The organism is Chryseobacterium gallinarum (assembly GCF_001021975.1).
Lineage (GTDB): Bacteria > Bacteroidota > Bacteroidia > Flavobacteriales > Weeksellaceae > Chryseobacterium > Chryseobacterium gallinarum.
Window position 1 is genome coordinate 4,032,472 of the sequence record NZ_CP009928.1, and the last position, 461,373, is coordinate 4,493,844.

Below are 461,373 nucleotides of genomic sequence, written 5' to 3' on the forward strand. Positions count from 1 at the left end.
CATAAGAATGGAGCCCGCTCAGGTAATAATTCACTCCAAAATAAGTCATTACCATAGAGCAGAATGCAAACATGGTCGCTACGTGAAAGGCCCATCTGCTTCTTAACCCCGGCACCAGTCTCATATGCAATACAAAAGCATAAACCATAATTGAGATGAATGCCCATGTTTCTTTAGGATCCCAGCTCCAGTATCTTCCCCAGGATTCATTAGCCCAGATTCCTCCTAAGAAGTTCCCAACGGTTAGAGCAAAAAGACCTATTGTCAGTGACATTTCGGAAACGATAACCAATTCCTTCAGGGTAGTATCATGGTGGATTTTATAGGTTTCTTTATTGGAAATAATATAGAACACCAATGAGATCACAGCAATAATCATCGACAAGGCGAAGAAACCATAGCTTGATGTAATAATAGCTACGTGAACAATCAGCCAATAGGACTTCAATACCGGAACAAGCGGTGTAATCTGCGGATCAAGTGCTGAACCTCCGTGTGCAAACCCCATCATAATTACCGCAACCATAAATCCGGATGCAGGAATCAATGCGTTGGAATTTCGGTAAAGAATTAAACCTGCAGTAATCCCCACCCAGGAGATAAAGATAATTGCTTCATATCCGTTACTCCAAGGAGCATGCCCTGAGATATACCATCTCGCAACAAGACCCAGAAAATGACAGGTATACCCGATTAACCCAATGGCGATAATCGTTTTGATAATCTTGTTTAATATTTTGCTTGGTCTGAATAATTCAACAAATCCCAGGATCAAAAGAAGTCCTCCAACCAGCGTATAGAAAATCAATAATTTAAAATTGATATCCGCTTTATTCATAAAGACTTCAAGGTCCACTTTGGATTTAGCAGGAACAACCGCTTTACCCCATTTTTGCTGATAATCTGAAAGTTTAATCAATTCAGCATCGGCCTTGCTCCAGTCTCCTGTTTTCTGCGCTGCCAAAACTTCTGCGAAATAAGGCCCCATTACCTGCTGGGATTCCATATCCGGCTCAAATTTCTGATCCAGCCATGAATGCCATGTATGATTGGCATCATTTTTCACAGGAACGATTCTCATAAATTGTCCGCTGAAGAATTCATTAAAGATCTGAACCCTTTCATTTACGGCAATTACTTCTTTATCATAATTCGTCTGTTCAGCCGGTTTTTTACGGAAAGCCGTATTATAATCATGTTCCAGGATATACGTTAAATTTCCATTGGCATCTGCCGGGAAAAGATTCATTAACGAAGTATATCCGTCATCATTGGCTTTTGTCTTATTTTTCAGTTCGTCTCCGCCTTTGGGTCCTACTTTGATCATAGGCACCATTGTCCAGCTTGGTGTATCTGTATTTACTGAAAGGAACCACTGGTTGGCAGTAAGGTATTTTCCGTCTGTTCCTTTGAATTTGTCCTTTTTGTATAGTTTTCTTAAAACATCCAGCGCTTCTGTATTGATAGGAACAATTCTTCCCTCAAAACTCTGAACCAAAAGATATCCGAATTTGTCAGCATGTTCCTTGCTGATTTTATTTCTGGCGATGATCTCATCAGGAGAAATAGATCTCATTTTGCTCAGCGGAGCAGCCAGGGAATTTTGTTTAGGGGTAGTATTTTGGCTTGACTGTGCTTCCGGTGCAGGAGCATGCGTGTGTCCGTCGCCTTCTACATGGATATGTTCCCTGCTTCCGTCTGTGGTCCCGTGAGTTTCAATCTTTTGCGCCTGCAAACCTATACTCAGGAATAATAGTACTATTGTTACAGCTTTTGCTTTCTTTTTATTAGCATCAGCCAGCATTTTATTTAATTTCCAGAAATGGGTTCCTTTCCAGAAGAAAATCACAAACATTCCTAAAAACAACATTCCGTATCCGATATAGGAAATTAAAGTTCCCCAATAATCATGGTTTACAGACAGTACGGTTCCCATTCTGTCAGGATCAAAGCTTGACTGGAAGAAACGGTACCCTTTATGATTCAGAACGTGGTTCATATAGATTTTATAAGGGGTTTCTTTTCCTTCATCAATGATTTTCACGTGACTTTCGTAAGCACTTGGTGAAGAACTTCCCGGATAGGTTTCCATTACGAAATCATCCAGTTTCAAAGCAAAAGGAGTATTGTATATTTTTGGCCCGAATCCTACCATTATGTTTAAACCGTCCATTGTTACCTGCTTATACGCATTCGGGTTGCCTTTTTCTACAGAAAGATCTACAATCTGTTTTGTTTTCGGTCCCTGGATTTCGATCTGAAGCATATCCGGAACGTTAACATCTTTCTTTCTGTCTCCTTCAATAGCCATCAGCTTTCCTTTTTTAAGCCCTTCCGGAACTACCAGTTTCAGTTCGTTAATGGTATATAGACTTCTCAATGCCAAAGGCTGGAACTCATCTTTTTTCGTATTTCCTGTCGCTTGCGTAGCCATGGTCATATAGCTTGCATCTACAGGAGTTTTGATGAATAGTTTCCCTCCTTCATTTTTGAATTCAACAGCGCCATCAATTGCCCTGTTAAAGGTTACCAGGGTTCCGTTGATAGACTTTGTCTCTCCCGGTTTGATGTAAATATTCTGTCTTCCTGTATTTCCTGTAGAAACAAGGTGAAGATATTCTGTACCGTTAGGTTCAGCCAGCAGACTGTCTTTTTTTCTTTGAATGTATTCTTTAGCAAATACTTTTATTTCTTTTCCGTGGAAGTCATAGGTTGCTTTGAAATCTTTATGTAACGGAGACATCAGGTAAGGAACATCCTGATAATTGAGAACATCTCCTTTTTCTTCAATCTGGATCTTAAAAAAATTTTTATCTGTTACGATTTCGTTGGAAGTTTCTCCTTCTCTGATGTGCATGGTACCTTCAAAACTGATGTATCTGGTAATAGCACCTCCAATAAAAATGAAAACAAAGGCAAGGTGAAAAACCAGAACCGGCCATTTTTCCTTTTTCCAGAGTCTGTATCTTCCGATATTTCCTATGAAGTTGAGAATGAGCAGGACCATGATCAGTTCGAACCATTTTGCCTCATAAATTAATGCTTTTGCTGTAGGAGTTCCGTAGTCGTTTTCTAAGAACGTTGCATAAGCCATCGCAAATGCGTACACCAGCAACAATACAGCCATTGTCCTGGTTGAGATAAGAATATCTTGGAGCTTCTTCATGATTTATTTATACTTGACATGCAAAAATAAGGATGATAAACTACAAAGTGCTGAAAAAAAGCTGTTTTTTATCATTTTGGAATGAGTTTTGCTTATTTTGAATCATTCTTAATAACAGCAAAATCATTAAAGAAAATTCATTTTGAAAATTCGAAAAAATATAGATTTATATTATCTATCCGGATGATCGAGACATCCTATTTCCTATTATAATCTCTAGTTTGAAATTTCTGAAACAGTTTAAGTTGAATTTTCAATGCCTGACGAAAATCAAACAAGAAAACAATAGTTTCTGATTAAAAATAATTTATGATTCATCAGCTGCTTTTTGCTCTCCTCCTCAAACTTTTGTAAAAAAAAATCGCGACAGTATTTCTACTTTTATTAAAGGAGTTTTCTCCTGATTTTACTTAAAAATTCATGGGTAATTCCCAAATAAGAAGCTACCTGCTGCTGGGTAAGCCTTTGTTCCAGACCCGGGTATTTTTCCAGGAATTCCAGGTACCGTTTATCCGCTGTTTTACCGGTTAAAGAAAGGATTCTCCTTTGAAGCGCTACCGATGATTGCTGGTTCATTATCCTGAAAAGCTTTTCTACCTGAGGCATTGTTTCATACAGGTATTCTTTATCTTTTTTTGAAATCATCAGAACCTCACTGTCTTCGATAGCTTCAATATTAAGCGTGCACGGAACATGATTGATAAGACTATCCAGGTCCGTAATCCACCATCCTTCAACAGCAAAGTATAAGGTTTGCTCAAAACCGTTTTCATTCAAATAATATACCTTAAAACATCCTTCCTGAACAAATCCTTCAAACAGACAGTACTCTCCTTCTTTAAGAACCATCTCTTTTCTCTTAATTTTTTTAAACTGAAACAAATCGGCAAATTGTTTAAAATTTTCTTCCGGAAGATTGATATACCTGCTGATATTTTTATAAAGTAGATTGTACATAAGTTTGTAAAACAAAAATAAAGATACCAATATTATTGATACCTTTATGAGTTATTCTCCGCATTAATGGCCTATTTCCCGTTTAAAAAATCTTTTGTACTGACAATTTCAGCATAAAGATTTCCTAAAGCAGACAATCCTGCCAAAAAAGATCTTTGTACCTCTGCAGCTTTTACAACCTGTCCTTCCAGCTCCCTGTCTCTGGTCGCAGTAGCATCACCAATAACCACATTGTTGAAGCCAAAATCAAAAGCGGCCCTGGTTGTAGAAGCTACACATACGTCTGTCATCATGCCTGTAATAATCAGATTTTTAATCTTTTTTGAATGCAAATACTCTAAAAGACCGGTTTCTCTGAAACTATTGGGAAAGTGTTTCGTGATTATCTTTTCATCAGCTTCCGGAGAAACTAAATGGTGTATCTCAGCTCCGGCGGTGTTGGGAATAAAAAAATCTGCTCCTTCATTAGTTGCAATGTGCTGGATATGAATCACCGGAAGCTTATTCTTTCTGAATTCGTCTAAAAGCTGCCGGATATTCTTACCTGCCTGTTCAGAGCCTTCCAGTGGCATTTTTCCTCCCGGGAAATAATCATTCTGTACATCGATAATCAGTAATGCAGTGTTGTCTGTTGTCATTTTTTGCTGTGCTTTAATTGAGGTTAATGAAATAAAAACAAGGGATAAAACAATGATTTTTTTGAAAATATTTTTCATGTCTGAATTGTATATGACAAAATTACAGCAGTTATTTTTCCCGGCCTTTGAACTAGTTCAAAAAAGATCTCTGTCCTGTATTTATGTAAGTTCCAATAAAAAAGACCGGAAAGATATTCCCGGTCACTTTATTATTTTGTATACTCATGTTACTTCCAGTAACTCCACTTTAATCCATCAAACACTGCCATAGATTTACTCACCGTATCATAACATATCATTCCAGGATATGGACTTTTGACATTAATATGCGGATTTGCTATTTTAGGCAGTACCAAAGCCTTATTAGGCGATTCCAGTACTAAAACTCCCGGAGCAACCGAGGTGGGAGCCCCCATAATGATTCTATTATCTCCCGGGATTTCCCCACTGGTATTAAATGTGACACCGGCAACAGATCCTGTATCACTTAAAGGCATCCATGAAGACTCCACGTTCATCTTCAGGATCTGGTCGTTTCTGTCCATTAAAAGAGTTCCTCCTACCGCATTTGCAGGTAGTGTTTCCACAATAGGCAATAAAATGCCCTTTGTAGTATTGGCTGCAAAATCCAGGAGTCCGTCCCCATCAGCCTGGTTTTTTTCCACTGCCATCTGAGCAGGCACTGATGCCGCAAAGAACAGCCCTATTATTATGATTATATTTTTCATTTCGTTGTTTTATCTTTTTTGATATTCAGCTTAATCATTACAAGACCTTGTTATGCATTTCCACGCAGTACCATTATACAATTTAAAACATTTGTCTGTCGTATCATAGATCAGCATTCCCTCTACCGGTATTGTTATGCTTGCAGAAGTAGTTCTGGTTATTACCATTCCTCTATTTCTGGATTCAAGAGCCATAAATCCGTTTGGAATATTTCCTGGCCATCCTGCCTGCATATCAGTCTGCCCTGTAATTCCTATTTTTGTATAGGCATCAGGAGTTCCCGTTGCAGGATCTTTGGTACAGTAGGATTCAAGATTAACTCCAAAAGTAAAATATTTGTTTGCCGGGAATGCATATCTGAATACTGCTTTTCCTCCGGTAAAGGTAGTCGCAGGAATGAGCTGTACGTTTTGTGTAAAGCTACTGTCATCAGCCACTACCATATATGCTCTATCAGTAGCAACAATACTGCTATAACCGGAAAGATCAGCCTGCAGCCAGGTAGTTCCTGTATTATTGGTTCTTTGCGCCAGCCATGACCTCTGGATAATTTTTCCTGTTGCCCCGTAATTTACAAGAGTTTGTGCCCCGTTGTTATTATCACCTATCATCAGGAAGGTTTTATCCTGTAGAAAAGTAACCCTGCTTGGATCAGTATTAGGCAAAACAAAATTATTAGTGTTTGATATAGTAAGCATAATGTTATTCTCAGTATTGACACTGTTAGAAATAGCCTGGTCCAAAATCGTCACGTCATCTTTTGCCATACCAAAAATATTATTATTGAAAAGCGCATTCAGGCCGGAGTTCCAGGTAACGGTTGTCTGGTCGGAAGCAATATAATCCTGTGGTTGCTTCAGGGTAACCCCATATTTAACAGCAAGATAAGATCGTACCCTTTGTTTTTCCATGGCAGATAACTCTCTCTCGTATCCAATTGCTTCACCTATATCTGAGTCCGGAAAATAAGAAGGCTGACTTCCTAAAATGGCACCATTTGCTGTTTGACTATATCCTACCGCTACGGTACTGGAGCTTCCCTGGCTTTGTCCATCCAGACCATAAGTAATTGAGCTTCCGATTGTATAGGAATAATCTGTGAGATGAGTCTTGTTTTTCACCCTGGGCATTGTAGAAACAGCATAAGGCCAGACCTCCATCGTTCCGGTAGTTCCGTAATTCGTATAGGATGGCCAATTTGCTTCTGTAAGTGTAGCCGTGGGTGTGGTTCCTCCAAAACCAAAGTATTCATTATAAGTACTCGTACCAAAACTTCTGGAATTGACCATCATAAAAAATGATGAATTCAGACCATTGGCAGAATAAGGTTTTCCGGTAGGTACCACCATAAATTTTGCTCCAGCTGCCGTTGCATCTCCAAAATCCACAGAAGGATTAAAGTTATGTTTAGGATCTGCTGTTACAATAACTGGTTGTCTTGCTGAATTAGTTTGTGTAAAATCATTCCCTGCTACAGACTGATCTTTCCATAGATTGGGTGCAAAACTTTTATCCGCCCTCAGCCAGATTCTCAAATCACTGTCTACTCCTCCCGGTCCTACAACAAAAGTGGAAAATGTGAAATATTCTCCATCCGTGTTAGAGAAATCTATATTGGCAGGAGTTTGTACATAGCTAACTCCATTCACTGTTGTCACCGTTAAAGGAACCCATGTATCCGTGGCATCAAAAACAGCATCTACAGATCTTATAAAATATATTGTATTAATGGGGCTGGCAGGAAAAGCTACGGTAACCGGTTGGGTAAAACCGGGAGAACGCTGTACTTTCCATATAGCATCCATTCTGTAATTGGCCATCTTTCCTGTCGGTGGGACAATGGGAACATTATATCCTCTTCTCAGCCCGTTATCACCCCAGCTTAAAAATTGCAGATTAGCCAGGTTACTGGTGTTGGCTTCATTGGATGTGGCAAAATTACCTGCAGCAATCACTACCTGAGCCCTGTCTGTATTTACAGAATTAGATTGCTTTTGATGAAGACCAGATCCGTCATCTTTTCCAATTCCTGCAATATTGTTATTAAAAGTATTGGCCGCCGTTGCAGTATGATCCCACATTTTCGTAGTCCCATCAGATGCAATGTAACTTTGCGCGGTGCTTTGATCCAATGTGATCCCGTATTTATAAGCAAGATAGGAATTAACCCTTTGCCTTTCGGCTGGAGTCTGGGTTCCTGAATATAAAATAAATTCCCCGATCCGGTCTCCTGCCAGCGAAGTACTGCCGTTACCTCCGTCATTCTCCATCAGAAGAACCATTCCCGGATAATTACCGGTAGAGGATACATTATTGGAAGGCTGTCCGTAGAGCAAGCCATTATTATCAAACAAGTAATTCATATTACCACCCGATACACTATTATAGTAAGACTGTATACTGGGTACATTACTTCCGACGGTACTGATGCTATTGGTGCCAAAGAATACATCTCCCGATTCTTTCTCATTATAGAACTCCGGACGGTCGTTTTGCGTTCCAAAAAAAGGAGACTGCCACACCCCGGCTATTGAGGTCGTATTAGAGTTTTGGGTCACCCCGTTCATCACAAATACCGATCTGTAAACACCGGAAGTAGTCCTGGTAAGATGGGTATATGAAGTAAGTGCATTGGTTGAATTATCCGGAAAACCTAAGGGAAATTTATATCCGGACCTATAGCCGTCCGTACTGACAATTTGAATGGCAGGATTAAAATTGAAGCTTGGAATGGAAGACGCTGCCCGGTAAACAGGTCTTGCACCGGCACCAGGATCTGCATAGTTGCCGGGTATCCCCTGATTGGCGATACCATTCACTCCGCCTGTTTTCTGATTAATCCAGATGGGAACCTGTGTATTATCTGTTGTGGTACCTGTACCCGCATCTGCTTTTACCCATATCTGCAAATTATTAGAGACACCACCCGGAGATTGTGCCCAGAGCATCGTACCACACACCAGAAATACAAAATAAAATTGTTTTTTCATTGATGTAACGTTTTTAAAATATTGTTTTTTATTAAGGTTAGAATTGCTGTTTCTTCTAATAACAACTAAGAGGAAATAAAAAAATAATAAAAACAGCCGTTGAAGCTAATAGCTCTATTTGTTATCAGTATGTCAATACAATATTATAGAAGGTATTTTGTATTTTTTTCATTCGTTTTTATTTAGAGATTGACTTTCTACATTGACCAAGCATAGATACACAAATATAATTTATTTTTTTAACAAATACATAATAAATTATTAAAAATTAACATAATTATTAATAAAATATACCATAAAATAATGAAAATTCACAAGTAGGCATTTGAAATTATATTAATATTTTTCGTTGTTTTATTTTATTTACGTTCATTTATTACTATTTACTATGGTTTTTATTAAAACTTTATTACATTTAGAAAATCAATCAATTTAAGACTGAATAAAAAAATAACCTTTATTTATTTTTCTGATTAATTTTAATAGTTGTAGTAAAAGCGGGAATTACAAAATGTTTTTGAAGAAAAAAGATTCTTTTAGTATGGAAAAAACATTAAATTTGTCCCATTGATATTATGGATAAAAAGACACAAAAAAAAACGACTGAATCGCCTGAAAAAGGCAGAATTTTATCTAAGCCACGCATATTTTTCGGGCTTACTTTTATACTTTTCTCTGTGGTTCTTACATTTTCGTTTATCTCCTATCTGATGAACTGGAAGGCAGATCAAAGTCAGGCAGGAACCATGCTTGATAAGAGTATAAAATCTTCCAACATTTTCGGCAAAGCCGGTGACTGGCTGGGCAATATATTCATATTCGAAAGCATAGGTATTGCTTCATTCATTATTGCATTTTTGTTTCTGGTTGTAGGAACTCTCATCCTTAAAAAGAAAATATTCAAACCCTGGAAAACAATCGGACATTCTTTGTTTTTCATTTGCTGGCTCCCTATTTTCATGGGTGCCCTTACGAAAGGTCAGGGGGTTTTAGGTGGCGTATATGGATATCAAATCATGGATTATCTTAATGCTATTATCGGAACAGTAGGTTTATGGACTGTTCTGGCTGCAAGTATTATTTTATATTTCATCCTGGAATTTAACCTTCGTCCAAGCTCTATCAAAGCAAAATTAAACAAGCTCAACGAAAATACAATTGGCAAAGTAAAATCAATGATGCCAGATTCCGATGAGGATTTTGAAGCCGATGAAGAACTGAAGGAAGAGATTGATGAAGTTACCCCGAACGTTACAGTAACAGATGCGTCGGATAACCGTCCTAAAATAAAAACACCTGAACCTGTCAATCCCCCGAAAGGATTCCCTGAAGTTCCGGTCTCTGCAGATATAGAAACTATTACAACACCTAACCATACTTCTTTTGAAAGCGAGCCAAAGGAGGTTTCCGAGCCTGTGCCTGTCAGCTTACACCTGAATACCAAACCCGGCGTTCCGGTTTCTACTCCTGAAGAAGCTTTTGATATCAGGCCTTCTCAGACTGTCCCATCTGTATCCCCTGCACAGGAAAATATTAAATTCAATGTGGAAGTGGCTCCGGTAGTAGACATTCTGGATGATACGGACAAAAAATCACAGGAGCTGGTAGAAAAACATGGCCTTTATGATCATAAACTGGATCTTGCTAATTTCCAGATGCCTCCTGTAGACTTATTGAAAGATTATGGAAGTGAAGAAATCTCTATCAACAAAGAAGAGTTAGAAGAAAATAAAAATAAAATTGTAGGCCTGTTGAAAAATTTCAACGTAGGAATTGCAGAGATCAAAGCAACGATTGGCCCTACAGTTACTTTATATGAAATAGTTCCCGAAGCAGGAATCAGAGTAGCTGCCATTAAAAAGCTACAGGATGATATTGCGCTGAATCTTTCCGCTTTAGGAATCAGAATTATTGCCCCAATGCCCGGAAAAGGAACTATTGGTATTGAAGTACCAAGAAAAAATCCAACCATGGTTTCTATGCGTTCCGTGATTGCGTCACACAAGTTTCAAAATACGGATATGGACCTTCCGGTGGTTTTCGGAAAAACCATTTCCAATGAAATTTTCATGGCTGACCTTTCAAAAATGCCTCACTTATTGATGGCCGGAGCAACGGGACAAGGTAAATCAGTCGGGATCAATGCTATCCTTACTTCCCTTCTTTATAAAAAGCATCCAAGTGAGCTTAAATTCGTAATGGTAGACCCTAAAAAGGTAGAGCTTTCTTTATATTCAAAAATTGAAAGACATTATTTAGCAAAATTACCGGACGCGGAAGAAGCAATCATTACAGATACCAATAAAGTAATCAATACATTAAATTCTTTATGTATTGAAATGGACACCCGGTATGATCTCCTTAAAAATGCTTTCTGTAAAAACCTGAAAGAATACAACAAAAAATTTGCAGAAAGAAAATTAAACCCTGAAAACGGCCACCGTTTCCTGCCTTACATCGTTCTGGTAGTGGATGAGTTTGCAGACCTTATTATGACCGCCGGTAAAGAAGTGGAATTACCAATTGCCAGACTGGCCCAGCTTGCGAGAGCTGTGGGAATCCACCTGATCGTAGCCACTCAAAGGCCGTCTGTGAATGTTATTACCGGAATGATCAAAGCCAACTTCCCTGCAAGGGCTGCCTTCAGGGTAATTTCCAGTGTGGACTCAAGAACAATTCTCGATTCCCCGGGAGCAGATCAGCTTATCGGTAAAGGGGATATGCTTTACTTTAACGGAAATGAGATATTAAGACTTCAATGTGCCTTTGTAGATACCCCGGAGGTAGAAAGAATTGCAGAGTATATCGGCGAGCAAAAAGGATATTCATCAGCATTCCTTCTTCCTGAATATGTTTCTGAGGATGCTACAAGTTCAGCAGGTACTTTTGACCCTAATGAAAAGGATGCCCTGTTTGAGGAAGCAGCAAGGATTATTGTTTCTACGCAGCAAGGTTCCACATCCATGTTACAGAGACAGCTGAAATTGGGATACAACAGAGCCGGAAGAATTATGGATCAGCTGGAAGCAAGTGGTATTGTAGGAGGATTTAATGGAGCCAAGGCCAGAGAGGTGCTGATCAGCGACCTGCACTCTTTGGAACAGTTTTTGGAAGATCTGCGTAGCTAAAGGGAAAAACTTAAGGTTTAACCTTTAAAGTTTGAAAATATCTAAGATTATTAAATAAGAAAAATGAAAAATATTATTTCAAAAGTTATATTAGGAAGTTTTGTTGTAGGTGCAGTAAGCATGGCCAATGCTCAGAAAATAGATGCAAAAGCCAAAAAGATATTGGATGACATTACAGCCAATTACAATTCTAAAAAGAATTCTTACTTCAAATTTTCTTTTGGAAGCGGCCTGAACGGGCAGGTTACTAAAACCGAACCGGGTATTTATTATATTGCCGGGGACAAATACAAACTGAAAATCATGGATACCGAGCAGATCTTTGACGGAAGTAAAATCTATAACATCAATGCTGATGATATGGAAGTAACCATTGCAAAACCTAACGGAAACAGTGCCATGTTCTCCCCTATCAATTATCTTACAACCTATAGAAACGACTATAATGTAACATACAACGGAAAGAAAATGGTAAATGGCGTGAATGCAGATTTCATTAAACTGACTCCTGTAAAAGCCAACGGGATAAAGTACGTTTACCTTTTTGTAGATTCAGCAAAAAAACAGATGGTAAAACTGGAACAGCACGGAAATAATAAAGATGTAGCAGTAATAGCAATTAAGGAATATAAAGAAAACCAGAATCTGGATCCCAATATGTTTGTTTTTGACAAAAATAAGTTTAAAAACTACGTAATTACAGAACTTTAGAGAACGTTACACAAAACCGCAAATGGGCAAACAAGCCTTTTTACAGTTTTACTTTAGAAAAAAATAACAAAATATAAAAGCCGCAAGTACAACTTTGTGGCTTTTTGATTAATTTTGGCGCATGTTAAAAATACTAGACCGATATATCATAAAGACCTTTTTTGGACCATTTTTCTTTATATTCAGTGTATTGTTTTTCATTTTTATTGTAAACATTATCTGGGTTCAGTTAGGTCAGTTTATGGGAAAAGGGCTGAGCTACTGGCAAATCATTAAACTTTTGTTTTATCTTGGGATCAGCGTTATCAGTATGGTACTCCCCCTCACCATTCTTCTGGCAAGTATTATGTCTTTTGGAGAATTTGGGGAAAGGTATGAGCTTGCCGCAATGAAAGCCGCCGGGATTTCTCTTACAAGGGTAATGACACCTTTGCTGGGAGTGGCTACTATACTGGCCATCCTTCTCTTTTTCTTTTCAAACAACATTATTCCCGATTTTCAGAAAAAGGCGAAAAACATGCTTTTCAATATTGCCCAGACCAAGCCTGCCCTGAATTTTACTGCGGGACAGTTTATTGATCAGATTCCCGGGTATATGGTTAAATTCGATAAGATTCATGGAGAAAATGCGGAAAATCTTGAAGGGGTGTTTGTTCATAGAAAAGCCAGTACTTACGAAAACCAGCAGTCTATTGTAGCAGAAAAGGGTAAATTTGTTCCGGCTGCTAATAGTCACTTTCTTAAGCTTGAGCTTTATAATGGATATGTATTTGAAGATAATTTTGCAGGAAAAGGAGAAAATGTAAGATTGAAACAACCTGATCAGGCCATCAAATTTGATACACTGGTTTCCCACTTTGATGTAAGCGAGATCATTGATAAAGCCATCGAGAAAGAACAAATCACAGATGACTACCGTTTCCAGACCTATAACCAGCTTAATCAGACAATTGCCAAAAGCAAAAAGGAAAACCAAATGTTTTTCAACAATATCGGAACGGATGTCCTGAGCCAAACGAATTCTGTGATAAGCTATATGGATAAAGGAAATAAACATAAAGCGACTCCGAAGGCACAGATAAAACTGGATACCATAAAAGGTGATAAAAAACTGGAAATTATCTACAATTCCTATAACAGGTTGGAAAATCTGAAAAGCACATTGGAGACCAAGAAAAATGAATTCAGCTCCAATGTAAAATACTTCAGTAAAGTAGTTATCTACCAGCAAAGAATTGTTTCATATTCCGTGACCTGTATCATCTTCTTCCTGATCGGGGCAAGTTTAGGCTCCATCATCCGTAAAGGAGGTATGGGACTTCCTGTGATCATTGCCATCATTATTTTCATTATTTTCTACGTAATGAATGTGGGAGTGGAAAACATGTCCTGGAGCGGAAAAATGAATCCTTACCTGGCTGCATGGCTGCCTAACTTCATTCTTCTTCCTTTTGGAATCTGGATGACCTACAAAGCGCTTACTGATTCACAATTGTTTGATGCCGAAAAATACAAAGCGTTATTTAAGCCTATTACCAAAAGGTTTTCAAAAAGCAAAGAACATCAAAGATATCAGTAGCTGCTCAGTGATTTAGATAAAATAAAGATTCAGAATTTTCTGGATCTTTTTTTATTGCTTTTAATAAATCAATTTACATTTAAATCAAAACTTCCTATACAATAAAGATTGCAGCATTTTACAATAAAAAAGAGGTCCCATCGGAACCTCTTGTGTTTTTTTAAAACTGAAAATTATACTTTCATAATTTCAGCGTCTTTTATCTTAAGATGCTCATCACAAAGCTTTACATATTTATCAGTAAGCTCCTGGATATCAGCCTCTGCTCCTTTAATAACATCTTCGGAAATACCTTCCAGCTTTTTCAGTTCTTTCAAACCGTCCTGTCTTGCATTTCTCACCGTTACTTTAGTTTGTTCAGCTTCTGCTTTAGCCTGTTTTGCCAGTTCTCTCCTTCTTTCCTCCGTTAAAGGCGGAACATTCAGAATAATATTTTCCCCGTTATTGGAAGGTGCAAAACCTAAATTTGAATTGATAATAGCTTTTTCAATCGCATTAATTGCTGTTCTGTCCCAAGGTTGAATAGAGATGGTCATGGCATCCGGAACAGAAACATTGGCCACCTGGTTGATGGGAGTAGGAGCTCCATAATACTCTACCATTACATCCTGCACCATAGTTGTAGAAGCACGTCCCGCTCTGATTCTTTGAAATGCATGATCCAGGTGCTTTACAGCTGCGTCCATATCCTGCTTTACAGATTCTAATATAAGATCTAATTCTTCCATTATATAATTAAAATTTGATAAATTACACATTGCTTATAACGCCTGAAAATCAACTTGTTAATTTTCACAAAACGCTCTTTTAATAGTTTATTTCCTGAGTTTTCAGTATTCAGTGGTGCAAAAATAATGATTGTTTTTGATATAAAGAGTGTATAATTTGTCTATTTTTTTATTCAACATCCTGTTACAATACAATTCCCAAATAATCCATTGTTATTGTATGATCCTTTTATTATCCTTATCTGATATAAAAATTCTCAAAATCCCTTAACAATACGGAGCAAGCCCAAAACAATCCGCTGGCAAAAAAATTATTATTTCAAAAATAAAACCGCCGGACATAAGATTATGTCCGGCGGCTAAAATATGATAAGTTTTATAACTTGTTTCTGTTACTGGACTTTGTTACAAGTCTACCAGAGTTCCAACATTCTCTCCTGCTACAATTTTTTCTAAATTCCCTTCCTTATTCATATCGAATACAATGATAGGTAACTTATTTTCGTGGCTCAGAGTAAATGCCGTCATATCCATTACTTTAAGATTTTTCTCAAATACTTCATCGAAAGACAATGAATTGTATTTTACAGCATCAGCATTCTTTTCAGGATCGCTGTCGTAGATTCCGTCTACTCTTGTACCTTTCAGGATGACATCAGCTCCGATTTCGATTGCTCTTAAAGTAGCAGCAGTATCGGTAGTAAAATAAGGGTTTCCTGTTCCTGCACCGAAAATTACAACTCTTCCTTTCTCAAGATGTCTCACTGCTCTTCTTTTGATAAAAGGCTCAGCTACCTTATCCATTTCAATAGCAGACTGAAGTCTCGTTTTGATTCCTGCATCTTCCAGAGCCCCTTGCAATGCCATGCCGTTGATCACAGTTGCCAGCATCCCCATATAATCTCCCTGTACTCTGTCCATTCCTTTGGCAGCTCCTGCAACACCACGGAAAATATTTCCTCCTCCGATGACGATAGCCACTTCACATCCTTTGTCAACTACTTTCTTAATCTCTGCAGCATATTCCTGCAGTCTTTCGTTGTCAATACCGTATTGTCTGCTCCCCATTAAGGCCTCACCACTAAGTTTTAGAAGGATTCTTTTATATTTCATCTTTTATTTTTAAATAGCTTTTTACTAGACTTGATTCTCTGAAATTTGATTTTGCAAATATAATCATTAAAAATATTGGTAGAAGAAAAATATTTACACACAAATAATGTCAGAAATATTTTGAAAAGTACGAAAAAGGATTATTTTTGCATTAATTATAAATTGAATTGAAGAAAATTATCATTTTTTCATTATTTCTATCAGGAATTGTTTCTTATGCGCAAACGGGAACAAATGTTTATCCATTCTTAAATGTACCTGTATCTGCAAGACAAGCTGCCCTGGGTGGTGATGCAATTTCTGTCAGAGATTATGATGTTTCCTTTGCAATTGCAAACCCGGCCCTGTTGAATAAAGATTCTGACAAACAGCTTTCAGTAAATGCTACAGCGTATCTTGCCGATTCAAAATACGGTACGATTGCTTATGCTAAAGACTTTGAAAATGGTCATATGGCTACCATCAATGCCCGGTATATGAGCTATGGTAGTATCCCGAGAACAGATGAAAGCGGTTTTGAAAACGGAGAATTCAAGGCTTCCGATGTTGCCATTGGTGCCGGTTATGCTTACCAGTTTGAAGAGGACTGGACGATCGGTGGAGGCATTAATTTTATTACTTCAAAAATTGATAATTACACTTCTTCTGCCATCTCAGGAACCGCAGGAGTAACCTATCACAATAAAAAAAACAAGGAAGTTCTTTCCCTGGTATTAAGGAATTTCGGATTTCAGCTGAAATCATTCAACGGCGTAAAGGAAAATCTTCCTTTCAGAGTTGACCTGGGGTATACCAAAACCATCAAAAACTTTCCTCTTGCCATTACCATTACAGCACATGATCTTCAGAAGTTTGACATTTCTTCAGAATATAATGTAGAAGGACAAAAGGTAAATGCGGGCAGAAAGATTGCAGATCACTTCTCTTTAGGAGCGGAATTGTTTCCGGAAAAAAACTTCAATATCAGATTGGGCTATAACGTTAAAAGGGGAAATGAACTGGCTGTGGCAGATCAAAGAAATTTTTCAGGATTGTCGGCAGGATTTGGTGTCAAAGTATCAAGATTCCGTATAGACTATGCCCATGTGAGATATCATAATTCAACAAATGTCAACCAGATAGGAATTTCAGTAGACCTTTCAAGCCATAGAGGAGAATAACTTTATTTCCCTGAAAATCTTAATATAAGCAAGAATTTTCTTCGCTTTTCTTGATTTTTTAAAAAAAATCTTGAAATTTGCAGTATGAAAAAACCTGTAATAGCTATCGATGGGTACTCGTCTACCGGAAAAAGTTCTATCTCCAAAATCATTGCAGATAAGCTGGGACTTATCCATATGGATACAGGAGCACTTTACAGAGGGATTACCTGGTATGCATTGCAACATTGCCTCGATGAAAAAGGTACTATCGATTTGAACAGGCTTTTCTCTTCCTTACACCAGATTGAACTTGAGTTTAAAAATCACGATGGAATACTTATTCTCTATCTTAATAATACAGATATTTCTAAAGAAATTCGCTCGAATGAAGTTTCGGATCATGTAAGCCTCGTTGCAAAACAAAAAGAAGTAAGGGACTTTTTATTACAATCCCAACGCTCTTTGGCAGAAAAAGGAGGCGTTATTATGGACGGGCGTGACATAGGGACAGTAGTTCTGCCAGATGCAGACTATAAATTTTTTCTGACGGCCAGTATTGATGAAAGAACCAACAGGAGATTCCTCGAACTGTCCGGTCTGGGAATTCAGGCAGACAGAGAACAGGTAAAGCAAAACCTTATAGAAAGGGATAAAATAGACAGTGAACGCGAAATAGCTCCGTTAAGAAAAGCTGATGATGCTATTATTATTGACAACTCTGCATTGACCAAAGAGGAAACAATAAAGCTTATTCTCTCTTACATTCAAAATTTTTAACAATTTTTAATAGTATATAGTCTCCTTTGGTATACAAATTGTAAGTTTTATTACTATAAAAACTAATCTATTATTAATTTAAAAAACTTAAAATGTCTAGAAAAGGAAAAAATACAGCAGGTATATTGGCAGGACTTCTTGCAGGTGCTGCGGCAGGTGTAATCTTAGGAATGCTTTACGCGCCGGAAGAGGGTAAGGAAACCAGAAAGAAAATCAAAACAAAAGCAAATGATCTTAAAGATCAGGCAAAAAACAAGTATGGTGAGGTTTCTGAAAAAGTAAAAGACCAGTACAGCAATATTTCTTCTACCTTCAAAGAAACAGCAAATAACGTTGCCCACACGGTGAAAGACGGATATGACAAATATAAGGATCAGATTGTTTCTAAAACTGCAGATGTAGTAAAAGATGTAGAAGCAGAACTGAATGATCTAAAAAAATAAGTAATTTATCTTTTTAAGTAAATTACAAGAAGGAACTTTTGTATGAAAGTTCCTTTTTTTGTAACTTTAAAAAAAAACAATGATAGAAACTATTAAAGAATACGCCTCGAAGAGAATAGATCTTCTGAAAATTGAAGCTACTGAAAAGTCTTCTCTTTCTGCCGGGCTCATTACCTACTTTGTAGTATTGCTTGTTGCTTTTGCTTTTTTTATTATCCTTTTTAATTTTGGAATTGCATTTCTTATCGGAAAAGCATTGGATAACTATTCCTATGGATTCTTAATTGTTGCTGCTTTTTATGCGCTGATAATGGCTTTTGTAATTGCCTTTAAAAGTAAAATTGTCAATACTGTTGCAGATCAGGTTATTAAATTTTTAAATCATTAAGTTATGGGCAGAAAATATGAAAGTATAGAAGAATTAAGAAGAAAGAAAAAACTGCTTCAAAATGAAATAAGTGATCTTGAAAACCTTCTTACTTTTAAAAACACAAAAGAAAGTCTAAGTGCATTTACCAATGGTTTATCAGACCAGTATCTTCAGGAAAAAATAGATGAAGATGGTGATGAAAAAGTAGTTCTCAGAAAAGATGTTATTGCCAAGCAGCTTACCTCAGAAGTAAAAGACCTTTTTATCAGTAAAAATACCGCCGTTGGTCTTGCCAGCTCAGCTTTTAAAGGAAATATTACCGATAGCCTTGTTAAGCTTGGAGTTACTGCCATCATAGGTAACTATGCAAAGAAAAACATGAAAAGTACCAATTGGAAAAATAAACTTGTGGGCGCAGCTCTTATCTACCTTGCTCCTATCGCTTTAAAATTTGTCAGGAAAAAATTGGAAGAATATCAGAAAAATAAAAGTGTTTCCAGTATGGAACAACTTATATAGAAATTAGATGTTAGAAACCAGAAGTTAGAACATGATGATTCATCCGTAGTTTATACTAATTTCTAACCTCCGGTTTCTGATTTCTATTTTGAAAATAACTGTCCTAAAATAATCCCCGCTGCCATCGAAACATTCAGGCTTTCTGTAGACCGGGATTTTCCAAATCTTGGAATGCTGATGGATTTTTGAAGCAGTTCCTCCGTTTCCGGCCTCATCCCGTTCCCCTCATTTCCTAAAATCAGATTGATTTTTTCCGGCCTTTCAAAGGTATAAATATTCTCTCCGTCCATATCAGTTCCGATATTGACATTTTCCGTTTGGGAAAGATATTCTACAAGATTGGTATAAACGATATTTACTCTGGTAAAAGATCCCATTGTAGCCTGGATGACCTTCGGATTGTAAAAATCTACCGTATCTTCACTGCAAATAATCTGTTCTATTCCGAACCAGTCTGCCAGCCGGATAATGGTTCCCAGATTTCCAGGATCCTGAATTCCGTCCAGAACCAGCTGAATCTCTTTATCCTCCGTTTTTTGTTCCTGAGCCAGGTAACATACGGCTACAGAATCTTTTGGCGTTTTCAGGAAGCTGATTTTTTTTAACTCATTTTCAGAGATATGGGTAACAGGGATATCAGTACGGTCCAATTTTTGCGGATCGGTTGATAATATTTCTTTAACTTTAAAGTTAGAATTGAAAAGTTCACAAATGATTTTATTACCTTCAACCAAAAACAAATTGTATTTTTGTCTGAACTTCTTTTTATCTAAAGATTGTAAAACTTTTATTGTATGAGCTGTAAGCATTATAAGAATTCTCCTCAAAAATATTATAAAATTATCTCATTTGCAACATTTGTTGGCCTCCTTTATGCTTGTAGTACAACAAAAAAAGTTCCGGAAGGCGAATACCTGCTTACCAAGAACAACTTTGAGTTCGAAGATAAAAAAGAATTTTTCGATGAGGAGCTGAAAGATTATGTTCAGCAAAAACCTAATAAAAAGCAGCTTCTTTTTATGCCATTAAGTTTGGCTTTTTATAATATGGCCAACCCAAAGTATGATACCATTCTTAATGAATATATGACTTATCCCAGTGAGATGAGAAACCAAAAACTAAGGGATTCATTATTCATCAAGTATAATATGAAAAGCAGTATAGGGAAAAGCCTTGTTCTGGACCGTATCCTGCATAATTGGGGAACTCCTCCTGTAATTCTGGATCAGACCAGAAGTGAGAAAAGTGCCGAATCTATTAAGAAAAGACTTATCTACAGGGGTTTCTGGGATGCTGATGTACAATACAAGCATGATCTGGATACCGCTTCTAAAAAAGCTGCAGTCAACTATTTTATCAAACATAACGAGCCTACCCGGATCAAAGATTATTATTACAATATTCCTGATTTGGGAATTAAAGGATATTATACTGCCAATCTTAACAAAAGCCTGATCCGGTCAGGAAATATCCTTGACCAGACGATTCTTGAAAAAGAGGTGACAAGAATTACCGACCTCATGCGGGAATTTGGATATTATAAATTCAATAACCTTAATGATGAAGTTTATTTTGTAGCAGATTCTTTAAAAAATAAAAAAAATGTACCGCTTACATTAGAGATTCATAAAGACTCTCTGGACAGCCGTTATAAAGTTTCTACATTTGGTAATATTGATGTAGCTATTGTGGATGAGCCTGGTGACTACCCTAAAAATACGGTTAAAGACAGCTTAAGAAGGATCAGATTCCATACTGTGAACGACAAATACAAAATTTCATCATTATGGAGAGCCATTATTCCGGATAACAGACAGATATTTGATCAAAAAAAGCTAGATGTTACCAAAAGAAATCTTTTGGCCATGAACAACTTCAGTATTGTAAAAGCAAGGGACTCTTTGAGACAAGGGGGAATGTCTGCTCCCAATGACAGTATTGTGGATGTTCTGTATGTGCTGAAACCGCTTCCGAAATATGAGCTGAAGGTAGGTTTGGATGGTAATTATTCTCAGATACTTAATCTGGGGGTCTCCCCTTCTGTAGATCTTACGACACGGAATGTTTTCAGAGGTGCGGAAAACCTTTCCACCAGTATTTCCGGTACATTCGGATCTATCAGAAGTACCGAGGATATTAATAAAAGATCTTTAGCTTATGAAATATCTGCACAGGCTTCGCTTAATTTTCCCCGACTGCTTCTACCTTTTAATTATTATAAGTTTATTCCTAAGAGGTACACGCCTACCTCATCCATTTTATTGGGATCTTCTATACAGACGAATATAGGTCTGGGAAGAGTCAATTTCAATACCGGATTAAATTATCAGGCCAACGTAAATGATCAGGTATACCACAAGCTTACCCTGTTCAATACCCAGGTCAGTTTGACTAAAAATAAAAATGCCTATTATGATTACTTCGTGAATGACAGGCTTGTAAAAGATGAAATATTTAATGATTATTTCACTTTCAGACCAGATATTGGAAATCAGTTGGCCAACGGGCAGCTTACTATAGATGAAGTTTCTCAGAGAATTTTAGAGGATACACAATATCAGCAAGGGCTCAACCAGCAGGGTAATGATCTTTTGACTACATTCAGAGGGAGTCTTATCAATAAGGAAAGACAGACGGAAGATGTTCTTATTTCTTCCATGATCTATAACTTTGTATATAGTGAAATTGGTAAAAAAGATTATCCCAATGCTTTTTATTTTAATGGGAAAGTTGAACTTGCCGGTAATATTTTAAGCCTGTTCAATAAAAGAAGCAATGACGGAGGAGTTATTTCAGGACCTCAAAAAACCATTTTCGGGATACCTTATGCACAGTTCGTAAAATTTGATATTGACGCAAGAAAGTATTTTAAATTTAACGGAAATCAGACATTGGTTCTTCGTCAGTTTATCGGGGTGGGTGTTCCCTACGGAAATTCTGAAGAAATGCCTATTATCAAATCCTATTTCAACGGGGGTTCCAATGATATCAGGGCATGGGTAGCATTCGGCGGACTAGGTCCTGCTGATTCCCAGGTAGATGAAAGGGTACGAACTTATATGACCAATGATGTAAAGCTTACTACTAATATTGAATACAGGATTCCATTCAATAATATGTATGAGGGAGCAATATTTACAGATATCGGAAATACCTGGAGCCTACGTAATCATCAGGATGCTCATAATGATCAATTTAAATTCGGGAAATTCTTAGGACAAATGGGTATCGGTAGTGGATTCGGATTACGGGTAAATGTAGCTTATATTACCTTCAGGCTGGATCTTGCTTACAAAATTTATGATCCTAATAAACCTGAAGGAGACCGATGGAGATTCAAAAACTTCCAGCCTTTCAAACCTACCCTTAATATCGCGTTCGGATATCCTTTCTAATCCGGGGAAACGCCTAAGATAAAATATACTACAGCAATTACACGGGCGAGGATTTCCCTCGCCTGATTTCTGTAAAAACTTTCAGGTTTAGTCACATCCTGGGCATCAAAACCCAAGGCATTCATGTCGTTATTTCTTGCAAAAAACAAGGCCCGAAGATTATGGTAGCCTTGTGAGACAATGATCACATTCTTCTTTTTGTAAACATCTTTACATCTGAGAATACTTTTATAGGTATTGAAACCCTTTGGATCTTCTATAATAATATCTTCAGGCACCCCTTCCTGATTGACCAAATAGTTTTTCATGGCAGCAGGTTCATTATATCCCTTGCTTTTTTCTCCGCTTACAATAATTTTTTTGATTTTCCCGTGATGATAAAGGAGCGCGGCAGCATCCATTCTTTTGGTAAAATAAGGATTGGATTGCCCTGATCTCATTTTAGGAGAAGTTCCCAGGACCAAAGCAATTTCCCGTGGAGGAATTTTGGATATTTTGGTGTAAGTACGCCCGTTGGTAAGCCCAAAAACCCAGACATTACAGAAACATATCAATAGAATTCCCAATTCTATTGATATACAACCTAGGTTAAATATGTTCCTGATAATTCTCAACTAAAATCAAAGTTAAGCTTTATTTTTCTACTTTTCACTATAGACATACAGGCCAGTATATGTCCCTGCATCTCTTCTTTTTCCGTAAGATATTCATTTTCCAGCAGTTCCACCTCTCCTTCTTCCAATAAACATTCACAGCTTCCACAAATCCCCGATTTGCAGGAATAAGGCACAGGAAAATTCTGAATCAAAAGCTGCTGTAAAATTTTATCTTTATTGTCCGGCAATTGTGTTGAATAATTTTTGCCCATCATTGTAAATTCCACTTCAATATTTTCAATGAGAGGAAATTCTTTCTCTACAGGATAAATATCATCATTGAATTCTTCGAAAAGTTCGAAATGAATATTTTTTTTAGGAATCCCATGATGGTAGCAGGCATTCGCCAGTGTTTTGATCATTTCTCCTTTTCCACAAATTAAAACTTCATCCACTGCATCCCAGATTGTAGATTCTTCATCCGTATCATCCAGATGCAGAATCTGATTGATGATCAGGCTTAATTTCTTTTCATCCAGCCTGCCATAGAAAAACTGATCACCCGTATTTTCCTGCGAAAAAAAATAAAAGATCTGTAGTCTGTCCCCACATGTTCTGGCAAGATTGTCCAATTGATCCCTGTAAACCAGATCTTCTGAACTTTTGTTTCCAAAGAATAAAAACAATCTCGTACGTGGCTCATTGTGAAGAATATTCTTGAAATGGCTCAAAATTGGTGTAATTCCAATTCCTGCCGCAAAAGCAACAATAGTTCTGAACTCACTTGGTTTGGATACTAAAGTAAATCTTCCTCCGGGTTCACTCACCAGCAGCTCGTCTCCCACGTTATAGTTCTGGTATAGCTGGGAAGTCGCTCCGTCAGGGGAGTTTACTTTTATCCCCAGTGATATTTTTCCTTCATAAGGAGCAGAGGTCATTGAATAATCATTGATTACTTCCTCTCCATGAGATTGAAATTTTACACTAACATACTGTCCGGCCTCAAACTTAAAATGGTCTTTCAGATTCTCGGGAATATCAAACTCCAGAGAAAAAGTATTTTTGGTCAGGTCTTCCTTTTTCGTTACTTTTAACGGATGAAACTGTGTCAGTTTCCCTTTATAGATTTGTTGTTCCATAACTTCAATTCAAAAATAGATAAAAAATAATTTATGAAGAAGATAATTTTATCCATCCTGATTTTAAGTGCAGTATACAGCTGTAAAAAGGAAAGCCAGAAAACGGATGCTGTAAATACTACAGACTCACTTTCTGTGACTCAAAATACGGCTGCTGAAGTTGTTCCTTATATTCCCAGGGAACTTTCCCCTGAAAATATCAGCCAGCACCTGGCAAAAAATAATGATACTTTATACGTAACTAATTTTTTTGCAACATGGTGTGGCCCTTGTATGAGAGAAATTCCAAGTTTCAAAGATAAAATGCAGGAATTAAAAGGAAAACCCGTAAAATTTACTTTCATCAACCTGGATGATAAATCGGATTGGAATGGAGCAGTTAAAAATTTTGCAATAGAAAATAATCTTGGTGGAAATATTATTCTATTGGATGGGCAAAAACTGGATCAAAACTTTTTTGCCAATAATTTCCAGCAATGGGACGGCGGCTCAATTCCTTTTACCTTCATGAGAAAAGGGGATAAAACGGATGAATATTTAGGAATGATGACGGAAGAAGTATTGAATTCGAAAATTGATGCTTTCTTAAAATAAATCTACAGAATACTTTCTGAACAATGTCAAAAAGGTTTAAAATCCTGTGTTTATTATTAATAGTTGCCATTATAGCAAGTGCAATTATTAATCTGAATACAGGATTTTTAAGTTTAGGATTCCAGGATTTTTTCCGGAATACCGATCATAGTCAAATTGCTGAAATCCGTGTCAACCGTGTATGGGTCATGATGTTAGCCGGCATTTCAATCCCCACATCAGGTTTTCTGATGCAGGAATACTTTCAAAATCCATTAGCAGGCCCGGATATATTGGGAATTACTTCTGTAGCCAGTCTATCTGTTGCTTTCTATATTTTCTTTTCACATGATATTCTTCTCCCTGAATTTCTGCAAAATAGTTTCCTGAGCCTGTCGGCAATCGGGGGAAGCCTGGTGTTGATGCTGGTGTTACTATCCATGTCTAATAAATTTCAGGATAAATCTTATCTCATTATTTTCGGGTTTCTGATGTCTGCTTTTGCAGGAGCTATTGTTTCTTTACTTCAATTTTATGCAGAAAATCAGAGTTTGAAAAACTATATTTTGTGGTCCTTCGGAGCCAATAATATGGTGAGCAGAAACCAGATTTATGTACTATTGATACTGGTTCTAACAGGATTATTCTTTTGTTTTAAAGCGATAAAACCTCTTATTGGTAATTCATTGGGTACTTCCTATGCACAAAGCTTAGGAGTAAATCTGAAGCAATTAAAATTGCTGATCATTGTAGCATCTTCTCTCCTCTCCGCCTCTATTACTGCTTTTTTAGGTCCTATTTTGTTTATTGGAATTATTGTCCCACACTTTTGCAGACTGATCTATAATCCTTCCCAATTATGGCAGCAATGGATTCTGAATATGTTTCTGGGAATGCTTATCATGTTGTTTTTCTCTGTTATCGCAGAAAAAACACAGATTCCATTGAATGTTATCAGCTCTGTATTTGGGATTCCTGTGATTCTGGGGATGCTATTGAAGCAGAATAAAATATAATTTTTTGTTTTGTTGAAAAACGCAAAGGCGCAAGGATTTTATCTCCGATAAAATTTAATAACGTACATAAAACATCGCACTTGCTGAAAATCTTTAATTTTCTTGCGTCTTAAAACATATCAGTTCAATCCATAAAGCTCAACTTTTAACCTATTTAAAAATGACAGGATGCAAGCTAGAACTGTTACTTAATTTTCAATCTGATGTTTTCAAAAATGGAGTCACGAGAGTTGTCAATCATTTATAATTAAAAAACAGAATAAAAATTCACAAAGTATAATCCTTGCATCTTAAAAATAGTATTTTTGTAAAACAATCTGCGCCATTGCGTTTTAGTCAAGATCAGGAATGCACCTACAAATCAAACAGGCCAATATCGGATACAACAAAACATTAATTTCAAATGCCAATGCTGAGTTGAAACTTGGTGATGTTTGCTTATTGATTGGTAATAACGGTGTAGGAAAAACCACTTTGATTAAATCTATTCTGCATCAGATTCCTTTGCTGGATGGAGAAATTTTGATCAATAATGAAAATGTAAAGAAACTTTCCGTCCAAGAAATCGCTGAAAACATTGCTATTGTTTTTTCAAAATCTGTGGTTCCACAGCATTATACCGTTCAGGATCTTATTTCATTAGGAAAGTATATCTACTATCCTTTTTATTTTGAGTTAAAAAAGGAAGACCGTGAAGAGGTTTTGCATATCATTGAAGAGCTGGATCTCCGGCAATATAAGGATACACTTCTCAAAAACCTTTCGGATGGTAACCTGCAAAAAGCATTTATCGGACGGGCAATTACTCAAAACGCTCCTGTTATTATACTGGATGAACCCACTACCCATCTGGATGAAAAGAATAAGATTATCATTCTCAAAACCCTCAGAAAACTTGCTAAAGAGCAAAATAAACTCATTTTATTTTCTTCTCATGACTGGCGATTGGCCAAAGAATTTGCCGATAAGATATGGTATGTGAAAAATACCCGATTGTATACAGGAATCGTGGAAGATATTTTATTGAAGCATAACGAACTTACCAATGCTTCTTTATTTCAAATAAACGAGAATTTTGTGGCGCCATATATCGTAGCACCACAGGTTTATAAAGAAATGCTGTATTCCCTGCTTCAAAAAAACTTTCAAAAAGACCTTTCTTCACTCCGTTTTGAATTGAAAAACAACTTTTGGATTATTACTAAAGATTACCATCAATACCAATGCGAATCTTTTGAAGAAATCGTTGATTACATCAAAAACATTCACTAATACTTCATTTTATTTGATTATTTCACATACTATGCATGCATAGTATTATGCTTATCATACAATTTAATCACCTTATTATCAGATTATTAACAAAATTTAACGTTAATAAATATTATGCATGCATAATATTTATTAAATTTGGGTAAAACCATTAGCGCATCAATGATGGATCATAACAAAGAAAAAATAGAAAACGTAGATTTAATTTTAAAACAGACCTGGTTGGCTGTTTCGAAAATGTACACAGAACTTGCCCAGGAGCATGATTCTACGGCTGTACAAGCCCTTACCCTTCTTAAAATTGATCCCAAAGAAGGGACCCGAAGTACAAATCTTGGCCCCAAGATGGCGATAGAACCGACTTCTTTAACAAGAATTATTAAACTTCTGGAAGATAACGGATACATCTATAAGGAAAAAACCACTACTGACAAACGGGAAGTGATCATAAAACTTACAGATAAAGGCCTAAACTCCAGAAATATGTCTAAGGAAGTTGTTGTCAACTTTAACAAAAAAGTAATGGAAAAGATTACTCCGGAGAAAATGGAAACCTTTAAAGAGGTCATGGCTGAAATCATGAAAATAGCCAACGAATTATTAAATAACAGAAAATAGATTATAATGAAACCGTATGGTTCATGTGACCTTATTTAAATACTAAAAATTTACATATGAAAAGAAGAATCAAACATGTAACGGTTCTTGGTTCAGGAATTATGGGAAGCGGTATCGCAGCACACTTTGCCAATATTGGTGTAGAAGTGTCACTTTTGGATATTGTTCCTTTTGAATTGACTGAAGCTGAACAGAAAAAGGGTTTGACCAAAGAAGACAAAGCAGTAAGAAACAGAATTGCTTCCGAAAACTTTGAAAAACTTAAAAAAGCAAGTCCTGCACTTCTTTACTCTCCAAAGTTTGCAGATAGAATCACAATAGGCAACTTCGATGATGACCTACCAAAAATAAAGAATACAGACTGGATTATTGAAGTAGTAGTTGAAAGACTTGATATCAAAAAATCTGTATACGAAAAAATTGAGCAATTCAGAAAACCGGGAACATTAATTTCTTCCAATACTTCGGGTATTCCTATCCACTTATTAACTGAAGGAAGGAGCGAAGATTTCAAAAAATACTTTGCAGGGACCCACTTCTTTAATCCGGTAAGATATCTTCCTCTTCTTGAGATTATTCCTACCAACGATACAGATCCTGAGATTGTAGATTTTTACATGAATTACGGAGCGAAATTCTTAGGTAAAACAACCGTTTTAGCAAAAGATACTCCGGCTTTCATCGCCAACAGAATCGGAGTATTCTCTATGATGGATCTTCTTCATAATGTACAGAAACTTGGACTTACGGTTTCTGATGTGGATAAACTGACAGGCCCTGTTATCGGGCGTCCAAAATCGGCAACATTCAGAACAGCTGATGTTGTAGGTCTTGATACTCTGGTAATGGTAGCCAATGGGGTACGCCAAAGTGGCGCAGAAGCCAATGATTTCAATGATGTGTTTGCACTTCCTCCTTATATCCAGAAAATGATGGATAATAAATGGCTGGGCTCAAAAACAGAACAAGGTTTCTATAAAAAAGTGAAAAATGCAGAAGGAAAATCTGAAATCCACGGATTAAATCTTGATACATTAGAATATGAACTTCAGGGAAAATCATCTTTCCCTACTCTGGAGTTAACAAAAACAATTGATAAACCCATTGACAGGTTCAAAGTACTGATCGGAGGTAAAGACAAAGCCGGCGAATTATACAGAAAATCATTAGGAGCATTATTTGCTTATGTTTCGCATAAAGTTCCAGAAATTTCTGATGAAGTTTATAAAATAGACGATGCCATGAGAGCCGGCTTCGGATGGGAAAATGGCCCGTTTGAAATCTGGGATGCTGTAGGTGTTCAAAAAGGAATTGAACTGGCCAAAGAAGCCGGGTATGAGGTTTCAGACTGGGTGAAAAATGTAGAAACCTTCTATAAAGTAAATGACGAAGGACAAAGCATCTATGTTGATAAAAACTCCGGAGAATACAACAAGATCCCTGGCCAGGACGCTTTCATTATACTGGATAACATCAGAAAAAATAAAACACTTTGGAGTAATTCAGGTGCTGCTATTGAAGATTTAGGTGACGGTATCATCAACTTTGAGATCCGCTCAAAAATGAACTCCCTTGGGGGAGAAGTCCTTGACGGATTAAACAGAGCCATTGACCTGGCAGAAAAAGAATACGACGGACTGGTAATAGGAAATCAAGGTGCCAACTTCTCTGTGGGAGCCAACCTTGCCATGATCCTTATGATGGCCATCGAACAGGATTGGGATGATTTAAACATGGCAATCGCTTACTTCCAGAAATCGATGATGAGAGTGCGCTACTCTTCTATTCCTGTAGTAGTAGCTCCTCACGGAATGACTTTAGGAGGCGGTTGCGAGATGACCATGCACGCAGACCGAGTGGTTGCCGCAGCAGAAACATATATCGGCCTTGTAGAGACAGGTGTTGGTGTAATACCCGGAGGGGGCGGAACTAAAGAGCTGACTTTAAGAACATCCAGGGAATTCCATAATGACGATGTTAAAAACAACAGGCTTCGTGATGCTTTCATGAATATTGCCATGGGAAAAGTGGCTACTTCTGCCTACGAAGCTTACGATATGGGAATCCTTGAAAAAGGAAAAGATATTGTTTCTGTAAGCAAAAACAGACAGATTGCTGAAGCTAAAAAAATAGCAAAACTTTTAGCAGAGCAAGGTTACACCCAACCTATTGAGCAAAAAGTAAAAGTTCTTGGTAAAGATGCATTAGGAATGTTCTACGTAGGAACAGACCAGATGTTAACAGGAAACTATATCTCTGAGCACGACAAGAAAATTGCAGATAAACTAGCCAACGTAATGGTAGGTGGAAATTTATCCGAACCAACAGTTGTTACCGAACAGTATTTATTGAACCTTGAAAGAGAGACTTTCCTTCAGCTTTGCGGTGAAAGAAAAACTCTGGAAAGAATTCAATACATGTTGCAAAACGGAAAACCTTTGAGAAACTAGCAGGGAGCTCCGTAGGAGCGGACTGTTAATAGCTGAATAATTAAGAATTACAGAGCCTCGTAGAGGCGACCTATTAATTTTTATGGCAAATACCTACACACAGATTTATCTTCAGATTGTTTTCGCTGTAAAAGGAAGGCAAAACCTGATTAGTAAAGGATATTAAAGCAGGCTCTTCAAAGTTCATCAATGAGAAAGGGTGGATAAATGGAAAGTTCAACTGGCAGGAAGGATACGGAGCTTTTTCTTATTCTAAAAGCAGTGTAGATTCGGTTATAAAATATATTTTGAATCAGGAAGAACATCATAAAAAGAAAACTTTCAAAGAAGAATACTTGGATGTAATGTCAAAATTTGAAATAGAATATGATCCAAAATATTTATTTGAATGGATTGAAGATTAACAGGTCGCTCCTACGGAGCTCCAAATTTACAAAACTTAAAAGCTATAAACAGGATACCTATACGAGGTTAAAATCTAACAAAATACTTTAATACAAAACAATGAAAACAGCATACATAGTAAAAGGATTCAGAACAGCAGTAGGAAAAGCGCCGAAAGGTTCCCTGCGTTTTACACGTCCCGATGTAATGGCGGCTACGGTTATTGAAAAATTAATGGCTGAGCTTCCTCAATTAGATAAAAACAGAATTGATGACCTTATTGTAGGAAATGCAATGCCGGAAGCTGAGCAAGGGCTTAATGTGGCAAGGCTGATCTCTCTGATGGGGTTAAACACGGATAAGGTTCCGGGAGTTACGGTAAACAGATACTGTGCTTCAGGAAGTGAGGCGATTGCGATTGCTTCTGCAAAAATCCAGGCCGGAATGGCTGATTGTATCATCGCTGGTGGTACCGAATCTATGTCGTACATCCCAATGGGTGGTTACAAGCCTGTACCTGAAACGGATATTGCTAAAACAAACCCTGATTATTACTGGGGAATGGGTTACACTGCAGAGGAAGTGGCTAAACAGTACAACATTACCAGAGAAGAACAGGATCAGTTTGCTTTTGAATCTCACATGAAAGCGTTGAAAGCGAATCAGGAAGGCAGATTTGCGAATCAGATTGTTCCGGTACCTGTAGAATATAACTTCCTGGATGAAAACCAGAAGATGCAGACAAAGAAATTTGATTTCTCAGTGGATGAAGGCCCAAGAGCGGATACTTCATTAGCAGGGTTAGCGAAGCTTAGACCTGTATTTGCCAACGGAGGAAGCGTAACAGCCGGAAACTCTTCTCAAATGAGTGACGGAGCTGCTTTCGTAATGGTAATGAGTGAAGAAATGGTAAAAGAATTGGGTTTACAGCCGGAAGCTAGATTAGTAGCTTATGCAGCAGCCGGGCTTGAACCAAGAATCATGGGGATGGGACCTGTCTATGCTATTCCAAAGGCGTTGAAACAAGCTGGTCTGGAATTAAAAGATATTGAATTGATCGAACTTAACGAGGCTTTCGCTTCCCAATCGGTTGCCATTAAAAAAGAATTAGGTTTAAATCCTGATATTTTAAATGTCAATGGAGGTGCCATTGCTTTAGGTCACCCACTTGGATGTACCGGAACAAAATTAACCGTTCAGCTTTTAGACGAAATGAGAAAACGTGGCAATAAGTATGGAATGGTTTCTATGTGTGTGGGAACCGGACAAGGTGCGGCTTCGATTTTTGAATTGTTATAGACTCTCTTTATGAATTGCAAACTCAAATTATTATTTCAGGCAACAGAAATTACCTAGAAATTTCTAAAACCGAAAAAATAGAAAATAAAATCATAGAACTACAGAGAATGATTTCTGGCTTTCAAAAGAATTTAATATTGTAAGTCTTTATTCTTTTCTCTTTGTTCTTTAATCTAAAAAAATAAAATAATATATGGCTACATTAAAAGGAGGGGAATTCCTGATCAAACAAATTCCTGCAAATGAAATTTTCAGTCTTGAAGAACTGAATGAAGAACAAAAAATGCTTCGTGATTCCGCGAAAGAATTTATAGATAGAGAGGTAGTGCCTCAGAGGGAACGTTTTGAAAAGAAAGATTATGCATTTACTGAAGAAACAATGCGTAAGCTTGGAGAAATGGGAATGCTGGGAATTGCAGTTCCTGAAGAATACGGGGGTCTTGGAATGGGCTTTGTAACCACTATGCTTGCTTGTGATTACCTTTCGGGAACTACAGGTTCATTAGCTACAGCTTATGGAGCACATACCGGAATCGGGACCCTTCCTATTGTTCTTTACGGAACTGAAGAGCAAAAGAAAAAATATCTTCCGGACCTGGCTACAGGAACAAAATTCGGGGCTTATTGCCTGACTGAACCGGATGCTGGTTCTGATGCCAACTCAGGAAAAACAAGAGCTAAACTTTCTGAAGACGGGAAACACTATATCATCAATGGTCAGAAAATGTGGATCTCTAATGCAGGTTTCGCAGATACATTCACATTATTTGCTAAAATTGATGATGACAAAAACATCACAGGTTTCGTTATCAACAGATCTGAGCTTGAAAATCCAGAGAGCTTAACTTTCGGAGAAGAAGAGCATAAATTGGGTATCCGTGCCTCTTCCACCCGTCAGGTTTTCTTCAATGATATGAAAGTTCCTGTAGAAAATCTTTTAGGAGAAAGAAATAACGGTTTTAAAATCGCATTAAATGCATTGAACGTAGGCCGTATCAAATTAGCAGCAGCATGTCTGGATGCACAAAGAAGAATCTTAAACCATTCTATTCAGTATTCTAATGAGAGAAAGCAGTTTGGAGTTTCTATCTCTACTTTCGGAGCCATCAGAAAGAAAATTGCTGAAATGGCAACGGGGGTGTTCGTAAGCGAGGCAGGTTCTTACAGGGCTGCTAAAAACGTTCAGGATAAGATTGATGAATTGGTAGCAGGCGGAATGGATCATCAGGCTGCAGAATTGAAAGGTGTTGAAGAATTTGCTGTAGAATGCTCTATTCTTAAAGTATTCGTTTCCGATCTTGCCCAGCATACTGCGGATGAAGGAATCCAGGTGTATGGTGGTATGGGATTCTCCGAAGATACTCCAATGGAAGCTGCATGGAGAGATTCAAGAATTTCAAGAATCTACGAAGGAACTAACGAAATCAACAGGCTATTGGCGGTAGGAATGCTGATCAAGAGAGCCATGAAAGGCGAGCTGGATCTTTTATCTCCTGCAATGGCTATCAGCAAAGAACTGATGGGCATTCCTTCTTTTGAAGTTCCTGATTATTCAGAATTCATGAGTGAGGAAAAAGCCATTATTGCTAATCTTAAGAAAGTATTCTTAATGGTTTCAGGAGCAGCCCTTCAGAAATATATGACGGAGATTGAAAAACAACAGCATTTATTATTGAATGCTTCCGAAATTCTTAACCAGATTTATATGGCAGAATCTGCTGTATTGAGAGCAGAAAAACATTTCTCTCCTGATTCTGTAGAAGCGGCTATGGCTCAATTGAACCTTTATAAAGCTGTTGAAAAAATCATCACTGCGGCTAAAGAAGGAATTGTTTCTTTCGCTGAAGGAGATGAGCAGAGAATGATGCTGTCAGGATTAAGAAGATTCACGAAATATACCAATCACCCGAATGTAGTGGCTCTAACTGAAAAGATTGCAGCCCACTATATCGAAAAAGGAGCTTATTAGTCTTTATAACATACATTTGATTCAGGCGTCTCATTTTGAGGCGCTTTTTGTTTCAAAAAAATTTATTAATTTTAGTTTAAATTAATAACACATGAAAACATTATTATTTCCCCTGGTCTTATTTTCTGTGAGTTTATCTGGCCAGGAAAAAGAACAGCTTAAGGTTTTTCCGAAGACAGATACTGCAAAAATATACAGTGAGAATCAATTGCTGAAAAAGCTTGAATCCAATCCGAACAAGCGACAAAAAAAATTCTATAAAATTCTGGTTTCACAACCTAAAAAGGACATTACTTATATGGCCTTAAAAGAACCTCAAAAAGACTATTCAAAATATAAAATTTTAAATTCCATCATTCCTGAAATCCCCAAGGTGGATTTAAAAAAGATCATACCCTCCAAATAATCACAAGCAACAATTTTAAAAACTATTCATATGGGAAAATTTATTATTTCTAAAAGAAACAACGGTGACTTTCAGTTTAACCTTAAAGCAGGTAATGGCCAGGTAATTTTAACCAGCCAGGGGTATAGCTCAAAACCTTCCTGTGAAAACGGCATAGAATCTGTAAAAACAAATGCACAGGACTATTCCAGGTTTGAAAGAAATACAGCTAAAGATGGCAGATGCTACTTTAACCTTAAAGCCGGAAACGGACAAATCATAGGAACAAGCCAGATGTATGAATCTGATAACGGAATGGAAAACGGAATAGAATCTGTAAAAAACAATGCTCCCAATGCATCTGTGGAAGAGGAAATCAACAATTAAAATCATCTGAAATAATCTTGAAAAAAATGCCTTATTTTTTTAAGGCATTTTTTATTTTTGTATTCTATTTTCATAGAAAAAATGACAAAAGAAGAACTGCTGAATAAAGCTATAAAGATTGCCGATAAGGCTCATAAAGGACAAACGGACAAATACCATGCTCCCTATATTGCCCACGTTATGCGCGTTATGGAATACGGTAAAACACTGGATGAAAAAATTGTAGGAGTCCTGCACGATGTGGTAGAAGATCATCCCCTGGAATTCAGTCTTGATTATTTAAGAACCGAAGGCTTTCCGGAATATATCATTTTTGCGATAAGCTGCCTTACCAAATTTGATCCTGAAGAAGATTATGACGAATTCATCAAACGAACAGAAAGATCTCCTCTTGCCGTAGCGGTAAAACTTAACGACCTTCGTGATAATATGGACCTTAGAAGAGTAAACAGAGAACTTACTCCTAAAGATATTAAAAGATTCAATAAGTATCTGAAAGCCTATCGTTACCTGATAGAAAAGTATTAATCTGCCCCCGGGAAATCGTAGGTTTTCACATGATGATCTGTTCCGTCAATATTGATGTTTAAAGCAAGATAAATAAAATGCAGGTTTTTATTTCCTTTAGCTTCAAACTCGCGCTGCCACAGGTAACCGGTTAAGATTCCGAAATATTCATCAATCTGATAGCCGAAACCGCCGTATACTCTATTTCGTGCAAAAGTAGGCTTCATCGGACTTACCAGGAAAATTTCGTCATAAGCATTGGCAAAAATTGTCCCTTTCTTAATCGTTTTTGAATTTAACGGTACACTGACATTCAGACGGTACCGGTAACGCATTCTTTGTGAGGTATTGTCGGTCTGGGGTTCATAAAACCAGCTTTTCTCGGCCCGGAAACGGTTTTCAAACTTTACGATCCCCTTTTTGAAATCTATTACATCCTGAAGCCATACCCTGAACTCTTCCCTGCTTAAGCTATGATTTTTATAATTGACATATCTTCCGAGCCCTATGAAAGGTTTATGATTCTTGGTTAAATTGTACCCTACCCCTCCTTTTATTTCATAATAGTCAGGGTACGTGTAATCTTCATTACCACGAAGCTGACCTTCTGCATAGAGGAAAAATTTTGGATGAAACTTATAGGTCAGAGTCACTGCATTGAAGCTGGAAACATGTTCCTGTGATTTAAAAAATGTAATACTGAAAAGCAAACCCAGACTTAAAAAAAGCTTCATAAAAAAATTTTTGCAAATGTATATCTTTTAACAATTTGTTAATATTAACTTTAATTAATATCAACTTAACATCTACTTAATATTGATATTATAAGAAAACCCAATGTGGAACCATCTTTGCGGCATTTCCACTCCAAATGCTTCCGTATATTTTGTATTTGTTATATTATTGATTAATACATAGACCGAATAGTCTTTCTGATTGAAGCTCAGCTTTTCATCAAGAAGATTGTATGTTCCCAGATTTACTCTTTCGTTATATCGGTATACCAATTCGTTTGTGAAATTTCCAAAGAATTTGATTTCCAGTTTTGCTACGAATTGATGCTTCAGGTTATCCAGAATATATCTCGAAATAAAATCATTTGACTCCTTATAGCTACTGTCAATATAAGTATACCCCAGGGAGTATCTCAGCCAATCCGTCGCCTTATGATTTATTTCAGCTTCTATCCCTCTGGTTTTAATCTCTCCTACATTCAGGGCATGCCATACCATATCATCTATGCTGTTTTTTACCCAGTCGATAGAATTATCAGAATTCCTCATAAAACCGCTGATTTTTGCCAGGATTCTGTTGTTTTGATACTGATAACCAATCTCTGATGACAGGGCATTTTCAGGTAACAATTCCGGGTTTCCCTGTTCGGTTTTACTGATATAATAAAGCTCTGTAAAGGTAGGAACCCGATGCACTTTTGCAATATTTCCGTAAATTTTACTATTGGGATTAAAGTTGTATCCTACATCAAGGCCCGGATAAAAAAAGTTTCCTTCTTTAGAATAATTTGCCCATGAAATGCCGGGGCTGATATTTAATTTTTTATCAAATAATGAAAAATGATGTTCAAAGAAAACCTGGGATACAAAGCGGTCCGGATTTCCCAGGTTACTGCTCACCAAAAGCTCTTTTCTCAATTCAACGCCTACTCCCGTTGTTCCCAGTCCCCATTGGTAACTGGAATTCACTTCTCCTCCTACATTATTCCCAATATGCATATTCCTGTAAATGGAAGGATTTTGTCTGTTGAAAAGGTACATATCCTGGCCTCTTCTCCAATAGACATTAGAATTCAGTCTCAACTTCCCGAATCTCTGCTGATAAGCAATGCTTACAATAGATGCCTGGGTTTCCTCATACTGCTCGGTAGCTGCTTTGGACGAATAAAACCCATTGGCCCCGAATTTCTTTTCGGAAAATCCGGCCTGCAATCTGAGGTCTCCGTTTTGAAGGTTCAATTTTCCCTGATAGAATACATTCCTGATCTCATAATCGGTATTGTACATATATCCTTGTGAGGATGCGGAATTGGCCTGAAGAGCGTTGGAAAATTTTTCATTTCCCAACTGTGCATTGAATCCCAGTCCGTAGGTACTGTAATCTCCGCCTTCAGCACTTATTTTCACCCGTTTTCCCGGATTTATCCTGGTAATGATATTAATTACCCCGGCATATGCATTCTGGCCGAAACGTCTGGCCGCCGGACCTTTTATGATCTCAATTTTTTCAACCTCATCCAGGTCTACCGGAATATTCATATTATTGTGCCCTGTCTGGGAATCATTCATTCTGATCCCGTTCAGCAACAGTAAAACCTGTTCAAAAGAACTTCCACGAAATCCTATATCACTCTGAACCCCGTTAGCTCCTCTCCTCCTGATATCCATCCCCGGAACCTGTTGAAGAATTTCATCAATACTTCTGGCCGGCGAATTCACTATTTCTTCTTTGGTAATAACGGTGATATTCTGGTTGGCGCTTTTATACGGTGTGGAAATAAATTTACCCTGGAATTCAATGCTTTCAATATCCGTTGTCTTTTCCTGGGCATGAGCCCAAAGCAGGGACCCGAGAAAAAAAATACTTCCTATCTTCTTGACCATAATTGTAATTCGTAGTTTTTTTAATAGCAGGTTCAAAAGTAAGGGAGTTCATTAAGACAGACAAATGATACTTGTCATAAAAAATGCAGCGTAATGCTGCATCTGTGTCTGAGGGTAGTTTTTATCTTTTTCTCATTAAATGTGTAACTAGATCTCTGAATAGTTTTCTCATTTCTATATTACATATTTATGAATGCAATTTTAATTAATTTTAAAACATAAAACAATACCTACATGAAAAAACATAACAAATTCAGCAATATCGCTTTATATCTAATAAAGCAAACTGAAAAAACAGAATAAATCACAAAAAATGTTTTTGTTTTTATTTTCCAGAGATCTTTTTCTTACCTGTGACTTATTTTTTGGCTGCTGATATTATTATTTTTAAGAAGATGACGAGCATACAATTCCATCAAAAATTCGTAATTTTGTGGGTCTTAATTTTACGATGAAAACCATTCTTTTTCATGTCTGTTTTTTAGCGAATGTTGTTAAAGATCAGAATGGCCCGGGATGTAATAATCCAATTGATGACAGGTATAAAAACATTGTTTTACAATACCATTTAACACCGGCAGCTAAGGACTGTACGGCAACTTAGAATAAACAAAATATGGCTAATACAACAGAAATAGATATTAAAAAACAGATTTTCGTTAAGAATGCTCACCTTAACAATCTGAAACATATAGATGTCCTGATTCCAAAAAACAAACTTATTGTTATTACAGGGGTTTCAGGAAGTGGCAAATCATCCCTGGCTTTCGATACCATCTACGCTGAAGGGCAAAGAAGATATGTTGAAAGTTTGAGTTCATATGCACGTCAGTTTTTAGGGAAATTAGAAAAACCTAAAGTAGACGATATTAAAGGACTGGCTCCTTCTATTGCGATCCAGCAAAAGGTAATTTCTTCCAATCCCCGTTCTACGGTAGGAACTTCCACAGAAATCTATGATTACCTGAAACTTTTATTTGCAAGAATCGGAAAGACCTTTTCCCCGATTTCGGGCGAAGAAGTAAAAAAAGATTCGGTTTCAGACGTGGTTGATTTCATCAAAGCCTCTAAAAAAGATACTTCTTTCTTATTGACAGCCCCATTGGAGTATGATGCCGACAATTTTAAAGAAACCTTAAATGTTTTGAAACTCGCAGGTTTTACCCGTCTGGAAATCAATGGAAATGTAGCTGGAATTGAAGATCTGGAAAGTTTTGGATTTACTCCGGAAAAAGGAATGACTATCAATCTTGTCATTGACCGTTTTTCTTATGAGGAAGATGAAAGCTTTTTACAGCGACTTGCCGACTCTATTCAAATGGCATTCTATGAAGGCCGGGGGTATTGTTCACTGAAAAATACCGATACGGGAAAAGTAAAAGAATTCTCCAATAAATTTGAACTGGATGGGATGGAATTCCTTGAACCGAATGTTCACTTTTTCAGCTTCAATAACCCATACGGAGCATGCCCTGCCTGTGAAGGATACGGAAAAGTAATCGGAATTGATGAAGATCTTGTGGTTCCCAACAAAACGTTGTCTGTTTACGAAGATGCCATTGTCTGCTGGAGAGGGGAAAGCATGAGCGAATGGAAAAAGGATTTCATCAAAAAAGCAGGTGACTTCCCTATCCACAAACCCTACCATCAATTGACCAAAGAACAGAAAAATTTCCTTTGGAAAGGAGATGGTAAAAGTAATTTCCCTTGTATCAATAATTTCTTCAAAATGCTTGAAGAAAACCTTTATAAAATTCAATACCGCGTAATGCTGTCACGCTACAGGGGGAAAACCCTTTGCCCTACCTGTGAGGGGCTAAGATTACGTGAAGAAACCAGCTGGGTAAAAGTAGACGGGCATAACATCCAATCGATGATTGAGCTGCCTTTGGATGAACTGTTTCCACTGATCAATGGTTTAAAGCTTTCAGAGCATGACCAGGAAATAGCCAAAAGATTATTGTACGAAATCACTACCCGTATTGAATTTTTATTAAAAGTAGGTTTAGGATATTTAACCTTAAACAGAACCTCTAATACGTTATCCGGAGGAGAAAGCCAGAGAATCAACCTGGCAACAAGTCTCGGAAGTTCCCTGGTAGGCTCCATTTATATTCTGGATGAGCCATCTATCGGGCTTCACTCCAAGGATACGGAAAACCTGATTGATGTTTTAAAGAACCTTCGTGACCTGGGAAATACCGTGATTGTTGTAGAACATGATGAAGATGTCATGCGGGCTGCCGATTATATTATTGACATCGGTCCGGAAGCCGGCTATCTTGGAGGAGAGCTGGTATTTGCCGGTGATTATAAAGATTTGAAAAAAGCCAATACGCTTACTTCAGAATACCTTACAGGAAGGCTGGAGATCAAAGTTCCTTCAAAACGAAGAAAAGCAAAAGAATGGATCCACATCAAAGGAGCCCGTCAGAATAATCTTAAAAATATTGATGTAGATGTTCCGCTGGAAAACCTTGTTGTGATTTCCGGGGTTTCGGGAAGTGGAAAATCTACCTTGATGAAGGAGATTCTGACCAATGACATTCAGATTCAATTAGGAATGGGCGGGAAAAAAGGAGATTATGACTCCGTAGAATTTCCTAAAAAACTGATTAAAAATATTGAACTGATAGACCAGAATCCGATCGGAAAATCTTCCCGTTCAAACCCTGTAACCTATCTGAAAGCTTATGATGATATCCGTGATCTTTTTGCCAAACAAAAAGTAGCCAAAATGATGGGTTACAAACCCAAACATTTCTCTTTCAACGTAGATGGAGGAAGATGTGACGAATGTAAAGGTGAAGGGGTGATCAATGTTTCCATGCAGTTTATGGCCGATATTGAGCTTGAATGTGAAGTATGTAAAGGAACACGCTTTAAAAATGAAATTCTGGAAGTAAAGTTTGATGAAAAAAATATTTCAGATATCCTTCACATGACTGTAGATGAAGCATTGGAATTTTTTAAGGATAATCACGAGGAAAAAATTGTCACCAAACTGAAACCTTTACAGGAGGTGGGATTGGGTTATTTACAATTGGGGCAAAGCTCTTCTACTCTATCCGGAGGGGAAGCACAGCGTGTGAAGCTGGCTTCATTTCTTGTAAAAGGAGTTACAACAGACAAAACCTTATTTATTTTTGATGAGCCTTCTACCGGTTTGCATTTCCATGATATCCAGAAATTACTGAAATCCCTGCAGGCTTTGATTGACCTTGGCCACTCCGTGATTGTTATTGAGCATCAGCCGGATATCATCAAATGTGCCGATTACATCATTGATATCGGACCGGAAGCCGGAAAACACGGTGGTGAAGTAGTTTTTGCAGGGACTCCCGAGGAGCTGATAAAAAATAAACAATCATATACCGCCAGGTATATTAAAGAGAAACTTGAACATTAAAATAGGAAAAGAGAGCAAATTAAGCTCTCTTTTTTAGGGTAAATAAATCAATTGCCTGATTACGGTCGTGTTATAATTCTTTACACCTCCTTTTACAATTTCAGCATTTTGGAGTCTGAAGTTTTCCGAATGGATTACAGACAATTACCATTTTATCATCTGTGAATCAACTTAATATTTTTTCTTAATATCTCGATATTTAAAATTAATTTACATCATATATTTAATTTTCTGTTGATATCCTATTTTTAATATACAAATACTATTATTAATTTAGCAGCAGATAAATCTGACTTAAATAATTAGGGTATGAAAAAAATAATCTTATTGAGCGCTGTTTCAGTTTTCTTAATGAACTGTAACAAGAAAACGGAAACTCCGGCTCCCAAAACGGAAGCAGACACTATTGCAGTAGAAGAACCTGTGATTGATACCTTAGGGCCAAAATCATTTTGCTATGTAGGAGTTACGGGAAAAGACAGTGTTTTTGCTTCTATTGATGATAATCTGGGAACCATTACAGGAAAGTTGTTGTACAAAAACAGTGAGAAAGATAGTTCAAAAGGCGATGTAACAGGTTTTAAATCCGGTGACACTTTAAAACTGACGTATGAATTTGTTTCTGAAGGCAAAACCAGTAAAAGAGATATTTACTTCCTTCAAAAAGACAATACATTAACGGAAGGAATTGGTGATCATAAAGAGGAAGACGGACAGTCTAAATATGCCAATGAGAAGAAAATAAGCTATAAAGACGGGCAAAAGCTGAATACTTCAGATTGTAAGATTGTGGCTAAGGCTTTGAAATAAAAAAATGATGCTCTTCAAAATGGAAGAGCATCATTTTTTTATAATTCCTTTTCAATAATTTCAATGAAACGATCTACTGCTTCATCTGGGGTGTTCCATGAAGTAATAAGGCGGATCGCAGAAAACTGATCATCTATTTTTTTCCATACATAAAATTCGAACCCTTCAGACAAAACTTCAATAAAATGATGGCTCACAATGGGAAAAATCTGATTGGTGAAGGTATCTGAAAGAAAACTTACTCCTCTTTGCTGCAATGCTTTCTTAATTTTCATAGCCTGCTGATTGGCATGTCTGGCAAGGTCAAAATACAGATCATTTTTCATCAATTCCAGGAACTGTATTCCTAAAAGTCTTCCTTTTGCCAGTAAAGCTCCTTTTTGCTTGATGTTGAATGCAAAATCTTCCTGAAGATCAGGATTATTCAAAACAATAGCCTCTCCTATTAATGCTCCGTTTTTAGTTCCGCCCAGGTAAAAAACATCGGTCAGTTCCGCTATATTTTCTAAGGTAAGATCACTGGCTTCCGAGGTCAGGCCATGTCCCAACCTCGCCCCATCCATAAACAGAAATAAATGCCGTTCCTTACAAAAATCTGAGAGTTCTTTCAGTTCTTTTTTATGGTAAACTGTTCCCAATTCGGTAGAATTCGAAATATACACCAGTTTAGGCATTACCTGATGCGGAACGTTCTGATGATTTTCCAGTACCGGAATAATATCCGCTGGCCTCAGCTTTCCATCCGGAGTCTCAATGCCCAGCACTTTGTGCCCCGTTGCCTCAATCGCTCCGGTTTCATTATTCAGAATATGTCCGGTAGCAGCAGAAATGACACATTGATAAGGTTTTAAAATGGAAGAAATCACAATTAAGTTAGCTTGCGTTCCTCCTGAAACAAAGAAAATTTCAGCATCTTCCTTATTCATCTTCCGCTTAATGGCTTCTTTTGCCTTCACTGAGTATTCGTCTTCCCCATAACCGGCTTGCTGGTCAAGATTATGTTGTAAAAGAGCTTGTAATATATTCGGGTGACCTCCCTCGGAATAGTCGTTTTTAAATGAAAATTTCATAGGGTAAAATTAAAAAAATGAAAGAATCAGTCCTATGAAAAAGAATTAAATATTGGAAATAGTAATCTGCCTGAGGCAGGTAATGCTTATTTTACAGCATCCTCAATTTGCCCGACCTGATAGTTTCCATCGGGTTTTGTATATATTTTGTATTTCTTTTTGCAGTTTTTATCCAGAGGTTCAATAAAATAAGAATTTCCGTTTTCCAGGTAAGCACCCGTCAGTTTACCGGAAGCAATGGTTAAGGTAATCAGCTTCGTCCCATCTTCTGACTTTCCTTTGAAGCTGTAAATTTTCTGTCTCCTCAGCGCTTCACTTGTTTTGTCTGCAGTAATGTATTTTGTTTTTTTACCATGGATATCATACAGATCAAAAATAACCTCTTTCCCGCTGGCTTTATTCAGTTTATTGATCTGGATAAATTTCGAAGGATTAAAAGTAAAATTAAATTTTTGAGACTGGCCCTGCGCCTTGCCGTATACAGCTAAAAACAAACTTATCAATACTAAAAGGTCTTTCATCTTATGAATGTAATAATTCTTATGATTGCTTATGCAAATTTTGTACAAAAAATAGTATTTAATCAAAGAATCTTAAATCTCTTACAATATTGGAACATATTTTAAATACATCCATCGAGAATTTATTAAAAATTGAATTCTATCATAATTAAGGCTGTCTCTTAAGTTTGCTAACACAAACATAGGAGACAGCCTCTTTACATAAACAAATAGTACCTGTTACTTCTTGATGATTTTAGATTGGTGTACTAATGTTTTACCATTCAATAATTTTAACATATAAACTCCGGTTTTAAATCTGGAGAAGTTGATTTCTGAATTATTCATCGTATTATTCTCCATCAGTCTTCCGGAAGCATCATAGATTTCATAATGTGTGATTTTCTCGTCACTATGAACCTGAAGATAATCTTTTACCGGATTAGGAACCAGGCCAATTGTTTTTTTAGCAACCTCTTTTGTTGCCAAAGATGAAGTAATGGTAAGGTTAACCGTATTTCTGCTTAGTTGATAACAAACTTTGTTTTGATTAAGTTCATTGATTGTCTTATTCAGTAAAGCACTTTCTGCTCCTGTAAATGAAATCCCCTGTACCGTATATGTTCCCGGTGGCAAGGTCGTAAAGTCAGCCGTTACACTTGTACCGATTATGGCATTAGTGGTTGTATTAATAGCAATGTAAGTATAATTAACACCCACAGGATTATTAACTATATTATAGAAATTCCCCGGGCCTGAAATACTAAGAACTACACTTGATCCTGCAGGAGTATTGCTTAAATTCCTTGTTGTTACAAAATAGTCCACCCCTTTTTCCAGATTGGCCGTAAATGATCTATAATATGTAAAGCTTGTACCCGTTCCCGAATAAACAGCATTAGATGTTACAAAGTTAGCTGTCCCTGTTTGAGTTCCTTTATAAATAGTAACCGAAACCCCGTTAGGAGAAGGGTAACTTAATGTATAAGCACCAGTCTCTGTTACTTTAAATCTGAAAGACAGCATGCTTGAACTTGATACAAGCAAGTGGGGAGCTGTTTGTGTCTGATTATAAATATACCAGCTTTGAGGGCTCATATTAGCCGCATCAAAAGTCAATGTCTTAGAACTATAAGTATCATTGGATGAAGTCTGTGGCTGTAGATTAAGATTTGCCTGTGGGCTTCCCTGGATAGCTGTTACCGATTTAGGATTTTCTGCAATAATTGTCTGGAAAGCGTTACAGCTTGAATTAATTGTAAAATTGGTATTGGATACATCAAAAAATTCTGCATAATCGTTAATCACAGCTGTCACTTTTATCCTTGCCTTATCCGTATATGGAACAAATGGTATGGCTACGGTAGCGGTACCATTATTCGGCACATTGGCAGCAAGTGTATAAGGAAAAGTTTCTCCTCCATCCGTAGACAGAAGAATATTTACCGTACTTTTTAAAGCATCAGTCTGATTGACATCCCATGTTACATTGATATTGGAATCCGCATTCACGGAGACATTTGAATTTGGATAGGTAACCGTTAAAGGTCCTTGATTGGTTACTGTAACTACCACCTGATCAGAATCTGCTCCGCCGGAAATTACACTGTTGTCCCTTACCGTAAATCTCATTTTCATAGTTCTGGCTACCAAAGGAAGTGCTTCTGCTTCATTGGTAGGAGGTGTATTCTGATTGTTCAGAACAAATTTCATTTTAGGAAAATACCGTTCAGTAGTAGTGGTACTCTGCTCAGACCTGAACAATGGTGCCGTTGTACTGTTTACTGCAGAATATCCGCCGGCTCCGTTAATGGTACTTCCGAATGCTCCTTTATCATTGGCAGTAGCCACATCTACCTGATCCCAGGTATAAGATAAGTTTGTATCTTCTGCATCGCTTCCTATTCCCTTTAATCTGAAAGGTGTATTCTTCGGAATACTGATCGCTGTGTTTCCTGCGTTGGCGGAAGGAGGTGTATTATTGACAGCAACCGAGGTAAAGCAAGTGGAAGATACGGCAAGGGTATTCAATACCTGATCAATACTTTTGGCATGGAAATAATTCAAGCCGTTATTTCCGGTATTGGTCTGGTCATTCGGAGTCGTACAGTTATTTTTGTATGCCATGATTGTGGATCCTGAGCCCGGTTCTACTGCTGCTGCAGAATTCCATCCGGAAGTACAGAATGTAGGGCTTGAAGGAGTTCCCCCCACTGCATTATAGGTGTGTCCCGCTCCAAACTGGTGTCCCATTTCGTGAACAATCAGATTAGCTGCCAATGATTTCGGCATGGAAAGTGTCCATTGGCTCCAGGCTCTTGCTTTAAGGGTTGACGTACAAGGCCTTGGACCTGCCTGCCCCTGGGCGCTTCCGTTCGTCCCCGGCATAATATGGAAAGTATGGCCAATATCATAATCGGCATAAGGAAGAGTTCCGTTTGAATCCATCGTATTGAATCCGGTCTGTGAATTGGCCGCCGATGCAAAAGAAGGATCTATGGTAAAAGGATCCGTGGTCCCATCTGTAAAAATCAGGGTCTTATTGGTTGTTTTATCAATCAGGTTAAAGGAAATCGATAGTTCTGATTCATAGATCTGGTTGATAAGATTCAGCATCGCTACCAATTCTCCCAGGGCTGCATCCTGATTCCCAAGAGCAGTGGTAAATTCACCAGTAGTGGCAACAGCCATTCTGAATGTTTTCAGGCTGCTTCCGTACGGAAAACCGGAGACTGACCTTTGAACATTCAGTCCTTTAGCAATAGCATCCAGGCTTTCTTTAAATTCATTTTCATCAGTTCCGCATTGAAATTTCTCACCGAACATTTCAAAGGAATTATAAATCCGGTACTCTCCTTTTTTTGTTTTGTAAGGTTCAATAATATAATAGCCCTGGCTGGATTTAACCATTGCCGATATTTCGTCTCCTACTAAAGTCAGTTTTATCTTATCCTGTCTGTCTTTTGAATATCCGTCAAAGGTAATAATGTTATCAAGCCTTTTACTGACAAGATTATTCTCAGAAAGAATAAATTCCTTTTGAGTTCCGTCAATAAGGGTTAATACAATAGACTGCCCACTAATTTTTTTGGGGCTTTTCCTGTTAGCATCAATACTTCTTTTAAAAGCATCGATATTCAATTTAAAGGTAGTCCCGGGAAGATCGTCACTACCCAATCCATTAGTATTCAATACCTGTGCATTCATAAGGAAAGATGCACAGATAGAAATAAGTGTAATTCTTAATTTCATTGTTGCGGTTTTTTTGCCAACCAAAGATAAATAATTAATCAACACGCAGAGAATAAAATAATAAAAAATCAACATATTTAATGTTAAATATTTATCAAAATAATTTATTAATGAAAATATTCCAAACAATTTAACATAAAATAAGAATAAACTCACAATAGCAACACAAGAATTAGCTGCTACTCTTATTCCATTTTTAATATTATTTTGTTAGATTTGTGATGAAAATCATCTAACATTTTGAAAACAACACTAACAGAAGAAAATTACCTGAAAGCATTATTTCATTTAGTGGATAATGAGGGGAAGGTAACCATTAATGAGCTTAGCAAATTTTTAAATGTAAAAATGCCGAGTGTCAATAATATGATGAAAAAATTTGCCGAAAAGAAATGGGTGATTTATGAAACATATAAACCGCTTATTGTTACGGAAAACGGAAGACGGGAAGCAGCATTGGTTGTCCGTAAGCACAGGCTTACCGAAATGTTTCTGGTAAAGAAAATGAATTTTGGCTGGGAAAACGTTCATGAGATTGCAGAACAGCTGGAACATGTTCATTCGCAGATTTTCTTTGATAAAATGGATGAAATTCTGGATTATCCTAAATTCGACCCGCACGGAGAGCCTATTCCGGATAAAGATGGGAATATTATTGCCCAGGATTTACAAAAATTAAGTAATTGTGAGGCAGGAGAAACGGTAATTTTCGCTTCTGTCACCCTTTCAGATGATGCCTTTCTAAGCTATCTGAATGACAGAAAGCTCCTCCTCAACACTAAGGTAAAAGTGGTTAAAATCGAAAACTTTGACAAGTCTATGACCATAGAAATCAGTGGTAAAAAAGAAATACTCAGTAAAAAAGCTACAGAAAAAATATTGGTAAAAAAATAATCTGATGTGCCCTTTTCTGTTCCTTTATTAATTAAAATAATAAGAGAATCCCGGACTCTGAAATATCTTCTACTCTCTTAATTGTTAAAAAACGGTTAAAATCTCTTTTATAAAAAGCTCCATCTTTTAATTTTATTAGGTTTGCAAAACTTCTGCTTGATTCTTCATTGTCTGACAAGCGTTACAATTTTAATTATTTTAAAAGAATTATGAAAAAAAGCATCCGTTTTTTTGCTATTGCCTTTTTATTAAGCTCATTGGCCCATGCACAGGCTGTTAGGGATTTTGTTATTGAACCACCTATCCAGCCCAACCTATATATTTACAAAACATTTGGAGTATTTGGTGGAAAAGAATATTCCGCCAATGCGGTATACCTCATCACCAAAAAAGGAGTTGTTTTATTTGACGTTCCCTGGCAAAAAACAGAATATCAAAGCCTTATGGACACCATAAAAAAACGTCACAACCTGCCTGTTATAGCGGTATTTGCAACCCACTCCCATGATGACAGAGCAGGAGATCTAAGCTTTTATAACGCCAAAGGAATCAAGACCTACGCAACAGCTAAAACCAATGAACTGCTGAAAAAAGAAGGGAAAGCAACCTCTACTGAAATTATTATAACAGGTAAACCTTATCGCATAGGTGGGGAAGAATTTATTGTTGATTTTCTTGGCGAAGGACATACTGCAGATAATGTAGTAGTATGGTTTCCCAAATATAAAGTCCTGGACGGCGGGTGCCTGGTAAAAAGCAGAACCGCTACTGATTTAGGCTATACAGGAGAGGCTAATGTAGCTCAATGGCCACAAACCATTGCCAGACTAAAATCGAAATATGGAAAGGCAGCACTGGTGATCCCGGGACATGATGAATGGAAAGGTGGCGGACATATAGAGCGTACAGAGGAACTGCTCAATAAAAAATAAAATTCATTCCACAGCCCCGGCCTTCGGCCGGGGCTGTGGAATGAATAAAGTACATTTTAAAATCCTCTCATTCCAGCACCTCCAATACCCTTTCAATTTCTTCCGTTGTATTAAAATAATGAGGCGACAGCCGGATGGCATGATCGATATTTTTCAATGTAAAATCAATTAATGCATTGCTTTTATTACTTACAGAAAAATAAATTTCATTCTCTTTTAATACTTCCTGAATCGCATCTATCTTTCCGTTCCTGTCACAGAAAGTTACAATACTGCTTAACCTGTTTCCTTTGTCTAAAACCGTAAAACCTTTGTATTGAAGCCCGGCTCTCAGTTTTTCTGATAGCTTCTGGTTATAATCTTCAATATAGGGCAACCCTACGGCACTGGCATATTTCAATGCCTCTTTAAAACCCAGAAGAGAAGCATTGGATCTCTCCCAGATCTCGAACCTCCTGGCTGTCTTTCCTAATTCATAATCATTAAAAGCTGTCCATGCTGCGTCACTCATATCTAAAAACAAAGGGGAAAGGTTTTGTTCTAAAGCCTTATCAGAAACATATAAAAATCCGGTCCCTCTCGGACCTCTCATAAACTTCCTTCCTGTTGCCGTTAGAAAATCACACCCGATTTTTTGAACATCAACAGGCATTTGTCCTACAGACTGACAAGCATCTACGAGGTACAATATATCATATTGCCTGCACAGCCTTCCCACTCCTTCCACATTTTGAATCAATCCCGAATTGGTGGGGATATGGGTAACGGCGATTAATTTAGGGCAGTGCTTTTTAATTAACTTTTCACAGTCTTCAAGATCCAGTTCATGATCAGGAAGGTTTTTCATCCGGATAATTTTGATATTCTTCTTTTTCTGTAAAGAAATAAAAGCCATCTGGTTCGAAATATAATCATCATTGGTGGTTATGATGCAATCCCCTTCTTGAAAGGGAATACTTGATAACGCTTTTGCATACCCGTCAGTAGAACCTGTTGTAAAGGCCATGTTTTGGGGATAAGCATTAATCAGCCTGGCGGCCTCTTCATAAAACTGATGAATTGATTCTGCATTTTTACCGGCAGTAATATATCCACTGAACATCTGTTCTTCCCGTAAATAATTAACAACCGTATTGACAACAATTTCAGGCATCAATGATGATCCGGCATTATTTAAAAAAATTTTATCCGAACACCCGATTGTATCTTTCCTGATTAAATCTATATTCATTCCTTCAAATTTTTACCTGTAATTCTTCCTTTTATAAGATTATAAGAAACAAAAAATCCCGAATGCATATCCGGGACCTGTATTTTCAAAAATTTTCGTTAATCCAGAACACTCCAACCTCTTTTTGGATTGGTATTGGAAGAAACTTCCTGTTCATTAACAATAATATTTTCTTTTCTCTGTCCGATGTAATCCAGCTCGCTTAATTTCGAGAAAATTGTTTCAAGGCTTCTCAGCATCTGCTGGATATACAGTAATGGTTCTCCACAATTGTGATGATCATAATTGGTCTCTGCCACAATAGAAAGTTGGTTTAATAAGGTGTGAGGTGCAATTTCACTCCACTCCAGACTGTAATTCAGCATTTCTTCCAATTCGGCAGGTACCAGAAGCTGGGTCGAATTGTATAAGTGGAGGGCCAGTTTTGCAAAGGATTCAATCAGAAATACCGGTGGCTGCCAGGGGATAATGTTTCTGAACTGGAAGTACATATCTCCAAAAGTATTCACCATGGTGCTGCACAAAAACTTAACATTTTGCGCCAATGCCGTATTCTGGTTTTTATGGGATGCTTTTTGAATAATTTTAAATGCGTATTGCTGCAGGTTACCAATAGATTTAGCAAAACTATTATAATAATCGGTCAAAGCCGGATGACTTTGAATAGAAGTACAAGGGGGAATAAAATTAGAATCCACCTGAGCAATATTTGCCCTTAGATCCACTTTTCCGATGATCAGATAATTACCTCCTGAATAGCTGCTGTTCAGCGAAGTTACCGGAAGCAGTTCGATATGATGATTAGGTTGCGCATTGGGATGGCGTGGTGGAATTTCTTCCGGGTCAATATCTCCAAAAGGAACCTTATCAAAAGGATTTACTGAAATCAGAATATAATATTCACCGTCAGCCTGCTCTTCGCTCATTGACTTCGCTAATGACTTCACGCTGATTCTTCTGTCATTCAGTTCAATACGGTATCCGGCCATAGTAACAGCACTACAACGTTTGATGACAAGCTGTACATCATTGGTAGCCGTATTGTGAACGTCAAAAATCGTACGGTCTGTATATTCGTTGGAAATAGGAAGGAGACCGTAATTATATGTAGTAATTCCCAGTGAATTGGAATCTCTGATAGTATCGATTAAGAAATTATCCTGATCATTAAGGTGCCTTTGGGAAACCTTCATCCCATCCACCCAATTGATTGCAAAATGTTTAATAGGCTGTATCATGTTTAATACTTTTAATTTTTTTGTGATTATGATTTTCTGGAAACACCTTCCTCTTCATGCTGAACCACTCTTTTACAAATCACTACTTCATTTTCAGAAATGTTGTTTGTTGAAATGTCCTGGTCAAAATCTATATATTTTCTAAAGCTGAAAAACGATTTTTTAGTATAGAAGATCCAATAATAGGGTTCCCTTTCCTGGTCTGAAAGATGAATGATAGACCCCGGATTCTTATGATTGTAGTCATCCACGACCCTATAAAACCAGTCTCCAAAAGTCACACCGGTCGGAAGGGTTTTAGCTTTGATTCTGAACCGGTTGGCATCTTCTAAATTTTTGCTTAGTTCTACGTTCAGAACCATTAATCTGTCAAAATCCGCACCCTCAAAATCCGGGAGTTTTTGTTCCGGAGAATATCTCCATGTTTTATAAATATCGAAAGGAATGCTGATAAACTGGATATAACAATAATAAAATACCATAGGAACCAGAAAGATCAGCATGCTGGTGGCCGCCATTACCGCATTTCCTAACCCTTTGCTCATCCAGTTAAAGATCAGGGTAAAGAGGTATCCGCCAAAAGCAATACAGGTCAATGAAAGTATAGATTCAAACAAGATGCTCATCGCAACGGAATCAATATGTTTTTTAAAATATTTATGCAGCAAATTCACATGGATGATTCCAAAAATAAGGTAGATCACCTGCGCAATAAGATACCAGTACGGATTAAAAAGATTATCGGCAAATCCGAAAACCCCTGGAAGAGCAAGACATAAACCGCATAACAGGACGTATACAATAATTACTTTAATTTTTATAGCAGGTTTATTCCTTCTGATTATACCCAGTATAACCATCATAATTACCGCGATTAAAGGCATTAATATATACCTTAAAAAAATACCTTTTACTGAAGAAATTTCCATTTGTTTCTTTTCGAATTTATACTTTGTTGGTAGCTGTAAATATAATAAAATAATCTAGAGGAAAGTAGAGTAACCAAGGCGGCTGGCATTTCTTTCATCATCCTCAAGACTGAATGAGTATCCCTGTTTTTCTGTCACAAAATTCTCCTCTACATCTACAGTGACAGGAAGAAAATAATCATACAGTGCCTGTAGTACTTTCCTGAACGGACTTCCGGGAATATATTTTTTCATTTCTTCATAGGGAATCGGACCAATATTCACCACCCAATTCCTTTGTCCGTCCATATGTTTTCCGCTTGGGATATACGTTACCCCTAATCTTGAATTTCCCAGAAGCATGGAATCATCATTCTCCTCTATCCGGTCAATAACATTAGGAGAAAAGCTCACTTCCACCGGGACCTGGAGAAAAGCAGTCATACATCTTTCAAACCACCTTTTACTTCCTCTGATCTGATGAAAAAAAGGTAGAATATGCATAAAAATATAGGCATTTTGCTTGTCCAGCATCTTAATCAGGGGCCAAAGTTCACTTACCGTTTCCAGCAAGGAATCCGTATTACTTGTAATATCAAATTCCGACTCTTTAAGCAGGGCGCTGATCTCAGTGAAAAATACCTCCAGCTCAAAAGGCCGGAAAAACCTGCGGGCATCCTCCTCTACTCTTTTTTGTTTCCGGATTTCCCTTACAATAGTATCGACATTTTTTCTGGAGGCGCCCAGGGATGGTGGATGAAACAATCCTTCCGGAAGATAATCGTAAATTCCTTCCCTGTAACATTCTATTGTAAAAACCTCTTCATCAAATCCTAAATAACTGCTCGAAATGCTTTTAATGTCTTTAAGGTAAGCACGGTCATTGATCCCGATCCGTTCAATAAATATATTACTTACCGCCCTATGATATTTCAAAAGGTTCACTGCTACAGCCTCCGCTTTAAAGTCTGTCTGCAGCTTATTGTAATTCATATCTACAATATTATTCTCATGCATAGTGTTTCCTGTGATTATGACTTGTAAAGATAATATATCTCATAAGTTTGAAAAAGTATTTCGCCAATAATTTTATTCTAAAAATACTAATTATTGATATTAGTAGGAAAAATTTTCAGTAATTTCCGTGAAAATACGGTAAAAGAAATCTTTTTCAATGGTTAATATTTAAAGTTTAATATTCAATATCAGATATTTACTATTTTTATTTACTTTCTTGTACTGTTTTCATTCATTCTGGTTACTATAATACCGTTTTTGCAGAAACAAACATGAATTCATGCTGTAAAAATGTCTTTTATTTCAGATTAATTTTTATTAACATCCATTTCAGAAAAGAAATCAGGGATAATTAATGCTGATTCAGAAACGGGCCGTATCTTTGCAGACTGAAAATTGTTATTTAAAATGAAAAGTATTTATTCTAAAATTTTGATTTTAGCATTCATGGCCTCTTCACTTTATTCTTATCCATGGGGATTGACAGGGCATAGAGTAATTGCAGAGATTGCGGAAAACCATCTCTCCGGAAAAGCAAGAAGGGAAATCAGAAAAATCATGGGCAAGGAACGCCTTGCTTACTGGGCCAACTGGCCGGATTTCATCAAATCTGATACCACAGGTGTTTGGAAACAGGCTTCATCATGGCATTATGTAAACATTGATCCTCAGACAGATTTCAAGGCTTTTGAACAAAACTTAAAAGCACAGGCAGGCCCAAGTCTTTATACCCAGGTAAATACCTTATCCAGCCAGATCAGGGATAAAAACACTTCTGAAAAGGACAGGAAGATTGCACTTATTTTCCTGATCCATATTATGGGTGATCTTGCACAACCTTTACACGTGGGAAGGGCTGAAGACCTGGGAGGAAATAAAATCAACGTTACTTATTTTGGTGACAAAACCAATTTGCATTCAGTATGGGACGGAAAGCTGGTAGATTCTCAGAAATACAGCTATACAGAATATGCCAGGCTTTTGGACATTAAACCGAAAGAAGAGGTTAGACAAATTCAGGCCGGAACCCTGCAGGACTGGCTGTATGATTCGCATAAAATTGCCAACAGAATCTATGCACAGACTCCTGACGGATCAAAATTGTCCTACGACTATCAGTACAAATTCAATGACACTCTTGAAAGACAACTTTTATACGGGGGGTTAAGATTAGCAAAAGTTTTAAACGAACTTTTTTAATAAACCTCTTTTAAAATCTATAAACGGAACTTCGGTTTCGTTTTTTTTGTTTAAAAATTTGAGCTCAGGGTTAAAAGTAGGAGGCTGTAAACAGGTCGTTCCGTATGTTTTTTTAAAGTAACTGTCAATAATTACATAACTGAAAAGTGACTTCCAGCCCCTTTCTTCCAGCTTCCAGCCTTTATACTTAAGTTTTTATAAAAATATTGTAACCCGTGTAACCTTTTTACTCTCTCAAACGTATATTATATAGTAACTCTTTTTTGAGGATAAAAATAAATGAGACAATTAAAAATCACTAAGCAGGTTACCAACAGGGAAACTGCTTCATTAGACAAGTATTTGCAGGAAATTGGTAAAGTGGAACTGATTACTGCGGACGAAGAAGTAGAACTGGCACAAAGAATACGTGCAGGCGACAGAGCTGCATTGGAGAAATTAATCAAGGCCAACCTTCGTTTCGTGGTTTCTGTATCTAAACAATACCAAAATCAAGGTCTTTCTTTACCCGATTTGATTAATGAAGGTAACTTAGGATTAATGAAAGCGGCAAAAAGGTACGATGAAACTAGAGGTTTCAAATTTATCTCTTATGCAGTATGGTGGATCCGTCAATCAATTTTACAGGCGCTGGCTGAGCAATCAAGAATTGTAAGGCTACCGTTGAACAAAATTGGCTCCATCAATAAAATTAATAAAGCATACGCTCACCTTGAGCAGGAAAATGAAAGACCACCTTCTCCGGAAGAGCTGGCTGAAGTTCTTGACATGAGCGAGGAGGATATTAAAGAATCGATGAAAAACTCCGGAAGACATTTGTCTATGGATGCGCCTTTAGTAGAAGGTGAAGATTCTAATCTTTATGATGTATTGCGTTCAGGAGAATCTCCTAGCCCGGATAAAGATCTGATGCTTGAATCTCTGCAAATTGAGATTGAAAGAGCATTGAATACTTTGACGCCAAGAGAGGCTGATTTAGTAAGATTGTACTTCGGACTGAACGGAAAACACCCGATGACTTTAGAAGAAATTGGTGAAACTTTCGATCTTACAAGGGAGAGAGTTCGTCAGATTAAAGAAAAAGCAATTAAGAGACTAAAACACAATACCAGAAGCAAGATCCTGAAATCTTATTTGGGTAAATAATTTAGCGTAACAAAACGTTATAGGCGGAGTCTGTTTTCAGGCTCCGCTTTTTTGTAACAATACAGAAGCCCATACAAACTAATTAAAATCATATCCATTATTATCTGTAATAGAACCGGAATAATTAATTTAGTGTAGCTTTATCAATAAACAGGATAAGGAATAAATTAAAAATTTAAAATAACACCTCATGAAATATACCACCCAATGGCTTACAAATAAAGCACGTGTCAGGGAACTTGTAGACTTTTTTATTACACATAAAACAGACTCCTATATTTCCCATGGCGAAATAATGTCTGGCAGAGCTTTAAACACTCAGCATTGGAACCCGGACCTTGATATAATTTTAACGGAACAGCTCCTTACAGATTTCAATTCCGATGGCAGCTCTAAGCTGAATATTTTGATTGCAGAAAATGAGAACGCAGAAATTGTCGGTATGATGGTTTTCAATGTGATCAACAGTCCGTTTAAAAAGTATGCAATTCTGGAGGATATGCTTTTAGATCAGTCTGTAAGAGGACAATCTCTTGGAAGTAAACTATTGGAAAAAGCTATTGAGGAGTCTAAAAACTGGAATATCAGCTTCATCCTGCTGGAAAGCGGAGTGAATAATCATGGTGCCCATCAGTTTTTCAACAGATATGGGTTTAAAAAAGTATCGGAAAGCTATATTCTGACACTATAAACTCAATTTCATCAAGACTCAACGGTCAATCCATTTTCTAAATCCGGGAGTTGAAGCAACCGAAGTAATGAGACGTCCGGGATGATTCGTTATTTTAATTGATAGCCGGTCATTAAAATAAGGCTCAATTAATTCTATAAAATTAATATTAACTATTTCTCCCCTGTTTATCTGAAAAAAAATATCAGGATTTAAGCATTCAACCAGTTCAGAAAATTTTTGCCGGAACTCATAGGTCTTTCCTTTGTTATCGGTTGCCTTACAAATTCCCAGATGAGTTGAAACATACATAATAGTTTTAACCTCTAAAAGTATTGTATTCACATTAACTTTAACAGGAATACGTTCTTTATAGGGAATACTAAGCTTCTTTATTACTGAGGAAATAGTCAACCAGTCGATTGGAACGGAAGCCGGAGTCAGCCTTTTAAATTTATCCATTGCCAATTCAAAACTCTTGAAACTAATGGGCTTTAATAAATAAGCAATCCCGTTACTATCAAAAGCTTCCTGATAAAAATTATCAAAAGCAGTTGTAAAAATAATAGGACAGGTAATCATATTATTATGCAGGGAAGAAAAGATATTGCCATCCAGTAAGTTAATATCACAAAAAGCTAAAGATGGGGCCTGGTTTACAGCAAACCATTCATTGATTTCTTTATTGCTTTTTAATACAGCTTTCACAACGATAGAAGGATCATATCTGGAAATATAAAATAATAGCTGCTCAGCACTAAGACTCTCATCTTCAATTAATACAATATCCATATTTAAAAATTATTTGTTTGTAATAACGGGTAATTCAACGATAAAATAATTATCAAACGGTCCGTAGGTTAAAGTTTCTCCATAAATAAGGTCATATCTTTTAGCAATATTTGAAAGTCCAAGCCCTGTATTTGAATACATTTCAACAGGACGGATTTGATTTCTTACCGTGATCATATCTCCGTTTCTTATGAATTCAATAACCAACGGATCTGCTTCATTACCTTCATTATGCTTAATTGCATTTTCCAGACATATCTGTAATGCAAAGGGAATAATATCACCTTCCTGATCATCAATTTTAAGAACAATTGAATAGGAATTGCCAAACCTTTCTGTTGTTAAAGCAATATATTTTTTTAAAAATTTCAAATCTTCCTTCAGTGAAACACTATCCACCGCATTATGCACTAAAAAATAACGATAGACATCCGCTAAATTTTCAATAAATTCATCAATATGACTGACATCTTTCCGGGCTAAAGAAGATAAAATACTCAGATTATTAAATAAAAAGTGAGGTTCTATATTTTTCTTCAGCATCTGAAGCTGCATATTTTCAATCTCATATTTAGATTCCATAAGTCTCTCTTTCAGTTCATTGGTTTCAATAAAAAAAAGATACGCAATCGTAAGTCCTGAAATATAAAAATGGGATAAGGATAGTGTAAAAATAAAATTACCCCAAAGCATTTCTAAAGAGGTTGGAGCTCCGTAATAATTCCTTATCATAAGATAGACAATCGATGCGTAAAGTCCAAATAACGGAATGGCTGATAAAAAGACATAGATAAATTTGAGCTTACTGGCAACAAGCCTTCCCAGGTATCTCCAGACCATTAACGTAATCCCAAAAGAACCTAATGAATACAAAAAGGTGGAAATATGGGTCGGAATATCATAGAAATTAATATCCCCATTAATCCTGACAATATAATAATTGTAAACCTGAAAGCTATTGAATAGAGCCAGAAGAAACAGAATAAACAGGATTGGCAATACTTTTTTCATAAAGATTCGGTCATTTTAGTAATCTACATCTGGTATTACAAACTTAGTCATATTATTTAATCCTGGAAGCCTCTTCGTATTCAATTTTCTGCTTACTCCCCTTAACTTTATTGTTACCAAACCTATAAGTTAAATTGAAACGGATGCTTTGATAATCATATTCATTCTGTCCATTTAATGAAGCATTATTTCTGACATTGCTGTATGTAATTTCGTTTCTTTTACTAATGATCGTAGACAGAGTCATTCCAAGATCCAATCTTTTATCTAAAAAGGATCTTTTAAAGCCTAATGTTAAAAAACCAAAGGCATTAGTATTTAAAGTACCGTCAGAGCTTGGAAAGTTATGCATATAGTTTAGTTGTACAGAATTATTCCGGAATTTATAGGTATTGTTCAATGAAATACGGGCACCTTGCCCGCTTGTGGAAGGAACCAATGAAAGATCCTGGGATTTTGTTTTTTGCCAATAATAACTTCCGCTAAACTGACTTTCAAAATTTTTTAACTTAGTAAAGCTATAATTCGCATATACTCCGTATTGGTAAACATTTAGCAGGTTGTAATAGCTGTAACGCTGTATTTTACCATTATCTAAAAATTGTGCAATATAGCTGATCTGATCTTTGGTAATGGAATGGTATACTGTAAGACTTAAATTTGAATTATCCGAATAGGTAAATTCAAAATTATATGAAAATGAAGGCTTTAATAACGGATTACCTTCTACGTATTGAAAAGGGTTAATGAACCATTGGAAAGGATTAAGCTGCTCAAGTTTAGGGCGGTTAATTCTTTTTGAGTATTTAAAAGAATAGGTCGATTTTTTAGAATGCCCATAGGTGATATAAAAACTTGGAAAAAAATTATTATACCTTCTGGTTGTCGTTTCATTATTGGTCTGTGACTTTCCATTGTAATAAGTACTCTCATACCTTAACCCTCCCTGAACAGTCCATTTACTGCCCAACTTTATCTCTGAAGAAGCATAAAGGGACCAGATGTCCTCCTTATAGTTGAACATGTTTGTAAGTGCAGGATTCAATACAGATACACCGTCTGCTATATCAAAAAAACGAACATCGCTATTATTATTCAGAAAAGTATAACGTGCTCCGGTTTTAATATTGATATGATTAAAAGGAAGGTCAAAATCTAAATTTGAAATTCCCAGCCTATAATTGTTTAAAGAAAAATTACTTGTAGCAGACAATTCCTGATTATTATTGATCTGGTTGTTTCTTTCATTTTTAATTTTATTATCCAGCCATTGAAAACCCCAATCGATAGATTTTCCCTGTTGATCCAGCTTATGAGTAATATATCCGTGAATACGGTGGAAATCATTTTTTATAGTGCCATAACCTTTGTTTAATAATTCATTTTTTAAAACAGAATTATCATAAAATAAGCTTTTGGACTGATCATCGGAAGCAAAGTCAGATCCGTTGTATTCATAAATTAATGACAGATCTGTTTTGTCATTAAATTTATAATTAAAATTAATAGAAGGAGCAAAATCTTGTAAGTTGGTTATTTTATCCTGCCTGTTATTACTGAAAAAATTATCAGTAAATGAGTTTTGATCTTTTTCATAAGCTGCTGTTCTGTTATTATTATATAGGAAATTAGCTGTAAGGCTGAACTTTTCGGTCTGATAGTTTAAATTAACATTATTTCTACTTGAAAAGAAAGTACGTTGAGTAACAGAAGAATTCCAGCTTGCATTCCAACCTAAATTTGGATTTTTCTTTAAAATAATATTGATAAGCCCGGCATTTCCTTCCGCTGCATATTTTGCCGGCGGTGTTGTAATAATTTCAATTTTTAAAATTGCATCACTGGAAATAGTACTTAAATAAGAAATTAAGGATTCTCCTTTAAGCTCAACCGGCCTTCCATTAATAAGCACATTCAATTTATTTTTCCCAATCATAGAAATATCAGCCTCATCTACTTTTAATAAAGGAGTATTCTTTAATACATCTATTGCGTCTCCCCCCTGGGAAGCCAGAGAATTATTGACATGATAAATCAGACGGTCCGTTTTCTGAGTAAAAAGTGGCTTTTTACCGGTAACGACTACTTCCTCTACAGAGGTGAACTTATCCTGTAATACAATTGAAGGTAATTCTTTTACACCACCATTGATATCCAGATAAAAAGCCGGGCCTTTATACTCTTTAAAATCCTGTGTCTTAACATAGATAGAATAAGATCCGGATTCTTTGATCTCAAAACGGAACTTTCCGATGCTATCAGTTAGAGTATGCTGAGAAGAAAGGGTGTCTTTTATAGATGTCAGGATAACAGGGATATTGATGAGCTTCTTTTGATTGGAATCTAAAATCAATCCCATAATCCTGTTCTGAGCATTAAGATCCGTGGCAGTGTATACTATTAACAAGATGATGAATGAAAAAAAACGACCTTTAAAGTTTGAGTCCATTTTGAATATTTTTCGTTAAACAGTACAAAACTCTGAAACAAAAAAACTTCTAAATAGTCATATTAAACAGATTGACGAAATTCTGAAATAGAATAAGGAATATTTTAAATGAAATTAGTTCAAATTAAAAACGACCACCTCAATGAAGCAGTCGTTGTATATCAGATTTTAATTAGTAGGTTAAAGTAACTCCGGCTCCCCACCCCATTTCATTATCATAGTTTCCGGAAAGAGATAACCATTTCTGCACGATATACCGTATTCCTGTTGAAAACTCTCCGTCAGAATTGACACTGAAGTTTCCTCTTAACCTTCTTGAAAGCGGAATGTCTTCGCGGCTTAATTCCAATAATACTTTTCCATTATGATCAATACTTGCATCAGCGGTGATCAACATAGGTAATACATACTGCATCCCCACAATAAAAGCATATTTACTTTTTGATGCCTTCTGCTGTCCAAACCAGGTTTTCTTACCATGAAAATCCATTCCTCTGTCTTCAGCCATTTGCCTTTCCATGATTTCATGATTTTTCTGAACCCTGAATCCAGCATAAGGCAAAGCCCACTGGAACTTTCCTAAGAATCTTCCTACTTTTACATTTCCTTCAAAGTGATTGAAATCCCAGTTAGAATGAAACTCATTCAAATTAGCCCATCTCGGACCGAACATCGTCATGGTTTCGGCATGTATTTTATTGCTTGCTACATCTAACATTGCCATAGAACTGATCATCTTATTATCTTTCAGGAAGTTTTTCCAGGCCAGTTTTCTATTCGGAAGCTGTGGATTGGGTTTTGAATTTTCATAGCTGAATACCCTTCCCATTCCGGCCATCATATGGTATAAGATATGACAGTGGAAAAACCAGTCTCCATCCTGGTTAGCGGCAAATTCAATCGTAACAGTTTCCATCGGCATAATGTCAACCACATTTTTCAGGGGAGCGTATTCTCCTTTCGAATTGATCAGTCTGAAATCATGACCATGAAGGTGCATCGGATGACGCATCATAGAATTATTATACATTTTAATTCTAAGGATCTCTCCTTTTTTTACCAGGATTTTGTCTGTTTCAGTAACTGTTTTATTATCCAATGTCCATAGATAATGATTCATATTTCCTTCCAGTGTAAACTTCATTTCACGGATACTATCGGTTGGAAGAATTGTTTTTTCAGGAGATTTTAAAATATTATAAGATAATCTTTTGATCGTTTTTTCTTCTTTCATATCCATTCCGGCATGCTGGGAATGATCTTCCTTATTTTTCTCTTCCTTCGTTTTTATCCCCATCATTTCATTCATATGTTTCATCGTCATTTTTCTTTGGCTCTCCGGAAGTTCAGGATACATCACTTCATTCATATCCATCATCTGATTTCCCATAGTCATATTCATCGGCTTCATATTTCCGCTCATCTCCATCATTCCGTTCATCATTTTCATTCCTTCAAAAAGCATCAATCTGGGTAGATCGGGAGCTTCTACCTTTTCACCTGAGCCCAACCAGAGTGAAGCATGCCCTATCCTGTCTTCAGAAGTGGCACGAAACTCAAAACTTTTATTTTCAGGGATGGTTACTTCAATGTCATAGGTTTCAGAAACTCCTACAATCAAGCGGTCTACTTCTACCGGAACTACATCATTTCCATCGTTTCCTATCACTTTTATTTTTCCACCGCCATAATTCAGCCAGAAATACGTGGATGAGCCTCCGTTGGCAACCCTTAATCTCACTTTATCACCTGCTTTCAGGTTAGAATAGGTAGAACTTGGAAGTCCATTTATCAGGAATTTATCGTAATACACATCGCTTACATCCATAGCCTCCATTCTTTTCCATTCATTCAATGCTTTGGTTCCTAAATTTCCGGATTTGATTGCTTCCCAATAGCTCTGAACAGCATTTTTTTTCACTGCATACCAGTCCGTATTAGCCATATGAAGTCTTCTGGCAATCTGCATAGGGTCATCATCGCTCCAGTCCCCAAGCAATACGGGAATTTCAGCATTATATTCTGTCTTCGGTTCTCCATCTCTTTTTTTAAAGACCAAAATACCATTCATCCCAATCTGCTCCTGAAGGGCTTCATGGGAATGATACCAATACGTTCCGTTTTGAGAAATTTTAAACTTATACAAATGAGTTTCGCCGGGCTTTACAGGCTTAGTGGTCAGATAAGGAACTCCGTCATGTTCATTGGGAAGAATAACTCCATGCCAATGTAATCCTGTATTCTCCTTCAACATATTGTGCAGGTAGATTTCAGCGGTATCTCCTTCGGTAAAGTACAAGGTAGGTGCCTGGAGCTTACCATTGATGGCCAGTGCTCTTCGGTTTTTCCCGGTGAAATTAACAATAGTATCTTTTACATACAGGTCATAACGGACAGTTTTCCCGCCAAAGCTCACTCTCCCGTTCTCAGAATTCCTTTTTAAAACCGGACTTCCAATCACCTGATTTTCAGTTGCTGCATGAGTTTGGTTTTCTTTTTTCACCAGATTCATTCCACACTTTGGACATTTTCCCGGTTGATCAGAAACCACATCGGGGTGCATGGGACAGGTATAGGAAATCTGAGATTGGGATAAAACCTGAGATCCTTTTTTAAGCTTATCAGGCCTGGTATCATTCGTCTTTTCAGGTCCTTTAGGCTTCCTTACTTTTTGAACATCAATCTTTTTATCAATATTAGCTTTATTTTTTCCAACAGGTTTTGTTTTGGTTTCTGCCTTTGGTATCTGTTTCTCCTGAGCTTTTGCTACAACTTTTGGTTGTATAATCACTGTTTTCTTTACCAGTGTCATGTTACACTTAGGGCAGTCTCCCGGTTTTTGGGATACTACTTCAGGGTGCATAGGACAGGTATAATAAGTTTTTGTTGTTTGGGCGAAAGTAAAAACAGAAAAGAAAAAGGCAAGAAACATTATTAATTTTTTCATAATATTTCGAAACTTTTTAGAAGCTGCATAACTTAAAGCAAATTATACCATAAGCTATGCAACCATTTAATTTAAAGAATAATAAAACTATTATTTAATTTCTGACTTTACGCTTCCGCAAGACAACATGGCTTTTCCATAGTAGGGGTTGGCAATTTGTTTTTCATCGCTTAGCCAGCTTCCGTCAGCCATCGGGCAATATTGTACATAAACCGGTTTTTCAGAAAGTTTGAACTGCTTGGTCAGTGCAATCATATTGTCCGAAAGATTCATAAAAGTTTCCCTCTGGGCAGTAACTGTTCTTGCCTCTGAAATGGCAGAAGCATCTTTTCGTAAAATATTAAGGTTGCCCTCGGAAACCAATTTATAATCAATTGTGGAAGCAGTTTTAATGAATTCTGTTGCTGCTTTTGAGGTCTTGTCAGCATCATCTGACGCTAAAGCTGTTTTGATCGCTATATAATTCTGATACAGCTTGGAAACCTGGATATCCTTTTTTGATTGTGCTGAAAGTGAAATGATTGAGAATAAGGATAAGGCTGCTGTAATGATATACTTTTTCATTGTTTTATATTTTAGAATTAATTTTAAGTAAAGAATAATTGAAGACGCAACGTATGCGTCAGGGCATGTCGCTGGTAACGATATTTTTATGAATACCGGAAACGACTGACCTATTCTAAATTCTAAAATTACAATGATTGATATAGATGGGTACCGGACTGTATTCCGGGGGTGCATTGATTTGAATCCGGGTAAATTTCAAGGCCGAAAAAGAACGGTCTGCCTGCGTGAATAAAGATTTTACCGGGACTTCTGAAAGCTGGCTTAAAAAATTAATGGTTAGTAAATCAGATTTCTGAGAATCATCAACCTTTACCACTTTAATTTCTGTTTTGCAGCATCCTTTTTTATCTCTAACCCCGCATTTACCACAGATATCACTGGTTTTCTGACTGACAGAAACAAATTCCTGCATACAGTAATGAACGCTGAAAGCTGCTCCGGAAGAAAATCCGAAGTAGAAAACAGAGAACACTATGGCAAGAATCTTTTTCATGATGAGACAAAGATAGAAATATCCGGGAAATCGTTGTTATAAAATTCTGTAATGTTGTTATAAAATTCGGCAATAAAAAAGCATCTGGTAATGTTCAGATGCTTTTATTTTTATACTGGTAAGGCAGATTTAAATCTGATACAATCCCCGGCTTTTATAATTTGAATTCCAGTTTAACGTTAAAGAAGCGTCCTGTAAGACGTACCGGAACCGGGTACATATAATTGGTATTATAATCTGTAATCCACTGATTGGCTACCGTGTTATTGATATTAAAGGCATTAAAAACCTGTACTCCCAAAGTCAATTCCTGGAAATTACCCCAGAAGCCGGATCTCTTATTTTTATCTTTCGGATCAATAAACACTTTTGTGAGGCCGATGTCTACCCTTTTATAGGAAGGTAATGTTTTTTGATAGGTATAGGCAGCATTAAAATCAGGTTGGCCATTACTGTCAAACAATACAGGGGATCCTGTAGGCAGTCCCATTGCATATACCAACGTAAGATTTACCCTCATGGAAGGAAACTGAGGCATATAATCCTGATAAAACATAGCAAATCTGAATCTCTGATCGGTAGGTCTCGGAATATCTCCTTTTCCATCGATATTTTCATATACCCTTGCATAACTCGCAGATAACCATGAATCAACTCCCGGCACAAATTCTCCAAATAAGCGGGCATCTACTCCATAAGCATATCCTGTTGCATTATTTTTCCCTGAATAACGGATTCTTACATTATCCATATAGTAAGGGATCAGATTATCCATTTTTTTATAATAAAGCTCAGTGGTAAGTTTAAACGGCCTGTCATACATATAAAACTCATAATCGTTGGCAAGGATAAGCTGTATGGAACGCTGTGATTTGATATCTGAGTTGAAATTCCCATCCAGGTCTTTAATCTCTTTATAAAAAGGGGCCTGGTAATAAATTCCTCCGGAAAGTTTAAACAACATATCACTGTCCCAATCAGGTTTTATCGCAAACTGGAATCTCGGTGAGAAGATCGTTTCTTTATTGAAGCTCCAGTTGGCAACACGTACCCCGGCGTTTACAAATACTTTGCTTGCCCCCCAATAAAATTTCTGTGAATATTGTGCATAAGCCGATAATCTTGTAGGCTCAATATTATTCTGGCCGGCAATATAATAAAACAGTTTAAGGCCTCCTGTTGTACCGGTTCTCGGATCTATTACATGAGGTCTTGGAAGACTATAGCCTGCAGAATCTACCACCTTCCATTCATTGGTAAGGTCTTTCAGGTTTTCTTTCTCATATTTAAATCCAACTTCAATATCGGTATTCACATTAGGGGAAAATTTTACCCTGAATTGGGTACCGTACGTTCTTACAAACAGGTCATTTCTGGCATGCTCTGTCTGTCCTCCCAGATCAAAGGAGGTAACAGGTTCTTTTGTCTTTGGATCAAACGTCTGTAATCTATACCCCGATGCTATGGTATAATATTCTTTTTCCCTGTTCTGGTAAGCAAAACTGTCCAGGGTAAATTTCCATTGATCAGATGGTTTATAGTTCATGGAAAAAGTCCCCATCATGTTTTTATATTGGTCATTTTCCTGTCCTGCATATCCTATATCCACAGTGATAGGTTGCTGAAGACTCCCGAAAGTCACACTTTTTTCCCGGGGGATCATCTGATAATCATTCTTGGAATAGTATCCTATGAATGACATGGAAAACTTATCATTAACATGATAGTTGATATAAGATTGAAAATCCCAGTAAGTAGGATTGAAATCCGTATCTTCTTTTAAGGTATTCAACACAAGATTGGTATTCCTGTATCTGCCTGAAAATAAAGCGGTCAGCTTTTTATTTTTGGATGTCAGCCCTGTTGTGAGCCTCCCACCTATTAAACTGGCTTCTCCGGAGACTTCAAATTTTTCAGGTTCACGATAATAGATATTAAGGGCAGAAGACATTTTGTCTCCATATTTAGGTTCAAATCCTCCTGCTGAAAAGTTTACTGCTGAAACCATATCCGGATTAATGATACTCATCCCCTCCTGCTGCGAATTCCGGATCAGGAAAGGTCTGTAAATCTCGATATCATTAATATAAATAAGGTTTTCATCATAGTTTCCGCCACGTACCATATATTGGGAAGACAGCTCGGTATTGGAGTTGACAGAAGGAAGTGTTTTGATCAATCCTTCAATACCTCCGCTTATGGAAGCCACAGATTTGGCTTCTTTAGCTGAAATTTTGACATTGGTAATGTCATTGGTTCTTCCTGTTACTTTTTTCTGGAATACAACTTCCTCAATATCGGTAACTTTAGTGGCCACCGTATCTTTTTTTCTATGTTGGGAAAAAATAAGGACGGGAACCATAAGGCTTAGCGGTAAAACTAGTTTTTTCAAAAGAAATGTTTTAAGAATTTCTAAAATTAATGTTTTTTTAACAATTACAAAATTGATTCTCTAATTCTTGTTAATTTTTGCAACAAATCTTCTAACAAATCTAATCTTAACATATTGGCACCATCAGATAATGCTGTTTCCGGGGTTGGATGTGTCTCAATAAAAATACCATCGGCACCTACTGCAATTCCTGCTTTAGCTACTGTTTCAATAAGATCAGGTCTTCCTCCGGTCACTCCGGAGCTTTGATTAGGCTGCTGAAGAGAATGGGTAACATCCAAAATAACAGGGGCATATTCCCTCATTGTAGGAATTCCTCTGTAATCTACGATCAGGTCTGTATATCCGAAAGAATTTCCTCTTTCAATAATGGCGACTTTCTGATTATTGGAATCGGTCACTTTCTGAACTGCAAACTTCATAGCTTCCGGCGAAAGGAATTGTCCTTTTTTCAATGTCACACATTTCCCGGTTTTTGCAGCCGCTACCAAAAGGTCTGTCTGACGAACCAGAAAAGCAGGAATCTGAAGGACATCCACATATTGTGCAGCCAGCGCAGCATGTTCATTTTCATGAATATCTGTAGTGGTTGGAATATTGAACGTCTCTCCCACTTTTTTCAAAATTTCAAGAGACTTCTCTTCACCAATTGTTGTAAATGAGTCTACACGACTTCTGTTTGCTTTCTTAAAACTTCCTTTAAAGATATAGGGAATATTGTATTTATCTGTGATGCTGATCACTTTCTCGGCTATTCTGAGTGCCATATCTTCCCCTTCAATAATACAGGGACCGGCAATAAGGAAAAAGTTTTTTGAATCTTTGTGATGAATATTATCTAAATACTGAATCATTTTGTTGTAATTAAAAGTTCAGTAAAAATACTGAGAAAGTTTCAGACCTGGAAATTATTTGAGGAGAGAGTGCAGTTTAGGCTTAAGGAAAGAAGATTCCTGACGAAATGACAAAAATTTGGAGGCATTTCTTTAAAGAATCTGCGTTATCAGCTAAATCTGCGGAGGAAATTGTATCAGGTTGTCAGAAAAAGATCGCAGATGTTAGGTTTTGCTGAAGCCAATGGAATTTATATAAAAGAAGAACGGACTAAAGTCCGTCCCTATTGATGATATGGTTTATTTTTCTGTTGGTGATGTAATAATTTTTTTTATTACGCTCAAATTCTGAATGCACACAATATCTATCCCATTTTTTTCAATACTTTTTCAAACGTATTGACGTTCCTGCTGGTAAACCGGTCTTTCAGACTTTTCTTTCCTAAAACCTTACCAAAGGTAGAATCTAATGTATTTCCTTTTGGAACCCGCCAATAAAATATATCATTCACAATGATTCCTTTTTCGTTTTCTGTCCGGGAAGCTTTTTGAAATTCATCCATCAGAACATGTTCTACTCCAGGCAACCCTACAAAAGCATAGAGATGGAAATTTTCATCTTTTTCAAAGGGAATGCTATTCCAGAACATTTCCGTTTCTTCCTGAGATTTCACAAATAGAAAGGCTTCATAGCCAAAACGCTCAGACATTGCTTTTTCCAATATTATTTTTAAATCGCCGGCCTTTTTATCTGATGAGAAAACAATATTTCCGGAGGCAAGTACGGAACTTACTTCTTTCATTCCGGCATCTTTGAAAACCTGACAGACGTCTGCCATTTTCATATTGGTTCCTTTTACGTTGACGCCACGGAGAAAAGCACAGTATTTCATATTTCGGGTATTAGGTTTAAGCAGGTTACAGAGTTCAGCCGGATCGCTTAATAAGAAGAGCAGATTCAACAATTAATCAATCCTTATATATAGATTATAATCCGTTCCGGAAGGTTTTAACTTATAAATTTTTTCAAGGATTTTGTTATCACTTTTCAAATGATCCTTTACCCTGAACTCCTTTAAAAGTCTATAATGGGTCTGGTAATAAAAAGCATCAGCGGTATTCCCTTCATATAAATTTTTATAGGAAAGCAGATATTTGGGCTTTCTTGTCTTTACAGTATTGATCCAATAATTGGCTTTATCTTTTTTAATTTCTGCCTGAATCTGTTTGTCTACCAATCCTACCTCATCTATTGTTTTCAATCCTGAAAAATATGGCACATAACCGGCGGGTTCCAGTAAAATCCATTGGTTTTTATCCTTTTCATACTGGTTTAGAAATATTCCGATTGTTCTGCGGTAGTTCCATTCTCCATTTCCGGTGGCAATAGAATGAATAGTTTGAAAGGCAAACATCGGAAGGATATAAAAAATAATTAACAGGGATAACCATAGTTTTCTTTTCTCTTTCTGTTCCAGTACAAATATAACTACGGGTACAAAAAGTAAAAGTTGAGGCACCCAATAATACCAGTCGAACAAGCTTTTCTGGGAAATAAAAATAATCTGTTTTGTCCACCCGAACACAAAGATGATCCAAAGGAAGTAATTTCTGGATTGTCCCTGCCTTACAAGGTATATAAAGCAAAGCAGTTCAAAGATCAATACGATAATGGTTACCGGATTAAATTCTCCCGGAACCTTCAGCATTCCCCAGAAATTTCCAAAACTTACTAAAAAGTAATGGAGGTTTTGCTGAAAAGTAAAAGCCTGTTCGTATAATAATTTCTTAGCTGTGATGGTATTATTTACCAGTTCACCGAAGTACAGCCAATTGAAAGCCATTGTAAGAGAAACTCCCAGAACTCCTCCGAAAACATAGCTCCATCTGATTTTTTTATTCCAGAATAAGTCAACGAGAAAAACAATTCCGAGGAAAATAACCGTATCGATCCTTGTAAACATGATCAAAGCAGGAAGAAAAATAAAGGCCCATTTTTTTCCTTTATTAAAACCGTAATACAGCAATGCCATTTCCAGGAAAAATAAAATTCCGTATTCCATACCCAGGATTGAAATTTTGATCGCCGGAGGCAAAATTCCTATTAAAAATATAAAAACAGCCTTTTGCCAGCCTTTTTTAAGAACCAGATGAGAAAGAAATAATGTTCCTATGGTAAAAAGGATAGAATTGAAGAGTAAAATTGGTACAATAAAGTGCTCCTTTCCAAAGATCAGGTTGAAAAAATAGGATACAAAAACATATAAATGAGTAGTAGAAGCTGAAATTTTTGTTTCCCCATTGAAACCAATAACCCCGTAATCCAGTAAATTCTGGGCAACTCTCCAGGTGATAAAAGCATCTTCCTGGATATAATGCGTTAATAAAAAAAGAAGTTTAAAAGCTACCGTAAAAATTACAGCATAGATGGGGAACCTGCTATTTTTTGTTTCGGACATTCTGTATTTTTAAGTTTCACAAATATAATCTTAAAATTCAGGATTCCCAATAATAAAAAAACGGAACCGAAGTTCCGTTTTAAAGTGTTTATTGTGTTGCTTTAATAATTGCTGAAGTAATCTGATTTTCTTTTTCTTTTGAATAGGTAGAATCAAAAGGCTCCATCACATCAAATAAATACTGATAGAACGGCGTAATCTTTTGAACTTCTTCAGATTCTTTTATGGCTTTTTCTTTACCCATCTGCTGTAAATCCTTTACAAAAGCATTGAATTTTTTATCTATTGGCTCAACGGATTTTATCAGATATGCATAAGCTTTTTCTTTCTGCCCTATCTTGGTATAAGCATCTGTTACTGCTGAAACTACCAGTGAATATTCCATAGGTTTTGTTCTTATTTGTCTTCTCAGATAGCTTTGATCCGTTTTTGAAAGGCTCAAATAATAATCATATTCATCAAAAATTCCTTTCTTAAGTACTTCTGCCAATTGAAGACCTTTTTGTTCCTGACCGGCAATGATATATCCAGATACGATAGAACTTAATGAACGTGGATCATTGTATTTTTCAGCAGGAATTTCCTTAGCAGCAAGATCCAATAATTCGATTGCTTTCGCTTTTTGTCCACTTAAGGCAAGTGCTGAAGCAGCTCTGCTTGCAGACATTCTGTAACTCATAATATTGGATGTCGCAGTTTCATCAAAGTGAGCACTTAAATCTTTAAAATTCCCCCATCTGAAATTTTTCACCACATTGTAAAGAGAGTTAGCATCCACTCTACCCATATCTCCGTCAGGAGTCGGAGGTGTATGAATTGGTACTAATCTATAACTGAAACCATCAAACTGAAGATATTCGTTCAGATAAAATATATTTTCGCTGTCATAAATACCTCCCGATGAAAAGTTGATAGGACGCTTCCAATCGAAATTGGCCAATAGATCCAATAAAATCAAATTGTTTTTATAAAGGGTATTTCCTTTATAAGTAATCATAATCTGATTGGCAACATTTGGAAGGTCTGCCTGATTGATAATTCCAGCTTTTAAAGCATTTTCTTTATTGACAGGAAGGACGAATTTGTTTACCGGAAGAATATTATACTTTTCGTATTTCTCTTCTCCGAAATACATTTTTAATAATTCATCTTTTTCCGGGGATTTGAATTTAATAAAATCAATAGCTTCCTTCAATGTTAATGAATCCTGTGTAAGATATTTTCTGAAAGCCTGGAATTGCGTATCAGGAGCTCCCTGTTCTTTCAACATAGAGAAAACACCTTCCCAATCTTCCTTCTTCATCATATAGATCTGGTCATTTACCCCGTCTCGGTAATCTTCATGTGTCAGTTCACTTGGGATTCCCATCGCATTGTAGGTTCTTCTTTTCACCTGATCTAAGTTCCAAGGTGTTGAAGCAAGGGTAAAGTTAACCACTTTCACATCATCTCTGAATCTTTCCGTTTCCTGGATTGCCCAAACCGGATACGTATCATTATCCCCGTAAACAAACAAAATGTCGTTTTTCGGCAATGATTTTAATACCGAATATGCATAATCATAAGCTGTATACCTGTTGCTTCTGTCATGTACATTGTAATTCTGGAATCCCATCATAAAAGGCACTCCCAGTAATACCACGCCTAAAGCGATATTGGCTCCGTTAGATTTTATTTTGGATTGTAAGAACCATAAAATAGCTCCTGCTCCCAATCCGATCCAAATAGCAAATGCATAAAAAGATCCTACCATAGCGTAGTCTCTTTCTCTTGGTTCAAAAGGTTTTACCCCCGTATAGAAAATAATTCCCACACTCGTTATAATAAACAGAGATAATAGTGCATAGAATCTTCCGAAATCTCTGTTCAACTGGAAAAAGAATCCGATTAAACCTAAAATTAATGGAAGGAAGAAAAACTTTACGGTGCTTTCATTTTTGAATTTAGCAGGCAATTTATCCTGATTTCCTACCAAAAGATTGTCTATAAACGGAATTCCTGAGATCCAGTTTCCTTTTGTGCTTTCCATATTTCCTTCAAGGTCATTTTGTCTTCCTACAAAATTCCACATCAGATATCTTACAAAATAATATCCATTCTGGAAGGAGATGAAATAATCCATATTCTGAAGCAATGAAGGCTTCTGAACATTGATCAGGTTATAAGGTTTCACTTTTAAATAATCCGAAGCCGTGATTGTTTTATCTTCATATTTTGTTCTTAGTTCATCAAAGATTTGCTTAGCCTGTGGATTGTCTGCCACATCTTCATTGGCATAATTGAAGGTAAAATCAGGAGCCCCATACATCGAAATATAATTGGCCATGACATCTTTATCTTCATTAAACATTCTTGGCATTAAGCTTATATGAGATTTATTGAATACATAATTGAATCGGTCTCCTGTCTTTCTGTAAGTTCCGGTTTTTTCATCTTTTTCATAAATTTCTCCGGTTTTCTTCGTTTTAAAACTACCGTCCTCATTCTTCTCGATTCCGTTTGCATCAAGAAATGCTGTATAGTTTTGTCCGTAGATCGTTGGCCAGTCACCATACTGCTCCCTGTTATAATAATCCAGCATCCCGATCGCCGTATCCGGATCATTAAGGTTCATTGGCGGATTGGCATTTGCCCTGATCGGAATTACCATCCAGCAAGAGAAACCGATGATCATATATACTACAGATAAAGCTATAGTCTGATATAGGTTTCTTTTTGTTTTTCTGGCATATTTGATCATAAGATAGCAAATCAGAGCCATTAAAATAAATGCAGCAATTGTTCCTGAGTGGAAAGGAAGTCCCAGCCCGTTCACGAAGAAAATTTCCAGTCTTCCGAACATCGTCATAATCAGAGGGAAAATAATTTTGAAAACAACAATTAAAATTCCCAATGTAATAAGGTTAGCCCAGATAAAGTTCTTCCAGGTAAACTTGTAGTTTCGTGCGTAATATATGAGACATACCATAGGAGTTGCCAGCATACACATCATGTGTACCCCAACGGAAAGTCCTAAAATAAAGAAAATAAGGATAATCCATCTTTCACTGTCTGCCGCCTGATACTCATTTTCCCATTTCGTGATCAACCAGACCAAAAGAGCGATAAACATTGAAGCCATCGAATAAACCTCTCCTTCTACCGCCGAGAACCAGAAGGTATCAGAGAAAGTGAAGCACAATGCTCCCACTGCTCCGGCAAATAAAATAGAAATTTCCTGATGTTTTGTAATTTCTTCAAAATCTTTGTTGAGTAGCCTTCTTACAAGATGAGTAATCGTCCAAAACAAAAATAAAATAGTCAACGCGCTGAACAATGCAGACATCGCATTAATTATGATGGAATAATTTTCGCCTTTCCCTAATGCAAAAATGGCTGCCACGGCACCCACGATCTGGAATAAAGCTGCTCCCGGAGCATGCGTTACTTCAAGTTTTACTGCAGAAGAAATGTACTCACCACAATCCCAGAAACTGAAATTGGGTTCTATTGTGGACAAGTACGTGAAAAACGCAATGACGAAAATCACCCATCCTAAAACGGTGTTCCATTGCCTAAAAGTCCAATTTTTCATAGTATTAAATCAATTATGCGAAAATAAGGCTTTTATATTATTTTAGGGAGCTTTTAACAAAATTTAAAAATTTGGCGCAGAATTTGTGATCATAGTCCTATCTAAACTGTAAACAAGAAAAAAAAATTAAGAAACGACCCTCTAGAAATCAAACAAAAGTTTAGTAATTATTTATTTTTTTGTATTTTTGCAGTCAGATTTTTATTGAAAATAACAAATAATGAGTAATGTTTACGATAATATCCTTGGCCTAATAGGACACACCCCTATGGTGAAGCTAAACACTGTGACAAAAGATATACCAGCAACCGTTTATGCCAAGTTAGAATCATATAATCCTGGACATTCCACAAAAGATAGAATTGCACTTCACATTATAGAAAATGCAGAAAGAAAAGGCTTATTAAAAGAAGATTCCGTAGTGGTAGAGACTACCTCCGGAAACACAGGTTTTTCTATCGCAATGGTCTGTATTATTAAAGGATATAAGTGCATTCTTGCGGTAAGCGATAAAACAAAACCTGAAAAAATCGCTTACTTAAAGGCATTGGGAGCTACCGTATACATATGTCCAGCCAATGTAGCAGCAGATGATCCGAGATCATATTATGAAGTGGCTAAAAGAATCGCTCTGGAAACGCCCAACTCTATTTACATCAATCAATACTTTAACGAATTGAATATTGATGCACACTATCAAACCACCGGCCCTGAGATCTGGGAACAAACTGAAGGTAAGATTACTCACCTTTTTGCCTGTACCGGGACAGGAGGTACCCTATCAGGCTCCGCCAAGTTTTTGAAAGAAAAAAATCCGGATATCAAAATCATCGGAGTAGATGCAGACGGATCCATATTGAAAAGCTTTCACGAAACAGGAGAAATCCACAAGGAAGATGTACATCCTTATCAGATTGAAGGAATGGGGAAAAATTTAATTCCTTCCGCTCTTCTTTTTGATAAAGTAGACGAATTTGTAAGGGTAAATGATGAAATGTCCGCTTACAGAACCCGCGAAATCGCTTTGAAAGAAGCCATTATGGGAGGCTACACAACCGGAGCCGTTACCCAGGGATTAATACAATATGCACAATCTCATGAACTTACTCAAGATGATGTGATCGTTTTAATATACCCTGACCATGGCTCAAGATACATTACCAAAGTGTATAGCGATAAATGGATGGCTGAACAAGGATTTGTCAATAACTGCGTTCACAATTATGACGAAGTTTTCAAAACAGAGTTTATCAAATAAGAACAAATAAAATCACGATATAAATAAAGCCTTTTGCGTGTTCTACAAAAAAGGCTTTTTTACTTAAAAATTACGATACAATGTTGGATATTTTTGAAAGAATAAAAGAAAATCCAGGACCACTTGGACAATTTGCAGATTATGGAGAAGGATATTTTATTTTCCCAAGACTAGAGGGCCCTATCGGTCCCAGAATGCAGTTTCAAGGTAGAGAAGTAATTTTCTGGAGTGCCAATGATTATTTGGGACTTTGTAACCACCCTGAAGTAAAAGAAGCCGATGCGCAAGCTGCCGCAGAATACGGAATGTTTTATCCTATGGGTGCCAGAGCAATGTCAGGTGAAACAGACCAGCACCTTCAGCTGGAAAGAGAGTTGGCAGACTTTGTACAAAAAGAATCGGCCTACTTATTAAATTTTGGTTACCAGGGAATGGTATCTACTATCGATGCCCTGGTCAACAGAAATGATGTAATCGTTTATGATATGGACTCTCATGCCTGTATCGTGGATGGAGTAAGGCTTCATTCCGGAAAAAGATTTACCTACAAGCATAATGATATGGCAAGTCTTGAAAAAAACCTGCAAAGGGCCACTAAAGTAGCGGAAGAGACCGGAGGAGGTATCCTGGTTATTACAGAAGGGGTTTTCGGAATGAGAGGACAGCAGGGAAAACTGAAAGAAATCTGCGACCTGAAATCAAAATATAGCTTTAGGCTTTTGGTAGATGATGCTCACGGATTCGGAACACTTGGAAAAACAGGTGCCGGAGCCGGTGAAGAACAAGGCTGCCAGGATCAGATTGACGTATATTTCTCTACTTTTGCCAAATCAATGGCTGGTTTCGGGGCATTTCTTGCCGGAGATAAAGAGGTTATCAGATATCTGAAATTCAATCTTAGATCACAAATTTTTGCAAAATCTCTTACCATGCCAATGGTAATCGGAGGATTAAAGAGACTGGAGCTATTAAGAACGAGACCTGAAATCAAGGCAAAGCTTTGGGAAAATGTTTATAAATTACAGAACGGATTAAGAGAAAGAGGATTCAACATTGGAGATACCAATACCTGTGTAACGCCGGTAATGATGCAGGGAACTCCTGTAGAAGCTACTCTTCTGGTAAAAGATCTCAGAGAAATTTACGGGATTTTCACCTCTGTTGTAGTATATCCGGTCATTCCAAAAGGAATGATTCTGTTAAGATTAATTCCTACCGCTTCTCACACCGATTCTGAGATTAATGAAACTCTTGCGGCATTTGAAGCTATTCATGATAAATTAGTAAGTGGTTACTATAAAGAACAGGAACAAAAATTACTGCAGGAACAAGGATTAAGTTTTAAACCGATTTAATCATAACAATAAAAAAACCACTGAAAATTCATCAGTGGTTTTTTATTTTAAAAGCTATAAACTATAAAAACGAATGAAACTCAGAGGATATATATTGGGGATCTTGTCAGCCGTTTCATACGGATTAATACCAATCTTCATCCTGCCGATCAAGCAGGCTCATTTTTCAATGGACATTACCCTGTTTTACAGGTTTTTCTTTTCTGCCCTGATGATAGGCGGATATCTGATTTATTCCCGGCAAAATTTCAGAATTAATAAAAGAGAAGCTTTAATATTGGCTATTCTGGGAATATGCTATGCCCTTTCCTCAGAATTTTTGTTTCTAGGCTATGACTTTCTTACCCCGGGAATTGCCTCCACCGTTCTGTTCATTTATCCTGTTATTGTAGCTTTGATTATGTTTTTCTTTTATAAAGAGAAGCTTAACAGATTATCGATAATTTCTCTCCTTTTCGCTTTTGCAGGAGTAATTGTTTTATGCCTGAAAGGAACCGGTTTTGAAATCAATTTTGCAGGCCTTGGAATTGTTATGCTCAGTTCATTATTTTATGCACTTTATATGGTGATTGTCAACAAATCAAATCTGAAAGTTTCGGGGTTTAAGCTCACCTTCTACTCTATGCTCTTTAATTCTTTATTTTTTATGACCAAATCTGTTATAGGGCATGAATCATTTGCTATTCCCTCTACGGCTATCTTTTTAAACTTTCTTATTTTTGCTTTCCTTACCACGGTTATTTCCAGTTTATGCCTGGTATATGCCATTAAACATATAGGCTCTACACCGGTTGCCATTCTGGGAGCACTGGAACCGGTAGTTGCTGTAATGGTAAGCGTATTTATATTTAATGAAAAGTTTACCACCAATTTGCTTATTGGGATTACCCTTATCTTACTCGGAGTTATACTGAATGTTATTTCCGACCGCAAAAATACAGCTCATGTTTAAAAAATGATTCTTACATTTTACTTATAAGCGAACAGGATAAAATATTTTTTTTTGAAAAAACTTTGGAATAACTTTGTAAAAAATTTCCGTTGAAAGATCTGCTTCTCATTACTCCACCTTTTACCCAACTTAATACTCCTTATCCTGCGACAGCTTATATTAAAGGGTTCTTGAATACCAAAAATATATCCAGCTATCAGATTGATCTGGGGATTGATGTTATTTTGGAATTATTTTCCAAAGAAGGCCTTCAAAAAGTTTTTGATAAAAAGATTGACCTTCAAAATGCATCAGAAAACACACAGAGAATATTTGCATTAAAAGAGGAGTATTTAAAAACCATTGACCAGGTTATTCCTTTTTTACAGGGTAAGACCCCCACTTTGGCAAGACAGATCTGCAGCATGAATTTTCTCCCGGAAGCTTCCCGTTTCAACCAATTGGATGATATGGAATTTGCATTCGGAAACATGGGTTTGCAAGATAAAGCCAAGCATTTGGCTACACTGTATTTAGAAGATATCTCAGATTATATTGTTGAAAATATTGACCCCGACTTTGGGTTCAGCCGATATGCAGAACGACTTGGTAAAAGCGCCAATTCCTTTGATGAATTATATTCAAAATTATCCGGAGAACAAACATTTATTGATGATTTTACACTGAAAATCCTTCGTGAGAAAATAGAAACTGTGCAGCCAAAACTGGTTTGTTTTTCTGTACCGTTTCCGGGGAATTTATACTCAGGGTTCAAATGTGCTCAATTTATAAAAAAGAATTACCCTCACATTAAAACCGCTATGGGCGGAGGCTTCCCCAATACTGAATTAAGAGAAGTAAAAGACCAGAGAGTTTTTGAATTTTTTGATTTTATTACCTTAGATGATGGTGAAGTTCCCCTTGAGCTTCTTTATGAAAATGTCTGCCATTTCAAACAAAGTGATGAGCCCCAATACAAAAGAACATTTTTAATTGAAAATCAGGAAGTTGTTTATAAAAACAATTCTAAGAAGCACGATTACAAGCAAGCTGAAATTGGTACTCCGGATTATACAGATTTAAAGCTGGATCAATATATCTCCGTCATTGAAATTGCCAATCCTATGCACAGTTTATGGAGTGACGGAAGATGGAATAAGTTAACTATGGCTCACGGCTGCTATTGGGGAAAATGTACTTTCTGTGATATTTCTTTGGATTACATTAGGATTTATGAGCCTATTTCCGCCAAAATTCTGGTAGACAGAATGGAGAACCTGATCAGAACCACCGGAGAAACCGGGTTTCATTTTGTAGACGAGGCCGCTCCACCGGCATTAATGAGAGAGGTGGCTCTGGAAATCCTTCGCCGGAATCTGGTGGTTACCTGGTGGACTAATATTCGTTTTGAAAAAAGCTTTACCCGGGATGTATGCTATCTGCTTAAACTTTCCGGATGTGTGGCGGTTTCAGGAGGATTGGAAGTTGCCAGTGACCGGTTGTTGAAGCTAATCGATAAGGGAGTTTCCGTAGAACAAGTGGCTAAAGTAACAAGAAACTTTACGGAAGCAGGAATTATGGTCCATGCCTATCTGATGTACGGCTACCCGACTCAAACCATTCAGGAAACTGTAGATTCTCTGGAAATGGTACGCCAGATGTTTGAAATGGGAATTCTTCAGAGTGGATTCTGGCATCAGTTTGCTATGACGGCTCACTCTCCTGTCGGTATCAGCCCCGATGATTTTGGAGTTATTCCGGTAAAGCAGGAAATTCAATTTGCCAACAACGATATAGATTTTAAAGATAAAACCGGAATCGATCACAATAAATTCAGCTTTGGTTTAAAAAAATCTCTCTTCAATTATATGCACGGAATTAATTTTGAATTACCGCTTCAGGAATGGTTCGATTTTAAAATTCCGAAAACAACTATTCATCCGGATTATATCCACGATTGTCTTCTGGATGACGAACAGTTCAATTTTAAAGGAAATTCAAAAATTATCTTTTTAACCAAAAACGTAATCGCTGAGAATCGTATAAAAAATAAAAAGAAATATCCCGGTAGCTATACTCTGCTCACGTTCCATTTAAAAACCAATATCGTAAAAGTGGAAGTGGAACAGGAAAAAGCGGAATGGCTGATGGCCATTCTGAAAGAAAATGCTATAGAAAATAATAAAAAATCTACGTTACAGCAGCTTAAAACCCAGTTTGAAGAGAGTTTTGAGGATTTTGAATTGTTCTGGTTTTCCAAGCCCATACAGCAATTGAAAGAAAATGGGGTAATTTTAAGTTTATAGATTTTTCCCAATTTTAATATTGTGATTTTCGGTTTTGGCTGAAGCCAGTTTGGAATTATCATATTATTAAGAACGGACTAAAGTCCGTTCCTATTGATGTTTATTATTAATTTTATAATATATGACAGCTTCTGTTGATGGCACTTATTGTTGATGTTAAAATTCCCGTAAGTTTTTTTTACTAATGGGTTCCTTCTTTTACAACAGGACCTACGGAAACTTTTTCCTGTATTTTAATAAAATTGGGATCCATAATAGCCATTCTTTCTGCAATAGCTTTATAGGTGGGATATTTCAATATAGATGCTCTTCCGGACATTTCCCTGTAAAGAGTAAAGCTTTTTCCTCCTGCTGTTTTAAGCTGTTTTGTAGTTGTGATGTATTTTCCGATATATTTACTTTTGGCATCGTAAATCTCAATATCTACAAAAGTTTTGTCCATAATTGTATCATCTGACCCGAAGCTCACCGGCAAATTGGTAAAATACCCTACAGGGACACCGTTGCTTAAAATTTCTCCTACTTTATTTACTTCAATATTCAGTTTATCAATCTTGGTTCTGATTGTATAGGCTTCTTTGGTTTTGGTATCCAGTTTTCTTTTAGGAACATTAGAAAAAAGTTCGTCCAGGGATTTGATATTAATTCCTTTATTATCTATGATTTTAAGTCCTTTTACAGAAGTATAAACGGCAGATTTCTCTTCACCTGAAAATGCTGAAGGTGAAATATAATCCAGTTCTATTACCTTATCCCTGTTATATACTCTATTGAGCTGTATGTAGCTGTCCCTGACAGAATCTACGATACTTTTATCAATAAACTTCATAGTATATAAAGGAGTTTCCTTTAAATCCATAAAAGTATACTCATTGGATTTGCCGGAAATCTTGGCTACCGGGATACCGTCTACATTGATAATTCCTCTTTTGGTTTTGATATTCTGGGCATTGAGGAATATTCCCAGAACTGTAAAGAATATGATTATACTTTTCTTCATAGAATCAGATTTTTACATGCATAAAAAAAGTGTAACACAAAGTTACACTTTCTTGAAAATATATTTAGCTTTTCATTTAATTATTCACAAAGGATAATTCCTTTATTATGATTAAATTCTACAACACCGCTTTTGATTGCATAAGCAAAAACAGAGTCTTTTCCGGATTCTTTAGTGAAGTTTTTAGCATAAGCTTCATCAATAGAATTAGCAAAAAGCTTTACATCACCTCCGATTAAAGAAGAAACGATTCCTGCGTGGTTTTTCATGATGTGAAACTCACCATTTTTTCCAGGCAATAATACCGAATCTACGTCTCCTTCAAAAACTACGTATTCTGGTGTTAAAATTTTTATATTCATTTTAATTTAGATTTGAAGATTTCAGATTTCAGATTTCAGACAACCTTAAAGTCTCATGTCTGTTATCTGCTATCTTTATGTCTAATTATATTAAGCGTTTTCAGCTAGCATTTTTTGTCCGGCTTCGATAGCTTCTTCGATAGTTCCTTTCAGGTTGAAAGCTGCTTCTGGTAAGTGATCCAATTCACCATCCATAATCATATTGAATCCTTTGATTGTATCTTTGATATCAACCAATGATCCCGGGATACCTGTAAACTGCTCTGCTACGTGGAAAGGCTGAGATAAGAATCTCTGAACTTTTCTTGCACGGTAAACAACTGATTTATCTTCTTCAGAAAGTTCTTCCATACCAAGGATTGCGATGATATCCTGAAGTGCTTTATATCTTTGAAGGATTTCTTTTACCCTTTGAGCACAGTTGTAGTGATCGTGACCAATAACTTCCGGAGCAAGGATTCTTGAAGTAGAAGCCAGTGGATCTACCGCTGGATAAATACCCAATGAAGCAATCTTTCTGTCAAGTACTGTAGTTGCATCCAGGTGGGCAAACGTAGTTGCGGGAGCCGGGTCAGTTAAGTCATCCGCAGGTACATATACCGCCTGTACTGAAGTAATGGAACCATTTTTAGTTGAAGTAATTCTCTCCTGCATCGCACCCATCTCAGAAGCAAGAGTCGGTTGGTAACCTACCGCTGATGGCATACGACCAAGAAGTGCAGACACCTCAGAACCAGCCTGTGTAAAACGGAAGATATTGTCTACGAAGAAAAGTACATCTCTACCTTGTCCGGTTTCACCACCATCTCTGTAGTATTCAGCTAATGTAAGACCAGAAAGGGCTACTCTCGCTCTTGCACCTGGCGGCTCGTTCATCTGTCCGAAAACGAATGCTGCTTTTGAATCTTTCATAGCTTCCAAGTCTACTTTAGAAAGATCCCAACCTCCATTTTCCATAGAGTGCATGAAATCATCACCATATTTGATAATTCCAGATTCCAGCATCTCTCTTAACAGGTCATTTCCTTCTCTCGTTCTTTCACCTACTCCGGCGAATACAGAAAGACCTCCGTGCCCTTTTGCAATATTGTTAATCAACTCCTGAATCAATACTGTTTTACCTACACCGGCACCACCGAACAAACCAATTTTACCTCCTTTTGCGTAAGGCTCAACTAGGTCGATTACTTTAATACCTGTAAATAAAACTTCTGCTGAAGTTGATAATTGATCAAATTTTGGAGCTGGTCTGTGAATTGGAAGACCACCTTCCTTAGAAATATCTTGAAGTCCATCGATAGCATCACCAACAACGTTGAATAGTCTTCCGTTTACTGCCTCACCGATTGGCATAGTAATAGGATTTCCAAATCCGATTACCTCTTGACCTCTCTTAAGACCGTCAGTAGCGTCCATTGCAATACATCTTACTGTATCTTCGCCAATATGTTGTTCTACCTCTAAAACTACTTTTTCACCGTTTTCTTTTGTAATTTCTAACGCGTCATAGATTGCTGGAACAGCTTCCACATCTGTAAAGACAACGTCGATTACCGGACCAATAATTTGAGAAATTTTACCTTTAATTTGGTTTGCCATTGCTAAATTTTTTCTTGGTGCAAATATAGTGATTCTTCATAAACCCGCAATTGGTAAAAAAAAGATTTTTATCATGCTTTTTTACAAATTTACCTATGCAGCAGTTTACTATCTGTCCAGCCTGTTTACCTGCAAAAATATTGATACATCGTTATATTGATAGATTGTTACATTATATCTATATTTGCAATCAAAATTTTTCCGTTTTGAAAGTTTTCAAGAATTTTACAGATTACTCCTCCCAAAAGCCTCTGGCACTATCTTTAGGTATGTTTGACGGGGTGCATCTCGGACACAAAAGCATCATCGACGAACTTATTAAAAGAGGTACAGAAAACAATCTGGAGACTGCTATCCTTACATTCTGGCCTCATCCAAGATTTGTTTTTAATCCTAATGAAGATTTAAAACTTCTGAATACACTGGAGGAAAAAAAGCAACTGGTTGAAAGATACGGCATTGATAATCTTTTTCTGAAAGAATTCGATGAAGAGTTCAGAAATTTAACCGGAGAAGAATTTGTACGTCAGATTTTAATTGACAAGCTGAATGTAAAATACCTTATTATCGGGTATGACCATTCTTTCGGCAAAAACAAAAGCGGAAATTTTGAACTCCTCCAAAAGTTATCCAAAGAACTTGATTTTGAAGTGGAACAGATGGAAGCTATCAATATTCATGAAAATAATATCAGCTCAACAAAGATCCGGAATGCCCTTTTAGCAGGAAAGATCCGGGAGGCCAATGAAATGCTGGGATACTCCTACTCTGTTTCAGGAACGGTAGTTCATGGTAAGAAAATCGGAAGGACTATTGGGTATCCTACAGCCAATATTGATACAGAATCAATTAAACTTTTGCCTAAAAAGGGAGCTTATATCGTAGAAGTTGATATAAAGGGACAATTCTACAAAGGAATGCTGAGTATTGGAACCAACCCTACGGTAAATGGTGAAAAACTTACGGTAGAAGTCTATATCCTTGATTTTGACAATGATATTTATGATGAAAAAATTACCGTGAGATTCAGGGATTTCCTTCATGATGAAATCAAATTTGAAGGAATTGAAAAACTAATTGAAAGGTTAGATGAAGATAAACGATTAACAGAAGGATTTAATTTCTAAATGAAAAGAGCTATTCAACAATGATGAATAGCTCTTTTTATTTATTTCAAAACTTTTAGGTAAACCTTCTGTGTTTCATTATTTAATTTTACATTAGGAAACTGCTTATCATAGTCAATAAATATATCTCCCTTTTCTCCTGCTTTTCCATTTCCATCGGAATCCCAGCTTATTGTCACATAATATTTAACAGGGCCTGCCGGTTTGGGATTGATTTTATTTTCTGCATTCTCAGGTACCGGCAAATCAATAGTAAAAGGAACTGATTTTTGCTCGTATTCCATTTCTGTAATCAATGTAGCAGGAGCATCTGCCAGCCTTTCATCAGCACCATACAAACTTACCTTAAGCTTAGGATTTTTAATCGTAAAATTTTCTGTTCCCGAAAATTCAATTTTCAGATTGTTTGAGGTTTCAGGATGAGCCACTGTTGGAGCCGGAGCCTTTTCATCAGGGCCAGGTTTTTGCGGGGGCTTGCTGCAGCTTGATAGCATCAATGTACCGGCTGCTATAAATACTAAAAGGTGATTTTTCATTTGTTCTTATTTTATTAATATTGTTCATCTATTTCACTAATTATTGATAACAAAATCCATACCTAAAGAGCAGATTTCATTGGATTATAAAGAATCATTAACAGCATTCTGGGCTTTTTTTGTCAAAGATTGAAAAACCAGCTCATAGGACTGATCAATAAGTTTAAGGATCAAATCTTTTTTTAATCCATCTACCATTACAGAGTTCCAATGAGTTTTATTCATATGATAGGCACCAGTAATCTGAGGGTATTGTTCCCGGAGTTCAGCACTCCATTCCGGATCTGTTTTCACATTAATTGATAACGGTTGTTTTTCAAGCCCCATCAGTAAAAACATTTTCGTATCTACTTTTAATACCAGTGTCTCATTATCGAAGGGGAAACTTTCCGTAACTCCTTTTTTGGTCAGACAATAATCTAAAATTTCGTTAGCATTCATGACAATAAGGGTAAGTAAGTGATTGTAAGTAATATTTGTAACGATAAATGATATTGAATAAAAATATTTAATCCTTTAATTCAAATTTAGTAAATTTAGAAGAGAAAAATAGTTTCACCAATTACAATATTATGAAAGCTTTGGTAATCGGCGCTACAGGTGCCACAGGAAAAGACCTGGTTAATCAGTTATTGAATGATAAAGATTTTGACGAAGTTGATATTTTTGTCAGAAGACCTGTTGACATTGAAAACGAAAGACTTAAGGTTCATATTGTTAATTTTGAAAAACCTGAAGAATGGAAGAATATGGTAAAAGGTGATGTTGCATTTTCCTGTTTGGGAACGACTTTAAAGGATGCCGGAAGTAAAGAAGCCCAGAAAAAGGTGGACTTTGATTATCAATATGAGTTTGCAAAGGCCGCCAAAGAAAATAATGTTGAAGATTATATTCTTGTTTCCGCCTATGGGGCCAATCCGAAATCCAAAATTTTCTATTCAAAAATGAAAGGAGAGCTGGAGGAAGCGGTAAAACAACTTCATTTTAATAAAATTACCATTTTCAAACCGGGGATGCTGGAACGAAGAAATTCTGAAAGAACCGGTGAAGTATTAGGCAGCCGGATTATAAAGTTTGCCAACAAATTCGGCTTGCTGGAGAGCCAAAAACCCTTGCCTACTGATGTTCTGGCTAAAGCAATGATCAATTCTTCCAAAATAAAAAGCAACGGCTATTCCAGTATTAAGCTGGGAAATATTTTCTGCTTTGCAGATAAAGTCATTGAGCAATAGTTAAGTAAGTCACGGCTAACCTATTCTGATTCTAGAGTTTTTCCTTGCAGCTTGTTTTCAAAAAATAAAAAAGTGGATCCAGGGGAATCCACTTCGAACTTATAAATTTCTTGTGATGTTATTTCAGATGTTTTGTAATTGCCTCGCTTGTCGGCTTGGTAGTACTTACATACGTATCAATCAGTTTTCCGTTTTCATCGATCAGGAATTTCGTAAAGTTCCAAAGGATCGTGGTATTTTTTACTCCGTTTAATTCCTGTTCTGTTAAATATTTAAAGATAGGTGCCATATCATCCCCTTTTACAGAAACTTTTGCGGCCATTGGAAATGTGACTCCATAATTTTTCTGGCAGAATGCTCCGATTTCAGTATTGGTTCCCGGCTCCTGCCCTCCAAAATTATTGGCTGGAAATCCTACCACTACCAGTTTATCTTTATACTGCTCATATACTTTTTCAAGATCTGCATACTGTGGAGTAAAACCACATTCTGAAGCAGTGTTGACAATAAGGATTTTCTTCCCTTTAAAGTCTGCAAAGTTGATTTCTTTACCATCCAGGCTTTCCACTTTGAAGTCGTATATCGTTTTTCCCATAAGTTCTTTGGTTTTAGCTTTAGAAATTTCGCTTTTTTGATTGGTGCAGCTCTGCAAAAATGCCATAAAGGAGAGCAGCAGTAAAAAAATCTTTTTCATTTCTTATTAATTTATTTGCCGGTTACAGCAGTTGGATTAAAACTTAAAAATATTGGCCGGAAAAACTTTATTCACCTCTATTTTATTGAGCAGCATGACATAGTCACCGTCCTTTTTGGAGCTTGAAGATTCTATCCTGAAAGGCATTGTAAGGTTACCCACTTTTTTATAGTCTGAGTAAATTACCGTTTCGTCTTTTTTCACTTCCTTTAGCAACATATACGTTTTTGCATCAAAATAATACATGTTCTTATTGACGTTTTTGGTAAGTTCCACTTTATGGCAATAGATCTCTCCTACTTTTTCTTTTCCGAGATATCTGGCATCAAATCCCTTGTTTTCCCAGTCGATAAAATCATTATCAAAGCTTTCCGGTACATACTCCGGATATTCCTGAAGTTTATTGGCAGCGTAGTTCATTGCATACCCTTTAGTTCCGTCAAAACCTTCAATAGCAGTATCTTTCCCGTTGATCGTAATGATCGTTTTGGTGAAGTTCGGGCGTTGCTGGTAAATTTTTATAGGATATTCATCTTTGATTCCCAACACTACTTTTCCCTGCAGCAATACTGAATTTAAAAGCTTCCAATTCGTTAATCCTCCGGATAGCTCAATGTTTTTGTCTATGATCTCTTTTGCCGTCTGGGCAAAAGCATAATGCGAAAATATCAGGCTAAATACTAAAAGTAACTTCTTCATTAATTTTATTTATAAATTCAAATATAAGGGGATTTAAGCGAAATAACAAAAGGTTAAGAAAGCAGAGAAAGCGGAAAGACAAACCTGTAAATCAGCGATTCACTTTTTGCTTTCATTTTCAAATCAACTTTCTGGCTTTTTCAAGGTCTTCAGGAGTATCAATACCTACTCCTACAAAGTTGGTTTCTATCATTTTAATTTTCATGCCATATTCGAGATAACGGATACATTCTATTTTTTCAGAAATTTCCAATGGTTTCATTTCCAACTTGGAGAACTGCAGCAAGGCTTCTTTTCTGAAAGCATACACCCCGATATGTTTGAAATAGCTTATATCGTAAGATACCTCCCTGTGAAAAGGAATCACGGAACGACTGAAATACAGGGCAAAACCATTATTGTCCGTAATGACTTTTACATTATTGGGATTTTCTATTTCTTCTTTTTCAGACAGCTTTATTTTTAGGGAAGCCAGGGAAATTTCCTGTTGATCATCTGCTTTGAAAACGTCGATCAATTGTTGCAGAGGTTCCAGTTTAAGGAACGGTTCATCTCCCTGAACGTTGATCACGATATCACAGTCGATATTTTGTACGGCTTCAGCAATACGGTCACTTCCGGTCTCATGTTGTCCTGTCATAACAGCTTTCCCTCCATTTTTTTCGATTTCTTCAAAAATAATTCCGGAATCTGTAGCTACAAACACTTCATCAAACAAACCTGTTTCCACCACATTCTGATAGGTAGTGGTAATAACGGTCTTCTCTCCCAGAGTCTGCATTAATTTCCCCGGAAAACGGCTCGCTTCATAACGGGCAGGGATCACAGCAATTATTTTCATTCAGTAAAATGTTAATTAAGTTTTTTTTAAAATCGCCATTCCGTTTTGCAAGGAATAATAAGGCTTATCTCAGACCAAAAATAGTGAAAACTATTTACTTTGTTCTATAAAATATAGTATTCTGTCCAGGCGTCCAGCAATCTTTTCTGTCTTCAAAAAGAAAAACTCCCACACTTTTAATGCAAATGTGAGAATTGTATAAATTTTAAATGAGTGAAAATTAAAAAGAAAGCTTTACGCCTACCATATTGTACTCCCATTGCCGGGAAGCTGTAAGGTCAAATTTATATTTTGTTTTTCCTATAGTACCTTCTGAAGATGTATACCTGCTTTTTGAGATGGTTTTCCCGATAAAATATCCCATCAATAAAGCCAATGGATAGTCTGAAGCCCAGTGTACTTTACTTTGCATCATTTGAAAACACAATGCCCCGGCCAAGGTATATCCCACAGGTTTTATCCATTTGGCATCCGGGTAATTGTCTGCAATAACGGTGATACCGGCCATAAAGGTTGTTAAATGTCCTGACGGCATTGCATCATAATTCGACGTATTTTTACTGAATGCGGAAAAACTTGGGAAAGGATTCCAGGCTCCGCCTTTATGTCCATATTCTTCTGCAATAAACGGGCTTTCTCTTCCGGTAATTCGTTTAATGGTTTGAGTAAAAACTCCTGAGAGAATTAAGCTTTCCATCAATCCGCTTGCTGTAGCCTGTGCCCTGTAATCATTTTTGATCAATCCGTAAGTACCAAAACCGATTCCAAGCAATACCAGTGTGGAACCGTTTCCTATCAAATATAAGGTTGAACCGATATCTTTGGGTATTTTAAAAACTCCACCGAGCTTTGTATAATTATTATCCTTGTCCATACCCCATCTTTCCCCCAATTCTCTTGAATTATCTATCAGTTTTTGATCAAAAGGCAAAAGAATTAACGTAGAAACTACTGCTCCCCCTAAATAATAAGCATGGTCTTTCGCTACAAAATCTTTATTGGTATCAATAAAATTTCTGGGTAATTTGGTGACAAAATCCAATAGTCTGGGCTTAGGATAGGTCCGGACAGAGCCGTCTTTAAGTGTATAAGTTTGTACTTTAAGGACTTCTTTTTGTAATTCTTTCACCTTTAATGTATCCTGCTCCTGTGCGGAGAGCCATAGAGATACTGGTAAAAGCAGAAATTTCAATTTTTTCATCTTTGTTATTTTCAACCCTGTTTATCTTAACTTATGAAATCCCAAAGGTAATTCCTGTCAGATTATACTACAAATATTTATTTAATTTTAATTTTTATTTAATTTTCTTATAAAAGTTAACTTGTTACTGGTCTATATATTTAACGAAAAGAATAATTCCGTAAATCCAAGAAACGTATAAAAAAGAATATAAAAAGCCATATGAGAAGCTTTTTAATATATTTCCTTTACATTTTCCGGAGTTTTTAAATACCAACCTCAAAGCTCTGAAGAAAATCCAATACAGCATAGCAGCTAAAAACAAAACTGCAGACCAGAAAAAAAGTCCAAGAAAAGATAATAGAAACGCAAGCAGAAAGGAAAATATAATCCATAAAACAATAGAAATTATTATACCTCCTATTCCTTCTCCAACATCTGGTAAGCCCAAGTCAAAATTATCCAAAGTTCCTGAAAATCCCGGCGCTTTTTTCATCCTTTCTGCCGTTACAATATTTCCTAAATTATCTTTCAATTTTAATCCGTTGTAAAGGCTTAGACTGATAAATAAAAAGAATACTATTGCTAGAATAGATGTTGATACAATAGAATTTTGAAATAAAGATCGGTGAGAATCTATTCCCGATAACCATACACTCAGAATTACTAAACCAATAATGACTAATGTTGAATAGAATAGAAATTTAGTATAGATAGGTGGTTTTCCTGGAAGTTTCATAACATTTGTCTACTATATAAAGTTCGACTTCACTCTGCGCAACAATGCTAATTCATTATGATTTTAGCGCTGTCATGCTGAGCGAAGTCGAAACATGTATTTATTCAAATTATTTTAAATTATTCAAAGCGTTTTCCAGTTTCGGAAGCATCACTTTGATCTCGTCGATGGCAAGACCTCCTACTGACGCACGGAACCAAGGCTCTGATTTTTCTTCTCCGAATGCAGAGAAAGGAACCAAGGCAACCCCAGCTTCATTAATCAGATAAAATACCAGGTCTGATGAGTTTTCAATTACAGCTCCGTCAGGTTTAGTTTTTCCGATATAATCCAGTTTGATGGTAAGATAAAGTGCTCCCATCGGTTCGATACTGTCTATGGATAATCCTTTTCCTTTCAAATCCTGAATGCCTCCGTGAAGAACTTTTAAGCTTTCTTCCAGTTTAGCTTTAAAATCAGCTACGAATGTATTTACATTTTCAGGATTCTCATAGAATTTTGCAGTAGCTTCTTGTTCAGGCTTCGGTGCCCAGGCTCCTACGTGGGTAAGAAGCGCTTTCATTTTATCGATAATGTGGGCCGGCCCGAATCCCCATCCTACACGTACTCCTGTTGCTGCAAGACATTTTGAGATACCATCGATGTAGATGGTATATTCTTTCATTTCAGGGAAAAGGGAAACCGGATCTACGTGCTCTGCACCAAAAGTAAGGTTAGAATAAATCTGGTCATACATTAAGTATAACGGTTTTTCATCCGCTCTTCTTTTTTTGTTTTCAGCAATTACCAATTCACAGATTTCTGAAAGCTGCTCTTTGGTGAACATTGTTCCTGTTGGGTTTAGTGGAGAACACAAAGCCAATAGAACGGCTCCATCCAAATGAGGTTTTAAATCATCTGCTGTTGGAAGGAAATTGGTTTCCGGCTTTGTTTTTACCTCTACAGCATTCGCAGAAGTAAGGTAAGCATAATGATTATTGTTCCAGGATGGAGTTGGGTATACAACTTTATCTCCTTCATCTACGATAGTTTTGTATACAGCATAGATCAAAGGTCTTGATCCTGCGGTAATTAAAATATCATTAGGAGCATAATCCAGGTTCCATCTGTTTTTCAGATCTTTGGAAACCTCTTTTCTTAAAGATAAAAGTCCGTTGGCAGGTGGGTAATTTGTCAGATTATTCTGATAGGCTTTCTGAATCTCTTCCTTCAGCAATGCCGGGATAGGATAGATATTAGAATTCAGGTCACCAATAGTAAGATTGGCAATTTCTGCACCCTTTGCTTTTAGATCGTTTACTTCGTTACCAATTTTTACAATTTCAGAACCAATCAGGTTCGCCGCTAATTTTGAAACTTTCACTTTATTTCTTATTTAAAATTTACTATTATTACTCTACACGGATTCTCTCATGTATTTGATCTACCGGCATCTGTGCATCAAAAAGGGCTATTAGTTCTTTTGCTTTTTTTGCCGTATTGGAATTCGGATATTTTTTGATAATCCTATTGAATTCCGCCCTGTTTTCATCGTATAGTTTTCCGGTCCCTTTGTCGAAATCTATTTGGTAGGTTGGCGTATTATCCATTCCCAGAAGATAATCGATCAGGTACATATTATACCCTTCCTTTACCGTTTTCATCAACTTACTTTTAGGATATTTGTTGATGAAATTTTCCCAGAACATCAACCTATTTCCCAATTCTTCCCAAGAGATCATCAAACCGGCATCTGCTGCATAATTGGTCTCGCTTTCTTTGTCATTCTGCATAATATAAGCCTCATAATCCGGTGTCACTTTATTCTTAAAAACAGATGAATAATATCCCGGAACCGTCCAGATTTCAGTCATCCCTTCTCCTACTTCCCTGAATTCGAGACCTGCTTTTTTAAATTCGGCTGCGAGTTTTTTCACATTATCCGGAAGATTGTATCGTTCTTTTTCTGCATCATAATAATTGACATATTTGTCTAAAATGTCAGCATGCAAAGAACTTAGGCATTCTGTATATTTTTCTCTTATTTTTAGAAAGTCTTCATACGTTTTATCATTCTGTTCCAGACTGTTTCCTGCAATCTCCTTATCTGTTTTAGTACGATACCATTGAAGGGAGTTTATATAATCCTCCGTTTTATTGGCAGGAGAACAGGCTGTATCAATTGGTTTATACAGATCTTCTTTGGTTTCGTTTTTGGCAATTGAGTCATTTGCTGGTTTTACATCAGAAACTGTAACTTCCTTTTTACAGGAAACTACAGCTGCAAACAGTATACAAACTGTTATAATATTTTTTATCATCTGCTATCCGGTGATTAATCCAGTTTTAAATCTGTTTTAACCGCTCCAATTTTAGCTTCCAATGATTTCAATTTATCCTTAAAGTCAGCTTCAGAAGTGATGGCATCTTTTACGGAAACATAAAACTTAATTTTGGGCTCTGTTCCTGAAGGTCTTACACATACTTTTGTTCCATCCTGAGTATAGTATATCAATACATTAGACTTTGGAATATCAGCCATTATCTTTTTCTCATTCGTAGAAACGGTAAAGCTTGTCTGCTCTTTAAAATCCTTGATTTCTTCTACCGGAGAACCTGCCAATTCTTTTGGAGGATTTTCGCGGAAGTTTTTCATCATACTCTGGATTTCTTCTGCTCCTTCTCTTCCTTTTCTTACAATATTGATTAATCCTTCATAATACATTCCAAGATCTTTGTAGATCTCAATCATGTACTGATACATTGTTTTTCCGTTAGCCTTGCACCATGCAGCAATTTCACAAGCCAAGAGAATACTTCCGCAAGAGTCTTTATCACGAACAAAATCTCCTGTCATAAATCCGAAACTTTCTTCTCCACCGCATACGAATTTTTGTGTTCCTTCTGCTTCACGGATCATTTTCCCAATCCATTTGAATCCTGTAAGACCTACCTTACATTCTACTCCGAATTTTTGAGCAATATCATAGAAGATATCAGATGTTACAATCGTAGAACCAATAAACTCTTTTCCTGTAATTCTTCCCTGCTTTCTCCATTCGTTCAAAATGTAATAAGTAAGGATGGTATTGGTTTGGTTACCGTTCAGTAACTGCATTTCACCTTCAAGGTTTCTTACAGCAATTCCCAATCTGTCACCATCCGGATCTGTTCCAATCACGATATCAGCATTGGTTATTCTTGCAAGATCCAACGCCATTTCCAACGCTGCCGGTTCTTCCGGATTTGGAGAATCTACCGTTGGGAAGTTTCCACTTGGGATCATTTGCTCTTTTACCAGATCAATCTTTTTAAACCCGGCTTTTTCTAAAGCTTTTGGAATGGTTGTATAGGTAGTTCCGTGGATGGATGTGAAAACAATATTTAAGTTTTCTTTTCCTACATTCTGATAGGTAGAATTTTCAATGCAGGCATCGATGTACACATCATCCTGCTCCTCTCCGATCCATTCGATCAGATCATCATTTCCGTTAAACTTAATTTCATCGAATTTTACAGAATATACTTCCTTGATGATCGCTTCATCGTTGGGTGGTACGATCTGTGCCCCGTCATTCCAATAAACTTTGTAACCGTTATATTCAGGTGGGTTGTGAGAGGCTGTTAATACAATTCCTCCGTTACATTTTTTATCACGAACAGTGAAAGACAGTTCCGGAGTGGGTCTGTGGTCTTTGAAAAGCAATACTTTAATTCCGTTTGCTGTCAAAACATCGGCAACCAATTTTCCGAATTCTTTTGAATTATTACGAACATCATAAGCGATAGCGACTTTGATTTCTTCTCCCTTGAACTGCTGCAGCATATAATTGGCAAGTCCCTGGGTGGCCTGTCCCAATGTATATTTGTTTAAGCGATTGGTTCCTACTCCCATGATACCGCGCATTCCTCCTGTTCCGAACTCAAGTTCTCTGTAAAAAGAATCTTCGAGGTCAGGTGAATTGCTGTCAATTAATAATTGTACGGCATCTCTTGTTTCTTTATCGAATGTTTCATGTAGCCAAAGTTTTGCTTTTTCTAATGTTGTCATATTTATGTTTGTTTTTTAAGCTGGAAGAAGGAAGCTGGAGGCTGGAAGATGTTTCTGTGCCGAGCTTCAGAATTCTGCTTTTTTTTATTATTCTGTTTTGTTTTTAAGCTGGAAGATCGAAGCTGGGAGATGGAAGTTTTCTCTTTTCCCAGTTTCAAGCTTTCTGCCTTTGTTTTTATATTTTGTTTTTAGGTTAAAAGAGGAAAAAGTATGGTAAACTAAAAGTTCTCCCGACTTCTGGCTTCCTTCTTCCAGCCTACTAATCCAGTTTCTTATTTTCAACTTTTGCCGTTTTCTCTACCTTAAACGCTCTGATCGGATCGTTATAATAGATAAATTTGGCAGTATTCTGAATATTTCCTTTCAAAGAATCTTTAACATTGACCTCTGCATAATTTCCGTTTTTAGAATCAATATTCAGGTTGGTGATTTTCCAGTAGGGAGCAATTAAACTTGCTGTGTCTGAAATCTTTATTACGGCTTCTTTCGTTAATCCCAAAAAATTGGCTCTACTTCTGTTCTGCATCTCCACTTCTGCTCTTCTGGTGTTTACAGATCCCATGAAACTTGCATTGTTTTTCATATTGAGTCTGAAATTATCTGTTTTAATTTCACTCGAAATATTCATTTCCACGGAATCGGAAACTGCTACTTTTTCTAGGTTATATTTTGAATAAATGGTCACGTTATAAAAATCCACTCCTTTTGTTCCTCTCTTTTCTTTAATGAAAAGTGTTTTATCTTTTACATCAACGTCAAGGTTATTTGCTATGTTGGGATACGTCTCAATTTCCACAAAATTTTTCGGGCCCCTGGCATAAAATACACGGAATTTACCATTCAGATCCAGATTAACAAACTCTGAAACATCCACATCTTTCTTTTCAATATTTCCTTTTGGAGAAACCTTACCACAGGAAATAACCGCCACCAGCATTAATGTGTATACTATTTTTTTCATATTTAATTTTAAATATTCTATTATCATTCTGATGATTAAACATAATCATTCGTATCGAAAATCCTCAAAGCCATTTTACATCTGATCCAGAGAATTCCCAACTCTATTATGTAACAAAAATAGGATTAAAATTTTTAAAAAACTTTGTCTTTTGACAATAAAATACCTGATAATTTTCAATTTTTTTACTTTTCAGGGAGAAGTTAATTTTCTTTTTTGTCCTATTCTTATAAAATCAGAGGTTGAAATTTTAACCCATTAAAAATAAAAGCCAGTAATTTCTACTTACAGGCATTCCATAAAAGAAAAAACATCTCAAAAAGCATTACTTTTTGAGATGTTTTATAATATATATTGATATCATTTAATAACTATTTTCCGCCGAAGCAGAATAAATTGCTAGTGCTACCAAAATAACAACAATAATAATTCCAATAATTAAAGGTTTCCATATGGGTTTCTTTGGATATTCCGGTTCGTTGGGAAAATATTTCGGAACAAAATAATCGGATAATAATATCCCTCCTGCAAACCCGCAAACATAAGCCAGAGCACTGATGGGTTTATCCGGAATATTAACTATAATACCTGTCAATATGGTTATTACAATAGAAACTCCTAAAACAGTATAAGCTTCTTTCTTCTTATCGACATCCAATAGGTTTTGAAACAATAAAACACCTCCGAAAAGCGTAGAAAGAAAAATAGAAAATCCTAAAATTGATTTTTTAGAATAAATTTTGGGTAATTTTTCTTCCATTATATCACTTCATCAATATTATAGTTCTTATGCTCACGGTTGGTTCTGATAATCATTTCTCCTAAGAATCCGGCAACAAATAATAAGGTTCCCATGATCATCATCGTTAAAGCAATATAGAACCAAGGGTTATTGGTAATCAAGTGTCCATAAATCCCTCTGGCTACATCAATCAGTTTGGATACTCCCAACCAAAGGGCTGAAAGAAAACCGAAGATAAACATTAAGGTTCCTACTGCTCCAAAAAAATGCATGGGCCTTCCTCCAAACCGGCTTACAAACCAAAGCGTTACCAGATCTAAAAAACCTCTGATAAATCTTTCTGTTCCGAATTTTGAAGTTCCGTAAGGCCTTGCCTGATGCTGTACTTCTTTTTCAGTAATTCTTCTGAATCCTGCATTGGCAGCCAATACCGGGATATAACGGTGCATATCCCCGTATACATCAACGGATTTTACGACTTGTTTTTTGTAGGCTTTCAAACCACAATTGAAATCGTGAAGATATACTCCCGAAACTTTTCTGGCAGCAGCGTTGAATAATTTTGACGGTATATTTTTTGTCATCACATTATCAAAACGCTTCTTTTTCCAACCGGAAACGATATCGTAATTTTCATTAACAACCATATTGTAGAGTTCAGGAATCTCTTCCGGGAAGTCCTGTAAATCTGCATCCATGGTGATTACCACATCTCCGTTCGTTCTTGCAAAAGCGGCGTGAAGTGCCTGTGATTTCCCGTAATTTCTGGAAAATTTAATAGCGTGGATCTGAGGATACTGTACTTTCATATTCTCAATAATACTCCACGACAAATCCGTACTTCCATCATCTACAAACCAGATTTCATAAGATAAATTATTGGTTTTGCAAACGTTATCAATTCTTGAAAAAAGCTCTTCCAAAGAGTCTTCCTCGTTCAGTAACGGAATAACTATAGATAAATTCATTTAATTTTTAATAAAATTAGGCTTGATTGGCTTCTTCGGGCTGATAAACACTTCTCGTTCTGAAAAATGCTCCGAAAAACACCGACAAAACTACGTAAAATATAAGAATTGCTGCAAAATATCCTGAAAAATGACTTGCCGTAAGCATATCTTTTCCTTTCACAGCTTCAGGAGTAAAGCTTTGCAACCTTTCTTTGTATTTTTGATCCAGCTCATCAATATCTTTCTGATGTTTTAAAATTTTTCTTGCCGAAGTATATTCTGTATCCAGTTCTGATTTTTGTCTTTGAACATATTGATAGTTCAATAGGCTTTTGGCAGCCGGATCCACAAAGTTTAGAAAAGCATAAATACTGAAAATGGAAAGAATTCCCCCTATGAACATCGGAATAAATGCCCTCTTGAAAGCTTCTTTAAACTTTACAACTCTATGGTTATTCCAATATGATTTAACAGACCAGAAAGCAGCACCCGCATATAAAACAGGTAAAATAAAAGCATTGGCTTTCAGTGAGATATCAAAATAATTGATTCCTGAAAAAAAAGTGTATACTACAAAAAAAACGATCATTGTAGCGATAAATAGTATAATTCCTAGTGTTGATGGACTTTTCGTCATGTTTAAATTTTTAGAAAAAAGTGAAAAATTATTCCTCTAAATGTCAGCTGCTTAGCTCTACCACTGCATTTTTTCGACAAATTTTCTTTAATAATGTTTTGAAGTTTACAAATATTTCCTACCTTTGCAACGGCAAGTCCTAAACAACCAGCTCCTGAGAATCCTCCAGGGTGGGAACGCAGCAAAGGTAATCGGTCGTAGCGGTGTGATTTAGGTAGCTTGCCATTTTTTTTTGGTTTAAAGTGAGAAGAGAGGTAATTGGATAATTATCTTTTTTTGTTTTTAATACCTTACGCACTATTTTCATTGTTGATTTTTAAAATTACCTCCTTTCTTTTATTGATTAAAATTCGAATGTCTCGCCCAGTTTCGGTAAAACAAGTTCTACATTTTTATCTGCAAAATGCTTTAATGCACTTTCGTGGTTGATCTCGATTGCAGGGAATGTATCAAAATGACACCCGATTACTTTTGGCGTTTTTAAAAGTTCCGCAGCCGCAAAAGATGCTTTTCTCGGGCACATGGTGTAGTGACTACCGATAGGAAGAATAGAAAGGTCGATATTCCCGTATAATCTTGGGAATAGTTCCATATCTGCCATTACCCCTGTGTCTCCTGCCAAATAGATGTTTTTACCTTCAGGAAGCCTGAAAATATACCCTACAGGAACCCCTCCGTAGCTTCCATCCGGGAAAGAGCTTGTATGGTGAGCCGGAACCATGGAAATTTTAAGATCGTCGATTTTTGCTGATCCTCCCAAGTTTACATCGTCTGTATTTTTTGCCTGTTTAAAATACCCGCATACTTCAGGTACCCCGATTACAGTAGCCTCCGGATAATGCTGCAAAACTTCCGCAACATCTGCAATATGATCACCATGCGCATGGGTCAACAAAATGTAATCGATTTTCTGAGCGGCAATATTAAATCCCGACTCTGCTTTTTTGTAATTGTAAAAAGGGTCACTTAAAATAGTCTTGTCTTTGTAAGTAAACAAGAAACAATTTTGCCCTAAAAATTGTATTTTCATTGTACGTTTAATTTTTCAATTATTATGAAACACCAATGGCTCAAATAATTTCACAAATACACAATGAGGTAGTGACATTCGTGAAAGTGTTTGTGACATCCGTGGTTTATTCTTTTTATTTTATATCAATTCTATTTTTCAACTGAAATCTCCCCTGTTTTGGAATTTACTTTTGCTAAAAAATATAATGGAGCTTCTTCTTTATTTCTCTTATCGTTTTTATTTGCAAAGCCAATGTAATAAAACTCATATATATACATAACTTGATAAAACGAATCTATGTCATAGGGACTTTTTTCTACATTAATTTATCATTTGTAGAATCAGTCTCATATCCAAAGTAGTAGTATCCATCCTCAAAATAATAAAAAATTGGTTTTAAGTCTTTAAACTCTTTTTCATTATTATTCTTTAAACTCTAATATTTCTCCAGTATTAGGATCAATCTTCATGAGATACCATATTCTGCCTTCTTTTCCAAGCTTATCGTCTTGATGAAAAAAGCCAATATTATATATTTTTTTTTGTACAAATACTGTTTTATGAAAAACATCGTTTGTCGAAGATATTTTCATCTTAAATATTCTTTCAAAATTACCTTCATAAATTTGATTAAGCTTCTCTAAATTTACTTTGGACGATCTTTCAAAAGCAGAAAACTCAGGTGAGCCAGAATAAATTTTACTGTTAGAATTTTTACACCCTAATAATGTAAAAACTGACGTTAAAAAAGACATAATAATGTATTTTTTCATTTTATGGAAAGTTTTTACTTTCATTTTTAATAATATTTTGCTTTGCAAATTGGTTTGAATGTTGTCTAGAGGTGCTAATAAAAGATTTTAAATCCTCTAGTAAACCGCTTGGCATTTGAGTTGTGTCTGGAATATAATTACTCATTAGAGGTTTTGTAATGTTAAACGGAAATGCCTGTTGTATAGCAGTTTTCACGGCTGTAGTACATTGCTCTCCTGCCCAAGGCCAAACACTATAAACTTTTAAATGCTCATATCTTTCTTCCCACCATTCTATCATTTTTTTAGCTTCTCTTTCTTTTACATAAAATTCCACTTTGTGAACTTCTCCATAAATATTAGTTGGTCTTACTATATAATTACCATTACTATCCTTTATTCCATTCCATGGAAATGCAATATGTTCAAGAGCCATTTTTAATGTCACTTCTTCTGCTTTAATTTTTTTTCTCTCTGCTATACTCTCGCCCCACCAAGGTCTCCCCGGTGCAAATTTTTCATTAATGGTATAAACAGGCTGACCATCTTTATCCAGTGCTGTTAGATCAATATTATCATCCTTATCTCCATCTTCATTAAAATCATAATCATATCTTTTTTCACTTACAATTGTCTGTGCATAGTCTGGTCCATAATCAAAGTATCTATCTCCAATTGCCATAGCTGAGTGTCCTGCTAAACCTAAGGCACTAAGAGGATTATTTAGTAATGTATAAGACGAATGCGGCAATTCTATCAAAACCGTAATAAGCACCTCTTTTTCATACAGCATCAGATAGTCATCGCTGTCATGAGGTAAGTTTACGATATTACCTTTGTATTCACATTTTACATACAGTTCCAGTTCATCCCCTTCAAAGTTTTCCTGCAAAAGGGCAAGACTACCTTCTCCGGTTGTCCATTCTATAAAGCCTATATTGCCAGTTATTTTCACTTTATTATAAGCTGTTGTGGTCCCTTGCACAGTAAGACTAAGCCTATCATCCAGAAATTCTATCCCATCAGAATCATATACCGTAAAAATAATTTCATCGCCGTCATCCACATGTTCGGTTTCTATATGAAAGCGGATGGTGCCTCCTATACCGGCTTCCTTTATAGAACAATCATCTTTATTCGTCCACCAACCTCTTACAAAGTACATGGAGAGGAGCTTTCTTTTTATAGTTTTTTTTACATCGTATTCTACTCCTGGTGGCATAAGCTAAAGGGCTTCGATGATGGATAAATTTTATCTATTATTTCGGCGGAAATTTATCTTCAATCAAATTCAGTTTGATTCTATGCTCCAAATAGGCTTTACAACCATCTAAAACTGTTGTGAAACCACCTGTATTGTCATTAACCTGTCTTAAAAGGTTTTCCCCGGTCTGGCTGAATCCATAGCTTTTAATCACAACAAGGGTTCCGTTTTCCATGGTTTTAAACTCATAGTCTACATTCACGGAAGGTTCACCCCACTCTGTTTTAATGAGTTGGTTCGGGATGATCTGATGAACTTTCACTACGTTTTTTACTCCATACATTTCCCATTCCCAGGTAACCGTTTTACCCTCTTCTAATTTTCCGGTAGATTTGGTAAACCAGAAATTAGTCGTTACTTCAGGATTGATGAATGCTTCAAAAACATCTTCAATCGGTTTTCTGATAAGCATTTGTGCTTCGACGTAGACATTGGAACTCATGATATACTATTTTAGATTTAATTAAATAAATTAAGCCCGGCCGCCGTAAGAATAGCCATTACAAACGTCATGATTCCCACCTGCTTCAAATATTGATCTAATTCTTTCGGCTCTTTTACCGACATGATATTTCTTCTCAGTTTTGCTAACGGGAACAACAGGATCATTACAATAAAAACATAATAATTTTGCTGCTGTATAAATCCGTTTACTCCTAAAAAGATAAGGATAAGGATCAAAGGAAGCTGTAACAGGATCATTTCATAAATCATGGCATTTTTGAATCCGATTCTCAATGCAAAACTGTTCTTTCCAGATAATTTATCACTTTCAATATCCCTCATATTGTTAAGGTTAAGGACCGCCATACTCATCATACCCACTGCTGTTCCCGGCAATAACATATCCCAGCTGAAAGTTTTTGTAAACAGGAAATAGCTGCCGCATACGGAAACCAATCCAAAGAAGATAAATACGAAAATATCTCCAAGCCCCATATACCCATAAGGCTTCTTCCCTACCGTATATCCGATAGCTGCTAAAATACTTGCCACTCCCAATCCGATGAAGATATAAAATTCATTCATATGTTCCGGAATAAAAGCTACATATAGCAACGCAATTGTCGCCATAAAAGATAATGCAGAGAAAAGAATCACAGCATTTTTCATTTGTTTTGCTGTAATTTTTCCTGATGCCACTGCCCTTGCTTCCGCTTCATTGATTCTTTTGGCATCCGTTCCTTTTACTCCATCGCCATAATCATTGGCATAGTTTGATAAAATCTGATACAAAAGCGTTACCAAAAGTGCGAGTGCAAAAATTCTCCAGTCCCATATTCCGCCTTCCCTGTATAATCTCCATTTGGCAATGAAAGCTCCCATAATAATCCCGCTTAATGAAAGCGGTAAAGTTCGTAGCCTTGCGGCTTTTATCCAATCAATCATTCTATTTTATATACTGAATTTATAAAATTATTTGAATCGTATTCTATTTCTGTAGCTTCAAATTTTGTATTCAAAACATTATAAGTAAACCATTTACCTCCATGAATAATCAATTTATCTACATTGTCCAGATCCCATTCATCTATACATTTTGAACAGCGCAACAGTCTTCCCCCTTCATTCAACAGAAAAGTATTTTCGCCTATCTCCTCAATCCAGCTGTAGATGCCCGGAAGGATAATTTCTTCATTTTCATTTATTATTCCCCATTTGCCATTGGGATGAAAACGATGAACTGATATATCTGTGCGGATTTTATTCAGCTTAGCCTGGACAATTTCTGTTTCAGGATCAATTTCGTCCGTATATCCTGTAGATGAATACCAGTTGCCTTGAAAAATCTTAAAGTTTTTATTCATTGAGCATTTTTCAACAAAATCATAAGTCTGCTTCAAGAGTTGCTCTCCATTAAAATTGATAATGCTAAAATCTGTTTTTTTCTCCGACTTTTTCCCAATTCTGAGACCGTTTTCAACTACCTCATCAATATGATTGAAACCAGGATAGGTTCTTTTCTTATTGCCTTCGGTATCAAAACAGATTATTTCATTTTCATCTACAGCAAAGATGGTCTCTTCAGCAGTTCTCACAATAACATCAAGATAAGCTTTATCTAGAATATAATTTCCTGTATTATCTATAACTTGCTTTCTTACAACATTATCATAGTCTATTATACAGACCACAAACAGATTATATCTATAAACTTCATCCACATTGAAACCATCCAGTTTTATTTCTATTACCTCATTATCGATCACCGCGATATCCGGAAACAAACCTATATTACCTCTTTTTTCCTGTTTGATAAATCTGCCTTTTTCATCAAAATAATACATTTGTTCTAAGAAAGTTTCCGGATCTACTGTATCTTCAAAAGAAGTGGTACAAACAAAAACATTAAACAGCTCATAAAACCGGACTGAATTAAAATAAGGCAATATGAGTATGCTATTATTCTCTTCGGAACAAATACCATAACAGGTTCCGTATTTCCATGGATTTATAGCCTTTGTATCTGTCAGATAAATATTTCTAAATCTTGAACTGCAGTCTTCAGAAGGCATTTTGCCTACTTCAAACTCACGGTCATTCATATGGAAACGATACCAGATATGCTCACTATATTCAGATTTGAATTCAATTAGTGGAAAACAATCTTTCCCAGAGAAATCCCTATCAGGATTATCATAGAAATACCGATCTGATAAATATTGTTCAAAATCAGTATAGAGAAGAAATTCACTTTCCTTTCTTCTTTCTTTACTTGCTATATTTCTCTCAAGATCTTCCCGACGAATTCTCATGGCCTACAAAAATAGTTTACCAATCTACGATATCCATTGATCTTCTCCGAAGTTCGGTTTTCTTTTTTCCAGGAATGCGTTTCTTCCTTCTTTGGCTTCTTCTGTCATATAAGCTAAACGGGTTGCCTCTCCTGCGAACACCTGCTGTCCTACCATACCATCGTCTGTAAGGTTCATAGCGAACTTCAGCATTCTGATAGAAGTTGGGGATTTTGCTAATATCTCCTGGGCCCATTCATAAGCGGTATCTTCCAGCTCGGCATGAGGAACCACTTTGTTTACCATTCCCATTTCAAACGCTTCCTGAGCAGAGTAGTTTCTTCCTAAAAAGAAGATCTCACGGGCTTTTTTCTGTCCTACCATTTTTGCAAGGTAAGCCGATCCGTATCCTCCGTCAAAACTTGTTACATCTGCATCGGTTTGTTTGAAAATTGCATGCTCTTCACTTGCCAATGTCAGGTCACAAACAACATGAAGGGAGTGACCACCTCCTACAGCCCATCCGGGAACCACCGCAATGACTACTTTAGGCATAAAACGGATCAAACGCTGCACTTCAAGAATATTCAAACGGTGTCTTCCGTCTTCTCCTACGTATCCCTGATGACCTCTTGCTTTCTGATCTCCTCCACTACAGAAAGCCCAGCCTCCGTCTTTAGGGCTCGGTCCTTCTCCTGAAAGTAAAACCACCCCTATTGAAGGATCTTCATAGGCATCATAAAAAGCATCGTATAATTCTGAAGTCGTTTTAGGTCTGAAGGCATTACGGACTTCCGGTCTGTTGAAAGCAATTCTTGCAACCCCATTACATTTTTTGTAGGTAATATCTTCGTATTCTTTGGCGGTTTTCCACTCGATCATCGTATAAAAATTTTTCTCAAAGATACGGAATTACAAAGAATTTCCGGGCTGAAATTTAGCACTCCCGCATTGTCATTGACAAAGGCTGGAAGCTGGAAGAAAAGAAGCCCGAAGCTTCGGCCGTCATTACTGAAAGTCAATGACATCATTAATTTTACCTGAAGATAATAAAGCTGTAATAGCCGCTTTTATTTCCTAAAAAACAAAAACCGGAACGTGAACATTCCGGCTTTTATAAATTGAGTTATTGATGATTACTTTGCTTTAGCGCTAAGCTCAGCTTCTTTAGCTTTCATTTCTTTAACTTTATCCATATTTTTAGTCACTACATAAATTTCTTTCAAAGTAGTAACTGCATCAAGACTTTCAGGAGCCGATTTATACCATGCTTCTGCAAAAGGTAAAGCTTTGGCAAACCTATCTCTTCTTGCGTCAATCAGCTTGGAAGCTTCGTCCGGCTTATCTTTTCTCAAAGCATTGATATCAGATACCGTTTTTGCATCATCTCCGATAGTTGTATATACCAGGTTCTGATAAGCATCTGCAAAGCCAGGCTTAAGCTCTATTGCTTTTTTGAACGATTCAATAGCATCATTTGTAGTAGCAGGATTCTTAGCCTGCATTACCCCAAGATTATACCAGTTGGTAGCATCATTAGGGTTTTTAGCCAACTGCTCTCTTAAACCTGCAACGAATTTATCCGTATTTCCTGATTGCAGATAAGCTGTAGTTTGAGCCTCTTTAAGTTTAGCATTGTTTGGAAATTTAGCTAATCCTTTTTCTATAATAGCAAGAGCTTCAGTTCCTTTCTTCTGGTTAAGAAGCAAAGAAGCTAATGTTTCATACAGATCCGGTTCAATACTTTTAGATTGCTCTGTTTTGAAATCTGAATAATCAGAATTCTTTTTCATAAGCTCCCAGGTTGTTTTATCAAGGTTTACTACCTGACCTGTCTTTTTTTCTTTTGCAGTATAGGTAGTCTCCACTCCTGTAAATCCGGAGTTGATCAGATCTGTATATATTTTAATTGCAGCATCAGCGTTGTTTGCTAACGCCTGACTAAGTCCTGCATAATACATATATATTTTATTGTCCTGACCGTTTGCCTTCAATAAGTCGTAAACTTCTACAAACTTAGGTGCTGCAGCTGCATAATTTTTTGCATTATATGCATCCATAGCTGCCTTATTAGCTTCCTGAAGCTTAGCATTTACATCTCCTTTCTGTCCGAAAACAAAGGCAGAAGCTACGATAGCCATTCCTAAAATTAGTTTCTTCATAATAACTATTTTATATTAATTGTACAATTTATTCTTCAGAATCAGAATTCCCCTCATCCTCTGCCGGGTCATTTTCAGCCTGAGGTGCTATATTTTCGTCTTCAAGGTTGTCAAATAAAGTTCCTGTTCCTTCTTCATTTTCTTCAGCTTCCACCTCTTCATCTTCTACATCTTTATCCATTGCTACTTTTGCGATGGCTGCAATTTCGTCATTCTTCTTAAGATTGATCACTCTTACTCCCTGGGTATTTCTTCCCATTACCCTCATTTCATCCATTCCCATTCTGATGGCAACACCGGATTTATTGATGATCATCAATCCATCTTCGTCTGTCACATTCTGAATAGCAATCAGGTTTCCTGTTTTTTCGGTAATGTTCAGGGTAATAACTCCTTTTCCTCCTCTGTTCGTAATCCTGTAATCTTCTACTGCAGTTCTCTTACCATATCCTTTTTCAGATACCACAAGAACTGTTTCATTTTCTACATCATTCACAACAATCATACCAATAGCTTCGTCTCCGTCTTCAAGAAGAATACCTCTTACCCCGATAGATCCTCTACCTACTTCCCTTACTTTTTCTTCAGGGAAACGGATACACTTACCGTTTTTCGTAGCGATCATGATCTGAGAAGAGCCATTGGTAAGATAAGCTCCTAACAATTGGTCATTATCTCTGATTTCAATAGCATTTACCCCATTTACCCTTGGTCTGGAATACGCTTCAAGTGATGTTTTCTTAATGGTTCCGTTCTTTGTTACCATTACAACACTCATCTGGTTTACATATTCAGAATCTTTAAGGTTATTGGTTCTGATATATGCTTTAATCTTATCATCCGGTTCAATGTTGATAAGGTTCTGTACCGCTCTTCCTTTTGCTGTTTTTGAACCTTCAGGAATTTCAAACACCCTAAGCCAGTAACATCTTCCTTTTTCTGTGAAGAACAGCATATATTGGTGATTGGTTGCAGAAACAATATATTCAAGGAAGTCAGAATCTCTTGTGGTAGCAGCTTTATTTCCTACACCGCCTCTACTTTGGATTTTATATTCTGAAAGGGAAGTTCTCTTAATATATCCTGCGTGAGAAATGGTAAGAACTACAGATTCGTTCGGAATGATGTCTTCAATAGACATTTCTCCTCCTGAATAATCAATTTCAGTTCTTCTCTCGTCACCATATTTTTCTTTAATTTCGATCAATTCATCTTTAATGATCTGGAATCTTCTAGGCTCATTAGCTAAAATATCTTCCAAATTTGCAATTTCTTTCATGATCGCATCATATTCATCACGGATCTTATCAAGCTCCATTCCTGTAAGACGAGCTAATCTCAGATCAAGAATCGCCTGGGCCTGAATTTCTGAAAGCTCAAATGCCTCAATCAAACCTTCTTTTGCAGCCTGAGGGTTAGCACTATGACGGATGATAGAAATGGCTTTATCCAAGGCGTCCTGGGTTCCGATCACCTTCATGAATCCTTCCAGGATATGTGCTCTTTCTTTTGCTTTTTTAAGTTCAAACTGAGTTCTTCTTATGATGATCTCATGTCTGTGCTCTACGAAATGACTGATGATATCTTTTAAGTTTAACTGCTCCGGTCTTCCGTGTACCAGCGCAATATTATTTACGCTGAAAGAAGTCTGCAGGGCTGTATATTTATATAGAAGATTCAGAACCACATTCGGGATAGCATCATTTTTTAATTCATAAACGATACGAAGTCCTTTTCTATCAGATTCATCTCTGATTTCATGGATACCGGGAATTTTTTCATCTTTCACCAATTCTGCGGTCCTGGCAATCATCTCAGCTTTGTTCACCTGATAAGGAACCTCCGTTACAATAATTGCATTTCTGTTACCGATTTCCTCAAAGTTAACTTTTGCTCTTAGCACTACTCTTCCTCTACCGGTGTGGAAAGCGTCTCTTACACCATCATAACCGTAGATGATACCCCCTGTAGGGAAATCCGGAGCGATAATATGCTGCATCAATTCATCGATGGTAATTTCTTTGTTATCGATATAAGCACAGATAGCGTCTACAGATTCCGATAAGTTGTGAGGTGCCATATTCGTCGCCATCCCTACTGCAATACCTGAAGCTCCGTTCACCAAAAGGTTTGGAATTTTCGTAGGCATCACGGTTGGCTCCTGCAAACTGTCGTCAAAGTTATTCTGGAAATCAACGGTTTCTTTGTCCAGGTCTGAAAGAACCTCATCAGAGATTTTTTTCAATCTTGCTTCAGTATAACGCATTGCTGCCGGTGGATCGCCATCCATGGAACCGAAGTTTCCTTGTCCGTCTACCTGTGGATAACGCAAGCTCCATTCCTGAGCCATTCTTACCATTGCATCATATACAGAGGAATCTCCGTGTGGGTGATATTTACCCAAAACATCCCCAACAATTCTCGCAGATTTTAAATATTTTCTATTAGAAAAAACCCCTAATCCATACATACCATATAGCACTCTTCTATGAACGGGTTTCAAGCCGTCTCTTACATCGGGTAACGCTCTTGAAACGATAACCGACATCGAATAATCGATATAAGACGACTTCATTTCATCAACAATGTTGATAGGAATCAGTCTTTCTCCTTCTTTTTGCATAAACAAATTTATTATAATGATAGTCAGACCTTTAGCTGTGTGTCTGAAAATTATTTATTTCCAATTTTTATTAACGGGCTAATTTACGAAAAAATTGCCGATTTTTGCTGTAGAATTTATCCAAAAAATCTTAAAAATTCATAAAATATGAGCGTATTAAGTATAACTTTCCATTGTACAAAAGATAACCTTGAAGAATGGGAAAATTATATTGATGAAACCCTGGTTTTAATGACTGAAAACTTAATGGATGTCAACAAATATATCCTTTCTGACGTACATAGTGATTATATTGAAGAAGGTAAAAATTACAACCTCCTTTTAATGTTTGATAATGATGAGCTCCGGGAAGATTTCGTTAAAAGTGAGCTTTTAAATATTTCCGAGAGGATCGAAAAGAAATTTGGTCAGGAAGTCATGATCTTTAATACTTTCCTGAATCCGAAAAAATCAAGATTATAAGATAAAAAAAGAAAAGCACCGGTTGGATTCGGTGCTTTTCTTTTTTTATCTGTGATGTCCACGACCACGTCCCCTGTGGTGGTGACCACGATCCTCATAAATATACACTTTTTTAACATGTCCGGGTGCATAATACCTTGCGCTTCCACCATAAAATCTTTTTGCATGACCGGGAGGCATTCTCCTTCCGTGAGGCTCATGTACAATACAAGAGGACAGCATCAGCATCACCACACCGGCCCCGATAATCTTAAACATACTTTTCATTATTTTCACTTTTTCAAACTTAGTAGCGAAATATATCAAGCTTAATGCCAAAAATGCTGAAACAAGATATTGCAGCTGAAAAATTAACTGCAAAATTTATAGTTTAATAGCGGCCATGTCTTTTTTTAACCTGCCCCGGGGCATAATCTTTTGCGCTTCCTCCATATATTTTTTTGGCCTGTCCCGGTGGAAGTGGTTTCGGACGATGACCATAATCATGGACAACGCAAGAGGTTAACATGAGTGTTACAATAAGAACACCCGTCATTTTGATTATACTTTTCATTTTTTAAATCTTAGTTGTGAAATATATCAAGGTTAGTGCCAATCCTTCACACGCAGTGGCTGAAAATGAATTGAGGGAGAATGAATATCCGGTCCCCCATTCCGGTTTCATTACATCATTCCGCTTCTTTTTTCAAACATAATAACGTCTTTCCATTCTCCATTAAGTTTTCCAAGCTTTTTGCGAACCCCTACTATTCTGAAACCATTTTTCTGATGAAACTTAACAGAAGCTTCATTATCGGCAAAGATATTGGTCTGCAAAGTCCAGAAACCGTGATCCTCGCTATCTAAAATCAGTTTTTTTAACAAAACCGATCCTAATCCTTTCCCTTGGTAATCATTGTCAAAGTAAATACTTACTTCTGCAACCCCTTTAAAACATTCTCTCTTGCTTACAGGTTTTAAAGCACACCATCCCACCACTTCGTTATTTTCATTTTCCAGCACCCAGCGGCAGGTATTAAAGTATTCCATATCCCAGGCTTCTGCAGTAGGCACTTCCGTTTCAAATGTGGCCATACCACTATCGATTCCCTGCCTGAAGATTTCCAATACTCTGGGTTCATCCCCGGGAACCATTTCTCTTAATTCGTAATTCATTGTATTAATGATATTTTCTTTTCATTTTTCTTTTGATTCTTGAATAGTGGGTTTGTTTTGTCTTTTCATCTTCGGAAACCACACTGATATTACCATCCACTTCAAGTACTGATAGTTTTACATGATCTATTGTTTCAATACCATGTTCTCTTATAGCTTCTTCAAGTTCTCCCCTGGTAATTTTCACCCTATTCAATGCCGCCTGATCTACTACCCCATCTTTTATAAGGATCACAGGGTCATCTTCCATAAATGTCTCAAACGAGCGGCTGGAAAACATAATTCTTTTTAAAATAAAATTAGCCACAAACAAAACCAATGCGGCTACAAGACCTCCCTCCAGCGAAGTATTCTGCCCTACCATCGCATTCTGAACAGCATTGGAAATTAAAAGCAATAAAACCACATCTCCTGCATTCAGCTGAGATAATTGATTTTTACCAAATAACCGAATTGCAATTACCATAAAAAGGTAAACACAAAGGGAGCGAACAGCAACGTTAAGAATAGGGTCCATCATTTTTTTATCAATTCAAATGTATTGATTTTTTATTATTGTATTAATGTATTTCATACCAATTTAGTAATGATAGAAACAGGAGTATTTTAAAGCTTATTGTTATTCGCATCTTTTATTATTTTATTTCCGTGTCGCCCTGTTTTTACATATGTATCTGGTATACATTTTGAAGCTATATGAGGATATTATATTATAATGATGAAAAGACTGTTTTTTCTATATTTAGGCTTCCTTCTGAGCGTTATAGCTTGTCAGAAAAAAGAATCCTCAATTGCTGTACCAAACGACAATATCTCCATTACGAAAAAGATAAATGAACTTTACAGCTTATACGGAAAATCCAATGAAGCTATCTACAACCAACCAATTGCGGATGATCTGTTCACCCCCGATCTCAAAAAAATAGTAGAGAATGCCATAAATGCTTCCAAAGCGGATATTGAGAAAGTAAAAAACAGTACCCATCCTGATGAAAAACCTCTGATATTTGAAGGAGCAATTTTTTCAAGTTTGTATGAAGGATATACCGGATATAAAATCCGTTCTATAGACATGCATAATAAAACAGCGAGTGCATTTGTTCAGTTCGAATACAACCAGACAACCCCAAAACTATTGTGGACAGATAAGGTACACCTCATCAATACAGATAAAGGATGGAGGATTGATAATATCATCTTTGACACGATAGGCAACTCCAAAGATCTTAAAGCAACATTGACTGATTTTGCAAAGAGCACCCATCAATAAAAAAAACCGCTAAAAAGCGGTTTTTTTTTAAGGACATTGAACGATTGGAATTTCGCTGCAAATTACTTTGCCAGCCCATTCACAGTAGGTACAATATTGTTTAGGTTCTCCTCCGTACACTGACTTCAAATCTGATTTAGACAGTTTCTTTAAATTTTTCATATAGTTTTAATTTTATGGTTTTGTAAAATTATAACGAATTTATTTTTGATATATTACAAATTCATTTTAAAATTTTACAAAATTTTCATCTATAATATAAAATTAGAACGAATACAAATATATAACTCAAAGAAATCAAGCAAGATATGGAATTTTGATATTTTTCAGATTCCAGAGGTACCAAAAATAATTTTCAGAGTTCCTGTAGTTGAACTGATTAATTTTACTCCAGCTCTCTTTTCAAAAACTTCCCTGTCAGGCTCTTTTTAGATTTCACAATCTCTTCAGGGGTACCCTGTGCTACAATTTGCCCTCCATGTTTCCCTCCTTCGGGGCCTACATCAATAATATGATCTGCCAATTTTATCACATCCATATTATGCTCAATGATAATGAAAGAGTTCCCTAACTCCACCAATTGATTGATGGCATCCATCAGGATTTTTACGTCTTCAAAGTGAAGTCCCGTTGTAGGTTCATCCAGGATATACAGGGTATTTCCGGTTTGCCTTTTGGATAATTCCGTGGCCAGCTTGATACGTTGCGCCTCTCCTCCGGAAAGTGTTGTAGACTGCTGCCCAAGAGTAATATATCCCAACCCCACATCCTGTAATGTTTTCACTTTTGCAAAAATTTTAGGAATCGGCTGGAAAAATTCCACTGCTTCATCGATGGTCATATCCAATACATCGGAAATAGACTTTCCTTTGTAACGTACTTCAAGGGTTTCCCTGTTGAAGCGTTTTCCGTTACAGGTTTCACAATGTACATATACATCGGGAAGGAAATTCATCTCGATCACTTTCAGTCCCCCGCCCTGGCAGGTTTCACATCTTCCCCCTTTTACATTGAAAGAGAATCTTCCCGGTTTATACCCCCGGATTTTACTTTCGGGTAACTCTGCAAACAGGTTTCTGATATCTGTAAACATTCCTGTGTAAGTCGCCGGATTTGAACGGGGTGTTCTTCCGATCGGCGTCTGGTCTACATCTACAATTTTGTCGATATTATCAAGGCCTTCAATTTTTTTGTATGGTAAAGGTTCCTGAACGGCCCTATAAAAATGTTTATTAAGAATCGGATATAAGGTTCCATTGATCAGTGAAGATTTTCCACTTCCCGAAATTCCGGTTACCACTACCAGTTTTCCCAGAGGAATATCGAGGGTTACATTTTTAAGGTTGTTTCCTGTGGCCCCTTTTAATACTATGCTCTTTCCGCTGCCTGCTCTTCTTTCTGCAGGAACTTCAATTTTTCTTTTCCCGTTGATGTACTGAGCGGTAATCGTATCGGCTTTTATTAAATCTTCCGGTTTTCCCTGCCAAAGGATCTCACCTCCGAATTTTCCGGCCTTCGGACCAATATCCAGCACCTCATCAGCCTCCAGGATCATGTCTTTATCATGTTCTACCACCAATACTGAATTTCCGATATCCCTGAGGTTTTTCAATGAATGGATCAGTCTTTCATTATCCCTCTGGTGAAGCCCGATACTGGGTTCATCCAGAATATACAATACATTCACCAGCTGGGACCCGATCTGTGTTGCCAAACGGATCCTTTGGGATTCCCCTCCTGATAAGGTTTTAGAGCTCCTGCTTAAACTCAGGTAGTCCAAGCCTACATCCAGCAGGAACTGAAGCCTGGTTTCAATCTCTTTTAAAATCTCATGGGCAATGATTTTATTTTTCTCTGAGAATTTATCTTTAACATCAGCCAGCCATTCTTTTAAATCAGCCAGACTTAATGCATTCACCTCAGCAATATTTTTCCCGTCTATTTTAAAACTCAGGCTCGACGGCTGAAGACGGGTTCCATGACATTCCGGACAGGTTTCTTCTGTGGTGAAGTGTCTTTCCAATACAATGGCTTCATAAGATTCCCTTTCATCAATAATTTCTTCCATGAAGGCGATCAACCCATCAAAACTGATCTTTATTTTCTTGGTAATTCCCGCGTATTTCAGGTCTTTATTAAATTCTTTATGACAGCCGTTATAAATATAGTCCAATGCTTCTTCAGGAATGTCCTGTAATGGAGTCGCCATTCCAAGGCCAAAGATTTCAAGAATATTTTTAATCTGTGACAGAATCCATTTATTGGATTTAATATCTTCCAACGGCAGCAATCCCCCCTGATTGATTGATAGTTTAGGATTGTCTATAAAGTAATCTGTATTTATCTTTTTAATGGTTCCCAATCCCTTACAGTTCGGACAGCTTCCCTTCGGTGAATTGAACGAGAAGGTGTTAGGCTCCGGTAATGCTAAGGAATGTCCGGTTTCTGCATCCATCAGATTTTTGGAGAAATATTCGATTTCCGTACTTCCCAGTTTCTGGATCCCGATAATTCCTTCCCCCATTTCCATGGCAGTTCGCAGTGATTTTTCCATTCTGCTTTCTGAAGCGCTTTCCCCTATAATCCAACGATCGATAACAATATCGATATCGTGGGTTTTATAACGGTCAAGTTTCAGATCGTATTCGATATCCTGAAGCTCACCATCAATTCTTGCCTGTCCATAGCCCTTTTTCGCCATCTGAACGAAAAGCTCATGATAATGACCTTTTCTGGAACGTACAACGGGGGCCAGAAGCATAATTTTTTCTCCGGTATAATTCTCTTTGATGGCTTCCAGGATCTGATCCTCGGTATAGCTCACCAGTTTTTTTCCTGTAGCCAAAGAATAGGCATCAGAAACCCTGGCATATAAAAGACGGAGAAAGTCATATAATTCTGTGACCGTTCCTACTGTGGAACGCGGGTTTTTGTTGGTTGTTTTTTGCTCAATTGCAATAACGGGTGAAAGTCCTTCAATTTTATCTACATCTGGACGCTCCAATCCTCCGAGAAACTGACGTGCATACGCAGAGAATGTTTCTATATAACGGCGCTGTCCTTCCGCAAAGATGGTATCAAAAGCCAGTGAAGATTTTCCGCTTCCCGAAAGACCGGTAATAACAACCAGCTCATTGCGCGGAATTTTAACATTAATATTCTTAAGATTGTGTTCACGAGCTCCGTAAACTTCTATATATTCTGTTGATTTGCTCATAATTCAGAGTGATTTTGCCTGAAAATCACAACGTGCAAAATTACGGAATTTTATGGAATTTTTTAATTGTAAACAGGATAAAAGTTTCTTGTCAATGAGATACTTGTATGTTGTCTGAAATATTTCCGGTTTTATCTTATACGCCATCACTTTTACCCGGTCTGTTGTTAAAGATTTACACTTTAACTGCAGCATTCTTTTTCCTGGCTATTGTACTGGCATAATGTCTTTTTACAAAATCATACAGGATGAGCTCATGCAACCTATTCTGGGCAGGAATAAGCCTGTTGAGCAACATGTGTATCAAATCAAAAGCGATTGTGCCCGATGATAGTTTCTTTTCTATTTGTATTTGTTTCATTGAGGCTACAATGGGTGACAACTCTTTATATCTTTTTTTACAAAGTGTATATAAGCTGTTATAGTTCTGATCTTCAATAATCTCAACCTGCGAAAACACACTTTCTATTTTTATCTTATTTTCCCTGTATTTTTCATTCAATTGTTTTGAGTTGAATTGATTAAATCCGAACTCCGTTTTAAATGAGTCGCTCATCCTGCTTATGATGTTCATTTTATCTTCATCTTCAGTATAAAACAAGTCTAAGGTATCGTCGATCAGTTTTAAACCGATAATCCATTTTACATCTTCACTGTTTTTATACCGGGTACCGATTGTTTTTAGAATTTTAATAACAGAATCACTGTCAATATGGAAAAAATGCTCTGCCTGTTCTATTAAATGAATGTTGTACCTTTCTATTTCCCGGTTATAAGTATCCATCTGGATTTTCCATATGGTGTTGCTATTGAGTAATCTGGAAAAAATCCGGTTCAACGATATCATTATTTCGCCTAAATATTGGGGATCTGTGATATTCAACCTCACTCTTATATGATGATGAGGGTCTGAATATCGGATAAAAAAGAATTGTCTGATATATTGTTTACGTTTCAAATCTGTAATCAAAGGGTAGATCGTATTCAATAATAATGTGTCTGCAGTTTTATAGCCTGTATAGATTTTAAAATACAGCCATTCTGAGCCGGGAGCGTATTTTCTAGTTTTCATTGTTTTTAAATAATGGTAAAATAATCTGGTTTCTATAAGAGTTTCCCAAATGATCTTTTACAACAGCCGTTTTATCATTGAACAGGAACTCAATTAAAGCAAGTGTGCTATTCCTCTTTAGTAAGGATAAAAATACATTGATGCTGTGAATATTGTAAAAGTCAACAAACATCTCATTGTCATCTTCAGCAATCAGGACGTATTGTGGTATATTTCTTTTTTTTGTCCATTCTGCAACATATTCTTTTTTCACTTCCTCATCCACCTCTTTTTCCAGGATATGGTTAAGTTCATTTTTCGTAACCTTCCAGCTTGCAAGGCGTAAGACCGTATTTTTATATTTTATCCTCGGAATATGATTGAGGGCAAGATTAAGATTTACCATAAACCCTTTGAAAAGGGAATGCTGGTGTTGTATATCACACAGAAACCTGTAAATATCCAATGAGGAATTTTTGAAGTTATGTGCAGTAGTAAGGACCGGCAGGATTTCTTTTTTCAATTTTTCAGATCTCAAAACAATTTTATCATGCTTTACCGATATCATAATATCCGATAACGGAATTACAAATTGCTGATCCAGATTAGAATTTGACAGGCAGGTGATTTCATATTGAGTCAGCTTAGGCCTTATGGAAATATTTCCAATCCTTGGAGAGTCTGATAAGTGGGAAATTTCAACAAGTTCGGCATCGCTGTTTACCTGTTCTGTTTTTACCAGGTTCTTTATATAGCCTTCCATACTTTGGTCAAGACGTGAAAACCTTCCCATGAGATTAGCTCCTGATCCTGTGCCTACAAAGTGAATATGCAATAAGGTATTATCAGCAGAGTCATTGATCACTTCAAACATGGAATGGATTACGGGAGGCATATTGATGGGTTTCATTGTATCCCAGGAAGGAAAATCTTCCTGAGACAGGATGATTTCATTTTGCCGGTTCTCTTTGGCCTTCATAATTTTCTCTATTAAAACATCCTGTACCGGGTTCCATCCTTTTTTTTCCTGTGCAGCATCTTCTGAATAGGTCTGAAAATTATGGATCAATGAATTGGTGTACCCGTTCCCCATATTTTTCCCGGGAGGATATCCGATACCTATCTCCGGATCCAATGCATGAAGAAGGGGAAGCTCTTCTGTTTCATATTTTTCCGAATAATCATGAATAAAAGCTTTTAAGTCAGTATTTTCATTTTTAACGGCTCCTATTTTCGACAGGAAAGAAATAGCTTCTGACAATTCATCCGTATAATCTTTACTAAGAGATAATGACCGGAATTGCCTTGAAGAGTCAACCTGGATAAGGTGTTGAGATTCAAAAGGGATTCCCATATTTTGTACTTTTTTTTCTATTGGCAGGATATCTCCGGTTTTTATGGTCGCCCCCTGATGATTAAGCCGGTCCAGCCCCGATTTCAGCTCCTGTAGCTGCTTTACCATATCATGGTTAATACCCCGTTTTTCCAACGTCATTATTATTTTTTCCAAATAATCTTCCCCGATCAATGTAGGCTCCAGCTCATTGATTAAAACCTGGGAATCAATAATCTGATCAATATATTCATACAATCCTTCATCTTCCTCATATCCTTCTGATACAAGGAAATCCAGTACTTCCTTATAGCTAATCCCCTTTCTGGCCAATACCAGGATCTTTTTCAACGCTGCGCTTTTGTCTGTAACTGAAATCTCATACCTGATACTATCCTTGCTGTACTTTCTTTCTATGAAACGGTATTTACCATAAAAAGAATAAATGCTGTCATTGGGATAAAAAAGGGTCTTCCTTTTTACTTCAGGAAGATCTTTAAGAAACAGGAAAACATTGTACAGGTATTTCATATCCATTCTTATTTTGGAATAAGCGTTTTCACTAAATACCATTTCGTTGCGGTAATCAATTTTACCAATGGATACTCCTGCAAACAGTCCAAAGGGAGTAGACCTTGATTTTATCCTGCTCCAATATTTATAAAGTGAAGTATTAATTTTATCTATGGTTTTCCTGTCTTTAATTTTCCCCTCTTTACACTTTTTGAATTCATCATAAAGGATGGGAGAAGCAATAAATAAAGGATGTAAAAACTCTTCTGATTCGTACATATCGTTGAGGCTCCATCCGCTATCATAGGCAAAAGGAAAAAATGGATAACGTATGATAAACTGATCTGAAGCGGAATATTCTTTCTTCATATGATTTATATTAATAAAAATTTTGACCAATCTGATGTATCTTCCATAATTGTCAATAAGGCCAATCCCACTCCGGCGCTTCCTTCAAGCAGACTGTTATTGGGATAATATTCTTCAGTGACAGGGTTATACGATACTCTTGAAAAATGGTCAGGATCTTCTTTATAATATTCCAATGTTTTATTGAGCCAGAACTTAGCAGCTACCGCGTACTTTTCGTTTCCGGTTTTCAGAAATTCATTATAAAATATCAAACTTACTCCGGCACTTCCATGGCATATTCCCGCATCCAGGATCCTGATTTTATCATCTGTTCTTCTTGCGGCAGAAAACTCCATTATTTCAGCTGATTTTCTCTTCCATATTGAGTTATTAAAGATTCCGGAAGCTTTTCCCAACATTACAGCCACTCCAAGATCTCCATAGCACCAGGCCAGCCTGCTTCCTTTGATTTCATCTGTTTCTTCTTCAACAGAGGTATAAGGAAAGTAGGAATGATAAACGTCCGGATTTATTTCCTGTTTTAAAATAAAGCTGATTCCTCCTTCAATAAGCCTTTTAACATCGTATTCCGATCTGAAGCCTGATATATACAGTTCCAATAAAAAAATGATAATACTTGACATCCCATGGGATAAGGATATATTAACTTTCTGCTTATGATTCTTCCATTTTATAAGATCTTTTTCCTTTATTGCAGTATCATTCAGAAACTGTAACAGATGATGTAAAGCTTTTTCTGACCGGTCATTCCCTGCTTTAAACCTCTCAAGAAAATAAAAACCGATTCCGATTGCGCCATGTAGAAAATCGTAATTACCTTCGTTGATACACTTATTGAGCTGCCCGGCCAGCCATGCATCAATCTGATCGTCTATAAAGTCAAAGTGTTCATACGCTGTATTTTTTTCAGATTCTATATAATCGATCCCAAGGCAAATACCTGCCAGCCCGCTACAATAGGTATGATATACATTGCCGTATTCTATAGACTCAAAGAGACAGTCAAGGTTTTCAGGGATATATTGTTTATACTTATTGTTTATTTTTGAATATTCATGTAAAAATAAGATCTCTCCCATTGTTCCTGACAGCAAGCCAAGATCAGGACCAGGACTCTTACTTTTATTGATTATTGTTTGGGCAATAGATGATAATATTTCGTTTATTTCATTTTGTTTTCCACCAATAATGCTGATTGTTTTTTCCATTTTTCCTATAATTAATCAATGAAAAGAGGCTGCCCGAAACAGCCTCATCTGGTTTATAATTGACATTTGCGTTACCTGTATTTATCTTTTAAATACAGAAATATAATGGCTGGCAGATTATTACAGGCAAAAAGCACAAGTGATAGTTGGGAACTGAGCTTTCTTATGATAAAAAGCCTCTTGTAGCTAATTGGCTGTTCTTTCAAACTCACTATTTCCTTTATGAGCTTTCAAAATATAAACTACCAATGTTTCTTATTTTATATTGATATCGCAAATTATAAAACTACAATTCAGAAGTTCAGAAGCCTTTTCCTGCTTATATACATTTCCTCCGTTAATCGATTGTTTTGCTGTTTTATCCAAAAGGATTACTGTCTCTTTAGAGAATTTTAAAATTTTCCTGGTTTTCATACTAAATAATTTTATGGATTGGTTGGAGATATTGTGCCTGCATGAAGCAGGCACAATTGGAATAATTAATAATTAACAGAAACAGTCGGAGATACGACTGGTACATTGAGGTCTGGTGTTACTTGCAAACGCCTGATTCCCTCCGTTGATCAGTTTCTTAGCTGTGTTATCAAGAAGGATTACTGTTTCTTTGGAGAATTTTAAACTTTTTTTAGTTTTCATATTATAATAATTTGGTTGGTTTTAGTAATTTATTGTATTTATATAGTGCAGAATCTATATAGTGTCGGTTAAGAACATATTTTATTCCAGGAGCGGGTTTCTGCTACAGGTTGAAATGCTCCTCTGTGATCAACTGATGATTGAGATACGTTATCCAAAAGAATTACCGTTTCTTTTGAGAATTTTAATGTTTTTTTGGTTTTCATAATGTAATATTTTATGGGTTAATGGTATTGTTTATTTTGAGATAATTCTTCATATTTAGCACCAGCAATCAGACCAACGTCCTGTTGCGCAGACTGGGGGGCTACTCGCACCCGCGTTCAACTGTTTAGCCCCTCCGTTAATCGATTTCTTCGCTGTTTTATCCAAAAGGATTACTGTTTCTTTGGAGAATTTTAATGTTTTTCTGGTTTTCATAATAAATAATTTTGGTTGATTTGAATAATTTATTTTACTTGCACGCGATAGATCCATGTACAGCATAAACACTACATATTTTATAACAGGAACGGGTTTCTCCTACAGGCTGAAATGCTCCCCTTTGATCAACTGCGTTATCTAAAAGAACTACTGTTTCTTTTGAGAATTTTAATGTTTTTCTGGTTTTCATAATGTAATATTTTATGGGTTAATGGTATTGTTTATTTTGAGATAATTCTTCATATTTAGCACCAGCAATCAGACCAACGTCCTGTTGCGCAGACTGGGGGGCTACTTGCACCCGCGTTCAACTGTTTAGCACCTCCATTAATCGATTTCTTTACTGTTTTATCCAAAAGAATCACTGTTTCCTTTGAAAATTTTAATGTTTTTCTGGTTTTCATAATAAATAATTTTATGTGAGTTGTTATAGGTTTCTGATATAAGTGTAATAAATAGAACAGATACTGCTGTTATTATATACACTGAGCATTGCAGGTTGCCGCAACAATAGAAAACTTCCCTGCCTGTTGCTGACTTGATTTTTTAGTTGCTTCATCCAAAAGGATTACTGTTTCTTTTGAGAATTTTAATGTTTTTGTTTTCATATGTAATAATTTTATGGGTTTGTGATTGTCTTAAGTTATATTGAAAAGAGATTTTTCTTTACAGTCCACACAGGCTTATGTTCATTCTTTCTTCATTCAAGGGCCACTTCTTTTTTTAGAACTTGGATGTTTTTTATTTTATGGTTTGATAATTTATAGTTAATGATAATGACTTTATACTCAGAAAAAATGGTTACCATCTAATATTTACACATTATTATAATTAAAATTAAACAACATTATAGATGAGATAATACCATTATTAACAAACTATGATTAAACTAATAATAATTTTATATGCTTTTTATTGAACATTGTAAAGCTACAATGAATTGTCTATTACATTATTATAATTTAATATTTTTAAATTTCATAATTCCCATAAAAGTGATATATTAAAAATAAACCATAAAAAAAAGCTATTAATTTATTTTATTATTCAAAAAACAGATAACAAGTAAAAAAATTTCAAAAAATTAATAACACATTGTATTTTTTTAGAAACAAAAAAGACTGATATACATTATACCAGTCTTTTTTATCAGAAAAATAAAGTCTTACTTCACAAAAGAATTATACGAATTGAGTACCGATTCATAAGAAGAATCCATCTGCTGGATATCATTATCGGGAATTTTACCCGCTTCTTTTGAATCTCTGATCAGTTTCCTGTAATGATCTACAAAGTTGGCAGCTGCTTTATTGAAGTTTTCAAACTGAGTTTTTTTATAAGCATACTGCTGGCCTTTAACATTAAAATCCATTTTTGAATTGGCTTCCACCAACCTGGCAAATTCGTCATATTTTTTCTGGGCTTCTGCTTCATTAAACTTCCCTGCATATTGCTTTCCTAAAAGTTCAATAACCGAGTCCAGGGAATTCATCACATTTTTAGATGAGATAATATACTCTTTCATCGGATGGTCTTTCAAAACCACTTCTTCTGCAGCATCTGTAGCAGGTTTTATTTTTGCTATCACATTTTCTCCTGCAGTATATAAAGCATCAGCATCAGTTTCTATTTCTTTTTTGATAGCCTCTGCCTTAGCTCCCTTATCGTCTTTATAGTCTTCAGAATTCATATAGGATTTAAGTTCTTCAAACTTTTTCTCTATATTCTCCTTCCTGGTTTTGTAGGTATTAAAATCTGCTTCAATAGCAGCTTTGTCTTTTCCAAACCCTGAAGGAATTTCTTTAATCTTAGAAAGCGTATAATCCATTGAACTGGTAATAATAGGCATAATTAGTACATTTCCTCCTTTGGATTTAACGACTGCCTCTTCCGTGTATTTTAAGATGCTTTCAATCTGCCTGGACGTATTTTTATAGGAGTCTACAAAATTATTATTGAAATCAATGACAGAATTTGCTTCTGCTTCTCCGCCAAGATTTAAAACGGTATTGCCCATCTTGCCGGCCCCTTTTTTACAACTTATAGCAGTAGCTGTCAGAGACAAAGCCATTGCCAATACTATAATCTTCTTCATATCTTTTTTGTTTTATTACATATCCTGAAATTCAACATCTTCATTAGTGATCTTTACCACATATTCAATACCATCTATCGCTTTTGCAATGATCTGGTTTCTGAGGATGTTGGCCATGTTTTCCCAATAGGCCCTTCCGTAAAAAGAGTAATTTTGCGGAATAATCTCCACTTCTACCGTTCTTACAAAACCTTCTTTCGGTTTATTGCTGATCATGGTCCCTCTCCTTACCCTTACCTCCCGCATTTCATCTTTCAGAACCATACGGCAATAGTTTTTGACATCCTCCAGGGAAATAATTTTATCTCTGGTAGTCAGGGCATATTTATAAGCCTGAATACTGTCTGTACCTTTCTGCTCTTCTGCTCCGCCTAAGGTTTCGGTAAGCAGTACTACAGTCTGTGATTTCAACTGATTGGAAAGCTCTGTCCCCGGACGCATGTGGTTGGCCAGTGTACAATGGGTAACCCAGAATGAAGCATATGTATGATCCGTTTTTTCTACCGGTTCCATGATGACATAGTTCAGCTCCTGCCGGATGTTTCTTTTGGCATTATTGACTTTTTGTACCATCGATTTCATCTTATCTGACATTTCGCTGAGAACTCCTTTTACATTATCTCTGTTGAGTAAAGAAAATGCTGCAATTTCATCCCTTGTCAGTTCCAGGACATTGGCAATCATATCTACGGCATTCCTGTTGGTAAAACGTTCCATGCCGCCTTTCCTTACCGTAAACAACCCTTTTTTAAGGTCGTCTGCAGGAGTAAAAGGGATTTCTGAATATTTTCTTCCGTCACCATCCTGAACCTCATCTACATAAAGGAAATGTTCCCCTTCATCTGTTACTAAAGGAATATTATTTCCCATAATATCCAGGCTGTATTCAGTTTTCTTCCATCCCCTGTTGTAAATTGGAAAAGCATTCAATACAAATGAAAAGTTATCGAGAATTTCTGCAGAAAACTGAGGCGGAAACTCAAATGTAAGCCATAAATATTTTTTATTATCTAAATACCTTACAATTTCTTCTTTTTCGGCAAGGAAGTCAAGATTCTGCGGCAGTTGTCCGGGTTCAGAAAATAAAGAACTGGAAATTCCTGTAATTTCGATAAATTTATGACGGTATATACTTTTAATATCTTCAATCACTTTGTTCCGGATAGACTGTTCCCGGAACATCTGCTCATATCCCTCCGCGTGATTTTCGGTAAGGTAGCTTAATCCTTCTCTCACAAATAAAGGATTCCCATTGCTGGTAACCGTAATGTAAGGCAGGAGCTTATACACAAAATCCAGGTGTTCAAATGCAGGGTTAGAACAGAAAATACTTATATATTTTGGGAAATTTTCACTTATATATTTACTGACATCAATTCCCACGGTAATCTTCCTGTAATCTTCAGGTCTTCCTTGAAATCTGGCAATAGGAATTTTATTAAACCTGTCATCTATGCTATAGCAGGTATTTCCTACGAACATGATGGAAGTATGCACTTTATTGATCCTTACGTTCCCTATGGGAGTAAAAGGAATGTTTACCTGCTTGTCAGATTCTGATTTGATCGTTGATGTCATTTGCTTCCGGAAGAAAAATTCCGTGTGCTCCAATAAAATTTCAGAAGACTCATAAGGCTGCGTAAAAGCAACGGCATGAGCAGGAATAGGATGGGTATAGATGGATGGCGTAAGAAGTTTGGCCAGCTTTTCTAAAATCCGGGCATTTACTGTTTGTATTTCATTATTCGCTTTAAAAACTTCCGTACTGAATGCATCAATCAATAGCTTTACAAAAGGATCCAGAGATTGTGGACTTTTTAATCCCCAAACCTTGGTCGCATTCTGGAGCATTCTGGCTTTTACAGATTCTTTGGAATAAATATTCTGATCTAAATTCATAAGTTTTGGTGCTGTTTGACATATTAATCAATAGACATCGGACTGAGGAACAGTTCAGTTGAAAAACTGAAACGCTCTCCGGTTGCCTCCATCTTAGCATTGATGGCAATTCTTACTTTCTTTTTGATTTCGGTGTGTTCTTTAGTATCGTAGCTATGTTCTACAAATTGTATATGGGCATCAATCTGGGGATTGATAATCCGTGGCTCATATTCCTGAATTTGTCTTTTAAGGCTTTTAATAAAAACACTTTCCCAGATGGCGCTTGTCACCCCGTTATCGAATTCCAGGTTCCAGACATCATTTCCGTAGTTTTCATCGTATCTGTTTTCACCTTTTTTGGTGGTGATCAGCAGCATGATATTGTGAGCGATGCTTTCCCCCATATCGCAGGTATCGATACTTCCGCCTTCTGTCATCAGAGTAGATGGTACGAAGGGCATTCTGTAATTTGGTGTATCCATAGTCAACTTCTAATTTTTACTTCATGGTCATGTTTACTTAAAAACGAAATACCAAAATACGCATTTTCACTAAATAATTGTTATAATACCTTAAATAATATTCAAAAAACAGGGCTTTCCAATATACATTGAAAGCCCTATTATTATATGTATCTGTACGTTAGTCCGCAGTTTTCCTGTTGATAAGATAATACACCGGAAGTCCCAGCAAAACCATTAAAAATCCCGGCCATGTATATTGTTGCTTATAAATTAAAAGTAAAATACAAAAACCCGTTCCTATAACCAGATAAACAATGGGCGTCACGGGATACAGCCATGTTTTATAAGGTCTCTCCAGCTCAGGCTGTTTCCTTCTTAAATGAATCACTCCGAAAACGGTAATCATATAAAACAAAACGATTACAAAAGAGATCATATCCAAAAGATTGCCATATTGCCCGCTCAGACATAAAACAGAAGCCCAGATCCCCTGCATCCATAAAGCATTTTCAGGTACATCATTTTTATTATTCCTGATTGCCGAAGCAAAGAACATCCCATCTTTTGCCATTGTCTGGAAAACCCTTGCCCCTGCAAGGATAAGCCCATTGTCACATCCAAATGTAGATATCATAACCAATAAAGCAATGATAATGGTTCCGGCACTTCCGAAAATATTCTGGGAGGCAGCTACTGCAACTCTGTCATTGGCAGCAAAGGCAATCCCGTCCCTGTCTAAGGCATTGAGATAGATAAAATTCACTGCAATATATAAAAGCATCACAGCGGAAGTACCATAAATCATTGATTTTACGACATTTCTCTTCGGATTATCTATTTCTCCTGACACAAAGGTTACACTTTCCCACGCAACAGAACTGAAAACAGACCCTACCATTGCGGCTGCAATACCTCCCAATAGAGTCATTCCCCCGATAGGTTCCCAACCTTCTGTAAGGAAATTTCCATGTAAATCTTTTTTAAGGTTATTGAATGAATCAGTGCCTAAGCTAAAGTTTTCGGATAAATGTGAAACATCTACCAGGATAAATCCTGCAGCAATAAGCCCTAGCAATGCCACAATTTTAGATCCTGTGAAAATATTCTGAAGGAGTTTACCACTTTCCACCCCTCTTGTATTAATATAGGTCAGCAAAAGGATAACTGCAATCGCCAGGATCTGAATCCAGGTAATTTTGAATTCTCCGCTTTGAAAAATAGGCGCGGCATCATTCAAAGAAGGAACTAAATAGGCTGTAAATTTTCCAAATGCCATTGCTACTGCCGCAATTGTTCCTGTTTGTATCACTGTAAACAGCCCCCACCCGTACAGAAAGCCCATCCTTCTTCCAAAAATCTCTTTGAGATAGGTATATTGCCCGCCGGCTTTAGGAAACAACGCAGACAATTCCCCATAACTTATGGCTGCTGCTACCGTCATTATTCCCGTGATCACCCACACCACGATAAGCCAGTATCCTGATCCCAGGTTACGCATCATATCAGCGCTTACAATAAAGATCCCGCTTCCGATCATAGACCCCATTACCAGCATAATAGCGTCCCAAAGTTTCAGTTTTTTTTGCATAGTCAAGTATAGGCATCAAATATAAACAAATATGCTATTGATTTTGAATTTTATTACAAGTTTGCCAAAGTATATCGTTTTTATTAACATATTAACGATTTATGATTCAATTTTAATTAGTACTTTTGAAAAAAATATTAAAAATGAAATTCAAAGCTCTATTATTTGCAGCAGCTGTAAGTATTTCTACTGTAGCATTTGCTCAGGAGACATCAACAGTTGGCCCTCCTGAAGGAAAAGCCCTGGCAGGTGATACTTATGGAGGGGGAATCGCCTCATCGGCAGAGTCTAAAGCAATTACCGTTAACCAATTAAGTAAAAAGCTTAAAGCAGACAACAAAAAGGCTGAAAATATTGTCGTTAAAGGAAAAGTTACGGATGTATGCGAGAAAAAAGGCTGCTGGCTTACGATTCAGACGGAAGATAACTCCAGGTTTTTTGTAAAAATGAAAGACTATGCATTCTTCGTACCAACAGCTTTAAAAGGTAAAAATGTAGTACTGGAAGGAAATGCTGAAAGAAAAGTGATTTCTGTAAATGAGCAAAAACATTATGCAGAGGATGCTAAAAAACCTCAGTCTGAGATTGATGCTATCACCCAGCCTAAGGAAGAAGTACGATTCGTAGCCAACGGGATAAAGGTGGTTCAGTAAACATCTGAATAATTATAAAAACAGACCTGTTTTAAGAGCAGAATAGTATAAAAGCAAATGCGGCAATCGGAGATTGCCGCATTTTTAGTCTTCTATCGTAAAATCCATTACCGCATCCAGTTTCGGATATTTCGAGGCAGAAACAAATTTTTTCCCGGTACAGTCTATTTCTTTCCAGCCTTTTCTTTTTTTAACGTCTCCTACTTCCATTACGAAAGGGACAAAAGAAATCTCATCTTTACCTTCTTCTATTACTTCCCTGTACTGAACTGCAATATCCAGGATACATTCATGGTCTGTATTCAGTTTTACATTCCTGTAAATGATATCATAATGGGTTTCTTTATTTTCCGGTATTTCAAGATAGTTTTCCCAGCCTGTAGTATCAGAATTCAGATCACCGATGGCTTTTAAAGCATAATAAAGTGCAATAGTGTAATATTTTCTGGTTCCTTTTCTTGTATAATCATCTACAAAATGCCCGCCTTCAAATAAGATAGTTGGTATGCCTGCTTTTATAAAATTATCTCCGGTGGAAGTCGGATAAAATTCATCAGAATACCTTCCGATCTGATCAGGAATTATTTCTTTTAAATGGTTATATACCCTTCCGATAACTGCCATACATTTTTTCCTGTTTTCAGTAATGGTACGTTCCACATTTTCTGAAGGGGCCAGGAAAGAAAGCGTAGCCGGATGAATCCCGTCAGTGGTAAAAATGGTTCTTTGCTCATGCAGGTTCAGAGCATAGTCATATTTTTTGGCAGCGGCGGTTTGTTTGAGGAATTTAATCTCCTTGCTGGCTTCATTATGAAAATCTCTGTTCAGGTCTATATCAGCTGCATTCAGTCTCGTCCATTTTTCCGATCCGTCGGGATTCAGCATAAAAATAAAGTCTAGGCTGATTTTGCTGAACAAATCCTCTTTTATTTCAAGAGCTTTATCCAGGCTTATTAATAAATCCAGCATTGCATGGGTAGCGTTGGATTCATTTCCGTGCATTTGCGACCAGGCTAATACCTGAATTGTTCCGGTTCCGATACTTAACTTATAAATTGGCTTATTCAAGTATGATGTTCCGATTTCCTGAATATAATCGCTGAGATTCTGCCGTAGGTAAGAAAATAATTTTTCAGGAGAAATATAGCGATTAGAGAAATTAGGGTTTTGAGAATAGATCTGTTCAAAATTCATTTTACAAATTTTACAAGAATCAAATTTAGCCATTTTAAAGCATAAAATATCGATTAACATTTGTAAATAAGAGCAAAAAAGCGAAATTTCTTCGTTTTTACAAAGTTAAATTGGTATTTACAAGAGACTATTGCTTAATCTTCAATTGAAAACAAATAGATAACATTTGTAATTTTATTAAACATCCTGGACTGACATTTTGTCTGTGGATAAAATTGTGGATTGCGAATAATTTAATATAAAATATATAAATATATGTTTATGAGCAAGTTATAAAATTTAACTCAATTACAATAAGAACTCTACTTGAAGTACATTAAAACTAGATTTTATCTATATATTCATTATTTTATTAAACATTAGAAATGTGGAAAACCTTGTATTCTATCTTCTATATACAAATGTAAAACGAATAAAATCCGATAAAAATCCAATTTTCTTTTAATTTTTATAAAATATTGCCTTACCTGAAGATTTATTGTGAAAATATAGATATTTACTCAATTATAAGATTATATAATTCTGTTTATTAGCGCATTACACATTTAATTTACTTTTGTATACATCTTCAGGCAATATTTTTACCTTTAAAAAAGGGTTTTAAAAGAGCTTTATGTGCACAACAGGGAATCAGTACTGTAAATAGCTCTATGAGCATGTTTACATAAGCTTTTCGTGGTTATATTTTAGATTATAGAAGTCAATAGTATTTAATATAGTAATTTCCGCCAAGCAGTTTCTTCTTTTTACAAAACACAATTGTAATTATTCATCAATATCATATAAATCAATAAGTTATATTCATGTTACATTTGTATACAAATATTTATTTCATTTATTTACATTTGTGTTTTGCAGTTGTAAATTTTAATTTTTACATTTGTAAAATAATCAATGGCTTATTTTTATGAGTTTAAATGAAAGAATTTCAAAAGTTATAGAGTATTCCAATCTGACTCCTTCTGAATTTGCAGATGAAATTGATGTACAGCGTTCGTCCATCTCACACATTACTTCGGGAAGAAATAAACCGTCGCTGGAGTTTATCATAAAAATAAAATCCCGGTTCCCGGAGCTTCTATGGGACTGGCTTGTTACAGGAGAAGGGGTAATGCTGAAATCTGAACTTCCTGAGCCTGCCGTCATTCCGGTACAGAATATTGAAGAAGAAGAAAAAACAAAATCTGCTACTCCTCTCCCCGATTTGTTTACCATGATCAATGAAGATGATGAATTTGGGGCTGATGAAACAGAAGATGAAGCTCCCAAGCAAAGTTCCGGAGAATCGTTTATACCGCACCAAAATACAGCCCAGGAAAAAATATCCGATTCTCAGCGATTAGAAAATACTGCTGACCAGATAATCAGCCAAGCCATTGGAAATCAGGAAAATAAAATTAAACGCATCGTTTTATTTTATGAAAACGGAAAATTTGAGAGTTTTGAGCCCTAAAAAAACCTGACCAAGAAACAGTCAGGTTAAAAAATATTTGAAGAAGAAAACTAAAGCTATTGCTTTACTTTGTTTTTATTTACATCTATTCACTCTTACAACAGCTTTAAGCTATCTGAATAGTAATATATCCTTGTCATTTTTATGATTATATCAAATATAAAAATTTAAAGTTAAATCAGCAATAGAATTTATTTTTTTTTAATAATTAATTAATATAATGAGTAAATCCATGCAATTATCATTAATAAACTTAAATAGTCTAACAATAAATAAGTAGCTTATCAATAATACGTTATTGCGAAAGAATCACCTTACGGGAATACGTCTTCCCTGCCTGGGTTTTCAGGGTTACTATATAAACCCCTCCCGGCAGCGTAGCCGGTAAATCAATTGTTTTTGATCTGAATTTTGAATGGTACACCTCTTTTCCGCTGATGTTGCTGATAGAAATTTCCGACTGTTCTAAAAGGATATTCCCATCAAGGTTAATCCTTCCTGTTGTTGGATTGGGTGAAACAGTGAATACTTCTTCAGGCACAGCTGTTTTTAAAGGCAAATTCTTAGGATAAGGATGGCAAAATTCAGCAATTCCATAAGAGCAGGTTAATTCCATAATTTCCTGATCAGTGAGCTTTTTATTATAAATAGCCAATTCATCTAATTTACCCCGGTAAATGTTAATACGGATATTATTAAGAATATTCATGCTTACCGAGTTCCATTCTTGACAATAATCAGTTGGTATTCCGTTTAAGTACAAACATGTTTTATTATTGCTATAAACAAAAACATAATGTTCAAGTCCATTTGATATATGGTTATTGGGATAAGAGTTTGTAGAGTTATTTACTGCTATAAAATTAGAACTTATTTTAAGGTTTCCTCCAAAAGCCAGAATATTTATCATGGGTATACGTTCACCAGGAGGAGTTGGCTGAATCCTATCAGGAAGTGCCCAAAAAGATATCGTGTAATCACCCGTATTAAGTGCCGGAAATACTGGTGGGCTAAATAACTTTATCTCTTTGGTAAGAGATGCTGTACCAAGCCCCTGGTTACAAATCATATTATCCTGATATACAGGAGTAACATCCGGATATCCCGGGTGTACCGGATCAGAATTAAGATCTAACCCGGACACTGCCTCCTCTGTATTTCCGTTAAAAGAATAATAATACACAGGATCAAAGGGAGGAATCCCACATGCGGTAAGATAGTAGCCGTAGTATATCCTCAATCCATCATTCAGACCAAGAATTCCACTTGCTAATGTTATTTTAACACGGTCAAAAGGTTTCTTGGGCACAAGCTCAACAGTCCCCCTATTGGAGCCTTGTGCCAGCTTCAGCATACTGCTGTCAACCTGGGTAGCATCATTGTTAGAAGTATTCCCCATAAATGTCTCTATGGACACACCTCCTAATAACTGAAGGGATAACACTGTATTTCCGGAACCAATACCAATAACTACTTTTGTTATTTTTTTAGTAGTTGCCGGGAAAAACAATGTTTGGCTAATCCTTCCGGACACGCCTAAGGGGAGTATCATAGTAGCATAATCATTCTCATTACTGCCCACCACGTTTTGCCCATTTTGCATAAAGCATAATGCACAAAATCCAGTGATTTGATTGGTTTGGCTGCTTACATACACTTTATCCTGCGCATACGACATTGTACTTAACAGCACAAAGATGATGGCAAATACCACTTTTAAGTGGCTGTGCCCGACTGATAATAAATTAATTTTCATAGTATATAAATTTAATTTGGTTCTATATATATTGCAGAGGGTAAACATCGTTAAAGAACGACATATTGTTATGGCATTTATTTTTACTTCGGAATAATCCGGATATAAATCATTTATACCTGTAATCAATCACAAAACCTTTCGATAAAGTGGATAATATTATTTTTCCCGGATTATGATGTGATATCCGCATTCGGTAATGATGGAGCAAAGTCCATCCCGCGATAATGGGAGGCTGAAAATTCTTATGGAAAATGGCCTTTGGGAAAAGGTTTTCCTGGTAATAGATTCGTTTTCATGTGTTTTTTAAGATATGTTTAATTTTAAACAAATTTAAACATAAAAAGAATATGTTGGTTAAATTATATCCCAAATATTTGAAATAAGTATTAATCTTTTTTGCTACAAAATACTTGTTATTAGGATTTCAGAATTTAACTAATATATAATAGATTGATTATCAACTATTTGTAATTGCAGCAAATATTGCAATTTCCAAAAAAACCATGTAATACATCATAAAAGTTAATTTATCTGCAATACATGGTTTTTACAATTAATAATATAATACCTATATTATTGTTTTTTTCTTCTTTCCAGTTCTTTTTTAATAAGCCCCAGTTCTCTTCCGGTTTGTCCGGCTACAGAGGTATTTTCCTGGGCTCTTCTTGTAAGATATGGTACAACATCCTTTACAGGACCATAGGGAAGGTATTTGGCCACGTTATAGCCTTTATCGGACAAATAGAAAGTAATATTGTCACTCATCCCGTAAAGCTGCCCGAAATAAACGTGAGAATTTCCATTTTCCAGAGATTTGGCCTTCATTTTATCCATAATCAATTCTGAAGAAACCTCATTATGGGTACCGAAGAAAGCCGAAACTTTATCCAGGTGATTCATTACAAAATCAATTCCTGCATTATAATTTTTATCGGAAGCTTCTTTGTTGGGCTGAATCGGATCTTCATATCCTTTTTCTGCTGCTCTGGCTCTTTCCTTTTCCATATAAGCACCCCGAACGATTTTGTAACCGATAAAATAATTTTTTTCCCTCGCCCTCTGAAGGTGTTCTTCCATATATTCCAGTCTCTTGGTTCTGTACATCTGAATGGTATTCCAGACGATAGGTTTCTGCTGGTTATATTTCTCCATCATTTCTTCACAAAGACGGTCAGCTGCGTCCTGCATCCATGTTTCTTCTGCATCTACCATTACTTTTTTATCATTTTCATGGCACAGGCTGCATACCTCATCAAATCTTCTTACCACTCTTTCCCATTCCTCCTTCTGGCTCGTTGTGAGCTCTGCTCCTTTTCCAACCGCTTCATACAGATCAATTCTTCCAAATGCAGTAGGTTTAAATACAATAAAAGGAATTGCCGGATTTCCTACTGAGAATCTTACAATATCCTTAATCTCCTTGCACACTGCATCAAAAGTTTCTTCATCTTCCTTCCCTTCAATAGAATAGTCGAAAATACTTCCAACACCTCTTTTGAAAAGCTGTTTTACGACTTTCATACTTTCTTCGCGGGTTTCTCCTCCGCAGAATTGTTCAAATAAAGTATTCTTCACAATTCCTGTAACGAAAGGAAAGTTATTGTGTACTGTAAAATTAAGGATAGATGTTCCAAGGCTGGTAAGTGCAGGCTGTTCAATCATCTTAAACATCCAGTACGCCTTTCTCAATTGTGCATCTGTCTTGTCTGCAAATGCAACTTTGGTATCATTAAAAATGGGCATTCCTATTTATTAAATTTAGTTTGACAAAGGTACTAATAACCTGAGTTTTTTTAAAGATTTTTTTTTTAGAATTTACTTTCAATTCCGTTCAAAAGCATGGCAATAATTCCTATAAAAACCCAGATGCGTAATATATTCAGTGTCAGGAAATTACTTTTCCTGGAAGAATTGAAAAGAAGATATATACAGAAAATCATAACAAATAACCCTCCTGCAAAATAGTAGGCCATAAAACCGGAAACACCTGTCCTGGTAATAATCTTCATAGAAACAATCATTGTTATAATCAACAGGGCGGTAAGGATAATTTTCGTATTCTTTGTTTTAAAATAGTTCGGAATGGTTGTATATCCGAAAGCTTTGTCTACGCTTTTTGTAAGGGTATCTTTTACAATATCAATACATAGGAGAATCAGGAAAAGAAAAACGGCCATCAGGAATACTTTTTTAGAAAAGGTTTCATAATAGACCATCATTCCGAAGAAAGGATATAGGGTAAGACTAACGAATGTAAGATTATTGACAATTAAAACCCTGCTCAGCTTATGACTGTATAACCACATAAAAAACTGGTACACAACGAAAAAAATGAAAACATTATGAGAAATCAGCCATGCCACTCCCAGGGAAATAAAGCTCAGCCCAAGATAGGCATATAAAAAATATTTTTGTTTGATAAAGCTTTGGATTCTTGTCCTGAACGGTTTCACAACATGATCTTTTTCCAGATCGTAAAACTGGTTGATAATTCCTCCGGCTAAAATGGTGAGAACCGTACAGAAAATAATGCCGTGTACTTTAAAATCAAAGACAAAGTTCCTGAATGATTCATCCTGATTAAACAGGAAAAAAGTGGAAACATAAAGGGCAAACGTTAATAAAGCTGCTACAAAAAAGCGTGCTCCGAGCAGAAAGCCCACGAATTGTGAAAATCTGTAATATAGAGATTTAGAGATATCATTTTTTGATTGGAAAGTTTCTTTTTCAGAATTCATTCCAGTCTGTTTAAAATCTGTAAATCACCTCTTTTTGGAAGCCCTCAAGCATTTTTTCTGCTTTTTCATAATCTTTGGTGAAACCCAGGATATAGCCGCCTCCACCGCTTCCGCAGAGTTTTAAATAGTAAGCATTGGAATCCAGTCCTTTTTTCCAGATATTGAAAATACTCTCTGGAATCATAGGACGGAAGTGTTCATAAGCCCAATGAGAAAGCTTTTTTAAGTTTCTGAAGAAAGGATTCATATCTTTTTTCAGGAAAGATTCTATACATGCGTTATTGTAACGGATAAATTCTTCTTTCAATGTTTTCCGGAACCCTTCTGTCTTCATTTTTTCAAAGAAAATCTGAATCATTGGTCCTGTCTCTCCCGTCATTCCGGAATCAATCAGGAAAATAGCGCCTTTTCCTTCTTCTCCGTCCGGAATAGAAACCCTGTCGAGGTTTTCTTTATTTTCGATAAGAATAGGCAGGTTCATATAGCAAATCAAAGGATCCATTCCGGAACTTTTACCATGGAAATAGCTTTCCATTTCTCCGAAAACGGCTTTTAATTTTTTAAGATTATCTTTGGATATATTCTCAGGATTTAGTTTGCTGACCGAATATTTTTCAAAAATTGCTGCAACCAGAGCCCCGGAGCTTCCTACTCCATATCCCTGGGGAATATTGGAATCAAAGAAAAGTCCGTTTGCAATATCTTTTTTGAAGCTCTCAATATCCAATGTAAAATCATCGGAAAGATTAAGCGTCATGAGAAAATCTGAATATTTCTGCAGGTGCCTGTTGGATGTAAGCTCAAACTCTGAGCTCAAATCTGAAAATTTTAAAGTTCCCTTATAGAAGCTGTAAGGTACTACAAGCCCCTGGGAATCTTCAATCATTCCGTATTCTCCAAACAGGATTATTTTTGCATAAAATAAAGGATTGGTCATATCGACAATAAATCTTTTTGCAAAGTTAAAATTATTCCGCTGAATATAAGCAAAATTCAGACCGAATTAGTATCTGTTTGCCATATTTCTTCTAACTACTGTTAAAAAACAAAAAAACCTGAAAAATATCAGGCTTTTTTATCAATTTTAAGTTATTGTTTGATCAGCTTTTTATGGACTGTCTGCTTTACCGTTTCTATAGTGATGACATAGTTTCCGGTCTGAATAGATGAAAGATTGATTTCTTCTTTTTTCCCTTTCAGAGAAGGGTTTGCCATTACCAGTCTTCCCGATTCATCATAGATTTTATAGGACTTCAATGGATCACCGGCTGTGATAACCATCAGGTTTTTCGCAGGATTGGGATAGATATTAATGGAACTGTTTTTTACATTAAGATCTTCCACTGCCAAAACACTGCAGGAGAAACTGGCATTCCATCCATTAGCAGTTACGCCTCCATCTGAAGTAAATTTCACAGTTATAGCTCCTGAAGGATTTGTCGATGTGAACGGACCAGGAATTGTGGTTCCTGTCAGGTTATTTCCATTGGCAAATACAGGTGATGCTGTAGAGGGGCCATTATATACAGACATGAAATCATAATCTTGTTCCAGATCAAATGCTGTAAATGCCATGGTCATGGAAGAGCCGGAAGCGGGATAAAATGTCTTAATAAGTTCTTCATTATCCTTATATTCACCGGTTGGTCCGCCTGTATCTGTAAACGGAATTCCATCACACCAGGCACCATCCGTCAGAAAGAGTCTCGATAGCTGAAAAGCATTCGGGCCACTACAATTAGTTCCAAGATTTAGAATATAATAAGTAGCAGGCTGGAGATTGGTAAAACTGAAAGCCTGTGTGCTGGTATTCCCTGAAGATATTACGGTTCCTCCAGGGCTGGAAAGTCTGTATTTCCAGGATGTTGAAATGGCATCTGTGAAAGTAACATTGGCCGCAGTCTGGGTGATATCTGAAATATTGATATTGGTAATTGAAGTCGGACATGATGTGGTGCAATTAGTACCCAGGCATCCTTTAGAATCAACTGTATTTCTGATCAATGTCCCCGGTTGTATTCCAAATCCATTGGCAAAGTTAATCCCTACACTGCTTACAAGGTGGCAGTAGCTCATAATGGTACCACCACCGGCAGGAGGAAGTGGCGCAGTACATCCTTCATTATTTCCTGCGGCAGGCCCACAGCCATCAATTGCTGTATTGTTTCCGTTCCAGAAACAAGCGTGGGTATGGGGTGAACCTAAATTATGTCCAATCTCGTGTGTCATAGCTTCAATATTCCAGGAGTATGTAGGGACATTCTGATAGGTGAAGTTAACTCCGCAATACGAGTATCTCGAATTAGTACATAAGCTATTGACAAAGGCAATACTTGTTGTGGCAGGATTCCTTAATAATTGTGCCAAATCACCATTAAAGTTAGTACGGGTATTTTTATACTGATTAAGAATAGCGCTTGGTGATCCCGAATAAGGATCGGTAGTCGTCCATACAAAAACTTCACTTAGTGCTACATTAATATCATCATTGGTATACAGTGTTGATACATTATTATGCATAGCGGTAACCCAATTGGTGGTAGTGGTTACATTGCTTCCATTTTGTGTATAAGGACCAAAGCCTGCTTCATAAAAAATCCTGACACAGTTATCTGTTTTCTTCTTATTTACATTGTTGGGATTAAAAGAGGATCTTTGAACCTGATTCTCTTTAAGTCCGTCTGCACCACAAACAAATGGATTGGTACCTGTCAATTTGGCGTCCGAATAACTGACAAAATCTTCAGTATCTTTAACCTTTCCGATGACGATATTGCCTAGTTCCAAGGTAGAAGCCACTCCTATGATATCATTATTAAAGAAGCTGAAGGCTACGATAGAAGTATTATCTCCTTTTACAATTCCCTGATAATAAACACCTGGTGTGTAGTTTACAGTGTTCCCTTTGTCTGTAACCACTTTAAAATCTTTAGTAAAAAACTGATTTTTGTACATTTCAACAGTGATCTTCCGTCCTCCGTCATAAGGAAAAGTAATTTCGAGGAAATCAGGTTTTTCATTGATCAACCTTTTCAGTTCAGCAGCTTGCAGGGACATGACTGTGATATCTGTTGCTGCACGTTTGTATTCAGTCAGCTTATTTGCGTCTTTATTGACTTCAAATAACTGATAGCCTTTAAGTTCTATTTTACCATTATGATATTCAGAAACTTTCTGAGCAACCGGTCTTAGTTTTTGTGAAAATCCTAAGACAAAACATTGCAGCATGAAAAGCAGTATAATTTTTTTCATAGTATATTTTTTTTATAAATAAACAAAAAAAATCACAATATAATGAAAAACAGATATTAATTAAAGTAATTATTAAAATGTATATTAATTAAATAAGGTAAAACCTGAAAATAAAAAAATTGATTCGCAGAAATAAAAAAAGACGTTAAAAATAACGTCTTTAATTTTTATAAGGTTTCCCTATCTTTTCTCATTTTTACCTTCAGGAACCGGATCAATATCAATCCTGCACCGAAAAATACAGTCATTGATAAGGCTGCAATTCTCATATTATTGAAATGCTCAATCAATGTAGCAAAAATAAATGTACCGATAATGATGGCTATCTTCTCCAGTACATCATAAAAACTGAAATAAGTGGTATTCTCCATGGAGTCTTCCGGAAGTAATTTTGAATACGTGGATCTTGACATAGCCTGAAGCCCTCCCATTACCAAACCTACTACTGCAGCCACCCCATAAAACTGGTATTCCACCGTAGGGTTTTCCTTGTTCAGGAAATAGGCCCATAAACAAGCTATTATCCATAATACAATGGCAATTGAAATCACATTCCTGTTGCCAATCCTTTTAGATAGTCTTGAGAAGATAACTGCTCCTATAATGGCTTCAATCTGAATGACCAAAAGTGTTCCGATCAGCTTATCCTGGGCAAGATTGATTTCGCTTTTCCCGAATAAAGTGGCCATCAGGAAAATAGTCTGCATCCCCACACTGTAAAAGAAGAAACTCGATAAAAAGAATTTCAGGTTCCTATCCCTGAAAAGTAAATTACCTACCTTGAAGAGTTCATGAAAGCTTTCTTTAGCAATATCCAGATAAAAGCTCATATTATCTTTTAACACTTCAAAAAAGCCCCCCTGTTCTTCATGCTTCTTGAAGATATTCTTATAGTTCAGGAGAACCAGGTCTTTAGGTAATTTATCTTTTACATTACCAAATTGTGGCAGATGTTTAAAAGTATATTGTGAGAAACCGAACCACCATGCCCCGGTCAGTAAAAAACTAATCCTGGTGAATAACAATTGCTGTGCTGCTCCTTTGGCAAAAACCTGGATTAGCACCAGACAGATTACCACCAACACCACAGAGCCGATATATCCGTATACATAGCCTTTTGCAGACAATGCATCCTGTTTATCCGGCGTGGCAATATCAGGTAAAAATGAATTGTAAAAAACCAGACTTCCCCAAAATCCTACACTTGCCGTAATACTGAAAAGAAGCCCTAAAAATACGTTATGCATTCCTGTAAACATTGCTAATCCCATGCATGAGGTAGCACCCAGATAACAAAAGAACTGCAAGAATGATTTTTTGTTTCCTATGGTATCGGCCAGAGAGGATAAAAACGGAGAAAGCAATACCACGATAAAGAATGAAATGGTTAATGAATATCCATATACAGCATCCGGCTGGTATTCTTCACCAAAGATTCTGATCATATGCCTCACCGGAACGTCAATCCATGTTTTGGTTTCCGCTACATATTCTTTCTTTTCATACGCTGTGGTAAGGATGGAATAATAAATAGGGAAAATAGTAGAGGTAATGACCAGGGAATACACGGAGTTTGCCCAGTCATATACAGCCCAGGCCTTCATAATCTTCGGATTATTTTTTATGTTTTTAGGCTGTCGATTCTCAGTTTCAGACATTTCAAATAAATATTAGTAGCACAAAAATAAAAAAACCATTAAGAAATGGATAAGTTTTTAAAAAAATTATCTATTCCTTAATGGCAATATATTATTAAACAATGTATTACATATTCTCAATCACGATAGCGGAAGCTCCTCCACCACCGTTGCAGATTGCTGCTGCACCATATTTGGCATTGTTTTGCTTTAATACATTGATCAATGTAACGATGATTCTCGAGCCTGAACTTCCCAGAGGATGTCCTAATGCAACTGCCCCTCCGTTTACATTTACTTTAGAAGCGTCTAATCCTAAGATTTTGTTGTTTGCCAGGCCTACTACAGAGAAAGCTTCATTAAATTCAAAAAAGTCGATATCAGAAATCTCCAGGCCTGCTTTTTTAAGGGCAATAGGCAATGCCTTTGCAGGAGCCGTTGTAAAGTTTTCAGATTCCTGAGCTGCATCAGCATAGGAAATGATTTTGGCTAAAGGCTTCAATCCTAATTCTTCCATTTTTTCTTTGGAAACAAGGATCAGGGCAGATGCTCCATCATTTAAAGTAGAGGCATTAGCTGCCGTTACTGTTCCTTCTTCTTTTTTGAAAACTGTAGGAAGAGTTGCAATCCTGTCAAAGTTTACCGCTTTATACTCTTCATCTTCTGCAAAAATTACAGGTTCTCCTTTTCTTTGTGGAATAGAAACAGGAACCACTTCTTCGGCAAATTTACCTTCGCTCCAGGCCTTTGCAGACCTCTTATAAGATTCTATGGCAAAATTATCCTGGTCTTCCCTTGTAATAGTATAGTCGACAGCACATTTTTCTGCACATACCCCCATGTGGACTTTATTGTAAACATCGGTAAGGCCGTCCAGTACCATTCCGTCCTGCATTTTGATATCGCCCAGCTTTGTAGCTACTCTTGCATTATAATAGTGTGGAACCATAGACATATTTTCCATACCTCCTGCTACGATTATTTCGGCATCACCTGCTTTAATTGCCTGGGCTGCCATTGTTACGGCTTTCATACCTGAAGCACAAACTTTATTTACGGTAGTAGACGGTGTATTGATTGAAAGGCCTGCTCCTAAAGCCACCTGACGTGCCGGTGCCTGGCCTTCTCCTGCCTGCAGTACATTTCCCATATAGATTTCCTGAACCTTCTCAGGATCAAGACCAATTTTATCTAATGCTCCTTTTACAGCAACAGACCCAAGTTTAGTAGCCGGAACTGTTGACAAGCTTCCCATAAAACTCCCCATTGGGGTTCTTACTGCGGAAACAATGAATACTTCTTTCATGTGTATAATTTTTATTTTAGTCAAAATGAAACCGGGGTTTCATCTTCAATTTTAGATTTATTTTACCTTTACATATACCACATCAAATTGGGTATTTTCAATTTTAGATTGTATTTTCAGAAAATTATCCTGGGTTTCAATCACTTTATTATTGAAAACATCTCCTATCTGTGCAGGATCATTTTTATCGGATTTTTCCATAACAATTGATTTATAATTGCAGTCATCCACAAAAACCAATGTAGATTTGATATAATCTTTCCCGTTATTAAAATATTCCGTTTGAACGTTATCTTTGATGGTCATATACCATATTCCTTCAGGATAATTGGCACGCAAGAATTTACCTTCCCTTATGTTGGCACACTTAGCCGGATTATCAGGTTTTTTCATTTCGGTTTGCTGAGCCTTCACTTGGGAGGCGGTCATCACCAGTATTCCTATTGAAAAGATTTTTAAAAAATTCATATATCTTTACATCCTTTTTTATTTATTTTTATCATTTCCTTTAGCAGCTACAATCATCAGGAAAGCACCTAAAAATTCTACGCCCCATCCCCATTTTAGTTTAACAATTCCTGCCATGCTTTCTCTCCAGGATTTAAAAGGCAAAAAGCTGAAATAGTCTAATGATTGTACTTTAACCGCCACCAATGTGAACCCGAATAAAAAGACAAGCAGGAAACCGAAGAGTCTCACCATTCTGACATTTCCGTTTACAATTCCAAAAACTGCACATGCTGCAAGAATCCAGCATGTTATTGCTAAATAATGGTCCAGTTTCCAGTAGTTCCAGTTTCCGATAACAGGTATATGCACCAGAGGCAAAAAACTGCCTGCAACTACTAATATCAATCCTAATAACTGAATATTCTTCATATTTACTAAAGTGCCAAAATACAAAAAAAAACACACTTTTAATCCGTGTATTTTAAAAAGAAATTTTTCTACCCAAACGCTTGTTAGCCATAAAAAAAATACTATAAATTTATCTAATAAATAAAAAAAATGGCAAATTATTACTTAATTGAAAATCAGAATTAATCCTTTTACCCCGGTATTAAGTCCATATTTTTATTGAGCAAAGACACATTATTAGGGCAGGGTAAAAATCTTTGAATAAACAGATTACCAGATGAACTGCCCCGTATTTTTTGAAAAGATTAGCTTAGACATAAAAAAATTGCACTTTTTTTCAAAAGTGCAATTTAATATTTAAATAATACCGGAGTACATTAATGTTTTACCGAAGAAACATCTTCCGGATTATGTTTATGCCTGAATAATACTGCAAAAAAGAGGGCCAGCACCAATGCATAAATGGCAAAGGAAAGCCATATCTGATGCCAGTCTTTTACCATCACCACCGAAGAAAGTGTTCCATCGGAATTTACCATAGCATTAAAGCTTGTTTTCAGGATTTCCAGGAATGTAGGGTTATCTGGTGTAGTTTCTAAATAAGCGGATAAATCTGAAGCAGTAGTAAATTTATGGGTAAAGAATTTATCAATAGCCCAACCTGCTATATAGCTTCCGAAAACCGCCCCGAATCCATTGGTCATCATCATAAATAACCCTTGTGCGGAAGAACGGATATTTTTATCTGTTGTTGTCTCTACGAAAAGCGATCCGGAAATATTAAAGAAGTCAAAAGCCATCCCATATACAATACACGAAAGAATGATTAAAGACAGACCAAATCCTTCCGGGACACCATAAGCAAAAAATCCAAATCTTAATACCCATGCCAGCATAGACATCAGCATTACTTTTTTTATTCCGAATTTTTTCAGGAAGAAAGGGATTGCCAGAATAAACAGGGTTTCAGATACCTGGGAAATAGACATAATGATCGTAGATCTCTGTACTACAAATGAATCAGCATATTTGGGAAACTGTGCAAATTCACTTAAAAAGACGTCACCATAAGCATTGGTCAGCTGAAGTGCTGCTCCTAAAAGCATCGAAAATAAGAAGAATAACGCCATCTTATAGTTTCCAAAAAGCTTGAACGCGTTTAATCCTAATTGTTCTGATAGTGGGGCGTCTTTATCAATTAACTTTTGTGGAGGACATTTAGGCAATGTGAGGGCGTAAATTCCCAGGAATATAGCTACAGCACCCCCGATGTAAAATTGTCCTTCTGTTGCCTTGTTTCCACTAAGGTTGGTAATCCACATGGCTACAATAAAGCCTATGGTTCCCCACACACGAATTGGCGGAAAATCCTTTACCACATCCATATTATTGTTTTTCAGGATTGTGTATGAGATCGAATTGGCAAGAGCAATAGTCGGCATATAGAAACACATGGCAACAAGCATTATCGAAAAGAAAGAATTGGGATCTGCAGAATGGGGTAATATGAAAAGAATAACTCCATAAAGGATATGTAAAACTGAAAATATACGCTCAGCGTTTACCCAACGGTCGGCGATAATTCCAGTGATGGTTGGCATAAAAATGGAGGCAATTCCCATGGTTCCGAAAACAGCTCCAAACTGTGTTCCTTCCCAGTGTTTAGTACCAAACCAGAAGTTTGCCATCGTAATCAGCCATGCTCCCCACACAAAAAACTGGAGAAAACTGAGGATGGTCAGTCGTAATTTTAAATTCATAGTTTATATAAAAAGTATCTCTTAGTCAATTTTCTTTTTCCTCCTCTTGATTTCTTCCTGAATTTCAAGGGCAGTATCGTAGTCTTCCTCTTTAACGGCTTCATCAAGCAGTTTCTGAAGTTCTTCCATGGAAAGGGATTTCAGGCTGTCTTCCGTTTGTATGGTTTCTGAGAAAGATTGTTCTTCTTTTGAAACATCTTCCAGTTCCAGTAAAATTCCTGCTTCATTCAAAACCTGCTGTGTAGTGAAAATAGGGGCATCAAATCTTACGGCCATAGCAACAGCATCGGAAGTTCTTGCATCAAGAATAAGCTCTTCTTCCGTAATCTTATTTTTAAAATTGATATTTGAAAAGAAAACACCGTCTACAATCTGATAAATGATTACAGAAATCAATTCATAGTTAGCAGAAACTATAAATTTTGTAAATAAATCATGAGTAAGAGGACGAGGGGGATGGATATCTTTTTCCAGTCCGAGAGAGATAGACTGAGCTTCGAAATTTCCTATAACAACAGGTAATTTTATATGTGTTTCCTCATGCTCCAGTAGCAATGCGTACGCTCCTGATTGTGTCTGGCTGTACGATATTCCGCGAATAATTAGCTGCTTATAATCCATAATTGCAAATATAGATTAATTTTTTATAGTGATTTTACTTTTTCACACAAAAATAAAAGCCCGGAAAGCCGAGCTTTTATTGTGCTGTATATGATTTGTCAATAGCAACAGTTAATTTATCTTTGCAAGTAATTCATTAAGAATTGATAAGCTAAAGTAACTGATTATTGACAATGTTCTTATCCTTTTATTGCTTTGATTTTCTCCGTTAAAGCCGGAATAATCTGGAAGGCATCTCCTACTACTCCGTAATCGGCAGACTTGAAGAATGGTGCTTCAGCGTCGTTGTTGATCACTACAATAGTTTTGGAAGAGTTCACACCGGCAAGGTGCTGAATAGCTCCGGAAATCCCTACTGCAATGTAAAGGTTAGGTGAAATCGCTTTACCGGTTTGTCCCACGTGTTCTGTGTGAGGTCTCCATCCGATATCGGAAACAGGCTTGGAACATGCTGTAGCTGCTCCTAAAACGTTGGCCAATTCTTCAATCATTCCCCAGTTTTCCGGTCCTTTCATACCTCTTCCTGCGGAAACCACAATTTCAGCTTCCTTAAGGTCTAACTTTCCTGAACTTTGCTCATGCGAGATTACTTTAGTATCTTCATTTGCCACCGAAAGATTCTTGATTTCTTCTGAGCCGGATACTGCATTTTCCTTTACTCCGAAGGCATTTTGAGAAACAGTAATAATAACTCCGTTTCCTTCAGCTTTTGCATGCATAAATCCTTTTCCTGAGAATGCTTTTCTTTTTACCTGGAAAGGAGAAAGACTTTCAGGAGCTTCCAGAACATTGGTGATTAATGAGTAATTCTTCATTACGGCAAGCATTGGAGCAATAGAAGAAGCATCGGTAGTGTGTGGAAAAACAATGATATTTCCATCCGCTACTTCACTTACTGCCTGAGCAAATGCTTTTGCTGAAAAGTTTTTAAGGCCCTCGTCTTTGATATTAATCACGTTTGATGCTCCATACTTGTATAATAAGTCTGAAGAATCAGTAGGGTTTATAGAAATTGCCGTAACGGTATCCCCGGCTTTGTCTGCAACAGCTTTAGCATAAGAAACTGCTTCAAAAGCTGCTTTTTTGTAAACTCCGTTTATATTTTCTGCGTATACGAATACTGCCATTTTTTTACATTTAAAGATTAAAAATTCAAGAATAAAAGATTAGATTACTTTTGCTTCTTCGTGAAGTAATCTTACCAATTCATCAAGATTGTCCGGAGAAACCATTTTTACAGCAGCTCTTGGTGGAACGCTGTCATAAGATACTCCCTGAACTTTCACTTCGGAAGATGCAGGCTCTACCACTTGTAAAGGTTTTGTTCTTGCAGACATAATTCCTCTCATATTTGGAATGATAAGATCTTTTTCATCTACCAGTCCTTTCTGACCAGCAATCACCGCCGGTAATTTTACAGAAATCGTCTCTTTTCCTCCTTCAATTTCTCTCACTGCAGTAGCTTCACTTCCATTAACATCCAGGCCTACTGAAGCATTTACGAAAGGCTGGTTCAATAGCTGAGCCACCATTCCCGGAACGGAACCTCCGTTATAGTCAATTGATTCTTTACCGCAAAGGATAAGATCATAACCACCATTCTGAGCTACAGCTGCAATTTCTTTTGCTGTAGAATAGCTATCTTTCGGATCAAGGTTTACTCTTACCGCATCATTGGCACCAATGGCCAAAGCTTTTCTGATTACCGGTTCTGTGGCAGCATCCCCTACGTTTATTACCGTCACAGTAGCTCCCTGGGATTCCTGAAGTTTAACCGCTTTTGTCAACGCAAATTCATCTAACGGATTGATTACCCACTGAATTCCGTTTTTGTCGAAAGCAGATTTATCTGCTGTAAAGTTAATTTTTGAAGTAGTGTCCGGAACACTACTAATACAAACTAATATTTTCATATGTTGTTCTTAATTTTTTATCTGGTATAGGTAACCTTATGGTTTCATGTGTACTGTTTTATTTTTCTCTTTCAGCATAAAATTCATAAGGTTCATGCAGAGATTTTGGTTGTTTTAATTTTTGCTAATATAAATAAAAAATATATTATGCATGCATAATACTTATTAAATTATTATTCAATACATTAAATGTATTTACTGAGCAGGTTTCATTGCCCTGAACTCTATTTTACTAGGCAAAACACGCGGATTCATCTTTAAAATATCCAACACCAGTTCTCCCATATCCTGCGGCTGGATCTTCCAGCTGTCTTTTTCTGAAGGAACATTTCCATTAAAATGGGTAGCCACAGATCCCGGCATAATGACCGTAGATTTGATATTATATTTCCTTAAATCAATCATTGCGGCCTGGGTAAAGCCTACTACCCCGAATTTTGATGCATTATAGCCGGTCCCGTTTTCAAAAAAATTGGCTCCTGCCAGACTGGAAATGGTAATATAGTATCCCTGTGTCTTTTTTAATTCTTCCACAGAAGCTTTTAAGGTGTAAAAAACACCGGTAAGGTTTGTTTCTATCATGTCATTCCATTCTGCAGCACTCAGTTCATCCACAGGCTTAAATATGCCTAATCCAGCATTAGCTATAACATAATCCAACCTTCCGAATTTTTCCCGTATATATTGTACGGCTTCCTGTTCGCTTTCAAGGCTTCTTACATCAGAAACAATTCCCAGCACATCTGCTGAATATTTTCTGAGGTCCTGCTCTGCTTTCAGTACATCTTCTCTTCTTCGCCCTGAAAATGCCACTGATATTCCATTTCCAAGCAATACTTTCGCAATTCCGAAACCTATTCCTTTGGTTCCGCCTGTTATATAAGCTACTTTCTTTTCAGACATAGGTAAAATTTTAATTCTCTAAAATAACAAAAACGCTCCAATTGGAGCGCTATTGTGATACTAAGATTTATCAGTACTTATTTTTTTATAAACTTCTCAGTTATTTTTCCTTCTTTTGTTTCAATATTAATGATATAACTTCCCGGATTAAGATTTTTTACATCTACTTTTTCATTATTCAGAATAGCATTGATTTTTCTTCCGCTTATATCAAAAATCTCTATATTGTTTATTTTTTCTTTAGCGTAAATCGTAAGAATATCCGACACAGGGTTAGGATAAACGGCAGCTGCAGAAACCTTCTTCGAAACTTCAGAAGTAGCCAGTGTTCCTGTTGTTGTTACCTTGAAATCATCCACTGCAAATCCGAACTGATCCTGAGAGATGCACTGAATAGCAATATAAACATTTTGTCCACTATAGGTATCCAGATTATAAGTATATTGATGCCATGCCGAATCTGCAGGTGAAGATACCGGATTGGCGCTGACTAAAGTAAAACTACCTGTTGCTGTATTGGTTGTAGACACCAGAACTTTAAATTTTTCATTTCCATAGGTAGAATCACAAGACTTAGCCCAAAAAGTAAGCACATTTCCTGAAGATCCAAGTTGTATTTGTGGTGAGATCATCCAGTCATTATTCCACGGAATAGAGGAAGAAGCAAAAGCAACCATCATTTTAGAACCTGTTCTAGCCGTCCAGTTTGATGTTGCTGTTGAAGTCATCGGAGGGGTTGTTGCCGTTGAATTGAAAACCTGGAATGACTTTGCTACTCCTGAGTTTAAAAAAGAAATCCCTGTGAACCCGTATGTAGTTTTCAAATCAGCGTCCGTTAGGGTCCAATTTCCCACATTACTAATTGCAAAATTAGTATACGTTTCAAAACTGTCTTCAAAAATTGTAGTTTGTGCATTTAAAGAATATAAACCTAAAAAGGCACTTAATAGTAAATATTTCTTCATGATTATCATTTTTAGTTCTCTATAAAAGTAATTATTTTTATTCAATTAACCAAATTATAATCAATTCAATATCAAAACATTATAATAAAAACATATTTACTAAGTTATCTGGAAAATTACAACAAGGTAGACAATCTATAAATTCAACTTTTGAGAGTAAAAAAATCTATAAAATAAATTTTTAACATTAAAAAAATTGACAGAAAACAACAATATGATTTTTTTATTTTTTTATAAATTTTTCTGTAAAATTCTGGTTGTCAGTCTTTACACTTATCAGATATACACCCGGAGTCAGTCCTCTTATATCCAAAACATCCTTATTCAATATTACATTTACCTCTTTTCCGGCAGCCTCATATATTCTTATCTTTCCTATTGCTTGTGAAGAATTTATTTTTATAAAATCCGATGCCGGATTGGGTGATAATGAAAATAAACTGCTTTTGGGAGCCGCGTCTTTTACAGCCAATACCATTTCGGTATTAATCTTAATCTGGTCAATATATGCCGATCCCACCGCATTATTATGCACAAAACGTAATTGATCAATAGCTGAATAGTTAACGGCCGGGCTTTGATAAATCAAAACATCATTCAGATAATACCGGATATCCGCAGAAGTTCCTACCACTTTAAGCCTGTTCCATACATTGGGTGACCATGAAGCTGTAGCAGAAACCAGGGCCGGTACCCCGGAAGTAGTACTTAAAACCTTTATAATACCTGTTTTATCAAAATCTACCCTGACAACAAACTGATCATCAATACTGTTTACCCCCTGAAATCCAAAAACAGAACCGCCCAGTTGTGATATATTGATATCAAATGAAACGGAAAACCCGGCAGAAGCAAAAGGTGCAGGCAGGTTATAAAAACCTCCGATAACAGGGTCTGTTTGTGTGCCATACACAGGCTCTTTGACAATTTTTAAGGCACTGTACCCATCACTGGCTTTGTCCGTTGTAATCGTCTGATTTTCCACATGGGCAGGCATTCCTCCTGTCGGGGTACTGATCCACCCTGCTTGTCCCTGGATATCGCCTGATATAAAACCTTCCATGCTTTCAAAAGAAATAGTCTGTTGTGCAAAAGAAAGAACTGAAAATAAGGCACATGCTATTGAGTAGTATTTTTTCATAGTAAAGTGAAGTTTTTGTATTAAAAATATAAACTTTCCATGAAAAGTAAAGTAACCTGCAACAAATAATAATAAAGCTTTGCTTTCAATAGCTTAAGCAGAAAAAGTTCATTTTTCTGTTCCATTAAGCCAGATAAGGCATAAAAAAACGCTCCGGATTGAAGCGTTTGGAAAGAACTTTTATTTCTTTATCAGTTTTTGGGAATATGTTTCATTTCCACTGGTTATTTTAATCAGATATGTTCCTGGTTGCAGATTCCTGACATCTATACGGCTTCCACTGTATTGCGCATCCATTTTTCTACCTGTCATATCAAAAATTTCCGCATGGGTAATTTTTGATTTGGATTTCAGATACACATACTCTGAAGCAGGATTGGGATAAATTCCAACCCCTGAAGTAGAATTGGTTTCTACTGTTCCAAGCATAGCTCCCTCTGTCACTTTAATATTATCCAGCCCAAGTAGCATCCCTTCGTCAGAGGTTGGATTAAACTGCCTGAAGTAAATATTTACCTTCTGACCTGCAAAAGCTGACAGATTAACCATCCTTGGAACTGCCATATTCCCGGTTGATATATTTTCCTCGAGTACCGGGGTTTCTGTTCCTGTAAATGCCATATTGCTTGGAAGTGCATATACCGCATAATGATTATCCGGAGGGTTTACAAGGGTAAAATTAACAGCTGCTATCATAAACTCCAGTGAATAGGCATTTCCTTGCACAAGGTTTATTTCCGGAGATATCAAAAGATGGTCAGCCGTTGTCGAAGTTGATGCAACTGCTACAACATTCCCGGAAAAGCCGGGAATATTGGAAGGGAATGTTGTCCAGTCATAATCATCATTACCATCCCTGTCTTCTGAAATCCAGTTAGCAGGCAAATTGGGAGCACTGACAGAGTCAAAAGTCTCTTCAAAAATAACCGTTTGAGCATTAAAGTGTAACCCCGCACCTAATAATGCCGTAAAAAATAATGTTTTTTTCATAAAAATGTGTTTTAAGATTAATATGCAAGCAAATAATAAATAATCAGTTTATTAAGAGTAAAATCTCAATCTTCCTTTCATTAAAGCTAGATAAGTTTGAAAATACTTCCAATAATACATTTAGAGAATGTTACTTCCTTATCAGTTTTTGAGAATACGTTTCATTTCCACTGGTTATTTTTATCAGATATGTTCCTGGTTGGAGATTCCTGACATCTATACGGCTTCCACTGTATTGCGCATCCATTCTTCTGCCTGTCATATCAAAAATTTCCGCATGGGTAATTTTTGATTTGGATTTCAGATACACATATTCTGAAGCAGGATTGGGATAAATTCCAACCCCTGAAGTAGAATTGGTTTCTACTGTTCCAAGCATTGATTGTTGGGTAACACGGACAGTGTCAACTATTAAAACTCCTTGTTGTGGAAAATTATATTGCCTGAAATAAATTGTAACGCTCTGCCCCGCATAGCTTGATAAATCAATAGTTTTCAGCATTGCTATATCACCAGTAGCGATGCCTTCTTCCAGGACAGGAGTCTCTGTACCCATAAATGTGCTTGTACTGGGGAGTATATAAACAGCATAATAATTATCGGCTGGATAAAAGCCCCCGAGTGTCCATGTTCCAATTAAAAACGATAAAGAGTAAGTATTTCCTGCTTGTAAATTAACCGGTGGAGATACCAACAGATGATCAGATGTTGGAGTTGATCCAGTTACAGCAACCTTCCCCGAAAATCCCAGTGGATCAGTAAAAGAAGAAGCGTCTGCCCCTTCCCATTTTTGCCCATCTCCATCTCTATCGATCGTTATCCAACCGGAAGGCAAGCCAGGTTGCGATAGCGACTCAAAAGTCTCTTCAAAAATAACAGTTTGAGCATTAAAGGACAAAACCGCACCTAATAATGCTGTAAAAAATAATGTTTTTTTCATAAAATGTGTGTTAAGATTAAGTAATATCTAATCAATTATTATACTGCATCTTACATCCAAATTTATTTAACTTTCAGATCAAAACAAATCCTTTGTGAATAAAAATCAAAATACTTTTAAAAAAAGGAAGATTGAGGCGTTTAAAAAGATTTTTTTTCATTATTTGGTCAGTTATAACAAAAAAACAAGGTGTTTCAATATTGAAACACCTTGTTTTGTATAATATACTGTATAAAATCAATAATTATTTTGAATAATTTTCAAAAAATAATGGAATACTTTCGATTCCCTTATAGAAGTTAAATAAACCATAATGCTCGTTTGGAGAATGGATAGCGTCAGAATCCAATCCGAAGCCCATTAATACTGATTTAGCACCTAAAACTTTCTCAAACATAGCTGTAATAGGAATACTTCCTCCGCTTCTATAAGGTAGCACCTCTTTACCAAAGGCTGTTTCCATTGCCTGTTTAGCGGCCAGGAATTCTTTAGTATCGCTCTGCAACACGTAAGGCATTCCTCCGTGGTGAGGAGTTACTTTTACCTTTACGGTATCCGGCGCTATTTTTTCAAAATATTTTGTGAATTTCTCTGTAATTTCTTCCGGAGTCTGATAGGGAACAAGACGCATGGAAATTTTAGCAAAAGCCTTGGAAGGAATCACTGTTTTAGCTCCTTCCCCTGTATATCCACCCCAGATACCATTACAGTCTAAAGTAGGGCGAATTGAAGCTCTTTCCAGGGTTGTATATCCTTTTTCACCTTCTACTCCGCTCAATCCGATAGATTTCTTGAACTCTTCAGGGTTGTCCTTCAGTTTGTTCATTTCAGCCCTGTCGGAATCAGATACGATTTCAACATTATCATAGAAGCCATCAATGGTAATATGCCCATCTTCATCAATTAGCTTGGCAATCATTCTGGAAAGAACATGAATCGGGTTAGGAACAGCACCTCCGTAAAGTCCTGAATGAAGATCCCTGTTTGGGCCTTCCACTTCTACTTCCACATAGCTCAACCCTCTTAATCCTGTTGTTACTGTAGGCTGTTCATTGCTGTAAATATGAGTATCTGAGATCAGAATACAATCACAAGATAATTTTTCCTTATTTTCATTAACGAAATCTCCCAGACTAACGGAGCCTACTTCTTCTTCCCCCTCCAAAATAAACTTCACATTGCATGGAAGGGTATTGGTTTTCATCATCGCTTCAAAAGCTTTCAGATGCATAAAGAACTGTCCTTTATCGTCAGCAGCTCCTCTTGCAAAAATAGCACCGTCAGGATGCAATTCAGTTTTTTCAATATACGGTTCAAAAGGTGGCTTTCTCCATAATTCCAGCGGATCTGCAGGCTGCACATCATAATGTCCATATATCAGTACCGTTGGTAAGCTTTTATCTATAATTTTCTCTCCAAAAACGATAGGATACCCTTTAGTTTTGCAGATTTCAACATGGTCTGCTCCTGCATTTCTAAGGTGTTCCGCGCATACATCTGCACATTTCAGCACGTCATTTTTATAAGCCGGATCTGCAGAAATAGAAGGAATTCTCAATAACTCAAATAATTCATCCACGAAACGCTGCTTGTTTTCGTTGATGTAATTTAATGTCTCTTGCATTGTAAAATTTTGTTTGGTTAAAATTAAAAAAAATGCACCGCTGGACCAAGTAAAAACAGGATTTTCTAAGAAAAGATTATTTCTGATGATTCACCCGGCAGTCATTTCATAAAACAAAAAATGCCCTGCAAAAACAGGGCATCAGAGATCTTATAGTCATAATTAGTGTTCAGCTTTTGGAGCTTTTTCAGCTTCAGCAGGCTTCGCAGCAGCGGCAGTACTGTCAGTTTTAGGAGCTACAGCTTCAGGCTTTGCGGCTTCTTCTTTGTGCTCAGCAGTAGCCTCATGTCCTCCATGGGCTTCCCCACCCTGAGCATCATCAGAATATCTTTCTACTCCTTCTTCCAGTTTCAAAGTACCTCTATTCCCTCCTGCTGCTACTTTTTTACAACTTACTGCTACCGTTGCAATGGCTAAACATATAACTAATTTTTTCATATGTAAATTTTTAATTTTTAAAGTTCATATGGAATCGCCCTGTATTAATTATTGAAACAGTTGACGATTTCATACTAAATTTTTGATTGCCCAAAAGTAAGAAATCCTGCTTTTTTCGGCAACATTTTTATACTGATTTTAATATAATTTTTCCTTTTTTGGACTGTGTAAAAATAAGGTAGTCATCTCCCCCATCTTTCAACCCATATTTTTTTTTGATTTCTTCAGGTTTTAAAGGATAGTTTTTCGAGATAATATTAAATTGCCCTTTCTTTTTAATGCTTTTAGAATCAATAACTTCTGTTTCCATAATCCTTCCCGGAAAATCCGCTTTTATTTCGTCTGAAGTATAAAGATGGGTATTGGGATGAAGCTTTTTTAAATTAAACTTTTCAGCGATCAGATTAAATATTCCAGCCTTTAAAACGGAATTATTAGGGATATAAATATATCTTTCAGGCTCGGAGTATTCTGAATTGGCATTTTCTTCTTCTCCAAAATTAAAGCTAAACTCAGATTCTCCACTTTCCAGATTTACGCAATGGCAGATAATTTCATTCTGAGCCTCTTTAGACAGAAAAATCACCACCTCTTTCACATCGTTTTTTAAAGCAACAATATCAATCCTGGAAATCCGGGGTAAAACGGAAATAAGATATTTAAGATCAATCAGCGGTGAAAGTTTAATAACCACCTGATCCGAGATAGATAGCAACTTCTCCTGAATTTCCAAAATATCCGGAGAGAGGTCTTCCAGGAGAAAAACTTTGTTCTTATTCTGATCTCTACGCGCCGGATCCAAATAAATAACATCAAAATATTCTTGATTATTGTATAAAAAATCTTCCAGCTTAGCATTGACAAACTTTGCTTTTTTGTCCAACATAGCCCAGTTATGCTCGACAATTGCCAGGAGCTCAGGATTTTGTTCTATTAAAGTAATGTCATTGAAATTCCGGGACAGGTAATAAGCATCAATACCAAAACCACTGGTAAGATCGATAAATTTTTCTCCTTTTAGAGCTTCAGATTTGTAGATTGCCGTTTTTTCAGAGGATGACTGTTCTAAATTGAGTTGTGGTGGAAAAATAATCCCGTCTTTCAATAAAAAAGGAAATTTTTTCTGTGCAACCTGCTTGCCTTTGATCTGTTGAACGATTTCCTGCATAGTAATATCAGGAAACGGAGATTTTTTCAACAACAATGCATGCAAATCTGTGTTCAGATTGGCATTGATATAATTTTGAACTTCTTTATTTAAAAGTTTAACCACAGTTTTGTATTATTCTATATTATCCCAGGTTTATATCTTATTTTATCCGCAATCATCTGTGCCAATCTGTGCCATCTGTGGTGATACAAAATCTTTAAATTATAAACCACAGATTTTCGCAGATTTACACAGATCTTTATACTCATCCTACAAAAACTTATGTCAAACTCGAAAAAATTTCCTCATTTATCCGCAATCATCCGTGCCAATATGTGTTATCTGTGATAATACAAAATTTTCAAATTATAAAACCACGGATTTTCGCAGATTTACACAGATTTTTTATTTATATTTAACTTAAATCTCCATTTATTTTTCTAAAGATACTTTTACCAATATAGTCGGTATTGAAATTGACCAGAATTCCCAGTTTTAAATCTGTTAATTTTAAATAAGTCAATAATTGCTGATGATGAATATTGGCGATTTCCGCTACTGCTTTAACTTCGATAATTACCTTATCTTCAACTATAATATCAGCAATAAAACCTGAATCAATAAAAGTATTTTTAAATTTGACACTCATGGGGACCTGAGTTCTAATTTTTAAGCCATTGTTTTCAAGTTCATAAGCCAGGACTTTCTCATATACTTTTTCTAACAGGCCGGGCCCGAGCTCATTATAAACAGAAAATATTGATTTTCTGATATAAAAACTTATTTCATTTTCTTTCATCGTATTTGTATTTTGTGTTTCGTAAATCTACACAAAATCAAATACGTTTTATATTTTTATGGAAGCATTATTTACCTTTTGTAAAAAATATAATCAGTCAATATAGGTTTTATGCCGTTTTGTTTAAGGAGAGAATTGATTTGTCCTCTATGATAGGTAGAGTGATTCACTGCATGGAAAAGCATTTCAAAAACGCTGTTCCTAAACTTTGTACCTCCCGAATTCTGATATTCTATTTGTTTGTCCGGATCAAATTTTTGAATAATATCAATACTTTTCAGGAAATTCTGATGATTGATTTCTGTGAGCGTATCCAAGGGATTAAGCTGCCAGACTTCAAAAGGTCTTTCTCCTAATATCCGGGCATTCCAGATTTGTTGAGCATTGAGTGTATGGTTCATCAGACTGATTACTCTATCGTCTACAGCCGCTTTGTTTTCAGCAATCAATTTAATCATTTCAAGGTTGAAATGATGGGTGTATTCAAATAAATCAATCAGTTTTTCTTTCATTACTCAAACATTTCCGCCCAGCGGACTGCTTTTATTTCTTTTTCGTTATATAATTCTGCGATAGACTTTTTAACTTCTAATTTAGGGTATAAATTAACGCCAATCAGCTTTATTTTACCTTCTTCAATCCATTGCTGCTCTGCTATGGCATGTTCGCAGATTTTTTTCTGAATAATTCCCTGTTTAATAAGCTCCAGATAACCTCCGGCTTCTTCTATTTCTACCAACAGCGCCCATGATTTTTCAGCAATCTGTCTGGTGATATCTTCCACGTAGTAGCTTCCGTTGGCAGCGTCTTCAAATACGTTGATAATGCTTTCGTAAGCTAAAACTATCTGTTGTTTAAAGGATATTTCTTCTGAGTTGTCTGTAGTTCTGTCTACCAGGTAATTATTGGTAAAAACAGCGTCTGCCCCTCCAATCATTGCTGAAGCAAGTTCCAATGTAGAGCGGATGAGGTTATTTTCATTGTCGGAGACCGCTTTATTTCTCAAAGAGGTTTCCGCAAAAATATAAGGGATATCATCCAGTCCGTATTCTTTTGAAAGTTGATTGAAAACCATTTTAAAGGCTCTCAGCTTAGCCATTTCAAAGAAATAATTTCCTCCAATGGCGATTCGGAAGATCAGCTTATTCAGAATATCCGTGCCATATGCTTCTATCAGTTCCTTAGTTTTGGCAAGGGCAATACCTAATTGCTGATAAATAGCTGCTCCTGCATTCTGGTGCAATGAAATATCAACACAAATGCTTCTTCTAAAATCTTTTGAAAGAAGTTCTTTGGTCAATTGATCATCAATGGTTCCTTCTTTTTCGTTAAAAACGTCAATCAGTGAAAAATACTGGTCTTCTTCTTTAGGACTGATGTGACCAGCAAGATCTTTATTATTGACAAAAATTGTTTTTTGTTCAAGGTTTTCCACATTATGGTCTAACAGGAAAGCAAATACTTCATCTTCCAGACTTTCATGGTACCTGGCGACCAGATGGGTACTTTCTTCTACTTTTGGCAGGTTGGCCAAAGGTTTCTGAACTTCTGTGTAAAAAGGCTTTACTTCTATCCCTTCCAGGTTTTCTTTTTCAAGGATCGTGTAAATATCTTCTGTTTTAAGCTGTTTTTTTACTAAGTTTTCCCAGTTTGGAAATGTATTGGTATCTGACATTGCGATGGAGGTTATAAGTTGAAAATGGGTATTTTATGAAGGAATGATTATTTTTTGGTTTTAGTACTGTCTACTACCAGAATAAAAATCTCTTCGTTCGGTTTTTTCATAAAATAGTTTTCTCTTGCGTACTTTTCTTTCTCTGATTTGTTGTTCATCAGTTTTTTATAAAAAGCATCGTTCTTTTCGTATTCTTTCTTGTAATACTCCAATTGTTCTTCATATTTTTTGATCTCCCCATTCAGTTCGTTAATCACCAAAAATGAAGTTTTGTCGAAGAAAATCATCCATACCAAAAACAGACAGATCGTAATGGTATACTTATTCAGAATATATTTCTGGATTAATTTAAAGTTTTCAGATTTCGGCTGAATATCTTTGATAAGGTTATTTTCTTCCATTTTTAATGTTTTTTCAACGAGTTTTTAATAACCGTAGTTAAAAAATCAATCGCTACGGAATTCTGTCTCATATTAGGGATAATAAGATCGGCCTCATTTTTAGAAGGCTCTATAAATTCCTGGTGCATTGGTTTCAAAGTGGTCTGATAGCGGTGTAATACCTCGCTCAGATCTCTTCCTCTTTCCTGGGTGTCTCTTCTGATCCTCCTGATCAGCCTTTCATCTGAATCTGCATGCACAAACACTTTCAGGTCAAACTCTTTCAACAGTTCTTTATTGGTTAAAACCAAAATTCCCTCTACGACCAATACATTCTTAGGTTCTACAGTGACATGATCTCCTGTTCTGGAATGGGTTACAAAGCTGTAAATCGGCTGTTCAATCGGCTCATTATTCTTTAAAGCTTTAACATGTTTTATCAATAATTCAAAATCAATAGACTTGGGGTGGTCGTAGTTTAGCGCCTCTCTTTCTGTCAGGGTAAGGTTTTGATTGTCATGATAATAATTATCCTGTGAAAGGATATTCATTCCTTCAATATCTAGCTGCTGAAGTATCTTGTCAACAACTGTAGTTTTGCCGGATCCTGTACCACCGGCAATTCCTATTACAAGCATTCTTTTTTGTTTCTTTATAGTTGGTACAAATATACTATTTTAGATAAAATATGACAACGAAGATAGAGAAATTGACCAATTAAGAAATTCTTATATCCTGAGGTTAAAATTGATCTTTAAAACACCAGAAAATACGCTAAGAATTTAGAAAGCTGTATGGAGCGTTACGTTAAGTAGTAGGAACAACTACCATAAGTCTTTCTCAAAAATAAATAATCAATACGTTAAATGTTTTTCATAAAAAAGCCGGTCAATAAATTGACCGGCTCTTATTTTATACGATTTCACTGGTTAATTCCCGTGAAATAAGTTTTTCATGCATAGGCTTCAGAATATCCATTGAGCCTGTTTTCACTGTGCATTTACCTTTATAATGCACCAGAATCGTACATTGTTCCGCCTGTTCCAGCGTGTGCTTACAAATTTCAATTAAACAGTCAATGACATAATCAAAAGTATGAACATCATCATTATGCAATACCAATTTATAAACATCATCCGTATCATCCAGGACCAGAACTTCTTCTTCATACTGTCGTTTCGGATTTTCGTAATCTTTGATCGTATTATAAAAATTCATTGTAAGTAATTTTTTTAAACTTCTCCGATTTTTTCTGCTAAATTATCTATAGAATTAGGCCCATGATATACCAGCTCTACCAATTCTACACTTTTATTATTCATTTTCAGGATCTTAAAATGATAATTATCAAGATCAAATTCCTGGTTTTCTTCCGGAATTTCTTCAAGTTCATAAAGAATAAATCCTGCCAGTGAATTGTATTCACTTTCTTCAGAAAGAGGGAGTTTCTTCGGTAAGAATTCATTAATCTCATCCAAAGGTTGGGTTGCCTGTACCCAATACGTATTATCTCCTATTTTATCAACGATTTTTTCTTCATCATCTTCTTCATCCTGGATTTCTCCTACCAATTCCTCAAGGATATCCTCCAGGGTGATAATCCCCTCTGTTCCTCCAAATTCATCAATAACAACAGCAATATGCTGTTTTTTAAGCTGGAAGGTTTTTAATAAGTCTGAAACTTTCTTGCTTTCTACCACGAAAAAGGCATCACGCATTAAGTCCTTAAGGTCTTCATGATCCAGGTCTCCTTTTCTTTTGACAAATTCCCTTATGATTTCTTTGGTATAGAAAATCCCGATCACATTATCGATAGAGCCAATATAGACAGGAATACGGGAATAACCGCTATCCATAATCTTATTAATAATCTCATTGACATCTTCTTCAAAATCAATTGAAGTAATATTTTGCCTTGGAACCATGATCTGCTTTGCAGAGTGATCTGTAAAATCAAAGGCATTTTTGATGATTTCATAGTTCTCTTCTTCGATCTCACCGCTGTCTGCACTTTGTTTTACCAAAAGCTGAAGTTCTTCCGTGGAGTGGATTTCCTGCTCAGAAGCCGGGTGTATTTTGATCAATCTCAGGAAACCGTTTGACATAGAGTTCATCAACCAGATAAACGGTTTAAAAATAGTATAGAAAACTCTCAACGGAACCGCTGTGGCCATCGTTGTAGCTTCTGATTTTCTGATCGCTATGGATTTTGGAATAAGCTCACCAAATACAATATGCATAATGGTAATCAAAACAAAACTGATCACCAGGGAAACTGAGGTAACAGTAGCCTGGCTCATATTGAAATTAAGTGAATGAAAAATATTTTCAACGATATGATGCAAAGCACTTTCTCCCACCCAACCCAGGGCAAGGGAAGCCAATGTAATTCCTAACTGAGTAGCAGAAAGATACTCATCAAGATGTTTAATGATATGTTCTGCCTGTTTTGCCATAGAATCACCTTCTGCGGCTTTAAGTTGAATCTGTGAATAACGAACTTTAACAATTGAAAATTCTGCGGCTACGAAAAAGCCATTTAGTAAAACAAGAAATAAGGCCAGCAAAAGCCTGACTATGTCCGAATCCATTTAGAAGTTGTATAAATTTTATTAACTACAAAGATATGCAAAATATAAATAACCTGAATCCGGTACAGTTAACTTATTTCAATGGAGGCGCTTTTTGAAGTGAAAAAACGAAGCTTTAAAACAGCCTTAATTTCTCATGAAAAAATATTCCGATATCTTTTGTCCCCAACTATTCCTAAAGAAGATTTTAAGGCAATAAATGAGAGTTTTAGCTTTTAACCATAAAAAAAGCACCGATAATATCGATGCTTTTGATGGTATGTTAAAATAATTCTTACGAATTTTTCAAAGCTTCTGCTCCGGAAACAATTTCCAGGATTTCGTTGGTAATTGCTGCCTGTCTCGCTTTGTTGTAGAAGATCACAAGATCATTCTTTAGAGCCTGGGCGTTGTCTGTTGCTTTGTGCATTGCAGTCATTCTCGCTCCGTGCTCTGATGCAATTGAGTCTAAAATTGCTTTGAAAATCTGGGTTTTGATAGATTTTGGAATCAAATTATCAAGAATCTCAGCTCTGTTTGGCTCAAAGATATAATCTGTTTCAACTTCTGATTCTGTATTTTCAGGCATTGAGATAGGAAGAACTCTTTCTGTTGTTACTTCCTGAGTTGCTGCATTCACGAATTTATTGTAAATAACATAAACTTCGTCAAATTTTCCTTCCGTGAAACTAGTCATTACTCCTTCAACGATGTGAGCAACAGTATCAAAGTTCATGTTATCGTACACAGAGCTTCCATTGGCATATACCGTACGGCTTTTTCTTACTGCATCATATACCTTTTTTCCTACAGGAAGAACTTCAATCTCATATTGAGAATTGTTCTGAAACTGAAGGTTAAGCTCTTTTACGATTGAAGAGTTAAAAGCTCCCGCAAGACCCCTGTTTGAAGTAACAGCGATGAAAAGTATTCTTTTAACCTCTCTTTTCTGAGCATATACAGAAATCTGATCAGGATCAGAGCTAGAATTTACATTCTGGATAAGCTCCTGTAATTTTTCAGAATATGGTCTTAACATTACGATTGCATCCTGTGCTTTTTTAAGTTTCGCAGCGGAAACCATTTTCATAGCACGTGTAATCTGCATCGTAGATGAAATTGACGTAATTCTGCCTCGTATTTCTTTTAAGTTTGCCATTAATTTGGGTTCAAAGTTTAAGGTCTAAAGTTTAAGGCTTAAAACGCTATATTTTAAACCTTAAACATTGAATTTTTTTAGTTGTATTTAGAAGCTAAATCGTTAGCTGCCTGCTTAAGAACACCTGTAATATCATTATCGATTTTTCCAGCTTTGATCGCAGCCATTGTATCAGGGTGCTTAGATCTCAGGAACTCGATGTACTCATGTTGGAATTCTTTAATCTTGTTCAATGGAACGTTTCTCAATAAGTTCTCAGTACCCGCATAGATCATTGCTACCTGGCTGTCTACCGGAAGTGGAGAGTTAACCGGCTGCTTAAGAAGCTCCACGTTTCTTTCTCCTTTAGAGATTACTGCTAAAGTAGAAGCATCAAGGTCAGAACCGAACTTGGCAAACGCTTCTAATTCTTTATATTGAGCCTGGTCAAGTTTCAATGTACCAGATACTTTTTTCATTGATTTGATCTGAGCATTACCTCCTACTCTTGATACAGAGATACCTACGTTAATCGCAGGACGAACCCCTGAGTTGAATAGATCAGACTCCAGGAAGATCTGTCCATCTGTAATAGAGATTACGTTAGTTGGGATATACGCAGAAACGTCACCTGCCTGAGTTTCGATGATTGGAAGTGCCGTTAATGATCCACCACCTTTTACGATTGGCTTTAAAGACTCTGGTAAGTCATTCATTTGCTTGGCAATTTCGTCATCAGCAATGATTTTTGCAGCTCTTTCCAATAGTCTTGAGTGAAGATAGAAAACGTCTCCAGGGTAAGCTTCACGGCCCGGTGGTCTTCTTAAAAGTAGGGAAAGCTCACGGTAAGCAACAGCTTGTTTAGATAAATCATCATAAACGATCAATGCCGGTCTACCTGTGTCTCTGAAGTACTCACCGATAGCAGCACCTGCCATTGCAGAGTATACCTGCATCGGAACCGGATCTGATGCGTTAGCCGCAACAATTACCGTATATGCCAAAGCTCCCTTATCAGAAAGAGTTTTAACGATTTGTGCTACAGTAGAAGCTTTCTGACCGATAGCTACATATATACAATATACTGGTTTACCAGCATCAAAGAATTCTTTTTGGTTGATGATCGTATCGATCGCAACAGTTGTTTTACCTGTTTGTCTGTCACCGATGATAAGCTCTCTTTGTCCTCTTCCTACAGGAATCATAGAGTCAATTGCCACGATACCTGACTGCAAAGGTTCAGTTACCGGCTGTCTGTAGATAACCCCAGGAGCTTTTCTTTCCAGTGGCATTTCGTATAAATCCCCTGTAATAGGACCTTTACCATCGATAGGGTTACCAAGAGTATCTACTACTCTTCCTAACATTCCTTCTCCTACTTTGATAGAAGAGATTCTGTTTGTTCTTCTTACTGTATCCCCTTCTTTTACTAATTTACTTTCACCTAATAAAGCAACCCCCACGTTGTCTTCTTCAAGGTTAAGTACAATACCTTCTACATCACTAGAAAATTTCACCAACTCTCCGTATTGTACGTTTTCTAACCCGTATACACGAGCAATACCATCACCGATGGTTAAAACTGTACCTACTTCCTCAACGTTTGATTGAGTGTCGAAGTTGGCCAATTGCTGTTTTAAGATCGCAGATACTTCTGCCGGATTTATTTCTGCCATTGTATGGTTGTTTTTCTTAATTTAATTGAAAATCTTTTTTAACTTGGTTCAGTTTGGTCTTCACAGATGCATCTACCTGCTGGTCTCCTACTCTCAGAATATATCCTCCAAGGATTTCAGGCTTAACATTTACTTTCAGATCAAAGTTTGAGTCAGTATTTACAAGATTGGTAGATCTTAAAATCTGGTCAAGGTTTTCTTTTGAAAGCGGAGTTGCTGTAGTAAGCGTTACTCTCTGCACACCGTTAAGGTCTTCTACTTTATTGATAAATTCCTGAGCGATATTTTTCAATTGGTTTTCACGTCCGTGTTTAATCACCAGTGTGATCAGATTTTGGGTAGAAACAGATAAACCTTTGAATATTTCGTTTGCTACTTCTATTTTCTTTTTAGAATCGATGTAAGGAGTAAGGAAAAACTTATTTAAATCTTTAGATTCAGTCATTACCTTCACTACATCTTTCATTTCAGAAAATACAGTAGCCGTTTGCCCTGCTTCATTCGTGAAGTCAAGTAAACCTTGTGCGTATCTTTTAGCTACTTTAGATGTAAGCATTCTTAGTTAAGGTTTGATTTGTTTAAATAATTTTGAACTAATTCGTTTTGAGCTTCAGTGTTATCTAGTTTTTGCTTCAGGATAGATTCAGCAATGTTCACAGATAAAGTACCGATTTGGGTTTTGATGTCTGCCATGGCAGCATTCTTCTCAGCAGTGATGGTCTGCTTAGCAGCTTCGATCATTTTGTCTCCTTCAGCTTTAGCAGCATCTTTGGCTTCTCCTACGATTCTGTCCTTAATTTCTCTAGCTTCTTTAAGGATAGCATCTCTTTCGATTTTAGCTTCACGAATAATTCTTTCGTTATCCTCTTTTAAAGTTTCCATTTCTTTTCTAGCCAATTTAGCTTGATTAAGAGCGTCAACTATAGAAGTTTCTCTGTCGTTAATAGACTTTAAAATAGGTTTCCAAGCGAATTTACCTAACAGAAATAATAACGCTAGAAAGATAACAGACTGGATAATAAATAATCCTGATGAAAACTGATGAATTAATTCCATTATATAAATGTATAAATAATTATTACTTTTTTAAAGAATCATTACCTGCAACCAACCGTTGCAGATAATGATCTGATTGAATTAGTTTACTGCGAATAGAGCAGCAAACGCAACACCTTCTACAAGTGCAGCTGCGATAAGCATAGCTGTTTGGATTTTTCCAGATTGTTCAGGTTGTCTAGCGATAGCTTCAAGAGCAGCAGCTCCGATTTTACCAAGACCGATACCTACACCTAGTACTACGATACCAGCACCTACAATTTTAGGGATTTCCATAATATATAATTTTAAAAAATTTGTTTAAATACTTTTTTTAATTCAAATGATTAGTGAGCTGCGTGGTGTTCATGCTCGTGCTCCTGCACCGCCATTCCGATAAACAAAGCTGATAACATCGTGAAGATATAAGCCTGTAGGAATGCTACTAATACTTCCAATAAATAAATGACTAATGTTAAGAACGGGAATGCTACCCCTGCAATAACATTCTTGAATACGTAGATCAACCCGATCAAACTCATTACGACGATGTGACCTGCCGTCATGTTGGCAAAAAGTCGGATCATCAATGCGAATGGCTTAGTGATGGTTCCTAATAATTCGATAGGAAGCATGATCAGCTTCATTGGCACTGGTACTCCCGGCATCCAGAAGATATGTTTCCAGTAATCTTTATTGGCAGAGAATGTAGTAATCAGATAAGTAAGGATAGCCAGGAAGAAAGTCATGGTAATATTACCGGTAACATTGATTCCGAATGGCATTAATCCTAAAACATTCAGGAAAAGAATAAAGAAAAACACTGTTAATAAATAACCGATAAATCTTTTATACTTATGTCCGATGTTTGGAATAGCGATTTCATCTCTCACAAAGATTACCAAAGGCTCCAGGAATCTGGCAGCTCCACTTGGAACCGGTGATTTTTTATAAGACTTAGCCATTCCGGTAAACAATACCAACATGAAAACTGACACCAAGATTATGATCAGTACACTTTTCGTAATAGAAAGATCCAGCACTTTCTCAGCGGTAGGATGACCTGCTTCATCCACAGGCAATGTTCCTGCTGCATCAGTCTTGTAAATCTTTTCGTGGTGCAACATGTAATAAGCTCCATCCACCTCAGTCGGCTCACCATGCATAAAACCTTCTTTATTGCTCATGAAAGCATGGAAACCGTTATCATAAAAAATAACAGGAAGAGGGAAACCGATGTGGTGACCTTCTTTGTCAACCATCAATGTGAAATCATGCGCATCCAATAAGTGATGATCGATGAATTCTTTGTTTTCTTTACTTACTTTGTCTTTCTCTGAAAGCTCTTGAGCAGGAGCCGCCCCAGCAGTTGCCTCGCCATGCTGTGCAGACACCAAGTTTAATACAAAAATACTGTAGAATAAAACTGCGAATTTCTTAAACATTGATAGGTTTTTTTCGTTGTGCAAAAATATAATATTTTTTCTAGTTTCAATAAATAATTTTACTGTTTTTTATCATGATTAATAAGCTTAATCGCATAGTACGTAAGCAGCGTTGTCAGGACAAAATAAGGCATGATAAAATGAAATTTATAGCCGGGAATGGCTTCAAAGTTCAATTTTTTCCGGATTAAATACATTAAACCGAATTTTAAAAGGATCAATCCGATGACAGACAGCCCTAAAAACTCAGGAGCAACCCTATTGATCAAAACAATCAAAGTTATCATCATCATAAACATAACGCTCAGGAAAAGGTAAAATTTAATAATGACAATTTCATCCAGATGAAAAACAAATTTCCAAAGAGAAAAATGAATCAGGAATGTCAGGAAAAATAAGACTACAACAAGAATATTAGGATTAGATTTCATTCTTTCGTTAAATTTTCATCCATGTATAAAACATGGTTTATTCAATTGATCGCAAAAATAGACTTTTTCTATCGTATTATCCTATGATTTGATAATTATCATTTTTCCATATAACCGTTGTGCATTTTGATATTAAATGGCAGTTCAGAATAAAGCAGTTTTAAAGCCAGGGAACTGGGAGCTGGGAGTCATGAAGGTCGTAAAGAATAACGATTCATCTTTTTTATCGATCTTGAGGCAAAAATTAATGATGTAATAGCTGTCAGTCTTTACAACCGAAAGTAACTTCCAGCTTCTTTCTTCCAGCTTCCAACCCATTACCAGACTTTCCTACTCCGAACTGTAATTTTTGGCTCAAAATGCCCAACGAGTTTTTCTATATATAATATTACGTGTATTCATCCTTTGGATATGCTAAAAATTCCTTATTTTTGCAAACCTATAATTTACAATACATATGTTTAATAGTTTACAGGATAAATTAGACAAGGCATTACATAATATTTCCGGACGTGGAAAAATTACAGAAATCAATGTGGCGGAAACCGTAAAGGAAATCCGCAGAGCATTAGTAGATGCCGACGTTAACTATAAAGTTGCAAAAGACCTTACAAAGAGAGTTCAGGACAAAGCCTTAGGACAAAATGTTCTTACTTCCCTGACTCCGGGACAATTAATGACTAAAATTGTTCATGATGAATTAGTAGATTTAATGGGAGGTTCTCAGGAAGGTATTAATCTTTCAGGAAAACCGACGGTAATCCTTATTGCAGGTCTTCAGGGTTCAGGTAAGACAACTTTTTCCGGAAAACTTGCCAATTATTTACAAACCAAAAGAAATAAGAAACCTTTATTGGTGGCTTGTGACGTTTATCGTCCTGCAGCGATTGACCAGCTAAAGGTTTTAGGAGGACAAATTAATGTTCCTGTATATACTGAAGAAGGAGCCACAAATCCTTCTACCATTGCTGAAAATGCTATCAATTTTGCAAAAGCCAACCACCATGATGTCGTAATCGTGGATACTGCCGGCCGTCTGGCGATTGATGAGCAGATGATGAACGAGATTAAATCCGTACATTATTTCATTAAGCCACAGGAAACCCTTTTTGTGGTAGACTCTATGACCGGTCAGGATGCAGTAAATACGGCAAAGGCGTTCAACGAAGCTTTGAACTTTGACGGGGTTGTTCTTACCAAATTAGACGGTGATACAAGAGGGGGTGCTGCATTAACGATCCGTTCTGTAGTTGAAAAGCCAATCAAATTTATCTCCACAGGGGAAAAAATGGAAGCTTTAGACCTTTTCTATCCGGAAAGGATGGCAGACAGAATCCTGGGAATGGGGGACGTTGTTTCCTTGGTAGAAAGAGCTCAGGAGCAGTTTGATGAAGAAGAAGCCAAAAAACTTCACAAGAAAATTGCTAAAAATGAATTTGGTTTTGATGACTTCCTGAAGCAGATCAACCAGATTAAGAAAATGGGTAACATGAAGGATCTGATGGGGATGATTCCTGGTGTAGGAAAAGCCATTAAAGATGTAGAGATTAGTGACGATGCGTTTAAGCATATTGAAGCAATTATCTACTCTATGACTCCTGAAGAAAGAAGAAAACCATCCATCATCAATACGCAAAGGAAAAACAGGATTGCAAAAGGTGCGGGAAGAAAAATCGAAGATGTGAATCAATTGATGAAACAATTTGATCAGATGGGTAAAATGATGAAGATGATGCAGGGACCTCAAGGAAAGCAAATGATGCAGATGATGAGCAAGATGCCAAACATGCCTGGAATGGGCGGAATGTTTGGAAAATAATTCTGAAACATCTAATCAAAATATAAAATCCGACTCAAAATTGAGTCGGATTTTTTTTTATTTCTATCTTTAAACAGTTTTGATTATTTATCAGATTTTTGAGCCTTAGCTTTGATAAAATAAGAGAAACCAACATTTACTCCGAAAGTTTTCACATTCGTTTTAACATCCATTCCGTAATAGGTCTGTTTATTAGAAAACTGGTCATAGGAAACACCTAAATTTATTCCTAAAGACTGTGTTGCCATATACGTAACTCCTCCTTTTACTTTCCATGCCAGACCATCAGTGGTACTTTCATCAGAGCTGGAAACTCCACCAAGAGTAACATTTCCTTTGTTTTTTACTGAAGCATATCCAATTCCGGCTCCTAAAAACGGAACAAATTTACTTTCATTAGCAAAGTAATAAGTAGCTGTAGGCATTACAGAGAAACTCGTTGTAGTAGCCTTTACACCTTGATATTTTGTAGTAGCACTTGTAAGCCCCAAGTCAATACCAACAGCCAATTTATCAATTACAAAATATCCTACTGAAGGCGTTAATGAGATCGTACTTACTTTAGGGCCGTCTGCGGATTGACCTCCTACTTTCACGGTTGTAGTAACATTGTTGAAGCCAAAGCCTGTATTTCCACTGATCACCCAATCTCCCTTAGTCATTTGAGCATTAGACCACCCAAAAAGTGCGATAGCACCAGCTAGTAATAGTTTTTTCATGATTATTATATTAAAAATTTCGGGTGCAAAGATAATAAAAAGTTAAATATTTAAACAAAACATGTCGTTTTCAATGATTTTATTTAATTAAGAACAATTAATTATGATAAAATATTAAAACAACATTTTATTTTCAATAAAAAAGCCCTGAGAAAATCTCAGGGCTCTATTGCTATATGCTGTATTTATTATTTTGAAAATACATATTTAACTCCGAAAGTTACAGAAGTTAAGTTTAAACCGAAGTTATAATCATTAACTCTCTTAGCTCCGTCAACATTTTGCTTGTAAGTGTTGTATCCGAATTCACCGATAGTAGCTTCGATAGTCCAGTTTTTGTTTAAGAAATAATCTAAACCTGGCTTAATGTTTACACCGATTGAAGTGAAGTTAGCTTTATCAGATGAAGATGAAGTTGTAGTAGTTGTTCCAGCTGCAGTAGTTGTTGTAGTTGTAGTAGTTCCTTCAACTTTGTTTTGACCAAATGCCATTGGAACTTCTAATTGACCGAAGATATATAATTTATCAGCTAAAGTCCAATATTTTCTTACGAAAGGAGCAACAACGAATGCAGATTCAGTTACTTTACCTTCAGTTACCATTAAAGGATTAGTTCCTGTAGTTTTTGTTACTTTTTCATTATCGTTTTTGTAACCAACACCTAAACCTACTGCTAAGTTAGTATCTACAAAATATCCTACAGTTGGAAGAATTTTGAAGCTTTCAACTTTTTTATCTGTATTGTTGTTTTCTTTTTGAGAATAACCAACTTGTCCTGATAAATATGTAGTTCCTTTAGCAATTTGAGCGTTTGATAAACCAAAAAGTGCAACAGCACCCGCTAATAATATTTTTTTCATTTTAAAAAATTTTAATACTTTCTGGGAGCAAATTTACAGAGGCAGCCTTTAATATTAAAATTTGTTAATGTGATTAATATCATTGTTAAATATTGGTATTTATAGAAATAAATTATATCCGATAAAACATTTTGACTTTTTCACAATATTATGAATAAAAAAATAATTTTTATTTAACAAGAGCGGAATATTCTTATAATGTACAATCCTTCATTTTTATCAACCCTTTTCCTTTTTTATCTGTTTAATGAAAATATACGATACAAAACGTTAACAATAAGGATATTAAATCTTAAAATTCAATCAATATTATAATATCTGGATAAAACAAGCTGGCCTGTTCGGGAATCAGCTCTACTGAGCTCAAATTTTATGATAAAAAAACTCCGGCCTTCGGCCGGAGTCCTGTTATCTTTTAGCTATCCTTATTTGATAAAGAAGTTATATCCTAAGTTTACAGCACCTATATTCCAGCTGTCTCTGTACCAACCGTAGTCACGTCTGTTACTTACAGACTGGTATCCTATATACAATTCTCCTTTAGACATCTGGTATCCGAATTTGGGTTGTGCATAGAAACCTCCGTCTATACCATCTTTAGTAGAGATGCCATATCCAAGATCCAATCCTACAAAGATAGGGGCACCTTTAAATTTATATTTTCCGGAAACTGCTACGGGAATAAATCCGAAATCATCAAAATGATCTTTTCCGAAAAAATGAGAATATCCTGTTGTAACACCAAGATCAAGACCTTTAGTGATATTCCACATATAAGCGGCATCCACTCCTAATGTAAATGAAGAGATATCACTTGCATCAGCTACCGGTACCCCAATATGTCCACCTAATTTAAAACCTTCCTGCGCCTGTGCAGCACCTCCTAAAAGCGCAAAAGCACCTAGTAATAACAGTTTTTTCATTTTTAGTTGTTTAATTATCGCCCAAAAATACTAATTATTTTCTTTATTGATAGAATTTTCATGAATCATGTTCTTTAAAATAAAAAAAACAGGACTAAAATTAATCCTGTTTTTGTTTATGTATTAAAATCCTTCATTAATTACCTCCGAATTTAAAACCGACACCCACCTGAATAAAGCTGTTCGTCAGTTTTTCATTTCCTTGTGCATTTTTAGCAAGATTGGAAACACCGAGGTTATATCTTGCATCAAAGAACAATCCGTTTTCCAGCGCGTATTCAGCTCCAAGGAAAGGAGCGAGGTTTAGTGTATTCACCTGATCTTTGATATCCACCTCTTTATCCGCATCAAATTCAAATAATGGGCCCATTCCCAGATCAGCAGAAAGCTTTGATTTCGCAGAAAGGATAAGTCCTACGTTTACTCCTGCAGAAACAGAAAGCCCTTCAGTAATAAAATACTTAGCCGATACAGGAACCAATAAAGTATGGAAAGTCTGCTTGGCTTTGAAATTAAAAAAAGTAGTCGGATCATCGGGATCAGCTTCCTGTATCTTTACCTTTCCTCCTAATGGTGAATATAAAAGTTCTCCCTGAAGGGCAAACTTATCACTCAGTTTATATTCGGCGATTCCTCCGATGTAAAAGGTATGTAACGGATCTGAAGTTTCAGACTGTCCATCCCCTTTTGCTTTTAAGGTAGAATATGAATACCCTGCCTTCGGACCAAATCTAAATTCCTGCGCATTGGCTGTAATTCCCATAACAGCTACAGCTGCAATCAGTAAAAGTTTTTTCATTGTTAATTAGTTTTAATTTTTAGGAAAGCAAAACTAATTAATTTTTCCAGATTACCAAATTTTAATATAAAAAATAAACATTAATAAGATTTTACTAGAATTTTAATCCTAGAATCAGTCATTTCTTAATCTTTTTTCTTCATCATTGTAAGCCAGAATGATTTTCTTTACTACCGGGTGTCTTACCACATCTTCTTCTGTAAGATGTACAAAACCGATTTCATTGACTCCTTTCAGGATTCTCATTGCTTCTTTCAGCCCGGATTGCTGGTTTTTAGGCAGGTCAATCTGACTTGGATCCCCTGTAATGATAAACTTGGCATTCATCCCCATCCTGGTTAAAAACATTTTCATCTGTGCATGAGTCGTATTCTGTGCTTCATCAAGAATTACAAAAGCATCATCAAGGGTACGTCCTCTCATAAAAGCTAACGGAGCCACCTCTATAACTTTCTTTTCCATAAAACCTTCCAGTTTTTCATGCGGAATCATGTCGCGAAGGGCATCATACAAAGGTTGTAAATAAGGGTCCAGCTTTTCTTTAAGATCACCGGGTAAAAATCCAAGGCTTTCCCCTGCTTCTACTGCCGGCCTTGTCAGGATAATCCTTTTAACCTCTTTATCTCTTAATGCTTTTGCAGCTAAGGCTACACTGGTATAGGTTTTCCCGGTACCTGCGGGACCTATGGCAAAGACCATATCTTTTTTCTCGGTTTCCTTTACCAGTTTTTTCAGATTGGTCGTTTTGGCTTTGATTATTTTCCCGTTTACTCCTTTTACAATAATATCCTGGTCGAAAATCAGTTGTTTCTCATTTTCATCTTTAATATTCAGGATATTTTCAACATCTTTCAGGCCTATTGAGTTGTTTTTAGAAATGAAACGGACAATATCATCCAGTTTTTGTTTCAGAATATCTAAAGCTTCCTGGTTTCCCATCGCAAAGATAAAGTGATCTCTCCCTGTGATTTTAAGAGTCGGAAAAGTAGATTTTATTAAGTTGAAATATTGGTTATTAACTCCATAGAAGATTTTAGCGTCGATATCTTCCAAATCATATGTTAATTCAAACATGCAGTATTTTTATTTTTAGATTTTAAAATTAAAGTTTTTTTTCAAATTTATATCAAATTCTTTTCAACAATCTTTCGGGCTTTCTTTTTATTTTAAATAACTTTGCGATATTACATTATTCTATAAATTGCTCATGTCAATTATTACCCTTACTTCGGATTTCGGAAATTTAGATTACAGAGTAGCCGCTGTAAAAGGCAAAATTCTGTCTCTAAACCCTGAGGTTAATATTATTGATATAACCCACGATATCCAGGCATTCAACCTCATACAGACTTCTTATATCGTACGAAATGCTTATAAATATTTCCCTAAAGGAACCATTCATATCATTTCTGTAGATAGTTTTTATAACAGATCAAGAAAAAATATCCTTTACAAGGCGGACGGATCTTATTTCCTGGCGGCCGACAATGGTATTTTAAGCCTTATATTTTTTGACATCAAACCCGAGGCGATCTATGAGATTACCTTAAATAACCGTTTTGATGACATTATCAATTTTACTTCTACGGATATTTTTGTCCCTGCGGCTGTACATCTTGCCAATGGAGGACTTCCGGAGGTCATCGGAAGAAAAATAGATACCGCCAAACAGCTGATGTTCCCTAAGCCGGTTTATAATGAATCCGAAAGAATGATCATCGGGGAAGTTACCTATATTGATAATTTCGGAAATATAATCTCAAATATCAGCAAAGATTTCTTTGAAAATATCGGCAAAGGATATAATAGTTTTACGATAAAATTCAGGAATTTAACTCTTTCCAGGGTATTTTCCAGCCACACAGAAGTGGTTTCTGACTGGGAAAGAGAGACTGAATTCCATGGGCAGTCTGCAGCAATCTTTAATGACAGTCAGTTATTAGAACTTACCATCTATAAGGGAAGCAGGAAAAACGGGGCAAAAAGCCTGTTTGGATTGAATGTAGGCGAGAATATTTACATTGAATTTGCCTAAAATTATATATTTCATAAAAAAACCGATTTTTTTTATATATTTGTCAAAATCTAAAAATCAAAAATGGCAGAATACAAATTATTGCTTCCTTCTATGGGAGAAGGGGTTATGGAAGCGACAATTATCACTTGGTTATTCAATGAAGGTGATAATGTTAAAGAAGATGATTCCGTAGTAGAAATTGCAACAGATAAAGTAGATTCAGATGTACCGACACCAGTTTCGGGAAAAATTGTAAAAATTTTAAAGCAAAAAGATGAAGTTGCAAAAGTAGGTGAGCCGATTGCTATTTTAGAAATTGAAGGTGAAGGAACGGCTTCAGAAGAAGAAGTATCATCAGAAACAACAACAGCCGCTGCTCCGGATACCGAAACATTAAAAACGATTGAAGAGCCTTTAAAAACAGCAGCAACTTCAACGACAGAATTCTCAGGAGATCTTTATTTATCTCCATTAGTAAAATCTATTGCACAACAGGAAAATATTTCTGAAGCTGAGCTGAAATCTATCAAAGGAAGTGGTCTGGAAGGAAGAATTACCAAGGAAGATATATTAGGATATGTTTCCAACAGAGGAAACCAACCTGCTCCACAGGCGGCTCCTGCACCAACCGCTGTTACTCCGCAACCAGCAGTTTCAGCCCCTGCAGCTACCGTTCCGGTAAGTGCTGGTGACGAAATCATTCCTATGGACAGAATGAGAAAGATCATCGCTGAAAACATGGTAAAAGCTAAGCAAATTGCTCCTCATGTTACTTCTTTCATTGAAACAGACGTTACCAACGTTGTAAAATGGAGAAATAAAAACAAAGCGATTTTCGAAAAACGTGAAGGTGAAAAACTGACTTTCATGCCAATTTTTGTAAAAGCGGTAGTGAAAGCAATTCAGGATTTCCCGATGATCAACGTTTCTGTAAGTGGTGAAAACATCATCAAGAAGAAAAACATCAATATTGGTATGGCTACTGCCCTTCCGGATGGTAACCTTATTGTTCCTGTTATCAAAAATGCAGATCAGCTGTCTCTTTCAGGACTGGCAAAAGCCATTAATGACCTGGCATACCGGGCAAGAAATAAAAAACTAAGACCTGAAGATACTCAGGGAGCAACCTATACAATTTCTAACGTAGGAAGTTTCGGAAACCTTATGGGAACTCCAATTATTCCTCAGCCTCAGGTGGCTATTTTAGCAATTGGGGCTATCGTTAAAAAGCCTGCAGTTCTTGAAACCAAAGATGGTGACGTAATCGCGATCAGAAACTTAATGTTCATGTCTCACTCTTATGATCACAGAGTAGTTGACGGATCCTTAGGAGGAATGATGCTGAAGCATGTTCACGACTATCTTGAAAACTGGGATCTGAACACGGAAATATAAGTACGGGTAATAAGCAATGAGTAACTTACTTATTGTCTATTATAATTGATGGAGGATAAGTGATAATTGATTAATGATTCAGGCTTATCCGGTATATTTAAAATGATAAACCTTCGATATATTATCGGAGGTTTTTTTGTAGATCAATCTGTGTATCTTTGAATTAAGAAGTAACATAAACAGGATTCAGGTTGTCTAATATAAGAACATAACCAAATTACATATGAAGCAATTCATTTTGACCACATTAGCGTTAAGTATTTCTATAATGGTCTTCTCTCAGAAAGCTGAACAATCGGCATTGATTGATCAGTATGTGAAAGAAATGATTACCATCAACCAGATCCCTGGTTTGGCTATTGGAGTCATAAAAGATGATAAGATTATTTTCCAGCAATATTATGGCAGAGAAACGCTGGAAAGTGATAAAAAGGTTGATTCAAATTCAATGTTCAGGATATATTCCACTTCAAAATTGATGTCAAATGTTGGTGTTTTTCAACTGGTTGAAAAAGGTCAATTATCTTTAGAAGACAATATTTCAAAGTATATTGAAAACCTCCCTAAAGAATGGCAGGATGTTAAAGTAAAACATCTATTGACGCATTCTTCTGGAATTCCTAATCTTATTGCTTATAATGATATTTTAGCAGATGATTCTCATGCCAAGGTTATTGAAAGACTGGCTAAGGAAAAAATGGAATTTAAAACAGGAAATCAATTCAGTTATAACCAGACCAATTATTTTCTTCTTACCATGATTATCGAAAAAATCACGGGACAGTCTTTTGAAGATTTCATTATAAACAACCAGTTTTCAGATGCTAAAAACCAGGTTGTTTTTTCTTCAAATGCTCTTGAAACAATCCCCCATCGTGTTGTAAAATACAATTACAATGCTGCAAAAGAACAATATGAAAAATCCACAGATGTTAATGGAACTCGGGCTCATTCCGCCAATGGAATAGCAATCACACTTCCTGCCTTTTTAAAATGGAGCATCCATCTTAGTAAAAATGAGTTACTTCATCAAAAAACCAAAGAAATGATGTGGCAGCCTTTTGATTTCGGTAATAAAAAAGATGTTTTTTCCTACGGATGGGACATTACGAAAGTAAATAATATAACCTCTTACAATTTTTCCGGTGGCAATGTAAGCTCCTATAAAATTTATCCGAAAAATAATCTGGCAATAGTTATGATGTCTAACGGATACAGTTTATTTCCTGTTCAATACCGGATTGTCAATCACATTGCAGCTATTATTGATAAAAGTTTAGCAGACGACTATTCATTAGCAGAAGAAACCATCATCTCTGAATTTTCAAAAAAAAATAATCCTGATGCAGAAAAAATCTACTATTCAATGAAAGCAAAAAATTCAAAATGGAATTTTGAAAACACATTGAATGAAATAGGTTATATTCTTTTGAGAAATTCGAGAATTGATGAAGCCGTTAAGGTATTTTCTTTAAATGCCAAGGAAAATCCACAATCGGCAAATGCCTTTGACAGCTTGGGTGAAGGTTACTTTTTATCCAAAAATTATGCTTTAGCTTTAGAGAATTATAAAAAATCCTTAGCATTAAATCCTGATAATACCAATGCTGTAAATATGATTCATAAGCTAGAAGATCTGATGAAAAAGAAATAAATATATTGGATTTTTTAGTATTGCTCACTCTGATTAAAATTCTTGATTGAAAGGTTCTTGTTGTTTACCCTCAAAAGTAAAAATAAATATCTCTTATCTTTTTATCATTAATCTGATTGGATACCAAAGACACTAAGTATTGATAATGCTTAATGGCCGCAAAATTTTCAGAAGACCTATAATTCTCAAAATTTTGCCGTAATTTCATCCCACAAAATGAACAAATGCTGAAAATCCTTGTCCTGATACGAAGATCCATTAAAAATTCCTTTGATAATATCCGCAATGAACAGCTGAAGTACAACCTTCTTCAGGCCATTCCTTTCTGGATAGGCTCAGTGATTACCGGCTTTTTTGCTGTATTATATGCACAACTATTTGCCTGGGGAGAAAACCTCCTGAATTTCATTCTTGACTGGCATACGTGGATGATATTTATCATTGCTCCTGTAGGTTTTGTGCTTTCATGGTGGCTGGTAAAAGAATTTGCTCCCAATGCCAAAGGAAGTGGTATCCCGCAAGTGATGGCCGCAGTGGAACTGGCCAATCCTAAAGAACATAAAAAGATCAGAAGCCTTTTAAGCCTTAAAATCATCATTTTTAAAATTATTTCCTCAGTAGTTCTGGTGATCGGAGGTGGTGCCGTAGGACGTGAAGGTCCTACCATTCAGATTGCCGGCTCGGTTTTCAGAAAAGTAAACGAATATCTTCCGGATTGGTGGCCTAAAATCTCCAAGAAAAATATGATCATGACAGGAGCTGCGGCCGGGCTTGCTGCTGCTTTTAACACTCCTCTCGGAGGAATTGTTTTCGCTGTAGAGGAATTGTCGAAAACACATATCAATTATTTTAAAACAGCTTTATTTACGGCGGTTATTATCGCCGGCTTAACTGCCCAAACCCTGGCCGGGTCTTATTTATATCTGGGTTATCCAAAAACAAATGATGTTTCTTTAATGATCATGTTTCCGATCATTCTGGTGGCTGCCACAGCCGGGATTCTTGCCAGCCAGCTTTCCGTGGTTATGCTAAAAATTAACGGCTGGAAAAAGAAAACACTGAAAACAGATAAAGCTAATGTTATTTTCCTGATTGCATGTGCTTTGTTTATAGCCTCTATCGCTTATTTTATTAACAGAGAAATCCTGGGCTCCGGAAAAGAAATTATGGAGCGTGTCCTTTTCACCAAAGACAAACATGAAGATTGGTATGTCCCGGTTTTAAGAATGCTGGGCCCTGCCCTGTCTTTCACTTCCGGAGGTGCAGGAGGAATTTTTGCTCCGGCTCTTACTGCGGGGGCCAGTATTGGTTCCGTTATTTCAGGAGCAATTCATCTCACTCCCAATGAAACCAATGTAGTCATTCTTGGTGGGATGGTTGCTTTCCTTACAGGAATTACCAGAGCGCCGTTTACATCAGCCATCATTGTATTGGAAATGACCGACAGACATTCACTGATTTTTCATCTGATGCTGGCCGGGATGGTTTCTTCTATTGCCTCTATTTTGGTAAGCAGGCATTCTTTATATGATGTTTTGAAAGTGAATTTTTTAACAGAAATCAGGCAACGTGATTAGTTGAAAATAAATAAATTTGGTTTTCATAGTATACAAAAACATCTGTTATGGACTGGCCGCAACCAGCAACTATTTCACATTACTATTGTATATTACAAATATATTCTCTACTTTTGCACCTCGAAATAATTAACAAATTCATTTAACATTATGAACAATTACGAAACTGTTTTCATTTTAACTCCCGTTCTATCTGAGTCACAGGTAGAGGAAGCAGTGAACAAGTATGTAGATCTTATCAAAGAAAAGAACTGCGAAATCGTTGCTAAAGAAAACTGGGGATTAAAAAAATTAGCTTATCCAATCCAATTGAAAAAGAACGGATTTTACACTTTAATTGAATTTAAAGGAGAAGGTTCTGTAGTTGCTGATTTAGAATTAGCATTCAAGCGTGACGAAAGAGTAATCCGTTACCTTACTACAAAACTTGACAAACACGCTGTTGAGTACGCTGTAACTAGAAGAGCAAAAGTAAAAGCAGCTAAAGCTTAATTATTAACCCTATTTTTTAAAAAGACAAGACATGGCAATAGATGAAATGGCTAAACAAGCCTCAGCAGGAGGAGAATCAGAAGTAAAATTCCTTACTCCGCTTGATATCAATACAAAATCTGAAAAGAAATATTGTAGATTCAAAAAATACGGAATTAAGCACGTTGATTACAAAGATGCTGATTTCTTATTACAGTTCGTGAACGAGCAAGGTAAAATTTTACCAAGAAGATACACCGGAACTTCTTTAAAATACCAAAGAAAAGTTTCTGCTGCTATCAAAAGAGCAAGACACCTTGCATTACTACCATACGTAGCTGACTTATTAAAATAAGACAAAAATAAACAAGAAGAAAGAGGAAAGATCCAGATCTTTTTCTCTTTTTTTAAGTTGCTGAATACATCATTAATTCTAACGATTTTTAGATTAAAGAAAAGAAATAATTTCTAAGACATCAGTCTTTTTTCTTTTTTCTTTGCTCTTTTCTCTAAAACTAAAAAACGGACAACAACAATGGAAATTATCCTAAAAAAAGACGTAGAAAACTTAGGACTTGAGTTTGATACAGTAAACGTAAAGCCAGGTTATGCTAGAAACTTCTTAATCCCTCAAGGATTTGCACTTTTAGCTACCCCTAAAAACAAAGCTGCTTTAGAAGCTACATTAGAAGCCAGAAAAGAAGAAGAAGCTAAATTAATCGCTGCTGCTAACGCTGTAGTTGATCAATTGAAGAAAACTTCTATCACTATTCCTGCAAAAGTAGGTAGCGGTGATAAACTATTCGGATCTATCAACAATGCTGATCTATCTGCTGCTTTAGAAAAAGCTGGTGTTTCTGTAGAGAAAAAATACATCAAAATCCCTGGTAACACAATCAAAAGAACTGGTAAATTCTCAGCTCTTATCAGACTTCACAGAAATGTTGAGTACAATTATGAGTTTGATATCGTTTCTGATGCTCCGGTTGAAGCTGCTCCTGCTAAAAAAGAAGAAGCTAAAACTGAAGAAGCTTAATAAGCGACCGAGAATTTCTCACCATATAGGACCATCTCAATTTTTGAGGTGGTTTTTTTGTGCCCCGTTCTTTTTTACAAACAAAAAACTTCTTCAGGCCGGTTGTGCAGCAGTTTTTAGTATAATGCCTTGAAAATATTACTGTAAAAAAATTAAAAAGATCAGGATCTGGATTCACACGGTTCTTTACAGGTCTCTACGAATTTTAAATCTACCGGTCTCCTCTTAATTTCTGCTGATACTCCGTTGGCGCAACCCCAATCACTTTTTTAAAAATATTGCTGAAAGATGACAGACTGTTGTAACCTACCATCATTGCAATTTCGTACATATTGTATTTTCCTTCCAGCATCAATTCAAGGGAACGGGTAATTCTTAAAGCTCTTAAAAACCGGACGTAATTCATGCCCAGAATCTCTTTAAACTTTCTGGAAAGGGTTCGGGTACTCATTCCGAACTCTTTGGCCGTAGATTCAATGGTAAGGGGCTTTTCCAGGTTGGCATGAATATATCTTGCAATCTTCAGTAATGTTTCATCTTTGGGAAAAGGATGTTGTACAGGAAATGCCAGTTTTTTATCTCTTTTTTCAGGTAGAATTCCTTTTAACGCTTTAAGAAAATAATACTTAGATCCATCATTTTTTGTGATTTTCCCATCCCAGTCTTTGGTATATAAAATCATTTCCCTTAGCAGCTCATTGACTGAATAAATATTAATTTCATCAAAAAAGCCACTTTCATTTTTTTCTTTTTTAAAGTAAAAATTATACAGATCTACTTTAGGGCTTGTAGAAAATAGATAATGAGGCGTGCCCGCAGGAATCCACATAAAGCATCTTGCCGGAAGATACCAATGTTTTAAATCTGTAAAAACATGTACAATTCCCCCTTCCGCATAGACCAGCTGTGCAGAACTGTGATAATGAATATCCGTGGTAATATTTCCCGTAAGCACATGATACACGTAAAATTCAGCATCATCGTCTTCTACTGCCTGAAAATGACTGTCATTCATCAAATAAAGATAAGAAGTTTTTTTTAAATGGCGTAAATGAGCAAATCTTTTTCTGCTTTCACAAATCGTGACTATTACCGGCCGTCGTAACTTTGCTGCATCAAAATCTTTTTAGCAAAAATCTTTTAATAAATTTATGAATATGATATTGAACGCATGCCGATATCAGTGCATTGCGTTGTGCTTATTACTGAGCCATTTTTTACCTGCACAAATGATAGACTATCACAACCTTGGCTTACAACAAGCTATTAAGATAGGCTTGAAAAACAACAAAAATATCCGGATCAGCCATCTGAAACAGGAAATGTCTGTTACAAAAGAGAAGGATCTTGCAATGGAAAGGCTTCCGGACATTGAATTCCATACCAGTTATAATCAGGTAACCAATCTTTTCCAATACCAGAATGGTGTATTCAATACCCCTGCAAAATACGATGTCATCAATGGAATGTATGATTTTACCTTATCAGCTTCCATTCCGGTATATATGGGTGGAAAAATAAAAAACACCGAAAAGAAAGCAGCTATTGATACGGAAATCTCTGCATTAAAAACCCATCGGGATGAAAGACAGCTTACCATGGAAATTATTACAGCTTTTCTGCAGATTCATCATTTAAAAGAGCAACAAAACCTTATCAATGACAAGATGAAAGAAGATTCCGTGAACATTAAACAGGTAAAAGTACTGAAAGCGAATGGTGTTGTAACGATAAATGAAGTATTAAGAACTTCTTTACAGCTATCCAATCATAAAATGAGCTGGACGGAGCTGGATAATGATATCCAGATTGCCGAACACAAATTGAAAACCATACTTTCACTACCTGAAAAGCAAGAAATACATGTAAATACGGAAGACCTTATTTCAGACAAAGCAGCAATACCCTACATCGATGAGCTGATAGAAACTGCTTTGAATAAAAATGAATCTGTTGAAATCTCCCACAAAAACCTTTCTTTAAAAGAGCTGGATCAAAAGATAACCAAGGCTAATTATTTACCGAAGGTGACAGCGGGTGGAGAATATTTTCTGAAATATCCCAATATGATGTTTTTTCCTCCGGAACCTTATGCCTATCGTCTGGGAATGGTGGGAGTGAATCTTACCTATCCTATAGAAAACCTGTATAAGAACAAATACAAAATGCAGGAGGCCAGGGAAAACATTGATCTGGCCAGACTTCAGGTTGAAGAGAACGAAGAAAAAATAAGGCATAGCGTCTATGAAGCTTACAAAAGGTTTGAGGAAACAGACCAGAAGGTAAAAATTGCTGAAGAAGCTATTGACCAGGCTAAAGAGAATTACCGTATTGTAAAAACCAAATACGCCAACAAACTCAGCCTGATTACGGAACTCATTGATGCAGACAATGCTTATCTGGAAGCCGAATCTAATCTTATCTCTGTAAAAATTAACCGACAGCTCAAATATTATCAACTCCAATATACGATAGGAAACTTATAATAACTATGGCAAAAAAACAACTGACACAAAAGGAAAAAAGAATCAACAGGGTCATCACGTTACTGGCCTGGATCCTGATCATAAGCGGAATAACAGGAATGGTAAGTTTTTATCTTTTTTCGAGAAAAAATGTAACTACGAATGATGCACAGATTGAGCAATATATTACTCCCGTATCCAGCAAAGTATCAGGATTCATCAAAACGATAAAATTTAATGAAAATCAGTTTGTACATCAGGGAGACACGTTAATTGTCATTGACAACAGGGAGTTTGTCAATCAGGTACATATGGCAGAGGCGAGTCTTCATGCCAATACTGAAAATATTACAACCATTCAGAGTGGTGTTACTACGAAGGAAAGTGATACCAGGATTATAGAAGCGAAAATTGCTTCTGCAAAAATTGATATCTGGAAAAATGAACAGGATTATAAAAGATATCAGAATCTGTTGGCGGAAGATGCTGCCACAGAACAAGAGTTTGAGAATGTGAAAGCTTCCTATGAACAGGCCAAAGCGAATCTTCTGGCTCTGGAGCAACAAAAAAACGCAATAAAAGCAGGTGCTAATGAACAACAAACGAAAGTAGCTCCTGCAAAAAGCCAGATACAACAAAGCGCCGCCAGCCTGAACAATGCCAAGCTTTTCCTGTCATATACGGTAATTACAGCTCCTTATGACGGTTGGGTAGGCAAAAAAACGATTCAGGAAGGACAATTGATCAAAGAAGGCCAGGCCCTGGTACAAATTGTCAGCAAAGAAAAATGGATTATTGCCAATTACAAAGAAACCCAACTTGGACAAATTGATCCCAAACAGGAAGTAACAATTACGGCAGATGCCTATCCTGATATTGAATTTAAAGGAAAAATTGTTTCTGTTTCCCCGGCATCCGGTTCTCAATTTTCCCTTGTGAAACCTGATAATGCAACCGGGAACTTTGTAAAAATAGAGCAAAGATTTCCTGTAAAAATTATTCTTGATAATAATAAAGAGAACGAAAAATTACTCTCCGGAATGAATGTTCTGGTGAGTGCGAAAAAAATATAAACCTGATGGAAAAGATGGAAGTGGGAAGCTGGGACTAAAATAACCATTCATTTTCTTATTTCGAACTTGGTTTAAATTATTTCAAATTACCGGATTTATCATCGCGAAAAGGCAAACCGCGAAGTGGCCTGCCTGCTTATGTTAAGCATATTTGGCATTTTACCTTTTACTTTACCCCACTGCTTTTTGTCTTTTCGCATTTTTATTATAAACAAAATGAATTTACTGATTCACCTTCTTAGCTTTTAAACTACTATGCAGCACAATACAGTTTATCATAAATGGTTACCGCAATGGTTAAAATTGCCTCTTCTTATCCTGGCATTATTCCCTCACATCATGTTGTTGTCATTGCTGCATTCCAATAGTGCTTTCACCTCTTCTTTTATGGATGTGGATTCAGATGACATTCAATATCTGATGATGCTGATGTATGGAACATTCGTAGTCACTCTTTTGGTTTTACAGCGGTTTATGTCGTATTTCAGTGTGAAGTATTATGTACTGCTTATGTCTTCCGTTTCTGTGATCCTTCTTTATATCTTATCTGTCACCAATGATTATCATGTCATTCTGGTAATCCGCTTTTTAGAAGGCTTTTTTGGATTGCTGGAAGGGGCTGTTTTCCTTCCATTAATCATCGCTGAATTAAAAACAAAACATGCAAAGGTTATCGCTTACCTTTTCATGTATGCTCTTATGCTGACAGGGGGAACTGTAACGACTACCCTGCTTAAATCAAGCATCCAGGATTATGATTTTCAGCATATGATTTTAATGATGGCTTACTTTCATGTTTTCGTTTTGATTCTGGGCTTTGTTATTTTCAACAAGAACCGTTTCTTCCCCAAAAAACCGTTATACCAAATGGATATCCCAAGCTGGTTTTTGCTTTGGGTTTGCCTCCAGTCCGGGGCATATGCTATTGTGTATGGAAAGAGATTGATGTGGTTTGAATCTGATACCATCATTATTTGCATTTTTATATTCCTGATTTCCGGCGGTTTATTCATGTTGAAACAAAGGAATTCAAAACGTCCTTTATTTCATTATGAAATTTTCAGTTCAAAAAATGTGATTGCAGGAATGATCTTGTTTTTCATTTTCTATCTCATTCGTTCAGGGCTAAATAATGTATACGGCATTATGGCAACAGTATGGAGATGGCCGTGGGATTATATTGTTAACATCCAGTACTGGAATGTGGCAGGAACACTCATTGGAGTTCTTTTATCAGGAATTTGCCTGGTTCGTGGCATTTCATCCAGGATTGTATTCTTTACAGGTTTTCTCCTGCTCGCAATAGACTGTGCATGGTTTACCTACACCTTTTACCCTGACACCACCTTAGCAACTATCTGCCCGCCGCTGTTCCTACAGGGGGTAGCACAAGGATTGTTATTTACTCCTTTGGTATTCTTTCTGATTTCAGGAATGCCGGAAGAATTTGTAGCTAATGCCAGTGCAATGGGAACCACTACCCGCTTCTGGGCCACAGCCATTGGGTATGCCTTAATGCAAAACCTGATGTTATTTCTGACATTAAAGCATTCCGATACCTTAAGTTTTAATCTTACAGCTACCAATCCTGTTTTTTATACGCAGTGGAACCAGGTTTTTGGAACCCATATTTCAAAACTTCCCGTTAATGAATCGTTATCAGTGACTGCAGGAACTTTTAAAGCAAAAATTACAGCACAATCCATTCTTCTTTCCAATATGGAAATTTTCACAGGATTATTCTGGCTGGCTTTGATTACAGCCCTTCTTTTGCTGCTTTACCATCCGGTAAAGATAGCAGTGAGAAATATTATGTAAAGGAGGGAAGCTGGAGGCTGGAAGTCCGAAGTTCCTGAAGTCTTAAAAATAATCTGAGCTCTTATTGATTGAATAAAACCTTAAATCTCTTTACAATAATTCCCTTAAAATAACAGCCCCTCCCAAACGACAAAATCAAACTTCCAGCTTCCCTCTCCCAGCTTCCAGCCTAACCAACTTTGGCCGGTTTATTGTTGCTTGTTTTTCACTACAAAACCACAAAAAGCGATCGTATGGAAATTGAAAAAATTTTACTGCGCCAAAGAGATTTTTTTATGACGCAGCAGACCAAAAGTCTTGCTTTTAGAAAAATGTACCTTGAGAAGCTTCGGAATCTTATTATTTCCAATGAAAATGTACTCTATGAAGCCATCCATAAAGACTTTGGCAAATCCAGATTTGATACTTTCACTACAGAGATTTCCTTTATTCTGAATGATATTGATTATTATATAAAAAATTTAAAATCTCTTGCCAAACCTGAAAAAGTTAGAACAAACCTTGTTAATCAACTTGGGAAAAGTAAAATTTATTCCGAACCCCTTGGCTGTACTTTAATCATCGGAGCCTGGAACTATCCCTACCAGCTCTCATTATCCCCTATGATAGCAGCCATTGCAGCGGGTAATTGTTGCATTGTGAAACCCAGTGAAATTGCTGAAAATACCATGAAGGCAATATCTTCCATAATCAACCAGAATTTTCCTTCCGAATACCTCTATGTTTACGAAGGTGGAATTAATGAAACTACAGCGCTCTTGAAGCTGAAGTTTGATAAAATATTCTTCACCGGAAGTACCCGTGTCGGGAAAATTGTCTACAAGGCCGCTGCCGAACACCTGACCCCCGTAGTGCTTGAATTGGGTGGCAAGTCTCCTGCTATTGTAACGAAGGATGCTTCCCTTGAAATAGCCGCCAGGAGAATTGTCTGGGGCAAATTTTTAAACGCCGGACAAACCTGCGTAGCTCCCGATTACCTTTTGATTGAAGAACCTGTGCAGGAACAGTTTCTGGAAATGCTGAGAAAATACATCAAAGAGTTCCGGTACGAATCCGGGGCTGAACAATACACCAGGATTATTAACCATAGCCATTATCAACGGCTGACCCACCTTATTGACAGAAATAAAATCTATTGCGGCGGAAATTTCAATAAGGAACAGCTTTACATAGAACCTACAATTCTGAGTGATGTGAACTGGAATGATGAAGTCATGCAGGAAGAAATTTTTGGACCGATTCTTCCCGTTATTACTTTCCAAAGTTATAATGCAGCACTGAATTCCATCATGGAACTTGAAAAGCCATTGGCAGCATATCTTTTCACCAATAATGCTGAAGAAAAAGACCTGTTCACCAAAAAATTGTCATTCGGAGGAGGCTGTATCAATGATACTGTAATGCATCTGAGTAATGATCATCTACCGTTTGGAGGAGTAGGAAGCTCAGGTTTTGGAAGTTATCATGGAAAATATGGCTTTGCGGCCTTCTCACACCAAAAAGCCATTTTGGAAAAAAGAACATGGGGCGAACCTGATATTAAATATCCACCTTATTCTGAGAAAAAATTAAGCTGGATTAAAAAATTAATGTAATTAATCCCAAAATGGAGAATTTTAAAAATGATATTGTAGTTTTATTTCTGTTAATCAACAAAATAAAAACATTATGAAAAATTTAAAAAAATTATCTTGTGATCAGTTAAGAACTGTTTCAGGAAAAGATTCTTGTGTTGCGACATGCTCTAATGGTTCTTTTGTATATGTTAGTTCATGTACATCATGTATCGATTATTCAGGTGGAGCAGCATGTTATAATTCACATGAGCAGAGCATTTATGTTGAAACCTGCTAAGCAAAATTTACGTAATAATAATTCCTGTTACAAAATTGTAACAGGAATTATTATTATCAAACAGTACGTCTACTTTTTAGTTTTCCAAGTTTCAAAAAATTCTTTTACTCTGGATAAATCATAACCATTTCCTTCTTCTAATGGTTTACTATCCTGAACATGAATCATTTTACCATTTGTATCTAAAACAATGAAAACCGGATATCCATATTTTTCCCCGGGCTTCCCATATCTTGATAGGACTTTTTCATTTTTATTTTCAGGAGAATCATTCAAATGATAATAAAGGTAATTTTTATCTACAACTTCCTTCAGTTCAGGAGTTGTTTGTACAAAGTTATTAAAACGAAGGCACCATCCACACCAGTTTCCGCCGGCCTGAATCATAATATTCTTACCTTCCTTTTTCGCCTGAGCAACCAGCTTTTTAATATCTGCTTCAGCATCAGCCTTTGGATTATAAGGTTTAGGAAGCTTCGCTTTTTCTTCAGCTGCTTTTTTCTTTGCTTCCAGTTCTGCATGATCCGTTTTTACCAAAAGGGTATTATCCCCTTTCCTTTCCTCCTTTGGTTTATTGGTAGCCTGGGAAAAGCCAAGTACACTTAATCCCAGGAAAGCTATACATATCAGTTTTTTCATAATATAAAAATAAAAAAATAATACTTATCCCCCAGCAAAAATAGAACCATAATTTTATTATCACTAGATTTGCATGTTTTATGAATTTCCTGATCAAAATATTATTTTTTGTTTCCAAACTACCACTGAGAGTATTGTATATTTTCTCAGACATTATCTTTTTTTTAAACTATTATCTGGTAGGATATAGAAAAAATGTCATTACCCAAAATCTGAAAAACTCTTTCCCGGATAAGTCTGACGAAGAAATAAGAAAAATCCGTAAGAAATTTTATCGCAATTTTTCAGATTATCTGGTAGAAACCATTAAATCTTTCAGTATTTCTGAAACGGAATCAAGAGTCAGAATGCAGCATATCAACCAGGAACTGTTTCATGATGCCAAAAAAGAAGGAAAAAATATCATTTTACTGGCAGGACACGTTTTCAATTGGGAATGGATCAATGCGTTGGCCAGAGTTATACCACAATCTCACTGCCATCCTGTCTACAGAAAAGTAAATAGTGACTTCTGGGAAAATCAGATGAAGAAAGTCAGGAATAAATTCGGAAATGAAGCTTTGGAAGCCAATTCCGTTATATTAAATATATTCCGTTCTAAAAACAATGGTGATTCGGCATATATGTTTGTGGCTGATCAGACCCCGCATTTTGCCCATGTTACTTATGGCTTAGAATTCCTGAACCAACGGACTCCTGTTTTCATAGGCTATGATAAACTGGCTACAAGAATGGACCTCATTTTTATTTACTGTGAAATGAAGAAGGTAAAACGTGGCTATTACCAGGTTAATTATCACAGAATAGAACCTGATGGCGAAAAGTTTACCGAATATGAGGTGGTAAGAAAGTTCCACAAATTACTGGAAAACACCTTACACAAACATCCTGATAATTACCTCTGGTCTCACCGTAAATGGAAATACCAGGACTCTATCAAAACGTATGATTCTGAAAAAAATTAGATTGAAATGCAGAAAAAACTGGCAGTTGCCATCTTAAACTGGAATGGAAAAAACTGGCTTGAGAAATTTCTTCCAGGCGTGGTCCAATCTTCTCAAAATGCAGATATCTTTGTTATTGACAATCTTTCTACAGATGATTCTATAGAATTTGTAGAATCTCATTTTCCTACCGTAACAATTATCCGAAACAATAAAAACCACGGATTTGCCGGCGGTTATAACGAAGGATTAAAAAGTATTACCCATGAATTTTACTGCCTTCTGAATTCTGATGTAGAGGTTACCGCAAACTGGATAGATCCTGTATTGGAATTGTTTGAAAAAGACCTTCAGATCTCAGCAATACAGCCCAAAGTTTTATCTTATGATTATAAGGAATATTTTGAGTTTGCAGGAGCTGCAGGCGGTTTGATTGATAATCTGGGCTATCCTTATTGCCGGGGAAGGATTTTTGATGACCTGGAAGAAGATAAAGGTCAGTATAATGATGAAACAGAAATTTTCTGGGCTTCCGGATGCTGTTTTTTCATCCGCTCTAAAGATTTCTGGGACCAGCAAGGTTTTGATGAAAGATTTTTTGCCCACCAGGAAGAAATAGATCTATGCTGGAGGCTTATCAATTCGGGAAAAAAGATTTTTTATACTGCGAAATCAACGGTATATCATGTAGGTGGCGGAACTTTAAACAAGCAAAATGCTCAAAAAACCTATTTAAATATCAGGAACAATCTTTCTATGATGTTAAAAAACCTGCCTTTTCCAAGGCTGATCTGGCTGATCTTTTTCAGGCTGTGCCTGGATGGTGTTGCGGGGATTTATTTCGGATTGAAGCATGGTTTTCCTCATTTATGGGCTGTTGTAAGAGCCCACTTTGGGTTTTATGCACAGGCTCCGGGAACCTGGAAACTCAGACAAAAACATCAGAAAGAAAAATTCTATCAATCAAAATGGCTCATTTTTAAACATTTTTTAGGCGGGAAAAATAGTTAAAGATTGCAGATTAAAATCTCTTTCTTTGAATTTTAAATATTAATTTTAATCAACAGAAAAAATCATCCTTCAACGTTTAAATTTTAACCAGGAGAAGAAACAAAAAAACAACTAATTTACAATAAATGGATTTCTGCGCAATAGATTTTGAAACAGCTACTCACGAGAAAAGTTCTGCTTGTGAAATGGGAATTTGTGTGGTACAGGATTCTAAAATTGTAGAGACTAAGACCTGGCTGATCAAGCCACCCAGCTTTCCATATTTCAATAAATTTAATATTGCAGTACATGGAATTCAGCCTGAAGATGTAAAGGACGCTCCTACTTTTGATGAAATATGGTATGAAGCTCAAGAAATGATGTATGGAAGCCTGATGATTGCCCACAATGCAGGTTTTGATGCTTCAGTTTTAAGGGGATGTTTTGAGCATTACGGAATGTTTACGCCCAAGCTCAATTACCTGTGCAGTATACAACTCGCTAAAAAGTCATGGAATTATCTTCCCAGGTATGGTTTAAAGCCTCTTGCTGAATATCATCAGATCGAATTTAATCACCACAGAGCCGGGGCTGATGCGGAAGTTTGCGCCAAAATATCCCTGCTTGCTTTTGAAAAACTGTTCATCACCAGTAATGATGAAGTCAATGAATATATGAAAGCAAAAATCAGGAAGCTTTGATTCCTATTTGACCACAGAATACGGATATAGTTTTTCTGATCTTATTTGCTGTTCAGGATTTTAATCACAGATTTTGCAGATTGGCACAGATGATTTATGTATAATATTCCTTTATCCTGTATCTGCTTTTTTACTTCAATTGCTTAGAACTTCAGATAGCAGATTAAATTTCGGAATATCTATTTCAAAGGTTTCCTGCGTCTCAAGGTTTTTAACCAGGTATTTTCCGCTCATATTTCCCACTCCGGAACGAAGCATTACATTCGAGAAATAAGCAAAATTTTCATTTGTTCCTATTTCCGGTGTTAACCCGATTACTCCGTCTCCTATAATCTCCGTATATCCAAAGCCTACATCAAAAATCAACCATTTCCTTTTCAGTACTTTTATAGGAAAGCTTCCATCATTTTCTATAGTGATACTGTATTTGAAAACATATCGGTTTTCGGATGGGTAACTGTTTTTACTATCATATTCAGGTATTACTGAAACTTTGATATTGGAAGTCATTTTTGAAAACATCATTGTAGTATTTCCTTAATAGATACAAAAATCTCGCCTTTTTTAAGGCGAGATTATATATTTGCATTATAATTTTATTAAAACTTATAAGCCAAGGCCTTTTCTTTCGTCACCTCCCATTAAAATTCCAACAGGATTATCGATAGCTTCTTTTACTGCAACAAGGAAACCTACAGATTCTTTTCCGTCGATAATTCTGTGGTCATAAGACATAGCCACATACATCATTGGTCTGATTACCACCTGTCCGTCAACCGCTACCGGTCTCTGAATGATATTGTGCATACCTAAGATTGCAGATTGTGGCGGATTAATGATCGGTGTAGACATCATTGATCCGAAAGTACCACCGTTTGTAATGGTGAAAGTACCGCCGGTCATTTCATCTACAGTAATCTTACCGTCTCTTACTTTTGTAGCAAGGTCTTTGATATTGGCTTCGATTGCACTGAAAGACATGTTTTCTGCATTTCTCAATACAGGAACCATTAATCCTTTAGGGCCTGATACTGCAATTGAAATATCGCAGAAATCATAGTTTACTTTGAAGTCTCCGTCGATAGATGCGTTTACATCCGGATACATTTGTAATGCTCTTGTAACCGCTTTTGTGAAGAAGGACATGAAACCAAGTCCTACTCCATGTTTTTGAGCGAATTCTTCTTTATATTGTTTTCTTAATCTGAAGATTTCAGACATGTCAACTTCATTGAAAGTAGTCAACATTGCCGTTTCATTTTTCACAGAAACTAATCTCTGAGCAATTTTTCTTCTTAAAACTGAAAGCTTGGTTGTAGTAGTAGATCTTGAACCTGTTGCAGTAAGCGGACTTCCTCCTAAAGCAGGAACTGCAGCCAACTCAGCGTCAGATTTAGTGATTCTTCCGTCTCTTCCTGTTCCTGAAACCTGTGCAGCATCTACTCCTTTTTCATCAAGGATCTTTTTAGCAGCCGGAGATGGAGCACCCGTTGCGTAAGTTTGTGCAGCAGCAACCGGAGCAGCTGGTTTTGGTGCTTCTTGTTTAGCAGGTTCAGCAGCTTTCGGAGCTTCTTCCTGTTTTGGAGCTTCAGCAGCAGGTGCACTTCCACCTTCTGGTTTTGTAGCATCCATATCAATTAAACAAACTACCTGACCTACTTGTACCACATCACCTTCTTCTGCTTTCAAAGTGATGACCCCACTTTGTTCTGCCGGCAATTCAAGAGTTGCTTTGTCTGAATCTACTTCAGCGATAGGTTGATCCTTTTCTACATAATCACCATCTTTTACAAGCCAAGTTGCAATTTCAACTTCTGTAATTGATTCGCCCGGTGAAGGAACTTTCATTTCTAAAACTGACATATTGAGTATTTTTTTATTTTTTTAATTGATTATTATTTAAATTAAGCGGTAACAGGTCTTTTTGCCGGAGCATCGTCTCTGTCGAAAACCCTGTTGATTACTGCGTTCTGGTTTTTCTCGAACATTTTGTGGCTACCCGGAGCCGGTGCACCACTTGGTACCGGAGCCACTACCTGGATTCCGGTGTCTCTGAAGTTTCTCAGGATATAAGACCAGGCTCCCATATTCTCAGGTTCTTCCTGTGCCCAAACCAACTGTTTCCTGTTCTCATATTTGTTGAAAATAGCTTCAATAGCATCCGTTTGAAGAGGATACAGCTGCTCAAATCTTACCAATGCAATATTTTCACAGTTTAATTCTTCTTTTTTCGCCAATAGTTCAAAGTATAATTTACCTGAGCAAAGAACTAATTTTTCAACTTTTTTAGGATCTGCTGTAGGATCATCCAGAATTGGCTGGAATGAACCGTTTGCAAAGTCTTCAAGCGGAGAAACTACTTTTGGATGTCTCAACAGGGATTTAGGACTCATTACCACCAATGGTTTTCTGAATGCCCATTTCAGTTGTCTTCTCAACAGGTGGAAATAGTTGGCTGGTGAAGTAACGTTAGCTACTACCATATTTTCATTAGCACAAAGTGTTAAGAATCTTTCCAGTCTTGCTGAAGAGTGTTCTGCACCCTGGCCTTCTGATCCGTGAGGCAATAGCATTACTAAACCATCCTGGATTTTCCACTTTTCTTCTGCTGCCGCCAGATATTGGTCTACGATAATCTGGGCACCGTTCACGAAATCTCCGAACTGAGCCTCCCAGATCGTTAATGTATTTGGTGAAGCCATTGCATATCCGTAATCGAAGCCTAAAACCCCATATTCCGAAAGATGGGAATTGTAAACATCAAATCTGCTTTCAGATACGTGTCTTAACGGGATGTATTCTTCTTCTGTATCTTCTGTTTTTACTACAGCATGCCTGTGAGAGAAAGTTCCTCTTTCCACGTCTTCTCCGGAGATTCTCACATTATGACCTTCTACAAGAAGGGTTGCATATGCCAGCCACTCTCCTAACGCCCAGTCTAATGAGTTTCCTTCGATCGCTTTAATACGGTTATCAAAAAGTCTTGTAATCTTATTGATGAATTTCTTATCTGCAGGAAGGGTTGACATTTTAATAGCCAGTTCTTTCAATTTGGCCAGGTCATATTTTGTATCAACCGGTAACTGAAGTGCTCCTCTTTTTCCGATCGGATAATTTACCCAATCTTCGGCCATGAACACATCCATTACATTTTTCTCAATTTCCTTGGAAGCATCAAAATCCTTATCCAGAAGGGCTTTGAATTCCGTCTCCATTTTAGCGATTACATCGTTTGAAGTAACGCTGTCTTTCAGTAATTTATCTTTATAAATTTCTCTTGGATTCGGGTGTTTTGAAATTATTTTATACAAATTAGGTTGGGTGAACCTTGGTTCGTCACCTTCGTTGTGACCGTATTTTCTATATCCTAAAAGGTCGATATAAACATCTTTACCAAATTTAGCCCTGAAATCAGCAGCAAAGTGAATAGCATGAACAACAGCTTCAGCATCATCTGCATTGACATGCATTACAGGAGATTCCGTAACTTTTGCGATGTCTGTACAGTAGGTTGAAGATCTTGCATCCATATAATTTGTTGTAAACGATACCTGGTTGTTTACAACGATATGAACTGTTCCACCTGTTCTGTAGCCTTCCAATGTCATCATCTGGGCAACTTCATAAGCTATACCTTGTCCAGCAATAGCTCCATCACCATGAATGATGATAGGTAAAACTTTAGAGAAATCCTTGTACTTATCGTCTACCTTTGCACGGCAGATCCCTTCTACAAGAGCAGCAACCGTTTCAAGGTGAGATGGGTTCGGAGTCAGGTTAATGCAAACTTCTTCTCCTGAAGCCGTTTTGATCTTTTTGGATGATCCCAAATGGTATTTAACATCCCCTGAGAATACATCTTCTTCGAATTCTTTTCCTTCAAATTCTGAAAAGATCTGCTTATAGGATTTTCCGAAAATATTGGTCAATACATTTAATCTCCCTCTGTGAGCCATTCCTAATACCACTTCATCCACTCCCAATTGAGAAGATCTTGAGATCAGCTGGTCTAAAGCAGGAATCAATGTTTCTCCTCCTTCCAGAGAGAATCTCTTCTGACCTACAAATTTCGTATGAAGATAGTTTTCAAACGCAACTGCCTGATTTAATTTTAATAAGATTTCTGTTTTTTCATTCGCAGAAAGACTCGGATGGTTTTCATTTACCTGCAGCCATTTCTTGATAAAATCTTTTTCTTCAACATTGTTGATGTGCATATATTCCACCCCGATAGAATCACAGTAGATATTTTCAAGGTGCTTGATCAATTCTGCTAATGTAGCAGGCTCTTTCATTCCTGTTTCAACGGCACAGTTGAATTTTGTATTTAAATCTTCTTTAGAAAGACCGAAGTTTTCGATATCTAAAGTAGGGGTATAATGTCTTCTTTCTCTGACAGGGTTTGTTTTTGTAAACAGATGCCCTCTTGTTCTGTAAGCCTCAATAAGGTTTACAACTTTGAATTCTTTTTTAATGTGCTCAGGAACCTCTCCATTTGATACGGCCTGAGAAATTTGCTGTACTGCCGGAGCAGTGCTGGCCGAAGCCTGAGTAAATTGGATGTTATCGTCATCTCCGTAGTTCTCTAAAGCAAAATCGAAGCCTTGAAAGAAAGCTTTCCATGATGGTTCTAGGGAATCCGGGAATTTTAAGTACTGTTGGTATAAATCCTCAATTAATTGAGAATGAGCTGCGTTTAGGAATGAAAATCTGTCCATTATTACAGTTTATCTATTTATTAAAATTTATTTGTAGAATTAATCTTCAAATTTAATAAAAAAAACCGACTTAGAACAGTCTCAAACCGTTAAAAAAAATTAAGAAAATAAAAATCACTTAAACACTGATAATGAGAGCTTCATGTTCACTGGTTGTCCTTCCATGGGGCGTTCAATAAAAGTCTGGGAGATGTCCCCAAAACGCATCTGATCCTTCTTTGCTTTCTGAATCAGCTGCTGAATTGCCTTAATTCTGCCTTCATAGGTTCCTTTATAGTACATCACATAGCTTTGGGACGGATTCACCGTTCTGAAGTTAAAATTATTGTCGGTAATTCCTATTTTTTTGGAAAGCGGAATACCCAGGAAATAGGAAACTTCTTTATCTTTATAGTTATCGGCATCGGTCATCAGAATAGGGTACCCGAATTCATCGTCTTTTTTCCCAAGATCCATGGTAACAAAATTATAAATCTTGTTATAGTTCATCACAATGTTTTTATACAAGGCATCTTTCTTGTTGGAGGTACTTACATTGATTCCGAGCAGCATTTTATCTTCTTCGTTTTCCACCATCAGACTGTCGTATTTAATGGCTGCCATCTGATTATCTTTTTCCACCTTATTTCCAAGCACGTTTTTCAGGTTGACCATACTTTTGGTAATATTTTCTGCAAAGCGGTCCTCAGTCCAGAAGTTTTCCACCCTCTTCCATACCGGAAGCTTAGGAGTATGTACGTACCAGATAATTTTTGTCTTTTCTGCGGAAACAGGTTTGAATTTAACATCCACCAGGGTAGGATTTTCATTTTCATCCTCGAAAAGCTGATATTTTAAAGTCTTATTGGGGTTTTCGTACCGGATAAACATTTCACCACCGGTATCATTTTTAGGATCTACATAACTGATAGCACTTCCCTGTCCTTCATAGGGCGTATAATAATCTATATCGATTGATTGTGAGCTGGTGAAAAAATTATTCCAACGCGTAAAATTCTGGAGATTATTAAACTGGGCAAATACTTTATCCACCGGATAATCGATTTCTTTTTCAATCGTAAAGTTTTTGCTTTCATCCACAAAATAATACATGGAAGCAGCATAAGCTCCCCCCAAAAGCACAATGATTAAAGTTATGATTTTAAAAATACGCATCGCACAAAAGTAATACAAATAAAAAAAGTGACCAATATGCTGAATGATCTGTAAAAATTTTTTTTGCTGGAAAATATTGATTTAATGATTAAAATCAACTACTTCAGCAGGTATGGTGGTATATATGTTGATGCCAGGTATAGCTTAATTTTAAATTTTTTCCTATGAAGAAGTTATTCGCATTTCCTTTGATGGTGTTCTCATCCATGGTATTTTCTCAATATTCTGTTTCAGAAATTCCGGAAGATGGCTATCTCAAAGACTTCGATATTGCCGTTGATATCATTCAAAAACAGCACCCTAATCCTTACCGGTTTCACAGTAAGGAAAGTATTACTAAGAAAATAGACTCTCTGCGTACTATTGTTAAAAAAGATCCCAGCTATACCAATTTACTGATTCATAACCCAACCCGGATTATCGGGGATGGCCACAGTAATTTCAGCGCTGATTCTAATTATTTTGAGGACGTTCTGAGTTCTATTTATTTTTTTCCTTTGCAGATTTATGTACACAACAACGAGTTGTATGTAAATGGAGACAATCCTTACCATATTGAAGTGGGCAGCCAGATTCTTGAGATTAATAATGTAACTGCTCCGGATCTGTTAAAAGCAGTTCCTAAAGCAGCAGATGGAAATATTAAAGTAGAAGATGTAGACCTTCCCTTTTATATTCCGTTTATTTTGAAAAACCACCCTCAAGATTTCACCTTAAAATATAAGACGCTTACCGGCGAAAATAAAACCGCCAAGCTAAGCGGTATACAATATCCAAGATTTTATTACGAGGCCAAACATGCCATACTGCCTATTGATCTGATTTCTGAAAGTTATGGGATTTATGGATATAAAATAGATGCTGACACCTATTATTTGTCTGTAAAATCTTTTTCCTATGATGAAAGTTTCTTTTATGAGCGATTAAAGAAATATTTCCAGGAGATTAAAGACCTTTCCTCTAAGAAGCTGATTATAGATATCCGCAATAATTCGGGAGGAGCCATCAGTAACGTTCCTTTATTATATTCTTTTATTGCCAAGGACAAAAGCTTTAATAATGAGTATCAATATGCCACTAAAGTGGTAGACATTAAGTATACCGATTATCTGGTGGATCCCCAAACCAACCGATATTATTCTGATAAAGACATTGCGGACCAGAATAATTTTATGAGACAACGGTTTGACAAAGCAGAAAAAGGAGATTACTATTTTGGCAATTCAAGACTTGATAATACTTATATAAAGAACTATCCCAGAGACGGATTGTTTTTTGGCGGAAAGGTTATAGTGCTTACCAACAACCGTACTTTCTCTGCTGCAACTTATTTTGCTTCTCTGTTCAAAAGTGAAAAAAGAGGTGAAATCGTAGGAAAAGAAACAGGCTCTTGCAGTAATTTTACTACCGCCGCATGGTTTCTTACTTACAGGCTTCCGAACACTAAAGCTGTTATCTCTATTCCCCGGACGGAAATTTTCTTCAACAATAATGATAAAGAAAATGTTTCCAACTGTAAAGGCGTAATCCCCGACCATACTATAAGCAGTAATGATTTCTTAACCTCACTGAAAGCACATAAGGATCCTGAACTGGAGTATTCACTTACTTTATTTTCTAAAAAATAAACAACAAAAGCCGGAAAATCCCGGCTTTTTTCATTTTGTATTTCAATAGAAACCTATTTTAGTCCGAAATTCTTCGAGATACCTACCCCGACTTCCTTACCGAAAGAAAAATTAAATCTGTTATTGGTAACATCAGCATCACTATCTTTCAAATAGCCATACCTTATCCCTCCGATATTGAAGTTTAACCCAAAGCCGTTTCTAAAGTTAATAAACAATGCCGGCGTAAAATTGGCATAGAAACCATTCATTTTTCTTTCACTGGTGGTTGCAGCAATAGTATAGGTGTCTTTCATATTCTGATATCCCGCCCCCAAATCTCCATATACGGCAAAAGTCTGGCTTAATGGTACCGCGTAACGTATAAATGGCCCGATAGCAAAACTATTTTCCTTTAATGTACCTAAATCATCAGGTTTTTTTCCTGATGTAATGGTGGAATTAATACCTACTGTCCAGTGGTCATTAAACTGATACCCTACGGTTGGGGTAAAACTAAAGGATTCCACTTCACTTTTCTTACCTGAAACACTGGTATTATCACTGGTATACCCGATATTTCCTCCTAATAACAAGGTGTTTTTCTGCGCATTCATCATTCCGAACACAGCAATAGCTGCAATGATCAAATTTTTTTTCATAATTTCAATTGTATTTTTCAGCTCCAAATGTATAAAAAAATAATTAATCCCACACCAGTGATCAATATTTCATACTATATCTTTAAACTAACGTATAAAATAGTATAAAAACAACAAAAGCACCTCAATCTGAAGTGCTTTTATCTATATTTTCAGTAAAATATTCTCTTCAACATTATGCTGAAAACTATTTTTGATGCCCAGATAAACATCTGTTTTTCTACTTTTTATCCAATATGCGTTCCCGGAGCCAGGACCACTCCTTTCTTCACCACCACAATACCATCCTGCACCGAGTAGGTTCCATAATCACCATCTGAAAGATGTTTTCCTCCGATAATCTTTACATTGTCGCCGATGTAACAGTTTTTATCCAGAATTGCCTTTTCGATATAACAATATTTTCCGATTCCCATATTAGGGCGTCCTGCTCTGTCGTTCGCAACAATATCTGTGGTATTCTGATAAAAATCGGCTCCCATTACATAGGAATTAACAATCGTACTGCCTTTATCAATTCTTGTCCGGTTTCCAATCACAGAGTTTTCAATCTTATCAGCCATAATGATACATCCGTCTCCAAAAACAGCTTTGCTGACATATGAGCCGTTAATTTTAGAAGGAGGCAGCATTCTCGCTCTTGTATAGATAGGAGAAGAAGAGAAAAGATTGAACTGAGGGAAATCCTGACAAAGATCCAGATTGGCTTCGTAGAAAGACTCAATGGTTCCGATATCTGTCCAGTATCCTTCATACTGATAGCTTAGGGTTTTATATTTCCCGATCGAACTTGGGATAATATCTTTTCCGAAATCATCTCCCGCTCCTTCTTCAAACATTTTTTTAAGGATATTCTTTGTGAAAATATAAATTCCCATGGAAGCCAGGAATTCTTTTCCCTTATGTTTATTTTCCTCTGAAACTTCGGACTGAAGACCTTCCAGCATATCATAACCGGGTTTTTCCACGAAAGAGGTAATATTGCCGTCATCATCAGATTTTAAAATTCCAAAACCTGTAGCGTCTTTGGCATTGACCGGGATGGTTGCAATCGTAAGATCACCGCCATTTTCAATATGGAAATCAAGCATTTCCCTGAAATCCATCTGGTAGAGCTGGTCTCCTGAAAGAATTAAGATATAGTCATAATCATATTTCTCAAGATGCTTCATAGATTGGCGTACTGCATCTGCTGTACCCTGATACCAGCTGTCATTTTCTACATTCTGCTCAGCCGCCAGAATATCTACAAATCCTTTACTGAAAATATCAAAATGATAGGAATTCTTGATATGCGAATTGAGGGATGCGGAATTAAACTGTGTTAAAACCAAAATCTTATTTAATCCTGAATTCAGGCAATTTGAAATAGGAATATCTACCAACCTGTATTTTCCCGCAATAGGAACTGCCGGTTTAGATCTTGAATACGTTAACGGGAATAGTCTTGTCCCTCTGCCGCCTCCCAAAACAATGGAGATTACGTTTCGTTTCATAAATATCTTGCGTTTTTTATTGTATTAAGTTGACTGTTCTATTTTAATATCTGCATGCACCGTACAGCAATTGTTTCTCTTATTATTTAGTCACAAGCATAGATTTTCACTTCATACATTTCTGCATGACCCTGCAATTTATCTCTTTACCTGCCCCATCAATTTTTATTACATTTCTTAAGCTGTTCCCTGATTGGCCGATTGGTAACCAGGTCCTGTTATAGAGATAAAAGATAAAGTTCTTTACCTTTTCAGCTATTATATAAAGCTATGTATTTTTCCGCAGATTTCTCCCATGCAAAATCAAAATTCATATTGGCATGAATAAGATTTTCCATCATTCCTTTTTGATTATAGACTCCCAGCGCCCTATTCATTGCATGGACAATATCATCTACGCCCGGGTAAGTAAAATTCAACCCTGCTCCTCCTGTGGAAATGTCTTCTACGGTATCCTTAAGTCCTCCCGTATATCTTACTACAGGAACGGTTCCGTATCGCATCGAATACATCTGATTCAATCCGCAAGGTTCCACTCTTGAGGGCATCAGAAGAAAATCTGCAGATGCATAGATTTTATGAGAAAGGTGCTCTTTATATCCAAGATCCAATGCAAAATTGGTATAGGTATAATCATATTCTTTCAGTTTATTCTCTATATAAGTATTTCCTGAACCCAGAATCATGATGTTTAAAGCGCCATAGCTTTGCTTGATACTTTTCCACACGACATCAGGCAAGAGATCTGCACCTTTTTCAGTAGCAAACCTTCCGATAAAAGCAAATAAAGGAAGTTCAGGTTTAAGCCCGTATTCTTTGCATAATTTCTCTTTATTTTTTTTCTTTTGGGCAACGGCATTTTTACTGGTGAAATTAAAATCAAGCATCGGATCTGTTTCAGGATTCCAGACTTCTGTATCAATACCGTTGATAATTCCGTAAGCCTTTCCGAATTCCTGACGGACCAGACTTTCCAATCCTCTGAAACTGATAAAAAGTTCCTCCAGATATCCTTCGGAAACCGTGGTAAAAGCATGAGAACATTTAATCATACTGGCCAGCGGATTAATCAATCCGTTCCAATCCATAAGTCCCCACTTATACCGGTCAAAAGACGGCATGTAATTCGCCATATCCCAGCTCATCATTCCCTGATACTCCCCATTATGAATAGTCCCGATAGTCTTTACCCCTTTCAGGGATATAAATTCGGGGCAATTTTCAATCATAAAAGGGACCAGACCTGTATGATAATCATGGCAATGCAAAATATCCGGCCGGATTTCCATTGCACACATCCAATGCAACAGCCCCTGCTGAAAGGCCAGGAACTGAAAACTTTCATCCTGATATCCATAGGGATTATCCCTGTCCAGCAATCCGGGAATTTTCACCATATATAATCCGAATCCCAGCGCATCGTTTTTTTCTTTTAAAATCTGAACCTGGAGCATGTTAGGTCCCTGATGAATAAAACCATCAAAAACAAGCTCAAACTCATGGTCATACACGAAAGGTTTATTATACCAGGGCATTACTACCCTGGCATCTACTCCTTTTATTTTATTCTGATATTTCGGAAGGGCCCCTACTACATCTGCAAGTCCTCCTACTTTGGCTACAGGATAACATTCTGTACTTAAATGATAGACAACCATTTTATCTTTTGTGTTTAATTCTGTGCAATTTATATTTTTTATCTTTTTTCTGTTTCAAAATAACTCCTGCTAACGGGGGCAGCTTTATTGTTATTGTTTTCTGATACCCTCGCCATTCTTCATATTTCTCTTCCAGGATTTCAGGATTCACTCCGCTACCACCGTATTCCATATCATCTGAATTTAAAACCACGTCCCAATGTGTTCCCGTATGAGTCCCGATTTTATAGTCAAGCACCCTGGGAGCCAGATTAAGAATCACCATACAAACATCATCCCTCCTTTTCCCTTTCCTTACATATACGTATATTGAATTTTCCAGATCATCAGCCTCCACCCATTCAAAACCGGCTTTCTCAAACTGATTTTCATAAAGTGCAGATTCTGTCCTGTAGAGATGGTTCAGCTCCTTTACAAGCGTCTGTAATCCTTTATGGACAGGATATTCCAGCAGATGCCAATCCAGGCTTCGGGTAAAATTCCATTCACTGGTTTGTCCGAACTCATCTCCCATAAAAAGCAGTTTGGCCCCCGGATGGGTAAACATATATACATACAAGGTACGAAGATTAGCAAACTTCTGCCACTCATCACCTCTCATTTTGTAAATTAAGCTTGCTTTTCCATGCACCACCTCATCATGGGACAAGGGCATCATATAATTTTCATTATACATGTACATAGAAGCAAATGTAAGCTTATAATGATGAAATTTCCTGTTGATAAAATCTTCCTTAAAATAATCCAGCGTGTCATGCATCCATCCCATCATCCATTTCATTCCGAAGCCCACCCCGCCATCATGAACAGGTTTTGTAAGCATAGGAAAATCTGAGCTTTCTTCTGCTATGGTTATAATATGATCCCCGAATTCCTTATATACTGCTGTATTGAATTCCTCCAGGAAAGTTTTTGCTTCGAGATTTACATTTCCTCCGTATATATTGGGTTCCCATTCTCCTTCGTTCCGGGAATAGTCCAGATGAAGCATTGAAGTTACTGCATCTACCCGTAATCCGTCAGTATGATACCGGTCCAGCCAGAACATGGCATTGGAAATAAGGAAAGATTTTACCTCATTTCTTCCGTAATTGAAAATATAAGATTTCCAGTCGGGATGAAAACCTTTTCTGGGATCTTCGTGTTCATAGAGATGGGTACCGTCAAAACGATGAAGTCCGTTGGCATCTCCCGGAAAGTGGGAAGGTACCCAATCCAGAATAACCCCGATATCATTCTGATGGAGCTCATCAATCAGAAACATCAGATCCTGAGGTGAGCCAAAACGTGAAGTCGCTGCATAAAAACCTGTAATCTGATATCCCCAGCTGGGATCATACGGATACTCCATTACCGGCATAAACTCCACATGGGTAAACTCCATTTCTTTAATATAGGGAATAAGTTTTTGGGCAATATCACGATAATTTAAAAACCGTTCGGGGGCATCTTTATCTCTTATCCATGATCCCAGATGCATTTCATATACGGATAGCGGGGCCTTCAGGCTATTTTTTTTCCATCTTTTTTCCATCCATCCTGCGTCATTCCATTCATACCAGGTGGTAGAAACCAATGAGGCGGCCTGAATATTTTGCTCCCAGCTTAAAGCATAAGGGTCACTTTTTTCCAGGATTTCACCTCTTGCCGTTTCAATAGCATATTTGTATAACGTTCCCCAGGTAAGTCCTTCTATAAATCCTTCCCAGATCCCTGATCCGTCCCATCTCGGAAACAGGATATGATCTTTATGATTCCAGTTATTAAAATTCCCGATCACGGAAACTTTTTTTGCATGGGGTGCCCAGACTGAAAAGTAGACGCCTTGTATACCGTCCTTCTCTACAGAATGGGCTCCGAATTTACCGTATAGCTTATAGTGCCTGCCTTCTTTGAAAAGGTACACATCATGATCAGTGAAAAGCGTATAGGTTTTAACAGAATTCATCAAGACCGGTTTGTATTTATATTTTCTCTGAAACTACGAAAAATACTGACAACAGCGGTTAATAATTAATCAAATAATCGTCAAGTTAATTTTTCTTCTCCACTCAATCTATCAAATATATCATTTTTTAAACTCACTTTTTTATGATTTCGAAACAAACTTTTTTATAAATTTAGCATCAACATTAACTAAACACACACGATGAGGTTTGAACTGTATACAGATGAAAAAGATGATAGACCTGTATTTATCACGGGAAATTTCAACAATTGGAATCCTAAAGACTACAACTATCAGCTCAAACAGAAAAATTCCAACACTTACTTTACAGAGATAGACAACCGGATTCTCCCGGACGAAATTGAATATAAATTTACCAAAGGAGGCTGGGAAAACGTAGAACTGGACCAATATGGAAATATCACTCCCAACCGGAAAGTAAAATTAACAGCAGGAAAAACCTGTGATACGGTTGAAAAATGGAGGCTGAACTGGGGGCCTTTCAAAGATGAGTTCTTTCCCATCGCTGAAGTAATTTCTGAAGAGTTTTATATTCCCCAGCTCGACCGGTACCGTAAAGTATGGGCCCTGCTTCCCCATGATTATTATGTATCCAATAAAAGCTATCCGGTTTTATACCTTCAGGATGCTCAGAACCTTTTCAATGAAGGCAGCGGTTTCGGAAACTGGGAAATTGATAAAAAACTCTCTATTCTTTCGGAATACGGGCGTGGTGACCTGATCATTATTGCAATAGAACATGGAAGTGAAGAAAGAATTAAAGAATATATTTTTGATAATGATAACGTTGCCAATGGCTCTGAGGGCAAAAAATACATCCGCTTCATTGCCGACACCTTAAAGCCCTTTGTAGACGAAAACTACCGTACTAAAAAAGATCGTGAAAATACAGGTATTGGCGGCAGCTCATTAGGTGCCCTTATCAGCATTTACAGTGGTTTCCTTTACCCGGAAGTATATTCTAAATTGTTGATTTTTTCCCCCTCACTCTGGGTAGAACCTAATAATAATTTTCCCATGATGAACTTCAGGGTTCCTTTTAAAACAAAAATCTATTTATATGGCGGAGGGCAGGAAGGTTCTAAAATGGTCAAAAGAATTCATATTTTCGAAGAGTATCTGAAAAGATGGGAAAAGAAAAACCTTTTTGATTTTGAATTCAGGACCAATATTAATCCTGAAGGTACACACAATGAATTTTATTGGTCCCAGGAATTTCCAAGAGCCATCGAATGGCTGTTTTATGACAATACTGAAAACCCGGTAGAAGTAAAACCTCAGCAACAAAGCATTAAGAACTAATTTTATGAAACTAATCAATAAAAAAAATAAAAACTACACTCAGGTTTTCCAGTTGTTCACTGAAGAAGAATGGATAAAATCAGGGAAAAATTTCAACAAAAACATAGATACATTTTTCACAGGGAAAAAGCATGAGGTTTTCATCAGTACTCATGAAGAGGGAATTATCTACTTTATTGGTCTGGGAAAATCCACCTTTCAGAATTTCGAGATTCAGCAGGTGGCCGTGAAGTTCTCACAAACCCAAAAAGAAAAGCTACAAAATGTTCCAACATTAATGATTGCAGATTTTCTTAACGAAAAACAATTTGAAGAGTTTGTAAAAGGATTGCTTATCGGAACCTATCATTACCCTTTTGAAAAAAGCCATCCTTTCTGGTCCCCTAAATTTGAACTTCATTTCGAAAACCTGAGCCAGAAAAAACTAGATCATATCATCCAAAGATCAGAAGCGATCAGCAATGGACAAATTGCCTGCCAGGAATGGCTGAATAAACCCGCAAACCTTAAAAAACCGGATACTTTCAGTCTGTACCTTAAAAACCTTGCTAAAAAATATGATTTAAAATATACGGTTTTCAACAGAAAGAAGTGTGAAGAGATAGGACTGGGTGCATATCTGGCCGTCAATCAGGCGAGTGCGTATGATGCAGCATTCACCATCCTGGAATATAAAACCACGGTAAAAAATGCCAAAACATTTGGCTTGGTGGGAAAATGTGTACTGTTTGACACCGGAGGAATTTCCCTGAAACCCTTTACCAATATGCATTATATGAAATCTGACTTGGGTGGGGCAACCGCTGTTTTGGGAACTTTAATCTACGCTGCAGAAATGAATCTGCCCGTTAATATCATCGCTGTTCTTCCTATCACAGATAATGCTATTTCTGAAAAAGCCCTGCTTCCAAGTGATGTTATTACAGCCTACAACGGGAAGACCATTGAGGTTATGGATACTGATGCCGAAGGCAGGCTGATTCTTGCCGATGGGCTTTCGTACTTAGCCAAAAACTATAAAACAGATTTCCTTATTGATCTGGCCACTTTGACAGGAAGTTCGGTAAGGATGTTTGGGGACACCTGCGGGGCACTTTTTTCCAACAATGAAGAACTGAAAAACCTTTTGATAAAGTCTGGAGACCAAACCAATCAAAGGCTCTGGAATCTGCCATTGTGGGAGGTTTGGAAAGACGATATACAGTCTGACGTAGCCGACTTGAAAAACATGTCCCTAAAACCTGTTGGAGATTGTATTATCGCTGCCAAATTCTTAGAGCATTTCATTGAAGGCCATTCTAAATGGGCTCATCTGGATATTGCAGGTGTGGCATTCGGAAATGTAGGCTATGCCAAGGAAAAAGCGGCTACTGGTTTTGGTGTCCAATTGCTGGTGAATTTAATCGAAAATTATCACTAAAAATTAGTTTATTACAAAAATTCTCTGTATACTTGATTAGTAGTTTTCAAAAGTACATCATATTTTCATTTTTGATATTAATCAAACAATAAAGATTTGCTTTTATTTTTGATAATCTACTAAAATTAAAAAAACATTATATGGAGGAGAAAATTATTGTATGCATTTCGTGCTATTACAAAGGCTACGATTTCATGGACGAAATGAAGAAGCTTGGTAATAAAATCATCTTAGTAACATCAGAGAACCTTAAAGAAAAAAACTGGCCCTGGCATGCTATTGAAGAGGCATATTATATGCCTGAGCTCAAACCGTCCGTCTGGAACCTGGAACATCTGATCCAGGGATTTTCACACCTGATGAAAACAAGGAAAATAGACGCGGTAGTTGCTCTTGATGATTATGATGTGGAAAAAGCAGCCCTGATCCGGGAAACCTTTCGTATTCCGGGAATGGGACAAACTACCCATCGTTATTTCAGAGATAAACTGGCTATGCGGCAAAAAGCAAAAGAATCAGACATCAACGTTCCGGAGTTCACAGCAGTCTTTAATGATGATATAGTAAATGATTTTGTAGACAGAACACCTCCCCCCTGGGTATTGAAACCCCGGTCGGAAGCATCTGCATCAGGTATCAAAAAAATTACTTCCAAAGAACAGCTTTTTGAAGCTTTGGACACATTGGGAGAAGAGCGTCATCTTTTTTTGCTGGAAAGTTTTAAACCCGGAGATGTATATCATGTAGACAGTCTGACCTTCCATAAAGAAATCGTATTTACTTCCGCTTCCAGATACCTTGCTCCACCTATGCAGGTATCCCATGAAGGAGGGGTATTCAGGTCCAAAACATTAGGAAGAGATTCTGAAGAATTTAAAGCACTGGAGGAGGTTAATGCCAGAGTACTATCCGGATTTGGTCTTATCAATGGAGCTACCCATACGGAGTTTATCCGGGGGAAAGAAGATGGAAAATGGTATTTCCTGGAAACCTCATCAAGAGTTGGAGGGGCCCATATCCCCGATTTGGTAGAAGCTTCCAGCGGGATCAATATCTGGAGAGAATGGGCAAGGATTGAAGATGCCCTTTTAAGAGGTAAGAGTTATCATATCTCCCCTCCTGCAGAATATTATTCGGGATTAATTGTTGCTCTGATTAAAGATAGAGAACCTGATTACAGCCAATTTGAATGCGAAGAAGCAGTAAAATTTCTTCCGATAGATTACCATGTAGGGATAGTTTATAAATCCCCTGATGCTGATATTATACAGGAAAGGTTAGACAGTGCTGCTAAAAAGATCCATACGGAAATGTTGAATATCCTGCCTCCCAAAAGCAGTAAACTGAGCAGCTAATTCATAATTATTAAACATGTAATCAATGCCTCAAACAGAACACACGGAATATTATTCAAACATACTAGGTGTAAGCCTTAAAGTAGAAGTAACCGGACATTACGGCTACCCTATTATTATGTTTCCTACCTCACAGGGACAATACACCCAAAACCATGATTTTCACCTTAACGGAAGTATCAATTGGTTTATTGAGCAGGGGAAAGTAAAGCTTTATAATATTCAGACCATTGATAGCTGGAGTTTTTATGATGACAAAATACCTCCTAAACAAAGGATAAGGAACTACGAGCGGTATGTACAGTTTCTGATCAAAGAATTTGTGCCTTATATCCAGAAACTTCATAAAGTTCATCGTGTGGCCGTAGCCGGAGCCAGTTTCGGAGGTTATCATGCGGCCAATTTTGCTTTCAGGTTTCCGGATGTCGTATCGCACTTATTCTGTCTTTCAGGAGCGTTCAGTATCAGAAATTTCATGGATGGATACTCCGATGATCTGGTCTATTTCAACTGCCCCAGAGAGTTTGTAAGAAATGATGAGGCCTGGAAATACAAGCACATGCATATTGTTCTGAGCACTTCCGATCAGGATATCTGTAAAGATAAAAATGTTGAAATGGCTGAAATTTTAAGAATAAAAGGGATAGATTTCTGGTACGATGAAAGAAAATGGATCGGTCATGACTGGCCGCTGTGGAGAATGGTTTTTCCAACATTTATCGGAGCCTATTTCTCTTAAAATTTTATAGCACTTAAAATTATTTTAAAGAACTGCTAACTGTTTAAGAAGTGTACTTAAGTCTTTGAAAATTTGGTTTCAATTTTCCGGATTTCACAATTGAAGACGTAATATTCTCTTCCCCGGGGATGCAGATGAAATATCTGGCTGAGTGGTAAAAAGGTGATATTTAAAACAGGACCGCAGAAATTATGACACTTATAAAAAATCAACAGAATATACACCATTAAAAACAAAAATTATGACAAAAAAAGTAGGAATTCTATTCGGTATGGAAGACACCTTTCCCTGGGCATTTATAGATAAAGTAAATGAACTGGGAGGTGGAGAAATCGTAGCCGAACCTGTTACCATTGACAAACTGGAACAGGGTGCAGATTATGGCTATGCGGTAATCATCGACAGAATTTCACAGGATGTTCCCTTTTACAGGGCTTATTTGAAAAATGCAGCGCTTAATGGCACTTACGTGATCAACAATCCGTTCTGGTGGAGTGCTGATGAAAAGTTTTTCAATAATGCCCTGATGACCAAACTGGGAATCCCCCTTCCAAAAACAGTATTACTGCCTTCCCATGAAAGGCCTGCCAATACTTCGGAAACTTCATTCAGGAATTTGAAATTCCCTCACGATTGGGAATACATCTTCAGCTATATTGGTTTTCCGGCCTATATGAAGCCTCACGACGGAGGAGGATGGAGAAATGTATACAGGGTGGAAAATCCGGATGATCTTTGGAATAAACTGGGAGAAACGGAACAACTGGTAATGATGGTTCAGGAAGAGATTGTCTTTGATGATTACTACAGAGTTTATTGCCTGGGCAGAAAATATGTTCATATTATGCCCTATGAACCCAGAAATGCTCCGCATTTACGATATGAAACAACTCATAAAACACAAGGAGAAGAACTGGAAAAATTACTGAAAACCATTCATGATTACACCATTACAATGAATGAAGCCCTAGGCTATGATTTCAATACGGTGGAATTTGCCGTGAGGGACGGTATTCCTTACGCTATCGATTTTTGCAACCCAGCTCCTGATGCAGACAGGAATTCCGTAGGAGAAGAAAATTTTGCGTGGATCATAGAACATGCTGCAAAACTGGCTGTGGAAAAAGCCAAAGAATATGTTCCGGGGAAACCTAATATCGCCTGGGGAACCTTTGTAAGGGATTCAATACAATAACATTGAACATAAATAAAAAAACACAAGAAAAATGCATCAGTTTACTATTGGAATAGAAGAAGAATATCAAATCATTGATGTAGAAAGCAGAGATCTCGTTTCTCATGTTTCAAAGATCATTGAAGGTGGAAAAGCTGTTTTAAGTGAAAATTTAAAACATGAAATGCACGAATCCATGATTGAAATGGAAACGGGTATCTGCCAGAATATTCAGGAAGCCAGAGCAGAGTTAACCAATTTAAGAAGACACCTGATCAATATTGCTCACGAACAGGGATTGCGGGTTTCCGGAGGCGGAACCCATCCTTTTTCGCATTGGTCAGATAATACAATTACTCAGGGAGAGAGATACATCAAAATTGTTGACGATATGGGAGATGTGGCCCGTGAAAATCTGATTTTTGGGCTTCATGTCCATATCGGTATTCCCAACCGTGAAGAAGGGGTAAGGATACAGAATGTAATGCGGTATTTTCTTCCTCATGTTTACGCCCTTTCCACCAATTCGCCTTTCTGGATCGGAAGGTATACAGGTTTCAAATCTTACCGGCAGGAGATATTTGTAAAATTCCCAAGGACCGGTATTCCGAGTTATTTCAACTCTTTATCTGAATTTGACAGCTATGTGGATCTTCTTGTTAAAACAGGAACCATTGATAATGCCAAGAAAATATGGTGGGATCTGAGGGTACATCCCTTCTATCCTACTATTGAATTTAGAATCTGCGATATGCCGCTCAGGATTGACGAAACTGTATGCCTTGCCGCTATTATGCAAAGCCTGGTTGCCAAGATCTACAAATTGCATCAGCAGAATCTGAGCTTCAGAAGCTACAGAAGGCTGCTTTTGAATGAAAATAAATGGCGTGCCTCCAAAAGCGGTATCGAAGCCCATCTTATCGATTTCGGAAAAGAAGAATCGGTTCCCTATCCTCATTTATTAAAAGAGCTTTTAGAATTTATAGACGATGTTGTAGATGATTTAGGATGCCGTAAGGAGGTGGAATATGCCTGGAAAATTCTTGAAAACGGAACCGGAGCCGACCGCCAGCTACAAATTTTCAAAGAAACAGGAGATCTGACAAAAGTTGTAGACTATATGATATCAGAAACCGAGTATGGCATAACACATGGCGAACCCGCTTCGTAATATTTTTGGTAACTTTACAAAAAATATGATGTAATGAAAGATATTCGAATTGCTCTGCTGGACATGAACAACAACCATGTGAATCAAGGCTTTAGGAACATTAAAGAGATTTCCGAAGCATTCCAGCAGAACTCTGAAGAAAATGTAACCATCCAAACATTTGATGTGAGGTTTAAAGATGAAATGCCGGAGATCGGAAACTTTGATATTTTTATTTCCTCAGGTGGACCGGGAACTCCCCACAGAGAAGGTTTTGAATGGGAAAACAGATTTGCCTGTTTTTTAGATGCAGTTTTTGAACATAATCAACACAATGAAGATAAAAAATACCTTTTCCTGATCTGCCATTCGTTTCAGCTGGCCAGCATCCATTGGAAACTGGGCAATATCTGTCCAAGAAAATCTTATTCTTTTGGAGTAATGCCGGTTCACAAAACCAAAGAAGGAAAGAATGAATTTTTATTCAAAAACCTCAAGGATCCTTTCTATGCAGTAGATTCCAGAGCTTATCAGTTTATAGAGCCGGACCACGACCGTCTTGAAGAATTGGGAATGAAAATTATGGCCATTGAAAAATTCCGTCCTCATATTAATCTTGAAAGGGCTGTAATGGCAATTCGTTTTTCAGAAGAAATATTCGGAACTCAATTCCACCCGGAAGCCAGCCCCGAAGCTTTGATTGAAAATCTCAAGGATGAAAAAAACAAAAAGGCAATGATTGAAAATTTCGGGATGGAAAAATACCTGGAAACCGTAGACAGAATAGATGATGAAGATAAAATCATCCTGACCAGAAACCAGATTCTTCCCAGGTTCCTGCAGTTCGCGAGAAAAAATATCTTAAAGGAAGCTGAGTCTTTGGCTTAATGCATAAAATAAAACACAAAAGTCACATTTTTTTAACACTTAAGTTTCTTTAAGTTACTACTAACTGTTTAAAAAGTACACTTAAGTTTCCTAAAAATATTTGATTGTCATCTTTATGTGGATTTTTAAACATAATCATTCTAAACTAACATAAGCATACTAAGCTTTTTATAACAATATTTTATGACTTTTGTAGTTAAATTATTTTGAATACCAAATCGGGCCAAAATGCTCGTTTTTTCAACATCACACAAAGAAAAAATATGATCCCAAAATACAGAAAGCAGTTTAACCGGGAATTTTCAGAAGAAAAATACCAACAGCTTAAGGATATTTTAAAACAAAAAAGCGGTATAGAGCCCTCTTTCAGAATTTCAGAAAGCCCTCTTTTCCTTACTAAAGAATTTGAAAATAAACTTATCGAAGCGAGTGACAGTATTATCAGCCAGATCAAAGCCATTCCTTCAGAAGTTCTTCAAAAAGCTATTCCTGAAAACTGCAGGGTACCCAATGACACACGGCAACCTCATTTTTTCACGATAGACTTTGGAATCTGCAGAAATGCGAACGGGGAAATTGAGCCACAGCTCATCGAGCTACAGGCATTCCCTTCACTCTACACCTTTCAAAAAATTTTTGAAGATACTTTTTGTGAAGTTTATCCTTTTCTTGCCGGCATCAGGAATCCAATGTCCTATGAAACCTTTAAAAATTACCTGAAGGAACTTATTGTAGGAGATGAAAATCCGGAAAATGTTGTCCTTCTTGAAATTTTCCCTGAAAAACAAAAAACAGCTATTGATTTTGCCCTCACAGAGCAATTGCTCGGCATAAAGACAGTCTGCCTGACCCAAGTAAAGAAAAAAGGCATGAAGCTTTATTATGAAAATAACGGACAATCTGTTGAAATTAAAAGAATTTACAACCGTGTTATTTTCGATGAACTTGACAATATACCTGATCTTAAAACTGAATTTGATTTCCGGGAAGAAGTGGATGTCAAATGGATTACTCATCCGAACTGGTTTTTTAAAATTTCAAAATTCTTACTTCCATTCCTGAAACATCAGTTTGTTCCTAAAAGTTATTTTCTTCATGAGTTTCCAGAAGATGAAAACCTTGAGAACTTTGTATTGAAACCGCTGTTTTCATTTGCCGGAAGCGGTGTAAATTTAAATCCAACCAGGGAGATCACTGATGCTATTGAAGACAAAGAGCATTATATCCTGCAGAGAAAAGTAACCTACGAACCTGTTTTTGAAGATATTAATGGAGACTTTTCAAAAGCTGAAATCCGTTTATTGTATATCTGGAAAGAAAATGATGAGCGTCCTGTTCTGCTGGAAAATCTGGGAAGGATGACGAAAGCAGCCATGGTAAACGTGGATTTCAATAAAAAAGATGCGATCTGGATCGGAAGTTCTAATGCTTTTTTTACAGAAGAATAAGTAAGGTATGCATATTTAAAAAAATGGCTATACTTTACAGTACAGCCATTCTTATTTCAAATTCTTGATTTTACAAATTCTTGTCGTCTTCCAGTAACTCTTTTGTCTGGTATTCCTGAACCAGGTCAATAGCATTGGAAATAACGTCGCTTAATGCTGTAATAAAGGTACCTTCTTCAGCCATTCCTATGGCATGCTTCAACGCTTCAATTTCCTTAGGAATAATTTCGTAGCTTACATCCCTTCCCGAAGACTGCATTCCTTCAATAATCAGTCCATTGATCTCATCTTCAGTTCTTCCGCGAAGGTGTTTTTCATTCCTGATAATGATATGATCGAACATTCTTCCCGCGATCTTTCCGCATTCTCTGATATCATTGTCACGTCTGTCTCCGACACCGGAAATAATACCTATTTTTTTGGTGGATTCTATATTTTTAAGATAATCTTCAATCGCCTCATAACCTGCCGGATTGTGGGCAAAGTCGATCAATACTTTAAAGTTTTTAAATTTGAAAACATTCAGTCTACCCGGAGTAAGCTGTGCACTTGGAATAAATGTCCTCAGGGAATTGGATATGTCTTCAATTCCAAATCCATAAAGATAGCTTGCCAGGCTTGCAGCCAATACATTTTCAATCATAAAGCGGGCCTTCCCTTCCATAGTAATCGGAAAATCTTTGGCTTTTCCTATTCTGATCTTCCAATCCCCCTTTTTAATAGTTACAAACCCTTCTTCGTATACACAGGTAATTTTTCCTTCTTTGGCAAACCTTACCATATGAGGATTATTTTCATCCATACTGAAGATAGCTACATTACAGTCGAGATCATTTACAATTCTCATGGAGTATTCATTATCAGCATTCAGTACGCTCCAGCCATTTTTCTTCACACTGTCCAATACCACTCTTTTCACTTTGGTAAGATCCTTCAGGCTATGGATATCGTTCATTCCCAGGTGATCTTCGGCAATATTCGTTAGTACACCTATATCACATTGGGAAAAGCCTAAACCTGAACGCAGGATACCTCCTCTGGCAGTTTCAAGAACGGCAAATTCTACGGTAGGATCTTTTAAAATGAATTCTGCAGAAAGCGGTCCTGTGGTATCTCCTTTAGACAGCATTGTATTCTGGATATAAATACCGTCTGAAGTGGTAAAGCCTACCCTATATCCATTACTTTTAACGATATGCGAAATCAGTCTTGTGGTGGTGGTTTTTCCATTGGTTCCTGTTACAGCAATAATTGGAATAGTAAAAGGTTTTCCCGGCGGATAAAGCATATCCACAACAGGAGCTGCTACATTTCTTGGTAAACCTTCACTTGGAGCCAGGTGCATTCTGAATCCGGGAGCTGCATTCACTTCTATGATTGCTCCACCGCTTTCTTTTAAAGGCTGTGTCAGGTTTTCTGCCATGATATCAATGCCGCATACGTCCAGGCCTATGATTTTAGAAATCCTTTCAGCCATGGTAATATTTTCCGGATGTACCATATCTGTAACATCAATTGATGTACCTCCTGTTGAAAGATTGGCTGTAGATTTCAGATAAACAATTTCCCCTTTCTGCGGAATAGTTTCAAGGGTATATTGAAGTTTTTCCAATAACGTTAAAGTATCTTTATCCACATCAATCTCGGTAAGCACATTTTCATGTCCGTATCCTCTTCTCGGATCTTTGTTTTCCTTTTCTATAAGCTGCTGAATATTCAGATCTCCATCTCCTACAACATGAGCAGGAACTCTTCTTGCAGCGGCCACCATTTTATTATTAATTACCAACACGCGGAAATCGTAACCGGTAATGTATTTTTCAACAATGACCTTTTTGGAATATTGCTGGGCATGTTCCAGACCTTTCTTAGCAGCTTCCCAATCGTTTACATTTATGGAAGAACCCTTTCCGTGGTTTCCGTCCAAAGGTTTTAAAACAACAGGATAACCAATTTTTCCGATAACACTTTTCAAACTTTCCTCATCTGCAACCAGATCTCCCAATGGCACCGGAATAGCTGCATCATGAAGCATTTTCTTTGTTAGTTCTTTATTACATGCAATATCCACAGCAATCGAACTGGTATTTCCTGTAATCGTTGCCTGAAAACGCTGTTGGTTCACTCCATAGCCAAGCTGTACCAAAGAGTTGGTTCCTAATCTGATCCACGGAATTTTTCTGGAAGCGGCCTCTTCTACAATACTTCCTGTAGATGGCCCGAGCCGCACACGCTCCCTGATTTCTTTTAATTTGTGGATACATGCATTCAGGTCATAGTCTTTCCCTTCAATTAATGCTTCTGCAATTTTAACTGCTTCTTCTGCGGCATAAATACCTGCATTTTCTTCAAGGTAATTGAAGACTACATTATAAACTCCCGGCGTTTTTGTTTCGCGGGTTCTTCCGAAACCAACGTCCATACCCGCCAATGTTTGAATTTCTAATGCAATATGCTCAATGACATGCCCCATCCAGGTTCCTGTTTCCACTCTATGGAAAAAGCCTCCCTCTACTCCTTCCGAGCAACGGTGGGTAATCAACGAGGGGATTAATTGTTCAATTCTTTCTCTGAATCCTGCAATTTTATTGGTAGGATATTCTTCCATCTCCTCAAGGTCCAATCTCATTTGTATCAGCTTCTTTCTTCTGATACTCCAGATGTTAGGACCACGTAGCGCCTGAATCTTTTCGATTTTCATAGTCTGTGGGCATTTTAACAGTTAACAATAACTCCTTTACCTCTCAAAGATAATGTAAAACCCCAAACAAAACCATACCGTAATTAAAGATTTACTAAAAAAAAAATAATTTTAATTAGCATTTTTAAAACATTAAAAATCGATTTAAAGATGGCATGGATTTCGCCAAATGTTAATTATTTTTTAATTTTGTAGTATGACGAAACCTGTTGGAAAATTAATAGTTATCGGTGGAGCTGTGAACAAAGGGAGCTTTGCAGAAACCGATTATGACCAGAATATCGAAAAGAATCTTAACTTTTTTGAACGAGGAATCCTAAGAAAGATTATCAACGAGTCAAAGCATAAGGAAGATTCAGTCATTGAAATTATCACCACCGCATCGCAGATTCCACAGATTGTAGGTGCCGAATATAAAAAAGCTTTTGAATTTCTTGGCGCAAAGAATGTCAATATTCTTGATGTTCACAACCGTGAAGAAGCCAATTCTGATGCGATAGTGGCAAGAGCCAATGCTGCCGATGTCATGATGTTTACCGGTGGAGATCAGCTGAGGCTTACATCTATTCTGGGAGGCACCAGGTTTCATGATACGGTTTTATTAAAATACCAGGAACAGGATTTCATTTATTCCGGGACTTCTGCCGGGGCTGCCGCAGCTTCAGAAAATATGATTTACCAGGGAAGCAGCTCGGAAGCTTTGTTAAAAGGAGAAATTAAAACAACACAAGGCCTCGGGCTCATTGATAATGTGATTATAGACACCCATTTTGTACAACGGGGCCGGATCGGACGCCTTTTCCAGGCTGTTGTCAACAATCCGAGAACATTGGGAATCGGGCTGGGAGAAGACACCGGTCTTTTTATTCATAATGATGTCATGACCGCAGTAGGTTCGGGGCTTGTAATCTTAGTAGACGGAAGATTTATTAAGGATACCAACCTTACCAATATCAATTTGGGAGAGCCTATTTCCATAGATAATTTAACTGTACATGTCATGTCTATGAATGATCACTATGACCTGACAACAAAAGTACTTACCATAGAAAACTCCCAGTTTAACCCGATTCCCCAGGATAGATAATGTACATCATAAGATGCAGGGGTCTGAATTTCATTTTGAATGAGAGATCTGGTATGAATAAAATCCTTATCTTTTCTCCGTGATTAACCAGGAACAGTATTATTAGCAATACAAATTCCTGCCATACGAAATTCTACTATTATGAAAATCATTATCCACGGCGGTTTTTTCTCAGAAAGCGACCAAAGCCATGAAATAAAAACGGCAAAACAAAATTCATTAAAGGAAATTGCGAAGAAAGCCTATGAATATCTTCAGGATCATTCTGCCTTTGACACGGTAGCGTATGCCGTTTCTCTTCTTGAGGATGATCCGCTGTACAATGCAGGAACCGGTTCTCAAATCCAGAGTGACGGTATTATCCGCATGAGTGCAGCTATTATGGATGGCGAAACCCAGAAATTAAGCGGTGTCATCAATATTCAGGATGTAAAAAATCCTATTTTCGTTGCCAAAGATCTGATCAGGGAAGATGACAGGGTTCTGGGAGGTCAGGGAGCCAAGAACTATGCTTCATCACATGGTTTTGATGATTTTTCTACTGAAATCCCTCAACGAAGAAAAGAATATGAAGCCAAGCGTAACAATGGAGGAAAAGGAACGGTAGGCTGTGTTGCTTTTGATAAGGACGGTAAACTGGCCGTTGCTACTTCTACAGGAGGTAAAGGTTTTGAAATCCCGGGACGAATTTCGGATTCTGCAACCGTGGCAGGAAATTATGCCAACTCATTCTGTGCCGTAAGCTGTACCGGTGTGGGAGAAGATATTGTAAGCAATGCTACTGCTGCTAAAATTGTGACCCGTGTTACGGATGGTATGAACCTTCAGACTGCCTTTAGCAAAACATTTGAAGAGCTTAAAACAATTGATGGATTTGCCGGAGCTATTGCCATTGATAAAGAAGGGAATATATTTCATCAGGACTCTTATCCTACCATGGTTTTTGCAAGTTTTGACGGCGAAAATTTTGAAGTCTTCTCATAAATTTAACATTTTTTTATAATTCCTATTATTTTTTTGGCACGTATTTTACATAACTACTTATAACAAATTTAATATTAATATTTAAAAAAATAGAAATCATGGGAAATAAAACAAAAGGCCTATTGGCTTTATTAGGTTTAGGTGCTTTAGCATATTGGAAATATAAAAATTCTTCTCCTGAGGATCAACAGGCGGTAAAAGATAAAATTAATACAGCTAAGGATAATCTTAACAAATGGGGAAATGATCTTAAGAATAAGGCTAATGACGTAGCTTCCCAGGTTCAGAATAAAGTAGACGAAGCTAAGACAAAAGCTGAAGATTCTTTGAGCTAAAAAACTGAAAGTAGTTTTTTTAACATTCATATAGAAAAAGTCATCGTATACTATTGCGATGACTTTTTTGATTATTATACTGTTACCTTTTTAAAGAAAGCGATAAAGTCACTGAATAAGCCAATGGATATATGTACGCTTAAAAAGGATCAATGAAATTGATTTAAATGGTACAAGTTATACTCTTTTACTTTTGCTCCGGACCTCCTCTATTTTTTTTGCGCTATTAAAGCATACACTAATGGTATTTTGTTCCCGAACTGAGGAATTCTCCATTTTCCTTTTTCAAACTCATCAACATGTCTGAAACACGGATATGGTGACCAATCAAATTCCTGAAAAGTTTCCAGCCGCATTTCCTTTTTAATCAGATTATTCAGAACATCTGCCAGAGAATGATTCCACATAACATATTGCTGGACAATGGGTGCAGACGGATCTGCATAAGTTCCTTCATAGGTTTCAACAATAGGTTTTTCGTTAAAATAATTGTAAGCCACTTTGGTAAAATCATCATCAAACATCCAGACCACAGGATGAAATTCAGCCATAATAAATTTTCCGCCCGGCTTCAAAAAATGATGAATGACTCCTGCCCATTTTTCAAGATCGGGAAGCCACCCTATAGTTCCATAGCTGGTATATACAAAATCAAATTTCCGATCCAGAATATTGGGTAAATCATAGACATCGGAACAGATAAATTCCGTATCTGTACCACATTGCCCGGCCAGATCCTTCCCTGTTTCGATAGCCTTATCAGAAAGATCAATTCCGGTTACTTTCGCTCCCATTCTTGATAATGAAATAGAATCTTGCCCGAAATGGCATTGCAGATGCAAAATGCTTTTATCTTTTATATCCCCGAGAAGGTCAAGCTCTATTGAATTGAGTGAGCTTCTTCCTTTAAAAATTCATCAACGAAGTAAAAATCCGACTTCAAATGCGGTTCTACTTTAGCATTCCAGGAGTTTTTATTAATTTCAAGGTAATTTTCCATACTTATTCTTTTTATTAAGTACTGAAAGCATGATTGTTCTTTTCAGCAATTTTTCATCTTTATTTTGTCGGCTAAAACACTAAATTTCTGTTCCGGATGGGATGACAATAGAAGTATATAAACTATATACCTTCCAACCCAAGGTTTCGTACAATAATTTCCCTTCTTCTGTCGCCACTAAAATATTATTCAAAAATCCTTTTGATACGGCTATTTTCTCAAGTTCTTTAAGTAAAAAGGTAGCCAATCCTTTCCTTTGATGGTGTTTTTCTGTAACAATTCTGTCGTAAACAGCAAAATCATTAACCAGGGAAACACGGCCTATCGAAGCTTGTTCACCATTTTCTGCCAGAATTTTAATCACGAAAGTTGAATTGTACTGGGAAAATTCCAAGCCATACCCGGTAGCCAGGCTAATCTCCTGAAAACTCATTGGATGAAAACAGGTCATCATATATCCTTGTGGCTGAAGCTGCCATCTTTCAGGAATATTTCCTATAAACTGATCAGAAGAAGTGCAGACTTTAAGGTAAACCCAAGGTTCTTCAATTGACCGGGCAAGTTCAAAGAAATCGTCATTAAGCTCGGGAAATACATACCGTTCTTTTTGTCTTTCATCTCCTACAAAAACGTAGAATCCGGATTGATACTGAACAGGAAAAAACACTTCCCTTGATATGCACCATCCTGTAAGCCATCTTTCCACTATTTCCACTTTATCTTTCATTATTCAATATTGAAAGTTTTTTATTTTAACTGTTCCAACAGTTTTCTTTTTTGTTCTGTAAACTCTGCATCGGTAAGAATACCATTTTCTCTCAGCTTGCCTAATTGTTCCAATTGTTCAAAAATTTCTTTGGATGAGATTTCCTTCACAGGAGTATGCCTTTGCTTTTGGTCTTGCATCTCAGAGGTATTGTAGAGTTCTTTTATCCGGTCATAAAACTTTTCTGCATCTTCTTTATCCATATAACATTCAAATTCAACCAGTCTCTCGTCTGAATGGAGCTGGATAATAGGTGATCTCTGATGGGCGACAAAATTCACCGCTTTGATTTTTTCGTTAGGATAGTTATTGATCTTGGCAGCCCCAAACATTGATTTGGAAACTGAAAGTATTCTTAAAGGAGTTACTACCAATACCCCTGCATCAAGTGTATTAATGAACTGGGCGTCGGTAATTGCAATGATCTTTTCATCTTCAGGAATCAGGTAAGGAAGTTCTTTAATTTCTCCTTTGGTAAATACGGAAAGACTAGCATTTAATTCTTCCAGTTCATGTTTAATTTTTCTTCTTCTGCGTTTATATTCTTCTCTGGAAATAGTATATGACGCTGACTCTGTAACAACGGAAAGAGTTTGTTTCGGCTTTATTGCCGGTTGGATAGGTTTGTCTAATAAACTTTTAATATCCTCAATACTGAAGTTACTAAGATTATACAACAGCTCCTGCTTAACATTACTTGCTTTATCCAGGCATTGATTACACAAAACACCACCATCTGAAAGCTTATTTTCTCCCAAAAGCGTGTCCATAGAAGTTAGTGTTACCCTGCATAAGGAACAATTCTTATTCATTTTTTTATTTTTACAATTTATCAAGCAGTTTCTTTTTCTGCTCTGCAAATTCATCTTCAGTTAAAACTCCTGCTTCTCTCAGCTTACCTAATTTTTCCAATTGTTCAAAAATCACTTCAGAAGATTGTTTTTGAGTGGTAAATACATCTTCCTGGGCCAGACCGGGAATGTTCTGGTGAAAAGCTTGCATTTGTCCTACTTGTTCCAAAGGACTCCCGGAATCTTTAACGCCTCCGTTTACTACAGTACAAAAGGCCCTTCCGTCATTTTTGTTATGCAACTTAAATTCTGCGGAAGCGCCTTTGATATTGATTTTAAGAATAGAATACAGTAAATGTTCATGATGTTCTATAGAAATAATTTCCCGGAGCGGAAATTCATTCCTGACAATTCCTCCCAGAATCTTTTTATCAATAAAAACGACTCTTTCAGGAGTGGCAAAGACAATTCCCTCTCTTTTATTTTGCAGGTAAATGCATTCTGCGATTGCCAATAGTTTTTCATCTTTTTCCAGAACATATTCCAATGCATTTACCTCTTCACTGGCGAGAACACTCAGTCTTGCATTTAGCGCTACGATCTGATCCTTGATTTCATCGAGCCTGGTAGGCGCATCATATTCATAATAATTTCTTTCTGACGGCTGTGCTCCTGGCTGATTTTGACTTGCATCAATTTTACTTTTAAGGAACATCCCTGTTATTTCTGCAAAATAAAACTGATGCAGGGTATTGATAAGTTCTTTATTGATACTGATTGCTTTATTGAAACATGTTGAGCATAAATAACCTCCGTCAGCAAGTCTGTTTTTCCCTACAAGCATATCTGCAGGGATAAGCGGGGTTCCGCATAATGAGCAAATGGCATTCATCTGAGTTTTAGGTTTAAAAGTTTTTAATATCAAAGCAATATTTACTCTACGCTTATATCGGATCCAAATTACAAATTCTGATTTAATTTCAGGTTTAAAATATTGATTATTGAAATGCTTACCTGCTCCAGGCTTAAAATTATAGTAGCGGCAAATCGGAGATTTGCCGCTACTATATCATTTTTATATTTTAATTACACTATCCTAAAAACTCTTCTAAAGAAACGGTTTTCTGTTCTCCGGCTTCCAGGTTTTTAAAGGTAACATTTCCGTTTTTGATTTCTTCTTCTCCCAGAAAAACGAGGTTTTTTATACCTTTCTTCTCTGCGTAGGTAAATTGTTTATTAATCTTTGCACTTTCAGGATATAATTCTGCTGAGATCCCTTTTGCTCTCAGCTGCATGATTAATTTCAAGGCTTCTGTTGTTTCTTCACCTCCGAAATTAGCAAACAGATATTCTATTTTAGTAGATGCTTCTTCAGGGAAAAGATTAAGCTCTTCCATAACCAGATAAATCCTGTCTAAACCAAAAGAAATTCCTATTCCGGGGATATTTTTCACTCCAAAAACTTCCGTAAGGTTATCATATCTGCCTCCTCCACCAATGGAGCCCATGGCTACTTCGTCTGCTTTTACTTCAAAAATAGCTCCGGTATAATAGTCTAATCCTCTTGCCAGAGTAATATTAAATACAAGATTCTGGCTGTTAACACCCAGGTTTAAAGATTGTGTAAGAACAAATTCTAATTCTTCCACTCCTTTCATACCGATTTCATTGCCTGCAAATTTTTCTTTCAATTGCAGAAGATTTTCCAGGGCATCATCAGATTGTTCAAATAAGAAGTCCAGTTTATCAATAGATTCCTGGGAAATTTCCCTTTCCAATAATTCCTTAACCACTCCTTCTTTTCCAATTTTATCCAGCTTATCCAGAGCTACTGTAAAATCAATCAGTTTATCGGTAATACCTGCATATTCTGCCAATCCGGAAAGGATTTTTCTATTGTTCATATGAATTGTTACAGGAACTTTTAAATCAGAAAATGATTTCAAATATAACTGAACCAAATCTACTTCCTGGAATAAGCTCTCACTCCCAACTACATCTGCATCGCACTGATAAAATTCTCTGAACCTTCCTTTCTGTGGTCTATCTGCTCTCCAAACCGGCTGAATCTGGTATCTTTTGAAAGGAAATGTCAATTTCCCATGGTTCATAGCTACAAATCTTGCAAAAGGTACGGTAAGATCATAACGTAAAGCCTTGTCTGAAATCTGAGAGGTAAGTTTCTGATGGTTCTTGTTATCCCAGTCTTCCTGATTTACTTTGGCAGCATATTCTCCTGAATTAAGAATTTTAAAAATCAGACGATCTCCTTCTTCGCCATACTTTCCCGTCAATGTAGAAAGATTTTCAAAGCTTGGAGTCTCTAATGGCTGAAATCCGAATAATTCAAAATTATTCTGTAAAATATTGATGATATATTTTCTTCTGGAAACTTCCTGTGCTGTAAAATCTCTCGTTCCTTTTGCTAAACTTGGCTTCATTTTATAATTGATAAATGATGATAATTAAATTTATTTCGCTTATCTAAAGTAAACTACAAAAAGATGTAAATCATTTTTTTGAAGGCCTTAGGTTCTTTTTTTGATAAGCATTGCAAAAATAAGGAATTGTGACTTTTTCACAGCAGAAAAGCTGAAGAAATATTCTCTTCAGCTCTTTTCGTTTAATTGAATCTGACCATTTCAGACACTCTCCAGGATTTCCAGTATTTCTTCACCATAATTTTCAATCTTATGTTTTCCGAAACCTTTAATCTCCAGCAATTCTTCTTTTTTAGCGGGTTTATACTTGGCTACAGACATTAATTCCTTATTACTTGCAATAAAGTAAGTTGGCAGATTTTGTTCTCTGGCTTTCTCAGACCGCCAAAGTTTAAGGGCGTTGAGAATCTGTTCTTCATCGTAAGTCAATGAATCATTTTCTGCGGAGTATTTTACAATTTTGGGTTCTTTTACCATATTTTTCACTGGCTTTTGCTCGTCAAAATACAATATAACTGACCAATAACATTCGTCGTTTACAAAAGCAGTTTCTACTTTTATAATCTCGTTTCCTTCCAGAAAATCATCAAGCATTTTCTGATCTTTGTAGAGAAATTCTTCCGGAAGTCTGATCTTAAAAACTTTTACTTTCATCATTTGAGTTTTTAGAATTATTTACCTCCTAACAACAGGATCTCATCTACTCTAATTTCCGTAATGTAACGCTTTACACCATCCTTATCGTCATAAGACCTGTATGTAAGCTTACCTTCAATGGCAATTTCTTTTCCTTTAGGGACATACTTTTCCATAATTTCTGCAACTTTCCCGAAAGCAATCAGATTGTGCCATTGTGTTTCTTCTACTTTTTCACCTTTAGCATTGGTGTAGTGATCACTGGTGGCTAAAGATACACTTGCTTTTACATTTCCATTTTCGAAGTTTACCATTTCAACTTCTTTACCTGTGTAACCAATTAATGTTACTTTGTTTCTTAGTGACATAACGTTTAGATTTTAAAATTAATAATTCAGATAAGAGACGTTCACTGCTTTCTCAAATCTCTGTTGCAAAGTTTGCGATCTCACCTAAAAACAGTCGGTTATAAACTATTTAAATTCATTTGTAGTCGTTTGCGGTCGGATATGTAAAATTAAAATTGACCCAATACTTCAAACATTTTTAAAGTAAATTCCGGTTTTACGGCTTGTTTTTCCATAGTAATAGTTTTTGAATTGGCTTTAATAATAATTTATAATTAATCAATTTACAATAATTGCATGAAAATAATATTTTTTATTCAAAATATTCAATGAAATTATTTAAACTTTACACAACCGCAAAAGTAACAAAGAGCTTTTCTTTTAAAACACTTCAGTTCACGTAAGGAAGTTTAAAATAATTCTGTAGAAAGTTTACTTAATTATTATGCATAAAGTTTGGATCTAGTAAATCTATTGTGGTTTAAAATAATTAATCTAAAAATTTAAACAGCTTCAACATTAAACAACTTATTTCATACAACAATTTTATCTGCTCATTCATATTATATTTTTTATTTTAAAAAACTGTTACCAACGCAAGACAATCCATTTACAAATGGATAATTCTGTATCTTTGTTTTATAAATCAATCTATAAAGTAAAGAAGAACATCCAATGAAGAAGACAATAAAAAGAACATACAGGGTCTCGAAATATGTAATCTATAGAGAAACACTTGTTGATTACAAGGAGCATTTCTGGTCATTTTTGGGAGCTTTTTTCGGGATTGGACTGATTGCTTTTATACAGTCTCATTCTTTAGCAGAGACGGAAAATATATTTCTGATCGGTTCTTTCGGAGCGTCCAGTGTTCTTATTTATGGAGCCATTCAAAGCCCATTGGCCCAGCCGAGGAATCTGGTGGGCGGGCATGTTCTTTCAGCATTGGCCGGGGTTACCGTTTATCAGCTTGTACCGGATATTATCTGGCTTTCTGCGCCGTTGGCAGTAGCCTTTTCCATAGTATTGATGCAGTATACCAAAACACTACATCCACCAGGAGGAGCAACAGCTCTGATTGCGGTAAGTTCTACCGGAAAAATCCCGGAATTAGGATATTGGTACGTTATCTCTCCTGTTTTATCAGGATGTATTATCCTGCTGCTTGTTGCTTTATTTTTCAACAATATAACGCCCAACAGGAGTTATCCTTCACACAGCAGGTTTATAAGATTGTTAAAGAAAAAACATGCTCATGGACACAAAGTGAAAAAATAAACATGATGAATTGCCTGGAATGTGGCGAAAAAATTATCGGGAGGTCTGATAAAAAATTCTGCAATGATGCCTGCCGGAATGCCTATAACAATAAGCAGAACAAAGATTCTACCAATCTGATGCGGAATGTCAATAATAAGCTCCGCAAAAATTATCGTATCCTAAAAGAAATAAATACGGACGGAAAAACAAAAATTACAAAATCCAGACTCGACAATTTAGGTTTCGATTTTGATTATTTTACCAATCTGAAAGTTTATAAAAATGGCTCTGAATACAGATTTATTTATGATTACGGCTATAAGCTTTTAGAAGAAGACTTTGTTCTGATTGTTAAAAATCAAATATAAATGTTCACCTTATCACCTAAATATTATGAAAGAAAATGTTTTGATTACCGGCGCCGGAGGACTGATTGCACAGGAACTGGCTAAAAAGATTGAGCATGAATACAATGTAAGATTCCTCACCCGTAAGAAAAAACGACCTAATGAATATGAATGGAATATTGAGAATGGAAGTATAGATGAAGCTGCTTTTGAAAATCTCTCCCACATTATTCATCTGGCTGGTGCTAATATTTCAGAAAAAAGATGGACAAAGGAAAGAAAAAGAGTCCTGATTTCCAGCAGGGTTGATTCTGCAAAATTACTGTCTGATACTTTAACAAAGAAAAACATCAGGCTGAAATCCTTTATTTCAGCTTCCGGCATCAACTTTTACGGAACAAAAACCGAAGAAAAAATATATGAAGAAAATGATTCTCCGGGAAACGATTTTTTAAGTGAGGTAGTCGTTTTATGGGAGAAAGCTGCCGATCATTTTAAAGAGCAGCATCTTGCTGAAAGGGTTGTTAAAATACGAACAGCTGTTGTCCTGAGTGAAAAAGAGGGCGCGTTGAAGAAAATGGTCCGTCCCATTCGATACTATATAGGATCTCCTCTGGGAAGTGGCAAGCAATATATGCCATGGATTCATATTGAAGACATCTGTTACATCTATGAATTTGCCCTGAAGAATACTGCCGTTGATGGTGCTTATAATGCAGCCTCACCGCAGCATATTACCAACCGCGATTTAACAAAAGAAATTGCTCATGTTCTTAAGAAACCTTTACTTTTGCCTAATGTTCCCGGATTTATTTTAAAGCTTATGTTCGGGGAATTGGCTACAGCAATACTGGAAGGGTCACGGGCCTCTTCTCTTAAGATTCAGAAGGAGGGTTTTCGTTTTACATTTCCGGATCTGAATGATGCATTATCTGATTTATTACAAGAAAGGGAGCCAAAAAGATAAGAATTAATCAAAAACAAGTCTGACGACATAACATAAAGATTCCATGCAAAATCCTAATATTACCATTCTAAAAACTGAAATTTTATCAGATAACTGGTACACCTTAAATAAAGTAACCTATAGTATTCTAAAAAAAGACGGAACAACTGAAACACATAGCAGAGAAGCATATGACAGAGGAAACGGAGCTGTTATTCTTTTGTATAATACCCAATCTAAAACTGTTGTTCTGACAAGACAATTCCGTTTGCCGACTTACATTAACGGAAATGCTTCCGGAATGCTTATTGAAGCCTGTGCCGGGCTTTTAGACAATGATAATCCTGAAGATTGCATCAAACGGGAAACGGAAGAAGAAACAGGATATAAAATTTCCAAGGTTGAAAAGGTGTTTGAAGCCTATATGTCTCCCGGTTCCGTAACGGAAATCCTACATTTTTTCATTGCTGAATATTCTAATGAGATGAAAGTGGCAGACGGTGGCGGACTTGCAGAAGAGGGTGAAAATATTGAAGTTCTGGAGCTTCCTTTTGAAGAAACACTGACAATGATTGACAGTGGGGATATAAATGATGCTAAAACAATTATGCTTTTGCAACACCTGCGTATAAAAGGAATTTTGTAAGCTCTGGCATACTATATTTGTAATTAATAACCCGGTATTATAAAAACCTTTGCCATTCCACTGTCGGATTAGTTTGGAATGGCAAAAGCTCTGTTCATTTATAGTAATGATGATATAAAAAATAAATGTTGCTTACAGCTCCATCTCATTCTCTTCACCAAATCTCTTCCAGTACTGATATTTCTCCGGATCAGCAAAGGCCGGATCTTCTTTATAAAAATATAAAAGCCTGCTTAACGCCGTAGTGTAATAGGCGTATTCCAGCGATTTTTCGTAGTATTTAATTGCTTTTTTAGAGTTCATCTTTACTCCCAGCCCTTCGTCATACATAATTCCGTAATAGATATTGGAATAGGTATTTTCTTTGTCTTTTCTTAAATACCGCTGAAGATTGTCATAATCACTTTTCTGGTAATAGATTTCAGCGATCTTCTCATCATTAAAATAGAATTTTTTTTCTGCCTGTTTATAGTATTCTAAAGCAAGATCATAATCCTGCAGTACATACTCGCCGTAAAAATACAGAAGTCCAAGATTCTGCATGGCCAGCCCTTCTCCTGATTCTGCAGATTTTTTGAAGCATTTCAACGCTTTTTTAATATCCTGAGGATAGCCAATACCATTCTGATAATGATAGCCCAGGTTATTCCATGCAATGGCGTGATTCTTGGCAGCTGCTTTTTCATAGAGGGCGAGCCCTTTTTCCAGGTCATAAAACTCAGGGTAATCATCGTGAACATAAATATACCCGAGTTCCACCATCATGTCTGTATTTCCCCGGCTCACTCCTATTTCATATAATCTTACAGCTTCTTCAATTTTTCCTTCATTGATATATTCTTCAGCCCGTGACATCAGGGTTGCGTCATCAAAATATTTCTCATAGCCTGCGCCCTTTCTTTCCGTCCAACCTTTATAAAAATCAAGAAAATATTTTTGATCTTTTCCGCGAAGGTTATGTCTTTTTTCATACAGAGCTCCCAGCTGGTTATCTGAAACCTGATGTAATTGTCTTTTGGTGTCTAATATAAACATTTGCTCGCCTTTATAAAGACAAAGCATCTGTTCATTATACTCTATTCCTTCACCGATATAATCATAGATGCTGCTTTGAGTATCAGTTTTCTGATCAAAATAAAACATTCCGTCTGAAGTAGTCACACGGAAAATTTCTTCCCGGCAGGATTCTAATTTTTTATATTCTTTAGAGGAAGGCAACAGCCAACGGTCTTCAGCAGCGTTATATAAGCCCCAGCCGTTTTCATCAGACAGCAGGAATACATTTTTCATAAACTGGACAAACCAATCCCTGTGAATATTTTCGATGGTATGTGTTTGTAACCTGAATTCACCGGATTTTATATCATAGATGTACCATTTCTTGGCTTTCCTGTAGGCAAAAGAAGTATAATAATCCAGAAGCATTATGGTGTCTATTTCAGTATCCAGAAGACTTCCATCTGATTTAATAATACTGATTTTTTTCTGAAATTTGTTTGGTTTAACCCAATAATATCCTTCTCCAATTTCACTCAATACATCTTCAGGATGCTCTCCTAAAAAGACCCCTTCAAATGTGTAAAAGGCTTTTTTGGATGTTCCTTTCAACGAACGATAGACCAATCCTGAATAATTAAACTCGAAAGGTTCATCAAAGCCCTCTTCAATAACACGTTTATTGGAAACATCAATGAGATAAAACTTATCCTCTTTTTTAGCATTAAAAAGGTAGACATGTCTTAACATTTCAAGATCTTCATATTCACAAGGGATTACAATTTCCCCTGTTTCAATATTAAGTAACCCACATTTTTGATCTATTTCTATAATTCCATAATTTTTATTACCGATAAAAAGAGAATCATAAGCTTCTTCATAAATACATTCAATAAGGACCTTCCCATCATTTCTCAGGTAACCATATTTACCATTTTTCTGTGCTACTGCAATTCCTTCTTCACTAAAAGCGAAGATCTCTTCATAAACCGGCGGAGTGATGATATTGCCTTTTTTGTCCTTCAATCCCCAAAGGCCATTGTCTTCAAAAGTTTCTGAAATATCTTTATATAAATCTTCATTCCAGTAACCCAAACCATAGTCAATCCAGTCTGTTTCCAGTATTTCTAAAAAAGATCCATAACCGCTTCTGGTTACGATTTCTTTTTCCAGCCAGCCCAGATTCTGCTTGGCCATAGCTTTATCATACAACTTACTTCTTTCCTTAATTTCAAATACCCAGTTTCTGGCCTGATCGGAATGTTTTTCATCACTCATATTGAAGACATCCCATCCATTGATGACGAAGGTATCATAAGGAAGATTATCCAGCATTTCAAACATTTTGTTAACGGGTTCATAGTATGCTTTTTTGTAAAGCAACTGATAATGTTCGCCCAGCAACTGATAGAATGATTTTAACCTTTCTACTCCATTAATTTTATCAAAATACAGAAGTTTTCCTTTTGCTCTTGGATCACACGAGAATAAAGGAAGGAGCAATTCCGGGATCTCGTAATTCCATTCCCCCAGGTAGTATGGATACTGCTCTCCTGTTTTGGAATCTATATTATAAACGTAAAGACGATGTGCCATTTTTTGCTCTAGTGATTAAAATCCGAATTTAGAAAACAGTCCCGGTTTTTTCCATGAAGCTTTATATTCATCCGCAACAGGATCATAATCTGCAATCGAACGCACCTGATCCAATATGGCATGCGCTTCTTTCAAATTGCCGGACTGATACAAAACAACTGCTTTTGACAGCTCAACACTTTCCACAAGATCGTCATAGCCCCATCCTTCAGCATTATAAATAGTATTGAATCGGTCTGCGAGGGATAAAGTCTGCTCTTTATTGTTAAGTTTTTCATACACTCTTACTCCATAGCTTAACCAAAGCACATATTCTTCGGGATCCATGGCTTCTTCACATTCAGCATCATACTCACTGAAAACAGAAGCTGCTTCCTGGTAATTTCCCTGAAGAAAATCACTTTTCACGATCATATAAATAGTTTTTGCTTTATCAAAAGCATCTAAAAGGAATTCCTTTTTATTTTCAAGGTATCTTTTCGCTGCTAAGGCTACTTTTCCATAGTTTTCCTCTTCATTATAAATCTGCATCAAGGCGTACTGAGGATTCGGTTCCTGTGGAAAACGTTCTGCCATCCCTTCATAATGAGCTTTTCTGACAGGAAGTTCCTGGCTGTCCAGATGTTGAAATAAAATACCTTCCAATATATTTTTACCGGCTTCCAGATCCCTGTAGTCATAATCATCAATTTCAGGATTCTCTACCGTATGCTGATAGGCATAGGTAAGAACTTCTTCTGCTTCTTTATAAACATCATCAGTTCCCAGTAATGCATGAAGCTGAACCTGACGTGCTCTGTTGTAAAGGCTTTTATAAAAATAATCTTCGGATTCTCCGTATAAGCTGAAATAATTATTCAGTGCTTCTTCTGCCCTTTCATAATTTCCTCCATTCAGCAGAGCATCAATCAAAGTCAGGTGAAGTTCCATAAACTCTGAATATCTGAGTCCTTCAGAAGCAGTCTCTATTGCTGCCTGATAATCTCCCAGCAACGAATGCTTAATGGCTAAATTGTTACAACACATTGCCCTGGTATGCAGATCGTTATAATAATCACTCTCAAACTTACCTTCCTCAAAATATTTTCGGAATGCTTCATGTGCCTGCTCATATACGATCCGGCCAGCTTCATGCCATTTCAGTTTATCGCTTTCATCTTCTAATATATCTATAAACTCGTTCACCATAACCCCTTCGTTGTAAATGTCTGTCGGATCATCAGAAAATACAGGGATTTCGGTTGGCAGGGTTCCATTCAAAAGATATTCTGATTCTACTTTTCTTCTCCAGGCCGTAGTATTGGATGATAATTGCACAGCTTTTTCCAATAAAGGAATAGCTTCAGCATAGCGCTCGTTTTCATACAGGAATGTACCCGCAAAATGATATCCTGAGAACAGTTCCGGACGGGAATTGATCACTTCAAGAGCATGATGGTAGTAAAAGTCCGGGGAAAGGTTCAGCAGATCACTATAATTTCTTTCAATAATGAGCTGATAATAGAAAACATCAGGATTATTAAATCCGTTTTGAATGAGTTCCGCAAAACGCTGGTGCCATTCTGCCAGTTTCTCATGAATATGAACTGCTGAATTTTCACCATTAATTGCCTTTAGCATCATTTTAAGTGAAAGATCGGGTGCATTATTTTCAAATGCAATATCGGCAAGATTGATAAAATCATATTCATTACGGCTCACAAAAGTAGCATGTTCTTTGTCAATAAGTGTTGTAAGTTCCTCTCCTGAAATCATTTTTGTACGGTCCAGTAAATAGATCTTTTTAATCCAGAAAAGCGAGGTGTTTTTGTCCCTGATCTCACGGTTGTCAGCATCTGCTTTCTGAAAATGATATATTCCGGCTTCAAGACTGTTCAAAAGCGCTTTATTTTCTTCAAGGGATTCATATATTTTAGCCAAAAAGTCATAGCCATATCCTACATAATCCCGGTCTTCCAGCATACGTTCCGCATACCCTATAAATTCCCCCTTATTTTCCTGAGTGATATGTTTTTTGCTTCTGGCTATCTGCATCAGGTTGTATTCATTGCCCAAAGGATAATCCAGAATATTGTATAGTGCTTTTTGATTATTTGGGTTTAGCTGCAGGATTCTGCGCAGATAAGGTATTACATGATCCCTGATGGCGTCGTACACTGCTTCATGTCCGTCATAATAAACGATGTCATGGTAAGCAACTGCCATTAAAAATAAAACCTCTTCATCTTCCGGGTGGGATAATAAGTAGTGTTCTCCTTCTGCAATACACTGCTCCAGGTCTCCCCTGTAAAACAGTTGTTCTAAGTTTTCGTACATTAATATTTTGTTTTATAATTCTATCGTTGCATTTCCTGGAAACAGGACCAGGTTTACTTTGTGTACGCAAAATAATAAAAAAACAAAACTAAAAACACATAAAAGCTCTTTAAAATCTATAAAATTTAAGTATACGATTTTATCTGACGAAATATATTCTGAAAATAAAACCTTAATTTTGTCCGGAATATACTCTGCGGTTATCAGATCAGAATCCGCTTCCTTACAATAATTCATATGAAAAAAACAATAATCGGTTTTTCTTTATTGCTATCAGCTGTTGCTTATGGACAAAAGACTTCTGTTAAGAAAAGTCCATTGGTTCTTTACAATTATCAAACCTTTGGATGTGATGTCAAGGGGTATTATGATCCTGCACGATATAAAAAAGAAGAGGTAGATGGTACCTATAAGCTTTTATATCCTCTGGCCCTGTCCCCGTTTTCTTCTCTTATTGTTTTTAATCCTGTAAAATTAGATAAAGTCAGGAAAAACAACACTCAGCTTTTACAACAAGCTGAAAAAGAATACCTGGGAAGAAAAAAGGAGCTTAATAATCTCAGATTCATTGATCTCCCTATATGGAAAAAACAGCGTGACGAATCTGTTCAGCTTCTCGAAAACGAATATCAGCTTACCAAAGCCCTGCTCATGGGCTATACTGACCCGCAATCTCTTCAGAATACTAAGTTTTACAATACCTGTAGAGAATATATTGATGCAATGACTGCTCAGGATAAGCAGAAAATGTACCTCGTATGGAAGAGCTTATCTGAACCTAAAAAAAATGAGGATTCTTATTCCGGAACAAACGACACCTTTAATGCTAAATGGAATGACCCGCGAAAAGATGATTATGCACTCATCGATCTTATGAATGCCTTTAATAATTGCGCAAACCATAGTTTCAGACCCAAAGCTGATGAAGAGAACACTTTATTGAAAACTTTCGAAAAGGTTTTCATACAACTGAAAAGAGATTGTGACGAACCATAAGGATAGAATTATAATGTAACCCCCTGATTTTTAACAAAAAATTCACTCAAAACAACAATAGACATTAAAAAAATTATCAAAGTGAGAAAATAAACATATAAAGTTGGTCTAATCCTTTAATTTTCAAATTTAAAGCCTTAATTTTGAAGCAAAATAGCAAATCCGGATTCTTCAACTACTATGTACATGAAAAAAATGATGGTTGGGCTTTCTTTAGCCTTATCTGTTACTACTATATGCGGGCAGAAAACTCCTGCAAAAAACAACAATCTTACCCCTTACAATTATCAGACTTTCAATTGTGATAACAAAGGATATTTTGATTCTACCAAATATAAGAAAGAGGAAATAGACGGTGTGAATAAACTTCTGTATCAATTCAATGGAGTTCAATTTGATATCCAGCCTGTATTTAAACTTTCCAACCTTGAAGAAATCCGTAAAAACAAAGAGGAATATTTACAGCAATTAGAAAAGCAATATCAGGAAAAGAAAAAAGAGCTTTACAGCCTTGAAGTCATCAATCTCCCCATGTGGAAAAAACTACAACAGGAAACCATTATGTCTTTTGAGAATGAATATCAGCTGAATAAGGAAGAAATTCTCGCTTATTCTGATCCTTCCACTCTTAAAGACAGTAAATTTTACAGCACCTGCAAAGAGCACATTGATGCGATCTCTTCTCCTGACCGAGAAAAAATGTTTGCTGCATGGAAAGCCTATATTGAGCTTAAAAGTAAAAATAATGCTGATCCCAAAGGCGTAATGGCAAGATTCAATGCTAAAATGAATGATCCCCAGAAAGAAGATTATGCACTGATCGACATGATCGGGCTAAGCTTTCACAACTGTGCCAACAGCAGTTTCAGGCCTAAACGTGATGATGAGGGAAATGCCTATAAAGATTTTGATAAAATTTTTACAAAGCTGAAGAAAAATTGTGATGAGCAATAAGGTTGATTAAATAATAAAACTAAATGACAGTACACCATTGGGTACTGTTTTTTATTTGATAATATGAGGATTGAATTATAGGATCCATCTCGAAGTTTTCGCGTTGACAAATTCAATACTATATCGAGACTCCATGCGTATTCTTCACCTCCGCCATCACAAAAGTACTATGGGTGCTCCCGATAGAATCCACCGACCCAAGCTTATTGAATACAAAATCCTGATAATGCTTCATATCTCTTACCTGAACTTTTAGCAGAAAATCAAAATCACCGGAAATATTATAACATTCTGCTACTTCTTCAATTTGAATAATATCTTTTACAAAGCTGTTTCCGATAGCCCGGTCATGGATCTTTAATTTAACCTGGCAAAAAACAGTAAATCCGCGGTTCAGCTTTTCAGCTTCCAAAACGGCAGCATAGTGTTTAATATACCCTTCCTGCTCCAGTCTTTTTACCCGCTCAAAAACAGGTGATGGTGAGAGATTAACTTCTTTCGCAAGCTCTTTTACGGTTAATTTCGCATTTTTTTGAAGGATTCTCAGCAGCTGGAGATCCTTATCATCCAATCTATCCACAGAATAATATTCTTTTTTACTGACATTTTTTCAAATGTACAGAATATTTATCTTTCAAAAAACATAAAATAAAAATATCATCCTTAATTTTCATCAAATACCCAATCAATTATCTTAAATAAATATCTTTACACCCTATTTTGTTCTTTATAATACTTCATCAAACGGAAAAGGTTTTACGTAAGGTAAATTAATAGGGAATCATGTGTAAATCATGAGCTGTCGCGCAACTGTAATCAGCATACCAAAAGTTCTGTCCCGGATATCCACTGCCAAAGAGCGGGAAGGATGACAGATACTGCTGTAAGCCAGGAGACCTGCCTGTTCTGAATTGACAATGCTTTCGCGGTTTGAGGCTTCGGGTCATACAGATGATACATTTTGAACGTATTCCACCGTTAACAGGAAATTTACGTCCTTTTTGTATCCTGTCCTCTTTACAAGCTTCCTGCGCAAGTATTTTGAAGCATTCAAAGGAACTTTTAAAATCATTGTTTAATTTAAAAGTTGATAAAAAATGCAAACTCACTTACTTGGCTACCCGCGTATTGGTAGCAACAGAGAGCTTAAAAAAGCTTGTGAACACTATTGGGCAGACAAGATTTCTCTCAATCAATTACTGGAAACCGGTAAAACCATCAGTCTTCAAAACTGGAAATTGCAACAGGAAGCAGGGATTGATCTTATCCCATGTAATGATTTTTCTTACTACGATCAGGTGCTGGATATGACTTTGACCGTAGGAGCCATCCCGGAGCGTTACCAGGAAATTGCTTCAAACGAATCTCACTCAGAACCGGATCTTTATTTTGCCATGGCAAGAGGTTACCAGAAAAACGGATTGGATATCACGGCTATGGAAATGACAAAGTGGTTTGATACCAACTACCACTATATTGTCCCTGAATTTCAAAAAAACCAGCAGTTCAGATTGTTTTCCGATAAAATCATCAGTGAGTTTATCCGTGCAAAGGAAGCAGGAATGAATGCAAAGCCTGTTATAATCGGATTGCTTACCTATCTTCTTCTGGGTAAAGAAAAAGAAAATGGTTTTGACAAAATGGATTTAGCACAAAATCTATTGCCTGTTTATCTTGAAATCCTCCGGAAACTGGAAGCCTATGGTGCAGAATATGTTCAATTTGATGAACCTTTTTTAGCATTAGACCTGAATGAAAAAACAAAGGAGACCTATCAATGGGTTTACGATGAAATCAAAAAACAGTTTCCTAATCTTAAATTTATTGTAACTACTTATTTTGAGGGATTAAAGGACAATCTTTCCCTGGCCGTTTCTTTGCCAGCAGATGTTTTGCATATTGATCTCGTAAGATGTCCTGAACAATTGGATGAAGTCCTGCAAGCAATACCCGGTACTTTAAGCCTTTCACTAGGGATTGTAGACGGAAGGAATATATGGAAAAATGATTTCGAAAAATCATTGGCACTGATCAAAAAAGCAATCCATGAAATCGGTCCGGAAAGAGTATTGATTGCTCCATCCTGCTCATTACTCCACTCTCCTTTTGATCTTGACCTGGAGAAAAACGAAGCAATTTTATCGCCTGAAATCAAGCAATGGATGGCCTTTGCAAAACAGAAAGTAGATGAGATCGCTGTCTTAAAAAAACTGGCGTCAGGAAATCCCGATTATCACACGCTGCAGCTATTGGCCGAAAACAAAAAGGCACTGGAAAACCGTAAAGTTTCAGCACTGATTCACAACCAGGACGTGAAAAACCGTGTCGGAGCCATTACGGATGGAGATGCAAGAAGAAACAACCCTTTCGCGGTAAGGAAAGAAGTTCAGCAAAAAGTACTGCAGTTGCCATTATTTCCTACCACAACCATTGGTTCCTTCCCGCAAACCAGGGAAGTAAGAAACTGGAGGTCTCAATTCAAAAAGGGGGAACTTACAGCCGCTCATTATAACGAGCTGCTGAAAAAAGAAACGGAAAGAACCATCCGCTGGCAGGAAGAAATCGGAATTGATGTACTGGTTCACGGAGAATTTGAACGCAATGATATGGTAGAGTATTTCGGGGAACAGCTTGATGGGTTTGCATTTACCCAAAACGGATGGGTACAGAGTTATGGTAGCCGGTGTGTAAAACCACCTGTCATTTACGGAGATGTACACCGTCCTCATCCTATGACCATATACTGGTCACAATATGCTCAGTCTCTCACTCAAAAATGGGTAAAAGGAATGCTGACCGGGCCTGTTACCATTCTGCAGTGGTCTTTTGTGCGTGACGATCAGCCCCGTTCCCTGACCTGCAAGCAGATCGCCTTAGCTATCCGGGATGAGGTTAAAGATCTGGAAAAAGCGGGCATCAGAATCATCCAGATCGATGAGCCGGCTATCCGGGAGGGTCTTCCTTTAAGAAAATCTGAATGGCAAAATTATCTGAAATGGGCAGTAGAAGCCTTTAGGATTTCAGCAAGCGGTGTTGAAGATTCTACTCAGGTTCATACTCATATGTGTTATTCCGAATTTAACGATATTATTAAGGATATTGCCGATATGGATGCTGACGTGATTACCATAGAATGTTCCAGAAGCCAGATGGAATTATTAAATGCCTTCGCAGACTTTAAATATCCGAATGAAATAGGACCGGGAGTTTATGATATCCACTCACCCAGAGTGCCGTCCAAGGAGGAGATGCTGGAGCTGCTGAAAAAAGCCCAGGCTGTAATCCCCGCTCAGCAGCTTTGGGTAAACCCTGACTGTGGATTGAAAACCCGCCATTGGGAAGAGACTGAAAAAGCTCTTATTGCCATGGTAGAAGCTTCAAGAGAGGCCAGTGCGGTCTTTGCATAGCCAGCACCATAATGAGATAGTTCTTAAGCAGGAGTTCAAACTTCTGCTTTTGTCTTTTGTATATTTGGCCAAAACAAATTTAATGTAAGCATTAGCAGTTAAAGTCTGTTTCGGTTGAAGGCAATCTTCCGCATTATTATGATATCCATTCCTTAATAGTAAACAGCAGCCTTCAGGTAATACTTCTGTGAATATAATTATAAAATGAATTAATAATGAATACTTTACAGATTATCAGATTTAATTTTGTAATTTTGCACCCCGAAAATAAGGATAATACGAACAAGTCTCCTAAAACAGGTGGCTGCAAAAATTGCACTGGAAATATCCTTGGAAATCAATAGATAATTACATATGAAAAGAATCGGTGAACACAGAAAGCTTCTTGGAGTTGATCAAAATGTTACCTTAAAAGAGTTAAAAACCATTTACAGGAATACGATGAAAGATACGCATCCTGATAAATTTATCAATGATGAAGCCGGTAAACAGGAAGCGGAAGAAAAAAGTAAGTCTGTGATCGAAGCCTATCATTTTCTGGTAAGTATCAATCCGGAAACACAGGAAAAATACAAGGAAGAATATACGGAAACCATTACAAAATCCAATATTCAGGATTTTTATCTTGAAAAAGCGGTTTTAACGGTCCAGCATCTGAATGGAAATATCTATGAATATATGGGAGTTCCGAGAAATACCTATATTAAAATGATTAACTCTGATTCACCAAGCCGTTTTGCGAGGAGACATATCTATGGAAGTTTTGTCTATAGAAAAGCCGGGGAAGCAATGGCGGAATAATTTTTTCCATTTAAAATAGAGAGACTTCTGGTTGTCCCAGAGGTCTTTTTTTGTAAATATGTAAAATATTGTGTTTAGGCTAAAATTCTTAAGCGGGCTTTAGCCCGCTCCTATTGATTTTTTATAACCATTAATAGGAATAGGCTAAAACCCATTTTTCAATATCAGAACAATCATACAACTTCAGCCAAAATTTATATCTCTTTTCATATAATTTTCTGTCGTAATTTTTAATAAAAAAGCGCCTCAGAAATCTGAGGCGCTCCCGGTTAATTAAAGGCTAATTTTTATTTATCCAGATGCTTAGGCGTAAACCCGTCATCATTAAGTTCTCTGTGTACGTAATCTGCTTTCATTTCAGCTTCGTAGTCTACTTTATTATCTTTACCCATTCTTCTCAGAAGAGAGTCAAATAAGGAGTATACTACCGGTACAATGATCAAGGTCAGGAATAGAGATGATGTCAAACCACCAATAACTACCCATGCAAGACCTTTGTTCATCTCCGCTCCTGCTCCGGTTGCCAATGCGATCGGTAACATACCGAAGATCATCGCAATCGTGGTCATCAGGATCGGACGGAGACGCGCGTGATTAGCCTGGATCAATGCATCATGAGTAGTTGCACCAGCTGCTTTTCTTGCGTTGGTAAAGTCAACGATCATAATCGCGTTTTTCGCAACAAGACCAATAAGCATGATCATCCCTAGCATCGTAAAGATGTTCAACGAGTTGGCAGTTAAGGCAAGGATCACCATTACTCCGATCATCGCCAACGGAATAGAGAATAATACTACGAATGGATATACAAAACTGTCATACAAGGATACCATTACCAGATATACCAATACGATAGCTGCTAATAATGCGATTCCTAACGTACCGAAACCTTCCTGCTGGTTTTCCATATCTCCGCTCCAGATATAATCTACCCCTACAGGCTTTTTATCATTCATGAATTTTGCGGCCCATTCATTGGCTACATCCCCTACCGGTCTACCTACCGCTTTAGCTCTTACTTTCACGGAAGGAGACTTATCTCTACGTTCAAGCAAACTTGGCCCTGAACCCATTTTCACTTCAGCGAACTGACTCAGGCGAACCTGCTGTCCCTGAGGATTGGTAAACATCAGGTTTTTAACATCATCTATGGACTGTCTGTTCAGGTCCCCAAAACGGATGTTAATATCATATTCATACTCTCCGGCTCTGAATTTTCCGTCTGTATTCCCGTTAAACGCAGTCTGCATTGTCTGTCCTACGCTTGAAAGGTTTAAGCCCAGAGAAGCCATTTTGTCTCTGTCGATATTGACCTGTACTTCCGGGTTACCAGAGTCTGTAGATAATTCTGCATCTACTGCTCCCGGAACTTTTTTCAATAGCTCAAGAATTCTTGTCGCTTCTTTTACCGCTGTTGCGTTATCCGGAGCTGTGACTACCATTTCGATCGGTGCATTTTCTGCTCCCATGATACCGATTGGTGCTGTTTTAAACTCAACTCCTGTAAATTTCTCTTCTAAGGCTCTTTTTACTTTTGCAGCCTTGATGTTGGTACTTTCAGAACGTTCAGATTTGTCTGTAAGGTTTACCTGAACCTCAGATTGGTAAGTAGTTGCCTGAGCACCACCAAAACCTGTTGATTGCTGTCCAACGGTTGTAATAAGGTCTACAACATCTTTATCGTTTCTTAAAAACTTCTCAACTTCTAATGTTAATTGGTTGGTCTTTTCAACGGTTGCATCCTTTGAAAGCTCCATCTGTACCAGGAACTGTCCACGGTCAATCGGCGGGAAGAATTCGCCTCCAATAAATCCGAAGATTACCAAAGAGAATGAACTGATCAGAATAATGAATGTAACAACAACGGTAGAAATTCTTCTTAAGGTTGTTTTCAGACACCATTCAAGGATATCTGTAACCCAGTGAGTAAACTTGTCGATTAACCCTTCAAACCAAAGAATAAATTTCTCAAACCAGTTTTTCCCTGTCAAATGTTCCAGTTTACCAAACCTTGATGATAGCCATGGAATAATGGTAAATGAAGCCAATAACGATAGCATCGTCGCAATAACCACCGTGACACAGAATTGTGCAAGAATGTTGGCTACAAGACCGGAACTCATCGCAATCGGTAAGAATACTACCACAATTACCAGGGTAATCGCTGCTACCGTAAATCCAATTTCCGAAGCTCCGTCATAGGCTGCCCTGATCTTGCTTTTCCCCATCTCCATGTGGCGGTAAATGTTTTCCAGTACCACGATCGCATCATCTACAAGAATCCCTACCACAAGTGACAGTCCCAGCAAACTCATCAGGTTCAGCGTATACCCCATCAGATTCATTCCGATAAATGCTGCTACCAATGAAGCCGGAATAGAAACCATTACAATGAATGCGTTTCTGATACTGTGAAGGAACAACAACATTACAATGGCCACGAGAATAATAGCTAAGAATAAGTCAAAGATTACGTGGTTTGCTGATTCAAGGGTAAATTCTGTTGTATCGTTTACGATTTTTACTTTTACTCCCTGAACTTTATATGCTTCTTCAACGGTTTTAATTGTTTTCTGAACACTTTCAGATACTGCTACCGCATTCGCATCAGATTGTTTCTTCACCTGCATCAGGATCGTTGGAAACTGATTGAATCTTGCTACTTTTTCTACATCTTTCTGAGAGTCAAAAACGGTAGCAATATCAGATAAACGAACCTGTGCCCCATTTTTATTGGAGACTACAAGATTGTTCATTTCCCCGATAGATTTATACTTTCCGGATAGCCTGATCGTGGATTTTGTAGTTCTTGTTTTCAAGCTCCCCGTCGGGAAATCCAGGTTTGAAGAAAGAATTGCCTGCTGAACATCCCCGATAGAAAGCCCATACCCCTGCAATTTTTTTTCATCCAAATTCACCTGGATTTCTCTTTCCTGTCCGCCTACAAGATCAACCTGAGCCACTCCGTTTACACGGGAAAAAATAGGTTCTATCTTTTTATCGAGTAAGTCATAGAGATCCTTACTGTTTAGTTTATCTGATGAAATACTCATCGTGATAATCGGTAAATCATCTAAGGAGAATTTGTTCAATGACGGTGCTTTCACATCATCCGGAAGGTCTGCAAGAATAGCATTTACCTTTCTCTGCGCATCATTCAAGGCGAAGTCCACATCAGCCCCATCGTTCAGCTGAACCATGATCACGGATAAACTTTCATATGAAGAAGATTCTACTTTTTTTACGTTTTCCAAAGAACCTACGGCATCCTCAATCTTCCGGGTGACCGAAGTTTCCACTTCTGCGGGAGAAGCTCCCGGATACACCGTGGAAATTGTTACCATATTGGTTTCAAACTTTGGAATCAATTCGTATCCCATGAGCGTATAACTCAGGATACCTCCCAACGTCAGAATTGTAAACAATACAATTACCAGCGAAGGTCTTTTAATCGATATTTCTGCTAACTTCATAAATCGTTTACTTTATAATGTTCACTTTAGACCCGTTGTCCAGGTTGATCTGCCCGCTGGTTACAACTTTTTCACCACCGTTTAATCCGCTTAATACCTGTACTTTGTCTCCGTAAACTTTTCCGATGGTTACTTTGATCATTTTAGCAACACCATTTTCAACTACAAATAACTGTCCTGAGCTTACTCCGTTTACAAACGCTTCAGCAGGTACTGTTAACATATTTTGGGTTTCTGCTCCATTGTTTGTTTTAAACGTAGCAGTTGCATACATACCTGCTTTCAGGTTGCCTCTGTTCTGAACTTCGATTTCAACGGGGAAATTTAAAGAAGCATCACTTTTAGGGGCAATAAAGGTAATTCTTCCAACGAAAGAATCTTCCGGTAAAACATTCACTTTAATCGGTACTTCCTGGCCTAGCTGAATTTTTCCGATCTGGCTTTCATCTACTAAAACTGAAAGTTTTAAGCTGTTGATATTAACGATTTCAAACATCGCTGTTCCGGGAGAAACTACAGTTCCCGGTTCAACCATTTTTTTATTGATGGTACCACTGATACCAGCACGGATACTTGTATCATTTACTTTAACTCCCTGGGCTCTCACCGCTGCCTGAGCATTTTTAAGCTGAAGTCTGGAGTTATCTAGCTGTTGTTTGGTAACTCCACCTGTCTTGTATGCGTTTTCATAACGTTGGTTATCAATAATAGCATTCTGCAGGTTATTCTGAGCCTGGGTAACATCAACCTCAATGGCGTCTCTTTTAATGGTTGCCAGCACCTGACCTGCAGAAACTCTTGAACCTTCTTTTACCAAAACGTTGACAATACGTCCTGAGATTTCGGAAGACTGATTCATTTCCTGCTTAGGAATAAAAGTTCCGTTCGCAGAATAATCCGTATCTATATTTTCTCTTGTAACGGTTACAATATTAACATTGATTTTATCCACCTGCTTGGCAACCTCTTTTACTTCCTGAGTCTGTTTCTCTTTGTTGCCGGCAATCTTGTATGCTGCCAATCCTATAAGTACAGCTGCTACGATGATATATATTAAAGTTTTTTTCATTGTTTATTATGGGTTTTGTAATGTGTTTAACTCTCCTCTTGCTTTCATCAACTGAATTTCAGCTTGCTTATAATCTAATAAAGCGTTCGCATAATTTTGTTTTGCCTCAGTCAAAGAATTATCGGTGTCAAGCAGATCTGTAAGTGTTGCAAGACCATATTGATAGTTAGACTGCGTATTCGCCTGTACTTTTTCAGCCAAAGCAACATTGTCTTTCATACTTTGAATATTGATTAAGGCATTTTCCATATTGGTTGCTGCATTTTTATAATCTAAATTCAGGCTTAGCTGGGTATTTTCGATATCCTGGTTCAGGTCCTGAATATCGATTTCAGCCTGCTGGATTTTAGATTTCGTAGCTCCTCCCGTAAAGATCGGTATGTTTACATTGAGTCCTATAGAGGCTGCATCACTCCAGTTCACCCCATTATTAATTCCATTAAACCAAGGAAATTTTGTTCCCATTCCGTACCAGCCATAATTAGCCTGAAGGCTTACTGTAGGATAAAGGAATGCTTCTGTCGCTTTTTTATTAAACTGTAGAAGTTCCATCTGTTTTCTAAGAACCTTAATTTCAGACCTGTTGTCCAGGTTGATCTGTCCTGCTATAAGTTCCGGTCTCGGTTCTATGCTTTTCTCCTCTAATTCAATAGGTGAATCGATAGGAACTCCCATATAAAATTTCAAAGAGTTTTTGGCAAGCTCCACTCCGTTGATTAATTTTTGCTTATTGGAAGCAATATTGGTAAGCTGAACATTTGTTCTGTCAAGATCTATTGGTTTTGCAAGCCCGTTATCCACCAAGCTTTTAATAATATTTCTTACTTTTTCCGTATTCTTATAGCTTGTTTCCAATGTTTTCAGATTCTCTTCCTGAACAAACACATTATAATAGGCTGTCGCTACGTTCACAATGATCTGCTCATTGGTCAACTGAGAATTCAGCACATAAAACTCCCTTGTAGATTTAGCTGCTTTTAACCCAATGAACACTCTCTGATCAAACAAAGCCTGATTAAGTGTTGCAGAAATGCTTGAGTTCCAAGGCTGCCCCATTTTAAAAATGTTTCTCTGCCCCATAATCTCCACCACAGTCTCCTGGATAATCGGGTTATAAGAAACCCCTCCTGCGACACTGATCTGAGGAAGAGCTCCAGCCTTCGCCTCGTCAATCTTGTATTCAGCTTTTTTGACCTGTAAGGCAGCTTTTTTAGCTTCTGCCTTATTCTGGAGTGCCTGTTTAATTGCTTCCTGCAGAGAAACCTGCTGCTGGGCAGACACCGATGAAAAGCTGAAAATCATAAATGCTGCAGCTATCCCAATTTTTAGCTTTTTAGCAGTTATACGTTTTCTTTTCATAATTTTTATACTTCGTTTATTTTTTGTTTGTTTTAGTTATTATTTTTATTTCTGCATGACGGATCATCTTTAGAAATACTTTAGTTTTTTTTAACTTTTAAATAACATATTGATAATTATTTCTTTTCTTTCAGAAATAATCTTATCATATTCTTCATCACTAATCATAAGATTCTCCATAAATAAAGGTCTTATAGCACTTGGAAAAACCAATAGCGACACCATATTCAGAATAAATTGTACAGGGGCCATTTTTTCAATATTTCCCAATTCCATTTCTTTTTCAATATCCTTGTATAAGGTTTCCAGGATATCTTCTTCAATTTCTCTCTGATGGCAGGTCCCTTTGTTGATCTGCGAAACAATATAGGTTTCCAGATACGGATACTGAAGGCTCGTTGCCAGACTGCTTTCAATAAACTTGCTGATCTTCTCTTTGAAAGGAAGATTTGCTGTCTGAATGATTTTTGATTTTTCCTGTTCCACTCTCTGGGCTTCATCAAAGATGATCTGAATCAGTTTATCCCTTGACCGGAAATAATAATTTATAAGTGTTCTGTTCACTCCCGCTGCATCGGCAATCTCCTGCGTAGTAGCATCAAATTTTCCTTTCACAAAGAATAAATTCTTCGCTGTCTCCTTGATCAATTCCTGTGTTTGGTCTTTTTTTGCTTGATTTGACATTTTTGTTAAACAAATTTGTGCAAAATTAATTCTTTTTTGTTTTTGACAAAATTGTTAAACAAAAAAATTAAACAGAATTGTTATGATATGCATCAGGTTTTTATTTTTTAATTAAAAGCTGGAGATACAGAAAAGGCTGCCTCAACAGGCAGCCTTTCTCTATTTTTTTATAAAAATATTGCGTTTATAACAATTTGATCTTATCATCTGAAATATCGATGATTTTATCTTTATAAAGTCCTCCGATTGCTTTTTTAAAGTTCTTTTTACTCATCTGAAGCTCTTCTTTAATTTCTTCCGGTGAAGATTTATCAGAAACATACAGGAGTCCGTAATTTTCTTCCAGCTTATTAAGAATCTTTTGTTTGAATTCATCAATGTTTTCAAATCCTTCAGGTTGTAAAGAAACATCAATTTTCCCATCTTCACGGATTGCTTTAATATATCCCGTTTCTTCTGATAAAGGATATAATTTTTTGAAAACATCAGATGTATAAATCAACCCGATATATTTTTTATTGATCACCACATTCCAGCCCAGTTCACTTTCATTCATCATAATCAGGTCTACTTTATCACCTTTTTTAAATGGTAAATCCTGATATTGCGGGTTTCTTTTGAATTTTGTCGTTCCGGTGATCAGCTCCATGTCTTCTTCCACATAGACATACACCAGATATCTTTTTCCTTCAATAATTTTAGTTTTCTGCTGCTTATAAGGAATAAACAGGTCTTTAATGATTCCCCAATCCATAAATGCCCCACTGGGAAGGCTCTGTACACAGCTCATTACAGCAAACTCACCAACTTCAGCCAATGGAATTTCGGTAGTCGCTTTTAATTTACTATCATCCTGATATATGAAAACCTCCACTTCTTCACCGATTTCTTTTTCTTCCTGAATAAAGATTTTAGGTAAAAAAGCCTTTTCACCAGACCCATCCGTGAGAATCCATCCTGAGTTATTTTTTTCTGAAATTTCTAAACTTTGAGTTTTTCCGAGTTGCATTGATGATAAAATTAGCTGACAAAGGTACGGAAATTTAAAGATTTTAAACCTATTGAATCATCTTCCCTTTTTTAAAGAGTATTTATCCTATAAAACCTATAACATTTACCTCAAACAAATTCTAAATCATAAGGGCCTTCTTTTTCTTGCTAGCTATCTCGGTAGTGCAAAGCCATTAAAAAGTTTTACCAGTATATTGCTGTAGAGCCAAGAAAATCAAAAAGTCCCAATAAAGTTTTTTGATTTTTCACGGATTTAGTGCATTTGAGGCAATATTAGAAGCCTTGCTGATTCAGAAGATTATAATCGCGAAAACTGAATGTACAAAGATTTAAAACTGAACGTCCAAAATTTCTAGAAAACAAAAGCGTTCATTTAGGATGTTTTCTCTGTTTAAAATAGACTTTAAACACCATTTCAAAGCCATTAAAGAAATATTTTTTTACAGCCTTACGGCTTTCCGTAACGAATATAAAAATCTTTGCCTTAACTATGCTAGTGAAAATTATATAAAGTTTAATCGTACTTATATAACAATCACATGAGTTATATGTATATTTTTAACAAACCAAAAAATTAATTTATTATGAAAAAAATTCTTTTAATTGCAACAATTTCAGTTGCCGGATTAGTAAGTGCAAAAAACACAGAAGTGAAAACCCCAACAAAAGAGGTTGAAAAAAAAGAGGTTGTAAAAGAAGTTGATTCTAAAGAAGCCGACGCATCAATGCAGTGTATTCAATATGGAATGTTGATTAGTTGTACAAACGAAGTGATTCCAGATACTGTTTGTTATGGTGAAGGTACTGATAATGCAACTTATGAAGATGCTTGGGATTGCATTACAACAAATGGACAGCTTGCAAATGAATTTTTCTGCGGATAATTCATGATTAGAAAAAGTATTTTTAGGTCTCAGTTTACTGGGACCTTTATGTTAAAATTGAAATTTTAATCTAATGAAAATCATTTTTTGTCTTCTATTTATAGCATCTTATATGCAAGCTCAAGATATCGACAGTTCAACAGTTAAAATTAATTATTTAACAAAATTTTTAATAGATACAACGGATGTCAATTCAAAGAAAGAAGAGTTAACAGGTTTATGGATTGGAAAAAACTCTTCTTTATTTAAAAGTGATCAAAAGGCAATAACAGACTCTTTATCTAAAGAGGCAACTAAATCTAGTTTCAAACAACCTGTTGGAGGAAAAATAATAGTTGATTTTTCAAGAGTTCCAAAAGCATATTTTATGCCTGAAGTTTATAAAAGAGGTAATATAACAAGCATATTTGACAAAGTTTTAAATGTCACAATGGAGTACGAATCCGATCAGAAAATAAATTGGAAGCTTTTAAATGAAACCAAGGTGATTAGTACATATAAATGCAGAAAGGCAATAGGTAGATATCGTAATAGAACGATAACAGCTTGGTATACAGAAGAAATCCCAATATCAGAGGGGCCATATACATTTAAAGGATTACCAGGGTTAGTTGTTGAAGCTTATGATGAGAAAGATTATTATCATTTCGTTTTAGTAAGTTTAAAAAACGTGAAGAAACCTATAATAACGATCAGAAATGCTATAAAAACAGACTATCAAAAGTTTGCAAAAAAAAGAAGCGATTTTAAGCAAGACCCTGCCGGAGCTTTTTTTACTGCAACTGGAAAAACTACCCCAAAAGAACAACAAGAGCGAATAAAAAAATTACACAATAGTAAAAACAATTATTTAGACTAGAAAAATAAGCACCTGTTGAGGTGCTTTTACTATTTCTTACTAAAATCATCCTCTTTCAAAAGATTTTTGAGCTGGAATGTTATAATCCTTCTTATTGGTCGGACAAAATATCTAATAAAGTCATTATCCCCCATTTCCTCCATATTCTCGAAAATACTAACAACTTCGATGTAAATCATGATGTAAAGCATTGTATCGCCGAAAATCCAGCTAAACTGCTCACCAAATTTCACTTTGCTGGCAAAAATAATGTTCAGAATAACCATAGCAATTATAATGCTTCCGCCGTATTGCATAAACTTAGTGAAGGTTTTTCTGAAACCCTCAGAAGTACGCCTTGTTCCGTTTATTGTTGCTTTGGTGATGCCAAACCCAAAGTCAAGGATAAAAACGACTAATAATGCCGATAAAAGTACTCCATTAGGATAGTATTGAATATATGCGTTCATTTTGAAATTCTATTATTGAGTTTTTACAATGGTTTTCATCTATTGTGTTTAATATCCATACTAAAGCTTTACCGATCTTACTCAATGTGCCGTCCCGCTCGTTCTTTCCTAAAGCCGAAGAAATAGTCTCATTTAAATTCCCGAATTGATAGCCGTTATCAGTTATTAATGTGATATTCCAAAGCGTTCTAAATTCGCGATTGCCAAATTTATCAATATTAACTGCCGTACTTCTGAAATATCCTTTTACATGATTCCTTCTTTTCAGTAAGACAGCAATAAAGTTTATTAAAGTCAAAGGCAATAACAGTAGATATGCAACTATAAACAAAAAAAAATCTAAACAAAACTTTTTCATATATCATTTATTTCTTTTGAAAATTTTTCAACATATTGCAGCATAAAACGTGCGAGAAGATCGGTAAGATGTGCTGTTTTGGATTTGATGAGATAACGGACGTACTGAATTGATGGTACTTTTACGACCTCTTCTTGTTCGTTAATTACGTTTCCTTCGTCGTCCAAAGTCTGCCTGATCCCCGTCATTACAGAACCATCGGGCCTGATCACCTCTTCCATATTCCATTCGTAGATCTCCCAGGGCTTCATATCAATGCTTTTGTAAACCTCGTTTGTAGGTTTAAGGGTAAGAACCTGTTTCACGTAAACATAAATTCTTTCTTCCGGGTGATTAAGATCAGGATTCGAGAACCCGGAAACGATCAGTTTTCGTGAAAATTGCGTTAAAATCGGATGGTCAGGAAGTGGCATTTCATGCCAATTATCACTAACCATGTTAATTGCGTCGATCATTTCTTTATCATTTGTGGTTAAAATCAATGTTGTGTTCATGATATGTAGTTTAAAATTTAAAGGCTTGGACAATAGATGCGTTTATACTCTTTGGCGTTGTTCCATTCGTAACAGCTAAAGAAATACTTACCGCATCTGTATTTGATGTAACCGTTTGAACTATTGTTGCTCCGCCAACTGTAAGAAACTGTGTGTAAACGTTCCCCTGCCGCATAATCACAATATTCGCATTCATAACGGGCGTTGATCCAGGCTCTATTTTAGTTGAATTTGAGATTATATTATTCCACATTGCTGTAGAGATGTAGGCGCCGCTTCTAAAGCAAGAATTGATAATACGGATAAATGAATTGTCAGATAGAGCCAATGGAATATTTGATTGAACTAAGCCTAAATAAGCATAGAAATCAAAAACATCACTTATTGCCTGATTGCCAGAGATAGACAACCCTACATTGAATTCAATATAAAAATTTGAATTGGCTGGAAAAATAGTATCACTTTTTATTGCAGCAACAAAAATATTAGGCTCATAAGCATACGCCTTATTTGCAGGATTTGAGCTATATGAAAACAGACCGCCATTAGTTGTAAAAATAGTGTTTTCCTGACCAGAGGTATAGGCGATACGTTGCCAGTTAATTGCACTAACATCAATACTATCAATATTTGTCACTACATTAATGTTAGATGTAGTTCTGTGTGTTTGAACAACTGGTGATGTCGTTCTAATAATTACATTATATTGAGTATTTGCTGTTAGTGTATCTCCATAAACAGAAACGATCATGCTTTTACCATCAGCTGATGGTTGAAAACCCAAACAATCAACTTCGGTTGTACCAATAGCGGAACCAACAGGAATAAATTTCACAGAGGTGGTAGCAGGGTTAACATTCAAGTTTAATCCTTGTAATACTAAATATCTTACAACATGGTCATTTTTTATAACTGTAGGAGTTATAGAATAAACATTTAATGAACCGTTAGAATATTGCCCGTTCCATACTGTAGCTATATTTTCTTTTTGAATAGGTGATAAAGACTGAATCAAAGCTAAATAATCCTCATAATCCCTATACATTAGCATCCTCCGGTTTCCCGTTAGATCAGTCCCATGAAAACGGCGATTCCATAACGTAATCTGATTCGGAAGTAACTCGGTATTTTCATCAAACACAACAGCCTTTGAACGGACACGACCATCTAAATGCAATAACTCTGTAGGATCGGTTATACCAATACCAGTTTTTCCAGCATTATGGTACATGTTGGATTCTTTAAAGTTTTGACCATCCCAAAATATCAAATAATTAGCAGCAGGATTTATGCTTGCATATATTGGCCCGGGACCTAAACTTCTAATAAAGAAATTCCCAAGGGTTGACGGTTTATCCATTTTTGCATTTAATGCAGCTTGTAAGCCCTCTACCATTGCAATAGTAATATTTGTTAATCCGGTTGGCAGGTAGCTAGATACCACAGTTTTAGATCCGCCATTGTAGATATACAAAGCATAATTACCCGATCCGTTAGGAATGGCAATAAAATCGTTTTTCTCATATTGGTAGGCCACATTATTGGCCATAAATGCAGATAACGACGTTTCCGTTACAGAAATTAGTTCCGTTAATCCCAGGGCTTCAATCATTGAAGCTAGGATCTTTCCATCAGCTCCGACAAAATCAGCGTTTTGCATATAATTTTCATCGGACTGATCTTTAGTATAAACATTGCCTGAATTAACGCCGTCATCTACAGTGGCAATGTTGGCAGGAAGATCGCCCACTCCCAGAATAGTTTTCCACGCCTGTACATTAGCATCGTTAAGATTGGAAGCGTTAAGTTTTGCCAGCGTAGTTATGTGAGCATCCTCATTAATAAGGTGTGTATTATATACTGTTTTATCTACTTTTTCCTGTAGTTTACTGTTAAGATTTTCAACCTGATCCATAGGGATAGATTCGTCTTTATGACGAAAAGACGTCCAGGAAGCTGCAAATTGTTCCTGTGTTGGAAAGTCTCCGGTTTCAAACCAGCTTAATATAGTATTGATAGGGGTTGACATAATTGTTATGGTAGATTAGGTTCTATAAAATAGGCGATAATAGAAGGCTGTATATTGTTATGCGGCTGGTTTGATCCTCCCGAGGAAATCCATTGTGTGTATTCATTTCCTCCCTGGCGGCTCAGTGCATTTCTGTTCCCGGTTCCGACCTTTTCCAAACCAAGTTGGAAACTCAAACCAAAATCAGGAAGTTCAGGTTTTGTTAATGTATGTGTCTTCGTTCCTAAAGTTGATTTAAGGTTTAAGAAATCGGGATCGTTAGGATCAAGCCCGACAATTACTTTTCCTCTAATGTCGGTACATTCTTTCCAACCGGCAGGAATTTCGTTCAGAGGCTTAAACCATGCCCATGCAATACCGCCGTTAACAATGGGAGCCGTTTTCAGTTTTAGCAATTCGACATCCTGTTTTATTGCATCTAAATCAGATTGGGAAGCACTTTTAAAAGCCCTGGTCTGGATTTCTTCAAGGGTTTTAAGTCTAAAGAAATCATCCCAGTTATAACTTACTGCACCTGATCCGAATTTGACTATCTTTTTTTCAATCAAAATTTTATCGGTCTGATCCTGGAATGTTTTTGGAATCTGTTCGGTATGAATGTAAACCGTTGAAACAATACTACCTCCTTCAAAATAAAGGATCTCTCCATTAATGGCTACAACTCCCGGGCTTACATTCGATCCGGTAATTAAGCATCCTGAAAGAATCGTTAAGTGTCCGGCTAAATCTCCAAGTACATCATAGAATTTAATAGCTTCCATGATATCGGACATCAGATCATTTGTCAATGGGACACCTCCCGTCTGTAAAAAATTTATATTGAGTTTCATTTTAAACTATTTCTATTGTATAATTTTTTGATTGAAGCATGTAATATTCTATTTCTGCACGTAGCTGAAGTTCATTGATTCCTGTATTGGGAATTCTCACAATAAAATCAAACTCGCTGTACAATTCTGATTCGGTTCTGAGGTAAATCGGGTTTTCATCTCCGAAAAGCCACTTTGTCTTGCTTTTAAAGGCATCGTCCTCAGCTTCTGTGTATAAGTATAGCCCCTCATACTGGACTGCTTTAACGATACGTATTCTTCGTTCTTTATTATCAAATAGATCATTAAGCCTTTTCTGCATGGAAAATTTTTGACACGTGATCTGCATTCGTATTAAATTCTCCTTTCGGGTCCTTAGAAATAAGATATACAGACTCATGAGGGGCGTTATGAGTACTATAGAATACACAATAATTTCCAATGTTCTAAAGAAGGTAGGCAGCCAAAGTATGGCGAGCTTTTTAAAATCAATATTGTATACTTTATCATCCATATTTACACGATATATTGAAGCCCTGAAAAATCTTCGATCTTAAACCTTCCGGATTGTGGGATCACTGACATATTAACAGGTTGATACAGTCCATACCCTCCTACAGATGGATCTATCCATTTACTCTCTACTAAAATCGTTTGCAAGTCATCTACGCCCTCAGCCGCTAATATGGCAGCTTCCAGCTTTTGGATGCTCAATTCCCCGTTAAATGGAAGATTAAGTAAAAACAGCCTGATGGCATCCTGTACCGGATAATTGGCATTTACGATGTGCATTCCATTTGGGAGCAATACTTTAGGATCATATTTTATTTTAAATAAAAACCTGAGCATATCCGGCAGATAGTTGACAAAGGCTACGGCATCACCTGCAGGAGCAATCTCTTCGATGTATCTTCCGAATGCTGTCATTACATCATTAGGGAAGATATCGTCTAAGTTTTCCGGGGCGATCTTAATACTAATACGTGCCCTGCCCCCAGATATAACCCGGTTACACGCAGCATATTTGATAATCTTTGAAGCTTCGATCTGTTCCTCGGTAGCTTCTACCTCTACACCATTTTGAATAAAAGTTGTTTTGAAACGGTCTGAATCTTCTATCAGATCAAAACCGTACTGAAATCGTAAAGCTTCAGACCTGTATTTTCTAAGGTTAAAAACCTTCTGATTAGCAATTAAATCCTGTATTTCCTGTAAATGAAGCTGAGCTGCTAACTGAAAATTTAAAATAGTCCAGGCCACAACTTCCAAAAATTGTCTCCATACTGAAGTTTTTGAATTGGTATCCATACCATTTAAGGCAGGATTAGCATTCTTTGCGGCTAGCATTTCCGCTAAAATTTCTGCAAAAGTCTTATTCATTTTAACTTACTTTAAAGGAGTTTCCAATCTGCATCCATCCGATGCCTTTTTCCGGTGGAATTACCGATGGATCGGTTATGCCTGTGGCAGGCTCTATGCGCTTTAACACATATTCATTGAGTACAAACTTATCCTCCTGTACCGTATCCGGGATCGTCAGAGCACTACCCGTGGTAAGATCATCTGTAATGGTCAGGTTATTGGCTACAGCAATAGCAAATGTATTGTATACACTGCCTGTATGCTGTACAGCAATATCCAGCAATGACTGATTAGGAAGTACTATTATTCTTTTCACTCTTGATATATAGCATCTATATTAATTTCTAAATCCTCTGCCACTCTTAATGCCCTTATGGTCATTCCATCTCTGACAAATTGCTGTCTTATCTCCCGTGCCAGATCATCCACATTCGGGCTCTCCAGATACCTTCTTGAACCAACCCCAACGGTGGGAGCGGACTTGAACTGTCCTTTATCTGCCAAGAGGAGTATCTTTTGATGCTGATAAGTGCTTTCACCTATAGCAAAATCTCCGTTCTTAATAATAATATTAAAGCTATCGTCTAAAAGGATGTCATTTGGCATTCTATGTTATATTTCCGGTTCCTGTGCCTGTTTGAGCTGTAGCTGTTCCTGTTGTGGCTACGGTAACTTTTACCTCACCACTTCGTACGAATTTATCTATTGCATCCGCAAGCTTATTAGCTATTCTCTGCCGGGATTCTTCCGGCTTCTCGGTTGCAGAAGCTTCCGAAGTGAATATCTCCAAAAGATCATTGAGTAATATTGGTTTTCCTGTATTTAAACTCATTTTAAAAGCTTTTTAAAATCATCTTTTATATCTAAAAATTCATCCTGTAGAATCAATTGAATAGTTACCCCCATATTGGTCTGATATCCTCTCTCTATCACGGTAAAAAGCCGCTGTAAAAGGTTAAGCATGTTCTGATTATTTGCTTCCATACAGATTTTGTCCGTTAGTTCCAGTTTGGTATCTCCAACTACCCAGAGAAACTTATCCACCTGATCAGTGGCTACCACCATCCAGTCGTCATCATCTTCAACCCTAACAGCCAGTACATAGGTTCCGATTTTGGGAATCTGAAGGAAGCTTTTGTTATCAGAAATCACAGGCTTTAACCGGACATCTAAAAACTCCTGGTCATCTTCATCAATCAGAATACAGGTAGCCTGACTTTCGTTAACAGACTTTACCCTGGCTATATTGCTGACGGCAGGAGCAAGGCTTTTAGCCAAACTTTCAAACCCTGCCCGTAACTGTTCCGGTGTTGCCATCCCAAATAAATCCTAATTGAACTGTTTGTCTACCTCCTCCCATTCCAAATTCGCCCGATACCGACTCAACAAAATAATCTCCTGTTTTTTCCGGATACATTCCACCATCGATCTCTAATACCATTCCTTTATTAATATAAGGCACCAGGAAAAGCTGAATATTTCCTTCATAGCCTTTGTAATTTTCTTTTATTTGAAGCCTGTTTACTATCTCTTTTACATATTGGGAAGGTATACCCGCTTTTATTTTTACTTCTTTTTCGTCATCATATTTTTTCATAACCCGGTTAAGTGCCTTTTCTTGACGCTCTTTTTCTTTACGTTTTCGATCAGCTTCTTTTTGAATTTCTGTTTTTTTTAGGGTACTCTTAGTTTTGGTCACTTCACCTTTCTGGTCTTTTTCCCGGACTACTATTTTTACGTTTTTATCTACTTTCCTTTTTTGAAAATCATCATCTTTTACTGTATTCCATCCAATTTTTATTTTTGCACGCTTTTGAACTTTTCCGAAAAGTGTTCCTACATACAATTCACTGAAATTAAAATAAACAGCGAGCTGACATTCTTTCTTCAGATATTCCAATACCTGGATTCCGGTAGCATTTTTAAACCTTACATTTTTAAGTGGAATATCCGGCATTTCTGGAGAAAGCTTGATATCGGTTCCTGCTGTCACATCCTGTAGTAGCTGTCTGACTGTAACAGAGGCATACGTTTTATTAAAAATAATATCATAGAGCTGATAACCATAGCCTTCACACTCAAGCTCCACCGGAATTCCGAGCTTAACATTTCGGACAAAACCTTCAAACCTTTTTTCGTTTTTTTTATTATACCCCAAAAGAACACTTACTTTATCTCCTTCTTTGAATTGATATACCAGTTTTTTATCTTCAGGAAGGTTTAAATCTTTGGTTTCATCATTACTTTCATTTATCATGTGAATGATTCTTGGTAATGTAATATTACAAGTATCAATAAAGTTTCCTACATCTGTCTTCCAAGACACTTTATTGGGTTTGATATTATTGTAATCTCCTATGCTGATCTTGCTGGTTAAGTAAAATGCCATTACAAAAATTCTAAATCGGTTATAAAATCACTTTTACAAGTCAATTGAAAGGGTCTAATCCAATGATTTTGTCCCTGAACTTCGGGAAATTCTAATTCAGAAATGACAATCCTGCAATCTCTTGGGAGAAATAATTCTGCATAACCTCCCTGAAGAGTTTTTACAAAAGTACTTTCCTTTAATGCTACTAAATCAAGAATCTGTTGTTCAGGAACAGTTCTGTTTTTCCCTATCAGGAAGCCCCGGATTGTAAATTTATAATCTTCAATATTGATTATTTCCGTTACCGTTCCTTTTCGCTCAACTACCGGAGTATTAACAATTGTACTCATAAGATTAACCGAAACAGTACAGATGTCAATCGGTAATTCGATAGGCTCAATTTTACCACCTACCAATTTAGATCCGGTAAGCTTTATAGGAAACCATATATCCTGACCATATGCCCCCACCTTATTAAAAGATTGGCCAAACCTGGAACCATAATGTATCGTCCCCTTTGGTCTTTCATTCTGTGGAATTCCTGAAAAACTTACATCAATGTTTAAAGGTTTAGATTCCGGCACATGATACGAATGCCTTCCAAATACTTCACCATAAAGTTTATATATATTAATTACGTTAGCTGTTGTTGGGGTCATTTTACATATTTTTTGCTCCGTTGTACAATACTCTACCCATTAATTCCATAAGGATTCTCTCAATATCCTGCTCACTTTCTTTCATATTCATGGTGGTAAATTGGATATTATCAAAGAATTTTCCGAGGTTTATGGTAATATACTTTGTTCCACCTCCGGCGATCGTATCTCCGGTTTCTTTGGATTTCTTTTTATTTTTCTCTTTTTTGTCTTCACCAGCTCCGGCATTTTTAAATCGAGTAAGGTCTGAGAAGTAAGCCGTACTTTTAGGGTCAGTAGGTTTGTCCGTCTTGGTGGTTTTATCGACTTCAACCTTTAAAGTACTATCTGAAAGGCCCAGTATATCTTTAATCATCTTATAGGCCCCCTCCAGGTTATCCAGAAAAGGACGGAGAATATTATCCCAAACCCAACCAATTTTTTCACCAATCCAGCCGACAACCTCTAGAATACTGATCAGGACAAACTGCATTCCTTTAAAAATATCCCGTATCAGCTCACTTTTTGAAACCCAGTCAACGATTCCCGATATAATCTTCCATATCGTAGATAAAAGTCCTTTTACAACCCTCCAAAGTACCTCGTAATACTCCATAAGGACAGCAACGTAATTCCCCCACATGCTGGTGCCATTTCCTAAGTTCAGAACATAATCAATAGCCTTTCCGAGCCCATTAGATAACATATCAATATAAGGCTGTGCTTTTGCAAGCATTGGCTGAACCATTTCTGACATCGTGATTGCTACATCGAGAACCCTTACTATAATGGGACTGAAAGAATCCCCGATATCGGTAAGAGCATTGGTTGCTCTGTCTTTTACAGACTCCCATTTCCCGGACATCGTTTTATTCATTTTCTCCAAGGCCCCTTCATATAGACCGCCTTCCATTCTGGCCATAGCCAGTGATTTTGCTAGGAGATCGTAAGAAACCTCCATTTTCTTTACATCTTCTACGCTCTTGCCTGTAGCTTTAGAAAGTAATCCGTAGATATTGATCCCGGCATATCCGAACTGTTTGATATCCGCTGCGGAAGCGACACCTAGCGATTTAATCTGCTGCATATTGATCGCCATCCGCTGAAGTTCATCATTTCCTCCTCCTGTGGCCGATATCGCATTAGCAAGGTTCATAATATCTTCTCTGGCTGCTGCTGCATTACCGTCTACACTTACCAGAGCCCTGTTTGCTTTGAGAAGGGTTCCTGTATCATAAGAAGAGATCTCTGCATCATGCCGGATATTCTGATAAGCAGCCTGGGCCCCTGCATCTCCTAAAAACGTGGAAAGCCCTACGACATCTTTCTCCTTTTGCATAGAGCCTGAAATTGCCGCTCCTATACCATCTTTTACTGCTCCCAGAAAAGCTGACGCAATGTTCATCCCTATATTACCGAGCATGGAGCCTATCGCCATACCTCCGATACTGAAACCTCCACCTCCGGAACCGGAAGAGCTGCTACCTCCTCCGATGTTTCCGGTGTGCCTTCCTGCTTGTCTCTGTAAAGAAGCCAGCTCACGTCTGGCGGCTGCAATCTGGCTTGTTATGGTAGAATTTTTAATGGTATTTTCTACCTCCCGGATTCTTCTTTGCAGCTCGTTGTAGCTCATTCCCAGTGTTCGGTTACGCTGAGTCATCCGGTCAGCATGTTGAGCCATTCTGTTAAATGCAGACTGAGAGGTGGAGCTCAATTTATTTAAGCCCCCACTCATCAAATCTTTCATTCTTACAACAAACTCAACAATATTACTCACGATATCTACATTTTATTTTCATGCTGCTGTTTCCAGATTTCCAAGGCTATCCCGGTGCGGTAAAAGAACTTCTCATCTCCCCATTTTTCTAAGGCATCCGCACCAAACTGCATGGAACCGAAAACAATCAGATATTCAATCCCAGAATCTCTTTTTTCAAAGTCCTGTTTTCCTTTTTCGTTAAGCACGAAAAAACTCGCCTTTCTTGCTTTCTAAGATGTTATTCATCTGAAGGAATACAGCAATAAACAGGTCTTCATCCTCGATTAACTGATAATCTCCATCAAGCCATAACTGTTCGATAATCATGGCAACGGCTTTAGACATTCCATTCATTCCGATAGCAGTCAGATAATCTCCTAAGTCTTCAGCCAATGGTGGACGTAGTACGGCCAGAAAATCATCTACTTTAAGGTAAATAAGATCACGATTTCCGTATTCAACCTTCCATTGGTTCAATTGAGCCTCTGTAAACCTTTCAATAAAAGGAGTTTTGTCTTTTACCTCATTCTTTTTAGAATTGGCTTCTTTTTCTGCCTCTTTGGATTTTCTTTTAGCAAAAATGGACTGTAGTTTTTCGTTGGTATCATTTGATACTGTATTAATCGATTGTTTCATAGTTGTATTTATTAAAGTATTAATGTAATTGTTGCCTGCTCATGGCGATATACGGAAGGGTTATTTCCCTGTTTTTAGCTCCCTGATCCATAGAAACTCCATCCTCTAAAAACTGGACCCCTGTAGAGATGTAACTCTTTATTTTATCGGTAATCCTACGTTTAAAGGAAATAGAAATAACTATCAGCTCGTGCGGAACTTCGGTAATATCATCATATCCGGCATCCTGGGCAGCTTTGTTCATCGCATCTGCCTCAAATCCTAATATTTTGATATTTCCCTCATATTTAATATTCCCTTTTGTGATATCAATGGGCTCCATACCTGCTCCGTAAAGGTGTTCAGCATCTACCGTCTTTTTACTCTCAAAGCCACGCAGACCTTTAATGACACGGTTTAGTATTTTTACTTCAAAATGCGCCCATGCACACTCTGAGGTAGTGATATTAATGTTCATCTTTTAAATAGTTTTTGTTAGCCCGAGGTTTAAAATAATCCAGGTTAGATATCCTAAAGGTTGGATTTTCACCTGCATTTCGAGTGTGTTGGTATTAATCAGATCCTGATCTGTTGGGACCAGTACATCTGCATCGCTGATCTGTCCGGCCATCTGTAAAAGGAGTTGAGATTTAATATTCTGCTCCAGATAAGCGGCATCTGCATCGTTGATCTTTCCTTCTTTGGTCATTCGCACTGAACTTTCCAAAAATGGGATAGATGATGACGTCGCTACTCTTTGAGCTTTGTCGATCAGTCTTCCGTATACCAGGATTCTAAAGTCATCATTCCCTGACATTTTATCAACACTGAAAAAATATCCAGATATCCCTTCTCTAGTGTGGTAATGAATGTATCCGGCATCGGTGAAGTTATTCAGTTCTACAGGGTCAAATTCATCTACAGACTTACTTCCGATAAATGCACTGGTAATACTTAAAACTCCGTTAGTACCGTCTCCGAGCTTAATGTGGGCCGGATATTTAACTGCTCTTGCCAAGGCAACTGCTACAGATGCCGAATTGTCATTTTTTGTCCCTCCCAGTACGATACCTGCAAAAGTATTCTCTGCTGAAACAGGCTTAAAAATAGGGATTACCGTTTCATCTTTAATTCTCCCTTCGATCAGGAATCTTACCGGACGGTTAATAGATTGCTGGTACTGTCCCAATACTTTTGAAGTAACCAAGGCATTTTGTACATCTATATCCAGAAATCCGGTTCCGGCATCATAAGAGTCAGCAGGTTTTCTGCATATCCCTACCAGATTCACCCGGCCTTTTGAAATGGTTAATAATTTTCTCACCCCGTTTGGATTCGTAGAAGTGCAGGCACTTTCCATAGTCATGGTATCCTCAGTTCCCAAAATCCATAGCTCCTGGCTTCCGCCAAGCTCATTATAGAACTCCAGAATATGCCTGTGTAAAAAAGGTTCATCTGTCAAAGTATATCCTTTGCTTTCTGCATCTGACAAAGAATAAACAGTCACTACCTTTCCGATATTGGCCGCCAGTGCGGCGGTTCCTACAATTCCTGCAACGCCGTCAGTTACCAGCACCTGACGCTGCAAGTTGCCATTTGTTACCTTGGTAATAACATTAGGCGTTCCAGTTCCTTGTGACATAATGGTTATGGATTAAGAGTTGTTTTGAATTCTGTTAATGCTGCGATCAGTGTCTCAGCCTTTTGATCTGCTGTTTCAATACCGAAGAATTTAACCAGTGGTTTCATCAGGTTGTAATTCGCTGAGCTCAGCTCTAAGGATTCCAGTTCTTTAATTTTAGCTGTTCTTTCAGCTTCAGAACCTGAAATTAAATCATTTGACCTCCCCTCTTTTTCCAACACTTTTTTATTGTAAGACTCGATCGTCTGATCATCCAGCGTTCCAGCAAATCCCTGGGCCGCTCCGGCGGTATGGAATACACGGCCATCTGAGGTAATATAACACTCCTCATTCAGCGGATGACGCTTAAAATAATCGAGTGCTTTATCTATATATTTTTTCATTTTAAATAATTTTTAAATATTCTTTAAATAATCCTTTTCCATCTGAGAATAACGGCGAGGAGTATAGCGGTAATAAGTCCTAAAAATATTCTCCCGAGCCAAATCTGTACATTTTGAAACCAGGTAAGAGGTTTGTCTCTATATACTGGTTTATCGATGTAAACAGGAGTCTGCTTGGTATCTTTGATATAGGTTTCTTTCCACTGTTTGAATAATTTCTGCGCTTGCTTAGTACATTCGACACTCAATTTATTTCCTTTTATAGAGGCTTTAGGAATATTAATAATTTTACCAGGTTGGGACTTTGATTGAGTTTCCTGTATCTCCCTGAGTATGGGTTTACCGTTAATACAGTCGATATAGGCTTCATAGTAGGAACTGTCAGCCTCTATTTTATATACTGTATCCCGGATGGTCTTAGTAACCTCTCTTGTGTTTTCAATAACCATCGGGGCAGGTGGTTTCACTACTTTGCAGGAAACCACGGTCCCCAATGGAATAATAAATAATAAAACACAAAATATGAAGAAGAAAGTACGTTTCATTAGGTTTTAAAGGTTTTAAAGGTTTTGGTATTCGGTTTTCGCATCAAAGGATGGACATGCCTTGGCTACTTTCGGGAAATCCCGATGCCCCTGGATGATGGCTTTTGGAAACTCCTTTTTCAGAGTCTTTAAAATCTTTAATAAACTTTCCTTTTGTTCCGGGGTACGGGTGTCTTTGGGCTTTCCGTTTCCATCAATACCACCTATATAGCAAATATTGATACTTACAGAATTGTATCCCTTTACACCGTTGGACACCTGATCGATAGGCAATAAATTAACGATCTCGCCATCCGCTTTGATGATATAATGATAGCCGGGCATTTTCCACCCTAATTCTTTTTTCCAGTAATTCTGGATGGCTGACACTGTCGCGGTCTGAGACGTAGCGGAACAATGCACGGCTATATATTGAATTTTTCTCATAATGGTTAAATTTTAAACAGCATCCTGAACAATAGCCATAACTCCTTTCCAGTCTTCTCTACGGCATCTGCCACCTGTTTTAATTAGTCCTGAATGGACATCACCATAGTACAATGGATTTCTCATGTCCTGGAAAAGTTCTGTATCTCCGGTAGCCTTACTTACACTGTCTTTATGCCACAGTAAGCACCCCAGATTAGAATCCCCGGCTAAAGCTTCACCCGGTAAAATAGGCTGATTAGTAGCCGGATCAAATGCCAATACTGAACTCCTTTCTAAGAAAGTGAATCCGGCAAATTTTCCGACAATTCCGTTCGCAAGGTCGGCAGTTGCCTGGAATGCTGCCATTTGATTGGCAGATAACGAATCAATGAATTCCTGATACATATTAGATTCAGTCATCGCATAACGCCCTTCTTTCGGAACGTTATCCTTATTCATCATAGCCTGAGCCTTTTGGAACTCTTTGTGATGTAAACCTTTTCTTTGCCCAGTCTGGCCGTCCACACTGTTTACTGCTGTAGCAGGTCCGGTAGTTTTGATCTGTTTGCTTGCAGGCAGATATTCAACTACAGAACCTCCTCCTGCGATTGGCTTGAAACCTCTAACCCAATTATAGAGCATATCATCTCCCACTGTTTCTACAAGTGTATTGGTATGATCACCTAAAACAGAATCTGTTTTGGCGTAAGAAATTTCCATACCTTCTGTCCAGGTGATTACGGTCGGATCGGTAGAATAGACGTCCAGCGGATAGAATACCACTGTATCACCCCTCTGAACGGCTACTGCCGGAATATTAGGCCTGTTTTTAACCACGTTAGGTTTTGCCCCTGCCTGTGGAACATAGACGATAGAACCGCCTTTTACGAACTTCGATTCATCGAAGCATAATTTTAGGTGTGGATTCGTTTTCCACAATTTCTCTATAATGTATGAGACCCACAGTTCCTGTGGTACTTTTGGATTTGCCATAATATTTTAGTCTTTTAAGTCAGGGTATTTTTCGTTTTTTAATTTGGTATACAAGTCAGGATACTTCTGTCTTACCGTTTCCAATTCATTGGAGCTCCACAAATCATCCCATGATTTACCATTGTATTTCTCCAGTTCCTGGTCTCCGTCTTTGATTTTCTCCGTCACGGAAACCTGGGCAGGTAAAGTGTCGATCAAATCTTTTAATCCGGAAGGGTTAGTGGCATAATCAGCGGAAAGTTTGGCAGCCAGTTCCTGGGTAAGCTTCTTATCATTCTTACCTTTGTCGATAAGGTCTTCCACCTGTTTTTTCACCGTTTCTGCTTTTAAATCTTTCAGCTCCGTTTCTTTAGTATCTAAAGAGGTCTTGTATTCATCAGCTTTATTAGCTTTATCAACTAAATTATTGATCGCTGCTAAAACTTCCGGTTCGTCACCGTCTTTTAGATTTAAGGCTGCAAGAATCTTTGCAGCATCAAGGGTATTGCTCATAGTATTTTTGATTGTAAAATTTTCAAGATCAGAGAGATTTAATTCATTACCTTCCATGTCATAAAGGCTTGTTAATGCGCTGTAATTACCAGGTATATCGACTAATGATATTTCTCTGGGAAACCATTTTGTTACTGTAGGTCTTTCTTGACCTTCAAGCATTAAACTCTTATCATTAGATGCATTTAATACTGTAATTTTACCCACAGAGGCCGCATTTAAAAAGCCAGTTTCAATTTCGTTAACTGTTCTTTCACCACGGGGGTGCGATAGATTAATACAAGGTTTTGCATATACTTTATCACCCTCTGTCCTAAAGTCTTCCCATCTGACAAGAACACCCATTTCACGTGGGAATTCTTTAGTTCCATGTAAATAATATCCTATAGGGTTCTTTTTAATTTCATCAATTTGAAGTCCCTCTGTTAAGCATCTGTACTTATATACATTCACAGAATTATCTGTTAAACAGAACTCCTTATCAATCTTTTTAAACTTATCGCTCATAGGCTTTTGATTTTCTGAATACAAAGGTTTTGTTTTTTCAAAGCATACCGAAATACTTGCGCAAGGATTGCACAACTATTTTATTATCAGTCTGTTTAAGGTGAATTTTGTATCGAGAAATAGTATAAAATGGCCGCAAGTAAACAGCAACAACGCGAACATGCAAAGCTTCTTTATGTAGGGGAAAGAATTACCTTAAAAGAAGTGGCAGAGCGTGTGAAGGTAACTGAGAAAACAGTTGGAAAATGGTGTAAAGAGGACGGGTGGGACGCCTTAAGAAAAAGTCTCTTAACAACGAGGCATACCCAATTAGCAAGATGGTATAATCAATTAGATACCATTTCCTCTAAAATTGAGGAGAGAGATAACATCCCTACCAATACGGAGGCTGACACCATGAGTAAAATTACTTCCAATATTCAAAAACTGGAAGTAGAAATCGGACTTGGTGAAATTATAGAAACCGGGAAAAAGGTTATCACATTCATTCAGCAAATCAATCTTGACGATGCCAAACTATTCAAAAATTATTTTGACGAGTACATTAATAACCGGGTAAGAAATGGCTAAGAGAAAAAAAACAGATAAAGAGTGGCTTTCGGAATGGAAGGAATTCGGTGATAATATTGACAACGCTACCCCTATTGATCTTACAGAATCGTCTGTCGAAAAGCTTAAAAGAATTAAGAGGCTTGAAACTGACAACGAAGCGTGGTTTAAATTCTATTTCCCAAACTTCTATACCTCTGAACCTGCTGATTTTCACTTAGTGTCCACTAAAAAAGTCATGCAAAACTCTGAATTTGAATTAGTGCGGTCATGGGCCCGTGAGCTTTCCAAATCGGGACGAACAATGATGGAAGTTTTAAAGCTTGCTTTAACCGGGAAAAAGAAAAATATCCTTTTAATTTCAAATTCTTACGATAATGCCGAAAGGCTACTAATGCCATATATGTTAATCCTTGAAAGGAATAACAGGATTATAAATGATTACGGGGCACAAAAGAAAATAGGCTCTTGGGAGGCCGGAGAGTTTACCACCCGAAAAGGAGTGGCTTTCCGGGCTCTGGGTGCCGGACAGTCACCAAGGGGTACACGTAATAATGAAATTCGTCCCGATGTAATTCTGATTGATGATATCGATACTGACGAAGATTGCAGAAACCCCGAAATCATAGAAAAGCGTGTCAAATGGATAGAAGAAGCATTAATACCTACCAGATCCATATCTAATGGGCTTTTATTGATTACCTGTGGAAATGTCATAGCAGATTATTGCTGTGTTACCGTAATGGGTGCCAGGGCTGACTCATGGGAAATTATCAACATCCGGGATGAGAATGGAAAATCTACATGGCCACAGAAAAACACAGAAAAGCTAATCGATATTGCTTTGCGTAATATGAGCTATGAAGCCATGCAAAAGGAATACTATAATAATCCTATGGATGGAGGGAAAGTATTTAAAAACCTGATTGATAAGTCACCGTTTAAATTAAAACAGTGTGATTATGTCATTATCTATGCTGACCCTGCTACCAGCAATAGCGAGAGTAAAAAATCTTCGAGCAAAGCTATTGGGATTATTTCTAATAAAGGAATGGATTATAATATCCATAAAGCATGGGTGGATCAAATGACGAATGCCAAATTTATCGAATATCTTTTTGAAGCCTATATCATATGTAAAAATGCAGGAGTAGATGTGATCTATGTATATATAGAAAACAATACACTCCAAAATCCCTTTTATGAGCAGGTCCTTTTACCGCTGATTTACGGAAAATCGAATGAACTCGGTATTATTCTGCCTATCCGTCCTGATGAGAGGAAGAAGCCAGAAAAATGGACCCGTATTGAAGGTAATCTGGAGCCCATGATCCGACTGGAAAGATTAACCTTCAATGAAAAAGAAAGCGATAACCCTCATATGATGAGACTAAAGGCACAGTTTAAAAATGCCAATGCAAAAGCAAAGCTTCTGGATGGTCCCGACATGGTAGAAGGAGCAGTATCTATTATTGAGGAAAAAAGAGCTGCCGAGGCTTTGGGCGCTGTAGAAATGTGGGAACGTAAACCAAGCCGTCACAGGCTTTAAAAATATTAAACTATGTTAGTAACACCGGAAGATTTAGTCACAGAATTATATCCTGAGGTGGTTAATGAGATCACCAGAACATCAAAGGAAGAGCAGGAAGCCCAAATCAGAGCTGCGGAAGATTTTGCCAAAGGTTTTCTGTTTAAATACGATTTAAAAGCCCTTTTTGGAACTGTGGCCACTGCCCCGACAGTTAAAGACGAGGGCCTTAAAAAGTGTATCAAAATTATTGCTGCCTACTTTTTAGTAAGAAAGGCTAACCCAGCAGTACAGCTCGATCTGTTTCGAGATGACTATATGATGATGATCGGAACCAAGGAAGAGCCGGGATGGCTGTATGAAATCAGAAACGGAGCCATTAATCCGGAATGGCCGTATAAACCTGACGATCCTGATACACCCGATATTGATGAGAGTACCATGTATGATGATGTATACTGGACATCTACCAAAAAACGCATAAACCGATTTTAGCAATGAAAAAGAAAAGAAACAAAATATCTGCTGAACAACCTCACGAAGTTTACCCACCATTTTTAATTCATGATCTAACCATAGTTTCTCCGGACCGAAGCCGGAAAGACATTGGTTCCCTTAGGGATGCTATAGTAAGTGCTGAGCAGGTTTATTTTCCAAACAGGGCTTTACTCTATGACCTGTATCATGATATCTATACTATGGATGGCTACTTATCCGGTATTATTGATAAAAGGATTGATTTTGTACTCAATAAAAAATTAAAGTTCTACGATAAGGACGGAAAAGATGTTGAGGAGATCTCAAATTTGATGCAGGGAGAAACAGGACGTGACCTGATTCGTAAAATTATGGAGTCTGTATTCTGGGGAATTTCAGGGGTTGAATTTAAAATCGGGGGAGAGTTTGCTTTTGATGAAATCCCAAGAAAACACATTAAGCCCGAAAAAGGGCTGATTACTAAAAGTCAATACGGCATTTCTGCTGATGCAGGATATAGAATAGATGAGCTTCCATTTGTCTGGGTTATTGGCAAAAAGGATGATTTAGGAAAGCTCCTGGCCTGTTCCATGTATGCTATTTATAAACGTGGAAACTTTGGAGACTGGGCCCAATACGTCGAAATATTCGGGCAGCCAGTCCGTATTTTGGAATACGACGCCTACGATACAAAAACGAAACAGGAGCTTAAAGGAATGCTTGACAAAGCTGGCAATTCTCTTGCTATGATGATCCCTAAACAGGCAAAATTCCAGATGCTGGACGGAAAACAAAGCAACGGGGACGGAAAGCTTCAGCTTTCATTTAAAGATGCCTGTAATGAAGAAATGGCGATCCGTATTCTGGGTAATACACAAACTACATCAAGTACACGGGGCTCCGGTTATGCTCAGGCCAAAGAGCATGGAGAACAACAGGAACAGATTACTGCTTCGGATTTGACAATGGTAGAGAATTACCTGAATTCAGATCACTTTTTAAATATCCTTAGATCCTATGGATACAATATTGAGGGCGGCTATTTCGGATATGAAAAAGAGTTGGATCCTGAAAGGCTAAAGCAACGATTGGAAATCGATCTTCAGGTATCGGAAAAAGTTCCCATTGCCGATGATTATTGGTATGATACCTACGGTCTGCCAAAACCCGACAATTACGATGAGCTTAGAAAAAAAATGGATGAAAAAGCCAATTTCAACCCTATGCCCCCGGAAAAACAGCCCGGAGAGAAAGAAGAAAAGAAGGACAAAGAAACCGAAAACCTTTCTGATTTTTCCAAATCTAAATTCCTGGATCCGTTTTTTAAAAAGCTTGCTGATTTTTTCGACCACGCCCGACTATAGTCGGGCAGCTTAACAATTTATATGCCCATCATTGTGAGGTATGTGGTGGGATCATAGAAGACCTCTCCGACGCAGAAGATAACTGGGATGATATCTACAATGAAATTGCTAAGGAGCTCCTTGAAAATAATGGTATTGCCATTAATGCAGGTTTACACCTAAAGACTGCCGGAAAACTTTTGGCTGCCATAGATAAAGGTATCGGAGATGATAATTTAACTGATGACCAAGCCAGAAAGAGGCTGACTGAAAAACTAAAGCAGAATATTTACGCCTTTTCCGCCGCTAAATCTTTCACCCAAATGCAGTATTATAGGGATATGATGATTGGGGAAGACGGCTCTATCCTGGGAAAAAGTTCCTATATCAAAAAAATAGCAGATACAGGAGAAATTTTTAATAAGAAATTTTTAGAGGCAGAATATGAAAATGCTTATTATTCTGCGGTTATGGCAGACCAATGGGAGCGCTATGCAGAGGATGAAATTTTACAATACTCAACAGCTGGAGACAGCCATGTAAGGCCCTCACACGCTGCATTAGACAAATATACCGCTCCAAAAAGCCATCCGTTCTGGATCAATAATTATCCACCTAACGGCTGGGGATGCAGATGTATAGCCACTCCCGGAAAAGCAGGGTATCAGAACCGTTTAACGGATAAGGAGGCCGGAAACCAGCTAAAAGCGGAAAATAAGGACACTCCATTTTATAATAATGTAGGACTGTCAAAAGTCATATTCAAGGATAACCATCCATATTTTGTGAACTCCAGGGGAAAGGAACTCAATCTGAGTTGGGAACAATACGGAATGCCTGATCTGGCTAAAATAAGATCAGAAGAGCTGCCTGCCTATAAGATAACCACAAAAGAAGATTATCTGAATTGGTGGGAGAAACAACCTAAAAGTAACGAAAATGATATTTCTATTAAAGATATCCTGGGTAATGAAATTATTCTGGAGAGTGCTTCCGGCAAAAAAGGAAGGGAATCCGACTATTTTAAACATCATATTATCAGAAAGGAGGCTGACAAAAGATATGAGTATGCTACCGAAGTAAAAAATGTTTTAAAAAACCCCGACGAAGTCTGGATGAACCATAAAGATAGTAATACCAAAATTTATCTAAAATATTATGAAAATGGAACATTAAAGCTGGTAGTAAATGAAAACAACAAAGCCGAAACAATGTTCTTAATTGAAAAAGACGATAAATCGGAGCTCAATAAATTAGGAGAAGCCCGAAAAGGAATCCTGATGTACCGATAAAAAAAAACGAACCTCAAAAGGTCCGTTTCTATAGGTATGCACAAGGAATTTAGCTCATCGGGTTAGGAAGCCTAAATCCGGCACTCATACCAACAAGACAAATATACAAACTTTTTTTAATATATGAATCCTCAGGACTTTAGCGCAGCAATTAACAGAAAGGCCAATGAACTAAAAAATTATGCAACAAACCGTTTTCCATCAAAAGCGGGTAATATTGCCCTACGGTTTGTTAATGGTAATTTTAGGGCTCAGGGCTTCCAGGGTACTTCTTTTAAAAAATGGAAACCTAATAAAAGGGGTGGAACCGTTCTTGTAAAAACCGGAAAGCTGAGGGCAGCAACTTATTTCACTACACAACCGGGACAGGTTACCATTAAAAATACGATGCCATATGCCAAGGTTCACAATGAAGGATATAAGGGAGAAGTAAGTGTAAAAACCCATACCCGGAATAAATATTCCAAAACAAAAGTAGGAACCGGAAAGTTTACAAAAACCGGAAAAGAACGCACCCGGACCATGACCATGAAAACAGGGCAAAACTCGGTTAAAGGACATACACGAAAAATTAACCTACCGCAAAGACAGTTTATTCCAACCACTAAAAGTCCGAGCCCTGTACTTAACAATGCGATATTAAGAGAAGTGGCGAGAGATATTAACCAAATAATGAAATAATATGGATTATTTTTTTTCACAAATACTAATGGACCTTCAGGAAAGAATATCACAGGAGGTTCCAGAAATCACTTATATAGATCAGGATTTAGGGCAGCTCGGACAGACCGGAGAGCATGAAAGGCCGCCTTTATCTTATCCTGCCTGTTTGATAGATTTTCCAAATTCCGATTATAGCAATTTATCCGGGGGAGCACAGCTCGGAGCAGTTCCTATTACCTTTCAGTTAATATTCGATACCTACAGCCAGACCTGGCATAAAGCCCCGAAACAGGTTATTATGAAAGGTCTGGAATATTTGGAGGTTGAACAGAAGCTGCATAAATGCCTGCAAAAATGGCATCTGGATTATTTTTCGCCGCTGATAAGGACGAATGTAAAAAGCCAGAATAATAATGATATTGGATTAAGAGTAAGACAGCTTACTTATAGCACGGAATATGAAGATTACACCCCAATTGATGAAGAGTATAAAGAGGTAGTATTCTCTTTTAAAGGAGAAATCAAAGATTAGTTAAAGAGTGAGAGCTGTTGGGAAGTTTCCTGCGAAGGGAAAACCATTCCTTTAATATTCATCCATTGGCGATAAGACAGATAAATATTGTGCTGCGGAAAGTAATTATTGAGAATTCTGGTATCGGGTACATCGGCGTGCTTATATTGGTTGTAAACCGATATAATATATTTTGCCCGCTTTATATAATTTCTACGATTGTACGCCATTTGAGACAAAAGTACAATCCATAAATATACAAGTCAAGTCGGCGTTATAATGCATTAAAAAACCCGCTAAATTGCGGGTTTATTCTATAAATAACTTTTTGTTTGTAATAGAGCATGTATTTTCTCCATTATGTGTAAAATAATAATATATTTTATTCTCTTTATTTTCATAAGTAAATCCAAGTCTAATATCTTCATATTCTTGTTTGGGATTTATTTCTTTTTTCCATAAACTCAGAATTATATTACAATTTGCCTTAATAGACCTAAAAACATAGGTTGTATCATAATCTTGAAATGTTGTTTCTATCCGCTTGTCTATCGCTCCGTTCTTATGATATTCTATTAAATCATTCTCTGTACTGGTATCCGGTAAATATTCATAAAAAACAGTAGGCTCAGCTTTATAATTTCCAACCAACTTATAACCAGGAAATAATTCATTTGCCACTAAATCAGGAAGTGTTTTATCTCCGTGATGTATTTTTTTTAAAAGCTCAATATTCTGCCCAAATGCTATACATGATAATAGTAAAAAAAATAGTTTTTTCATTTTGGAAATTATTTTTTTCACAAATATAATCAATTAACTTTTTGTTAGGATATAATTATTACATCAAAAAACAATTCAGAAGTGCTGTTTATCTCTGTTTCTTTAATGATCAATCTATCTTCGTTTAAAGCTTCTTTAAGTACATCTAAAAGGCTATACTCGAGCTCGGTTTTATCATTACTCCTTACTAATTTATTATCAATCTCAAATTCAATAGTAAGAGTAATTTTTCGTTTTAATTTTGACATTTATTTTGTTTTTTTGATTTGATTTTTTTTAATACAGCTATTTTTTTTGTCTTACATTTTTCACATTCTTTTTCTTCAAAATCTCTTCCTACAAAATAGCCGAACCAAAAAAAGTCCGAATGTTTAAATTCTTTTTCGCTCTTATTTGTTAATACTATAGTAGAAGAGTAATCTCCTCTTAATATTTCAATATCGCATAGAGCTGAAATTCCAATACCTATGGATAATTCTTTAAATGCTAATAAAATCAGTTCAACTGTATCATTCTGTGAATTTATTCTATACTCTACCTGTCTCATGAAACAAATTTATTGTATCATTTTTTTTTCCGGAAACGGTTTTCCGTAATCTATTTAAATTCTTTTAAAGTATTTTTCAACTCTTTTTCAAAGACATGTAGATAATGATTATTTTCACTCTGCTTTTCACCGGGTTTGGTTGCTGTAATAGTGTAATGTCTATAAGCAGGTTCGCTTACCAGCATTTCTTCTACAGCTGGGAAAAACATTGTAAACCCTTTAATTTCATAGCCTTTCTTTTGTAAAAAATTAACTATTTCTATCTGTACAAAGTTCATTTTAATTTCAAGGTCTATAATTTCTTTACCTTTTTCAGTCAGACGAATCATTTTATTTCCAATATTTTTTATTCAGGTAAGTTGCAGGATATGGGAATGCTGTCCCGTCATTTTTTAATCTGATCAATTCTGAAACAAAAAGGATTGCTTCCATTTGGTCCGCCTCTGATAATTTATTCCATGCCTTTTGTGTATCTTCTTTTCTTCCGACCTTTTTTGGGTATCTTTATAAAAAGCCTCAAAAGAAACCTCCGTAAGCTCTGCAAATATCCATTTGCTATCCTGTTTCTGGTTCTGCATCTCGGTAAGCATTTTCTCCGTGCTGGATGGAAATATCATCTTTACTCTTTCTATTCCTTCCACCAGCCAATCACCGTCAAACTCCATAGACTTTAAAACACTATTTAAACCATATTTAAACGTCATTTTAAGCCCTTATTTCTGATGTTTTGCTACAAATATTCTCATAGTAATTTTTGATGTAATTGATTAATAATTATCAGTCCGGCATTAGCATCAAATGGCGATAAATTTCCTTTGAAATTACTTAGGTAATGCAGTAAGTGTTCCGCCAAATAATAAGGAATTGATATTTTAAAAGGTTTATGATTATGTTGCTGTTTTATGCTTTTTTGTAAAAATTTATGTCTCAGTTCAACACAAGCAGCAAGATTAGATTTTCCGGATCTAGGAAGCGATTGAAAATTAATCACATCCAACGGAGCCATTATCGTATTAATAGCATTAAGCTGATCTCTATTAATTTTTAGTTCTATTTTCATTTTCCAATAATTTATTAACAACAGATACTTTATGTTTAAATTCTCGATTGCAGTTGATCATCAGATCATATTCATTCAAATTGTAAATTACAGTACTGTGATCACGATTTAAAATCCTACCTATATGTTCATAGGTTAGGCCTTTGGATTTCAATATGTAGCAAATAATTTTCCTGGCATCACAAAAATCTTGTCTTCTATTGCTTGATCGCAGCTGCTTTGTTGAAATATCTAAAACTTTACATATCATCACGACAAGTCTAGGAATATGAAATTTACTTTTCATGTGTATTATTTTCTCCTGATTTTCAATTGCCTTTGGTATATCGAAAGGAGACACCTCGTAAAGCCCTAATTTTAGCATTAAAATGTTTAATTTTGGATCGTTAATCTCCGTTGCCCTCTGTGCTGTCTGCGCTAATAAATTTTTAAAAATATTAAGCGGAATTTTCAACACACCCATTGATTGAGGAATTGCACAATCAGCAATCTCATTTAAAAACTGATTTGTATCTATTCTAAAATCTAAATTTCCTTTATCCATACTTAATATTTAAAATCTGTCCAGTGAATAATTTTTCCTTTAAAATCTTTATCAAAATATTTAAAAAATTCTTCAAGACTTTCAAATCCATCGTTTATAGCCAAATTTTCTAAATCAACATTGTAGCCTTCAAGAGTTTTAAAATCATCAAAAAAAGCGTCTCCGTACCATTCGCCATCAATAGAAACCATTGCAGAATTTGAATAATATTGTATCTCGAAATCCTGTACAGATACAACGGGAATTTTTGGAGCAAATCGAAACATATTAGGTTTTCGGGAGTTGATAAAGAAATCAATCATTACTCCTGACTTCCATCGGTTTGTCTTATCTTCTCTTATTGTATGGATTTTTTCACGATGATAAATTGTATTGTCAAATTCAATTTTATGAATTGTCGCAAAATTCACCTTGTCGGCTTCCTGATATTCTTCCGGGATAATCTTTTCAAAAATTTGCGGATTAAATAATTCAAACGCTTTATCTTTAGATATTAGATTATTTACCCAAAGCCCTAAAATTATTCTTTCAGGGAAGTATGTCGGTTTTCCGTTTAACTGTGTAGAAAAAGGTAATATCATAGCTCTTCAAAATCAAATCCTAATTTTTTTATTTTTTCTTTCAATTCTTTAACTTTCTTTTTCCAACCACGACGATCACCTTTCATGTATTCAGTGTGATTTTCTAAATCACACTGAATGTCTTCTATTTCTTCTTTATAATCATTTACTTGATCTTCAACAGAAAAACATTCGTCGCAAAGTAATTCTTCCGTCAATGGTGATTTTCTTGTAGAATGAAGTTCTATCCATTCATCACATCTAGGGCACGGTACAGGCATTTCCATTTTTATAAAATTTAGTTATAGTTAGTTTGTTCAAAAATATATCCCTCTACAAGTCTTTTGGAATATTCCAAATCCTTTTTGGCGGTGAGAAAGGCATTATATAGGCTGTCTAATCGTGTAGATGATATTTTATTAAAACTATCTACTTTTGCGGCTCTGCACGCAATACCTTTCACATATTCTATTGTAGCCGGTTTATTCATTTTATTGAATAGACCGAAAATAGCTGCAATTACACGTTTACGTTTTTTGTCTAATGTTTCCTGACTGTCTTTTTCCAGGACAAAACACATAGCTGTAATTTCTGCCGGAGTAAGTTCTTTTGCAGACGTGGTACGTCCGCAAGTCCATTCTTTAATAATATCTGCTCTTTGCTCGAGCAGACCTTCTTTGGAAAGAAGTGTCATTAATTTTTTAAGTGTTGCCATATTTATGATTTTTATTTGTTTAAATAATATTCTGTCCATTGATCTGCCATTGCATCCGCAATTCCCTGATGAAATTTTGAGCGTTGTTTTCCGCATCCTTTCCCTAGCTTCCCAAAAACACTATGTTTGCTTTTACCTGATTTAGTTTTACTACTATTGTACTCGATGTATTAAGGTTCAACCGCAGTTTTCGTTTCAAATAAATTATCCTGTAAAGAATATTTTAACAGAGGCAAATTTTTAAGCCAAAGACAGGTTTTCTTTGGAATGTTGTCTCCAAAATAATAAGGATGTATGATCTGATCCGGCTTTCTTATATAGGTCGAAATAACACCTATAGGGTTTTCAATAGCAATATGATTAATGTCTACATTCATTAGATCATAAACAAATTTTAAAGCGTCTGTCTGATTCTGCCAACGCTCAGGGTTATTTGGGATATGCCTGTTTGCAGCTACGGTTAGGTAAGTACACGGAGGAAAGGCAATCATCAAATCCCATCCGTCATTAATTATGTCAAAAACATTTCCCTGATAATGCTTTCCTGAAATTTCGGTAGGAAGTATATCACAACTGGTTGCATCCCAACCTTTGGCTTTAAATGCTTCCCTTACGATTCCTGAGTATTCACAAGCGATTAATGCTTTCATAATTTTCTTTTTGCTCCCATCGGCGGAATCGAACCGCCGATAAAAACCGTTTGGGAAGTTTTAAAGTGAATCTTTCCAGTTTGCCAAATCTGAATGGTGCACCCTGCCGCGATTTTCTCTCTGACTGATATATTGATCCCTTTCTTCAGAAAGAACAAAGTTCCCGAATGAGATTAAATCTTTTTCGTTTTCGGAACCATCCGTTACAGCTTTTACGGCTATTTCAGCCGCTTTTTCTATTTCTGTTTGAGCAATAGCAATTAATCTAGCGTTTTCGATGTTTTCGTTATTACGGGGATCGATTTTGAACGCTTCTAAAACATTGATTATTTCGGCCGCATTTCTTTTGATGTAATAAGTATTACCTGGTTTTTGTGAAGAAAAATTGATGCGCATCCTCTTTTCTCCTAATGATAAATTTTTCATAAATGATAATTTTAATTGTTGTTTAAATCGTTTTTATATTCGTTGTACTTTAGTTTTACGGTCTTATACTCTAATTCTAAGACCTTATTTAGCAGATTTCCGTTTTTTATTTCGATCTTTTCATACTGTATTTTATAGTATTCATGAGTGATCATGAGAGCAAAAAATGCAATAATGAAGACTGAAATTATTACTACTGAAATTGCAATTGTTTTTTCGACAGTTTCCTTTGTTTTCATTTGTTATAAATATTTATCGAGTTTCCAAAGTAATACGGAGGTTGCTTCAGCTATCATGGCTAGTCGATTGAGAAATTAAAATTTACACGTTTACTGATACCATCTCCGAAATCCACCATCTTAAAACCTCTTACATATCGGGAGGTTTTGATATCGATCTGCGCCTCATCTATGATATCCATACCTTCATTGAATAATTCGCTATTAGCTTTTTCCCTCATTTTATTTAGCTCTCTTACTTTCTTCGGGTCATAATTACCTTGGGCATCGGTTTTTAGAGCTATGTTTAAGAAATCCATAAGGATTTTTTCATTTTCGCTGTGGCCAGTTAGAGAAGCCATATATTGCCTTATTTTCACGATTCCCTCCGCTTCTGTACCATTGAATGACGGACGTACATTCCAGCCTATTTTTATGCTTGCTGTACCATCATCGAGAGTAAAAGTATGGCTGTCCTGATTGCGTTTTTCATTTCCGTAAACCTCTGCCCGTAGTCCTATAACCGGATCAATATTTTCAAATAACTTGGTAATCCTGTTTTCGATATCATCTCGTTTGTCTACGAAATAATCAATCTGGCCAAGGACTACCTCATTTTCCATAGATTTTAGTAGCTTCTTATCCTGGGCTTTTTTGGCTTTCTTCTCTTTTTCTTCTTGGGCGATCTGTGCTGCTATTTGTTTTTTCTGATCAGCAGTCAGGTTATTTAAGTCTATTGTTGTCATAAAGTTTCGTTTTGTATTGTTAAATCTTTTAATTGTTGCTCTCTGAACATCAGCTCATCATGGATTTTAACCCATTCTTCCTGAAAACTATCATCCTCTAATCTGACCTTTAATCCTTTAATGATCTCTTCCAGCTCTTCAATTGTCAGTGGGAAAAATTCTAAGCTCATATTTCATTATTTATTCTAGTATACACCTCTTCATATTCATTTATAAGTCGCTTAATTTTAGGATTACGCTCTTTCATACTTAATAATTCTAAATTGCTGTTAGATTTTAACTTCGCTGCTACAAGACGAGTAGTATTTTCATAATTTTTTGAAGCTTCGAGTAATTCTGTTAACGCTTCAATTACTTCATTTTCTGTCATAATATTTTAATTGTGTTAGTTCTTCTTTGTATTCTTGGTATATTTTGAGATAGTCTTCATCTAAAAACCATATTTCAGAATCAGGATCATACCAATATAAAAGCCTGTCCTGTCCATAATTCATTTCAGGGGGTTCCCAGTTTTCTTTTAAAATCCACATAAAAGCTGCCAAAACTTTTTTAGATGTTATAGTGTCATTATCATTATAAAGGTGGATTTGGACCCGTTCCTGCCAGCTTAAAAAGCCTATCAGACTGTCAAGCTGTAAAACCTTTTTTAAAATTTCTTTTTCCATGATTATCCCGTTTCAGACCAGTATTTTTTAGCTCCTTCTTCCCAGATGGTAAATCCATCCGCATAATATTTTCCCAGGTATCGTCCTTTTGAAAAAGCCTTGAAACCCTCAACCCATATTTTCAAATCTGCATCAAATTGAATTCTGATTGCTGTCTTCCCGAGAGGTTTATTTCCGTCCATTTGAGAATTCCATATGAAAAGTTTATCCGGGAACTCTTCTTTTAAGGCTAAATATTGAGCGAAAGTCATTTCCGCATATTGCCAACTATCTGTAATAATGAAGCGGGGGCTTTTGCGTCTTCTGAGCCTTGCTCTAAGCTCTTCGTATTTTTCTTTGATGAGTTGTATTTGCCGTCCGCAATCTGATACATTATGTCTTTTCCACGCCTGCTGCATAGTTCGGGACGTTCCCTCTTCCAGAGAGTTGAAAAGTACCCGGTCAAATTTCGATAAGGCTTTTGCCAGTTCCAGCATAAAAGATGTTTTACCATTACCAGACTGACCACTGATAAACCAGGAACCCGAGGCCTCAGGCTCATCGAAATTGTCATACCATTCACCATCCCATGTAATCAGATCATATTTTTTTGCTAACAGGTCTGTTGATGAAATGGCTTTTCTCATATTGTCGCAAGTTTAGGGAGGTCAAGTACTTTTCTCACCAAATTCTCTGTCAATGGTTCATTCAGGCGTTCAGCTTCACGCATTGCGGGAAGTAAAGCATCGTGAAGCTCCCCGTAATTCTCGCACTCAGTTTGTAAAAACCGTTTCAATTCCCGGTCTGCAATGCTGGTTAAAAACTCTTTAAACCTTGTATCAATAGGTTTTAATTCACGAATTCCATATTTTACACGGCGGTAGAACTGTGGCATTCCGGCTGCATTCTTATTTTTCAGCTTTTCAATTTTTGCGATGAGTTGATTTGTTCCGATAAGGATTAAGGCACATTTACCGTAAAGGTTATCGTGAAGCTCTTTGATATTACACAAGGTTGCCTGCTTTAAATATTCGGACTCATCCCAGATAATCATCGGGTTTCTGCCGTCTAATTTTAATTTCAAAATTTCCTTTGTAATAGTTCTAAGCTTTTTGGAAGGTGATCCGGCTAAAGGCAACCTCATGGCAATACCTATTTTGTCTAACAGATCGGTAATAGTGTCCAGTGATCCAACAGTGATTTTAAATACATCTTTAGGATTCTGTTTGATAAATATATCTGTGCAGTAAGTTTTACCGCTTCCGGTTCCTCCAATAATTATATTTGTATAACCGAAGTTTTTAGCATCTGTAAGATAAGAGATCATCTGCATGAATTGCGGAGTCTGTCTTGGTGTCCATGCCACTTTATTGTCTGGGTCAAAATCTATGGTATCACAGATCATTCTGAAATACTTATCGTCGATCTCTACATCCTTTCCGCTTGCATTGATGAAATAAATATTTCTTCGCATATAAGAAAGGTAATTGCTCGGTACTCCAGATTTTGCAGCAAATTCATTCGCTGAATATTCGTTTTCTTTCATCCACTCTTCAAGAGCAGTTATTATTTGGTCTTTGGTAGTATTATTCATCGGTATTGGTTAAATATTTTGAAAAGTCTATTTCTTTATTTTTTAAGTAATCCATTTGCTCCTCATCCCAGCTGCGTTGCTCAATGGTCTGCTGTTTTTTGTTTTGTTTCTCAACAATCTTTTTAGCATTCTCCATCCGTTTGGAGTTCCTTTGGTCCTTATGCTGTCCTTTGCTGTCTACAATCAGCATCTTAGCCAATGTTTGGTCTAATTCTGGGTTTTGAGTGAACATTTGATTGACGATCTTACTGTCCTCTGCCACACTCTCCACAATCATCTGTTTTGTTTCCTTATTGAAGTTTAGAACCTTTTGAAGCTCTTCATTGTCTCCTTCTTTTCGGTCATACAGTGCCATCGGCTGGACGTATTTCTGGGTAAGCATAAAGCTGATCTGCTTTTCTTCGCTGTATGCTAATACCTCCTGTAGGTTATCACTGTCATATTTTATAGTCCAGTCAAGATGGGCGTTCATTCTAAAGTTGACATCAAAACTGTCATATTCCATTTTTCTACCGTTGATCGCTACATGTAAACCGTTATGGCTTAATTTATTGGTGAATCCGGTAGTTTCCCCGAAATGCAGTAAGAATTCTTTATCAGAAACCACTTTTTTAGCTTTTTCCGGCATATTCGCATAAGCCTGTATATATTGATCCCTTAATTTTTCACGGTCCATTTCAATCATTCTAACGAGCTGCATCATACATCCCTCTTCGTTAGGGAAAGAATGTCGTATTTTGTTCAGGTATTCATCGTTAGGCTGTGTTTTTGATTTTATACCTTCACCACTCCAGTTCGGAGCTAATTGGCAGTATGTTTTGTTAAAATATTTAAACCAAGGCTCAATCACTTTTGATTTTGAGTTCTTTACTTTTGCCGGAGTAAATTTTGTGGAAACCATCTCATAAAAAGGAGTCATTTCCTTAATAGAATATCGGTCAGACTGTATTTGTAAAACTTTATGCTTAGCCCCGAATAGTTCCTCGGTATGCTTTACAGCGTTTCTTAATGCTTTTTTAATAAGGTCTGAGTTTTCATGAGTACCGATAGCATATCCGACAGGGTATTTACTGAACGGATCCAGAACCACCACAATCGTCAATCGGTTATGATACGTTGTTTCCTTGTTGCCTTTCAGATTTACGGTAGACTTTTGATACAATAATTCTGCATCCCAGCCGTCTACTGTCCAGTAAGCCATCGGAATAGATGGAGCTTTCCTCTTAACATGCATGGCCAGTTCATTATCAAAGCCTTTTTCTCCTTTTGTTCCCGCCATAACTTGCAGATTCCATTTTTTACGATAATTACCAATGGTTGAAGCAGTAAGCTCCGGGAACTGCTGTAATTTTGCTACAGCATTATATATCATTGCTATTTGCTCATTATCTAATGACCTGTGATCTCTTAGTAAAGTTCTGAGCAAAGCTTCCTGTTCAGAGTCTTTTACCTTGGAGGCTTTTTTGTTCCCGAAATTCTCTGAAACAAGTACAGAGTAACCTCCTTTCTTAAAATCCTCTAGCTTTTCTTTTAATCTTCTGGCTGATTTTGGCAGTGTGTGCCCTATTTCATCCTTTACCTCCGCTACAGCAGCAGCTGTATCATTCCAGATATCGGTTAACCCTCTGCGTCCATTTCTACTCTTTATAAAAGACAAAGTTTCTTTTACAAATTGGTCCACTGCCTGAAGCATCTGAGCATTTTTTACATATTCGTCCTGCTTTTCTGTTGATAAGGTTCTGTATTCATCCAGCAAATAGTAAGAGAAAAAGTCTACAGCCTCGTAATCATCCTTGTAATAGTTAAGAATTAAATTTTGAGTGTTTTTCTTTGGTGGGTAACCTAGTTTTTTAACAATCTGAACACGAAAACGCTCAGGAATGCTGTTAAATTCTACTAAGGCATAATTATCAAGTCCTTTACCCATTCTAACACGATTAATTTTTCCCTCACGGCAATGCTTCTTATAGTTAGGTTCTGTCATTACAGACAGGTCTTCATATAAAGCCTTTGCAGGAATGGTTAAAGTATTATGATAGAATTGATACATTTTGTTTTAAACTGTGTTTATTTAATCGATAGATTTATAAATTACATTTAGTAGAAGGCCAAAAAGCATTATATAAGTTGCTTTTTGCTGTTTACCTGTCACAGCATCTATTACATCAATAGTCTTGTGACAAAAAATTGTTTGAAATAGCTTTTTCATTTTATAGATTTTAGTGAGTCTGACTTTTCTTTAATTGCTTTTTTTGCTTCGTTTTCCAATACTGTATATTCTTTTTTAAGAACATCAGCCATTTCTCCGGGACGGTCACCTCGTAGGCATTTTCTTATGTAGTCAAAAGAGTATCCGTATTTTTCCTTTAGAATAATGAGGATACCCTCATTGTAGTTCTTTCTTTTTTTTGTACGTTTGTCCATTGCTTATTTTGTATTTTCAATGAGACAAAGTAAACACTTTTATTTATAATAAACAAATTTATTTATTGTGAACGGCGAATTTTTACGAAAAAAAATAGAATCAACAGGTTTTCAATTAGTTGAAATTGCAGAAAAATTAGGTATAACACCACAAGATTTGCAAAGCAAACTTAAAAGTAAAGATATTAAAACATCTTTTTTGATAAGAATCGCAGAAGCTATAAACAAAAATGTTTATTTCTTTTTTGATGATTATTATAGAGAACATCCTATAAACAGTTTTACATCAAATAAGACAAAAGAGACTATTTTACAACCACAAATTGTGACCGTCGATTCTCACAACAATGATAATATTGTTCTAGTTCCTCATAAACTAAAAGCTGGATATTTGACAGGTTATAATAATCCTGATTTTATAAAGAAATTACCCTCTTATAGGATGCCGGGGTTAAACAATGGAATATTTAGAATGTTTGAGATCGAAGGTAACTCTATGTTTCCAACATTACCCAATAAAAGCTATGTTGTAGGACAGTTTGTTGAAAATTGGGAAGCAGGGATAAAAGACAATCAAGTTTATGCTATTATTTCAAATGAGATAGAGGACGGACTAGTAAAGAGATGTATTAATCGTATTAACAAGTATAATAATCTAATTTGCAAATCCGACAATAGAAGGAGCTATCCCACACAAAACATCGACCCAGCAACAATAAAAGAAGTTTGGGAAGTCAAACTTCATCTCAATTTTCAATTACCTGATCCAGCAGATATTTATGATAGAATGAATGATTTGGAAGCTGAATTACAGGAAATAAAACGAAAAACTTTAAAATAGCCCCCCTACAATACATCAAGCAAGCGTAAATTGCTCATTTTGAATATTTTACACATGATCTATATTGAAAAATAGGGTATCAAAACGCTATTTTTACAACACTTAAAACTGATTTAAGGTATAAATACATAGTAATATAATGGTTTTTATGTACTGATATAGTATCCCTAAAGGTATCCCTAATAGTATCTTTTAACCATTTCTATGCATAAGATTAAATAGACATTAGCTCATAAAATAATTGTCTTTTTACATACTCTAAAAGCTGGCGTCATTATTATAAAAATCTTATTTTAAGCTATTTTAAAGCTATTTTAAAGTATAAATAAAGAAAACATCCCATAAGGATGTTTAAATAGTATTGAAATCAGGTTTAAATGGTAGTAAAATGGTAGCAAATGACATTCAGTTTCACTAACTATTATGGCCGCCTTTTGGACGGAATCCTTTTGTTTATCGGCTTTTTTGGGCTTTTTTGATATTGTTTAGTTTTAGACATTCAGTATTAAGCCCTATAAGATTATGTAATTTTTTACAAAAAAAGAGAAACCAAAAACTGATTTCTCTTTTTATATGTATGATTATTTAATCAAATCCTATATGTGGATAGGCCTTTTTCCTGTAGCATCCAATGCTGCTTCTTTAATTGCTTCAGCATATGTTGGGTGTGCATGGGAACTTCTTGCAATATCTTCGGCACTAGCACGGAACTCCATAGCAATCACGCCTTCTGCAATAAGATCGGCAGCTCTTGCTCCTATGATATGCATTCCTAAGACCTCATCTGTTTTTTCATCTGCAATAATCTTAACAAGTCCATCAACATCACCACTTGCACGGCTTCTTCCCAATGCTCTCATTGGGAAAGAACCTACCTTGTAAGCAACTCCTTCTTCTTTCAGCTGTTCTTCAGTTTTACCTACACCTGCTACTTCAGGCCATGTATAAACAACACCAGGGATTAAGTTATAGTTAATATGTGGTTTTTGGCCTGCCAATATTTCAGCAACCAATGTTCCTTCTTCACTTGCCTTGTGAGCAAGCATTGCTCCTTTGATTACATCTCCGATAGCATAGATGTTGGCTACGTTAGTCTGTAAATGATCATTTACTTTTACTCTTCCTCTTTCATCAAGTTCCACGCCTGCTTTTTCAAGGCCCAGACCTTCTGTATAAGGTCTTCTTCCTACAGAAACCAAACAATAATCTCCTTCTACAACTACCTCTTCTCCTTTTTTATCTTTAGCTGTAACTTTTACTGTATCCCCATTTCTTTCAACTGCAGATACTGCTGTAGAAAGCATGAACTTCATTCCTTGTTTTTTAAGAACTTTAGTCAATTCTTTGCTTAAAGCTCCATCCATTCCCGGAATAATTTTATCCATGAATTCAACAATGGTTACCTGAGCTCCTAATCTTAAGTAAACAGATCCCAGTTCAAGACCGATTACTCCTCCTCCGATCACTACTAAATGCTTAGGGATTTCTTTAAGATTTAAAGCTTCCGTAGAAGTAATGATTCTTTCTTTATCCAAAGAGATGAAAGGTAAGCTGGATGGCTTGGAACCTGTTGCAATAATGGTATATGTAGATTCAATCGTTTCAGAAGAACCGTCTTTTTTAGTGATTTTGATCTGGGTAGCAGATTCAAAGCTTCCCACCCCTTCAAAAACAGTAATTTTATTTTTGTCCATCAGGAAGTTAATCCCTTTGGTTGTCTGATCCACTACTTCATTTTTACGCTCAATTATTCTTGCAATATCTGCCTGAGGTTCATTAATAATAATCCCGTGGCTTGCAAAATTATGCTTTGCATTCTCGAAATGCTCAGAGCTGTCAAGAAGCGCTTTTGACGGAATACATCCAACGTTAAGACAAGTTCCGCCTAAAGTTGAATATTTTTCAATAATTGCTGTTTTGAAACCTAACTGTGCTGCACGGATTGCAGCTACATAACCACCAGGACCAGAACCTATTACGGTAACATCGAATTGACTCATGTTATTTTATGAATTTGTTTATTATTATCTTACTTAAGTCTCACAAATTTACATATAAATTACCAAGCACCAAAGTGAGTTTTATCAATTTTGAGATCAAAAAAATTTAAATACCTTAACGCGGTGATCAATCTACCCGTACTCTGCCTTGTCCGATAGTTCCCGTACTATCAAAAAATGAACCTCCATAAACATACCATTCAAGGCTTTCAAGATATTCTACTGCATTTTCCGGAGTGATCTGTGAACGTTTTTTTTTGGAGACAATTCCTTTGTACCATCTTCCTGATTTGGAATAATGCTCATATTCAACAAAATAATGGACCCATATTCTCTGGCATAATTTGCATTGCTGAATTGTTACTTCTCCATGTCTTCCGTTAGTATGATCAATACCTAGTTCAGAGCTTCTAAATTCAGTATAATTATGGTCTGGTTTTTCACAAGCGCACCCTATTTTAGGAATCATATTCATTGTATTTCTTATTTGAGGCACAAAAATACTAAAAACCCATCAACCTGAAATTACAATCAACAGTATACCTCAAGTAAATGGTTCTTTTACATACAAAACATCTAATTACTCGGTCTTACATCTTGTTTTTCAATCGGATGTAAATTTTAATGTTGAAAAAAATCATAATCAAAATCATAACCAAAGACGGTAAAATCTGGCTATAGGGTTTATAATCCGGCAAAAGAGTTCCTACAAAAGCAGATAAAAGCGCTCCCATTGCACTGATCATTTTACTGGAATGCTCATAGCGCCACAAATTGCCATATCGGGATGCCGGAATACAATACCGAAAAACATCATAAGAAACCACCAACAGCAAATATCCTACTCCGGAGTAAATGACTACAGGGTTCCAATAAAAGCCTATGAATTTAAGATAATACACAAACACCAAAGCAATGGTTAAAGCACCCAACATGGCCAAAAGGTCTTTTAAATAAAAACGGTTTGATTTTTCTTTTAAAACCCGGAATCCGGAATACGTATTATAGGCTGCCAATACAGTAATTAATAACAGGAACAGGTTTCTTTTAAATACAATGACTCCGAAAGCTCCAGTCGTTACCACAACAATCATACAATAGATAAAAAGGGTTCCGAGTTTTACATGCAGAGGTGTTCCTTTTGTTTTAAACAGAATCAAAAATCCGACAATGAGTGCGATGGTTCCACTGATAACATGCACAACAATATTACTTAAATGAAGAGGTGTGTCCATAATTTTTTGATGGCAAAACTCCTATAAAACACAGGTTTGATCGTCCTAAATGATCGGTTAGGACTCTTTTTTGACAGATCCGGACTTCTTAAACTCAGAAGGCGTCATCCCTGTTTCTTCTTTAAAGATCTTATTGAAAGTAGATTTTGAATTAAAGCCTGACTCAAATGCAATGCCTAAGATTGAATATTTTTCAAATTCAGGATCTTTCAGTTTTTCCTTTACCTCTTCTATTCTGTAAGCATTCACAAACTTGTAAAAATTCGTATTGAGTCCTTGATTTATAGTCTGCGAAAGCTGATGGGTGGAAATATTCATTAATGAAGACAGTTTCTGCAGACTCAGCTCTTCATCCAGATAAGGTTTAGCTGTTTCCATGAATTCTAAAAGCTTTTGAGAAATACCATCGGAACTGTTTTTATTCATAACGTCGGATTTCTCTTCCTGTTTCAGGATGATCTCTTCAGTAAGAGTTGTCTGCTGATGGAACACAATACTCTGTCTTAAGCTAAAGAATACAATACAGAATAAATATCCGCTTTGTACTACAGCAACAATTTGAAAAATCTTATCAAAAGGAATCACATCCGTTCGTGTTCCTAATGCAATCATGCAGAAAACTCCAATAAAAAGGATAATTAAGGAAATAATAATATACTTCAGCCAGTTAAGATTGATCTTTTCAAGTGCTGAATAATATTCAGGGAGCATTTTCTGATATTTTTTCAAAGCAAGAAAACATAAAACAATATAAACCACCGGCACAACAGCCATTGGAAATGTTATCAGATTCAATAATCCGTTTTGATCCTTTTCAGTAAAATAAGGAATACTATTTTTAAACCCTATACGGCTGTAGAATATTGAAATCCCGATAAAAAACAAACTGTACCCCAGAAAGAACAAAGAATGCCTGATCAGATAGTCTGAACGAAACGGAATATTAAAAGTAATTGAAATAACGTAAAGATAAAGCATTCCCATACTTAATACCGGAAGCGCAAACCCGAAAGCCTGAACTTTCTCAGGAAGTAAAGATGGAAATAAATAATAGGCAAGATTAGCGGCCCCTACCAACAGCCAAACCATAAGGTAATAATCTGAAGAAACATTTTTCTTTTTGGAAAACAGCAATGCTATGCACATGAATGCAATAATGATCCCCGAAAAAGCAACGCTTCCCAATATCAACATTAGATAATCGTTTTGATATACTGCAGTTTATTAATAAGTTCTTCACATTTCTGTACTACCCGATCATAGTATTGATCTGTAATTGCTGATAATCTGGCATCCAGTTTAGATAAATATTCCTGATTATAAACCTCCCGTTCTTTGGATAAAGGGAAAAAGCTGGTTTTTGAAGAAAACTCTTCGAAAATATCAATATCAACTCCTTCCAGAGACTGAATATATTCAATCTGATCATAAAAATATTCCATCTTCAAACATCCTTCCCGGAGGTCAATCTGCCTGGTAGACATCGCGATGGCATTGGAATGCATCTTTTTGATATATCGGTTCCGTTTCAGTTCTTCAAATTTATTCATATTATTTGATAAGGTCCAGTAGTACTTTTTCGTATTTATCCAGAATAATATTTTTTGAAAACCTAGATTTAATCGAGTTTTTTATAGCATCACGATTATTATCCTGGTGCATCACGTTGATTATCTTTTGGGCAAAGCTTTCATAATCTTCAATATTGGCAATTTCACCATTCACATTGTGCTGGATGATTTCGTTAATTCCTCCCGGACAGTTATTGGCCAGCGAGTAAGTTCCACAAGCACCCGCTTCCAAAAGTACATTGGGAAATCCTTCATATCTTGAAGAAAGGATAAACAGATCCGCATACTTTAGAAACTGATACGGATTCTCCTGTCTGCCATGGAAAATGACATTTTTCAAGCCCAAAAATTCCTTCATCTGAAGTAAGACTTCCCTGTCTTTTCCATCCCCCAGAATATGGAGAAGGATATTTTCATTTTTAAGCCTTGAAAAAACTTTCAACAGGTTATCAAAGCCCTTCCTGGCTGATAAATTACCAATAGCCACTACATGTTTATAGTTGTATTTATAGCTTTCCGGCTTAATGGATAATGCCAATTTATCATCTATAAATTCAAAATCGACAGGGTTATTGATCTTGATGATTTTCTTTTTTTTAATATTAAAATTATCAATCAGATCTTTCATCATATCATCACTTTGAGCAATAATTCTTTGATAATTATTGTAAAAATTATAAAAGAATTTTATTTCCTTCCTTGTCACATGTTGTGAAACTACATTGGTTTCCCTGGCAATAAATTTCGTTCTGGGAAAAAGCTTGATAAACAACGCCAGGTAAGCATTCACTTCTCCAAAACCGGAAAATACAACATCAGGTTTCCTTCTGTAAATTTCTCCTAAAATCGGTTTTAATGAATGTCTGATTCTTTCGGTATTGATGTCTATAATTTCAACATCTTTTTTCAGGAAATTGAGATATCCGCCCTGTTTACGCAACAGCAAGATCTTAGGATCAAACCGATCCCTGGAAAGATGATTCGCTATAGTAGTAACAATTCTTTCTGCACCTCCGGTTTCTAAGTCCGGCAGAATAAATATGACAGATATTTTTTTCATCAGTTAAAGTTACTAAAAAGTTTCATTACGTGTCAAATATTGATGAAACGAAGATTTTTTAATCAACTACGGTCAGCTCTACAATCCGACCGATAATTCACAAAAATACTTATTCCGGGTTAAAAAGCTAGGCTCTGATCAAGTGTAAAAGTTGCTCATTCCCAACTTTTTGAAAATAGCCTCTATTCTTGATGACCCTGTAATAAATAAGCAGAGCTGAAGAAAATTTCAGCTCTGCTCAATATTTTATTATTCTTTCTAAAAAACAGTTTAAATAAATGATATTTCCTCTTTAGTTGGCAACATCACTAATGAATTTAATTCTCAGCATCCTTACCTCTTCATCGGAAAGCTCATCCCCGAATTCATCCAGCAGTACCTTCATGCTATCACTTTCGGATTCATTCATAAACTCCATGAAACCATCTACAATGTCTTCATCAAAATTATCTTCAATATAATAATCAATATTGAGCTTGGTTCCCTGGTAAACAATTCTTTCCATTTCTTTCAAAAGCTCATCCATGGAAAGATTCTTAGCTCTCGCAATATCCTCAAGGTCGATTTTCTTATCAGTACTCTGGATGATGAAAACTTTATGGCTGGATTTATTAGCCACCTGTTTCAATACCATATCCTGGGTACGTTCTATATTGTGATCTTCTACATAGGTTTTTATGAAATCTGCGAATTCCTTACCGTATTTTTTAGCTTTTCCTTCTCCTACCCCGTAAATTTTCATAATTTCTTCCACAGTGATAGGATACTGAACCGTCATATCCTCTAAACTCGGATCCATAAATACCGTATAAGGAGGGATCCCGTGTTTTTTGGCAACTTTTTTCCTCAGCTCTTTTAATTGATTAAAGAGATTCTGATCCAGACCTCCTCCCGCCTGCATCTGTATCTGATCGCTATCGGCTTTAGCCTGAGTAAGGTCAAATTCCCGGTCTTCAGCAATTAAAAAGACTTCTTTGGATTTGCCTTCCAGCATTTTTTTGCCTTTTTCTGCAATCTTTAAAACCCCATAGGTTTCAATATCTTTCTGTAAAAAATTCTGAACAGTTGCCTGTCTCAGGATCGTTTTCCAATAATTGTCTTTCTCTTCTTTTCCAAAGCCGAAATAAGGATTTTGTTCCAGCTTGTAAGACTTGGTTACCGCTGTTTCTTTTCCTGCAATAACAGAAATCAGATCTTTGGCTTTAAACTTTTCTCCGGTGTTGCTGATAAGTTCCAAAACTTTTTTCAAATCGGAAGTAGCGTCCTTCAATTTTGGGGGATTAGACGAATTATCACACATTTTTGCACCTTCTCCATTCACAGGATCAAAGCTCTCTCCGAAATAATAAAGGATATATTGTCTTCTGCTCATTGAAGTTTCGGCATACCCTACCACTTCATTCAGAAGCTGCAATCCTATTTCTCTTTCTGAAACAGGTTTTTGGGCTAAAAATTTCTCCAGTTTTTCAATATCCTTAGGATCGTAGAAAGCCAGGCAGTGTCCTTCACCTCCGTCTCTTCCTGCTCTTCCGGTTTCCTGGTAATAACTTTCCAGCGATTTTGGGAAGTCGTAATGGATCACAAAACGTACGTCCGGTTTATCAATTCCCATTCCGAAAGCAATGGTTGCCACAATGACATCTACTTCCTCCATCAGGAATTTATCCTGATTGGCAACTCTTATCTTTTGATCAAGTCCTGCATGATAAGGGAGTGCATTGATTCCGTTTACCTGCAATAGCTGAGCAAACTCTTCTACTTTTCTCCGGCTCAGGCAATATACAATTCCTGATTTTCCTTTATGCTGGTTGATAAATTTAACAATTTCCTTATCTACATTAATTTTAGGACATACTTCATAATACAGATTCGGACGGTTGAAGCTCTCTTTAAAAACCATTGCATTAGTCATTCCCAAAGTTTTCTGGATATCATCCTGGACCTTGGGAGTGGCAGTAGCCGTTAAAGCAATCACCGGTACATTTGCGATTTTATCAATGATCATTTTCAAATTTCTGTACTCCGGTCTGAAGTCGTGCCCCCACTCTGAAATACAGTGCGCCTCGTCAATCGCGAAGAAAGAAATTTTAACTTCTTTCAAAAAGTCCAGATAATCATCTTTAATCAATGATTCCGGAGCTACGTACAAAAGCTTGGTCTTCCCGCTTTTTATGTCATCAAAAACCTGTTTTGTCTGTGTCTTATTCAATGATGAATTTAATACATGTGCTACCCCATCATCAGATGAAAGGCCATTCACTGCATCTACCTGATTCTTCATTAATGCTATTAAGGGCGAAACGACGATTGCCGTACCTTCGGAAATCAGTGCCGGAAGTTGATAACATAATGATTTCCCACCTCCTGTGGGCATCAGTACAAAAATATCTTTCCCGTTTAAAAGGTTTTCAATGATTTGTTCCTGCTGTCCTTTAAATGTAGAAAATCCAAAATACTTTTTCAATTCGCCTGATAAATTGGCTTTTTTTGCGCTCATCTAATTTTCTATTGCTAAATTTGCATATAACCCAAAGTTATAAAATTTCTGCTTAAAATAAAAGCGAACGAATTTATAAAAAATAAAATTTATATTAAATATTCTTTTTAAAATATAACGTTTTTTAAGAACTTTTTTGTATACATTATCTTCATAAAATGGATAGAACCAACATTATAACAATTGCTAAAAGTACTTTAGAAATTGAGATTTCAGAATTAGAAAAATTAAAAAACAGAATAAATGACGATTTTGCCCGCGCTGTGGAGATCATTCATTCAGCAAAAGGGAAACTGATTGTAGTAGGAATAGGAAAATCTGCCCATGTAGGAAACAAAATTGTAGCTACTCTCAACTCTACCGGAACTCCTTCACAGTTCCTTCATGCTTCAGAAGCTATCCACGGAGATCTGGGGGTGATACAGAAACAGGATGTAGTACTGTGCATTTCCAATTCCGGGAATTCTCCGGAAATAGCCAACCTGGTTCCCTACTTAAAAGATTACTCTTCTGCCCTGATCGGAATGACAGGAAATAAAAACAGTAAGCTGGCTGAATTTTCTGAAGTTATTCTGGATACTCATGTTGATGTGGAAGCTTGCCCTAATAAACTGGCTCCCACAAGTTCTACTACTATCCAGATGGCATTGGGAGATGCGTTGGCTGTAGCGCTAATGGAGCTCAATGAGTTCAAAGCTAATGATTTTGCCAAATTTCATCCGGGTGGAAGCCTCGGGAAAAATCTTACTTCCAAGGTAGAGCAATTTCTGTCCTCTCAAAAGCCACAGGTGACTGAAAATGCACCCATCAGGGATGTTATTATTTCTATCAGTGCTTCCAGCCATGGTATTACAGTAGTTACCAATGGTGATCGGATTATCGGGGTGATTACAGACGGAGATCTGAGAAGAATGCTCATGAAGGAAGAAGACATCAGTAAAGTTCTTGCTAAAGACATCATGTCTGCAAATCCCAGAACCATTGAAAAAGATGCGCTTGCTAAAGAAGCTATGAAAGTATTAAAAGAAAACAATATCGGGCAGCTTGTTGTCACTGAAAACGGGAAGTATTTTGGTATTATCGATCTGCATAAGCTGCTTGATGAAGGAATAAATTAATCCATTCTCATGAGCCAGTTTTTGAAAAACCATATCAGGCAGGTAACAGACCTTAGTGATGAAGAGTTTGAAACCGTACGGACTTTTTTTACCCAAAAGAAATTCCGGAAAAGACAATTCCTGATTCAGGAAAATCAACCCGTTCATGAGATATACCTGATTGAAAAAGGCTTTCTCAAAAGCAGTGTGATAGATGATTCAGGTAAAGAACATATTCTGCAGTTTGCGGCGCCTAACTGGTGGATTTCAGATTTTGCAGGATTTTTTAAACAAGAAATCTCCTCTTTAGCTGTGGATTGTATTGAAGATTCAGAGGTTTATGCCCTATCTTATACCAGTCTTACTCTTCTTTGCTCAGAAGTTCCCTTGATGGAGCGTTTTTTCAGGGTAAAATCGAACTTTGGATATGTGGCTCTGCAGCAGAGGATTCTTTCGTTAATGAGTAAATCTGCCAAAGAACGTTATGAAGATTTTATCAGACAATACCCCGGTTTTATAGATCACATTCCCAAACAGCTCATTGCCAGTTATCTGGGAGTTTCAAGAGAAACATTAAGCCGGCTATATTCATAAAGATGTGACATGGATCACATCTTTTTTTTGAGGTATGTCCTTATACTAATCCTCAGAAAATGACAATCTTTGTGTATAATTTTTAATGATAAATCCATGAAAAAGAAAGCATTAATTGTTGTAACAAGCGTAGAAAAATATCCCGGTATGGACAGGGCAACCGGTTTATGGCTGGGAGAAGCTGTTCATTTTTATGAAAAGCTGCATGAAAAAGGCTATGAAATTGATTTTGTAAGCCCTAAAGGAGGATATACCCCACTTGATCCTGTTTCCCTGCAGATGTTTGTACAGCCGGTTGACTGGAAATATTATGCTGATCCCACTTTCAGAGAAAAACTGGGCAATACACTGAAACCGGAAGAGATCAAGCCTGAAGATTACAGTGTTATTTATTATACCGGAGGGCACGGTGTGATATGGGATTTCCCTGATAACGGAGCTATTCAGGAAATAGCCCGTACAATTTATGAAAACGGAGGGATTATCTCTTCGGTATGTCACGGAGCTGCCGGGCTTTTCAACATTCAATTATCTGATGGAGAACTGCTGATTAAAGGAAAAACGGTAACAGGGTTTTCAAATTCCGAAGAGATTGCTGCAGAACTCGCAGATCATGTGCCTTACCTTACAGAAGATGTATTGAAAAGCAAAGGAGCTCACTATGTAAAAGCAGATCAGGACTTTGCACCTTTCGCCGTATCAGATGAGAGATTGGTTACAGGTCAGAATCCGCAATCCGGGGGAGCAGTAGGTGAAAAGGTTCTTGAAATCCTGGAAAAATAAGGAATACAATCATTTTTTTAACAACAGATAATAGCTTTTATTATCTGTTTTTTTATATGAAAACAACAGTGTAGGTATTTCGCCGGAAAGTGCTTTGTAAACTTGAACAAAATCATGACCAATAAATTCTAAATACTGATTATTATTTCATAATTTCGCAGACTTAAACCAGCTTACCTTTTACAGGTGTAGATTTTACGATATGGAGGATAAAAAAGACATGTCCTTTCTTGGGCACATTGGAGAGCTAAGAGGTCATCTCGTCCGCTCGATTATTGCTATTATAATTGCTGCTTTTGCTGTTGGTTTCAATATCAACTGGATTATGGACCATATCTTTTTTGGCCCTACTAGGAATGATTTTCCTACTTTCAGGATTGTTAACCATTTTTCCAGATTGCTTTTGGGGGAAGACAGCATTCACCTCCCCAAAGATTTTCCTGTACGTGTACAGAGACTTTACCAGCAATTTAATGTGATGATGGCTGTTTCTATTTTTGGAGGAATGGTAGCGGCTTTCCCTTATATTGTCTGGGAATTGTGGCGTTTCATCAGTCCCGCTTTACATCCGAGGGAGAAAAAGAATTCTATCTATATCATCAATGCTGTATGGATTCTTTTTATGACAGGAGTTTTATGTGGCTATTTTTTAATCCTGCCTTTCGCTGTTAACTTTGGAGTGATTTTTAAAATTTCGGATATTATTGTTCCGCTTTATGATCTGAGTGATTATACTACCCTGTTTTTACAGGTGGTTTTAGGTATGGGAGTTATTTTTCTTTTTCCCATTCTGATTTATTTCCTTACCAGCATTGGAATTCTCACTCCAATGTTTATGAAAACCTATCGCCGTCATGCCATTGTTCTGATTATGGTGGTAGCGGCCATTATTACTCCGGCAGATGTTTTGAGTATGCTTATGGCAGCTTTCCCACTGCTTGTATTATATGAATTCAGTATTATGATGTGTAGTATCACGTACAAAAAAATTCAGAAGAGCAACAGTAATCTTCCTGCAGTGCAAGAATAATCAGGATACAAAAGATTATTAAGACAGAAAATATACTTTAAAAATAGCCGGGGTTTAGTTTTGAACCCCGGCTATTTTGTTGTATCCCATGATTTCTTATGTGCATTTTTTAAAGTTTAAGACTAATCATTATAGCTCGTCTTTTTACTTTATTTATTCACATTTTTACATTTTCACAATTTTGCTGTTAATTAAATTTTCTATTTTTGAAAAGATTATTAATTAGATTTCAAAATGAAAAAATTATCATATACCCTTATTCTTGCATCAGGACTTGCTTTTGGACAATTTTTTGAAAAAGATAAGGTTTTCACCAGGCAGGACACTTTAAAAGGCAGTAATACCCAGTTCAGAAATTTTTGGGATGTTAAAAAATACGATCTTTCCGTAGAGCCTGATTTTGCCCAAAAAAGTATCAGGGGAAACAACAAAATAAGTTTTGAAATCATCAAAGACATTACCAATCCGGTATTCCAGATTGATCTTCAGCAGCCCATGAAAGCTGATAAGGTAGAAGGAAATTTTTCTATTAAAGACTGGAAACAAGAAGGTGACTTTATTTTTATTACTGCCAATAAAAAATTTAAAAAAGGGGAAAAATACACCATTGATGTTACCTACTCAGGGAATCCTCTTATTGCTAAAAATGCGCCGTGGGACGGAGGCTGGGTTTTCACCAAAGATGAGAAAGGAAATCCATGGATGAGCGTTGCTGACGAAGGCATCGGAGCTTCTATCTGGCTTCCTACCAAAGATATCTGGAGCGATGAGCCTGATAATGGGATTATCATGAAAATCATTACCCCGAATGACCTTGTGGGAGTCGGAAACGGAAGGCTTATTGATAAAAAAACCGACGGTAATAAAACAACCTACACGTGGCAGGTTAAAAACCCGATCAATGCTTATTCTATTATTCCTAACATTGGAAAGTACGTCAATTTTAAAGATACATTCAACGGGGAAAAGGGAAAACTGGATTTAGATTACTGGGTGCTGGATTATAATCTGGATAAGGCACAAAAACAATTCCAGCAGGTAAAACCTATGATTTCGGCTTTCGAATACTGGTTCGGTCCTTACCCATTTTATGAAGACTCTTATAAACTGGTAGATTCTCCGTACCTGGGAATGGAGCATCAAAGTAATGTTGCATATGGAAACGGATACCAGAACGGCTATCGTGGAAAAGATCTTTCTGGAACAGGTATCGGGCTAAAGTGGGATTATATTATCATCCATGAAAGCGGCCATGAATGGTTTGCCAATAACATTACTGCCAAAGATCAGGCGGATATGTGGATCCATGAAAGTTTTACGATGTATTCCGAGGTTCTTTTTACAGAGAAATTTTTAGACAAAAAATCGGCTGACGTTTATATGATCGGCCTCAGAAATGTTATCCAGAATGATGTTCCTATTATTGGACAATATGGGGTAAGAAACGAAGGAAGTGGTGATATGTATCCGAAAGGAGCCAATATGCTCCATACGATAAGGCAGGTCATCAATAACGATGAAAAATTCAGGCAGATCTTAAGAGGCCTAAGCAAAGAGTTTTATCATCAGACCGTTACTACAAAACAGATTGAAGATTACATTTCAGCAAAATCAGGAATTGATTTTTCAAGTGTTTTTAATCAATACCTGAGAACGATAAAAATTCCAACCCTGGAGTATTCTCAAAACGGAGACAGTTTAAAATTCCGGTATACAGATGTAGTTGAAAACCTGAAATTGCCTGTAATCATTAACGGAGATCAAACCATTACTCCGACGGAAAGCTGGCAAACAGTCAAGTTGAAGAAAAATACTCCTGTTGAGCTTAATCCAAACTATTATATTCATTATAAAAACGTTCAGTAAAGTATAAAAAGGCAAATTTGCAAACCGCAGATTTGCCTTTCGTTTATAAATTTTAAGAAAAGTTTAATATTCATTTTCGTAACAAAATGAGCAAAAAAACAACTACTTCATTATAAATATAAATTCAATGAGAAAAACAGCACTTAGCTTAGGCCTTTTTGCCGCTTTTTTAGCGAATGCCCAATCTATAAAAACAACGATTGACCTTGTCAACGTAAAAGATGATAAAGTAGCCGTTACCATGGAGTTCCCGAAAATGAAATCAGGGGATATAAAATTTCATTTCCCTAAAACGGTTCCGGGTACCTATTCTGAAGATGATTACGGAAGGTTTATAGAGGGGATCAAATTTTATGATAACAAAGGAAAGGAACTGACATATACGAAAGTGAATGACAATACTTATTCGTTGAAAAATGCTCAAAATTTAAATAAAATCACCTACCTGGTGAACGACAGCTTTGATGATGAGATGGACACCTCAAAACATAAAGCCGTGTTTTCTCCATCCGGAACTGATATCGAACAGGGTAAAGTGTATTTACTTAACACCCATGGCTTTATCGGATATATTGATAATATGCAGGATGTACCCTATCAGCTTATCATTCAGAAACCAACCGATTTCTATGGAACCACGGCTCTCGTAGACCAGGATAAGTCTGAATCTACCGATACGTTTACATTGGCTAATTATGCAAAAGTAACCGATTCTCCGCTGATGTACACCAAACCGGACTATATTACCTTCAATGCCGGTGGTATGGAACTTGTATTGGGCGTTTATTCTCCTACAGGAAAATACAAGGCTTCCGATTTTAAAGATAATCTTGAAAAAATGGTCATTGCCCAGAAGAAATTTTTAGGGGATATGAACACCAATAAGAAGTATGCAATCATGCTTTATCTTTCCGGTGGAGACGGTCCTCAGATCAAAGGTTTCGGGGCATTGGAACATCATGAATCCACAAGTGTTGTTCTTCCGGAAGCGATGCCTAAAGATGCAATCGACAAAACAATCACCGATGTGGTTTCACACGAGTTTTTCCATACGGTAAATCCTTTGAAAACACATTCTGAAGAAATTCATTACTTCGATTATGCAGATCCTAAAATGTCTCAGCATCTGTGGATGTATGAAGGAGGAACCGAATATTTTGCTAACCTGTTCCAGATTCAGGAAGGGCTGATCAATAAAAATGAGTTTTTACAAAGAATGAACGAAAAAATCGCCAATTCAAAAAACTATGATGACACCATGCCATTTACGGTAATGAGTAAAAACATTCTGAAGGAACCTTACAAAGACCAATACAGAAATGTATATGAAAAAGGAGCTCTTCTGGCCATGTGTCTGGATATTGAGCTGAGAAAACTTTCCAACGGAGAAATGGGATATCGCGATATGATCAGAAAATTGTCTCAGAGATTTGGCGAAAATAAGCCTTTCAAGGATGATAAACTGATTGATGAGCTGGTAGCAGTAACAGGTTATTCCCAGGTAAAAGACTTTTACAACAAATATATTGCGGGCAACCAGCCTACTCCTTATGCAGAATACCTGAACATGGTAGGAGTAGAGATCAAGAAACAGGAAAGCCAGCCTATTTTCTGGTTTATTAAAGATCCGAATCAGACCGGTTTTGATGAAAAGACCAAAGCATTTGCTTTTGACGAAAACTCAGCGTTGTCGCCATTTGCCAAAAGCATCGGATTCAAAATCACCGATCAGGTACTTGCCCTGGACGGAAAAACAGTGGATATTCAAAAGATTCAGGATTTCATCAACTATACGAGAACCATCAAGGATGGTCAGGAAGTGAGTGTTACTATTTTAAGGGATAATGCGGGAAAGAAAGAAAAAATGACCTTAAAGGGAAAAGCTATCCTGGACAAGATGACGATGGAAATCCTCAGCTATAAAACGAATCCAAGCCCGGCAGAACAGAAACTGCAAGATCAGTGGCTTACTGGTAAAAAATAAGAAGAAAGCGGGGAATATTTCTCCGCTTTTTTTGGCACCTACCATTTTTTTACATTAAAAAATTTCTTTGAATTTCTTTTCCTCAGAGATAAAAACAACATCATCCCATTGACCAGCCTAAAGTCGTAAAGACCACAATGTTTACAGGCTATGCAGGTAATCCTTGTACTTATGGAAAATGGTTCCAAAGATGGTATAGCGATGGGACTGTAAAAACTTATTCTATTCTTGGCGTAGAAGTAGAGGGATAAAATTTATCACTAAACAAAATTGCCCGTATTAATTTATGTTAATATGGGTATTATTGTTTTTTAATGATAATTCTAAAGATAGTTCCTTTCGCCACTTCTGTTTGGGCGATTTTAATATCTCCATTATGATATTCCTGAATTACTCTTTTAGCCAGAGACAAGCCTAAACCCCAACCTCTTTTTTTTGTAGAATATCCGGGTTTAAAAGCATTTCTTGCCTGTTGCTTTGTCATACCACTTCCATTATCTTTTACTTCTATCAGAATATTTTTGTTTCTTTCAAAAACCGACATTACTATGGTTCCTTCCCCTTTCATAGCATCTACCGCATTTTTAACCAGGTTTTCAATCACCCAGCTCATCAGAATCCTATTATGAGGCACTAAAAGCATATAAGTAGGAAGATGCAGGGTAAAATTGATTTTCTTTGAAATTCTCGTTTTTAAGTAATCGTAATTTTCCTGAATGGTCTGATTTAAGTTCATATCATTCAATTCAGGAATAGAACCTATTTTTGAAAACCTTTCAGAAATAGTTCTCAATCTTTCAATATCTTTTTCAATTTCGTATACCCCTTCGGAATCCGGGTGTTCCAATTTCATAATTTCCATCCATCCGATCATGGATGATAAAGGAGTTCCGATCTGGTGGGCAGTTTCTTTAGCAAGCCCCGCCCAGAGGTATCCTTCATCCGTTTTTTTTATGGTTTTAAAAAACCAAAAAGAGAATCCGAAATACAATAGAATAAATAAGCCTAAGATATAAGGAGAATAACGTAAATTATTAAGCAAACGAGAATTATCGTAATAGACGAACTGATTATTTCCATCAGGTACCTTAATCTCAATAGGATCATAATTTTTTTCCATATTCCTCATAAGCTGTTCCAGCTTCACAGGGTTTTTAATGATACTCTCAGGAATATTCCTATAATATCCTATATCAATTATAGGGTTTCTGTATTTATCTGTTACAATGAACGGAATGGTATTATTTATATTAAGAATTTCAGGTAATAGATCTAAAACATCAGTATCCGGAGATTTAACTTCCTGCTGAATTCTTATAGCTTTAGAAAGAAGATTGATTCTTTTAATCTCTTCTTTTCTAAGAAAATTAATAAGTGATGTAGAAGCTACCACAATGGCGATCACCAGGGTAGTCATTATAACAAAAATTATCCAGTTATTCAGTCTGGCCAGTATGGATTTTCTCAAAGCTATTTATTTTAAAACATTCAGAATTTTCTGCAGCTCTGCACTTCCGTTTCCCTGATAGTTGTTGATAATAATTGAAAACACATATTTCTTTCCGTCTTTTGCTGTCTGGTACCCTGCAAAAGATTTGGTATCTCTCATAGTACCGCTCTTCATCTTCATTCCGTTTTCCTGAACCGGGAAACCATCGTAATACGCCTCGAACCATGGTTGTTTTTTTGCATATAACAAGGCCTGCACTTCCGCTTTGGCTGCAACATAGTTTTGAGGTGAAAGTCCACTTCCATCGGCAAAATTGATCATATTCGGATTGATTCCTTTTGATTTCCAAAATTCCTTCAGGAAAGCAACCCCGCTTTTAAAGCTTGAATTCCCTTTCTTTTCTTTCCCCAGGGTCTTAATAAAGGTTTCACCATACAGGTTCACACTTTTTCTTAAAAACCAGTACACTATTTTGTCTAAGGTAGGTGATTGATAAGTAAGAATCACATTATCTTTAGGAGCTTCCAAAACCGGTTTTCCATCCAGCTCAAGCTGGGAATTGGTAACCACCTTTCCTGAAATTTCAATTCCGGACTCTTTCAGCCATTGCTTTACTTCTGCAGCCAATTGTAAAGGAGGATTCGGGGCAGAACCTGAAACAGTTACCGTCTTTCCTGTGGGAAGCATTCCGTTGATCAACGCTGTATTGGAATGAGGAGCTGTAAAAATCAGGCTTTGGTCAGAGCTTCCTCCTGTGCTAAGATCATTAAGCCATTTTACCCCTTCCAGAGGATAAGAAAAGCTTTTAAATTCCGTCCCATTAATGTTAATATCAAATTGATTTTCCCGCCAGTTGACTCCCCATACACCTGCTCCGTAATAATTCCCCAGGTCATCCCATGGCCATCCCCCCGGAATGGTCTGATGATCAAAATAAGAATCGTCAATGACCACATCCCCCGATATTTTGGTAATTCCGGCGGTCTTAATGGCTTCCATCAGTTTCTTTTTAAAACTTTCCGGTTTATAAGCTTCATACCTCCAGCTGCCCAATGTGGGATCTCCATTTGAACTGATAAAAAGATTTCCGTTTAAAATGCCACCGGACAAACTTCCGGAATAGCTTGAAGTCGTTTTGTAGGTATAGCTTTTCCCCAATGTTTCCAACGCTGCACCGGCAGTAAATATTTTCTGTGTGGAAGCAGTAGATAATCCCTTGCTTCCCTGATACTCGTATATGAAATTTCCATTTTCGTCTGATACATAAAATGACAGGTTAGAAGCAATGGCGCCGGAAGAATCCATGAGGTCCTTGGTTACCTTATCCAGTCTCTGAGCGATATTCTGGGCAGAAAAAAACTGTACGGAGAAGATGAGAACAGTAAGTGTTTTTTTCATTGATTGTGATTTAAGACAGGTTGTACTACAGTTGCCCTGTAAAGTGTTTATTCTTCAAATGTCGTTCACAGAGCACTTATAGTTTTAATTTTAATCAAATATAAACAAAATAAGAGTTATTCAGACAGGAAACTGCCGGGCTCTATTTCATAAGGTTCACGATCCTTTTCAAAAATTCTTGTCAGCTCACTTCCTTCCACCGTAATAGAATCCCCTGTTCTTCTGATCCAGTTACCTTCTCTTAAGCCTATTACTTTGACATCATTCTGGGTCAGAAATTCTTTTATACGGGTTTCTCTTGTTTCTCCATTATGTTTTAAGTCAGGATTCGGGTCAAGATAGTGAGGATTGATATTGAACGGAACCAATCCCATGCAATCGAAGCTCGGTGGATAAACGATAGGCATATCATTTGTCGTTTTCATATTCAGGCCTCCGATATTACTTCCTGCACTGCACCCCAGATACGGTTTTCCGAGGAACACATTTTCTTTTAAAACAGACATCAACCCTTCTTCATGGAGGGTTTTTACCAATAAAAAGGTATTTCCGCCTCCTGTAAAATATCCTTCTGCTTTGTCTAGAGCTTCTTTTTTGTCTTTAAATTCGTGAAGACCCTTTACTTTGATATTCATCGTTTCAAAGAAAGAACGCGCCTTTGCCGTATAATCATCATGAGAAATTCCACCCGGTCTTGCGAAAGGGATAAAAATAATTTCGTCAGTTCCTGCATATAATGTAATAAGTTCTTCTCTCAGGTATTCCAGATATTCTCCTCCGAAAAGTGTGGAGGTTGAAGCAAGTATGATGTTCATATAATGAAATTAAAGTTGGGTTACAAAGATAACCTCAATCAGGAAGAATCAAAAATTAAACTAAAAAAAACAGTAATCCCGTTAATATTTTCTAAAAAAACCTAAAGCTTCTAAAATTTAGATTTTTCTGGAATTATTATTGAATTTGAGAAAACAGAATTATAAAATATAAGATTATGAAAATGTCGAAAGTTAATAGTAAAAGTTTATTTTTAGGTTTAATTCTTACAGGAGCTGTAAGTCTGGTAAATGCACAAACTACGAAGACAGACAGCACTAATAATACAGCGAACACCACGAATACTGCTGCTGCACAATCAAGCAACCCAACAATTGAAGGACTTAAAAAACAGGTTGAGGCTAATCCAAAAGATACTGATGCACTGGCAAAGCTGGCAACAGCCTATCAGGAAGCCTCAGATTGGACTAACGCCATTGACACCTGGAAAAAGATATCTGTTTTATTACCGGACTGGGCTCCATCATATTACAGCCAGGCCTATGCCTATCAGGCTGCTAAAGATGATGCCAACGCAAAACTTGCTTACGAAAAATATATTGCAACTGTAAAACCTGAAGAAGTGGAACAGAATAAGAAAAATCTGGCCTACGCATATTTTTATCTGGCCTTTACAGAACAGCAGACTGATCGGAATAAAGCAAAAGAGCATATTGCTAAATCTCTTCAATACGATCCTACCAATCAGGATGCTATAAAACTTAGCAAAGCTTTAAATTCATAGCATAAAATCCGGAAAATTTCCGGATTTTATTTTTTTTGCCTACGGATTCTATTCAATTTTCTTTCCGAAAAAATCCGTTTCACCATGCAAATGACGGATGATTTTTTCAATATTTCGCTGGATACCGGCTTCTGTTTTCAGGTTATTGATATACCGGATCAGCTCATGCCTTCTGGATGGAATCAGTTTATCAAAGTTTGCACTGGCAACAGCACTTTTTTTAATGGCTTCTTCTAATTGAGGATGTATGGAAATAATCCGGTCAGAATTATCATATGCTAAAGTTACTTCAATGACCTCACCTACTCTCTGAGGAGAGTTTTTCAGCATTGTTAAATTAATATACAGTCTCCATTCTCCAAGATATTTCATCAGATTTTGGGTAAATTCCTTCCCGTTCACTGTCCCTTTCACCGGAATCGGGCTTTTATTCCTTCCGGATTGGGTGAAAATAAAGGCCAGAACTTCCTCGGGAACAAAAACAAAAGGATTGATTCCAATAATATCAAGGCGAGCTGTAAAACTATGACTTTCCATGAGAAACAAATTTAAATGGATTTTCCAAATGTACAATGTGGCTAGAAGCTAGAAGCAAAATTAACTGTTTAGTTTAGAATTAAATAAAAAAATATTTTTTCCCTGACTCCGCCACTCTTCAGCTCACATTAAACCCATCAGTTCTGGCCTTTGCATGCCTCAAAGTAGAACCCTGTAACTTAAAATTCATGTCTCAAAACTGAATTAATTCGCTATCTTTGCACCAATAAATCTATTTAACGAAATGAAATTTTTTATTGACACAGCTAATTTAGAGCAAATCAAAGAAGCAAGAGACCTTGGAATTTTAGATGGTGTTACTACCAACCCTTCATTAATGGCTAAGGAAGGAATTCAGGGAGCTGAAGCAATCAAAAACCATTATAAAACGATCTGCGAACTTGTAGACGGGGATATTTCTGCAGAAGTACTTTCTACTACTTATGAAGAAATGATCAAAGAAGGAGATGAATTGGCTGCCATTCACGAAAATATCGTTGTGAAGATTCCAATGATTAAAGACGGGATCAAAGCTTTAAAATATTTTTCTGATAAAGGAATCAAAACTAATTGTACTCTGATTTTCTCTCCGGGGCAGGCTCTTTTAGCAGCAAAAGCCGGAGCTACCTATGTTTCTCCTTTCTTGGGAAGGTTAGATGATATTTCTACTGATGGATTAAACCTTATCCAGGAGATAAGATTGATTTTCGACAACTATATGTTTGAAACCGAAATTCTGGCAGCTTCTATCCGTCATTCAATGCATATTATTGACTGTGCTAAAATCGGTGCGGATGTAATCACTTCTCCACTGCCTCCGATCCTGAGCTTATTAAAGCATCCGCTAACGGACAGCGGACTTGCTCAGTTTGTTTCAGATTCTCAAAAACTGGCTTAATAATAAGCCATCATTAAGAATATAAAATCCCGGACATTGTTCCGGGATTTATTTATGATAGCAGCTGTTATTTCAATAAATCCAGTTCAAGGATATTATTTTGTTTTTTCAGGTCATTCAACATTTTTATTTCTTTGTCTTTTCTTCCTTTTTCAGAGTCTACCAGCTTTCCTGATGCATCTATTTCCTGAAGGATAAAACCTCTGGCCAGCATCTCTTTTTCACTTTTCATCGGATCGGCACGATATTCTTTAAACGCTTTCCTGTACTTTTCCTCACTTATCGTAACAAGAGCATTAAATCTTTCTTTTTCCTTTGTACTCTGCCATTTGTAATCTACCGGAAGCTTTTTATTCCCCTTTAATTCATATAAATGACTATGGGTGGCGTCTTCAAGTTTTACTATCAATCCGGGAAGACCATAGAATTTGTAAGGACCATCCTGAATAGGAAGATCCGTGGTAAACCAGGCCGTCCATTTCCTGCCGGCAAAATTACAGATGGCTTTCTGAGCGGTAAACTCTCCTATCTTTTCTTTCTCCGGAAGAATTTTCCATTCCTGTCTTCTTTTATCCTGCACCATATATTCATCAGCAGACAGGTTCGTAAAAAAATTAACTGAATAATCAGGATAACTCTTTTCGACACTATAGGCGATTTTTCCTTTCAATTTGATTCCCGAAAAATTTATTTCAGAGCTTCCGGCCTTCAATTGTTTTTCCATAGAAGCTGTCATCAGAGAATCCGATTCGAAGGAGTCTTTACTGTAGAATTTTGATCCCGCCGGGATAACATCCAAAAGCATAATTTCGGTTTCCGGTTTATCCTTTGCTGTAGAATCTATAATATATTTATATTCATACATAAACCGTTGATTCTGTCCGTTCACTATTAATCCTGATAGCAGAGTAAATGTGATAATTAGTTTTTTCATTATTATTTTAATTGGGAGTTTTAATTTTCCTGAATGATACTTTTTACAACTGTACAAGGATTTCCTACTGCTACCACATTATCCGGAATATCTTTAGTGACTACGCTTCCTGCGCCGATCACTGAGTTATTTCCTATAGAGACTCCCGGAAGCACCACCACATTACCGCCGAGCCATACGTTATCGCCAACTTTAATCGGGCGGGCATATTCCAGACCCTCATTTCTTTGTTTGACATCCAATGGATGCCCGGCTGTATAAAAGCTACAGTTTGGGCCAATAAATACATTGTCACCGAATTCTACCCTGGCACAATCTAAAATAACGAGGTTATGATTGGCATAGAAATTCTCCCCCGTTTTGATATTATAACCGTAATCGCACCAGAAAGCAGGCTCTATACAGATATTTTCTTTTATATTTCCGATAATTCTTTTGAGAAGCCTGTACCTGTTTTCAGAGTCTGAATTTTTCAGCCCGTTATATTCCTGGCACAGATCTTTGCAGGCTATCCGCTCCCGAATCAGTTCTTTATCATAATTGGCGTTGTATAACAGCCCGGCTGCACATTTTTCTTTTTCTGTCATAGGGATAATATCGATTGTGGTTACGTATTGAAAGATAAGAAATGTTATAATAAAGTAATTATATTTTTGTCACCTTATTCGTTGCTATTAAAACAAAAACAGAACACTTCCAAAGCATTCTGTTTTTATATAAAAATGAATAATTTTAATTCACCAGATCCGGTTCAATCGGGTTATTATCTTTCAGGAGACTTTCCTTGGTCCTTTTTTCCATTTCCCTGAAAACCTGATTGGGATCTGAAATTTCTTTTCCGTCTGAAGTTTTCACTTTAAAAGCTACTTTCATATTGGAATTTCCCCCGCTATTCATCATCAGCTCCCGCATATTCTTTGTTGGGTCGTTTACATAAGCTTTCCAGGCTTTTTTAAACTGTTCTTTTGTAACTTCAATTTCCTTTCCTCCTACACCCAGTATTTTTACATTTTCAGGAAGCTGTATATCCTTTTCTGCATTGGGCGTATTTATGGTTTTATTTCCTACAAGTGTCATGCTGTGGGAACCGGTGGCATCTTCAATCTTTACAATAAGCCCCGGAAGTCCGTAAAATTTATATGGCCCATCCTGAAAAGGAATATCCTGGGTAAACCAGGCGGTCCATTCTCTTCCTCCAAAATTGGTGACAGCTTTTTGAGCATTATAATTTCCAATCTTTTCTTTGTCCGGTAATATTTTCCATTCCGGTTTTTTGTCTTCCCGGATTTTATAGCGGTCCATAGAGATGCTTCTGAAAAGATAGGTCTTAAACTCAGGGTATTGTTTGGTTACTTTATAAGATACCTGTCCGGGATTTTCTCTTTTGTTTACACTTATACTTCCTCCTCCGGATTTGATCTGTTTTTCTATTTCAGCCCTTCCGATAGAATCGGCTACAAATTTATCATGACTATAATAATTTGATCCGTTTTTATCTATATCCAGAAGCATCATTTCTTTTTTCACATCTTCTTTATTGCCGGAATCCGGGATAAATTTATACTCATAAAAGAACCTGTTGACCTGTGCCTGGACCAGGATCCCCAAAAACATACAAAATAGAATTTTATTTTTCATAATATATTGTCAATAAAAAGCTTTGCCAATTTATCATTGTCAAAGCTTAATGGAACTTTATTTCTTTGTCTGAATTCTGACTTCGCTTTTTGTGCCTTTTACCAGACTTTCTTTATTGATATTAATACTTGCAATACTTTTAGGATCCACAGACATGGCTTCTTTTTTAGATACCTCGGTTCCGTCCACATAGTATCTTGCATCGTCCATGCCATTTACATTAAATTTTTTCACACCATTCATGGCAATGTTTCCATTTCCGTCTTTTTTAATATAATCGGCCTGCATTACGATTACCTTAGGAGGATTATGGGTTGTGATAAAATTGAATTTTTTGAATTCCTTTGCTGTTTCCGCCGCTATTTGTTGAGCTTCCGCTCTGGCCTTATCAGCTTCTATTCTCATTTTATCAGCCTGAAGCCTCATTTTCTGACTTTCATGTCTTGCTTTATCCGCTTCTTTCCTCATCTTATCGCTCTCCTTTCTTGCCCTGTCAGCCTGGCGCCTTGCTTTATCGGCCTCTTTCATAGCTTTACGGATATCCTCTTTTTCTTCCTTGCTTAAGCCTTCATAATATGCCGTTTTACCTGATTTAAAAATACTGATTTTGGGGGCTTTAGGAGCTCCCGGAGCTCCCGGAGCTACAGGTGGCTGAGGCGGATCAGGGAAAGAAACATCGATATCAATATCGGAAAGTTCCGGCATATCAATCTCCATTTTTTCAAGAGACTGCATTTTGTTTGTCCATTCAGGAGATTTAAAATAGTCAGTCAGCCTTTTATCTGCTTTTTCTGCGGCAATATCCCCTATTTCCAAAGCAAGCTCGTTTATTTCTTCGATTTTTTTATTAAAGGCGGCTGTCTCAGGTTTCAGTAGATTCAGTTCCTTTTCCTTCTCCTTCATCTTTTTTTCTATTTCTGCTAACCTTTTTTCGTTACCAGATGGTTTAGATGAAGGCTCATTGATATTTGTCTGTACATTTCTTTCAGACCTTACCGTATCTTTTATAATCCGGGAAACTGCTTTTTGGATTGAAATATTTTTTTCTTCAATTTCTTTATTCTTTGCATTTACCATATAGACGAACGCAACTGTAAATAAAACCGGCAAGGCAAAAATTCTTCGCGCATATCCGAATCTGGTTTTGGGTTTTTGTAACATCTTAAGTCTTTTTTTAAGGTTTGAACTTAGAAACGGACTGGTGGCAGGCAACTGTGTTCCGGAAAAGTGGCTTGCTAAAAGCATCTGCGCAAATGCTTTGGTGTCCGAATTTTTTACGGCCTTTTTATCAGCCAGGTATTCATGGATGAGATTAATTTCTTTTTTGATGATATGAAAGAACGGATTGAACCAGAAAACAGAAGTAATCACTTCGATAAAAATTTTATCAAATGAATGTTTCTGTTCAATGTGTACCATTTCATGCTTTAAAATTTGTTTTCCGATATCAGAATTCAAGGTGATGGTATTCTTCCAGAAAAGATTTTTAAAGTAGGAAAACGGAGCTTCGGTTAAGTCTGTACGGTAAAAATTAATACCGTCAAAACTTTCTCTTTTGAATTGTTTCTTAAACTGCTCGATTTTAAAAATCCCGTACAGCAGTTTTCCTAAAAAATAGAAAGAAACCAGTCCCAGAGCTGAAAAAATAATGTTAAAATAAAAGTTACCATTGTCTAATTTTTTTTCTGTATTAAAATTTTGAATTTTATCAAGAAGCATATACATATCATTATTCACTTCTATCGTAAAATAATCTACTTCGATAAGCGGCAGCAGCAGCGATATCAGCATAGCAGACAACAGATAAAATCTGTTATAATGATGAAACGTCTTGTCTTTTAAAGACAACTGATAGTACAAAAACGTTACACCTGAACATACAATCACTTTTCCAAAGTACAGAAGCAGGGTTTCCATAGGTATTAGTTTTTCTTTTTAAGTTCGTCTAACAGCATTTCCAGATCTTCTACTGTCATTTCATTTTTTTCTACCAAAAATGAAACGGCACTTTTATAAGATCCTTTAAAATAATTTTTTACAAGGCTTTTCATTGTTTTTCCTGAATACTGTTCTTTTGAAACCAGTGGAAAATACTCATGCTGCCTTCCGTAAACACGATAGTCTACGAATTCTTTATCCTTCAATACTTTTAAAATAGTAGAAACAGTATTGGTATGAGGTTTCGGTTCCGGAAAAAGATCTAAAATATCTTTAAGGAACCCTTTTTCCAATTTCCATAAATACTGCATTACCTGCTCTTCTGCCTTTGTTAAAGTCTGAATTTTCATATCCTGTTCATTTTATCATTATTGTGATATAAAACCAATATATTTTCATATCACTAAGAAATTAGTTATACAAATGTAGAAATAAATCTGATTCAAACAACTATTTTTTTAGTGATAACAACTTAATAATATATAAATTACTGAAAATCAAATACATAAATTTAAATACAATATATTAAATTTTCAACATACTTATTCTTATGCCTATATAATCAATAGAAAAATAAAAGTTTCAAATGAAATTTCTTAAAACTTGTTAATTTTTATTAAACAAAAATTAAAATGAATTTGTTTTAACCGGGAAATTATATTTATTTTAGTGCTTTAAAAATTTCTCATGAAAAGATATAATTTATTGATTGTACTATTACTGCTTATTTTTAATGTTACTACAGCACAAAAGAAGAATTCTCCGGCTGCTGATCTCAGCATATTAAAGCAAACAAAATCAAAAATTGAAGCGACTGTTCCGTTGGTGATTCAACACCTTCAGACTATTGCCACTAAAGAAGGAGACAATAACATTGTCATTAATGGCAAGATTGCCGTAGGTAAACAATATGGCATCCTGGAATCTGAATGGTATTTATACAGGAATAATATGAAAAACTGCATTCTCAATAATTCTTCCAAAAAAGCAAAAAAATGTATGGAATATCACACCCAGTATCTGAGAAATACATTTATTAATTACAGCAACTATATTACCAACCTTACGAGAAAGAACGGATATCTTGGAGTGGAAGGTGATACTAAGTTTGATTTCAAACCGGCAGAAATTGCAACAAAACTCAGCGAAGCTTATTTTAATGCCAATGATGCTGCAGGAAGAATGAAAGCCGATCAGAAAAGGGAATTCCTGGGACAGACTATGTCTGATGACAATAAACTGGCTCCTTATGCTCAACTGGCACCATAATATAAATATCGTATATACTATAGAACAAAAAGAGAACGGCATATAATTGCCGTTCTCTTTTTGTTTGCTGCCAGCAAAAATATCTCCGCCAAAAAGCAGTTTTGTGGTACTAATCATAAAACTTGTTGAAAAAGTAGAAAATGAGGCGGAGATTATTTTGCATCTGCTCTATAAGGTCAACTGTCCTACCCTGATCTATAAGAGCCTCACAAAAATAAGGCTATGTCTTTTACTTCTGAAAAAATCCCTGTAGAAATAAATTTCAGAAATTGTAGAAGTAATACTACCTGACAGAGAAAAACTTAGATGGAAAGGCATACAATTGAATTAATTATTGCCCTTTATTTAACTTACAATTCCTAAATACCACACGTTTTGGATTTTATACCTGGTCAGGACATCGGATCTTTGTCATACATTAAAAAAAAAATGACAGACATAATCCCAAAAATCGAAAATGTTGATTGGACAGCAATCACCGAAGAAATGCATCAAAACGGGTACGCCCTCATTTCAGGTATGGTACCGGATGACGAATGTGAACTTTTAAAATCCGGTTATGATCATTCTGCTTTATACCGTAAAACAGTTGTAATGGCCCGGCATCGTTTTGGCCTGGGTGAATACAAATATTTTAATTACCCTCTTCCTGCATTAATAAATACCTTAAGAAACCGGTTTTATCCTTATCTCGCTCCTATTGCCAATTCATGGTTTAATGCGTTACATATTGACACTCATTTTCCACAGGAACATGATGAGTTCTTAAAGCAATGTCATCATAATGGCCAGCTAAAAGCGACTCCGCTAATCCTGAAATATGAAGAAGGAGGCTTTAATACCTTGCACCAGGATTTATATGGTGAGGTATATTTTCCTATTCAGATGGTATTGATGCTGAGTGAGCCTGAAAAGGATTTCACAGGAGGAGAATTTGTTCTTACCCAACAGGTTCCCAGAGCCCAATCAAAAGCTATTGTCCTACAGCCACGCAAAGGTGATATTCTTATCTTTACCACTCATTTTAAGCCTGAAAAAGGGACAAAAGGATATTACAGGGTCAATATGAAGCATGGAGTAAGTAAAGTTAGAAAAGGAACCCGTTATGCTTTGGGCATCATTTTTCATGATGCAGCAAGCTAGAACTTCCTGGTTTTTTATTTCACTTAGCAATAAAGATATGATATACCATACCCAGCTTTCAGACTCGTTACTCAGAAATATGATCCGACGCAAGGAAATCCGTTTGGGTGGAAACAAAAAATTAAAAATTTACGGAACCTTGAGATGTACTTCAGGTAAAAGGATGAAAAAGGAAAACCGCGTTTTCTTTCTGAATGAACAGCAGGCTTTACAGCATCACTACCGTCCTTGTGCGCACTGTATGAGAGAGGAGTATAAAAAAATGGAAAAACGGATCAGGAGCAAAAGTTGGGGACATAATAAATTGGGTCTGAATATAAAAAATTCTGTTCATTATCCTGGCTTTTTAAGAGCAAGCATTCCTTAATAAATTCTTTCATTTTTTTATTTGTAAAAATATTAAGCAATAAACATCTATCAATACGAAATTCCGTAAGGTAAGCAACGTAATGTACTGTAATTTTACTTCATGGATGAATTGGAAAAGTTAATTATTAAATACCTTTCTGAAGGTTTAAGTCAGCAAGATATATCGGAACTATTAATTTTTAAAAATTACATTATGAAAAAATTAAAAAAACTTTCGCGAAATGATTTAAAAGAAGTACAAGGTGGTATAATTAAGGATTCATATGGTGACATGTGTACTATGGGGCCAAATGACAGCTGTGCACAATACGGTGTAGAGTACGGTCTTTATATGGGGACACTACAACGCCGTAGGTAACTGGAATGCATTAAGATGTATGTAATCATTTCATAATTTAAAAAACAAGCTCCCTCTCGCTGAGGGAGTTTTTATTTTATATTTGTAATAGTTCAAAATATTATTGCTATGGTAAAAAAATATAGTGCCCTAATCTTTCTTATAGTATTTATTATTACTTCGGCACAAAATTTAACGATAGCTTACGAACTTACATATAAGCCCTCTACTAGTAGAAAAGATTCGAGTAGGTCTAAATTATATTTTTTAGATATTATAAACAATGAATCTATTTTTAGAGATGCAATGAGAAGACAGTCTGATTCTTTAATTTTTTATGGCAATGGCTATGGATTGGGATACCCTAATAATATAAATGACCAACTTTATTTAAAAAAGGATTTAAAAACAAATACCCTTCTTAAGTATATGGTTCTGCCATTAAGTAGAGATGTTTTCTATGTTGGTGTAAACGAAGCCCTGACTTGGAAGCTTTTTCCTGAAACTAAAATTATTGATGAAATAAAATGTCAGAAAGCAGAAGTTAATTACGGTGGAAGGAGTTGGACCGCATGGTTCTCCGAAAATATCAAGCCTTCAGAAGGACCATATGTTTTTAATGGCCTTCCTGGGCTTGTAGTCGAAATTTATGATAGTAATAATGATTATTTATTTAAATTAGTTAAAATTAGAAAATCTAATCACAAGAATTTGTTTTCAATGAAAGGCGGAAAAAAAGTAAGTTGGGAAGAATTGACAAAACTTCAACAAGATTATTACAAAGACCCTTTTTCATTTACAAAAACACAAAGTATTAAAGTAATGACAGATGATGGAAGTGGAGGACTCAAAAAGGTAAATCTTCGGGAAAGTACACTTTCAATCCAAAGCGATCTTAAAGAATACAATAATGTCATTGAATTAAATAAAAAAATAGATTATAAGTAAGACACCTAAGTGTTATCAAAGGATTCCTCTAAATACACTAAAAACTGACTAATCCTGCGAAAAACCGGTAATAAAAAAATTAGTCGCAACAGTTGAAAATTAAGCAGAACTGAGTTTTGGACTAGGTTTGTATAAAATAAAAAGAGAAGCAATATTGTATTGCTTCTCTGGTTTAGTAGCGGGAACCGGACTCGAACCGATGACCTTCGGGTTATGAGCCCGACGAGCTACCTACTGCTCCATCCCGCGGTGTATTTTTAGAGCGTTTACCGACAACGCTTGCTTAGTAGCGGGAACCGGACTCGAACCGATGACCTTCGGGTTATGAGCCCGACGAGCTACCTACTGCTCCATCCCGCGGTGTATTTTTAGAGTGTTTACCGACAACACTTGCTTAGTAGCGGGAACCGGACTCGAACCGATGACCTTCGGGTTATGAGCCCGACGAGCTACCTACTGCTCCATCCCGCGGTATATTTTCAGAATGTTACCACAAACATTCATTTAGTAGCGGGGACACGACTCGAACGTGCGACCTTCGGGTTATGAGCCCGACGAGCTACCTACTGCTCCACCCCGCGGTGTATTTTTAGAGCGTTTACCGACAACGCTTGCTTAGTAGCGGGAACCGGACTCGAACCGATGACCTTCGGGTTATGAGCCCGACGAGCTACCTACTGCTCCATCCCGCGATATTGGACTGCAAATGTACGATTTTTTATTTAAAATCCTAATTTTTCTTTTAAATAAAGGTGTTTTATAAAAACTATTTTATTATTTGTATCTTTGTTCTATGGCAAAAATATTGAAAATTTATCCGGAAAACCCTCAGGAAAATCTTGTGAACGAGGTGATTAAAACATTGAATAATGGAGGCTTGATTATTTATCCATCAGATACAATATATGCCTTGGGTTGTAATATTTTTGATATCAAAGCCATGGAGAAACTGGCTCAGCTGAAGAAAATCAGGCTGGATAAGGCAAAATTTTCGATAATCTGTAATGACCTCAGCCATCTTTCCGACTTTACAAGGCCTATTGAAACTTCCGTATTCAGGTTTCTGAAGAGCCATCTTCCCGGTCCTTTTACTTTTATTCTGGAAGCTAATAAAAGCCTGCCTTTAGCTTATAAAGGTCATAAAACCATCGGTATCCGTGTTCCGGACCACTCCATTCCACAACTTATCGTTGAAAAACTGGGGCATCCTATTGCTTCCACTTCCATCAGAGATGATGATGAAATTATTGAATATTCCACAGATCCTGAACTGATCGCGGAAAAATACGATCATCTTGTAGATATCGTCATTGATTCCGGATATGGAGACAATGTAGCTTCAACTATTGTGGACCTTACTTCCGGGGAACCTGAGATTATCCGTCAGGGAAAAGGAATTATTTAAAATTCAAGGTTTAGCAGACGGATGGCGATAGGACTTCATGGGAAATATTCTATAGGTGTTTTACTTACATTTATACTGTTAGCAGCAGCAATGCTGTATGTCTTTCCTGTTATTTCTATGATTACGGGAGTAAAGGGGATTACAGCATTCAGTTTTTCTCTCAGCAGAATAGTACTCTGGGCCATTTTACTGATGCTGTTTCTGTACAGTCATTTTGTGGAAAAAGGCTCTTTTTTGTTAAAAGGAGAAAAAAAATATTCCCTGGCATTCCGGGTAAAAGCAATGATCAGCCTTTACTTGATCTGTGCTATCGGCGGAGCATTTCTGAATGTGGTTCTGCAGCTTCTGGTACAGGAGAAGATGAGCGAAAAACTTTTTGATCTCACTTCAATTTTTAGACATAATTATTTTTTAATTATTTTTACATGCTTTACGGCGGGTGCTGTAGAGGAATTCCTGATGCGGGGGTACGTACAGCCCCGGATTGAGAAGATTTATAACAGTCCTGTTTTAGGAATTTTTATTTCAGCCCTTTTGTTTGGCCTCCTGCACAGTACTTACGGAACAATAAGCCAGGTGATCATCCCTTTCTTTATTGGAGTCGTTTTTGCTGTTTTTTATAAAAAATATTCAAATATCACTATTCTGATCAGCTGTCATTTTATGATAGACTTTGTGTCTCTGATGATTATGAATAGTTTTGATAGTAAGCACTTATCTGTATTTTAAACATTATGAAAATTATAACATCCCCTGCCAAATTAATGAATGTAGAAAACTCAACAGATTTTCTGAGATCTACCACACCAAAATTTATTGAGGAGGCAGCATTTATACAATCTTATTTAAAAGAAAAATCGCCCAAATATCTTTCCGAATTGATGGAGATATCTTCTAAACTGGCTGATGAAAACTGGGAAAGAAACCAAAAATGGAAATCCAGACCCACTGCAAAAGAGTCTGCACCTGCTTTATTTGCCTTTACAGGAGAAGTATACCGGGGATTGGACGCCAAAACTCTTGATAAAGATGCTGTAGATTACCTGCAAAAGAATCACCGGATGCTTTCCGGATTATATGGATTACTGAAACCTTCTGATAAAGTTATGTTGTACAGGCTGGAAATGGGACGCCCTTTCCAATTTGACCAGTATAAAAACCTGTATGAATTCTGGAGAGAAAAAATAACCGGACAGCTGAATACTGAGATGAAAAAAGGGGAAATTCTCCTGCATCTGGCCAGTAATGAGTACGGAAAGGTTATTGACAGGAAAAAGCTAAATCATAAGGTTATTGATTTTGATTTTTATGAATTAAAAGACGGAAAATTAAAGACTATCGTAGTGTATACCAAACATGCAAGAGGTCTTGTCGTAAGATTTTGCGCAGAAACTCAGGCCCAAACCCTGGATGATGTGAAAGCTTTTAATTATGAAGGTTATAGAATAGATGAAGAGAAATCTACAGATACGAAACTGGTTTTTACAAGATAAATGACAATTTCAGCATTTAAAAAACACTTCAGTTCCTCCCTTTCGGATCTTTATACAGCATCGGAAAGTGCTTTTTTATCTTCACTTTTCATCCATAAGATTACAGGATTTGACCATTTTCAGCAACGGAGGTTTTCTGACCAGCAGTTGCTGACAGATGATGAGAAACAACTGAATGATATGATTTCCGTTCTGAGAACGGGAAAACCCTACCAACAGCTTTTAGGAGAAACCGAATTTTACGGAATGAAATTTTTTGTAGATGATAACGTACTGATCCCCCGCCCCGAAACTGAGGAACTACTGGAAATGGCAATCCGGGAAATACAATGTTCGGAATTAGAAATCCCGGGATTAAAAATCCTGGATATCGGAACAGGGAGCGGTGTGATTCCGCTGGTTTTAAAAAAACATTTTCCAGACGCTGAGATTTCATCGATTGATTTTTCAGAAAAAGCACTGGAAACCGCAAAACGGAATGCTGATTTTCATCAGCTGAATATTGAATTCATTCATGCGGATTATCTTACTTTTAAACTGGAGGAACATTATGATATCATTATTTCCAATCCTCCTTATATAGGCAGAGAAGAAGAAACTGAAATAGCAGACTCCGTAAAAGAGTTTGAACCTAAAATAGCCCTTTTTTCCCCTACTTCCGATGCATTGGTTTTCTACAGGAAAATTGCAGAAGATGCCAGGAAGCACTTGAAAGATCATGGGCTTTTGTTTTTAGAAATCAATCAGAAACTGGGTATTGAAACACTTGAGTTGTACAAAGACCTGTCAAAAGCTGAATTATTAAAAGATTTATCCGACAATGACAGGTTCATTTATGGAATCAAATAACCAATCAATAAAAGTATGATCATCAAATCACATACGGTAAATGGTGTTAAAATTGCCGAAGTAATTTCTGACAAAATAGTTATTGAATCAGTACAGGACGGTCTGGATCTGATGGGTGATATTTATTATCAGGGGTTTGATAAAGTTATTGTATATGAAAAAAACATCACTCCCGATTTTTTCGATCTGAAAACAAAACTGGCAGGCGAAATTTTGCAAAAATTTTCCAACTACCGTATCGGGCTAGCTATTGTGGGTGACTTCAGCAAACATGAAAGTAAGAGTTTACAGGATTTTATTTTTGAAAGCAATAAGACCCGGCATGTCAACTTTGTTACCATGCTTGAAGAAGCGCTTGAAAATTTTTCGAAATAGCGACAAATAATCCTGTTGCTTAATCAAAGACCTTTATCCTTTATCCTTTATCCTTTATCCTTTATCCTTTATTCTTTATTCTTTATTCTTAAAATATTCAATAGCTTCTTCTATCGCTTGATCTACCGGCCTGTAATGAAGTCCGAGCTCTTCCATGGATTTCTGATTAGAATAATAATTCCGGATCCGAAGGGCTTTCATATTCGGAGTGCTTACATTCGTCTTCACATTCAGCTTTCGCAAAACGTCTCCTATCCGTCCCAAAACAGATAATACGGTATCCGGTATAGGAATCATAACGGGATGCTGGCCTGTTATTTTATTTACTTTTCTGAAAAAGTTTCTATAGCTCAGATTTTCATTGGCCAACAGATATTTTTCACCATCTTTTCCCTTTTCTATTGCCCTGATGATTCCTTCTGCTGCATCTTCAGCGTGAACGAAATTTTTTCCACCCTTCGGATAAAAGATAAGCTTCTTTTTCCAGGCCCAGAATATAATTTTTCCTGAGCTTGGCTTGCTGTCGTACGCTCCGATCATAAAGGCAGGATTCAGAATAATGATATCTATGTTTTTCCGGTTTTGCAAAAGAAAATTTTCTGCCTCCAATTTACTCTGGGCATATAAAGATTTTGTAAAAGGATATTTCTGGGCAGCTTTTTCATTCCCGGGCTCATCTTCGCTTCCAAATCCCATTGTATTGGCTGAACTGACGAATAAAAATTTCTTTATCCCTTTGGCTTTGGCATGAACCAACAGATTCAAAGTGATATCATAATTCACCTTTCTGTATTCATCATATGTAAGTAGGTTTTGTCTTGTTTCTGCAGCAATGTGAATTATATAATCCACTCCTTCCAGACAGGGCGATACATCGGCTGACAAATCTCCTTTAATCAGCTTCAGATTCTCGTTCTTTTCACCCAGGTAGCTGCTTTCCTTGCGCACCAAAGCAATAACAGAATAACCATATTTTAATAATTTAATAACGACATTGGTTCCCAGAAGCCCGGTGACTCCCGTGACAAAAACTTTTTTCATGCTTCGATTTCTCTTTTAATAGCCTGGGTCATTAAAGGAAGTTTGATCCATATCGGTACTATCTTCATGACCAGCCAGCTTATTGGGTTGACCATAATTACGGAATCTTTTTTAAATAACTGACGTATACTGTAAGAGGCCACATTATCCGGATCTAAGAGGGTTAGCTTTCCTAAAAGTCCTTGTTTTTCTATCCGCTTGCAAACATCTGTATTGGTTTTCATAGCACCGGGATTCACAACACTTACAAATACATTCGTATCTTTCAGCTCTTCATGCAAACCTCTTGAAAAGGAATGGATAAAAGTTTTGGAAGCCGGATATACGGTTTTAAACCCGATAGGTGAAAAGGCTGCCATACTTGATACATTCAGAATATAGGCTTTGGGCTGTTTTAAAAGATTGGGAAGTAACTGGTGCGTCATTAATGAAGTTGCCATTACATTCACCTGTAAAATCGTATTAATATAATCAGGTGTAGCTTCCGTAAATTTTTTGGTTCCCCCCAACCCTGCATTATTGATCAGAATATGGATATCAAAAGACCTGTTGATCCACTCCGCCAGTTTCATTACATTTTCGTTCACAGAAAGATCTACCTCGTAATACCGCGCTTTGATCCCATAGGTCTCTTCCAGTTCTTCACAAAACGTTTTTAAATTCTGATGAGGAAGACTTACCAGAATAACATTAATCTTTTTCCTTGCCAGATTCTCAGCAAATGCTTTTCCTAATCCCTGACTTGCTCCTGTAACGACGGCATATGATTCTTTAGTATCCATAAGCAAAAATTATGATACAAAACTACCATAGAAATCATCTTTACATGTTCAGGATTATCTGAACGAACCTATTTTTAAATACAACAAACAAAACATATAAATGACTGATATTTAGTAAATTGTAAATAAAATAAAGTAAAACTTTATAAACCCGAACTCATTCTTTTGTATTCTGAAGGAGTCTTACCTGTCAATTTTTTAAAGGTAGTATTAAAAGATGTCTTGGAATTGAATCCGGATTCATATGCAATGCCCAGGATTGAATATTTATGATCTGAATCCTGCAATAGCTTTTTGGCATGCTCAATTCTGTATTCATTAACATACTGAAAGAAATTCTTACCGAAGCCGGTATTGATAACATAGGATAGATGATGAGTAGAGACCAGCAGTATTTCCGCCAGTTTAATAAGGTTCAGCTCACTGTCCAGATAAGGCTTTTGAGCATCCATCACCTTTTCAAGCTGCTTTTTAATTTTAACGAGTTCATCATCAGAAATCAGCTTTCGTTTTACTTCTTCCGTATCAGAATCAGCATCTATGGAGATCAGTTCCTGACGCTGTTTTTCTTCCAGGGGGTAAATTTCCTTCTGTTTCAGAGAGTAATAGGCTACCCAGTAAATCACCAGCAAAAAAACGGCATTGATAAAAAAGTTCAGCGATTTGGGATCATAAAACAGATTATATATCACATAGATGATATTTACAATAAGAAGGACGAGAATAATATATTCAAGCCAGTTCAGGTTAATTCCTTCCGTATTGGAAGAAAATTGCTGAATTTTTCGCTGGTGTCTTCTGATTGTCACATAGGAAAGTCCTGTATAAAACAATGCCTGAATCAGGATCAGGATTACACTCAGGTACTCAAATGGTGTTGTATAACCCCATTTTACCAATAAGAGGCAGATAAGGAACGCCGCAGGAAGCAATAGAAACCAGATGTCGGCCGCTTTGAATCTAAAGGAAGGGTTGGTATAAAACAATACACTGAAATAAAAAACAACAGGAGTAAAAAACTGGATCATCCGGATGGGAAACAGGGAATGAAATTCTACGGTTTCTCCTGTGATTAGAAACAAAACCTCATCCATCCAGAAGGTTGACCAGAGAAACAGAAAGATTCCGAACCAGAAATTGGCTTTTCTGTTTACCTTTAAAGGATTGGTAAGCTTGAGCAGAGACAACAAAACCAATGAACCATAGATAAGTATCACGATGAAACTGTTTAATTCTGATGTGTTCATTGGTTTCGGTATTTTATTAAATAATTCTTTTATCGTATTCGTTTCCTGACAAAAATCTGATAAGCCAGATAGATCAACGGAAGGGACATCGCACCTAAATAGAGGATATTACCCATAGCCTGCTGCGGATGGAGGGCGATAGAGTAAACAAGACCGAAAAAAGCTCCTCCAAGGTGTGCCGCATGGCCCAGATTATCCCATTGCTTAGGATTCAGCATCATGTATACGGAATACCCGAAATATAATGTTCCGAACAGCCATCCCGGCAGGAAGTTAACACTGATCTCATTCGGGGCCATGGCAATGGAAGCAAAAATGATTCCTGACACTGCTCCTGATGCTCCGATTGCCGAATACCAGGGCTGTTTTTTATAGATGATAAGACTGAAGAGATTTCCCAGGATCATAGAACCAAAATAAATGATCAGGAAGCCTATATTTCCAAAAAACATGGTAACAGCAGCCTGGAAAAAATACAATGAAAGCATATTGAAGAAAAGATGCATAAAGTCTGCGTGCAGAAATGCTGAGCTGATCAGCCTTATATATTCTTTCCGGTTTTCAATGGCGCCTACATTGAATTTATATTTCTCAAATAAAGCCACATCATTAAACCCTCTGTAGCTCAATATACAGGTTACGGCAATAATGATTAAAACAGGTATACTCATAATTTTGATTCTTAATTTTCAGACTCACCATCCTGAAACAGGTCTCCGATGATTCCTCCATCTTCATCTGTATCTCCGGTGGATTCCGGTTCTTCATAGACTTCAGGCTCCTCTTCTACAGGTTCAGGCGTGGTGATATTGATCGCTTTCACTTTAAATTTCGTGAACTGGTTCCCAATTGCTTTTATTCCTTTTACAGCAATGAACTCATCAATATTCACTGTTTCGGGTTCCCTCTCTTTTCCTTTGTCTTTTGCAAAAATAATTTCCGCCGTTGCGCCATTGGCCACTATAACGTTTTCAATAAAAGACTTAGGATGGTCAGAAGGCATGAAGGTCTGTACATTTACTGTATTCTCCAGTAAAAACCGTTTAATAAAGTAAATATCTTTCTCCCCGTCATAGTAAATACAGGTAATCGGCTGCTCCGGTTTCCATTTTTCCAGAACCAGGTATTCATCATCAAAACGGTTTCCCAGATCAAAAGAAACCAGTTTTACTTCTCCATTGGTATTGATGGTAAGGATTTTATCATCGCCTTTGAAACTTCCCAATAAGGTACCTCTTGCGTCTGCATTCAGCCTTCTTACGGTATCATCAAACCATATTCTTCTTGGAGCCAGGGTAGAAACTCCTTCTTCTTTCAGATCTACTTTCTTTACCGCGTATTTTGTTACGAGATTTCCTTTGGAATCACGTCCTTTGATGGCGAGATCGGAAAAATTGATCTCCATTTTATTCTTCCTGATTCTTGGGTTGGGCTTTAATAATACTGTTACCGTTTCTGCTTCTCCGTTGGGATTGGCAGAGAAGTATAATGTTTCGGATCCTTTTTTATCGGAAGCTAAAGGATAGTCCGTATTCCGGGTTACTCCGGTTACAGAGAAACGTTTCATATAATAAGGTCCTTCCCGGCCTTCCCGGTAGATCATATTATACACCGTTCTTTTATCATTTTTCTTCCAGACCGCTACATGGAGGATATCTTTCCCGATAAATGTTTTTGCTTCCACTTTTACCACTTTCATGCTGCCGTCTTTCCGGAATGTAATGATATCGTCTATATCGGAGCAGTCGAACAGATATTGATCTTTTTTTAACGAAGTTCCTATGAAACCTTCTTCAAAATTGGCATAGAATTTTTCATTGGCAACGGCTACTTTGGTAGCATCAATGGTATCAAAAATTCTAAGTTCGGTTCTTCTTTGTTTATCTTTTCCGTATTTCTTCTGGATATTTAAGTAATAATCAATGGCATAGGCTATCAGATTGGCCAGGTTATGTTTTACCTGTTCTATTTTACCTTCAAGAGCCGCGATATTCTCTTTAAATTTATCCAGATCGAATCTTGATATCCTTTTGATCCTGATCTCAGTAAGTTTTAGAATATCTTCTTCCGTGACTTCTCTCAAAAGGTGTCCGGTATGTGGTTTTAAACCTTCATCAATGGTTTTCAGGACTTCTTCCCACGTTTTTACTTCTTCAATATCATGATAAATCCTGTTTTCGATAAAAATCCTTTCCAATGAAGAAAAATGCCAGTTTTCCTGAAGTTCATGAAGCTCTATCTCAAGTTCTTTTTTCAGTAAAGAAACAGTATGATCCGTATTCATTTTCAGAATTTCGGAAACAGACATAAACATAGGCTTATCTCCTACAATTACACATGCATTCGGAGAAATTGTTACCTGGCAGTCTGTAAAGGCATAAAGGGCATCAATGGTTTTATCCGGAGAAACATCATTATGAATATGAATCAGGATTTCAACCTTATCTGAAGTATTGTCTTCAATTTTTTTGATTTTGATTTTCCCTTTCTCATTGGCTTTCAGGATAGAATCAATGAGGTCACTCGTTGTCTTGGAATAAGGCAGCTCAGAAATAACCAGTGTATGCTTATCTGTTTGGGTAATTTTAGCCCTGGCCCTTACTTTTCCTCCTCTATGACCGTCATTATACTCGGAAACATCCAGATATCCTGCCGTCAGAAAATCGGGAAAGAGCTCGAATTTTTTTCCTTTCAGATAGGCTACAGAGGCATTGATCAGCTCGTTAAAATTATGCGGGAGTATCTTGGTAGAAAGTCCTACCCCAATTCCTTCCACTCCCTGAGCCAGAAGCAGCGGGAATTTTACGGGAAGGTCGATGGGCTCATTATTCCGGCCATCGTAAGATTTAGCCCATTCCGTTGTTTTTGGATTAAAGACTACTTCCAGCGCAAAGGGTGTTAACCTTGCTTCAATATATCTTGCAGCAGCAGCAGAGTCACCGGTATAGATATTTCCCCAGTTTCCCTGGGTATCGATCAGTAATTCTTTTTGCCCGATCTGCACCATTGCATCAGTAATTGAAGCATCACCGTGAGGATGATATTTCATGGTATTTCCCACGATATTGGCTACTTTATTGTAGCGGCCGTCTTCCAATTCACGCATAGAGTGCATGATTCTTCTCTGAACCGGTTTTAAGCCATCATATACTGAAGGAATGGCTCTATCTAGAATTACATAAGAAGCATAATCCAGGAACCAGTCTTTATAGAGACCCGAAACTTTCTTTAAGCTTTCACTCTCATGCGAATATTCTTCTGTCGTCATCTGTTTTTTAATCTTTTTTCTCCTTATTAGCTTTCACTACTTTGTTCAGAGAGAGTTTTAAATCGTTTACTTCTTTTTGTGTCAGATAAGAAATCTGGTACTTCAGCATGGTAGAACCATTAGTCTTACTTGAAACGGTGATGTATAGTCTTTTGATAAAGAAGATACTTATGATATCATATTTGATCAGTTTATATTTTGGAAATTCATCGTGAAGGGGTTTATTCAGAAAAGGGATAATATTCCTGTTCTTAAAGTTCAATGCTTCCCCATCGCTGTCGTATTCAAAAATCTGGCGCCCGTTCAGATGAAAAAGAATGAGCATTAAAACGGGAATAATAATTAATAAATAGCTTTCACTTTCCAATACATTAAATCTATATTCGTTAGCCAGAAATCCTAATATTCCCAATACGACCATCATCATCAATACGGTGTTTATAAAATTATAAACTGATGCTTTGTTACGGTTACTTAGTCTCATTTGATTCTTTTGTTTATCAACCGGCTACTTCATCTAAAATTTCCTTTTTATCAATATCCGGATCTTCCACCACCAGATTTTCCAGAATAAAGGTTTGTCTGTCCGGTGTATTTTTACCCATATAGAACTCCAGAAGCTGATCAATAGTCTGATCTTTTCCTATCACTACAGGTTCCAAACGGATATCCTTGCCGATAAAGTGTTTGAATTCATCGGGAGAAATTTCTCCCAGTCCCTTGAACCGGGTAATCTCAGGATTTTTTCCGAGCTCATTCAGGGCTTTTATTCTCTCTGCTTCCGTATAGCAGTATCGTGTTTCTTTTTTATTTCTGACCCTGAAAAGCGGGGTCTGAAGAATATAAAGATGGTTGTTCTTGATCAGGTCAGGAAAAAACTGCAGGAAGAAGGTGATCATCAGCAGGCGGATGTGCATTCCGTCTACATCGGCATCGGTAGCAATAATCACCTGATTGTATCTGAGATCCTCCAGACTTTCTTCGATATTCAGGGCTGCCTGAAGAAGATTAAATTCTTCATTTTCATACACCACTTTTTTGGTAAGCCCATAGCAATTTAGCGGCTTTCCTTTTAGTGAAAATACGGCCTGTGTTTCCACGTCCCTGGATTTTGTAATTGAACCGGATGCAGAATCTCCCTCTGTTATAAATATTTGGGTATCGCCCTTTCTTTCGGCTTTCTGATCGTTATAATGCTGTCTGCAGTCACGCAGTTTTTTATTATGAAGGGATACTTTTTTGGCTCTCTCTCTTGCCAGTTTTTGAATTCCGGATAGTTCCTTTCTTTCTCTTTCCGAGATCAGGATCTTCCTTTGAATGGCTTCTGCAATTTCCGGGTTTTTATGAAGAAAATTATCCAGTTTGCTTTTCAGGAAATCAATAATGAAGGTTCTTACAGTAGGACCATTAGGGCCCATATCGTTGGAACCTAACTTTGTTTTTGTCTGAGATTCAAAAACCGGTTCTTCCACGTTGATGGAAATAGCTGCAATAATAGATTTCCTGATATCGGATGCATCAAAATTTTTATTAAAAAACTCACGGATGGTTTTTACGTAAGCCTCGCGGAAGGCATTAAGGTGAGTTCCCCCCTGAGTGGTATTCTGTCCATTTACAAATGAAAAATAGGTTTCTGTCTGCGATTTATCAGAATGGGTAATGGCCACTTCAATATCGTCATCCTTCAAATGAACGATAGGATAAAGGATATCGCTTTCCAGTTCTTCTTCCAAAAGGTCTTTAAGCCCATTTTCCGAATAATAGGTTTCTCCGTTGAAGAGAATCTTCAATCCCGGATTCAGGTACGCATAATTCCGGAGCATTCTTTCGATATACTCTTTTCTGTATTTAAAGTGCAGGAATATTTCTCCGTCAGGGATGAATGAAATTTCGGTACCGTTTCTGTCCGAGGTATCTTTTTCATCAAAGTTTTCTTTGATAATCCCCCGGGAGAACTCAGCCGCTTTCATTTTTCCGTCACGGAAAGAGCGCACCCGGAAATAATCTGAAAGTGCGTTTACGGCTTTGGTACCGACCCCGTTCAATCCTACGGATTTTTTGAAGGCCTTACTGTCGTATTTACCCCCGGTATTCATTTTGGAAACAGCATCCACTACTTTTCCCAGCGGAATTCCACGTCCAAAATCGCGGATGGTAACTTTACCGTCGTCCAGTTTTATTTCAATTCTTTTACCTGCTTTCATCCTGAACTCATCGATAGAGTTGTCCAGGATTTCTTTAAGCAAAATATAAATCCCGTCATCAGCAGAGGAGCCATCGCCCAGCTTCCCGATGTACATGCCGGGGCGCAGACGGATATGTTCCTGCCAATCCAGGGTTCTGATATTATCTTCGGAATAGGTTGGATTTATTTCTTGTGACATATATGATTTCAGCAAACATACAAAAATACAAAATTATCCGTTTTTTTCAATCCGTTTTTTATTAATATTTATCATAATACTTTGTAATATTATCAGTACAAATTATATATTTACATGACTATATCAATAAAAAGTGAAAAAATCAACCTTATTTATTTCATTTTTATTATTAATTTTTCTCAGTCCGTTCTTTTTCCCACAAATTCCAGGATTGGTTAATTACGGTGAAGAGAGTGGATTGAATAATTCGTATACCTATAATCTGAGCCAGGACCACAATGGCTTTATCTGGGTGGGAAGCGATAACGGATTCTTCAGGTTTGATGGAAAAGAATTTATACAATACAGTAAAAAAAGTGGTTTAAAGAACCTTGAAATCCTATCCTCTCTTCCCCTTGACAATGGTGAAATCTTTATATTTCCTTTTTTAAATGATTTTGCTTATCTGAAAAATGGTCAAATCATAAACTCAGATTCCAATAAAGAGCTCAGAAAAATACATTTTAAGTATAATGCCAACTATTCTTATGATCATCAGTCGATTTATATTTTTACCAGCTATAATCCCGAAAATATTTATGTCTTTAAAAATGAAAAAGTTACAACAATCCCTTTGCATTTCAACACTCGCAATTCTTCAGATATTTATTATGCCCTTACTTTAGACCCTGCGACCCATCTGCTTTATTTATCCAATAAGAATAATAGTAAAGAAAACATTCTGGCTTATGATATTTTTACCGGTAAGAAAACAACGTGCAATATTCCTTTGGGAAAAGAAGTGACACTCTACAGAAAAGACGATTTTTTTATATTTAAAGAGAAAAGAAAAATTATGATCTACCAGCTCTGCAACAAATTTATTTTTAAGAAAATTCAAACTTATTCTGTCAAAGAAAATATTCATCAGGTTATTGTTGATAAAAATTACAGGATATGGCTTTGCATAGAAGAAGGAGGTGCGTTATATTTCAGGGAAACCTTAAAGGATCATAAGAAACTGACCACTCCCATACCATTTCTTTCCGGAAATATCATTAACCATCTTATGGTTGACAGAGATAACAACACCTGGTTTTCTACCAGGAATAATGGTGTTTATTTCATCACAGAGAAGTTTTTGAAGAGCTATGTTCATCTGCCTGTCCGAAATAATTCTGCCTATATTACAGCCATTTCGAAAAATGATAATAACATACTCCTGGGATACAACGAATCTAAAGCCGGTATTTACAATTCCCATGCAATCAGGGATCTTGTATTTGAAGAAAACAGAAAAATTGAACACAAAGCCATTGTTTCAGATAGTAATATGGTCTTCTTCGGTCTCAGCAGAAGTCTTGTACAATACAATATGGCTACAGGGCAAAAGCAGATTTTAGGGGATTTTAACCTTAAAAGTATTGTCCCTTATACCAATAATTCCATTCTCATTTGCTCTTCTGAAGGACTTACCTCCTATCACTATCCCAGCCGTCAATATACTGAAATGATCAGGCAGGAAAGAGTGTATACAGCTTTACCCTATGACAAGGACAGTCTTTTTGCCGGCAGCTTTAAAGACCTGTATAAATTCAATACAAAGACAAAAGAAAAAAAATTGTTCCTGGAAGATTATTATTTTACAGATCTGAAAAAACTAAGCAGTACCGTATATGTAGGTGCTACCAACCGGAATGGAATTATTATTTTCACCAATCATAAAATCCTGCATAAATTAAGCGAAAATACAGGTTTGCCTACCAATCAAATCAAAAAAATAGAAGTTGAAAATGAAAAGGCTTTCTGGGCAAGCACCAATTCGGGACTCAGCAGAGTTGAAATCACAGGATCCCGTTTCAGAATCAATAATTTTACCCAGCCGGACGGACTGCCTTCTAATTTAGTCGCAGGCTGTGTTATAAAGAATGACACCATCTATGTAGGTACTTCTAAAGGACTGGGCATTTTATCTGTTAAAGATCTCCTTATGCAACAAAAGCTGTTTGAGAAAAAAGCCATTATTAATTCTGTGATGATCGGGCATAAAGAGTTTTTCAATGTCAATCAAAAGTTTATCAGCCAGGCTCCCGAAAATGATATCATGTTTAATTTAAGTTTCCCGGATTATGTATCACAGGGGAAAATACGTTATAAATATAAAGTGGAAGGACTGGGTGAAAGCTGGCTGATCAGCAGCTCTCCCAAAATCATTTTAAACTCTGTTCCACCAGGCGAATATATATTAAAAGTTTTCGGATTGGGCTATAATGGTAGGCAGGCAACTATCCCTACAGAAATGTATTTCGAAATCAAACCTCAGTTCTGGCAGACATGGTGGTTCAGAACGTTGCTTATAGTGGGCGGAACTGCTCTCCTTTTCATCCTCATTAACTGGTATTTTCAGAAGAAACGGAACAAAAAGCTGGAAACATTATATTATGAAAAGAAAATTGCAGAACTCGAACTTCAGGCCATTAAAGCCCAGATTAATCCGCACTTTATTTACAACTGCCTGAATTCCATCCAATTCCTGCTGTATAAAAAAGATTATGAAGAGACGGAGAATTACCTTAATATTTTCTCCCAGATGATCAGGAAAACCCTATACTATTCTGAAAAAACATTTATGCCGGTCAAAGAAGAAGTAGAATATCTTTCTTTATACCTGAATATGGAAAAATTACGTTTAAAAGAACAGTTTGAATACACTATAAAAGTCTCGGAGACCGTGAATGAAAACTGGGTCATTCCTTCATTGCTGATACAACCCTTTGTGGAAAATGCCATTAAGCATGGTATTGCCAGCATCACGGACAGAAAAGGAAAAATCGGGATTTTTTTCGATTATATCAATGCTTCGCTTTGTATCACGATTGAAGATAACGGAGTGGGTATAAACAGTGTCAATCAATCCATTACAAAAACCGGTTCATTTGGGGTCAGGTTATCTCAAAAGAGGATTGAAACATTTAAACAACTTTTTGAGACTCATATCACACTGGAGATCAAAAGCTTTCCTGAACAGGAATCTAAACACGGAACTCAAATCAAACTCTATATTACGCCTTATGAAAACTAAAATACAAGCATGCATCATTGATGATGAACAGGACGGAAGAGATTATATTTCGCTTTTGCTACAAAACGAGTTTCCTGAAATCCAGATCAGCTTTCTCGCATCCAGTGTAGAGGAGGCATATATTTATCTCTCCAGGCATTCTCCGGATATCCTTTTTCTGGATGTACAGCTTAAAGACGGAACCGCATTTGATTTACTTTCAAAATTCAGGGAAATCAGATCACAGATTATTTTCATTACAGCATTTGAGAATTTTGCCATTCAGGCTATAAAAAACGGAGCGGCAGATTACCTGCTGAAACCCATCAGGAAAATAGATTTTATTGTTGCAGTACATAAAACACTGGAAAACATTGCCAAAACAAAAACTGCCATAAGTTCTTCTTCCGGAAGAAATAAGATCAGCCTCCCTACCCTGCAAGGATTCAAGCTCACTGATATTGATGATATTATACGCTGTGAAGCTGACAGCAGCTATACCACGTTCTACCTGATTGATAAAACTAAAATCCTGGTCTCCAAAACCCTGCATGAGTTTGAGGAATTCCTGACCGAGCATAATTTTTTCAGAATTCATCATAAGCATCTTATCAATCTTACGCATCTGAAAGAATATATAAAAGGTAAAGGGGGGCAGGTAGTGATGACAGATAATTCTGTACTGGATGTTTCTGTGCGTAAGAAGAATGATTTTTTAACGAGAGTTGAGCAGATGGATTAACGGAAGGCTATAAATTATTAAAAACCGCAGTTTTATTTTCTGATACAATCAAATGGTTTTGAATATTTCATTAAATTCGGCTGTAATAAAATCTATTGTATGATACAACTTCCTTTATCAAAACTTTCCAATGTGGGAACCACGATTTTCAGTCAGATGACACAGCTCGCCAATGAAAATGAAGCCATCAATCTGTCTCAGGGCTTTCCTGATTTCATGCCGGATATGGAATTGCTGAATCATGTAGATCATTTTATCAGGAAAGGATTCAACCAGTATGCTCCTTTGGGAGGTATGATCGGGCTGAAAGAGGAAATTGCCAGAAAAATAGAAAACAGCCATAAGGCAACGTATCATCCGGATTCAGAGATCACAGTGACTGCCGGAGGTACACAGGCTATTTTTACAGCCATTGCAGCATTCATAAAAAAGGACGATGAAGTCATTATCTTCGAGCCTGCCTACGATTGTTATGAGCCTACCGTAGAGCTTTTCGGAGGCATTGTAAAACGTTTTGAAATGAAAGCACCTGATTATACCATCGATTGGGTGTCTGTAAAAAAACTGGTCAGTGATAAAACCAAAATGATCATTCTCAATAATCCTAACAATCCTTCAGGAAGGATTTTGAAAGAAAGTGACATTCAGGAAATGATCCAATTGGTAAAAGGAACTTCTATTCTTATTTTAAGTGATGAAGTATATGAAAATATTGTTTTTGACGGGAAAGAACACCTGAGCATTTGCAAATATCCCGAGCTTAAGGAGAGAAGCCTTCTTGTAGCTTCTTTCGGGAAACTTTTTCATGTGACAGGATGGAAAGTGGGCTATTGTGCCGCCCCCAAAAATTTAACGGCTGAATTCAGGAAGGTCCACCAGTTTAATGTTTTTTGTGTAAATACTCCCATTCAGCTTGCCCTGGCAGAATATATGAAGAATGAAGACCACTATAATCACCTTAATCAGTTTTTCCAGGAAAAAAGGGACTTTCTGAGAAAAGGGCTTTCCGGAACTTCTTTTGAGCTGCTGGATTGCGAAGGAACCTATTTCCAGGCAGTGAAATACACGGCTATTTCAGAAAAGAATGATTTTGATTTTGCAACGGAGCTTACTGTACAGCATAAAGTAGCTACCGTTCCTTTTTCATCTTTTTACAAAAATAAAGTCAACGAAAATGTGATCAGACTTTGTTTTGCTAAAAAACAGGAAACCCTGGAAAAGGCTATTGAAAATCTTTCAAAAGTTTAACAACTTTATATTGAAAATTTTTCCATGAAAATTATAGTTTGCTCTGTCATGATGATTTTCCAAACTAAAAAGTCCTCAACATGTGACTTATCATAAATATTTTTTATATTAGCATCTATTCTTTTGGGAAAATCCTGTGCACAGTCAAAACATAAAACAACTCGCAGGCAAGGAGAATATAATTGTAATCATCAAAATAAATAACCATGGAAAAAAGAAAAAAATTAAGCAAAAAACAATTAAGATTTATCTACGGAGGACTTGGCACTTATCCTTGTGCTACTTCTTCCGGCTATTGCAAGTTTATAGGGCCGGGATGCAGAGAAGAAAAATGTCAGCTTCCTGTACCTGTAGAACCTGTTGATCCTGATGGTCCCATTATCCTTCCGGATCCAGGAAGTTTATAATTGAATAAAAAGAACCAACCTAAACCGGCTGGTTCTTTTGTTTAGTAAAAGATGGACTCCGGAATTTTACAGAAACATTCCTCCTGAAACTTCAATTCGTTGTCCGTTGATCCATCGTGCATCCTCAGTACATAAGAATGCCACTACACCACCGATATCATCCGGAAGTCCTACCCTTCCCAAGGCGGTAGCCCCTGCCACTACGGCATTGATCTCTTTATTATCCCTTACTCTTCCGCCACCAAAGTCGGTTTCAATTGCGCCGGGAGCAATGACATTGGCTTTTATTTTCCTTTCTCCTAACTCTTTGGCCATATATTTCGTCAGCATTTCCACCCCTGCTTTTACAGAGCCATAAACAGATGATCCCGGAGTTGCAAACCTTGCCAATCCTGAAGAAATATTAATAATACCTCCTCCGTCATTCATTACGGGCAATAATTTTTGTGTCAGGAAGAATACCCCTTTGAAGTGAATATCCACCATATCATCAAGCTGTTCTTCTGTAACTTCTGTAATCGGTGAATACAAAGCAGTTCCTGCATTGTTGATAAGATAATCAATCCGGGAGTTTCCTGTATTTTGCTGTAAATAATCCGTCACTTCTTTCACAAATGCATCGAAGCTTTTAATATTTTTTGTATCCAGCTGAAAAGCAACTGCATTTCTCCCCATTTTCCTGATCTCCTCCACTACGGCTTCCGCTTCGTCCTTATTGCTTCTATAGGTAATAATAACATCCAGGCCTTTTTGGGCGATTTTAACTGCAGAATTCTTTCCTAAACCACGGTTACCTCCCGTAACCAGTGCAATATTTGTTTTTGTGGTCATTTTATTTGATTTTTTGATGTGACAAAGTTGGGATATTTTCAGGCGGATTTGTTTGCTTGAATCAATCTGAAATTTGCATAAATCAAATCATGATCTGAATTCCAGCGGGGTAAATGAAGTTTTTCTCTTAAAGAAGTTGGAAAAATGAGCGATTTCCTCAAAGCCCAAAGCATAAGAAATCTCAGATACATTCCACCTGGTTTGCTTTAACAGTATTTTTGCTTCCTGGATAATACGTTCACTGATCAGTTCTGTAGTCGTTTTTCCCGTGCTTTCTTTCAGCCTTTTATTAAGGTAGTTAACGTGGACGGCAAGCCTGTCTGAATAGTCTTTTGCTGTTTTCAGCTGCAGCCTCTGTTCTAAAGATTCAATGGGAAACTGCCTTTCCAGTAGTTCTATAAATAAAGAAACAACCCGCATAGAAGCATCATTGACAGTTGATAGCTGGGTGGCGGGCTGTAGTTTCTGACCATAATGGATCAGCTCCAGTACATAATTCCTGATCAGGTCATATTTAAAAATATAATCTGAATCGATTTCCTTTTTGATCTTGGTAAATAATATTTCTATTTCTTCTGCAAGGGCATCATCAATCTCAAATACCGGCACATTTCCGGGTTGAAAAATAGGCAGGTCTTCCAGACTATTATAGGATTTATCTTTAATAAAAAAGTCTTCTGTAAACACACAAAAACTGCCTGACTGCTGCGGGTCTTCCGGAATCCAGTGGTACGGAACCTTAGGGGTGGCAAACAGCAATGCATTTTGTTGTATGGAAATCACCTTATCTGCATACTCTGCCCTGTTTTTTCCTTTGATAAAACTGATTTTATAATATTTCCTCCTATTGTAGGGCATTTCGGAAGTGTTTTTTACTTTTTCAATAGTTTGGGCAATATCAAATACATTAAAGTGTCCGATATCTTTATGAAGCCCCTTTGGAAAAATACTTTCCAGATCTTTACCCAGCTTGGCTGCCATTTCCCTGTAAAAATCTTCCAATGAAGTATGCACAATTTTTTCCATAAACAAATGATTTGTAAAATTCAAATATACAAAAGTTGGAATCACATAAAAATGAAACAAATATTCATTTTTTTCTATAAAAAGTGACATGTTTTTAATTATTTTAACTACATTAGACACCATTAACTATCTAAAAACCAAAACAATGAAAAACCAGATTACAAAAACCGGCAAAAAGCTCAACAAAAAAGAACTGAAAACAATTACCGGCGGAATGTACGACTGTATGGCTCCCGAACCTTGTGAACCTTATCCTGGGCCCTGTGAATCTCATGCAGATGCCAATGGCTGTACGATGATCTCTCCGTTTTGCGGTCAAAAAATATGCAGACCTTAATTATAAATCAATAACAACATTAAAATCATTAGTATGAAAAATCAAAATTTGAACAAAGGCAAAAAATTAAACAAGAAAGAACTTAAAGTTATTACCGGAGGATTAAGATTATGCGTTGATCCTTCAACCGGTTTTTGTACAGAAATCAGTGATGCTTGCGCAGAACGTCGATGCAGGCTTATAGTGGGACCTATATTGGATTAATGTAATTAAAGATCTTGAAACAATGGAAAATAAAAATGTAAACCACGGAAAAAAGTTAAATAAAAAACAACTAAGAGTCATTACCGGTGGAAAAGAAATGTGCTGGCTGCCTACATTAGAGTGCAGCAAGATTTCTTTAAGCTGTGCGGAACCACAATGTCAGCCTATCATTGATGTTGAATAAGTTTACAACTATATTAAACGCTTCCTCCGGGAAGCGTTTTTATTTGGACAGGATCTTAAAGCAAGGGGCGCTCTTCAATAAAAAAACGCTCCCAAAATATATGGGAACGTTTTTTAACTATAACTAACTTTAATATTTTCTTTTATACGTTGAATCTGAAGTGCATAATGTCTCCGTCCTGAACGATATATTCTTTACCTTCCACAGAAAGTTTTCCGGCTTCTTTTACTTTTACCTCAGAACCATACTGGATATAATCATTATATTTGATCACCTCTGCACGGATGAAACCTTTTTCAAAGTCAGTGTGGATCACACCGGCTGCCTGGGGAGCCGTCCACCCTTGCCCTATCGTCCATGCTCTTACTTCTTTTACTCCGGCCGTAAAATATGTCTGAAGTTTTAACAGATCATAAGCTTTTCTGATCAGACGGTTGACTCCCGGTTCTGTAAGACCTAGTTCGTCAAGGAAAATTTCTCTTTCTTCGTAAGTTTCCAGTTCATTGATATCGGCTTCAATCTGCGCTGCCAAAACAACTACTTCAGCGCCTTCGTTTTTTGCCATTTCTTCAATCTTTCCCACCCATTCGTTTCCGTTCTTGATGGAGTTTTCATCTACGTTACAAACGTAAAGGACCGGCTTGTTAGTCAACAACTGAACTTCGCCGATAATTGACTTTGTCAAATCATCTACAGCAAATTCTCTGGCATTTTTCCCATCTTCAAGGAATTTTTGCAGATTTTGAAGCGTTTCATATGTTAAGATATCTTCTTTCTTTCCGGACTTAATGAACTTTTTAGCTTTTTCAACAGCTTTTCCTACTGTTTCAAGGTCTTTCAGCTGTAATTCGATATCAATGATTTCTTTATCTCTTAAAGGATCTACAGAACCTTCAACGTGAACAATATTTCCGTTGTCAAAACATCTTAAAACATGGATGATAGCCTCACACTCACGGATATTCGCTAAAAACTGATTTCCTAGTCCCTCTCCTTTGCTGGCTCCCTTTACAAGACCTGCAATATCAACGATTTCAACTACAGCGGGCAATACTCTTTCTGGTTTTACAATTTTTTCCAGTTCAAATAGTCTCTGATCCGGTACGGAAACTGTTCCCAGGTTAGGTTCAATAGTACAGAAAGGATAGTTTGCCGATTGAGCTTTTGCATTGCTCAGACAGTTAAAAAGAGTTGATTTACCTACATTTGGCAGGCCTACGATTCCACATTTCATATTGTAAAATTCAAAGTTTAAGATTTAGGGTAATTCAAAGTTCCCGTTACTTTGCCATTGCATACTGAACATTGAATTACGAGTGCGCAAAGATAGTGATTTTTAAGGGAGTTTCATAATAAAAAAATCTGCCGGCATTCCGGCAGATTTTAAACGGTCTGATTGTATCCGTTGAGTTTTATGGGTTATCTCCTGTGGCTTCCTGAGCCAGCGGAACGTCATTCGGTGCGTCCTGTAAAGTTTTATCTAACGTGAATAAAGATTCGTCTGTAGCTCTGTCACCACCTGCGATTTTTAATTTATCAATCAGATTCTGGGCTAATGTTTCTTCTTCAATCTGCTCTTGTACGAACCACTGCATGAAATTCCAGGTTGCCCAGTCTTTCTCTTCCATAGAGAGATCTACAATTCTGTAAATGGCAGTTGTATTGTCAACTTCATGTTTAAAAACCCCATCAAAACAGGCGGTAAGGTTTTCAGGATCAGCCGGAGGAGCCGGGATAGCTTCTACTTTTGGTTTCCCCCCTCTGTTTAAAATATATTCCATGAATTTAATCGAGTGGTTTCTTTCTTCCTGAGCATGGCGGTAAAGGAAATTGGCAATTCCCTGATATCCTTTATCATCAGCCCAGATTCCATAAGATAAAAAAACGTGTGAGGCATGAATTTCCTTGTTCATCTGGTCACTAAGTGCTTTTTCCATGTTTTCGGAAAGTCTTTTAGTATTCATAATGTTTATATTTTGGTGATTATGGTGTTAACTAAGCAAAAATGATTCCGATAAGCTTATTTTTTTATGTAAAAAGAGGTAGAATACTTTAAAACAATGCTGATTTTCAACATATTAAACTAATAATTTATAGTTATTCTAAAATAAAACCGGTCCTTTCGGGACCGGTTTTATTTTATAGATAGTACTACTGATTGCGTTATCTAATGAATGATCTGAAATTATTTAATCTTTCTCGCCATATAATCACTTTCATTTCCTAATCTGTCAATAGCTTTAATAGCAACTGCATTCAGTTTTTTTCCGTCTTTAAACTTAGGGATATCCTTTGAAAGAGTATCCAGGGTTAAAATTTCCGTTTCCCATACTCCATTGTACTGTTTGAAAAGAACCCACTGGAAAACATTACTCATATTCCCGGAGCTCCAGTTTGTTTGTGCAAAACTTCCGTTATCTGCTATAAACAAGGTAGGTGTCTGCAAAGGAACAGCCTTAATCCACGGGGTCTTCGGAATTAATGCTTTTTCACTGTACACGCTGTTTTTCAGGACAGGCAGCATATTGGGATTCCTGGTAAGCCCTGCAATGCTCCAATGAATTTCTCCGGCATCCTTTTTCAGAACATTTCTTGAAATTTCAATCTGATTTTTAATTTCCGTTGGGCGATCGGATACTTTTATTTCTACGGTATTTAACCCGGGCCACAGATGGCGGTTCATTGTATTTTCAGATTGCCACCAGCTTAACAAGGCCTCGAAGCTCTGACCTTTTGAATCAATCGGCCAATATAGCTGGGGTGAGAAATAGTCTACCCATCCTTTATTTAACCATAATTTTGCATCAGCATACAGCTCGTCATATTGTGAAGATCCCACAATTCCTGCCGGATATCCCGGTTTCCAGATTCCAAACGGGCTGATTCCAAACTTTACATGGCTTTTTTCTGCATGAATTTCTTTGTAGATACGCTCCACAAACCTATTCACATTATCTCTTCTCCAGTCTGCCCTGGATAGTGTTCCACCACTGTTTACATAGGCATTCCAGGTTGCATTGTCAGGAAAATCAGCTCCTTTGTTATAAGTAGCATAGGGATAAAAATAATCGTCAAAATGAATTGCATCGATATCATATCTTTTAACAATATCTTTTACCACATTGGAAACATGACCTTGTGTTTTAGGATTAGCAGGATCAAACCAGTACATACCGTTCTTTAGCCTTACCACAATATCAGACAGCTTATTAACCATGGAAAGGTTATTTACAGAGCCTCCATTGGTATGGTGGGCGCGGTATGGATTCAGCCAGACGTGAAGTTCCAGTCCCCTTTTGTGGGCTTCTTCAATCCAAAACTGTAACGGATCATAATTGGGATAAGGAGCGGTTCCGGTTTCCCCGGTCAGGAAGTAAGACCAGGGTTCAATATTACTGGTATACAATGCGTCAGCAGAGGGTCTGATCTGAAAAATAGCGGCGTTAAAATTGTTATTTTTCAGCATTTCAAGCATATTGATGGCTTCTGCTTTCTGCTGGTCTACGGTAAGGTCGTTTCTTGAAGGCCAGTTGATATTGGCAACACTCGCAATCCATGCTCCACGGAATTCCCTTTTAATTTCAGGAAGATCTGTTCTGAAGACTTCATCTGCTGCAGGTGGTACGCCTGGCGCTGGTTTTGTTGCCGTTACAGGAGGTTTGGGTTGGGTGGTATTGTTGATAGGTTTTGTTGTCTTGTTAGCGGGAGGTGTCTTCGAAACTGCGCTCTGGGTAGAACACGAAACACTATACGATGCACCGACTCCCAATAAAACGATAAGTTTTAATGTATTCATTTTCATAGCCGCAAAACTACTTTAAATTATATTTTAATATTTTGAATATTCTTTTGAAAAATAAACAAAATATATGATAGATTAGAAAAAAGCCTCGAAAATCGAGGCTTTGATTTTATATATAGAGTTTTATTATGCTTTTGCAGATCTTTCCACTCTTTTTCTTTCTTCTTCGGAAAGGATTTTCTTTCTCATCCTGATGAAATTCGGAGTAACCTCAATAGCTTCATCAGCCTGGATATATTCCATACATTCTTCAAGAGAGAAAAGGATTTTTGGTGCAACACCGGTGTCTTTATCTTTTCCGGCTGCACGCATGTTGTTCAGCTGTTTTGCTTCAACAATGTTTACCACAAGATCTCCTGGTTTATTTTGTTCTCCAACGATCATTCCTGTGTAAATTTCCTCACCCGGATCAACAAAGAATTTACCTCTATCCTGTAGTTTATTAATAGAATATTCTGTAGCAGGACCTGTGGTTTTGCTGATCAATACCCCGTTGTTTCTTCCCGGAATAGCTCCTTTGAAAGGCTTATATTCCGTGAAACGGTGCGCCATAATAGCTTCCCCTGCAGTAGCAGTCAGCATCTGGGAACGTAATCCGATCAGACCTCTTGAAGGAATTTCGAATTCCATGTGCTGCATTTCTCCTTTGGTTTCCATAATATGAAGGTCACCTTTTCTCTGTGTTGCCAGATCGATAACTCTTGATGCATATTCTTCAGGAACGTCTACTACTAAAGATTCGTAAGGCTCACAGCTTACCCCGTCGATTTCTCTTAAGATAACCTGCGGTTGTCCGATGGTCATTTCGTACCCTTCTCTTCTCATTGTTTCAATCAAAACGGATAAGTGAAGAATACCTCTACCGAATACCAGGAAAGTATTGGCATCATCAGTCTGCTGGACTCTTAATGCAAGGTTTTTCTCCAATTCTTTTGTTAATCTTTCTTTCAGGTGGTTAGAAGTTACATATTTACCGTCTTTACCAAAGAAAGGTGAATTGTTGATAGAGAACGTCATGTTCAGGGTAGGCTCATCAATAGCCGTTCTTTCCAATGGTTCAGGGTTTTCAAGATCTACGAAAGAATCACCGATCTGGAATGCATCGAAACCTACTACAGCACAGATATCTCCTGCCTGTACCTCGGTTACTTTTTTCTTTCCTAATCCTTCAAAAACGTAAAGTTCTTTTACTTTTCCTTTTATGATTTTACCATCTGCCTGGGCAAGACCGATCCATTGGGATTCTTTAAGCTCCCCTCTGGTTACTTTTCCGATTGCAATTCTTCCTAAGAAAGAAGAGTAATCAAGGGAAGTAATCTGCATCTGAAGATTCCCTTCAGTTACAGTTGGGGCAGGTACATATTGTAAGATACCATCTAATAACGGCAAAATATCTTCAGTCTGTTCTAATGAAGTATTGAACCAGCCTTGTTTGGAAGAACCGTAGAAAGTTGGGAAATCCAGTTGTTCTTCGGTAGCTTCAAGGTTAAAGAACAAATCAAATACCTGATCGTGAACTTCGTTCGGACGGCAGTTTGGTTTATCTACTTTATTGATAACCACAAGTGGTCTTAGTCCCAGTTCCAAAGCTTTCTGAAGTACGAATCTTGTTTGTGGCATTGGCCCTTCGAACGCGTCCACCAACAAAATAACTCCATCCGCCATTTTTAATACTCTTTCTACTTCCCCACCAAAATCGGCGTGACCAGGAGTATCAATTACGTTAATTTTAGTGTCTTTATAGGTAACAGAAATATTTTTGGATAAGATGGTGATCCCTCTTTCTCTTTCAAGATCATTATTATCCATAATTAATTCTCCACTCTCCTGATTTTCTCTGAAAATGTTGGTAGCGTGGATGATTTTGTCAACCAAAGTCGTCTTCCCGTGGTCAACGTGTGCGATAATCGCAATATTTCTAATGTTTTGCATATAGGATTTTTACGGGTGCAAAAATAGTGATTTTAAATGAATTAATTAAAAAGTTTATGCAATATTTAACAATTTCATAATGAGAATTTTAGATACGGCTACTTTGGGATATTGAAAAAAACGAGCTACATCTGGTTCTGCAGAATGTTCAATTGTACTTTGTTTCAATATAATTCCTGCACCAATATATCACATTCATTATTAAAAATAAAAATGTAGTACGGTTCATTTTCAAGGGCCTGTCCAGACAATGGATAAAAATTAATATAAAAAGCCCGGATCTGATATCCGGGCTTTATTATTTCAGCGTGGGCTATACGCCTTGTTCCGCATGTTTTCCTTCTTTGAACTCCTCTACCATTTTGGCGTTGAAGGCCGGAAGGTCTTTGGGCGTTCTGCTTGTTACCAATCCATTGTCAACAACAACTTCCTTATCTTCCCAATGGGCTCCGGCATTGATAAGGTCTTTGCTGATTGACTTTACTGAAGTCATATTTCTGCCGTTGACAACTTCTGCATTGATTAAAACTTGAGGTCCGTGACAAATCGCTGCAACAGGTTTATTCTGTATAAAGAAATCTTTCACAAATGATAAAGCCTGATCATTGGTTCTCAATTGATCCGGATTAATTACTCCTCCCGGAAGTACCAGTGCATCATAGTCAGAAGCAGATGCTTCATCCAGGGTTTTGTCTACGTTATATTCTTTTCCCCAATCTTTTTCAGCCCAGGATTTTATTGTCCCGGAAGTTGGACTTACAATGTGCGCAGTCCACCCCTGTTGTTCCAGATACTCTTTTGGTGATTGAAGTTCACTTTCCTCAAAGCCATTCGTGGCCAGAATTGCAATCTTTTTTGACATGATATTATGATTTAAGGTGTTATCTTAATAACACAGAAAAAATAATGCCGCCTGCCTGTTATAGATTGCTAAAAAAAGTTAAGATACATCAAAAAAGGCTCTAGCCAGTACTCATTAATGTCTTATCAGCCTGTAAAGCAGTACAACATCAATGACGGCAACGAGAACAAATTTCACAAGAAATGATTTTTTGGAAACTTTATGGTTAAAAATAATCATTCCCGAAGCTGCCCCTAACAGTCCGATGAATGAAAGTCCTAAAAGGGCATTTTCAGAAACTCTCCACTGGTGTTTCCTGGCTTGCCATTTGTCAAATCCAAAAACCCCGAATGTAATAAAGTTAGCGATCAGCAGAAAAGGAATCATCTACAATTAATTTGCAGCAAAAATAAAGTTTTTAATGAAAAGTTCCCTCAGAGATGTTTCAGATATTGACACGATTGCATGTTACTATGAGCAGGAATTTTTTAATTTTGCTTCTCCATACAATAAACCAATGACAATACATGATCTGGCCGGAACCTTTTCTATTGAGGGAAGCAATCAGGAAGACACTTCCGAAGCTACTTACCGCGGCATATTAACATTATCCGTTGATGAAAACAACCGTATTATTGCCCGGTGGATTATTGGAAATCACATCCAAAACGGTACAGGATTTTACAAAGACCATATTTTAGTCATTAATTTCAATTATGAAGGAGACGATTCCAAAATCTACAAAGGAGTTGCCGTATACCGTTGCCTGAGTAAAGATATCCTCGATGGATTCTGGTCTGAAAAACATGGAAATCCTTTGTACCTTGGAAGTGAATACGGTGTCCGTATTCAGGATTCATGGGAATTGAATTGATTTTTGTCTACTTAATTTAGTCATGAATCTGAAAAAGTAAAAGAGCCGCCTCATAGGGCAGCTCAATTGTTATCAAGGGTTTATAACTTATTTTGTTTAATACCTTATTTTTTAGCTTTTACATCAATTGCAATTTCGATGTCTTTGCTGATCATCCATTCAGCAGGATCTGCTTCTGACGTTCCGAATTTGATTCCCCAATCTGCTCTGTTCACTGTAAATTTAGCCTGAATAGCTGCTGTATTATCTGCCACATCTACTTTAGCCGGGAAGCTTACATTCATTGTTTTTCCTGATAGTGTAAGGTTTCCGCTTACTGTTTTGTTTGCTCCTGCAACTGCATCTTTAGGAGCTTCTTTTAAATCGGCTACGCTGGTAATTTTAAAGTCGGAAACAGGATTTTTCTCTACATCAAAGAAGTCAGGGTTTTTCAGGTGGGCTTCAAGATCTGCAGGCTTTTTATCTTTTTCTGTTACTGAAGCCGGATCTACTTTAATTGAGGTCATATCAATAGTAAAATTTCCAGCGGTAACCTGCCCGCCTTCGATACTTAGATCACCTGTTTTTATATTTAAAGTTCCCCAACGAGGCGCGAAACCACCTTTGTGGAAGGCTTTCCAGTTTACTACTGAAGCCGTTGTATCTACAGCCAATACCTCACCTTTGCTTTCTGCAACAGCCTGTTCTGTAGCTACAGCCGTATCTGATTTTTCTTTGCTATTACATGATGCTGCCAGCAATCCTACTCCTACTAATGCAATTACACTAAGTTTTTTCATATTATTGAATTGTTTTAAAAGTTTATCGAAATTTTTGTTGTTTTCGGGTACAAAAATAGAGAAAGCTATTGTCCGGTATCTTAACATATATCAAGAAATGAAATTTTTATTTCTTTTTACTTTCTAATTAAATCTATTTTCATTTAAAATCACCATCCTGACATAGAAGTTTCAAAAAGATAATTAATTAAAAAATATCATTATTTTTATGTAAATTCACAAACAAAACACCTTAAATACAATTAAATTTCAAATAATTAACTAAAATAAATAATAAAAACATAAATAAAAACTAAAAACATCAACTTCCTTGAAAATTTACTACAACTTTTAATTAAGTATTAAAATTTCGATATTAAATCAATTAAATACATAACCATTGTGATATAATATCATTAAAAAAACACACTTTAAGATATGAAGAAAACATTACTTTCAGGAAAGAAAGCCGGTTCTATCTTGGTTTTCTTATTTTTGATTTTTAGCGTTTTGCAACTTAATGCGCAAGCTCCTCCAACCTGTGCCGGAACATGGGGACCCCCGATTGTGAATCAAACTTTCGGACAGGGCAACGTAACTGATAAATGGTATGGTCCATTATCCACTTATGCTCCAGGCGCCACTACCTCAACTATTTTTGTAGGTACGGCAGGCCCTCCCGGTGGAGGCGCTTTGGCGGATGGCTATTCCGGATTGGTAAAAACGCCAAGTACAGGAGGCAATGGTTTTTTAAATTCCGCTGATCATACCGGGAATCCCAATGGGCTGATGATGCTGATTAATGCACCGTCTACAGCAGCTACCATTTTTTTTGAATATACAATGAGCAACCTTTGTCCAAACACTACTTTAAAATTAGCTGTTTGGATTCTCAATGTTAACCCTCCCGGCACCTGCGGTACAGGATATCAATATCCCAACGTTACACTCCGGGCAATTGATCCGGCCACAGGTAACACGCTGGGTACTTCGGCCACAGGAAATATTCCGACCAATCAAACCTGGACACAATACTCTATTATTTTCAACAATGCTTCCAGCACATCCGTAAAACTTCAGTTTATCAACAACTCTGTTGGTAATGGCTGTGGTAATGACCTGGCGATTGATGACATTACTGTGCAGCCTTGTGTTCCGGCCACCATGCAGGCACTGCCCGGCTCCAGCACCACGTTGTGTCCAAACAAGAATGCTACTGTAGATTTTACGGCCACCCTTACGGGAAGCTCATACAACCCTGTGGAATACCAGTGGCAATATAGCAGTGATGGTGGAACAACATGGATAGACCAGGGAACGCCGACTCATAATCCTAATTACACATTCAATTCTGCGGGGTTACCTGCCGGTAATTATTTAATCAGGTTTAAAGCAGGCCCTCAGGGCTCTGTCTTAAACTCACAATGCAATGCAATCAGCCAGCCAACTACTGTAACGGTAAGCAGCCTTCCGAAAGTCAATGATACTACCGTGAAATCATGTTATATTGAAAATAACCCTTCTACAGCTTCTTTTAATCTTACAACAGCCAATGTAACGTCTGAGACAGGAGTTACCAAACGGTATTTCCCATCACTGGCAGATGCCACGAACGGAACGAATGAAATTACTGCAAATCCTGCTTCGTATATTGCCTCCAATAGCACAATCTACATCAGGGTCACCAACAGTAACGGATGTTTTTCGATAGCAAAAGTAACTTTAGAGGTTATCCCACCCAAAACTTCATCTGTATTGATTGATAAAACAATCTGTATTGAGGATAAAACCAGTCTTGATGCCGGTCCCGGCTTCAATGCCTATTTATGGAGTACCGGAGCCACAACCCAGCAGATCACCAATGTAGGGGTTGGTACCTATTGGGTTAATTTAAAATCTGGAGAATGTACCACTAAACAAACGGTAAAAGTCCATGCTTCTCCTAATCCTGTTATCAAATCAATTGACATTATCAATAATACAGCGACAATCAATGCCACCGGAGGAACTCCTCCGTATCAGTACGCTGCGGACCAGACCGGTAAGTGGCAGGATGTTAATATTTTCACGAATCTTACGAGAGGACAACATATCTTCTATGTAAAAGATCAATACAACTGCGTTCCCGTAGCAGCAGAAATTACAGTTCCTAACCTGATAAATGCCATTACTCCAAACGAAGATGGTAAAAATGATAATATTGATTATTCAGCCCTGGCTTACAAGAGAAACCTTATTTTTGAAGTTTATGACCGGTATGGAAATAAGCTTTATGAGGCCGGTAAAATAAGAAACTTCAAATGGGACGGCACCGCATTTGGCAAGAAGCTTCCTACTGCCACCTATTGGTACACAATCTCATGGAATGAAAATAACAATGCCAACACCTCAGTCAGGTACAACGGCTGGGTACTTGTTAAAAACAGAGAATAATTCGAATGTATCAGCAAGAGTTAAGTCCCTTGCTTTGAGCTAGGGACTTTATTGGGTTGAAATTCACTAACTTTGTGATTAACCACAACACAGAAAATACTATGAATATTGACAGAGTTGTTGTGAAGTGCTCTCAAAATTTATTATCTTCGTGATTAGTCACAGCCAGAATAAGACGAAGGATCTGCAATACCTTGTTGTGAAGTGCTTTCAAAATTCATTATCTTCGTGATTAGTCACAGCGTAAAAATTGATTTCCGGTATATGCAACCTGTTGTGAAGTGCTTTCAAAATTTATTATCTTCGTGATTAGTCACAGCTTCATCCTGTACCAACTTCGCGTGGCGCTCGTTGTGAAGTGCTTTCAAAATTTATTATCTTCGTGATTAGTCACAGCAATTCCGCCCAATTTGTCAATTCATCGTCAGTTGTGAAGTGCTTTCAAAATTTATTATCTTCGTGATTAGTCACAGCTTGATGCAGTTTGTGGACCCGAAGCATGTTGTTGTGAAGTGCTTTCAAAATTTATTATCTTCGTGATTAGTCACAGCTGTTACTTTGATTTGACTTTGTAAATGTAAGTTGTGAAGTGCTTTCAAAATTTATTATCTTCGTGATTAGTCACAGCATCCCGGAAGATTATAGATTGCAGCGTCCAGTTGTGAAGTGCTTTCAAAATTTATTATCTTCGTGATTAGTCACAGCAGGCATATATAGAATTCGAGTAATCTAATGGTTGTGAAGTGCTTTCAAAATTTATTATCTTCGTGATTAGTCACAGCGGAACGGGTGAACCACTCCATATTTTCGTGGTTGTGAAGTGCTTTCAAAATTTATTATCTTCGTGATTAGTCACAGCTTTCTAACTCGTCAATACATTGTTCTGCGTGTTGTGAAGTGCTTTCAAAATTTATTATCTTCGTGATTAGTCACAGCTTTCTAACTCGTCAATACATTGTTCTGCGTGTTGTGAAGTGCTTTCAAAATTTATTATCTTCGTGATTAGTCACAGCGAGTTTCTTGTTGTGCTGCTATTTCTTCCTGTTGTGAAGTGCTTTCAAAATTTATTATCTTCGTGATTAGTCACAGCTGAAACGGCATTCATAAGATACGAGGTTGAGTTGTGAAGTGCTTTCAAAATTTATTATCTTCGTGATTAGTCACAGCGATCGATTTCTGAAGGATGAACCTATTGAAGTTGTGAAGTGCTTTCAAAATTTATTATCTTCGTGATTAGTCACAGCGTATTCCTCATATTTCTGAGTCTCTGGCCAGTTGTGAAGTGCTTTCAAAATTTATTATCTTCGTGATTAGTCACAGCATATATAGATAAATCATATTCATCATCACTGTTGTGAAGTGCTTTCAAAATTTATTATCTTCGTGATTAGTCACAGCCCTCTCCTTGTGTGAGACGCTCAAATCACAGTTGTGAAGTGCTTTCAAAATTTATTATCTTCGTGATTAGTCACAGCTCCATAGTCTCCAGAATCAATTGTTTCCTTGGTTGTGAAGTGCTTTCAAAATTTATTATCTTCGTGATTAGTCACAGCCATTGGCACTTGATATAATTTCTTGATAATGTTGTGAAGTGCTTTCAAAATTTATTATCTTCGTGATTAGTCACAGCTAAGTGAATCAATGGTTATACCACTATCATGTTGTGAAGTGCTTTCAAAATTTATTATCTTCGTGATTAGTCACAGCGCTCCCTGGGTTAATAATGCATATTAGATCGTTGTGAAGTGCTTTCAAAATTTATTATCTTCGTGATTAGTCACAGCTTTTCCAGACTTTCAAACAATCCATTTACTGTTGTGAAGTGCTTTCAAAATTTATTATCTTCGTGATTAGTCACAGCGAATATCCTGATCAAACCTTTGATCTTGGCGTTGTGAAGTGCTTTCAAAATTTATTATCTTCGTGATTAGTCACAGCATGGAGTATTAATCCCATTTTTATTTAAAAGTTGTGAAGTGCTTTCAAAATTTATTATCTTCGTGATTAGTCACAGCCTCAAAATCTAATCCGTTGAATTTCAACGGATTTATTATTTATTTAGGATTTAAAAATTAGAATAATTCAAGCTGTTGAAACGTTGGAGGTGGCTCTTCTTTATTTCTGGCAAAAAAGATTTCAATATCTGCAAACTGCTTATCTGTAATACACATAATAGCGACTTTTCCAGCTTTAGGAAGCATATTTTTTACTCTTTTAATATGAACCTCAGCATTTTCACGGCTTGGGCAATGTCTTACATACATTGAAAACTGAAAAAGTGTAAACCCATCATCCAGCAAGCGTTTTCTGAACAAATTGGCATCCCGCATATTTGCTTTGGTCTCAGTCGGCAAATCATATAAAACCAATACCCACATAATACGGTATGCATTAAACCTTTCGGCGTTCATAGTAATTCAGGATAAGAGATCAAACGTTTTTCTCCTGTATAACATTTATAAAGGGAAGAAGCGGTCATTTTTACGGCAATAAGAAGCGGCCTTGTTTTTCCATCAATTCCAACATCTACCGTTGCTATTTTAAGGATATGCGCTTTAAACTCTTTATCCAACTCCTCTGTTTCCGGTTTCCTTTCAAGCCATTGCATCACTAAAAGATCTACAAATGGGCGAAATGGTTCCATAAGATCATCTGCCAGGCAATAAGCATTATATTTATTTTTATGGAAAATCCCGAGAACCGGTAATAATCCTGTTTCTACAATTGCCCTGGCCACTATACTTCTGAGGACAGAATATCCAAAGTTGAAAAACTGATTGGGAGAATCACCAAAACGGGCCCTTAAAAAATCAAGACTGATCAGATATTTCCAGTAATGCTGTGCAGCAATTCCTTCCATATTTGTACTATCACCGCTTTTTACATTTCTATGATATTCTGTCATGGGTTCATAATAGTTTCCCAACCGTCTCAGTACTTCTTTTTGATTTTCAATTTTACATTCAACAGTTTGTTTCCAGAGTTGTTTTTTCAATGGTTCACTGGCTTCCAGCTGATCTTTTACACGATCCGAATGTTCAGTATGCCCATATATGGGAAGCATAATTCCGTGGGGAAGATGATGAGCATCACAACTTATAACAACTACATTATTTCCCATCATTTTTTGAATCAGCTGATGGGAGATTGTGATCTGAAAATGATCCAGCATCAGCAACCCAAGATCCTCTACAGGGATTTTACCCTTCAAATCTTTGGTAGAGGGATCCAGAATATACATCTGTTCATCCTTAAGTTTTAGATAGGCAGGGTTACCAATGTATATAGATCGAGTTATCATAGTAATTATTTAATATTCACCTATTTGTACTATTTTTCCCAAGTGATTCAATCTTACTTTTATAATATTTCTTAGTCCTTCAAGGCTTTTAAGCTGTATATAGGTTATATTCCGCAGTTCTTTTCTCTCTTCAACGGTTGTTTCTAAGTGATGCCTGAATACAAAATCTCTGACAAAAGAATTTCCATACCCAACCTTTGAAATTTTCTGAACTCTAAATAAATGCTTGGATATCCGCTCTAAGTTCCTCTCATCAAGTAGATCAATTTCGTTGGGATCAAAATCTTCATTAGGAAATACAAACATTTCATTCTGTTTCAAAGTCATTAAAAACTTATACCCTTTCTCCTTATTATAGTCTTTATCAATTACAGGCAAACCTTGATTTACTCTTAAAACTGCCTCATAAAATGTAACCATTTTATCATCAAGTTTTTCCTCTTCATCTAAGTAAATAGCTAAATGATGATTATTCCCAGTACTTACAAAATCTCCGGGGATCTTATTTCCATTTTCATCCAGAATTTCTTTACCCAAATGATCTTTTTTAAAGTGTAAGGATTCAGCATTACTCACACCAGTAATCGTTACGGTTTTTATTGCAATTCCTTTTTCTTCATTCAGCCAGATAGGATCTTTATCCAGATTAGAAAATGCTTCTTTTGCATTTCCTTTAAATTGATCAAGACGTTCCTTTAAAATTTTCTTTATACCAAGATCTGTTATTTTTTCCAGATTCTTATAGTCTTTAAAATTATCAGGCGTAACAGATTTCCTAATAGTATACCCGGTCTCGTACCAGGAAAGAGTAACTTTTTCGGAAAGAATATCAGTCTTAGAATCATCCAAGTAAACAGGGTTTTTATTTATTGCATTTTTACCTGAGAATGCCTTTTTAGGATCGTTTCCATATTCCTTCAATCTATTCAGTAATGCATTTCTATGTATTGGATTAACAACCATTAATATAGTTTCATAGTCAAACTTTGCAGATACTTTTTCTTCTCTCGATTGTAGAAATTTCTTGCTGCCATACACCGTTTCTTTATGAAGCTGTCCTCGTGGGGTAAGTTCTGTTTTTTTATGAATCCCTCCTTTTTTCTTAGTCTTATTGATATTTGAGGTTACTACTTTATTTTTAGTTTTATGTGAAACCAATATTTCCTTCAGATGCTGCTTAGCTTCATGTCTGAAACTATTCATTGGAGCCTTAAATCTCCTGGTCTTTGAACCATTTTTTTTCTCAATGACTTCTGTAATAATATTTTCAATAGCATAAATATTCTGGTGTTCTTTATGCTTTTCATCTTTTCTTGCATTAAGATAATTCAGATACTGAATATGATTTCTGGTAGTGAATGCAACGGTAAGAGCATCCATTGCATGATGACGGTGATCATTACGTTTTGTCCAATCCGGAATGAGTTCTTTCTCTTCTCCTTTTGAATTTCTGACAATTTCTGTTAAACCTAACCTTCTGTAGTTATCAAGATTAAGTTCTTTCATGATATTGACAAGATCCCAATCTTTTCTTAATTTGTCTGTGATTCTTCCTGAAGTGGTTACCACAGAATTAGTAATCTCAAAAAGAATTTCTTTTGCTTTTTTTGCAATATATTGAGTATCTCTCAAATCTCTTTCTATAAATCCATCTCCTATTTCTAATCCTTTTTTCTTTAGCTTTTCATATTTTGCTTTTGAAATACTGCCTTTATCCAATAATTCTTTAATTACATTCAGGAAATGTTCTTCTCTTTCACTCCCTTTATTAGACATAAAATCATACGCAGTCAGATTTCCTTTATCTAAGTTTGACTGTCGTGGAACTAAAACCTTGTTAGAAAAACTATCATCAAAAAACCTTGACTGTGGAATAATATGGTCTATATCATACTTATCTGTAAAAAGATTTTCTTTTTCTATTTTAGTATTAGTATACAGATCTTTATACCCGTTAACGGTAAGTTCCATATATAGTTTGTATCGGATAATATCATTTCTGGATGGATTAACAACACCAAATTCTTGCTTTAAAATAGTTGCATATTTTTGATGAAGGAGTGTGGCTTCATTAATACTCTTCGCCATATCTTCACGCTCCTGTGCACTTTTCTTCAGCTCCCTGGCTAGCTCTATTCTAACTCCATCCAACTTTCCATATTCAGAAATTGTAGCATTCACAAGATTAATCATCTGATTTAAAATCTTTTCAACAACAGGATTTCGTAAAGAATTTTTAGGTAAAACCTCCAATTGCTCTTTTAATTTCCTGTTTTCCAATTCTTCTTTAGTCAAAGAGTGCTTAGAATGATTATACCCAGCAAGAAGACATGCTTCACTATACTTATTATCTTTAATATAAGGGTAAATTCTTCTCATAGCCTTTGTACTCAGGCTCCCATACTCCTGTGAAAAAACAATCGTTGATAAAATCTTGGAGTGTTCTTTTTTAAAGCCAAATTTCTTCTCCAGCAATTCATATAATTTTTCATTCCCTGATGGCGAATTATCCCCTTCGTAAGAATACATCAAATGCCAAAACTGATAAGAAGCCTGATTTTCAAAATCCTTTCCCTCCAATTCTGCATTAAAATCAAGAATGGATGTATTAATAAGATTTGCATTAAAAATCTCTTTTATCATCCCTTTAATCTCGTCAGCAGAAGCTTTCAGTTCAGATAATTTAGCCTCATCCTTATCCTCTTTTATTTTTAAAAGCTCAAAAACATTATAGCCTTGCAGTTCCAGAATTTTCAGAAAAGCATCATATAACTTTTCATTGGTTCTGTTTCCTTCCACAACTTTAAAATTAAGTTTTGCATCTTTCGATTTAAAACCCAAAAGTTCCAGGCATTTTTGTGAAGTAAGATTTCCTTTACAATTCAGCTCATTGAAAAGCAGTTCTTTTTCTTCCGGCTCCAAATACCTTCGTTCATCTTCATTCTTTATTTCTATATTATTGAGAACCTGCCAGATTTTAAATTCCTGAAATAAAGGTGAAGATTTAGGAGCTACTTTCAATCCGACCTTCTTCCTTTTTCTTTTGCCATTTTCTTCAATTTCAATTTCTCTACTTTCAAATTCACAAAAACTTATCAGCCCTTTCTGTGACTTTAGCTTTCTTTGGTAGAAAATAACAATATCACGAACTTGTTCTTTCAATTCCTTAGTCAATTCAGGATGGAATTTTGTCTGTATTTTCCAGATCTTTTCAAACTCATCCTGATAGTCTTGCCGGTAAAACACCTGATTTTTCAAACGGGTATGAGGATTCGCTGAAAGCTCTTCAAAAAGATATTCTCCTATTGTTTGTCCGTTAAAATATAGTTTTTTACTTCTATCACTGATCGCACCAAGATATCCACTGGAATTATTAAGATTATTATTAATTTCCGCAATTACATATGCCACTTCTTTAACATCCAATGGCTGAGAAAGAGCCTCTACTCGCCACTGATAAGCCTGAATCTTTTTCTCTTCCCGTGTTCCTTTATTATCGGCAGTGTAAATTTTATAACGATTCAGAAAAATAGCGGCAGTTGCTCTCTGTCCCTTTCCTTCAAGTTCTTTTTTAAATTCATCGGTTAAAATATCAGGATGATATTGTTTTTGAAATTCCCAAATACGATCCAATTCATTTTGAAGATCTGATCTGTAAAAATCCGGAATCTGTTTTTTCCCTCTTTTTAAAAGATCATAGGCATATTGACCCGGGGTATAATTTTTCTCATATAACTCCTTCGCTACTGATAATCCGTCAATAGCTTTTCCATCATCATCATTTTGGACTTTTCTGCTGCTTTTGTATCCTCTTTTTTTATTGATCAGAAGAAGAACCCTTGCCAGTTCATCCAGTTCTATTTTTTCTCTGGCCGCTTTTGCTCTTAGATATTGCGTCTGGAAAGTAGTGTTTTTACCTGTTTCAGCCAGAACAGCATCGTTTTTTATGATTTTATAATGAATTAAAATCTCTAATAATTTTTTTCTTCTCAGTTTAAAACGCTGAAGGTTCCTACGGGCGCTTCTCGCTGAAGTACGTCCGGCATTAGTTGTAATAGATTTACCTTTTTCAAAATTGGTTTTCTCATCTATTGTTAAAGGATTAACTCTTACTCCTAATTTTATAATCTTGTTATTTTCCGGATTTTTCACATCTTCCTCTACAAGAGCCCAGCCTATAGAAGAAACTCCTAAGTCGAGTCCTAAAATTCTTTCCACCATAGCAGTTTGTTATTAGTATTTCATAAATGTAAGAAGAAAAAAAGAAAACCATTTACGGTTTCCCGTATTGTATTTTGATTTTGATTTTATATCTTTGATTGATAAATTTTGAAAGCACTTCACAATAAGGATTATTCCGTTGTGAAAACATTCAAGGCGGGGCAACTCGCCTTTTTCTTTTTAAACCCCTATTTTAGCTATCCGAAAACTAAACAATGACAACCGTAGCATTTATACAGAAGCAGCTCGATATTTCTGAGAAGAGCATCAGCAATACTTTACAACTATTAGCAGAAGACTGCACCATTCCTTTTATTTCGCGTTACAGGAAAGATAAAACCGGAAACCTGGATGAAACCCAGATTGAACAGATTTCAAAGATCAGCAAACAGTTTGAAGAGATTGTAAAAAGAAAAGAATCTATTTTAAAATCTATAGAAGAACAAGGAGGCTTAACGCCTGAGCTTCAACAAAGAATAGAGGACAGTTTTGATATTCAGGAACTGGAAGATCTATATCTGCCTTTTAAAAAGCGTAAAAAGACCAAAGCAGACGCTGCCAAGGAAAAAGGTCTTGAGCCTCTGGCAAAGATCATTATGAGTCAAAAAAACAATGATCTGCAGTTTCTGGCTTCAAAATATCTGAATAATGATGTCCCTTCTGAGGAAGATGCTCTTCAGGGAGCCAGGGATATTATGGCCGAATGGATCAATGAAAATATGTATGTCCGTAAGAATCTGCGTCGTCTATTCCAACGTAAGGCGGTTATTAGCTCTAAGGTGGTAAAGGCGAAAAAAGATGAAGAAGACGCTCAGAAATTCTCCCAATATTTTGAATGGGAAGAAAACCTCAACAGAACTCCTTCTCACAGGCTTTTAGCAATGTTGAGAGCGGAAGCGGAAGGCTTTGTAAAAACCAATGTGGCAATTGACAAGGAAGAAGCTATTGATTTTATTGAAAAAGCTATCATCAAATCTGATAACGAAAGTTCTGCACAGATTGCCCTGGCCATAAAAGACAGCTATAAAAGACTTCTGGAGCCGGCTATTTCCAATGAAGCTTTACAGGAAGCGAAAGAAAAAGCGGATAAAAAAGCGATTGAAATTTTTTCTGAAAACCTGAGCCAGCTGCTTTTGGCTCCGCCGTTGGGAGAGAAAAGGATCCTGGCTATTGATCCGGGTTACAGAAGTGGCTGTAAAGTAGTTTGCCTGGATGAAAAAGGAGACCTCCTTCATAATGAAACCCTCTACCCTCACGCTCCTCAGAACGAAAGCGGAATGGCGATGAAAAAAATCCGTTCCATGGTCAACGCCTATAATATTGAAGCCATCTCTATCGGAAACGGAACAGCAAGCCGTGAAACTGAATTCTTTATTAAAAAGATCGCTTTTGACAGGCCCATTCAGGTTTTTGTGGTTTCTGAAGCCGGAGCATCGGTATATTCTGCAAGTAAAATTGCGAGAGAAGAATTTCCCACCTATGATGTAACAGTTCGCGGAGCGGTTTCCATTGGAAGAAGACTATCTGATCCGCTGGCAGAACTGGTAAAAATAGATCCTAAATCTATTGGTGTCGGACAGTATCAGCATGATGTAGACCAGACTCAATTAAAAAACGAACTGGATTCTACCGTGATGAAATGTGTAAACTCTGTAGGCATCAATTTAAATACAGCCAGCAAATCATTATTAAGCTATGTGTCCGGAATTGGAGAAAAAATGGCTGAAAACATCGTGAATTACAGGACTGAAAACGGTGCTTTTGAAGACAGAAAACAACTGAAAAAGGTTCCTAGACTTGGAGAAAAGGCCTTCCAGCAGGCAGCAGCGTTTGTAAGAATTGCCAATGCAAAAAATCCGCTGGATAATTCTGCGGTGCATCCTGAAGCGTATGGTATTGTAGAAAAAATGGCTAAAGACCTGGGCATTACAACCAATGAACTGATAGCCAATAAAGAAAAAATCGCCCTGATAAAACCGGAAAACTATATTACCGGAGACATTGGAATCCTGGGCATTAAAGATATTTTAAAGGAACTTGAAAAACCTGGATTAGACCCGAGAAAAGCTGCCAGAATATTCGAATTCGATCCCAATGTAAAAAGTATTAAAGATCTGAAAGCAGGCATGATCTTACCGGGAATCGTTAACAATATTACAGCTTTCGGATGTTTTGTGGACCTGGGAATCAAAGAAAGCGGATTGGTTCATATTTCCCAGCTGAAAGACGGATATGTATCTGATGTGAATGAAGTAGTGAAGCTCCACCAGCACGTTAAGGTAAAGGTAACAGAAGTGGATGAGGCAAGAAAAAGAGTACAGTTGAGCATGATTTTATAAATATGAGTAATATACAGTTATCACAAATAAAAGGTTTATTGGAAAAGGTATCTGTAATTTCAAAAAAATACCATGATATAGCTCAAATCCGTGGAGAAAATTTCAACATTTTTTCAATCATGAGTATGGAAACCAATGAAAGATATACCCATTCTGCAATGATTGGTGAATTATTAAATCCTAGAGGCTCTCATGGACAGGGTTCTGTCTTTCTAAAATTGTTTTTTAAGGAGATAGAATGCTTAAAGCCCATCCATCAATTTAATTTTGAAAATGCTAAAGTAACGATTGAAAAATACCTTGGGAGTATAGATCCTGAGAGAAAAACAGGTGGATATATAGATATTATTATTGAAGATGGTAACAATACAATCATCATTGAAAATAAAATTTATGCCGTTGATCAGGTATCTCAACTTGAAAGATATAAAAATCATTACAAACAGGCAGTACTGCTGTATTTGAACCTTTATGGGAATGAACCCTCCGGTAAAAGTAAGGGACAATTAGAAGTCAATAAAGATTTTTATTTGATAACTTATAAAAGTCATATTAAAAACTGGCTTGAAGAATGCCACCAGCAGGTTGTTAATCAACCTGTCTTGAGAGAAACCATTAAGCAATATTTATATTTGGTAAAAAAGTTAACCAACCAGACCATCAATAATGATATGAGTGATGAAATAAAAAGTTTATTATTAAGCGATTTAAAAAGCGCCAAGGAAATCTCAGATAATTTTCATTCTGCAAAAGCTATCATTCTTAATAAAATCAGAGACGGGCTAAAAAAAGAGCTGGAAAAAATATATGAAGACAGATACTATTTCTTTGAAAACCATAACAGAGCAGAAGAAAAGAACTCACACATTTGGTTTAGTTTAAAAGATTACAGGGAAGATGATAAACAAATTATCTGCTTCGGAATGGAATCTTTCAGTGGCTATAGCAATAATCAAAATGACCTGTTCATTGGAATACTGGATTTTTACAATAGTTATCAGATACTCTTTAAAGAATATTTTCCCGATATGAAAATCAGTGGATGGTGGAGAGGTATAGAGAGCATCGGAAATTTTGAATCTTATAATATTGATTTTTCTGATATTGATTTTCTTCAGTTTTTGCATGATAACCCATTTAAATTACCAGAGCTTATCCGGGTTATTACAGATAAAACAATGGAGTACATCAACCGTCATGAGAAAACACTAATCACTATTCTTTCATCATCAAGAAAAATAAAAGAAACTCAATTCTAGCTTCCTTAAAAAAGTGAGCCTATTATTAAATATTACAAACAAGAACATAACACCTAAACAAAAATATATTGAATTACAAGAATTTAATTTTCGATCTGGACGGAACCTTATGGGATTCAAGAGCGACCATCATCAAAATATGGAATAATGTTTTAGCTAAACATAACCTGCTACGGGAAGAGATGAGACCCGAAGATCTGAATCAGTATATGGGACTTCTTACAGAAGATATTATCAGGGATATTGTTCCCGGTATTTCCGATCAGCAGACAGAGCGTATTCTTACTGAAGTTTCGGGATATGAAAATATCGCATTGCGTCAACACGGTGGTGTTCTCTACCCCGGAGTCGGAGAAACGCTTCAGCTTCTTGCCGGTACCCATAATCTTTTTATTGTCAGCAATTGCCAGGATGGATATATTGAAGCCTTTTTAGACTATTATAAGTTTAACCCTTTATTCAAAGACTTTGAGTCTCATGGCCGGACCGGAAAACCGAAATCGGAAAATATCAGGCTGATCATGGAAAGGAATGATATGAACCCTGAAAACTCGGTATATATAGGTGATACTCAAACGGATTATACTTCCGCTCTCTATAATAATCTGCCGTTTATATTCTGCAGCTATGGTTTCGGACAATTAAATACTGCAGATTACCAGCCTTTTATCTCACAGTTTTCAGAAATTAAGCTTCACGTTTAATTGTAACACGGATTTTTACTGTAAAATATACTTAAAGTGACCGCGGCTGCTTCTGTTCAGAAGCAGCCGCGGACATGAATCATTACTATTTAATTGTTATTTATAATCTTTTGAGCTTCTTCTCGGCTCTTTAGCTTCCGGCCATTTTATTGTTTCCCCTTTATCATCCTGAGGCATTACTCTTTTCTCTCTATTGGCAAATTCCGGATCTTCAGAAGCCATATAAGCCAATGCTGCAGTCAAAACCACATTGTTTTTTACCTCGTCGAAAACAATTTTATCATAGGTATCTTTTGTAGTATGCCATGTATAGCCGAAATATCCCCAGTTCAAAGAACCTAAAGAAATTCCCGGTACTCCAGCCGCTACAAATGAGGCATGGTCAGAACCTCCACCGCCAGGCATTCCGGGGAAATCTGTTTTGATATGACTTCTTACCGCCTTCGGAACCCCGTCCAGCCATCTTCCTATATAATCATATGCTTTTACAAATCCCTGGCCGCTTATGTTTACGACACGACCCGTCCCGTTATCCTGGTTGAAAGCGGCCTGTACCCCTTTTATGATCTGAGGATTATCTGCTACAAATCCTCTGGAGCCGTTTAGTCCCTGCTCTTCGCTTCCCCAAAGCCCGATAACAATTGTTCTTTTATTATTGGGATAATATTTTTTCAGGATTCTCATGGCTTCAAGCATGGTAATTGTTCCGGTTCCGTTATCTGTAGCTCCTTGTGCTCCATCCCATGAATCAAGGTGAGCAGAAAGGATGACGTATTCCTCCGGCTTCTCTTTCCCTTTGATCATCCCAATGGTGTTGAAGCTTTTAGCCTCCGGAAGAACTTTAGACTGTGCATCAATTTTAATTTTGGGCTGTGCCCCGTTCTCAGCCATTCTGTAAAGCATTCCATAGTCTTCAACATCGATATCAATCATCGGAATCTTGGTTGTTTTGGCTCCGAAAATCCTGTTGGCTCCCATAATTCCTGTCCAGTTTGAAATAGCAATTCCTGCAGCTCCGGATTTTTCTAAAGCTTCAGGAAGGGTGTTATTATCATAGCCGATATTCTTGATATAGGAACTGAAATCTTTAGCTGCCTGTTCTTTTTCTGCTTTCAGTTTTTCGTAGAGTTCAGGGGTTGCAAATTCCTTGATCTGCTCATCAGAACGTCCGATTTTCTGGTATTGTGCCATCAGCACTATTTTTCCTTTTACAGAAGGAAGCCACTTATCAAACTCCGCTTTAGTAGAAACCTTAGGAAGAATGATTACCTCTGCTTCTACCGCTTTTTTAGTTGACGGACTCCAGGCAAGCTGCGTTGCAGCTAATGATTTTACCCTTGGATACACCATATCTACATGGGTAGTTCCTCTTTGCCATCCTTTCCATGTTCCAAACTGCTGAAGATGGGCATCTACTCCCCAGGAGCGGAGTTTAGCCGCACTCCATTCGTTGGCGGCCAACATTTCAGGGGTTCCTACAAGCCGGGGACCTATCCCGTCCAGCAGCTCGTAAGCCATTTTTTCCAACTGTGAATTGTTGTTTACTTCATCTACAAAACTTTTTACGATAGGATCAAGCCTCTCATTCGGGTCTACCTTTACCTGAGCCCATGAAAACTGGGCAGCCAGCATTATTGCAGGCACTGCAAAAAATCTATTTAACCTCATAATATATATTGATTGCTTAAAGATAAAAGAATTTAAGGAGATAATGAAAAATCAGACATAAAAAAGTACGTACAGAAGGATATTCTGAACACTTTCCTCATTTATAAATTAAATTATCAATCCCTTTGTGAAGTTCACCGTATATCTCTGAGGAAAAATTATTTTTGATTAACAAATGCCTGTTCTTCCGCAGAAAGTAATATTGTTTCTGTTTTTTCTTCTTTCACAGGTACATTTTCCCAGATGCTCACTTTAAAATTCACTTTCGGATCGAGTCCTTTATCAGTTTTGTTAAAAGTGTTATAGATGATTTCACGGCTGAACTTTCTGACATGGGTTTCATCCTTGTAGAAAATGGTAAATTTATCTCCTTCAAGTCTGGTAAGTGCAGGAACATATACTCCGTCTTTCTTGTAGAAGTCAAAGATAAGGATGCCATCACCCAACTTATACATAAATTCCCGGCCATCTGTTCCCGTTTTTTTCATGGTAGGATAATCGCTCTGGAAATAATGATTTTCAAAATAAGTAATCACCTTATCCGCCTTGTTATATTTAAATTCCCCTTCCATCTGCGCACCGTTCCCGGATTGAATCTTAAAGGCAATCACCTGCTCATCTCCTTCTTCAAAGAGCAGCCTTCCTGAGTATTTACACTCTTTCATTTTCAGGTGCTGCTGCATTCTGTAAAGCTCATAATTCAAGAAAAAATTGCCCAGTTGTTCGTGAGAAAATTCATCTGTTCTTCCTGAAAGCACAGTACCGGATTTATCATTTTTAAAATATTTTACATTATTGAGCTGCATCTGAAGGATATCATCATAATTCTTGCGGATACCATCTTTAAAATTATAGCGATTACTTTTACTCCATAATTTGGCTTCTGCAATTACCAGAAAAAACAGCTTATCATTATCAAGATTTTTTTCTTTATAAACGATATCGTAAAGGGAAGGTCCACTGTAGTAACGTTTATCGTAGTTCTTGCTTACATCATCAAAGATTTTTCTGATATCCACATTGATGATCTTAATTTCATCAATATTTTTATAAATAGGTTTAAGCTTGATCTCCGCAATGAAAACCGGAACTTTTTCTGTTTGAAATCCTGAGGCTGAAACTTCAAAATCTCCTGCATCCTGGCCAAGAGGTGCAAAACCATCTTCATTGGAATAAATGATCTGATCCCGGAGTATGATCCTGGCATTTGAAACCGGGTTTCCGTTTTCGGCATCTACAATTCTTATTTTCTGTGCAGAAACAGCATAAAAAAAGAAAATAAATAAAAAATAAAAGAACTTCATGGTTATTGGTATTATTAGTTTTTAAAATAAACAGCGCAAATATATACCAGAAGTATAAAGAAAGATAAATTTTTAAAATAATTTAATACTATTTAACGCTAATTTTGGATTCAGTATAAAGGACCTCAATTCAATGCACAAAAAAACCGGCTCCAAAAGCCGGCTAAAGGTGAATTACTTCTTAGATTCTTCTACAGAAACTTTTCTGAAATCCTTGAACAGTTTGCTTAGTTCCAAAGCTGCTTTACGAGCTCTTGTTCCTGCTGCTTTGTTCCCTTTTTCCGCTTGTTGGTTTGCCTCAGTAGTGAACGCTTCAAATTCTGCGTTGATTTTTTCAATTAGTTCTTTCATTATATTTAAAAATTTAGGCTGCAAATATAGGTTTTATGGTAATTCCAGCCTAGTAGCAAAGAAAAAAGTTTGGGCAAAATGACTGAAATTTTAGCATATTTCTATCCTTGAACCGATTTTTATCGATGTATTAATTGCTATTGTATGGATAACCTGTACTGACGGTTTTATCTTTTCTACTTCAAAACGGAATCTCAGCTATAGATTTTTGTGTTAAATTTGGGAAAACGACTTAATCCATGTTCAAAAAATTAATTTTCCTGATATTTATACTTCCGCTTATTGCTTATTCTCAAAATAAAATCAGCTATAAAGTATATTATGATGAAGACCTTTCAAAAAATGGTTTAAAAGTGCGGGTAGATTATACATTAAAAAAAGCATCAGATACATTATCTTTCTATTATGCAAATGAAAACTGGGGCGAGAATGAGCTTTTTAAAAACCTTGTTTTGTTAAAGGAGGACAATCCTGATATTATATTTGAGAGTAAACCTAAAGACAACAAAATAAAGATCCGTCAGAAAAAAGGAACTCACTTTTCTCTGGTGTATCATATTAAGCAGGATTTTACTGATCCCAGCTATAAAATCTTTAACCGACCGAGAATCAACAACACTTTCTTTCATGTTTTAGGTAAGAATCTTTTTATGGTTCCGGTCTCTTTTACAGAGATGCCGGATGAGCAGGAATTTCAATTCGTTATTGAATGGATAGCTTTCCCAAAAAAATTCACACTCCATAATAATTTTGCATCTCAAGTTCAACAACAGAAAATTAAGACTGCTCTTTGGAGCGGCTTTTATAATTCTTTATTTATTGGTGGTGATTACAGGTTTTATTCTTTTACAATACATGATAAGCCTGTCTATTTTGCTTTGAGAGATGAATGGAGTAACGGTTTCACCGATGATTTCCTGTTTTCTAACCTGAAGAAGGCCATACATTCTCAAAGGGATTTCTGGAAAGACTATGATCAGGATTATTTTACTGTTATCATGACTCCCACTGTTTCACAAAAAGACAGTTTATATAAAGGTTACAGCACTACAGGTTCCGCTATTAAAAATGCATTTATAATCCAAGGAACCAATAATCCTTTCAATGACAAGGATTCTTATCTGTATCTCTTTCATCATGAGTTAATGCATGAGTGGATCGGAAATACGATTCAAAACAAACATGAAGAACTGAATTATTGGTTCAGTGAAGGCTTTACTGATTATTATACCTACAAAAACAGGTTAAGAATAAAGGACCTCTCAATGGATGAGTGGCAAAAATTGTTTAATCATGAAATCCTTAAGGCCCATTGGAAGAATCCTGAGAGAAATATTCCTAATTATAAAATAAAGGATGATTTCTGGAAAAGCAGAAATGTAGAAAAAATCCCTTACAGACGAGGCGCTATTTTTGCCCTTTGGCTTGATAATCAAATCATACTGAAAACCCGCTATAAAAAATCTTTAGATGATTTGATGCGAGATTTGCTGAAAACCTGTAAAGAGAAGAAAATAAAGTTTACAGACGAGCTTTTTATTGAGTTTGTTCAAAAGTACCTGGATCAGGACATCTCTTATTTCTTTCAGAAACATATTCTCAACGGTGAAGATATTGATCTTCCTAAAGAAAAATGGATAGAAGGTTTTGCTTTCCGGGTTACTGATGGAGTTCCACAGCTGGAAATTGATCACAGTAAAAATGAGAAGTACCTGATTGAATAATGAAGGATTCTATATTTTATCAGAACTCTTTCATCATATTTTTCATCCTATATAAATCCATAGTTTTTTTCCTGTTTATTCTAACAGATGAATACTTTCCGGAGTAATTCTTTCTGCAAAAACAACCCGGAAATGATGATCATATTTACCTGTAAAGGAAAATGTTTTCACGGATTACTTCCGCATTGTTCTTAAGATTAATTTTTGCGGAATTAAAAGGTCTCCGGGAACGGCTGTACTAAAAGAAGCTGATTCCGAAATTCTTAACCATCTGTATCCTTTCTGCATGAATTAATGTCATAATTTTGCAGAAAAAAAGAATGGAAATCATTTCAAAATTTATGATCGGTTCTGAAGAAGGAATCTCTGATCTTATCACCATCATCGATTCTTCAGTGTATGCCCTGCATAAGGATTTTGTCTCTGAAGAAGATATCAGGCAATATATCAATAACGAAATAGATCCGAGAAAGATGATCAATGAACTGAACAATCTTTCCAACCAGCTGGTCATGACCTACGCTGATCAGCAGCCCGCAGGATACAGCTTGATCAAAAGCGGCTCTGTATATCCGGGCATTGTTGCAGGAAAAAGAGCTACAGAGATTAGTTTTGTGATTATTCCCGATTTTAATACCCCGGAAATCAGGCAATCGTTATGGAAAAAGTGCAGGGCAGCAGTAAGCTTTACAGATGAGATCTGGATCAATATGCTGGCTCATGATCCTCTCCTGGAATTTTTAAAGGAAAACGGCTTTACCCAAATTGATACTGCACAAACCGGACCTTTCAGTCTTCCTTCCTGCATTTTAAAAATGGAAATTTAAATGGCCATGAGAAAACCAATCTGTTTCATGCAATAAAAATTATATTCCGTATCTTTGATTTTTATAATTTTTATCTCATGAGTGATCAACTGGAAACCATTGAAGATTATTATAACCGCATCCGTAAGAATCAGGTAAAGGTATTTGATTCCGATGATTTTGAAACGGGAAAGTCCCATTTCAATATTTCAATGCGGAAGTATTGCAGTTTTAAAAGTCCCTACAACCGTCGTGATTATTATAAAGTAAGCTTTATCCTAGGAAAAGGCACCTTCCAATATGGTTCCCACCAGATCTATATAGACCGCCCTACCCTGTTTTTCCCTTCTCCCAATATTCCTTATTCGTGGGAATGTGACGGGGAACAGGAAGGCTACTTCTGCTTATTCAATCAGGAGTTTTTTCATGGAAATCCGGAATTCAATCTGTTTAAAAAAACTTCCCTTTTCAAAGAATGGAGCAAGCCGGTTGTATTTCTGACGGAAGAACAAACCCAGCTTGCCACTCTATATTTTGAGCAAATGTATAAGCTCAATAATTCAACTTATCCGTTCCGTTGCAGCAGCATTAAAAGCCACCTGGCATCCGTCCTGCACCTCGGCCTGGAAAACCGGGTGGAAGATATTCATCCTGATGAGCTCCCTGCTAATGTCCGGCTGTACAGATTATTCGATGAACTGCTCAATAAGCAGTTTCCTTTAGATTCTCCGGCTTATCCTCTGGTATTGAGAACTCCTGCTGATTTTGCCGCACACCTTAACGTACATGTCAATCATTTAAATTCTTCGGTAAAATCCGTCACCAACCTGACCACAACGCAGATTATTAAGGAAAGAATGTTTGAAGAATCTAAAAACCTGCTGAAATATACCAATTGGGATATTGCCGAGGTTGGCTATACTTTAGGCTTTGAACAACCTTCTCATTTTAATAATTTTTTTAAAAAACATGCACAAACTTCTCCTTTAAAGTTTAAAAATCATTCTAATATTTGATTTTTGTAATTTTTACTTTGTCTTTTAAAATTGAATTTAGCATTTCTTGACCTATTTTTGCATGGTAAAAATGAAGAATATGTTGAGAGCAGCATCTGAACAACGCATCAGATTAATAACCATTATGGCCTTTGTGTCTATCCCTCTTTCGGGGTTTGTCACTGATATTTATTTGCCATCCTTTCCTTCTATGGCCAAAGAAATGATGGTTTCGGAAAAAGACATCCAGATCACCTTAACCTCTTACCTGCTGAGCTATGGAATTTCCCAGTTGTTTGTAGGAGGAATCCTGGACAGTATCGGAAGATACCGACCCAAACTACTTGCCTTATTTCTTTTGGTCATAAGCAGTATCCTGATTACCATGACAAACAGCATAGCAATAATCTGCCTGCTGCGTATACTTCAGGGAGCAGCGGTTTCCGTACTGGTAGTAGCCACCCGTGCCATTTTTGTAGATATTTATGATGCTGAAAAGGTAAAGCATTACCTGAGCTACTTTACGATCGTATGGTCTTGTGGTCCTATTCTGGCTCCTTTCCTCGGAGGATACCTTGAGAAACTTTTTAACTGGCATGCCAACTTTTACTTCCTTGCTTTTTATGCCGGATTTTTATTTTTATTTGAATGGTTTTTCAGTGGGGAAAGCCTTCCTGAAAAGAAAAAGCTTAACCTTTCTGAAAATATCAGCCTGTATAAAATGATGCTGAAAAACAGAATCTTTATGTTAGGTATATTTATTTTAGGGTTAAGTTATTCTATTGTAATGCTGTTCAATATCACCGGACCGTTTATTATTGAAAACACCTTTCATTTTACGCCTGTTGTTATCGGGTATTGTACTCTTATCTTAGGGTTCTCATGGATGATTGGCGGGTTTATAGGAAAACGCAGGCTTGCATTGGACTTCAAACCCAGAATCCTGCTGCCCATTTTGTTACAGCTTGCTTTAATTGCTGCATTAATTATTATCAGCAATTTTGCACAAAGTCTTTTCATCATGATTCCTTTTGCTTTTTTTATTCATATTTGTTCAGGAATCCTGTTTACCTCTTTTTTCACAACAAGTATGCTGTATTTTCCTAAAAATGCAGGAACAGCCGGTGGACTGATGGGAGGCCTGGTTTATGTAATCACCTCTGTCAGCAGTTTTATTATCTCCGTCACAGGAACCGTCACAGAACAAACAGGTCTGGCATGGCGATACCTGATCATTGCGCTTTTCCTTCTGGGGATCATCCTCATTATGCATCGGGCCGTACAAAAAGAAAAAGCAGGGAATTAATCTCTGCTTTTTTATTGCATACCTGTATCTCTATTGTAAACTTTCCAGGTATTCTTTCAGAATAACCGGATGACAATGCTCCTGGTCTTTTGCAGCATATACGAGTGTTATTTTTTCCTGATCTTTGTGATGTTCCAGAAATTTCTTCCCGAAATCATTCTTTTGAAGCTCTTGCCAGTATTTTTCAGAAAACTCTTTCCATAATTCAGGGTCATGGTGAAACCACTTCCTGAGTTCGGAAGAAGGAGCCAGGTCTTTGTTCCATTCATCAATTTCTGCATGTTCTTTAGAAAGTCCCCGCGGCCAGAGGCGGTCTACCAAGACACGGTACCCATCTGTAGGTAAAGGAGTTTCATATACACGTTTCAATACAATTGCAGACATAGGATTCTTTTTAAATTAAAATAGCATTCTTACCGTATCTCTTCACTGTTTGAGTAAAGCAGCAAATATTGTTCCTGTAGCAAAACTGAACCTTACTTATCCAAACTGATCAATATTTTCTGATCTGTACAGAGGACACACTTTTTTTAAGAACCTCAACACTTAATTAGTTTTAATTTAAACTAATTTTCCGTATATTTGTTAGAACCGGATTCAGATTTTAACGGTTTTATATTAGCAATATGCCTGGAGAAGGAAATACCATTTCAGTAGTGGCTTTAGAGTTGGGTCTTGCAATGAGTGAGATGAAAAGCCGTTTGCGGCAGAAAATCCAGACCAGAATTAATGAATATGATCCGGATCTTTCTTTTGAGCTGATTGAGGTCCTGGGAATTTTATCCCGGGATAACGGGATTAACCAGCAGGAAATCAGTAATAAGGTAAGTAAGGATAAATCCAGTATCACCTATCTTATCAACAGCCTTGTGAAGCGGGGTCTGGTAGAACGGACCGAAGATAAAAATGACAGGAGGAATAAACAGGTCTTTCTTACTTCAAAAGGGAAAGAGATTATAGAAACTGTATATCCATGGGCATTGGAGCTATATAAAAAGGCTGCCGGTGAAATCAGTGAAAATGAGATCAACAATGCCCTGCTTTTGATAAAAAGAATGACTTCCAATCTCGAAAATCAGGATTAAAATTTTTATAGTATGAGAACAATCCTTGTCCCTGTTGATTTTACATCAACTACAGAAAATGCAGTACAACTTGCAGCAGAATGGGCCAATCATTACGATTACCAGCATATTATCCTGTTAAAAACTGCCGGAGAATCTGAATTCGAAATTCTGCATATTGCTGAAGGCCATTCATTTGTGAATGAAGAAAATGTCAACAATTTGCTGGCAAGAACAGAATCATTGTTTACCCAGCTAATCAATGTTATAACGGAAAAGTATCCCCAGATACAGGTTTCAAAGATTTTAAGCGACTGGTCACTAACAAGAAGCATTAATGAAGTAATAAAGAACCAGCCCTCCATAGAACTGATTGTTCTGGGAAGTGATGACCATGCTTCTTCCAATGACAGCTATGTTTCCGGTAATATTATCAGTATTGCAAGAACGAGCAGTGTAAAAACCTTGATTGTTCCTCATCATTACCGCTACAGTCCTATCAAAAATATACTCATCCCTTGTGATATAAAGGGAATTACCAAGCTTGAAAGGTTATTCCATCACAAATCTGTCATTCAGAGGGAGGATGTCCGTTTACAGTTTTTAAATATAGACACTCATAAAGGAGATGATACAAGTGATGAGAAAAAGCAGGAACTCGAAGACTATATTCATCAGCATCTGACTGAATTTCCAAGCAGTATCCATTATTCTTATGATGAAAATATTATCAGCGGAATTCTGAACTTTGCCTCTTCCCATGCAACCGATCTTATTATCGCTTTGCCGGGCAGGCACAGTTTTTTATATTATTTGGCCAGCAGAAGCATTTCCGAAGGAATCTATCAAAACACGAATCTGCCTGTTCTGGTTTTGAAATAGCGCTCATTCTCAAATATCCGGCAGTTGAAATTAAGAGGCCGCGTTATAAATGGCCTTCTTACTCTTGTTTAGTATTCAGATTATCATAAGTCTGATCAACTAAAAAAGAAATTGCTTTCTTTACTGTATCACGTCCTTCAGGAGTATTGAGATCAATACCACAAAAGATGCTGCCGTTTAAAGAGGCATACATGTTCAGGTAATATAATCCGGAAACTAAAATCGACATAATCGCCCGGTATTCCTTTGCACGCTCACCAAAAAAAGGATCTGCTACAAATTTAAAAAGCGCTTCTCCGTTTTCTTCCTGCGTATCGGTCATTTTTTTTAATGATTTTCTGGGCTCGGACAAGCGCCATAATAACAGTTTTTGTGCCTCTTTATTTTTATGTACATAATCATATTGTGCCAATAATAATTCTTTAGCAAAGGCTCTTCCATGGTCATCAAAATTCGGGGCTGTATCTCCCGGTGTCATTTTGCTCCAATAATCCTGTGAACGAATATATTCATCCATCAGGCCATCCATTCCACCAAAATATGTATAGATCATTTTTTTATCTACTCCGGCTGTAGCCGCAATATCATTTATCTTTAATGCGGCATAACCTTTCGTTTTCAGAATTTCTCCAACTGCATCTAAAAATTTTTTTTTACTGCGTTCCTTGTTACGGATACTGCCTGCTGCTGATTTTCTTTCCATAATTAAAGATTCATTATACAAGTTTATGAAAAATTTTATTATTTTAAACACCACATAGTGTCTTATTTTGTATATTTGCAAAAACTAATAACCATTTCAAATATGCAAACACTATATATGATCATAAAAAATTATGACGATTCCGGTTGCATTATGCTTGTTTAAGGATAAAACAACGGTCAGATCCAAGGAAAATAAGTTTCCGGCTTGATTCCAAAGTAATGACTTTTACCTTAAAGATAAGCAATCACCACACCAGAATTTCGAGCAGGATCACTCAGAAGCCCAAGCTTACTCATCCTAACAAGCGGTATAAAGGTTAACTCATTCTGAATGATCCTCTCGTTTTTAATAATGTTCTTGCTGATTGTAAAATCAATCTGAACATTAACAGCTAAGGTAAAAACACTGAAAGCACAGCATCATTATATTTTAGTGATGCTGTTTTTATTAAAAAATAAAATATTCTGTAATTAAAAACCTGATAATGGATAATTCCTGATCGGTAAAAAAAAAATTTATCCTGTAGATGTTGTGCGGATGGCTTCTGTTACTGGGTTTCTTTCCATGATCATCATCAGATGAAAAAAAAATATTTATTTTTCATCATATTAAACACTTTGTAGTGTCTTATTTTTGTATATTCGCAAAAACTAAGAACCATTCTACATAAACAAACCATGAGGTAAGTGAAATAACCGGCCATTCAATTGAGTCAGCTTACCATGTTAGTTCGGACATTAAGTGATTAAGTTAAGCGTTACTTACCAACAACACCGCTAGAATCTAACGGTGTTGTTTTTTATTTATCGGGATTAGCTTATGTAGATCAGACAGCTCACTTACAAAGCCTTATAAGACTTCGGACCAGTTAAATGTACCTGTGATGCTCTTCCGCTTTATTTCTCAGTTTTTATGATGGCTGCATTATTATTTAGTCACTATTCTTCCTCCGGCTTTTTCATCAGTGAAAAACTGAAGGCCTTTTTTCTTTTCAATAAGTTGCAAAGGATACAGTTCCGGATTATATTCCCCATTCAGCACTTCGTCCAATGCATGTTTTTTAGATTCCCCGAAAGTAACAACCAGGATATTTTCCGCTTTATTAATTAATGGGGCAGTCAGAGTAATCCTGTACATTTCCTGGGGTTTAAGATAATAAGCCACCACCCATTTTTCTTGTTCATTCAACACGTTTTCACCCGGGAATAAAGAAGCAGTGTGACCATCATCTCCCATTCCTAAAAGGATAAAATCGAAGACACCCTCATTTCCGAGGACAGTTCTGATCTGCTTTTCATATGCTTCTGCATATTCCTCCGGAACAACACCCTCCTGATACATGGGGAAGATATGTTCCTTATTGACAGGCACTTGATTGAGAAGGGTTCCGAAAGTCATTTTTGCATTGCTTTTCTCATCATCCAAAGGCACCCATCGTTCATCTACCCAAAAAAAATACACTTTACTCCATTCTATTTTTGCGGCATATTCCTGAGTGGCCAGTAAACTAAAAATAGCTTTCGGTGAAGAGCCTCCACTTAATGCCACTACAAAGCGGTCTTTTTCCTGAATTGCTTTTTTTGAAAGATCAGCGAAGGTATCCGCTGCTTTTCTATATAAAATATCTAAATCCTCAAATACGATAATATCCATTTTTTTTCTTCTGATTTTATTTTTCCTGTTTACACCCACTTATGGCCTTGTCTTTCCACCAAAGCATTGCTTTCTTCTGGTCCCCAGCTTCCGGCTTCATAATTGGGGAAGGAAATATCTTTATTATTCTGCCAGGCTTCCTGTATGGTAGTAACTACATCCCATGCTTCTTCTACCTGGTCAGAACGCATAAATAAGGTAAGATCACCCAAAAGAGCATCCAGCAATAAGGTTTCATAGGCTTCAGGGGTATCTTCCTGACAAGCAAAATAATCAAAAATCATTTCTACAGGTTCCAGGACCAATGACAGTCCCGGCTTTTTTGTCATAAACTGTAGCCGGATATCCATCAGCGGCTGAATATTGATAATAAGCCTGTTCGCTGATAAAAGGTGTGGACTGTCTGAAAAAGTAGAATGAGGAAGCGGCTTGAACTGGATGGTAATGTAAGAGTGTTTTTCCTTCATTTTCTTTCCTGTCCGTACATAAAAAGGAACATTCTGCCATCTTTTGTTATCCAGGTAGAATTTTACCGCTGCGAAAGTCTCCGTATTCGAATCTTCGGCAATGCCGTTTTCCTGGCGGTATCCTTTAACTTCTACTCCATTGATTATACCTTTTCCATATTGACCTCTTACGGCATAATGCTCTACCTGATCAGCCGTAATCCTCCGGATTGACCTCAGCACATCTACTTTACGGTCCCTGATTTCGCCCGCTTTCAATGATGCCGGCGGTTCCATGGCGACCATACATAAAATCTGCAACAAATGATTTTGAATCATATCCCTTAATGCTCCTGTCTGTTCGTAAAAAGCACCTCTTGTTTCAACGCCTACTTCTTCTGCTACCGTGATCTGTATCGATTCTATATGTTTATGATCCCATAAAGGTTCAAAAATGGAATTCCCGAATCTGAATGCCAATATATTTTGTACTGTTTCTTTACCCAGGTAATGGTCGATACGATAAATCTGTTCTTCTTCAAATGTCTGCGACAGGAGGTGATTAAGTTCAATAGCAGACTGCTTATTGCGACCAAAAGGCTTCTCGATAATGATACGGTCTTTTCCGGCATCGGAAGCCAATGCCGTCTTTTTGATATGATTCGAAATTGTTGTAATAAAATCAGGCCCTATTGAGAGATAGAATAACCTGTTAGCTCTTACTCCGTATGCTGTATCAAAATCCTGTAATTTATGATACAGTTCCTGGTAAGAGTTTTCCTGGTCCAGCTGGTGCTGGAAATATACGATATGGGTCTGGAATCCTTCCCAGTCTTCGGGCTTCATTTTTCTTCTCGAAAATTGTTCGAGGTTTTCCTTGATATAATTTTTAAAATGTTCATCAGTATTATCTGCTCTTCCCAGGGCAATAATGGTGAACTGTTCCGGCATTCTGCCATCGATGTATAAATTATAAAATGCCGGAAAAAGTTTCCTTTTTGCCAGATCTCCTGTAGCACCAAAAATAATGATACTGGTAGGTTTCAGGCTTCTGTGTTCGTTCATTGCTCCGGGTTTTAATGATTTGTGTTTTGCCATAGGGTATGAAAAGTTCCCTCTCTGTCGGTTCGCTGGTAAGTATGAGCGCCAAAGTAATCACGCTGAGCCTGAATCAGATTGACCGGCAGGGATTCTGTTGTATAGGCATCAAAATATCCTAAAGCGGTTTGAAGGCCTAAGCCTGGTATTCCGTTTGAAACAGCAAAAGCAGCAATTTTACGTAATGCATTTATTTTATCTTTTACAAGGTCTGAAATATCATGATCCAGTAAAATATTAGACAATTGCGGATCTTTGGTATATGCTGCATAGAATTTCTCCAGTACAACTGAACGGATAATACAGCCGCCCCTCCAGATTTTCACGACATCCTGTAATGGGATTTCAAAAGCATATTCTTCAGACGCTTTTACCAGTAACGCCAGACCTTGCGCATAACTGATCAGGGTAGCCAAATACAGGGCTTCCCCTACTTCGCGGATAAATGAATCGATATCTTCCGGACTTGTCACCTCTTTTTTACCATACAATTGAGCGGCCTGAATTCTTTCTTCCTTATAGGCAGATAAGATTCTGGAAGTGACGGCAATATCAATAGTCGGGATTGAAACACCTATTTCCATTGCCTGCTCAGAAGTCCATTTTCCGGTTCCTTTTGCTCCTGCCTTGTCTAAAATCTGATCTACAAGGTAATTGTCGGTAAGTGAATCTTTCTGCCGGAAAATATCCCTGGTAATTTCAATCAGGAAAGAATTCATTTCCCCATTATTCCATTCTTTAAAAACTTCGTACAGCTGGTCATTATTCAGACGGGCTCCTTTCTTTAGCAGGTCATATGCTTCGCTGATGAGCTGCATAATGGCATATTCAATTCCGTTGTGTACCATCTTCACATAGTTTCCGGCAGAGCCTTTTCCCATATACGCCGTACAGGGCTCATTATCTACCTTTGCAGCAATTGCTTCCAACATCGGCTTTAGAAGACGGAAAGCCTCCAGATCTCCACCCGGCATAATGCTTGGACCTGTTCTGGCTCCTTTTTCACCTCCGGAAACCCCCATTCCCATAAAATGCAAATTTTTTGAGGCTAAATCAGCGATACGTCTATTGGTATCTTCAAAATAAGAATTCCCTGCGTCTACAACAATGTCACCTTTAGTAAGGAGAGGACAGATATTATTCAATACTGCATCTACTGGTTTCCCGGCGGGAACCATAAGAATGATTTTCCTGGGGGTTTCCAATGCAGATACAAAGTCTTCCAAAGATCCTGTACCTTTTATCTTCATCGCCGGACCGGCATTGTTTTGTAATTCTTTTATTTTTTCTTCATCAAGGTCAAAGCCCGCCACTGAAAAACCGTTATCGGCAATATTATAAAGAAGATTCCGCCCCATTACTCCAAGGCCAATCATTCCATAGTTGTATTTCTCCGGCCGGATTTTTCGTCAGCGAGCTATCTCGTTGGATAATAGAGCGTTACCTTTTTGGCGTAGATATATAGGTAACGATTTAGAAATGAGCGGAGTGCATTGAGGTACATTGTTTTGAATAGCCAAAGAACGCTCACTATTTCACTTGCAAAGGTACATATTTGCGAGGGAAAGTGAGCGTCTTTTCTTGTTTTTCTTCTTGTCAATGAAAGAAAAAAGCATTTACAACCGATGCGAGCGGTTGCGATTGATTAGCTGTTTCCATTTCTGCTCGCACCAATCGGTAATGGAAAGCCCGTTGATGGTGAGGAGAGGTCGTTTCTTCTCATCCTTGATGATACGGATTTCGCTGTCCTCTTCCGTAAACTCTCTCTTGTATAATCCCGAATAGGCTTTAGCCGTACCTCGCTGGGGCGTCTCCGTGCGATACATCTCCGCTATCCTGTCGTCAGAGAAACCCATCTTTCGGAGCATCAGACGGATATTCAAAAGCTGGTAGAAACCACTGAAGAAGCGTTTTATCCAATTCCGCTCTTCCTCGTAAATCTGCACGGTCTCTTTCAATTCGGCAATGGCTCTGTCTCTTCCCTTGACCGTGTCCTGCAAGAGTACCACCTCCTTTCGGATTTCATTCTTCTCCTTTTCCGAAAGATGCTGTTGCCGTTCGGCTTCCTGCTCCAAGTCTGCAATGCGCTTCTCTGCCTTGTCGAGTTCGGAGTTGCCAAAGATAGAATATAGTGTTCCTTTCATTCGAAGCTTGCCTGCCTGCTTCTCCAGCTCCTTTATCTTGGCTGTGAGTTCCGCCTTTTGAGCTTCCTTCTCTTTCGTAGATTTGAGAATTTCCTTGTAATACTCCATCGTGGTGCGGTGCTTGGCTTCCGAGCCGTGTACGCCCCGTTCCAATCCGAAACGCTGCACTCGCTTGGCATAGTCCGTCTGATACTGCTCCAGCTTCTTGGGCGTAAGCACATCATCGGCACAAAGCCGTACCTTGTTCTTCTTCGTCTTGTACTTCCGCTTCCCATTCTCGGCTTCCTCTTTGGCTTTCCTCCTTTCACCCGTGACAATCGGAACAACCGTGGCGTGAATATGGGGCGTTTCCTCATCTGCGTGGAGTGTGGCAGCGACCACGTTGTCCGCCCCGAAAGTGGAGCGAAGCCAATCCATCGATTCATCACACCACTCGTACAGGCGTCCTTCCTGCTCTATACGAGCCATGTCCTCAGGAGAACTCGACAGAATAAAGCGCAGGGCTTTGACTTGGTTCTTTGCTACCTTTCGGTAGATACCGGCTGTGGCGATGCGATGCTCTATCGCTTCGCTACGGTTGGTCACATTTGCAGGGAATTGCACCAATTCCCTGTTCAGGTGTGTGCGAGAAGGATCGACGTTACTCGGGGTATATGTCCGCGCTATATGAGCGGTATTTCCCGAGTCGTTGCTTCTCGCCTTGTCTATATGTAATACGGCGTAGCCCATTGTTTGAAGATTGATTTAGGGGTATCCAAAGGGGCGAAGTCCCTTGGCTCAGGAGGGTATTTTTAGCGATAACGGAGTGCAGCGTGAAGAAAATACCCTAATGAGCTATGGCATTTCTCGAAATGTCCGCTCCGCCCCGCTCGTACTTCTTTCTTGTTGCGTTGCATTCTGTGAATGCCTGAACGCTTTGTTTCTAAGTTTGGCTCTGCAAACTTGCTGTTCTGAGGAACTGCCGTAGCTATCGAAACAAAGCCGTTTATTCGCATACATTTTATTTCCTGCATCTTTGAATACCTGATGATGGAATAATGTTGTTTGCTCTCTTTTGCCTTATCGTCCAAGCCCTCGTGTGCGAGGTGGTATCACCTGCTTTAGCTCTGTTCTTTGGGCAACGTGGTACTCATTGAGGTCTTTGTATCGGGAATAGTGTCGGCTCATATCCTCCACGTTGATACCTGCCGATTGTAAAGAATGTAGGGCTTGTCGTCCAGCTTGGTCGTTATCGAAGAAAGCTTGAACGGAATCGAGACCTTTCTCGTGGAGATAGGCAACGGCTCTATGGATATTACTCACGGAGTTCAGAACGATGGAAGGCGAAATGGCTTCTTTCCCTTTCATCGTGAGAAGGGAAAGGAAGTCCATAAAGCCCTCAAAGATGCAGTGAGGAGCATTGTTCGCTTCTCCTGCAATCAGAGAAATATCCTTTGGATCTATTGTGCCCTTGAATGTCTTGTCGTCTCGGAGTTCATATCCTCCTGCACGATTGGGGAAACCAATAGTGGAATATTCTCTTCCTCCTACCTCGTAGTGAATATGACGGAGATAAGAACTTGCCACGGCAAGGTTTATCCTGCGTACCTCTCGAAGATAGTTTTGCAGATACTGGGGCAGTTCTTCGCTGATGAAGAGAATACGCCTTACATTACTTGGTCGCTGTTCACCTCTTATCTGTTCTGTGTGAGTTTCACGATGAAAGGAAGAAGAAGCGAGGGTTATCGCTTTTCCTTCGGTAAGATGTGCCATTGCTTCGTAGGCACTGCTTCCTTGCATCTGCATCACAAGGTCGATGATGCTTCCACCTTGGCTTGTCCCATAGTCGTGCCACAAGTTTTGCCGAAAGTCCACTTTCAGGCTGGCATTGGCGTCTTTTCGGTAGGGCGCGTGATAAAGGGCATAGCCGTTGTAACGCTTGGCAGGCTCAATACCACAGGCGTGCAGGTAGTCGGCTATCGGTATCGCCTTGATGTGTTGTAGGTCGTAGTATTCGTTGTTCATTACTGTTATCGTTGGATTGGGATTATTCATTTGTTCGTTATCTCATTGTTCGCTCTGTTTTCTCTTTTTGGAATTTTCCCCTTTTTATCTTACTACCCTTCGACACTCGGATAAGTGATTGACAGTGAAAGAGAAAGATATAACACTTTGGTCGGTTTCATCCTTCTACATCTCCTGTCTACACCTATCCTCTTTCATTCTGCCGTAGAAGCGTAGAAAGATGGTAGTAAGCTGTGTCGCAAGATGGACACCTCCTGCAATCCTTTCTCTTTCACCGTATTATCCTTAGTTGTAGTAACGTAGTAAGGAGAATAGGAAAGAAAAGAGAAAGGAGTATTACAAAGAGGTTGGCAACAACAGGGTGCTATGGCGGTTGCTCGGGGTAAATCTTACGGACGGCATAGACATATACGGGATTGCCGTTTACCCTGTGGCACTCCCTTGTATAACCGGCCTTTCGTAAGGCTTCACCCATCCGTTTGGTGGAGAGGGATTGTCGGGTATAGCAGGAGAGATACCCCACTATCTCCGAATTGGTCATATAGAAACGCTTGGTGGCTTTCTCTGCTTCCGTGGGAAAAGTAAAATAGCGGAGCAACAGTTCCATCTCTGTCGTATAGACTTGGAAGGCTTCGCTGTTTCTATGCAATTCAATAATCTCTTCATCATTGAACCAATAGCGAAACCCTTCATTCAACCGTGTCTTGGCTTCGCTGTAAACGGCATCCATCGGAATGCTCTTGGCTCGGTCTATCTCTATTGCCAATACTTCAAAGGGCAGGAAGCGTCTGCTCCCTGTCGGGTCGGTGAGGAAGTCGTTGCCATTGACCGAAGCCACGAAACTTGCCAAGTGGGGTCGCTCCTCGATATGCTTCTCGTAGGGCATACGGTACTTCACCTGCGGACAGGTAATGAGGTTCTTCAGTTCATTCTCGTCCCGTTTGTTAAGGGCTTTGAGTTGGTCGTCAATGTTGATGATGAGGTTTTGACCGATAAGGCTCAGCACGTCCTTCTCCTGTGGGTATATCTTCCCCGTATAGCGGTAATCGGAGAGAGACGGAGGACAGAGCAAATCAAGGAACGTGGTCTTGAACTTACCCTGATCGCCTGTCAGTACAAGGCAGGTATGGTTACGGCATTGCTTGTCGTCCATCGCATTGGCGACCACTGCCACTAACCACTTGGTGAGGTATTCCCTCCATTTCTCGGGGTTGGTTACGCTCACGCAGTCGGGAAGGGCGGTGATAGTTTCCGCATTCCCTTTCGTCAGCGGTAACGCTTGGAAATAGGTTTGTACAGGATTAACACGTGGGGAGAAATCGCTTTCGATGATGCTGTACAGGTTCTCGGGCGAGGTCTGTACATCGGCTTCCTTATCTAAAGCTCGTTTGAGGGTATTGATACGGTAGCGGTCTATGGCTGTGTAATCGTCCGTTCCTCGTGGACGGTACTCCGCTCGGTGTAACACGGTGTTGTACCGAAACTCATACCGAGCCGAAAGGAACTCTTCTATTTGGGCGTTCTTGGAGAGGTTGTCCTTCTCTTCTTTTTTCATTGTTCGTATCTCTTTTATTTGCTTGATTTTGAACTTTCATCCGAAACAGGATGCTGAAACTAAGTTAGAGAGGCGAACAGGTGAAGCCAAGCCTTGTGGCGTTGTTGCATCGAGGTGCTGCATATTTCTTCGGCAAAAGGAAAGGATACCTCATATTTTCTACTCAAAAATCAGAAAACGACAAATGGAAGAACGGGAAACGCTACCCGAATGGCTGTATCGGATTGCATGCAGATGCATGCCTTTGCCTTTTCGATGAAAGCAGAAGGAAAAGCCTAAAAAGACAGGTAGGAAGATTCTCTCTAACAGAGCCACTTCATACCATTTCGACGCCGAAAGTATCCACTTAACAGGAATGGGGTAAACAGTATATGCTGGTTCGTTATTTTCGCATCGAAACAGGATTTTTTCCCTCGGAAGGAATTCGGGGGAACAGAGAGAAATGGCAGGGAATCCCTTCTAAAAACAGATAGGTTTTACTTATACATTTGCCTGCAAGTTCCTGCGATTTCCTTTGATCTCATCAGGTCAGAGAACAAGGATTTCGGCTGCATACATTTGCACCGAAAAGAGAAAATAACAACAATTAAAACGATATTGATATGAGATTTACAGCCATCGACTCCTCCGCTTGGGAGGAACTGAAAAAGAGCATCGAAGAACTGGCTCTTTGCATGAGAGAACATTTCGGGACAAAGCCCGAAGTCCCCGACTTGTTGCACAATGGGGACGTGTGCCGAATACTCAACATCAGCAAGCGAACGCTCCAGCATTATCGGGATACTTCCGTATTGCCCTTCATTCAAATCGGGCATAAGTGCTACTACAAACGTGAGGATGTGGAAGCACTCTTCGAAAAGTCGAACCGAAAAATACAATGACTATGGAACACGAAATCATAAATAAAGAAACGCCCGAAATGAAACAACTCATTTCGGGCATTCAAGAAGTAAGCAAACGTATTCGGGAGATTGCCCAAACGCATCGTCCGCTGTTCGGAGGAGAAATCTATCTCACGGGGAGAGAAGTGTGCGAACACCTTTTCGTCAGTCCTCGCACCTTGCAAGACTATCGGGACAAGGGCATTATTCCCTACACTCAAATCGCAGGGAAGATACTCTACAAGCTCTCCGACTTGGAGAAGCTTTTGGAAGAAAACTATAAGCAAAGATCTTTTTAGAAGCTCTCTGTTTGTGTATATGTTAGCAAGGCATGTTATTTACAAGTTTCTTTTTCATAAAAACGGCATTTGGGGGTATGTTATAAAAGATTATGCGGAAGCATACATCATCATAAAGATAGCTAAAACTTCTTTTTTTAAACAATGAACTAACTATATGAATTTAACAACGCCATATTTTTATACATGACAAAAAATAAAAACACTACTTAGGCAACTCATCATTAGCGAGGTTACCGTTCTATAGATAAATCATCAATTTCCCCTATATGTTGAGTATCCGTATGGGCTAAGCGTAATAGGTACATGGTAATGGCTGTCGTCTTTTATTTCAAAAACGACTTCTATAAAAGGATAAAAACTAGCCTGTTTAAGCCGCTCGAAATAAGGTAATGTAAAATATGTCAACTTGTAAATACCTCTATGATCGGTTCCATTCTCTTTCAAAAAATCTTTGATACGTCCATTTTTATCTGTAATCTTTTCATCAATGATTACCCAGTCTTTATCTCCATTCAATTTCGAAAGTCTAATACTTACTCCAGATGCAGGACGACCTTGAGTAATATCTAAAATATGGCTGGATAATTGAAACTTCACATCCTGAGCAAATGTAAAACTAAAGAATCCCAACAATAATGATATTATTAATACGAATCGTTTCATTTTATTTATTATTTAAGTTGTTAATTATTATTTCCATTACAGCCAAACCTACTTTAGCAATGCGGACATCTTCACTACCATGAGCGCCTCCGACACCTATTCCACCTACAACCTTCCCATCAATAAAAACAGGAACACCCCCATCCATAATTAAAATATTTTCATCCAGATAACGAATATCCTCTGGTATCTTACCTTCTTTGACCCCTTTAAGAATCTCTGAGGTTTCTCTTTTCTGGGAATTGGCTGTGAAAGCTTTTTTGTAACTGGCTCTCAACGTGTGCACGCCTGCGTCCTGATGTCTCAATACCGAAAGGACTTGTCCCGACCGGTCTACAATAGTGACGCAAATCTTAAAGCCGTTTTTTTCAGCTTCTTCAAAGGCTGCTTGCGCAATCTTCATTGCCATATCTCCTGTCAAAATTGGTTCATAAACCTGTTTTGACTGTGCTTTCATTCCCACATGCAGAAATAGCAACATAAATATAAAACAAAATCTCATGGTTGAATAGTAAATCCTAAATACTCTACTGCTTCTTTTGCGATCTTATGGTCATTTTCACCACCACCAGCTCCGGAAACTCCAATGGCTCCGATCAATATGCCGTCTTTCCATATAGGAACACCTCCTCCTAAAAGCAACAATTCAGGCATTGATTCCAGATTTCCAGAAGAAGAATCCGATAACACCTTTTTCATTAAGTCCCAACTTGCAGATTTTGTAGATACTGAAGTATATGCTTTCCTTCGAGATGCTTCGGTATTATGAACGCCGACATTATCTCCCTTCAAAAGTAGAATTGTAGCTCCGGAAGAATTTACTACAGCTACAGATACATTTTTGCCCATCTTCTTCGCTTCCACTTTCGCCTGCTCAGCCAATTTCAAGGCTCCATTTTGTGTTAAATCAAGAGATTTATTTACGCATTGTGCCGACAGATGATAATCTCCTATAAAAAGCACAAAGAGAACTCCTAAAATTAGTTTTGTTAACTTGTTCATAAAGTTAAGATTTTTATGGCTTATGGCCTTCTGTTAAAATAACACATGCTCGTTTGCATTATATTACCAAGATGACACAAGGGAGCTACTCCCTCCGGTAGTCACCGGCCAAGCTACCGCCACCACCGCAGAAGAACATCAAGTCGTAACGGTCGTCGAACTTAGAGGTGAATACATTCATTTCGTTGCCGTTATTCATTGGGCGAATGGTCATTACCGATTTCATATCAGGATTAACATCCTTCATGTTAATCTCAATCTGGTTGTTCACAATTGTACCTTGACCTTTAAATTCACATCCCTTTCCAGAACCGCCGGTTTGTGCGATAGCCACTTCCACGCGCCTGTCGTTTATTTTAGTAATTGTCAGCATTTGTTTGTAAGCACCTTTTTCGTCAGAACCGCAGTTATATGTGCCCACGAACTTGTCTGCCAACATTTCAGTTTCTTTTTTGAGCATATACTCCTCTTTCACCTCTTTCTTTTCGCCGATTTGAGCCAATAGGTCTGCAGAAATCAGTTTATACATTTGCGTTTCGCCATCAAATGTTTTAACGGTAAATATGCTGTCGGTAAATGACCATTTACCATCTACTGTTTCAGACGTATTATCCGAGTCCATATACATTCTTGTCAGATAGGCTGTGCTATCTGCGTTCAGAGTCAGGTGTGTGTGGATACCCGGGCAAGATGCGCAAGGCAGTGTAGCGGAGTACATACCCATGTTGTCCGTAACGTCAACCGGTTCGCTTGTATGAGCCATCTTATTGTTACATCCGCAAAATGTCACTACGGACAGCAATAATGCTTCAATCATTTTTCTGTTCATTCCTTTCTAGTTTTAGAGACAAATATGATTACAAAATTACATTTTTTTTGAATAGAAGCCATGAAGCAGTTCTTAATAAATCGTAATTAGTATAAAAGCACACGTATGAGGTTTTTCGTTATCCTTAATTCCGCAACACTATAATTTAACTTTATTTATAAGTTCCTGAGCAACAAAAAGTTGCCCAGGATTTTGCCATGTCAGAATTTTCACTTATCTTAGTGTTGCAAAAAGAAAACAAGCAAAACTCTAATATGACATGGCAAAAATACAAATTAAATCTGAGAAACTCACACCTTTTGGAGGATTTTTTTCAATCATGGAGAAATTTGACTCCATGCTTTCACCCGTTATCGACTCAACACTGGGTCAGAGATGCAGCAGTATCTTCGGATATCAGTTCAGCGAGATAGTCCGTTCGCTGATGAGCGTTTATTTCTGTGGCGGCTCATGCGTGGAAGATGTAACGTCACAACTGATGCGCCATCTCTCGTATCATCCTACCCTTCGTACATGCAGCTCTGATACCATCCTCAGAGCCATCAAGGAACTGACACAGGAAAACATCTCCTATACTTCCGACCAAGGCAAGACCTATGATTTCAATACTGCAGACAAACTCAACACATTGCTTATAAACGCTTTGGTTTCTACAGGCGAGTTGAAGGAAATTGAGGAATACGATGTTGACTTTGACCATCAGTTCCTTGAAACGGAGAAGTATGATGCAAAACCGACCTACAAAAAGTTCCTCGGCTACAGGCCTGGCGTATATGTTATCGGTGACAAGATAGTCTATATCGAGAACAGCGATGGTAACACGAATGTGCGTTTTCATCAGGCAGACACCCATAAGAGATTCTTCGCTCTTCTGGAATCCCAGAACATCCGTGTAAATCGCTTCAGGGCAGACTGCGGTTCCTGCTCGAAGGAAATCGTCAGTGAGATAGAGAAGCATTGCAAACATTTCTACATCCGTGCCAACCGATGCAGTTCGCTCTACAATGACATCTTTGCTCTGAGAGGATGGAAGACGGAGGAGATTAACGGCATCCAGTTCGAACTCAATTCCATTCTCGTTGAGAAATGGGAAGGCAAGTGCTATCGTCTTGTCATCCAGAGACAAAGACGCAACAGTGGCGACCTTGACCTGTGGGAAGGCGAATACACTTACCGTTGTATTCTGACCAACGATTACAAGTCATCGACAAGGGACATTGTTGAATTCTACAATCTGCGTGGCGGCAAGGAACGTATCTTTGACGACATGAACAACGGATTCGGTTGGAGCAGGCTCCCCAAGTCATTCATGGCGGAGAATACTGTCTTTCTTCTGCTTACTGCATTGATACACAATTTCTACAAGACCATCATGAGCAGGCTTGACACCAAGGCTTTTGGGCTCAAGAAAACGAGTCGCATAAAGGCTTTTGTCTTCAGATTCATCTCCGTACCTGCCAAGTGGATCATGACTGCAAGGCAATACGTGCTGAATATCTACACAGAGAACCGAGCTTATGCAAAACCCTTCAAAACAGAATTCGGATAAGAATCCTTTCTTTCCGGTTTGAATCTGCGTATTACCTCAAGTCGCATCGTGGGGTAAGGGGATGGTGGCTACATATTGATGTTGTGCTGTTGCTTTTTACTGAAAGCTGCTACTAACGACTCATAAATCTACCCTTAATCGTGTATTGGATGATAGTTGCGGATTTTAGGGTTATATTAGGGGTAACCAAACTACCATTATCAGGGAAGTCAATAATGGTCTCTTCGACGATGACAACAATACCTCTCTCAACATCAACCTGTACTTCTTGGGGTGTTGTCATGTTTTCAGTTTGTCATGTTTTCAGTGGCACAAAGCTTCGCTGCCGTAGCTTGGGGTGCAAAACACATCGCAGCAATAGCCACGACTAACGATGCAAATAATCTTTTCATAGTCCTTTCGAAAACTATGGAAAGCACTCTACTGCCTCCTTTCGCCACGCAATATAGCAAAAAAAACTGTTCCACAAACTTTTGGTGTGTTTTTTCGCGCAAATGAATGAAAAATACCCAATAATGGGGGTGCAAAAACACGCCTCATTACACACTACAATATAAATCTAGCCTCTGCTTTCTTCCTGTTTATTAACTTGTCCATATCGTTTGCAATCTTTTGGTCAGTGATTTGAGCGTAAATTTGTGTGCTGGCAATGGATGAATGCCCCATCATCTTGGCAATGCTCTCCATCGGGATACCAGCCTCCAAAGTCAGCGTACCGAAGCTATGGCGGGCAACGTGCCAAGTTAGCGGAGTTCGAATGCCACACGCCAAACCTACGGATTTGAGGTAAGTGAATAGCTTGCCTTTGCTTATCGTATCGGGGAATATCTTCGTGTCTGGGAGTGTCTTGCAATCGCTCTCGTTGTCGTTCTTATAATCCCTCTTGCTTTTTTCTTTTGTGTAAAGGGAGAGTATCTGCTCCGCTATCGGATGCAGGGGGATCAAACTCTCCACTTCCGTTTTTTGTCTTGCCTTGCGGATATACCGCTTCCCCTCACTGTTCGTTTCGATTTGCGAAGCTCTTAGGCTCTGCAAGTCGGCAAATGCCAAACCCGTAAAGACAGAAAAAAGAAACATTCTTCGGCTCAGTTCCGCCCCTTCTTCCTGCAAAGGGAATGCCAAGAGCTTTGCCACCTCGCCCTTGCTCAGGAAACGAGGTTTGCGCTCCACGGCTTCATACTTCACCTCTTCAAACGGATTGAAGCGTATTGTCCCTTGGCTGACAGCTCGGTACATCAACCGACTCAACCAACAGAGATGCTTGTTTATCGTTGCAGGAGCATAGCCCTCCTTCTTCAAATAAAAACGGTAATCATCAAAAAAGTCTATCGTTAGAGCCGTTAGGGGAATATCCTCTTCGCCACGATTTCGCACAAAAGCATTGAGCTGTTTATCGGAACTTCGATTGTTGCTATACGTTCCCTCACTCTTGCTTTCTCGCTGCGCTTTGAGTTCGTCTGCACTAAGGGCAAGAAGTGTCGTTGGAGTCCTCCCGATGCCTTGCAGGTGGTTCTTCAGAAGTTCGGCACTCACCGCTCCATATTTATAAAGCAAAGTATTGTACCCTTGCTCAATTTCCTCCCGAAAGGTTTGCAGGCGTTGGTTGGTCTTCTTGTCCGTTGTTTCTCCTCGCTTCACGCTCCAATCGTGAGGAGTCGTGCTTTCCCCAGTGCTTATCACTACGTTCGCTCCGTCTATGGTGATACGGCAAAGGATTGCCGTTGTGCCGTCCGCTTTGGTCTTGTTCTTATTGATATAGAATAGGATTCTGAATGTACTGCGCATAGCTTTTACAGGGTTAAGGTTAGGTTTTCAGTGAAAGAGAGAAACAGCTCGAACTCATCGAAGAGTTTCTTTGGGGTAACGTGGGCGTATCGCTCGGTCGTTTGGATATTGCTGTGTCCCAACATTCGGCTTACCGTTTCAATGGGAACACCACGTTCCAAAGTAATCAAGGTGGCAAAAGTGTGGCGACCAACGTGTGCCGAAAGGGGAATGGAGATACCTGCCCGAAGTTGTAAGGCTTTGAGTTGGACGAGGTAAGCTGAGTAAACAATGGGAGCAAAGAGAGTGTTGCGCTCATCCGATTGATATCGCTCTATCAAACGCACCGCTTCGGATAGGAGTTTCACACGGCAAAGGGTATTCGTCTTTTGTCTGCGGAACTTCAGCCACAACGTCCCCTCATCGTCCGTAAAGAGGTGTTCCCGATTCAAAGCGATCATATCGCAATAGGCAACGCCCGTATAACAGGAGAAGAGAAAGAGATTGCGAGCGGTCGCCAACTCCGCTTCATAAGGCTCAAATGTCAAGCCCAACAACTTATCCAATGAGGCTCTGTCCAACGCACGAGGTTGTTTATTCTCACCTCGTTCTATCTCTACGTGGGCGAATAGTTGTCGCTCTGTCAAGCACTCACGATACGCCAAACGGCAGACTTTCTTTACTGACAAAGCCATCTTACGATAATGACCTTGCGAATGTCCCAGCTTTCCGACAGAGTAATGTTGCAAGCACTCCAAGAAGTCTTCTTCAATCTGACCGAAAGGAATATCTGTCGTGTGGTACTTCTCACAGATAAAAGCTTGCAGATGCTTACGAATAGTATAGTAACCCCTCATAGTCGTAGCCTTTATTTCGATGCCCACCTTTTGCTCCATCTCTTCGACCATTCGGTCGTATCGCTCCAAGAAGGTTGTCTGGCTTTGCATACTTCCTTGAAACTGCTCCTTGATGTCTGTTGCCGTAAAGACTACACCTCTCTCGCAAAGCACTCTATAAGCCGACTGCACTGCGAGAAGCAAGCGTTCTAACTTGCCATTCGTGGCCACTGCTTCACGGCTCTTCCCGTTCAGTCTGCTCTCACGAGCATTCCACAGCTTGGGATCGCATGAAAGCTTACAACTAAATTGGGCTATTGTTCGTCCGTATGTTATTCGTCCCATTATCGGGGCTTGCCCCGACTTGTCCAATCCGCTCTTTTTCAGGTAGAGCAAAACCTTGAATTTGCCTGTTTGCATACGCTTCTGTTTTATGGGCAAAGTTACCCGTTATCGAAGCATTTTCAGCTATGCAAAACATTGTAATACAAAGCATAAGAGCCGAAATAAAGGAACAGTGAGTTGCCGAACACTCTTCTGTCAGTTACCTTCTCTTACCTCTTCGTTACCGTTAGAGAAATGGACTAACGATTTGGTAACGGAACTTCTGCATAAATCCACGCTTTCTGCACTTTATCCCTCAATGCAAACCACCGAGATATGGCGCAAATCCCTCTCATTTCCATTTACTTACCTCTCATTCTCTCTCTAATACCCTTTCCTCGAATAGTTCCGGCCGTATGAATTTATGATCTAAAGAATAAAATTACATAAATGCTTAGGAGGAAAAAAATAAAACCTGCTAAAAAAATCTATTGTCGTATTAATTTATTGTTACCATATAAATGATAACCTACTGTTGCTTTTCTCTTTATACACTTGCAGCAAATACCACCAAGCCATTCAAGATTAACCTGTTATACCATATAATTAAAAATTTATTTTACCTTGTTATCAATAAAAAATTATCTCTTTAATAGTGAATTATAACTAATCAATGATATGTCATAATTAAATTATGGGAACAATCTATCAAAAATGAGCTGCATTTTGGCACAATTAAGCATATATTTGCGAAAATTTAAATTTATGAACTATAAACTTGAGCTCAATACACAGGAGCCCAACTCTAAAGTTGTTTTTAATACAATACTATTTGATGTGTTCAAGATTAATATAGTTGAAAGGTATATGGGATCTATGAAAGCTCGTCCGGTATTATGTGAAGCGCTATTTAAAGTAAGAACTTTAGATGACCAGCTTATCCCGAGAAGAGATGGGAATACCAGGGTAAAGATTAAGGGTAATGATTTTGAAGTTTATCAGAAATTAATAAAAGATCTGAACTCTTACGAATATAAAAACAAGCTGATCAACAGAAAAGAGGTTGAACAGAACTATGTTCATTTTGTTCTGAGCCTGGTGATTGCTAACTATGATCTTAATTAGGGAATTGTATATTGCACCATCAGAAGAATATGGACAAGAACTACAATCTTTAGTTTTCGGTTTTCCCTGGTATAAAGGCTTATAGTACCTAATTAAATTCGGGCACCGGCTTTCAGGTAATAAACAATAGTTTTCAATACCGGAGTGATGTGTATAGATTATCTAAAAATCTAAAATTCATATTCTTAAAGCCGGACTATCCGGAGCCAGAAAGGAGTCTTTCACGATCCGTCTTTAATAAGATGGAGATCGTTCGCTGTATTGTTATACGAGAAAGATCACAATTTAGATGATTGTTTTTGTCTAATTAACATGTAAAAGCGGCAAAAGAGCCTGAGAGCATTCTGCAAAATCAATCAATGGAGTTTCATCAGCTCTTTATAGACATCCGGATATATTATTCCGGATTAACATTCACTATTGAATTGGCAAGGATATTATAATATTTCTGCAATCATCCATCCGGATTTCATCAGTTCTCCGCATTATGATCTTACTCATATTTTATTGGGGATTAAATATCGAATTTTGATTCAGAGCATTTAAAATAATACTCTGAATATCTTATGAAAAATTTATTTTTAACAATCATTGCCATAAGTTTCATGGCAGCCTGCAAGAAAAACGATACCCAAAAGGATATGCCTGCCACCGATTCTGTTGAAGTACAAAGAACCTATTCCGACACAGCTACTTCTACAAAACAGAATCCAAAGGATAGTTTAAGCAGCCGGGACAGTATTAACACAAAAACCCATATAGGGGGACGGAGAACCAGCAATAACAATACCGGTAATGGTACGGGTAATATCAATGCTGCGGTATCAGACAGTGCACGGCCTGCAAAATAGGCTACTATAATATCAGACAACCTCTGCTGTAGAATGTATATCCATTGTAAAATTAAACATGCCTGTTCACAAGCCCAGAATATTTCCGTTAATCCAGTTGCTTTATTATTTTATTACGGCAGTATGGCCACTTATTCATATGAAGAGCTTTTTGGACATTACGGGGGATAAAACAGATCTATGGCTCGTAAAAACAGTCAGCGTATTACTTTTACCTTATTGTATTCTTTTATTATTGCTTTCATTGAATTCAAAAAAGAACCTCATTATTGTTGCTGCCGTTTTTCTTGGTGGTCTTAGCCTCGCTGTTATAGATGTTTATTATTATTTCAGCAATGTTATCAAGTGGGTATACCTGATAGACGCCTTTATTCAGACTATATTCCTGATATACTGGCTCTTTTACATTATCAATTCTTTGAAGAAAAACAATCAGTTTTCCAGATGACCCAGATGGAAAGCCAGGCTTTTTTCAATGGGAATAAACGTATAATTCAATTCATCTGTAATTTTCTTATTAGATACCTTTGGAAAGGTGGTAAGAAACCGGATATTTTGTTTTGTGAGGAGTCTTAATGATGGAAACAGCCAGGATACAAATATAGCGGCTATTCTCCCGATATTTAAAATAAAGGGGCCCAAAACCAGGGGTACCCTTCTTCTTCCCGTATGCAGTCCTGCCATTATAAACAGTTCTTCGTAGGTTTTATTTTCTGATGCTATTAAAAATCGCTCCCCAAACTTATTTTTCTCCATGAGTTTAATACCGGTTCTGGCAACATCTCTTACATCAACGCAGGCTGTTCCTCCGGAGAATGTATAAAAATTATTTGTAAGAAAGTGTAAAAAGCCGGTGCTGCTTTTTTTTATGTTTCCGGTACCTATGATCATACCCGGATTTATAATGATTACAGGCAAGCCATTTTCCATTTCCCTGGCAGCGACCTTGTCTGCCTTAAGTTTTGACAAGGCATATACCGTATTATCGTAGTCCGGGATGAATTCAGAATTTTCATGGATGAGTTGGCTTTGACAGTTATCTTTAAAAATAACAGATGAACTCACGTAAAGGATTTTTTTTATCTTGCAATATTGACAGGCTTCTAAAATATTTTTCGTTGCATTAATATTAAAATAGCTCACCTCATCCTCTTTTTCAGGATCATAACTTACAATTGCAGCACAGTGATACACCTCATCTACGTCTGCCAGTGCATTCCTGATGCTTTCGACACTATCAAAGTCTACATCAATCCACTGAATTCTATCAAAGAAGAGCTCATAATCCCGGGTATAATATTGATATGAGCTTTTTACTTCTTCAAGATTACTGCTCTTTCTTTTTGATCCGATAACAGTTTTCCCCTGCTTCAGCAATTCCAAAGTAATCACTCTACCAAGAATTCCGGTGGCTCCGGTAATAAAAACCATATTAACAGTAGTTATTTAATAATCCTTCTATTCTTTTTCGTTTATCCAGGCAGACATGTATTCCCTGTTCATTCTGGCAATTGTATCTAAAGATATGTGCTTAGGGCATTCTATCTCACAAGCGCCAATTACAGAACAGTTACCAAATCCTTCATCATCCATAGCCTTAACCATATTGAGAACTCTTCTTTTGGCTTCCACTCTCCCTTGGGGAAGCAAGGCAAAATGGGATACTTTGGCACCTACAAAAAGCATAGCTGCACCATTGGGGCAACAAGCTACACATGCTCCACAGCTGATGCAGGCTGCCGCATCCATTGCTTTATCGGCATCTTCTTTTGGAACGGCTATAGCATTGGCGTCCAATGTTTTTCCGGATGTATTCACAGAAATAAATCCTCCCGCGGCCATTATCCTGTCAAAAGCACTGCGGTCCGTAATAAGATCTTTTATCACCGGGAAGGCTATGCTACGCCATGGTTCAATAGTAATTACTTCTCCATCCTTAAACATTCTCATATGCAACTGGCAGGTAGTTATTCCGGTGTCCGGGCCATGAGCTCTTCCGTTAATATAGAGGGAACACATTCCACAGATACCTTCCCTGCAATCGTGATCAAAAGCAACCGGTTCTTTATCCTCATCAATTAACTGTTCGTTGAGAATATCCAGCATTTCAAGAAATGATAAATTAGTTGAGATATTATTAATTTTATATAGCTCAAACCTACCTTTTGCTTTTCTATTTTTTTGCCTCCATATTTTTAATGTGAGGTTTAAGTTTCTGATGCTATTCATATTAGTACTTTAAAAGGTTAGAAGGCATATACAATAAGATAGACAGTTTCTTACAGATAGAATTGAACATATTGCGACTACTGTGATTTTTCAATATTGCCTTTCGCTTGTCTATTGTGTTTTTAAGCTCCTTATATACAATGGGAGTACAGTACTTTATTACTGGTTGTTTCTCCTGATTTCATTTGTATGAAAAGTAAGAAGCCTGATACCTCATGAAATCATTATATTGTTAATTCCATAAGAGGTTTTCTGGTCATATTAAGATTGATAGCCGTATTCGCCAGGCATTATGAATAGGATGCTCCTGTAAATATACCTTTCCTGAGATTTATTTTACAGTTATCTGTTAAGATATGTACTTTAAGATTTTCCGCAAAAATGGGTTCTCCGTTTTTTACCGTTTTACTATTAGTCTGGCCTATTTCTTCCGCATTAAGAAGCCAGGTCATACCGGATCCTTTACAGGTCGCGGTACTGCCTTCTTCAATTACTAATGCCGTATCTTCCCCCAATCCTAAACCCCAGCAATCCTGATTCAGAATAACGGCATGCGCAAGCCTGCCGAACCTACCTCTGTGAACAAAGTGGGTATCTACAATGCAATTTCCTATAAAACCCCATCCTGAATCTAATTTAATATCATGTTCTAAAATGGCTTCTCCATTATTTGCTTCAAGAATGACAATATCGGGAATACACATAGCACCTGCACTGGTACCGGCAAGGGTAAAATCTTTTTCGTTGATATATTTTTCTTTTAAGATATATTTCAAAGCGGATTGTTTCAAAACATCACAAATCCTGTTTTGATCTCCTCCTGCAAAAAAAATAGTTTTGGCTGCTGATGCCCGCTTAATCTGATAGTCGGTATGGAGCTGCTCATCACAAATATCTAAAAATCCGAAATTGGAATACCCTATTTTTTCAAAGGCTTCGGTATATGTTTTTTGTAAGCTTTCCGGTTCAGCACTGGCTGTAGTAATCACTTCTATCCTATCATCCTTTGAACCGGCCAGGAGTTTAAGAATTTCTCCGGGACGAAAATTATTATTTTTTTCTCTCATTTCCTCATTACCCCCATCCTCTTTATTTTCCTTTCCTCCTATGAGCAGGAGTTTTCCGCAAGGTGTTACAGACATATATTAAATTTATTGGTTAAACTGATTATTTGGGTTAATTACATTCAATTACCTTTACATTCCCCGCGGGAAACATTATATTTCATTCCTGTTGATAATTGATTATAAAACAGTCCTGTATTCCGCTGAATTCTTAGTATTCTGATCCGGAAAACTATTCCGTTCTTTGGATGCATTTATCTTAAGTAAAGCGTGTATTATGCTTTCTTCATCTGTATTATCTGTATTATCTGTATTATCTGTATCAGCGGCTTCTTCAACGTGTGTAAACAGAGTAATTCCTGTATGGGCAAGCTTATCCTTAAAGGCATGACACCATGACAGGATAAAACACTGCACACCATGAAAAATCCAATATCCCGGATCTGAAGTATGGGCAGCATGTATTATATTCAAGATTTTTCCGGAACCCTCCTGCATACGTTCTTTCAAAAACAGGTCATTTAATAACATTGTGGATATAATATTGAGATTAACGATATCTATTTCCCTGTGTACATCCATATTTTTTAATTTCCCGTACAACTCCCGTCCCGTATTATTAATGAGAATTTCGGGGCTTATTCCATTTAATTTCAACTCGGAATATAAAGAATAGACCTCTTCTTGCCTTAAAAGGTTTTTTGTGATAGCAATCACTTCTGCCCCTATTTTTTTTAACCTGTTTGATTTTTCTTCCAGTTCGTCAATATTTTGTGCTACTAAAATAAGATTGTAACCATTTATGGCTAATTGTCTGGCTATTTTATAGCTCAGGTCTTCCGTTGCTCCGATTATTAAAACAAAATTAGATTTACTTTTCATGGGTACTATTTTTTGGTATACTATCAGTTTTTAAAGTGCTGAAGGCTTCCAGGGATCGAGGACAACTTTTACACAATCGTCAAGTTTCTTGTCGAAAATATCATACCCCTTCGCCACGTCTTCTAATGAGAGCCTGTGGGTAATAATATCATCTAAAACGACCTGTCCACTTTGTACGTAGTCCAGTAATTTATCAATAATAGTATGAACATTACATTGTCCTGCTTTAATGGTGATACCTTTGTCAAATATCTGCCCCAGTTTAAAATTATCATAATTCACGGGATAAACTCCCAATATGGAAACCGTTCCACCCCTTCGTACAGAGCTCATACAAGCTTCAAGCACTTTAATAGAGCCTTTTTCCAGATTTAGCACCGCTTTTGCTCTGTCTAAAAAATTTCTATCGGGTTCGAATCCTACTGCATCAATGCACAGATCTGCCCCTCTTCCGTCAGTAAGATCCCTGATCTGCTGAATGACTTCCTTGCCGTCTTCCCATAGAATCGTATCACATCCTGTAAGGTTTTTAATCTGATTTAACCGGTATTGCCGGGTATCAATAACTATTATTTTTTTTGCCCCATGCAGAATGGAACTTTTAGCAGACATTGATCCTACCGGTCCGGCACCAAAAATGGCAACCGTTTCGCCTCCTTTTAAATTCCCCCACATTACTCCTGTATATCCCGTGGGAAAAATATCTGTAAGGAATAAGACCTGCTCATCGGTAAGGTTTTCAGGGACTTTTCTGGGCCCGACATGGGCATAAGGAACCCTTACATACTGTGCCTGACCGCCGTCATACCCGCCATACAGATCTGTATAACCAAATAATGCTCCTCCTTTTTCTGTAATGAGGCCTCCTTCCGGCCCGTAATGGTCTGGATTACTATGTTCACAGGCTGTCGGTAAATCATGCCGGCAAAAAAAACAGCTGCCACATGAAATAGGAAAAGGTACCACTACTCTATCTCCCACCTTTAAATGAGTGATGTCTTTACCAGTCTCTTCAACAACCCCCATAAATTCGTGTCCCATCACCATAGGACGCAGTTGGGGGATCGCTCCTGAATACATATGGAGGTCGCTTCCGCAAATTGCTGTTGAAGTGACTTTTAAAATAATATCGGTGGGATTTTTTATACCCGGATCTTCTACGGTATCACAAGTAATAGTTCCCGGCGAGTGTATGACTGCTGCTTTCATATTTAAATATTTAGGTGAATGATGTTTTTTTGACGGGCTGTCAATCTGCTTGCTGTTTTATAGCGTAGTTACTCCGGGGATCGGAAAATTATTATCCTATCGGAACCTGTAAAAATTTCTCAAGGTAATCAACATCTTTTTTATCTTTTACCGACATGCTGAACATCACTTCGGCAGGTTCTTTCCTTCCTATAAACCTCTGGTCGTAAAATTTAGCGATCAGTGCCTTACTATGATCTTCCCATATTATAAATAACAGATAAATATTTCCCTCTATTGGTTTTGAAAAAATTACAGATCCGCCTTCGAATCCGCTCCAGTTATTTTTTATCTCGGAGAAATTTCGTGATTGAAGCAGTTTTATCAGTTTTTGAGTTTTCATTCTTACGTAAAAGATTTTTTTAAAAAAAAGTAAACCATATGCCTAAAAAGCATATGATTTACCGGTTTAAGCATTAATCTTCTTGTTCTGCGTCAAAATTGATATAATTTTCAGCAATTTCTGTAAGATTATAGTCTGTATCTTCTTCTTCCTGTAATGTTTTTTCAAGAAGATCTGCTGCTTTATCATGTCCCATGGTAAGAGCGAGCTGAACCAGTCCTCCATATGTTGCAATTTCATAATGTTCTACTTTTTGTGCAGCTATTATTAATGCTGCATCGCGTGTCATAGACCCGTCCTCAGTAGATTTTATCACTTCTTCACCTTCTTTAATGATACCTTTGATGGCTTCACATTCTTTTTTTTCAGGTGTTTCGTCAAGTAATTTAAAGACTTTTTCCAGTCTGCTTACATGTTTTTTTGTCTGAAGCTGATGATCTTCAAAAGCATCTTTTAATTCTTCTGTAGTAGCGGCTTCCTGCATTTTGTCCAAAGCCTCTATAATTGCATTTTCAGCATAATAAATATCTTTAAGTGCTGATACAAAAAATTTGTGAAGATTAGAGTCTTCTTTTCCATCTTCATTAACCTTTGTGCTTGCTGATGGTTTCTTGGTTGCTCCTGAAGTGCTTTCAGAGGCCCCTTTTATACTATTGGTATCTAAGATTTTCGTTGCCATTTTACTAAATATTATTTTGATTTAGAAAGATTACCTCTTTATTGTTTATAAAGAGGTAATCTTGAAAATGAATTATGAATTATTACGTCTGCCTCCAAAGCCTGATCTCCCAGAACCTGATGATCTGCCTCCACCGTGAGATGCCTGGCCTCCCATTCTGGCAATTCTTGTACGTTCTGCTTTACTCATGGATGCAAAACCTCGTCTTGAAGTTCCATTTCCTGAGCTTGAACCACGTCCGGAGCTGCTGTTACCGGATCCTGATCTTGAACCTCTACCGGATCCTGATCTTCCTGAATCTGAACCTGAATTTGATCTGGATCTAGAGCCAGAACCTGATGATCTGCCTCCTCCATGAGAAGCTTCACCGCCCATTCTGGCGATTCTTGTACGCTCTGCTTTGCTCATAGATGCAAAACCTCGTCTTGAGGTACCGCTTCCGCTTCCTGATGATGAAGATCTGCCTCTTCCACCTGAACGTGAGCCAGAACCGGAGCCTGATCTAGAACCTGAACCTGAACGTCCACGCGAACCACCTCTGCTGCCTCCGGAAGTAAATCTTCCCTGGCTATCTCTTTGCTGATTTCTGTTTCCACTATTTCCACGACCTCTTCTTCCTCTATTATCATCTTCATCATCGTCGTCGTCATAATCTTCATCATCGTCGTCATAATCTTCATCATAATCTTCATCGTCATAATCTTCATCATCATAATCATCGTCATCATAATCATCGTCATACTCATCATCAAAGTAGTCTTCATACTCTGAAAAATCATCATCATAGTCTTCATCCTGAGATGCATCATTATAACCATGATCGTATCCTAATTGGTAAACTTCTTCCAGGTTATCTGATGAATGTGAACCTCCTCTTGAACTGCGGTTTCTTGAATTTCTAGTGTTCATAATTGAAATTTTTTATATTAATATTTAGTGATAATTATTGCTGGCCGTGACTAGTATTAGACAGCAATAACAGTTATTTATATTGTAATTATTATACAGCACCCTGATCCGGTGATGCTCTTCAAAAAGATCGTTTGAAAGGTATGATTTAATGTTTACCAAAGTTACTCATCAATCATTGGGAAAGGTATGATCTGAATCATATTAGGCTTTTATTTTTATTAAATTTATCTTAAAAAGAAGTTAATTATCTTCAACTATAATCATATATAGTTAACTTTTCAACATAGAATCCAGTTAAGTTTTATATTGAAAAGAAAATCTTATGATCTTTGATTTCATCAGAGAGTGATTTCTCTCATTTTTTAATGGTCCTTATTGTTGCTGGTAATGTTCTTTTATTTCTGTACCGGCGCTCTTCCAGAACTTTCACTAATTACCATACCACTTATGGTTTACTGCATATTAGCACTTGTGATTTCATAATACAGGGCCCACCCGCTAAATAAAATAATGATGATCCAGATCCAGAAAGGAATCGTTTGGGGTGTCTCACTTCCATTAATCAGAAAACTTTTCTGATTTCCTTTATCATAAGCGTTGATCATTAATGACAGGGTTCCGTCTACGACATCTTTATTTTTAAGTCCTTCCACTCTGATTGCCGGGCCATTGGCTACCGTAAAGCTTATTTTCCGGATTCCTTCTTTCCCTGACGGGGAGTGGCTTACTATTTTTAAAATGTGTTCCCCATCAGTCAGTTTTTTCGTATCAAGATCAAAGACAATCGGGGTTTCAAGCTCCGCAATAGGTGCTGGTCCGTCGTCAATGAACAGAAAAACCTTACTTTTATCTTTTGTCATGAATCTTATTTTAAAAAATAATACTTAATGTGATTGGTATTCTTTTCACCTGGTTTAATGAGGTATTTAAGAGAATACACAAAAGCCAATACCGTTATAACAATAACAATTCCCACAATAAACCAGTCCCAATCACTTTCAGGGCCTGTTCCATGGGTAAAATCCCGGGTAACCTCAGGCTGTCTGAGTTTGCAGGCATCACACGCAAAAGCATATACCGTAAAAAACAGAGCAGCCGCTGTAATTGTATATTTTAACGAAACTTTCATATTATTTAATCTTATCCATTATCACTTTTACTTCTTCAACCGTTACTTTCTTAGCGTTATTTCCCCAGCTAGTTCTCTCATGGTTCATAATGGCAGTAACATCTTCCGGGGTAAAATTAGCATTCATTCCAACCGGCGGCATTGTTGCAAATTCCGGTCTTGGATCGTATCCTTTCATGATTATGGTAACATATAGCTCCAGATCTCCTCCTGTCACCACGGGGCTGCCTTTCAGTGGCGGAAATGCACCGGGCACCCCTTCTCCATTAGCCTGATGGCAGGATGCACAATTTGTGGTAAAGAGCTCTGCGCCATCAGGAAGATTAGCGCCTCCCTGCTCATTCCCTCCTTCTTTTTTCTGTTGCTTATACAAAAATGCAGGTACAATTGACTTATCTGTAAAATCGGCCTGCTTTAAAGATTTTAAATAAGCAACCAACTGAAGGGCTTTAGGCGTTGCTACGATTTTTTTTCTTTTATTTTTCAAAAATTTTTCAGGTATCTTCACCTCTACATCTCCGGGCTGCAGGTAATCTCTTTCTATAAAAAGAAATTCATAGGACGGCATTATAGAGGCTTCTACAGCAGCACGGGGCTGGTACAAATGGATCAGATGCCATTCGGCGCTGGGCTGCCGTTCTCCGACATTGGTTAGATCCGGCCCTGCCCTTTGTGTTCCCATCAGATTGGCTGTATTTCTCCAGAAATCTGTTCTCCTGTTAATCGCAAAATCAGCAGGAATACTGGGTCTCTTTCCAAAAACATTATCCATTTCAACATTCCTGACTTGCTGGGTGTGACATGCCACACAGCCATTTTCTATGTATACCATTTTCCCGGCTCTTTCCTCTTTCGTCAATACTTTTGATTGCCTTGGCAGCGGTTTATTAATTCTCTGATTATCCAGTGCAGGCAATACTGCAATGTATAGGGTAAGGAAAACAAAGAGGCAAAGAGCTGATCCAAATAATATTCTATGATCATTTAATAGTACCATAATTGTTTTTTTTTAAGAATTGAACTCTGTATTTCTGAACTGTTTTTTTGCTGCCAGAATTTCGGAAGGCGTCCGGGGAATCCTGAAGCTTTCCTTTGTTCTTACCATCCTGTAAAAATTATAGGCAAAAATCAAATGCGAAATCCACATAAACAGCCCTCCGATAGCTCTCCATAACCAGAAAGGAAACATGTTGATGACTCCGTCAATAAAAGGCTTTTTCTTCATCCACATCAGTCCGGTTTGCGTACCACCAATCATTAAGGCAATGACATACATCAACAGCCCCAGCAGAGCAAACCAAAAGTGTATCCCTACCAGCAATTTCGGGGGTTCTTTTCCTGTAAGCCTGGGAATCAGAGTATAAGAAAATCCCCAGAGCATAAACGTAATGATTCCGTACATTGTGAGGTGGGAATGGGAAACGGTAAAGTCTGTAAAATGCCACAGTAAGTTGGTATACCTGAACGCTTCTACCGTTCCCTGAAATGAGCCTGTGAAATAAAAAATAATCGCCATGAAATAAAAAGGAAGTGTATAGCTTGTCTTTAGCTGATACCAGGCATTATTGAAAGTCAGCAGAAAGTTGGTTGTTCCTGCCGCTACCGGAATAAGCATCCCCATACTTGCAATAATAGCCGTAGTCTGTAACCTCCATGGGATAGCACTGAAAATAAAATGATGGGTTCCTATTAAGGTATAAAAAAGGATATGGGTCCAGAATGCCAACGCTCCCAAACTGTAAGAATAAATAGGCTTATTGAGCTGCTGGGGAAGAAAATAATACATGAGCCCCAGGTTGATCATCATAAACCACATCCCTATTGCCTGATGCATATAGTAACCCTGGGTAATGGTTTCTCCGACTCCGTCCTGCCAAATAGGTGAATATCCTACTATAATTACAATAACAATAAACATAAAGCCTGCAATAATGTACCAGTTTGAGATATAAATCTCTTTCACCACTCTTTTGGCAACGGGCTTAAACAAATTGTATGTTGAAAAAGCTACTCCTATTCCGAAAGTTCCCATAATAGGCCAGATATATTCACGATATTCTCCTCCTCCATTATTGATTCCCGCCAATAAAGATATGGTTCCCGAAAGAACAGCGACATTCATAAGAATCAATGAGACATACCCGAATTTTATATTATAGTTCTCTACATTACTTACCCTTGTAACCACATAATAGGATAATCCTACCATAGCAAGAGACGCCCATCCCCAGAATACGGCATTGGTATGGGCAGGTCTCAGCCTTCCGAAGCTCAGCCAGCTTGTATGATCTATGTCTGGTGCCACATACTTTATTCCTGCATACAGTCCGAACGACGTCCCGATAAGGAGCCAGAATATGGCAGTGCCCATAAATAACAAAATAAGCCTGGTGAGCTGGGGTGATACATAATTCAGAAAAGAGGAGGTCCTTCTTTTGCTGGGAAAAAACCTGAATTCTTCTACCGAATTAATATTGCGGACCATCCCTTTTTCATCAGAAGATGGCAAGGTTCCGGAAAGTTCATTCTCAGGTAGCTCAAATTCCAGTTCTTCTTCTCTTTTCTGATATTCCTCTATTTCTGAAAGACTTAGTTCTTTGATCTTTTTCTGTGCTTCAAGATATTCTCTACGCCTTAAAATATAGGAATAAACAGATAAAAACTTAAAGACAAGTACAATTAAACCTGCTACAATAATGATTAACATTAAAAGCAAGGTGAGCTGAATACCAGTCTGATTAAACAATGATGATTCTGCCATAACAAAATAGGTATGGATTAATGTGAGTGTAATTGTAAATTCTACAGGTTATACCCGTATTACATGTCTGTGGAATGGTCCCGGTTCAGCCTCACTAGAATGGAACATTCCAGGCTGAAAGTACAAAACTATTTGCTGTTTTTAATGGAGTCTACATCGTAAGCCGTACTGTCCATAGGCAGCGTATTGTCTCCTGAATCCGGTGTGATTTGAGCTGTTCCGGAAACAATGCTGTCTCCTGTATTCAGAGTATCGATATGAGTCTGTTCGGTTTGAGGTTGTTTTTTACAGCTGATAATTAAAAATCCGGTAAATAACATTAACATCATAATTAATTTCATAATAATATTTTTAAGGGGTGCAAGTCAAAGGTATAAACTTATTTTGCCGCATTTTATGACTAGTATCATAATAAAGCTTTATTCTTATCTTTTTTTAACTGATTTAAAATAGCAGCCAGCCTTATACTTAGTATTATTCCATTAATGTTATATATTTTTCTATAAGATTGTATTGATATGACTGCAATCATAACGCATACAGAATTACATTCATAAATTTGATAGTACTAAAATTTTCATCCTTATTTTTTGTTCTAGAATTAATAAACCTTCCTTTGCAGGAAGGTTTATTTTTAAATTATATGAAAGGGAGCAAATGCCCGTATAGGAAAGGTTTCCAAACCCTTACATTCTGGAGATACAGCATTCAATATAAACCTTTCATCAGTCAATGAGAATGGCAATTTATTATCTCATTTCAATCTGATATGGGTTTGTTTATGGCTGAATTATCAAAGTCATTGTACCTCATGTTTTTCTCCATGCCCTTTGTCCACTACTTCAATTTTACCGCCTGTTCCACACATACAAAATGAATCTTCTGTAAGGATTTTATAATTATTGATAGTATCTTTTTCTGTTGTTTTTTCCCAGGCAACTGGCACAGGAATACACGGCAAATATCCGCCCGAAGCAGGTTTTAATCTACATTGTCCAAATGGTCTGATGTTTATATTTACCTGTTTATCCTGCTGTGTAGCAATATATTTTTCTTCAGCCATGGAGAAGTTCTGGCTGGTAACCTTTAAATTACTAGGTGCTGTTCCTTGATTGCAGGATAATTGGGCGGTATCTGTGATTTTTTGTGGCATGGGAATTATTTTTCTAATTTGAAAATAACATTATTATATACTAATTCTTTTTTACCAATAATTAAAGGAGAATATTGAAAGTCTTTTATATAGATTTTATTATTTTTGATTTGATATTGTGCTATTGTAACTATTGACTTGCTTACATTCATCGTAAATTTTCTCTATTTCTTTTGGATTGCAAGAATAATTCGTTTTATACATAATACCAACATTTCCATTTTTTTTAAACGTTACTGTGGCATAATGAGAAACTTCACAACTGCCGTCTGTTCTATCTTTTATATTTGTTTCTAATAAAGTATGATATTTTCTTTATATAGAAGCTGTCCATATAAATCAGAATTTAATACAAGTGGTATTAAGATATATAGAATTTTAATATATAATTTCATTAATATTATTTTTTAGACTTTTCATCTGACTTAATAATTTTACCTGTAGCATCATCAATAATAAAACTATAATCAGGCTGTGAATACCATTCATTGCCTACTAATTTACTATTGAGAACGTGAATTTGATAATACTTTTTAATTGTAGCATCAGGGGTGTCATGTCTTAACGCTACTGCTTGTCTTGTATCATATATGTCAACTTTCTTTTCTTTTAAAACAATATCATGTATCTGCTCAAATGTGTGTTTGAAGTTTTTGTCAAAATCTGTTTCTTTGATAAGTTTGCCATTCTTGTCATACTCTTTAATCCCTACTACAGAATTATTAAAATCAAGAACTTCTTTAATCAGTACACCATTTGAATAATAATAAAAATAGTATTTAGTTGGATTAAATTCTTTTGTAATTTCTCTCTGATAACGTAATTCAAAATTATCCGAAGCAGCTTTGGTAGCAAACTCTCTTACATCAGAATTGTCTGGTAATTTATATTGATACTCATTGATATAGCCTTGCTTCCCTTTATTCTTCTCAAAATTTTGTATATTAAATGTCTTCATTTCTTTTGTATTAAATGTCTTGATTTTTTGGCCTTTGCAGTTTAATGTACTTATCATTAATACTGCTAATAATATATGTTTCATATGATTTTTTATACATTACTTTTTACAATATCCCATTGCCATTTCCACGTAGACTTTTTCACTTTCTGACCATAACTCATAATATTATCTGTGGAGTTTGTTGGGTTACTATTTCCATTTGCATACACAAATTTTCTGTCAGCTTCTTTTATTGGAGTTCCGTCTCTATGGGTGTGGTGCAAACCTAATCCATGTAATCCTTCATGAGAAATAGTATCACTACCTCTTGCTGCACCTTGTATACCGTTAAATAAAAATACATTTTTTATTTTTATATCCTGAACTTGTCCAGGAACTGCTCCTGCTGAACCTGTTGAAGGGTCATAAAAGCTATCATAAGTGTTTTCATTAAAGCTAAACATAGTATAATAACCCGTGTATTGAGGATTTTGGCTGATATATAAGTTTTTTACATAATCAAAAATAGGAGTTTTACCAGAAGCTCCTTTTTCATCCTCATAAATATTACCATCTGTATGATTTAGACTGCCTGAAGTATTTTTGAAAATATAATCTCCATACGTTTTATTACCATGTGCATCAGTTATAAGCTGGAATTTTGGGTCTGCACTTAAATCCAATATTGGACCAGTTTCCAGCTCGCTGGTAATGAGACATTGGTGTAATCCTTCCTGCAATCTTTGTTGTTCGGATGGTGAAAACCTTCCCGTTACATTGCCTGTTCCTTTTATATTAGTAGTTACGCCCACCAAAACAAATTTTTGATTCTTTCTTGCAGTGGCATCATTTTTCAAAATTATGATTTTTCCTACCAATGTTCTTAGAGTAAGCTGTTCGGCAGGTGTTTTTACACTACTCCCTTTGGGATAAGCATAGATTTTTATTTCCTTATCAGCCGTCAAATCTTTCAGGCAAGTTATTTTTATTGTGGAATCTGCTGAATTAACTAATCCTGCTGTTTTAGTTTTATCTTGTAAAGTTAATTTGTCAATGGTTATAAATGTATCTGTAGATGTATTGATGGAACTTAAATCAAATTCTAATTTATCTATATCTTCTTCTATTTCCACCAAAACCTTTAACTCGGCTTCATATTTTGGTTTATTAATTATTGCTGTAGGCATAGCATCAACGAAATCTTTGGAAAATAAAGTAAGATAAGGCACGATATATTCAATTGATGGTGTTGTTGCAGGAGCAGGAGTACCAGCAGGTAATGGTTTTCTTGAAATCGGAATAATTGAATATTGAGTCTTTAGCTGTGTGTAGGCTGTACCTGTTGCTTCCCCCTGTCAGGTCTGTTACTCCATCTTTGTATCCTCCTTCTATAATATCTGCATATGCAGGGTCGTTGGTAGGAGCAAGCCCATTGTCTTTTTCCCTTATCCAATCAAACCCAAATTCTCCATTCCAAGCAGTATTAGGTCTGAAGTATACCATTGCAATTGCAATTTGTTCAGGTGGGACAGTTGTTGCTTGTTTAGCGGTGTTCCCAAGCTGGTTTCCGCTTTCGCCATACATTTCCGCAGTTCCCTTGCTATTAATAACAGCTTGTTTATCTGAATGCACAAGGTTTTTTTCTGTACCGTGTAATTTAGCTTCTTTGGCTTCGATATCTAATGTGTTTTGACTACTGAACAACGCTTTGCCACTAAAGAAACTCATAAAACCACTTACAACTTGCTTCATAAACGGGGTAAAGACAAAGAACTTAGACATTGCATTAATGATTACATTATTAGAAACATTCATTTCCAAATTATTGTAAGCATTCATTTGGATATCAGTAGCATTCATGATTATTTTATTTGGAGCAGTAACATTAATATTTCCCTGTCCGTCCATAAAATAAATGTTTCCGCTCGGGTCTTCAATCGTTACACTTCTTTCTGTATCATTCATTAAAACCTTGATTCCGCTTTTTGTTTGTATAGATTTTAAATGATTGTCTATACCTCCACCCAAACCTACTTTTCCATGAAACATTCCTCCCATTGCAAAAGGGAAATCAGGATTATGATATTCGAATCCTATCATCACTTGGTCTCCAACTTCAGGGATTGCTACAAACCCTCTGTTTTGGGTAACTGCCCCTGTTCCACCAGCATCAGGACTCATCATTCTGATAAAATGGGTTGTATCATTTAACTGCCAGTCGAATCTCATCTGTACTCTTCCTTGATTTAAAGGATCAACATTGGCAAGTTGAGGCTCGGCTTTTGGCATTACAAAATCAAGCTTAGGCATAAAACCAGTTCCTTCTGCTATCGCTTCAAAATTGCCTGTATAATATCCTCTTGCATCAACTTCATGATTTACTTCAGTCATCATCAAAGTGGTAAAATGTGAAGTTTGGTTGCTATCTGGTTTTCTCATGGCTAAATCCGCAACACAACCTGTATACAGAAACGGTACTGTTGTCTTTCCTGAGACTGTAAAAACGTCCACTGCTTTACTCCCTCTTGCACTTTTCTGAGAATCATCTATATCAAGGAACATATTGGGATTTATAGGAGCAGGAGTCAGTGAGCGGGTTTTAAATATATTGTTGTTAAGTTCGTAAGCTTCCGATGATAGTTCACCAAGATGTTTGATCTTATTATCAACTCCGATCATCTTTGCATGGTTACTACTATTATAACCAAAATATTCAGGTTTTGTATGTATGGCATTTAGCTCTATTTGTACATCACTGACATTACTACCCTCAATAAGCTTTATGGACTTTTTATGAGATGGTAACTTTCCCAAGTGAAGTACCTCTCCATCATAATAGAATTGTTCTCCATAAGCCTCTGCAATTCTGGCAAGGTAGTTATAATGGGTTTCGCAATACTGTGAGCTATAATTAATGTATCCTTTATTTTGGGTGTCTATTCTGAAATCGAAATTATTAGTACCCAAAGACTCTTTAATGATCCTGTCAGCAATAATAGATGTATTGACTGGCTGGCTACCTCCAAAACTTTGAGTATGAGGTGCAGAATCCATCAGGATTGTTGGGCTATTTCCTTTCAAGACAATATTTCCCAGACTCATCTTTTCCTGACTGAATGCTACCTTCATAACAACTCCTACAAATGTCCGTTCCGGACTTTCATTTTCAGAATCTTTATACTTGAAAGTTACAGTTAATCTTTTCCCCAAAAACTGTTTGGCCTGTTCTAAGTTATGGTTTTGCGCTTCATTTAAAGAATCATGTGCTAAGATAAGTTCAAAAATATGATGGGTTCTTGTGCTTTGCTGTAGGCGGAATTGCTTAAAATGGCTGATAGATTTTCCATCAATCACAATATCAAGCTTTACCACACGGTTAATGCCTGCTATATGATTTTCTGATATCTTATCTGAATTTGATGTGTTTTTTTTCATCTGATTTGTGTGTTTTTCTAATAGTATATCACTAAAGTTAGATAAAAAATAATACCAAAAAAGATTTTTATTACTCAAATTAAAAAATTGTAGTAGAACTACGATTCTTTTTCGTCTGAGTTTCTTAAGAAAATAAAACTGATTGAATGGACCAGTCAGGCAGGTAGCAGAAAGAGACAAGTCGGTGAATAAGCTGTGAAATTGATTCCCTCTTTACACTCTTACAGTATAATATGAAATACAAAAAATTTTTGCATTACATTTAAAACACAAAGATAAATAGCCTAATTCCTCAACTTTTACACATGATTCCCAACTTATTCAAATCTTCCTATGTTTTAACAGGTTGCAAATAGAGTACTTCATGTGGATAAGAAACAAAAAAGCCCCTAAAAAGGGGCGATTTGTGACCGCAGAAGGATTCGAACCCTCACTGTCGGAGCCGAAATCCGAAGTTCTATCCATTAAACTATGCAGCCATATTCATGAATTATGAATAATAAGTAATGGCAGTTCAAAATGCCTGTATCCATTGCTTATTGATATTAGAAAGTAATCTTCACTCCTCCCAGAATCTGGGCACCCAGGACTTTGTATCCTTTGTACGTCTGGTATTTTGAGCTTAGAAGATTATTTCCGAGTGCAAAAATACTGAAATTTTTGTGAATTTTATACTCTGCGGAAAGATTTAAATCAGCATACCCCCCAACTTTATCATTAGTGTTCTCCGTAGACTGGAAAATCATATTGGGTGCGCCTACTCCTTCTATCGCATAAGAGTTTGTGGTTCTGTCACTTGCAAAGATTCCTTTGAAGCCAAGTAGCAATTTCTTGTCAAGCATGGTATATTTTGCTCCGATGCTTGCATTGAACAATGGAACATTATAAATATTGTCATAGTTCTTAAGATTGTACTTGGTAAACCTTAATTCTCCATCCACAACAAGGTTTTCCAATGGGAAATACTGAAGGCTTCCTTTGATATCGCTTACATTTCCATCATCATATATCGCTGAGAAAGTGTTTGCAAAATTATATGCAGAACGGTTCAGTGTGTATGCATTATCGAAAAGGTCATTCGCTTTAAAGAACATGATATCTTTCATCTTTCCAAAACCTGCAGAAAAATCATACTTGAACATTTCATCAATATCCCCTCTCAAACCTACATAAAAATGGTATTTAGTTTCTGTAGGCTTTAGATACTGATCAGAAAGGCTAAATGGATTCGCCTGTAAAAGGTCTCCATAGGTATTCAGCTTCAGACCTCCGTCTACTCCTCCATAGAATTTAAACTCTTTAGCGGCAGCAAACTGGAATTCAGCCTGGGGGAACCAATACGTTTTGTTGTTTTTCATCCTTTCAGCCATCAGGTCATTTGAATTCTTAGCATTCAGGAATGAAAATGAAGAACCAATCATCAAATAGGAATCTCCTTTTTTGAAAGTCACTTTCGGAGCTAAATTCGTATTGAAAAAATTGGCTGAGTTTTTATCTCTGATTGCAAAATCTGTTTTTACCGCTTCCAATCCTACGCCTAAATCCGCATTCAGATTAATACCGGATTTTCCTAATTCTACAGCATGTTTGGATAAATTTGCAAGAATGGAGACCTGGTTTTCCTGAGCATCAAAATGATCTTTCAGGAAGGAAGATTTCACTCTTACATCATTTAAAATTTCGTTAGAATAGAAATCATAATATCCGTTTACTTTAAACTGATTCACTTTCTGCTTCAGGTCGACATCTCCGGCAGGCTGAAGTGCATAGATCCCGTAATAATTATAGCTGTCTAAACCATATTCCGCATTGATATTGAATTTTCCTTTCTCCCCATAGGAGTTAAGGAAAGCACCAATTGTTGCAGAAGTCTGTCCGGATTTCCAGTCGTAGTCCTTTTTGAGACCATTTGTAGAAAGAACATGCACATCCGCTCCTACTTCAAACTTATTTTCCAAGGTTTTGGAAATATTTCCATCTGCCAAGATTTTCCCATAATTCCCCATCCCAAACTGGAAATAATTATTCTGGGCCGTCCCATCGAATTTTGGAGCGACATCTTCTCCCTGAATCGTTGAGGTTTTGAAGTCTGAAACCGCTGGAACATCCGTAATGGTATATTTTACAGGATTCTGGGATTTCTCTTCCGGCGGATAATTTTTGATGGTTTCTACAGAAGTCTTCTTTTTTTCGATCTTCTTCACTTCCGGTTCTCTTTTCTTATTAAGAACCAGTTTCTCCTCCTTGATCTGGGAAAACGCAAACTGCGAAACTCCTAAAAATAATATGGATAATAATTGAATTTTTCTGTTCATTACTATTATTGTATTTATGTATTCAGATAAAATCTATTAATGATTTACTGAACATGATACTCATTTTTACTTTTTAATCTGCTTTTTTACTTCTTTTGCTTCGGCAACAATCTCTGGGAAGTCTTTATAGTTCGCAATAATCTGGTCACATGTATAGCTTGCCTGATAGGTATCTTTTAATCCTACATAATTTTTCGCCATCAGTACCAGGGCTTTTGCTCCCCAGTATTCTTCTGATGCATAATTGTTGGCAAGCTTAAAGATCGTTTCATTGGAAGACTTAAAGGCTTTCCCTTTGTTTTGATAGTAAGCTTTCGCATATAAAGCTTCTGCAGCCACTGAAGTGTTGGATGATTTTTCAAGAGAAGCATAGGCAGATTGTGCATCCTTATCTTTTCCGGAATTCATCAGGCTTCTTGCCTTGATTACTTTTGCTGTTTCCATTACTGCTGCTGAATTCTTGGAATTGGCAATCACTGCATTGGCCAGTTTTTCGGCTTCTGAAAAATTTTTCTCCTCAGCATACAGTTTCATCAGTTCTACATTTGCATAGTTTTTAATACTGATATCAGAAGAGTTTTTAATTCCCTCAAGATACTTTTTGGCTTCAGCTGTATTTCCCTGTGCAATAAAAATCTGGGCTAAACGGGTCTGGGCATCGTCCTGATAATCATTCTGAACAGCAGCTACCTCCTGTAAAACAAGGAGAGCTTTGGTAGGATTATTGGTCTGGTAATAGCTCTCTCCCAGCTCATATTTAGCCTGATACAGACCTTCTCCTGTAGGATTTTGAGTCAGATACTTCTCATAATAGGAAATTGCATTTTTATAATCTTTCTTAGAGAAATACTGTTTTCCGGTAGATAAGTTGATCTCATCAATTTCCGAAGCATCTACGTTCACACCGATATTTCTTGCAAAATTTTCATATCCTGACACGTCCCCGTTTTTGGTGAAAAGAGGCTTGGCAGCCTGAACGATTTTTTGTGCATAAGCGGTATTTTTATACTGCTCGCCCAGGGATTTCAGTTCAGAAAGTGCTTTATCGTTCTGATTCTGGTCTATATAATTCTGAGCTCTGTAGATAGAAGCATTAGCGATCAGATCCTTATCAGAAGAGCCTTTAATTACTTTTCCGAAATAATCATTGGAATTTGCAAAATCATCCTGAGCAGCATATGCTGTTCCTATTTCATATTGCGCATCATCGTAATATTCAGAATCCGGATATTTTGATAAAAGATTTTTTAAGTTGTTGATCTTAGCCTGCGTATCTCCTTTGAAACCTAAAGCCATTGCTTTCTGGTACAGGGTATAATCTGTAGCATCATCATTTTTATCATAAATGGCAATCGCTTCGTTCAGGTCATTATTGGCATAGTGAATATCTGCAAGACGCAGCTCCGCATCATTTTTAAATTCAGGCTTCGGGTTTGTCAGATATTGTTTGAAATAGGTAGCAGCCTGATCGAATTTTTTAGATTTAAAATAAGCATACCCTAAATCATAAGGCAATTGCTGCTTTTCAGGAAAACTTTCCCCCAGGAGCTTTTCGTAACGAACAATGGCTGACGGATAGTTTCCTTTTTGGTAATAGACCTGGGCCAGCCAGTATAAAGCCCTGCTATTAAATTCTTTATTAATATTAAAACCAAGACTTCTTAAGAAATATTTCTCAGCTTCATCATAATTTCCTTTGTTGAATTCTTCCGTTCCCAGCAAATAAGATACCTCCTGATCTACTTTATTGATTTCCGGCGTAGAGCTTTGCAGCCTGTCTATCGCGTTTAGAGTTTCTTTATAGTTCCCTGAATACAAATAAGACTTTACCAATAATGATCTCATTTCTGAGGCATTGGCTGCATTCTGGTTGTCATTAATATAGCTCTGGATAACCGCAGAAGGATTTTCAAATGGGTTCCCGATATCATAGCTCAGCTTTGCATACTGTTCATGAGCCAGTTTTTTCACCTTGGCATCATAGTCCATCTGGTAAGAAGAACGGAAGGCAGAAAGCGCTTCCTGTTTTTTATCTACAGCGAGATAAGCATTTCCCAGCTGATAATAGGCATTCTGAGCCAACGCTGAATTGCTGTTGACAAGCTGGTTATAGTAAGAAACCGCTTCGTCATATTTTTTCAATTGAGCGGCCACAAATCCCATCTCATATAAATCATTTTCAGAAGGGTTCTGCTGTACATTCAGATAGTCTTTTAAATGCGGATACGCAGAAGTATAATCATTTTTCATGAAATAACTCTCCCCTATGATCTTATGAACCTCAGCTTTATAAGCATCTGAAATATTCTCATTCAGCAAAGCATTCCCTTCTGAAATTGCCTGATCATAATTCTTGTCATTGTAATACATCTGTACATAGTAAGGACGTACCAGTTTGGAGAATTTATCCTGGTCTTTGATGGAATCAAAATACTGGAAAGCCTTATCGTTCTGTCTGTTGCTGTAATACAAGTGTCCCAGCATATAAGCAATATCTCCTTTCTGAGAGGTATCAGCAGACTTGTAGGCTTCTTCCAGTGCATCAATAGCTCCTTTAGAATCCCCGGTCATAAATTTTGCATATCCCAGCTTAAGGATATATTGAGTGTTTTCTTCCTTTGACAGTTGATATTGGTTTACTTTTTTCAAAGTTTCCAATGCTTTATCAAAGTCTTTTTTAGCTAAGTAATAATCCGCTAAAGGAAGATTGGCCTGGGCAAAATAAGCGGAATTCGGGTATTCTTTCATGAAAGCAGTCAATCCTTCCTCTGCATGATTTTTCTGAAGAATGACTCCTATCACATTGTCAAAAAACTGAGCCGCTTCCTTTTTGGAACGTGTCAGATTCTGATTGTAGAAATATTGCCTGGCATATTCGTATTGGGAAGCGTTGTATATTTTGGTCTGGTAAAGATTTTCTGCTAGATTGAATCTATAATTTTCTTTCTGGGTAAAATATTGGGACTGTTGAGCTTCGGAGATTCCGAAATAAAACACGGCAGCCGCTAAAAGTATTTTTTTTGATTTCATTCTTCTCGATATAAGAAAATTAGTCTACATAAGTTAACGAAAATATTAAAAACTTATTGTTTAAGCAAGTTTTAACAGATTTAATAATTCTAAAGTATCAATTTTACAAAAATGAAATCATTTCACAACTTCATGATAAAATTTCTTACTTTAGTCTGAAAAAACGTAAACAATTTAAGCATCAGGTTTGATTTTTTTTCTATTTGATACTTTTTCAACAGCAGCTAAAAACATACCATAAATACACTCTGACATGAAATTTAAGATACTTTTAGCATTAATTTTTATCAACCTTCTTCAGGCTCAAAAGTTTTATTTCCCTAAAACAGCCGTAAAAGACTCACTTATTTTAGAAAATCAAATGCCTGAACTGGCTCTGCAAATTATATTTTGAATGCGAGGTACTGGATAAAGACCTGATCATAAGTGGAAATTTATCCGTTTTTTCAATGTTTCCATTAATAAAAAAGATTTTGATACAGATACCTTTTATACCAGATACAGCCTGATGGCAAATCTTTTTTACTCTCCACCCATATGGCAAGGGCCAGTTATGCAAAAGACAATGTAGTGCGGCAGCTTCTGGAGCCCGGTAAAGAGTATCAGATACCTATCAAAAATTCTGTATACATCAGTAAAAAAATAGAAAAAGGAAGTAAGTTCCTGCTATTGGTTGTGTAAATAAAAATCCCAACTGGCAGATCAATTACGGAACCGGTAAAGATGTAAGTGATGAAATCATACAGGATTCCGGAGCCCCTTTGGAAATTAAATGGTACAACAGCAGCTATGTGGGAATACCTGTTGATAAAGATTCAAGGAATTCCGCTGTGCTTTTTTTGCCTAAATGTTCTTAACAACTGTTAACATCAAAATAAAAAATCATTACATTTGCTTTTTTTCAAATCAAATATAGTTATTGAATGAGTCAACTTTTTAGAAGAAAAATCTATTCAGATACAGATACTTCGACAGGGCTTTTAAGGGTTCTTGGGGTGTGGGACATCGTATTTTTTGGTATTGCGGCCATTATCGGAGCTGGAAGTTTCAGCAGTTTGGGAGAAGCCGTTTTTAGAGGTGGCCCCGGTGTTATCCTTCTATATTTGATTTGTGGTTTTGCCTGTGGTTTCACGGCTTTATGCTATGCTGAATTTGCCAGCAGAATTCCTACAGCAGGCTCCGCATATACTTATGCATATGCAAGTTTTGGAGAGTTAATTGCCTGGGTGATCGGCTGGGCTTTGATTATGGAATATTCTTTCGGGAATATCTATGTTGCTTTTTCCTGGTCAGATTATTTCACCAGTTTCCTGAGCCGTCTGGGCATGCATATTCCTGATTACCTCACCTGCAGCTATACGGAAGCAAGAAAGGCGTTTCAAAATGGTTCAGAAAATAAAGAACTGCTGAATGCCTGGAAAAATGCTCCCCTGATCGGAAATCTGAAATTCATTGTAGATATTCCGGCCCTGGTTATTAATGGGTTAATTACATGGCTCTGCTATGTAGGAGTGAAAGAAAGTAAAAATTTCAACAACTCACTGGTTCTTCTGAAACTAGGAGTTATTATATTGGTTATCCTGGTTGGTTTTGCGTATATCAATACGGATAACTGGACTCCGGTAAGTCCGGCTACGGGAATACCATCATTTATGCCCAATGGATTTGCAGGGGTGATGAGTGCCGTATCGGGTGTCTTTTTTGCTTATATCGGATTCGATGCTTTAAGTGTACTATCAGAAGAAACAAAAGATCCTCAGAAGACACTTCCGAAAGGGATGATCATCTCTCTTGTTTTATGTACCGTGATCTACATTGCCCTTACCTTGGTATTAACAGGAATGGTAGATTACAAAAAATTTGATGGTGTGGGAGATCCTCTTTCATTTATATTTGAAAAAACAAATGCCAATGTTGCCTGGATGGAGCTTATTGTATCTTTTGTGGCTATTGTAGCAATCACTACCGTATTACTGGTATTCCAGATGGGCCAGCCAAGAATCTGGTACGCAATGAGCCGTGACGGGCTGATGCCTCAGAGATTCCAGAAAATACATCCTAAATATAAAACTCCTTCCTATGCAACTATTGTAACGGGGATTGTGGTAGGTATTCCTATTCTGTTCACGGATAAAACCTTTATATTGGATTTCACCAGTATCGGTACTATTTTCGCCTTTGTATTGGTTTGTGCCGGAGTACTGCTTCTTCCGGCAAAAGAGAAAATAAAAGGCAGATTTCACCTTCCTTACGTGAATGGTAAAATTATCTTCCCGGTTGCTTTTATCGGGGGATTGGTTGCATTCTATTATTTGCAGCCCGATTTTTTCCAAAATCTGATGGATTGGGCAGATCCGCAAGAAGGAGAATTCAGAGCTTCTATCTTCTTCTTTATTCTGATCAACCTGGTCATGTGTGTGGTAGCTTTCATCAGGAACCTTTCGTTGATTCCGCTGGTGGGCTTAAGCTCATGCCTGTATCTGCTTACCGGAATGAGCCATGAAAACTGGTTCTGGTTTGGAATCTGGTTCCTGATAGGCATGGTAATTTATTTTTGTTACGGATATAAGAACAGTAAGCTGGGAAAGGAATTAAGGAATAATTAAACTCAAAGTAAAACTGCGGAAAGGCAAAATGACAAAAGGTCTATCTATTTATGTGACTGATTTGCTGTTTTGCCTTTTCGCTTTTTTATTAGTTCCTATAAAATCGGCAAAATTATTGCTATAACATAAATAGAATCAATAAACTACTTGCCATGTCTGAAAGAATAAAAACATACCGGGAATTTTATCAATTTTACCTTACCGAACACAGTAAAACAGGAACACGAATTTTTCATTTCATAGGCACATTGCTTGTATTTGTAGTAATAGGCTATGTAATCAGCTCAGGAAAAGAAAGATTTTTATGGTACATCCCGATTTTCGGGTATGGTTTTGCATGGTTCAGTCACGCCGTTATAGAAAGAAACAAGCCTGCCACTTTTAAATACCCTTTATGGTCATTAGTTTCGGATTTCAGGCTCTTCTTTGAACTGTTGACGGGCAAACAGAAATTCAGAGAAACTACACCTTCCAGCCGTACAACAGAAGAACATTAGTATTCCCCTGCTTTAAACAGGCTGTAAAACGTTAAAATATATCAGTAGAATATCTGCTTTACCTCGAATACACAGATTCTTTAAGTATATTCATGGAAATCATATCATTATAATATGACAACCAATTGGCCAAAATAAAATCCTTACCTGTCTACTTTTTAACTTCATTAGCAACTTTATCAGCATCTTCTTTTGCGGAATACCTTTTTATTCCTATTAAATACCCTAAAGAAGGCAGGATAAAAGACAACATCACAGGAATTATAATTGCCAATCCTGATCCGTCAAGCAATACCGTTAAAGGAAAGAGATAATCGTTATAGGCAATTAATGCCAGAGTAAATAAAAAGCTATCACTTCCCCCCGTTGAAAGAATATTAAAGTCTTTTCCAAACTGATCGAATACACCAGCCATGACAAATAGCAAAAGATTAATAAAAAACATCCACAATACGGACCTGTAAACCATTCCCTTCTTTGCATTCAGATATCCGGCTCCCATCAGAAAAAGAGATAAGACTCCTGAAACACCCACATCCAGGCCTGAAGTATCTCCTTCACTGCCGATTCGCCCAAAGAAATAGAAGGAATACAAAAATAAGTTGATAAGATAAACTATCGTAACATAATTCATGAGACAAAAAATTTGGATGTATGATTGTTATTGTTTTTCAAGAATACTGTAATGCACAGTATTCATTACCTTTTCAGCCAGGGCATCCCCATCTATCTTGATCTTTTCCGGAATATAGTCTGAAAATGTCATCGTTTTATCTTTATTCAAGGTCACCACAACCTCTTCAAGAATATTCTGATCATCCGTAAAAAACTGAATCCTGTTACCTGCAATCCGCCAGAATGAAAGTCTCGGTTCAGATGGAGAACAATTTCCCACACTTCCTTCCACATAATTGTAAATGGCAAAACCATCCTCCCGTATTGCATAGTTTCTCATCAGGCGACAATTATCGAAGTCTTTAATAACTTTCTTCTTATTTTCATAAAAACCTGATTCTTTCAGCTTCCAAAACCCTGTAACGTCTTCCTTCTTTAGTTTCTGGGCACTCACAAAAGAGGCAAAAACTAAGGCAGAAGAAAATAATAATTTCTTCATCTATTTTTTCTTTTTCATTTTCTTTTTTATATCCGGGCTTTCAGGCGTCTTTTCCATCTCTTCCGTGACTTCAATAAGTCCCATAGAGATCATAGAAGCCGGATCTCCTTGCTTTTCACCTTCTTTCCAGACCTCAAAAGCCTTTTCCCTAAGTCCTAAAAGGTGATAATAGGCTCCCAAAACATTATACCCTTCTGTTTCCCCAAGGTTGATTATTTTCTGAGAAAGCTCAATCAGCTCAGGATGAGGCTTCAGTTTCTTATCTTTAATTTTTTCAAGATCATCAAAAAAGCCGGGAGTATATTCCATCATCTTTAATCCGAAAGCATTGAGACAAGCTTTAGCTACCCCTTGATTGCAAAAGTCTTCACTGATCTTAGTAAAGTCGTTTGCATTCGAAAACAAGGCATCCAGCCCAGACATATTTTTAGTCTTATCATAATATGCTGCCAATAAAGCTGCTCTTTTCTGAGACTCTTCAGGATTTTTTCTGTTATTAATCTCAGTACTGTCTTTTTTACGGATCCACACACCGTTTTTAACCCAATCGGAAATACCAATTAACTTATCTTTTTTGATTTTAAAAATGAATACATCTTTATCCGGAAGTATCACCAGGCTATCATTTCTGGTAAAGTAATAGCTGCTTTTAAATCCACCCGCTATTTTACCATTTCCATCAAAATTAAAACTTTTATAAAAAGTCTCATCCCCCTGCTCTTCAAAGTAACCCTGCAATGCATTGTCTGCTTTTTGAGCAGACGTAATTCCGGTAATAAAAACAGCAGAAGTGAGTATGAACAATTTTTTCATTAATTCTTTCTTTTAGATATCATATTGGCCCCGGGCAGGGCGGCGAAGCCGCACCCTGCCCGGGGCCTCTTACAATCTTAATCCCGTTACTTAAATTTTTTCTTAAAGCTGAATTTAAGCCTGTTCATCAGCCCAGGCTCTATGACATCAACTCCCAAGCCAAAATTGCTGTCGGCTACCGTATGATGATCTGTTCTGAATCTTTCAAACTCATCCTGTGGAATTTCCAGGTTAACTAAAGGATTGTGCTCGATATACACGCTGGCTCCGTTTTTTGTAATTTTCTTACGGCTTTTATAATCAAAATAAGGATTGTTTATTGTACTTTCCTGAACGGTATACTTTTCTTCAGTATCAATTTTCTGATCCGTATATAAGTTGATTTCATACTTTTCACTGTCGAAATTATGCCAGAAAGGAAGGTCTTTATGCATAAAATCTCTTGCACTGGCTTTCACTACGTTTCTGTCAAAATACATCAGGAAACGGTTTTTCTGCGGATCTGTATAATAGGGGTTTTCCACTACAGCCGTATATTGAATCTTTACTTCATTTAATTTTTTGTTATCACTTATGACATCAATGGCTGCATCTTTAAATATATTCCTTACATCAGTCCCGTTCCTGTCGCCGGAATAGTTCAGGCTATAAAAGAGAAAACTGTTCCAGCTGTCTATAATCTCTCTTTTATTGGTACTTTTAAAATACCTTCTCATGGCATTGGCCCTGTTTCCTTTATAGGTAGTGACCAGTTTCAGGTTTCCGGTATTTCCCTGGGTGGTAAAATCAACTTTTTCATCCACACAATAGTAAGGAAACTTAAAAGCCTTTCTTACCTGTAGCTCCTGATCTTTTTTAACTTCAAGGTAATGCATAAAATACATGAAACCTCTGTTTTCGATCAGACCAAACTCATCCCTGATAGTAGCATCTACAAAATATTCCTCTCCTTTATAATTTATTTTAACCACCACATGATTAAAACTTAATAATGAAGGAAGGTAATATTTAATATAATAGTCTGTATGAAAGTTAACCAGTACCACAGATGCTTCTACACCGATATAATCCAGAATAACCTTCAATAATACAGATTTAGCTTTGCAGTCCCCCTGCTTGTTTTCATAGGTGATGGAAGGTTCCTGTGGCTTATGGCCGTTCATTTCATCAGCATTGAAAATATAATAGATATGATTCTGCACATATTCAATTGCAAACTGAAGCTTTTCATCCTGATCTGCAATAGCATCTAATTTTTCAACAAGATGGGGAGCAAATTCCTGTAAAGAAGATTTGCTGAAAATTTCATCGTAAATAGGAACGATATAATTTGAAAGGTCTTTCCAGGTACTTTCCGTAGCAAAATCTATATAAGGGAAAATTTCACGCCCCGCGTCTACCGGATTGATATAATTTTGTTCTTCAAATACAAACCGGTCTCCTTTCTTTAAATAATTGATTTCCGGTTCCAGAACATTTCCCTGTTCATCTCTGAAAAAGGTCTTTTTATAAGCAATGGTCTGTTCACGTTCATTAATAAAAGTAAATCTAAAACTGCCATATGCCCAGTAATTATCCGGACTCACCCAGACATATTTCGAAAATTCCTTTCTAAGGAAATCACGATCGGTAAAAACTTTAACCCTGGAATCTTCTAAAATCAGTACATCATACAATCTGAGGTCTTTAATGGTAATATTGATTTTCTTATTGCTGCTCAATACTCCTCCACTGCTTTGATTTTCGCTATCCAGGACTTTGATCTTTGTATCCGGAATTTTATCAATCAGCACTCCATCCCTTAACACACTGATCCTATGAATCTGATAGACTTCATTCTCTTCTACTACAACATCAGACACGGAAGCCCTCTCCAGGTTTCCCGGCTCATTCAGTGTATAAGCCATGCAGGCGTATTCACCGTTTTCTTTATTGCTTGTATAATATTTTTTATCTAAAAAGTAACAGTAGTCTCTTCCTTCATCAATCTGTTTTCTGGCAAATTCGGAATCCTTGATTCTTTCTATAATTTCCTGGTCCCCGATATTTCCAGCCCACTCTTCAGGTTTTTGAATCTTGTAGTTTTCAATTTGAATTTGATTATCCATATTTATGAATTACGTTTTTGGTTATGATTGTTACAAAGTTCAAATTAAATAATTAAAAAAGTAAAAAACAATAGAAGAACTGTGACAATTGAAGAAACAGATTTCGGCATGGTAATTGCGAGGTATGCGCTAAAATCAAGTTTATGAAAAGTATAGCAACAATTCTAAAAGGGACAGCTCCCGCATTAGCATTATTCGCAATGACACAATGTACAACCATTCCGGGAGGTTCCCCAGCTGATGAAAAAACTTTCATTGTAGGACCACAAACCGCAGACTGTACAGGGGTAGCTCCTATGAAATGTCTGCAGGTAAAAGAAAAAGCTTCCGAAAACTGGACCAACCTTTACACCAATATCGAAGGATTTACCTATGAACCGGGATATGAATATGTTTTGAAAGTAAAAACTGAGAAAATCGCCAATCCTCCGGCTGACGGATCTTCCATTAAATATACTTTGGTAAAACAGGTTTCCAAAACTAAAAAAGAAACGGCTGATGCCAACGAAAAAACACTTATCGTAGGGGCACAAACTGCAGACTGTTCTGCAGGGGCAGGCCGCATGAAATGCCTGCAGGTAAAAGAAAATGCTTCTGAAAACTGGACGAATTTCTATAGCAATATCGAAGGATTTACCTATGAACCGGGATATGAATATGTTTTGAAGGTAAAAACTGAAAAAATAGCGAACCCTCCCGCAGATGCCTCTTCCATTAAATATATATTAACAGAACAGGTTTCTAAAACAAAGAAATAACAATAAAAGCTCCCAAAAAATTCGGGAGCTTTTTATTTCAATAAGGATCACTTTAAAAATCAGTTTCTTTTTTAGGCGGGTCCGGATATTTTCCTTTACTTACTTCGCCTACTGTGTTTGCCGTAGTCATGGCAACAACCAGATCATTGAGCATATTGCTGGCTGCTGTAGGTGAGTTAGGCAGTAAAACCAGATTACTCCTGTTACTGGCACCTACAGAATGTAATGTATCATAATGCTGGGTCACTACGATAAGCGCAGAAGCTTCATGAGAATTAATATCTACATTGTTCAGCATTCTTACCGATTCTTCAAGGCCCTTGGCAATTTCTCTTCTTTGATCGGCAATCCCCTGACCCTGTAGCTTTTTAGACTCTGCTTCAGCTTTTGCTACCGCTACAATTCTGATTCTTTGCGCTTCGGATTCATATTCAGCTGCTGTTTTTTCTCTTTCCGCTGCATTAATCCTGTTCATGGCATGCTTTACCTGTTCGTCCGGATCAATATCCGTCACCAGTGCTTTGATAATATCATACCCGTAGCTGTTCATCGCTTCCTGCAATTCGCTTTTTACAGCTACAGCAATGTCGTCTTTTCTCACAAAAACATCGTCCAGTTTCAGCTTCGGCACTTCAGCACGTACCACATCAAAAACAAAAGATGTAATCTGATTTTCCGGATTCTCCAGGCGATAATAGGCATCCCCTACCTGATTTCTGATCACCTGGTACTGTACAGAAATCTTCATTTTGATAAATACATTATCCAGGGTTTTGGTATCGATCATTACATCAAGCTGTTGAATTCTAAGATTGAGCCTTTTGGCAATCTGATCGATAATCGGAAGCTTCAGGTGAAGTCCGGAATGTTTCACCGCCTGGAATTTACCAAAGCGTTCAATAATGGCTGCTGTTTCCTGTTTCACCACAAAAAACGAAGCAAATAAAATAATAAGCCCAAAGACAATAACGGGCGCTAGAAAAATCCCCATAGTTTCAGTTTTTAATAATAAGTAGTAATAAGCCGGCTTTTGTTAAAACTTTTTAAGTTTCAGCATTAGCCAAGCTATAAACCGTTTTTATAAATATACTACTTATTTTCAAACTAAACTGTCATTCCGATATCTATTCCTTTGATCTTTCTATACAGATCTGTTGCATAATTATCCGTCATTCCGGAAACAAAATCAATGATACCAAGTACTTTTTGATAATCTGTTCCATTTTCATAAACAAATTGTCTTGGTAAAAGTTTCAGTGCTTTTTTATCATAAGATTTTCTTTCGTCTTCAGGTTTTAGAATAGAAGGAATAAAATGGTCCAGTAATTCATACATTACGTTATATCCTGCATTTTCAATTTCTACCACTGCTTTGTGATTGTAGATTTTTTCAATAGAAAAGGATTCAATATCCTGTAATGCCCTGTTTTCAGATTTATAACTGTCCAGAAGAGCCATATCAAGATTCCCCTGGAGAATGGTTTCAAAATTCTGCTTATAAATTTCCAGAGATTTATTGATGAGGGCATTGATAGCCTTTGCTCTCAGGTAAGAAATCTTTTCATTTTCATTGGAGATGGAAGCCAGTTTGTTTTTTACCCTGTCGATATCATTACTTTCAGATTTTACCAATTCGAAAAACAGGTTTTCACAGTCGGAAGTTGATACAATTCCCAGTCTGTGGGCATCTTCCATATCGATAATATTATAGCAGATATCATCGGCTGCTTCCACCAGCCATACAAAAGGATGCCTTTTGAAGATATAAGGTTCTTCATTTTCTGCAATAAGCTGTGTTCCCTGGGCTATCTCAAGGAAAATATCTTTTTCATTCTGAAAAAAACCGAACTTTTTCCTGTGAATAATTCCTTTTTTCTTGGCTACGGCTTCACACGGATATTTTGCAATGCTGGCCAGTGTAGAAAAGGTCAACTGAATGCCACCTGCATCTTTTCCCTGCTGCTGTTGTGCCAATACCCGGATTGCATTTGCATTTCCCTCAAAATTAACCAGATCTGCCCATTCCTTTTCATTGAATTTAGCTTTCAGGTCTTTTTCGTTTCTTTCAAAATAACTGGCAATAGCATCTTCACCGGAATGCCCGAAAGCCGGATTTCCCACATCATGGCATAAGCACGCTGCAGCAATAACATTTCCTAAATTATATAAGTAAAAATTTCTGGATTCTTCTGTAAGCTCGTTTTTAAAATCTTCAGCAATAAATTCACCGATAATACTTCCTAAGCTTCGCCCTACCGACGATACTTCCAAAGAATGTGTCAGCCTGTTATGAACAAATACACTTCCGGGAAGCGGAAAAACCTGGGTTTTATTTTGCAGCCTCCTGAAGGCTGAAGAAAAAATAATTCTATCAAAATCCCTCTGAAAATCAGTTCTCGAAGCTTTGGTATGTGGATTGTTTCCTGTACGCTGATTGGTGAAAATCTGGTTTAAATTCATCATTTTTCAAAATTACTTCAAATTTTAGTTTTACGGAATACTATTTAAATTTTATTACACAGAATCATCATTTAAAAGGCGGATTATTTCTTTCGGCATTCAGCAAAAGTCATCTATATTTCTCAAAAGATGAAAAAGGTGATTCTAAAAACAGAACAAAAGTAGTAATCCACTCACTTTAATTTACTATATGCTTTTACGGAATAATATTTGGACTTTCCTTCTTAAATAGTAATGCTATGCCTGAAGGTCCCTCAATAATTTTAATGAAAGAAAGCCTGCAGCCTTTTGTTGGAAAACAAGTAACAGAAGCTTCGGGCAATGCTAAATTTGACAAAGATCCGTTTCTTGGTCAGACTCTTATGGAAATCCGTACATTCGGAAAGCAAACTTATCTGGTTTTTGAAAAAGCTGCGATTCGTATTCATCTATTAATGTTTGGTTCTTACAGTATTGATGAACAGACAAAGCCGGATCAGAGTTTGCGGTTAGCCCTCATTTTTCCTGCAGGTGGAATGTATTTTTACACGTGTTCTGTAAAAGCTGTTGGAACTGAATATTTATCTGAAATCGACTGGGAAGCTGATGTGATGAGCGATCGGTGGGATCCTTCAAAGGCAGAAAAAAAATTGAAGGCCAATCCTGAAATGATGGTTTGTGATGCTTTGATGAACCAGGATATTTTTTCAGGTGTCGGAAATATTATTAAAAATGAAGTGCTTTTCAGAATCGGAGTGCAGCCTGAAAGCCTGGTCGGTAATCTTCCTGCTCAAAAAAGAAAAGAACTTATTGCCGAATCCAGAAATTACAGTTTTGATTTCCTGGAATGGAAGAGGGAATTTACGCTAAAAAAACATTGGCTTGTTCATACAAAATCCATATGTCCGACGTGTGGTCAGAAGCTTATTAAAAAGCAAACCGGTAAAGGAAAAAGGAGAAGTTTCTATTGTGAGCAGGATCAGGAACTGTATTAATATAAAGAACATTTTGATCAGTCTGAATTAAGAAGTCCCCCCGCAAATCTTGTGAAAAAATCTGACCTGTAGACTTCCCCGAGAGGAATTTCCGATTCATCAATATAAATACTGTGGTTGTCAAATGAATCAATATAATCTGTATTCACTACAAAAGATTTACTGACTCTTAAAAAAGTTTCTCCTGAAATCTTCTGATGAATGGTTTTCAGATTCATTGCTGTGATCAGTTTTTGTTGTTTAGTGTGGATCACAACATAATCTTTCAGTCCTTCAATAAATTTAATCTCTGAAAAACTGATTTTATAAAATCTCCGCTCTGCTTTGATAAATAAAAAATCTTTTGTATTTGACTCTACCGTGCTCTTTACGGTATCCCTGGACAAAAGTTCCGTATACAATACTGCTTTATCAATAGCTTTTTCCAGCCTTTGAGGATCGATAGGCTTCAGCAGATAATCTACCGCTTCCAGTTCATAACTTTTCAGCGCATATTGGGCATAGGCAGTTGTAAAAATGATTAATGATTTTTTAGGTAACATTTCTGCAAATTCCAGGCCTGTCACTAAAGGCATTTCAATATCCAGGAAAATAAGATCCGCATCGTTATCTTTGAGAAATTCCAGTGCTGAAGGCGCATTGGAAAATTCACCAAGGATATCAATTTTTGAGGTTTCATGGATCAATGATCGCATTTCCGCTCTTGCCAGAGGCTCATCATCTATAATAATACAATTCATACCGCAATTTTTAAAATAACAGAAAATTCTTTATTCTCTGAAATGATATTCAACTCAAATTCATCGTTATAAAGAAGTTCAAGCCTTCTTTTAATATTGGCCAGTCCCAGCCCGCTGTTCTTTTTATCTGAAACGGAATAATCCGGGTTCCTGGAGTTGATACAGGTAAAACTAAGCTCTTTTCCTTCAACTTTTATCAGAATCCGTACATAAGATTCTTTCCCACTGATATCCACACTATGTTTCACCGCATTTTCAACAAAGGTGGTAAATAAATTCGGGGGGACAAAGATTCCGTTGATGGTTCTTTTATCTGCTTCCGTATGAATATAAAAATTAAAATTCTCACGCCTTATTTTTTCAAGGTTCAAAAAATTAGAGAGAAAATCGATTTCTGAAGTCAGCAAGGTTTTTTCTTCGCTATTCTCATAAAGCTGGTATCTGAGAAACTCTGAAAGCTTGACAATTACCACAGAGGCTTTATCAGGATCTGTTCTGATAAGTGCCTTCACATTATTCAGCATATTAAACAGGAAATGAGGATTGATCTGGTTTCTAAGCTCATTCAACTCCATATTCAGGGTGAGATTACTCAGCTCATTGATCCGTTTATTATCACTGATCCATTTCTGTAAAAGCTTCACAGTTGTTGTAGTTAAAATAATTGGAATACACATCAGCACGCCTTCATAGATTCCCCCCTTTTCGTTTGCCCTATGGGTATTTCCAATCCTGAAATCGGCAAAAATACATTTAAAACCATATCCGATGATATTAAGTCCTATTACCCCCATAAGCACCAGTACTACAAGATAGGTAACATATTGTGTCTTAAAAAAGAACCGTGGGACCAGAATATAAATATTAATATAAACCATAGCAATGAGTATAGCATATACGAAAAACAGGACATAGTATTGATATACCCCGGAATAGGAATGCCAAAACCTGGCACTATACAACAGGAAAAAAAAGAAAATAAGGAATAGCAGATGCCTGCGGGTTTTGTAGCGGCTTTCTATCAGAAAGTCCATTACAAGTGTTTCCTTAAACTTCCATGGGCTGAAATTCATACGGCTCAGATTCTTTAGTGTTACAAAAATAGGTAATACCGTTGCTCAGATCTATACTATTATACAAAATCCTTATTTTATTATACCAATTATAGATCCGGATTTCGTATAAAATAACCGCCGTTTTGTATAAAAATAAATTTCATCACTGTTATTCTGGCTTTCTTTGCGCTGTATAATTGATGCATATGGAATTAGCCGTTTTTCAGGAATTAACTCAGGAAATAACTTCGGAATGTTTTTTTATGACAGAATCGCAACAGGAAGAAAAAGTAATACAACTTATCGATCTTCATCATTTTATTGAGTGTTTTGATTCCACAATAGAGATCCTCAGCTACATCCACCATCCTATTAACATTATAAAGCATAACGGAAGTACAAAGGGCATTTTGTTTTATGACAGGAACCATTGCACATTGCCGGACTGTAATGCTTCTGAAGAGTTTAAAAAAAGAAACGGGCTTTCAGAGCTTTGGTTTGTATTTGTAGAAGAAGGAGCTGTTACCGATACCGCTCATCATCTTGATTGTATTATTGAAAATGGTCTGGATATATTCTATGATAAAATATTCCTTTTCAATTTTTTCCAGTCGGTCATTCAATCATTCACTGTAACCTCACAAAATAACGATTAGAAATGCTTATTGACAACCCATTAAAATTTTATAAGATATATTTTTTTAAACAATATATATTCTGTACGAAATTAAAAAAAAATTAAAATTTCTACCCAAACGTATTTAACCATTCTTTGAAAATATAATCAAAAGACTAGTTCTACATCGAATACATTATTCGGTAACGTAACATTGTTCCCCTCTTTTTATTAAAAAATATTATTCCCTGCTATAAAATTTAGTGGGTGGATAAACATGTATCATTAAAACGAAAGAATATGGCTATACCGAAACAGATATTTCAGACTTTTAAAACAAAAAAACTACCTTTGATTACAAGATTTCACATCTGGAATATAAAAAGGAGAAATCCGGAATACCGCTATTTTTTCTATGACGATCATGATATTGAAAAATTTATCACTGAAGAATTTCCTCCTGAATACATTGAAAGCTACCGGAAACTAACCATTGGAGCCGCCAAAGCTGATTTCTTCAGATATGCTATCCTCTATAAAAAGGGAGGGGTATACCTGGATATAGACAGTGCAATAACCAAACCGCTGAGACAGCTTATTAAAGAAGACGATGAAGCCGTGATCAGTGCGGAAAGACACGAAAATTTATATGTACAATGGGGGCTCATTTTTAATAAAAACCATCCTTTTTTGAAATATACCCTGGAACTGATGCTTGATAATATACAAAACCACCGTTATCCGAATAATATCCATGCCACTACAGGCCCCACCGTATTCAGTGAAGGGATCAGACAAGCTTTACAAGAACATCCCGACATTCCCTATACTTTATTTGAGGGTATCGAATTTCGAGGCTATTTACAATTCAAATATAAGCTGGGAAAATTCTTTTTATACAAAAGCAAATCATTACACTGGAAAAAGCTGCAAATGAAACAGGATATTATTGCTTAATGGGTTCCCATCTTTGAAAACACATTAATAATAATCACCCCAAGGACAATCAGGGCAATACCGATAATAGCAGGCAGATCCGGAACCTGCTTAAAAGCGATGACTCCAATCACGGTAATAAATACAATTCCTACTCCCGACCAAATTGCATAGGTAATTCCCACCGGAATCTGGCGAAGCGTCAGACTTAAGAAATAAAAAGCACAGGCGTACCCTGCAATGGTAACAACGGAGGGTAGCAATTTTGAAAATTCTTCTGATTTCTTCAGGAAAGAAGTGGCTATAATTTCGAATACAATTGCCAAAGCAAGAAAAATATAACTGCGTCCCATACGATCATTCTTTATGCAAAAATAATAAAACTGATTTCGTATTTCCAAAGGAATTCCAAAAGGGTTCATTTGACCAAGATCTTATCGTCTCTGGTCTGTGACATCATAACATCATCAATGTCACAAAAACAGGATAGCTGACAAAAATTCCAGCATAAAAAATACCGTTAAAAATAAATTTCATTAACATAAAGAATGATTCTGACTAAAATTTTATGTAAGAAATAGTATAAAAAACAATGTTATGCAAAGCATTATTTATTCTTTGTTTTATCAAGTCCAATATAGAAGCAGAAAAACAGTTAATATTTTTACATTTTTTTACACATAGAATAATAAAATTATCAATAAATTCACAATAATATATTAATAAATCGTAAACAAAAAACTACTTATATGTTACATATAACACCTATAACATACTGATATACATCATAGTATTTTACTTTGGCACGTGATTTGAAAACTGTAATATTGCAATTGAAAAATTGATAAAAAAAAGTCAAATAATTAAAAATAATACAAAATGATAACTTACATCGGTATTGCAACTTGCGTAGTAGTGTTTACTTCATATTTCATGACAGCAAAAAGAGAAAGAAACTAATTCTTATAACAAGACAGCCTATAGAAAATCTATACTAATTATATTGTTTATGTTTTTAGTCTGAATTTCAGATCCGCTCTTTTACTCGCTGGGTAAAAGGGCCCAAAAACATAACAAAAAGATCTTAGTTTCATAACAAATTTTAATATCCAAAAGGAAAACCGGGCTTATGTCCGGTTTTTCTTTTACAATAATATAAGGAACTGAAGGTGAATCAAGGATCTTAAATTTGAGCGGGACTCTCATCCTTATTGATACATTTACAATTTATTCATCACATCTTCCCAGCCTATCTATCGGCTTATTATTTTCAGGATATCTGACAAAACTTTATAATGCCTTATCTTTGCGATTGCTAGAATCTTATTTGAATTATTATCATGAATCTTTATAATCTTATTATCCAGGACAAAGAACAGATCAACTTCAATGATGTGTTCCTTAATGAAGGAAACAAAGAAATCCTTGTACAGCTGATCAAAGAGCACACTTACATTAAGGAACTTCAGGAATATGGTCTTCCGGTAAATAATAAGATTCTCCTCAAGGGCAGCTCGGGATGTGGAAAAACCATGACTGCTAAAGCGCTGGCCCATGCATTAGGCAAGAATATCATTATTTTAAACCTGAGCAATATTGTTTCATCACGTATCGGAGAAACTTCCCAGAATATTAAAATGATATTTGATAAAGCCGCAAGGGAAAGATCCGTTCTTTTTCTTGATGAACTGGATCAGATTGGAAAAGCAAGAGGCAGTGACGATAAGGATGTAGGCGAAATGAGAAGGCTTGTGAATACATTAATTCAGTTGATTGACTACTATCCGGAAAATGCGCTTTTATTATGTGCCACCAATCATCCTGAGATTATTGATACAGCTATCCTGAGGCGTTTTCAATTAAAAATTAATTATGAAATGCCTTCTTCTGAATTCCTGGATGCTTTTTACGATCAGCTGCTGAGTCAGTTCCCGGCAGAGATGACGACTATAGAAAGGAAATATGCCATTTCTTTTGCTGAAGCTAAAGATCATGCCCTTACGGCTGTAAAAGCTGCTTTAATCAAAAAATTAGAAGCTAAAAAAATTATTTCCTCATAAAGAATCCGGTTAATTATTTTTCTCTATAAAAACTGCATTCTACTAGTCTACAAATCCGGTATACTTTTTGATCATAAAAAATTAATAACCAAACCAATACATTTATGATTAAAAAACTACTATCGGGCTGTCTTCTGATGACAGTATTATTCTTTTACTCATGTGAAAAAGAAAACACACAGATGAAAAGTGGAATCTCAATTGAAACAATTTCAATGATAACCGTACTTACTATGGGAGTAGCCATCCTGATTGCCTACACCTACAAAAGGAGATAACTAAGAGAATTACTAAAATAAAACGAGGCTGCCTTAAAGGCAGCCTCGTTATTTGTTATTGATTCAGTATTGATTACATATAAGCTTCAATCGGCTCACAAGTACATACTAAGTTTCTGTCTCCGTAAGCTTCATCTACCCTGGATACGGAAGCAAAGAATTTGTGGTCTCTTACCCACTCCAGCGGATACGCTGCTTTTTCTCTGCTGTATGGTTTATCCCAGGAATCAGAGATAACCATTTGCTCGGTATGAGGGGCATTTTTCAATACGTTGTTTGTTGCATCTGCCTCTCCGTTTGCAATTTCATCAATTTCTTTTTTGATAGAAATTAACGCTTCTGCGAAACGGTCGATTTCAGCTTTACTTTCAGATTCTGTAGGCTCAATCATCAATGTTCCTGCAACCGGGAAGGAAACTGTAGGAGCATGGAAACCATAATCCATCAATCTCTTCGCTACATCCGCTACTTCAATTCCTAAAGACTTGAACTGGCGGAAATCTACGATACATTCGTGAGCTACTCTTCCATTTTCATTTGAATATAAAATCGGGAAGTGTTCGGATAATATTTCTTTCAGATAATTGGCATTCAGAATAGCGTGCCCTGTAGCCTTTTTAAGGCCTTCTGCTCCTAACATTTTAATATAGGCATAAGAAATATTAAGAATAAGACCTGAGCCGTAAGGGGCTGCAGAGATACCGTCAATAGCTTCTTTAGCTCCGATTCTGATATTCGCATTGGAAGGAAGGAAAGGAACCAAATGTTTGGCAACACAGATAGGACCTACACCAGGACCTCCTCCTCCATGAGGAATGGCGAAAGTTTTGTGAAGATTCAGGTGACAAACGTCTGCTCCGATATTTCCCGGACTTGTAAATCCTACCTGAGCGTTCATGTTGGCACCATCCATGTATACCTGTCCTCCATGCTCGTGAATCAGGTTGGTAATTTCTTTAATATTGGCATCAAAGAATCCATAAGTAGACGGGTAAGTGATCATTACAGCCGATAAGTTCTCTGAATGCTGTTCTGTCTTAGCTTTAAGATCTTCGAAGTCGATTTCTCCGTTTTCAAGATTTTTCACTACCACAATCTTCATTCCTGCCATTGCTGCAGAAGCCGGGTTTGTTCCGTGAGCTGACTGAGGAATCAATACTACATTTCTGTGGTGGTCACCTCTTGAAATATGATATTCCCTGATTACCATCAATCCTGCGTATTCTCCCTGAGCCCCTGAATTAGGCTGTAAAGAAGTTCCTGCAAAGCCTGTAATCTCAGCAAGGTCTTTTTCAAGCTCAGCGATCATCTGCTGGTAACCGCCTGCCTGATCAACCGGTACAAACGGGTGTACGCTACCCCAATCTGCCCATGACAAAGGTAACATTTCAGTAGCTGCATTCAGTTTCATCGTACAGGATCCTAAAGAAATCATCGAGTGCGTCAATGACAGGTCTTTTCTTTCAAGACGTTTGATATAACGCATTAATTCTGTTTCAGTATGGTATTTATTGAATACTTCTTCTGTAAGAATTTCGTCTTTTCTCAGGTTTTCTTCAGGGATGCTATATCCTTCTTTTATTTCTAATTTGAAGCTTTGCTTATCTTTAAATTGTGCGAAAGAAGTCATCAGATAATTCAATTTCTCCAATGTTGTACTTTCATTGATCGCAATGCTTACCACTCCTTCTGTGAAATAGTTCAGATTGATTCTGTGATCCTGCATCATTCTCATCAATCTTCCTTTTTCATCTTCGGCCATTATAATTTTCACTGTATCGAAAATAGGCTCTTCTGCAGTCTGATATCCTAAAGCTTTCAGTCCATTTTTTAAAGCATTGGCTTTAAAGTGGATCTGATCTGCGATATAGTTTAATCCTTTCGGACCGTGATAAACAGCATACATACCCGCCATTACCGCCAAGAGAACCTGTGCAGTACAAATATTGGAAGTTGCTTTTTCTCTTTTAATATGTTGTTCCCTGGTTTGTAAAGCCATTCTCAATGCACGTTTTCCGTACATATCCTGAGACACCCCGATAATTCTTCCCGGAATATCCCTTTTATAATCTTCTCTACAAGCAAAGAATGCCGCGTGAGGTCCTCCATATCCCAATGGAATTCCGAATCTTTGTGTTGTCCCCACAGCACAGTCGGCTCCCATTTCAGCAGGAGACTTCAGTTTTACCAATGCCATAGGATCACAAGCTACTGCTACCTGAAGATCAAGTTTTTTATATTCTGCAATGTCTTCAGTATAATCCAATACAATTCCGTTTTTCCCCGGATATTGTAACAGTACTCCATAATAAGAAGCATCCAACTGATGGGTTTTATGATCACCAATTACTACTTCAATGGCCAAACCTTCCGCTTTTGTTTTTAATACAGAAATCGTTTGAGGCAATACTAAATCAGAAATAAAGAATTTATTAGCCCCTGCTTTTTTCTGATCTTTAGTTCTGTTGTTGAAGAACATATGCATAGCTTCTGCAGCTGCAGTAGATTCATCCAATAGCGATGCATTTGCCAGGGCAAAGCCTGTAAGATCACATACAACAGTCTGGAAATTAAGAAGAGCCTCTAGTCTTCCCTGCGCAATTTCCGCCTGATAAGGCGTATACGCTGTATACCAGCTTGGGTTTTCAAAAATATTTCTTTGAATTGCTGATGGTAAAAGTGTATTATGGTACCCGAACCCGATATAACTCGTATAATCAACATTTTTTGAGGCCAACTCTTTCGAGTGATTCAACATTTCATATTCCGAAAGGGGTTCAGAGATCTCAAGATCTTTTTCTAAACGGATAGAAGAAGGGATGGTCTGAGAAATTAACTCTTCAATACTAGAAACGCCAAGTTTTTCCAACATCGCCTGTTTATCGGCTTCATTAAGGGAAATGTGACGGCTCACAAACTGTTCTGTATTCATTTTTTTTATTAGATTTTGTTTGTAAAAAAGATGGCTAAAATTACACTTTTTTGCACGATTGTACAATAGCCTGAAATGCCTGATTATTTAAAGAAAATCATTACTGCGGCAATGTAATTCACTTTTAGCCGGGAATAGCAGCATCTATTCATTTTACACAACAATTACATTGATTTTATAAATAATAGATAACAATATTAAAAAACAGTTATTAAATAAACATTAAACTATTTATTAAAACCATGTAAAAAACTGAATTGATTAATTATGTAAATGATTTAACAATTTTGCTTAATAAGCCCTCAGAAAGAAATTTATCCTTACAAGAACGGGAAGCCTATTATGAAAAAAAACTTTTACAACCCGGAGAACTCTACTTAGGTCCAGCTCATTTAATTTTCAGGAATATAAAACAATACATATACTGCTATTCATCAGGTTATAAGAATTTTAAGAAATTTTATTAATTATATTTATTCTAAATTAATATATTTGCAGCATGAATATGATTATCCCATTTAAAGTTCCGCCTTTGGCCCCTGTATACTCATTCAACAATGAAGAGATGTTCTGCGAAAAGAAATCATGCTGTAAAAAATTCAAGAAAGGCAAAAGATGTAAAAAATGCCCGGGGAGAAAAAAAATGGCTTAAGCTAGCTAAAAGTTTTTAGCAAAAAATAAATAGCTAACGCCAATATAATAAGTCCCCAAAACAATACTACAATTTTAGGCTGACCCGACCGGTTTACAACTGTCCTGGGCTGTGGCTTGAACATGTCCTCAACGTTACTTTTGAATTTCTCGGTGTCATTTTCGAAAACTTCTGTAATGGTAATTCCCTGAACAACTGTTTTATGTAAAAGCGAGTTGGTAGCATGAAGCAAAAGCTGGAATTTTCCATCCTTAAATTCTGTAATCTTAAAGATCCTTTCTCCGTACGGCTTTTCCAATCCGAAAGGCAGAACCTTCACCACATCAGCATTACTTGTCTGCCAGCTGATAATGATTTCCTCCCCTTTTTTCGCATGAATTTTATTCGCTGTAAAAGTTTTGATTGCAGGTGGAATATTATACCTGAAACTTCGCTGATGGTTTTCCAAATTCTGATCATAGGCATGCCTCCTGCCCGGATCACTCAATGTTTCATACGCCTCCTGAATCTCACGGAATCGGTCTGCAAAAAAGTCATCATTGTCATTTTTATCGGGATGGTATTTCAAAGACAGCTTCCGATAAGCTTTTTTGATGTCTTCTTCTGAAGCATCCTGAGAAATCCCGAGAAAATAATAGTAATCTTTCATTGAACAATACAAAAATAAGGATTTATTTTTCTTTGCGTCGGATGTTTATGGTAAAAACATGCAGATTTTAATTGGATTAATGTATAGATCCTTTCTTTGCCGTAGGGTAAAAAGATTCCGGCGCGGGAAGCTTTGCTTCCCGCGCCGGAACTAACAATTTCAATTGAGTTTTTACTTCTTATGCTTCACAGGTATTATCTTTCCTGCAACATCCTGAATGGAATTCCTTTTTGAATTTCCCTTTCAGTTCCTGATATTCTTCATCATTCATTTCTCTGATTTTATCGGCTAATCCGAAAGGGGACCTTTCTTTAATTCCATATTCGTCAAAAATACCTTTGATAAATCTTTTTCTTTGTGCTGCTTTTTTTGCAATGAAGGCTACACCTACTACGGCTAGTGCTCCAAGAGCACCTTTTAATGCTGAATTTTTCATTTTTTCAAAATTTTAAATTTTACTACTTCTTGTTTTTTATAGAGACGAATCAATTTTAATTTTACTTTACTACTTCTTTACAATTTTAAAATTATTCGTTATTTCTGGTGAAGAACCCTCCGGAACATTTGTTTTTCCAGACTTCTTTAAATTTTTCTCTTTCTTCAGGGGACCAGGACTCCATTTTTTGTCTCATCTTTCTTTCTTTGAAATCCCTCACTCCTTTTCCAAAATGGAAACCTCCGAAAAGAATTTTACTCAGAACAAGAATCCCCATTGCCTGCCAGAATGTAATAGCCTTAGCTCCTAAAATCTCAGGAAGAAGCCAATTCCAAAGCCACATCACAATCCATGTAACTGCGGCAAAGATCAATGGTGGACATAACAATAAGAAAATCCAGCCTTTTTTGTGTTTATGATTCATACTTTCTTTTTCTAACTTTTTAAATCTTCATATAACTTTCTCAATCTGTTCCTTAAATGCTTCACAGCATAATTTTTTCTGCTGATGATGGTCTTAATATTTTCTCCCTGTTCATCGGCTATTTCCTGGAGGGTTTTGTCGTTCAGTTCATTTTCTACGTACACCAGCCTTTGTTTTTCGGGAAGTTCATCAAGAGCTTCAAACAGTTTTTTCCAGATCTCATCCTGAAACATCTTAACTTCAGGACCTGCGCTTTCATCCATCAATAGAATATCTTTGATGGAAAAATCACCATCTTCGTCTTCATAGACAAAATCTTCAAGATTTTCTGTTTTCTTTTTACGGTAACGGTCCGTAATCTTATTTGCCGTCACCCTGTACAGCCAGCCTCCTATATTTACAATCTCTGAGAGATTGGTAAGACTGCTGAACTGATACCACACTTCCTGCAGAATATCTTCTGCATCCTCCGTGTTTTTCACTTTAGGACGAATGTAAGACATCAGCTTCCCGCCGTAGTTGGAAACGGTTTGTGAGATGATGCTTTCTTTCTCCTTCTGTGGCATTGTTATTTTTTCGACAACCTCCATATTGACATGACGGTTATGCTTTTGGTTTTACTTTAATAAATTTAAAATATTTTTCTTATAATCCGGTTTTCTTTTATCCATCGCATTTTTTTGATTAAATTACTTCTCAGTTTGAGGTAGAAATTTTAAAGCAAATGGATTTAAACTTCTCTTTAAACAAAAATCCCAATATCATCTGATAATAGAAATATCCGGGATTGTTAAAAGCCGTGTAAAAAGCAAACGATACTATAAAATCATGCAATGCCTGTTTATCACGTTATTTATAAAAACAGCGTGACTGTAACAGACAAAACGTAATTCTTTAATGTAAATAAATCCCAAAATACCAGGTCCATACGATTAATATAACCTGCATGGGAATTCTTTGAGTGTAAAGATATTTCATTCCCGGCCCCGTATAATCTGCTTTGAAAATATTAACATTTCTCCGGGACGAGTGGATATTGGCTACAAAAACCAACAGATAAAAAACAATAAGCAAAATAGCTGTAATTTCCCGGATTGCCGGAATCATCAGCCCTATTCCCGCTGCTATTTCCAGAAATCCCGTACAATACACCCAGAACATTTTACCCGGAATAAAATCGGGAATCATCATTGCCATTCCTTTCTGAAATTTAAAATGGGAAAATCCGGTAAAAATGATAAAGATAGCCATCCCCAGATTTCCTGAAAATAAAAAATCCGGCTTTCCATGAAACACTGTTGTTCCCAGCAAAGCCAGAATGAATGTAGCAAAAAGAATGATTAATAATTTCATATGTAAACAGGAGATATTTTTAAAGATCAGGAGTTATTACACCGCATCCAGGCTCACTCCTTCCGCCAGGCTTTTCACCACCATCAACCCTTTCGTAAAACCCGTATCCATGTGGTCTTTCCATTCTTTATCAACCTGAACTTCAGTATGAAGTTTTGTTTTTCCATCGAAATCGGTCAAAAAATACTTTTCAAAAGCACCACTCCACTCCATAACCTCCTTGCTTTGAGTATCTTCATGACCGTCTTTGTCTACCATTCCCAAATGTTTAAAAACTATCTGGTTGGGCTCATCAAGGCTGTCTATAGTAGATACCATTCCCTCGCCCTGAGCATTCATAAAGTAGGTTTTTCCTCCTACTTTCCAATCAGATTTCATGACGGAACCTGCTCCGAAATGTTTTGTCCATTCAGTATACGTTTCCGGCCCCCAAAGAATGTCCCAGACCTTTTGCTTAGGAGCATTGATTACTGTTTCGTAAGATAATGTTTCCATATTTTTAATTTGTAGTGTGATAGGTTTGTATTATAGTTGATTTTCTGAGAGATGTTTTATAATCCCGAGTGCTTTAGGGAATTTCTCTTCAAAAAAATCTTTAAATTCTGCCGGAGTCTGGATAATTGTTTTCAACAGCGTTCCGGTATCATTTTCCTCCAGAACATAAGATTCTGTTGCTTCTCCCCAATCCTGAGGCACTTCGATACCTTCATAAATTTCTCCCAGATGCAGGAATTTTATTTCCTGATTGGGAATAACTTTTTCAACCCTGCTATACATTCCGTTCTGTTTAGGATCAAAAAATCTGATGATATTACCTTCTTCCAATGTCCCTTCGTAGAAGGAACCTTCTGTAAAAGCAGTTGTCCATTGTCTGTAAGTAATATCTCCCCAGAGAACACTCCATACTTTTTCCGGTTCTGCATTGATTTCAACCTCGTACGTCAATAGTTCCATATTTTTTAAATTTATTGTCAATGAAAATTTACGGTTTTAAAGATATTAATTTCAAACACCCGTTACTGCAACAATATACAACAACAACTTGTTAACCTCCTACAAAATCCCCTCCGTTGATATGAATTACTTCCCCGGTAATATAACTGGCATCTTCAGAAGCAAGAAAAACATAAGCCGGAGCCACTTCAGAGGGTTGACCTGCTCTTTTCAGCGGTGTATCTTTTCCAAACGTGGAAAGATCATCAAAGGCTTCCTTTACAAGGGGCGTCCATATAGGTCCCGGGGCAACCCCGTTCACAAGAATTCCTTTTTCCGCAAGATTAGCAGACAAAGAACGGATAAAGGATAAAATAGCTCCTTTGGTAGCAGCATAATCAATCAGATGATCGCTTCCCCGGTAGGCTGTAACCGATGTTGTACAGATAATTCTGGCTCCTTTTCCCATCAATGGAAGAAAACTCCTGGTGAAAGAGATCATTGAAATGATATTGGTATCAAATGTTTCCTGAATCTGTTCATCAGAGATCGTCTCCAGGTGATCTTTTGAAGTATGTATCCCCGCATTATTAACAAGAATATCCAGGCCTTTCCATTCTGATTTGATCTTTTCAGCACATTGGGTTCTGAAAGACTTCCGGGTAAGATCTCCTTTCAGTAAAAGGCAGTTCTGCCCTTCCTGTTCAACCAGCCTTTGAGTTTCTTTCGCGTCATCAACGCTTTCTTTGTAAACAATGGCAACATCGGCCCCTTCTCTGGCAAAGTGGACGGCTACAGCCTGTCCTATACCGCTGTCACCTCCGGAAATAACCGCTTTTTTACCTAGCAGCTTCCTGCTTCCCTGATAATCATTCCTGATAATTTCAGGAAAAATCCCATCCTTAGGGACTTTCGATTTAGATTGGGATTTGTTCTGTGTTTTCATAAGCAAATCTTTCTCTAAATAGCATCAAACAATAAGCCGAAATAACTTTAAGAGTTATAAGCGTCTTCAAGATCCTGTATGATAATTTTCTGCATTTTCATCATAGCCTCTACTACTTTTTGCGCTTTTTCCCGGTCAGAAGCATTCATCAGCTGGATGAGTCTTTTAGGAACGATTTGCCAGCTAAGTCCGTATTTATCTTTCAGCCAGCCACACATACTTTCTTTGCCTCCATCCGAAGTAAGGGCATTCCAATAGTCATCCGTTTGTTTCTGATCATCCGTCATAACCACCATTGAGATTCCTTCATTGAAATCAAACTGGTGATCATAAGAGTTATCCATACAGAAAAAGCTGTAATTATCCAATACAAAATGAGCATGCTGAACATTTTCCGTAGGTTCAGGAATAGGATGACCTTCGCCACTATCTCCATATTTTAAAACATTTCCGATTCTGGAATTGGGAAAAATCTGTGTATAAAGCTCCATAGCTTCTTTAGCTTTACCATTATTACCATGGATAAACATCAGCGTAGGAACTATTGTCTGATCACTTGCTTTTTCTCCGAAAAACAACTGCCATGTTACTCCATATTTATCCTGTACCCAGCCATATTTCTTACTCCAGGAATAAGATCCCAGATCCATCAGAGCAATCCCCCCTTCCAATAGCTGATCCCAATATTTCTGAACTTCATCTTCAGTTTCACAGATAACCATGAAAGAAATGGAAGGATTTTTCTTGAATTGAGGGCCTCCATTCAGCAACATCAGTCTCTGCCCGAATACATCAATGTTCATAACAACCGGTGTATCAGCAGTAATTTCACCGTTAAAAACCTTACAGTAAAATTCAGCAGCTTGTTTGGCATCTCCGTCATACCAAAGACATGGAAAAATATCGTTATTCATAATTTTAGATTTTATTAATCGTTAATTTTTTTATTGATCATAAACGGGATAAGACCTTATCAGGCCATTGCCTATAAAAAAATCCTCATTCCTGCAATGGTATGATAATGAATATTTGTCGTCGTATATTTTACAATTCCTTAAAAAACACCTGGTGTTCTTTCATATGATTTTTCAGCTTCATTACTGTATTTTTACCGAAGCCATGCAGCTGTAAAATTTCTTTTTCAGAATAATCCGACAGCTTTTCCAGAGAGTCTATCTTTTCTTTTTCAAGAGCCCGCCTTGCCGGCATTGCAATAACACCCTGAAGAAAAGTATTCTCTGAGTCACAATTAACGGTATAAATGGAATTTAAACTCTTTGACATGATGACTAAGTTGATCATGGCTACAAAAAATTTTAATGATTCTCAACATACTTATGAAAATTATTAAGGATCGCATACCAGCCATCTCTCTGCATTTCCATAGAATTCTGTTTTTCAGGATCAAAAATTTCAGTAACTTTCGTTGTATTTTCATCGATTTTATCGAAAATTACTTCTACTTTACGTCCGTCTGTAATATGATATTTTATTTTTTCGTTGGGGATAATTTCATCATAAGTACCTTCAAAATCAAAACCGAAGCTTTTGTCTTTTGCCTCCATCCTGTTTTTGAATTTCCCCCCTACTCTAAGGTCATTCTCTGAACTGGGACATTGCCATGTTTCATGAGCAAAATTCCACTTCATAATGTGTTTAGGTTCATTGAAATAGTTCCAAACTTTTTCTACCGGGGCTAAAATCGTAATGTCTATTTTTATCGGATCCATAGTTCTTATTTTTATAATGAGGGAAAAAGGGGCACTTTTGTAAGCATCCCCCTTTTATAATTAGTTAAATATAAGATTATTTTCCGTATTCCTCATTATAGTTCACCATCCAATGAACACCATATTTATCTTGAAAACTTCCGAAATAGTCTCCCCAAAACTGGTCTTCAAGCGGCATTTCTATATTCCCACCTTCGGAAAGGCCTTTAAAAATTCTCTCTGCTTCCTCTCTTGAATCGGGAAAGATTGAAACATAATTATTGTTTCCCACAGTCAGAGTTTGTCCAAATCCAGGGACAATATCTGAAGCCATCAACAGGTCATTTCCCACAGGCAGCGCAATATGCATTACCCTGTTTTTTTCTTCTTCTGATAAATTTTCAGTTCCCGGAGCATTCCCCATTTTATGGATTTCTCCTGCGAATTCTCCTCCAAAAATGGATTTGTAAAAATTGAAAGCTTCTTCAGCTGTTCCGTTAAAATTTAAGTACGGGTTTAATTTAGGCATGATTTCTAATTTTATAATGTTAATATTTTTTAAACTCCAATAATACTGATGATTGGCTAATGACAGGAATATTTTGCTGTAGCATTCCTTATCGGTATTATTATAGTTAATTATTTAAAAATTGTTCTACTTCCCTGGTGGTGAAGTCTATCATATGAGTATTCAGGCTGCCATCAAAATCAGCCATCATATAAACTCCATGCGTTGCCGGCAGGATTATTAACCGTGAACCTTCCACCAAACGCCACATGGCTACCGTGTGCTCAGGCTTCATTACATCCCTGTCTCCGGTAATAAATAATGTGGGCGACTGTATAGCACTTAAGACCTCATCATCCCAATCTTCAAATGTCTGCATTCTTTTGCTGTCTTTATCAAAAAGGTTCTCCAGCTTTGAGAAGTCCGGATTGAGAGCCAAAAAATTGATTTTAAAAGCTTCCGGCATTGATTCGAGAGTGGCCTGGCTCATTGATTCGAAAAAACCGTCTATCATTCCGTTCCTTTTATAAAAGGCTGAAGCTACTATCAGTTTTTCTACTAATTGCGGATGCCGGTGAGCCACCTGCATCACTGTGTTTCCCCCATTACTGAATCCCCAGAAGGAGGCTTTACCAATTTGAAGTTCTGCTAAAAGGGCAGCGATATCATCTGCATCCTGTTCAAATGTTTCAGGAATATACCGGTGCTCACTTCTGCCGTGATTTTGTAAATCGATACCAATAAGTTGAAATTTATCTTCAAGCCTTGCAATGACTTCTTTAAAATCATATAGAATAGAAGAGCCTCCGCCATGAATCAAAACCAAAGGCTTCCCCGTTCCATATATTTCATAGTACAGCTTAATACCGTTCACCTGTTTATATCCTTTTTCTATCGGGCTCATGGTTAATAGCTAATATTTTCGTTCATCTCATATTTCATCCCCGGATAATTCAGTATTCTGCGCATCAGTCCTATTTGGCCACACAGGTAATCTTCACGTCCCAGGCACATTCCCACAAAAGTAAGCTTGGTTTCTTTGACAAAAGGAATGTTCATGCCGATTTCAAAAATTTCATCCAGCTCTTCATCCGTAACTTCCAATAATTTTTGATAGACTTTAGGAGATATTTCGTGGAAACTTTTTTGCAGCTCTGCCAGACTTGGGTATTGACTACTTTCATTCAATGCTTTCCCTTGGAAAAAAAGGTCATTATAAGGATCTTCGGTCTGTAATCCCAATACCCCACCCAATCCATAACGCATATTGACAAAATTCCCTGCCATCCAGATAATATGATTGGTTTTATTTTCAATTCTTTTCAATGCATCTTCTTCCGAAATGCCTTCCAAAACATTCATAAAACTTTGGGTATGCATTCTATAGGCCGGAATAATGAGTTCTATTTTTTTTGATTTTGGTGTGTCCATATTTTAATTTTTGCAGATTTTTTTGTTTTTGTAATGATTTGTGCAGATCTGTATCAATGGCAGATCACTTTATAGCTCCCGGTTTTCCCAAAATTCTTCTGAGATAGCCAAGCTGTCCGCTGTGATATATTTCATGAAGGCAGAAAGTGGAAATATCTTTACTGTTTTCAGGATTAAACCGGTCAAGGTTATTAAGCCTGGTTTCCAGCCTGTCCTGAGATTGGTTGAAATAAGATTTTAGTTCCTCAAAACTGATGAATTCATCCTTTCGGTCCAATGCAATTTCACCTCTGTTATAAAAAGAGAATTTTTCACTATCCCAGACTGGCTCTTCTCCCAGCGTATTCAGAAAAAAATTTCTGATATAAATTAAATGCCCAAAGATCCAGTTCATACAATTGGCTTCACCATTAGGAAAGATCATTGATTCTTCATGGGTAATCCCGTCTATGTTTAAAGAGATTACTTTACCGGTACTGAATACCTGATTTTTAACAAATTCTATTTCGTTTGATAGGGTTTCCATCTTGCAAGTATAATAATTGTGAATACCAGACTATTCTGAAGGTATCTGAGAAACATCCCCATACATTACTTCCCACTGATGTCCGTCAATATCAGCAAAACTGCTTTGATACATCCATCCATGATCCATAGGTTCACTATATTTTGATCCTCCGTTTTCGATGGCTGTCTTTACCATATGGTCTACTTCATCCCTACTATTTACTCCGATGGCCAGAAGTACCTGTGTGGTATCTCCTTTAGCAAATGGTCTGTTTGTAAATGTCTGGAAAAACTCTTCTTTCAGAAACATCGTATAAATATGATCTTCTTTCATCACTACACATATGGCTTTCTCATCAGAAAACTGCTCATTGATAGAAAAGCCAAGCTCTGTCCAGAATGCTCTGGTTTTTTGTACGTCTTTTACAGGTAAATTGACATAAATCTGATTGATTTTCATTTTGTAATTTTTAGTGTTAAACTTTTAACCAAAATTACCAAGGAGAGAGGAAAATCGTCTTGTCTTAGGACAAGATTTGATTTTATGTGAATAAAAATTTCATTTTACCAGGGAGTACCTGTTATTAAATGACCGCGGGCAGCTAACTGCTATAAACTATTGTACAGGCATCCGGGAGATATCCATAAACTGAGGATCTCATTCTGACAGCTTTGTCATAGAATAAATTTATTTTCTCTTAGGATGGGAAACCAATTCCTTACGGATGCGGCTTAGGGAGGTATCTGTAACACCCAGATAAGAAGCAACCTGTTTCAAGGGGGCAAATTGAATCACTTTCGATTTCTGCTCAAGAAGGTTAAGATATCTTTTGGTGGCAGAAAGCGTAAACATTTCTACAGATCGCTGCTTGTAATCAAAAAGTTCTTTAGACATCCAGGATCTTCCCCATTCTCTGAGATTGGGAATTTTATGGAATAATTCCTGGAATGTTTCATAATCCATTTTCCAGCATTCGCAATCTGTAATGCATACGATATTTTCCTGGGAAGGGATTCTCTGGAAGATAGACAGCACTTCGATAATAATTTCATTATCTGCAAAAAAATGTGTTGTTACCTCATTACCATTGAAGTCATTGACATATGAGCGGGCAAGACCTTTTTCAAGAATATAATATTCGTTGGAAGTCTTTCCTTCATCAAGAATACTATCACCTTTCTGGAACGATACTTTTTCATGGGCACGGAATATTTCATCAAGTTCTTCTCTGAGAAAAAAAGGAAAATCATAGCACGTTTCTAAGGCTTTATTGGTCATCAGGTCAAATCTTTTTAAGATTTTAAAATTAAAATTTTTTATTGAATTAAAGGCAAAGAATATTAAACAAATTGCCTAAAACATTATATACTACATTGTAACTAAGATATTTTACAAGCAATAAAAGTTAAACGGTGATATTTTTATAACCATTATGCTTAGCAATCCCGTAAAAATTAAGATCTGACACATTCAAAGATAATATACACCCGTAAATGTTGTTATATGGATTAAGAAGTTAAAGGTAGAAACCTTTTTTTAAAATAAAGTCAGCTGAATAGGTTTTGGAGGACCAGGTTTCTGCGCATCACCAAAAACCGTTTTTCCACCAAATCGCCATGAATTTTGTCTTTCTTCTTCAATGACCTCCTGAATATCAAAATCAGGTGTAAAGTCTTTTTCAGCAGTGGTGATAACCTGATGAAGTTTATTAAGGGTATTCAGTTTATCTGAATTTCCCAGTTTTGACTTTTCGATTCCTTTCCGGAGAATGGAAATACTTTCATCATAAGTTTTCGTTGGTACAGGAAAAGGATGCCCGTCTTTACCTCCGTGGGCAAAAGAAAACCTTGCCGGATCTTTAAATCTTGAAGGAGCTCCGTGAATAACCTCACTCACTAAGGCCAGCGACTGCATAGTGCGGGGACCTACGCCTTCCAGCATTAATAAATCTTCAAAGTTTTGGGGTTGTTGTTCACGGGTAACATACAAAAGGGCTCCTAACCGCTTCAGGTCTACATCGGAGGCCCGTACATCATGATGGGCAGGAAGGATCAGTTTTGAAAAATCTTTCATTACCTCCATAGAATCCGTATGGGAAATATCTAAAATCCCTTTTCTATTTTCTGAAGCTTCAGCGTCCGTAAGATTCAGAATTCTTCCTCTTGAAATCCCTTTAATTCCTGTATGCGGTTCTTCTACAAATGAGGTTATATTTTCTGAATGCCAATGGTAGCGTCTTGCAGTACCGTCAGATTCATGCATTCCCTGCTGAATGACGCTCCAGTTTCCATTGTCGGACAGAACAAAGTTATGCAGGTACAACTGATAACCGTCCTGAATAGCTGTGTTATCTACCTTGGCTGAAAGTTTACTCGCTCTTACCAGTGCGGTTCCGTCCAAACCTGTTTTGTCAGCAATCTGAATTAATTCTGAGGGAGTTTCTCTCGAAAATTTTCCTTTTCCACCGCAAATGTATAGCCCTAAAGATTGGGAATTCGGATTGATAGACCTTTTTAAAGCTCCCATAACGGAAGTAGTAATCCCCGAAGAATGCCAGTCCATTCCCATCACGGCTCCGAAACTCTGAAACCAGAACGGATCTGCCAAACGGCGCAGAACTTCATCTTTACCATAATCCATCAGAATGACTTCCACAATAGAAAGCCCGAGAATGGACATACGTTCATAGAGCCAAGGTGGTACTTTGCCATAATGAAGTGGTAAATCTGCGGTTCCTGAACGTTTCATATTTAAATTTAAAGAACAAAGGTAGTCTTAATATTCTGAAATTGTCATGATCTGGATCACCATTTAAGGATCAGTGAATGGAGAAAAATTCTAAATTTTTATGTTTTTCTTCATCAAATTTTTCTTCGAAAGTAATTCTATTTCCGAAAGGATCAATTACTGTAAAAGAGACAGCCCCATAAAATGTTTTTTCAAGTCCCGGCCGGTTGTATTTGTATTTTTTATCTATTAATTCCTTATGATACTGTGCTACTCCTTCATCCCATATGGAAACTCTTGTGCCGGGGGTTCCGTCACCATGATGCTCACTTAAATGAAAAATAATGTTTTCTCTTTTTACCTCCATATAAACCGGAGCATTGTCATCGAAATAATGTTCCCATACCATTTCAAATCCCAACCAACCAATATAAAATTCTTTTGCCTTTTCGTAATTGAAGATTCTGAGTATAGGGATGATGCGTTCTGCTTTCATGTTGTAATTTTACAGGTGAGAAAGAATATTGATCAATTTCCCAAACGGGTCTTTTACAAAGAATCTGCGAACACCCCAATCTTCATTGGTCAGCTCGTATATTATCTCATAACCTGCTGTTTTCATTGCATTATATATTTCATCCACATCATCCACTTCTATTGAAAATTCGGGAACTTCGGTACCATTTCCTCCCTGTTCGGCGAAACTGATCTGAACTTTTGCCTGTTGTTCGTTTCCCAGTGTCCGGATCCATCCATGATCCATCAAAACATCAAGTTTTAAGATGTCATGATAAAAATGCCCTGCTTTTGAAAGGTCATTTGTTTTTATATTGGCTACGATTCTTTTTACCATTTTGAATATTTTTTATCAAAAAGCCTTGCAAAATGAGTTTACAAGGCCGTTTACAAAAATTTATTTCTACTGTTTTTATTTCAATGCTGCAAGTGCCGCTTCGTAATCAGGCTCATTGGCAATCTCTGAAACCTGCTCAGTATAAACTACTTTATTATTTTCGTCTGTCACAATTACCGCACGGCTCAATAATCCTTTTAAAGGAGAATCGGTAATTGTTACTTCATAATCATCCCCAAAACTGCTTCTGAAATCGGAAAGTGTCTCAACATTATTCAATCCTTCTGCTGCACAGAATCTGCCTAAAGCAAAAGGAAGGTCTTTTGAAATATTAATTACCACGGTATCATCCAGTTTGGAAGCTTCTTCATTGAACCTTCTTGAAGATGCTGCACAAGTAGGAGTATCAATACTGGGAAAAATATTGAATACTTTTTTCTTTCCTTCATAGTTTTCAAGCGTTTTTACATTTAATCCTGAATCTACCAAAGCAAAATCTTTAACGGTAGTTCCTATTGATGGCAATGTTCCTATAGTGTGTACTTCGTTTCCTTTTAAAGTGATCGTTGACATAATTTTGTTTTTAAAGTTTTTCAAATTTAATCAAAAATAGATTTTTTTCTATTGAATAAAGGTTAAATTAATCTTAAAGTAAAAAAACTCAGTGCCGGATCCCTGCAAAAAATTAAATTTTAACTAAATTTGTGGGACTTAAAATTTCAAATAAAAAATAACAGTATAATGTCAGAAAAATCAAAAATCTACTACACCCTTACTGATGAAGCTCCAATGCTGGCTACACATTCGTTTTTACCTATTGTAAAAGCTTTCACAAAATCAGCAGATATTGAGATCGCAGTTCCGGATATTTCTTTGGCTGGAAGAATTTTAGCCAATTTCCCTGAATTTTTAAAGGACGATCAAAAAATCGGTGATGCTTTGGCGGAACTAGGGCAACTGGCTACCCAACCTGATGCGAACATTATCAAATTGCCTAACATCTCTGCTTCGGTACCTCAATTGGATGCAGCGATTGCTGAGCTGCAGGAAAAAGGATTTGCTGTTCCAAATTACCCTGCTGAGCCTAAAAATGATGAAGAAAAAGCCATCAAAGCGAAGTATGCCAAAGTATTAGGTAGTGCTGTAAACCCTGTATTGAGAGAAGGAAATTCTGACAGACGTGCTCCAAAAGCTGTTAAAAACTATGCAAAAGCAAACCCTCACAGAATGGGTAACTGGGCTTCTGATAGCAAAACAGATGTAGCTCACATGAATAATGGCGATTTCTACGGTACAGAAACATCCACTACTGTAGAAAATGCTACAAAATACAGAATCGTTTTCAAAGGAAATGATGGTTCTGAAACCGTATTAAAAGATTTTGCAGGCCTTGAGGCCGGTGAAGTGATTGATTCTTCGGTAATGAATCTTAATGCACTGAAAGTATTCGTTCAGGAGGCTATTGAGGAGGCAAAGAAGAGAAATGTACTTCTTTCTGCGCACCTTAAGGCTACAATGATGAAAATTTCTGACCCTATCATTTTTGGGGCTATTGTAGAAACTTTCTTTAAAGATGTATTTACTAAATACGCTGAGACGTTCAAGTCTTTGGATATCAACCCAAACAATGGTCTTGCTGATCTTTTTGAAAAAATCAAAGGAAATGCGCAGGAGGCTGATATCAAAGCTGACATAGAAAAAGCGCTTGCTGAAGGACCAAGAGTGGCAATGGTAAATTCTGATAAAGGCATTACCAACTTCCACGTACCTTCCGATATCATCGTTGACGCTTCTATGGCTGCCCTTGTAAGAGGAGGAGGTAAAATGTGGAACAAAGACGGGAATGAAGAAGATACTGTAGCCATTATTCCGGATCGTTCTTACGCAGGTTTCTACCAGGCTGTGATTGACGATATGAAAGCACACGGAAAACTGGATCCTACAACTATGGGTTCTGTTCCAAACGTTGGGTTAATGGCTCAAAAGGCTGAAGAATATGGTTCTCACGATAAGACATTCCAGTTATCTGCTGACGGAACTGTAGAAGTTCAGGATGAAGCGGGAAAAGTTCTTCTTTCTCAAAAAGTAGAAAAAGATGACATTTTCAGAATGTGCCAGACTAAAGATGCTCCTATCCAGGACTGGGTAAAATTAGCAGTCAACAGATCAAGGCTTTCTGATACGCCAGCTATTTTCTGGTTAGATAAAGGAAGAGCCCACGATAGAGAGATCATCAAAAAAGTAGAAAAATACCTTGCAGATCATGATACAGCAGGGCTTGACATCAGAATCCTGGATGTAAAAGATGCAATGACTGAAACATTAAGAAGAGCAAGAGAAGGTAAAGATACGATCTCTGTTTCAGGAAATGTATTGAGAGATTACTTAACTGATCTTTTCCCGATTCTTGAGCTTGGTACTTCCGCAAAAATGCTTTCTATTGTTCCGTTGATGAATGGTGGTGGTTTATTTGAAACAGGTGCCGGAGGTTCTGCTCCAAAACACGTTGAGCAATTCCTTGAAGAAGGTTATTTAAGATGGGATTCTCTCGGGGAATTCCTGGCATTGCAGGCTTCTTTAGAGCATTTGGCTCAAACACAAGGAAATACAAAATCCCAGGTGTTAGCTGATGCATTGGACGAAGCAAACGCTAAGTTCCTGGCTACCGATAAATCTCCTGCAAGAAAAGTAGGACAAATAGATAACAGAGGCTCTCACTTCTACCTGGCAATGTACTGGGCAGAAGCTTTGGCCAATCAAACTGCTGATGCTGAATTAGCCGCTAAGTTTGCTCCTGTTGCGCAAGCAATGAAGGAAAATGAAGAAGTCATCAATGCAGAATTAATTGGTGCCCAGGGTAAACCTCAGAATATTGACGGTTACTACAAAACGGACACGTATAAGACGTATGCAGCCATGAGACCAAGCACTGTTTTAAATGAAATCATTGACGGAATTTAATTCCTGACTTTTGATATAAAATAAAAAAGTTTCTTTTATAGCCCCAAAAAGTTAATCCTTTTTAGGGCTTTTTTATTGTTTTTTAATCCATTGATTGGCTAAAGCCGGTGGAATTTTATATGATGAGAGCGGGCTAAAGCCCGCTCCTATTAATAATACTGAAATAGTGATTATCAATTCATAAAACTTTCGGGAATCCATTCAAATCCGGAGCTTTTTTTCTTGGTAAATCCCAGGCCAGGCCACGGTAAATGACTGGCTAAAGCCCTGGTTCTGGTATCGGCTAACTGCTGAAGGAATTTCTTTCTTGATGCCGTTGCAATATCCAGATCTGTATCTCCGGAAAAACCCCAGTCGGGATGTGGAAACAAAATAACATCGGAATGGACCAGATCCGCAATATAATTAAGCTTTTCATTCCCTGAAGAAATGGTTGTTATGGTTAAACCCGGAGTATGCCCCGGAGCTAACTGAAAGTTGAACGTATCGTACAAAGTGGTATCCAGGTTATAGTATTTTATTTTAGGTTGAATCGTTTTCAGAATATGCTGTATAGCCGGAATTATCTGTTTCAGTAATTCGGGTTGTGCTTGTAAAGCGCTGTTATTAAAATCTTTTATGGTAGCCTGCATCCAAAAATCATGTTCTGTTTTTGAGATAAAGATATTGGCATTGGGAAAAATAAAATTGTCCTGTTTATCAATCACTCCTCCGATATGGTCGGGGTGGGCATGGGAAATGAAAACATCCGTAATATCTTTTGGAGAAAATCCGGTTTTTTGAAGGCTTTTTAACAGAAATCCTGTTTTCCCATCTGCAAAGATTCCCATACCTGAATCCATCAGAATCAGTTTGTTCCGGGTTTTTACAAGCAGGATATTCATTGCCATATCAATATAATGATCAGGCCGGAAATGATCTTTAAGGATGGTTTTCAATTCAGGAACGTTCCCTCTGGGAGCAAATGTATTGATATTTTCTTCATGAATGTATCCATCGGTAAGGATAAATAGCTCCAATTCCCCGAGCTTTATTTTTTTAGATCCTGAAAAATCATCCTGTTCTTTTTCCACAGGGAGTTTTGTTTCTGCAAAAACAGTTGAAAAGGGAACCAATCCCAATGTTCCTGCCAATATTCCGTTTTTTAAAAGTTCTCTTCTATTCATATCAGATATGTCTTTTAATTTTGATGTCCTGTTATTTCTCTCTTCTGTCGTTGTCTTAAGTTCAGCCACGACAGGTTCAGATAAGAAAACTGAGCTCCTGATTATTATTCAGAAACTCAGTTTTAAATATCGTTTAATTGTTTACCAGTTTCATAGAGCCTTCGTTATATCTTTCCCCTACGTTTGGATATTTTTTAAGTATGGAATCAATTGTAGCCAGATCAGATTCAGAAAGGTGGATACTGGCGGCTGCAACATTCTCTTCCAGGTATTTGATTCTCTTAGTTCCGGGGATCGGAATAATATCATCACCCTGATTCAGTACCCACGCCAATGCCAGCTGGGTCCCTTTCACTCCTTTGGAGGCGGCAAAGTCATTGATTTCTTTTGCCAGCTTTGTATTGTTATCTATATATTCCTTTTGATAACGGGGCAGTGATTTTCTGAAGTCATCATCTCCAAAATTCTGAACTTCGTTGATATTTGCAAAAAGCCCTCTTGCTAAAGGTGAATAAGGAACCAACGTAATTCCAAGTTCCCTGATAGTTGGCAACACTTCTTTTTCAATATCTTTGGTAAGGATGGAATATTCTGACTGCAGGGCGGTAACAGGATGTATTTTATGTGCTTTTCTGATTGATTCCGCGGAAGCTTCAGAAAGCCCGATATACTTCACCTTCCCGGCTTTTACCAATTCTGCCATTGCTCCTACTGTTTCTTCTACCGGAACATTAGGATCTACTCTATGGGCGTAATATAAATCGATGGTATCTATCTTTAACCTTTGAAGACTAAGATCTACTGCTTGCCTGATCCATTCCGGGGAGCCGTCAAAGTAAGTGCCCGGAGCTCCGCTATGGCTGGCTTTTCCATCTTTAAACCTGAAACCGAATTTGGTGGCAATAAAGATCTTATCTCTGTTCGGGACCAGCACCTTAGAGATTAATTTTTCGTTTTCACCATTGGCATACATATCTGCTGTATCCCAAAAATTCACCCCTAAATCTAATGCCCTATGTAAGGTGTTAATGCTTTCCTGTTCATCTGCAGGTCCATAAGCAAAACTCATTCCCATACAGCCTAAGCCTACTGCAGACAGCTGCTCTCCCGTACTTCCTAATTTTCTAAATTTCATGATGGTTGGATTTTAATTGTATAAGACAAAATTAGAATATGTAACGGCAGGCTGCCATATAGAATTCAAACTAAGAATTATAAAATTCAAACAAGATTCATCCTTAGAGCATTGGGAGTCATCCCTGTTTGTTTTTTAAAATAATTGGTGAAATAGGCTGGTTCTTCAAAGCCTAATCCATAAGCAATTTCAGTAATATTCCAATCTGTATGTTTAAGTAAAGCATAAGCTTCCCGGATAATTCTTGCTGCGATTTGCTGACTGGTTGTTTTGCCGGTCATTTCTTTGACGGAACGGTTCAGGGAATTCACATGAATGGACAGGCTCTGCGCATAGTCATTCGGTGTTTTTAATTTAAGGGATGCTTCAGGGCTATCAATAGGAAATTGCCTTTCCAGAAGTTCCATAAATAAGGAAGCTATTCTTTGGGAAGCGTTCTGATACGGTTCAAAGCTTTCTGCCGGATGCATTTTCATAGTTTCGTGGATCATCAGATAAAGATATGCCCTGAGCATATCATATTTGTGAATATAATCCGACTGAATTTCCGTCATCATCTTTATATAAACATCTGAGAGTATTTTCTGCTGTTCTTCATCTAAAAAGAAAACAGGAGTTCCTCCAATTTTAAATAGCGGAGAATCCTGAAGATTGCCCAGCCGGCTTCCGTTCTGCAGAAATTCTTCTGTAAAAAGGCAAAACCAGCCTTTCTGATCTACATCCTCGGCCTCCCAGGAATAAGGAACTATGGGGTTGGAAAACATCAGTGCGGGACGGTCTACATGAATCCATTTATTGGCATAATGAAGCTTGCCTTTTCCTATAATAAGTGAAATTTTATAATAATCCCGCCGGCTATAGGGACTTAAAAGCGAGCAGTGCTCACGTGAGAAAACATTAAAGTGCCCCATGCCATTTGTTCCGGGGCATTGTAATCCCAGATTGGGAGCATTTCTTTCATAAAAGCCTTTTAGTGATTCGTTGGGTTCCATAAATCAAAGTTATAAAATTCAAACAAATTAAATGATAAAATTCTGGCATTTAAAATGGATATTATTATCTGAATCTGCCTAAAAATGAATACGACAGACAGCACTTCCAACAAAAATGACCGGCAAAACTGCCGGCCATGTTAATAGTGATATATATAGTTGATAATGGTTTAATCCCAATCTCCGTCATGCCCGTGATGACGGTGTTTATTTTGTTTCTTATAATACTTTCTTTGCTCTTTATAATATTTTTCCTGTTCTTTACGGTATTTTTTATAATCATTTTTATTCCTTCCATATATGATCACAGGATTTTGTCCTCTATAGTATCTTTTTTTAAAAATGATGTACTTTTCTCTTCCCAGAATCCTTTCCAGCTCTGAATACCGGTCTCCTCTCCATCTTCCCGGATCTACTACATACACCCGGTTCCAGGAATCATAGTCCCTGTATCTGTTGTTTAAAGCATAGACCTGGTTGGCCTGAGCAGTAGAAAGTAACAGATCTGCCACTACAGTCTGCCAGTTGATATCTGTAATACTTCTTCTATAATCATTATAATAATCTGACTGAGCATAACTCAGGCTGAAAGTCCCGATAAAAAATGCAGTCAACAATAACTTTTTCATTTCATTCCACTTTTGAATTAAACATGGTGATACAGTCAATTAAAGTGCCAATTATTCATCACAATTCTTAAGATTTGTTAAAAAAAATCATAAACTATTGATTATCTTTTAAATAATTTCTAAAATTATGCATAATCACTTATCTTTATGGTAAGAGGCCAATACCTAACTCTATTATCTTATAAAATTCGTTAAGATTCTTAAAAACTATATTTCATATGGTTAAAATTTGTAATTTTAAAGGAGAATGCTTTTGAGGATCCTCTGCATTTTATTTTTATCAATCAAATCTCAGAAATTATGGAAAATATAAAATTTGAAGTATCTCCATATCAGGATGAATTACAACTGCTCATTGACGGTAATAAAGCAGGCTATATGTCCATAGAGGTTGACGGAAGGCTGCTCATTGTGTATTACACCAAACTTAATGAAGAATTGGAAGGACAAGGGTATGCCAAGTTATTGCTGGATGAGCTGGTACGTTATGCGGAAGAAAAAGATTTGCTGGTAGACCCGGAATGTGATTTTGTACGCCAGCAGTTTGAAAATCATCCCAGAAGATATAAAGACATCTGGCATGCCTGAATCAGTTTTCCCACCAGACTTTAAATTCCTGATTTGAAAGATTCAGCTGTACAACCTCTCCTATCATGGGAGTAAGGATATGTAATCCTTTATCTTTTCCCAGACTTGTAATCTTCTGCAAGGGTTCATTCCAGGGGTGAAGTGCCAGCGCAAATTTTGAAGAATGCACAGGCAAAATATATTTTGCTTTAAGATCAACAGCTGCCTGGATGACATCTTCAGGTAAGGTATGAATGTATCTCCAGGCCTCACCATATTGTCCGTTTTCAAGAATGGCATAATCAAACGGTCCATATTGTTCTCCGATATTTTTAAAATGAGAATCATAGCCGCTGTCACCACCCAGGAATATTTTCTTCGTTGGGGTTTCCAGCACATATGAAGTCCAAAGGGTATCATTTTGTCTTATTCTTCTTCCCGAAAAGTGCCTTGCCGGTGTAAAAATGATTTTTATATTATTTTTTAGTAAAATTTCTGTGCCCCATTCTTCTTCAATCAGTTTACGTTCAGCATATCCCCATCTTTCTAAATGTGCTCCCACACCTAATGGCACAATAGCCATCCCGGTCCGTTTTTCTATTGCCTTTACAGTGGGATAATCCAAATGATCGAAATGATCATGGGTAATCACCAGGTAATCAATATCCGGCATATCTTCAGGCTTAAAAATATCCGATCCTTTGAACGCCTTATTGAAATATTTAAAAGGTGAGCCGTACCTACTCAGCACCGGGTCTATCAGAAATGAAATTCCGTCCGTCTGCAAATAATAAGAGGAATGCCCCAGCCAGATGAATACATCTGCAGTTTTATCCAGTCTTTTCAAATCCGTGTGGACAGAAGGAATGGGATGCATCGGTTTCAGCAACGGATCTTTTTTGCCAAAAAAGAAATCATAAGTCACTTTTGACATTTTATAACCTTCAGCAATAGATGGGGTATGGCTGAGATTCTGAAACTGCTTTTTGTAATAAAGCTCTGAGCGTTTAATACGTTCCAGCCGCTTTCCTTTCGGAACAGCACCGAAAGCTTTTCTGTTAATTACTATAAAATAAACAACAATTAATAGGGTTATAATCGTAATGATCCAATATATCATTTGCAAAAAAATGGATATCAAATGTATTGACTTTTATCTTTACATGAAAATCTGAGCCCTCTGCAATGCCTTTTTAACTAAATTTATCATGCTTTAAAAAAAATTATTATTCATTTGAGTGATCATTTATTTAAAACTCTTTAATTTAGCAGCTTAAAAAAACTCAAAAAGACATTGAAAAATTATTCGGTAATATTTATTCTCGCCTTGCTTTCATCATGTGCTTCTGTTAAAAAGCATAATGCCCAGCGAGATTCATGTATTCCCCCTGAGCTGCTCAAAGAGGATGTAGACTATGCTTATTCAAAGCTTCAACAAATGCATCCGCAGCTTTACTGGTACATTTCCAAACCCGAATTGGATCACAAATTTGACAGTCTTAAGCAAACGATTACAGAGCCCCTTACTCCTCTTCAGTTTTATTTTAAACTTCAGCCCATTATTGCCGGCGTTCGTGAAGGGCATCTTTCTTTAAGGATTCCGAGAAGAAAATTCAGCAAAAAAGAAATCAAAAAACTGGAACATACAAAAGGTTTATTCAGCCGCTTTGAATATTATATATCCGGCAACCGGATGTATATTATTCAGAACCCGGATTCCATTGAAAATATAAAACCCGGAACCGAACTGATAAGCATCAATAATGTTCCTGTAGCAGATTATATTATAAAATACAGAAAACTGATCAGTAGTGACGGATATAATGATACTTTTCAGCCTTATTTTCTGAAGGATCTGTTTTTTAATTTTTATACCGCAGAAAATGGTCTTTCCAATACTGCAATGATAGAGACCCTTTATCATGGTGAAAAACGAACCTATAAATTAAGCAGGGAGCACAAATCGGAAACTGATCTTGAAAAAGATAAGGAAATGAAAAAACGGACACTTGAAAAGAAAGTCAATGATTATGTTGCTTCCAGCAATTCCTACAACCGGAGTTTTAAATTTCTGGATAAGGACAGCACTATTGCCTATATAAAAGTAAAAAGCTTCTCCAGGGAATATTCTGATCAGTTTTATAAAGAGACATTTTCTAAAATTAAGGAGGCCGGGTCTTCTTATCTTATCATTGATGTCCGCAACAATTACGGAGGCTCACTACACGAGATTAATAATTTGTATTCCTACCTGGCAGATAAACCTTTTACGTTGATCAAGCCTTCCCAGGTAACCTCCAGGGATATTCCGCTGCGTACAAATTACTTTAGAAAAAGTAGCCCTCTGGAATATGCATTTAAAAGTATTGCCTATCCAAGCTATTTTTTTGCCCAGGCATTCAGCACCTATAAAAAAGACGGTAAGGTTTTCTATAAAATGAAAGTAGATAAGCCTACGAAGCCTAATAAAAATGCTTTCCACGGAAAAGTTTATGTTCTGATCAATGGTGGAAGTTTTTCGGCTTCTTCCATTATAACGGCAAAGCTTAAAGATAATAAAAGAGCTACCCTTGTGGGAGAAGAAACCGGAGGGGCTAATGATGGAACAGTTGCAGGGTTTTATTCTTATCAGCAGCTGCCCAACAGCCAGATCAAATTTCCTATCGGGCTGCTTCTTGTACAGCCTAATATCAATTTTTCAGATACCAAAAAAGGAGTTTCTCCTGATATTTCCATTAAGGAAAGTATGCAGGATATTATTGATCAAAAAGATCCGCAATTGGATTGGATAAAAGCCGAAATCGATAAAGAGAAGCAAAAACAAAAGTAAAAGGTATCGGCGGGCTTTCAGCCCGCCGATACCTTTTATGCTCTATTATCTGTTTAAGAACCTCTTTCTTCTATACATTCCAGCATTTTCAAAGCCAGTCCTTCTGCTATGGAGATTAGAAAATATAATCGGTACTTAAAAAGTTGGAATCATGATCCCTAACAATGGTATTCAGTAGTTCTTTATTGGATTCCGTCAATTTTGCAGCCACTAAGGACCTGATTGAAAAGGAACGGAGGGCATCAAAAACAGAAAGGGTACCTTCGGCACTGTCTTTTCTGCCGGTAAAAGGAAATACATCCGGGCCTCTTTGTGCCTGACAATTGATATTCACACGGCTTACAAGATTTACGAAAGGATCAATCAGTTTTGCTACTTCCTGCGGATCTTCACTGAAAATACTTACCTGCATCCCATGTGAAGCATTCACCTGATAATCGATAGGTTCCTCAATATTCTCAAACGGGACCACCGGAATGACCGGGCCAAACTGCTCTTCATGATATAGTTTCATATCACTGTTAACGGGATAAACCACCGCAGGGAACACAAAAGATTCTTCCGTATATCCTCCTTCTTTATTTAAAACGGCAGCTCCTTTAGCCAATGCATCGTCAATACATTCTTTTAAATAAGGAGGTTTGTTCACTTCAGGAAGAGGAGTTATTTTCACATCTTTTTCCCATGGTAATCCCGGCTTCAGTGCAGAAACCGCTTCACTCAATCTGGTTGTAAATTCTGCTGCAATTTCTTTTTGAACAAAAATTAATTTTAATGCTGTGCAACGCTGCCCATTAAAAGAAAGGGCACCAAGGATACACTCACTTACAGCCACATCAAGATTGGCATGTCTGGTTACAATCGCGGCATTTTTAGCGTCCAGACTCAGGATGGCTCTTAAACGGTTCACTTTCGGATGCAGCTTTTTCAGGCCATTGGCTACTTTACTGGATCCGATAAAAGCCAGCACATTGACTTTTCCACTTTCCATAATAGGAGTAATAATTTCCGAACCTTTCCCATACAGGGTATTTACGGTTCCCTTAGGAAAAGCCTCCCTGAATGCATCTAATAAAGGATAATGTGCCAATACCCCGTGCTTAGGTAATTTAAATAAAATGGTATTTCCCATAATCAATGCAGGAATCAAAGTGGTAAAGATTTCATTCAACGGGTAATTGAATGGTCCCATACTCAACACAACCCCCAACGGAGCCCTTCGGATCTGCGCTATCGTTTCTTCCGCCTGCTGGAAACGGGAAGATTCCCTGTCTAAATCTTTAAGTGCATCAATAGTCTGATTGATATAATCTACGGTACGGTCAAATTCCTTGGTGGAATCTGCCAGTGTTTTTCCTATTTCCCACATCAGCAATCTGATAATCAGATCCCGCTGCTGAATCATCAGGTATACAAATTTCTGCATGCATTTGATTCTACCTTCTACCGACATGGTGGGCCATTCACCAAGACCATTGTCATAAGCTTTTACACAGGCTTCAAGAACCTCCATGGCTTCTTCGGGGCCGATATCCGGGATACTGCCCAAGAGTTTTCTTTCCAGTCCGTTTTCAGTAGGGATACAAACCGGGGAATAGATATTCTGTGTTGCTCCTTTCCATTCTACCAGCTCACCATTCAGGAGATAGACTTTCTGATGAATTTCGGGTACTTTATATTCTTCCGGGATTTTGCCTTCGCTTTTAAAAATATCTTGAAATGATGCATTGTTTGCTGAACTCATATTTTTAATATTTAATAATTTGAATCTGAACTTTTGAAGAATAAAGGTAGAGGTAAAAATTCATTTTCAGAATAATGATTCAATAGATTCGCTCTATTTAAAAGCTATTTGAACGAAAATTAGCCCAGCCAACTGAAAAAAAGGATAATTTTGTAAAAATAAATTTTCAATGTTTTCAAAAATAGTTTTCAGTACATTATTTTTTTTCTCGGCATATGGTTTTGCTCAAAATACCCAAACTGCCAATACTGTTTTGATGAAAGGACAATCTGTACACACCTACTCCAGATTACCCGAAGTAAATAAACCCGCTCCCAGGTTTATTCTTACGGATGTAAATATGAACGATCAGAGCCTGGACGCTTACAAAGGAAGGTATATCATCCTTAATATCTTTCCGAGTGTAGACACAGGAGTTTGCTCCGCTTCAGTTCACCATTTCAATGAAGAAGCAGCCAATCTTCCTAACACGGTAGTTCTCTGCATTTCTAAAGATCTGCCTTTTGCTCAGAAAAGATTCTGTGGGGCCGAGGGGATAGACAGAGTGGTCATGCTATCGGATTTCCGTTCCGATTTCGGATGGAACTACGGGGTGGAAATGATTGATTCATCCATGAAAGGACTTCTCAGCAGAGCTGTTGTAGTAATTGATCCTTCGGGGAAAATTATTTATGAAGAACAGGTTCCCGACATTTCCCAGGAACCTAACTATGAAGCAGCGATCCGGGCTGTGAAACAATAAATAAAAAACCTCCGGTCATCTTGCGTTCCGGAGGTTTTATTATTCTTATCTTCTTTTTCCTTTCTTCTTGGTGGTAAACACAATTGCACCGTTTTTAGCATCTTCGCCATACTTTTCTATGGCTTCCTTAGCAATAAAAGTATTAACAGTTTCAATACTCTCCGGTTTTATCGCACGTAATTCTTCTATAGAAATCTTTTTATCATTTAATAATACCAATGGCCTTTTTTCCGGTGTTAAAACGGGAGTGCCGATTTTTAAAGACGGATTCCTATTGAAAGGATCAGTGGATATTACATTCTGTACTTTTTCGATCTCCGGTTTTGTTTCCTGTGAATGCAAAGCTGTAAAACCAATGAAAAGCAATATCCCGAAAACCAGTTTACTCGTTAATGAAAAAGTAAGGCTTCCCCCAAGCTTATTTTTCCGAAACCTTCCGCCAATATCTTTATCAGGATCAAAAATGTTGATGGGTTCTTCATCTGAAAAAGATGTGAAATCATGAACGGCTTTGGAACAAACGGAGCCGAATTTTCCTTTTTCACCGGCAGTTATGTTATCCCAGGTTTTATGACAGGATTTGAGGATGGTAATTTTCATAGCGGGCATTTTATCTATAAAGATGCTTTATTGGTGAAAAAGGTTGGAAACAATATTCTTCTCGCGAGAACTTCAAACAAAAGTTAAGCCTCTGTCAACACTTCCCCATCCTTCAAAACCATATATTCCTGCCCTATTTCCTCAGAAACTTTTTTCAGATCATTCTCATCAAACAATTGCGGGATATAGCATTTCTCATGTGCAAACAACCCATAATGTATAGGAACCAGCTTTTCAGCATGTAAAAGATGAGCTGCGGCAAAAGCTTCTTTCAAATTAAGAGAAGCCGGAACCGGGCTGTATTCCAGTCCAATGATTTCAAAATTGACAACCACTCCATTCACAGGTAAAAAGGCATAATCGATATCCTTGTTTTCTTTTCCAAGTTTCCAGAACTGATTGTGCCAGATGGTATCTCCGCCATGGAAGATCTTTGTTTCTCCGTCATCTACAATCCAGGAAGACTGTATTTCTCCTACTCCATCCATGGCAAATACAGGTTTGAAGGTCATATTGTTTTCTGTAAAGGTTTCATTAAGATCAAGAACAATGATCTCCACCTCATCCAAAATTTTTCTTACCACAGCTTCAAGCCCTTTGTATACGATCAGCTTTCCGTCTTTTTTTAAACATTTCCTGATGACTCCTTTATCAAAATGATCGAGATGCATATGTGTAAACAGAATGTAATCTGCCTGTACATGATCTGAGAACTGCATCACCTGCTCTACAGCATCTCCCAGAACGGGTTTGTAATAGGAAAAATCCTCTGCTGCGTCTATTAAGATGGTTTTGCCATTGGAGATCAGCTTTACTCCTGCCCAGTTTAATTTTTGTATTTCCATAATTTCTTTTTTTACAAAGAAAAAGAGTTACGGAAGGCGAGACAATAAACAAAAGATAATTAATTAAGGTTGAAAGATGGAAGCACGAAGATGGAAATAACGGTTGTTCTAATTTGTGATTGCTTTTTTGAATTGATGAGTAATGCAGATCATTGTAAGCGCCAAGTTTTTATTTATTAACCGCAGCTTATAAGGAAGAAGATGGCGAAAAAACCGTCGGTTTATGGATAACTCTTGCCTTTAAGTAATCCTCTTTCTGATCCTGCTTAAAGAAATAGGAGTGATGCCAATATAGGAAGCCAGATATTTTAAAGGAATATTCTGAATATAATGAGGTTTGTTTTTGAGTAAGTATTCATAGAGGTCCTGAGGCGTATTTTTAAGCAGAAGCATTTCGCGTTTCATGGCGGCGTTCAATTTCCGGCTCAGATAATAGTTTTGTACAAACCGGCAGTGGGGATTGTCAGCAAACATTTTTTTTACCTCATCCAAAGTTATTTCCCATGCCAGCCCATTCTCCAGGGATTCATAGATTGCATCGGGCTCTTCTCTCCCGACACTAAAGATATCTCCGGGAAAATAAAAATCTGCTGATATTTCTACCTCAATATCCGATACCGTATTGATATAATATTTCCGGACAACCCCATCTTCAACAAGATAAGCCTTATTGTCCGGAAATATATTTTTCTTTGAAAATGATACTTCAGTAAATTTTTCCCAGACAGGGTCAGTCTCCTCAACATTGAGGTGGGAAAATAGCTTTTTATTAATGGTTACTGAAGCCAAAATCTTATTATTTACAATAAATTTTCATCTACAAGGTTAGGCAGGGTCACCTTTAAATTAGGTTCAGCCTCCATTGCTCTTTTAATAGCAAAGATAGCGCCTTCGTTTCTTGCCCAGCTTCTTCTTGAAATTCCATTATTTACATCCCAGAACAGCATAGACTTTAATCTTCTGTCTGCGTCATCACTTCCATCCAGCAGCATTCCGAAACCTCCGTTGATTACTTCTCCCCAGCCTACGCCACCTCCATTGTGGATAGAAACCCAGGTGGCTCCACGGAAACTGTCGCCAATCACGTTATGAATAGCCATATCTGCTGTAAACCTTGAGCCGTCATAGATATTGGAAGTTTCTCTGTAAGGAGAATCCGTTCCCGAAACGTCATGATGATCTCTTCCCAATACAACAGGTCCGATCTCCCCGTTTCTAATAGCTTTATTGAAAGCTTCTGCAATTTTCATTCTTCCCTCAGCATCTGCATACAGGATTCTAGCCTGTGAGCCTACTACCAGTTTATTTTCCTGTGCTCCTTTAATCCACTGGATATTGTCTTTCATCTGCTGTTGAATTTCTTCAGGGGAATTTTTAATCATTTCCTCCAAAACAGCACACGCAATATCATCGGTCTTTTGTAAGTCTTCAGGTTTTCCGCTTGTACATACCCAACGGAACGGCCCGAAACCATAATCAAAACACATTGGCCCCATAATATCCTGTACATAGCTTGGATATCTGAATTCCCTGCCCAGTGCCGGGTTTTCTGCCATCACATCTGCCCCGGCCCTGGATGCTTCCAATAGAAAGGCATTTCCGTAGTCGAAGAAGTAAGTTCCTTTCTGTGTATGTTTATTAATGGCTGCCGCATGTCTCCTTAAAGTTTCCTGAACCTTTTCTTTGAATAATTCAGGGTCTTCAGCCATCATCTTATTGGATTCTTCAAAACTCTGTCCTACAGGATAATATCCACCTGCCCATGGATTATGAAGAGACGTCTGATCTGATCCGATATCAATTCTTAAATCTTCCTGATCAAATTTTTCCCAAACTTCTACAATATTCCCAAGGTAAGCCAAAGAAACAGTTTCTTTATTTTCCTGTGCTTCTCTCACTCTCTTTACCAATTCATCCAGGTTTTCATGAATTTCATTGACCCACTTCTGATCATGGCGAATTTTTGTGATTTTTGGATTTACTTCTGCACACACGGTAACACAACCGGCAATATTTCCGGCTTTTGGCTGAGCTCCACTCATTCCCCCTAATCCGGAAGTTACAAAAAGGCCTCCTTTGGGTTCTTTATTGATCTTTCTGAAAGCATTCAATACGGTAATGGTTGTTCCGTGAACGATACCCTGGGGCCCGATATACATATAACTTCCCGCAGTCATTTGCCCATACTGCGTCACTCCCAGAGCATTGAATTTTTCCCAGTCATCCGGTTTTGAATAATTGGGAATCATCATTCCGTTGGTTACCACCACTCTTGGTGCATCCTTATGAGAAGGGAACAATCCCATCGGGTGTCCTGAATACATCACTAATGTCTGCTCGTCCGTCATTTCAGACAGATATTTCATGGTCAAAAGGTACTGTGCCCAGTTGGAAAATACGGCACCGTTTCCACCATAAGTGATCAGCTCATGTGGATGCTGAGCTACTGCATAATCCAGGTTATTCTGAATCATCAGCATAATCGCTTTTGCCTGTTCGGATTTTCCCGGATAATCTGTGATAGGCCTTGCCTTCATTTCATAATCCGGACGGAAGCGGTACATATAAATTCTTCCATAATCTTCCAGTTCCTGCTTGAATTCAGGAATCAAGGCGGCATGAAACTGAGGATCAAAATAACGTAAGGCATTCTTTAATGCCAGCTTTTTTTCTTCTTCTCCTAAAATTTCTTTACGCTTCGGCGCATGGTTGATATTCGCTTCGTATGGTTTTGGTTGTGGCAGCTGATCAGGAATCCCCTGCTGTATCTGTTCTTGAAATGTCATATTGCTATTTAACGGTCTATGTTTTAAACAATGTTTGAAGTTTTAAAGATATTCAAATTAGAAAATATAGACAAGGGGAGAAAAACGAAAAAGGCAATTGCTTATTTACAGTTCATTATTCCGCATTTTTACAAACCAGAATCCTGTTTTGAATACTATGTTTGAAAAGCACCTTAATTCCTCTCCTTCCGGGGAACGGGAATTTTCTTCTTGCCGGATAAGATTACCTTTCAAAAATAAACCTTACTGAATTCAGCGAGGTCGGTTTTGTTTGTAAAAGTTTAAGTTAAAACATCATCGTTTTCCTCTTCATGATCGTCGTTATTATCACTCAGGCTCCAGTAATTATTTTCTTCATCTTCTGCACCTATTTCCTCCATATCATCATCTTCTTCTCCTCCGGGAATATCCAGACCTCCGTCTATTTTATCTTCATCTTCATTTTCATTCCAGATAGGATTGCCGTCTCCGTCAAGGGGAATATGCTTCTCTTTTTTAAATATATCTTCGTTGGGATTATAATCCATTTCTTCCAACCTTCTGTTTTGCTGATTAATATTGTCTTCTGGTATCATAACATTTGGTGTTTAAGGTTTACTGGTTTAGAACAAAAATAATTCCAAGTTTTCATGAATGCTGATCATAGACTTCAGGATTGACGCAATATGGCATTTTTTCATCTTTTGAAAAGGCAATAATATTTTCTGCCGCCCGTCTTGCCATACCGTTTCTGGCTTCCATGGTTGCAGACCCGATATGAGGCAGTACACAAACATTTGAAAGCTCTAAAAGCGGATTGTCCTGCAACATAGGTTCCGGATTGGTAACATCAAGACCGGCGCCCCAGATCTGTTTTGAAACCAGTGCATCATACAAATCCTTCTCATTCTGGAAACCGCCCCTTGCCGTGTTGATAAAAATAGCACCGGACTTCATTTTTTCAAACACGAAACGATCGAAAAGTTCTTTCTGTCCGGGAGTATAATTGGCATGAATACTCAATACATCTGAATTTGCAACCAGTTCTTCAAACGAAACATAGGTTGCGCCCAATTCCCTTTCTGCTTCATCATTCCGATGCCGGTTATGATAAAGGATATTCATATCAAAAGCTTTCCGGGATTTTTTAGCCATTTCAAAACCAATTCTACCCAGCCCATAAATGCCTAGTGTTTTTCCATAAAGCTCCTGTCCCAAAGCATGTAAAGGATCGAATGCTCCCCAATTGCCATCTTTTACTTTCTGAAAATTATAGCTTGCCCTTCTTGCCACCGACTGCATCAGTAAAAACGCAACATCTGAAGTTGCCTTGCTTAAAACATCGGGAGTATTGCCGACCGGAATATTCCTGCTGTTAGCTTCTTTAATGTCTACATGATCAAATCCTACAGAATACAAAGCAATTGCCCTGACGTCCGGGCAGGCTTCAAAGAAGTTTTTATCATATTTAAATTCTGCACCAATACTTAAAATTGTGTCGGTATTCTTACAGTAATTCAGCCATTCTTCATAGGAAAGACTTTCTTCTTCCGGCAAAATAATTTCAAGGCCTGCTTCGTTCAGCATTGTAATTCCTGTTTCAGGAATATTCTTATTAATAAAAACTTTCATTGTCTGGATGATTTTTTAAACAAAAAACCTCACTCGCAAAAGTAAGGTTCCTGAACTTTAATATTAAAAATTATTTCTTTTCATCTGAATGGTTTTTGTTTTTCTCCCAGGCTTCTGAAGCAATTTCCTGAATTTCCGTCCAAACTTCTTTTGCTGACTTCTGAGCCTGAGCCATAAAACCCTGCTTGGTGGCTTCCTGATTCTTGCTTTTCATGTCATTGATATAATCTTTCACCTGCTGGGAATAGCTTTCTACACTATATCCGGGATTGTTATGCAGATTTTTCTGAAGATTACTAAAATCATGCGACGCCTTAAATCTGTTCGTATCCATAATAATAAGATTTTAGTGATTGGGTTCTTATATGAGTCCAATTTTCATTCCGAAACAGATTTAAAATTTATTAAAAAAGATTAAATCCTATTAATTTATTTAACTTTAAAAGGCAATAAGATTTTGTTTTTGAAACAAGTATGAGGAGCGGGCTTTGAGCCGCCAGGCAATATGAGTTTGATTAAATTACTGATTGGTACTTCCCAGCATAGGGACGAATTTATAGGCTCCGAATTCTTCCTTTTCAAATTCTGTAGGTCCTACTTTGGTAAATCTGTACAATACCTGTTCATCCGTCGGTCCCAATGGAATTACCATTTTTCCTCCTATATTAAGTTGTTTCAGCAGTTCAGCAGGTAAGGTGGAAGCACCACACGTCACGATAATTTTATCGAAAGGAGCAAAAGTCGGCAACCCGGCAAAACCGTCTCCGAAACTCTGAAATTTTGGATAAAGATGGAGTTCTCTTAATTTTTTCTTTGAGAAATCAAACAAATCCTTTTGTCTTTCCACAGTATATACGTGTGCTCTCATTGCCAATAACACAGCAGTCTGATACCCGCAACCTGTCCCGATTTCCAATACCTTCTCTCCAGGTTTTACCTGCAATAACTCCGACTGTTCAGCCACCGTTGACGGATGGGAAATAGTCTGATGAGCCAGAATAGGGAAAGCCCGGTCTTCATAGGCAAAATCTTCAAAAATACTTTCAATAAAAAGGTGTCTCGGAACTTCATTCATTGCCGAAAGTACATTTTCATCTGAGATCCCAATTCTCTGCCGGAGATAATCGACTAAAATTTTTCTTTTTCCTTTATGTACAAACGAATCACGCATCATTATTTAAATAATAGTTATTAGGTACCTGTATTAGTTTTTACAAAAGTAACAAAACAATCTATACTGATCAACTCAAAAGCCTTTCCCGTTCTGTATTCCTTCAATAAAATTGCTGGCGGATCTTTTCTCTTATCTGTACTGATCATCTGAAATGTTTCCACGGGAAAAGTCATGTATCATTATATAAGGACATTCACTATATTTACAAAAATTTAATACAGGTATGTTAAAAGCAGGTTTGGTAGGTGCCGGACACTTGGGAAAAATACATTTAAAGCTTCTTAATCAATCAGATAGATATGAATTGATAGGATTCCATGATAAAGATGTTGAAAATGGAAAGAAACTGGAAGCAGAATTCGGATACAAATATTTTGAAAATTTTGATGAATTGCTGAGCCAGATTGATATGCTGGATATTGTAACGCCAACAGTTTATCATTATGATTATGCTTTAAAAGGCATCGAAAAAGGACTTCATTTTTTCATTGAGAAACCGGTTACCCAAACGCTTGAACAGGCTGAAGAAATCCTGAAATTATGTCAGGAAAACGGGATTAAAGCTCAGGTAGGTCACGTTGAGAGATATAATCCGGCTTTTATTGCCACCAAAGAATATATCAAAAATCCAATGTTTATTGAGATCCACAGACTCGCTGAGTTCAATCCACGCGGAACTGATGTTTCTGTAGTCCTGGATCTGATGATCCATGACCTGGATATTCTGTTGAGCATGGTAAAATCCAAAGTGAAAAATATCCATGCCAGCGGCGTTTGCGTGGTCAGCAAAACACCGGATATCGCTAACGCCAGAATAGAGTTTGAAAATGGCTGTGTTGCCAATCTTACTACATCCAGGATCTCTATGAAAGCCATGAGGAAAAGCAGGTTTTTCCAGAAAGACGCTTATATCTCCGTTGACTTTCTGGAGAAAAAGGCAGAAGTAATCAGAATGAAAGATGCTCCGGAAAACCCTACTCCATTTGATATGATCATTGAAAATGCAGATGGAGAGAAAAATCAGATCCTGTTTGAATATCCGAACATTGAACCCAATAATGCTATTCTGGATGAATTAAATTCTTTTGCTGATGCCATTACCGATGGTAAAAATGTGGAAGTCTCCTTAGAGGACGGAACTGAAGCGCTGAAAGTAGCATTGGAAATTATGAAGCTGATCAGCTGATAACAAAATAATCTGCTGTATCATCTATGGCAAAATCAGAATCCTATCTCGTACCTTTTAAAGCTACAAGATAGGATTCTGATTATTCAGCAAAGAAAACTCTTATAATTTCGTCAATTCAATATTTACGAAAATTGAATAAATAAAGATTTATTCTTGCAAACTCATTTTTTACAACAAAAAAAGCGATATATTTGAAAATAATTCAATAAACAATTGAAAGATTTTATTTTATATATCCCGTGGACTTCCGGCAAAATAAGCCATCATAAGGCAGGATTCTTATGGTTGGATTATCCATTACCAATAAATTCTAAATATTCCTCTTATTTTATTTAATATTCAAAAAACAACTATGAAAAGGACTCTCTTAATATCCGCTTTACTATTGTCTCAATTTGGGACATCACAATTATTAAAAACATCCGGATCAAAAATTGTTAATGACAAAGGCGAAAACATCCAGTTGAGAGGTCTTGGATTAGGAGGATGGATGCTTCAGGAAGGATATATGCTAAAGACAGCAGATTTTGCAGGCCCTCAATATAAAATCAAAGAAAAAATAGCAGGCCTTATTGGGGAAGACGGGATGAAAGAGTTTTATAAGGCTTACCTGAAAAACGGAATTACAAAACAGGATATTGATTTTCTGGCTAAAGCAGGCTTTAATTCCATAAGGCTTCCCATGCACTATAATTTATATACATTACCTATAGAAAAGGAACCGGTAAAAGGTAAAGATACCTGGTTGGAAGAGGGCTTTACAATGACCGACAACCTGCTGCAATGGTGCAGAGAGAATAAAATATATCTGATTCTTGATCTTCATGCTGCCCCGGGAGGACAAGGAAATGATGCCAATATTTCAGATAACGATACTTCGAAGCCCTCTCTCTGGGAAAGTGAGGAAAATCAAAGGAAAACCATTGCTCTCTGGAGGAAACTGGCTGAAAGGTATAAAGATGAAGCATGGATTGGCGGCTATGATATCATCAATGAGCCCAATATCAATTTCACAGGGAAAAACCCTAATGGAACCGACGAAATGTCAAATGCTCCTCTTTGGAAACTGCAAAAAGAAATCACTACTGCTATTCGTGAGGTTGATAAAAACCACATCATCTTCATAGAAGGAAATGGCTGGGGTAACAATTATAATGGATTACCCTCCATCTGGGATGACAATATGGCTTTCAGCTTTCATAAATACTGGAATTACAATGATGATAAAACCATACAGTTTGCCTTAGATCTGAGGAAAAAGCATAATATGCCGATCTGGCTTGGAGAAACCGGTGAAAATTCCAATGTCTGGTTTACGGAATTAATACAGCTGCTGGATAAGCATACTATTGGTTATGCCTTCTGGCCCATGAAAAAAATTGATAATATAGCAGGCATCGCCAATGTAAAAACCACTCCGGAGTATGAAAAGCTTTTACAATACTGGAAAAACGGAGGTGAAAGGCCCTCAAAGGAATATGCACAAAAAGCCCTGATGCAGATTGCAGATCATTATAGGTTCGATAATGTTGAAATTAAAAAGGATGTTATCGATGCAATGTTCAGGCAGGTAACTGATGCTAGCACAAAGCCTTTTAAAGAACATATCGTTCCGGGAAGAGTATTTGCTTCGGAATATGATTTAGGAAGAATGGGATCAGCCTATGTGGATAAAGATTTTATCAACCTTTGGGTAAGTGATCCGGACAAAAGATCGGAATGGAATTCAGGTCAGCAGATGAGAAATGACGGAGTTGATATTTACCTTTGTAATGACAAGATAACGAACCGGTATTATGTAGGAAAAACAGAAGCCGGGGAATGGCTTCAATATACCATTACGGCAAAAGCTGACAAGAACTATCTTTTTCAGATCAGGTACTCTTCGAGAAAAGCCTCTAAAATAAAGCTGGAAACAGCCTCAGGTAAGCCTTTAGCCACTGTTTCTTTAAGTCCTACAGGAAAGAAAGAACATTGGAACACTGTTTCGGTTAAAAATATTCACCTGAGAAAGGGAGAAAATAAGATCAGGATTATTTTTGAAAATGATGGAGTCAATCTGAATTATTTTGAAGTTAAATAAAGATAATTGTCTTAAATTGTCACTCTCTTTTAGTCTATAAAAGGGAGTTTTTTTTTAACCTTATTATCATGAAAAAAATCACTTTTCTTTTTCTTTTTATTGCTGTATTCATGTCAGCTCAACAAACAACATTGGAACAAAAAATTAATGCCATTACCAAAGATAAAAAAGCGACTGTCGGAATTTCCGTTCTGGGTTTTGAAAATCATTTCAAATACAGCAAAAATGGTGAGGCAAAGCTTCCCACGTTGAGTGTTTTTAAGTTCCATATTGCCTGTGCTGTCCTGAATCTTGTAGATCAGGGGAAACTGTCTCTGGATCAAAAAATATTTATCAAAAAAACTGATTTACCGGAAAATACCTGGTCTCCGATCCGGGAGAAATATCCTGATGGGAACGTTGAACTAAGTCTGAATGAAGTGATTGATTACACAGTCGCTTTGAGTGACAATAACGGCTGCGATCTTCTTTTAAGACTTATCGGAGGTACACAAACCGTCCAGCAATTCATGGATTCCAAAGGAGTGAAAGGATTCCGGATTAAGCACAATGAGGATGATATGCATAAGAACTGGAAAAACCAATACGGAAACTACAGCACCACCAATTCTGCTGTGCAGCTGCTAAAAAAGTTTTATGACGGTAAAATACTTTCCAGACCATCTACGGATTATCTGATGCAGATCATGCTGGGAACCAAAACAGGAACCAATAAAATTGTAGAACAACTGCCAAAAGGAACTCCGGTTGCCCACAAAACAGGAGCTTCAGGGAAGTACGACAATGATCTTACGGTGGCAGAAAACGATATGGGAATTATAACGCTACCTGATGGAAAGCACTATGCCATTGCCGTTTTTGTAAACAACTCCTACGAATCAGATGTCATAAATTGCAAAATTATCTCTGATATTTCCAAGGCTGTATGGGATTATTTTAATAAGTAAAATATTAAGCTTAATTTTAGAGCTGAGAATTGAACATATTTTCAATTCTTGTATTAATATGAAAAAGGTATTACTATCAATCTGTACATTCTGTTTTGCATTCTTTTTTTCACAAAAGGGTCAAAACTATCTAGAGATCAGCTATTCAAGTGTATGCTGTGGGACGCCTTCGGAAGAACCAGTAATTTCTTCCCTGAGACAGTTTGAAAAAAAGAATAAGATCAAAGGAATGGAAATTCTTATTCAGAGCGGCCTGGGAAGGGAAGGTGAGTTTAATCTGTATGTGGGAACGGATAAACTTAATGCTAAACAAAAAAAACAACTGATCCAAAATCTTAGTGCTGTAACTGCTCTTCAAAATGGAAAAAGAAAGGGAAACAGCAGCGGATTTGTCAACTTTGATCCGACAGTCACCGTGTCTCAGCCGGATCTTATGAATGCAAGAAATTTAACTATCTATAAAAATAAAGAAAAATGATCAAAAACATTGTAGTTA

446 protein-coding genes, 6 tRNA genes, 1 other RNA gene, 2 pseudogenes, 1 CRISPR repeat array and 1 riboswitch (2 of these 457 cut by a window edge) are annotated in these 461,373 nt (G+C 37.0%); of the genes and pseudogenes, 146 read left to right on the forward strand and 309 right to left on the reverse strand.

Annotated elements, in window-relative coordinates; all coding sequences use genetic code 11:
- From ccsA to OK18_RS17960, 5 genes are all read right to left on the reverse strand, one after another.
- On the reverse strand, window positions 1–3,166 hold the 5' portion of the coding sequence (gene ccsA / locus OK18_RS17940; protein ID WP_053328902.1) for a cytochrome c biogenesis protein CcsA. It extends 110 nt beyond the left edge of the window; only the first 3,166 of its 3,276 coding nucleotides appear in the window; it begins with the start codon at window positions 3,164–3,166; the stop codon falls past the left edge of the window.
- A 384-nt stretch (window positions 3,167–3,550) separates the two neighbouring features.
- Window positions 3,551–4,123 (reverse strand): Crp/Fnr family transcriptional regulator, encoded by a 573-nt coding sequence (locus tag OK18_RS17945; protein WP_053328903.1) that lies wholly within the window; start codon window positions 4,121–4,123, stop codon window positions 3,551–3,553.
- Window positions 4,124–4,194: 71 nt separating this feature from the next.
- On the reverse strand, window positions 4,195–4,761 hold the full coding sequence (locus OK18_RS17950) for a cysteine hydrolase family protein (RefSeq protein WP_053329425.1): 567 nt from the start codon (window positions 4,759–4,761) through the stop codon (window positions 4,195–4,197).
- Window positions 4,762–4,988: 227 nt separating this feature from the next.
- Window positions 4,989–5,489 (reverse strand): hypothetical protein, encoded by a 501-nt coding sequence (locus tag OK18_RS17955; RefSeq protein ID WP_050020938.1) that lies wholly within the window; start codon window positions 5,487–5,489, stop codon window positions 4,989–4,991.
- Window positions 5,490–5,519: 30 nt separating this feature from the next.
- On the reverse strand, window positions 5,520–8,480 hold the full coding sequence (locus tag OK18_RS17960; protein ID WP_156173325.1) for a hypothetical protein: 2,961 nt from the start codon (window positions 8,478–8,480) through the stop codon (window positions 5,520–5,522).
- 575 nt (window positions 8,481–9,055) lie between these two features.
- Between OK18_RS17960 and OK18_RS17965 the strand changes: the two genes are divergently transcribed.
- From OK18_RS17965 to OK18_RS17975, 3 genes are all read left to right on the forward strand, one after another.
- Complete coding sequence (locus OK18_RS17965; RefSeq protein WP_053328905.1) at window positions 9,056–11,608, forward strand: FtsK/SpoIIIE family DNA translocase; 2,553 nt, start codon at window positions 9,056–9,058, stop codon at window positions 11,606–11,608.
- Window positions 11,609–11,671: 63 nt separating this feature from the next.
- On the forward strand, window positions 11,672–12,319 hold the full coding sequence (locus OK18_RS17970) for a LolA family protein (protein WP_053328906.1): 648 nt from the start codon (window positions 11,672–11,674) through the stop codon (window positions 12,317–12,319).
- 121 nt (window positions 12,320–12,440) lie between these two features.
- A complete protein-coding gene (locus OK18_RS17975; protein ID WP_050020935.1) occupies window positions 12,441–13,898 on the forward strand; it encodes an LptF/LptG family permease in 1,458 nt (485 codons plus the stop codon).
- A 173-nt stretch (window positions 13,899–14,071) separates the two neighbouring features.
- Here OK18_RS17975 and frr read toward each other — a convergent pair whose 3' ends face one another.
- Together frr and pyrH are read right to left on the reverse strand one after the other, a co-directional pair.
- Window positions 14,072–14,626, reverse strand: a complete 555-nt coding sequence (gene frr / locus OK18_RS17980; protein ID WP_053328907.1) for a ribosome recycling factor — start codon at window positions 14,624–14,626, stop codon at window positions 14,072–14,074.
- A 405-nt stretch (window positions 14,627–15,031) separates the two neighbouring features.
- A complete protein-coding gene (pyrH, locus tag OK18_RS17985) occupies window positions 15,032–15,739 on the reverse strand; it encodes a UMP kinase (protein WP_050020933.1) in 708 nt (235 codons plus the stop codon).
- Between the two features lie 167 nt (window positions 15,740–15,906).
- Between pyrH and porQ the strand changes: the two genes are divergently transcribed.
- The 5 genes from porQ to OK18_RS18010 all read left to right on the forward strand — a co-directional run bounded on the left by porQ (window position 15,907) and on the right by OK18_RS18010 (window position 18,990).
- A complete protein-coding gene (porQ, locus tag OK18_RS17990) occupies window positions 15,907–16,899 on the forward strand; it encodes a type IX secretion system protein PorQ (RefSeq protein ID WP_050020932.1) in 993 nt (330 codons plus the stop codon).
- Window positions 16,900–16,983: 84 nt separating this feature from the next.
- Window positions 16,984–17,658, forward strand: coding sequence for a (d)CMP kinase (gene cmk / locus OK18_RS17995; RefSeq protein ID WP_050020931.1), 675 nt, complete (start codon window positions 16,984–16,986; stop codon window positions 17,656–17,658).
- A 92-nt stretch (window positions 17,659–17,750) separates the two neighbouring features.
- Window positions 17,751–18,101 carry a YtxH domain-containing protein gene (locus tag OK18_RS18000; protein ID WP_050020930.1) on the forward strand — a complete coding sequence of 117 codons (351 nt, stop codon included), beginning with the start codon at window positions 17,751–17,753 and terminating at the stop codon, window positions 18,099–18,101.
- 79 nt (window positions 18,102–18,180) lie between these two features.
- On the forward strand, window positions 18,181–18,489 hold the full coding sequence (locus OK18_RS18005; RefSeq protein WP_050020929.1) for a phage holin family protein: 309 nt from the start codon (window positions 18,181–18,183) through the stop codon (window positions 18,487–18,489).
- Between the two features lie 3 nt (window positions 18,490–18,492).
- The gene (locus tag OK18_RS18010) at window positions 18,493–18,990 is read left to right on the forward strand and encodes a hypothetical protein (RefSeq protein WP_053328908.1); all 498 of its coding nucleotides are present in this window, start codon (window positions 18,493–18,495) and stop codon (window positions 18,988–18,990) included.
- 83 nt (window positions 18,991–19,073) lie between these two features.
- Here OK18_RS18010 and OK18_RS18015 read toward each other — a convergent pair whose 3' ends face one another.
- Window positions 19,074–19,799, reverse strand: a complete 726-nt coding sequence (locus tag OK18_RS18015; protein ID WP_053328909.1) for a TrmH family RNA methyltransferase — start codon at window positions 19,797–19,799, stop codon at window positions 19,074–19,076.
- Here OK18_RS18015 and tamL point away from each other — a divergent pair.
- Window positions 19,785–22,385 carry a translocation and assembly module lipoprotein TamL gene (tamL, locus tag OK18_RS18020; RefSeq protein ID WP_053328910.1) on the forward strand — a complete coding sequence of 867 codons (2,601 nt, stop codon included), beginning with the start codon at window positions 19,785–19,787 and terminating at the stop codon, window positions 22,383–22,385. The genes OK18_RS18015 and tamL overlap by 15 nt on opposite strands.
- Here the strand turns inward: tamL and OK18_RS18025 are convergent.
- A complete protein-coding gene (locus OK18_RS18025) occupies window positions 22,382–22,951 on the reverse strand; it encodes a SanA/YdcF family protein (RefSeq protein WP_394331962.1) in 570 nt (189 codons plus the stop codon). The two genes, tamL and OK18_RS18025, sit on opposite strands and share 4 nt — an antisense overlap.
- A 44-nt stretch (window positions 22,952–22,995) precedes the next feature.
- Window positions 22,996–24,120, reverse strand: a complete 1,125-nt coding sequence (locus tag OK18_RS18030) for a ferredoxin--NADP reductase (protein WP_053328911.1) — start codon at window positions 24,118–24,120, stop codon at window positions 22,996–22,998.
- Between the two features lie 33 nt (window positions 24,121–24,153).
- Between OK18_RS18030 and OK18_RS18035 the strand changes: the two genes are divergently transcribed.
- The 13 genes and pseudogenes from OK18_RS18035 to OK18_RS18085 all read left to right on the forward strand — a co-directional run bounded on the left by OK18_RS18035 (window position 24,154) and on the right by OK18_RS18085 (window position 35,001).
- Window positions 24,154–24,714 (forward strand): TlpA family protein disulfide reductase, encoded by a 561-nt coding sequence (locus tag OK18_RS18035; protein ID WP_053328912.1) that lies wholly within the window; start codon window positions 24,154–24,156, stop codon window positions 24,712–24,714.
- Window positions 24,715–24,737: 23 nt separating this feature from the next.
- Entirely contained in the window at window positions 24,738–25,709 is a 972-nt protein-coding gene (locus OK18_RS18040; protein WP_050020924.1) for a FecCD family ABC transporter permease, read from the forward strand.
- Between the two features lie 118 nt (window positions 25,710–25,827).
- Window positions 25,828–25,956 (forward strand): GxxExxY protein, encoded by a 129-nt coding sequence (locus OK18_RS20940; protein WP_082129228.1) that lies wholly within the window; start codon window positions 25,828–25,830, stop codon window positions 25,954–25,956.
- A 101-nt stretch (window positions 25,957–26,057) separates the two neighbouring features.
- Window positions 26,058–26,981: an ABC transporter ATP-binding protein gene (locus OK18_RS18045; RefSeq protein ID WP_050020923.1), complete on the forward strand. Its 924-nt coding sequence runs from the start codon at window positions 26,058–26,060 to the stop codon at window positions 26,979–26,981.
- 165 nt (window positions 26,982–27,146) lie between these two features.
- A complete protein-coding gene (locus tag OK18_RS18050; RefSeq protein WP_050021398.1) occupies window positions 27,147–27,599 on the forward strand; it encodes a MarR family winged helix-turn-helix transcriptional regulator in 453 nt (150 codons plus the stop codon).
- 56 nt (window positions 27,600–27,655) lie between these two features.
- Window positions 27,656–30,049, forward strand: a complete 2,394-nt coding sequence (locus OK18_RS18055) for a 3-hydroxyacyl-CoA dehydrogenase/enoyl-CoA hydratase family protein (protein WP_053328913.1) — start codon at window positions 27,656–27,658, stop codon at window positions 30,047–30,049.
- An 82-nt stretch (window positions 30,050–30,131) separates the two neighbouring features.
- Window positions 30,132–30,453 (forward strand): annotated as a pseudogene (locus OK18_RS18060) (hypothetical protein).
- A gap of 100 nt (window positions 30,454–30,553) precedes the next feature.
- Window positions 30,554–31,732 carry a thiolase family protein gene (locus tag OK18_RS18065; RefSeq protein WP_050020922.1) on the forward strand — a complete coding sequence of 393 codons (1,179 nt, stop codon included), beginning with the start codon at window positions 30,554–30,556 and terminating at the stop codon, window positions 31,730–31,732.
- A gap of 14 nt (window positions 31,733–31,746) precedes the next feature.
- Window positions 31,747–31,875, forward strand: a complete 129-nt coding sequence (locus tag OK18_RS21965) for a four helix bundle protein (RefSeq protein WP_157837429.1) — start codon at window positions 31,747–31,749, stop codon at window positions 31,873–31,875.
- A gap of 50 nt (window positions 31,876–31,925) precedes the next feature.
- Complete coding sequence (locus OK18_RS18070; protein ID WP_053328914.1) at window positions 31,926–33,701, forward strand: acyl-CoA dehydrogenase family protein; 1,776 nt, start codon at window positions 31,926–31,928, stop codon at window positions 33,699–33,701.
- Between the two features lie 91 nt (window positions 33,702–33,792).
- On the forward strand, window positions 33,793–34,107 hold the full coding sequence (locus OK18_RS18075; RefSeq protein WP_053328915.1) for a hypothetical protein: 315 nt from the start codon (window positions 33,793–33,795) through the stop codon (window positions 34,105–34,107).
- Window positions 34,108–34,137: 30 nt separating this feature from the next.
- Window positions 34,138–34,473, forward strand: a complete 336-nt coding sequence (locus OK18_RS18080) for a YegP family protein (RefSeq protein ID WP_053328916.1) — start codon at window positions 34,138–34,140, stop codon at window positions 34,471–34,473.
- Between the two features lie 81 nt (window positions 34,474–34,554).
- Window positions 34,555–35,001 carry a phosphohydrolase gene (locus OK18_RS18085; protein WP_050020919.1) on the forward strand — a complete coding sequence of 149 codons (447 nt, stop codon included), beginning with the start codon at window positions 34,555–34,557 and terminating at the stop codon, window positions 34,999–35,001.
- Here the strand turns inward: OK18_RS18085 and OK18_RS18090 are convergent.
- Window positions 34,998–35,714, reverse strand: coding sequence for a DUF2490 domain-containing protein (locus tag OK18_RS18090; protein ID WP_053328917.1), 717 nt, complete (start codon window positions 35,712–35,714; stop codon window positions 34,998–35,000). The genes OK18_RS18085 and OK18_RS18090 overlap by 4 nt on opposite strands.
- Before the next feature lie 72 nt (window positions 35,715–35,786).
- Window positions 35,787–37,598 (reverse strand): TonB-dependent receptor plug domain-containing protein, encoded by a 1,812-nt coding sequence (locus OK18_RS18095; protein ID WP_053328918.1) that lies wholly within the window; start codon window positions 37,596–37,598, stop codon window positions 35,787–35,789.
- Window positions 37,599–38,214: 616 nt separating this feature from the next.
- Here OK18_RS18095 and uvrA (OK18_RS18100) point away from each other — a divergent pair.
- Window positions 38,215–41,007: an excinuclease ABC subunit UvrA gene (uvrA, locus tag OK18_RS18100; RefSeq protein ID WP_053328919.1), complete on the forward strand. Its 2,793-nt coding sequence runs from the start codon at window positions 38,215–38,217 to the stop codon at window positions 41,005–41,007.
- Window positions 41,008–41,316: 309 nt separating this feature from the next.
- Window positions 41,317–41,817 carry a hypothetical protein gene (locus OK18_RS18105; protein ID WP_053328920.1) on the forward strand — a complete coding sequence of 167 codons (501 nt, stop codon included), beginning with the start codon at window positions 41,317–41,319 and terminating at the stop codon, window positions 41,815–41,817.
- A 38-nt stretch (window positions 41,818–41,855) separates the two neighbouring features.
- On the opposite strand, the gene OK18_RS18110 is transcribed toward OK18_RS18105, so the two are convergent.
- From OK18_RS18110 to OK18_RS18120, 3 genes are all read right to left on the reverse strand, one after another.
- Window positions 41,856–42,887, reverse strand: a complete 1,032-nt coding sequence (locus OK18_RS18110; protein ID WP_053328921.1) for a threonine aldolase family protein — start codon at window positions 42,885–42,887, stop codon at window positions 41,856–41,858.
- 86 nt (window positions 42,888–42,973) lie between these two features.
- On the reverse strand, window positions 42,974–43,408 hold the full coding sequence (locus OK18_RS18115) for a hypothetical protein (protein ID WP_050020915.1): 435 nt from the start codon (window positions 43,406–43,408) through the stop codon (window positions 42,974–42,976).
- 219 nt (window positions 43,409–43,627) lie between these two features.
- A complete protein-coding gene (locus OK18_RS18120) occupies window positions 43,628–46,639 on the reverse strand; it encodes a reprolysin-like metallopeptidase (protein WP_167336372.1) in 3,012 nt (1,003 codons plus the stop codon).
- 240 nt (window positions 46,640–46,879) lie between these two features.
- Here OK18_RS18120 and OK18_RS18125 point away from each other — a divergent pair, with 240 nt between their 5' ends.
- Window positions 46,880–47,533 (forward strand): metal-dependent transcriptional regulator, encoded by a 654-nt coding sequence (locus tag OK18_RS18125; RefSeq protein ID WP_053328923.1) that lies wholly within the window; start codon window positions 46,880–46,882, stop codon window positions 47,531–47,533.
- A 209-nt stretch (window positions 47,534–47,742) separates the two neighbouring features.
- Window positions 47,743–48,465 carry an IND family subclass B1 metallo-beta-lactamase gene (gene blaIND, locus OK18_RS18130; RefSeq protein WP_053329426.1) on the forward strand — a complete coding sequence of 241 codons (723 nt, stop codon included), beginning with the start codon at window positions 47,743–47,745 and terminating at the stop codon, window positions 48,463–48,465.
- Between the two features lie 67 nt (window positions 48,466–48,532).
- Here blaIND and OK18_RS18135 read toward each other — a convergent pair whose 3' ends face one another.
- The 4 genes from OK18_RS18135 to OK18_RS18150 form a co-directional block, all read right to left on the reverse strand.
- Window positions 48,533–49,696, reverse strand: a complete 1,164-nt coding sequence (locus OK18_RS18135; protein WP_053328924.1) for an aminotransferase class V-fold PLP-dependent enzyme — start codon at window positions 49,694–49,696, stop codon at window positions 48,533–48,535.
- A gap of 98 nt (window positions 49,697–49,794) precedes the next feature.
- The gene (locus tag OK18_RS18140) at window positions 49,795–50,934 is read right to left on the reverse strand and encodes a hypothetical protein (protein WP_050020910.1); all 1,140 of its coding nucleotides are present in this window, start codon (window positions 50,932–50,934) and stop codon (window positions 49,795–49,797) included.
- A gap of 26 nt (window positions 50,935–50,960) precedes the next feature.
- Entirely contained in the window at window positions 50,961–51,863 is a 903-nt protein-coding gene (locus OK18_RS18145; protein WP_053328925.1) for a TssN family type VI secretion system protein, read from the reverse strand.
- Between the two features lie 54 nt (window positions 51,864–51,917).
- On the reverse strand, window positions 51,918–52,835 hold the full coding sequence (locus tag OK18_RS18150; protein ID WP_228377651.1) for a type VI secretion system baseplate subunit TssG: 918 nt from the start codon (window positions 52,833–52,835) through the stop codon (window positions 51,918–51,920).
- A 432-nt stretch (window positions 52,836–53,267) separates the two neighbouring features.
- Here OK18_RS18150 and OK18_RS18155 point away from each other — a divergent pair, with 432 nt between their 5' ends.
- From OK18_RS18155 to OK18_RS18165, 3 genes are all read left to right on the forward strand, one after another.
- A complete protein-coding gene (locus tag OK18_RS18155; RefSeq protein WP_053328927.1) occupies window positions 53,268–54,059 on the forward strand; it encodes a S1/P1 nuclease in 792 nt (263 codons plus the stop codon).
- Between the two features lie 279 nt (window positions 54,060–54,338).
- Window positions 54,339–55,205: a sigma-70 family RNA polymerase sigma factor gene (locus tag OK18_RS18160; protein ID WP_002979276.1), complete on the forward strand. Its 867-nt coding sequence runs from the start codon at window positions 54,339–54,341 to the stop codon at window positions 55,203–55,205.
- Between the two features lie 190 nt (window positions 55,206–55,395).
- Window positions 55,396–55,896, forward strand: coding sequence for a GNAT family N-acetyltransferase (locus OK18_RS18165; protein WP_053328928.1), 501 nt, complete (start codon window positions 55,396–55,398; stop codon window positions 55,894–55,896).
- A gap of 18 nt (window positions 55,897–55,914) precedes the next feature.
- Here the strand turns inward: OK18_RS18165 and OK18_RS18170 are convergent, their stop codons facing one another.
- The 11 genes from OK18_RS18170 to OK18_RS18220 all read right to left on the reverse strand — a co-directional run bounded on the left by OK18_RS18170 (window position 55,915) and on the right by OK18_RS18220 (window position 73,392).
- The gene (locus tag OK18_RS18170; RefSeq protein ID WP_050020906.1) at window positions 55,915–56,667 is read right to left on the reverse strand and encodes a LytR/AlgR family response regulator transcription factor; all 753 of its coding nucleotides are present in this window, start codon (window positions 56,665–56,667) and stop codon (window positions 55,915–55,917) included.
- A gap of 9 nt (window positions 56,668–56,676) precedes the next feature.
- On the reverse strand, window positions 56,677–57,678 hold the full coding sequence (locus OK18_RS18175) for a sensor histidine kinase (protein ID WP_053328929.1): 1,002 nt from the start codon (window positions 57,676–57,678) through the stop codon (window positions 56,677–56,679).
- 52 nt (window positions 57,679–57,730) lie between these two features.
- The gene (locus tag OK18_RS18180) at window positions 57,731–60,127 is read right to left on the reverse strand and encodes an outer membrane beta-barrel family protein (protein WP_053328930.1); all 2,397 of its coding nucleotides are present in this window, start codon (window positions 60,125–60,127) and stop codon (window positions 57,731–57,733) included.
- Window positions 60,128–60,299: 172 nt separating this feature from the next.
- Window positions 60,300–63,059 (reverse strand): multicopper oxidase domain-containing protein, encoded by a 2,760-nt coding sequence (locus tag OK18_RS18185; protein ID WP_053328931.1) that lies wholly within the window; start codon window positions 63,057–63,059, stop codon window positions 60,300–60,302.
- 105 nt (window positions 63,060–63,164) lie between these two features.
- Entirely contained in the window at window positions 63,165–63,638 is a 474-nt protein-coding gene (locus tag OK18_RS18190) for a DUF3347 domain-containing protein (protein ID WP_050020900.1), read from the reverse strand.
- A gap of 115 nt (window positions 63,639–63,753) precedes the next feature.
- Complete coding sequence (locus OK18_RS18195; RefSeq protein WP_228377653.1) at window positions 63,754–64,134, reverse strand: HYC_CC_PP family protein; 381 nt, start codon at window positions 64,132–64,134, stop codon at window positions 63,754–63,756.
- A gap of 154 nt (window positions 64,135–64,288) precedes the next feature.
- On the reverse strand, window positions 64,289–66,526 hold the full coding sequence (locus OK18_RS18200; RefSeq protein ID WP_053328932.1) for a TonB-dependent receptor plug domain-containing protein: 2,238 nt from the start codon (window positions 66,524–66,526) through the stop codon (window positions 64,289–64,291).
- Window positions 66,527–66,570: 44 nt separating this feature from the next.
- Window positions 66,571–67,380 carry a 3-deoxy-8-phosphooctulonate synthase gene (kdsA, locus tag OK18_RS18205; protein WP_050020898.1) on the reverse strand — a complete coding sequence of 270 codons (810 nt, stop codon included), beginning with the start codon at window positions 67,378–67,380 and terminating at the stop codon, window positions 66,571–66,573.
- A gap of 344 nt (window positions 67,381–67,724) precedes the next feature.
- Window positions 67,725–68,252 (reverse strand): DUF1697 domain-containing protein, encoded by a 528-nt coding sequence (locus OK18_RS18210; RefSeq protein ID WP_053329427.1) that lies wholly within the window; start codon window positions 68,250–68,252, stop codon window positions 67,725–67,727.
- Window positions 68,253–68,324: 72 nt separating this feature from the next.
- On the reverse strand, window positions 68,325–69,818 hold the full coding sequence (locus OK18_RS18215; RefSeq protein ID WP_053328933.1) for a hypothetical protein: 1,494 nt from the start codon (window positions 69,816–69,818) through the stop codon (window positions 68,325–68,327).
- 88 nt (window positions 69,819–69,906) lie between these two features.
- Window positions 69,907–73,392 (reverse strand): glycosyltransferase family 117 protein, encoded by a 3,486-nt coding sequence (locus OK18_RS18220; protein WP_053328934.1) that lies wholly within the window; start codon window positions 73,390–73,392, stop codon window positions 69,907–69,909.
- Between the two features lie 220 nt (window positions 73,393–73,612).
- Here OK18_RS18220 and OK18_RS18225 point away from each other — a divergent pair, with 220 nt between their 5' ends.
- The 4 genes from OK18_RS18225 (at window position 73,613) to OK18_RS18240 (ending at window position 79,242) form a co-directional block, all read left to right on the forward strand.
- Window positions 73,613–74,650, forward strand: coding sequence for a PLP-dependent cysteine synthase family protein (locus tag OK18_RS18225; RefSeq protein WP_053328935.1), 1,038 nt, complete (start codon window positions 73,613–73,615; stop codon window positions 74,648–74,650).
- A gap of 83 nt (window positions 74,651–74,733) precedes the next feature.
- The gene (locus OK18_RS18230; RefSeq protein WP_174441971.1) at window positions 74,734–76,005 is read left to right on the forward strand and encodes an aminotransferase class I/II-fold pyridoxal phosphate-dependent enzyme; all 1,272 of its coding nucleotides are present in this window, start codon (window positions 74,734–74,736) and stop codon (window positions 76,003–76,005) included.
- Window positions 76,006–76,078: 73 nt separating this feature from the next.
- Window positions 76,079–76,957 (forward strand): DMT family transporter, encoded by an 879-nt coding sequence (locus OK18_RS18235; protein WP_053328937.1) that lies wholly within the window; start codon window positions 76,079–76,081, stop codon window positions 76,955–76,957.
- A gap of 89 nt (window positions 76,958–77,046) precedes the next feature.
- A complete protein-coding gene (locus OK18_RS18240; protein WP_050020896.1) occupies window positions 77,047–79,242 on the forward strand; it encodes a B12-binding domain-containing radical SAM protein in 2,196 nt (731 codons plus the stop codon).
- A gap of 181 nt (window positions 79,243–79,423) precedes the next feature.
- Here the strand turns inward: OK18_RS18240 and OK18_RS18245 are convergent, their stop codons facing one another.
- The 3 genes from OK18_RS18245 to atpD all read right to left on the reverse strand — a co-directional run bounded on the left by OK18_RS18245 (window position 79,424) and on the right by atpD (window position 82,203).
- On the reverse strand, window positions 79,424–80,242 hold the full coding sequence (locus OK18_RS18245; RefSeq protein ID WP_050020895.1) for a hypothetical protein: 819 nt from the start codon (window positions 80,240–80,242) through the stop codon (window positions 79,424–79,426).
- 80 nt (window positions 80,243–80,322) lie between these two features.
- Window positions 80,323–80,604, reverse strand: coding sequence for a FoF1 ATP synthase subunit delta/epsilon (locus OK18_RS18250; protein WP_050020894.1), 282 nt, complete (start codon window positions 80,602–80,604; stop codon window positions 80,323–80,325).
- 90 nt (window positions 80,605–80,694) lie between these two features.
- The gene (gene atpD / locus OK18_RS18255; protein WP_053328938.1) at window positions 80,695–82,203 is read right to left on the reverse strand and encodes a F0F1 ATP synthase subunit beta; all 1,509 of its coding nucleotides are present in this window, start codon (window positions 82,201–82,203) and stop codon (window positions 80,695–80,697) included.
- A 206-nt stretch (window positions 82,204–82,409) separates the two neighbouring features.
- Here atpD and OK18_RS18260 point away from each other — a divergent pair, with 206 nt between their 5' ends.
- Window positions 82,410–83,330 carry a bifunctional riboflavin kinase/FAD synthetase gene (locus OK18_RS18260; RefSeq protein WP_050020893.1) on the forward strand — a complete coding sequence of 307 codons (921 nt, stop codon included), beginning with the start codon at window positions 82,410–82,412 and terminating at the stop codon, window positions 83,328–83,330.
- A 41-nt stretch (window positions 83,331–83,371) separates the two neighbouring features.
- On the opposite strand, the gene OK18_RS18265 is transcribed toward OK18_RS18260, so the two are convergent.
- Together OK18_RS18265 and OK18_RS18270 are read right to left on the reverse strand one after the other, a co-directional pair.
- Window positions 83,372–83,866, reverse strand: a complete 495-nt coding sequence (locus OK18_RS18265; RefSeq protein WP_228377654.1) for a hypothetical protein — start codon at window positions 83,864–83,866, stop codon at window positions 83,372–83,374.
- An 84-nt stretch (window positions 83,867–83,950) separates the two neighbouring features.
- Window positions 83,951–84,307 (reverse strand): MmcQ/YjbR family DNA-binding protein, encoded by a 357-nt coding sequence (locus OK18_RS18270; RefSeq protein WP_050020892.1) that lies wholly within the window; start codon window positions 84,305–84,307, stop codon window positions 83,951–83,953.
- 131 nt (window positions 84,308–84,438) lie between these two features.
- On the opposite strand from OK18_RS18270, the gene OK18_RS18275 reads away from it, so the two are divergent.
- On the forward strand, window positions 84,439–85,098 hold the full coding sequence (locus OK18_RS18275; protein WP_050020891.1) for an NAD(P)H-binding protein: 660 nt from the start codon (window positions 84,439–84,441) through the stop codon (window positions 85,096–85,098).
- 118 nt (window positions 85,099–85,216) lie between these two features.
- Here OK18_RS18275 and OK18_RS18280 read toward each other — a convergent pair whose 3' ends face one another.
- The 13 genes from OK18_RS18280 to OK18_RS18340 form a co-directional block, all read right to left on the reverse strand.
- Window positions 85,217–85,792 (reverse strand): glutathione peroxidase, encoded by a 576-nt coding sequence (locus tag OK18_RS18280; RefSeq protein WP_050020890.1) that lies wholly within the window; start codon window positions 85,790–85,792, stop codon window positions 85,217–85,219.
- A gap of 36 nt (window positions 85,793–85,828) precedes the next feature.
- Window positions 85,829–86,491 (reverse strand): hypothetical protein, encoded by a 663-nt coding sequence (locus OK18_RS18285; protein WP_053328939.1) that lies wholly within the window; start codon window positions 86,489–86,491, stop codon window positions 85,829–85,831.
- Between the two features lie 118 nt (window positions 86,492–86,609).
- A complete protein-coding gene (gene kdsB, locus OK18_RS18290) occupies window positions 86,610–87,332 on the reverse strand; it encodes a 3-deoxy-manno-octulosonate cytidylyltransferase (protein WP_053328940.1) in 723 nt (240 codons plus the stop codon).
- 220 nt (window positions 87,333–87,552) lie between these two features.
- Entirely contained in the window at window positions 87,553–88,533 is a 981-nt protein-coding gene (locus OK18_RS18295; protein WP_053328941.1) for a phosphatase PAP2 family protein, read from the reverse strand.
- A 124-nt stretch (window positions 88,534–88,657) separates the two neighbouring features.
- The gene (locus OK18_RS18300) at window positions 88,658–89,251 is read right to left on the reverse strand and encodes a hypothetical protein (protein ID WP_053328942.1); all 594 of its coding nucleotides are present in this window, start codon (window positions 89,249–89,251) and stop codon (window positions 88,658–88,660) included.
- Between the two features lie 109 nt (window positions 89,252–89,360).
- Window positions 89,361–90,614, reverse strand: coding sequence for a pyridoxal phosphate-dependent aminotransferase (locus OK18_RS18305; protein ID WP_053328943.1), 1,254 nt, complete (start codon window positions 90,612–90,614; stop codon window positions 89,361–89,363).
- Window positions 90,615–90,642: 28 nt separating this feature from the next.
- The gene (locus OK18_RS18310; protein ID WP_053328944.1) at window positions 90,643–91,551 is read right to left on the reverse strand and encodes a hypothetical protein; all 909 of its coding nucleotides are present in this window, start codon (window positions 91,549–91,551) and stop codon (window positions 90,643–90,645) included.
- 14 nt (window positions 91,552–91,565) lie between these two features.
- Window positions 91,566–93,281, reverse strand: coding sequence for a phospho-sugar mutase (locus OK18_RS18315; RefSeq protein WP_053328945.1), 1,716 nt, complete (start codon window positions 93,279–93,281; stop codon window positions 91,566–91,568).
- Between the two features lie 87 nt (window positions 93,282–93,368).
- The gene (locus OK18_RS18320) at window positions 93,369–93,563 is read right to left on the reverse strand and encodes a hypothetical protein (RefSeq protein WP_053328946.1); all 195 of its coding nucleotides are present in this window, start codon (window positions 93,561–93,563) and stop codon (window positions 93,369–93,371) included.
- Window positions 93,541–94,242, reverse strand: coding sequence for a GIN domain-containing protein (locus OK18_RS18325; protein WP_053329429.1), 702 nt, complete (start codon window positions 94,240–94,242; stop codon window positions 93,541–93,543). The genes OK18_RS18320 and OK18_RS18325 overlap by 23 nt, the downstream gene beginning before the upstream one ends.
- A 364-nt stretch (window positions 94,243–94,606) precedes the next feature.
- On the reverse strand, window positions 94,607–95,002 hold the full coding sequence (locus OK18_RS18330) for a hypothetical protein (RefSeq protein ID WP_053328947.1): 396 nt from the start codon (window positions 95,000–95,002) through the stop codon (window positions 94,607–94,609).
- Window positions 95,002–95,952: a glycosyltransferase family 2 protein gene (locus OK18_RS18335; RefSeq protein WP_050020882.1), complete on the reverse strand. Its 951-nt coding sequence runs from the start codon at window positions 95,950–95,952 to the stop codon at window positions 95,002–95,004. The genes OK18_RS18330 and OK18_RS18335 overlap by 1 nt, the downstream gene beginning before the upstream one ends.
- A gap of 16 nt (window positions 95,953–95,968) precedes the next feature.
- A complete protein-coding gene (locus OK18_RS18340) occupies window positions 95,969–96,571 on the reverse strand; it encodes a DUF4199 domain-containing protein (RefSeq protein WP_050020881.1) in 603 nt (200 codons plus the stop codon).
- Between the two features lie 130 nt (window positions 96,572–96,701).
- Between OK18_RS18340 and ffs the strand changes: the two genes are divergently transcribed.
- Window positions 96,702–96,799: signal recognition particle sRNA small type (gene ffs / locus OK18_RS20950), an RNA gene on the forward strand.
- 115 nt (window positions 96,800–96,914) lie between these two features.
- Here ffs and OK18_RS18345 read toward each other — a convergent pair.
- From OK18_RS18345 to gyrA, 9 genes are all read right to left on the reverse strand, one after another.
- Window positions 96,915–97,601, reverse strand: coding sequence for a metal-dependent hydrolase (locus OK18_RS18345; RefSeq protein WP_053328948.1), 687 nt, complete (start codon window positions 97,599–97,601; stop codon window positions 96,915–96,917).
- Between the two features lie 404 nt (window positions 97,602–98,005).
- Complete coding sequence (locus OK18_RS18350; RefSeq protein ID WP_156173326.1) at window positions 98,006–98,356, reverse strand: hypothetical protein; 351 nt, start codon at window positions 98,354–98,356, stop codon at window positions 98,006–98,008.
- Window position 98,357: 1 nt separating this feature from the next.
- Entirely contained in the window at window positions 98,358–99,557 is a 1,200-nt protein-coding gene (locus tag OK18_RS18355; protein WP_053328950.1) for a hypothetical protein, read from the reverse strand.
- A gap of 37 nt (window positions 99,558–99,594) precedes the next feature.
- Window positions 99,595–100,041: an SRPBCC family protein gene (locus OK18_RS18360; protein ID WP_053328951.1), complete on the reverse strand. Its 447-nt coding sequence runs from the start codon at window positions 100,039–100,041 to the stop codon at window positions 99,595–99,597.
- A 17-nt stretch (window positions 100,042–100,058) separates the two neighbouring features.
- The gene (menA, locus tag OK18_RS18365; protein WP_053328952.1) at window positions 100,059–100,988 is read right to left on the reverse strand and encodes a 1,4-dihydroxy-2-naphthoate octaprenyltransferase; all 930 of its coding nucleotides are present in this window, start codon (window positions 100,986–100,988) and stop codon (window positions 100,059–100,061) included.
- Window positions 100,985–102,355: a hypothetical protein gene (locus OK18_RS18370; RefSeq protein WP_053328953.1), complete on the reverse strand. Its 1,371-nt coding sequence runs from the start codon at window positions 102,353–102,355 to the stop codon at window positions 100,985–100,987. Before OK18_RS18370 ends, menA begins: the two co-directional genes overlap by 4 nt.
- A 24-nt stretch (window positions 102,356–102,379) precedes the next feature.
- Window positions 102,380–103,216, reverse strand: a complete 837-nt coding sequence (locus tag OK18_RS18375; protein WP_002979196.1) for a 1,4-dihydroxy-2-naphthoyl-CoA synthase — start codon at window positions 103,214–103,216, stop codon at window positions 102,380–102,382.
- 254 nt (window positions 103,217–103,470) lie between these two features.
- The gene (locus tag OK18_RS18380) at window positions 103,471–104,496 is read right to left on the reverse strand and encodes a tetratricopeptide repeat protein (protein ID WP_053328954.1); all 1,026 of its coding nucleotides are present in this window, start codon (window positions 104,494–104,496) and stop codon (window positions 103,471–103,473) included.
- Window positions 104,497–104,524: 28 nt separating this feature from the next.
- Window positions 104,525–107,119, reverse strand: a complete 2,595-nt coding sequence (gene gyrA, locus OK18_RS18385) for a DNA gyrase subunit A (RefSeq protein ID WP_053328955.1) — start codon at window positions 107,117–107,119, stop codon at window positions 104,525–104,527.
- A gap of 147 nt (window positions 107,120–107,266) precedes the next feature.
- Between gyrA and OK18_RS18390 the strand changes: the two genes are divergently transcribed.
- Window positions 107,267–107,581 carry a DUF4286 family protein gene (locus OK18_RS18390; RefSeq protein ID WP_050020874.1) on the forward strand — a complete coding sequence of 105 codons (315 nt, stop codon included), beginning with the start codon at window positions 107,267–107,269 and terminating at the stop codon, window positions 107,579–107,581.
- Window positions 107,582–107,626: 45 nt separating this feature from the next.
- Here the strand turns inward: OK18_RS18390 and OK18_RS18395 are convergent, their stop codons facing one another.
- The 4 genes from OK18_RS18395 to OK18_RS18410 form a co-directional block, all read right to left on the reverse strand.
- Entirely contained in the window at window positions 107,627–107,848 is a 222-nt protein-coding gene (locus OK18_RS18395; RefSeq protein WP_050021389.1) for a hypothetical protein, read from the reverse strand.
- A 103-nt stretch (window positions 107,849–107,951) separates the two neighbouring features.
- Window positions 107,952–108,134 (reverse strand): hypothetical protein, encoded by a 183-nt coding sequence (locus OK18_RS18400; RefSeq protein ID WP_050020873.1) that lies wholly within the window; start codon window positions 108,132–108,134, stop codon window positions 107,952–107,954.
- A 110-nt stretch (window positions 108,135–108,244) separates the two neighbouring features.
- Window positions 108,245–108,736 (reverse strand): GNAT family N-acetyltransferase, encoded by a 492-nt coding sequence (locus tag OK18_RS18405; protein WP_053328956.1) that lies wholly within the window; start codon window positions 108,734–108,736, stop codon window positions 108,245–108,247.
- Window positions 108,737–108,740: 4 nt separating this feature from the next.
- Entirely contained in the window at window positions 108,741–109,253 is a 513-nt protein-coding gene (locus OK18_RS18410; RefSeq protein ID WP_050021388.1) for a DUF421 domain-containing protein, read from the reverse strand.
- Window positions 109,254–109,451: 198 nt separating this feature from the next.
- Here OK18_RS18410 and OK18_RS18415 point away from each other — a divergent pair, with 198 nt between their 5' ends.
- The gene (locus OK18_RS18415) at window positions 109,452–110,006 is read left to right on the forward strand and encodes a hypothetical protein (RefSeq protein WP_050020871.1); all 555 of its coding nucleotides are present in this window, start codon (window positions 109,452–109,454) and stop codon (window positions 110,004–110,006) included.
- A gap of 27 nt (window positions 110,007–110,033) precedes the next feature.
- On the opposite strand, the gene OK18_RS22000 is transcribed toward OK18_RS18415, so the two are convergent.
- The 15 genes from OK18_RS22000 to OK18_RS18455 form a co-directional block, all read right to left on the reverse strand.
- Window positions 110,034–110,168, reverse strand: a complete 135-nt coding sequence (locus OK18_RS22000) for a bacteriocin-like protein (RefSeq protein ID WP_082129230.1) — start codon at window positions 110,166–110,168, stop codon at window positions 110,034–110,036.
- A 223-nt stretch (window positions 110,169–110,391) separates the two neighbouring features.
- A complete protein-coding gene (gene uvrA, locus OK18_RS18420) occupies window positions 110,392–113,223 on the reverse strand; it encodes an excinuclease ABC subunit UvrA (protein ID WP_053328957.1) in 2,832 nt (943 codons plus the stop codon).
- A 175-nt stretch (window positions 113,224–113,398) separates the two neighbouring features.
- On the reverse strand, window positions 113,399–114,295 hold the full coding sequence (locus OK18_RS18425; protein WP_053328958.1) for a thiopeptide-type bacteriocin biosynthesis protein: 897 nt from the start codon (window positions 114,293–114,295) through the stop codon (window positions 113,399–113,401).
- Window positions 114,285–116,489 (reverse strand): lantibiotic dehydratase family protein, encoded by a 2,205-nt coding sequence (locus tag OK18_RS18430; protein WP_156173327.1) that lies wholly within the window; start codon window positions 116,487–116,489, stop codon window positions 114,285–114,287. The genes OK18_RS18425 and OK18_RS18430 overlap by 11 nt, the downstream gene beginning before the upstream one ends.
- A 5-nt stretch (window positions 116,490–116,494) precedes the next feature.
- Window positions 116,495–117,700, reverse strand: coding sequence for a lanthionine synthetase C family protein (locus OK18_RS18435; RefSeq protein WP_053328960.1), 1,206 nt, complete (start codon window positions 117,698–117,700; stop codon window positions 116,495–116,497).
- Window positions 117,701–117,955: 255 nt separating this feature from the next.
- Window positions 117,956–118,114, reverse strand: coding sequence for a hypothetical protein (locus tag OK18_RS21340; protein ID WP_156173328.1), 159 nt, complete (start codon window positions 118,112–118,114; stop codon window positions 117,956–117,958).
- A 72-nt stretch (window positions 118,115–118,186) separates the two neighbouring features.
- Window positions 118,187–118,336, reverse strand: coding sequence for a hypothetical protein (locus tag OK18_RS21345; RefSeq protein ID WP_156173329.1), 150 nt, complete (start codon window positions 118,334–118,336; stop codon window positions 118,187–118,189).
- Window positions 118,337–118,404: 68 nt separating this feature from the next.
- Window positions 118,405–118,542: a hypothetical protein gene (locus tag OK18_RS21350; RefSeq protein ID WP_156173330.1), complete on the reverse strand. Its 138-nt coding sequence runs from the start codon at window positions 118,540–118,542 to the stop codon at window positions 118,405–118,407.
- A gap of 248 nt (window positions 118,543–118,790) precedes the next feature.
- Complete coding sequence (locus OK18_RS21355) at window positions 118,791–118,949, reverse strand: hypothetical protein (RefSeq protein WP_156173331.1); 159 nt, start codon at window positions 118,947–118,949, stop codon at window positions 118,791–118,793.
- Between the two features lie 55 nt (window positions 118,950–119,004).
- Window positions 119,005–119,163, reverse strand: a complete 159-nt coding sequence (locus OK18_RS21360) for a hypothetical protein (RefSeq protein ID WP_156173332.1) — start codon at window positions 119,161–119,163, stop codon at window positions 119,005–119,007.
- A gap of 72 nt (window positions 119,164–119,235) precedes the next feature.
- On the reverse strand, window positions 119,236–119,367 hold the full coding sequence (locus OK18_RS21865; protein ID WP_262483518.1) for a hypothetical protein: 132 nt from the start codon (window positions 119,365–119,367) through the stop codon (window positions 119,236–119,238).
- A 557-nt stretch (window positions 119,368–119,924) separates the two neighbouring features.
- On the reverse strand, window positions 119,925–120,854 hold the full coding sequence (locus tag OK18_RS18440; protein WP_053328961.1) for a DUF3829 domain-containing protein: 930 nt from the start codon (window positions 120,852–120,854) through the stop codon (window positions 119,925–119,927).
- Window positions 120,855–120,869: 15 nt separating this feature from the next.
- Complete coding sequence (locus OK18_RS18445; RefSeq protein WP_050020862.1) at window positions 120,870–122,753, reverse strand: type VI secretion system baseplate subunit TssF; 1,884 nt, start codon at window positions 122,751–122,753, stop codon at window positions 120,870–120,872.
- A 23-nt stretch (window positions 122,754–122,776) separates the two neighbouring features.
- The gene (locus tag OK18_RS18450) at window positions 122,777–123,217 is read right to left on the reverse strand and encodes a GPW/gp25 family protein (protein ID WP_053329430.1); all 441 of its coding nucleotides are present in this window, start codon (window positions 123,215–123,217) and stop codon (window positions 122,777–122,779) included.
- A 160-nt stretch (window positions 123,218–123,377) separates the two neighbouring features.
- Window positions 123,378–124,787, reverse strand: coding sequence for an APC family permease (locus OK18_RS18455; protein ID WP_053328962.1), 1,410 nt, complete (start codon window positions 124,785–124,787; stop codon window positions 123,378–123,380).
- A 143-nt stretch (window positions 124,788–124,930) separates the two neighbouring features.
- On the opposite strand from OK18_RS18455, the gene OK18_RS18460 reads away from it, so the two are divergent.
- Entirely contained in the window at window positions 124,931–125,440 is a 510-nt protein-coding gene (locus OK18_RS18460; protein ID WP_050021387.1) for a DUF4920 domain-containing protein, read from the forward strand.
- Between the two features lie 84 nt (window positions 125,441–125,524).
- Here the strand turns inward: OK18_RS18460 and OK18_RS18465 are convergent, their stop codons facing one another.
- Entirely contained in the window at window positions 125,525–126,634 is a 1,110-nt protein-coding gene (locus OK18_RS18465) for a M14 family zinc carboxypeptidase (RefSeq protein ID WP_053328963.1), read from the reverse strand.
- Window positions 126,635–127,541: 907 nt separating this feature from the next.
- On the opposite strand from OK18_RS18465, the gene OK18_RS18470 reads away from it, so the two are divergent.
- Complete coding sequence (locus OK18_RS18470) at window positions 127,542–128,087, forward strand: helix-turn-helix transcriptional regulator (RefSeq protein WP_053328964.1); 546 nt, start codon at window positions 127,542–127,544, stop codon at window positions 128,085–128,087.
- A gap of 295 nt (window positions 128,088–128,382) precedes the next feature.
- Here OK18_RS18470 and OK18_RS18475 read toward each other — a convergent pair whose 3' ends face one another.
- The 35 genes from OK18_RS18475 to OK18_RS18645 form a co-directional block, all read right to left on the reverse strand.
- A complete protein-coding gene (locus OK18_RS18475; RefSeq protein WP_167336373.1) occupies window positions 128,383–129,843 on the reverse strand; it encodes a T9SS type A sorting domain-containing protein in 1,461 nt (486 codons plus the stop codon).
- A 576-nt stretch (window positions 129,844–130,419) separates the two neighbouring features.
- The gene (locus tag OK18_RS18480; RefSeq protein ID WP_053328966.1) at window positions 130,420–131,589 is read right to left on the reverse strand and encodes a proline dehydrogenase family protein; all 1,170 of its coding nucleotides are present in this window, start codon (window positions 131,587–131,589) and stop codon (window positions 130,420–130,422) included.
- Window positions 131,590–131,654: 65 nt separating this feature from the next.
- Complete coding sequence (locus tag OK18_RS18485; RefSeq protein WP_053328967.1) at window positions 131,655–132,584, reverse strand: UbiA family prenyltransferase; 930 nt, start codon at window positions 132,582–132,584, stop codon at window positions 131,655–131,657.
- 10 nt (window positions 132,585–132,594) lie between these two features.
- Complete coding sequence (locus OK18_RS18490) at window positions 132,595–133,521, reverse strand: mevalonate kinase family protein (RefSeq protein WP_053328968.1); 927 nt, start codon at window positions 133,519–133,521, stop codon at window positions 132,595–132,597.
- A 152-nt stretch (window positions 133,522–133,673) separates the two neighbouring features.
- Window positions 133,674–135,836 carry a M12 family metallo-peptidase gene (locus tag OK18_RS18495; protein WP_053328969.1) on the reverse strand — a complete coding sequence of 721 codons (2,163 nt, stop codon included), beginning with the start codon at window positions 135,834–135,836 and terminating at the stop codon, window positions 133,674–133,676.
- A 167-nt stretch (window positions 135,837–136,003) separates the two neighbouring features.
- Window positions 136,004–137,494, reverse strand: coding sequence for an MFS transporter (locus OK18_RS18500; protein WP_050020855.1), 1,491 nt, complete (start codon window positions 137,492–137,494; stop codon window positions 136,004–136,006).
- A 106-nt stretch (window positions 137,495–137,600) separates the two neighbouring features.
- Window positions 137,601–138,779, reverse strand: a complete 1,179-nt coding sequence (locus OK18_RS18505) for an acetyl-CoA C-acyltransferase (protein ID WP_053328970.1) — start codon at window positions 138,777–138,779, stop codon at window positions 137,601–137,603.
- 57 nt (window positions 138,780–138,836) lie between these two features.
- Complete coding sequence (locus tag OK18_RS18510) at window positions 138,837–139,247, reverse strand: hypothetical protein (RefSeq protein ID WP_156173334.1); 411 nt, start codon at window positions 139,245–139,247, stop codon at window positions 138,837–138,839.
- Window positions 139,248–139,265: 18 nt separating this feature from the next.
- Window positions 139,266–139,658 (reverse strand): hypothetical protein, encoded by a 393-nt coding sequence (locus tag OK18_RS18515; RefSeq protein WP_053328972.1) that lies wholly within the window; start codon window positions 139,656–139,658, stop codon window positions 139,266–139,268.
- Between the two features lie 356 nt (window positions 139,659–140,014).
- Window positions 140,015–141,397 carry a nucleoside permease gene (locus tag OK18_RS18520; protein WP_050020851.1) on the reverse strand — a complete coding sequence of 461 codons (1,383 nt, stop codon included), beginning with the start codon at window positions 141,395–141,397 and terminating at the stop codon, window positions 140,015–140,017.
- Between the two features lie 21 nt (window positions 141,398–141,418).
- Window positions 141,419–142,018 (reverse strand): bifunctional nuclease family protein, encoded by a 600-nt coding sequence (locus OK18_RS18525; RefSeq protein ID WP_050020850.1) that lies wholly within the window; start codon window positions 142,016–142,018, stop codon window positions 141,419–141,421.
- Window positions 142,019–142,197: 179 nt separating this feature from the next.
- Window positions 142,198–143,145 (reverse strand): electron transfer flavoprotein subunit alpha/FixB family protein, encoded by a 948-nt coding sequence (locus OK18_RS18530; protein WP_050020849.1) that lies wholly within the window; start codon window positions 143,143–143,145, stop codon window positions 142,198–142,200.
- A gap of 39 nt (window positions 143,146–143,184) precedes the next feature.
- Window positions 143,185–143,931, reverse strand: coding sequence for an electron transfer flavoprotein subunit beta/FixA family protein (locus tag OK18_RS18535; protein WP_050020848.1), 747 nt, complete (start codon window positions 143,929–143,931; stop codon window positions 143,185–143,187).
- Window positions 143,932–144,126: 195 nt separating this feature from the next.
- Window positions 144,127–144,834: an SDR family oxidoreductase gene (locus OK18_RS18540; RefSeq protein WP_050020847.1), complete on the reverse strand. Its 708-nt coding sequence runs from the start codon at window positions 144,832–144,834 to the stop codon at window positions 144,127–144,129.
- A gap of 77 nt (window positions 144,835–144,911) precedes the next feature.
- Window positions 144,912–145,799, reverse strand: coding sequence for a T9SS-dependent choice-of-anchor J family protein (locus OK18_RS18545; RefSeq protein WP_050020846.1), 888 nt, complete (start codon window positions 145,797–145,799; stop codon window positions 144,912–144,914).
- A gap of 223 nt (window positions 145,800–146,022) precedes the next feature.
- Window positions 146,023–146,940, reverse strand: coding sequence for a T9SS type A sorting domain-containing protein (locus tag OK18_RS18550; RefSeq protein WP_053328973.1), 918 nt, complete (start codon window positions 146,938–146,940; stop codon window positions 146,023–146,025).
- Window positions 146,941–147,120: 180 nt separating this feature from the next.
- On the reverse strand, window positions 147,121–147,930 hold the full coding sequence (locus OK18_RS18555) for a T9SS-dependent choice-of-anchor J family protein (RefSeq protein WP_053328974.1): 810 nt from the start codon (window positions 147,928–147,930) through the stop codon (window positions 147,121–147,123).
- Between the two features lie 130 nt (window positions 147,931–148,060).
- The gene (locus OK18_RS18560; protein WP_053328975.1) at window positions 148,061–148,870 is read right to left on the reverse strand and encodes a T9SS-dependent choice-of-anchor J family protein; all 810 of its coding nucleotides are present in this window, start codon (window positions 148,868–148,870) and stop codon (window positions 148,061–148,063) included.
- Window positions 148,871–149,114: 244 nt separating this feature from the next.
- A complete protein-coding gene (locus OK18_RS18565; protein WP_053328976.1) occupies window positions 149,115–150,494 on the reverse strand; it encodes a dipeptidase in 1,380 nt (459 codons plus the stop codon).
- A 162-nt stretch (window positions 150,495–150,656) separates the two neighbouring features.
- A complete protein-coding gene (locus OK18_RS18570) occupies window positions 150,657–150,932 on the reverse strand; it encodes a hypothetical protein (protein ID WP_053328977.1) in 276 nt (91 codons plus the stop codon).
- A 127-nt stretch (window positions 150,933–151,059) separates the two neighbouring features.
- Window positions 151,060–152,205 carry a class I SAM-dependent methyltransferase gene (locus tag OK18_RS18575; protein ID WP_050020840.1) on the reverse strand — a complete coding sequence of 382 codons (1,146 nt, stop codon included), beginning with the start codon at window positions 152,203–152,205 and terminating at the stop codon, window positions 151,060–151,062.
- Between the two features lie 292 nt (window positions 152,206–152,497).
- Entirely contained in the window at window positions 152,498–152,881 is a 384-nt protein-coding gene (locus OK18_RS18580) for a GxxExxY protein (protein ID WP_053328978.1), read from the reverse strand.
- A 71-nt stretch (window positions 152,882–152,952) separates the two neighbouring features.
- Entirely contained in the window at window positions 152,953–153,393 is a 441-nt protein-coding gene (locus OK18_RS18585) for a DinB family protein (RefSeq protein WP_053328979.1), read from the reverse strand.
- The gene (locus tag OK18_RS18590; protein ID WP_053328980.1) at window positions 153,393–154,556 is read right to left on the reverse strand and encodes a methylmalonyl-CoA mutase family protein; all 1,164 of its coding nucleotides are present in this window, start codon (window positions 154,554–154,556) and stop codon (window positions 153,393–153,395) included. The genes OK18_RS18585 and OK18_RS18590 overlap by 1 nt, the downstream gene beginning before the upstream one ends.
- A gap of 47 nt (window positions 154,557–154,603) precedes the next feature.
- Window positions 154,604–154,957 carry an FtsB family cell division protein gene (locus OK18_RS18595; protein WP_053328981.1) on the reverse strand — a complete coding sequence of 118 codons (354 nt, stop codon included), beginning with the start codon at window positions 154,955–154,957 and terminating at the stop codon, window positions 154,604–154,606.
- 2 nt (window positions 154,958–154,959) lie between these two features.
- On the reverse strand, window positions 154,960–155,574 hold the full coding sequence (udk, locus tag OK18_RS18600; protein ID WP_050020838.1) for a uridine kinase: 615 nt from the start codon (window positions 155,572–155,574) through the stop codon (window positions 154,960–154,962).
- A 274-nt stretch (window positions 155,575–155,848) separates the two neighbouring features.
- A complete protein-coding gene (locus OK18_RS18605; RefSeq protein WP_050020837.1) occupies window positions 155,849–156,154 on the reverse strand; it encodes an ATP-dependent Clp protease adaptor ClpS in 306 nt (101 codons plus the stop codon).
- 14 nt (window positions 156,155–156,168) lie between these two features.
- A complete protein-coding gene (locus OK18_RS18610; RefSeq protein ID WP_050020836.1) occupies window positions 156,169–157,527 on the reverse strand; it encodes a hemolysin family protein in 1,359 nt (452 codons plus the stop codon).
- Between the two features lie 274 nt (window positions 157,528–157,801).
- Complete coding sequence (gene atpG, locus OK18_RS18615) at window positions 157,802–158,665, reverse strand: ATP synthase F1 subunit gamma (RefSeq protein WP_050020835.1); 864 nt, start codon at window positions 158,663–158,665, stop codon at window positions 157,802–157,804.
- 77 nt (window positions 158,666–158,742) lie between these two features.
- Window positions 158,743–160,320, reverse strand: a complete 1,578-nt coding sequence (atpA, locus tag OK18_RS18620) for a F0F1 ATP synthase subunit alpha (RefSeq protein WP_050020834.1) — start codon at window positions 160,318–160,320, stop codon at window positions 158,743–158,745.
- Between the two features lie 16 nt (window positions 160,321–160,336).
- Window positions 160,337–160,876 (reverse strand): ATP synthase F1 subunit delta, encoded by a 540-nt coding sequence (gene atpH, locus OK18_RS18625; protein ID WP_050020833.1) that lies wholly within the window; start codon window positions 160,874–160,876, stop codon window positions 160,337–160,339.
- 2 nt (window positions 160,877–160,878) lie between these two features.
- Window positions 160,879–161,376 carry a F0F1 ATP synthase subunit B gene (locus OK18_RS18630; protein WP_050020832.1) on the reverse strand — a complete coding sequence of 166 codons (498 nt, stop codon included), beginning with the start codon at window positions 161,374–161,376 and terminating at the stop codon, window positions 160,879–160,881.
- A gap of 81 nt (window positions 161,377–161,457) precedes the next feature.
- Entirely contained in the window at window positions 161,458–161,652 is a 195-nt protein-coding gene (gene atpE, locus OK18_RS18635; RefSeq protein ID WP_002979108.1) for an ATP synthase F0 subunit C, read from the reverse strand.
- Between the two features lie 50 nt (window positions 161,653–161,702).
- The gene (atpB, locus tag OK18_RS18640) at window positions 161,703–162,800 is read right to left on the reverse strand and encodes a F0F1 ATP synthase subunit A (protein ID WP_050020831.1); all 1,098 of its coding nucleotides are present in this window, start codon (window positions 162,798–162,800) and stop codon (window positions 161,703–161,705) included.
- 59 nt (window positions 162,801–162,859) lie between these two features.
- Complete coding sequence (locus OK18_RS18645) at window positions 162,860–163,231, reverse strand: hypothetical protein (RefSeq protein ID WP_050020830.1); 372 nt, start codon at window positions 163,229–163,231, stop codon at window positions 162,860–162,862.
- 457 nt (window positions 163,232–163,688) lie between these two features.
- Here OK18_RS18645 and ffh point away from each other — a divergent pair, with 457 nt between their 5' ends.
- Window positions 163,689–165,050 carry a signal recognition particle protein gene (ffh, locus tag OK18_RS18650; RefSeq protein ID WP_050020829.1) on the forward strand — a complete coding sequence of 454 codons (1,362 nt, stop codon included), beginning with the start codon at window positions 163,689–163,691 and terminating at the stop codon, window positions 165,048–165,050.
- An 83-nt stretch (window positions 165,051–165,133) separates the two neighbouring features.
- On the opposite strand, the gene OK18_RS18655 is transcribed toward ffh, so the two are convergent.
- The 5 genes from OK18_RS18655 to OK18_RS18675 form a co-directional block, all read right to left on the reverse strand.
- Window positions 165,134–165,769 (reverse strand): outer membrane protein, encoded by a 636-nt coding sequence (locus OK18_RS18655; protein ID WP_053328982.1) that lies wholly within the window; start codon window positions 165,767–165,769, stop codon window positions 165,134–165,136.
- Window positions 165,770–165,957: 188 nt separating this feature from the next.
- On the reverse strand, window positions 165,958–166,629 hold the full coding sequence (locus tag OK18_RS18660; RefSeq protein ID WP_053328983.1) for an outer membrane beta-barrel protein: 672 nt from the start codon (window positions 166,627–166,629) through the stop codon (window positions 165,958–165,960).
- A 425-nt stretch (window positions 166,630–167,054) separates the two neighbouring features.
- Window positions 167,055–167,552, reverse strand: coding sequence for a hypothetical protein (locus OK18_RS18665; RefSeq protein ID WP_050020826.1), 498 nt, complete (start codon window positions 167,550–167,552; stop codon window positions 167,055–167,057).
- A 136-nt stretch (window positions 167,553–167,688) separates the two neighbouring features.
- Complete coding sequence (locus OK18_RS18670; RefSeq protein WP_050020825.1) at window positions 167,689–168,351, reverse strand: porin family protein; 663 nt, start codon at window positions 168,349–168,351, stop codon at window positions 167,689–167,691.
- Window positions 168,352–168,465: 114 nt separating this feature from the next.
- Complete coding sequence (locus tag OK18_RS18675) at window positions 168,466–169,425, reverse strand: PhoH family protein (protein ID WP_053328984.1); 960 nt, start codon at window positions 169,423–169,425, stop codon at window positions 168,466–168,468.
- A gap of 133 nt (window positions 169,426–169,558) precedes the next feature.
- On the opposite strand from OK18_RS18675, the gene OK18_RS18680 reads away from it, so the two are divergent.
- The 7 genes from OK18_RS18680 to rplI all read left to right on the forward strand — a co-directional run bounded on the left by OK18_RS18680 (window position 169,559) and on the right by rplI (window position 176,501).
- On the forward strand, window positions 169,559–170,386 hold the full coding sequence (locus tag OK18_RS18680) for an SAM hydrolase/SAM-dependent halogenase family protein (RefSeq protein ID WP_050020824.1): 828 nt from the start codon (window positions 169,559–169,561) through the stop codon (window positions 170,384–170,386).
- A gap of 63 nt (window positions 170,387–170,449) precedes the next feature.
- Window positions 170,450–171,763 (forward strand): dihydrolipoamide acetyltransferase family protein, encoded by a 1,314-nt coding sequence (locus tag OK18_RS18685; RefSeq protein WP_053328985.1) that lies wholly within the window; start codon window positions 170,450–170,452, stop codon window positions 171,761–171,763.
- Between the two features lie 223 nt (window positions 171,764–171,986).
- Window positions 171,987–173,417, forward strand: coding sequence for a serine hydrolase domain-containing protein (locus tag OK18_RS18690; protein WP_053328986.1), 1,431 nt, complete (start codon window positions 171,987–171,989; stop codon window positions 173,415–173,417).
- A gap of 224 nt (window positions 173,418–173,641) precedes the next feature.
- Window positions 173,642–174,994 carry a chloride channel protein gene (locus OK18_RS18695; RefSeq protein WP_053328987.1) on the forward strand — a complete coding sequence of 451 codons (1,353 nt, stop codon included), beginning with the start codon at window positions 173,642–173,644 and terminating at the stop codon, window positions 174,992–174,994.
- Window positions 174,995–175,144: 150 nt separating this feature from the next.
- Window positions 175,145–175,486, forward strand: coding sequence for a 30S ribosomal protein S6 (rpsF, locus tag OK18_RS18700; RefSeq protein WP_047095723.1), 342 nt, complete (start codon window positions 175,145–175,147; stop codon window positions 175,484–175,486).
- Between the two features lie 31 nt (window positions 175,487–175,517).
- On the forward strand, window positions 175,518–175,820 hold the full coding sequence (rpsR, locus tag OK18_RS18705) for a 30S ribosomal protein S18 (protein WP_002979091.1): 303 nt from the start codon (window positions 175,518–175,520) through the stop codon (window positions 175,818–175,820).
- 180 nt (window positions 175,821–176,000) lie between these two features.
- A complete protein-coding gene (gene rplI, locus OK18_RS18710; RefSeq protein WP_050020820.1) occupies window positions 176,001–176,501 on the forward strand; it encodes a 50S ribosomal protein L9 in 501 nt (166 codons plus the stop codon).
- Window positions 176,502–176,712: 211 nt separating this feature from the next.
- On the opposite strand, the gene OK18_RS18715 is transcribed toward rplI, so the two are convergent.
- Complete coding sequence (locus OK18_RS18715; RefSeq protein ID WP_053328988.1) at window positions 176,713–177,516, reverse strand: helix-turn-helix domain-containing protein; 804 nt, start codon at window positions 177,514–177,516, stop codon at window positions 176,713–176,715.
- A 214-nt stretch (window positions 177,517–177,730) separates the two neighbouring features.
- Here OK18_RS18715 and OK18_RS18720 point away from each other — a divergent pair, with 214 nt between their 5' ends.
- From OK18_RS18720 to OK18_RS18735, 4 genes are all read left to right on the forward strand, one after another.
- Window positions 177,731–178,987, forward strand: a complete 1,257-nt coding sequence (locus OK18_RS18720) for a TolC family protein (protein ID WP_053328989.1) — start codon at window positions 177,731–177,733, stop codon at window positions 178,985–178,987.
- A 5-nt stretch (window positions 178,988–178,992) separates the two neighbouring features.
- Entirely contained in the window at window positions 178,993–180,039 is a 1,047-nt protein-coding gene (locus OK18_RS18725) for an HlyD family secretion protein (protein WP_053328990.1), read from the forward strand.
- A 255-nt stretch (window positions 180,040–180,294) separates the two neighbouring features.
- Entirely contained in the window at window positions 180,295–181,857 is a 1,563-nt protein-coding gene (locus tag OK18_RS18730; protein WP_053328991.1) for an MFS transporter, read from the forward strand.
- Between the two features lie 194 nt (window positions 181,858–182,051).
- Entirely contained in the window at window positions 182,052–183,452 is a 1,401-nt protein-coding gene (locus OK18_RS18735) for an aldehyde dehydrogenase (protein WP_228377735.1), read from the forward strand.
- Between the two features lie 328 nt (window positions 183,453–183,780).
- Here the strand turns inward: OK18_RS18735 and OK18_RS18740 are convergent, their stop codons facing one another.
- Complete coding sequence (locus OK18_RS18740) at window positions 183,781–184,350, reverse strand: thioredoxin family protein (RefSeq protein WP_082129233.1); 570 nt, start codon at window positions 184,348–184,350, stop codon at window positions 183,781–183,783.
- A gap of 80 nt (window positions 184,351–184,430) precedes the next feature.
- On the opposite strand from OK18_RS18740, the gene OK18_RS18745 reads away from it, so the two are divergent.
- The 3 genes from OK18_RS18745 to OK18_RS18755 all read left to right on the forward strand — a co-directional run bounded on the left by OK18_RS18745 (window position 184,431) and on the right by OK18_RS18755 (window position 186,985).
- Window positions 184,431–185,315: a lysophospholipid acyltransferase family protein gene (locus OK18_RS18745; RefSeq protein ID WP_053328993.1), complete on the forward strand. Its 885-nt coding sequence runs from the start codon at window positions 184,431–184,433 to the stop codon at window positions 185,313–185,315.
- 6 nt (window positions 185,316–185,321) lie between these two features.
- Complete coding sequence (locus OK18_RS18750; RefSeq protein ID WP_050020814.1) at window positions 185,322–186,305, forward strand: glycosyltransferase family 2 protein; 984 nt, start codon at window positions 185,322–185,324, stop codon at window positions 186,303–186,305.
- Between the two features lie 125 nt (window positions 186,306–186,430).
- Window positions 186,431–186,985: a 3'-5' exonuclease gene (locus tag OK18_RS18755; RefSeq protein WP_050020813.1), complete on the forward strand. Its 555-nt coding sequence runs from the start codon at window positions 186,431–186,433 to the stop codon at window positions 186,983–186,985.
- A 135-nt stretch (window positions 186,986–187,120) separates the two neighbouring features.
- Here OK18_RS18755 and apaG read toward each other — a convergent pair whose 3' ends face one another.
- The 4 genes from apaG to OK18_RS18775 form a co-directional block, all read right to left on the reverse strand.
- Window positions 187,121–187,510, reverse strand: coding sequence for a Co2+/Mg2+ efflux protein ApaG (gene apaG, locus OK18_RS18760; RefSeq protein WP_050020812.1), 390 nt, complete (start codon window positions 187,508–187,510; stop codon window positions 187,121–187,123).
- Window positions 187,511–187,591: 81 nt separating this feature from the next.
- Window positions 187,592–188,848 carry a 2-oxoglutarate dehydrogenase complex dihydrolipoyllysine-residue succinyltransferase gene (odhB, locus tag OK18_RS18765; RefSeq protein WP_053328994.1) on the reverse strand — a complete coding sequence of 419 codons (1,257 nt, stop codon included), beginning with the start codon at window positions 188,846–188,848 and terminating at the stop codon, window positions 187,592–187,594.
- A gap of 41 nt (window positions 188,849–188,889) precedes the next feature.
- Window positions 188,890–191,703 (reverse strand): 2-oxoglutarate dehydrogenase E1 component, encoded by a 2,814-nt coding sequence (locus OK18_RS18770; RefSeq protein ID WP_053328995.1) that lies wholly within the window; start codon window positions 191,701–191,703, stop codon window positions 188,890–188,892.
- Between the two features lie 114 nt (window positions 191,704–191,817).
- A complete protein-coding gene (locus tag OK18_RS18775) occupies window positions 191,818–192,858 on the reverse strand; it encodes an SRPBCC family protein (RefSeq protein WP_050020809.1) in 1,041 nt (346 codons plus the stop codon).
- Between the two features lie 164 nt (window positions 192,859–193,022).
- Between OK18_RS18775 and OK18_RS18780 the strand changes: the two genes are divergently transcribed.
- Window positions 193,023–194,486, forward strand: a complete 1,464-nt coding sequence (locus tag OK18_RS18780; protein WP_053328996.1) for a S41 family peptidase — start codon at window positions 193,023–193,025, stop codon at window positions 194,484–194,486.
- Between the two features lie 53 nt (window positions 194,487–194,539).
- Here OK18_RS18780 and OK18_RS18785 read toward each other — a convergent pair whose 3' ends face one another.
- The 4 genes from OK18_RS18785 to glgB form a co-directional block, all read right to left on the reverse strand.
- Window positions 194,540–195,127 carry an outer membrane beta-barrel protein gene (locus OK18_RS18785; RefSeq protein WP_053329431.1) on the reverse strand — a complete coding sequence of 196 codons (588 nt, stop codon included), beginning with the start codon at window positions 195,125–195,127 and terminating at the stop codon, window positions 194,540–194,542.
- A 227-nt stretch (window positions 195,128–195,354) separates the two neighbouring features.
- Window positions 195,355–196,623, reverse strand: coding sequence for a glucose-1-phosphate adenylyltransferase (locus tag OK18_RS18790; RefSeq protein ID WP_050020806.1), 1,269 nt, complete (start codon window positions 196,621–196,623; stop codon window positions 195,355–195,357).
- A gap of 251 nt (window positions 196,624–196,874) precedes the next feature.
- Window positions 196,875–198,281: a glycogen synthase gene (locus OK18_RS18795; protein WP_053328997.1), complete on the reverse strand. Its 1,407-nt coding sequence runs from the start codon at window positions 198,279–198,281 to the stop codon at window positions 196,875–196,877.
- A 1-nt stretch (window position 198,282) separates the two neighbouring features.
- The gene (gene glgB, locus OK18_RS18800; protein ID WP_053328998.1) at window positions 198,283–200,229 is read right to left on the reverse strand and encodes a 1,4-alpha-glucan branching protein GlgB; all 1,947 of its coding nucleotides are present in this window, start codon (window positions 200,227–200,229) and stop codon (window positions 198,283–198,285) included.
- A 201-nt stretch (window positions 200,230–200,430) separates the two neighbouring features.
- On the opposite strand from glgB, the gene OK18_RS18805 reads away from it, so the two are divergent.
- The 8 genes from OK18_RS18805 (at window position 200,431) to OK18_RS18840 (ending at window position 209,726) form a co-directional block, all read left to right on the forward strand.
- Window positions 200,431–201,552, forward strand: coding sequence for an alpha/beta hydrolase (locus tag OK18_RS18805; protein WP_053328999.1), 1,122 nt, complete (start codon window positions 200,431–200,433; stop codon window positions 201,550–201,552).
- A 4-nt stretch (window positions 201,553–201,556) separates the two neighbouring features.
- Window positions 201,557–202,972: a M17 family metallopeptidase gene (locus tag OK18_RS18810; RefSeq protein ID WP_053329000.1), complete on the forward strand. Its 1,416-nt coding sequence runs from the start codon at window positions 201,557–201,559 to the stop codon at window positions 202,970–202,972.
- Between the two features lie 140 nt (window positions 202,973–203,112).
- Window positions 203,113–204,327 (forward strand): ATP-grasp domain-containing protein, encoded by a 1,215-nt coding sequence (locus tag OK18_RS18815; protein WP_050020803.1) that lies wholly within the window; start codon window positions 203,113–203,115, stop codon window positions 204,325–204,327.
- Between the two features lie 25 nt (window positions 204,328–204,352).
- A complete protein-coding gene (locus OK18_RS18820; protein WP_053329001.1) occupies window positions 204,353–205,066 on the forward strand; it encodes an alpha/beta hydrolase-fold protein in 714 nt (237 codons plus the stop codon).
- 241 nt (window positions 205,067–205,307) lie between these two features.
- The gene (locus tag OK18_RS18825) at window positions 205,308–206,261 is read left to right on the forward strand and encodes an ATP-grasp domain-containing protein (protein WP_050020801.1); all 954 of its coding nucleotides are present in this window, start codon (window positions 205,308–205,310) and stop codon (window positions 206,259–206,261) included.
- 31 nt (window positions 206,262–206,292) lie between these two features.
- Window positions 206,293–207,411, forward strand: a complete 1,119-nt coding sequence (locus tag OK18_RS18830) for a carboxylate-amine ligase (protein WP_053329002.1) — start codon at window positions 206,293–206,295, stop codon at window positions 207,409–207,411.
- A 33-nt stretch (window positions 207,412–207,444) separates the two neighbouring features.
- Window positions 207,445–208,278, forward strand: a complete 834-nt coding sequence (locus tag OK18_RS18835) for a type 1 glutamine amidotransferase (RefSeq protein ID WP_050020799.1) — start codon at window positions 207,445–207,447, stop codon at window positions 208,276–208,278.
- 263 nt (window positions 208,279–208,541) lie between these two features.
- The gene (locus OK18_RS18840; RefSeq protein ID WP_053329432.1) at window positions 208,542–209,726 is read left to right on the forward strand and encodes a hypothetical protein; all 1,185 of its coding nucleotides are present in this window, start codon (window positions 208,542–208,544) and stop codon (window positions 209,724–209,726) included.
- 70 nt (window positions 209,727–209,796) lie between these two features.
- Here the strand turns inward: OK18_RS18840 and cphA are convergent, their stop codons facing one another.
- Window positions 209,797–212,427, reverse strand: coding sequence for a cyanophycin synthetase (gene cphA / locus OK18_RS18845; protein ID WP_053329003.1), 2,631 nt, complete (start codon window positions 212,425–212,427; stop codon window positions 209,797–209,799).
- 196 nt (window positions 212,428–212,623) lie between these two features.
- Here cphA and OK18_RS18850 point away from each other — a divergent pair, with 196 nt between their 5' ends.
- The 3 genes from OK18_RS18850 to OK18_RS18860 all read left to right on the forward strand — a co-directional run bounded on the left by OK18_RS18850 (window position 212,624) and on the right by OK18_RS18860 (window position 214,833).
- A complete protein-coding gene (locus tag OK18_RS18850) occupies window positions 212,624–213,514 on the forward strand; it encodes a cyanophycinase (protein ID WP_050020798.1) in 891 nt (296 codons plus the stop codon).
- A gap of 141 nt (window positions 213,515–213,655) precedes the next feature.
- Window positions 213,656–214,498 (forward strand): isoaspartyl peptidase/L-asparaginase, encoded by an 843-nt coding sequence (locus OK18_RS18855; RefSeq protein ID WP_053329004.1) that lies wholly within the window; start codon window positions 213,656–213,658, stop codon window positions 214,496–214,498.
- 98 nt (window positions 214,499–214,596) lie between these two features.
- Complete coding sequence (locus OK18_RS18860) at window positions 214,597–214,833, forward strand: YtxH domain-containing protein (RefSeq protein WP_053329005.1); 237 nt, start codon at window positions 214,597–214,599, stop codon at window positions 214,831–214,833.
- Window positions 214,834–215,042: 209 nt separating this feature from the next.
- Here OK18_RS18860 and OK18_RS18865 read toward each other — a convergent pair.
- The 7 genes and pseudogenes from OK18_RS18865 to OK18_RS18895 all read right to left on the reverse strand — a co-directional run bounded on the left by OK18_RS18865 (window position 215,043) and on the right by OK18_RS18895 (window position 220,835).
- Window positions 215,043–215,833, reverse strand: a pseudogene (locus tag OK18_RS18865) (class I SAM-dependent methyltransferase).
- A gap of 79 nt (window positions 215,834–215,912) precedes the next feature.
- The gene (locus OK18_RS18870) at window positions 215,913–216,560 is read right to left on the reverse strand and encodes a GNAT family N-acetyltransferase (RefSeq protein WP_053329006.1); all 648 of its coding nucleotides are present in this window, start codon (window positions 216,558–216,560) and stop codon (window positions 215,913–215,915) included.
- A 20-nt stretch (window positions 216,561–216,580) separates the two neighbouring features.
- On the reverse strand, window positions 216,581–217,411 hold the full coding sequence (locus tag OK18_RS21790; RefSeq protein WP_228377655.1) for a PH domain-containing protein: 831 nt from the start codon (window positions 217,409–217,411) through the stop codon (window positions 216,581–216,583).
- 10 nt (window positions 217,412–217,421) lie between these two features.
- Window positions 217,422–218,282, reverse strand: a complete 861-nt coding sequence (locus tag OK18_RS18880; protein WP_053329008.1) for a PH domain-containing protein — start codon at window positions 218,280–218,282, stop codon at window positions 217,422–217,424.
- Between the two features lie 199 nt (window positions 218,283–218,481).
- On the reverse strand, window positions 218,482–219,831 hold the full coding sequence (gene hisS, locus OK18_RS18885) for a histidine--tRNA ligase (RefSeq protein WP_050020791.1): 1,350 nt from the start codon (window positions 219,829–219,831) through the stop codon (window positions 218,482–218,484).
- Window positions 219,832–220,032: 201 nt separating this feature from the next.
- Window positions 220,033–220,488: an HRDC domain-containing protein gene (locus OK18_RS18890; RefSeq protein WP_228377656.1), complete on the reverse strand. Its 456-nt coding sequence runs from the start codon at window positions 220,486–220,488 to the stop codon at window positions 220,033–220,035.
- Between the two features lie 14 nt (window positions 220,489–220,502).
- Window positions 220,503–220,835 (reverse strand): single-stranded DNA-binding protein, encoded by a 333-nt coding sequence (locus tag OK18_RS18895; protein WP_045497669.1) that lies wholly within the window; start codon window positions 220,833–220,835, stop codon window positions 220,503–220,505.
- Window positions 220,836–221,489: 654 nt separating this feature from the next.
- Here OK18_RS18895 and OK18_RS18900 point away from each other — a divergent pair.
- From OK18_RS18900 to nudK, 4 genes are read left to right on the forward strand one after another with little or no spacing between them, the layout of a single operon-like run.
- The gene (locus OK18_RS18900) at window positions 221,490–222,092 is read left to right on the forward strand and encodes an HPP family protein (RefSeq protein ID WP_050020787.1); all 603 of its coding nucleotides are present in this window, start codon (window positions 221,490–221,492) and stop codon (window positions 222,090–222,092) included.
- A 2-nt stretch (window positions 222,093–222,094) separates the two neighbouring features.
- Window positions 222,095–222,442, forward strand: coding sequence for a hypothetical protein (locus OK18_RS18905; protein WP_053329009.1), 348 nt, complete (start codon window positions 222,095–222,097; stop codon window positions 222,440–222,442).
- A 25-nt stretch (window positions 222,443–222,467) separates the two neighbouring features.
- The gene (locus OK18_RS18910) at window positions 222,468–223,388 is read left to right on the forward strand and encodes a TIGR01777 family oxidoreductase (RefSeq protein WP_053329433.1); all 921 of its coding nucleotides are present in this window, start codon (window positions 222,468–222,470) and stop codon (window positions 223,386–223,388) included.
- 43 nt (window positions 223,389–223,431) lie between these two features.
- On the forward strand, window positions 223,432–224,013 hold the full coding sequence (gene nudK / locus OK18_RS18915) for a GDP-mannose pyrophosphatase NudK (RefSeq protein ID WP_050020786.1): 582 nt from the start codon (window positions 223,432–223,434) through the stop codon (window positions 224,011–224,013).
- Window positions 224,014–224,145: 132 nt separating this feature from the next.
- On the opposite strand, the gene OK18_RS18920 is transcribed toward nudK, so the two are convergent.
- Window positions 224,146–226,605, reverse strand: coding sequence for an SEL1-like repeat protein (locus OK18_RS18920; RefSeq protein WP_053329010.1), 2,460 nt, complete (start codon window positions 226,603–226,605; stop codon window positions 224,146–224,148).
- A gap of 15 nt (window positions 226,606–226,620) precedes the next feature.
- Complete coding sequence (locus OK18_RS18925; RefSeq protein WP_053329011.1) at window positions 226,621–228,921, reverse strand: tetratricopeptide repeat protein; 2,301 nt, start codon at window positions 228,919–228,921, stop codon at window positions 226,621–226,623.
- 237 nt (window positions 228,922–229,158) lie between these two features.
- On the opposite strand from OK18_RS18925, the gene OK18_RS18935 reads away from it, so the two are divergent.
- Both OK18_RS18935 and OK18_RS18940 read left to right on the forward strand, forming a co-directional pair.
- Window positions 229,159–229,917 (forward strand): hypothetical protein, encoded by a 759-nt coding sequence (locus OK18_RS18935; protein WP_053329013.1) that lies wholly within the window; start codon window positions 229,159–229,161, stop codon window positions 229,915–229,917.
- Between the two features lie 186 nt (window positions 229,918–230,103).
- Window positions 230,104–230,871: a hypothetical protein gene (locus OK18_RS18940; protein WP_053329434.1), complete on the forward strand. Its 768-nt coding sequence runs from the start codon at window positions 230,104–230,106 to the stop codon at window positions 230,869–230,871.
- 118 nt (window positions 230,872–230,989) lie between these two features.
- On the opposite strand, the gene OK18_RS18945 is transcribed toward OK18_RS18940, so the two are convergent.
- Window positions 230,990–231,451 carry an Lrp/AsnC family transcriptional regulator gene (locus OK18_RS18945; protein WP_053329014.1) on the reverse strand — a complete coding sequence of 154 codons (462 nt, stop codon included), beginning with the start codon at window positions 231,449–231,451 and terminating at the stop codon, window positions 230,990–230,992.
- A gap of 154 nt (window positions 231,452–231,605) precedes the next feature.
- Window positions 231,606–231,790, forward strand: a riboswitch (cobalamin riboswitch).
- Window positions 231,791–231,968: 178 nt separating this feature from the next.
- Between OK18_RS18945 and metE the strand changes: the two genes are divergently transcribed.
- Together metE and OK18_RS18955 are read left to right on the forward strand one after the other, a co-directional pair.
- Window positions 231,969–234,278 carry a 5-methyltetrahydropteroyltriglutamate--homocysteine S-methyltransferase gene (gene metE / locus OK18_RS18950; protein WP_053329015.1) on the forward strand — a complete coding sequence of 770 codons (2,310 nt, stop codon included), beginning with the start codon at window positions 231,969–231,971 and terminating at the stop codon, window positions 234,276–234,278.
- Window positions 234,279–234,632: 354 nt separating this feature from the next.
- A complete protein-coding gene (locus tag OK18_RS18955) occupies window positions 234,633–235,079 on the forward strand; it encodes a KTSC domain-containing protein (RefSeq protein WP_050020783.1) in 447 nt (148 codons plus the stop codon).
- Between the two features lie 287 nt (window positions 235,080–235,366).
- On the opposite strand, the gene OK18_RS18960 is transcribed toward OK18_RS18955, so the two are convergent.
- The 5 genes from OK18_RS18960 to OK18_RS18980 form a co-directional block, all read right to left on the reverse strand.
- Window positions 235,367–238,552, reverse strand: a complete 3,186-nt coding sequence (locus OK18_RS18960; RefSeq protein ID WP_053329016.1) for an efflux RND transporter permease subunit — start codon at window positions 238,550–238,552, stop codon at window positions 235,367–235,369.
- 7 nt (window positions 238,553–238,559) lie between these two features.
- Window positions 238,560–239,621, reverse strand: a complete 1,062-nt coding sequence (locus OK18_RS18965; protein ID WP_050020782.1) for an efflux RND transporter periplasmic adaptor subunit — start codon at window positions 239,619–239,621, stop codon at window positions 238,560–238,562.
- 6 nt (window positions 239,622–239,627) lie between these two features.
- The gene (locus OK18_RS18970) at window positions 239,628–240,980 is read right to left on the reverse strand and encodes a TolC family protein (protein ID WP_053329017.1); all 1,353 of its coding nucleotides are present in this window, start codon (window positions 240,978–240,980) and stop codon (window positions 239,628–239,630) included.
- Window positions 240,981–241,070: 90 nt separating this feature from the next.
- Complete coding sequence (locus tag OK18_RS18975) at window positions 241,071–241,664, reverse strand: TetR/AcrR family transcriptional regulator (RefSeq protein ID WP_050020781.1); 594 nt, start codon at window positions 241,662–241,664, stop codon at window positions 241,071–241,073.
- A gap of 184 nt (window positions 241,665–241,848) precedes the next feature.
- Complete coding sequence (locus OK18_RS18980; protein WP_050020780.1) at window positions 241,849–242,673, reverse strand: CvfB family protein; 825 nt, start codon at window positions 242,671–242,673, stop codon at window positions 241,849–241,851.
- A 586-nt stretch (window positions 242,674–243,259) separates the two neighbouring features.
- Between OK18_RS18980 and OK18_RS18985 the strand changes: the two genes are divergently transcribed.
- Together OK18_RS18985 and OK18_RS18990 are read left to right on the forward strand one after the other, a co-directional pair.
- Entirely contained in the window at window positions 243,260–243,559 is a 300-nt protein-coding gene (locus OK18_RS18985) for a hypothetical protein (RefSeq protein WP_053329018.1), read from the forward strand.
- A 73-nt stretch (window positions 243,560–243,632) separates the two neighbouring features.
- The gene (locus tag OK18_RS18990) at window positions 243,633–244,418 is read left to right on the forward strand and encodes a GLPGLI family protein (protein WP_082129234.1); all 786 of its coding nucleotides are present in this window, start codon (window positions 243,633–243,635) and stop codon (window positions 244,416–244,418) included.
- Window positions 244,419–244,447: 29 nt separating this feature from the next.
- Here the strand turns inward: OK18_RS18990 and OK18_RS18995 are convergent, their stop codons facing one another.
- The 23 genes from OK18_RS18995 to OK18_RS19105 form a co-directional block, all read right to left on the reverse strand.
- A complete protein-coding gene (locus OK18_RS18995) occupies window positions 244,448–244,867 on the reverse strand; it encodes a phage holin family protein (RefSeq protein ID WP_053329020.1) in 420 nt (139 codons plus the stop codon).
- Complete coding sequence (locus tag OK18_RS21515) at window positions 244,839–245,225, reverse strand: hypothetical protein (RefSeq protein ID WP_053329021.1); 387 nt, start codon at window positions 245,223–245,225, stop codon at window positions 244,839–244,841. The genes OK18_RS18995 and OK18_RS21515 overlap by 29 nt, the downstream gene beginning before the upstream one ends.
- Window positions 245,222–245,719 (reverse strand): hypothetical protein, encoded by a 498-nt coding sequence (locus tag OK18_RS19005; protein ID WP_053329022.1) that lies wholly within the window; start codon window positions 245,717–245,719, stop codon window positions 245,222–245,224. Before OK18_RS19005 ends, OK18_RS21515 begins: the two co-directional genes overlap by 4 nt.
- A gap of 10 nt (window positions 245,720–245,729) precedes the next feature.
- Window positions 245,730–247,748: a hypothetical protein gene (locus OK18_RS19010; RefSeq protein WP_053329023.1), complete on the reverse strand. Its 2,019-nt coding sequence runs from the start codon at window positions 247,746–247,748 to the stop codon at window positions 245,730–245,732.
- A 5-nt stretch (window positions 247,749–247,753) separates the two neighbouring features.
- A complete protein-coding gene (locus tag OK18_RS19015; RefSeq protein ID WP_053329024.1) occupies window positions 247,754–248,578 on the reverse strand; it encodes a phage baseplate protein in 825 nt (274 codons plus the stop codon).
- Window position 248,579: 1 nt separating this feature from the next.
- Entirely contained in the window at window positions 248,580–248,879 is a 300-nt protein-coding gene (locus OK18_RS21370; RefSeq protein ID WP_156173335.1) for a hypothetical protein, read from the reverse strand.
- A gap of 194 nt (window positions 248,880–249,073) precedes the next feature.
- Window positions 249,074–249,937 (reverse strand): hypothetical protein, encoded by an 864-nt coding sequence (locus OK18_RS19025; protein WP_053329026.1) that lies wholly within the window; start codon window positions 249,935–249,937, stop codon window positions 249,074–249,076.
- A 1-nt stretch (window position 249,938) separates the two neighbouring features.
- Window positions 249,939–250,235, reverse strand: coding sequence for a hypothetical protein (locus OK18_RS19030; RefSeq protein ID WP_053329027.1), 297 nt, complete (start codon window positions 250,233–250,235; stop codon window positions 249,939–249,941).
- Window positions 250,232–250,525, reverse strand: coding sequence for a hypothetical protein (locus tag OK18_RS19035; protein WP_053329028.1), 294 nt, complete (start codon window positions 250,523–250,525; stop codon window positions 250,232–250,234). Before OK18_RS19035 ends, OK18_RS19030 begins: the two co-directional genes overlap by 4 nt.
- A 1-nt stretch (window position 250,526) precedes the next feature.
- Window positions 250,527–250,751 carry a hypothetical protein gene (locus OK18_RS19040; RefSeq protein ID WP_053329029.1) on the reverse strand — a complete coding sequence of 75 codons (225 nt, stop codon included), beginning with the start codon at window positions 250,749–250,751 and terminating at the stop codon, window positions 250,527–250,529.
- A complete protein-coding gene (locus OK18_RS19045) occupies window positions 250,748–251,236 on the reverse strand; it encodes a hypothetical protein (RefSeq protein ID WP_053329030.1) in 489 nt (162 codons plus the stop codon). The genes OK18_RS19040 and OK18_RS19045 overlap by 4 nt, the downstream gene beginning before the upstream one ends.
- Window positions 251,202–252,308: a hypothetical protein gene (locus OK18_RS19050; RefSeq protein WP_053329031.1), complete on the reverse strand. Its 1,107-nt coding sequence runs from the start codon at window positions 252,306–252,308 to the stop codon at window positions 251,202–251,204. Before OK18_RS19050 ends, OK18_RS19045 begins: the two co-directional genes overlap by 35 nt.
- A complete protein-coding gene (locus OK18_RS19055) occupies window positions 252,308–252,949 on the reverse strand; it encodes a DUF6046 domain-containing protein (RefSeq protein ID WP_053329032.1) in 642 nt (213 codons plus the stop codon). Before OK18_RS19055 ends, OK18_RS19050 begins: the two co-directional genes overlap by 1 nt.
- A gap of 1 nt (window position 252,950) precedes the next feature.
- Window positions 252,951–254,705: a tape measure protein gene (locus tag OK18_RS19060; protein WP_156173336.1), complete on the reverse strand. Its 1,755-nt coding sequence runs from the start codon at window positions 254,703–254,705 to the stop codon at window positions 252,951–252,953.
- A gap of 5 nt (window positions 254,706–254,710) precedes the next feature.
- Window positions 254,711–254,893, reverse strand: a complete 183-nt coding sequence (locus OK18_RS19065) for a hypothetical protein (RefSeq protein WP_053329034.1) — start codon at window positions 254,891–254,893, stop codon at window positions 254,711–254,713.
- Complete coding sequence (locus tag OK18_RS19070) at window positions 254,886–255,323, reverse strand: hypothetical protein (protein WP_053329035.1); 438 nt, start codon at window positions 255,321–255,323, stop codon at window positions 254,886–254,888. The genes OK18_RS19065 and OK18_RS19070 overlap by 8 nt, the downstream gene beginning before the upstream one ends.
- Before the next feature lie 19 nt (window positions 255,324–255,342).
- On the reverse strand, window positions 255,343–255,780 hold the full coding sequence (locus OK18_RS19075) for a hypothetical protein (protein WP_053329036.1): 438 nt from the start codon (window positions 255,778–255,780) through the stop codon (window positions 255,343–255,345).
- Window positions 255,781–255,783: 3 nt separating this feature from the next.
- Window positions 255,784–256,944 (reverse strand): DUF2586 family protein, encoded by a 1,161-nt coding sequence (locus OK18_RS19080; protein ID WP_053329037.1) that lies wholly within the window; start codon window positions 256,942–256,944, stop codon window positions 255,784–255,786.
- Between the two features lie 5 nt (window positions 256,945–256,949).
- On the reverse strand, window positions 256,950–257,327 hold the full coding sequence (locus tag OK18_RS19085; protein WP_053329038.1) for a hypothetical protein: 378 nt from the start codon (window positions 257,325–257,327) through the stop codon (window positions 256,950–256,952).
- A gap of 23 nt (window positions 257,328–257,350) precedes the next feature.
- On the reverse strand, window positions 257,351–257,872 hold the full coding sequence (locus tag OK18_RS19090) for a hypothetical protein (protein WP_053329039.1): 522 nt from the start codon (window positions 257,870–257,872) through the stop codon (window positions 257,351–257,353).
- Window positions 257,873–257,887: 15 nt separating this feature from the next.
- The gene (locus OK18_RS19095; RefSeq protein WP_053329040.1) at window positions 257,888–258,298 is read right to left on the reverse strand and encodes an N-acetylmuramoyl-L-alanine amidase; all 411 of its coding nucleotides are present in this window, start codon (window positions 258,296–258,298) and stop codon (window positions 257,888–257,890) included.
- A gap of 12 nt (window positions 258,299–258,310) precedes the next feature.
- Window positions 258,311–259,273 (reverse strand): phage capsid protein, encoded by a 963-nt coding sequence (locus OK18_RS19100; protein WP_053329041.1) that lies wholly within the window; start codon window positions 259,271–259,273, stop codon window positions 258,311–258,313.
- Between the two features lie 6 nt (window positions 259,274–259,279).
- Window positions 259,280–260,272, reverse strand: coding sequence for a phage protease (locus OK18_RS19105; protein ID WP_053329042.1), 993 nt, complete (start codon window positions 260,270–260,272; stop codon window positions 259,280–259,282).
- A gap of 129 nt (window positions 260,273–260,401) precedes the next feature.
- Between OK18_RS19105 and OK18_RS19110 the strand changes: the two genes are divergently transcribed.
- The 7 genes from OK18_RS19110 (at window position 260,402) to OK18_RS19140 (ending at window position 266,656) form a co-directional block, all read left to right on the forward strand.
- Entirely contained in the window at window positions 260,402–260,842 is a 441-nt protein-coding gene (locus OK18_RS19110; RefSeq protein WP_053329043.1) for a DUF1804 family protein, read from the forward strand.
- Window positions 260,835–262,370, forward strand: a complete 1,536-nt coding sequence (locus OK18_RS19115) for a hypothetical protein (RefSeq protein WP_053329044.1) — start codon at window positions 260,835–260,837, stop codon at window positions 262,368–262,370. Before OK18_RS19110 ends, OK18_RS19115 begins: the two co-directional genes overlap by 8 nt.
- A 12-nt stretch (window positions 262,371–262,382) precedes the next feature.
- The gene (locus tag OK18_RS19120) at window positions 262,383–262,844 is read left to right on the forward strand and encodes a hypothetical protein (RefSeq protein WP_053329045.1); all 462 of its coding nucleotides are present in this window, start codon (window positions 262,383–262,385) and stop codon (window positions 262,842–262,844) included.
- 2 nt (window positions 262,845–262,846) lie between these two features.
- Window positions 262,847–264,190 carry a phage portal protein family protein gene (locus OK18_RS19125; protein WP_053329046.1) on the forward strand — a complete coding sequence of 448 codons (1,344 nt, stop codon included), beginning with the start codon at window positions 262,847–262,849 and terminating at the stop codon, window positions 264,188–264,190.
- 179 nt (window positions 264,191–264,369) lie between these two features.
- Window positions 264,370–265,461 (forward strand): PBECR2 nuclease fold domain-containing protein, encoded by a 1,092-nt coding sequence (locus OK18_RS19130; protein ID WP_053329047.1) that lies wholly within the window; start codon window positions 264,370–264,372, stop codon window positions 265,459–265,461.
- Between the two features lie 123 nt (window positions 265,462–265,584).
- Window positions 265,585–266,142: a phage virion morphogenesis protein gene (locus OK18_RS19135; RefSeq protein ID WP_053329048.1), complete on the forward strand. Its 558-nt coding sequence runs from the start codon at window positions 265,585–265,587 to the stop codon at window positions 266,140–266,142.
- Between the two features lies 1 nt (window position 266,143).
- On the forward strand, window positions 266,144–266,656 hold the full coding sequence (locus OK18_RS19140; protein ID WP_156173337.1) for a hypothetical protein: 513 nt from the start codon (window positions 266,144–266,146) through the stop codon (window positions 266,654–266,656).
- 288 nt (window positions 266,657–266,944) lie between these two features.
- Here OK18_RS19140 and OK18_RS19145 read toward each other — a convergent pair whose 3' ends face one another.
- The 21 genes from OK18_RS19145 to OK18_RS19240 form a co-directional block, all read right to left on the reverse strand.
- Complete coding sequence (locus tag OK18_RS19145; RefSeq protein WP_053329050.1) at window positions 266,945–267,418, reverse strand: hypothetical protein; 474 nt, start codon at window positions 267,416–267,418, stop codon at window positions 266,945–266,947.
- 44 nt (window positions 267,419–267,462) lie between these two features.
- Window positions 267,463–267,666 carry a hypothetical protein gene (locus OK18_RS19150; RefSeq protein ID WP_053329051.1) on the reverse strand — a complete coding sequence of 68 codons (204 nt, stop codon included), beginning with the start codon at window positions 267,664–267,666 and terminating at the stop codon, window positions 267,463–267,465.
- Window positions 267,654–267,965, reverse strand: coding sequence for a hypothetical protein (locus OK18_RS19155; protein WP_053329052.1), 312 nt, complete (start codon window positions 267,963–267,965; stop codon window positions 267,654–267,656). The genes OK18_RS19150 and OK18_RS19155 overlap by 13 nt, the downstream gene beginning before the upstream one ends.
- Before the next feature lie 50 nt (window positions 267,966–268,015).
- Window positions 268,016–268,294 carry a hypothetical protein gene (locus OK18_RS19160; RefSeq protein WP_053329053.1) on the reverse strand — a complete coding sequence of 93 codons (279 nt, stop codon included), beginning with the start codon at window positions 268,292–268,294 and terminating at the stop codon, window positions 268,016–268,018.
- A gap of 72 nt (window positions 268,295–268,366) precedes the next feature.
- On the reverse strand, window positions 268,367–268,669 hold the full coding sequence (locus OK18_RS19165; protein WP_053329054.1) for a hypothetical protein: 303 nt from the start codon (window positions 268,667–268,669) through the stop codon (window positions 268,367–268,369).
- Between the two features lie 38 nt (window positions 268,670–268,707).
- On the reverse strand, window positions 268,708–269,025 hold the full coding sequence (locus tag OK18_RS19170; RefSeq protein WP_053329055.1) for a hypothetical protein: 318 nt from the start codon (window positions 269,023–269,025) through the stop codon (window positions 268,708–268,710).
- A complete protein-coding gene (locus OK18_RS19175) occupies window positions 269,003–269,569 on the reverse strand; it encodes a helix-turn-helix domain-containing protein (protein ID WP_053329056.1) in 567 nt (188 codons plus the stop codon). The genes OK18_RS19170 and OK18_RS19175 overlap by 23 nt, the downstream gene beginning before the upstream one ends.
- Window positions 269,570–269,571: 2 nt before the next feature.
- The gene (locus tag OK18_RS19180) at window positions 269,572–270,150 is read right to left on the reverse strand and encodes a hypothetical protein (protein ID WP_053329057.1); all 579 of its coding nucleotides are present in this window, start codon (window positions 270,148–270,150) and stop codon (window positions 269,572–269,574) included.
- Window positions 270,147–270,416 carry a hypothetical protein gene (locus OK18_RS19185; RefSeq protein WP_053329058.1) on the reverse strand — a complete coding sequence of 90 codons (270 nt, stop codon included), beginning with the start codon at window positions 270,414–270,416 and terminating at the stop codon, window positions 270,147–270,149. The genes OK18_RS19180 and OK18_RS19185 overlap by 4 nt, the downstream gene beginning before the upstream one ends.
- A gap of 11 nt (window positions 270,417–270,427) precedes the next feature.
- The gene (locus OK18_RS19190; protein ID WP_156173338.1) at window positions 270,428–270,844 is read right to left on the reverse strand and encodes a hypothetical protein; all 417 of its coding nucleotides are present in this window, start codon (window positions 270,842–270,844) and stop codon (window positions 270,428–270,430) included.
- Between the two features lie 170 nt (window positions 270,845–271,014).
- Entirely contained in the window at window positions 271,015–271,494 is a 480-nt protein-coding gene (locus tag OK18_RS19195) for a hypothetical protein (RefSeq protein ID WP_053329060.1), read from the reverse strand.
- A gap of 60 nt (window positions 271,495–271,554) precedes the next feature.
- Entirely contained in the window at window positions 271,555–271,920 is a 366-nt protein-coding gene (locus OK18_RS19200) for a hypothetical protein (RefSeq protein ID WP_053329061.1), read from the reverse strand.
- A gap of 11 nt (window positions 271,921–271,931) precedes the next feature.
- Window positions 271,932–272,159, reverse strand: coding sequence for a hypothetical protein (locus OK18_RS19205; RefSeq protein ID WP_053329062.1), 228 nt, complete (start codon window positions 272,157–272,159; stop codon window positions 271,932–271,934).
- Window positions 272,160–272,218: 59 nt separating this feature from the next.
- The gene (locus OK18_RS19210) at window positions 272,219–272,884 is read right to left on the reverse strand and encodes a hypothetical protein (RefSeq protein ID WP_053329063.1); all 666 of its coding nucleotides are present in this window, start codon (window positions 272,882–272,884) and stop codon (window positions 272,219–272,221) included.
- A complete protein-coding gene (locus tag OK18_RS21520) occupies window positions 272,881–273,054 on the reverse strand; it encodes a hypothetical protein (RefSeq protein WP_167336374.1) in 174 nt (57 codons plus the stop codon). The genes OK18_RS19210 and OK18_RS21520 overlap by 4 nt, the downstream gene beginning before the upstream one ends.
- Complete coding sequence (locus tag OK18_RS19215; RefSeq protein ID WP_053329064.1) at window positions 273,051–273,254, reverse strand: hypothetical protein; 204 nt, start codon at window positions 273,252–273,254, stop codon at window positions 273,051–273,053. The genes OK18_RS21520 and OK18_RS19215 overlap by 4 nt, the downstream gene beginning before the upstream one ends.
- Window positions 273,241–273,549, reverse strand: coding sequence for a hypothetical protein (locus OK18_RS19220; RefSeq protein WP_053329065.1), 309 nt, complete (start codon window positions 273,547–273,549; stop codon window positions 273,241–273,243). Before OK18_RS19220 ends, OK18_RS19215 begins: the two co-directional genes overlap by 14 nt.
- 2 nt (window positions 273,550–273,551) lie before the next feature.
- The gene (locus OK18_RS19225; RefSeq protein WP_053329066.1) at window positions 273,552–274,175 is read right to left on the reverse strand and encodes a hypothetical protein; all 624 of its coding nucleotides are present in this window, start codon (window positions 274,173–274,175) and stop codon (window positions 273,552–273,554) included.
- Complete coding sequence (locus OK18_RS19230; RefSeq protein WP_053329067.1) at window positions 274,172–275,122, reverse strand: ATP-binding protein; 951 nt, start codon at window positions 275,120–275,122, stop codon at window positions 274,172–274,174. The genes OK18_RS19225 and OK18_RS19230 overlap by 4 nt, the downstream gene beginning before the upstream one ends.
- Entirely contained in the window at window positions 275,115–277,172 is a 2,058-nt protein-coding gene (locus tag OK18_RS19235; RefSeq protein ID WP_053329068.1) for a hypothetical protein, read from the reverse strand. Before OK18_RS19235 ends, OK18_RS19230 begins: the two co-directional genes overlap by 8 nt.
- A 155-nt stretch (window positions 277,173–277,327) precedes the next feature.
- Window positions 277,328–277,546 (reverse strand): hypothetical protein, encoded by a 219-nt coding sequence (locus OK18_RS19240; RefSeq protein WP_053329069.1) that lies wholly within the window; start codon window positions 277,544–277,546, stop codon window positions 277,328–277,330.
- A 67-nt stretch (window positions 277,547–277,613) separates the two neighbouring features.
- On the opposite strand from OK18_RS19240, the gene OK18_RS19245 reads away from it, so the two are divergent.
- Window positions 277,614–278,387 (forward strand): hypothetical protein, encoded by a 774-nt coding sequence (locus tag OK18_RS19245; RefSeq protein ID WP_053329070.1) that lies wholly within the window; start codon window positions 277,614–277,616, stop codon window positions 278,385–278,387.
- Window positions 278,388–278,983: 596 nt separating this feature from the next.
- On the opposite strand, the gene lpdA is transcribed toward OK18_RS19245, so the two are convergent.
- From lpdA to recQ, 7 genes are all read right to left on the reverse strand, one after another.
- Complete coding sequence (gene lpdA / locus OK18_RS19250) at window positions 278,984–280,387, reverse strand: dihydrolipoyl dehydrogenase (protein WP_053329071.1); 1,404 nt, start codon at window positions 280,385–280,387, stop codon at window positions 278,984–278,986.
- A gap of 127 nt (window positions 280,388–280,514) precedes the next feature.
- Window positions 280,515–280,856, reverse strand: coding sequence for a hypothetical protein (locus OK18_RS19255; RefSeq protein ID WP_156173339.1), 342 nt, complete (start codon window positions 280,854–280,856; stop codon window positions 280,515–280,517).
- A 121-nt stretch (window positions 280,857–280,977) separates the two neighbouring features.
- Window positions 280,978–281,622, reverse strand: coding sequence for a DUF2306 domain-containing protein (locus tag OK18_RS19260; RefSeq protein ID WP_053329073.1), 645 nt, complete (start codon window positions 281,620–281,622; stop codon window positions 280,978–280,980).
- 57 nt (window positions 281,623–281,679) lie between these two features.
- Window positions 281,680–282,816 (reverse strand): helix-turn-helix domain-containing protein, encoded by a 1,137-nt coding sequence (locus OK18_RS19265; protein WP_050020776.1) that lies wholly within the window; start codon window positions 282,814–282,816, stop codon window positions 281,680–281,682.
- Window positions 282,816–283,172: a DUF2489 domain-containing protein gene (locus OK18_RS19270; RefSeq protein ID WP_053329074.1), complete on the reverse strand. Its 357-nt coding sequence runs from the start codon at window positions 283,170–283,172 to the stop codon at window positions 282,816–282,818. The genes OK18_RS19265 and OK18_RS19270 overlap by 1 nt, the downstream gene beginning before the upstream one ends.
- A 1-nt stretch (window position 283,173) precedes the next feature.
- Window positions 283,174–284,253, reverse strand: coding sequence for a glycosyltransferase (locus OK18_RS19275; RefSeq protein ID WP_053329075.1), 1,080 nt, complete (start codon window positions 284,251–284,253; stop codon window positions 283,174–283,176).
- Window positions 284,254–284,545: 292 nt separating this feature from the next.
- Entirely contained in the window at window positions 284,546–286,750 is a 2,205-nt protein-coding gene (recQ, locus tag OK18_RS19280) for a DNA helicase RecQ (protein WP_050020774.1), read from the reverse strand.
- 158 nt (window positions 286,751–286,908) lie between these two features.
- Between recQ and OK18_RS19285 the strand changes: the two genes are divergently transcribed.
- The 6 genes from OK18_RS19285 to OK18_RS19310 all read left to right on the forward strand — a co-directional run bounded on the left by OK18_RS19285 (window position 286,909) and on the right by OK18_RS19310 (window position 294,104).
- Window positions 286,909–287,868, forward strand: coding sequence for a KpsF/GutQ family sugar-phosphate isomerase (locus tag OK18_RS19285; RefSeq protein ID WP_050020773.1), 960 nt, complete (start codon window positions 286,909–286,911; stop codon window positions 287,866–287,868).
- Window positions 287,869–287,877: 9 nt separating this feature from the next.
- A complete protein-coding gene (locus OK18_RS19290) occupies window positions 287,878–288,441 on the forward strand; it encodes a Crp/Fnr family transcriptional regulator (protein WP_053329076.1) in 564 nt (187 codons plus the stop codon).
- A 96-nt stretch (window positions 288,442–288,537) separates the two neighbouring features.
- Window positions 288,538–289,224, forward strand: coding sequence for a type 1 glutamine amidotransferase domain-containing protein (locus OK18_RS19295; RefSeq protein WP_053329077.1), 687 nt, complete (start codon window positions 288,538–288,540; stop codon window positions 289,222–289,224).
- 202 nt (window positions 289,225–289,426) lie between these two features.
- The gene (gene tatC, locus OK18_RS19300) at window positions 289,427–290,254 is read left to right on the forward strand and encodes a twin-arginine translocase subunit TatC (RefSeq protein ID WP_053329078.1); all 828 of its coding nucleotides are present in this window, start codon (window positions 289,427–289,429) and stop codon (window positions 290,252–290,254) included.
- 234 nt (window positions 290,255–290,488) lie between these two features.
- Window positions 290,489–292,120: a M1 family metallopeptidase gene (locus OK18_RS19305; RefSeq protein ID WP_053329079.1), complete on the forward strand. Its 1,632-nt coding sequence runs from the start codon at window positions 290,489–290,491 to the stop codon at window positions 292,118–292,120.
- Between the two features lie 127 nt (window positions 292,121–292,247).
- Window positions 292,248–294,104, forward strand: a complete 1,857-nt coding sequence (locus OK18_RS19310) for a M61 family metallopeptidase (RefSeq protein WP_050020770.1) — start codon at window positions 292,248–292,250, stop codon at window positions 294,102–294,104.
- Window positions 294,105–294,405: 301 nt separating this feature from the next.
- Here OK18_RS19310 and OK18_RS19315 read toward each other — a convergent pair whose 3' ends face one another.
- From OK18_RS19315 to pepE, 3 genes are all read right to left on the reverse strand, one after another.
- Window positions 294,406–295,572 (reverse strand): sensor histidine kinase, encoded by a 1,167-nt coding sequence (locus tag OK18_RS19315; RefSeq protein WP_050020769.1) that lies wholly within the window; start codon window positions 295,570–295,572, stop codon window positions 294,406–294,408.
- A gap of 6 nt (window positions 295,573–295,578) precedes the next feature.
- Window positions 295,579–296,952 carry a D-alanyl-D-alanine carboxypeptidase/D-alanyl-D-alanine endopeptidase gene (gene dacB / locus OK18_RS19320; RefSeq protein WP_053329080.1) on the reverse strand — a complete coding sequence of 458 codons (1,374 nt, stop codon included), beginning with the start codon at window positions 296,950–296,952 and terminating at the stop codon, window positions 295,579–295,581.
- Window positions 296,953–297,068: 116 nt separating this feature from the next.
- Entirely contained in the window at window positions 297,069–297,767 is a 699-nt protein-coding gene (gene pepE / locus OK18_RS19325) for a dipeptidase PepE (RefSeq protein ID WP_053329081.1), read from the reverse strand.
- 176 nt (window positions 297,768–297,943) lie between these two features.
- Between pepE and OK18_RS19330 the strand changes: the two genes are divergently transcribed.
- Window positions 297,944–298,510 carry a tetratricopeptide repeat protein gene (locus tag OK18_RS19330; RefSeq protein WP_050020766.1) on the forward strand — a complete coding sequence of 189 codons (567 nt, stop codon included), beginning with the start codon at window positions 297,944–297,946 and terminating at the stop codon, window positions 298,508–298,510.
- 48 nt (window positions 298,511–298,558) lie between these two features.
- On the opposite strand, the gene OK18_RS19335 is transcribed toward OK18_RS19330, so the two are convergent.
- A complete protein-coding gene (locus OK18_RS19335; RefSeq protein ID WP_053329082.1) occupies window positions 298,559–299,047 on the reverse strand; it encodes a YdeI/OmpD-associated family protein in 489 nt (162 codons plus the stop codon).
- Window positions 299,048–299,291: 244 nt separating this feature from the next.
- Between OK18_RS19335 and fsa the strand changes: the two genes are divergently transcribed.
- Window positions 299,292–299,945: a fructose-6-phosphate aldolase gene (gene fsa / locus OK18_RS19340; protein ID WP_050020765.1), complete on the forward strand. Its 654-nt coding sequence runs from the start codon at window positions 299,292–299,294 to the stop codon at window positions 299,943–299,945.
- A 67-nt stretch (window positions 299,946–300,012) separates the two neighbouring features.
- Here the strand turns inward: fsa and OK18_RS19345 are convergent, their stop codons facing one another.
- The 5 genes from OK18_RS19345 to OK18_RS19365 form a co-directional block, all read right to left on the reverse strand.
- Window positions 300,013–300,879 carry a GLPGLI family protein gene (locus OK18_RS19345; RefSeq protein ID WP_053329083.1) on the reverse strand — a complete coding sequence of 289 codons (867 nt, stop codon included), beginning with the start codon at window positions 300,877–300,879 and terminating at the stop codon, window positions 300,013–300,015.
- Window positions 300,880–300,899: 20 nt separating this feature from the next.
- Window positions 300,900–301,466 carry a sugar O-acetyltransferase gene (locus tag OK18_RS19350; protein WP_053329084.1) on the reverse strand — a complete coding sequence of 189 codons (567 nt, stop codon included), beginning with the start codon at window positions 301,464–301,466 and terminating at the stop codon, window positions 300,900–300,902.
- Window positions 301,467–301,611: 145 nt separating this feature from the next.
- Window positions 301,612–302,517 carry a GLPGLI family protein gene (locus OK18_RS19355; protein ID WP_050020761.1) on the reverse strand — a complete coding sequence of 302 codons (906 nt, stop codon included), beginning with the start codon at window positions 302,515–302,517 and terminating at the stop codon, window positions 301,612–301,614.
- A 57-nt stretch (window positions 302,518–302,574) separates the two neighbouring features.
- Window positions 302,575–304,434, reverse strand: coding sequence for a M56 family metallopeptidase (locus OK18_RS19360; protein WP_053329085.1), 1,860 nt, complete (start codon window positions 304,432–304,434; stop codon window positions 302,575–302,577).
- 5 nt (window positions 304,435–304,439) lie between these two features.
- Window positions 304,440–304,805, reverse strand: coding sequence for a BlaI/MecI/CopY family transcriptional regulator (locus OK18_RS19365; protein WP_050020757.1), 366 nt, complete (start codon window positions 304,803–304,805; stop codon window positions 304,440–304,442).
- Window positions 304,806–305,142: 337 nt separating this feature from the next.
- On the opposite strand from OK18_RS19365, the gene OK18_RS19370 reads away from it, so the two are divergent.
- The 5 genes from OK18_RS19370 to OK18_RS19390 all read left to right on the forward strand — a co-directional run bounded on the left by OK18_RS19370 (window position 305,143) and on the right by OK18_RS19390 (window position 308,521).
- On the forward strand, window positions 305,143–305,724 hold the full coding sequence (locus OK18_RS19370) for a hypothetical protein (protein ID WP_050020756.1): 582 nt from the start codon (window positions 305,143–305,145) through the stop codon (window positions 305,722–305,724).
- A gap of 429 nt (window positions 305,725–306,153) precedes the next feature.
- Complete coding sequence (locus tag OK18_RS19375) at window positions 306,154–306,867, forward strand: 2OG-Fe(II) oxygenase (RefSeq protein WP_050020754.1); 714 nt, start codon at window positions 306,154–306,156, stop codon at window positions 306,865–306,867.
- 37 nt (window positions 306,868–306,904) lie between these two features.
- Window positions 306,905–307,234 (forward strand): Ada metal-binding domain-containing protein, encoded by a 330-nt coding sequence (locus OK18_RS19380; RefSeq protein ID WP_082129279.1) that lies wholly within the window; start codon window positions 306,905–306,907, stop codon window positions 307,232–307,234.
- A 102-nt stretch (window positions 307,235–307,336) separates the two neighbouring features.
- Window positions 307,337–307,594, forward strand: a complete 258-nt coding sequence (locus tag OK18_RS19385) for a bacteriocin-like protein (RefSeq protein ID WP_053329086.1) — start codon at window positions 307,337–307,339, stop codon at window positions 307,592–307,594.
- Between the two features lie 108 nt (window positions 307,595–307,702).
- A complete protein-coding gene (locus OK18_RS19390; RefSeq protein WP_156173340.1) occupies window positions 307,703–308,521 on the forward strand; it encodes a GLPGLI family protein in 819 nt (272 codons plus the stop codon).
- Between the two features lie 176 nt (window positions 308,522–308,697).
- On the opposite strand, the gene OK18_RS19395 is transcribed toward OK18_RS19390, so the two are convergent.
- The 5 genes from OK18_RS19395 to OK18_RS19415 form a co-directional block, all read right to left on the reverse strand.
- Window positions 308,698–308,770: transfer RNA gene (locus OK18_RS19395), tRNA-Met, on the reverse strand.
- Window positions 308,771–308,808: 38 nt separating this feature from the next.
- A tRNA-Met gene (locus OK18_RS19400) sits at window positions 308,809–308,881 on the reverse strand.
- A gap of 38 nt (window positions 308,882–308,919) precedes the next feature.
- Window positions 308,920–308,992, reverse strand: a tRNA-Met gene (locus OK18_RS19405).
- A gap of 37 nt (window positions 308,993–309,029) precedes the next feature.
- A tRNA-Met gene (locus tag OK18_RS19410) sits at window positions 309,030–309,102 on the reverse strand.
- A gap of 38 nt (window positions 309,103–309,140) precedes the next feature.
- A tRNA-Met gene (locus OK18_RS19415) sits at window positions 309,141–309,213 on the reverse strand.
- 101 nt (window positions 309,214–309,314) lie between these two features.
- Here OK18_RS19415 and OK18_RS19420 point away from each other — a divergent pair.
- The 5 genes from OK18_RS19420 to OK18_RS19440 are packed head-to-tail and all read left to right on the forward strand — an operon-like array spanning window position 309,315 to window position 312,643.
- Window positions 309,315–309,926 carry an L-threonylcarbamoyladenylate synthase gene (locus OK18_RS19420; RefSeq protein ID WP_050020753.1) on the forward strand — a complete coding sequence of 204 codons (612 nt, stop codon included), beginning with the start codon at window positions 309,315–309,317 and terminating at the stop codon, window positions 309,924–309,926.
- Between the two features lie 21 nt (window positions 309,927–309,947).
- On the forward strand, window positions 309,948–310,655 hold the full coding sequence (locus OK18_RS19425) for a CPBP family intramembrane glutamic endopeptidase (RefSeq protein ID WP_053329088.1): 708 nt from the start codon (window positions 309,948–309,950) through the stop codon (window positions 310,653–310,655).
- Between the two features lie 5 nt (window positions 310,656–310,660).
- On the forward strand, window positions 310,661–311,419 hold the full coding sequence (gene yaaA, locus OK18_RS19430; RefSeq protein ID WP_050020751.1) for a peroxide stress protein YaaA: 759 nt from the start codon (window positions 310,661–310,663) through the stop codon (window positions 311,417–311,419).
- Window positions 311,420–312,268, forward strand: a complete 849-nt coding sequence (prmC, locus tag OK18_RS19435; protein WP_053329089.1) for a peptide chain release factor N(5)-glutamine methyltransferase — start codon at window positions 311,420–311,422, stop codon at window positions 312,266–312,268.
- Window positions 312,269–312,283: 15 nt separating this feature from the next.
- Window positions 312,284–312,643: a DUF4180 domain-containing protein gene (locus OK18_RS19440; protein WP_053329090.1), complete on the forward strand. Its 360-nt coding sequence runs from the start codon at window positions 312,284–312,286 to the stop codon at window positions 312,641–312,643.
- A 75-nt stretch (window positions 312,644–312,718) separates the two neighbouring features.
- Here the strand turns inward: OK18_RS19440 and OK18_RS19445 are convergent, their stop codons facing one another.
- The 7 genes from OK18_RS19445 to OK18_RS19475 form a co-directional block, all read right to left on the reverse strand.
- A complete protein-coding gene (locus tag OK18_RS19445) occupies window positions 312,719–313,684 on the reverse strand; it encodes an NAD-dependent epimerase/dehydratase family protein (RefSeq protein ID WP_053329091.1) in 966 nt (321 codons plus the stop codon).
- Window positions 313,681–314,466: an SDR family NAD(P)-dependent oxidoreductase gene (locus OK18_RS19450; RefSeq protein ID WP_053329092.1), complete on the reverse strand. Its 786-nt coding sequence runs from the start codon at window positions 314,464–314,466 to the stop codon at window positions 313,681–313,683. The genes OK18_RS19445 and OK18_RS19450 overlap by 4 nt, the downstream gene beginning before the upstream one ends.
- Before the next feature lie 143 nt (window positions 314,467–314,609).
- On the reverse strand, window positions 314,610–315,713 hold the full coding sequence (locus tag OK18_RS19455; protein WP_053329093.1) for a helix-turn-helix domain-containing protein: 1,104 nt from the start codon (window positions 315,711–315,713) through the stop codon (window positions 314,610–314,612).
- A 29-nt stretch (window positions 315,714–315,742) separates the two neighbouring features.
- Window positions 315,743–316,384: a rhomboid family intramembrane serine protease gene (locus OK18_RS19460; RefSeq protein ID WP_050020748.1), complete on the reverse strand. Its 642-nt coding sequence runs from the start codon at window positions 316,382–316,384 to the stop codon at window positions 315,743–315,745.
- An 11-nt stretch (window positions 316,385–316,395) separates the two neighbouring features.
- A complete protein-coding gene (locus tag OK18_RS19465; protein WP_053329094.1) occupies window positions 316,396–318,981 on the reverse strand; it encodes a DNA gyrase/topoisomerase IV subunit A in 2,586 nt (861 codons plus the stop codon).
- A 7-nt stretch (window positions 318,982–318,988) separates the two neighbouring features.
- Window positions 318,989–319,465 (reverse strand): hypothetical protein, encoded by a 477-nt coding sequence (locus tag OK18_RS19470; RefSeq protein WP_050020747.1) that lies wholly within the window; start codon window positions 319,463–319,465, stop codon window positions 318,989–318,991.
- A gap of 16 nt (window positions 319,466–319,481) precedes the next feature.
- Window positions 319,482–321,365 carry a DNA topoisomerase IV subunit B gene (locus tag OK18_RS19475; RefSeq protein ID WP_053329095.1) on the reverse strand — a complete coding sequence of 628 codons (1,884 nt, stop codon included), beginning with the start codon at window positions 321,363–321,365 and terminating at the stop codon, window positions 319,482–319,484.
- A gap of 133 nt (window positions 321,366–321,498) precedes the next feature.
- Here OK18_RS19475 and OK18_RS19480 point away from each other — a divergent pair, with 133 nt between their 5' ends.
- The 4 genes from OK18_RS19480 to OK18_RS19495 all read left to right on the forward strand — a co-directional run bounded on the left by OK18_RS19480 (window position 321,499) and on the right by OK18_RS19495 (window position 326,802).
- Window positions 321,499–324,426: a sensor histidine kinase gene (locus tag OK18_RS19480; RefSeq protein ID WP_053329096.1), complete on the forward strand. Its 2,928-nt coding sequence runs from the start codon at window positions 321,499–321,501 to the stop codon at window positions 324,424–324,426.
- Entirely contained in the window at window positions 324,416–325,147 is a 732-nt protein-coding gene (locus tag OK18_RS19485) for a LytR/AlgR family response regulator transcription factor (protein ID WP_050020743.1), read from the forward strand. Before OK18_RS19480 ends, OK18_RS19485 begins: the two co-directional genes overlap by 11 nt.
- Before the next feature lie 99 nt (window positions 325,148–325,246).
- Window positions 325,247–326,395: a methionine aminotransferase gene (locus OK18_RS19490; protein WP_053329097.1), complete on the forward strand. Its 1,149-nt coding sequence runs from the start codon at window positions 325,247–325,249 to the stop codon at window positions 326,393–326,395.
- A 206-nt stretch (window positions 326,396–326,601) separates the two neighbouring features.
- Window positions 326,602–326,802, forward strand: a complete 201-nt coding sequence (locus OK18_RS19495; protein WP_050020742.1) for a hypothetical protein — start codon at window positions 326,602–326,604, stop codon at window positions 326,800–326,802.
- Between the two features lie 66 nt (window positions 326,803–326,868).
- Here OK18_RS19495 and OK18_RS19500 read toward each other — a convergent pair whose 3' ends face one another.
- Both OK18_RS19500 and OK18_RS19505 read right to left on the reverse strand, forming a co-directional pair.
- Window positions 326,869–327,633 (reverse strand): SDR family NAD(P)-dependent oxidoreductase, encoded by a 765-nt coding sequence (locus OK18_RS19500; RefSeq protein WP_050020741.1) that lies wholly within the window; start codon window positions 327,631–327,633, stop codon window positions 326,869–326,871.
- Window positions 327,634–327,720: 87 nt separating this feature from the next.
- On the reverse strand, window positions 327,721–328,659 hold the full coding sequence (locus OK18_RS19505) for a helix-turn-helix domain-containing protein (RefSeq protein WP_053329435.1): 939 nt from the start codon (window positions 328,657–328,659) through the stop codon (window positions 327,721–327,723).
- 145 nt (window positions 328,660–328,804) lie between these two features.
- On the opposite strand from OK18_RS19505, the gene OK18_RS21565 reads away from it, so the two are divergent.
- Genes OK18_RS21565 through OK18_RS21530 form a run of 3 tightly spaced genes read left to right on the forward strand, consistent with a single transcriptional unit; the run spans window position 328,805 to window position 329,384 of the window.
- Window positions 328,805–328,996, forward strand: a complete 192-nt coding sequence (locus OK18_RS21565) for a bacteriocin (RefSeq protein WP_128572284.1) — start codon at window positions 328,805–328,807, stop codon at window positions 328,994–328,996.
- Between the two features lie 33 nt (window positions 328,997–329,029).
- Window positions 329,030–329,200 carry a bacteriocin gene (locus tag OK18_RS21375; protein ID WP_128572282.1) on the forward strand — a complete coding sequence of 57 codons (171 nt, stop codon included), beginning with the start codon at window positions 329,030–329,032 and terminating at the stop codon, window positions 329,198–329,200.
- Between the two features lie 22 nt (window positions 329,201–329,222).
- Complete coding sequence (locus tag OK18_RS21530) at window positions 329,223–329,384, forward strand: hypothetical protein (protein WP_167336375.1); 162 nt, start codon at window positions 329,223–329,225, stop codon at window positions 329,382–329,384.
- A 142-nt stretch (window positions 329,385–329,526) separates the two neighbouring features.
- On the opposite strand, the gene ychF is transcribed toward OK18_RS21530, so the two are convergent.
- The 6 genes from ychF to OK18_RS19540 all read right to left on the reverse strand — a co-directional run bounded on the left by ychF (window position 329,527) and on the right by OK18_RS19540 (window position 336,346).
- On the reverse strand, window positions 329,527–330,618 hold the full coding sequence (gene ychF / locus OK18_RS19515; RefSeq protein WP_050020738.1) for a redox-regulated ATPase YchF: 1,092 nt from the start codon (window positions 330,616–330,618) through the stop codon (window positions 329,527–329,529).
- Window positions 330,619–330,796: 178 nt separating this feature from the next.
- Window positions 330,797–331,348 carry a ferritin gene (locus OK18_RS19520; protein WP_053329098.1) on the reverse strand — a complete coding sequence of 184 codons (552 nt, stop codon included), beginning with the start codon at window positions 331,346–331,348 and terminating at the stop codon, window positions 330,797–330,799.
- A 221-nt stretch (window positions 331,349–331,569) separates the two neighbouring features.
- Window positions 331,570–333,186, reverse strand: a complete 1,617-nt coding sequence (locus OK18_RS19525; RefSeq protein ID WP_053329099.1) for a glycoside hydrolase family 10 protein — start codon at window positions 333,184–333,186, stop codon at window positions 331,570–331,572.
- A gap of 126 nt (window positions 333,187–333,312) precedes the next feature.
- Complete coding sequence (gene typA, locus OK18_RS19530) at window positions 333,313–335,118, reverse strand: translational GTPase TypA (protein ID WP_053329100.1); 1,806 nt, start codon at window positions 335,116–335,118, stop codon at window positions 333,313–333,315.
- 313 nt (window positions 335,119–335,431) lie between these two features.
- Complete coding sequence (locus OK18_RS19535; RefSeq protein WP_050020735.1) at window positions 335,432–335,980, reverse strand: type 1 glutamine amidotransferase domain-containing protein; 549 nt, start codon at window positions 335,978–335,980, stop codon at window positions 335,432–335,434.
- Window positions 335,981–336,094: 114 nt separating this feature from the next.
- Window positions 336,095–336,346 (reverse strand): DUF1294 domain-containing protein, encoded by a 252-nt coding sequence (locus OK18_RS19540; RefSeq protein ID WP_053329101.1) that lies wholly within the window; start codon window positions 336,344–336,346, stop codon window positions 336,095–336,097.
- A gap of 130 nt (window positions 336,347–336,476) precedes the next feature.
- On the opposite strand from OK18_RS19540, the gene OK18_RS19545 reads away from it, so the two are divergent.
- Window positions 336,477–336,833 carry a hypothetical protein gene (locus tag OK18_RS19545; protein WP_050021381.1) on the forward strand — a complete coding sequence of 119 codons (357 nt, stop codon included), beginning with the start codon at window positions 336,477–336,479 and terminating at the stop codon, window positions 336,831–336,833.
- A 104-nt stretch (window positions 336,834–336,937) separates the two neighbouring features.
- On the opposite strand, the gene OK18_RS19550 is transcribed toward OK18_RS19545, so the two are convergent.
- Window positions 336,938–337,612: a YceI family protein gene (locus OK18_RS19550; protein ID WP_053329436.1), complete on the reverse strand. Its 675-nt coding sequence runs from the start codon at window positions 337,610–337,612 to the stop codon at window positions 336,938–336,940.
- 417 nt (window positions 337,613–338,029) lie between these two features.
- Between OK18_RS19550 and OK18_RS19555 the strand changes: the two genes are divergently transcribed.
- A complete protein-coding gene (locus OK18_RS19555) occupies window positions 338,030–340,024 on the forward strand; it encodes a T9SS type B sorting domain-containing protein (protein ID WP_053329102.1) in 1,995 nt (664 codons plus the stop codon).
- Window positions 340,025–340,143: 119 nt separating this feature from the next.
- A CRISPR array of direct repeats spans window positions 340,144–342,039; the repeat unit is 47 nt; unit sequence GTTGTGAAGTGCTTTCAAAATTTATTATCTTCGTGATTAGTCACAGC.
- A gap of 57 nt (window positions 342,040–342,096) precedes the next feature.
- On the opposite strand, the gene cas2 is transcribed toward OK18_RS19555, so the two are convergent.
- From cas2 to cas9, 3 genes are read right to left on the reverse strand one after another with little or no spacing between them, the layout of a single operon-like run.
- A complete protein-coding gene (gene cas2 / locus OK18_RS19560; RefSeq protein ID WP_050022725.1) occupies window positions 342,097–342,435 on the reverse strand; it encodes a CRISPR-associated endonuclease Cas2 in 339 nt (112 codons plus the stop codon).
- Window positions 342,432–343,325, reverse strand: a complete 894-nt coding sequence (cas1, locus tag OK18_RS19565; protein ID WP_050022726.1) for a type II CRISPR-associated endonuclease Cas1 — start codon at window positions 343,323–343,325, stop codon at window positions 342,432–342,434. Before cas1 ends, cas2 begins: the two co-directional genes overlap by 4 nt.
- Window positions 343,326–343,334: 9 nt before the next feature.
- Entirely contained in the window at window positions 343,335–347,543 is a 4,209-nt protein-coding gene (gene cas9 / locus OK18_RS19570) for a type II CRISPR RNA-guided endonuclease Cas9 (protein ID WP_053329437.1), read from the reverse strand.
- 218 nt (window positions 347,544–347,761) lie between these two features.
- Between cas9 and OK18_RS19575 the strand changes: the two genes are divergently transcribed.
- The 3 genes from OK18_RS19575 to OK18_RS19585 all read left to right on the forward strand — a co-directional run bounded on the left by OK18_RS19575 (window position 347,762) and on the right by OK18_RS19585 (window position 351,848).
- Complete coding sequence (locus OK18_RS19575) at window positions 347,762–349,885, forward strand: Tex family protein (protein WP_053329103.1); 2,124 nt, start codon at window positions 347,762–347,764, stop codon at window positions 349,883–349,885.
- A gap of 2 nt (window positions 349,886–349,887) precedes the next feature.
- A complete protein-coding gene (locus tag OK18_RS19580) occupies window positions 349,888–351,144 on the forward strand; it encodes a PDDEXK-like family protein (RefSeq protein WP_053329104.1) in 1,257 nt (418 codons plus the stop codon).
- 68 nt (window positions 351,145–351,212) lie between these two features.
- Window positions 351,213–351,848, forward strand: coding sequence for an HAD family hydrolase (locus tag OK18_RS19585; protein ID WP_053329105.1), 636 nt, complete (start codon window positions 351,213–351,215; stop codon window positions 351,846–351,848).
- A gap of 96 nt (window positions 351,849–351,944) precedes the next feature.
- On the opposite strand, the gene OK18_RS19590 is transcribed toward OK18_RS19585, so the two are convergent.
- The 3 genes from OK18_RS19590 to OK18_RS19600 form a co-directional block, all read right to left on the reverse strand.
- A complete protein-coding gene (locus OK18_RS19590; RefSeq protein WP_050020440.1) occupies window positions 351,945–353,516 on the reverse strand; it encodes a M20/M25/M40 family metallo-hydrolase in 1,572 nt (523 codons plus the stop codon).
- Between the two features lie 158 nt (window positions 353,517–353,674).
- Window positions 353,675–354,820, reverse strand: coding sequence for a hypothetical protein (locus OK18_RS19595; protein WP_053329106.1), 1,146 nt, complete (start codon window positions 354,818–354,820; stop codon window positions 353,675–353,677).
- A gap of 174 nt (window positions 354,821–354,994) precedes the next feature.
- The gene (locus tag OK18_RS19600) at window positions 354,995–355,171 is read right to left on the reverse strand and encodes a histone H1 (protein ID WP_027381692.1); all 177 of its coding nucleotides are present in this window, start codon (window positions 355,169–355,171) and stop codon (window positions 354,995–354,997) included.
- Window positions 355,172–355,410: 239 nt separating this feature from the next.
- On the opposite strand from OK18_RS19600, the gene OK18_RS19605 reads away from it, so the two are divergent.
- The 4 genes from OK18_RS19605 to OK18_RS19620 all read left to right on the forward strand — a co-directional run bounded on the left by OK18_RS19605 (window position 355,411) and on the right by OK18_RS19620 (window position 360,002).
- On the forward strand, window positions 355,411–356,895 hold the full coding sequence (locus OK18_RS19605; RefSeq protein WP_050020437.1) for a M1 family aminopeptidase: 1,485 nt from the start codon (window positions 355,411–355,413) through the stop codon (window positions 356,893–356,895).
- Between the two features lie 320 nt (window positions 356,896–357,215).
- Window positions 357,216–357,722 carry a hypothetical protein gene (locus OK18_RS19610; RefSeq protein ID WP_053329107.1) on the forward strand — a complete coding sequence of 169 codons (507 nt, stop codon included), beginning with the start codon at window positions 357,216–357,218 and terminating at the stop codon, window positions 357,720–357,722.
- 77 nt (window positions 357,723–357,799) lie between these two features.
- On the forward strand, window positions 357,800–358,717 hold the full coding sequence (locus OK18_RS19615) for a helix-turn-helix domain-containing protein (RefSeq protein ID WP_050020435.1): 918 nt from the start codon (window positions 357,800–357,802) through the stop codon (window positions 358,715–358,717).
- A gap of 79 nt (window positions 358,718–358,796) precedes the next feature.
- Window positions 358,797–360,002, forward strand: a complete 1,206-nt coding sequence (locus tag OK18_RS19620; protein WP_050020482.1) for an MFS transporter — start codon at window positions 358,797–358,799, stop codon at window positions 360,000–360,002.
- Between the two features lie 30 nt (window positions 360,003–360,032).
- Here OK18_RS19620 and OK18_RS19625 read toward each other — a convergent pair whose 3' ends face one another.
- Window positions 360,033–360,386 carry a DUF488 domain-containing protein gene (locus OK18_RS19625; protein WP_050020434.1) on the reverse strand — a complete coding sequence of 118 codons (354 nt, stop codon included), beginning with the start codon at window positions 360,384–360,386 and terminating at the stop codon, window positions 360,033–360,035.
- A gap of 242 nt (window positions 360,387–360,628) precedes the next feature.
- On the opposite strand from OK18_RS19625, the gene OK18_RS19630 reads away from it, so the two are divergent.
- A complete protein-coding gene (locus OK18_RS19630; protein WP_053329108.1) occupies window positions 360,629–361,087 on the forward strand; it encodes a MarR family winged helix-turn-helix transcriptional regulator in 459 nt (152 codons plus the stop codon).
- Between the two features lie 12 nt (window positions 361,088–361,099).
- On the forward strand, window positions 361,100–361,948 hold the full coding sequence (locus OK18_RS19635) for a universal stress protein (protein ID WP_053329109.1): 849 nt from the start codon (window positions 361,100–361,102) through the stop codon (window positions 361,946–361,948).
- A gap of 58 nt (window positions 361,949–362,006) precedes the next feature.
- On the opposite strand, the gene OK18_RS19640 is transcribed toward OK18_RS19635, so the two are convergent.
- From OK18_RS19640 to OK18_RS19670, 7 genes are all read right to left on the reverse strand, one after another.
- Window positions 362,007–362,651, reverse strand: a complete 645-nt coding sequence (locus tag OK18_RS19640; RefSeq protein ID WP_053329110.1) for a TetR/AcrR family transcriptional regulator — start codon at window positions 362,649–362,651, stop codon at window positions 362,007–362,009.
- 930 nt (window positions 362,652–363,581) lie between these two features.
- Window positions 363,582–364,307 carry a 6-phosphogluconolactonase gene (gene pgl, locus OK18_RS19645; protein ID WP_053329438.1) on the reverse strand — a complete coding sequence of 242 codons (726 nt, stop codon included), beginning with the start codon at window positions 364,305–364,307 and terminating at the stop codon, window positions 363,582–363,584.
- Window positions 364,308–364,336: 29 nt separating this feature from the next.
- Window positions 364,337–365,818: a glucose-6-phosphate dehydrogenase gene (zwf, locus tag OK18_RS19650; RefSeq protein ID WP_050020481.1), complete on the reverse strand. Its 1,482-nt coding sequence runs from the start codon at window positions 365,816–365,818 to the stop codon at window positions 364,337–364,339.
- An 11-nt stretch (window positions 365,819–365,829) separates the two neighbouring features.
- Window positions 365,830–367,254, reverse strand: coding sequence for an NADP-dependent phosphogluconate dehydrogenase (gene gndA / locus OK18_RS19655; RefSeq protein WP_262486636.1), 1,425 nt, complete (start codon window positions 367,252–367,254; stop codon window positions 365,830–365,832).
- A gap of 213 nt (window positions 367,255–367,467) precedes the next feature.
- The gene (mobV, locus tag OK18_RS19660) at window positions 367,468–368,724 is read right to left on the reverse strand and encodes a MobV family relaxase (RefSeq protein ID WP_053329112.1); all 1,257 of its coding nucleotides are present in this window, start codon (window positions 368,722–368,724) and stop codon (window positions 367,468–367,470) included.
- Between the two features lie 330 nt (window positions 368,725–369,054).
- Complete coding sequence (locus OK18_RS19665) at window positions 369,055–369,999, reverse strand: toprim domain-containing protein (RefSeq protein ID WP_053329113.1); 945 nt, start codon at window positions 369,997–369,999, stop codon at window positions 369,055–369,057.
- 364 nt (window positions 370,000–370,363) lie between these two features.
- The gene (locus OK18_RS19670) at window positions 370,364–371,554 is read right to left on the reverse strand and encodes a VapE domain-containing protein (RefSeq protein ID WP_053329114.1); all 1,191 of its coding nucleotides are present in this window, start codon (window positions 371,552–371,554) and stop codon (window positions 370,364–370,366) included.
- 80 nt (window positions 371,555–371,634) lie between these two features.
- Here OK18_RS19670 and OK18_RS19675 point away from each other — a divergent pair, with 80 nt between their 5' ends.
- The 3 genes from OK18_RS19675 to OK18_RS19685 all read left to right on the forward strand — a co-directional run bounded on the left by OK18_RS19675 (window position 371,635) and on the right by OK18_RS19685 (window position 372,734).
- Window positions 371,635–371,904: a hypothetical protein gene (locus OK18_RS19675; RefSeq protein ID WP_174441966.1), complete on the forward strand. Its 270-nt coding sequence runs from the start codon at window positions 371,635–371,637 to the stop codon at window positions 371,902–371,904.
- 324 nt (window positions 371,905–372,228) lie between these two features.
- On the forward strand, window positions 372,229–372,435 hold the full coding sequence (locus OK18_RS21970; protein ID WP_228377736.1) for a helix-turn-helix domain-containing protein: 207 nt from the start codon (window positions 372,229–372,231) through the stop codon (window positions 372,433–372,435).
- 2 nt (window positions 372,436–372,437) lie between these two features.
- Complete coding sequence (locus OK18_RS19685; RefSeq protein WP_053329439.1) at window positions 372,438–372,734, forward strand: helix-turn-helix domain-containing protein; 297 nt, start codon at window positions 372,438–372,440, stop codon at window positions 372,732–372,734.
- Window positions 372,735–372,989: 255 nt separating this feature from the next.
- Here OK18_RS19685 and uraH read toward each other — a convergent pair whose 3' ends face one another.
- From uraH to OK18_RS19705, 4 genes are all read right to left on the reverse strand, one after another.
- Window positions 372,990–373,400 carry a hydroxyisourate hydrolase gene (gene uraH, locus OK18_RS19690; RefSeq protein WP_053329117.1) on the reverse strand — a complete coding sequence of 137 codons (411 nt, stop codon included), beginning with the start codon at window positions 373,398–373,400 and terminating at the stop codon, window positions 372,990–372,992.
- 1 nt (window position 373,401) lies between these two features.
- On the reverse strand, window positions 373,402–373,902 hold the full coding sequence (locus OK18_RS19695; RefSeq protein ID WP_053329118.1) for a GlcG/HbpS family heme-binding protein: 501 nt from the start codon (window positions 373,900–373,902) through the stop codon (window positions 373,402–373,404).
- Entirely contained in the window at window positions 373,899–374,402 is a 504-nt protein-coding gene (locus OK18_RS19700) for a GlcG/HbpS family heme-binding protein (RefSeq protein WP_053329119.1), read from the reverse strand. The genes OK18_RS19695 and OK18_RS19700 overlap by 4 nt, the downstream gene beginning before the upstream one ends.
- Before the next feature lie 85 nt (window positions 374,403–374,487).
- Window positions 374,488–375,231, reverse strand: a complete 744-nt coding sequence (locus OK18_RS19705) for a copper resistance protein NlpE N-terminal domain-containing protein (protein ID WP_053329120.1) — start codon at window positions 375,229–375,231, stop codon at window positions 374,488–374,490.
- A gap of 259 nt (window positions 375,232–375,490) precedes the next feature.
- Here OK18_RS19705 and OK18_RS19710 point away from each other — a divergent pair, with 259 nt between their 5' ends.
- Window positions 375,491–376,780: an IS1380-like element IS612 family transposase gene (locus OK18_RS19710; RefSeq protein WP_053329121.1), complete on the forward strand. Its 1,290-nt coding sequence runs from the start codon at window positions 375,491–375,493 to the stop codon at window positions 376,778–376,780.
- A 546-nt stretch (window positions 376,781–377,326) separates the two neighbouring features.
- On the opposite strand, the gene OK18_RS19720 is transcribed toward OK18_RS19710, so the two are convergent.
- Window positions 377,327–378,565, reverse strand: a complete 1,239-nt coding sequence (locus tag OK18_RS19720; protein ID WP_053329123.1) for a site-specific integrase — start codon at window positions 378,563–378,565, stop codon at window positions 377,327–377,329.
- A gap of 5 nt (window positions 378,566–378,570) precedes the next feature.
- Window positions 378,571–379,800, reverse strand: a complete 1,230-nt coding sequence (locus tag OK18_RS19725) for a site-specific integrase (RefSeq protein ID WP_053329124.1) — start codon at window positions 379,798–379,800, stop codon at window positions 378,571–378,573.
- 669 nt (window positions 379,801–380,469) lie between these two features.
- On the opposite strand from OK18_RS19725, the gene OK18_RS19730 reads away from it, so the two are divergent.
- The 3 genes from OK18_RS19730 to OK18_RS19740 all read left to right on the forward strand — a co-directional run bounded on the left by OK18_RS19730 (window position 380,470) and on the right by OK18_RS19740 (window position 382,128).
- On the forward strand, window positions 380,470–380,829 hold the full coding sequence (locus OK18_RS19730; RefSeq protein WP_053329125.1) for a hypothetical protein: 360 nt from the start codon (window positions 380,470–380,472) through the stop codon (window positions 380,827–380,829).
- A 566-nt stretch (window positions 380,830–381,395) separates the two neighbouring features.
- Complete coding sequence (locus tag OK18_RS19735; protein ID WP_050020429.1) at window positions 381,396–381,680, forward strand: hypothetical protein; 285 nt, start codon at window positions 381,396–381,398, stop codon at window positions 381,678–381,680.
- 58 nt (window positions 381,681–381,738) lie between these two features.
- On the forward strand, window positions 381,739–382,128 hold the full coding sequence (locus OK18_RS19740; RefSeq protein WP_050020428.1) for a hypothetical protein: 390 nt from the start codon (window positions 381,739–381,741) through the stop codon (window positions 382,126–382,128).
- On the opposite strand, the gene OK18_RS19745 is transcribed toward OK18_RS19740, so the two are convergent.
- The 20 genes from OK18_RS19745 to OK18_RS19840 all read right to left on the reverse strand — a co-directional run bounded on the left by OK18_RS19745 (window position 382,113) and on the right by OK18_RS19840 (window position 403,800).
- Window positions 382,113–383,111 carry an NAD-dependent epimerase/dehydratase family protein gene (locus OK18_RS19745; protein WP_053329126.1) on the reverse strand — a complete coding sequence of 333 codons (999 nt, stop codon included), beginning with the start codon at window positions 383,109–383,111 and terminating at the stop codon, window positions 382,113–382,115. The genes OK18_RS19740 and OK18_RS19745 overlap by 16 nt on opposite strands.
- Window positions 383,112–383,138: 27 nt before the next feature.
- Entirely contained in the window at window positions 383,139–383,909 is a 771-nt protein-coding gene (locus OK18_RS19750; protein ID WP_050020424.1) for a succinate dehydrogenase/fumarate reductase iron-sulfur subunit, read from the reverse strand.
- Window positions 383,910–384,199: 290 nt separating this feature from the next.
- On the reverse strand, window positions 384,200–385,051 hold the full coding sequence (locus OK18_RS19755; protein ID WP_053329127.1) for a cyanophycinase: 852 nt from the start codon (window positions 385,049–385,051) through the stop codon (window positions 384,200–384,202).
- A 102-nt stretch (window positions 385,052–385,153) separates the two neighbouring features.
- A complete protein-coding gene (locus tag OK18_RS19760; protein ID WP_053329128.1) occupies window positions 385,154–385,855 on the reverse strand; it encodes an SDR family NAD(P)-dependent oxidoreductase in 702 nt (233 codons plus the stop codon).
- Between the two features lie 30 nt (window positions 385,856–385,885).
- Window positions 385,886–387,064: a zinc-dependent alcohol dehydrogenase gene (locus tag OK18_RS19765; protein ID WP_053329129.1), complete on the reverse strand. Its 1,179-nt coding sequence runs from the start codon at window positions 387,062–387,064 to the stop codon at window positions 385,886–385,888.
- A 91-nt stretch (window positions 387,065–387,155) separates the two neighbouring features.
- Window positions 387,156–387,446, reverse strand: coding sequence for a hypothetical protein (locus OK18_RS19770; protein WP_050020421.1), 291 nt, complete (start codon window positions 387,444–387,446; stop codon window positions 387,156–387,158).
- Between the two features lie 73 nt (window positions 387,447–387,519).
- Window positions 387,520–388,125 carry a ferritin-like domain-containing protein gene (locus OK18_RS19775; protein WP_053329130.1) on the reverse strand — a complete coding sequence of 202 codons (606 nt, stop codon included), beginning with the start codon at window positions 388,123–388,125 and terminating at the stop codon, window positions 387,520–387,522.
- Between the two features lie 72 nt (window positions 388,126–388,197).
- Window positions 388,198–389,034, reverse strand: a complete 837-nt coding sequence (locus OK18_RS19780) for a KGG domain-containing protein (protein ID WP_050020420.1) — start codon at window positions 389,032–389,034, stop codon at window positions 388,198–388,200.
- A 455-nt stretch (window positions 389,035–389,489) separates the two neighbouring features.
- Window positions 389,490–389,897: a hypothetical protein gene (locus tag OK18_RS19785; protein ID WP_050020419.1), complete on the reverse strand. Its 408-nt coding sequence runs from the start codon at window positions 389,895–389,897 to the stop codon at window positions 389,490–389,492.
- A 5-nt stretch (window positions 389,898–389,902) separates the two neighbouring features.
- Window positions 389,903–390,166: a hypothetical protein gene (locus OK18_RS19790; RefSeq protein ID WP_050020418.1), complete on the reverse strand. Its 264-nt coding sequence runs from the start codon at window positions 390,164–390,166 to the stop codon at window positions 389,903–389,905.
- Window position 390,167: 1 nt separating this feature from the next.
- Window positions 390,168–391,163 carry a cbb3-type cytochrome c oxidase subunit II gene (locus OK18_RS19795; protein ID WP_053329131.1) on the reverse strand — a complete coding sequence of 332 codons (996 nt, stop codon included), beginning with the start codon at window positions 391,161–391,163 and terminating at the stop codon, window positions 390,168–390,170.
- 12 nt (window positions 391,164–391,175) lie between these two features.
- Window positions 391,176–392,927 (reverse strand): cbb3-type cytochrome c oxidase subunit I, encoded by a 1,752-nt coding sequence (locus tag OK18_RS19800; protein ID WP_053329132.1) that lies wholly within the window; start codon window positions 392,925–392,927, stop codon window positions 391,176–391,178.
- Between the two features lie 128 nt (window positions 392,928–393,055).
- Window positions 393,056–393,268, reverse strand: a complete 213-nt coding sequence (locus tag OK18_RS19805; protein ID WP_053329133.1) for a hypothetical protein — start codon at window positions 393,266–393,268, stop codon at window positions 393,056–393,058.
- 458 nt (window positions 393,269–393,726) lie between these two features.
- On the reverse strand, window positions 393,727–394,080 hold the full coding sequence (locus OK18_RS19810) for a DUF4280 domain-containing protein (RefSeq protein ID WP_053329134.1): 354 nt from the start codon (window positions 394,078–394,080) through the stop codon (window positions 393,727–393,729).
- Between the two features lie 400 nt (window positions 394,081–394,480).
- Entirely contained in the window at window positions 394,481–395,122 is a 642-nt protein-coding gene (locus tag OK18_RS19815; protein ID WP_053329135.1) for a hypothetical protein, read from the reverse strand.
- A gap of 8 nt (window positions 395,123–395,130) precedes the next feature.
- Window positions 395,131–396,207 (reverse strand): Rne/Rng family ribonuclease, encoded by a 1,077-nt coding sequence (locus OK18_RS19820; protein WP_053329136.1) that lies wholly within the window; start codon window positions 396,205–396,207, stop codon window positions 395,131–395,133.
- A gap of 49 nt (window positions 396,208–396,256) precedes the next feature.
- On the reverse strand, window positions 396,257–398,455 hold the full coding sequence (locus tag OK18_RS19825; protein ID WP_174441967.1) for a type VI secretion system Vgr family protein: 2,199 nt from the start codon (window positions 398,453–398,455) through the stop codon (window positions 396,257–396,259).
- A 407-nt stretch (window positions 398,456–398,862) separates the two neighbouring features.
- Window positions 398,863–398,934, reverse strand: a tRNA-Arg gene (locus OK18_RS19830).
- A 66-nt stretch (window positions 398,935–399,000) separates the two neighbouring features.
- Window positions 399,001–400,770, reverse strand: coding sequence for a TonB-dependent receptor (locus tag OK18_RS19835; RefSeq protein WP_053329137.1), 1,770 nt, complete (start codon window positions 400,768–400,770; stop codon window positions 399,001–399,003).
- Between the two features lie 66 nt (window positions 400,771–400,836).
- A complete protein-coding gene (locus tag OK18_RS19840) occupies window positions 400,837–403,800 on the reverse strand; it encodes a tetratricopeptide repeat protein (RefSeq protein ID WP_053329138.1) in 2,964 nt (987 codons plus the stop codon).
- Between the two features lie 537 nt (window positions 403,801–404,337).
- Between OK18_RS19840 and OK18_RS21380 the strand changes: the two genes are divergently transcribed.
- The 3 genes from OK18_RS21380 to OK18_RS19855 all read left to right on the forward strand — a co-directional run bounded on the left by OK18_RS21380 (window position 404,338) and on the right by OK18_RS19855 (window position 406,903).
- Window positions 404,338–404,481: a hypothetical protein gene (locus OK18_RS21380; RefSeq protein WP_156173341.1), complete on the forward strand. Its 144-nt coding sequence runs from the start codon at window positions 404,338–404,340 to the stop codon at window positions 404,479–404,481.
- 242 nt (window positions 404,482–404,723) lie between these two features.
- A complete protein-coding gene (locus OK18_RS19850) occupies window positions 404,724–406,406 on the forward strand; it encodes an APC family permease (protein WP_053329140.1) in 1,683 nt (560 codons plus the stop codon).
- Between the two features lie 152 nt (window positions 406,407–406,558).
- Window positions 406,559–406,903 (forward strand): DUF962 domain-containing protein, encoded by a 345-nt coding sequence (locus OK18_RS19855; RefSeq protein ID WP_053329141.1) that lies wholly within the window; start codon window positions 406,559–406,561, stop codon window positions 406,901–406,903.
- A 151-nt stretch (window positions 406,904–407,054) separates the two neighbouring features.
- On the opposite strand, the gene OK18_RS19860 is transcribed toward OK18_RS19855, so the two are convergent.
- From OK18_RS19860 to OK18_RS19875, 4 genes are all read right to left on the reverse strand, one after another.
- Entirely contained in the window at window positions 407,055–407,537 is a 483-nt protein-coding gene (locus OK18_RS19860) for a hypothetical protein (RefSeq protein ID WP_053329142.1), read from the reverse strand.
- A 27-nt stretch (window positions 407,538–407,564) separates the two neighbouring features.
- Entirely contained in the window at window positions 407,565–408,017 is a 453-nt protein-coding gene (locus tag OK18_RS19865) for a lipocalin-like domain-containing protein (RefSeq protein ID WP_050020402.1), read from the reverse strand.
- Window positions 408,018–408,830: a hypothetical protein gene (locus tag OK18_RS19870; RefSeq protein WP_053329143.1), complete on the reverse strand. Its 813-nt coding sequence runs from the start codon at window positions 408,828–408,830 to the stop codon at window positions 408,018–408,020. It abuts the gene before it with no gap.
- 86 nt (window positions 408,831–408,916) lie between these two features.
- Window positions 408,917–410,938 carry a hypothetical protein gene (locus OK18_RS19875; RefSeq protein WP_053329144.1) on the reverse strand — a complete coding sequence of 674 codons (2,022 nt, stop codon included), beginning with the start codon at window positions 410,936–410,938 and terminating at the stop codon, window positions 408,917–408,919.
- A gap of 143 nt (window positions 410,939–411,081) precedes the next feature.
- On the opposite strand from OK18_RS19875, the gene OK18_RS20975 reads away from it, so the two are divergent.
- Window positions 411,082–411,696, forward strand: coding sequence for a DUF4377 domain-containing protein (locus OK18_RS20975; protein WP_082129238.1), 615 nt, complete (start codon window positions 411,082–411,084; stop codon window positions 411,694–411,696).
- 52 nt (window positions 411,697–411,748) lie between these two features.
- Here OK18_RS20975 and OK18_RS19885 read toward each other — a convergent pair whose 3' ends face one another.
- Both OK18_RS19885 and OK18_RS19890 read right to left on the reverse strand, forming a co-directional pair.
- On the reverse strand, window positions 411,749–412,687 hold the full coding sequence (locus OK18_RS19885; protein WP_050020400.1) for an SPFH domain-containing protein: 939 nt from the start codon (window positions 412,685–412,687) through the stop codon (window positions 411,749–411,751).
- A gap of 113 nt (window positions 412,688–412,800) precedes the next feature.
- Window positions 412,801–414,156: a deoxyguanosinetriphosphate triphosphohydrolase gene (locus OK18_RS19890; RefSeq protein ID WP_053329440.1), complete on the reverse strand. Its 1,356-nt coding sequence runs from the start codon at window positions 414,154–414,156 to the stop codon at window positions 412,801–412,803.
- 239 nt (window positions 414,157–414,395) lie between these two features.
- On the opposite strand from OK18_RS19890, the gene OK18_RS19895 reads away from it, so the two are divergent.
- Entirely contained in the window at window positions 414,396–415,130 is a 735-nt protein-coding gene (locus OK18_RS19895; protein ID WP_053329145.1) for a DNA-formamidopyrimidine glycosylase family protein, read from the forward strand.
- Window positions 415,131–415,147: 17 nt separating this feature from the next.
- Here OK18_RS19895 and OK18_RS19900 read toward each other — a convergent pair whose 3' ends face one another.
- On the reverse strand, window positions 415,148–415,870 hold the full coding sequence (locus OK18_RS19900; RefSeq protein ID WP_053329146.1) for a LytR/AlgR family response regulator transcription factor: 723 nt from the start codon (window positions 415,868–415,870) through the stop codon (window positions 415,148–415,150).
- Entirely contained in the window at window positions 415,867–416,943 is a 1,077-nt protein-coding gene (locus OK18_RS19905; RefSeq protein WP_053329147.1) for a sensor histidine kinase, read from the reverse strand. The genes OK18_RS19900 and OK18_RS19905 overlap by 4 nt, the downstream gene beginning before the upstream one ends.
- A gap of 188 nt (window positions 416,944–417,131) precedes the next feature.
- Here OK18_RS19905 and OK18_RS19910 point away from each other — a divergent pair, with 188 nt between their 5' ends.
- Together OK18_RS19910 and OK18_RS19915 are read left to right on the forward strand one after the other, a co-directional pair.
- Entirely contained in the window at window positions 417,132–417,581 is a 450-nt protein-coding gene (locus tag OK18_RS19910) for a hypothetical protein (RefSeq protein ID WP_053329441.1), read from the forward strand.
- A 260-nt stretch (window positions 417,582–417,841) separates the two neighbouring features.
- On the forward strand, window positions 417,842–418,498 hold the full coding sequence (locus OK18_RS19915) for a glycosyltransferase family 32 protein (protein WP_053329148.1): 657 nt from the start codon (window positions 417,842–417,844) through the stop codon (window positions 418,496–418,498).
- Here the strand turns inward: OK18_RS19915 and OK18_RS19920 are convergent.
- Window positions 418,495–418,830: a DMT family transporter gene (locus OK18_RS19920; RefSeq protein ID WP_050020397.1), complete on the reverse strand. Its 336-nt coding sequence runs from the start codon at window positions 418,828–418,830 to the stop codon at window positions 418,495–418,497. The two genes, OK18_RS19915 and OK18_RS19920, sit on opposite strands and share 4 nt — an antisense overlap.
- Before the next feature lie 987 nt (window positions 418,831–419,817).
- On the opposite strand from OK18_RS19920, the gene OK18_RS19925 reads away from it, so the two are divergent.
- A complete protein-coding gene (locus OK18_RS19925) occupies window positions 419,818–420,537 on the forward strand; it encodes an AAA family ATPase (RefSeq protein ID WP_053329149.1) in 720 nt (239 codons plus the stop codon).
- 104 nt (window positions 420,538–420,641) lie between these two features.
- Window positions 420,642–420,815 (forward strand): hypothetical protein, encoded by a 174-nt coding sequence (locus OK18_RS21535; RefSeq protein WP_167336376.1) that lies wholly within the window; start codon window positions 420,642–420,644, stop codon window positions 420,813–420,815.
- A gap of 73 nt (window positions 420,816–420,888) precedes the next feature.
- Here the strand turns inward: OK18_RS21535 and gcvP are convergent, their stop codons facing one another.
- The 22 genes from gcvP to tpx (OK18_RS20035) all read right to left on the reverse strand — a co-directional run bounded on the left by gcvP (window position 420,889) and on the right by tpx (OK18_RS20035) (window position 437,449).
- Window positions 420,889–423,747: an aminomethyl-transferring glycine dehydrogenase gene (gene gcvP, locus OK18_RS19930; RefSeq protein ID WP_053329150.1), complete on the reverse strand. Its 2,859-nt coding sequence runs from the start codon at window positions 423,745–423,747 to the stop codon at window positions 420,889–420,891.
- Window positions 423,748–424,400: 653 nt separating this feature from the next.
- Window positions 424,401–425,048, reverse strand: a complete 648-nt coding sequence (locus tag OK18_RS19935) for a J domain-containing protein (RefSeq protein ID WP_050020395.1) — start codon at window positions 425,046–425,048, stop codon at window positions 424,401–424,403.
- A 178-nt stretch (window positions 425,049–425,226) separates the two neighbouring features.
- Window positions 425,227–425,484: a hypothetical protein gene (locus OK18_RS19940; protein ID WP_050020394.1), complete on the reverse strand. Its 258-nt coding sequence runs from the start codon at window positions 425,482–425,484 to the stop codon at window positions 425,227–425,229.
- Window positions 425,485–425,575: 91 nt separating this feature from the next.
- The gene (locus OK18_RS19945; protein WP_053329151.1) at window positions 425,576–425,908 is read right to left on the reverse strand and encodes a hypothetical protein; all 333 of its coding nucleotides are present in this window, start codon (window positions 425,906–425,908) and stop codon (window positions 425,576–425,578) included.
- An 11-nt stretch (window positions 425,909–425,919) separates the two neighbouring features.
- The gene (locus tag OK18_RS19950) at window positions 425,920–426,474 is read right to left on the reverse strand and encodes an RNA polymerase sigma factor (RefSeq protein ID WP_228377658.1); all 555 of its coding nucleotides are present in this window, start codon (window positions 426,472–426,474) and stop codon (window positions 425,920–425,922) included.
- Window positions 426,475–426,802: 328 nt separating this feature from the next.
- Window positions 426,803–427,261, reverse strand: coding sequence for a DoxX family protein (locus OK18_RS19955; protein ID WP_050020391.1), 459 nt, complete (start codon window positions 427,259–427,261; stop codon window positions 426,803–426,805).
- A 36-nt stretch (window positions 427,262–427,297) separates the two neighbouring features.
- Window positions 427,298–427,756: an SRPBCC family protein gene (locus OK18_RS19960; protein ID WP_050020390.1), complete on the reverse strand. Its 459-nt coding sequence runs from the start codon at window positions 427,754–427,756 to the stop codon at window positions 427,298–427,300.
- Between the two features lie 30 nt (window positions 427,757–427,786).
- Complete coding sequence (locus OK18_RS19965; protein ID WP_050020389.1) at window positions 427,787–428,215, reverse strand: SRPBCC domain-containing protein; 429 nt, start codon at window positions 428,213–428,215, stop codon at window positions 427,787–427,789.
- Window positions 428,216–428,306: 91 nt separating this feature from the next.
- On the reverse strand, window positions 428,307–429,140 hold the full coding sequence (locus tag OK18_RS19970; RefSeq protein ID WP_053329152.1) for an SDR family oxidoreductase: 834 nt from the start codon (window positions 429,138–429,140) through the stop codon (window positions 428,307–428,309).
- Between the two features lie 47 nt (window positions 429,141–429,187).
- Window positions 429,188–430,054, reverse strand: a complete 867-nt coding sequence (locus OK18_RS19975; protein WP_053329153.1) for a VOC family protein — start codon at window positions 430,052–430,054, stop codon at window positions 429,188–429,190.
- A 130-nt stretch (window positions 430,055–430,184) separates the two neighbouring features.
- On the reverse strand, window positions 430,185–430,424 hold the full coding sequence (locus tag OK18_RS19980) for a helix-hairpin-helix domain-containing protein (protein ID WP_228377659.1): 240 nt from the start codon (window positions 430,422–430,424) through the stop codon (window positions 430,185–430,187).
- A gap of 32 nt (window positions 430,425–430,456) precedes the next feature.
- On the reverse strand, window positions 430,457–430,870 hold the full coding sequence (locus OK18_RS19985; RefSeq protein ID WP_050020385.1) for an SRPBCC family protein: 414 nt from the start codon (window positions 430,868–430,870) through the stop codon (window positions 430,457–430,459).
- Between the two features lie 76 nt (window positions 430,871–430,946).
- On the reverse strand, window positions 430,947–431,378 hold the full coding sequence (locus OK18_RS19990; RefSeq protein WP_050020384.1) for a VOC family protein: 432 nt from the start codon (window positions 431,376–431,378) through the stop codon (window positions 430,947–430,949).
- Between the two features lie 106 nt (window positions 431,379–431,484).
- Window positions 431,485–432,261 carry an alpha/beta fold hydrolase gene (locus OK18_RS19995; protein ID WP_053329155.1) on the reverse strand — a complete coding sequence of 259 codons (777 nt, stop codon included), beginning with the start codon at window positions 432,259–432,261 and terminating at the stop codon, window positions 431,485–431,487.
- A 2-nt stretch (window positions 432,262–432,263) separates the two neighbouring features.
- On the reverse strand, window positions 432,264–432,788 hold the full coding sequence (locus OK18_RS20000; protein WP_050020383.1) for a DinB family protein: 525 nt from the start codon (window positions 432,786–432,788) through the stop codon (window positions 432,264–432,266).
- A gap of 64 nt (window positions 432,789–432,852) precedes the next feature.
- The gene (locus tag OK18_RS20005) at window positions 432,853–433,314 is read right to left on the reverse strand and encodes a hypothetical protein (protein ID WP_053329156.1); all 462 of its coding nucleotides are present in this window, start codon (window positions 433,312–433,314) and stop codon (window positions 432,853–432,855) included.
- Between the two features lie 30 nt (window positions 433,315–433,344).
- Window positions 433,345–433,755, reverse strand: a complete 411-nt coding sequence (locus OK18_RS20010; protein WP_053329157.1) for a VOC family protein — start codon at window positions 433,753–433,755, stop codon at window positions 433,345–433,347.
- 228 nt (window positions 433,756–433,983) lie between these two features.
- Window positions 433,984–434,574: a Crp/Fnr family transcriptional regulator gene (locus tag OK18_RS20015; protein WP_053329158.1), complete on the reverse strand. Its 591-nt coding sequence runs from the start codon at window positions 434,572–434,574 to the stop codon at window positions 433,984–433,986.
- 258 nt (window positions 434,575–434,832) lie between these two features.
- A complete protein-coding gene (locus OK18_RS20020) occupies window positions 434,833–436,044 on the reverse strand; it encodes a DUF763 domain-containing protein (protein ID WP_053329159.1) in 1,212 nt (403 codons plus the stop codon).
- A gap of 70 nt (window positions 436,045–436,114) precedes the next feature.
- Window positions 436,115–436,519 carry a glyoxalase superfamily protein gene (locus OK18_RS20025; protein ID WP_053329160.1) on the reverse strand — a complete coding sequence of 135 codons (405 nt, stop codon included), beginning with the start codon at window positions 436,517–436,519 and terminating at the stop codon, window positions 436,115–436,117.
- A 9-nt stretch (window positions 436,520–436,528) separates the two neighbouring features.
- Window positions 436,529–436,876: a VOC family protein gene (locus OK18_RS20030; protein WP_053329161.1), complete on the reverse strand. Its 348-nt coding sequence runs from the start codon at window positions 436,874–436,876 to the stop codon at window positions 436,529–436,531.
- Between the two features lie 75 nt (window positions 436,877–436,951).
- Entirely contained in the window at window positions 436,952–437,449 is a 498-nt protein-coding gene (gene tpx / locus OK18_RS20035; RefSeq protein ID WP_050020378.1) for a thiol peroxidase, read from the reverse strand.
- 168 nt (window positions 437,450–437,617) lie between these two features.
- Between tpx (OK18_RS20035) and OK18_RS20040 the strand changes: the two genes are divergently transcribed.
- A complete protein-coding gene (locus tag OK18_RS20040) occupies window positions 437,618–439,837 on the forward strand; it encodes an NADP-dependent isocitrate dehydrogenase (RefSeq protein WP_050020377.1) in 2,220 nt (739 codons plus the stop codon).
- A 173-nt stretch (window positions 439,838–440,010) separates the two neighbouring features.
- Here the strand turns inward: OK18_RS20040 and OK18_RS20045 are convergent, their stop codons facing one another.
- From OK18_RS20045 to OK18_RS20060, 4 genes are all read right to left on the reverse strand, one after another.
- On the reverse strand, window positions 440,011–441,003 hold the full coding sequence (locus tag OK18_RS20045; RefSeq protein WP_053329442.1) for an MBL fold metallo-hydrolase: 993 nt from the start codon (window positions 441,001–441,003) through the stop codon (window positions 440,011–440,013).
- Between the two features lie 133 nt (window positions 441,004–441,136).
- Window positions 441,137–442,138, reverse strand: coding sequence for an aldo/keto reductase (locus OK18_RS20050; RefSeq protein ID WP_050020376.1), 1,002 nt, complete (start codon window positions 442,136–442,138; stop codon window positions 441,137–441,139).
- Window positions 442,139–442,224: 86 nt separating this feature from the next.
- Window positions 442,225–443,130: a helix-turn-helix domain-containing protein gene (locus OK18_RS20055; RefSeq protein WP_053329162.1), complete on the reverse strand. Its 906-nt coding sequence runs from the start codon at window positions 443,128–443,130 to the stop codon at window positions 442,225–442,227.
- Window positions 443,131–443,300: 170 nt separating this feature from the next.
- A complete protein-coding gene (locus OK18_RS20060; RefSeq protein WP_053329163.1) occupies window positions 443,301–443,759 on the reverse strand; it encodes a hypothetical protein in 459 nt (152 codons plus the stop codon).
- Between the two features lie 300 nt (window positions 443,760–444,059).
- On the opposite strand from OK18_RS20060, the gene OK18_RS20065 reads away from it, so the two are divergent.
- Window positions 444,060–444,347, forward strand: a complete 288-nt coding sequence (locus tag OK18_RS20065; RefSeq protein WP_053329164.1) for a GNAT family N-acetyltransferase — start codon at window positions 444,060–444,062, stop codon at window positions 444,345–444,347.
- Window position 444,348: 1 nt separating this feature from the next.
- Here OK18_RS20065 and OK18_RS20070 read toward each other — a convergent pair whose 3' ends face one another.
- The gene (locus OK18_RS20070; protein WP_053329165.1) at window positions 444,349–445,446 is read right to left on the reverse strand and encodes an MBL fold metallo-hydrolase; all 1,098 of its coding nucleotides are present in this window, start codon (window positions 445,444–445,446) and stop codon (window positions 444,349–444,351) included.
- 174 nt (window positions 445,447–445,620) lie between these two features.
- On the opposite strand from OK18_RS20070, the gene OK18_RS20075 reads away from it, so the two are divergent.
- Complete coding sequence (locus OK18_RS20075; RefSeq protein ID WP_053329166.1) at window positions 445,621–447,156, forward strand: S41 family peptidase; 1,536 nt, start codon at window positions 445,621–445,623, stop codon at window positions 447,154–447,156.
- Between the two features lie 115 nt (window positions 447,157–447,271).
- On the opposite strand, the gene OK18_RS20080 is transcribed toward OK18_RS20075, so the two are convergent.
- Complete coding sequence (locus OK18_RS20080; RefSeq protein WP_053329167.1) at window positions 447,272–448,900, reverse strand: NADP-dependent glyceraldehyde-3-phosphate dehydrogenase; 1,629 nt, start codon at window positions 448,898–448,900, stop codon at window positions 447,272–447,274.
- Window positions 448,901–449,069: 169 nt separating this feature from the next.
- Here OK18_RS20080 and tpx (OK18_RS20085) point away from each other — a divergent pair, with 169 nt between their 5' ends.
- Window positions 449,070–449,642 (forward strand): thiol peroxidase, encoded by a 573-nt coding sequence (gene tpx / locus OK18_RS20085; RefSeq protein WP_082129239.1) that lies wholly within the window; start codon window positions 449,070–449,072, stop codon window positions 449,640–449,642.
- A 45-nt stretch (window positions 449,643–449,687) separates the two neighbouring features.
- Here tpx (OK18_RS20085) and OK18_RS20090 read toward each other — a convergent pair whose 3' ends face one another.
- From OK18_RS20090 to OK18_RS20125, 8 genes are all read right to left on the reverse strand, one after another.
- Window positions 449,688–450,242, reverse strand: coding sequence for a hypothetical protein (locus OK18_RS20090; RefSeq protein WP_156173342.1), 555 nt, complete (start codon window positions 450,240–450,242; stop codon window positions 449,688–449,690).
- Window positions 450,243–450,325: 83 nt separating this feature from the next.
- On the reverse strand, window positions 450,326–451,087 hold the full coding sequence (locus OK18_RS20095; protein ID WP_053329169.1) for an MBL fold metallo-hydrolase: 762 nt from the start codon (window positions 451,085–451,087) through the stop codon (window positions 450,326–450,328).
- A gap of 240 nt (window positions 451,088–451,327) precedes the next feature.
- A complete protein-coding gene (locus tag OK18_RS20100) occupies window positions 451,328–451,876 on the reverse strand; it encodes a Crp/Fnr family transcriptional regulator (RefSeq protein WP_050020367.1) in 549 nt (182 codons plus the stop codon).
- Between the two features lie 11 nt (window positions 451,877–451,887).
- Window positions 451,888–453,873: a urocanate hydratase gene (locus tag OK18_RS20105; protein ID WP_053329170.1), complete on the reverse strand. Its 1,986-nt coding sequence runs from the start codon at window positions 453,871–453,873 to the stop codon at window positions 451,888–451,890.
- A gap of 281 nt (window positions 453,874–454,154) precedes the next feature.
- On the reverse strand, window positions 454,155–454,448 hold the full coding sequence (locus OK18_RS20110; RefSeq protein WP_050020365.1) for a hypothetical protein: 294 nt from the start codon (window positions 454,446–454,448) through the stop codon (window positions 454,155–454,157).
- Between the two features lie 52 nt (window positions 454,449–454,500).
- On the reverse strand, window positions 454,501–455,484 hold the full coding sequence (locus tag OK18_RS20115; RefSeq protein ID WP_053329171.1) for a 2-hydroxyacid dehydrogenase: 984 nt from the start codon (window positions 455,482–455,484) through the stop codon (window positions 454,501–454,503).
- Between the two features lie 70 nt (window positions 455,485–455,554).
- Window positions 455,555–455,818, reverse strand: a complete 264-nt coding sequence (locus OK18_RS20120) for a hypothetical protein (protein WP_050020364.1) — start codon at window positions 455,816–455,818, stop codon at window positions 455,555–455,557.
- 186 nt (window positions 455,819–456,004) lie between these two features.
- Window positions 456,005–456,655: a protein-L-isoaspartate(D-aspartate) O-methyltransferase gene (locus OK18_RS20125; RefSeq protein WP_050020479.1), complete on the reverse strand. Its 651-nt coding sequence runs from the start codon at window positions 456,653–456,655 to the stop codon at window positions 456,005–456,007.
- 226 nt (window positions 456,656–456,881) lie between these two features.
- On the opposite strand from OK18_RS20125, the gene OK18_RS20130 reads away from it, so the two are divergent.
- From OK18_RS20130 to OK18_RS20150, 5 genes are all read left to right on the forward strand, one after another.
- Window positions 456,882–457,844 carry a Gfo/Idh/MocA family protein gene (locus OK18_RS20130; RefSeq protein WP_053329172.1) on the forward strand — a complete coding sequence of 321 codons (963 nt, stop codon included), beginning with the start codon at window positions 456,882–456,884 and terminating at the stop codon, window positions 457,842–457,844.
- 355 nt (window positions 457,845–458,199) lie between these two features.
- Window positions 458,200–459,930 carry a cellulase family glycosylhydrolase gene (locus OK18_RS20135; protein ID WP_053329173.1) on the forward strand — a complete coding sequence of 577 codons (1,731 nt, stop codon included), beginning with the start codon at window positions 458,200–458,202 and terminating at the stop codon, window positions 459,928–459,930.
- 68 nt (window positions 459,931–459,998) lie between these two features.
- Window positions 459,999–460,877, forward strand: coding sequence for a CGA/CIA family class A beta-lactamase (gene bla-A, locus OK18_RS20140; RefSeq protein WP_053329174.1), 879 nt, complete (start codon window positions 459,999–460,001; stop codon window positions 460,875–460,877).
- 58 nt (window positions 460,878–460,935) lie between these two features.
- Window positions 460,936–461,355, forward strand: coding sequence for a hypothetical protein (locus OK18_RS20145; RefSeq protein ID WP_053329175.1), 420 nt, complete (start codon window positions 460,936–460,938; stop codon window positions 461,353–461,355).
- On the forward strand, window positions 461,355–461,373 hold the beginning of the coding sequence (locus OK18_RS20150; RefSeq protein WP_174441973.1) for a 3-hydroxybutyryl-CoA dehydrogenase. The gene runs 878 nt beyond the window's last position; 19 of the gene's 897 nt are visible here — the first part of the coding sequence; it begins with the start codon at window positions 461,355–461,357; the stop codon falls past the right edge of the window. Before OK18_RS20145 ends, OK18_RS20150 begins: the two co-directional genes overlap by 1 nt.

What these genes read in the sequence shown, in the direction of transcription:
- OK18_RS17945 (WP_053328903.1), bottom strand. Translation starts at nt 4,123, where the DNA reads ATGTACAATCTACTTTATAAAAATATCAGCAGGTATATCAATCTTCCG.
- OK18_RS17950 (WP_053329425.1), bottom strand. Translation starts at nt 4,761, where the DNA reads ATGACAACAGACAACACTGCATTACTGATTATCGATGTACAGAATGAT.
- OK18_RS17955 (WP_050020938.1), bottom strand. Translation starts at nt 5,489, where the DNA reads ATGAAAAATATAATCATAATAATAGGGCTGTTCTTTGCGGCATCAGTG.
- OK18_RS17960 (WP_156173325.1), bottom strand. Translation starts at nt 8,480, where the DNA reads ATGAAAAAACAATTTTATTTTGTATTTCTGGTGTGTGGTACGATGCTC.
- OK18_RS17965 (WP_053328905.1), top strand. Translation starts at nt 9,056, where the DNA reads ATGGATAAAAAGACACAAAAAAAAACGACTGAATCGCCTGAAAAAGGC.
- OK18_RS17970 (WP_053328906.1), top strand. Translation starts at nt 11,672, where the DNA reads ATGAAAAATATTATTTCAAAAGTTATATTAGGAAGTTTTGTTGTAGGT.
- OK18_RS17975 (WP_050020935.1), top strand. Translation starts at nt 12,441, where the DNA reads ATGTTAAAAATACTAGACCGATATATCATAAAGACCTTTTTTGGACCA.
- frr (WP_053328907.1), bottom strand. Translation starts at nt 14,626, where the DNA reads ATGGAAGAATTAGATCTTATATTAGAATCTGTAAAGCAGGATATGGAC.
- pyrH (WP_050020933.1), bottom strand. Translation starts at nt 15,739, where the DNA reads ATGAAATATAAAAGAATCCTTCTAAAACTTAGTGGTGAGGCCTTAATG.
- cmk (WP_050020931.1), top strand. Translation starts at nt 16,984, where the DNA reads ATGAAAAAACCTGTAATAGCTATCGATGGGTACTCGTCTACCGGAAAA.
- OK18_RS18000 (WP_050020930.1), top strand. Translation starts at nt 17,751, where the DNA reads ATGTCTAGAAAAGGAAAAAATACAGCAGGTATATTGGCAGGACTTCTT.
- OK18_RS18005 (WP_050020929.1), top strand. Translation starts at nt 18,181, where the DNA reads ATGATAGAAACTATTAAAGAATACGCCTCGAAGAGAATAGATCTTCTG.
- OK18_RS18010 (WP_053328908.1), top strand. Translation starts at nt 18,493, where the DNA reads ATGGGCAGAAAATATGAAAGTATAGAAGAATTAAGAAGAAAGAAAAAA.
- tamL (WP_053328910.1), top strand. Translation starts at nt 19,785, where the DNA reads ATGAGCTGTAAGCATTATAAGAATTCTCCTCAAAAATATTATAAAATT.
- OK18_RS18015 (WP_053328909.1), bottom strand. Translation starts at nt 19,799, where the DNA reads ATGCTTACAGCTCATACAATAAAAGTTTTACAATCTTTAGATAAAAAG.
- OK18_RS18030 (WP_053328911.1), bottom strand. Translation starts at nt 24,120, where the DNA reads ATGGAACAACAAATCTATAAAGGGAAACTGACACAGTTTCATCCGTTA.
- OK18_RS18035 (WP_053328912.1), top strand. Translation starts at nt 24,154, where the DNA reads ATGAAGAAGATAATTTTATCCATCCTGATTTTAAGTGCAGTATACAGC.
- OK18_RS18040 (WP_050020924.1), top strand. Translation starts at nt 24,738, where the DNA reads ATGTCAAAAAGGTTTAAAATCCTGTGTTTATTATTAATAGTTGCCATT.
- OK18_RS18045 (WP_050020923.1), top strand. Translation starts at nt 26,058, where the DNA reads ATGCACCTACAAATCAAACAGGCCAATATCGGATACAACAAAACATTA.
- OK18_RS18050 (WP_050021398.1), top strand. Translation starts at nt 27,147, where the DNA reads ATGGATCATAACAAAGAAAAAATAGAAAACGTAGATTTAATTTTAAAA.
- OK18_RS18055 (WP_053328913.1), top strand. Translation starts at nt 27,656, where the DNA reads ATGAAAAGAAGAATCAAACATGTAACGGTTCTTGGTTCAGGAATTATG.
- OK18_RS18065 (WP_050020922.1), top strand. Translation starts at nt 30,554, where the DNA reads ATGAAAACAGCATACATAGTAAAAGGATTCAGAACAGCAGTAGGAAAA.
- OK18_RS18070 (WP_053328914.1), top strand. Translation starts at nt 31,926, where the DNA reads ATGGCTACATTAAAAGGAGGGGAATTCCTGATCAAACAAATTCCTGCA.
- OK18_RS18075 (WP_053328915.1), top strand. Translation starts at nt 33,793, where the DNA reads ATGAAAACATTATTATTTCCCCTGGTCTTATTTTCTGTGAGTTTATCT.
- OK18_RS18080 (WP_053328916.1), top strand. Translation starts at nt 34,138, where the DNA reads ATGGGAAAATTTATTATTTCTAAAAGAAACAACGGTGACTTTCAGTTT.
- OK18_RS18085 (WP_050020919.1), top strand. Translation starts at nt 34,555, where the DNA reads ATGACAAAAGAAGAACTGCTGAATAAAGCTATAAAGATTGCCGATAAG.
- OK18_RS18090 (WP_053328917.1), bottom strand. Translation starts at nt 35,714, where the DNA reads ATGAAGCTTTTTTTAAGTCTGGGTTTGCTTTTCAGTATTACATTTTTT.
- OK18_RS18095 (WP_053328918.1), bottom strand. Translation starts at nt 37,598, where the DNA reads ATGGTCAAGAAGATAGGAAGTATTTTTTTTCTCGGGTCCCTGCTTTGG.
- uvrA (WP_053328919.1), top strand. Translation starts at nt 38,215, where the DNA reads ATGGCTAATACAACAGAAATAGATATTAAAAAACAGATTTTCGTTAAG.
- OK18_RS18105 (WP_053328920.1), top strand. Translation starts at nt 41,317, where the DNA reads ATGAAAAAAATAATCTTATTGAGCGCTGTTTCAGTTTTCTTAATGAAC.
- OK18_RS18110 (WP_053328921.1), bottom strand. Translation starts at nt 42,887, where the DNA reads ATGAAATTTTCATTTAAAAACGACTATTCCGAGGGAGGTCACCCGAAT.
- OK18_RS18115 (WP_050020915.1), bottom strand. Translation starts at nt 43,408, where the DNA reads ATGAAAGACCTTTTAGTATTGATAAGTTTGTTTTTAGCTGTATACGGC.
- OK18_RS18120 (WP_167336372.1), bottom strand. Translation starts at nt 46,639, where the DNA reads ATGAAATTAAGAATTACACTTATTTCTATCTGTGCATCTTTCCTTATG.
- blaIND (WP_053329426.1), top strand. Translation starts at nt 47,743, where the DNA reads ATGAAAAAAAGCATCCGTTTTTTTGCTATTGCCTTTTTATTAAGCTCA.
- OK18_RS18135 (WP_053328924.1), bottom strand. Translation starts at nt 49,696, where the DNA reads ATGAATATAGATTTAATCAGGAAAGATACAATCGGGTGTTCGGATAAA.
- OK18_RS18140 (WP_050020910.1), bottom strand. Translation starts at nt 50,934, where the DNA reads ATGATACAGCCTATTAAACATTTTGCAATCAATTGGGTGGATGGGATG.
- OK18_RS18145 (WP_053328925.1), bottom strand. Translation starts at nt 51,863, where the DNA reads ATGGAAATTTCTTCAGTAAAAGGTATTTTTTTAAGGTATATATTAATG.
- OK18_RS18150 (WP_228377651.1), bottom strand. Translation starts at nt 52,835, where the DNA reads ATGAATTACAATAAGCTGCAGACAGACTTTAAAGCGGAGGCTGTAGCA.
- OK18_RS18155 (WP_053328927.1), top strand. Translation starts at nt 53,268, where the DNA reads ATGAAAAGTATTTATTCTAAAATTTTGATTTTAGCATTCATGGCCTCT.
- OK18_RS18160 (WP_002979276.1), top strand. Translation starts at nt 54,339, where the DNA reads ATGAGACAATTAAAAATCACTAAGCAGGTTACCAACAGGGAAACTGCT.
- OK18_RS18165 (WP_053328928.1), top strand. Translation starts at nt 55,396, where the DNA reads ATGAAATATACCACCCAATGGCTTACAAATAAAGCACGTGTCAGGGAA.
- OK18_RS18170 (WP_050020906.1), bottom strand. Translation starts at nt 56,667, where the DNA reads ATGGATATTGTATTAATTGAAGATGAGAGTCTTAGTGCTGAGCAGCTA.
- OK18_RS18175 (WP_053328929.1), bottom strand. Translation starts at nt 57,678, where the DNA reads ATGAAAAAAGTATTGCCAATCCTGTTTATTCTGTTTCTTCTGGCTCTA.
- OK18_RS18180 (WP_053328930.1), bottom strand. Translation starts at nt 60,127, where the DNA reads ATGGACTCAAACTTTAAAGGTCGTTTTTTTTCATTCATCATCTTGTTA.
- OK18_RS18185 (WP_053328931.1), bottom strand. Translation starts at nt 63,059, where the DNA reads ATGTTTCTTGCCTTTTTCTTTTCTGTTTTTACTTTCGCCCAAACAACA.
- OK18_RS18190 (WP_050020900.1), bottom strand. Translation starts at nt 63,638, where the DNA reads ATGAAAAAGTATATCATTACAGCAGCCTTATCCTTATTCTCAATCATT.
- OK18_RS18195 (WP_228377653.1), bottom strand. Translation starts at nt 64,134, where the DNA reads ATGAAAAAGATTCTTGCCATAGTGTTCTCTGTTTTCTACTTCGGATTT.
- kdsA (WP_050020898.1), bottom strand. Translation starts at nt 67,380, where the DNA reads ATGATTCAGTATTTAGATAATATTCATCACAAAGATTCAAAAAACTTT.
- OK18_RS18210 (WP_053329427.1), bottom strand. Translation starts at nt 68,252, where the DNA reads ATGAAATACTGTGCTTTTCTCCGTGGCGTCAACGTAAAAGGAACCAAT.
- OK18_RS18215 (WP_053328933.1), bottom strand. Translation starts at nt 69,818, where the DNA reads ATGTCCGAAACAAAAAATAGCAGGTTCCCCATCTATGCTGTAATTTTT.
- OK18_RS18220 (WP_053328934.1), bottom strand. Translation starts at nt 73,392, where the DNA reads ATGAAAAATTGGACTTTTAGGCAATGGAACACCGTTTTAGGATGGGTG.
- OK18_RS18225 (WP_053328935.1), top strand. Translation starts at nt 73,613, where the DNA reads ATGAGTAATGTTTACGATAATATCCTTGGCCTAATAGGACACACCCCT.
- OK18_RS18235 (WP_053328937.1), top strand. Translation starts at nt 76,079, where the DNA reads ATGAAACTCAGAGGATATATATTGGGGATCTTGTCAGCCGTTTCATAC.
- OK18_RS18245 (WP_050020895.1), bottom strand. Translation starts at nt 80,242, where the DNA reads ATGAAGAAAAGTATAATCATATTCTTTACAGTTCTGGGAATATTCCTC.
- OK18_RS18250 (WP_050020894.1), bottom strand. Translation starts at nt 80,604, where the DNA reads ATGAATATAAAAATTTTAACACCAGAATACGTAGTTTTTGAAGGAGAC.
- atpD (WP_053328938.1), bottom strand. Translation starts at nt 82,203, where the DNA reads ATGGCAAACCAAATTAAAGGTAAAATTTCTCAAATTATTGGTCCGGTA.
- OK18_RS18265 (WP_228377654.1), bottom strand. Translation starts at nt 83,866, where the DNA reads ATGAAAAATCACCTTTTAGTATTTATAGCAGCCGGTACATTGATGCTA.
- OK18_RS18270 (WP_050020892.1), bottom strand. Translation starts at nt 84,307, where the DNA reads ATGAATGCTAACGAAATTTTAGATTATTGTCTGACCAAAAAAGGAGTT.
- OK18_RS18275 (WP_050020891.1), top strand. Translation starts at nt 84,439, where the DNA reads ATGAAAGCTTTGGTAATCGGCGCTACAGGTGCCACAGGAAAAGACCTG.
- OK18_RS18280 (WP_050020890.1), bottom strand. Translation starts at nt 85,792, where the DNA reads ATGAAAAAGATTTTTTTACTGCTGCTCTCCTTTATGGCATTTTTGCAG.
- OK18_RS18285 (WP_053328939.1), bottom strand. Translation starts at nt 86,491, where the DNA reads ATGAAGAAGTTACTTTTAGTATTTAGCCTGATATTTTCGCATTATGCT.
- kdsB (WP_053328940.1), bottom strand. Translation starts at nt 87,332, where the DNA reads ATGAAAATAATTGCTGTGATCCCTGCCCGTTATGAAGCGAGCCGTTTT.
- OK18_RS18295 (WP_053328941.1), bottom strand. Translation starts at nt 88,533, where the DNA reads ATGAAAAAATTGAAATTTCTGCTTTTACCAGTATCTCTATGGCTCTCC.
- OK18_RS18300 (WP_053328942.1), bottom strand. Translation starts at nt 89,251, where the DNA reads ATGAAACTTCCAGGAAAACCACCTATCTATACTAAATTTCTATTCTAT.
- OK18_RS18310 (WP_053328944.1), bottom strand. Translation starts at nt 91,551, where the DNA reads ATGATAAAAAATATTATAACAGTTTGTATACTGTTTGCAGCTGTAGTT.
- OK18_RS18315 (WP_053328945.1), bottom strand. Translation starts at nt 93,281, where the DNA reads ATGACAACATTAGAAAAAGCAAAACTTTGGCTACATGAAACATTCGAT.
- OK18_RS18325 (WP_053329429.1), bottom strand. Translation starts at nt 94,242, where the DNA reads ATGAAAAAAATAGTATACACATTAATGCTGGTGGCGGTTATTTCCTGT.
- OK18_RS18330 (WP_053328947.1), bottom strand. Translation starts at nt 95,002, where the DNA reads ATGGAAGAAAAATTACCCAAAATTTATTCTAAAAAATCAATTTTAGGA.
- OK18_RS18335 (WP_050020882.1), bottom strand. Translation starts at nt 95,952, where the DNA reads ATGAATTTATCTATAGTTATTCCGTTACTGAACGAGGAAGACTCTTTG.
- OK18_RS18340 (WP_050020881.1), bottom strand. Translation starts at nt 96,571, where the DNA reads ATGACGAAAAGTCCATCAACACTAGGAATTATACTATTTATCGCTACA.
- OK18_RS18345 (WP_053328948.1), bottom strand. Translation starts at nt 97,601, where the DNA reads ATGAAAATACAATTTTTAGGGCAAAATTGTTTCTTGTTTACTTACAAA.
- OK18_RS18350 (WP_156173326.1), bottom strand. Translation starts at nt 98,356, where the DNA reads ATGAAAAAATACATTATTATGTCTTTTTTAACGTCAGTTTTTACATTA.
- OK18_RS18355 (WP_053328950.1), bottom strand. Translation starts at nt 99,557, where the DNA reads ATGCCACCAGGAGTAGAATACGATGTAAAAAAAACTATAAAAAGAAAG.
- OK18_RS18360 (WP_053328951.1), bottom strand. Translation starts at nt 100,041, where the DNA reads ATGAGTTCCAATGTCTACGTCGAAGCACAAATGCTTATCAGAAAACCG.
- menA (WP_053328952.1), bottom strand. Translation starts at nt 100,988, where the DNA reads ATGATTGATTGGATAAAAGCCGCAAGGCTACGAACTTTACCGCTTTCA.
- OK18_RS18370 (WP_053328953.1), bottom strand. Translation starts at nt 102,355, where the DNA reads ATGAGAATTCGTCGGGAAGATCTTGAGAGAAATATAGCAAGTAAAGAA.
- OK18_RS18375 (WP_002979196.1), bottom strand. Translation starts at nt 103,216, where the DNA reads ATGATCGAGTGGAAAACCGCCAAAGAATACGAAGATATTACCTACAAA.
- OK18_RS18380 (WP_053328954.1), bottom strand. Translation starts at nt 104,496, where the DNA reads ATGAAGAAACTAATTTTAGGAATGGCTATCGTAGCTTCTGCCTTTGTT.
- gyrA (WP_053328955.1), bottom strand. Translation starts at nt 107,119, where the DNA reads ATGCAAAAAGAAGGAGAAAGACTGATTCCTATCAACATTGTTGATGAA.
- OK18_RS18390 (WP_050020874.1), top strand. Translation starts at nt 107,267, where the DNA reads ATGAGCGTATTAAGTATAACTTTCCATTGTACAAAAGATAACCTTGAA.
- OK18_RS18395 (WP_050021389.1), bottom strand. Translation starts at nt 107,848, where the DNA reads ATGAAAAGTATGTTTAAGATTATCGGGGCCGGTGTGGTGATGCTGATG.
- OK18_RS18400 (WP_050020873.1), bottom strand. Translation starts at nt 108,134, where the DNA reads ATGAAAAGTATAATCAAAATGACGGGTGTTCTTATTGTAACACTCATG.
- OK18_RS18405 (WP_053328956.1), bottom strand. Translation starts at nt 108,736, where the DNA reads ATGAATTACGAATTAAGAGAAATGGTTCCCGGGGATGAACCCAGAGTA.
- OK18_RS18410 (WP_050021388.1), bottom strand. Translation starts at nt 109,253, where the DNA reads ATGGACCCTATTCTTAACGTTGCTGTTCGCTCCCTTTGTGTTTACCTT.
- OK18_RS18415 (WP_050020871.1), top strand. Translation starts at nt 109,452, where the DNA reads ATGATGAAAAGACTGTTTTTTCTATATTTAGGCTTCCTTCTGAGCGTT.
- OK18_RS22000 (WP_082129230.1), bottom strand. Translation starts at nt 110,168, where the DNA reads ATGAAAAATTTAAAGAAACTGTCTAAATCAGATTTGAAGTCAGTGTAC.
- uvrA (WP_053328957.1), bottom strand. Translation starts at nt 113,223, where the DNA reads ATGAGCAAATCAACAGAATATATAGAAGTTTACGGAGCTCGTGAACAC.
- OK18_RS18425 (WP_053328958.1), bottom strand. Translation starts at nt 114,295, where the DNA reads ATGAAAACTAGAAAATACGCTCCCGGCTCAGAATGGCTGTATTTTAAA.
- OK18_RS18430 (WP_156173327.1), bottom strand. Translation starts at nt 116,489, where the DNA reads ATGAAGAAAGAATATTCCGCTTCAGATCAGTTTATCATACGTTATCCA.
- OK18_RS18435 (WP_053328960.1), bottom strand. Translation starts at nt 117,700, where the DNA reads ATGGAAAAAACAATCAGCATTATTGGTGGAAAACAAAATGAAATAAAC.
- OK18_RS21340 (WP_156173328.1), bottom strand. Translation starts at nt 118,114, where the DNA reads ATGAAAACCAGGAAAATTTTAAAATTCTCTAAAGAGACAGTAATCCTT.
- OK18_RS21345 (WP_156173329.1), bottom strand. Translation starts at nt 118,336, where the DNA reads ATGAAAACTAAAAAAAGTTTAAAATTCTCCAAAGAAACAGTAATCCTT.
- OK18_RS21350 (WP_156173330.1), bottom strand. Translation starts at nt 118,542, where the DNA reads ATGAAAACCAAAAAAACATTAAAATTCTCAAAAGAAACGGTAATTCTT.
- OK18_RS21355 (WP_156173331.1), bottom strand. Translation starts at nt 118,949, where the DNA reads ATGAAAACCAGAAAAACATTAAAATTCTCAAAAGAAACAGTAGTTCTT.
- OK18_RS21360 (WP_156173332.1), bottom strand. Translation starts at nt 119,163, where the DNA reads ATGAAAACCAGAAAAACATTAAAATTTTCAAAGGAAACAGTGATTCTT.
- OK18_RS21865 (WP_262483518.1), bottom strand. Translation starts at nt 119,367, where the DNA reads ATGAAAACAAAAACATTAAAATTCTCAAAAGAAACAGTAATCCTTTTG.
- OK18_RS18440 (WP_053328961.1), bottom strand. Translation starts at nt 120,854, where the DNA reads ATGAAGAAGATTATAGTATTGGCAATGGCTTTGTCTCTGACAGCTACT.
- OK18_RS18445 (WP_050020862.1), bottom strand. Translation starts at nt 122,753, where the DNA reads ATGAATTTAGATCAGAATATTTATTCCAAAGAATCTGTAAAAGCCAGA.
- OK18_RS18450 (WP_053329430.1), bottom strand. Translation starts at nt 123,217, where the DNA reads ATGGATACACCAAATTACAGAATGCCCTTCGTACCATCTACTCTGATG.
- OK18_RS18455 (WP_053328962.1), bottom strand. Translation starts at nt 124,787, where the DNA reads ATGCAAAAAAAACTGAAACTTTGGGACGCTATTATGCTGGTAATGGGG.
- OK18_RS18460 (WP_050021387.1), top strand. Translation starts at nt 124,931, where the DNA reads ATGAAATTCAAAGCTCTATTATTTGCAGCAGCTGTAAGTATTTCTACT.
- OK18_RS18465 (WP_053328963.1), bottom strand. Translation starts at nt 126,634, where the DNA reads ATGAATTTTGAACAGATCTATTCTCAAAACCCTAATTTCTCTAATCGC.
- OK18_RS18470 (WP_053328964.1), top strand. Translation starts at nt 127,542, where the DNA reads ATGAGTTTAAATGAAAGAATTTCAAAAGTTATAGAGTATTCCAATCTG.
- OK18_RS18475 (WP_167336373.1), bottom strand. Translation starts at nt 129,843, where the DNA reads ATGAAAATTAATTTATTATCAGTCGGGCACAGCCACTTAAAAGTGGTA.
- OK18_RS18480 (WP_053328966.1), bottom strand. Translation starts at nt 131,589, where the DNA reads ATGCCCATTTTTAATGATACCAAAGTTGCATTTGCAGACAAGACAGAT.
- OK18_RS18485 (WP_053328967.1), bottom strand. Translation starts at nt 132,584, where the DNA reads ATGAATTCTGAAAAAGAAACTTTCCAATCAAAAAATGATATCTCTAAA.
- OK18_RS18490 (WP_053328968.1), bottom strand. Translation starts at nt 133,521, where the DNA reads ATGACCAATCCTTTATTTTATGCAAAAATAATCCTGTTTGGAGAATAC.
- OK18_RS18495 (WP_053328969.1), bottom strand. Translation starts at nt 135,836, where the DNA reads ATGAAAAAAATTATACTGCTTTTCATGCTGCAATGTTTTGTCTTAGGA.
- OK18_RS18500 (WP_050020855.1), bottom strand. Translation starts at nt 137,494, where the DNA reads ATGTCTGAAACTGAGAATCGACAGCCTAAAAACATAAAAAATAATCCG.
- OK18_RS18505 (WP_053328970.1), bottom strand. Translation starts at nt 138,779, where the DNA reads ATGAAAGAAGTATTCATTGTTTCCGCAGTAAGAACCCCAATGGGGAGT.
- OK18_RS18510 (WP_156173334.1), bottom strand. Translation starts at nt 139,247, where the DNA reads ATGAATTTTTTAAAAATCTTTTCAATAGGAATACTGGTGATGACCGCC.
- OK18_RS18515 (WP_053328972.1), bottom strand. Translation starts at nt 139,658, where the DNA reads ATGAAGAATATTCAGTTATTAGGATTGATATTAGTAGTTGCAGGCAGT.
- OK18_RS18520 (WP_050020851.1), bottom strand. Translation starts at nt 141,397, where the DNA reads ATGAATTTAAAATTACGACTGACCATCCTCAGTTTTCTCCAGTTTTTT.
- OK18_RS18525 (WP_050020850.1), bottom strand. Translation starts at nt 142,018, where the DNA reads ATGGATTATAAGCAGCTAATTATTCGCGGAATATCGTACAGCCAGACA.
- OK18_RS18530 (WP_050020849.1), bottom strand. Translation starts at nt 143,145, where the DNA reads ATGGCAGTATTCGTATACGCAGAAAATATAAACGGAGTTTACAAAAAA.
- OK18_RS18535 (WP_050020848.1), bottom strand. Translation starts at nt 143,931, where the DNA reads ATGAAAATATTAGTTTGTATTAGTAGTGTTCCGGACACTACTTCAAAA.
- OK18_RS18540 (WP_050020847.1), bottom strand. Translation starts at nt 144,834, where the DNA reads ATGTCTGAAAAGAAAGTAGCTTATATAACAGGCGGAACCAAAGGAATA.
- OK18_RS18545 (WP_050020846.1), bottom strand. Translation starts at nt 145,799, where the DNA reads ATGAAGAAATATTTACTATTAAGTGCCTTTTTAGGTTTATATTCTTTA.
- OK18_RS18550 (WP_053328973.1), bottom strand. Translation starts at nt 146,940, where the DNA reads ATGAAAAAATACTACTCAATAGCATGTGCCTTATTTTCAGTTCTTTCT.
- OK18_RS18555 (WP_053328974.1), bottom strand. Translation starts at nt 147,930, where the DNA reads ATGAAAAAAACATTATTTTTTACGGCATTATTAGGTGCGGGGTTACAC.
- OK18_RS18560 (WP_053328975.1), bottom strand. Translation starts at nt 148,870, where the DNA reads ATGAAAAAAACATTATTTTTTACAGCATTATTAGGTGCGGTTTTGTCC.
- OK18_RS18565 (WP_053328976.1), bottom strand. Translation starts at nt 150,494, where the DNA reads ATGCAAGAGACATTAAATTACATCAACGAAAACAAGCAGCGTTTCGTG.
- OK18_RS18570 (WP_053328977.1), bottom strand. Translation starts at nt 150,932, where the DNA reads ATGAAAAAATTAGTTATATGTTTAGCCATTGCAACGGTAGCAGTAAGT.
- OK18_RS18580 (WP_053328978.1), bottom strand. Translation starts at nt 152,881, where the DNA reads ATGAAAGAAAATGAAATAAGTTTTTATATCAGAAAATCAATATTTTCT.
- OK18_RS18585 (WP_053328979.1), bottom strand. Translation starts at nt 153,393, where the DNA reads ATGAAAGAAAAACTGATTGATTTATTTGAATACACCCATCATTTCAAC.
- OK18_RS18590 (WP_053328980.1), bottom strand. Translation starts at nt 154,556, where the DNA reads ATGTCAGATACCAATACATTTCCAAACTGGGAAAACTTAGTAAAAAAA.
- OK18_RS18595 (WP_053328981.1), bottom strand. Translation starts at nt 154,957, where the DNA reads ATGGAAGAAAATAACCTTATCAAAGATATTCAGCCGAAATCTGAAAAC.
- udk (WP_050020838.1), bottom strand. Translation starts at nt 155,574, where the DNA reads ATGCTTGTAATAGGAATTGCCGGTGGTACAGGATCCGGCAAAACTACA.
- OK18_RS18605 (WP_050020837.1), bottom strand. Translation starts at nt 156,154, where the DNA reads ATGAATTTTTATAATACGATCAAAGATTACGAAAATCCGAAACGACAG.
- OK18_RS18610 (WP_050020836.1), bottom strand. Translation starts at nt 157,527, where the DNA reads ATGGATTCGGACATAGTCAGGCTTTTGCTGGCCTTATTTCTTGTTTTA.
- atpG (WP_050020835.1), bottom strand. Translation starts at nt 158,665, where the DNA reads ATGGCAAACTTAAAAGAAATACGAGGCAGAATTACGTCAATTTCATCT.
- atpA (WP_050020834.1), bottom strand. Translation starts at nt 160,320, where the DNA reads ATGGCAGAAATAAATCCGGCAGAAGTATCTGCGATCTTAAAACAGCAA.
- atpH (WP_050020833.1), bottom strand. Translation starts at nt 160,876, where the DNA reads ATGCTTACATCTAAAGTAGCTAAAAGATACGCACAAGGTTTACTTGAC.
- OK18_RS18630 (WP_050020832.1), bottom strand. Translation starts at nt 161,376, where the DNA reads ATGGAATTAATTCATCAGTTTTCATCAGGATTATTTATTATCCAGTCT.
- atpE (WP_002979108.1), bottom strand. Translation starts at nt 161,652, where the DNA reads ATGGAAATCCCTAAAATTGTAGGTGCTGGTATCGTAGTACTAGGTGTA.
- atpB (WP_050020831.1), bottom strand. Translation starts at nt 162,800, where the DNA reads ATGTTTAAGAAATTCGCAGTTTTATTCTACAGTATTTTTGTATTAAAC.
- OK18_RS18645 (WP_050020830.1), bottom strand. Translation starts at nt 163,231, where the DNA reads ATGAAATCTAATCCTAATATTCTTGTTGTAGTCTTATTTTTCCTGACA.
- ffh (WP_050020829.1), top strand. Translation starts at nt 163,689, where the DNA reads ATGTTTAATAGTTTACAGGATAAATTAGACAAGGCATTACATAATATT.
- OK18_RS18655 (WP_053328982.1), bottom strand. Translation starts at nt 165,769, where the DNA reads ATGAAAAAACTATTACTAGCTGGTGCTATCGCACTTTTTGGGTGGTCT.
- OK18_RS18660 (WP_053328983.1), bottom strand. Translation starts at nt 166,629, where the DNA reads ATGAAAAAAATATTATTAGCGGGTGCTGTTGCACTTTTTGGTTTATCA.
- OK18_RS18665 (WP_050020826.1), bottom strand. Translation starts at nt 167,552, where the DNA reads ATGAAAAAACTGTTATTACTAGGTGCTTTTGCGCTTTTAGGAGGTGCT.
- OK18_RS18670 (WP_050020825.1), bottom strand. Translation starts at nt 168,351, where the DNA reads ATGAAAAAACTTTTACTGATTGCAGCTGTAGCTGTTATGGGAATTACA.
- OK18_RS18675 (WP_053328984.1), bottom strand. Translation starts at nt 169,425, where the DNA reads ATGTTTGAATTAACATATGATTTGGAAGATATCGACGCTAAAATCTTC.
- OK18_RS18680 (WP_050020824.1), top strand. Translation starts at nt 169,559, where the DNA reads ATGTCAATTATTACCCTTACTTCGGATTTCGGAAATTTAGATTACAGA.
- OK18_RS18685 (WP_053328985.1), top strand. Translation starts at nt 170,450, where the DNA reads ATGGCAGAATACAAATTATTGCTTCCTTCTATGGGAGAAGGGGTTATG.
- OK18_RS18690 (WP_053328986.1), top strand. Translation starts at nt 171,987, where the DNA reads ATGAAGCAATTCATTTTGACCACATTAGCGTTAAGTATTTCTATAATG.
- OK18_RS18695 (WP_053328987.1), top strand. Translation starts at nt 173,642, where the DNA reads ATGCTGAAAATCCTTGTCCTGATACGAAGATCCATTAAAAATTCCTTT.
- rpsF (WP_047095723.1), top strand. Translation starts at nt 175,145, where the DNA reads ATGAACAATTACGAAACTGTTTTCATTTTAACTCCCGTTCTATCTGAG.
- rpsR (WP_002979091.1), top strand. Translation starts at nt 175,518, where the DNA reads ATGGCAATAGATGAAATGGCTAAACAAGCCTCAGCAGGAGGAGAATCA.
- rplI (WP_050020820.1), top strand. Translation starts at nt 176,001, where the DNA reads ATGGAAATTATCCTAAAAAAAGACGTAGAAAACTTAGGACTTGAGTTT.
- OK18_RS18715 (WP_053328988.1), bottom strand. Translation starts at nt 177,516, where the DNA reads ATGAATGACAGTCATTTTCAGGCAGTAGAAGACGATGATGCTGAATTT.
- OK18_RS18720 (WP_053328989.1), top strand. Translation starts at nt 177,731, where the DNA reads ATGATAGACTATCACAACCTTGGCTTACAACAAGCTATTAAGATAGGC.
- OK18_RS18725 (WP_053328990.1), top strand. Translation starts at nt 178,993, where the DNA reads ATGGCAAAAAAACAACTGACACAAAAGGAAAAAAGAATCAACAGGGTC.
- OK18_RS18730 (WP_053328991.1), top strand. Translation starts at nt 180,295, where the DNA reads ATGCAGCACAATACAGTTTATCATAAATGGTTACCGCAATGGTTAAAA.
- OK18_RS18740 (WP_082129233.1), bottom strand. Translation starts at nt 184,350, where the DNA reads ATGAAAAAACTGATATGTATAGCTTTCCTGGGATTAAGTGTACTTGGC.
- OK18_RS18745 (WP_053328993.1), top strand. Translation starts at nt 184,431, where the DNA reads ATGAATTTCCTGATCAAAATATTATTTTTTGTTTCCAAACTACCACTG.
- OK18_RS18750 (WP_050020814.1), top strand. Translation starts at nt 185,322, where the DNA reads ATGCAGAAAAAACTGGCAGTTGCCATCTTAAACTGGAATGGAAAAAAC.
- OK18_RS18755 (WP_050020813.1), top strand. Translation starts at nt 186,431, where the DNA reads ATGGATTTCTGCGCAATAGATTTTGAAACAGCTACTCACGAGAAAAGT.
- apaG (WP_050020812.1), bottom strand. Translation starts at nt 187,510, where the DNA reads ATGATGTTTTCAAAAATGACTTCCAATATCAAAGTTTCAGTAATACCT.
- odhB (WP_053328994.1), bottom strand. Translation starts at nt 188,848, where the DNA reads ATGTCAGTTTTAGAAATGAAAGTTCCTTCACCGGGCGAATCAATTACA.
- OK18_RS18770 (WP_053328995.1), bottom strand. Translation starts at nt 191,703, where the DNA reads ATGGACAGATTTTCATTCCTAAACGCAGCTCATTCTCAATTAATTGAG.
- OK18_RS18775 (WP_050020809.1), bottom strand. Translation starts at nt 192,858, where the DNA reads ATGCGTATTTTTAAAATCATAACTTTAATCATTGTGCTTTTGGGGGGA.
- OK18_RS18780 (WP_053328996.1), top strand. Translation starts at nt 193,023, where the DNA reads ATGAAGAAGTTATTCGCATTTCCTTTGATGGTGTTCTCATCCATGGTA.
- OK18_RS18785 (WP_053329431.1), bottom strand. Translation starts at nt 195,127, where the DNA reads ATGAAAAAAAATTTGATCATTGCAGCTATTGCTGTGTTCGGAATGATG.
- OK18_RS18790 (WP_050020806.1), bottom strand. Translation starts at nt 196,623, where the DNA reads ATGAAACGAAACGTAATCTCCATTGTTTTGGGAGGCGGCAGAGGGACA.
- OK18_RS18795 (WP_053328997.1), bottom strand. Translation starts at nt 198,281, where the DNA reads ATGGTTGTCTATCATTTAAGTACAGAATGTTATCCTGTAGCCAAAGTA.
- glgB (WP_053328998.1), bottom strand. Translation starts at nt 200,229, where the DNA reads ATGAATTCTGTTAAAACCTATACGCTTTTCACTGATCATGATGTGTAC.
- OK18_RS18805 (WP_053328999.1), top strand. Translation starts at nt 200,431, where the DNA reads ATGAGGTTTGAACTGTATACAGATGAAAAAGATGATAGACCTGTATTT.
- OK18_RS18810 (WP_053329000.1), top strand. Translation starts at nt 201,557, where the DNA reads ATGAAACTAATCAATAAAAAAAATAAAAACTACACTCAGGTTTTCCAG.
- OK18_RS18815 (WP_050020803.1), top strand. Translation starts at nt 203,113, where the DNA reads ATGGAGGAGAAAATTATTGTATGCATTTCGTGCTATTACAAAGGCTAC.
- OK18_RS18820 (WP_053329001.1), top strand. Translation starts at nt 204,353, where the DNA reads ATGCCTCAAACAGAACACACGGAATATTATTCAAACATACTAGGTGTA.
- OK18_RS18825 (WP_050020801.1), top strand. Translation starts at nt 205,308, where the DNA reads ATGACAAAAAAAGTAGGAATTCTATTCGGTATGGAAGACACCTTTCCC.
- OK18_RS18830 (WP_053329002.1), top strand. Translation starts at nt 206,293, where the DNA reads ATGCATCAGTTTACTATTGGAATAGAAGAAGAATATCAAATCATTGAT.
- OK18_RS18835 (WP_050020799.1), top strand. Translation starts at nt 207,445, where the DNA reads ATGAAAGATATTCGAATTGCTCTGCTGGACATGAACAACAACCATGTG.
- OK18_RS18840 (WP_053329432.1), top strand. Translation starts at nt 208,542, where the DNA reads ATGATCCCAAAATACAGAAAGCAGTTTAACCGGGAATTTTCAGAAGAA.
- cphA (WP_053329003.1), bottom strand. Translation starts at nt 212,427, where the DNA reads ATGAAAATCGAAAAGATTCAGGCGCTACGTGGTCCTAACATCTGGAGT.
- OK18_RS18850 (WP_050020798.1), top strand. Translation starts at nt 212,624, where the DNA reads ATGACGAAACCTGTTGGAAAATTAATAGTTATCGGTGGAGCTGTGAAC.
- OK18_RS18855 (WP_053329004.1), top strand. Translation starts at nt 213,656, where the DNA reads ATGAAAATCATTATCCACGGCGGTTTTTTCTCAGAAAGCGACCAAAGC.
- OK18_RS18860 (WP_053329005.1), top strand. Translation starts at nt 214,597, where the DNA reads ATGGGAAATAAAACAAAAGGCCTATTGGCTTTATTAGGTTTAGGTGCT.
- OK18_RS18870 (WP_053329006.1), bottom strand. Translation starts at nt 216,560, where the DNA reads ATGAAAGATAAAGTGGAAATAGTGGAAAGATGGCTTACAGGATGGTGC.
- OK18_RS21790 (WP_228377655.1), bottom strand. Translation starts at nt 217,411, where the DNA reads ATGAATAAGAATTGTTCCTTATGCAGGGTAACACTAACTTCTATGGAC.
- OK18_RS18880 (WP_053329008.1), bottom strand. Translation starts at nt 218,282, where the DNA reads ATGAATGCCATTTGCTCATTATGCGGAACCCCGCTTATCCCTGCAGAT.
- hisS (WP_050020791.1), bottom strand. Translation starts at nt 219,831, where the DNA reads ATGAAGCCAAGTTTAGCAAAAGGAACGAGAGATTTTACAGCACAGGAA.
- OK18_RS18890 (WP_228377656.1), bottom strand. Translation starts at nt 220,488, where the DNA reads ATGATGAAAGTAAAAGTTTTTAAGATCAGACTTCCGGAAGAATTTCTC.
- OK18_RS18895 (WP_045497669.1), bottom strand. Translation starts at nt 220,835, where the DNA reads ATGTCACTAAGAAACAAAGTAACATTAATTGGTTACACAGGTAAAGAA.
- OK18_RS18900 (WP_050020787.1), top strand. Translation starts at nt 221,490, where the DNA reads ATGAAGAAGACAATAAAAAGAACATACAGGGTCTCGAAATATGTAATC.
- OK18_RS18905 (WP_053329009.1), top strand. Translation starts at nt 222,095, where the DNA reads ATGATGAATTGCCTGGAATGTGGCGAAAAAATTATCGGGAGGTCTGAT.
- OK18_RS18910 (WP_053329433.1), top strand. Translation starts at nt 222,468, where the DNA reads ATGAAAGAAAATGTTTTGATTACCGGCGCCGGAGGACTGATTGCACAG.
- nudK (WP_050020786.1), top strand. Translation starts at nt 223,432, where the DNA reads ATGCAAAATCCTAATATTACCATTCTAAAAACTGAAATTTTATCAGAT.
- OK18_RS18920 (WP_053329010.1), bottom strand. Translation starts at nt 226,605, where the DNA reads ATGGCACATCGTCTTTACGTTTATAATATAGATTCCAAAACAGGAGAG.
- OK18_RS18925 (WP_053329011.1), bottom strand. Translation starts at nt 228,921, where the DNA reads ATGTACGAAAACTTAGAACAACTGTTTTACAGGGGAGACCTGGAGCAG.
- OK18_RS18935 (WP_053329013.1), top strand. Translation starts at nt 229,159, where the DNA reads ATGAAAAAAACAATAATCGGTTTTTCTTTATTGCTATCAGCTGTTGCT.
- OK18_RS18940 (WP_053329434.1), top strand. Translation starts at nt 230,104, where the DNA reads ATGAAAAAAATGATGGTTGGGCTTTCTTTAGCCTTATCTGTTACTACT.
- metE (WP_053329015.1), top strand. Translation starts at nt 231,969, where the DNA reads ATGCAAACTCACTTACTTGGCTACCCGCGTATTGGTAGCAACAGAGAG.
- OK18_RS18955 (WP_050020783.1), top strand. Translation starts at nt 234,633, where the DNA reads ATGAAAAGAATCGGTGAACACAGAAAGCTTCTTGGAGTTGATCAAAAT.
- OK18_RS18960 (WP_053329016.1), bottom strand. Translation starts at nt 238,552, where the DNA reads ATGAAGTTAGCAGAAATATCGATTAAAAGACCTTCGCTGGTAATTGTA.
- OK18_RS18965 (WP_050020782.1), bottom strand. Translation starts at nt 239,621, where the DNA reads ATGAAAAAAACTTTAATATATATCATCGTAGCAGCTGTACTTATAGGA.
- OK18_RS18970 (WP_053329017.1), bottom strand. Translation starts at nt 240,980, where the DNA reads ATGAAAAGAAAACGTATAACTGCTAAAAAGCTAAAAATTGGGATAGCT.
- OK18_RS18975 (WP_050020781.1), bottom strand. Translation starts at nt 241,664, where the DNA reads ATGTCAAATCAAGCAAAAAAAGACCAAACACAGGAATTGATCAAGGAG.
- OK18_RS18980 (WP_050020780.1), bottom strand. Translation starts at nt 242,673, where the DNA reads ATGCAACTCGGAAAAACTCAAAGTTTAGAAATTTCAGAAAAAAATAAC.
- OK18_RS18985 (WP_053329018.1), top strand. Translation starts at nt 243,260, where the DNA reads ATGAAAAAAATTCTTTTAATTGCAACAATTTCAGTTGCCGGATTAGTA.
- OK18_RS18990 (WP_082129234.1), top strand. Translation starts at nt 243,633, where the DNA reads ATGAAAATCATTTTTTGTCTTCTATTTATAGCATCTTATATGCAAGCT.
- OK18_RS18995 (WP_053329020.1), bottom strand. Translation starts at nt 244,867, where the DNA reads ATGAACGCATATATTCAATACTATCCTAATGGAGTACTTTTATCGGCA.
- OK18_RS21515 (WP_053329021.1), bottom strand. Translation starts at nt 245,225, where the DNA reads ATGAAAAAGTTTTGTTTAGATTTTTTTTTGTTTATAGTTGCATATCTA.
- OK18_RS19005 (WP_053329022.1), bottom strand. Translation starts at nt 245,719, where the DNA reads ATGAACACAACATTGATTTTAACCACAAATGATAAAGAAATGATCGAC.
- OK18_RS19010 (WP_053329023.1), bottom strand. Translation starts at nt 247,748, where the DNA reads ATGTCAACCCCTATCAATACTATATTAAGCTGGTTTGAAACCGGAGAC.
- OK18_RS19015 (WP_053329024.1), bottom strand. Translation starts at nt 248,578, where the DNA reads ATGAAACTCAATATAAATTTTTTACAGACGGGAGGTGTCCCATTGACA.
- OK18_RS21370 (WP_156173335.1), bottom strand. Translation starts at nt 248,879, where the DNA reads ATGCAGAAAAGGCTTAATGATCTATTTGATAATAAAGAACGAAGAATA.
- OK18_RS19025 (WP_053329026.1), bottom strand. Translation starts at nt 249,937, where the DNA reads ATGAATAAGACTTTTGCAGAAATTTTAGCGGAAATGCTAGCCGCAAAG.
- OK18_RS19035 (WP_053329028.1), bottom strand. Translation starts at nt 250,525, where the DNA reads ATGCCAAATGACATCCTTTTAGACGATAGCTTTAATATTATTATTAAG.
- OK18_RS19040 (WP_053329029.1), bottom strand. Translation starts at nt 250,751, where the DNA reads ATGAGTTTAAATACAGGAAAACCAATATTACTCAATGATCTTTTGGAG.
- OK18_RS19045 (WP_053329030.1), bottom strand. Translation starts at nt 251,236, where the DNA reads ATGGCAACACCGGAACAGTTACGGGCAGGGTTTGAAAGTTTGGCTAAA.
- OK18_RS19050 (WP_053329031.1), bottom strand. Translation starts at nt 252,308, where the DNA reads ATGGCATTTTACTTAACCAGCAAGATCAGCATAGGAGATTACAATAAT.
- OK18_RS19055 (WP_053329032.1), bottom strand. Translation starts at nt 252,949, where the DNA reads ATGACCCCAACAACAGCTAACGTAATTAATATATATAAACTTTATGGT.
- OK18_RS19070 (WP_053329035.1), bottom strand. Translation starts at nt 255,323, where the DNA reads ATGAAACAATCGATTAATACAGTATCAAATGATACCAACGAAAAACTA.
- OK18_RS19075 (WP_053329036.1), bottom strand. Translation starts at nt 255,780, where the DNA reads ATGAACATTAATATCACTACCTCAGAGTGTGCATGGGCGCATTTTGAA.
- OK18_RS19080 (WP_053329037.1), bottom strand. Translation starts at nt 256,944, where the DNA reads ATGTCACAAGGAACTGGAACGCCTAATGTTATTACCAAGGTAACAAAT.
- OK18_RS19085 (WP_053329038.1), bottom strand. Translation starts at nt 257,327, where the DNA reads ATGAAAAAATATATAGATAAAGCACTCGATTATTTTAAGCGTCATCCG.
- OK18_RS19090 (WP_053329039.1), bottom strand. Translation starts at nt 257,872, where the DNA reads ATGAAACGTACTTTCTTCTTCATATTTTGTGTTTTATTATTTATTATT.
- OK18_RS19095 (WP_053329040.1), bottom strand. Translation starts at nt 258,298, where the DNA reads ATGAGAAAAATTCAATATATAGCCGTGCATTGTTCCGCTACGTCTCAG.
- OK18_RS19100 (WP_053329041.1), bottom strand. Translation starts at nt 259,273, where the DNA reads ATGGCAAATCCAAAAGTACCACAGGAACTGTGGGTCTCATACATTATA.
- OK18_RS19105 (WP_053329042.1), bottom strand. Translation starts at nt 260,272, where the DNA reads ATGAGCGATAAGTTTAAAAAGATTGATAAGGAGTTCTGTTTAACAGAT.
- OK18_RS19110 (WP_053329043.1), top strand. Translation starts at nt 260,402, where the DNA reads ATGGCCGCAAGTAAACAGCAACAACGCGAACATGCAAAGCTTCTTTAT.
- OK18_RS19115 (WP_053329044.1), top strand. Translation starts at nt 260,835, where the DNA reads ATGGCTAAGAGAAAAAAAACAGATAAAGAGTGGCTTTCGGAATGGAAG.
- OK18_RS19120 (WP_053329045.1), top strand. Translation starts at nt 262,383, where the DNA reads ATGTTAGTAACACCGGAAGATTTAGTCACAGAATTATATCCTGAGGTG.
- OK18_RS19125 (WP_053329046.1), top strand. Translation starts at nt 262,847, where the DNA reads ATGAAAAAGAAAAGAAACAAAATATCTGCTGAACAACCTCACGAAGTT.
- OK18_RS19135 (WP_053329048.1), top strand. Translation starts at nt 265,585, where the DNA reads ATGAATCCTCAGGACTTTAGCGCAGCAATTAACAGAAAGGCCAATGAA.
- OK18_RS19140 (WP_156173337.1), top strand. Translation starts at nt 266,144, where the DNA reads ATGGATTATTTTTTTTCACAAATACTAATGGACCTTCAGGAAAGAATA.
- OK18_RS19145 (WP_053329050.1), bottom strand. Translation starts at nt 267,418, where the DNA reads ATGAAAAAACTATTTTTTTTACTATTATCATGTATAGCATTTGGGCAG.
- OK18_RS19150 (WP_053329051.1), bottom strand. Translation starts at nt 267,666, where the DNA reads ATGTCAAAATTAAAACGAAAAATTACTCTTACTATTGAATTTGAGATT.
- OK18_RS19155 (WP_053329052.1), bottom strand. Translation starts at nt 267,965, where the DNA reads ATGAGACAGGTAGAGTATAGAATAAATTCACAGAATGATACAGTTGAA.
- OK18_RS19160 (WP_053329053.1), bottom strand. Translation starts at nt 268,294, where the DNA reads ATGATTCGTCTGACTGAAAAAGGTAAAGAAATTATAGACCTTGAAATT.
- OK18_RS19165 (WP_053329054.1), bottom strand. Translation starts at nt 268,669, where the DNA reads ATGACGTTTAAATATGGTTTAAATAGTGTTTTAAAGTCTATGGAGTTT.
- OK18_RS19170 (WP_053329055.1), bottom strand. Translation starts at nt 269,025, where the DNA reads ATGAAAATAGAACTAAAAATTAATAGAGATCAGCTTAATGCTATTAAT.
- OK18_RS19175 (WP_053329056.1), bottom strand. Translation starts at nt 269,569, where the DNA reads ATGGATAAAGGAAATTTAGATTTTAGAATAGATACAAATCAGTTTTTA.
- OK18_RS19180 (WP_053329057.1), bottom strand. Translation starts at nt 270,150, where the DNA reads ATGATATTACCTTTTTCTACACAGTTAAACGGAAAACCGACATACTTC.
- OK18_RS19185 (WP_053329058.1), bottom strand. Translation starts at nt 270,416, where the DNA reads ATGGAAATGCCTGTACCGTGCCCTAGATGTGATGAATGGATAGAACTT.
- OK18_RS19190 (WP_156173338.1), bottom strand. Translation starts at nt 270,844, where the DNA reads ATGGCAACACTTAAAAAATTAATGACACTTCTTTCCAAAGAAGGTCTG.
- OK18_RS19195 (WP_053329060.1), bottom strand. Translation starts at nt 271,494, where the DNA reads ATGAAAGCATTAATCGCTTGTGAATACTCAGGAATCGTAAGGGAAGCA.
- OK18_RS19200 (WP_053329061.1), bottom strand. Translation starts at nt 271,920, where the DNA reads ATGAAAAATTTATCATTAGGAGAAAAGAGGATGCGCATCAATTTTTCT.
- OK18_RS19205 (WP_053329062.1), bottom strand. Translation starts at nt 272,159, where the DNA reads ATGAAAACAAAGGAAACTGTCGAAAAAACAATTGCAATTTCAGTAGTA.
- OK18_RS19210 (WP_053329063.1), bottom strand. Translation starts at nt 272,884, where the DNA reads ATGACAACAATAGACTTAAATAACCTGACTGCTGATCAGAAAAAACAA.
- OK18_RS21520 (WP_167336374.1), bottom strand. Translation starts at nt 273,054, where the DNA reads ATGAGCTTAGAATTTTTCCCACTGACAATTGAAGAGCTGGAAGAGATC.
- OK18_RS19215 (WP_053329064.1), bottom strand. Translation starts at nt 273,254, where the DNA reads ATGACAGAAAATGAAGTAATTGAAGCGTTAACAGAATTACTCGAAGCT.
- OK18_RS19220 (WP_053329065.1), bottom strand. Translation starts at nt 273,549, where the DNA reads ATGGAAAAAGAAATTTTAAAAAAGGTTTTACAGCTTGACAGTCTGATA.
- OK18_RS19225 (WP_053329066.1), bottom strand. Translation starts at nt 274,175, where the DNA reads ATGAGAAAAGCCATTTCATCAACAGACCTGTTAGCAAAAAAATATGAT.
- OK18_RS19230 (WP_053329067.1), bottom strand. Translation starts at nt 275,122, where the DNA reads ATGAATAATACTACCAAAGACCAAATAATAACTGCTCTTGAAGAGTGG.
- OK18_RS19235 (WP_053329068.1), bottom strand. Translation starts at nt 277,172, where the DNA reads ATGTATCAATTCTATCATAATACTTTAACCATTCCTGCAAAGGCTTTA.
- OK18_RS19240 (WP_053329069.1), bottom strand. Translation starts at nt 277,546, where the DNA reads ATGGACAAACGTACAAAAAAAAGAAAGAACTACAATGAGGGTATCCTC.
- lpdA (WP_053329071.1), bottom strand. Translation starts at nt 280,387, where the DNA reads ATGAGTCAATTCGATGTTACCGTAATAGGTTCTGGTCCTGGTGGTTAT.
- OK18_RS19255 (WP_156173339.1), bottom strand. Translation starts at nt 280,856, where the DNA reads ATGATTCCTAAAATAGGGTGCGCTTGTGAAAAACCAGACCATAATTAT.
- OK18_RS19260 (WP_053329073.1), bottom strand. Translation starts at nt 281,622, where the DNA reads ATGGACACACCTCTTCATTTAAGTAATATTGTTGTGCATGTTATCAGT.
- OK18_RS19265 (WP_050020776.1), bottom strand. Translation starts at nt 282,816, where the DNA reads ATGTTGATATTGGGAAGCGTTGCTTTTTCGGGGATCATTATTGCATTC.
- OK18_RS19270 (WP_053329074.1), bottom strand. Translation starts at nt 283,172, where the DNA reads ATGAATAAATTTGAAGAACTGAAACGGAACCGATATATCAAAAAGATG.
- OK18_RS19275 (WP_053329075.1), bottom strand. Translation starts at nt 284,253, where the DNA reads ATGAAAAAAATATCTGTCATATTTATTCTGCCGGACTTAGAAACCGGA.
- recQ (WP_050020774.1), bottom strand. Translation starts at nt 286,750, where the DNA reads ATGAGCGCAAAAAAAGCCAATTTATCAGGCGAATTGAAAAAGTATTTT.
- OK18_RS19285 (WP_050020773.1), top strand. Translation starts at nt 286,909, where the DNA reads ATGGATAGAACCAACATTATAACAATTGCTAAAAGTACTTTAGAAATT.
- OK18_RS19290 (WP_053329076.1), top strand. Translation starts at nt 287,878, where the DNA reads ATGAGCCAGTTTTTGAAAAACCATATCAGGCAGGTAACAGACCTTAGT.
- OK18_RS19295 (WP_053329077.1), top strand. Translation starts at nt 288,538, where the DNA reads ATGAAAAAGAAAGCATTAATTGTTGTAACAAGCGTAGAAAAATATCCC.
- tatC (WP_053329078.1), top strand. Translation starts at nt 289,427, where the DNA reads ATGGAGGATAAAAAAGACATGTCCTTTCTTGGGCACATTGGAGAGCTA.
- OK18_RS19305 (WP_053329079.1), top strand. Translation starts at nt 290,489, where the DNA reads ATGAAAAAATTATCATATACCCTTATTCTTGCATCAGGACTTGCTTTT.
- OK18_RS19310 (WP_050020770.1), top strand. Translation starts at nt 292,248, where the DNA reads ATGAGAAAAACAGCACTTAGCTTAGGCCTTTTTGCCGCTTTTTTAGCG.
- dacB (WP_053329080.1), bottom strand. Translation starts at nt 296,952, where the DNA reads ATGAAAAAAACACTTACTGTTCTCATCTTCTCCGTACAGTTTTTTTCT.
- pepE (WP_053329081.1), bottom strand. Translation starts at nt 297,767, where the DNA reads ATGAACATCATACTTGCTTCAACCTCCACACTTTTCGGAGGAGAATAT.
- OK18_RS19330 (WP_050020766.1), top strand. Translation starts at nt 297,944, where the DNA reads ATGAAAATGTCGAAAGTTAATAGTAAAAGTTTATTTTTAGGTTTAATT.
- OK18_RS19335 (WP_053329082.1), bottom strand. Translation starts at nt 299,047, where the DNA reads ATGGAAAGTCATAGTTTTACAGCTCGCCTTGATATTATTGGAATCAAT.
- fsa (WP_050020765.1), top strand. Translation starts at nt 299,292, where the DNA reads ATGAAATTTTTTATTGACACAGCTAATTTAGAGCAAATCAAAGAAGCA.
- OK18_RS19345 (WP_053329083.1), bottom strand. Translation starts at nt 300,879, where the DNA reads ATGAAAAAACTAATTATCACATTTACTCTGCTATCAGGATTAATAGTG.
- OK18_RS19350 (WP_053329084.1), bottom strand. Translation starts at nt 301,466, where the DNA reads ATGACAGAAAAAGAAAAATGTGCAGCCGGGCTGTTATACAACGCCAAT.
- OK18_RS19355 (WP_050020761.1), bottom strand. Translation starts at nt 302,517, where the DNA reads ATGAAAAATAAAATTCTATTTTGTATGTTTTTGGGGATCCTGGTCCAG.
- OK18_RS19360 (WP_053329085.1), bottom strand. Translation starts at nt 304,434, where the DNA reads ATGGAAACCCTGCTTCTGTACTTTGGAAAAGTGATTGTATGTTCAGGT.
- OK18_RS19365 (WP_050020757.1), bottom strand. Translation starts at nt 304,805, where the DNA reads ATGAAAATTCAGACTTTAACAAAGGCAGAAGAGCAGGTAATGCAGTAT.
- OK18_RS19370 (WP_050020756.1), top strand. Translation starts at nt 305,143, where the DNA reads ATGAAAAGATATAATTTATTGATTGTACTATTACTGCTTATTTTTAAT.
- OK18_RS19375 (WP_050020754.1), top strand. Translation starts at nt 306,154, where the DNA reads ATGACAGACATAATCCCAAAAATCGAAAATGTTGATTGGACAGCAATC.
- OK18_RS19380 (WP_082129279.1), top strand. Translation starts at nt 306,905, where the DNA reads ATGATATACCATACCCAGCTTTCAGACTCGTTACTCAGAAATATGATC.
- OK18_RS19385 (WP_053329086.1), top strand. Translation starts at nt 307,337, where the DNA reads ATGGATGAATTGGAAAAGTTAATTATTAAATACCTTTCTGAAGGTTTA.
- OK18_RS19390 (WP_156173340.1), top strand. Translation starts at nt 307,703, where the DNA reads ATGGTAAAAAAATATAGTGCCCTAATCTTTCTTATAGTATTTATTATT.
- OK18_RS19420 (WP_050020753.1), top strand. Translation starts at nt 309,315, where the DNA reads ATGGCAAAAATATTGAAAATTTATCCGGAAAACCCTCAGGAAAATCTT.
- OK18_RS19425 (WP_053329088.1), top strand. Translation starts at nt 309,948, where the DNA reads ATGGCGATAGGACTTCATGGGAAATATTCTATAGGTGTTTTACTTACA.
- yaaA (WP_050020751.1), top strand. Translation starts at nt 310,661, where the DNA reads ATGAAAATTATAACATCCCCTGCCAAATTAATGAATGTAGAAAACTCA.
- prmC (WP_053329089.1), top strand. Translation starts at nt 311,420, where the DNA reads ATGACAATTTCAGCATTTAAAAAACACTTCAGTTCCTCCCTTTCGGAT.
- OK18_RS19440 (WP_053329090.1), top strand. Translation starts at nt 312,284, where the DNA reads ATGATCATCAAATCACATACGGTAAATGGTGTTAAAATTGCCGAAGTA.
- OK18_RS19445 (WP_053329091.1), bottom strand. Translation starts at nt 313,684, where the DNA reads ATGAAAAAAGTTTTTGTCACGGGAGTCACCGGGCTTCTGGGAACCAAT.
- OK18_RS19450 (WP_053329092.1), bottom strand. Translation starts at nt 314,466, where the DNA reads ATGGATACTAAAGAATCATATGCCGTCGTTACAGGAGCAAGTCAGGGA.
- OK18_RS19455 (WP_053329093.1), bottom strand. Translation starts at nt 315,713, where the DNA reads ATGAACACATCAGAATTAAACAGTTTCATCGTGATACTTATCTATGGT.
- OK18_RS19460 (WP_050020748.1), bottom strand. Translation starts at nt 316,384, where the DNA reads ATGAGTATACCTGTTTTAATCATTATTGCCGTAACCTGTATATTGAGC.
- OK18_RS19465 (WP_053329094.1), bottom strand. Translation starts at nt 318,981, where the DNA reads ATGACGACAGAAGAATATTCGCATGAGAGTGAAAGCTTAAAGAAAGTT.
- OK18_RS19470 (WP_050020747.1), bottom strand. Translation starts at nt 319,465, where the DNA reads ATGAGACTAAGTAACCGTAACAAAGCATCAGTTTATAATTTTATAAAC.
- OK18_RS19475 (WP_053329095.1), bottom strand. Translation starts at nt 321,365, where the DNA reads ATGTCACAAGAAATAAATCCAACCTATTCCGAAGATAATATCAGAACC.
- OK18_RS19485 (WP_050020743.1), top strand. Translation starts at nt 324,416, where the DNA reads ATGAAAACTAAAATACAAGCATGCATCATTGATGATGAACAGGACGGA.
- OK18_RS19490 (WP_053329097.1), top strand. Translation starts at nt 325,247, where the DNA reads ATGATACAACTTCCTTTATCAAAACTTTCCAATGTGGGAACCACGATT.
- OK18_RS19495 (WP_050020742.1), top strand. Translation starts at nt 326,602, where the DNA reads ATGGAAAAAAGAAAAAAATTAAGCAAAAAACAATTAAGATTTATCTAC.
- OK18_RS19500 (WP_050020741.1), bottom strand. Translation starts at nt 327,633, where the DNA reads ATGACCACAAAAACAAATATTGCACTGGTTACGGGAGGTAACCGTGGT.
- OK18_RS19505 (WP_053329435.1), bottom strand. Translation starts at nt 328,659, where the DNA reads ATGGAAAAAATTGTGCATACTTCATTGGAAGATTTTTACAGGGAAATG.
- OK18_RS21565 (WP_128572284.1), top strand. Translation starts at nt 328,805, where the DNA reads ATGAAAAACCAGATTACAAAAACCGGCAAAAAGCTCAACAAAAAAGAA.
- OK18_RS21375 (WP_128572282.1), top strand. Translation starts at nt 329,030, where the DNA reads ATGAAAAATCAAAATTTGAACAAAGGCAAAAAATTAAACAAGAAAGAA.
- OK18_RS21530 (WP_167336375.1), top strand. Translation starts at nt 329,223, where the DNA reads ATGGAAAATAAAAATGTAAACCACGGAAAAAAGTTAAATAAAAAACAA.
- ychF (WP_050020738.1), bottom strand. Translation starts at nt 330,618, where the DNA reads ATGAAATGTGGAATCGTAGGCCTGCCAAATGTAGGTAAATCAACTCTT.
- OK18_RS19520 (WP_053329098.1), bottom strand. Translation starts at nt 331,348, where the DNA reads ATGAATACTAAAAGACTTTCCGAAAACATGGAAAAAGCACTTAGTGAC.
- OK18_RS19525 (WP_053329099.1), bottom strand. Translation starts at nt 333,186, where the DNA reads ATGAAAATGAATACATTAAAACTTATCGTTTTATTGGGAGTCGGTGCA.
- typA (WP_053329100.1), bottom strand. Translation starts at nt 335,118, where the DNA reads ATGCAAAACATTAGAAATATTGCGATTATCGCACACGTTGACCACGGG.
- OK18_RS19535 (WP_050020735.1), bottom strand. Translation starts at nt 335,980, where the DNA reads ATGTCAAAAAAGATTGCAATTCTGGCCACGAATGGCTTTGAGGAAAGT.
- OK18_RS19540 (WP_053329101.1), bottom strand. Translation starts at nt 336,346, where the DNA reads ATGATTCCTTTTCTGCTGATCGCTAACTTTATTACATTCGGGGTTTTT.
- OK18_RS19545 (WP_050021381.1), top strand. Translation starts at nt 336,477, where the DNA reads ATGACAATACATGATCTGGCCGGAACCTTTTCTATTGAGGGAAGCAAT.
- OK18_RS19550 (WP_053329436.1), bottom strand. Translation starts at nt 337,612, where the DNA reads ATGAAAAAACTTAGTGTAATTGCATTAGTAGGAGTAGGATTGCTGGCA.
- OK18_RS19555 (WP_053329102.1), top strand. Translation starts at nt 338,030, where the DNA reads ATGAAGAAAACATTACTTTCAGGAAAGAAAGCCGGTTCTATCTTGGTT.
- cas2 (WP_050022725.1), bottom strand. Translation starts at nt 342,435, where the DNA reads ATGAACGCCGAAAGGTTTAATGCATACCGTATTATGTGGGTATTGGTT.
- cas1 (WP_050022726.1), bottom strand. Translation starts at nt 343,325, where the DNA reads ATGATAACTCGATCTATATACATTGGTAACCCTGCCTATCTAAAACTT.
- OK18_RS19575 (WP_053329103.1), top strand. Translation starts at nt 347,762, where the DNA reads ATGACAACCGTAGCATTTATACAGAAGCAGCTCGATATTTCTGAGAAG.
- OK18_RS19580 (WP_053329104.1), top strand. Translation starts at nt 349,888, where the DNA reads ATGAGTAATATACAGTTATCACAAATAAAAGGTTTATTGGAAAAGGTA.
- OK18_RS19590 (WP_050020440.1), bottom strand. Translation starts at nt 353,516, where the DNA reads ATGAGGTTAAATAGATTTTTTGCAGTGCCTGCAATAATGCTGGCTGCC.
- OK18_RS19595 (WP_053329106.1), bottom strand. Translation starts at nt 354,820, where the DNA reads ATGAAGTTCTTTTATTTTTTATTTATTTTCTTTTTTTATGCTGTTTCT.
- OK18_RS19600 (WP_027381692.1), bottom strand. Translation starts at nt 355,171, where the DNA reads ATGAAAGAACTAATTGAAAAAATCAACGCAGAATTTGAAGCGTTCACT.
- OK18_RS19605 (WP_050020437.1), top strand. Translation starts at nt 355,411, where the DNA reads ATGTTCAAAAAATTAATTTTCCTGATATTTATACTTCCGCTTATTGCT.
- OK18_RS19610 (WP_053329107.1), top strand. Translation starts at nt 357,216, where the DNA reads ATGGAAATCATTTCAAAATTTATGATCGGTTCTGAAGAAGGAATCTCT.
- OK18_RS19615 (WP_050020435.1), top strand. Translation starts at nt 357,800, where the DNA reads ATGAGTGATCAACTGGAAACCATTGAAGATTATTATAACCGCATCCGT.
- OK18_RS19620 (WP_050020482.1), top strand. Translation starts at nt 358,797, where the DNA reads ATGTTGAGAGCAGCATCTGAACAACGCATCAGATTAATAACCATTATG.
- OK18_RS19625 (WP_050020434.1), bottom strand. Translation starts at nt 360,386, where the DNA reads ATGTCTGCAATTGTATTGAAACGTGTATATGAAACTCCTTTACCTACA.
- OK18_RS19630 (WP_053329108.1), top strand. Translation starts at nt 360,629, where the DNA reads ATGCCTGGAGAAGGAAATACCATTTCAGTAGTGGCTTTAGAGTTGGGT.
- OK18_RS19635 (WP_053329109.1), top strand. Translation starts at nt 361,100, where the DNA reads ATGAGAACAATCCTTGTCCCTGTTGATTTTACATCAACTACAGAAAAT.
- OK18_RS19640 (WP_053329110.1), bottom strand. Translation starts at nt 362,651, where the DNA reads ATGGAAAGAAAATCAGCAGCAGGCAGTATCCGTAACAAGGAACGCAGT.
- pgl (WP_053329438.1), bottom strand. Translation starts at nt 364,307, where the DNA reads ATGGATATTATCGTATTTGAGGATTTAGATATTTTATATAGAAAAGCA.
- zwf (WP_050020481.1), bottom strand. Translation starts at nt 365,818, where the DNA reads ATGAACGAACACAGAAGCCTGAAACCTACCAGTATCATTATTTTTGGT.
- mobV (WP_053329112.1), bottom strand. Translation starts at nt 368,724, where the DNA reads ATGGGCTACGCCGTATTACATATAGACAAGGCGAGAAGCAACGACTCG.
- OK18_RS19665 (WP_053329113.1), bottom strand. Translation starts at nt 369,999, where the DNA reads ATGAACAACGAATACTACGACCTACAACACATCAAGGCGATACCGATA.
- OK18_RS19670 (WP_053329114.1), bottom strand. Translation starts at nt 371,554, where the DNA reads ATGAAAAAAGAAGAGAAGGACAACCTCTCCAAGAACGCCCAAATAGAA.
- OK18_RS21970 (WP_228377736.1), top strand. Translation starts at nt 372,229, where the DNA reads ATGAGAGAACATTTCGGGACAAAGCCCGAAGTCCCCGACTTGTTGCAC.
- OK18_RS19685 (WP_053329439.1), top strand. Translation starts at nt 372,438, where the DNA reads ATGGAACACGAAATCATAAATAAAGAAACGCCCGAAATGAAACAACTC.
- uraH (WP_053329117.1), bottom strand. Translation starts at nt 373,400, where the DNA reads ATGAAACGATTCGTATTAATAATATCATTATTGTTGGGATTCTTTAGT.
- OK18_RS19695 (WP_053329118.1), bottom strand. Translation starts at nt 373,902, where the DNA reads ATGAGATTTTGTTTTATATTTATGTTGCTATTTCTGCATGTGGGAATG.
- OK18_RS19700 (WP_053329119.1), bottom strand. Translation starts at nt 374,402, where the DNA reads ATGAACAAGTTAACAAAACTAATTTTAGGAGTTCTCTTTGTGCTTTTT.
- OK18_RS19705 (WP_053329120.1), bottom strand. Translation starts at nt 375,231, where the DNA reads ATGAACAGAAAAATGATTGAAGCATTATTGCTGTCCGTAGTGACATTT.
- OK18_RS19710 (WP_053329121.1), top strand. Translation starts at nt 375,491, where the DNA reads ATGGCAAAAATACAAATTAAATCTGAGAAACTCACACCTTTTGGAGGA.
- OK18_RS19720 (WP_053329123.1), bottom strand. Translation starts at nt 378,565, where the DNA reads ATGCGCAGTACATTCAGAATCCTATTCTATATCAATAAGAACAAGACC.
- OK18_RS19725 (WP_053329124.1), bottom strand. Translation starts at nt 379,800, where the DNA reads ATGCAAACAGGCAAATTCAAGGTTTTGCTCTACCTGAAAAAGAGCGGA.
- OK18_RS19730 (WP_053329125.1), top strand. Translation starts at nt 380,470, where the DNA reads ATGAACTATAAACTTGAGCTCAATACACAGGAGCCCAACTCTAAAGTT.
- OK18_RS19735 (WP_050020429.1), top strand. Translation starts at nt 381,396, where the DNA reads ATGAAAAATTTATTTTTAACAATCATTGCCATAAGTTTCATGGCAGCC.
- OK18_RS19740 (WP_050020428.1), top strand. Translation starts at nt 381,739, where the DNA reads ATGCCTGTTCACAAGCCCAGAATATTTCCGTTAATCCAGTTGCTTTAT.
- OK18_RS19745 (WP_053329126.1), bottom strand. Translation starts at nt 383,111, where the DNA reads ATGGTTTTTATTACCGGAGCCACCGGAATTCTTGGTAGAGTGATTACT.
- OK18_RS19750 (WP_050020424.1), bottom strand. Translation starts at nt 383,909, where the DNA reads ATGAATAGCATCAGAAACTTAAACCTCACATTAAAAATATGGAGGCAA.
- OK18_RS19755 (WP_053329127.1), bottom strand. Translation starts at nt 385,051, where the DNA reads ATGTCTGTAACACCTTGCGGAAAACTCCTGCTCATAGGAGGAAAGGAA.
- OK18_RS19760 (WP_053329128.1), bottom strand. Translation starts at nt 385,855, where the DNA reads ATGAAAAGTAAATCTAATTTTGTTTTAATAATCGGAGCAACGGAAGAC.
- OK18_RS19765 (WP_053329129.1), bottom strand. Translation starts at nt 387,064, where the DNA reads ATGAAAGCAGCAGTCATACACTCGCCGGGAACTATTACTTGTGATACC.
- OK18_RS19770 (WP_050020421.1), bottom strand. Translation starts at nt 387,446, where the DNA reads ATGAAAACTCAAAAACTGATAAAACTGCTTCAATCACGAAATTTCTCC.
- OK18_RS19775 (WP_053329130.1), bottom strand. Translation starts at nt 388,125, where the DNA reads ATGGCAACGAAAATCTTAGATACCAATAGTATAAAAGGGGCCTCTGAA.
- OK18_RS19780 (WP_050020420.1), bottom strand. Translation starts at nt 389,034, where the DNA reads ATGAACACTAGAAATTCAAGAAACCGCAGTTCAAGAGGAGGTTCACAT.
- OK18_RS19785 (WP_050020419.1), bottom strand. Translation starts at nt 389,897, where the DNA reads ATGACAAAAGATAAAAGTAAGGTTTTTCTGTTCATTGACGACGGACCA.
- OK18_RS19790 (WP_050020418.1), bottom strand. Translation starts at nt 390,166, where the DNA reads ATGAAAGTTTCGTTAAAATATACAATTACAGCGGCTGCTCTGTTTTTT.
- OK18_RS19795 (WP_053329131.1), bottom strand. Translation starts at nt 391,163, where the DNA reads ATGGTACTATTAAATGATCATAGAATATTATTTGGATCAGCTCTTTGC.
- OK18_RS19800 (WP_053329132.1), bottom strand. Translation starts at nt 392,927, where the DNA reads ATGGCAGAATCATCATTGTTTAATCAGACTGGTATTCAGCTCACCTTG.
- OK18_RS19805 (WP_053329133.1), bottom strand. Translation starts at nt 393,268, where the DNA reads ATGAAATTAATTATGATGTTAATGTTATTTACCGGATTTTTAATTATC.
- OK18_RS19810 (WP_053329134.1), bottom strand. Translation starts at nt 394,080, where the DNA reads ATGCCACAAAAAATCACAGATACCGCCCAATTATCCTGCAATCAAGGA.
- OK18_RS19815 (WP_053329135.1), bottom strand. Translation starts at nt 395,122, where the DNA reads ATGAAACATATATTATTAGCAGTATTAATGATAAGTACATTAAACTGC.
- OK18_RS19820 (WP_053329136.1), bottom strand. Translation starts at nt 396,207, where the DNA reads ATGCCTACAGCAATAATTAATAAACCAAAATATGAAGCCGAGTTAAAG.
- OK18_RS19825 (WP_174441967.1), bottom strand. Translation starts at nt 398,455, where the DNA reads ATGAAAAAAAACACATCAAATTCAGATAAGATATCAGAAAATCATATA.
- OK18_RS19835 (WP_053329137.1), bottom strand. Translation starts at nt 400,770, where the DNA reads ATGAACAGAAAAATTCAATTATTATCCATATTATTTTTAGGAGTTTCG.
- OK18_RS19840 (WP_053329138.1), bottom strand. Translation starts at nt 403,800, where the DNA reads ATGAAATCAAAAAAAATACTTTTAGCGGCTGCCGTGTTTTATTTCGGA.
- OK18_RS21380 (WP_156173341.1), top strand. Translation starts at nt 404,338, where the DNA reads ATGGCAAGGGCCAGTTATGCAAAAGACAATGTAGTGCGGCAGCTTCTG.
- OK18_RS19850 (WP_053329140.1), top strand. Translation starts at nt 404,724, where the DNA reads ATGAGTCAACTTTTTAGAAGAAAAATCTATTCAGATACAGATACTTCG.
- OK18_RS19855 (WP_053329141.1), top strand. Translation starts at nt 406,559, where the DNA reads ATGTCTGAAAGAATAAAAACATACCGGGAATTTTATCAATTTTACCTT.
- OK18_RS19860 (WP_053329142.1), bottom strand. Translation starts at nt 407,537, where the DNA reads ATGAATTATGTTACGATAGTTTATCTTATCAACTTATTTTTGTATTCC.
- OK18_RS19865 (WP_050020402.1), bottom strand. Translation starts at nt 408,017, where the DNA reads ATGAAGAAATTATTATTTTCTTCTGCCTTAGTTTTTGCCTCTTTTGTG.
- OK18_RS19870 (WP_053329143.1), bottom strand. Translation starts at nt 408,830, where the DNA reads ATGAAAAAATTGTTCATACTCACTTCTGCTGTTTTTATTACCGGAATT.
- OK18_RS19875 (WP_053329144.1), bottom strand. Translation starts at nt 410,938, where the DNA reads ATGGATAATCAAATTCAAATTGAAAACTACAAGATTCAAAAACCTGAA.
- OK18_RS20975 (WP_082129238.1), top strand. Translation starts at nt 411,082, where the DNA reads ATGAAAAGTATAGCAACAATTCTAAAAGGGACAGCTCCCGCATTAGCA.
- OK18_RS19885 (WP_050020400.1), bottom strand. Translation starts at nt 412,687, where the DNA reads ATGGGGATTTTTCTAGCGCCCGTTATTGTCTTTGGGCTTATTATTTTA.
- OK18_RS19890 (WP_053329440.1), bottom strand. Translation starts at nt 414,156, where the DNA reads ATGAATTTAAACCAGATTTTCACCAATCAGCGTACAGGAAACAATCCA.
- OK18_RS19895 (WP_053329145.1), top strand. Translation starts at nt 414,396, where the DNA reads ATGCCTGAAGGTCCCTCAATAATTTTAATGAAAGAAAGCCTGCAGCCT.
- OK18_RS19900 (WP_053329146.1), bottom strand. Translation starts at nt 415,870, where the DNA reads ATGAATTGTATTATTATAGATGATGAGCCTCTGGCAAGAGCGGAAATG.
- OK18_RS19905 (WP_053329147.1), bottom strand. Translation starts at nt 416,943, where the DNA reads ATGAATTTCAGCCCATGGAAGTTTAAGGAAACACTTGTAATGGACTTT.
- OK18_RS19910 (WP_053329441.1), top strand. Translation starts at nt 417,132, where the DNA reads ATGGAATTAGCCGTTTTTCAGGAATTAACTCAGGAAATAACTTCGGAA.
- OK18_RS19915 (WP_053329148.1), top strand. Translation starts at nt 417,842, where the DNA reads ATGGCTATACCGAAACAGATATTTCAGACTTTTAAAACAAAAAAACTA.
- OK18_RS19920 (WP_050020397.1), bottom strand. Translation starts at nt 418,830, where the DNA reads ATGGGACGCAGTTATATTTTTCTTGCTTTGGCAATTGTATTCGAAATT.
- OK18_RS19925 (WP_053329149.1), top strand. Translation starts at nt 419,818, where the DNA reads ATGAATCTTTATAATCTTATTATCCAGGACAAAGAACAGATCAACTTC.
- OK18_RS21535 (WP_167336376.1), top strand. Translation starts at nt 420,642, where the DNA reads ATGATTAAAAAACTACTATCGGGCTGTCTTCTGATGACAGTATTATTC.
- gcvP (WP_053329150.1), bottom strand. Translation starts at nt 423,747, where the DNA reads ATGAATACAGAACAGTTTGTGAGCCGTCACATTTCCCTTAATGAAGCC.
- OK18_RS19935 (WP_050020395.1), bottom strand. Translation starts at nt 425,048, where the DNA reads ATGAAAGATTACTATTATTTTCTCGGGATTTCTCAGGATGCTTCAGAA.
- OK18_RS19940 (WP_050020394.1), bottom strand. Translation starts at nt 425,484, where the DNA reads ATGAAAAATTCAGCATTAAAAGGTGCTCTTGGAGCACTAGCCGTAGTA.
- OK18_RS19945 (WP_053329151.1), bottom strand. Translation starts at nt 425,908, where the DNA reads ATGAATCATAAACACAAAAAAGGCTGGATTTTCTTATTGTTATGTCCA.
- OK18_RS19950 (WP_228377658.1), bottom strand. Translation starts at nt 426,474, where the DNA reads ATGCCACAGAAGGAGAAAGAAAGCATCATCTCACAAACCGTTTCCAAC.
- OK18_RS19955 (WP_050020391.1), bottom strand. Translation starts at nt 427,261, where the DNA reads ATGAAATTATTAATCATTCTTTTTGCTACATTCATTCTGGCTTTGCTG.
- OK18_RS19960 (WP_050020390.1), bottom strand. Translation starts at nt 427,756, where the DNA reads ATGGAAACATTATCTTACGAAACAGTAATCAATGCTCCTAAGCAAAAG.
- OK18_RS19965 (WP_050020389.1), bottom strand. Translation starts at nt 428,215, where the DNA reads ATGGAACTATTGACGTACGAGGTTGAAATCAATGCAGAACCGGAAAAA.
- OK18_RS19970 (WP_053329152.1), bottom strand. Translation starts at nt 429,140, where the DNA reads ATGAAAACACAGAACAAATCCCAATCTAAATCGAAAGTCCCTAAGGAT.
- OK18_RS19975 (WP_053329153.1), bottom strand. Translation starts at nt 430,054, where the DNA reads ATGAATAACGATATTTTTCCATGTCTTTGGTATGACGGAGATGCCAAA.
- OK18_RS19980 (WP_228377659.1), bottom strand. Translation starts at nt 430,424, where the DNA reads ATGTCAAAGAGTTTAAATTCCATTTATACCGTTAATTGTGACTCAGAG.
- OK18_RS19985 (WP_050020385.1), bottom strand. Translation starts at nt 430,870, where the DNA reads ATGGATCCGATAAAAATAGACATTACGATTTTAGCCCCGGTAGAAAAA.
- OK18_RS19990 (WP_050020384.1), bottom strand. Translation starts at nt 431,378, where the DNA reads ATGCCTAAATTAAACCCGTACTTAAATTTTAACGGAACAGCTGAAGAA.
- OK18_RS19995 (WP_053329155.1), bottom strand. Translation starts at nt 432,261, where the DNA reads ATGAGCCCGATAGAAAAAGGATATAAACAGGTGAACGGTATTAAGCTG.
- OK18_RS20000 (WP_050020383.1), bottom strand. Translation starts at nt 432,788, where the DNA reads ATGGACACACCAAAATCAAAAAAAATAGAACTCATTATTCCGGCCTAT.
- OK18_RS20005 (WP_053329156.1), bottom strand. Translation starts at nt 433,314, where the DNA reads ATGGAAACCCTATCAAACGAAATAGAATTTGTTAAAAATCAGGTATTC.
- OK18_RS20010 (WP_053329157.1), bottom strand. Translation starts at nt 433,755, where the DNA reads ATGAAAATCAATCAGATTTATGTCAATTTACCTGTAAAAGACGTACAA.
- OK18_RS20015 (WP_053329158.1), bottom strand. Translation starts at nt 434,574, where the DNA reads ATGACCAATAAAGCCTTAGAAACGTGCTATGATTTTCCTTTTTTTCTC.
- OK18_RS20020 (WP_053329159.1), bottom strand. Translation starts at nt 436,044, where the DNA reads ATGAAACGTTCAGGAACCGCAGATTTACCACTTCATTATGGCAAAGTA.
- OK18_RS20025 (WP_053329160.1), bottom strand. Translation starts at nt 436,519, where the DNA reads ATGAAAGCAGAACGCATCATCCCTATACTCAGAATCTTCAATTACGAA.
- OK18_RS20030 (WP_053329161.1), bottom strand. Translation starts at nt 436,876, where the DNA reads ATGGTAAAAAGAATCGTAGCCAATATAAAAACAAATGACCTTTCAAAA.
- tpx (WP_050020378.1), bottom strand. Translation starts at nt 437,449, where the DNA reads ATGTCAACGATCACTTTAAAAGGAAACGAAGTACACACTATAGGAACA.
- OK18_RS20040 (WP_050020377.1), top strand. Translation starts at nt 437,618, where the DNA reads ATGTCAGAAAAATCAAAAATCTACTACACCCTTACTGATGAAGCTCCA.
- OK18_RS20045 (WP_053329442.1), bottom strand. Translation starts at nt 441,003, where the DNA reads ATGAATAGAAGAGAACTTTTAAAAAACGGAATATTGGCAGGAACATTG.
- OK18_RS20050 (WP_050020376.1), bottom strand. Translation starts at nt 442,138, where the DNA reads ATGAAATTTAGAAAATTAGGAAGTACGGGAGAGCAGCTGTCTGCAGTA.
- OK18_RS20055 (WP_053329162.1), bottom strand. Translation starts at nt 443,130, where the DNA reads ATGGAACCCAACGAATCACTAAAAGGCTTTTATGAAAGAAATGCTCCC.
- OK18_RS20060 (WP_053329163.1), bottom strand. Translation starts at nt 443,759, where the DNA reads ATGAAAAAGTTATTGTTGACTGCATTTTTTATCGGGACTTTCAGCCTG.
- OK18_RS20065 (WP_053329164.1), top strand. Translation starts at nt 444,060, where the DNA reads ATGGAAAATATAAAATTTGAAGTATCTCCATATCAGGATGAATTACAA.
- OK18_RS20070 (WP_053329165.1), bottom strand. Translation starts at nt 445,446, where the DNA reads ATGATATATTGGATCATTACGATTATAACCCTATTAATTGTTGTTTAT.
- OK18_RS20080 (WP_053329167.1), bottom strand. Translation starts at nt 448,900, where the DNA reads ATGAGTTCAGCAAACAATGCATCATTTCAAGATATTTTTAAAAGCGAA.
- tpx (WP_082129239.1), top strand. Translation starts at nt 449,070, where the DNA reads ATGTTTTCAAAAATAGTTTTCAGTACATTATTTTTTTTCTCGGCATAT.
- OK18_RS20090 (WP_156173342.1), bottom strand. Translation starts at nt 450,242, where the DNA reads ATGAAAATTACCATCCTCAAATCCTGTCATAAAACCTGGGATAACATA.
- OK18_RS20095 (WP_053329169.1), bottom strand. Translation starts at nt 451,087, where the DNA reads ATGGAAATACAAAAATTAAACTGGGCAGGAGTAAAGCTGATCTCCAAT.
- OK18_RS20105 (WP_053329170.1), bottom strand. Translation starts at nt 453,873, where the DNA reads ATGACATTTCAAGAACAGATACAGCAGGGGATTCCTGATCAGCTGCCA.
- OK18_RS20110 (WP_050020365.1), bottom strand. Translation starts at nt 454,448, where the DNA reads ATGATACCAGAAGACAATATTAATCAGCAAAACAGAAGGTTGGAAGAA.
- OK18_RS20115 (WP_053329171.1), bottom strand. Translation starts at nt 455,484, where the DNA reads ATGAAAGTTTTTATTAATAAGAATATTCCTGAAACAGGAATTACAATG.
- OK18_RS20120 (WP_050020364.1), bottom strand. Translation starts at nt 455,818, where the DNA reads ATGGATACGAACAGATTTAAGGCGTCGCATGATTTTAGTAATCTTCAG.
- OK18_RS20125 (WP_050020479.1), bottom strand. Translation starts at nt 456,655, where the DNA reads ATGCGTGATTCGTTTGTACATAAAGGAAAAAGAAAAATTTTAGTCGAT.
- OK18_RS20130 (WP_053329172.1), top strand. Translation starts at nt 456,882, where the DNA reads ATGTTAAAAGCAGGTTTGGTAGGTGCCGGACACTTGGGAAAAATACAT.
- OK18_RS20135 (WP_053329173.1), top strand. Translation starts at nt 458,200, where the DNA reads ATGAAAAGGACTCTCTTAATATCCGCTTTACTATTGTCTCAATTTGGG.
- bla-A (WP_053329174.1), top strand. Translation starts at nt 459,999, where the DNA reads ATGAAAAAAATCACTTTTCTTTTTCTTTTTATTGCTGTATTCATGTCA.
- OK18_RS20145 (WP_053329175.1), top strand. Translation starts at nt 460,936, where the DNA reads ATGAAAAAGGTATTACTATCAATCTGTACATTCTGTTTTGCATTCTTT.